Raw genomic sequence first — 460,393 nt, forward strand, 5'->3', positions numbered from 1 at the left:
GTTGGTGCTGACGCGCTGTGCCCGAGGTCTCTCCCACCGCTTCGGCGAGCGTGCGCTCGCCCGGCTCCGTGAGGAGGTGATCGACCGTGCCCTCGCGCTGCCGGGACGGATCGCGGACGAAGTGGGCACCGGCGACCTGGTCACCCGCTCCACCCTGGACGTCTCAACCGTCGCGGCCACACTGCGCAATGCGGCCCCGGACATCTTCATCGCCGGCGTCCAGATCGCGTTCATCTTCGCTGCAGTCTTCCTCCTCGATCCCCTGCTCGGACTCTGCTCGGTGGTGGGGTTGCCACTCGTCTGGCTGGTGATGCGCTGGTACCTGGCGCGCTCCCGCGACGCCTATCTCGCCGAGGGAGCAGCCGCCGGCGAGGTCTCCGAGATCCTCAACTCCACCGCGCACGGCGCCCGCACCGTCGAGGCCTACGGGCTGCGCGCACGGCAGAATCACGCCCTCGACAAGGCCATCGACACCACCTATCGCGCCAGCACCCGTACCCTCTCGCTGCGGACGGTGCTGTTCCCTGTCACCGAGTTCGCGCACACCCTGCCCATGGCCCTGATCCTGCTCGTGGGCGGGCTCGGCTACCTCGACGGGACGATACCCCTGGGCGCCGTGGTAGCGGGCGGCCTGTACATGTGGCAGCTGGTCGATCCGCTCAACCAGATGCTCATCTGGGTCGAACAGCTGCAGCGCAGCGGAGCCTCGTTCGCACGCATCAAGGGCGTCGGACTGGTGTCGCACACTCAGGACACGCCGGTACGGCCCCCTGCGGACGACCTCATCGAGATCAAGGGCGTGCGGTACTCCTACCTCCCCGGCCAAGAAGTCCTCAAGGACGTCGAACTGCAAGTCCGTCCCGGTGAACGGCTGGCAGTGGTGGGCCGGTCCGGAGCGGGCAAGTCCACCCTCGGCAAGCTGATGTCCGGTGTGGACACACCGGACACCGGCAGCATCCTGGTCGGGGGCGTGCCCGTCGCCGACCTGGCCGCCGCGGGCGAACTGGGCAACCGCATCGTGCTCATCACGCAGCAGCACCACGTGTTCATAGGCACCCTTCGCGACAACATAACCATGGCCGCACCCGAGGCCGACGACGAGGCCATCCTGGCGGCGCTGAGGTTGATGGAGGCGGACTGGGTGGCCGAACTGCCCGAGGGTCTGGACACCCTGCTGGGCTCGGGCGGAGTCGAACTGGAGGCCGCACAGGCACAGCAGCTCACCCTGGCCAGGGTGCATCTGGCGGACCCGCACACCCTGATCCTGGACGAGGCCACATCACTTCTGGACCCGACGACGGCCCGGCAGGCGGAGCGAGCGGTAGCCGCCGTCCGGTCGGACCGTACGGTCATCGCCATCGCCCACCGGCTTCAGACCGCACATGACGCCGATCGCGTCGCCGTCATGGAGTGCGGCCGCATCGTTGAACTAGGCACGCACGACGAGCTGGTCGGCGCGGACGGAGCGTACGCGGCACTGTGGCGGTCGTGGAACGGCGAGAGCTGAGTCTCCCGCGACCCGTACGCCCTCTGGGAACCCTCTCCCAGAGGGCGTACTCATGTCTGCTCCGCCGGGCTGCGGGACGCGCCGCGCCCTGGGCGTCCCCGCGTCCACGGGCCCGAGGTGCGAGTCGCCGTGGTGGCCCGCGACCAGCGCCCCGCCGCACCCGGAGTCGACCTGGTCGCACCGGGCGATCGCCGCGCACCTGGCCGCGCGGGCGATCTCCGCCTCCCAAGTCGGCAGGATTCTCGCTGATCTGGACCTCAAGCCCCACCGGGTGCGCGGCTGGCTCGCCCGCCGCGACACCCCCGACTTCCCGTCTCACACCGTCTCGAACACGTCCTCCAGCTCCTGGAGGAGCCTGCGCTTGGGGCGGGCTCCCACCATCGACTTCACCGGTTCGCCGGAGCGAAACACCATCAGGGTCGGCGTCGACAGCACCGCGTACCGGCTCGCGATCCCCGGGCTGGTGTCGACGTCGAGCTGGACGACCTTGATGCGGTCGGCCTCCTCGGCGGCGACGGCGCTGAGTACGGGGGCGAGCTGGCGGCACGGGCCGCACCAGTCGGCGGTGAACTCGACCAGTACGGGGAGGTCTGCGCCAAGCACCTCCCCGTCGAAGGTGGTGTCGGTGACCTCGGCCACGCCCTCTGCTGCATGAATCATCTGTCATCCTCCCAGTTCACAACGGGGTTCCGGACCGCCGGGACGCTCTGCCGCGGCCTCCAGCTCGGCCCTGGCGAGCTGTGCGCCCACCTGGGCGCGTACCGCCTGGAGCTGCTCGATGAGCGAGTCGAGCTCGCCGAGCTTGCGCCGGTAGACGGCGAGCGAGGCGGGGCAGGCGTCACCGGCCGGGTGGCCGGCGCGCAGGCACTCGACGAACGGCCGGGTCTCCTCCAGCTCGAACCCGAAGTCCTGGAGGGTCCTGATCTGCTGGACCAGACGCAGATCGTCCTCGTCGTACGCCCGGTACCCGTTTCCGGCCCGCCGCGCAGGCAGCAGTCCGCGTGACTCGTAGTACCGCAGAGTCCGCGTGGTCGTCCCGGCCCGCTCGGCCAGCTCCCCGATTCGCATGTCTTCGACGGTAAAGGTTGACGCGGACGTCAAGGCAAGCACGAAGGGCCGTCGCGGGAGCTCCCGCGACGGCCCTGCCGGTGTGCTGGGTGTTCGGCGCCTAGACCTTCGCCACGGCGGGCTCCTGGCCACCGTCCCGCGGCTCCGGAACGTTGTCCGCGCCGTCGCCGTGCTCCGCGTTCCGGGTGAGCGTCTTCTCGTCGAACGGGATGGCGCCGGCCAGCACCTGGTCGACCCGCTCCCTGTCGATCTCCTTGGTCCATGTGCCGATGAGCAGCGTGGCGACGGCGTTGCCCGCAAAGTTGGTGAGGGCGCGGGCCTCGCTCATGAAGCGGTCGATGCCGATGATCAGGCCGACGCCGTCGACCAGCGCGGGCTTGTGCGACTGGAGCCCGCTCGCCAGCACGGCGATGCCGGAACCGGAGACACCGGCCGCGCCCTTGGAGGCGATCATCATGAAGAGGAGGAGCGAGATCTGCTGGCCCAGCGCCAGCGGCTGACCCATCGAGTCGGCGATGAACAGCGACGCCATGGTCAGGTAGATCATCGTGCCGTCGAGGTTGAACGAGTACCCGGTGGGCACGGTGATGCCGACGACCGGGCGGCTGACACCCAGGTGTTCCATCTTCGCGATGAGGCGCGGCAGCGCCGACTCGGAGGAGGACGTGGAGAGGATCAGCAGGAACTCGCGGCCCAGGTACTTGAAGAGATGGAAGAGGTTCACCCCGGTCACCAGGCGCAGCAGTGTGCCGAGCACCAGGACCACGAACAGGATGCAGGTGATGTAGAAGCCCAGCATGATCGTGGCGAGGGCCTTGAGCGCGTCCACACCGGTCTCGCCGATGACGGCGGCCATCGCGCCGAACGCGCCCACCGGGGCCGCCCACATGATCATGGACAGGACGCGGAAGACCAGCTTCTGGATGTGCTCGACCCCGCGCAGCACCGGCTCACCGGCCGTGCCCATGGCCTGCAGCGCGAAACCGACGAGCAGCGCGACCAGCAGGGTCTGGAGCACCGAGCCACCGGTGAAGGCCGACACGAAGGTGGTCGGGATGATGCCGAGCAGGAAGTCGACCGGCCCTTCGGCGGCGTCGCTCGCCGCCGTGTGGCCGACATCCTTCACCGTCTGCGTGAGGTGCATGCCGTCGCCGGGGTGCAGCACATTGCCGACGACCAGGCCGATCGCCAGCGCGACCACCGACATGGCCAGGAAGTATCCGAGCGCGAGGCCGCCCACCTTGCCGATCTTGGCGGCCTTGCGGACCGAGCCGACGCCCAGCACGATGGTGCAGAAGATGATCGGCGAGATCATCATCTTGATGAGGTTCACGAAGCCGGTACCGATCGGCTTGAGCTCCACGGCGAACCCGGGGGCCACGAAGCCCACCAGGATGCCGAGGCCCACAGCCGCGATCACGGCGAGATACAGATAATGCGTACGGTCCCGCCTGGCGGCTGGCACTCCCACGGGGTTCTCCTCGGCTCGTCCCGGTCGGTCCCCCGTCCCTGGGGGTCTCGGCGAATATCCCGCCCCCTGTGATGGCGGTCACCCTTACGTACATTTCGTTCATATGTTTTCGGCCAGGCACACTGTGACCATGCGTCTCCCCCGGACCCGTCCGCGCAGCCTGGCCGGTCAGCTCTTCGCCATGCAGGTGGTGCTGGTGGCGGCCGTGGTGGCCGGATGCGCCTTCTTCGCGTACGTCTCCGGCCGCGCACAGGCGGAGGAGACCGCGGCCCGGCAGGTCCGGGCGGCGGCTCTGGCGGTGGCCGATTCCCCGTCGGTACGGGAGGCGATCCGCACCCCGGACCCGTCCGCCGTGCTGCAGCCGTACGCGGAGCGGGTCCGCAAGGACACCGGGATCGCCTTCGTCACGATCATGAGCCCGGACCGGATCCGCTGGACGCACCCCGACGCCGACCGGATCGGCGAGACGTTCCTCGGGCACACGGCGCGGGCACTGCGCGGCGAGACGTTCTCGGAGACGTACACCGGCACGCTCGGTCCGTCGATCCGGGTCGTCACCCCGATCCTGGACGGCGGCAGGATCACCGGTCTGGTCAGCGCGGGCATCACGGTCGAACGGGTCTCCTCGCAGGTGCGGGCTCAGCTCGGTGCGCTGGGGCTGGCGGCGGGCGGGGCGCTCGCGCTCGGCGGCGTCGGTACGTATGTGATCAACGCCCGGCTGAGGCGCCACACGCACGGCATGAACGCCGCCGAGCTGAGCCGGATGCACGACTACCACCAGGCCACGCTGCACGCGGTGCGCGAGGGGCTGCTGATGCTCGACGGGCGCCGCAGGATCGCGCTGATCAACGACGCGGGCCGGGAGCTGCTCGGGCTGCCCCCGGGTGCGGTCGGGCGCCGGGTCGCCGATCTGGAGCTCCCGCCGCCGCTGACCGGGGCTCTGCTCGCCTCCGAGGAGCGGGTCGACGAGCTGCATCTGACGGCGGACCGGGTGATCGTGGTCAACACCCGTCCGGTGGTGGGCGGCGAGCAGCGCGGCACGGTCGTGACCCTGCGCGACCACACGGAACTTCAGGCGCTGTCCGGCGAGTTGGACTCGGAGCGGGGCTTCACCCAGGCGCTGCGCTCGCAGGCGCACGAGGCGGCCAACCGGTTGCACACGGTCGTCTCGCTGATCGAGCTCGGCCGGGCGGAGGAGGCGGTCGGCTTCGCCACGGCGGAGCTGGAGCTGGCCCAGGCCCTCACCGACCGGGTCGTCGGCGCCGTCGCCGAACCGGTACTGGCGGCCCTGCTGCTGGGCAAGGCGGCGCAGGCGAACGAGCGGGGGGTAGAGCTGGTGCTCGCGGACGACAGCCTGATCGACGACGGGGCACTGCCCGAGACGCTGTCGTCGCGCGATCTGGTGACGATCCTCGGCAATCTGATCGACAACGCGGTGGATGCGGCGTCCGAGGCGGCGACGGGCCCCTCCCCCGCCGGAGGCGTTCCCGGCCAGCGGGGTGGTGTGGCGGGCCGCCCGGTCCGTGCCCGGGTCACCGTGACCGCGCTCGCCGATGACGGCGAGTTGCTGCTGCGGGTCGCCGACACCGGCGCCGGGGTCGATCCAGGTGACGCGGCACAGGTGTTCCACCGCGGCTGGTCCACGCACGGCGCCGGTCGCGGGCTCGGTCTGGCACTCGTGCAGCAGGCCGTGCACCGGGGTGGCGGGACGGTCACCCTGAGCGGGGGCCCGGACGGCGGTGCGGAGTTCACCGTACGACTGCCGCTGCCGCCCGCGCCCATGCCGTCCGAGTCCGCGCACGCCCCCAAGGAGCCCACCCCATGATCCAGGTGCTGGTCGTCGAGGACGATCCCGTGGCCGCCGACGCCCATCAGCTGTATGTGGGCCGGGTCCCCGGCTTCACCGTGGCCGCGGTCGCTCATTCGCGTGCGGAGGCGGTACGGGCACTGGACCGTACCCCCATCGATCTGCTGCTCCTGGATCTGTATCTGCCCGACGGGCACGGTCTGCAGCTGCTGCGCTCACTGCGCGCCGCCGGCCACGCGGCGGATGTCATCGCCGTGACGTCGGCGCGTGATCTGACCGTGGTCCGGGAGGGGGTGTCGCTCGGTGTCGTCCAGTACGTGCTGAAGCCGTTCACCTTCGCCACCCTGCGCGACCGCCTCGTCCGCTACGCCGAGTTCCGTGGGGCGGCCGGTGAGGCGAGCGGGCAGGACGAGGTGGACCGGGCGCTCGGCGCGCTGCGGGCGCCGCAGCCGGTCCGGCTGCCCAAGGGGCTGAGCGGCCCGACGCTGGAGGCGGTGACGCGTGCGCTGCGGGCCTCCCCGGACGGGGTGACGGCAGCGGCCACCGGCGTGGAGCTGGGCATCTCGCGGATCACCGCCCGCCGCTATCTGGAGCACCTGGTGTCGACGGGGCGCGCCGTTCGCAGCCCCCAGTACGGGCAGATCGGACGGCCGGAGCTGCACTACCGGTGGGTCGCCGAAACTCGCTGACGGTTCCTGCCGCCGTACGTTCCGCGCACGCCTCTCAGCGCCGGTGTATGGACTCTTCGCAGAGGTCGATCCGGTCGACCCGATGTACGGGACGGCGCTCTTCCTGCCCACAGCCCAACTGCCGTTCACAGGCTGATGGTGTTCGCCAGGATTCCCAGGAACAGCCCCCAACCCGCATCCAGGATGCTGCGATGCTGCGGTTGAGCCCGGCCTTCGCGACAGCCGGTGCTGCTGTACATCCTGATCTCGCACCGGCTGGGCGGGGGGTTCGCCCTGGGCGGCGCAGCCAAGGCATGAGCGGACACGGGCAGGGAACGCCGACGACCTAGGACGTTCCTACGAGCCGTGATCTCGGTCGAACACACCGTAGTCAGGCCGTGTCCTGACTCCTACGGTGGGGCCGTGCACCCCACACCGCCCTTCAACGCCCCTGCCGCGCGCCGACTGCGCGAGGCCCTGGGGATGGCGCCCGGCCATGTCGCGTACGGTCTCGCCGCCCAGTACGGACTCCGGATCAGCGCGGACACCGTCGCCGCCTGGGAGCGCGGTCTCGCGCTGCCCAGCGAGTACGAACTCACGGCGCTGGCCGGAGTCCTGTGGTGCGCGCCGGGCGACCTGCTGACCGCCGCCCGCTCCCTGCGGGAGCACCGGGTGGCCCAGGGCCTGGCCGCGGACGAGCTCGCGCGGCTGGTGGGGCTGGCGGTCTCCGCCTATCTGCGGATGGAGGAGTCGGGGCACTGGCGCGGCAACGAGCGGCAGTCCGCGGCGCTCAGCGAGGCGCTGGGGCTGTCGGCGGCCGGCTTCGTGACGGCGACGGGGCGCTACGAGGAGCTGGCGGAGCTGCTGCGCAGTGCGGTGACGACGCGCTGGCAGGCGTACACCCGGCCGGTCGCGAAGCTGGTGCCGCTGGAGCGGCGGCGGCTGCAGGACGTGCTGGAGCGGCTGCACGGGGACTACCAGGCGCTGATGGTGTCGACGCTGAGCTGGAGCACGGGGGGCGCGGAGCGGGTGGGGTCCGACGGGGAGGCCGGGCGGGCGTTCCTGGACGGGATCGTGGAGCGGTTCTGGGAGACGGCGGGGGTGTAGGGCCTGTCTTTCGGTTCGTGCCGGGCCCGCGGGGTCCGGCACGCGCCCCGATCCGGCCTGATCCGAAAGAAAGCGGCCCCACGGGGCAGCCTCCGCGCCCTCGAACACCGGACGGGCCGGACGTCGTCGGCCCGTCCGGTGCCCGGAACCGGTCAGAACACCGACTCCGCCTCGTACATCCGGTCCTTCGGTACCGTCTTCAGCTGCGTGATCGCGTCCGCGAGCGGGACCATCGTGATGTCGTTGCCGCGCAGCGCCGTCATCCGGCCGAAGTCGCCCCGGTGCGCCGCCTCGACCGCGTGCCAGCCGAAGCGGGTGGCGAGCACCCGGTCGTACGCGGTCGGCGTGCCGCCGCGCTGGACGTGGCCGAGAATGACCGGCCTGGCCTCCTTGCCGAGCCTGGTCTCCAACTCGACCGCGAGCCGGTTGCCGATGCCCTGGAAGCGCTCGTGGCCGTACTGGTCGATCTCGCCCTTGGCGTACGGCATCGAGCCCTCGGCCGGGTGCGCGCCCTCGGCCACGCAGATGACCGCGAACTTCTTGCCGCGTGCGAAGCGTTCCTCGACCATCTTGACCAGGTCCGCGACCTCGAACGGCCGCTCGGGCAGACAGATGCCGTGCGCACCGCCCGCCATGCCGGACTCCAGCGCGATCCAGCCCGCGTGCCGGCCCATCACCTCGACGACCATGACCCGCTGGTGCGATTCGGCCGTGGTCTTGAGACGGTCTATGGCTTCGGTGGCGACGCCCACCGCCGTGTCGAAGCCGAAGGTGCGGTCGGTGGACGAGATGTCGTTGTCGATGGTCTTCGGGACGCCGACGACGGGCATTCCGGCGTCCGACAGCATCCGGGCCGCGGTGAGGGTGCCCTCGCCGCCGATCGGGATCAGCGCGTCGATGCCGTAACGGCGGCTCAGCTCGTCACAGTTCTCGGCCGCTTCGCGGAGCCGGTCGCGCTCCAGCCGGGCCGAGCCGAGGATGGTGCCGCCGCGGGCGAGGATGCCGCTGACCGCGTTGAGGTCGAGGGGCCGGAAGTGACCGTCGAGGAGTCCCTTGAACCCGTCCTCGAAGCCGATGACTTCATCACCATGACCCACCACGGCGCGGTGCACGACCGACCGGATCACTGCGTTCAGGCCCGGGCAGTCGCCGCCTGCGGTGAGAACTCCGATGCGCATCGTGCTGTGTCTCCTGCTCGCTAGTGCCGTGCATTCCGGGGGCGACTACAGAATCCCCCGTACCGTGAGCCACAACGATTGTCCCACGTCAGGTCTGGACCTCGCGCTACCGACTCTTCCACCGGCACCGCACCGGACGGAGTGCCGGGCGCGACGGGGCTCTTCCCGCACCCGATCAGGGCCTTTCGTCCGGCGGGCGGCTTATCCGCCCCCGCAGGTATCGTCAACAGGGCGATATCGCTCCAACCGGACAGAACGACGGGAGAGCACGCGTGACGCGCAGCGTGTACGTGACAGGAATCGACCGGGGAGACGGCCGTCAGGTCGTCGATCTGGGAGTCATGGAGCTCCTGACGCGTCAGGTGGACCGGGTCGGGGTGTTCCGGCCGCTGGTCCATGACGGCCCCGACCGGCTGTTCGAGCTGCTGCGGGCCCGCTACCGGCTCTCCCAGGACCCGTCGACGGTCTACGGCCTGGACTACGCGGAGGCGTCCGCGCTACAGGCGGAGAAGGGTACCGACGAACTGGTCTCGCGGCTCGTCGACCGCTTCCATCAGGTGGCCCGCTCGTACGAGGTGGTGCTGGTCCTCGGCACGGACTTCGCGGCCACCCAACTCCCCGACGAGCTGGCGCTCAATGCCCGGCTGGCCAACGAGTTCGGCGCCTCGGTGATCGCCGTGGTCGGCGGGAAGGGGCAGGACGCGGAGTCCGTGCGGGCCGAGACGAGGAACGCCTACCGGGCGTACGCCGGGCTGGGCTGCGACGTCCTTGCGATGGTGGTGAACCGGGTGGCGGCGGAGGACCGCGAGGTCATCGCCGAGCGGCTGGCGGCGCGGCTGCCCGTCCCCTGTTCGGTGCTGCCGGACGACGCGGCGCTCTCCGCGCCGACGGTCGCCCAGATCACCACGGCGCTCGGCGGAACGGTTCTGCTCGGCGACGACGCGGGGCTGGCCAGGGACGCGCTGGACTTCGTCTTCGGCGGGGCGATGCTGCCGAATCTGCTGAACGCACTGACGCCGGGCTGTCTCGTGGTCACGCCCGGGGACCGGGCGGACCTGGTGGTCGGCTCGCTGGCGGCGCACAGCGCCGGAACCCCGCCCATCGCGGGTGTGCTGCTGACCCTGAACGAGCGCCCCGGCGAGGAGATACTCAAGCTGGCCGCACGTCTCGCACCGGGCACCCCGGTCGTGTCGGTGGCCGGCGGATCCTTCCCCACCGCGGGCGAACTCTTCGCGCTGGAGGGAAAGTTGAACGCGGCGACGCCCCGCAAGGCAGAGACCGCACTGGGCCTCTTCGAGCGCCACGTCGACACCGGCGCCCTGCTGGAGCGGATCTCGGTGGCCCGCAGCGGCCGCGTCACGCCGATGATGTTCGAGCACGAGCTGCTGGAACAGGCCCGCGCGGACCGGCGCCGCGTGGTGCTGCCGGAGGGCACCGAGGAGCGGGTGCTGCGCGCCGCCGATGTGCTGCTGCGCCGCGACGTCTGCGAGCTCACCCTGCTCGGCGACCTCGACATCATCCGCAAGAAGGCCGCCGACCTCGGCATCGACCTCGCCGATACGCAGCTGATCGACCCGCAGACCTCGGAGCTGCGTCAGGCGTTCGCGGAGCGGTACGCACAGCTGCGGGCGCACCGCGGGGTCACGGTGGAGCTGGCGTACGACGTCGTCTCGGACGTGAACTACTTCGGCACGCTGATGGTCCAGGAGGGCCTGGCCGACGGCATGGTCTCCGGGGCCGTGCACTCCACCGCCGCGACGATCCGCCCGGCCTTCGAGATCATCAAGACGAAGCCGGACGCGTCGATCGTCTCCTCGGTCTTCTTCATGTGCCTCTCGGACAAGGTCCTGGTGTACGGGGACTGTGCGGTCAACCCGGACCCGGACGCGGAGCAGCTCGCGGACATCGCCGTCCAGTCCGCCGTCACCGCCGCCCGCTTCGGTGTCGAGCCGCGGATCGCGATGCTCTCGTACTCGACGGGCACCTCGGGCACGGGCGCCGATGTCGACAAGGTGCGGCAGGCGACGGACCTGGTGCGCGCGAGCCGGCCGGATCTCAGGATCGAGGGTCCGATCCAGTACGACGCGGCGGTGGAGCCGAGCGTCGCCGCGACCAAGCTGCCCGGGTCGGAGGTGGCGGGGCAGGCGACCGTGCTGATCTTCCCGGACCTGAACACCGGCAACAACACCTACAAGGCCGTGCAGCGCTCGGCCGGCGCGGTGGCCGTCGGCCCGGTGCTCCAGGGCCTGCGCAAGCCCGTCAACGACCTCTCCCGCGGTGCGCTCGTCCAGGACATCGTCAATACCGTGGCGATCACGGCGATCCAGGCGCAGGGCGAGGAGTGATCCGCATGACCACCCCCACGAAGGAAGGTTCCGCCGCCGTGCAGGCCCGTCGCGTCCTCGTCCTCAACTCCGGCTCCTCATCGGTGAAGTACCAGCTCCTCGACATGGAGGACCGCTCCCGGCTCGCGATCGGCCTGGTCGAGCGGATCGGCGAGGAAACCTCCCGTCTGGTGCACACCCCGCTGACCGGCGGCGCCGCGACACGCGAGCGCACGGGCAGGATCGCCGACCACGAGGCGGCGCTGAAGGCGGCGGCCGAGGAGCTGGCCGCGGACGGGCTGGGGCTGGACTCTCCCGAGCTGGCCTCGATCGGCCACCGGGTGGTGCACGGCGGCCTGCGTTTCACCGAGCCGACCGTGATCACCGACGAGGTGCTGGCGGAGATCGAACGGCTCGTCCCGGTGGCGCCGCTGCACAACCCGGCGAACATCATCGGGATCCGTACCGCACAGGCGCTCCGCCCCGACCTGCCCCAGGTCGCCGTCTTCGACACCGCGTTCCACACCACGATGCCGGAGTCCGCCGCGCGCTACGCGATCGACGTGGAGACCGCGGACGCCCACCGCATCCGCCGCTACGGCTTCCACGGCACCTCGCACGCGTACGTCTCCCGCAAGGCCGCCGAGCTGCTGGGGCGCACCCCCGAGGAGGTCAATGTCATCGTGCTGCACCTGGGCAACGGCGCCTCGGCGTCGGCGGTGGCGGGCGGCCGGTGCGTGGAGACGTCGATGGGACTGACCCCGCTGGAGGGGCTGGTGATGGGGACCCGGTCCGGGGACATCGACCCGGCGGTCACCTTCCATCTGAAGCGGGTGGCGGGGATGTCGATCGACGAGATCGATGTCCTGCTCAACAAGAGGAGCGGTCTGGTCGGGCTCTGCGGGGACAACGACATGCGGGAGATCCGGCGCCGGATCGACGAGGGCGACGAGCGGGCGGCGCTGGCGTTCGACATCTATGTGCACCGGCTGAAGAAGTACATCGGCGCCTATTCGGCGGTCCTCGGGCGGGTGGATGCCGTGGTGTTCACGGCGGGGGTCGGGGAGAACTCGGCGCCCGTACGGGAGGCTGCGATCGCCGGTCTCGAAGAGTTCGGCCTCGCGGTGGACGCCGGTCTCAACGCCGTACGGTCCGGTGAACCGAGGCTGATCTCACCGGACTACGCGCGGGTCGCGGTCGCCGTGGTGCCGACGGACGAGGAGCTGGAGATCGCCGGCCAGACCTTTGCGCTGGTCGAGAGGCTCGGACGGACCGCGCAGCCCGGGCAGGCCGAACCGCTCGGACAGGTCGACAACTGAGCACCCCCGCGCCCCTTTGTATCTTCCACCAGCCGGAATATTCCGCAGTGAAACAAACCGATAGGATCCGCCTCATGCGCCGTTCCAAAATCGTCTGCACCCTCGGTCCCGCCGTCGACTCCCACGAGCAGCTCGTCGCTCTGATCGAGGCCGGCATGAGCGTGGCCCGATTCAACTTCAGCCACGGCTCCCACGAGGAACACCAGGGCCGTTACGACCGTGTCCGCCGGGCCGCCGCCGAGACCGGCCGGGCGGTCGGCGTACTCGCCGACCTCCAGGGCCCGAAGATCCGCCTGGCGAAGTTCGCCGAGGGCCCCGTCGAACTGGTCCGCGGGGACGAGTTCACCATCACCACCGAGGACGTCCCCGGTGACAAGTCGATCTGCGGTACGACCTACAAGGGGCTGCCGGGCGACGTCGACAAGGGCGACCCGATCCTGATCAACGACGGCAACGTCGAGCTGAAGGTCGTCGAGGTCGAGGGTTCCCGGGTCAAGACCATCGTCATCGAGGGCGGGGTGATCTCCGACCACAAGGGGATCAACCTGCCGGGTGCGGCGGTCAACGTCCCTGCCCTGTCCGAGAAGGACGTCGAGGACCTCCGCTTCGCCCTGCGGATGGGCTGCGACCTGGTCGCCCTCTCCTTCGTGCGCGACGCCGACGACGTCAAGGACGTCCACAAGATCATGGACGAGGAGGGCCGCCGGGTCCCCGTCATCGCCAAGGTCGAGAAGCCGCAGGCCGTCGAGCACATGGAGGGCGTCGTCATGGCGTTCGACGGTGTGATGGTCGCCCGTGGCGACCTGGCCGTCGAGTACCCCCTGGAGAAGGTCCCGATGGTGCAGAAGCGCCTCGTGGAGCTCTGCCGGCGGAACGCCAAGCCGGTGATCGTGGCGACCCAGATGATGGAGTCGATGATCACCAACTCGCGGCCGACCCGCGCCGAGGCGTCCGACGTCGCCAACGCGATCCTGGACGGGGCCGACGCGGTCATGCTGTCCGCCGAGTCCAGCGTGGGCGCGTACCCGATCGAGACGGTCAAGACGATGTCGAAGATCGTCGTCGCCGCCGAGGAGGAGCTGCTCTCCAAGGGCCTGCAGCCGCTGGTCCCGGGCAAGAAGCCCCGTACCCAGGGCGGTTCGGTGGCCCGCGCGGCCTGCGAGATCGCGGACTTCCTGAACGGCAAGGCTCTGGTCGCCTTCACCAAGTCCGGTGACACGGCCCGCCGGCTCTCCCGCTACCGCGCCGCGCAGCCGATCCTGGCCTTCACCACCGACGAGTCCACCCGGAACCAACTCGCCCTGAGCTGGGGCGTCGAGGCCCACGTCGTGCCGCACGTGGACAACACCGACGCCATGGTGGACCTGGTCGACGCGGAGCTGCTGAAGCTGAGCCGCTACAACGCCGGTGACACGATGGTCATCACGGCCGGTTCGCCCCCCGGCGTCCCCGGCACCACCAACATGGTCCGGGTGCACCACGTGGGCGGCAGCGACCGCGGCTGACGAGCCGACCGCACCGGCATACGGCTGTGGCCCGCACCCCCTTCGAAGGGGGTGCGGGCCACAGTCCTGTGCGGCTCCCTGACGGGTCCGGGTCCTGTCCTAGCTGTTGCCGCCGGTGAAGTAGTTGTGCAGCCCGGGCACCGTGAGCGAGCCGCCGAACTGGCCTGCCTGGGTCACCTTGACGTTGGTGAAGAAGGCGAAGGGCACGTTCACCGGCGGCGGCGTCTGGGGGCTGAATGTGACCGGGATCAGGCCGAAGAGGTTGCCCTTCAGCTCCTCCGTGTACATCGTCACCGTGCCGTTGCGGATGGTGGACGTGGAGCCCTTGCTCGCCTGGACATGGGCCGTGGTGCCGTTCGGGCCGACCGTCAGCTGGTGGAGGTCCTTGATGTCGACGGAGCTCGCGGTGAACTTCAGCACCTTCTTGATGGTGCCGTCCTGCGTCTTCACCTCGACGATGCCCTTGTAGTCGAGCCCGTTGAGGGTGAGCAGCGAGCTGTCCAGGATCCACGGGTCGGTCGGGAGCAGCGGGACGCCCGTTTCCAGGTCCGCCGCGGCCAGTGCCTCGGGGTCGGCGGTCGGACACGGGAAGCGCTCCTTGGCGCCGTCCGGGATGTCCTCGTCCTTCTTGGCGTCGAGCCCCTTGACGCTGTCGTCGAGCTCCTCGACCGACGTGCCTGCCTTGTCCGCCGCGTCACGGATGGCCTCGGCGGTCTTGTCGACCGTGCCCTTCACGACGTCCGTGACCTTGTCGGTGGACTTGGTCGCGGTGTCCGACGGCTCGGGGGACGCGGTGGTGGCGCTCGGGGACGGACTGGCCGTCTCCGCGTGCGATCCGTCGAGGAGGTCCTTGAGAGCGTCGCCGACGCCCAACGGGTCGAGCGGGTTGTTCGTCGCCGTGGGCGAGGGGGAGGCGCTCGGCGTCTTTGCGGGAGCCGCGTCGCTCTGCTTCTTCGCCGCGTCGCTCGCCGATTCGGTCGCCGAGGGCTTCGTGGTCGCCTCGTCCGAACCGCCGCCGGTGTCACCGCTGGTCTCACTGGCCGACGGGGACGGGGTCTTCGTCTCCGAGGCCGACGCCGATGGCTCCGGCGACTCGGTCGGCTCGTCGGATCGGGTCACGCAGGGGCCCGCCGCGAAGGGGATGTCCGTCGCGTCGTCGGCCAGGGCAAGCTTCGGGGTGAGTCCCATCCCGACAAAGACCGCCGTCGGCATCGCGGCGAGCGCGAAGGCCTTGCCCGCGGGTATGTGAAGCTTCGTCAGCAGCGATTTTCTGGGGGCCGCGTGGCGCGGCCCGCTTCTCACCCGGAAGTCCTCGCCTCCGGTCGAGTTCAGCTGCGTCTCGTCACCCCGCACTGTTCCTCCCGCCGTTGACTTCAACGTTGCCGTTCGTGCTGTCGTCGCCCCACGGAGCGGGACCGGGGCTGTACGCCGGTCCGGCGTCGTGCTGCTGTTCCGTGCCGTCGGGCACCAAACCCTCGGGAGCTTCCGGGCCCTGGGGCGAACGTCCGGCCGTGTGCTTGGCCGGCTGCTCGGCGGCGAGCGTACCCGGCGCCCAGGAGATGGAGAGCGCTCCACCGAGCAGGGAGAACAGGAAGCCGATCAGGAACCCGCCGATGTTGGCAACCGGTATGGAGATCAGCGCTAGCAGGATCGCGGCGACTCCGGCGAACACTCTCACGATGTGGTGGAACCACATCGTGAGGCCCAGCGTGATCAGCAGGATCCCGATGATCAGCGATCCCGCACCGGCGGTCGTGGACATCGCCAGCGTGATGTTGCCGAGGTGCATGTTGGCGTACGGGAAGTACGCGATGGGTAGACCACCCACCATAGTGAACAGGCCCGCCCAGAACGGCCGGTTACCCCGCCAGGTGCGGAATCCTCGCCAGAAGACGCGGAGGTAGTGCTCGTTCTGCCCTGTGGACTCGGGGCTCATGGAAAACAGCTCCCTGGAACCGGTACTGCTGTGAGAAGAGAAAAGGTGGGTGGCCGGAGACCCTCGGGGGCTCCGGCCACCCGAGCGGGTGCTAGTAGCACTCCTTGGTGCCGCTGTGCAGCCGCAGGCTCAGGTTGCTGAGCTTGAAGGTGCCGGCAGTGGTCGCCCACGCCTTCTGCTTCACGTCAGTCAGCACGGCCGTCCTGGCGCGCTGCGCGAAGCCATTCGGGTTGACGGCCTTCTCGGTGCCGGACTGAATGCCGGGCTTGCCGACGGAGCCGGCGGCCACACCGATGTCGATGTTCTCGAAGTACGCGTCGGCGTCGAGCTCGGCGACGTCCAGGTACAGGTTGGTCGCCTTGACCGGCTTCTTCGGGTCCGTACCCGCGTTCAGCTGCAGCGTGACAGTGCCGAGGCCGAACGGAAGGTTCGGAGTGACCACCGACTGGCACATGTTGGTGATCGTGGCGTCACTGAAGCCGGACACGGCCACGGCGTGCGCCCCGTCCTTGGCCCCGGGGTCGGTGCCGGTGGCCACGCTGCCGTACTGGACGAAGTCGTGGCCGACGAGCTTGTCCGCGTGCACCTTGAAGCTCTGGCCGGACACGCTGAACGACGCCGCGAGGGCGCCCTGGGCGAGGCCGACGCCCACCGCGGCGGTCGCGACGACGCTCGGCACCATGACCAGAGCGAAGCGCTTCCATCTGGTGCCGCCACGAACCTGGGAACTCATAAATTTTCCTCCTTCTCGGACGTACATCTCCGGTCCGGGCCGGGGGCCCGTCCTGGGATGGGAGAAGTGCTACGTCCTCGGAAAGGAGAGCGCCGGAACCGGAGGCGTGAACCGCGTCCGAATCACTGGCGATCACCCCCGAGCGACAACCACTGGCCACGCGTTCGCGCAACCTGTTCGGACAGGCCCTGCCGGACGGCAGGAACCCCCCTGTCCGCGGTCGGCGCCACTGCCGCCGACCCACTCGGTGGGGACCCAAATCGGGCGCCGCGCCGACTGGCGGTCGGGCTGGCGTCATTGGACCGAGCGTGGCCGATCGTGGTGCATTAGCGCCCGCGACACAAGGGGGTTCGTTACTCGCTAGTAACGGCCCGATAACCAAGGCACGACAGGGCGGCGCCACCCGGCCACACAGGGTGGCACCCCCCGCAAGGAGGAAAGGGAGAATTGGGGTTCTTAAGCGGACAGAACCGCACGCACGATTTACTGGCAGTAACAGCCCGTGCTTTTATCAAGATTTGGTAAAGCGAGGGCGACTGTTGTCGCCGGATCGCGAAAACGACCGTGACGCCCACGGGACGCCACGGCCTTGTTGTCACATCAGAACAAGACGCGCGCCAGCGCCGTGCGGGCCGCGACGACACGTGGATCGTCGGGGCCGATCACGTCGAACAGCTCCAGCAGCCGCAGCCGCGCCACGTCCCGGCCCTCACCGAAATTCCGGCGCACGGTCTCGACGAGGCGCCCGAAGGCATCCTCGACATGACCGCCGACCAGGTCCAGATCGGCGGCGGCGATCTGCGCCGCCACATCGGCCGGCTTCTCGGCGGCGTCGTTGCGGACCTGCTGCGGGTCCATGTCCTGCACCCGGCCGAGCAGTTCGGCCTGGGCGAGGCCGAGCTTGGCCTCGGTGTTGGTCGGGTCGTCGGCGAGCACGTTCTTGTACGCCTGGACGGCGCCGCCGAAGTCATTGGCGTCCAGCGCCCGTACGGCCGCTTCGAGCAGTGCGTCGTACGGTCCCGCGGGCACCTCGGCCGGAGCCTGCCCGGCGTCCTCCTGGTCGACCGCGATCCCGGTGAGCCCGAACCGCTCCTCGCCGACCTGGATCAGCTGGTCCAGCGTCTGCCGGATCTGGGTCTCGGGGGCCGCGCCCTGGAAGAGCGGGAGGGCCTGCCCGGCAACGACGGCGAAGACCGCCGGGATGCCCTGGATGCCGAACTGCTGCATCAGCATCTGGTTGGCGTCGACATCGACCTTGGCCAGCACGAAGCGGCCGTTGTACTCGTGGGCCAGGCGCTCCAGGAGCGGGCCCAGCTGCTTGCACGGCTCGCACCACTCGGCCCAGAAGTCGATGACGACGGGAACCTCGACGGAGCGCTGGAGGACATCGCGCTCGAAGCCCGCCTCATCGACATCGATCACCAGAGAGGACGGGTGGACGGCACCGCCGCCACCCTGCCGGGCGGCCTCGGCACGGGCCTGCTCCGCCTTCACCTTGGCCTCGCCGGCCGCCTTCACCGCGGCGAGGTCGACGACGCCGCTCATGGACATGTTCCTAGGCTGCATACGTACATCCTCCCCCCTCGGCACGCTGTTCCGGAAAGCGATCCGGGAACCGCATCCGTCCGTGGTACCCGCCGGCGTGCGGGACGCGCGGACCTCCACGGTCCAATGACCCTCGAAGGGCCTGTTTTCGGTGCCGGGTCCCCACCCGGCGCATGTGGCTGTCGTTCGCTCGTGGCGTGACAACGGCCTGGCCGTCGTCCTTACGCTACGACCCGTAGCGTAACTGTCCCGACCCCCTCGCACACAGGAGTGTCCGGTGATCTGTCTCACGGCGAACGCGACCGGCCGGTCCTCCTTACCGGCGGGTATGGTCACGGCATGCTGAGCCACGGCCACCCCAAACCCCCACGAACGGGACGACCGCGCAGCGCTGCGGCCGATGAGGCGATCCTGGAGGCCTGCCGCGCGTCCCTGGTCGACCTCGGCTGGTCGAAGCTGACGATGGGCGATGTGGCGACGCGCGCCGGGGTCGCCAAGACGACGCTCTACCGGCGCTGGGCGGGCAAGAACGAACTGGTCGTGGACGCCGTCGCGGTCCTCTTCGACGAACTGGAACTGCCGGACCTGGGCAGCCTGTCGGCCGATGTGCAGGGCGTGGTACTGCAGTTCGCGGCGCTGCTGGACCGCCCGGAGACCAGGACGGCGCTGATGGCCGTGGTCGCCGAGTCGACCCGCGACGACGCGCTGCGGGCCCGGATCCGCGATTCGATCGTGGACCGGCAGAAGCGGCTCGTTCTGCTGGGACGGCAACGGGCGCAGCAGCGCGGCGAGCTGCCCGTCGAACCGGACGAGGCGTCGGCGGCCTCGACCGCCGACCTGATCTTCGATGTGATCGCCGGTGCGGTCGTGCACCGGACGCTGGTGAGCGCCGAGCCCGTCGACGAGGACTGGGCCCGGCGCTTCACCGTTCTGCTGCTTGCGGGGCTGGGCGCGGCAGCCGCCACGTAGCGGGCGGCCCCGGAGGCCCTCAGAAGCCGGGCGGCTCGGTGTACGTGCCCCACTCGTCCCGCAGGACCCCGCAGATCTCACCGAGCGTCGCCTCGGCCCTGACGGCGTCCAGCATCGGTCCGATCATGTTCGATCCGTCGCGGGCGGCGGCCAGCATCGCGTCCAGCGAGGCGCGGACCCGGGCGTCGTCGCGGGCGGCCTTACGGACGGCGAGCTCGCGGACCTGCTCGCGCTCGACCTCGTGGCTGACCCGCAGGATCTCCAGATCGCCGGTGACCGAGCCGTGGTGGACGTTGACGCCGACGACGCGCTTGTCGCCCTTCTCCAGCGACTGCTGGTACCGGAACGCGGATTCGGCGATCTCGCCGGTGAACCAGCCGTCCTCGATGCCGCGCAGGATGCCGGAGGTCATGGGCCCGATGGGGTGCTGTCCGTCCGGGTGCGCCCTGGTGCCGCGCTCCTTGATCCGGTCGAAGATCTTCTCGGCGTCGGCCTCGATCCGGTCGGTCAGCTGCTCGACGTACCACGAACCGCCCAGCGGGTCGGCGACGTTGGCGATGCCGGTCTCCTCCATCAGCACCTGCTGGGTGCGCAGGGCGATCTCCGCCGCCTGCTCGGACGGGAGCGCGAGGGTCTCGTCGAGGGCGTTGGTGTGCAGCGAGTTGGTGCCGCCGAGGACGGCGGAGAGCGCCTCGACCGCGGTCCGCACGACGTTGTTGTACGGCTGCTGGGCGGTCAGGGAGACCCCGGCGGTCTGGGTGTGGAAGCGGAGCCACTGCGCCTTGTCGGTCTTCGCCCCGTACACCTCCTTCATCCAGCGGGCCCAGATCCGGCGGGCGGCGCGGAACTTGGCGATCTCCTCGAAGAAGTCGAGGTGCGCGTCGAAGAAGAAGGAGAGACCGGGGGCGAAGGTGTCGACGTCGAGCCCCCGGGAGAGGCCGAGTTCCACGTAGCCGAAGCCGTCGGCGAGGGTGTAGGCGAGCTCCTGCGCGGCCGTCGCCCCGGCCTCGCGGATGTGGTAGCCGGAGACCGAGAGCGGCTTGTACGCGGGGATGTCGCGCGCGCAGTGCTCCATGAGGTCGCCGATGAGGCGCAGATGGGGCTCGGGCTGGAAGAGCCACTCCTTCTGTGCGATGTACTCCTTGAAGATGTCGGTCTGGAGCGTGCCGTTGAGCACCCCCGGGTCGACGCCCTGGCGCTCGGCGGCGACCAGGTACATGCAGAAGACGGGGACGGCCGGTCCGCTGATCGTCATGGATGTCGTGACGTCGCCGAGCGGGATGTCCTTGAAGAGGACCTCCATGTCGGCGGCGGAGTCGATGGCGACACCGCAGTGCCCGACCTCGCCGAGCGAGCGCGGCTCGTCGGAGTCGCGGCCCATCAGCGTCGGCATGTCGAAGGCGACACTGAGCCCGCCGCCGCCCGCGGCGAGGATCATCTTGTACCGCTCATTGGTCTGCTCGGCGTTGCCGAAGCCGGCGAACTGGCGGATGGTCCAGGTGCGGCCGCGGTAGCCGGTCGGGTAGAGACCCCGGGTGAAGGGGTACTCACCGGGCCAGCCGATCCGCTCGAACCCCTCGTACGTGTCCCCGGGGCGGGGCCCGTACGCGGGCTCCACCGGGTCCCCGGAGAGGGTGGTGAAGTCCGCGTCACGCTTGCGGGCCTTGTCGTAACGGGCCTGCCAGCGTCGGCGGCCTTCCTCGATCGCGTCAGCGTCCATGCACCCCAATTTACTAGGACGTCCTAGTAAATGTCGATGACAAACCGCCCGGTGCTTTGCACGGGGCGGTTCGGGTCAGACTTTGGCTGTCACCGGGGAGCCGTCCGCGATCAGCGGCTCGACCTCCTGGACGACCTTGCGCTCGACGAAGAACGCGGCCGTCGGGATCGTGCCGGAGATCAGCACCCAGAGGAGCTTTCCGAGCGGCCACTTCGCCTTGGAGCCCAGGTCGAAGGCGAAGATCAGATAGATGATGTACAGCACACCGTGGATCTGGGAGACGACGAGCGTCAGCCCCGCACCGGTGTCGAAGCCGTACTTGAAGACCATGCAGGTGCAGAGCACCAGCAACATGACGGCGGTGACGTAGGCCATCACCCGGTACCGGGTCAGCACGCTGCGTTTCATGACGTCGAGCGTAACCGGGCACCGGGGGCGATCTTGCAGCGGGCCGGGTCGCGCGCGGCTCTACTTCTCCTCGAAGTCCTTGGCCGCGATCCGCAATGGGCGCAACAGTGCGAAGATCTCCGCGCACTCCTCGGCGTCGTACACCCCGAGCCCGAACTCCATGTCCACCAGGTCCCGGGTGGCCTCCTCGACGACCTCGCGGCCCTTGTCGGTGATCGAGGCGAGGGTGCCGCGGCCGTCGTTCGGATTGGGGCGCTTGTCGACCAGACCGGACCTGACCAGCCGGTCCACGGTGTTCGTGACGGAGGTGGGGTGGACCATCAGCCGCTCGCCGATCTTGGACATCGGCAGCTCACCCTCCTTGGAGAAGGTGAGCAGCACCAGCGCCTCGTACCGCGCGAAAGTCAGCCCGTACGGTTTGACGACCGCGTCGACCTCGGCGAGCAGGATCTGCTGCGCACGCATGATCGAGGTGATCGCCCCCATCGAGGGGACAGGACCCCAGCGCTGCTGCCAGAGTTCGTCGGCGCGGGCGATGGGGTCGAACGGGAGACTGAGCGGCTTCGGCACGGCATCGACCTTACCCACTGGTCATATGCCGGTCAGCCCCGTCTCGAACTTCGGTCCGAGGACCGCACACAGGTTCCGTGCTCCTGACCTCGCGGACGAGGACGAGCGTGCACACCGTACCGATCACAGCGGCCCCGGAGACCACCTGATGCACGGGGACGAATTCGGCGGCGAGCCCGGCGAGTGCCATGCCGATGCCCTGGACCGTCATCAGCCCGGCGGTGAGCAGGGTCATGGCCCGGCCCCGCAGTTCCTCCGGGACGGCGTCGACGAACCACTGGTCGAGGCCGATGACGTACGCCGCCCCCACCCCGGCCAGCACGAGCGCGACGACGCTCAGAACCATGCCGGGACGGAACCCGTACAGCACGAGGGGCAGCAGCCCGGCGGCGGCGACCGGCAGCACGATCCTGGAGCGCAGGCGCGGGGCGAGCACGGCGCCTGCGTACAGCTCGGCACCGATGTGACCGACCGGCATCGCGCACATGAGGAGTCCGAGCGCGGCCGGGCCGACACCGATCTCGTCCGCGTACGGTGCGGCGAGCGCCTCCGGTGCCACGACGAACATCGCCGGCAGCCAGAAGAGCAGCATCAGCGCGCGGATCCTGCGGTCGGCGAGGACGGTACGGGCTCCGGCGAGCGAGTCCTTGAGCAGGGCGCCGCCTCCGTCACGGCCGCTCCGGGCGGGCCGGTTGCGGGTGCCGAAGCGGAGCAGCGCCGCCGAGCAGAGGAAGGTCCCGACGGTGATCGTGATCGCCCCGCGCGCGGAGACCGCGGCGAGCAGCACACCGCCCACCCCGAAGCCGATCAGCAGTGCGCTCTGCGAGACGATCCGCAGCAGGGAGCGGCCCAGTACATAGAGGTCGCCCTCGCCGAGGATGTCGGTGAGCGCGGCCATACGCGTCCCCGTGAAGACGGGCGACACGGAGGCGACGAGACAGCGCAGCGCGAGGAGCCCGCCGACGGGGGTGCCGGGCAGCACCATGACGGCGACACAGCCCGCGCAGATCAGATCGCAGGCGACCAGGACCCGGCGGGCGGGGTAGCGGTCGGCGACCCCGGCGAAGAGCGTGCCGCCGACGAGGTACGGGAGGAAGCCGAGCGCGAAGGTGAGGGCGCTGAGCAGGGGCGAGCCGGTGAGGTCGTAGACGAGGACGGTGAGGGCGAGCTCGCTGACGACGACGCCGAGGAGGGAGAGCAGGTGTGCGGCGAAGACGGCACGGAACTCCCGTACGGCGAAGACGGCGCGGTAGCCGCGGGGTGTGCCGGGGTCCGGGACGGAAGCCGGGGCCCGGAGCGCGGGCGACGTGTTCGGGTCAATGGGGTCGGCGCGCTCCGGGGACGGGGCCGGGGACGGCGCCGCTCCCGTGGGGTCGACCTTCGCTGTGCGGCATGCGGCTGACGGTGCCTGGGGTGATGGGCCCGTCGGGCCGCTCGGGGGGTCCACCGCATCGCGGGGGCCGCCCGCCGGGGCGGGGCTGTTGCTCGGCATGTACGCAGCGTGGAGGAGCGTGCCCCGCATTCCATAAACTTTCGGCTGACACCGAATCTTCGCGAGGTGCGCCGATGCCGTTCCATCTGCATTTCGACGAGAGCGATCTGCTGCGCTGCAGGTTCGCCCTCTCCCCGCTCTGGGAGACGCAACAGGCGGTACGCACCCTTCTGCGCCCCGGGAACCACGGCTACCACGAGCCGTGGCTGCGGCGCATCCGGAGCGCCGCAGCCGGGCTCGATCTCGGGCCGCTCTGGTCGCTGATGCCGGAGAGCGGACACAATCCGGACTTTCTTTCCCCGCCGCCGCTCGGACCCCATGCCTCGTTCGAGGAGGAGATCGCCGGGGTACGCGCCATCGCCCCGGAGCTCGTCCGTGAGGATCTGGCGCTGACACTCGCGTGTGTGCCCGGGGCGCTGGACTCCCCCGCCGGGCGGGCCATGCTCGACGACCCCTCCCGCGCGCAGCGGGAGCTGTCCGCGCTTCTGGAACGGGCGTGGCGGGTCCTGGTCGAGCCGGACTGGCCGCGGCTGCGCGCACTGCTGGAGGCGGACATCGCGTACCACTCGCGTCGGCTCGCCGCGGTCGGCTTCGCACGGCTGCTCGGCGAGTTGAGTCCCCAGCTGAGCTGGGCGGACTCGACGCTCACGCTCGTCGGGATGCGGGGCCGGCACTCCCGGGTGCTCGGTGGGCAGGGTCTCGTCCTGATGCCGAGCGTCTTCGCCTGGCCGGATGTGGTCAGCGGGTACGAGCCGCCCTACCAGCCCGCGGTGATCTATCCGGCGCGCGGGATCGGTGGCCTGTGGACGGAACCCGCCGACCGTACGCCGCAGACGCTCGCACGGCTGCTCGGGCGGGCGCGGGCCGATCTCCTGTGCATGCTCGACGAACCGGCGGGAACGAGCGCCCTCGCCCACCGGCTCGGCCTCGCGCCGTCCTCCGTGTCGGAACATCTGTCGGTGCTGCGGGCGGCGGGGCTGCTGACCTCGCGGCGGTACGGGCACCAGGTGCTGTACGAGCGGACGCCGCTCGGGATCGCGCTGGCGGTGGAGCCCGGAACGGGAACGCACCCCGGGTGACGGAGACCCCCCTCGCCGTGCGGCGAGGGGGGTCTTCGGGTGGTGCGGAGGGATGTCAGCCGGCGAGGTACCGCTCGACCGTCTCGACCTTGGAGGTCAGACCGTCGGTCACACCGGGCCGGATATCGGCCTTCAGCACGAGGGAGACGCGTCCGGCACGGGCCTCGACGGCCGCGACGGCGCGCTTGACGACGTCCATGACCTCGTCCCACTCACCCTCGATGGAGGTGAACATGGCGTCCGTGCGGTTGGGCAGCCCCGACTCGCGGACGACCCGGACGGCGTCGGCGACGTACTCGCCGACGTCCTCGCCGACCCCCAGCGGGCTGACGGAGAAGGCGACGATCATGCGCTGACCACGCCTTCCCGGCGGGCGCGGGCGGCGATGACCCCGTCGGCCTCGTAGCGCTTGAGGATCTTGTCGCCGTACAGCCCGCCGAACGGCAGCAGCGCCAGGAGGAAGAAGAACGCGACACGCTTGAACGGCCACTTGGTCTTGGACCAGACGTCCAGCAGCAGAACGGCGTAGATCACGAAGAGCACGCCGTGCAGGATGCCGAGCGGCATCATCAGGAAGTCGATGTCCGAGACGCGGCTGAGGATCGAGCCGAAAATGATCAGAGCCGGGAAGGAGAGCGCCTCGGGAATCGAGATGAGGCGCAGCCGGTGCAGGGCGGTAGCGGTCTTGATGTCCACGAGGGCACCTTCGGTGGGAGGGTCGTCACAGCTTGTGAATACAGGCACAAGCGTGTCCCATTGTGGCATCGGCACCCACCGGGCCCGGGGGCGGGGGCCCGTTGACACTCCGGGGAACGTATCGGCGCATATCAGGGTGGACTCAGGGTCCGGATAGGCCCACAGACCCTGTCGGGCCCAGGCCCCCTGCCGTTACCGTCACTGGGTGGCAATGTTCCGACTCCAAGGCAGCAAGACGCTCGCCGTCGATCTGACCGGCGACGCCGTCAAGGCGAAGAACGGCTCGATGGTGGCGTACGACGGCCGGATGGCGTTCAAGAAGATGTCCGGCGGCGGTGAGGGCATCCGCGGCATGGTGACCCGTCGGCTGACCGGCGAGCAGATGACAGTGATGGAGGTGAGCGGGCAGGGCACCTGCTACTTCGCGGACCGCGCGAGCGAGATCAACCTCGTCTCGCTGCGCGGCGAGAAGCTCTACGTGGAGGCGAGCAACCTGCTCTGCACCGATGCCGGGCTGCGCACCGGCACCACCTTCACCGGGCTGCGCGGCGGGGCGACCGGCAACGGCCTGTTCACCACCACCGTCGAGGGCACCGGCCAGGCGGCGATCATGTCGGACGGTTCGGCCGTGGTGCTGCGGGTGACCGCCCAGTACCCGTTGTTCGTCGACCCCGGCGCGTACATCGCCCACCAGGGCAATCTGCAGCAACACTTCCAGTCCGGGGTCAACTTCCGGACGCTGATGGGCGAGGGCTCGGGAGAGTCGTTCCAGATCAGATTCGAGGGCGAGGGGCTCGTCTACGTGCAGCCGAGCGAGCGGAACACCATCGGGGGCGATGTCTGATGCCGTTCCGTGAGATCAACTCGAAGATGGTCGAGGCGACGGTGGTCCCCGGCCAGAAGATGTTCAGCCAGCGCGGCGCGATGCTCGCGTACCGCGGCGAGGTGTCGTTCACCCCGAACATCCAGGGCGGCCAGGGCGGCGTGATGTCGATGATCGGCCGCCGGATGGCCAATGAGGCGACGCCACTGATGACCGTCGAAGGCAGCGGCACGGTGATGTTCGGCCACGGCGGCCATCACATCCAGGTCATCAACCTGGCCGGCGACACGCTGTACGTGGAGGCCGACCGGCTGCTCGCCTTCGACGGGACGCTGCAGCAGGGCACGATGTTCATGGGGTCGCAGGGCGGGGTCATGGGCATGGTGCGCGGCCAGGTGACCGGGCAGGGCCTGTTCACCACGACGCTGAAGGGTCATGGCGCGGTCGCGGTGATGGCTCACGGCGGGGTGATCGAGCTGCCCATCACACCGGGCCGCGAGGTGCATGTGGACCCGCAGGCCTATGTCGCCCACCACGGCGACGTACGCAACAAGCTCTCCACCGCGCTCGGCTGGCGCGACATGGTGGGGCGCGGCTCCGGCGAGGCGTTCCAGCTGGAACTGAGCGGCAGCGGCGCGGTGTACGTCCAGGCGTCGGAGGAGAAGCTGTGAGCACGCCCGTGATCTTTGACCCGATGACGTTGCCGTCGGACGACAACGTCAATGCGTACACCTTCTGTGTGGAGCTCAAGGGGAGCCAGTGGTTCCTGCAGAAGGGCAAGATGATCGCCTACTACGGGCGGATCGAGTTCAACGGCATCGGCCACGGACGCTTCGAACGGCTGATCCGGACGAGCTTCCACTCGCCGCTGCACGCGAGCGACTGGGTGGTGGCCGAGGGCAGCGGCAAGATGCTGCTGGCCGACCGGGCCTTCGACGTCAACTCGTACGACCTGGACGACGGGAACCTGACGATCCGGTCCGGCAACCTTCTCGCGTACCAGCCGACGCTGGCACTCAAGCAGTCGATCGTGCCGGGCTTTCTCACGCTGATCGGTACGGGGAAGTTCGTGGCCGCGTCCAACGGGCCGGTGGTCTTCATGGAGCCGCCGCTGCGGGTCGATCCGCAGGCCCTGGTGGGCTGGGCGGACTGCCCCTCGCCCTGCCACCACTACGACCACGGCTACATGACGGGCGTGATGGGCGGTCTCCGGTCGCTGACCGGGATCGGCGGGACCTCGGGCGAGGAGCACCAGTTCGAGTTCGTCGGCGCGGGTACGGTGCTGCTCCAGTCGACCGAGGTCCTGATGGCGGAGCAGCCGACGGGGGCGACGCCGCAGCAGGCAGGGGTCCCGGGTGGCGGTTCGGGTCAACCTGGCGCCACCCCCCGTCTGCCCGGCCAGCTGGGGGACCTCCAGCGTCGCTTCGGTCTGTGAACGGTAGTCTACGGAGTGTGACGTCGAACGCCTGCACCCAGCCCTCGAGCCGGTTCCGGTGCCGTTTTCGGAGCCGGTACCCCGGGCGGGTGCCGGGCGTCACAGCACTCCACTTCGTCCGGCTTTCAACTTCTTAGGTAGAATCCACATATGGAGACCGAGACGGCCACCCAGTGGCTGAGCGACGCGGAGCAGTGCGCCTGGCGCACCCACCTGGACGTCAGCAGGCTGCTGATGCACCAGCTGGAGAAGGACCTCCAGCCGTTCGGCCTGACCAACAACGACTACGAGATCCTGGTGAACCTCTCGGAGTCGGAGGACCAGCGCATGCGGATGAGCGACCTGGCCGCGGCCACGCTGCAGTCCAAGAGCAGGCTCTCGCACCAGATCACCCGCATGGAGACGGCGGGGCTGGTCCGCCGGGAGAACTGCGAATCCGACCGGCGCGGTCTGTTCGCGGTGCTCACGGAGGCGGGCGCGGAGACGATGCAGAAGGTCGCGCCGCACCATGTCGCATCGGTGCGCAAGCACTTCATGGACCTTTTGACGCCGGAGGCACTGGCGAACCTGCATGCGGCGCTGACGCCGGTTGCGGAGCATTTGCGGGGGCGGCGGGGCAAGCCGTAGCACGCCCCGGGCGCGCGTGTGCGAGGCGCGCCGTTGCACGGGGATGCGGCGTTGCACGGGGGCGCGGGCTCTGTCCTCAGTCGCCCGACGCGCTTGATTCCGTTCCGGGCAGGCGCAGTGCGAAGCGGGCGCCGCCCTCTGCGGCTCGGGTCGCTGTCAGGGTGCCTCCGTGCCGGTGGGCCACGTCCCTCGCGATGGGGAGTCCCAGACCCGCGCCGCCCTCGTCCCGGGACCGGGCGTCGTCGAGGCGGACGAAGCGTTCGAAGACGCGCTCGCGTTCCGGTTCCGGGACGCCCGCCCCGTCGTCGGTGACCGCGACGACCACGCTGCCGTGATCCCTGAAGACGGACACGGCCACCGAGCTCTCCGCGTGACGCTCCGCGTTGTCCAGCAGGTTGCCGATCACGCGCGCCAGCTGCCCGCGCGATCCGGTGACTTCGAGGTGCCCCAACTCCGGTACGGACATCGCCACCGGGATCCGGTCGCCGGTGCGCTGCGAGACCTCCTCGTGAACCAGAGCGCCCAGGTCCACCAGGGTGTTCCCCGGCCGCTCCCCCGCGTCCAGCCGGGCCAGCAGCAGCAGATCGGCCGCCAGCGCCTGGAGTCGCACGGTGTCGGCGACCGCGCCGCGCAGGTCCAGCAGCTCCGGATGGGCCGCGCCCACTTCCAGCTGCGTGCGCAGCGAGGCGATCGGGCTGCGCAGCTCGTGCGAGGCGTCCGCGACGAAGCGGCGCTGCCGGCCGACGGAGGCTTCCAGCGCGGTCAGGGTTTCGTTGGTGGTACGGGCCAGCCGGGCGATCTCGTCACGCGAACCGGGTTCCGGCACCCGCCGGGACAGGTCCTCGGACGCCGTGATCGCGGCCATCTCCGCCCGGATGCCCTCGACGGGCCGCAGCGCGCGCCTCGTCACCAGCCAGGTCACCGCGGCGACGACGAGAAGCATGACGGGCAGCCCGATCAGCATCGCCGCGCGCACACTGCCCACCGCCTTCTGTTCGGTGGCGAGCGGGGCGCCCGCGTGGACGGTCAGGGTCACGCCGGTGCTCGTGGTCGCGGAGACGGCGGCGAAGCGGTAGTCGGCCGTGTCGCCGTCGACGGTGGCAGTGCCGTTGGTGAAGTCCGGGTCGTCGGTGGACACCTCGCCGCGGGCGGGGGTGTTCGCGTCGTCGTCGCGGTTGTCGTCGCCGCCGTGGCGGTCGCCGCTTCCGTCGTCGTCGCTGCCGCTGCCGGAACTTCCCGGCGCCGGCGACGCGTTGGGCGTGACCCGGTCGGTGCCGGTCCCGGAGACCGCCTCCAGGTCCTTGGACGCGGCGACCAGCCGCCCGTCCTCGTCGGTCACCTGGACGGGGTGCTCCTCCTCGTCGGGCAGGTCCAGCCGCCCGTACGGCACATCGAGGGCCAGCTGCCCGGCGACCTCCCGGGCCGCCACCTCCGCCTGCAGGCCCGCCTGATCGGTCAGGTTGGCACGCAGCACGAGGAGTACGGCGATCCCCGCACCGATCAGCGCGACGGCGACCACGACCGTGGCGCCGGCCGCGGCCCTGGCCCGTACCGACCTCACAGCGCCTCCAGCCGGTAGCCTGCGCCCCGCACCGTACGGATGGACGCCGCGCCGAGCTTGCGGCGCAGTGCGCTGACGTACACCTCGACGATGTTCGGGTCCCCGTCGTACGCGAAGTCCCAGACGTGTTCCAGGATGTCCGCCTTGCTCACCACCTGGCCCACCCGCAGAGCCAGCTGCTCCAGCACGGCGAACTCCTTGGCCGTGAGCGTGACTTCGTCCTCGCCGAGAAGAACGCGGCGGGCGGCGGTGTCCATCCGCAGCGCGCCGACGGTGATCACGGGCGAGGCGGAACCGCCGCGGCGTCGCAGCAGCGCCCGGATCCGGGCGACCAGCACCACGTACGAGAACGGCTTGGTCAGATAGTCGTCGGCGCCGGTATCGAGCCCCTCCGCCTCGTCGTACTCCCCGTCCTTCGCCGTCAGCATCAGGATCGGCACCTCGTGACCGGCGGCGCGCAGGGCGGCGCAGACCCGGTAGCCGTTCATCCCGGGCAGCATGATGTCGAGGATCACGAGGTCGTACACCCCCTCGCTCGCGCGGTGCAGTCCTTCGAGGCCGTCATGCACGACATCCACGGCGAAGCCCTCGGCGGTGAGTCCCCCGGCCAGGGACATCGCCAGCCGTCTCTCGTCCTCCACGATCAACAGGCGCATACGCACAGAGTCGCAAACCGAACCTGAAGACGGCTTCAGGTGGCTTCAGCCTGCGTTCAGCATCGCCCCCGCAGTGTGGAGGACATCGCACACCGGCCACCCGACAGGGGAGGAACCCACATGAAGCGCAAGATCGTCGTCGCCGCCGTCACCGCGGCCGTGCTCATCGGCGGCGGGACCGCCACGGCCGTCGCCTTCGCGGACGGCCACGGCCGGGACAGCCACGACGACAGCAGTCGCAACGCCACCACACGCGTCGACCATGACGACAGCAGTCGCAACGCCACCATCCGCGTCGGCCTGGACGACGCCGTCGCGGCGGCCGTCAAGGCGGTCCCCGGCACGGTCACCGAGGCCGAGCGGGACGACGAGGACGGCAAGCCCGTCTGGGAGCTCGACGTGTACGGCTCCGACCGGACCTGGCACGACGTGACGGTCGACGCACGCAGCGCGAAGGTGCTCGGCACGCACGCCTCCGACGACAACGACGACGGCCGCAACCGGCACGCCCCCCGCTCGGTGGCGGTCCCGCTCGGCGGGGCGGTGGACGCGGCACTGCGCGCGGTGCCGGGCACGGTCACCTCGATCGAGCTGGACGACACCGTCGGCCGGAGCGGCACGCTGCACTGGGAGGTCGACATCACGGGCAAGGACGGCAACCGTCACGAGCTGAACGTGGACGCGAGGACCGCCGCGGTCACCGCGGACCGCTCGGACGACGGCCGCCACGGGGACGACCACGGCGACGACTGATCGGCTCCCCTCCCGGTCGGCGCCCCCTGTCGCTCAGGGGGCGTATCCCGACAGGACCGTGCCGTCCTCAAAGGTGAGGAACAGGACGTCCCCGACGGCGATCGGGATCGGTACGCTCACGTCCCGGTCGACCGCGGGCCAGTCGGTCCATGATTTGACGTTCTGCGACCCACCGCTGGTCAGGTCGGAGGCGTACACGCCCCGGGGCTCGGCGACGAGCAGCTGCGTACCCGCCACGAACGCGTTGCCGCCCCTGTCGCTCAGGCCCTCGTCAGCCGTCCACAGCCGCTGTCCGTCGGCGAGGCGGTAGGCGTACACGTGATCGTCGTCGGAGACCAGCACGGTGTCGTCACCGGCCAGAGCCAGCGGGTAGGTGGGCGTGATCTCCTCGGCGAGTGTGCGGCGCTGGGCGGGACGGGTCACGTCGTCCATGACGACGACCCCGTCCGCCCCCTGGCAGGCCAGGCGGCGCCCCTTCAACACCGGACCCCGGCAGGGGAAGTCGGCGACTGTGAGCCGCTGTTGCAGCGTCCCCTTCGCCCCGTCGATGACCCGCGTGACGTCGCCCGCCACGACCAGCCGCCCGTCATCGGCGACCAGGGTGAACTGCCGATCGCGGAAGTCCTGGCTCCACAGCTCGTCCCGGCCGCCCGTCAACCGCCGGGCGATCAGCCTCCCCGCACCGCCACTCCTGGCCTGGACGGCGTAGTACAGGGTGTCGCCGTCCTGAACGGCGCCCGTGCCCACCGAGCCGTCCGGCAGCTCCGAGCGCCACAACTCCCGGCCGTCCGTGATCCGGTAGGCGACCAGCGCCCGGCCGACGAAGGCGTACACGGCCCTGGGGGCGAACCCGACGACCGTCGAACCGTCCCCGTCCGCCTGCCCCTTCGGCATCCGCCAGCGCCGACTGCCGTCAGCCGCGTCGAGCGCCGTGACGCCCTGGCTCCCCCCGCACAGCAGCATCGACTCGGCGAGGCTGCACCCGCCCTCGGCCCCGTCGACCGTGGACTTCCACGGCTTCCAGTGTGCGGGCCGGACGGACTGGTCGGCGGCTGCCTCGCCGAAGTCGTTGGTGCGGCCGCCGTCGGCCCCCGGTATCGCCCGCACCTTGCTCTGCGCCACGGCGGGGGGAGCCCCTGCCGTAGGTCCGCCGCCGGCCGAACCACCGCCCGTGCCGCCGTGCTGCGAGGAGGGGCCCGGCCACAGCATGTAACCCAGGGCCAGGCTTGCCACGACCGCGACGGCCGACAGCACCACCGGCACCGTCCTGCGGCGCCGGCCGCGCTCCGGGACCGTGGGGGGCAGCACCGGCACCGGCGGGCGGTCCGGGACCGGGGGCACGACGGTCGTGGACGGGGCCGCGGCGAGGCAGTCCCGGGCCGCCTGCTCGTACCCGGCCAGTTGCTCCCGCACCCCTCCTGTCCAAGGAAAGGACGGGGTCCAAGGAAAGGACGGGGTCCGCGGCTGCCCCTGGAGCAGCAGTCCGGCCAGCTCCCCCGGCGTCGGGCGGTCCTCGGGACGTGCACGCAGGCACTGTTCGATCACTTCGCGCAACTGCAGTGGCACGCCCGACAGTTCGGGCTCCGCCTGCGCGATCCGGAAAATCACCGCCGCCATGTCGGAGTCGTCGAAGGGCCCCCGTCCACTGGCCGCGTAGGCGAGCACCGCCCCCAGACAGAACACGTCCGAGGCGGGCACGAGTGCCCGGGAGCCGTTGACGTGCTCCGGCGAGATGTAGCCGGGACTGCCGACCACGACGCCGGTCCGGGTGAGCTGGGTGGCGTCGAAGGCCTGGGCGATCCCGAAGTCGATCACCTTCGGCCCGTCCGGGCCGAGCAGGACATTGCCGGGCTTGAGGTCGCGGTGGAGGACGCGCACGGCATGCATGTCGGCGAGGGCGCGGGCCAGATCGGCGCCCATGGCCCGGACCACCGGCTCGGGCAGCGGGCCGCCGCGGGTGACGGCCTCGGCAAGTGAGGGCCCGGGGACGTACTCGGTGGCCAGCCAGGGCGGCCGCCCCGACACGTCGCCGCCGACCAGCGTCGCGGTGTACGCGCTGCGTACCGCGCCCGCCGCGTCGATCTCCCGGCGGAACCTGATCCGGAAGCCGTCGTCCAGGTCGAGATCGGCGCGCACCGTCTTCAGCGCCACGAGCCCGCCTTCCGGCGCGCCGCTCTGCCGGGCCAGATACACCTCGCCCATACCGCCCGCGCCGAGCAGCCCGAGCAGCCGGTACGGGCCGATGTGCCGGAGCGGTCCGGCGGGGAGCGGTTCGATCACTGGTGACGCATCCTCATTCCGGGAGCGGCACGGAGAGTGCTGTGCCGTTGTCGAAGAACACATGCACGACCCCACCGGCCGGCACGACATACGGGGGAAGGAGGTCGAGATCGTACGAGTAGCCGGTCGGCGCCAGGTCGTAGGACGGTGGGACGGACGGGCCGGGAGCCCCCTTGAGCGCGGTGCGGCGCAGCTTCCCGGGTGTTCCGTCCTTGTCCAGCTTCACCGAGTAGAGCGTGGACGTGTCCGCCCACACCACCGTGCCCGCATCGATCAGCGGGGTGGAAACCGGGTTGCGGCGCCCGCCGGAGAACGTCTCGGTGACCGGATACCGGCCCAGAGTCCGGCCGTTGTCCAGACTCACCAGCACGATCTCCGGCCGGACGCCCGCCGGGTCCGGCCGGCCCATGTTCGTCCCACCACGACGGAAGGCGATCACCCGTCCGTCGATCGCACCTGCCTTCAGGGACATGACCATCTTCGGGTCCACCGCCTGCCGGCCGGCGTCGGCGAGCGACGGCGTCCTGAGGCGGTGGACGATGAGGCTGTAGGAGTAGTCGTTCCCACTCCGTTCGGAGGTGAAGGTGGAGCAGTAGAGGAAGGAGCCCTGCACGCGGGCGTCCTCGCATTCCCCCGGTCCTGTCCTGTCGGCATCCGCCTGACCGAGCACCTTGCCGTCCTTGGCCCGGAACGCCTTGATGCCGTCGTGGCCCAGCGCGTAGAGCACACCCTTCACCGTGGCGAGCGGCCAGTAGTTGCGTGCTTCGGCCTTCGAAATGTCCTTCGGGGCGAGGGGCGCGGTCCACTTGCGGTCGCCGGTCCTCATGTCGAAGGCAGCCAGTTGAGACCCGTACGAAGTAGTGGTCGTGGAGGCGAAGACGAGCCCGTCGGAGACAATCGGCCTGCTCTCGATGGTGTGTGCTCCGCCCGCGCGCTGCTGCCAGCGGGTTTCACCGGTGGCCGCGTCCACCGCGAGAAGCCGGTCACCGCTCGCCATGAACACCGTGTCCCCGTACACGGTCGGACGGCTGGAGTCGGACGGCATGAAGAACTGTCCGGTGGGACTGACTCCGGCCCCGACCGCCTCCTCCTGGGTGTCGAGGCTCCACAGCTTCCGGCCGTCCACCGCGGCCAGGGCCTGATAGGCACCGGCGGTGTCGCGGCAGACCACGACCGTGCTGTTGGCCGTACAGCCGAAGGGCCCGCTGCTGCCGGTCGAGGACTTCCAGGGCTTCCAGTCCTTCGGGCGGACCTCCCGGCCGTACGGAACAGTTCCGGAACCGTCCGGGCCGCCCTGGTCGTCCACCCCGGCGACCATCACTGCGTTCCGCGCCGGACTGCCGCCCGGGGATGCGGTGTTGTTGTCGCCGTTGCGGTCCCGAAGCGCCAGGAGTCCGCCGGTCGCCGCGCCCCCGATGACGAGCAGGGCCAGGGACACCATCAGGGCGCGGCGGCTGCGCCGGGGTCGTTCCGACCGGGCAAGGCCGGGGCCCTGGGTCTCCACCATGTGCAGACCCGGCGCGAAGTCGGTTTCTTGCGTGGGCAGTTGAGCAACGGGGGTGCGGCTGCCGGCGGCCACCTCGGTCGGCGTGTAGCCGGGCAGCAGCGGTCCGTCGAGGGCGCGGACCCGGGCCAGTTCCCTGCCGTACTCGGCGATGTGCTGCCGCACCGGCTCGGGCCACTGCATCGCTGCGCCCGGGGCGAGCCGCTCGGCGAGTCCGGCAGCGGTGGGGCGGTCGGCGGGGTCGGCGGCCAGGCAGTCGGCGAGTACGGCGCGCAGCGCGTCCGGCACGCCTTCGAGATCGGCCTCGACGTACTTGACCCGGTACAGCACGGCGGCGACCGGCCCGTCGCCGAAGGGATCGCGGCCGGTGGCGGCGAAGCAGAGCACGGAAGCGAGACAGAAGACATCGGAGGCGAAGGTGACGCGCCCGCTGCCCGCCACGTGTTCCGGAGACATGAAGGAGGGGCTGCCGACCATCCGGCCGGTGGTGGTCAGCGGGGTGGCGTTGCCGTTCCGCGCGATCCCGAAGTCGATGACCCGTGGACCGTCCTCGGCAAGCATCACATTGCTGGGCTTCACATCCCGGTGCACGACCCCGGCGGCATGGACGGCCGCGAGCGCGCGGGCGAGCCCGGCGCCGAGCATCCGAACCTCGCCCTCGTCCATCGCACCGGCCCGGCGGATCGCGCCGGACAGGGTCGGCCCGGCCACGTATCCGGTGGCCAGCCAGGGCACTTCGGAGTCTGCGTCCCCGTCGAGCAGCGGGGCGAGGAAGGGGCTGGTGACGGAGCGGGCAACCGCGATCTCGCGGCGGAAACGGTGACGGAAGCCGGGGTCCTGAGCCACATCGCGGCGCACCGTCTTGAGGGCGACGGGATCCCGGCCGTCGCCCGGGTCTCCGAGGAAGACCTCCCCCATGCCGCCCGCGCCGAGCCGGGCCCGTATCGCGTACGGTCCGATCCGTCCGGGCGAGTCCTCACGCAGCGGCCCCAGCATGTGTCGCTTCCCCCCGGTGTGCATGACACGTCCGGTACGTCATCCTGCCATGCGCCGATCACGGCCCGTACGGGGCAGCGATGCGGACGACTCACCCGAAAGGCTGACGAGGGCGAGCGGGCGAGGGGCGGCCCGCACGCCGCCCCTCGCCCGTCGGTACCTGCCTGTCAGGACTCGCCCGTGATCCCCGCCACCAGTTCGTCCGCCGCCGCGTACGGGTCCAGACGGCCCGCCACGATGCGTTCGGCCAGGGCGCCCAGGCGGCGGTCGCCGTGCAGGTCGCCGATGCGTTCGCGGAGTCGGGTGACCGCGATCGTCTCGACCTCGCCGGCCGCGCGCGCCGTGCGGCGCTCGGCCAGGACGCCGTGCTCCTCCATCCACGCCCGGTGCTTCTCCAGGGCCTCGACGACCTCGTCGATGCCCTCGCCCCGGGCTGCGACCGTCTTCACGATCGGCGGCCGCCAGTCGCCGGGGCCGCGGGACTCCCCGAGACCCAGCATGTGGTTGAGCTCGCGCGCGGTGGCGTCCGCGCCGTCCCGGTCGGCCTTGTTGACGACGTACACATCGCCGATCTCCAGGATTCCGGCCTTCGCCGCCTGGATGCCGTCGCCCATGCCGGGCGCGAGGAGCACCACCGAGGTGTCGGCCTGGGAGGCGATCTCCACCTCGGACTGGCCGACGCCGACCGTCTCCACCAGGATCACGTCGCAGCCCGCCGCGTCCAGCACCCGGATCGCCTGCGGCGCCGACCAGGCGAGGCCGCCCAGATGTCCGCGGGTGGCCATGGAGCGGATGTAGACGCCGGGGTCGGAGGCGTGCTCCGACATCCGGACCCGGTCGCCGAGGAGCGCGCCGCCGGAGAACGGCGACGACGGGTCGACGGCGAGGACGCCGACCCGCTTTCCGGCCCGCCGGTACGCCGAGACGAGCGCCGACGTCGAGGTCGACTTGCCGACACCCGGTGAACCGGTGAGGCCGACGACGTACGCGTTCCCGGCCAGTGGCGCGAGGGCCGCCATCACCTCGCGCAGCTGCGGTGACGCCCCCTCCACCAGGGAGATCAGCCGGGCCACGGCCCGCGGCCGGCCTTCACGGGCCTGCTCGACCAGGGTGGGGACGTCCACCATCACCGCTCCGTTCGGTTCGCTCTGTGCGTACGTTACGAGGACTACTTGCCCGGGACGCGGATGATCAGCGCGTCGCCCTGACCGCCGCCACCGCACAGCGCCGCCGCACCCGTGCCGCCGCCGCGCCGCTTCAGCTCCAGCGCCAGGTGCAGCACCACGCGGGCGCCGGACATCCCGATCGGGTGGCCGAGCGCGATGGCACCGCCGTTGACGTTCACCTTTTCCGGGGACACGCCGAGGTCCTTCATCGACTGGACGGCGACGGCCGCGAACGCCTCGTTGATCTCGATGAGGTCGAGGTCCTCGACGCTCAGGCCGTCCTTCTTCAGCGCGTGCTTGATCGCGTTGGACGGCTGCGACTGGAGCGAGTTGTCCGGGCCCGCCACGTTGCCGTGGGCGCCGATCTCGGCGATCCAGTCCAGGCCCAGCTCCTCGGCCTTGGCCTTGCTCATCACGACGACCGCGGCGGCGCCGTCGGAGATCTGCGAGGAGGTGCCCGCGGTGATCGTGCCGTCCTTGGCGAAGGCAGGCCGGAGCTTACCGAGGGACTCGACGGTCGTCTCGGCGCGGATGCCCTCGTCCTTGGAGAAGAGGATCGGGTCGCCCTTGCGCTGCGGGATCTCCACCGGGGTGATCTCGGCCTCGAAGAGACCGTTCTTCTGGGCGGCGGCGGCGCGCTGGTGGGACAGGGCGCCGATCTCGTCCTGGTCGGCGCGGCTCAGACCGAGGCGGGTGTTGTGCTTCTCGGTGGACTCGCCCATCGGGATGTTCTCGTAGGCGTCGGTCAGACCGTCGTACGCCATCGAGTCGAGCATCTCGATCGCGCCGTACTTGTAGCCCTCGCGGGACTTCGGGAGCAGGTGCGGGGCGTTGGTCATGGACTCCTGGCCGCCGGCGACGACGACGTCGAACTCACCCGCACGGATCAGCTGGTCGGCCAGGGCGATCGCGTCGAGACCGGAGAGGCAGACCTTGTTGACGGTGAGCGCGGGAACGTTCATCGGGATACCGGCCTTGACCGCGGCCTGGCGTGCCGGGATCTGCCCCGCCCCGGCCTGGAGCACCTGGCCCATGATCACGTAGTCGACCTGGTCGCCGCCGATACCGGCCCGGTCCAGCGCGGCCTTGATGGCGAAGCCGCCGAGATCGGCTCCGGAGAAGCTCTTCAGGGAGCCGAGAAGTCGGCCCATGGGCGTACGGGCGCCCGCGACGATCACTGAGGTGGTACCGGTCGTTCCAGACATGAGGCACGGCCCCTTGGATTAGATGTGAACGAGGGTTTACTCGAATGTACTGAGCGGTACCCCGCCCGTCATCCTGCAGCGGGTGTGATCGCGCGCACGTTGCGTAACCATCGGTGGAGCGCTCCACTGTTGTCCATGCTGACGCGAATCGACCACATCGGAATCGCCTGTTTCGACCTCGACAGAACTGTCGAGTTCTACCGCTCGACCTATGGATTCGAAGTCTTCCACTCCGAGGTCAACGAGGAGCAGGGCGTACGCGAGGCCATGCTCAAGATCAACGAGACCTCGGACGGCGGTGCCTCGTACCTCCAGCTCCTGGAACCCACCCGCGAGGACTCGGCCGTCGGTAAATGGCTGGCCAAGAACGGCGAAGGGGTCCACCACATCGCCTTCGGCACCGCAGACGTCGACGAGGACGCCGCGGACATCCGTTCCAAGGGAGTCAGGGTGCTGTACGACGAGCCAAGGACCGGGTCGATGGGTTCGCGGATCACCTTCCTGCACCCCAAGGACTGCCACGGCGTTCTCACCGAACTGGTCACGTCCCGGGCGGAGCACTGACCTCCGGATACCCGGCCCGGTAGAGTGGGCGGTTCCGGGCCGGGGCCGGGTCGGGGCCGCGCCGCGTCCCCAGCCGTTGATCTGTCACCATTCCCCGGGGGACCGTTCGCCGGCGAACGGTGCTCGTTTGGAGAGTTGCGACCAGGGGACGGATGGGACCGCGCAGTGCGGGGCTACGAACGCCAGGAGAGCCACCGAGCTGAAGACGACCATCTCTCGCGGTTCGAAGCCGAGATGGACCGGCTGAAGACCGACCGGGAGAAGGCCGTCCAGCACGCCGAGGACCTCGGTTACCAGGTCGAGGTCTTGCGCGCCAAGCTGCACGAGGCTCGGCGCAATCTCGCGACCCGTCCCGCGTACGACAGCGCGGACATCGGCTACCAGGCCGAACAGCTGCTCCGTAATGCCCAGATCCAGGCCGACCAGCTGCGCACCGACGCCGAGCGCGAGCTCCGTGACGCCCGGGCGCAGACGCAGCGGATCCTGCAGGAGCACGCCGAGCACCAGGCGCGGCTGCAGGCCGAGCTGCACAACGAGGCCGTGCAGCGACGGCAGCGCCTCGACCAGGAGCTGGCGGAGCGCCGCCAGACCGTCGAGTCGCATGTCAACGAGAACGTCGCCTGGGCCGAGCAGCTCCGGGCCAGGACCGAGTCCCAGGCCCGCCGGCTGCTCGACGAGTCCCGGGCCGAGGCCGAGCAGTCCCTGGCGGCCGCCCGCGCCGAGGCCACCCGGCTCGCCGACGAGACCCGGCAGCGGCTCGGCTCCGAGGCGGAGTCCGCCCGTTCCGAGGCCGAAGCGATCCTGCTGCGCGCCCGCAAGGACGCCGAGCGGCTGCTGGGCGCCGCCTCCAGCCAGGCGCAGGAGGCCACCAGCCACGCCGAACAGCTGCGTACGTCGACGACCGCGGAGACCGAACAGACCCGGCAGCAGACGGCCGAGCTGAACCGGGCCGCCGAGCAGCGCATGCAGGAGGCCGAGACGCAACTGCGCGAGGCCCGCCTGGAGGCGGAAAAGGTCCTCGCCGAGGCGAAGGAGGCCGCGGTCAAGCGGCTGGCCGGCGCCGAGTCGCAGAACGAGCAGCGCACCCGTACGGCCAAGTCGGAGATCGCCCGGCTGGTCGGCGAGGCCACGAAGGACGCCGAGACGCTGAAGGCGGAAGCCGAGCAGGCGCTCGCCGACGCCCGCGCCGAGGCGGACCGGATCAAGTCCGAGGCGACCGAGAAGGCCCGCACGGCGGCCGTCGAGGACACCGCGGCCCAGCTCGCCAAGGCGGCCAGGACCGCCGAGGAGGTGCTGACCAAGGCGTCCGAGGACGCACGGTCGACCACGAAGGCGGCGAGCGAGGAGGCCGACCGGATCCGCCGCGAGGCCGAGGCCGAGGCGGACCGGCTGCGCGGCGAGGCCGCCGAACAGGCCGACCAGCTCAAGGGCGCGGCCAAGGACGACACCGAGGAGTACCGGGCCAGGACCGTCGAGCTGCAGGAGGAGGCCCGCAGGCTGCGCGGCGAGGCCGAGCAGCTGCGCTCCGAGGCGGTCGCCGAGGGCGAGCGGATCAGGGGCGAGGCCCGCCGCGAGGCCGTCCAGCAGATCGAGGAAGGCGCGAAGACCGCCGAGGAGCTGCTGTCCAAGGCGAAGGCGGACGCCGAGGAACTGCGGACCGCCGCGGGCACCGAGAGCGACCGGGTCCGTACCGAGGCCGTCGAGCGCGCCACGGCCCTGCGCAGCCAGGCCGAGGAAGCGCTGGAGCGGGTCCGTGCCGAGGCCGACCGGCTGCGTACGGAGTCCGAGGAACAGGCGGAGTCCACCACGGCCGCGGCCGAGCGGGCGGCGGCCGCGCTCCGGGAGGAGACCGAGCGTGCGGTCGCCGCCCGCCAGGCCGAGGCCGCCGACGAACTGACCCGGCTGCGCACCGAGGCCGCGGACCGGGTCACCGCCGCCGAGCAGACACTGGCGGACGCGCGCGGCGAGGCGGAGCGCATCCGCCGCGAGACCAACGAGGAGTCCGAGCGACTGCGCGCGGAGGCCGCCGAGCGGCTGCGCGCCCTGCAGACACAGGCGGAGACCGAGGCCGAGCGGCTGCGCGACGAGGCCGCGGCGGACGCGTCGCAGTCGCGTGCCGAGGGCGAGTCCGTCGCCGTACGACTGCGCAGCGAGGCGGCCGCCGAGGCGGAGCGGCTCAAGTCCGAAGCCCAGGACAGTGCCGACCGGGTACGGGCCGAGGCCGCGGCCGCCGCCGAACGCGTGGGCACCGAGGCCGCCGAGGCGCTGGCCGCCGCGCAGGAGGAGGCGAACCGGCGCCACCGCGAGGCGGAGGAGACCCTCGACGCGGCGCGCACCGAGGCGAACCAGGAGCGCGAGCGCGCCCGCGAGCAGAGCGAGGAGCTGCTCGCCTCCGCCCGCAAGCGGGTCGAGGAGGCGCAGGCCGAGACGCACCGCCTGGTCGAGGAGGCGGACGCGCGGGCGACCGAGATGGTCTCCGCGGCCGAGCAGACCGCCCAGCAGGTACGGGACTCGGTCTCCGGGCTCCAGGAGCAGGCCGAGGCGGAGATCGCCGGGCTGCGTTCCACCGCCGAGCACGTGGCGGAGCGGACGAAGGCCGAGGCGCAGGAGGAGGCGGACCGGGTACGCGCCGATGCGTATGCGGAGCGGGAGCGGGCGAGCGAGGACGCGAGCCGGATCCGCCGGGAGGCGCAGGAGGAGTCCGAGGCCGCCAAGGCGATGGCCGAACGGACCGTCAGCGACGCGATCAGTGAGTCGGATCGGCTGCGCTCGGACACCGCGGAGTACAGCCAGCGAATGCGCACCGAAGCTTCGGACGCGCTGGCCTCGGCCGAGCAGGATGCCTCCCGCAGCCGCGCGGAGGCCCGCGAGGACGCCAACCGGATGCGTTCGGACGCCGCGACGCAGGCCGACCGGCTCGTCGGCGAGGCGACGGGCGAGAGCGAGCGGATCCGTACCGAGGCGACAGAGCAGGCGACGACCCTCGTCAGCGACGCCACGGCCCGGGCCGACCGGCTCCTCGGTGAGGCGACCGACGAGGCGGAGCAGCTGCGCGCGGAGGCGGCGGCCACTGTCGGCTCGGCGCAGGAGCACGCGGCACGCACCCGTGAGGAGTCGGAGCGGGTGCGCACCGACGCGGAGGCGGCGGCCGAGCAGATGCGCGGCGAGGCCCGCGCGGAGGCGGACCGGTTGCTCGACGAGGCGCGCGAGGCGGCGGCGAAGCGCCGTGCGGACGCCGCCGAGCAGGCCGACCAGCTCATGAACAAGGCCCAGGAGGAGGCGCTGCGCGCCGCCACCGAGGCCGAGGAGCAGGCCGACACGATGGTCGGCGCGGCCCGCAAGGAGGCCGTGCGGATCACCTCCGAGGCGACCGTCGAGGGCAACACCCTGGTGGAGCGGGCGCGTACGGACGCGGACGAGCTGTTGGTCGGTGCGCGCCGGGACGCCACGGCCGTTCGGGAGCGGGCGGAGGAGCTCCGGACGCGTCTGGAGAGCGAGATCGAGCAGCTGCACGACCGTGCCCGGCGGGAGACCTCCGAGCAGATGAAGACGGCGGGCGAGCGCGTCGACAAGCTGATGAAGGCGGCGACCGAACAGCGCGAGGAGGCCGCGGCGAAGGCGAAGGAGCTGCTGGCGGACGCGAATTCGGAGGCGAGCAAGGTACGGATCGCCGCGGTCAAGCGGGCCGAGTCGCTGCTGAAGGAGGCCGAGCAGAAGAAGGCCACCATGGTCCGCGAGGCCGAGAAGCTGCGGGCCGACGCCGAGCAGGAGGCGAAGCGGACGGTCGACGAGGGACGGCGCGAACTCGACGTCCTGGTGCGCCGGCGCGAGGACATCAACACGGAGATCTCCCGCGTCCAGGACGTACTGGAGGCGTTGGAGTCCTTCGAGGCACCGACGGGCGGCGGAAAGGGTGCGGGTGGCGGGTCCACCGGCGTCAAAGCCGGAGCCTCGGCAGGCACTCGATCGAGTGGCAAGTCGTCCGATGGGTAGTCGACCGACCGTGTCACGTGCTTCGACAAGAACGTTCAACCCTCCGAGTGGCAAGGGTTCCGGGGGTCAGCCACTCAAAAGGGGTGTCATTCTCCAGATCAAACGGGCATCCACTCGATGACACGCCGCCCAGGCCCCTAGGATTCCCTCTATCACCTCACCGGTCTTACTTCGACAGGAACCCCATGAGTGACCCTTCCTCCCCCTTCGGCTTCGAGCTCGTGCGGCGTGGTTACGACCGCGGTCAGGTGGATGACCGCATTACCAAGCTCGTCGCCGACCGTGATAGTGCTCTGACCCGCATCACGTCTCTGGAAAAGCGCATCGAGGAGCTTCACCTCGAAACGCAGAACGCCCAGGCCCAGGTGAACGACGCAGAGCCGTCGTACGCGGGTCTCGGTGCGCGTGTGGAGAAGATTCTCCGCCTCGCCGAGGAGGAGGCGAAGGACCTGCGCGACGAGGCCCGTCGCGCCGCCGAGCAGCACCGCGAGCTCGCCGAGTCGGCCGCCCAGCAGGTACGCAACGACGCCGAGTCGTTCGCCACCGAGCGCAAGGCGAAGGCCGAGGACGAGGGCGTCCGCATCGTCGAGAAGTCCAAGGGTGAGGCCAACGCGCTGCGTACCGAGGCCCAGAAGGACGCGGCGCAGAAGCGCGAGGAGGCCGAGGCCCTCTTCGAGGAGACCCGCGCCAAGGCCGCCCAGGCCGCCGCGGACTTCGAGACCAACCTGGCCAAGCGCCGCGACCAGTCGGAGCGCGACCTCGCATCCCGTCAGGCCAAGGCCGAGAAGCGCCTCGCCGAGATCGAGCACCGCGCCGAGCAGCTCCGCCTGGAGGCCGAGAAGCTCCGTACGGACGCCGAGCGCCGGGCGCGTCAGACCGTGGAGACCGCGCAGCGCCAGTCCGAGGACATCGTGGCCGACGCGAACGCCAAGGCCGACCGGATCCGCAGCGAATCGGAGCGCGAACTGGCGGCACTCACCAACCGCCGCGACTCCATCAACGCGCAGCTGACCAACGTCCGCGAGATGCTGGCGACGCTGACCGGTGCCGCAGTGGCCGCCGCGGGTTCGCCGGTGGACGACGAGCCCGTCACCCGTGGTGTCCCGGCTCAGCAGACCCGCTGACGCCCCGGTACCTCAGCTGTACCCTTTGCGCGCCCGGTTCCGCCCTTGTGGTGGCGCCGGGCGCGTGGCCGTTCTAGCGTGAGCGCATGATCGAGCTTGATGGCCTCACCAAGCGCTTCGGTAACAAGGTTGCCGTCGACCACCTTTCATTCCAGGTCAGGCCTGGAATGGTGACGGGTTTTCTGGGCCCGAACGGGGCGGGCAAGTCCACCACGATGCGGATGATGCTCGATCTCGACAACCCGACCAGCGGATCGGTGCGGATCGACGGCAAGCACTACCGTGAGCTGTCGGAGCCCCTGAAACACATCGGTGCGCTGCTCGACGCCAAGTCGATGCACGGAGGACGCAGCGCGTACGACAATCTGCTCTGTCTCGCGCAGAGCAATCGCATCCCGGAGAGCCGCGTCCCGGAAGTCCTCGACACCGTCGGCCTGACCGCGGTGGCGAAGAAGAAGTCCAAGTCGTTCTCCCTCGGAATGGGTCAGCGGCTCGGAATCGCGGCCGCGCTGCTCGGTGATCCCGAGATCCTGATGTTCGACGAACCCGTCAATGGTCTGGACCCCGAGGGAATTCACTGGATCCGCAATCTGATGAAGACGCTCGCGGCGGAAGGCCGGACGATCTTCGTCTCCTCGCATCTGATGAGCGAAATGGCGCTCACCGCAGAACACTTGATCGTCATCGGCCAGGGCCGCCTGCTCGCCGACACCTCGATGGCCGATTTCATCCACCAGAACTCGCGCAGTTATGTACGAATGCGCTCCCCGCAGCAGGAACGGCTGCGCGATGTGCTGCACGAGGCGGGCATCATCGCGGTCGAATCGGGGAGCGGCGTGCTGGAGATCGATGGCTCCACCAGCGAACAGCTCGGCGAGCTGGCCGCGCAGCACCAGATCGTGCTGCATGAGCTGAGCTCCCAACGGGCCTCGCTGGAGGAGGCATTCATGCAGATGACGGCGGACTCCGTGGAGTACCACGCCCATGCGGACCACGCCGGGTGGCCGCCACCGCCCGCGGGCCCCCAGTGGGGCGAGCAGTGGAACCAGCAGCACGACAGCTTCACGTCCGGCACCTCCGGCCCCGGAAAGGGGGCGTGACGACGATGGCATCGGTACCCGCGGTCCTGACCTCCGAGTGGACCAAGATCCGTACGGTCTCCTCCACCACCTGGACCCTGATCTCCGCGTTCGCCGTCACCGCGGCGATGAGCGCGGCGCTCTGCGCACTGATGAACTCCCAGTTCGACGAACTCCCCGCGGCGGAGCAGGCCACCTTCGACCCGGCCCTCCTGAGTTTCTCCGGGATGGTCCTGGGTCAGCTCGCGATGGTCGTCTTCGGTGTCCTGGTGGTCAGCACGGAGTACAGCTCCGGCATGATCCGTACCTCGCTGGCGGCCGTGCCGCAGCGCGGCTCGTTCCTCTTCAGCAAGATCCTCGTCGCAGGTGTGCTGTCGCTGGTGGTCGGGCTGGCCACCAGCTTCGCCACGTTCTTCCTCGGCCAGGCACTCCTCGGCGACCATCGCACGGACATCGGTGCGGAGAATGTCCTGCGCGCGGTCTTCGGCGGCGGCATCTACATGGGGCTGATCGCGATCTTCTCCATGGGTGTGGCGACGATGCTGCGCAGCTCGATGCTGTCGCTCGGCATTCTGATGCCGTTCTTCTTCCTCGTCTCGCAGATCCTGTCGGCGGTCCCGGGCGCCAAGAACGTGGCCCGCTACTTTCCCGACCAGGCAGGCTCCAAGATCATGCAGGTGGTTCCGGCCGCCATGAACAGCGAGCCGGCGCCGTACGGGCCGTGGGGCGGGCTCGGCATTCTGGCCGCGTGGGTGGTGGCCGCGCTGATCGGTGGGTACCTCGTGCTCAAGAAGCGGGACGCGTAGCCGGCAGGTCCGACTCGGACTCGGTCAGTATCGAGTCGAAGTCCTCCCAGCCCTCCCACTGCCAGACGTCCCGCTCAGGGTCCGCCTTGAGCGGGACGAACCGGCCGAGCTCGAAATCGCCCCGGGCCGCGTCCAGGTCGAACCACCGCTCGTCAGCCACCTCACTGCCGAGACCCACCGCCCGCGCCGTCAGCCTCACCATGAGTTTGGCGTCCTCCGACGCGGACAGATCCTTGCCCTGAATACTGGCAAGAGGCAGCTGCCCCACGGTGGCGTCCACCGGGATCCATACGGTGAAGGGCGCGCCTCGCTCCACGGCGAGCCACGAACGCTCGTCGGCCCGCTGCCCCTTCTCGTCCAGGACCTTGAGCCACTTCTTGTAGATGACACGGCTGCCGTCGAAGGGCGACGTCTCCAGGTAGCGCAGATGCACCCGGGCTCTGAGATCGACGACCGAGAGGTTGTCGAAGTAGTTGTAGAAGCGCACCGCGATGACGGCATGGTCCGCCGCTGCGCCCGCGGGCACGGGAAAGTCGGCGGTACGGGTCGGCGAGACGCTCGCGCGCCGCCGCCAGACGAACGGGCGCAGCGCGAACAACTTGATCAGGACGATGCCGAGCACCACGGCGGGTGCCAGCGCGCCCGTCAATGAGGCCAGGGTGGCCAGCAGTTGGTGGGCGAGGCTGTCCTGCTCGGGGCTGAGGCTGTCCGTGCCCACGCAGGCCCGCAGTGCCCCCAGGGTCAGGTTCAACAGCCCCTCTCCGTCGCGGAAGCGGTCGCCGACGCTGCGGGAGGAGTGCTCGGTCAGGGTCCAGACGGCCGCGATGATTACGGCGAGACAGACCAGCGCGCTCAGCGCCATCAGCATCAGCGCGTGCACGGAACGGCCCGCGACCCACCAGCGGACGGACGTCCGGTGACGCGGATGCGATCTTTCGCTCCGTCGTCGTGCGGGTATCCACATCGGTTCGCCCCCATTCAGAACCTCGTGCGAGGGGCTCCTTGCCCGCATTCGGCTCCGGCGAATCCCGCGCGCGGGGTGCCCCCGGTGCTCGCTGCGGGTAGACCGGGTGTGGAAGGCTCTGCCCGTGCCCGTGACCTACCGAAGGACGTCCCCATGAAGGACCGAAGCCTCGCTGCGCTGGGCCTGGACGACGTTCCGGCGAAGGAACCGCTGACCTATCCCGGCCGCCCGACCACCGAGCCCTCGTTGCTCGACGGCGACGAACTGCTTCAGCTGAGCGTCCGCCCGATGCGGCTCGGCGACTGGTACGTCGAGGAGAAGCGGCAGCTCGACGAGGAACTGCGGCAACGCGGCCAGGTCGTGACCGGCAGTCGGCATCCGGTCGTCGCGGTCGGCTCCAACGCGTCCCCCGGCCAGGTCAGTCACAAGCTCACCCGGCTCGGCATCCCGGTCACCGTGCCGATGGTGCCGGTACGGGTGGAGGGCATCGGCGTCGGCTGCTCCGGGCACATCAGTCCGGCCGGCTATGTCGCGGGCACGCCGTACGTGGACCGGGGCGCGAGCGCGGTCCTCGTCGTCGCCTGGCTGGACGCCGAGCAGCTGGAAGCCGTCGATGCCACCGAGTTCCCCGACTACCGGCGGGCGATATTGCCCGGCGACGAATTCCCGATGACCATGCCGTCCGGGGAACGGCTCGGCGGCGCGTACATCTACTTCAGCTCGCACGGTGTACTGGCCGGCCCGGACGGCACGCCGCGTCCCGGCGGCGGCGACCAGTCCGAGCTCCTCGCCGCCCTGCTCGCCGCTTCGCCCCGTCTCGGTGAACTGCTCGGCCCCGACCCGTCGTCCTGGGTCAAGAAGGCGGGCATCGATCCCGGCCTGCGCGAGGAGGGCACCCGGATCTTCGGCGAGGAGGGATGGGTACTCCCGCAGACCGACTTCCTGCCGTACCTCGACGCTTCCGCCGACCTGCGGCTTTACGACGACCTGCCGCCTCTCGGCGACTCGCTCCCCTGAACGGCTTGGCCGGAACCGTCAAGGCCTGGATATCCTCCTAACTCTTACGGGGGGCGTGCGGCCTGACGGCCTGGGCCCCGACGACAGATAAGTCGATGGGGCTGGAGCATGATCGAGGCAGTCGGCCTGACCAAGCGCTACGGCGCGAAGACGGCCGTGTACAACCTTTCCTTCCAGGTGCGGCCCGGCGCCGTCACCGGATTCCTCGGTCCCAACGGGTCGGGCAAGTCCACCACCATGCGCATGATGCTCGGCCTGGACCAGCCGACGTCCGGCCACGTGACGATCGGCGGGCATCCCTTCCGCAGCCTGCCGAACGCGCCGCGCCAGGTGGGTGCGCTGCTGGACGCCAAGGCGGTGCACGGAGGCCGCAGCGCCCGTAACCACCTGCTCTCGCTGGCGCAGCTCGCGGGTATCCCGGCCGCCCGGGTCGACGAGGTGCTCGGTGTCGTGGGCCTGCAGGACGTCGCCAGGAAGCGGTCCAAGGGATTCTCGCTCGGCATGGGGCAGAGGCTCGGGATCGCGGCGGCGCTGCTGGGCGACCCGCAGGTGCTGCTCTTCGACGAGCCGGTCAACGGCCTCGACCCGGAGGGCATCCTCTGGGTCCGCAATCTGATGCGTTTGCTGGCGTCCGAGGGCCGTACGGTCTTTGTTTCCAGCCATCTGATGAGCGAGATGGCGCTCACCGCCGATCATCTGATCGTGATCGGGCGCGGTCAGCTGCTCGCCGATATGAGCGTCAAGGACTTCATCTCCGCCAACTCGGCCGATTTCGCGCGGGTACGGGTCCCGGATGCGCAGCCCGAGCAGCGGGAGAAGCTGACCGCCGCGCTCACCGAGGCGGGCGGCCAGGTCATGTCCGAGCCGGGCGGGGCCCTGCGGGTCACCGGGCTGCAGCTGCCGCGGATCAGTGACCTGGCGCACGGGGCGGATGTGCGGCTGTGGGAGCTCTCACCGCACCAGGCCTCGCTGGAGGAGGCGTACATGCGGATGACGCAGGGCGCCGTGGACTACCGCTCCACGGTGGACCAGAAGGCCGGGCTGCAGCAGCCCGTGCCGGGCGGCGGATACGCACCGCCGCTGCCGACCGTCCCGGAGGTGCCGCAGCAGGGCTGGTACGCCCCGCCGCCGCCCGGACAGAACCCGTACGCGGCACCCCCCGTGGCCGCCCCGGCCGTGCCCGCGCCCGCCGCGCCCGCAGCCGGCCCCGCAGACCTGACCAAGCGCGACACCAGCGAGGACGCCCGATGACAACGCCGCCGACCCCGCAGGCGCCGTACCAGCAGCAGGCGCAGCAGTACCCGCAGCAGAACTGGGCGCCGGCGCCCACCGATCTGTACACGTCGCCCATCCCGCAGCGCCGCGCCACCCTCGCCGACGCGCTCGCCTCCGAGTGGACCAAGATCCGCTCCGTGCGCTCCACGATGTGGACGCTCGGCATCATGATCGTGCTGCTGCTCGGCATCGGACTGCTGTCGGCCGTCGCTGTCAACGCGTCCGACTCCGAGATCGGCTCCACCAAGGTGCTCAGCTTCGGCTTCTTCGGGGTGCTTCTCGGTTCGATCTGTGTGATCACACTCGGCGTGATGACCATCGCCACCGAGTACGGCACCGGCATGATCCGTACGACGCTGACGGCCTGCCCCAGCCGCGCCCGGGTGCTGAGCGCGAAGGCGATCGTCTTCTTCCTGCTCACCTTCACCATCACGACCGTGATGACCACGCTCGTCGCCGCGCTGCAGACGGCCATCCTGGACGGCGGTACCGCGAGCGGTGACGACTGGCTGCGCGCCACGGTCGGCGTCGGTCTCTACATCGCGACCCTGGGACTGCTGTCGCTTGCGGTCGGCGCTCTCATCCGGCACTCCGCCGGCGCGATCACGATCATGATCGCGGTGGTACTGCTGCCGCTGGTGCTGGCCATGTTCATGTTTTCGCAGTCGCTCGCCGATGTGCAGCAGGCCCTCTTCGAGTACTCGATCCCCAGCCAGCTCGGCGGGCTGTACGACGCCTCGGTCTCCGCGTCGGGACCGTCCGGCTGGGAGCCGCTGTGGATCATGATCGGCGTCACTGCCGTGGCCATGATCGGTGCCTTCGCGTCACTGGAGAGCCGCGACGTCTGACCGGTTCCCGTCCTGCGGAGCTCAATAGCGCGGCGCGTTCCTGGACCGCTGCACCCTCGTGGTGCGGCGGTCCTTCGCGTTCCAGCACGCCTTGTGCCAGTGCCTGCGGTCGTCGATCCCGCCGTACTCGGGCCAAGTGACGAGGTGCGGTACGCCGGACGGGATCTCCTGGTCGCAGCCGGGGCAGCGATACCGCTTTCCCGCCGCGCTCGCACCGCTGACCGGGCGCACCGACCACTGCTCGCCCTGCCATTCCTCGGCGCGCCCGCCCCCGCCGTAGCGCTCCCCCGACACGCTCGCGCTGTCGGAGGGATTCTCGCCGCCTCGGGGACGGTTACGGCGCGGGGACACGTGACACCTCACAGGGCAGGCTGGGCAGTTCCCGTCAAGCGTAGGGCCATTCGGCCGGGGCAGGCGTCCGGTACCGCCCGGGACAGGACGGGTTACCGGAAAATCGCAACAACTTCGCCGTGGACCGTGCCTTTGGCACGTGTCAGACGTTGTTGCCAGTAGGGGAGAGCCGCGTCGGCCACAAGGAGGTAATTGGCGATGCGCGTGGGAACGTTCGTACTGGCAGCCCAGTTTCCGGGGCAGGGGCCGGGGGAGGCGCTGCATCGCGCGATCCGGTCCACCGAGGTCGCGGAGAAGTCCGGGCTCGATTCGGTCTGGCTGGCAGAACATCATTTCGTGCCGTACGGGGTCTGCCCGTCCGCCGTCACGCTGGCCGCGCTGCTGCTCGGCCGCACCCGCAGGATCCGGGTCGGTACGGCGGTCAGCGTGCTGCCGAACCAGCATCCGGTGGCGCTCGGTGAACAGGCCGCGCTGCTCCATCTCACCAGCGGGGGCAGATTCTCCCTCGGCGTGGGACGGGGCGGCCCCTGGGTGGACCTGGAGGTGTTCGGAGGGGGCCTGGAGGCGTACGAGACGGGCTTCCCGGAGTCGTTGGACCTGCTGCTCGACTGGCTGCGCGAACCACGCGTGGCGGGCAACGGGGAGCGATTCGGCTTCCGTGAGGTCGCGGTGGTCCCCCGGGCCGACGAGCTGCTCGACGAGAACGACGGGAACGGCACGCAAGGGCCGGGCGGCCCCGAGGTGATCGTCGCGTGCACGTCGCCGAAGAGCGTGAAACTCGCCGCCGAGAACGGCCTGCCGATGCTTCTCGGAATGCACTGCGGCGACGAGGAGAAGGCCGAGATGGTCGCCCTGTGGCGCTCCACCGCGCTCGCCGCGGGCCGGTCGCCCGAGAGTGTCCGGGAGGCGGGCCATGTCTCCGCGGGCGTCGCCCAGATCGCGGACCGGTCCGAGGAGGCCGTGGAGACACTCGTGAAGGCGATGCCGGGGTGGCTGCGACAGGGACTGGACGCCCATGTGACGGTCGACGGCAGGCACCGCGTGATGCGCGACCCGGTCGCCTATACGGAGTTGCTCTGCGGCCTTCATCCGGTGGGCCCGCCCGGGCTCGCCGCAGACCGGCTCGCCGCAACCGCCGAGCGGACAGGCATCACCAGGTTCGCGCTCCTGGTGGAGGGTTCGGGAGATCTGGCGGCCACGGAGGAGAACGTAGCGCGGCTGGGCACCGAGGTACTGCCACTACTGACATGAACACCCGTAGGAGTACAGGGAGCTGCCGCCCCGGAGCCAGTTGCACCTCCCGCGGCCCGGAGCGGCAGCAGAAGCGTTCAGCAGTCCCGTAGTTCGGGCGACTGGTTGAGCAACTGGCCCCGCACCGAAGTGAATCGGGCCAGCCGCTCGTCGACCGAGGCGTCCAGCGGGAACACCGCGACGCGGTGGCAGTTCTGGAATGCCAGGCGCACCCCGAAGTGCCGCTGCAGCGCACCGCGTATCGCATCACTCGCGAGCGCACGCAGCAGCTGACCACGTGCCTGCTCATCCGGCGGGGGCGTCTGGTTGTCGGCGAACTCGCCGCCGTCGACCTTCAGCTGGGCCACCAGAGAGCTGATCATCTCCCATGCGTAGGGCAGGGAGGTCCGGACGCAGTCGACGAAGTCGGCTTCGTCGACCTCGCCTCGCTCGGCCTGTTCCAACAGCGCCGGTGAGACGTCGAGCGACATGGGTTCTCCTCTCGCGACCCCGGCGGACGGCCGGGGCCTTACGGGCAGGGAAGGAGGACGGCGACGCAGCGTACACGCGCGGCGACCTCCTGCTTCCACGGTAAGGGCGCAGTCCGGGCCGCACCAGGAGATTGGGAACACAACCGGCCAATAACGAAGGTGCGCAAAGAGGGGCAAGCCCGAGGTCCTGAAGCGCTGTGGTGGGCGATGGTGGTGGGGCGGCGGAGGGAGAATCGCGCCGGGCACCCGTCGTCGAGTAGCGTTGCGGACCATGCGTCTCGTCATCGCCCGCTGCTCCGTGGACTACGCGGGCCGGCTCACGGCCCACCTGCCCTCCGCTCCCCGTCTCATCCTGGTGAAGGCGGACGGGAGCGTCTCCATCCATGCCGACGACAGGGCGTACAAACCCCTCAACTGGATGTCACCGCCCTGCACACTGAAGGAGGGCGCCGACGACACCGAGGGCGTCTGGACCGTGGTGAACAAAGCGGGCGAAAAACTGATCATCACGATGGAGGAGATCCTCCACGACTCCTCGCACGAACTGGGCGTCGATCCGGGCCTCATCAAGGACGGCGTGGAAGCACACCTGCAGGAACTCCTCGCCGACCGGATCGAGATCCTCGGCGAGGGCTACACCCTGATCCGCCGCGAATACCCCACCGCCATCGGCCCGGTCGACATCCTGTGCCGGGACGCGGACGGGAAGACCGTGGCCGTGGAGCTGAAGCGCCGCGGTGACATCGACGGCGTGGAGCAGCTGACCCGCTACCTGGAACTGCTCAACCGCGATCCCCACCTCGCCCCGGTGAAGGGCATCTTTGCGGCGCAGGAGATCAAGCCGCAGGCCCGGGTGCTGGCGACGGACCGCGGAATCGGCTGCGTGGTGCTCGACTACGACGCCATGCGCGGCATCGAGGACGACAAGCTCCGCCTGTTCTGACCACGGTCACCGCACCACGGAAGGCCCCGGACCCGCGCTGTGCGGTCCGGGGCCTTCCACGTCTGTGCGGACGTGCGCTCAGAGCCTCTCAGGCCACGACCGGTTCCGCAGAGGTGCCGGAGGCGCTCGCCGTCGTGGACGGGCCGCTCGCCGAGTCGGAGGTGCCCGGGGGTGTCGGCTCCGTCGGGGTGTCGGTCGGGGTGGGGGTGTCGGTCGGCTGCGTCTCCGTCGGGGTCGGAGTGGCCGTCTTGGTCGGCGTCTTCGTGGGTGTCCTGGTCGGCGACTTGGTGGGCGTGCCCGGGGAACTGGGCCTCCCGCTCGTCGGCCGGCCCGAACTCGGGCTGTCGCTCGGCCCGCTCGACTCCGAGGACGGTGCACCGCTGCCGCTCGGGGTGACCTGACTGCCGGACGGTCCCGGCGTCGAGGGCGAGCCGCTCGACGAGGCTCCGCCCGGTGTCGAGTCGTCCGCCGGCTCGTCGGCCGGGAGCCCGTTCTCGCTGTCGTCCTCGCCCGCCGACTGCTCGGTCGAGACGCTTCCGCCGTCCCGGGCGTCGCTGCTGGACGTCATGCCGAGCGTCACCACGGTGCCGAGCACCGCGGCCAGCAGGACGCCCGCGCCTGCCGCGACCAGATTGCGCCGGGCGCCGCCCAGCACCGCCTTGCGGCCGTCGAATCCATCGGTGCCGGATGCCGGGACGGCCCGGGATATCAGCGCGGTGTCGTCCTCGGACATCCGCGGCAGCACCATCGGCCCGGCCGCGGGTATGCCGCCGGGCGGCGACACGAACTCGTCGTACCGTGCGGCCGGTGTCTCCTCGCCTGCCGGTGTGCGGCCGCCGGGCAATGTGCCGGCGCGGTCCGCGACCAGGGCGAGTGCCCGGCGTCCGGCCACTGCCCCGGACTTGTCGGCGAGCGCGCCGCGCATGCCGATCGAGGTCTCCAGTTCGGCCCTGGCCCGGTCCGGATTCCCGTTGCAGAGTGCGAGGACGCCCAACTCGTGGTGGAAGTAGGCCTCCTCCGCGACCTCACCGGCAATCCTGGCGGCCTCCTGCCCCAGCCGCAGGGTCTTCTCCCAGCCGCTCCAGTGCAGCCCGGCCGCGAAGGCGGGGGCGGCGCTGCGGGCCAGCAGCACGGCGGCGCTGACCTGTCCGGCCCCGTCACCGGGGACCAGCCGGGTCATGGCCGCGACGATCGCGTCGGCCTCGGCGACGGCACGGGCGGCGGTGACCGAGGGGTGCCCGGCCCACCAGGCGTAGTGCTGGGCGGCGGTGCGGGCCCGGTCGTCCGCGTCCTCGCCGTATCCGGCGGCCTCCAGCTGGGCGACGACTCCGGGGGCCAGCCGGTAGCGGGAACCGGCCGGGGAGAGCAGTCCGCAGGCGGCCAGCTCACCGAGCGCGGCATCGGCGTGGGTGTCCCCCACGAGCGCCGGCAGATGCGCCTGGTGCGGCACCTCGCCGCCGAGTGCGACCGAGAAGTGCAGGGTGTCGCGTGCCGGACCGCTCAGCCGGGAGGCGAGCAGCGCGGCGGGTGCCGCGCCCTCACCGAGGCTGGGCAGCGGTACGTCCTGGCCGTCGGCGCCCTTCGCGAAGACGTCGTCGACGGGCCGGCCCTCGGCGTAGCCCTGCTCGTCGTAGGCGGTCGGGTCGGTGCGCAGCATGTCGCGCTGGCGCAGCAGGGCGCCCGCCTGGACGAAGCGCAGCGGCAGCCCCTCGGACTCGAACCAGAGGTCACCCGCCCAGTTCGCCTCGTCGTCGGTGAGCGGCCGCTCGACGACCTGTTCCAGCAGCGCGACGGAGGCGCTGCGGCCCAGTCCTGCGAGGAAAACCTCTTCGAGGTGCGCGTCGGCGGTGGGCGCCGGGACGTCGGGGGTGGTGGCGATCAGGAAGGCGCACTCGGGCGTCGCGTCGAGCAGCTCGTCCAGCCCGGCCCCGCCGAACTCCAGGTCGTCGAGGACGACGACGGCGCCGATGGACCCGAGCTTTTCGAGAAGCACGGCACGGTCGGGGCGGAGCAGCGGTGCGTCGTAGACCGCCTCGAAGAGCCCGTACAGCAGGTCCGTGACGGTGCGCTTGAGGCCGGAGAGCCGGACGACTCCGTCCGGTGCGAGGTCCGCGCAGTCGGCGGCGACAGCGCCCAGCAGCGCCGTGCGGCCGGATCCGGCCGGCCCCGTGAGCCGTACCGAGCGGCCGCGCGCCAGCAGACGTACCAGCCGCTCGCGCTCCTCCTGGCGCTCCAGGAGCGGCAGTTGGGGGGCGGGCGGACCCGGTGGTACGGGCGGTGCGGCGGCACGCTCGCGGTCGGTGCGCTCGGCGGCGGTGCGGCGGACCGGCACGGAGGGCTGCTCCCCCGGCGGGCAGAGCTCGACCTCGCTGCCGTCGACCGGGTTGACGGTGAGCAGGAAGTCGCCGGAGACGACCTGCACAACACGCGCCTGCTGCGTCGGCTGCTGACCGAAATCGCTGGTCAGCGGCGCGCGGGGCTGCGTTCGCCGGCTGCTTTCCTCGCCGTAGCCGTCATTGTCCTGGCCGAAATCTTCCGGCCCCCGGTGTATCGGGTCCATCGCCAAAGTCCCCCAGACGCGTCGCGCGGTTGCCCCTCCCGGCCTCGCACGCACCGCTGTCGCTTCTGGTCCGGTGTCCGCCCCAAGGGTTCCGTCATTCGGGGGACGGCCGAACCCTAGACCTTCGCACAGTATCTACAAACCATCGGGGTGCCACGCCGCCCAGGACGTCATGGTCTCGTGAGGATTGTGCGTGTTCGCATGGACGCCCTTTACACCCGCGGCAGGGAGTCTGCGGCGATTCCGCCCTCGATGGCCAGAATGCGGTGCAGTCGGGTCGCCACCAGCAGGCGCTGCATCTGCGGCGGCACGCCGCGGAGCACCAGCCGCCGGCCGGCCCGCCCGGCCCTCCGGTGTGCGCCCATGATGACGCCCAGTCCGGTGGCGTCCCAGGAGTCCAGCTCGGTCAGGTCGAGCACCAGGTCGCCGACTCCGTCGTCGAGGGCGGAGTGCAGGACCGTACGGGCGTCCGCCGCGCTCCGGACGTCGAGGCGGCCCCCGACGACCAGCTCGGTGTGGTCGCCCCTGATGTGCATATGCGCTCCCCGGGAATACTCCATGGACGGTCCGTCTGTCTGTTCCTGCCCCTGCTCCGTCTCTGCCACAACTGACTGTGCCGGCCACAGGGAAGTTGCCGTCTGTAAGCGAACCGATACCGAATTCACTCCGTGGAGTGACATCGGCCCGCTGAAGGCCCACCGCAGCCGGGAGCCTCCCCCCGGCTCCCGGGCCTGATCGACGGCAGATCAGGCACCCGGGGGCGCAAAACCGATCAGTAGGTGTAGAAGCCCTGCCCGCTCTTGCGGCCGATGTCACCTGCATCGACCATCCGGCGCATCAACTCCGGCGCCGCGAACTTCTCGTCCTGCGACTCGGTGTAGATGTTGGACGTGGCGTGCAGCAGGATGTCGACGCCCGTCAGGTCCGCCGTCGCGAGGGGCCCCATGGCGTGGCCGAAGCCCAGCTTGCAGGCGATGTCGATGTCCTCGGCCGAGGCAACACCCGACTCGTACAGCTTGGCGGCCTCGACGACGAGCGCCGAGATCAGCCGGGTGGTGACGAAGCCGGCGACGTCACGGTTGACCACGATGCAGGTCTTGCCGACGGACTCGGCGAACTCGCGCGCGGTGGCGAGGGCTTCGTCGCTGGTCTTGTAGCCGCGTACGAGCTCGCAGAGCTGCATCATCGGGACCGGCGAGAAGAAGTGCACACCGACGACGCGCTCCGGGCGCTCCGTGACAGCCGCGATCTTGGTGATCGGGATGGCGGAGGTGTTGGAGGCGAGGACGGCGTCGTCCCGCACGATCTTGTCGAGGGCCCGGAAGATCTCGTGCTTGACCTCGAGCTTCTCGAAGACGGCTTCGACGACGACGTCAGCGTCGGCGACCGCGTCGAGATCGGTGGTCGTGGTGATGCGGGCCAGCGCGGCGTCGGCGTCGGCCGCCTCCAGCTTCCCCTTGGAGACGAACTTGTCGTACGAGGCCTTGATGCCGTCGCGACCACGGGTCAGGGCCGCGTCGGTGACATCACGCAGCACGACGTCCCAGCCCGCCTGGGCGGAGACCTGCGCGATACCGGACCCCATGAGTCCGGCCCCGATGACGGCGAGCTTCCTGGCCACGTTCGCACCCCTTTGCGTTCGGCCCCGACGGCCGTCGTCCGCGACGACGGTCCGGACGGATTCTTAACGGTTGTTCACATGCTCTCCGGCGGAGATTAGTACCCGTGAGGCGCGCTGGGGCGGTGAAGAGATGCGCGTCACGTCTCACATGACGGACATCACACCGGGACGCGTCATTCGGCAGCGCGTCGCGCGTAGTTGAGCACCTTGTCCCCGAGCACGTCCTCCATCTCGTCGAGGAGGACGAGGGCTTCGCGGGACACCTCGGCCGGCTTGCGGCCGGCGACCATCTCGCGCCCGATGTGGCCGAGCAGGGTGGAGTGGACCCAGGAGAGCTGACCGGCCACCAGCAGGGGCAGCGGGTCGCCGGGGCCTGCGCCGGCCTCCTCGCGCAGGGTCGTCTCCAGATGGACGAGCGCATCCTGCTGGATGTACCAGAGGCGGGCCTTGAGGCTGTCGGCCTCCTGGACGACCCGCATGAAGCGCTCGTACCCCTCGATCAGGCCGACCGTCGACGAGACGCTTTCGACCTGGATGCGCAGTTCGCGCAGGACGGCGTCGGCGGCGGACTCGCCCCGATGGCGGCCGCGCACGTAACGCGAGAGGAGGCCGACGACATCGCTGCTGCGGTCGAGGAACAGGTCCTCCTTGGTCGGGAAGTAGTTGTAGACCGTGTTCACGGAGACCTCAGCGACCTGCGCGATCTCCGCGATGGTGACCGCGTCGAAGCCGCGCTCCAGGAAGAGGGCGGTGGCCACATCCGAGAGGTGCTGCCTGGTCTGCCGCTTCTTCCGCTCCCTGAGCCCCTCTGCCATACCGCCATCCTAGCTTTGCTGATGTCACTTAATTTTTGGTGTCATCGCAAAGTTTCAGGGACCCTGTTTGGGTGACGCCGGTCAGCAGGCCGGCCGGACGTGCTGTCACGGTTCATCCCGATCCGCTGTCCGGCGGACGTGGTGCGAAGCGCGTACGTGGGCACGTACGGTTCCACGACGATGCTGTCCGGAGTCCTCGTCGCTCCTGCGTTCGCCCTGGTCGGCGTGATGGTCGGCACACGCGTGTTCCGGACCGCCGGAGCGTGAGCGAGCCCGGCTAGGCTCGGCCGCATGGTCAATCTGACGCGCATCTACACCCGTACCGGCGACCAGGGCACGACCGCCCTCGGCGACATGAGCCGCACCGCCAAGACCGATCTGCGGATCTCGGCGTACGCCGACACCAATGAGGCCAATGCCGTCATCGGTACGGCGATCGCGCTCGGGCAGCTGCCGGAGGAGGTCGTGAAGGTCCTCGTCCGTGTGCAGAACGACCTGTTCGACGTGGGTGCGGATCTGTCGACGCCGGTCGTCGAGGAACCGAAGTACCCCCCGCTGCGGGTCGAGCAGCACTACGTCGACCGGCTGGAGGCGGACTGCGACCACTTCCTGGAGCAGTTGGAGAAGCTGCGGTCCTTCATCCTGCCGGGCGGTACGCCGGGGGCGGCGCTGCTGCACCAGGCGTGCACGGTGGTCCGGCGGGCCGAGCGGTCCACCTGGGCGGCGCTGGAGGTGCACGGCGAGGTGATGAACGCGCTGACCGCGACGTACCTCAACCGCCTCTCCGACCTTCTGTTCATCCTCGCGAGGACGGCGAACAAGGAAGTCGGCGACGTGCTGTGGGTACCGGGCGGGGAACGGTAGACCGGGGTCCCTTCGTCCCGTCCGGCGTTCGAGGACAACGTCGGCCGGACGGGACCTGCCCCTACCGCTCCGCCTTCGCCCGCTTCGGGAACACCGTGTAGCTCACGGCGATGATCAGGTTGATCCCGATCACGAAGAGCATCGTCTGCTGCCACGACCGCAGCGACCCCACGTCCCCGTCCCCGCCCACGTACCGGATCGCCCCTTCCAGCAGCGCCAGCGCGGTCACCGCCGCGACCACCCACCGCGCCGCGACCCGCCACTCGTGGACCGCCCTCGGCATCCCGTACTTCGGCGGTTTCACCGGCGGCGGGCCACCTGCGAACCGGTGGGCGACGCGGGCGTCGACCCACGTGATGGTCGAGTGCCCGAGTCCGACGGTGAAGCCGATGTACACCGCGGCCAGTCCGTGCTTCCAGTCCGGCTCGGCGCCGTTCTTCAGGTCGATGGCCGTCACCACCAGCAGCACGAGCTCCAGCAGCGGCTCGCACAGCAGCAGTGCGGCCCCGAGCCTCGGCTTCTTCGCCAGGTACCGCAGCGCGAGTCCCGCGGCCAGCAGCACCCAGAAGGCGATCTCGCAGAGCACGATCAGCGTGACGATCACGGCACTCCTCCTCCCGGTCCCCTTCATCCTGCTTGCTTCACCTGCGCGCTTCGTCGTCGCCAGTGACGAACCGCGACTGCATCCTTCGATGTAGTCGCGTATCGCCCCGGGTACGGAGGACCGAGGCGCAGCGGCCGTGTTGGATGGGGAGGTGCTCCTTCCTGCCCGCCCGCACCGCCACGACGTACTCATCGCGGTCATCGGGCTGTTCAGCGGTGTATCCCTGACGGCCGTCGGTCTGGCCATGCAGACCGGCCGGCTCTTCGACTCCCTGTGGGCCACCCTGCCGCCGCTCGCGGTGATGTCGTCGCTGGAGCTGCTGCGCAGATCGGCGCCCCAAACGGCGCTGGTCATCGGCACGCTCACACTGGCGGCCGATCAGTTCACGCCGGGGAACCTGGCGACCGTGCTGATGTTCACGGACCTCGTGTACGCGGCGGTGGTGTACGGCTCCCCGGCCGCCGCCCGGCGCATCCCGGTGACCACGTTCCTCATCACGGTCGCGGTCACGATCGGGTTCCTGGCCTGGTTCCGCAGCCCCGAGGCACTTCTCATCGGCATCGTCTCCGGCCTGGTCTCGTTCGGGCCCGCGATCACCGGGGTCAGCGTGCGGAACCACCGGGACGCCGCGGAGACCGCACGGCTGCGCGCCGAACAGACGGCGCTGCTGGCCGAGATGGACCGGGCGCAGGCGGTGACCGCCGAACGTGCCCGGATGGCCCGTGAATTGCACGACATGGTCGCCAACCATCTCTCCGCGATCGCCATCCACTCCACCGCGGCGCTCTCCATCGACGAGCCCTCGACCTCCCGGGACGCGCTCGGCGTCATCCGGCAGAACAGCGTCGAGGGGTTGGCCGAGATGCAACGGCTGATCGGGCTGCTCCGTACCGGGAGCAAGGGGGCCGAACCGAGCGTCGCGCCGACCCTGGCCGCTCTGGACACACTGATCGAGCAGACCCGTACGGTCGCCGCGTCGAGCGGGCTGACCTGCACCCTTATGGACACGCGCAGCGAGCAGGAGGCGCTGCCGACGCCGGTCGAGCTGGCCGCGTACCGGATCGTCCAGGAGTCCCTGACGAACGCGCTCAAGCATGCCGCGCCGGGCCCGGTGGGGGTGCGGCTCGGGCGGGCCGGACGGCTGCTGACGGTGGAGGTCACGAGCGTGCTCGGGGACCGCCCTGGGCCGCGTGCACCGGGGTCGGGGGCAGGTCTCGTCGGGATGCAGGAGCGGGTCGCGCTGCTGGGCGGCGAGATCGCGGCGGGACCCGTCACCACCGGGGACGGGCCGAAGATCTGGCGGGTGCGGGCCGAACTGCCCGTCGAGGAAAGGACAGTGAAGGGATGACGATCCGGGTACTGGTGGCGGAGGACCAGTCGGCCGTGCGGGCGGGGCTGGTACTGATTCTGCGCAGTGCGCCCGATGTCGAAGTGGTCGGGGAGGCGCCGGACGGCGAGGCGGCGGTGCGGCTGGCCCGTGAACTGCGCCCGGATCTGGTGCTGATGGACGTGTCGATGCCCCGGCTGGACGGGGTGTCGGCGACGCGGCAGGTGGTGGCGGAGGGGCTGGCCGATGTGCTGGTGCTGGCGACGTTCGATCTGGACGAGTACGTCTTCGGCGCTCTGCGTGCGGGCGCTGCGGGCTTTCTGCTGAAGAACACCGAGGCGCATGAACTGCTCCAAGCGGTACGTACGGTGGCGCGCGGCGAGGGCATGATCGCCCCGGCCGTGACGCGTCGTCTGATCGCGGAGTTCGCCGGGACCGCCCCGGCGCGAGCGGCCGGCGCACCCGATCCTGCGGTCCTCGACGCGCTGACGCGACGCGAGCGCGAGGTGCTGGGGTGCCTGGGCCAGGGGCTGTCGAACGCCGAGATCGCGGTGCGCCTCTCGATGGCGGAGGCAACGGTGAAGACGCACGTCAGCCGCTTGCTGGGGAAGCTGAATCTGCGCAGCCGGGTCCAGGCCGCGGTGCTGGCACAGGAGTTGGGCATCTGAGGTTGAGCACCGATCTATGGTCCAGACCTCTTGACGGTTGGTCCAGACCTTCCTAATCTCACCGAGCACACTGCGGTGAGCACGCCATGACAAGGCGGGCTCAGGGCGGCGCAGGGTTTGCAGTCCACGGACCACCCCCGTTTGTCCGGACCTCACCCGAGGAGCACCGTTGAGCACCGAAACCCCCCTACGCCGAACCAGATTCAGATTCGGTCCGGCCACCACCACCCGCACGAGAGTGATGGCAGGCCTCACCGCGCTGCTTCTCCCCCTCGCCGCGATGGTCGGACTGGCCACCCCGGCCCAGGCGGCCACCTCCGCGACCGCCACGTACCTCAAGAAGTCCGACTGGGGCACCGGCTTCGAGGGCCAGTGGACGGTGAAGAACACCGGCACCACCGCCCTCAGTTCCTGGACGATCGAGTGGGACTTCCCCTCCGGCACGTCGGTCACGTCCGCCTGGGACGCCACCGTCACCAATTCCGGAACCCACTGGACCGCCAAGAACGCCGGCTACAACGGTACGGTCGCCCCCGGCGCCAGCGTCAGCTTCGGCTTCAACGGCGCCGGCCCCGGCGCCCCCAGCGGCTGCAAGCTGAACGGTGCCTCCTGTGACGGCGGCAGCGTCCCGGGCGACAACGCACCCTCCGCGCCCGGCACCCCCACGGCGAGCTCCATCACCGACACCTCGGCGAAGCTGAGCTGGACCGCGGCCACCGACGACAACGGCATCAAGAACTACGACGTGCTGCGCGACGGCGCCGTGGTCGCCACGGTCATCGGTACGACGTACACCAACACCGGTCTCACGGCGGGCACCGACTACTCGTACACCGTCCAGGCCCGTGACACGGCCGACCAGACCGGTCCCGCCAGCGGTGCGGTCAAGGTCCACACCACCGGCGGCGGCACCCCCGACCCGGGCACCGGCGGCAAGGTCAACCTCGGTTACTTCACCGACTGGGGCGTCTACGGCCGGAACTACCACGTCAAGAACCTGGACACGTCCGGTTCCGCCGCAAAGATCACGCACATCAACTACGCCTTCGGCAACGTGACGGGCGGCAAGTGCGCGATCGGCGACGCCTACGCCGACTACGACATGGCCTACACCGCCGACAAGTCCGTCGACGGAGTCGCCGACACCTGGGACCAGCCGCTGCGCGGCAGCTTCAACCAGCTGCGCAAGCTCAAGGCGAAGTACCCGAACATCAAGGTCCTGTGGTCCTTCGGCGGCTGGACCTGGTCCGGCGGCTTCGGCGAGGCGGCGAAGAACCCCGCCGCGTTCGCCCAGTCCTGCTACGACCTGGTGGAGGACCCCCGTTGGGCCGATGTCTTCGACGGCATCGACATCGACTGGGAGTACCCCAACGCCTGCGGTCTGACCTGCGACACCAGCGGCCCTGCCGCGCTGAAGAACATCACCACCGCACTGCGCTCGAAGTTCGGCAGCAACAACCTGGTGACGGCCGCCATCACCGCCGACGGCTCGAGCGGCGGCAAGATCGACGCCGCCGACTACGCAGGCGCCGCCACGTCCCTGAACTGGTACAACGTGATGACGTACGACTTCTTCGGCGCATGGGCGGACAAGGGCCCGACGGCCCCGCACTCCCCGCTCACCTCGTACAGCGGCATCCCGCAGGCCGGCTTCAACGCGTCCGACGCGATCGCCAAGCTGAAGGCCCAGGGCGTCCCCGCCTCGAAGCTGCTGCTCGGCATCGGCTTCTACGGCCGCGGCTGGACCGGCGTCACCCAGGACGCGCCCGGCGGCACCGCCACCGGTGCGGCCACCGGTACGTACGAGGCGGGCATCGAGGACTACAAGGTCCTCAAGACCAGCTGCCCCGCCACCGGCACGATCGCCGGCACGGCGTACGCGCACTGCGGCACCAACTGGTGGAGCTACGACACCCCGGCCACCATCGCGTCCAAGATGACCTGGGCGAAGAGCCAGGGCCTGGGAGGCGCGTTCTTCTGGGAGTTCAGCGGCGACACCAGCAACGGTGAGCTCGTGAGCGCGATCAACAACGGTCTGAAGTAACCCCTACGGTCCCCTTCGGGATCAGCGCACGACCCCGGAAAGCAGCCGGGGAGACAGGTCCGCCCCTTGTCTCCCCGGTTTTTCGCCGTGCTGTGGTGCTCCCCGTGTCGTGTGTGGTGTCCGTGCCGCGTGTGCCATTACGGGCCTCAGAGCCTGTCGGGTGACGCTCACCCTCCCCCGGACATCATCCGGGGGACCGGGACCCCCTTCGAACGAGGCCCTTCTCAGGCAACATTGACTCGCTGGCCGGGCGGAGCCGCCTCCAGCCAGGCGAGGAAACCGGTCAGGGCGTCCTCGCTCATCGCCAGCTCCAGGCGCGTCTCCCGGTGGAGACAGCCGAGCACGACGGCGTCGGAGAGCAGCGCGAGCTCCTCCTCGCCCTCGGGCAGCCGCCGGTCGATCACCTCGATCGCGGAACGCTCAAGGACCCGGCGGGGCCGGGGAGCGTACGAGAAGACACGGAACCAGTCGATACGGTCGCCGCTGTAGCGCGCAACGCCGTACACCCAGCCCTTGCCCGAGAGATCGGGCTCGGCCGACACGTTCCACCGCACGCTGCAGTCGAAGGTCCCACCGGAGCGCTGGATCAGCCGCCGGCGCAGACCGAAGACGAAAAGACCCACCGCAACCAGTACGACGACCAGGCCGCACACCCACAAAGCGAGGACCATCTCCACCGACCTCCTCGCATCGTCGAGTAACGGATACCACCCGGACTGCACCTGCACCTGCATCGCCTCAGCCGCGGCACGGTCTGGAGAGTTCCAGCTCGGGCCGCGGCTGAGGGTAAAGACATTCGGCGGGGTGCCTAACGCACCGCCACCGCGCGGATTCGCACATCGGCGCGACGCTCGGCGGCGCTGTCCGTGTCCGACTTCGCACGCTCCAGCGCACGCTCGGCGCGCTGGACATCGATCTCGTCCGCCAGCTCGGCGATCTCCGCCAGCAGCGAAAGCTTGTCGTCCGCGAACGAGAGGAAACCGCCGTGCACAGCCGCGACTACGGTTGTGCCCTCGCTCGTACGGATCGTCACCGGGCCCGACTCCAGCACACCGAGAAGCGGCTGGTGACCGGGCATGACGCCGATGTCGCCGGACGTGGTACGCGCGACGACCAGGGTGGCCTCGCCGGACCAGACACTGCGGTCCGCGGCGACCAGCTCGACGTGCAGCTCAGCAGCCAAGAGTGGCTCCTCGGGTCACCACCCGGCCGTTGGAGCCGGGTGTTGGGTCAATTCTACGGGGCGTGGTGAGGGGGACGGGACGCACCCGCCCCCCTCGGTGAGCCATGGGCTCAGGAGACGCCGAGCTCCTTGGCGTTGGCCTTGAGGTCCTCGATGCCACCGCACATGAAGAACGCCTGCTCCGGGAAGTGGTCGTACTCACCGTCGCAGATCGCGTTGAACGCGGCGATCGACTCGTCGAGCGGAACGTCCGAACCGTCCACGCCGGTGAACTGCTTGGCGACGTGGGTGTTCTGCGACAGGAAGCGCTCGACACGACGGGCACGGTGGACAACGAGCTTGTCCTCCTCGCCCAGCTCGTCGATACCGAGGATCGCGATGATGTCCTGGAGGTCCTTGTACTTCTGGAGGATCCCCTTGACACGCATGGCCGCCGCGTAGTGGTCCTGCGCGATGTAGCGCGGGTCCAGGATCCGGGACGTGGAGTCCAGCGGGTCCACGGCCGGGTAGATGCCCTTCTCGGAGATCGGACGGGAGAGAACCGTCGTCGCGTCGAGGTGGGCGAAGGTGGTGGCCGGGGCCGGGTCGGTCAGGTCGTCCGCGGGGACGTAGATCGCCTGCATCGAGGTGATCGAGTGACCACGGGTCGACGTGATGCGCTCCTGCAGCAGACCCATCTCGTCGGCCAGGTTCGGCTGGTAACCCACTGCGGACGGCATACGGCCGAGCAGCGTGGAGACCTCGGAGCCGGCCTGGGTGTACCGGAAGATGTTGTCGATGAAGAAGAGCACGTCCTGCTTCATCACATCGCGGAAGTACTCCGCCATGGTCAGACCGGCCAGCGCGACGCGAAGACGCGTGCCCGGGGGCTCGTCCATCTGACCGAAGACAAGCGCCGTCTTGTCGATGACGCCGGACTCGGCCATCTCCTCGATGAGGTCGTTGCCCTCACGGGTACGCTCACCGACGCCCGCAAACACCGACACACCGTCGTGGTTGTTGGCGACGCGGTAGATCATTTCCTGGATCAGAACGGTCTTGCCGACACCGGCACCACCGAACAGACCGATCTTTCCACCCTTGACGTACGGGGTGAGCAGGTCGATGACCTTGACGCCGGTCTCGAACATCTCGGTCTTGGACTCGAGCTGGTCGAAGTTGGGCGCCTTGCGGTGGATCGACCAGCGCTCGGTGACCTCGGCCTCGGCCTCGGGCTTGTTCAGGATCTCACCGAGGGTGTTGAACACCTTGCCCTTGGTCATCTCGCCGACCGGGACCGTGATGCCGGCGCCCGTGTCGGTCACCGGGGCCTGGCGGACCAGACCGTCGGTGGGCTGCATCGAGATCGCGCGGACCACGCCGTCACCGAGGTGCTGGGCGACCTCGAGCGTCAGCTTCTTGAGCTTCCCGTTCTCGGCCGGGTCGGCCACCTGGACGGTCAGCGCGTTGTAGATCTCCGGCATTGCGTCGACGGGGAACTCCACGTCGACGACCGGGCCGATGACCCGGGCGACGCGGCCCGTGGCAACGGCCGTCTCAACTGTGGTCGTCATTACTTGTCACTCCCCGCGGTCGCGTCGGCCAGCGCACTGGCACCGCCGACGATCTCGCTGATTTCCTGGGTGATTTCGGCCTGGCGGGCCGCGTTGGCAAGCCGGGAGAGGCTCTTGATGAGGTCTCCGGCGTTGTCGGTGGCCGACTTCATCGCGCGGCGGCGGGCAGCGTGCTCGGAAGCAGCGGCCTGCAGCAGTGCGTTGTAGATCCGGCTCTCGACATACCGCGGAAGCAGGGCGTCGAGGACGTCCTCCGCCGACGGCTCGAAGTCGAAGAGCGGCAGGATCTCGCCCTTGCCCTCTTCTTCCTTCGTCGTGTCGAGGCTGAGCGGCAGCATCCGGCTGTCCACCGGGTTCTGCGTCATCATCGACACGAACTCCGTGAAGACGATGTGCAGCTCGTCCACGCCGCCCTCGGCGGTCTCCTGGGTGACCGCTTCGATCAGCGGGGCCGCAGCCCGCTTCGCATCCGCGTACGTCGGGCTGTCGGTGAAGCCCGTCCACGAATCCTCGATCTTGCGCTCGCGGAATCCGTAGTAGGCGACACCCTTGCGGCCGATCACATACGTGACGACCTCCTTGCCCTCACCACGCAGACGCTCGGTCAGTCGCTCCGCCGCCTTGATGGCGTTGGAGGAGTAACCGCCGGCCAGACCGCGGTCGCTCGTGATGAGCAGGATCGCGGCCCGCGCCGGAGCGTCGGCCTCGGTGGTCAGCGGGTGCTTGGTGGTGGAGCCGGTCGCCACCGCGGTCACCGCACGGGTGAGCTCGGTCGCGTACGGCGTCGACGCCGCCACCTGGCGCTGCGCCTTGACGATGCGCGAAGCGGCGATCATCTCCATCGCCTTGGTGATCTTCTTCGTGGCGGTGACGGAGCGAATGCGGCGCTTGTAAACGCGAAGCTGAGCGCCCATCGATCAGCCCTCGCCCAGAAGCTTGCCGTCCGAGGTCTCGAACTGCTGCTTGAAGGCGGCGACCGCGTCGGCAACCGACTGCAGCGTGTCGTCGGACATCTTGGCGCCCTCGGCGATGCTGGTCAGGAGGTCCTTGCGCTCGCGGCGCAGGTACTCCAGCAGCTCGCTCTCGAAGCGACGGATGTCCTCGACCGGGACGTCGTCCATCTTGCCGGTGGTGCCGGCCCAGATGGAGACGACCTGCTCCTCGACCGGGTACGGGTTGTACTGCGGCTGCTTCAGCAGCTCGACCATGCGCTTACCGCGCTCCAGCGACGCCTTCGAGGCCGCGTCCAGGTCGGAACCGAAGGCGGCGAACGCCTCCAGCTCGCGGTACTGGGCGAGGTCGACACGGAGACGGCCGGAGACCTGGCGCATCGCCTTGTGCTGGGCGGAGCCACCGACACGGGAGACCGAGATGCCGACGTTCAGGGCCGGACGCTGGCCGGCGTTGAACAGGTCGGACTCCAGGAAGCACTGGCCGTCGGTGATGGAGATGACGTTGGTCGGGATGAACGCCGACACGTCGTTCGCCTTGGTCTCGACGATCGGGAGGCCCGTCATCGAACCGGCGCCCATCTCGTCGGAGAGCTTCGCGCAGCGCTCCAGCAGACGCGAGTGGAGGTAGAAGACGTCGCCCGGGTAGGCCTCACGGCCCGGCGGACGGCGCAGCAGCAGCGACACGGCGCGGTAGGCGTCGGCCTGCTTCGAGAGGTCGTCGAAGATGATCAGGACGTGCTTGCCCTGGTACATCCAGTGCTGACCGATGGCCGAACCGGTGTACGGCGCAAGGTACTTGAAGCCGGCCGGGTCGGACGCCGGGGCGGCGACGATGGTCGTGTACTCGAGCGCGCCGGCCTCTTCCAGGGCACCGCGCACGGAGGCGATGGTGGAGCCCTTCTGACCGATGGCGACGTAGATGCAGCGCACCTGCTTCTTCACGTCGCCCGAGCGCCAGTTGTCGCGCTGGTTGATGATCGTGTCGACGGCCAGAGCGGTCTTACCGGTCTGACGGTCACCAATGATCAGCTGACGCTGGCCGCGGCCGATCGGCACCATGGCGTCGACGGCCTTGTAGCCGGTCTGCATCGGCTCGTGCACCGACTTACGGACCATGACGCCAGGGGCCTGCAGCTCGAGGGCGCGGCGGCTGTCGGTCGCGATCTCGCCGAGACCGTCGATCGGGTTGCCGAGCGGGTCGACGACGCGACCGAGGTAACCCTCGCCGACGCCGACGGAGAGCACCTCACCGGTGCGCTGCACCGGCTGGCCCTCCTCGATTCCGCTGAACTCGCCGAGAACGATCGCACCGATCTCGCGCTCCTCGAGGTTGAGGGCGAGACCGAGGGTTCCGTCCTCGAACTTCAGCAGCTCGTTCGCCATGGCCGAGGGAAGACCCTCGACCTTCGCGATGCCGTCGCCGGCAACGCTGACCGTACCGACCTCCTCGCGCGAGGCCGCGTCCGGCTTGTACGACTGGACAAAGTTCTCCAGCGCGTCCCGGATCTCCTCCGGCCGGATCGTGAGCTCCGCCATCTGGGTTCCCTGCTCTCCTTGTTGGGCCCGAAGTTTCTTAAGGGGGTCTGGGGGCCGACCCCCAGGAATCTTCTGCAATTTCTGCACGGCCCAACCGGGCCGCTGGTCTTGCTTGTTCTGTTGCTGCGCTGTGTCAGCCGGCCATACGGCGGGACACCTCGTCGAGGCGCTCCGCGACGCTGCCGTTGATGATCTCGTCACCGACCCGCACCGCGATCCCGCCGAGGACCGTCGGGTCCACGTCGAGGTTCAGGTGCATCGGCCGACCGTAGATCGCCGCCAGTGCGGCGCCGAGGCGCTGCTTCTGCTGATCGCTCAGCGGCACTGCCGACGTGACCACGGCGACCATGCGGTCCCGGCGCTCCGCGGCAAGCTTGGAGAGGGACTCGAGTCCCGCTTCCAGGCTACGTCCCCGGGGCTGGGTCACAAGCCGCACGACGAGGCGCTCGGTGGTGGGCCGTGCCTTGCCGCCGAGCAGGCTGCGCAGCAGCTCAGACTTGGCAGCGGCGGACGCGGACCGGTTGGTGAGCGCGGCGCGCAGCTCCTTGTCGGAGGCGACGATCCGGCCGAACCGGAAGAGCTCGTCCTCGACGTCGTCGAGATCCCCGCTGCGCTGGGCTGCGGTGAGATCTGCGGTACTCGCCAGTTCCTCGACCGAGTCGACCAGGTCACGCGACTGCGACCAGCGGGAGCGGACCATGCCGGAGATCAGGTCGACGGTCTCGCCGCCCACCTGGCCGCGCAGCAGTCGTCCGGCCAGCTCCGCCTTGGCCTCGGCGCCCTGCGACGGGTCGGTGAGGACCCGCCGCAGTGAGACCTCGCGCTGGAGCAGCGCCGTGACAGCGGCCAGCTCCTCGGCGAGCTTCGCCGCGTCGACCGACGTGTTGTCGGTCAGCGCGTCGAGACGCTCACGTGCGGCAGCCAGTGCCTCGCGGCTCGCGCCGTTCATCGGACGGCCTCGGCCTTCGCCTCGAGCTCGTCGAGGAAACGGTCGATGGTGCGGCTCTGCCGGGCGTGGTCCTCGAGGGACTCGCCGACGAGCTTGCCGGCCAGGTCGGTGGCGAGCTTGCCCACGTCCTGACGCAGCGCGGAAGCCGCGGCCTTGCGGTCGGCCTCGATCTGGGCGTGGCCGGCAGCGATGATCTCCTCGCGCTGCCGCTGGCCTTCCGCCCGCATCTCCTGCAGGATCACGGCGCCCTGCTCCTGAGCCTCCTGGCGCAGGCGCGCGGCCTCGTGGCGGGCCTCGGCGAGCTGAGCCTTGTACTGCTCGAGCACGCTCTGGGCCTCGGTCTGGGCCGCATCGGCCTTCTCGATACCGCCTTCGATGGCCTCGCGGCGCTCGTCCAGAACCTTGTTGATGTTCGGGAGGAGCTTCTTGGCGAGGAAGCCGAAGACGATGACGAAGGCGATCAGACCGATGACGAGCTCAGGGATCGGCGGAACGAGCGGATTCTCAGGCTTTTCCGCCGCGAGCTGAACCAGGGGGTTCACATCAGTGCCTTTCGTCGGAACGGACTAGTCGCAGTTCGTCAGCTGTAGACGAACGGCATGACCAGACCGATCAGGGCGAGCGCCTCACAGAAGGCGAAGCCGAGAATCTGGTTGGCGCGGATCAGGCCGGCAGCCTCGGGCTGACGAGCGAGAGCCTGCGTGCCGTTACCGAAGATGATGCCGACGCCGACGCCGGGACCGATGGCGGCCAGGCCGTATCCGACGGAGCTGAGGGAACCGGTGACGGCGGCAAGGGTCTGGGACATGCCAGTTCTTCCTTCTCTTTCACGGACCGGTGGGGGTTGGCCACCGGACGACTGGGGGGAGGGGAGGCGCGATCAGTGGTGCTCGGCGACAGCGCCCTGAATGAAGCTGCACGCCAGGAGCACGAAGACGTACGCCTGAACAGCCTGGATGAACAGCTCGAAGGCGGTCATCACGATGACCATCACGAACGAGACACCCGCGTAGGCGATACCGATGCCGTTCAGCAGGTACCAGCTGGCGATGGTGAAGAGGAGCAGCAGCGTGTGACCGGCGAACATGTTCGCGAAGAGTCGGACCGCGTGCGTGAAGGGCCGGACCAGGACGTTCGAGAAGAACTCGATGACCATGACCAGCGGCAGCACCGGGCCGAGCGACTTGTCGTAGCCCGTCAGGTTCTTGAAGCCGCCGACGAAACCGTGGCGCTTGAAGGTGATGCTCATCCAGAGGACGTAGACGATCGCCGCCAGGCCCGCCGGGTACGCGATGATCGACGTCACCGGGAACTGGGCGAGCGGGATGATCGACCAGAGGTTCATCATCCAGACGAAGAAGAAGATCGACACCATCAGCGGGACGTACTTCTCGCCCTCGCGCTTGCCGAGCGTCTCGTAGACGATGCCGCGGCGGACGAAGTCGTAACCGGCCTCGGCGACCATCTGCAGCTTGCCCGGGACGACCTTCGGCTTACGGAAGGCGGCCCAGAAGAAGCCGACGATGATGACCGTACCGAGGAGCGCCAGCAGCATCGTCTTGTTGAAGTAGACGTTACTGTCCGCGTCACCGAAGATCGGCTCGAACAGGAAAGAGTGCAAGCCAGGACCCGGGAAACCACAACCGGAGAAGATGTGGCAATCGGTCTCGAAGGCGAGCACCTGTGTCGGGTCAGCACTCACCGCGGGCTCCTTCAGCGTGGCGCATAGGTACGGCAACCTCGTTGTGTCGGCGCGGCGCGCAGCCGCGGTTCGGCACTGGACTGGTGTTACGGATGTGTGAGCGGCAGTCAGGCATTGAGCCTCGCGATCGAGCAGGCGTCAGCTCACATGCCCGCGCCCGCAGTGCCGCAGTTGGAACCGGACGATAGCAGGGTCTCGAACCTGCACTTATTCCGCCCCTACCCTTCACGCCTTCGGGCCCGTGTTCGTGGGCTTGTCGCCCTGGTCGGACTCGGGCTCGACGTAAAGGATCTTGGCCTTCATATGCGCACGCGCCTGTGCGCCGATCCACACGAGAGTCAGCGCGACCAGAGTGATCGCGAAGGCTTTCGGGTTGAACATCGTCGTGTTCTTGAATGCGGCGACAAAGATGAACAGCAGGAGAAGCTGAGCCGTATACAGCATCAGCCCCATCGCCTGGAACAGGTGAGGCAAGGACCTGGCGGTCCGTTGCAGAACCACGAGGCCGATCCCCATGAAGAGGACCACCACGACGGTCGCAACGAGCGCCCCGAGGGCTCCCTTGCCACCGGCGACGCCACCGCTGACGGCGACGGCAACGGCGCCGGCGACAGCAGTGGGTACGGCGGCTTGAAGGAGAGTCCGGACGTCGTTGGACGGCATGGCGGCAGCTCCGCTTGCAGGGGGTGGGCAGTGTGTCGTCATGGACGAGCGTAGGCCCGGTCCGAGTCGATACCTCGGGCCAATGGACCGTCTCACTAGGGTCCTTCGGCCGTGTCACCGGGCTTAGTGAACGGTATCACAAACTATTTGATGAGGTCTTTACCAAGAAAGTGTGCTTGCTGTCACACGTGAGAGTTAATCCGCGCGTGTGAGCAAGACAACTCAATACCCTGTCCGGTATTGCCCCCGATGTCCGAATCGTCAGCGGGCGGAATCAGCCTTACGACTTTCCGAGGAACGCGAACGGGGTCCGATCGCGGTCGCCCCGTTGACGCCGGAGACGCCGACGACGACACGTGCCGGCTCCCGCGGCTCGTGCTCGTCCTGCCCCATCTGCGGTTCCTGGGGCTCCTGTTGTGCCTCGTACGCGGCTGAGGACCTCTTGCCCCGCCGGTCCCAGCGGCGGTAGCGGGGCGGCACGAAGCGCTCCGCCCAGCGCGGGGCGCGCGGTGTGAAGCGGGGCATCAGCAGCAGGACCAGACCCACCGCGCTCAGCCCCATGACCACCAGCACGATCCACAGAGACGCCGAGTGCACCGAGTAGCCGACCGCACCGAAGGCGATCAGGGCCGACCAGAAGTACATGATCAGCACGGCCCTGCTGTGCGAATGGCCGATCTCCAGCAGCCGGTGGTGCAGATGGCCGCGGTCCGCGGCGAACGGCGACTGGCCCTTCCAGGTGCGCCGGACGATCGCCAGCACCAGGTCCGCGGCCGGGATCGCGATGATCGTCAGCGGCAGCAGCAGCGGAATGAAGACCGGCAGCATCGCGTGCGTGGCCTCTCGCTCACTGCCCGCGAAGAGCTTCATCGCGTCCGGATCGACCTGCCCCGTGACAGAAATCGCACCGGCGGCCAGCACGAGACCGATCAGCATCGAGCCGGAGTCACCCATGAAGATCCGGGCGGGATGCATGTTGTGCGGCAGGAAGCCGAGGCACATGCCCATCAGGATCGCCGTGAAGAGAGTCGCGGGGGCGGCCGCCTCGATCATGTGCCCGTACCAGAGCCGGTACGTGTAGAGGAAGAACGCGGCGGAGGCGATGCACACCATGCCGGCCGCCAGACCGTCCAGGCCGTCGACGAAGTTCACCGCGTTGATCGTGATGACGACCAGCGCGACGGTGAGCAGCGTGCCCTGCCACTGGGTGAGCGCGACCGTGCCGATGCCGGGGATCGGCAGCCACAGGATCGTCAGACCCTGGATGACCATGACCGCGGCGGCGATCATCTGCCCGCCGAGCTTGATCAGCGCATCGATCTCGAACTTGTCGTCGAGGACGCCGATCAGCCAGATCAGCGCGGCGCCGGAGAGCAGCGCCCGCGGTTCGCTGGAGAGCTGGAACACACCGTCGAGGTTGTACAGATGGGCCGCGACGATCAGTCCGGCGCACAGCCCGCCGAACATGGCGATGCCACCGAGCCTCGGTGTCGGTTCTCGGTGGACGTCACGCGCACGGATCGCGGGCATCGCCCCGACCGCGATGGCGAACTTCCGCACCGGGCCGGTGAGCAGATAGGTCACCGCGGCCGTGACACAGAGTGTCAGCAAGTAATCACGCACGGGCTGCCCCACAGATATCGCCGGCCATCTCAGCCCACACCTTAACTACGTCGGCCTCATGGTTGAGGACACGGAGGTACGGGTGATGGTTGCATGGGCCGCGTCTACCCCGGATAGGGAGGATATTTCCCGGCCAGTTCCCTCACCTCGGCGCGGACGTCGCCTTCCGCACGTACCGCAGCCCCGAAGAGCACCGCGAGCCGCGCCATGTCGGTGTCGTTCATGCCCTGGGTGGTGACCGCGGCCGTGCCGAGCCTGATGCCCCGGGCGTCCCCGTAAGGCAGCGCGCAGGTGTCCAGGACCATGCCCGCCGCCGCGAGCCGTTCGCGGGCGGTGCGCCCGTCGACGCCCAGGGGCGCCGGGTCCGCGACGATCAGATGGGTGTCCGTGCCGCCGGTGGTCACCTCGAACCCCTCGGCCTCCAGACCGGCCGCCAGCACCCGGGCGTGTGTCACCACCTGATGGGCGTACGTGGCGAACGCCGGTGTCGCCGCCTCGCCGAACGCGACCGCCTTCGCCGCGACCGTGTGCATCTGCGCGCCACCCTGGGTGAACGGGAAGACCGCCCGGTCGATCCGCTCGGCCAGCTCCGCTCCGCACAGGATCATGCCGCCGCGCGGCCCGCGCAGCACCTTGTGCGTGGTGGCGCACACCACGTCGGCGTACGGCACGGGATTGGGCGCCGCTCCCCCGGCGATCAGGCCCATCGGGTGCGCGGCGTCGGCAATCAGATACGCGCCGACCTCGTCGGCGATCTCGCGGAACGCCTCGTAATCGGGATGGCGGGGGTACGAGATCGAGCCGCTGACGATCGCCTTGGGCCGGTGTGCCCGGGCCAGGGTGCGCACCTGCTCGTAGTCGATCAGGCCGCTCTCCGAGTCGACCCCGTACCCGACGAACTCGAACCATCGGCCGGAGAAGTTGGCGGGCGAGCCATGGGTGAGATGTCCGCCGTACGGGAGTCCCATCGCGAGCACCGTGTCACCGGGGCGCAGCAGGGCCGCGTACGCCGCCAGGACGGCCGAGGAGCCGGAGTGCGACTGAACGTTCGCGTGCTCGGCGCCGAAGAGCGTGGTGGCCCGCTGGACGGCGATGAGTTCGGCGGCGTCGGCCAGCTCGCAGCCGCCGTGATGGCGGGCGCCGGGGTAGCCCTCGGCGTACTTGTTGGCGAGCGGCGAGCCGAGGGCGGCGAGGACCGCGGGCGAGGTGAAGTTCTCGGCGGCGATCAGCTGCAGCGTGCTCGACTGCCGGTGCAGTTCCCCCAGCAGCACGTCGGCGATTTCCGGGTCTCCCCGGAGCAGGGCGCCGAAGTCCTGCGGCAGGGTGGTGACGGTGGCGGAGGACGGTGCGGCGGGAGTGGTGACCGACATCTGACGGCTCCGGGCCTGGGGAGGGTTGGCGTCGGATCCAATGTAGGCCGGTACGGGTGCGCGCGCCCGCTGCCCGGGCGCGTCAGTGCGGGGCCGGTACGCCCGTCAGGGCGGTGACCACCGGGTCGAGCGCCTGGTTGATCTCGTCGCCGATGGAACGGAAGAACGTGATCGGGGCGCCGTACGGGTCGTAGACCTCGTCCGCCTCGGCGGTGGGGGCCAGCAGCCAGCCGCGCAGCGCGGCGGCCGCACGGACCAGCGCACGGGCGCGTTCGACGACGCCCTCGTCGCGCGCGTCGGGCAGCGTCGCGGGGTCTATGGCCCGGACCAGCCGGGTGAATTCCTTGAGCGTGAACGTCCTCAGGCCGGCCGAGTGACCCATCGAGATCACCTGGGCGCGATGGTCCCGGGTGGCGGTCAGGACGAGGTCGGCGCGGATCACGTGCTCGTCGAGGAGCTCGCGGCCGACGAAGCCGGTGGCATCGGCGCCGAAGTCGGCGAGGACGATCTCGGCGTTGGCCTCCATCGGGGCGCCTTCGTGCCCCCAGGTGCCCGCGCTCTCCACGATCAGGCCGCCGCTGAGCGGGTCGCCGAGCCGGTCCACCAGGGCATGGCGGGTCAGCCGCTCGGTGATCGGCGAGCGGCAGACATTGCCGGTGCTGACGTGGAGGATGCGGAAGGTGTCGGTCCGCCCCGCTATGCCACGCCCCTCAGGGGCGGTCAATTGGCCACCTCGAGGTCTGGTACCACCTTGCGGAGTTCCTCGACGGAGAGGGCTCCGGCCCGCAGCAGGACCGGGACCTTGCCGGTGACGTCGACGATCGAGGACGGCACGATGCCGGGCGTCGGGCCGCCGTCGAGGTAGACGGAGACCGAGTCGCCGAGCATCTCCTGGGCGGCGTCGCAGTCCTCGGGAGCCGGGTGTCCGGTGAGGTTGGCGCTGGAGACGGCCATCGGGCCGACCTCGGTGAGCAGTTCGATGGCGACCGGGTGCAGCGGCATCCGGATGGCGACGGTGCCGCGGGTGTCGCCGAGGTCCCACTGGAGCGAGGGCTGGTGCTTGGCGACGAGCGTGAGGGCTCCCGGCCAGAAGGCGTCGACGAGCTCCCAGGCCTGCTCGGAGAAGTCCGTGACGAGGCCGTGCAGGGTGTTCGGGGAGCCGATCAGGACAGGGGTCGGCATGTTACGGCCGCGGCCCTTGGCGTCGAGCAGGTCGGCGACGCCCTCGGAACTGAAGGCGTCGGCACCGATCCCGTACACGGTGTCGGTGGGCAGCACGACCAGTTCTCCGCGGCGGACGGCGGACGCGGCTTCACGCAGACCCGTCGTACGGTCGGTCGCGTCGTTGCAGTCGTATCGCCGTGCCATCAGCCGGCCTCCTCAAGCATGTACGGGTATGACGGGTACGGGTCGTGCGGGTGCGGGGCGCCGGTCACGGCATGGCCTTGCGGGCCGTCGCGAACCGGGGCCGTCGGTTCAGATCGGGGTGGTCGGCCGCGTCGGCCCAGCCCCGCTCCTCGGTGAAGATCCACGGCACCTGGCCGCCCTGGGTGTCGGCGTGCTCGATGACGACGAGGCCACCGGGGCGCAGCAGGCGGTGCGCGGTGCGTTCGATGCCGCGGATGGTGTCGAGGCCGTCCTCGCCGGAGAAGAGCGCCATCTCCGGATCGTGGTCACGGGCCTCGGGTGCCACGTACTCCCACTCGGTGAGCGGGATGTACGGCGGGTTGGAGATCACCAGGTCGACCTGGCCGTCGAGCTCGGGAAGGGCCGTCAGAGCGTCTCCGCGGTGCACGGTGACCCGAGACCCCTCGGCGTTCTTCCGCGTCCATCTGAGGGCGTCCTCGGAGAGCTCCACGGCGTGCACGCGCGAGCGCGGCACCTCCTGGGCCATGGCGAGGGCGATGGCGCCCGATCCCGCGCACAGGTCGACGATCAGCGGCTCGACGACATCCATCGCGCGGACGGCGTCTATCGCCCAGCCGACGACCGACTCGGTCTCCGGGCGGGGCACGAAGACACCGGGGCCGACCTGGAGCTCCAGGTAGCGGAAGAAGGCGCGGCCGGTGATGTGCTGGAGCGGTTCGCGGGCCTCGCGGCGGGCGATGGCCTCCCAGTACCGGGCGTCGAAGTCCTCGTCCGGCACCTGGTGCAGCTCGCCCCGCTTGACGCCGTGCACGAACGCGGCGAGTTCCTCCGCGTCGAATCGCGGCGAGGGTACACCGGCGTCGGCCAGCCGCTGGGTGGCCTGGGCCACCTCGGCGAGCAGCAGGTTCATCGCGGTTCTCCGTACGGGTTTACGGGCGGGGCGGGCGTTCTTATGCGGCGGCGAGCTTGGCGGCGGAGTCGGCGTCGACACAGGCCTGGATCACTGCGTCCAGCTCCCCGTCGAGCACCTGGTCCAAGTTGTACGCCTTGAAGCCGACGCGGTGGTCCGAGATCCGGTTTTCCGGGAAGTTGTACGTACGGATCTTCTCGGAACGGTCGACGGTACGCACCTGGCTGCGTCGGACGTCCGAGGCTTCCTGCTCGGCCGCTTCCTGGGCCGCGGCAAGCAGTCGCGAACGCAGGATACGCATCGCCTGCTCCTTGTTCTGGAGCTGGCTCTTCTCGTTCTGGCAGGAGGCGACGACACCGGTCGGCAGGTGCGTGATGCGGACGGCGGAGTCCGTGGTGTTGACGGACTGGCCGCCGGGGCCCGAGGACCGGTAGACGTCGATACGGAGATCGTTGGCGTGGATCTCGACGTCGACCTCCTCCGCCTCGGGCGTGACGAGCACACCGGCGGCGGAGGTGTGGATGCGGCCCTGCGACTCGGTGGACGGCACGCGCTGCACGCGGTGCACCCCGCCCTCGTACTTCAGCCGGGCCCACACGCCCTGGCCGGGCTCGGTGGCACCGTTGCCGCCCTTGGTCTTCACGGCGACCTGGACGTCCTTGTAGCCGCCGAGCTCGGACTCGGTGGAGTCGATGATCTCGGTCTTCCAGCCGATGCGCTCGGCGTACCGCAGATACATGCGCAGCAGATCGCCGGCGAAGAGGGCGGACTCGTCGCCGCCCGCACCCGCCTTGATCTCCAGGAGCACGTCCTTGTCGTCACTGGGGTCGCGGGGGACCAGGAGGAGGCGGAGCTTCTCGGTGAGCTCTTCGCGCTGCTTCTCCAGGTCCTTGACCTCGGCGGCGAACTCGGGGTCGTCCGCGGCGAGCTCGCGGGCGGTTTCGATGTCGTCACCGGTCTGCTTCCAGGAGCGGTACGCACCGACGATCGGGGTCAGCTCGGCGTAGCGCTTGTTGAGCTTGCGCGCGTTGGCCTGGTCGGCGTGGACCGCGGGATCCGCGAGCTTCTTCTCAAGATCGGCCTGTTCGCCGATCAGTTCCTCGACCGCCTCGAACATCGGGGGCTCCTGGGGGTGGGGTATCCCCTGCTCATCAAGAGCTTGGGGAAGTTACTCGATATGCCTGCTGCACGGCGTCGTGCTGTCCGGGCGGGGTGCGGGGGACCCCGTACACCCGGCCGGAAAAAAACGCCGGCCTCGGCGCCCCCGGAAGAGGGCGCCAAGGACCGGCGCATGAGCTCGCTACTTGCTGGCGGAGCCTGCAGCCTTGCCGAAGCGGGCCTCGAAGCGGGCCACACGGCCACCGGTGTCGAGGATCTTCTGCTTGCCCGTGTAGAACGGGTGGCACTCGGAGCAGACGTCGGCGCGGATGTTGCCGCCGTCGATGGTGCTCCGGGTGGTGAACGACGCGCCACAGGTGCAGCTGACCTGCGTCTCGACGTACTCGGGGTGGATATCGCGCTTCAAGGGTGTCTCCTAGGTTCGGGAGGGCGCCGGGTCGCACGCGCGGATTGCGCATCCGTGAACCGGGGCCGACGTACCAGTCTGCCAGGACCGGCCGTATCTCCCAAAACCGGGGGCGGGTCGCAACTATTCCCGACCGTTCGGGAACACATCGTGACTGTCCTGTTACTGATGTGACGGAGGTCTACTGGACGACCTTGCCGGCCTCGCCCTTGTCACCCGCCGACTTCTCGGTGGCGGAGGCCGGGATCGGCTTGTCGTGCTTGAGGGCGGTCCACACCTGCTGCGCGGACTCCTCCAGCGGTATGACGCGGTTCGGGTCGGCCGGGTCGTACTGCACGGGCATCGTCACCATGGTGACGTTCTTCGAGCCGAGCCCCTTGAGACCGGTGGCGAAACCGGTGAGGTTCTTGACCGAACCCAGGTCGGAGTCGGTGGTGACGGCCTTCGTCGCCGTGTCCGCGAGATCGAACAGGGTCTTGGGGTTCGAGAACACCCCGACGCTCTTCGCCTGTTCCATCAGCGCCTTGATGAACGCCTGCTGGAGCTGGATGCGGCCGAGGTCGCTGCCGTCGCCGACGCTCTTGCGGGTGCGGACCAGTCCGAGCGACTGCTCCCCGTCGAGGGTGTGGGTGCCGGGCTGCAGACGCAGATGGCTCTTGGAGTCGTCGATCGCCTGCGTGGTGGTGATCTTGACGCCGCCGAGCTGGTCGATGAGCTTCTTGAAGCCGGTGAAGTCGACCTCGACGTAGTGGTCCATGCGGATGCCGGACATCGACTCGACGGTCTTGACCGCGCAGGCCGGTCCGCCGACCTCGTACGCCGTGTTGAACATCGCGCGCCGCTGGCCCGCGACCGTCTCACCGGTGGTGTCGCTCGTGCAGTCGGGGCGGGTGACGAGGGTGTCGCGCGGGATGGAGACGACGCTTGCCGTCTTGTGGCCCTTGTTGACGTGCACGACCATCGCGGTGTCCGAGCGGGCGGAGCCTTCGTCCACGCCGTACGCGGAGTTCGCGCCGGAGCGGGAGTCGGAGCCGAGGACGAGGATGTCCTGCGAGCCGTTGTCGACGTCGACGGGGCGGTTCTTGCCGAGCGCGGCGTTGATGTCGACGGCCTTGAGATTGTCGTTGAGCTTGACGTACGCGTATCCCAGCCCGGTACCGCCGATGACGACCACACCGGCCGCGGTCCAGGCGGCTATGCCCATGGCCCTGCGACGGCGGGACGGCTTCCTCCGGCGCTTGCCGGTGGCGCGTATTCGGGTGCTGCTGCCGCTCTGCCCGCTCATCCGTCTCCCTCGGTCCTCGCCTGCTCCCGGCTACCCCCTGCTGTGGTGTTCGGGCACTGGTTGTATCGCCTTGTCGCCATTTCGTACGACGCCGTGACTCGTTGAAGGGTTGCACAACGACCTGTGATGCCCGGGTGAGGACGGAACCCGCGCGCAGCGCCGGTGAACAGCCGGTGATCCCGCGCCCACCTGCGGTTTCTTGCCCGTTACAGCCAAATCGGGCGCGGAAGCGAAACGATCGCCGTGTGGCGAAGGTCTCGGATCGGGCGGTTCGAGGAAAAGACCGGGAAAAAAGGGCCGACCCCGTCACCGAAGTGGCGGGGTCGGCCCTTTTGACGACCGGCGGTCCAGGACTGCCGGGACGGTACGAGGTCAGTCGTTGCCGTTGCCCGGAGCGGGCGTCGTCTTCTGGATCTGGAGCAGGAACTCCGCGTTGGACTGGGTCTTCTTCATCCGGTCCAGGAGCAGCTCGATCGCCTGCTGCTGGTCGAGCGCGTGGAGCACCCGGCGCAGCTTCCAGACAATCGCCAACTCGTCGCTGCCGAGCAGGATTTCTTCCTTACGGGTGCTGGACGCGTCGACGTCCACCGCCGGGAAGATGCGCTTGTCCGAGAGCTTCCGGTCGAGCTTGAGCTCCATGTTGCCGGTGCCCTTGAACTCCTCGAAGATCACCTCGTCCATGCGCGAGCCGGTCTCGACGAGCGCGGTGGCCAGGATGGTCAGCGAGCCGCCGTCCTCGATGTTGCGCGCGGCACCGAAGAATCGCTTCGGCGGGTACAGCGCGGTCGAGTCGACACCGCCGGACAGGATGCGGCCGGATGCCGGGGCCGCGAGGTTGTACGCGCGACCGAGGCGGGTGATCGAGTCCAGCAGGACGACCACGTCGTGACCCAGCTCGACGAGACGCTTGGCGCGCTCGATGGCCAGCTCGGCGACGGTGGTGTGGTCCTCGGCGGGACGGTCGAAGGTCGAGGAGATGACCTCGCCCTTCACCGACCGCTGCATGTCGGTGACCTCTTCCGGACGCTCGTCGACCAGGACGACCATCAGGTGGCACTCGGGGCTGTTGACGGTGATCGCGTTCGCGATCGCCTGCAGGATCATGGTCTTGCCGGTCTTCGGCGGGGCCACGATCAGGCCTCGCTGGCCCTTGCCGATGGGAGCGACCAGGTCGATGATCCGCGTCGTCAGGACGTTGGAGTCGGTCTCCAGACGGAGCCGGTCCTGCGGGTAGAGCGGGGTCAGCTTCTGGAACTCCGGGCGGCCGCGGCCGGATTCCGGCGCCATTCCGTTGACGGAGTCGAGGCGGACGAGCGCGTTGAACTTCTCGCGGCGCTCGCCGTCCTTGGGCTGGCGCACCGCACCGGTGACGTGGTCACCCTTGCGCAGGCCGTTCTTGCGGACCTGGGCGAGCGAGACGTACACGTCGTTCGGGCCCGGCAGGTAGCCGGAGGTCCGGATGAACGCGTAGTTGTCGAGGATGTCCAGGATGCCCGCGACGGGGATCAGGACGTCGTCGTCGGTGACCGGCGGTGCGTCGCTCGCGAAGTCGTCGCGGCCACGACGGCCACGGCGGTCGCGGTAGCGGCCACGGCGGCCGCGACGGCCACCTGCCTCGTCGTCGTAACCGTCGTCCTGCGGGCCGCCGCCACCCTGCTGGCTCTGCCCCTGGCCCTGGCGCTGCTGGCGCTGGCCGCCCTGCTGCCCCTGGCCGCCGCCCTGCTCGTCGCCCTTGCCACGGCGGTCGCGCTGACGGTCACGGCGGTCGCCGCGCTCACCGCGGTCGCCACGCTCACCGCGGTCGCCACGCTCACCGCGGTCGCCACGCTCACCGCGCTGACCACGGCGGCCCTCGGCGGTGTCCACGGCGGCTTCGGCCTTCGCCTCGGAGCGGTCCTCGCCCTTCGGCTCGGCCTGCGTCTCCACCTTGGCCTCGACCTTGGGTTCCGCCTTGGTTTCCGGGCTGCCCGCCTGCGCGGTCGCACGGCGCCGACGGCGCTCGCCCGCGGGCTGGTCGTCACTGGCCGGCTGGCCGGGGATGTCGATCTGCTGCTGAGCCGTGGCCTTCTCGGCGGGCGCGGCGGCGGACTCGTCCCCGGTGCGCGACTTGGAGGTGGCGCGCCGCTTGGGCTTGGTCTCGGCGTCCACGGCAGCGGCCTTGGGCGCAGCAGTGCCGGCCTGCGCCTCCTTGATGACCTCGATCAGCTGGCTCTTGCGCATCCGCGCAGTGCCCTTGATGCCGAGGCCGGACGCGACCTGCTGCAGCTCGGCCAGGACCATGCCATCGAGGCCGGTGCCGGAGCGGCGGCGCCGTGCGGTGGTGCCAGTGGCAGCACCTTCGGCGGGCGCGGCGCTGTCGACGGTCTTGTCGGCAGTCACGCCCATCAGATCGGTGGTGTCGCTCACGAAGGGTCCTTCCCTGGAGCGGACGTCGGCCTTCTGGCTCGGCGACCGGTTGTGCTGTCCGACTGCGGTCTTTTGATCTTGCGGACCGTGCCGGGGCGGTGGTCCGCCGGGTACGGCGGAGAGATGAATGTGCAAAGGTCCGGCGCGAGCATCCCCCTGCTCGGCCCACTCCTGGACAAGCGAGGGGTGTCGTGCCGGTTCCGGAGCGTGCTCGAAACTGCTCAGGCAGGCTGCTCAGGCAGTTGGGGAGGCTCTCGGAAGAAATGGTGGCCCCGGAAAGGGACACGAAGCAACGCGCCACATAGACGTCGGTTGCAGACTTGAGGTTAACACTACCGGCTCCAACAAACATTCCCCCTCTCACTCACCGGCAATCACTTCTCGCTACGGGGCGAGCGGCAACACACTCGCACCCGAGGCGTCGAGAGTGAGCCGGTTGGCCGCCCATCCCTCGCCCGCCAGCCGTGCGACCTTGTCGGCCGCACCGTCCTCGGCCAGCGCGAGCACGGTCGGCCCGGCACCGGAGATGACTGCAGGGACGCCGTCGGCGCGCAGTCGGTTCACAAGTTCCACGCTCTCCGGCATCGCCGGAGAGCGATATTCCTGGTGCAGTCGGTCCTCGGTCGCGGCGAGCAGCAGCTCCGGGCGCCGTGTCATGGCCTCGACGAGGAGCGCCGCACGGCCTGCGTTGAACGCGGCGTCGACGTGCGGGACGGTGCGCGGCAGCAGTCCGCGGGCCGTCTCGGTGAGGACCGGCCTGCCGGGGACGAAAACCACCGGAACGATGGAATCGGAGGGATCCATCCTGATCGCCCGGGCGGATCCGCCGTCCATCCAGGCAAGCGTGAAGCCGCCGAGCAGGCATGCGGCGACGTTGTCGGGGTGGCCCTCGATCTCGGTGGCGAGCTCCAGCAGTGCCGCGTCGTCGAGCCGGGCGTCGCCGCCGGTGGTCACGGCGCGGGCCGCGACGATGCCGGCGCAGATGGCGGCGGAGGACGAGCCGAGGCCGCGCCCGTGCGGGATGCGGTTGGCGCAGACGATCTCCAGGCCGCGGGGCTGTCCGCCGAGCAGGTCGAAGGCGGTGCGCAGGGAGCGCACGAGGAGGTGACTCTCATCGCGGGGCAGGGTGTCGGCACCCTCGCCGGCGATGTCGATGTGCAGGCCGGAGTCGGCGACGCGGACGACGACGTCGTCGTAGAGCCCCAGCGACAGGCCGAGGGCGTCAAAACCCGGGCCCAGGTTGGCGCTGGTAGCAGGGACGCGCACCCGGACGGCGGCGGCTCGGAAGGCGGGACCGGCCATCGCTTCGACGACTCTCCTTGTGAGGCAGCGGGGATGTGTTGCGGTGGGGATTGTGGCGGTGGATCTTTCGTAAGCCTGTGGAGAACCCGATGGCCACGACGGCAGCACCGCGGCAGGTGCGGCGTGGCAGGTTGGGTACAGCTTATCGAAGGAAGGTTCTGTCGCGACATAGGGCGCACAGGAGGCGCACGATGCGTGTCGCACGCCTCCCATGCGCTCTCCGCCCCGAAAAGAGGCGGTTGAGCTGCTGTTGTTCCGGTTACGCGAGGCCCAGCTTCTCCGCGGCGGTGGCCGCGTCGACCGGTACCGTGACCGGCTGCGGGGCACCCGCGACGGCCCAGTCGGGATCCTTCAGGCCGTTGCCGGTGACCGTGCAGACGATCTTCTGGCCCGGGTCGACCTTGCCCTCTTCGGCGGCCTTGAGCAGACCGGCGACCGACGCGGCTGAGGCGGGCTCGACAAAGACGCCCTCCTGCGAGGCCAACAGCCGGTAGGCGGCCAGGATCTGACGGTCCGTGACCTCGTCGATGAAGCCGCCCGACTCGTCCCGCGCGGCCAGCGCGTACTGCCAGGAGGCCGGGTTGCCGATCCTGATCGCGGTGGCGATGGTCGACGGGTCCTTGACGACCTCGCCGCGGACGATGGGCGCGGAGCCGGAGGCCTGGAAGCCCCACATGCGCGGCTTGTGCGTGGACATCGCGTCCGCCGCGTACTCCGTGTAACCCTTCCAGTACGCGGTGATGTTGCCCGCGTTGCCGACCGGCAGGACGTGGATGTCCGGGGCGTCGCCGAGCGCGTCGACGATCTCGAACGCCGCGGTCTTCTGGCCCTCGATCCGCACCGGATTGACCGAATTGACCAGCGCCACCGGGTAGTTGTCCGAGAGCGAGCGGGCCAGCGTCAGGCAGTCGTCGAAGTTGCCGTCGACCTGCAGGATCTTGGCGCCGTGGACGAGCGCCTGGCCCATCTTGCCGAGCGCGATCTTACCCTGCGGCACGAGGACGGCGCAGACCATACCGGCCCGCACCGCGTACGCGGCGGCGGAGGCGGAGGTGTTGCCGGTGGAGGCACAGATGACTGCCTGCGCGCCCTCCTCCTTGGCCCGGGTGATCGCCATCGTCATCCCGCGGTCCTTGAAGGACCCGGTGGGGTTGGCGCCCTCCACCTTGAGGTGCACCTCGCAGCCCGTACGCTCGGAGAGGACCTGAGCGGGAACGAGCGGCGTACCACCCTCACGAAGCGTGACGACCTGCGTCGTGCTCGTGACCGGGAGACGGTCCCGGTACTCCTCGATGATGCCGCGCCACTGGTGGGTGCCCTTGGTGGTCATGGGTCCTTACTCCCCTTCAACACGCATGATGCTGGCGACACCGCGCACGGTGTCGAGCTTGCGCAGCGCCTCGACGGTCGCCGAGAGGGCGGCGTCGGGCGCGCGGTGGGTGACGACGACGAGGGAAGCCTCGCCGCCTTCGCCCGCCCGTCGCCCGCCGCCACCCTGCTCGATGGCGACTTCGTCGCCGCTGCCTGGATTTCGGCCTTGCTGGCGGACCGTATCGATGGATACGCCCTGTTCGGCGAAGACCGTCGCGACCTGGGCGAGTACGCCAGGCTTGTCGGCCACGTCGAGGCTGATGTGGTACCGCGTGACGACCTCGCCCATGGGGCTGACCGGCAGACGCGTGTACGCGGACTCACCGGGGCCGGTGGCCTCGCCGAGCTTGTTGCGGCAGACCGCGACCAGGTCGCCGAGGACCGCGGAGGCGGTCGGCGAGCCACCGGCGCCGGGGCCGTAGAACATCAGCTGCCCGGCGGCCTCGGCCTCCACGAAGACCGCGTTGTACGCCTCGCGGACGGAGGCCAGCGGGTGGCTGAGCGGGATCATCGCGGGGTGCACGCGCGCGGTGACGGACTGCCCGTCGGCGGCCCGCTCGCAGATGGCGAGGAGCTTGACGGTGCAGCCCATGCGGCGGGCCGAGGCGATGTCGGCGGCGGTGACCTCGGTGATGCCCTCGCGGTGCACCTCACCGATCTTCACCCGGGTGTGGAAGGCGATCCCGGCGAGGATCGCGGCCTTGGCGGCGGCGTCGAAGCCCTCGACGTCGGCGGTCGGGTCGGCCTCGGCGTATCCGAGGGCAGTGGCCTCGTCGAGCGCCTCGGAGTAGCCGGCGCCGCTGGTGTCCATCTTGTCGAGGATGAAGTTGGTCGTGCCGTTGACGATGCCGAGCACCCGGTTGACCTTGTCGCCGGCGAGGGACTCGCGCAACGGCCGTACGAGCGGAATGGCGCCGGCGACGGCCGCCTCGTAGTAGAGGTCCCGGCCGTACTGCTCGGCGGCGGCGTGCAGTGCGGCGCCGTCCTCGGCGAGCAGCGCCTTGTTGGCGGAGACGACGCTCGCGCCGTGCTCGAAGGCGGTGGTGATGAGCGTGCGGGCGGGCTCGATGCCGCCGATGACCTCGACGACGACGTCGATGTCGCCCCGTTTGACCAGGGCGGTCGCATCGGTGGTGATGAGTGCGGGGTCGATGCCCTCGCGCACCTTGGAAGGACGGCGGACGGCGACGCCGGCGAGCTCCACGGGCGCGCCGATGCGCGCGGCGAGGTCGTCGGCGTGCGTCGTCATGATGCGCGCCACCTCTGAGCCGACCACTCCACAGCCCAGCAGCGCCACCTTCAGCGGACGCGTACGCATCATCCGACCTCGTTTCTCATACATGCTCATGTGTGGACCAGTCTCACTCACCGGACGGGCGTTTCTGTCACCCGTCCGGATCCTGAGACATCTATTTCATCAACCGACATCAAGACGCAGGAGATCTTCCTCCGTCTCCCGCCGGACGATCACGCGCGCCTCTCCGTCGCGCACGGCGACGACGGGCGGGCGCAGCGCGTGGTTGTAGTTGCTCGCCATGGAGCGGCAGTAGGCGCCGGTGGCGGGCACCGCGATCAGGTCGCCGGGCGCGAGGTCCGACGGCAGGAACGCGTCCTTGACCACGATGTCGCCGCTCTCGCAGTGCTTGCCGACGACGCGGACGAGCATGGGCTCGGCGTCGGAGCGGCGGGAGACGAGCGCGACGGAGTACTCGGCGTCGTACAGCGCGGTGCGGATGTTGTCCGACATGCCGCCGTCGACACTGACGTACGTACGGAGCCCTTCGAGGTGCTTGAGGGTGCCGACCTCGTACAACGTGAACGCGGTGGGTCCGACGACGGCGCGCCCCGGCTCGACCGAGATCCGCGGGGTGGCGAGCCCGGCCGCCTCGCACTCGCGGGTCACGATGTCGCCGAGCGCCTTGGCGATCTCGTGCGGCTCGCGCGGGTCGTCGTCGGAGGTGTACGCGATGCCGAGGCCACCGCCGAGGTCGATCTCCGGCAGTTCGATGCCGTGCTCGTCGCGCACCTCGGCGAGGAGCTGGACCACACGTCGGGCGGAGACCTCGAAGCCGGCCATGTCGAAGATCTGCGAGCCGATGTGCGAGTGGATGCCGATGAGTTCGAGCCCGTCGAGGGCGAGCGCCCGGCGGACCGCCTCGGCGGCCTCTCCCCCGGCCAGCGCGATGCCGAACTTCTGGTCCTCGTGCGCGGTGGCGATGAACTCGTGGGTGTGCGCCTCGACGCCGACGGTCACCCGGATCTGTACGCGCTGCCGCTTGCCGAGCCGCTGCGCGACGTGCGAGACCCGGACGATCTCCTGGAACGAGTCGAGCACGATCCGCCCGACGCCGGCCTCGATGGCGCGCTCGATCTCGGCGACGGTCTTGTTGTTGCCGTGGAAGGCGATGCGTTCGGCGGGCATCCCGGCGTCGAGCGCGGTGGTCAGCTCACCACCGGAACAGACGTCGAGGTTGAGCCCCTCCTCCTGGAGCCAGCGCACGACGGCCCGCGAAAGGAACGCCTTTCCGGCGTAGAAGACATCGGCGTCCCGCCCGAAGGCGTCGGCCCAGGCGCGGCAGCGGGCGCGGAAGTCGCTCTCGTCGAGGAAGTAGGCGGGCGTCCCGAATTCCTCGGCCAGCCGGGTCACTTCGATCCCGCCGACGGCGACGACGCCGTCGTCGTTGCGGGAGACCGTACGGGCCCAGACCTTCTCGTCGAGGGCGTTGAGGTCGGCGGGCGGGGCTGCGTAGTGGCCCTCGGTCAGGACGTCGGCGTGACGGGGACCGGCGGGGTGTGCGGATCGGCTCATGGTGTTGCTCTGCTCTCTCAGGTCTCTCAGAGGACTTCGGGTGCGCTGATGCCGAGCAGGGACAGGCCGCCTGCGAGCACCGCCCCGGCAGCTTCGGCAACGGCCAGCCGGGAGCGATGGGCGGCCGAGGGTTTCTCGTCGCCCTTGGGCAGCGGCGGGCAGGCGTCGTGGAAGTCGAAGAAGGCGTGCGCAACCTCTTCGAGCTGCCGGGCGAGCCGGTCGGGCGCGCGGTGACGGGCGGCGGCGGCGAGAGCCTGGGGGTAGTCGGCCAGTGTACGCAGCAGTGCGGGGGCGTCGACGTCGTCGTCGTACGTCCCGGTGAATCCGAGCAGGGCTGCGCCGCGGGTGAGGGCGCAGGCCCGGGAGTGGGCGTAACGGACCAGGAAGAGCGGGTTGCCGACGCCCTGGACGAGCAGCTCCGCACCGAGCGGGGCGTGGTCGTGTCCGGCCGGCCGCAGCAGTCCCCACCGGGTGGCGTCGGGACCGAGCCGCCGCAGCAGCTCCCCCGCACCGGCACCGGCGGGAACGGGCCGGATGGCGGTGAGCGGAGCCGGCAGCCTCCCCTGTGCGTCGATGTGGACACCCAGCCGCGCCCAGTCCGGGTCGGGCGACCCGTCGCAGCTGGTACGCGCCAGCGCGCCCTGCGTGCGCGCAATCGCGCGCAGCGTGTGGGTGGTGACCGCCGCCCGGACCTCGCGGGCGTGGCTGAACTGCAGGATGTCTCCGGCGAGCGTGTCCCCGTGTCCGTACCGGGTCCCTCGCGCCAGCACCTCGCGTACGAGTGCCTCGCGCGCCCGGACATCGGCCGACGCGTCGAGGGTGAAGCTCAGGAACCCTGGCCCGGTGACGTCGACCCGCCCGATCCCGGGCGCACCGGCGACCCGGTCCCGCAGGATCCCGGCCACTTCCCTGGCCGGACGCGCGGCAGGCCCGGCCAACTGCAGCGCGACGGCACAGGCGTAGTCCCCGGTCCCGCCGGGCCTGGTCCTCTCCACCCGCACCCGCGCGGGCACGGGCGCGCGCAGGACGTCCTCGTCGACCGCGCGGCGCACAGCGTGCAGCACGGTCCTGGAGAGATCGGCGGGGGTCACGGGACAAGCGTAGGGGAGGGAGGGGGGCCTTTCGCGACCCGGTTTCGCCATGCGGTCAGCCCGCGGCGCTCTCCGCCCTCCCGGCAGGGTGTCTGCCGTCGATCGACGGCGGGGCCTCCCTGTTCGCCAACTGTCGTACGAGCCGCACCAGCTCGCTCGGCTCGAAGGGCTTCGCCAGGAAGGCGTCGACCCTGGCGGCGACGCCGTTGTCCACGTCGTACTGCGTACCGGCGCTGATGATCGCGACAGGCAGATGGCTGGTCCGGGGATCGGAACGGAGCCGGGTGGCGGTCTGCAGACCGTCGAGACGGGGCATGACGACATCGAGGGTGATCACATCCGGACAGACCTGATGCACCAGATCCAGACACTCGACACCATCGGCCGCGGTCACGACCTCGAAGCCCTCAAGCTCAAGATTGACCCTGATCAACTGCCGGATGACCTTGTTGTCGTCGACAACAAGCACGCGGCCACACGCCCCTGACACACTCCGAGGGTAGGTCCGGCGTAGGGGCTGCGTCCGCGTTTTGCCCATTTCCGGCCCCGGACGGGTGGTCGGCGGAGGGCACATGGCCGACACGGCGGCCCGGCGGACGGGCGCGCGAGCGCCCCGGCAACGCGGGGCACGGCGGCGCCGGGGCGCGGGGGGCGACGTGCGACGGTGACCGCACGGAAATACCTGTTCACGGACACCCGCCAGAAGCTGGTAGTGTTTCATTCGTCGCCAAGCAATACGGCGACACGCCCCCGTAGCTCAGGGGATAGAGCATCGGCCTCCGGAGCCGGGTGCGCAGGTTCGAATCCTGCCGGGGGCACTTCGCAGGAAGTGCCGAACAGACCTCGCCATCAGCGAACTCGCTGGGGCGGGGTCTTGGCGTTTCTCCCGACGATCTGCAGTCGGAAGGCCGCGGCCCCACTCGCGGAAGCGGTCCACCCGAGGTCGGACGCGCCGCCCCCGGATGGACCCTGCCCCGCGTCGCCGTCGATCCTCTCCCCCGACATGCGGCAACAGCCCCGTCGCCCCCTATCGTCGGTCGGCCGGGGCGGGCGTTCCGCATCCATGTCGCTCGGCCGACTCGGTGGCGAAGACACGGAGAGCTGTGCGTTCGCGTTCGGAGACGGTGGCGTGCGGCAGGAGCGGTTCCAGGGTGTACAGCGCGTTGCCGGCGGGGCAGGTCGCGGTGGTCCAGGACGTGCCGTCGTTACTGCCCGACGTACCGACGTAGTCGTAGGGGCTGCGGAGCGGGTCGTGGCGGGGAGCGTTCGGGTAGGGGCCGTAGTAGGCGGCGACTCGGAAGGTCTGCTTGCCGTCGGCCCCGGCCAGGATGCACTGTTCGATGGGCGCCGCGCCGTCCGCTTCCGTCTCGTACGCGGCGGATTCCGTTCCCCGGCACGTTCCGGTCGCTTCGCCGGGCTTCTTCAGCTTCTCGAACGCCCCGGGCGGCACGCTCTTTGTCCGTGTGACGCCGGGGAGGGCGCAGTGGTGTTGCTCGGCCGCCCGCTCCAGGGCCCGGGTCACCAGCGCCGCGATACCGTCGCGCCGCTCCTGCAGGCTGCCCACGGGCCGGTCCCGGACAGCGGTCAGGCTCAGGACGAGATCGTCGTCCGCTCCCTTTCCGCAGGCCAGGAAGGCAGTGGCGTACGGCTCGGAACCGCTGCCGGCCGACACCAATGCGGGGCGGCCTCCCCCTACCGGAACGAGCAGCCCGGCGCGATCGTGGGCGAGGATCCGGTCCGCGTTCACCACCACCGACTCGGCGTCCGGGCCGCGCTGAACCGAGACGGTCACAGACGCCTTCGTACCGCTGGGGTCGAAGGCGCGGCAGCCTCCGCCACCCGTGTCCTTGCCGCTCACGCGCTCGGCTCCCAGGGCGCTCATCATCTCGGCCGCGTCGACCAGCCCCCCGCACCCTTCCTCGAGTGCCTGTCCATCGCGCCACTGGTCGTAGGCACCTGTCGCGTACACGGCCCCGCCGCCCGCCACCAGGACGGCTGCCACGGTCACGGCGATCACGGACTTCCTCATCAGGACAGCCCCCGGTGCAGGTCCGCAAGGGCTTGATTGCGTGCGCTGCTGTAGTGCAGATTCATGTAGTCCTGCAGGTAGTTCACGACCGGATCCTTCTTGTAGTCCATGCCACGCCCGGCGGCCCACTGGTTGATCAGGTCGTGGGAGCCCTGCGCCTTGACGCCCATCTCCTTGGCCACGCCCACATTGGCCACCTGGTCCGCCTCCGCCTTCACGTCCTTCGACCACTCGTAGGTGGCGGCGTCGACCATTCGCTGGGCCGCGTCACCGACCCCGGGAATGATCGTCAGGGGTGCGCCGACCCCGTGGTACGAGTACCTGGCCACGTCGTCGATCCAGCCCTTGCGGGCATCGCGGTCGTCGAGGATGACGTCGACACCGATGGCGTTGAACACGCCGCTGCCCATGCCGACATCGGCGACCCGGTTCTCCCAGTCCTTGTTGTTGCTGTAGGTCGCGTCGGCTCCGCCGAGCGCGTGCGCGGCCTGCGCGCGTTCGGCGTCGTACAGGTGCGCGAAGTTCTGCGGGTTGTCGGAGACGCCGCGCAGCACCCGGGTCAGCGAGTCCTGGGAGACGTTGAGATGACCGCCGTCCCCGTCCCGGAACATCTCGCCGCCCTGCGTGTATGCGTAACGCGGGTCGTGGGTGAGCGTGTTGTGGGTGTCGGGCGCGTAGTCCACGAGGGCACGCGCGAGCGGGTCGCGCAGGTTCGCTTCGATGCTGTCGCCCTTGGTGCCCTGATCGAGGAGGGTCACCGTCTGCTGCATGATCCGCGCCTCGGCCGGACTGTGCTTCCCGTCACTCTGGTGGGAGGTGTCGCCGGCCGGGTGTCCGGTGGCCCCTGCCTCGATGGCAGCGCCGAGACCGACCCGGTTGTCGCCATCGACCGTGTCGCTGCCGACGGATTCGATGTTGCCCCGCCAGTTCGTGGTGTCGGTGACATCCCAGTCCCGCTCCTTGAGCAGGTAATCGAGGCGGTCGTTGCTGCCGTCACCGGAATGCGGGTCGAGATACCCGGTCGCCGCCTCGGGGTCGCGGCCCATGATTCCGAGCGCTGCGTCGACGGGGTCGTTGGCGAACCATCCGTCGCCGGAACCGGAGTCGAACCGGCCGTACAGGTCCCAGACGTTCTTGTCCTTCTTCTCGGCCGCGATCATGTCGTCGGTGATGTCGGCCGTGAACTGCGGTGAGTAGTCGTCGCCGCCCTGCTGAAGGAGCGTCATGAGACTCTGGTAACCGCGTACTTGCTGGCCGTGGCCCTTGGCGACGGTGTTGACCTTGTCGCCCGCCGCGTCGAGGTCGTACTTTTCCAGGCCGGCTGACTTCAGCCCTTCCCGCCAGTCGTTGTAGAAGGTGGCGTCGTCGCTCCTCGACCATCGCGAGAAGGCGTCCCGGTACGCCTTGGAGCCGTAGGCGGCCTTCTTGCCGTCGGGGCCCTTGAAGTCAGGGACCCGGGTGGCGCCCGCCACCGTGTTCGCCAGGCCTCGCTCCAGACCCAGGTACGCCGACTTGTGCTTGCTGTCGTCGCCGTACGCGAGGTCGTTGAACCGGTTGGTCAGCTTCAGCGTGTCCTCGGGACCCAGCGAGTTCAGCAGGGTCCGGCTGAACACCTTGTCGTGGGCGTTGTCCCTGAAGTCCCGGTCCATCGCCGCCCGTTCCTCCGCACTGAGCTTCTCCCCCGCGAGCAGCCGGTCCGCGTACTCCTTGGCCTCCCGGGCCTCGTACACCTCGATGTCACCGACCGCGGTCCCGTTGAAGTCGTGCGTCCCGAACGGGTTGAGCGCCCGTTCGAAGAACCCTTTCACCCCGGCGGCCTTGTGCAGGGCGAGCAGCACCCCCTGATCGGCGTCGTCCACAGCCCTCACGGCAGCGGCAATCTGCTTGTTCCAGTCATCGACGGCTGCCTGCTGCTTGCGGACGAAGTCCTGGTAGTCGGGGTCGTTGTGGTATCTGACGGTTGCGCTGTAGTCGTACGACACCTGCCCCTTGGAGTCCACCGACAGGTCATTCGCCCGGGCGTCCGCCACCAGGTTCTTCACCGCCCCGACCAACGTGACGAACTGCTCATGGGCGTCACGCAGGAGTGAGGCAATCGCTCTCGCCTCCACCCGAGCGGCTCTCATCTGACCGCGTGTGGCCTTGAACTGCCCCTGCGCGGCGGTCGCGCTGAGACCGATCCACTCACCGTCGGTCGAGACGCTCTGGACCGTGGCGCCGTACAGCTCCCCCAGGTCCTGAAAGCCGTCCGCCATGCCGTCCCAGTCGTCGGCGGCCTTGGTGAGCGGGGCAAGGTTGATCGTCATGACGTCCTGGTAGGTCAGCACCGGCGCCTACCTCCCGTCGGTCTCGGGGGACAGCGCGGCTATCTTCCCCATGTCGCCCTTGATCTCATGATCGACATACTGGAAGTCGCCCCTGGTCTGGCGCAGAGCCTCCTTGTCGCGGGCCAGCCGGCCCTGAAGGCTCTCGACCTGCTTCTCCCATTCCGCGTGCGCGTCCTTCAGTCCGGAACCTGTCTGCCAGCCGGTGAACGCGGTCACCGCGCCCGTGGTCGAGTCGTCCGCCACCACGCCCGCCTTCCGCACACCGGGCTGGATCTGCGTCTCCAGCGCATTGACTGCCGCTGTCTTGCCCGACGCGTTGATCTTCACGTCCGGCAGGCCGCCGTGACCGGGTCCGGCGCTGTTCAGCCGGGTCTGCGCGGCCTGCCTCAGCTCGGCCCACTCCTGATCAAAAGACACGGAACTCCCTCGACTGTGGCTGCCAGGATGCTAACCACAGACTCGTCCGTCATCGCATCAAGATCCTTGCGCTGGGCGAATCCTGACGGTTTGCATCGATCACCGCGGGCCATCGTCCGTCCCGTTGTCCGCGGCGCCGCCGGCCTGCATCGCATCCGCGCAGCCGTCGCGGGCATCAGATCGCGGGGTGCTCCAGGGCACCACGTCCTCGGTGTCGGCCCTCCGGCCGCCCGGCAGCCCAGGAGAGCAGACGGAACCGGTGGGGGGACAGAACGCGGCGCCCCGGCAAGGGGCGGATTCGGCCGTTCCGTCGCAGACGCCGGACCTCCGGCGAAACGGCCGGGCCCGGATCAGCCCACCGGCAGCCCCGGCGCCGGGTACGCATCCATCAGGGTCCTCACCTCTGCGCGCACCTTCTCCACCACGGCCTCGTCACCGGTGCGCGCCGCCTCGACCACCCGGTCGATCCACTCCGCGACCGTGCCCATCTCGGAGGCGGGGATCCCGCGGGAGGTCAGGGCGGGGGTTCCGATGCGGATGCCGGACGGGTCGAACGGCTTGCGGGGGTCGTACGGGACGGCGTTGTAGTTGACGACGATGCCGGCCCGGTCCAGGGCCTTCGCCGCGATCTTGCCGGGTACGTCCTTGCCGGTGAGGTCGATCAGCAGGAGGTGGTTGTCCGTGCCGCCGGAGACCAGGTCGAAGCCGCGGGAAGCCAACTCCTCCCCCAGGGTGTGGGCGTTGGCCACGACCTGGTGGGCGTAGGCGCTGAAGCCGGGGGTCGCGGCCTCCTTGAGGGCCACCGCGATCGCTGCGGTCGTCTGGTTGTGCGGGCCGCCCTGAAGGCCGGGGAAGACGGCGCGGTCGATGGCGCGGGCGTGCTCCGCCCGGCTCAGCAGCATCGCCCCGCGCGGACCGCGCAGGGTCTTGTGAGTGGTGGTGGAGACCACGTCTGCGTACGGGGCGGGCGAGGGGTGGGCGCCGCCCGCGATCAGGCCCGCGATGTGGGCGATGTCGGCGACCAGGACCGCGCCGGTCTCCTTGGCGATCTCGGCGAAGCCGGCGAAGTCGATCTCCCGGGGCACTGCCGTACCGCCGCAGAAGATCACCTTGGGGCGCTCGGCCAGGGCCAGGTCGCGGACCTCGTCCAGGTCGATACGGCCGGTGTCGCGGCGGACGCCGTACTGCACACCGCGGAACCAGGTGCCGGTCGCGGAGACGCCCCAGCCGTGTGTGAGGTGGCCGCCCATCGGCAGCGACATGCCGAGCACGGTGTCGCCGGGCTGCAGGAAAGCCAGATACACCGCGAGGTTGGCGGGCGAGCCGGAGTACGGCTGCACATTGGCATGATCCATGCCGAAGAGGGATGTGGCCCGTTCGACGGCCACCGTCTCCACCTGATCGATGATCTGCTGGCCCTCGTAGTACCGCTTGCCGGGGTAGCCCTCGGAGTACTTGTTCTGGAGCACCGTGCCGGAGGCCTCCAGCACGGCTGCGGAGACGTAGTTCTCACTGGGGATCAGGCGCAGGGTGTCGGCCTGGAGCCGCTCCTCCGCGGTGACGAGGGCGGCGAGCTCCGGGTCGGTGGCGGTGAGTGCGGGGCGGCGGTTTTCGGGTGTCGTCACGGGATCCTCCCGGGTCTGGCGCATTGCTGCGGCGTGGACCCGGATGCCCAGGCGGACGGCTCTCCGGCGGTGACGCCTCCGGGCAGGCCCGGAGTGTGCCGCTTCCTCGTGGTCGGTTCCACGGAGCACCCCTGCCGGGATGCGCGCCAGTCGCGGCGCCTCCCAGTCTACTGATGGGGGGCGGCCCGGGTGGCTTTTGGATGGGCCGTTCGTGGATGTTCCGCCCTGATTGACACCCTTCGTGGCGGCGAGGATGGTGGTGGGGCCGGGCGCGGTCAGGGGTGCCGTGCCCAACGGTTGGGGGGCCGGTATGAGTTGGGGCGATCCGCCTTTCGGACCGGAAGATTCTCCCCCGGTTCCGCCGCCGCCGTCCCGTCCGCCGACCGTCGGACCGCCGCCTCCCGGTGCCGCGCTGCGCGCCACGACGGTGGGGCTGCTCAATCTCTCGGGGCTCGGGATCGGTTATGCCCTGGTGGGGCGCTGGGGCGGGGCCGTTCTGTGCTGGCTGGCCACCGGTGTGCTGCTGCTGGTCGCGCTGCCCGCCGACCCCGACGGTGTGACCGGGGGTCTGGTCGTCGCGTATGTGGTCGTGATGGTGCCGGCCGTCGTGCACGGCGCGTGGATCGGGCGGCGTACCGCTGTCGGCGGATCGTGGCGGCCGGTGGTGGCGGCCGGGGTCGGAGTGGTGCTGCTGGCGGTGCCGGCGGGGGGCGTGGTGTTCTACGGCTCCGCGCAGGACGAGGCCGTCGAGCAGATGCTGCTCGACCGGCTGGGCGAAGGCGACCGGACGGTGAAGGCCGCCTCGGGCAGGACCTTCGATGCGGCCCGGGCCGATTACCGTTCCGCCCTCGCCGTGTACCGGGAGCTCGGTGAGGAGCACGCGGGGTCGAGGGCGGGAAAGCTCGTACCGAAGCGGCTGAGCGCGTACTACGAGGCGGTCGCCGCCCCGTACCGTCAGGGGAAGCACTGCGAGGCAGTCGCGCCGCTGACGTATCTGCGGACCGTGCCGAAGTCGATCGACCCGAAGCTCCTGGGCGACCTGGCCGGCTGGCCCGACGACCCGCTGGCCACCTCGCTGTACACGTGCGGGGTGTCCGAGCTGGGCGACTCGACGGTGGGGACGTCCGGCGGCGATCTGGCCGAGCTGTTGCGTACGTTCCCCGGATCGGCGCAGGCCAAGAAGGTCGGGCCCGCGGTCTCCGGAAAGATCAAGGAGCAGGTCGGCGCGGTGGGCGGCAGCAGTCCCTGCGCTGCCACCGAGACGTTGCGCGGGCTCCGGACGACCGTGAAGGCACTGCCCGACGCATCGGTCTCCGCGCGGGCCCGGGAGGCCGATACCGGGATCCGGAACGGCGTGTACGCGTGCGGGGTGGACCAGTTCAGGTCCAAGCAGTTCGCCGACGCCCGGAAAACGCTGACGGAGTTCGCCGCCACGTACAGGAACGACAAGCGGCGGGCGCACGCCCGGGACATCGCCATCGCCGCGGAGATCGCCGCCGACCGGCCCGCGGCGGGCAAGCGGCTGCCGCCTTCCGGGAGTCCGGGCGGTTCCCGGATGGAGCTCGTGATCAGCAACGACGCCCCGAGCGGCGTCGAGATCCTCTACACCGGTCCGGTCACCGGTCGCGTCTCACTGGGGCGGTGCGGCAGCTGCCGGCAGTACACCTCGGAGGTCAGCGGGTCGTCGCTCGCCTGCAAGTCCGGCGGCAGGAGCTACCCGAAGGTGCGGTTGCGGCTTCCTGCGGGCGAGTACCACTTCCTGTACAAGCACGGCACGGGTGCGAGCGCGGCCGTGGACAGCTACTCGTCCGGATCGCGGATCAAACCGGGCTATACATATACGAGTTGCACGTATGTCGTCGAGAGCTCGTACGGACTGGGGCTGCCCTCGCCGACCGATCCCGTCAGCCTTGCGCCCGCGGGTTCTTCTCGATGATCCGGCCGTCGATGTGCGCGGCGAGGAAGGCGCCGCCGTACTTGTCGGATACGTACACCCGGAGCACCGGCTGATCGTTCTGGAACGGCGACGAGGGGTTGCGAGGGTGGACTCGCGGATCGCCGCAATGCCGAAGTCGGTGAGGACGGGGCGGCCGTCGGTGCGCAGGAGGACGTTGGCGGGCTTGACGTCACGGTGCTGGATGCCCGCCGTGGCCTTCGCCTCGTTCCGGCGTTCTTCGCCGCGGGGCGCGCGGCCGTCGCGCAGACGGACCGGACCGAAGCGGCCGGAGCAGCGACCTCCCGATCACGCACATTCCCGACCTTTCACCTCGAACTTCCCTTCAGTTGCCCCCTCTTGACAGTTTCTTGGCGAATGCATGCCCCTTAGGTAAGGGGTTCCTCGCCAGAGTGGCGACTTACATGTGCACATCATCCGGCACATGCTCCACACGCGAAGAACCACATCGCAGGGGGTTACATGAGAACCAGTCGCGCCAGGCGTCGCGCCGGGCTGAGCATGGCAGCGACACTGCCGCTGCTCGCCGGTGCCCTCGCCCTCGGCATACCGTCCGCCAGCGCGGACTCCGCACCCGCGGGTCGCGACGCTCTGCAGGGCACCAAGCCGGTCTGGGCCACGGCCAAGGCCGACCAGGGCGCCACCGCCGACAGCGGAAAGGTGAGTGTCCGGGTCCATCTGGCCGGCCGGGACGCGAAGGGGCTGGCGGCCTACGCCGCCGCCGTGTCCGACCCGGCGTCCCCTTCGTACGGGAAGTACCTGAGCGCCAAGGAGGCGCAGGCCCGGTTCGGGGCGACCCAGCAGCAGATCGACCAGGTGGTCCAGTGGCTGAAGTCGAGCGGTCTGACCGTCACCGGCGCCCATCAGCACTACGTCTCCGCCACCGGTGACGTCGCCGCGGCCGAGAAGGCGTTCAGCACCCAGCTGCGCAACTACCGCAAGGGCAGCCGGACCTACCGCGCCCCGTCCTCCACGGCCTCTGTCCCGGCCGCGCTGAGCAACGCCGTCCTCGCCGTCTCCGGTCTGGACAACGCGCCGCACAAGTCGAGCCACGACGAGACGCTGCCGCCGCCGGACGCGGTGTTCCGCAACTCCGGTCCGTTCTCCTCGTACTTCGGCTCCAGGACGGCCTCGACGCTGCCGAGCGCCTACGGCTCCAAGGTGCCGTACGCGATCAAGGGCTACACCGGCAAGCAGCTGCGTGCCGCGTACGGTGCGGGCAGTTGGACCGGCAAGGGCGTGACCGTCGCGATCACCGACGCGTACGCCTCGCCGACCATCGCGAAGGACGCCGCCGAGTACGCCGCGCGCAACGGCGACGCCCCGTACAGGCGCGGTCAGCTCAGCCAGGTCCTGCCGGACGACTACACGAAGACCGAGGAGTGCGGGGCCTCCGGCTGGTACGGCGAGGAGACCCTCGACGTCGAGGCCGTGCACGCGGTCGCGCCCTCCGCCGACATCGTCTACGTGGGCGGCGCGTCCTGCTACGACGCCGACCTGCTGGACTCGCTCAACAAGATCGTCGACCACCGGCTCGCCGACATCGTCTCCAACTCCTGGGGCGACATCGAGGCCAACGAGACCCCGGACGTCGCGGCCGCGTACGACCAGGTCTTCAAGATGGGTGCGGTCGAGGGCATCGGCTTCTACTTCTCCTCCGGTGACGCAGGCGACAACGTCGCGTCCACCGGCACGAAGCAGATCGACGTCCCGTCCAACTCCGCCTGGGTGACGTCGGTCGGCGGCACCTCACTGGCCGTCGGCAAGAACGACACGTACCAGTGGGAGACCGGCTGGGGCACGCTGAAGGCGAACCTCGCCGCCGACGGCAAGAGCTGGACCGGCTTCCCGGGCGCGTACACCTCCGGCGCGGGCGGCGGCACCAGCTCGACCGTGAAGCAGCCGTTCTACCAGCGCGGCGTGGTCCCGGACTCGCTCGCGCAGGCGAACGGGAAGAAGCGGATGCGCACGGCCCCGGACATCGCGGCGGTCGCCGACCCGAACACCGGCTTCCTGGTCGGCCAGACGCAGACGCTGCCCGACGGCTCCCTCGGCTACGACGAGTACCGCATCGGCGGTACGTCGCTGGCGGCGCCGGTCATCGCGGGCGTCCAGGCGCTCGCGCAGCAGGCCCAGCACGGCGGCCCGCTCGGTTTCGCCAACCCGGCTATCTACGCCCGGTACGGCTCGACGGCGTACCACGACGTCACCGACCACCCGCTGGGTGCCGACCGTGACCTCGCGGTCGCCCGCGTCGACTTCGCCAACGGCTCCGACGCGGCGGACGGCTTGCTGACGTCGGTGCGCAGCCTCGGCAAGGACGCCTCGCTCAAGGCGGTCAGGGGATACGACGACGTGACGGGTGTCGGGACTCCGGCGGCCGGATACGTCAACTCGTACCGCCGGTACTGACGCACGGGCTCGATACAATGACTGCCCCGGGGCTGCGGCTCCGGGGCAGTCTTGTCGAAAGTCGGCCCCTGACGGGACCCACTTCGGGGGATCCGCCCTGGACCACCCTGTCGAATCGGCTTGTACATGCCCCCTCGTTCCCGAGCGATTCCCACGTTCGCCCTGAGAGGCTGCCCCGTGATCGCTACGGTGACGGGGGTAGGACACGAGGGAGGGGTCGGGATGAGGGCGGACACCGTTGACCTGCGACGGATCTTCGGGAAAGACGTCCGGTACACGGTGCCGCTGTTCCAGCGACCCTACGTATGGACGATGGGCGAGAACTGGGCCGCACTGTGGGAGGATATCCGCCGGACGGTCGAGCATTTCGAGCGTGCGCAGGAAAGCGACGAGACAGTGCCCCCGCACTTCCTCGGCGCGGTGGTCTTCGACCAGACACCGTATTTGTCATCGAACCTGGAGACGCGGCAGGTCATCGACGGGCAGCAGCGGCTGACGACACTGCAGCTGTTCCTGTACGCCGCACGGCTGTCGGCGACCGCGCTGAACGACAAGAAATCGGTGCGACTGCTCAGCAAGTTCCTGGAGAACGACAGGGACCTGTTCGATGCGGACAAGTATCCCGACCATCTCTACAAAGTGTGGCCGACCAACGCCGACCGTGAGGAGTTCCGGTCCGTGATGCTCGGCCAGGAGGGTAACGGCCGACTCGGCGAAGCTGTCGCGTACTTCCGGCAGGAGCTCGACGGCTGGCTGGCGGAGGTGCCCGTCCCGGAGGACCGTCTCGACGCGTTGGTGCAGACGCTCAGGGAGCAGTTGCGGCTGGTCATCATCGATCTGGAGGAGCACGACGATGCTCAGGTCGTGTTCGAAACGCTCAACAGCCGTGGTACTCCACTGGAGCACGCGGATCTGGTGAAGAACCTGCTTTTCCGTGAAGCCGAACATGCCGGCGCCGATGTCGAACGGCTCTATCTGACGTACTGGGCCCCCTTCGATCAGTCGCAGTGGCGCACCGAGCAGACGACCGGCCGCATCACCCGGAGTCGGCTGGATGTCTTCCTGACCTACTGGCTGACCATGCGCACGCGGCGCGAGTTCACCGCATCCGCCCTGTTCAAGGAGTTCGAGCGATGGCTGCGAGCGGAGGACGTACCCACTGAGGACGTTTTCGCCGAGCTGGCACGGTACGCAGAGATCTATGACCGCATCGACAAACACCCGCTCGACGGCAGCGAGGGCAGGTTCCTGTACCGGCTGAAGGTCATGCAGACCTCCACGCCCATGCCGTTGCTTCTGTTCCTCTACGGTCTGGGTGACAAGGTGCTGCCTCCACTGCGGCGCCGGCGTGCGATCCGCGCCATGGACAGCTACCTCGTCCGCCGGGCGATTCTCAACCTCAGCAACCGCGACTACAACCATGTCTTCCGGGACCTTGTCGCGGCTGCGTCCAAGCAGCCGGAAACGGCGGACGAAGCGGTCATCACAGCACTTTCGGGAATGCAGGGCCACCATCGTCAGTGGCCCACGGACGTCGACTTCACGACTGTGCTGGAGCAGGACCCGCTCTACACGCGCCTCTACCGCCATCGGGTGCGGATCCTGCTCGAGGCCCTGGAGGACGCGCTCCGCACCGACCACACCGAGCAGCTCACCGTGCCGGTCGGCGTGGATCTCGGATCCAAGTTGACGATCGAGCATGTCATGCCTCAGAGCTGGCGCGACAACTGGCCACCGTTGGAGGACGATCCCGACGAGGGTTCCGGCCGTGACGAGCTGGTCCACTCGCTCGGCAATCTGACCTTGGTGACCGCCCGTCTCAACCCCGCGCTGGGAAACATGGCGTGGGAGGACAAGCGGAAATGGCTCGGTGAACACAGCCTTCTCCGGCTCACTCACGGCACCTTGCTCAATGCGCCGGCGGGGGCCCACATCAGCGCTTTCGGCGACTGGAGCTCCTCGTGGGACGAGCACCGGATCCATGCCCGAGGGGCTTACCTCGCTTCCTTGGCCGTAAATATCTGGCCGTCGGAGGCGGAGCTGCGGGCCATGCCGGTCGTCGACTCCGTCGGGGGGGCATGAGCGGGGTCCAGCAGAGGGACATCTGTTGTAGGAAACGCTGCGGGAGCGGCATCACCTGTCGGGCTCGAGGTGGCGCACCAGCTCGTACCGCGGCGGCAATGACGAGTGCGTCGAAGTCGCCGACAGCCTCGCCCGCTTCCTCCCCATCCGCGACAGCAAAGAGGGTCCCGCGCTCAGCCGTCTCCTTGCCCATCGTTGCTCGCCTTGACTTCCACAGCGAGTTCCACATGTGCTCCGCTTCCGCACGGCAAGGGGCCCCGCTCCTCAAGCCACTGGTCGCCGCGGGAAGCCAACAGGGGTGAATGCTCGGTGGGATGGCGCCTCGGCCGAGGAGCGACCCGTCAGGCCGATGCGCGTTTCTTGGGTGTTGCCTTCTTGGCCGTCGTCTTCGCGGTCTTCTTCGTCGCCGTCTTCGCGGTCGACTTCGTGGTCGACCGCCCGGCGGTCTTCTTCGCCGGGGCTCTGCCCGGCGTCGACTTCTTCGCGGTGGTCTTCCGGGGCGTGGCGGTCGCGGAGGCCTTCTTCTTCGCGCCGGTTCCGCCGCTCCTCTTGCGGGCGGCGAGCGACGTCACCTCGGCCACCGGTGCGCTCTCGGACTCCTCCGCCTCTTCCGCCTCCTCGCCGCGGGCCTTCTTCGCCGCCCGGACGCTGTTCTCCAGCGCCGCGATCAGGTCGATGACCTTGCCGCCGCCGGTGTCGCCGGACGCTGCCGGTTCGAGTGCCTCGCCGGAGGCCTTCGAGGCGATCAGCGCCTCGACCGCCTCGCGGTAGTCGTCGTGGAGGGTGTCCATGTCGACCTCGCCGAGAGTGGCCATCAGTGCGTCGGCCAGATCGAGTTCGGCTTCGCGGACCGTGACGTCGGTCTCCGGGGCCACACCGTCGGTGGCGCGGATCTCGTCGGGCCAGAGCAGGCCGTGCATCGCGATCACGTCGTCGACGACGCGCAGCATGCCGAGCCGCTCCCGGCCGCGGAGCGCGAACTTGGCGACGGCCACCTTCTGGCTCCGCTTCAGGGCCTCGCGCAGCAGCGTGTACGGCTTGGCGGCGGGGACTCCGTTGGCGGAGAGGTAGTACGCCGTGTCCATCTGGAGCGGGTCGATCTCGGTGGCGGGCACGAAGGCGACGATCTCGATCGTTTTCGCGGTGGGGAGCGGGAGCGAGCCGAGGTCCTCATCGGTGATCGGGATGATCGAGCCGTCCGCGTCCTCGTACGCCTTGCCGATCTCGGCGGCCGTCACTTCCTGCTCGTCGATTTCACAGACCTTCCGGTAGCGGATCCGGCCGCCGTCGGCCAGGTGGATCTGACGGAAGGAGATCGAGTGGCTCTCGGTGGCGTTGACCAGCTTGATAGGGATGCTGACCAGCCCGAAGGAGATCGCGCCGTTCCAGATGGACCTCACCGTTCACCCCTTTGTTCACGGAGATACCGATAGATCACTGTTGTTCCTGACTTCATGTGATTCTTATCGTATGACGCCGATCACAGAGGTGGAGGGGCGGCGCCTGGCGCTCAGCAATCTCGACAAGGTTCTGTATCCGGCCACCGGAACCACCAAGGGCGAGGTGCTGCACTATTACGCGGCCACGGCGGCGGGGGTCCTGCTCGCGCATCTGTACAACCGGCCGGTGTCCTTCCTGCGCTATCCGGACGGGCCGGACGGGCAGCGGTTCTTCACCAAGAACCCCCCGCCGGGCACCCCGTCCTGGGTGCGGATCGCCGAGGTGCCGCGGTATACGGCGCAGCAGGCCGGACAGGTGCTCATCCAGGATCTGGCGTCGCTGATGTGGGCGGCGAACCTGGTGGTGGAGTTCCACACGCCGCAGTGGCAGGCAGACAGCCCGGGCATCGCCGACCGGATGGTGTTCGACCTCGATCCGGGGGCGCCGGCAACCGTCGTGGAGTGCTGCGCGGTGGCCCTGTGGCTGCGTGACCGGCTGGCGGCGGACGGGCTGCTCGCGCACGGGAAGACCTCCGGATCGAAGGGGCTGCATGTTCTCGTACCACTGGAGCCGGCCTCCTCCGACCGGGTGTCGGCGTACGCCAAACAGCTGGCGGTGGAGGCGGAGCGGGATCTTCCGGAGCTGGTGGTGCACCGGATGACGCGGGCGCTGCGGCCCGGGAAGGTGTTCGTCGACTTCAGTCAGAACGCGGCGGCGAAGACCACCGCCACCCCGTACACGCTGCGCGCCAGGGCCGAGCCGACCGTGTCCGCGCCCGTCACCTGGGCCGAGATCGAGGACTGCCGGAGCCCCGCCGAGCTGGTCTTTCTGGCCGATGACATGGCCGGGCGGCTGGAGCGGTACGGGGATCTGCTCGGCCCGCTCATCAATCCGAACCGGGCCCGGCCGCTGCCCTGATCCCCGGGTCGTGGCGCACGCATCCGGCCGTTGTCATGCCTGCGAGCAAAAGGCTGCATGTGGCGGGTGGATTGCCCGGGCCGTGGTGCACACTCTGCGCAGACACTGCAATACGTGAATCCGCGGGGAGGCGATGGCATGTTCGCGGAAATCAACGAGGTCGACTGGGCCTCGATGGAGCATGCCTACGGGCCTGCCGACGACGTGCCGGGCCTGCTGCGGGGGCTCGCGTCCGCCGATCCGGCGGAGCGCGAACAGGCGCTGGACGGTATGTACGGGGCCGTTCACCACCAGGGGGATGTGTACGCCTGCACACTCGCCTGCATTCCCTTCCTCTTCGAGCTGGTCGTGGATCCGGGGATCCACGACCGGGGCAGCATCGTCGAGTTGCTCACCAGCATCGGCGGCATCGATCTGGACGAGGACGACGACGAGGAGTTCGACATCGAGGAGTTCGACGAGGAGGAGATCGAGGGCGCGGCGAACTACGCGATGGCGGCCTCGGCCGTCACCGCGGGCGCCGGGGCGTTCTTCGAGCTCATCGCCGACGAGGACCCGGGGGTACGGCTCGCCGCGCCGCTGGCGCTCGCCACGCTGCACAGCCACCCGGCGCGGGTCCTCGCGCTGCTGCGGGAGCGGCTGCCGGTGGAGCCGGACGAGGAGGTGCGGCTCGCGCTCGTGGAGGCAGCGGGTCGGGTCGCGCTGCGGAACCGCCCGCTGGCCGGGCAGGCGGCGGACTGGCTGAGCCGCCTCGCCGCGGAGGCGTACGCCCCGGCGCTGCGGCTGGCTGCCCTCGCCCAACTGGCCCGCTGCGCGCCGGACGCGCTGCCGGGCGATGTCGTACGGATGGTGGCGGGGCTGCTGACGCAGCTGCGCTCGACACCCGGCACAGCGGTCGGCGTGCCGGACCCGGTGGACGCCGCCGCACAGGTCGACGAGCCGGGTCCGGGCGAACCCGCCGAGGAGCGGGGTGCGCCGGTGACCCTGGTGGGGCAGGTGCGGGCACTGTCCGCGGCGGAATCCGCCGGGCGCAGCGCCCCCTGGACGGCGGATCTGCTGCGGACGCTGCATGTCGGGCTCGACGACCGGGTCGCCGACCGGAGCGCGCTGCTGATCGACCAGCTGCGCAGCCCCGACCGCTGGCAGCGCATCGATGCAGTACGGATGAGCAGCGGGCTGATACGGGCCTGGCGGGGCTCGTACGAGGAGCTGGTCCGCCTCGTGGGTGCCCAGCTCGCGGACCCCGAGCCGCGGCTGGCCGAGGCCGCCTCGCACATGCTGGAGGAACTGTTCGGGCTGGCCGCGCCCGCCGCGGACGCGCTGGCTGCGCGGGTGGCGTCGGATCCCGGGAACTGGGTGAAGGAGTGGGAGAGCGAGCCGCCGGGGCTCGGCAGCGCGGTGAAGGCGCTGGCCCGGCTGGGTGACGCCCGTGCGGTGCCCGCGCTGGCCGCCGCGCTGGAGCGGCCCGAGGTACCGCACGACGTGGGGTTCGCCATCGGGTATCTGGGCGCGGCCGCGGCGCCGCTCGCCGGAGTGCTGCGGCACAGGCTGGGCGGGCTCGATCTCGACGAAGGGGTGTACGACCGGGCGAGTCCGCTGCTCGGCGGGCTGACCGCGCTGCGGGCGGGCGAGGCGGCGCCGGAGGTGCTGCGGGTTCTGCGGGGGGCGCCGGAGTACCGCGGGGAGTGGCTGCGGACCTCGGCGCTGCGGGCGCTAGGCTCGTTCGGCCCGGCCGCCCGGTGCGCCGTCCCGGAGTTGCGGGCGCTGATCCGCCGCCCGGGGACCCCGGCGGCGACGGAAGCGGCTCAGGCGCTGTGGGCGATCGAGGGGGACGCGGAGGCCGTGCTGCCGGTTCTGGTCGAGGGCCTGGGGGCGGAGCACGCGCACGAGCAGCGCTCGGCGGTGAGCGCGCTGGGCGGGCTGGGTGCGCACGCGGCCGCGGTGGCGCCCCGGCTGCGGGCGCTGCTGCTCCACGACGAGCTGTGGCTGCGGGTGGATGCGGCGATCGCGCTGTGGGAGGTGACGGGGCGGTCCGAGGAGTCCGTACCGGTCATGCTGGCCGCCTGGGAGAAGAACCGTCATGTCAGGGTCCGGGTGGCCGAATGCCTGGCGCTGATGGGTGTTGCTGGTGCAGGGTCGGATGCGGCACATGTGCTGCGTGCCGAACTCGCCTCCGTACGACGTCACAACGCCATGGACGGCGGGTACGGCAGCCACGACACATACGAGGACGAAAAGCTGCTGGTGCTCTGCCGGCGAGCGCTTCACGAAGTAACGGGGAAGGGGCCCACGACATGATCATTTTTGGTACGCGAGGCTATCTGTACCAACTGGCCGTTCTGACGCTGGTCTGCGGCTGGTGCGGCAATCCGTCCGCGCACACACTGCGGAAGCGGGTCACGAAGTTCACGCTGTTCTTCGTGCCCCTGTTCCCGTTCTCGACGAAGTACGCGACGCAGTGCACGTTCTGCGGCGGGGAGCAGAAGATCCCGAAGGAGCAGGCCGACCAACTGCTGGCCCAGCACGTGGCGTCGCAGGACGGCAACCCGTTCGGACAGGCCCCGCAGCAGCCGGGGTATGCCCAGGACGGACAGAACCCCTACCAGCGCTGATACACCTCCGGCAGCACCGGTAGCAAAAAGGCATAAGGGACTTCCTTCCGCATAAGGTCGATGGGTTACGGGTCGGCAGACCCATGACCGGACGTCCGGGAAGGGAGGAAGTCATGCGCCCGCATCGCCGGGTGACGCGCCGCGCGAAGGCGGCCCTCGTGGCCGGCTTCGGCACCGCGCTGCTGGCCGGCTGTGGCGTCGGCGGCGAGCTGAAGAGTGCCGGAAGGGCCCCGACCGCCATCGGGCCCGCCCGGCTCTGGCCGCAGCTGCCGCCCGCCTCCGCCGCCCCGTACGACTACGGCGAGGGCGCGACGGCGCGCATCCCCGGGATCACGGTCCCGCACGACGATGTGCACGAGGTGGACCCGGTCGCCGTGGTGCAGGCCGGCCTGGAGGCCACCACCAGCCGGTCCAGCGGTTCGGACGAGCTCCCCGCGGACACGATCCGGAAGATCACCGCGTGCCGCACCGCGCCGGCCGCCTGCCCGGTCCTGCAGCCGTACTATCGCGATCTGACGGGCGACGGCAGGGACGACATGGTGCTCGGCGTGCGGAGGAGCGACGGGCGGCTCTCCGTGCGCGCCTACATGGCGGAGGCGGGCAGGCTGACCCGGATCATGGCCGTCTCGGACTCCGTGATCAGCGTGGAGCTGGCCGGGCGGGACGTGATCATGCGAGTGCCGTCGGCGATCGCCGGATACGAATACCGGACGGCCTGGTCCTGGGACGACCACCAGCGCGCGATGCTGCCGACGCGGGACGAGATCCTGCGGAAGGCCCCGGAGACGGCGCCCAGCGGCCGGCCGAGCGCGGAGCCCAGCCCTGAACCGACCATGGCGCCGCCGCCGGTCACCGCCTCCGCGGGGCGGCGATGAGGCGACGGAGACTGCGCGCGCCCGCGTGGACCGCGACGCTCACCTGGAAGGCGGCGGTGTTCATCACCGTGATGTGCTGCGCACTCGCCGCGCTGCTGGGCGCACTGGTGCACACCGCGGTGACCCGGGAGACCGTCGCCGAGGCCCGCACCGAGGCGCTCTCCCGGCTGGACGACGTCACCGCGGCGTACGAAGCCGGCGAGGCGCTCCCGCCGGGTTCCGGTATCGATCCACCCGGGCTGCCCGCGTCCCTGCGTGCCCTCGCCGTGAGCGGGCGTCGGGGCACGCTCGTCGCCCGCCGCCACGGGCGTCCGACCATGTGGGCGGCAGGCCCGGCCGACGGCCGCGCGCTGGCCACCGTGGTCGACTACAGCCAGAGCGCCCACGTGATCAACAGCCTCGACCGGGCGATCGTCGGCTCCTCGCTGCTGGCGATCGGCGCCACGCTGCTGGTCGGCGCATTCGCCGTCACCCGGGTCACCCGTCGGCTGCACCAGACCGCCCGGGTGGCCCGCCGGATCGGTGCGGGCGATCTCGACGCCCGCGTCGACGATCCCCGCACCCGGGACCCGTCGCGCCCGCAGGACGAGGTGGCGATCGTCGCCGGTGCGCTGGACACCATGGCGTCCACGCTCCAGCGCAAACTGCTGGCCGAGCAGCGCTTCACCGCCGATGTGGCGCACGAGCTGCGCACCCCGCTGACCGGTCTCTCGGCCGCGGCCGAGCTGTTGCCGGCGGGCCGCCCGGCCGAGCTGGTGCGGGACCGGGTGCGGACGATGCGGGCGCTGACGGAGGATCTGCTGGAGATCTCCCGGCTCGACGCCCGGACGGAAGAGGTCGATCTCGCGGTTCACGAACTGGCTCCGCTCGCCGTTCGCGTGGCGGGCGCCTCGGGAACGGAGACCGAGGTCCGCGTCCTGGGGGCGGAAGCCGGAACCGTGGCCGAAGGCGGAACCCGGGCGAGGCCCGTGCGCGTGGAGACCGACAAGCGGCGGCTGGAGCGGGTCCTCGGCAATCTGATCGCCAATGCGCACAAGCACGGCCGGCCGCCGGTGGTCGTGACGGTCGACGGGCCGGTGGTGACCGTACGCGATCACGGTTCGGGGTTCCCGGACTATCTGCTGGCCGGTGGTCCGCAGCGGTTCCGTACCGAGGGGAGCGGCAAGGGCCACGGGCTCGGACTGACCATCGCCGTCGGGCAGTCGGCGGCCATCGGCGCCGAGCTCGTCTTCGCCAACGCGGAGGACGGCGGGGCGGTGGCGCGGCTGACGCTCCCGGAGTACGTACGGCTCGACGACGGCGAACCGCCCGGCCATGACGACCAGACAGAGGCGACGTAAGGGAAATGAACTGACATAAGGGGAATATGGTGCGCCTCTTGCTACGTTGCGGGGCATGACCGCAACGAGGACGGACGCACCCCCGCCGCAGCTACGCCTGCCCAAGCGGCGCGGGGTCGAGCTCGCGCTCCTCGTCGGAGCCGTCCTCATCTCCGTCTACGGCTACGCCGCCGTCGGCCTCGCTCACGACCACGCGATCCCGCCCGATGTCGCCGGTTACGGTGCCGGCCTCGGGCTGCTCGCACTCCTCGCCCATCTCGCCGTCCGCTTCCGTGCCCCGCACGCCGATCCGCTGCTGCTCCCCATCGCCGTCCTGCTCAACGGCCTCGGGCTGGTGCTGATCTACCGGCTCGACCTGGAGACCCCGAAGGACCAGGCGGCGCCCACCCAGCTGATCTGGTCGACGCTCGGGGTCGCGCTCTTCATCGTGGTCGTCGTCTTCCTCCGCGACCATCGGATGCTCCAGCGGTACGCGTACCTGTCGGTCGCCGCATCGCTCGTCCTGATGATCGTGCCGATCTTCTTCCCCGCGGTGAACGGTGCCAAGATCTGGATCCGGATCGGCGGATTCTCGTTCCAGCCGGGCGAGTTCGCCAAGATTCTGCTCGCCGTCTTCTTCGCCGCGTACCTCTCCGCGAACCGCAACGCGCTCGCCTACACGGGGCGCAGGATCTGGAAACTCCAACTGCCCACCGGCCGGGTGCTCGGCCCGATCGTGGCGATCTGGCTGCTCAGTGTCGGGGTGCTGGTCCTTGAGCGCGATCTGGGGACCTCGCTGCTCTTCTTCGGCCTCTTCGTGATCATGCTGTACGTGGCGACCGGCCGGACCGGGTGGATCGCGGTGGGGCTGCTGCTCGCCGCCGTCGGCGCGTTCGCCGTCGGCTCCTTCGAGCCGCATGTGCACAGCCGGGTGCAGGACTGGCTCGATCCGTTCGCCTCCATCGACGCGGGCGAGGGACCGAGCCAGCTCGCCCAGTCGCTGTTCGCGTTCGCCGCGGGCGGGATGCTGGGCACCGGGCTCGGTCTCGGCCACTCCATCCTCATCGGCTTCGCCGCCAAGTCCGACTTCATCCTGGCCACGGCGGGCGAGGAGCTCGGGCTCTCCGGACTGACCGCGGTCTTCCTGTTGTACGCGCTGCTGGTCGCCCGCGGCTACCGGGCCGGGCTCGCCCTGCGCGACCCCTTCGGGCGACTGCTGTCGATCGGGCTCGCATCGATCCTGGCCCTCCAGGTCTTCGTGATCGCGGGTGGCGTGATGGGACTGATCCCGCTGACGGGCATGGCGATGCCATTCCTCGCCCAGGGCGGTTCGTCCGTCGTGACCAACTGGATCATCGTGGCGCTGCTCATCCGGATCAGCGACCTCGCCCGCACCCCCCATCCCGACCAGGTGGAGACCGGGGACATCGCACCGATCGTGGAGGACCCGTCGTGATCCGCTACATCCGGCGGGCCGCCGCGTTCTGCCTGCTGCTGCTCATGGCGCTGCTGCTGAACGCCGCCCGCATCCAGGTCTTCCAGGCGGACGAGTTGGACGACAACCCCGCCAACCGCCGCCGGACGATCGACCGCTACGACCAGCCGCGGGGCAACATCCTGGTCGGCGGGAAATCGGTCACCGGCTCCAAGAACACGGACGAGCAGCTCACCTACGAGCGCACCTACACCGACGGGTCGCTGTACGCGCCCGTGACCGGGTACGCCTCGCAGACGTACGGCACGACGCTCATCGAGAACGCCGAGGACGACATCCTCTCCGGCACCGATCCGCTGCTCGCCCCGCTGCCGCTGTGGGACGAGATCACCCGCAGCCGGCAGCCCGGCGGCAACGTCGCAACGACCGTCAAGGACTCCATGCAGCGCGCCGCGTACGCCGGGCTGGGCGGGCGGCGGGGTGCGGTCGCCGCCCTCGAACCGTCGACCGGCAAGATCCTGGCGCTGGTCTCGACCCCTTCGTACGACCCCGAACGGCTCTCCGGCACCGGTTCGTCGGTCACCGACGCCTGGCTGCAGTTCAACAGGGCGAGGAGCCAGCCGATGCTCAACCGGGCGATCCGGCAGACCTATCCGCCGGGCTCCACCTTCAAGATCGTGACGGCGGCTGCGGCGCTCGACGCGGATGTGGTCGAGGACCCCGACGCGGAGACCGACACCCCGTCCCCGTACGTCCTGCCGGGGACCAGCACCACGCTCCCCAATGAGGCACGCGGCTGCGAGTACGCGTCGCTCGCCGAGGCGATCCGGGTGTCGTGCAACACCGTGATGGCCCATCTGGGGGTGGAGGTCGGGCTCGACGGGATGGTGAAGGCGGCGCGGAAGTTCGGCTTCAACGACAGCGGGCTGAGGATCCCGTCCGGCGTGGCCAGAAGCAACTTCGACACCGATATGAGCAACGACCAACTGGCCCTGTCGTCGATCGGACAGTTCAACACGACGGCGACACCGCTGCAGATGGCCATGGTGGCGTCGGCCGTCGCGAACGGCGGTGACCTCAAGTACCCGTATCTGGTGGACCGTACGACGACCAGGAGCGGCACCACCGTCCATCAGAACGGCCCGCGCCCCTACCACCAGGCAATGAGCCCGCGGACGGCGACGCAGCTGCGGCAGATGATGATCGACGTCGTCGAGCAGGGCACCGGATCCAATGCCGCGATCGGCGGGGCGACGGTCGGCGGCAAGACCGGCACTGCTCAGCACGGCATCGACAACTCCGGTACCCCGTACGCCTGGTTCATCTCCTGGGCACAGGCGTCGAACGCGAGCCGGCCGGCGGTCGCGGTCGCGGTGGTCGTCGAGGACGCCGCCGCGAAGCGGGCGGACATCAGCGGGGGCGGCAGCGCGGCGCCGATCGCCCGGGCCGTCATGGAGGCGGCGCTGCGGGGCTGACGGCGCGCAGAGGCGCACCACCATCCGGGCCGTCTCGCGGCTCGGAACGGCCCGTGCGGCGCGGCACGCGCTGATTACTGTGCAGCCATGACATCGGAGACTGGCCACGAACTCGCCCAGGTCAACATCGCCCGGCTCACATTCCCGCTGGACTCACCCGAGTTGAAAGACTTTGTCGATGCCCTCGATCCGGTCAACGCGGTCGCCGACCAGGCCTCGGGGTTCATCTGGAGGCTGCAGAGCGAGACCGGGAACGCCACCGACGTACCGGTTTTCGGAGACTCCTGGTTGATCGTGAACATGTCGGTGTGGCGCGACACGGACGCGCTGACAGCCTTCATGTACCAGGGGCAGCATCGCGAACTCCTCGCCCGGCGCCGCGAATGGTTCGAGCGGGTGGAGGAGGCGATGACCGCGCTGTGGTGGGTTCCGGCGGGCGAGCGCCCGACGGTACAGGATGCCGAGGAGCGCCTGCGGATCCTGCGCGAACACGGCCCGACGGACAGGGCGTTCACGCTGCGGACCAGCTTCCCGGCGCCCGCCCCGGCCGCGGGCTGATCGCCGATCGGCGCGCTCCTGATCGTCCGGGCCCTGCACCGCGTCCCGCCGGCGCCCGGACTGGAGTGGATGGACGAGCTGATGGACACGTACGGGCGGGGCCGGGCCCGGGATCTCGCCGAGTTGGTCACGCAGCGGCCGTGCATCACCGCCGAGGGCATCGCGGCGACGCACGCCATGCTGCTGGAGGCTCCGGTGCGGGTGGCGGAGCTGGTGCGCGGCTTCACGACCGGCCTCTGAGCGCCGGCCGTCGAAGACCCTCGCACCGGGCCGTCGGCATCCTCTAGGCAGCACCCTCCGCTATCGCCTCCTCGACCTCCGCGACCCGCGCCTGCTCCTCCGCCGCGAACCGGTCGCGGTCCAGCTGCTCGGCGATCTCCTCGTCCTGGGCCATCAGCAGGTCCAGGTTGGAGTCGCCGAGTTCGAAGACGCCCATGTCGACGTACGCCTTCTGCAGCCGCTCGCCCCACAGACCGATGTCCTTGACGCACGGCACGATCCGGCTGAACAGCAGCTTGCGGAAGAGCTGCAGGTACTCCGAGTGCTCGGAGAGGTCCTTGGCCTCCTGCTTGCCTATGCCGAAGTTCTCCAGCACCTCGACGCCGCTGAGACGGTCGCGCATCAGATAGCAGCCCTCGATGACGAACTCCTCGCGCTCGCGCAGTTCGGCGTCGCTCAGCTGCTTGTAGTAGTCGCGCAGCGCCATCCGGCCGAAGGCGACGTGCCGGGCCTCGTCCTGCATGACGTAGGCGAGGATCTGCTTGGGCAGCGGCTTGGTCGTGGTGTCGCGGATCATGCCGAACGCGGCCAGCGCCAGGCCCTCGATCAGGACCTGCATGCCCAGGTAGGGCATGTCCCAGCGGGAGTCGCGCAGGGTGTCACCGAGCAGGCCCTGGAGGTTGTCGTTGATCGGGTAGAGCATCTGCACCTTCTCGTGCAGGAACCGGCCGTATATCTCCGCGTGCCGGGCCTCGTCCATGGTCTGGGTGGCAGAGTAGAACTTCGCGTCCAGGTCGGGGACGGCCTCCACGATCCGGGCCGCACAGACCATCGCGCCCTGTTCACCGTGGAGGAACTGGCTGAACTGCCACGAGGTGTAGTGCTTGCGCAGTTCGCCCCGGTCCTTCTCGGTCATCTTGGCCCAGTGCGGGGTGCCGTACAGCGTGAGGGCCTCGTCGGGGGTGCCCAGCGGGTCGGCGGGGTCGACCTCCAGGGACCACTCGATGCGCTTGTTGCCGTCCCACTGCTTGTCCTTGCCCTTCTGGTAGAGGGCAAGAAGGCGTTCACGGCCGTCGTCGTAGTCCCAGCTGAAGCGGGCGGCGCCGGAGGCGGGCACCTGCCACAGGGGCGTGTCGGGGGCGGTGGTGTAGAGGTCGTGTGTCGACACGGACGGCTCCTTCGCCTCGCATGCTCGAATAAGTTCCGCTGCGGTTGCGTCAGTTGGCAGGTTCACACGTTGGTAGACGCCGGGTCAACAAGTCGCGCGCGAGGGATTGACTGCCTTACTGACAAGCAGTCTCATAAGGAGTGACCCCCGGTAACCCACGTGTGAGGTGCCCCCAGCCATGACGACAGTGACCGAACGCGACGTGCAGGTGCTCCGCGACGCACTCGGCCCGCTACGGGACCGCGAGCAGATCGCCGAGCGCCTCCTGGAGTCCTCGGCCAAGCACTCCTTCGATCCGGACACCGAACTCGACTGGGATGCGGCGGTCGAGGACGGCAAGTGGTTCTGGCCGCCCGAGCTCGTCTCCCTCTACGACACCCCGCTGTGGCGGAAGATGTCGGAGGAGCAGCGGATGGACCTGGCCCGGCACGAGGCGGCGTCGCTGGCCTCGCTCGGCATCTGGTTCGAGATCATCCTGATGCAGCTGCTGGTCCGGCACATCTACGACAAGCCGGTGACCAGCAATCATGTCCGTTACGCGCTGACCGAGATAGCCGACGAATGCCGGCACTCGATGATGTTCGGCCGCATGATCCAGTGGGGGCAGGCGCCCAGCTATCCCGTACCGCGCGTCTACCACAACCTGGCGCGGGTGCTGAAGACCGTGTCCACGACGCCCGGTTCGTTCGCCGCGACCCTGCTCGGCGAGGAGATCCTCGACTGGATGCAGCGGCTGACGTTCCCGGACGAGCGCGTCCAGACGCTGGTACGCGGCGTGACCCGGATCCATGTGGTCGAGGAGGCACGGCACGTGCGCTACGCCCGCGAGGAGCTGCGCCGCCAGATGGTCACGGCACCTCGCTGGGAGCGCGAGTTCACCCGGCTGAGCTGCGGGGAGGCGGCGCGCGTCTTCTCCGTCTGCTTCATCAACCCACAGGTGTACGAGAACGTCGGCCTGGACCGCCGCGAGGCCGTCGCCCAGGTGAAGGCGAGCGGCCACCGGGCGGAGGTCATGCAGTCGGGTGCGAAGCGGCTGACGGACTTCCTCGACGACATCGGCGTGTTGAACGGGGTGGGGCGCAAGCTGTGGAAGAGCTCGGGTCTGCTGGCTTGAAACCGCTCCCCCGGCGAAGGGAGCGCCGCAGGAGGTGTCCGGCGGATCATGGCCGGGAGCCGCGACCAGTCCGCCCCTGATCCGCCGGACACCCCCTAGGCTTCGAGGCATGACCCCTGCCGCCGCAGCCCCGCCGAACCGCGCGTACCGAAGGCTCAGCGTCGAGGAGCGCCGCACGCAACTCCTGGGCGCCGCCCTCACCCTGTTCGCGCACCGGGCGCCGGACGAGGTCTCGCTCGACGAGGTCGCGGCGGTCGCCGGCGTCTCCCGTCCGCTCGTCTACCGCTACTTCCCCGGTGGGCGGCAGCAGTTGTACGAGGCGGCGCTCCGGTCCGCGGCGGACGAACTGAAACTCTGCTTCGCCGAGCCGGCCGAGGGCCCGCCCACGGAACGGGTGAGGCGAGTGCTCGGCCGCTACCTCAGGTTCGTCGACGAGCACGACGCCGGGTTCAGCGCCCTGCTGCGCGGCGGAAGCGTCGCCGAGACGTCCCGGACGACGGCGATCGTCGACGAGGTGCGGCGGGCGGCGGCCGAACAGATCCTGCTGCATCTGGGCCGGGGCGACGGATGTGCGCCCGGGCCCCGGCTGCGGATGTTGGTGCGGACCTGGATCGCAGCCGTCGAGGCGGCCTCGCTGATCTGGCTGGACGAGGAGAAACAGCCCGTCGCCGACGAGCTGCGCAACTGGCTGGTCGACCAGTTGATCGCCCTGCTCGCGGCCACCGCGGCGACGGACGAGGAGACGGCGTCCGTGGTGGCGGCACTGCTGCCGCTGGAGACCGCATCCGGTCCTGCCGGGAAGCTGGCGGCACGGCTGGTCCCCGTGGTCGGCGGGGCGGCCCACCTGCTGCCGCCGGACTGAGCCCCGGAACACACCCTGGGTCAGACTGGGGACGTGAGAAGCGAGAACACCATCTTCAGGGGCGGCCCACTGGACGGGCGGGTCCTCCCCGTCCTCGTCGGCTCGACCGGCCACCCGCCCAAGTGGTACGAGGTCCCGGTGCCGGACGCCGACGGCGGACCGGCCACCGTGTACGCGTACCGGCGGGTCCCGGCCGGATACTCCAAGCGGCTGGGTGTTCAGCGCGGCTGGGTGTACGAGTACGCCCCCGAGGGCCGCGAGCGCCACACTCTCAAGTGGCCCTGGTCGAAACCGAGCTGACCCGCTGGTCCGGGCGGGGTGCGTCGCCCGCCTCTCGATTGCCGGACCCTCTAGGATCGACGGATCCATGGTCACGAGAACCACAAGGGGGTGCGCCATGGAGGCGCTGCGTCAGGACGATCCACGCCGCTTCGGTCCGTACACCGTGCTGGCGCGGGTCCGCGAGACGGCGAGCGCTGTCCAGTACCTCGCGCACCACGCGAGTGCGGCCGACACCGCTGACGGCACCGCGGACCACACCGTCGTGATCACCGCGGCCCGGCCGGAGCTTGCCGCACTGCCCGCCTTCCGCCGCCGCTTCGAGGCGGAGGCACGCACCGCGGACCGGCTGGCGGGTGGCTGGGTCCAGCCGCAGCTCGCCACCTGTACGGACGACGGGGAGCTGTGGACGGCCGTGGCGTACGTACCGGCGCTGACGCTCGCCGATGCGATCGACGCCGCGGGTCCCCTCCCCGAGCGTGCCGTGCGGATACTGGGTGCGGGCATCACCGAGACGCTCTCCCGGGTGCACGCCACCGGGGCCGTGCTGGAGGGGCTCGCCCCGAGGACCGTGCTGCTGGCCGGGGACGGACCGCGGCTCACCGCCTTCGGCCCGCTGGGCGCTGCGGCCGATGCCGAGGCCAGAACGGGCGGGCAGCTCTCCGTGCGGCTCGGATATCTCACCCCGGAGCAGGTCGAGGGCGAGACGGCGGGACCGGCCTCCGACCTCTTCGTGCTCGGTCTGCTGCTGGCGTACGCGGCGACCGGCACGACCCCGCTCGCGGACGGCCCGACGGCGGAGGCGGCCGAGCGGATCGCCCACGCTGAGCCGGAACTGGGCGCGGTCCCGGAGGACTTGCGCGGGCTGATCGCGCGCTGCCTGGCCAAGGACCCGGCCGAGCGGCCGAGCTCCGGGACGGTGGCGGCGGAACTGGCACTGGAGGGCGCGGCGGGCCTCGCCAGGGGCGGCTGGCTGCCGGATCAGCTGTCGAAGACGCTTGCGGAACAGGAGTCCCGCGTCAGGGAGCTGGTGTCCGAAGGGGCGGCCGACGAGCGGGCGGACAGCCCCGCCGGCACAGCCCCGCGCGCGTCTCTCACCGAACCTGCCGACGCCACGCCCGACAGCCCCGCCACCGGCGCGCCCGGCGACGGCGGCCTCGGAGAGGACACCCGGACCACCCGGATCGGAAGCGTCGGCAGCCCCCGCGCCCCGGAGCCGGACCGGCCGACCACCCAGCTGTCCATCCCGCGTGAACGGACCGGTCCCCCCGACCGGCTGCCCGTCGTCCTGCCGCCCGTCGCGCCGCTCGTGCCGCGCCCCCTCCCGGCCCCGGCAGCGGCAATTCCCACCCCGCCTCCGCCGCCCGTGACGCCCACGCCCGCACCCGCGCCTTCCTCTTCCTCTTCTTCTTCCTCGTCGCCCTCAGCCGCCCTGGACCGTCGCACCCTGCTCTTCGGTGCGGCCGCCGGCGCGGCCGGGCTGATCGTCGGCGGTGGGGGTGTGCTCGCCCTCGGGTCCGACGGCTCCGACGCCCCGGACGACGGCAAGCCCGCCCCGTCCCCCAGCGGCCCCACCGTGGCCGGGCTGCCGCCGCAGCCGCGTTGGGTGTACGGGCACCCAGAGGCCGAACCCGCGCCGCTCACCGCCGCACTCTGGCGCGACCGGCTGCTCGTGCTGACCGGCGAGACGCAGGCCTCCGCCGTCGATCTGCGGACCGGCCGCCGCCTCTGGGAGTGCCCGGACGCGGCGAAGGGGCAGGCCGCCCTGGCTGCCGGTGACGCGTTCTGCTTCGTCGCCGGGCCGTCCGAGTTCCTCTGGCTCTCGCCCAAGGACGGAACGGTCGCGCACCGGGTGGCGTACGAGAACGAGTTCGAGGGTGCACCGTTCCTGACGGTGTCCGACGTCATCGGCCAGTCCGGTCCGGCGATCTGGTTCACCGGCTCGCACAAGGTCACCGTGAAGGCCAAGAAGCCGAAGAAGGGCGAGAAGCGCGGGAAGGACACGCAGGTCGTCACGTCGTTCCTGTTCGCGTACGACATCGTGCGGCGCAAGGAGCTGTGGCGGACCCCCGTACCCACCGGCCGGGAATCGACGACCCCCGCCTACCAGCTGATCGCCGTCCGCCCCGACGACATCGTCGTACGCCAGAAGAGCGCGACTCTCACCCCAGGCGACGTCAAGGCCGCCAAGGGCAAGGCAGTCTTCCGTGGGTTCGACCGCACGAGCGGGAAGCTGCTGTGGACCAAGTCGTTCGGCACGGTCGGTCCGGACGGGGCAGCCGTCGGGGATGACCAGGGACTGCTGTACGCGGCGGCGGGCGACGCCCTCCAGTCGTTCGAGATGCCCACGGGCAAGCCGAAGTGGACGCTGAACGGCACGCCCGGGTCCGTGTTCGGGACACCGGTCCCGGCCGGGGCCCTGCTGCACACCACCAGCCGCAACCAGGAAGTGGGCGCGGTCGAGCGGGAGTCCGGAAAGCTGCGCTGGCGGCGGTCCACCGAGGCGGTGCCCGGCGGATGGGCGCCGGTCGTCACCGTGAGTTCCAGCGGCAGCACCGTGCTGGCGGCCGGAGACGCGCAGGTCACCGCGTTCGCCGCGGCGGACGGCCGGCGACTGTGGAAGTTCCAGGACATCGGGGTGCAGGACCCGAAGGGCGCCACGGTCACCGCCCCGTACCGGGTGCTGGCCTTCGGGAAGTCCGCCGTCGTCCAGCGGGAACGGATGTTCTACGCGTTCCCCGTGAAGTGACCTCGGGGGTGCCCGGCGGATCAGGGCCCCGGCCGTGATCCGCCGGGCCCCTTGCGGGTCGTCCCGCCGTCCGGGCGAATCCGGGTGCCGCCACGCCGCACGGTTCTTGCATCGCCCGCGCCCGAGTGACCGTATTGACGCGTTGCGCTCACTCATGGGGTAGTCCCACGATCGCCCCGTCAACGGAGGTGATCCCGTGTCGTCCAGGGTTCTGCGCACCGTCTGCGCGGCGGCACTCGCCACGGTGGTCGCGGCCTCACCCGCCGTCGCCGCCCCCGCGGACCCGAGCAGTCCCGGCCACTCCGGCCCCGCCCGTGAGCCACGCGCCACGAAGAGCGTCGCTGGGCTGCTGACCGAGCTCAAGAAGCTGTATCAGCAGGCCGAGGAGGCCAGCGAGGCGTACAACGGAACCACGGCGAAGCTGAAGAAGAGACAGGCGGAGGCGAAGAAGCTGGACACCGCTCTCGCCGTGGCGCGGACCGCTCTGGGCCGCAGCCGCAACGACGCGGGGCGGCTGGCGCGGGAGCAGTACCAGGGACAGTCCGACTTCTCCTCGTACGTCCAGCTGATGCTGTCCCGCGATCCCGAGCACGCCCTGGACCAGGAACACGTGATCCAGCGGATGGCGGCCGGCCGGGCCACCACCGTGAAGCGGCTCACCGGCGCCGAGAAGCGCGCCGACGGGCTGGCCTCCGCGTCCCGCAAGGTGCTCGAGAAGCAGCGAGTGCTGGCCGCGCGGCAGAAGAAGCAGCGCGACACCGTACAGTCGCGGCTGAGGAAGGTGGAGGCGCTGCTGGCCAAGCTCTCCGCCGAGCAGATCGCCAAGGTCTCCCGGCTGGAGCAGCAGGCCACGGACAAGGCCCAGGGCACGCTGGTCACATCGGGCGCCCTGTCCTCGGCCCGGCCGCCGTCTCAGGAGGGCGACGAGGCGGTGAAGTACGCGGTCAGGCAGCTCGGCAAGCCGTATGTGTGGGGCGCGGAGGGTCCGGGGTCGTTCGACTGTTCCGGGCTCACCTCGCAGGCCTGGGCGAACGCGGGGCGCGCGATTCCGCGGACCTCGCAGGAGCAGTGGCGGCAGCTGCGGAAGGTACCGCTGAACACGCTGCGCCCGGGTGACCTGGTGATCTACTTCCCGAAGGCCACGCACGTGGCCCTGTACGTCGGCAATGGCCTGGTGGTGCAGGCGCCCCGGCCCGGGTCGCAGGTGAAGGTCTCGCCGCTGGCGTCGAATCCGCTGCTGGGCGCTGTGCGTCCGGATCCGAAGAGTCCGTCGCTGAGCAGCTACAGCCTCCCGGAGCTCGCCCGGGACGCGTCCGGCGGCTCGGATGCGGGGTACGACTCCTCGTCCGCGCCCGGCGACGAGTAGCCGCATGCAGTGCCCCCGTACACACGTCAGCCGGGCCGCGCACCGTCGCTCTCCCGACGGGAACCGGCCCGGCTGTCGTGTCTGTCCTGGCGGTACGACGGTCAGGCCGCCGCTGCCTCCGAGACCTGCGCGAGGTACGCGTTCGTCTTCTCCGGGTCGAAGAAGAAGTTGTCGAAGTCCGCCGGGTTGTTGAACCCGTTGGCGAACCGGTCGGCGACCGGCTGCAGCTGACCGGCGGCGCCGATCAGGTTCAGCACGTGCTCCGGCGGTACACCGAGCATGGCGTTCGTCCACTTCACCACGTGCTGCGCGGTGTCCCAGTAGCGGTCGAACGTGGACTGCATCCAGTCCGCGTCGAACGGCTGGTCGCCGTGCTCGATGATCGACTTCAGGTACGCGTCGGCGCACTTGGAGGCGGAGTTGGAGCCCTGGCCGGTGATCGGGTCGTTGGCGACGACGACATCAGCCACGCCGAGCACCAGGCCGCCGCCGGGCAGCCGGCCGATCGGCTTGCGCACGGTCGGGGCGTAACGGCCCGCCAGCGTTCCGTTGGCGTCGGTCAGTTCGACCTTGGTGGCACGCGCGTACTCCCACGGCGTGAACTGCTCCATGAGCTCCAGCGTCTTCGCGAGGTGCTCGGAGGGGTCCTTGATGCCCTGGAAGACGTCCAGCGGGCCGCCCGGGACGCCCTCCCAGAAAAGAATGTCGGCGCGGCCGGACGTGGTCAGGGTCGGCATCACGAAGAGCTCGCCGACACCGGGGACCAGGTTGCAGCGGACCGCGTCGAACTCGGGGTGCTCGGGGCGCGGGCCCATGCCGTGGACGTACGCGACGGCCAGGGCGCGCTGCGGGGCGTCGAACGGCGAACGGGACGCGTCCCGGCCGAACATGGAGACCAGCTCGCCCTTGCCCGCGGAGACCATCACCAGGTCGTAGGTGCGGGAGAAGTAGTCGAGGTCGGAGACGGCCGCACCGTGGATGACGAGCTGTCCGCCGCGCTGGGCGAACGTCTCCATCCAGCCGGCCATCTTCACGCGCTGGTCGACGGACTGGGCGAAGCCGTCCAGCTTGCCGACCCAGTCGATGGCGCGCGAGGAGTCGGGGGCGGCGACCGAGACGCCGAGGCCCTCGATGCGCGGGGCCTGGGACTCCCAGAAGTTGAGCTGGAGGTCACGCTCGTGCTGCAGCGCGGTGTCGAACATGCACTGCGTGGACATGACCCGGCCGGACCGGATCTCGTCGGCGGTGCGGTTGGACATCAGGGTGACTTCGTACCCACTGGACTGCAGTCCGAGGGCGAGCTGGAGACCGGACTGGCCGGCTCCGACTATGAGTATCTTCCGCATCGCGGTTCTCCGTTACGTCTACGTGGTACGTGCGCGAGGTGTGCCTAGGCGGGGGTCGCGTCAAGAGCGTGACCCACGAGGGCCAGCAGCGACTCGACGACGGTGATCCTGTTACGCGCGTCCATGATCACAACAGGTACGTTGGGGGGTACGGTCAGGGCCTCCCTGACGTCCTCCGCCTCGTAACCGGGCGTCCCCTCGAAGTGGTTGACGGCCACGATGTACGGCAGTCCGCAGCTCTCGAAGTAGTCGAGCGCGGGGAAGCAGTCGGAGAGCCGCCGGGTGTCGGCGAGCACCACCGCACCGATCGCGCCGCGTACCAGGTCGTCCCACATGAACCAGAAGCGCTGCTGTCCGGGCGTGCCGAACACGTACAGCACGAGGTCGTCGTCGAGCGTGAGACGGCCGAAGTCCATCGCGACGGTCGTGGTGACCTTGTCGGGCGTCGCGGTGAGGTCGTCGGTCTCCTCGCTGGCCTGGGTCATCAGCGCTTCGGTCTGCAGCGGGGTGATCTCGGAGACCGATCCCACGAAGGTCGTCTTGCCGACCCCGAACCCGCCCGCGACCACTATCTTCGTGGCTATGGGGGCCCTGGTGTGATCCAACTGCCAGGCCTGGAGCGACTCCTCGGCCTGGTCCTCCGGTCCCGGCTGACGCGGGGCGGACAGGAGCGGATCAGAGACGACGGAGTCCATTCAGCACCCTTTCGAGCAGTGCGCGGTCGGGCTGGCCGGTGCCGTGACCGGTCCCGTACACACGGATCTTTCCCTGGTCGGCCAAGTCGCTGAGCAGCACTCGGACCACGCCGAGCGGCATCTTCAACAGGGCCGAGATCTCCGCGACCGTACGCATGCGGCGGCAGATTTCGACAATGGCCTGGAGCTCCGGCATCACCCGCGTGGCGAGGTTGCCGTTGGTGAGCTCGCGGCGCTCCTCGGGCGCTTCCAGCGCGGCCACGAACGTCTCGACGAGAAGAACGTGACCGAAGCGGGTGCGGCCGCCGGTGAGCGAGTACGGGCGGACCCGGGCGGGCCGTCGGTCTGACCCGCGGACCGGGAGCCTGCGGGCGGGTTCAGCAGCGGGCGTCACTGGGCGCTCTCCATCGATTTGCGCAGTTCACTGCGGAGTTCGGGGGTGAGTACGTGTCCGGCACGGCCGACGAAGAGCGCCATGTGGTACGCGATGACGCTCATGTCGCAGTCGGGGGTGGCGTGCACGCCGAGCAGCGAACCGTCGCTGATCGACATGACGAAGACGCTGCCCTCGTCCATGGCGACCATGGTCTGCTTGACGCCGCCGCCGTCCATCAGTTTCGCGGCGCCGATGGTGAGGGAGCCGATGCCGGAGACGATGGTCGCCAGGTCGGCGCTGGAACCCCGGGGGCCGTCCTGCCGACCGCCTGTCGCTGTCGCTGTCTGACGGCCGGGGTCGGAGGAGAGCAGCATCAGTCCGTCGGACGAGACAACGGTGACCGAATGGACCCCTGGCACCTCCTCCACGAGATTGCTCAGCAACCAGTGCAGGTTCCGGGCCTCGGTGCTCAGCCCGAATGTGCTGGGCGCAGTCAACTGCGTGCCTCCTCGACTGTGTCCCCCGTCTCATCGGTTCGACCACCGAAACGGTCTGTCCGCTCGGTCTGCTCAGTCTGTGCGGTGCCGGCACCGGTGACGGCACCGTCGGCGATCTCCGCCTCGACGTCGCGGCGGCCGTCCTTCGCCCCCTGGTGGAAACCGCCGAGGCGGCGGCGCAGCGCGTCCTTGTCCAGGCTGCCCTTGCGCTCGGCGGTGGGGGCGGCGGCGGGCTTGACAACCTTGGGGGTGCGCTTGGGAAGGCCCTTGTCGGTGATGCGCTCGGCCTGCGGCTCCGGCTGCCGGGGGCCGGGAAAGGCCTCGGCGGCGGGCACCGGGGAAGGAGCCGGGGCGGTGAAGGGCTCCGGGGTCTCGTCCGCGGTGCGCTCGTGGCGGTCGGGACCGATGGCGTACGGGTCGGGGGTCGCCGGGGTCTCATGGGCCGGTGCGGCCGACGGGACCGGCTGAGCCGCGGGGACGTCCCGGAGCTCCGGGAGCCGGACCTGCATCGTGGTCTCGGACTCGGACTCGGCGGCTACCGGCTCGGGTGCCGCCGGAGCGGGCACCTCCGCCGGAGCGGGCACCTCCGCCGGAGCGGGCATGTCCGCCGGAGCGGGCACGTCAGCCTGGGCCGGGTCCGGTGCCGACTCGCGGATCGTCTGCTCGGCGGCGGCGATCAGCGGGTCGTCGGGCAGGGCGAGCGTCCGGCCGGGCAGGGCATTGGAGTTCGCCTCGGCGACCGATCCGGGCAGGTTCACCGCGGGCGCGTCCCCCGGCGCGGTCACGGGCGGCGGCGTGGCGCCGGGGGGCGCCTTCGGCAGCAGCGCCTGCGGCAGCACGACGACCGCCGTCACCCCGCTGCCCTTCTGCTCACGCAGCTGGACCCGCACCCCGTGGCGCGCCGCGAGGAGCGACGTCACCTGGAGTCCGAGGCCCGCGCCGTCGGCGTTCTGCTCGCCCGCCTCGAACGAGGACGGGTCGGCCAGGCGGGCGTTGAGCTCACCCATCCGTACGGACGACATGCCGATGCCCTCGTCCTGCACGGAGAGCATCACCTCGCCGGTCTCCAGCAGCCAGCCGGAGAGCTCGACATGCGAATCGGGCGGCGAGAAGGAGGTCGCGTTCTCCAGGAGTTCGGCGACCAGGTGGCTGAGGTCGTCGGCGGCGAAACCGGCGATCTGGGCGTGCGGCGGCAGGGACTGGATGGTGACCCGCTCGTACCGCTCGATCTCGCTGACGGCCGCACGCAACACGTCGACCAGCGGGATCGGGCCGGAGTGTCCGTGCCCGTGCTCGGCGCCCGCGAGGACCAGCATGTTCTCGCTGTGGCGCCGCATGACCGTGGCCATGTGGTCGAGCTTGAAGAGGGTGGCGAGCCGCTCCGGGTCCTGCTCGCGCTCCTCCAGGCTCTCGATGACGCCGAGCTGGCGCTCGACGAGGCCGAGGGTGCGCAGCGAGAGGTTGACGAAGGTGTGGTGGACCGTGTTCTTGAGCCGCTCCAGCTGGGCGGTCAGATCGGCGGTGCGGACCTGGAGTTCGGCGCGCTGGAGCGTGAGGGCCTCGCGTCCGGCGATCAGTTCGCCGCGCTCGTTCTCCAGATCCTCGAACCGGCCGTTGAACTCGTGGAGCAGCCCGTGCAGCTTGCCGTGCAGGGCGTTGAGGGATCGAACGACCTGGGCGAACTCGTCGTTGCGGCCGGTGTAGCGGACCGGCTCGGCGGTGGCGGGCTCCTCGGCGAGGCGGGCGGCGCCGATCCGCAGGACGGCGAGCGGCTGGGTCAGCGTACGGGCCACGGCGGTGGAGACGCCGACGGCGATCAGCAGACAGCCGCCGAGGAGTGCGATGCGCAGTTCGAGGGCGGTGACGTCGTCGTCGCGCAGCTGCTCCAGGCGTCGCACCTGGGTGGTGCCGAGGGCGGACTCGACGCTGCGCATCCGGTCGATGCGGGCGGAGAGTGCCGCCTCGACCTTCTTCCGGTCGGCCTTCTGGTCGGAGTCCGACAGCTCGGGACGGTCGGTGAGTGCGGCGAGGTACTTCTCCGCGCGGTCGACGTCGGGCCCGGTGACGGTGGAGGAGAGCTTCTCCCGGGCGGTGCTGCCCGCGGCCTGGTCGAAGTCGGCGAGCGAGGAGAGCTCGCGGACCCTGGCCTGCTGGGCGGCGGCGCTCAGCTCGTCACGGTTGCGGTCGTCCTCGCTGCTGCCCTCGTCCTGGGTCTGGACGGGCAGCCCGGTGAACGGGTCGATCTGCGGGACCGTGGCCTCCTTGCGGGGCACGGAGAGCGCCGCGATCAGCAGCCCGCGGGTGGCGGAGGCCTGATCGGCTGCCTGGCCGAGAGCGAGGGGCGCACGGGTGGCCTCGGCGGCGCGCGGCGGGGTCTTCTCGGCGAGTTCGTCGGCGAGGTCGTGGAGCTTGGCGATGACCTCGGAGTACGCCTGGTGGGCGGCGATTGCCGAGCCCTTGCCGGTGAGGGCGGTGCGGCGCAGGGAGGGGATCGTGGAGAGGTCGCGGCGCAGCGCGGCGGGGGCCGTGTCGCGGATCTCGTCGATCTGCTGGTCGACGCGGGCGCTGGGGCCGTCTTTCTTCGCGTCGGACTTCCCGTCCCGGCCGCCCGCGATGTAGGCGGTGACTTCGTCACGCTCGTCCGCGAGGGAGTGGGCGAGGGCCACCGCCTGCTGGTTCAGCTGGGCAAGGGTGACCAGCCGCTGGGACTCGGTCAGTTCGGTGGAGGCGCCGAGGGCCGCGGGTGCGCCCGCGGCGATGACGGTGATACCGACGACCGCGACGCCGGCGACCAGCCGGCTGCGTACGCGGGCGGTGCGCCGGGTGGGCTCACTCCCGCTCGGCGCCGGAGGTGTCTCCCCGGTACCGCTTCGCTCGCTGCCTTTGCTCCGAGGCCGCTTCTTCTGCACCGGTGCTCGCAATCTTGACTCGTCCACCCTTGAAGCAAAGGTGACGCACGGTCATATGTGGAATGACACCCCGACCCCTGGTACGGCTTCCGACCATTCCAGTGCTTTTGAGAGGGGGGCGCGCATCAACCGCTCCGCCACCCGAACGAGTGAACATCACTCCGGAGTTGACGAACAAGTCTCCCCCCGGGCGCCGCAGCCCACACCTGGACCATCGGCTGGAACTTCCGCCCGGGCTTTGGCAGGATGCCCGCCCGCACCCGGCACGGAGCCACTCCTTCCGCTCAAGCCACCCCACTGACCTGCCGGTACGGTCCAACGCCGCGATCGTGCAGGCCTCGTGAAGGCGTCGTGCAGACTGGCCGTATGCGCATCGAACTCGCCACGGCCCCCGGCAGCCCCGAGCGTCCCAACGAGGACTGGGCAGCCACCGCGCTTCCCGCTTCCGGCGCGGGTGGGACGCTGGTTCTGCTCGACGGAGTCACTCCGCCGCAGGGGGACGACGGTTGTGTGCACTCCGTGCCCTGGTTCACCGCGCGACTGGGCGGATCACTGGTCGAACTGTCGGGTTCGCGGCGGGATCTGACGCTCACCGAGATCCTCGCCGAGTCCATCCGGCGCACCGCCGACACGCATCGTTCCCTGTGTGACCTTTCTCACGTGCGCACTCCTCAGGCGACCGTCGTCATGGCGCGCTGGGGCTCGGAGGAGATCGAACACCTGGTGCTCTCCGACTCCGTACTACTGTTCGAATCGCCGGACGGATCGGTGCGCGCGCTGCTCGACGACCGGCTCGACCGGCTGCCGCCGGGCTCCCTGGCCACCGACGAGATCGCCGATGCGCAGGTACGGAACAAGGAGGGCGGCTTCTTCACCGCCGCCGCCGACCCCGGGGTGGCGGTCCGCGCCGTGACCGGACGGACGCCGCTCGTCGAGGTGCGGGCGGTGGCCGCGCTGACGGACGGGGCGAGCCGCTGGACGGAGATGTTCCACGAGGGGGACTGGACGGCCTGCCTCGCGGTACTCCACAAGGAGGGCACGCAGGGGCTGATCGACCGGGTCAGGTCCCTGGAGGACGCGGACACGGAGCGCGCGTATCTGCGGCGCAGCAAGACGCACGACGACGCGACAGCGGTCTACGTGGTGCTGTAGGTCACCCGGGTACGGGGTCGGCCCGCACCGGCGGCGTGGGTGGTTTCCACGGGGCGGGGGTCCGAGAGCACCCGGGGACGCCTGGCCGGGCCGGGGTCGGGCCCGGCCGGGGTCGGGCGGCCGGCGTCAGTCCTCGGCCCGGGCGTTCAAGTGGTGCAGCAGCCGTGCCAATTCCGCCACCTCGGTCCGGTCCCAGTCGGCGAGTTTCCTCACGTACCGGTCGCGGCGCGCATCGCGGACGCTGCGGAAGCGCGCCAGCCCCTCGTCGGTGAGATGGACGAGGAAGGCCCGCCCGTCGGCCGGATCGGGCTCGCGCGCCACCAGTCCGAGCTCCTCCAGGGCGCGCAGCTGGCGGCTCATGGTCGCCTTCCCGACGCCGAAGTACGCGGCGAGATCGGTGGCCCGCTGCTGCCCCACCGACTCCAGCCGCACGAAGAGTCCGTACGCCGCGGCCTCCAGCTCGGGATGGACCTCCCGCGCCATCTCACCGGAACTGGCCCGCGCGCGGCGCAGAAATACGGCCAATTCCCGCTCCAGTGCCAGGAATTCGTGGTCCACACCACTTCCTCCGGCCGCGCCGGGTTCACTACCGCTTTCGCTCCCGTGCACGTCAAACACCCCTCATGAGCTTTCCTGCCGCTGAAAGTTTCCTTCGCCGCCGGTCATCGCCGCAGCTCCGCCAGTATTTCGCAGGCGTAGACCAACGGCACCGCCCAGGCCCTCTTCCGCCGCGCGGGTCTACGTGCGTAGCGTCATTGCTGGCATGTTCACACCATGACATGCCACAGGGGTGCGCCGAGCCGCCCCCCTGGGTCTGCAGATCCCCCCACCGAGGCCTCGGAGGCACGCACATGCCCGTGCACAGATCCGGATCCGGAACGACCCGCCGCTCACGCTTAGCGGCGCTGGGAACCCTCCTCGCAGCACTTTCGCTTCTGCTCACCCTGCCCGGCGCGGCCACCGCGGCCGACTCCCCCACGGCCGCCGCCAAGAAGCCCGCGCGCGGGTCGGCCACGATGGGCATGGGCGTCATCGCCCACGACGGCCAGGGCGGTCTGCCGCGCGACACGCGTGTCGTCCAGACCGAAGGCGTGGACGTCAGCAGTCACCAGGGCAACGTCGACTGGGCGACTCTCTGGAACAGCGGCGTCCGCTGGGCCTACACCAAGGCCACCGAGGGCACGTACTACACGAATCCCTACTTCGCGCAGCAGTACAACGGCTCCTACAACGTCGGCATGATCCGCGGTGCGTACCACTTCGCCACCCCGGACACCACGAGCGGCGCCACCCAGGCCAACTATTTCGTGGACCACGGGGGCGGCTGGTCGAAGGACGGCAAGACGCTGCCCGGCGTGCTCGACATCGAGTGGAACCCGTACGGCGCGCAGTGCTACGGCAAGACGCAGGCCGGCATGGTGGCCTGGATCCGCGACTTCGTGAACACGTACAAGGCACGCACCGGGCGTGACGCGGTCATCTACACCGCGACCAGCTGGTGGACGACCTGCACCGGGAACAACGCGGGCTTCGGCACCACCAACCCGCTCTGGGTGGCCCGTTACGACACCACGGTCGGCACACTCCCGGCCGGCTGGGGCTACTACACCATCTGGCAGTACACGTCGTCCGGCCCGTACGTCGGCGACCACAACCACTTCAACGGCGCCCTCGACCGCGTACAGGCACTCGCCAACGGCTGATCGCCCGCCCCCGGAGCCCCGGTGACGCACCCCGTCACCGGGGCTCCCGCATGCCTCGACCGCCGCCTCCGCCATCGCGCGCCCCACTATGCACTTGATGTATACATCGTATGTATAGTCTCTGAACAGCGCACACCGTGTGCGCTGTTCAGCCGTGAGGGAGTGACGTGTCTTGCCCACGAAGACGAAGTCGATCGGTACGGGGTTGGCCGTCGCTCTTGTGACGGCGGTCACCCTCACGCTGAGCGGCTGCTCGATGCAGACCACGGCCCCGGGCTCGGCGCGGGGGGACGCAGCCTCCGACGCCAAGGGCTCGTTCGGCCCGGTGGACTGCCGCAAGGCGAAGTGCATAGCGCTGACCTTCGACGCCGGGCCCGGCCCGGACACCCCGCACCTGCTGGACATCCTCAAGGAGAAGAAAGTGCACGCCACCTTCTTCCTGCTCGGCAGGAACCACGTGCTGAAGCACCCCGACACGGTGCGCCGCATCGAGGCGGAGGGCCACGAGGTGGCCAACCACACGTGGTCGCACAAGATCCTGACGGACCGGAAGCCCGCCGTCATACGTGCCGAGCTGGAGAAGACGCAGGACGCGATAGCGAAGATCACCGGCAAGAAGCCGCGGCTGATGCGCCCGCCGCAGGGCCGTACCGACGACACGGTCTCCGGCATCAGCAAGGACCTGGGGCTCTCGCAGATCCTCTGGAGCGCGACCGCCAAGGACTACTCGACGACCGACTCCGCGCTGATCAAGAAGCGGATACTCGACCAGGCGAGCAAGGACGGCATCATCCTGCTGCACGACATCTACAAGGGGACCGTGCCCGCGGTGCCGGGCATCATCGACGCGCTGAAGGAGCGCGGCTACACCCTGGTGACGGTCCCGCAGCTGATGGCCCCCGCGGAGCCGGTGCCGGGGACCGTCTACCGCCCCTGAGCGCGGCCGGTCACGACGCTCAGCGGGACCCCGTCACCGGCTCGGCGGTGTCCTTGAGCCCGGTGCCGTCCGGGTTCGCCCGGCGCCGCGCGAGCTGCCGCTCGTCCGCCACCTCGCCGACCGGCCGCGCCATGGAGTCCAAGGGGGCTGCGGTCCGGCCGACGGACCGCAGCATGCCGGTCTGCGGGACCGGCGTGTCCTTTCCGCTCCCCGCCCGGACGCGGAACAGCACGTCCGCACACCCGGATACGCGGAACGGCCCGCACCGCCCTTTCGGGTGGCGCGGGCCGTCCGACCGGCCGCGCACGTCATGCCACGCCCGTCACGCCATGGCGCTCACGCCGCGGCCGGGATCCTCTCCTCCGCCCTGACCGCGGCCGGGGCGAGGGCGATCTCCAGCACCTGTCGGACATCCGTCACCGGGTGGACCTCCAGCTTCTCCAGGACCTCGGCCGGGACGTCGTCCAGATCGGCCTCGTTCCGCTTGGGGATCACCACGGTGGTGATACCGGCCCGGTGGGCGGCCAGCAGCTTCTGCTTCAGCCCGCCGATCGGCAGCACCCGTCCCGTCAGCGACACCTCACCGGTCATCGCCACATCCGTACGGACCAGCCGTCCGGAGAGCAGCGAGGCCAGCGCCGTCGTCATCGTGATACCGGCACTCGGACCGTCCTTGGGCACCGCGCCCGCCGGGAAGTGGATGTGCGCTCCCCTGTCCTTCAGGTCGGCGACGGGCAGTTCCAGCTCGGCGCCGTGCGAGCGCAGGAAGCTCAGCGCGATCTGCGCGGACTCCTTCATGACGTCGCCGAGCTGACCGGTGAGGGTCAGTCCTGCCGCGCCGGTCTCCGGGTCGGCCAGCGACGCCTCGACGAACAGCACGTCACCACCGGCACCGGTCACCGCGAGTCCGGTCGCCACGCCCGGCACCGCGGTGCGGCGCTCAGCCGGGTCCTGGGCGGACTCGGGGACGTGGTGCGGCCGTCCGACGAGACCCCTCAGGTCCTCGTCGGTGACGGTGAACGGGAGCTCCCGGTCGCCCAGTTCGTGCTGGGCCGCGACCTTGCGGAGCAGACGGGCGACGGCCCGCTCCAGGTTGCGTACGCCCGCCTCGCGGGTGTACTCGCCGGCCAGCTTGCGCAGCGCCGACTCGTCGAGCGTCACCTCCCCCTTCTCCAGACCGGCCCGCTCCAGCTGGCGCGGGAGCAGGTGGTCGCGGGCGATGACGACCTTCTCGTCCTCGGTGTAGCCGTCGAGCCTGACCAGCTCCATGCGGTCGAGCAGCGCCTCCGGGATGGCTTCCAGGACGTTGGCTGTGGCCAGGAAGACGACGTCGCTGAGGTCGAGTTCGACCTCCAGGTAGTGGTCGCGGAAGGTGTGGTTCTGGGCCGGGTCGAGTACTTCGAGGAGCGCCGCGGCCGGGTCGCCGCGGAAGTCGGAGCCGACCTTGTCGATCTCGTCGAGCAGGACGACCGGGTTCATGGAACCGGCCTCCTTGATGGCGCGGACGATGCGTCCGGGGAGCGCACCGACGTACGTACGCCGGTGGCCCCGGATCTCCGCCTCGTCCCGCACACCGCCGAGCGCGACGCGGACGAACTTGCGGCCCATGGCGTGCGCGACGCTCTCACCGAGGGACGTCTTGCCGACGCCGGGCGGTCCGACGAGGGCCAGCACCGCACCGCCCCGACGCCCGCCCACGACCCCGAGGCCGCGTGCGGCACGGCGCTTGCGCACCGCCAGGTACTCGGTGATCCGCTCCTTCACGTCCTCCAGGCCCGCGTGCTCGGCGTCGAGGATCTCCTTGGCGGCGCGGATGTCGTACGCGTCCTCGGTCCGTTCGGTCCACGGCAGTTCGAGGACGGTGTCCAGCCAGGTTCGGATCCAGGAGCCCTCGGGGCTCTGGTCGGACGAGCGCTCCAGCTTGTCGACCTCCTTGAGCGCGGCCTCACGGACGTGCTCGGGAAGATCGGCGGACTCGACACGCGCCCGGTAGTCGTCGGACTCGTCCTCCGCGTCGCCGTTGAGCTCGGACAGCTCCTTGCGTACGGCTTCCAGCTGGCGCCGCAGCAGGAACTCGCGCTGCTGCTTGTCGACGCCCTCCTGGACGTCCTTGGCGATGGACTCGGCGACGTCCTGTTCGGCGAGGTGTTCGCCGAGCCACTGGATGGCGAGCTTCAGCCGGGCGACCGCGTCGGCGGTCTCCAGGAGCTGCACCTTCTGGGCGGTGGTGAGGAACGGTGAGTAGCCCGAGTTGTCGGCGAGTGCGGAGATGTCGTCGATCTGCTGGACCCGGTCCACGACCTGCCAGGCGCCGCGCTTCTTCAGCCAGCTGGTGGCGAGGGCCTTGTACTCCTTGACCAGCTCGGCGGCGGCGCCGGGGAGCGGCTCGGGAGCCGAGACGTCCACGCGGGTCCCTTCGACCCAGAGCGCGGCCCCGGGTCCGGTGGTTCCGGCACCGATCCTCACGCGGTCACGGCCGCGGATGAGGGCGCCCGGGTCCCCGTCGGAGAGCCGGCCGACCTGCTCGACGGTCCCGAGTACACCGGTCCCGGTGTAGGTCCCGTCGATCCGCGGCACCAGCAGCACCTCGGGCTTGCCACCACCCGGACGGGCGGCGGCCTGGGCAGCCTCGACGGCAGCCCGGACATCGGTGTCGGACAGGTCCAGAGGAACCACCATTCCGGGCAGCACGACCTCGTCGTCGAGCGGCAGCACAGGCAAGGTGAGCGGAGTGACCGCGTTGGACTCAGTAGCCATGATCTCCCCTTCGGCAGTCAAGTTGAGCTATGCAGACTCAATGCTCCTCAGCGGCTTAATGTTCCCGAGGCTGTGTTCGCTCTCAGCGATCTTCTTCCACCAGCCCGTCACCTGCGAATAACCACTCGGCAGCCGCGGACTGTCCGACGACGGGACGATCCGACGTGAAGGCTCGCTGAGCCGCTTGCCGGCGGAGTTCACCCCCGTGGTCGAAGCGGCCCGCACCCGGATCGCCGACGCATTCGACGCCACGCAACCGCACGGCGCCTACGCCTACGCCTACGTCTACGACTACGGCAGCATTCCGCGCGGCACGGCCATTCCCGGTGTCTCCGATCTGTGCCTGTCGCTCCCCCCGCCGGCGCCGACGGGCCGCCGGCGCCGACGGGCCGCCGCCACCACGCACGCCGAACGCAGAAACCTCGGCCGCGGCACCGCCCGCCGCATCGTCCGGTCGCGGTTCACCCTGGTCATGCCGCGCTGGGGCGGCTGGACCAGCGATCTCCAGGAGTGCGCCGAGATCTTCTGCCGGTACTACCCGGAGCGGGCCGAGCAGGTGCGTACCGCCGCGGCCACCGGTCGCACCCACTCGGCGGACCCGGCCGTTCTCGGCCTGCTCATCAACGATCCGGCGCCTCGGCCGTCTGCCGAGTACGTCGCGGTCCACGGCGAGAAGGCACCGTGCCCATGACCGCACCGACCAGACCCTCGCGCCGGTGCAGGAGCGGCCAGCAGGCCACCCCGAGCAGCAGGGCGAGCGGATGCCCCCAGCCGGTGAGCGGATCGGTGAACACGAGCAGATCGTGCGCCAGCATCACCCCGACGCCGCCCAGCACCAGGGCGCGGACCAGTGGGGTGAGCAGTCCGGCGAGCGCGCCGACGCTCGCCATCAGACCGAAGCTGATGCCGTAGTCGAGCCGGTGCAGCGAGGTCTCCGGCAGATGCCCGGCCACCACGGAGATCCCGACCGGGATCTCCGTGGCGAGCGTCGCCACCACATGCCCGAGCAGGAAGACCCCGGCGGTGCGCCACCCGCCGATGCGCCGCTCCAGGGCGGTCAGGACGACGGCGAAGCCGAGAGCGTACGGGGAGGTGAGCCCGCCCGCGATCCACAGGGCGCTGGCGACGAGAACGAGCAGCGGGGTCCGCGTGAGATGCGCGACGTCGGTGCTCGATTCGCGCAGCACGGCGGAGACGGTATCCGGATCGGCGTACGCCGTGAACAGGGACGTCGCGACGAGCACCAGCAGATAGCAGAAGGTGAACGGTGTCCCGGCGGGCGTCGGCAGCAGCCTCCACAGCCAGGACCGGGCGGGCGCGTCGACCGGCGGTACGGGGGCCGTCGGCTCCGTGCGCCGCGGCCCCGGGACGGCATCGAGCAGCGGGGCCGCTTCACGTCGTACCTGTGCTGCCCCGTGCGTACTCCGGTGCACTCCGCCGGACTCCCTTTTCTCACGCCCCGGTTTTCTCACGCCCCCCGGAGGACAACACCCAACCCTCCGCGATCATGTCCGCACCGTCTATGGCGCATGCCACACGGTGAACCGGCGAGGGGCCACGGCCCGATAGAGGGGATGTGAGGCTGATGCGCCCCTCGGGGGAGAACCGGACCGACGATGACGACGCGCTGCTGCGCGCCGTCGCACAGGGGGATGCGGCGGCCCTCGCCGCGCTCTACGACCGGCATGCCGGCTGGCTCTTCGCCCGGCTGAGCCGCCGGTGCGCGGACCCGGAGACGGTACGGGAAGTCCTGCAGGACACGTTCGTCACCGCGTGGCGGTCCGCCGGTGCGCACCGCGGCGGGCAGGCGGGCGGCTGGCTGTGGGTGATCGCCGCACGCCGTCTGGTCGACGCCCAGCGCGCCGAGGCCCGCACCGAACGCGCCACCCTGGCCGAGCAGGCCGAGGGCACCGGCTGGTCAGCCGTCGCCCCGTCCGCGGAGGAACGGGTGCTGGCCGGTCTGGAGTACGCGGACGTGGGCGCGGCACTGGACCGGATCTCCCCCGAACTGCGGGAGGTCCTGCGCGCGACGGTCATCGACGGCTTGACGACCCGCGAGACCGCACAGCTCCTCGGCATACCCGAGGGCACGGTCAAGACCCGGGCGATGCGCGCCAGACGCGAACTGCGCGCCGCCCTGGACCGGCTGACGCCGGGCGGCGAACCGCTGGGAGGCATGGCATGACGGACTGGCATGTGGGCGAGGAGCCGGCGCGGCGGTACGCGTCCGGCACGGCGGCGGAGACCGACGCCTGGTCCCTGGAGAAGCACATCGAGGTGTGCGGGGGGTGCGCGGCGCGGGTGTCGGCGGCGGTACGCGGACAGGGGGCCGCGGCGGCAGTGGTCGACGACGTGCGGGCGGCGGTGCTCGCCGCGGCGGCGGGCGGGACGGAGCCGGTCCGATCGGCCGCGGTGCGGGGGCCCACTCGGGTCCCCGCATCCGTGCCCCCGTCCGCACCCCGCCACCACCGTGTTCCCCTCCTCTCCCCCGTCCTGCGGGCCGCCGGACCCGCGCTGCGTGGCCCCTGGCTGGTGGCCGTGCTCCTGGTGGCGGCCGCGGCCGTCGCCCTCGCGTACGGCGCCCGGAACGGGACCGGGGCGGAGGCCGGTCTCCCGGCCCGTCCGCTGCTGCTCCTGATCGCGCCGGTGCTGCCGCTCGCCGGGGTCGGCGTCTCGTACGGGCGGCGCGCGGATCCCGTGTACGAACTCGCCGCCTCCACCCCGTCCGGCGGGCTGCGGCTCCTGCTGATCAGGACCGGCGCGGTCCTCGGCGTGAGCGTCCCGCTGCTGACCGCGGCGGGGGCGGTACTGCCCGCTTCGGCGGGTGCGCCCGGCGCGGTCGCCTGGTTGGTGCCGGCCGTCGCCATGACCCTGGCCGCGCTGGCGCTGGGTTCGTACACCGGATGCCGTACCGGCGCCTCGTCCGTCACCGCGGCCTGGGCCCTTGCCGTCGTCGTGCCGTCCGCCGGGGCGCCGGCCCTGGACCCGGACGCCCTGGCCGACGGGGCGGCCCGGTACTTCGCCGGGCCCTTCGCGCAGAGCGGCTGGGCGGCGGGGGCGCTGCTGTGCGCCGCGCTGCTGACCGTACGCCGTCGATCCTTCGACCACCTGGAGAAGCTGTGAGCGTGAACGCATGAGCACCGTGACAGTCCGAAACGCCCGTACCGTCCGCGTCAGCGGGCTGACGGTCCGCCACCGCAGGAGGACCGCGCTGGACGCCGTCGACCTCGACTTCGCTCCCGGGGTCCATGGCCTGCTGGGGCCGAACGGGGCGGGCAAGACCTCTCTGATCCGGGTCCTCGCGACCGTCGCCGCGCCTTCCGGGGGCAGGGTCGAGCTGCTGGGCAGCGAGGTCGGCGCGGTGACGGACCACCGCAGCCGCTCGGCCGTCCGGCGTCGTCTCGGCTATCTGCCCCAGGAGTTCGGCTACTACCCGGGCTTCACCGTCCGCGAGTTCGTCAGCTATGTCGCCTGGCTCAAGGAGATGCCCGCCGCGCAGGTCCCGGAGGCGGTCGAACGGGCCGTGGCACGGGTCGGGCTGGCGGACAGGATCGATGCGAAGGTGAAGACCCTGTCGGGCGGCATGGTGCGGCGCGTCGGCATCGCGCAGGCGATCGTCAACGATCCGGACCTCCTGCTGCTGGACGAGCCCACCGCCGGCCTCGACCCGGAGCAGCGTGTCGAGTTCCGGGCGCTGCTGCGTGAGCTGGGCGAGACGTCCACGGTGATCGTCTCCACGCACCTCGTCGAGGACGTCGCAGCGGCCTGCACCGAGGTGACGCTCGTCGAGGCGGGCCGGATCGCCTACCGCGGCACCACCGCCGAACTCACCGCGATCGGCAGCAACGGGGCGGACGACAGCCTCGGCGACAACTCGATCGAGCGGGGCTACACCGCCGCGCTGCGCGCTCACCGCACGGCGGTGGCGGGCCGATGACCGACACCCTGACCCGCATGCGGGACACGGGCACCGCAGCCCCCCGTACGCCGCTGCGCACCGAACTGCGGCGCGGCATTCCCCTGTGGACCGGTGCGGCCGTCGCGCTCACCCTCCTCGTCACCCTGGGCGCGAAGGCGGACCAGTGGCAGGGCGACTGGGGCGCGACCCTCACTCGGCTGACCAGCGCGAACACGCTGCTCTGCGGTCCGCTCACGGCGGCGGCCGCCTGCTGGCAGGGCGGGCGCGAACGCCGCGCCCGCACCGCCGAACTGCTGTCCGGCGTCCCCCGCAGTCGGCTGCGCCGGGCCGTGATGACCGCGGCGCCCGTCGCTCTGTGGGCAGCAGCGGGGTATCTCGTCGCGCTGGCCGTGTTGCTGGCGGCGAATCTGCCGTACGCCTCCGGCCGCGGCCCGTCCCTCTCGCTGGCCGTCTCGGACAGCTGCTTCCTGGTCTCGATCGCACTGGTCGGCTTCGTCGTCGGGCGGCTGTCCCCCTGGCGGCTGACCGCACCGGTCCTGGCGGTCTGCACGTACGTCGGGCTGGGCATCCCCAACTACCTGGAGTCGGAGGCCCGCTTCCTGAGCCCGGGCGGGCGGACCGAAGCGAGCGTATCCGTCCCCGTGTGGTGGTTTGCCCCGGTCATGGTGGCCTGGCTGGGCGGCCTTGCAGTCACTGTGCTGCTCGCGTACGCGGCCCGTCGGCGCTTTCTGGCCGTGGTGCCGCTGGCCCTGGCGATCACAGCCGGGACGGTCGTCGTACACACTGGCGAGAACCTGTTCCGGGACGACCCGGCCGCGGACCGCAGGGTCTGCACGGAGTCCGCCCCCGGCACCCCGCAGCTCTGCATGAGCGCCGTCGACGCCCCGTTGCTGCCCCAGGCGTCCGATGCCCTGAAGGGGATGTTCTCGCAACTGGACGGGGTCCCGGGCGCACCGGCCACATACGTGGACCAGCGCACAGATCCGAAGCACGGCGAAGCACGCCTCCCGTCCGTCACACGCGGCTGGGGCGTCGTGCGGAACGAGCTGACCGACCCCCGCGGCTACGCATATAACACCGTCAACGGCCTGCTGAGCCGCGAATGCCCGGACAGCGCGCGCAAGCAGGACCCGCAGGGGTTCGACCGTGTGTCGGCGACCGACCGGGCCGTCCAGCACTGGCTGGCCCCCCTCGATGGATTCGACCTGCCGGCACCCGAATACCTGACCCGCCTCGAAGCCATGCCGAAAGCCGATCGCAAGGTCTGGCTCGGCCGCTTCCTGGCCACCCGGAAGAGCTGTACGCCCGCGGAGGTCCCGGTCCTGTGAGTGAGCAGATGAGGCGCACCATGAACCTCCCGGACCTCCCCGCGCTGTATGTCCGTTCCCGGGCCCTCCCGCTCACCGCCGCCGCCCTGACCGGCATCGTCCTGGTTGCCGCCTGGGCGGCGGACTGGCTGCAGGACCAGCCGCATTTCGACCACACCGCGCGCGTCCCCGTTCTCGTGCTCGCCCCGCTGCTCGCCTCCGCCGCCATCGGCGCAAGCCTGCACTCGCACAGCGACGAGCTGGACCGGACCGCCGTACGCCCCTGGTGGCCGCGCCGGCTGCTGCATCTGCTCGCACTGACCGTGCTCGCGACCGGGGCACTCGCGCTGTCGGTCCCGGGGCACCCGGAGGAGTTCGGCGCACCGGGCATGGTGCGCAATGTGCTGGGCGCGACCGGCGTGACCGCGGCGTCCGTGGCACTGATCGGTGCTCGGCTGAGCTGGCTGCCGATGACGGTCTACAGCGGCGCGGTCTACCTGGCGGCGCCCCGCACCCCGGGTGGCGCGGCCGCCGTCTGGGCCTGGCCGATGCAGCCGGGGCCGCAGGGGGCGGCGTGGGCGGTGGCAGTGGCGGCGTACGTGGCAGGCGGGGCGCTCCTCGTCGTGCGCGGCGCACGGCCGGAGCCCGTGTGACCACGCCTTTCGCCTCTCCGCGCCCCGTACCGATCCGGCAATTCGCTGGTCCCGGCCGCGCGGCCGGGCGAGGATGACAGGGACTCACCCGCCCTCTACCGGAGACCGAGGACATGCCCACCGCCGACCGCCGCACCGCCCACAGCCCCGTCACGCTCGACCGCCGCGAAGGACCGTACGGGGAGGTCGTCCTGCGGGAGCGGGGTGACGACTTCGAGATCATCGCCAACGGCTGCTTCCTGATGGACACCGCGGACGGTCGCTCCGAGCGGCTGCTGATCGACGCGGCGCTTGCCGCGCTGCCCGCCGGGCGGCCGGACCCGGCGGTGCTGATCGGCGGCCTCGGGGTCGGCTTCTCCCTCTCCCACGCCGCAGCCGAACCTCGCTGGGGGCGGATCGCGGTCGTCGAGCGGGAGCAGGCGATCATCGACTGGCACCGGGGTGGCCCGCTGGCCCGGATCACCGGTGCCGCGCTCGCCGATCCGCGGACCGAGATCCTGGCGACGGATCTGGTTGCGTACCTCCGCACGACTACGGACCGTTACGACGCACTGTGCCTGGACATCGACAACGGACCGGACTGGACCGTCACCGACGACAACACGAGCCTGTACTCGCCCGCCGGTCTCGCCGACTGCCGGGAGCGGCTGAATCCGGGCGGGGTACTCGCGGTCTGGTCCGCGCAGCCGTCCGCCGACTTCGAACAGGCCTTGTCGAATGCCGGATTCAGCGGGGTAAGGACGGAAGAGGTGCATGTTGCCCGAGGTGTGCCCGACGTGGTTCATCTCGCACTTCGGAGCGCCTGAGGTTCCCCCACCGGGTATACGCGGCCCCCGGACGCCCGGGGCCAAGTGCCACAAGGCAGACACTCCGCCTCCTCCCCGCGTCCAACCCGTTCCCGTGCCGTTGCACCCTGCGTAGCCGGGAGCCGTCCGGTGGCTTTACGCTGCTGAGCGGCAAACGGGATCACCCACGAAATTCACAAGCGAAGACCGTGCGTCCGGGGGAATGGCCCCCGCGAGAACGGGCAGGGGCGGGGCGATGGAACAGACACACACCACCCACAACGGTGTCGCGGCCACCCCGGGCGCGCAACGCCGGGTTCTGGTGGTCGAGGACGACGCGACGATCGTCGATGCCATCTCCGCCCGCCTGCGGGCCGAGGGCTTCCTGGTGCAGACCGCGCTCGACGGCCCCGCGGCCGTCGACGCGGCCGAGTCATGGCAGCCCGATCTGATGGTGCTCGACATCATGCTGCCGGGCTTCGACGGTCTGGAGGTGTGCCGCCGGGTGCAGGCCACACGGCCGGTGCCCGTGCTGATGCTGACCGCCCGGGACGACGAGACCGACATGCTGGTCGGCCTCGGTGTCGGCGCGGACGACTACATGACCAAGCCGTTCTCGATGCGCGAGCTGGCGGCCCGGGTGCATGTCCTGCTGCGCCGGGTGGAGCGTGCCGCACTGGCCGCGGTGACGCCGCGCAGCGGCATCCTGCGCCTCGGCGAGCTGGAGATCGACCACGCGCAGCGCCGGGTGCGGGTGCGTGCCGAGGACGTCCACCTCACGCCGACCGAGTTCGATCTGCTGGTCTGCCTGGCCGGCACACCGCGTGCGGTGCTCTCCCGGGAGCAGTTGCTCGCGGAGGTCTGGGACTGGGCGGACGCCTCCGGCACCCGTACCGTCGACAGCCACATCAAGGCGCTGCGCCGGAAGATCGGTGCCGAGCGCATCCGTACCGTGCACGGCGTCGGTTACGCCCTGGAGACCCCGGCGCCATGACCCGGCCCGGCTCCCGACTGCGTCCTTTCTCGGTCAAGGCCAAGCTGGGCACGCTCGTCGTGGTCGCGGTGTTCATCACGACCGGACTTCTGATGGTGGCGCTGCGCACCAGGACCGAACTGCGGTTCATCACCGTGTTCTCGGTGATCGCGACGCTGCTGATCACGCAGTTCGTGGCGCACGGTCTGACGGCGCCACTGGACGAGATGACGAGGGTCGCCCGGTCGATCTCGCACGGCGACTACACCAGACGGGTGAGGGGCGCCGGCCGGCGTGACGAGCTCGGCGACCTGGCGCAGACGATCAATCTCATGGCGGACGATCTGGAGGCCGTGGACCGGCACCGCAAGGAGCTGGTGGCCAATGTCTCGCACGAGCTGCGGACGCCGATCGCGGCGCTGAGAGCAGTGCTGGAGAACGTCGTGGACGGGGTCTCCGCGGCCGATCCGGAGACGATGCGCACGGCGCTCAAACAGACGGAGCGGCTCGGCGGGCTGGTGGAGACGCTGCTGGACCTCTCCCGGCTGGACCACGGGGTGGTCACCCTGAAGGCCCGGCGATTCGAGGTGTGGCCGTATCTCTCGGGCGTGCTGAAGGAAGCGAACCTGGCCGCCTCGCACCGCCGGCTGTCCTCCGGCTCCGGGAACCACAGCCGCAAGGACGTACATCTGCATCTGGATGTGTCGCCGCCCGAGCTGACCGCGCATGCGGACGCGGAGCGGCTCCACCAGGTGGTGGCCAATCTGATCGACAACGCTGTCAAGCACAGCCCGCCGCACGGCCGGGTCACGGTGCGGGCGCGGCGCGGCGCGCAGCCGGAGTCGCTGGAACTGGAGGTCCTGGACGAGGGTCCGGGCATCCCCGAGTCCGAGCGGCACCGGGTCTTCGAGCGCTTCAACCGTGGCGAGGTGCCGTCCCCGCACGGCCCGGGCAGCGACGGCGGTACGGGTCTGGGGCTCGCGATCGCCCGCTGGGCGGTGGATCTGCACGGCGGCCGCATCGGAGTGGCTGAATCAGCTCGCGGCTGCCGGATCCAAGTCACTCTTCCCGGGATCCCTCAACCACGCAGTTGACATAGGGTTCGAACCGGAAGGGCACGTTCTACGTGTCGTCCCCCGAGGGGATACGGTCCACGTGGCCGTAGCCACGGCCTCGCGTACCCGGACTGAAGCGGAACCAGGCTTGTTTCCCGCCATTTCCTGCGCCGAAACCCGCTCTTTGATGTGACTTGCACGACGAAGACCGGCCCGGTCTGCATGGAACGGTCAAGGAGGCGTAGCCTTGATTTCCGCTGTCCATCACCTTGTGAAGCGGAAGAGGGCGGTTGCCGCCGTGTCGTCTCAGTCCCCCAGTAACTCAAGCATCTCGACCGACCAAGCCAGCCCGGGCACGAGCCCGGCTGCAGCTTTCGGCCCCAATGAGTGGCTCGTCGACGAGATCTACCAGCAGTACCTCCAGGATCCCAATTCGGTCGATCGCGCCTGGTGGGACTTCTTCGCCGACTACAAGCCGGGTACGTCCGGCACGGCGGACAAGCCCGTTCCCGGCGCCGCAGCCGCGGGGGCTGCGGTGGCCCCGGCCGCCGCCGCACCGGCCCAGACCGCGCCTGCCGCTCCGGCGCAGGTCCCGGCCGCCGCCCCGGCGAAGCCCGCGGCTGCCGCTGCCCCGGTGGCCCCGGTGGCCCCGGCCGCGCCCGCCGCTCCGGCCGCTCCGGCCGCGCCCGCCGCTCCGGCTGCGCCCGCCGTTCCGGCCGCGAAGGCCGCCGCGCCCGCCAAGGCGGCCCCGGCCACTGCCGCCGAGGGCCCCGAGTACGTGACGCTGCGCGGCCCGTCCGCCGCCGTGGCGAAGAACATGAACGCCTCCCTGGAACTGCCGACGGCCACGTCCGTCCGCGCCGTTCCGGTGAAGCTGCTCTTCGACAACCGCATCGTCATCAACAACCACCTCAAGCGCGCCCGCGGCGGGAAGATCTCCTTCACGCACCTCATCGGGTACGCGATGGTGCAGGCCCTCAAGGCCATGCCGTCGATGAACCACTCCTTCGCGGAGAGGGACGGCAAGCCGACCCTGGTCAAGCCGGAGCACGTCAACCTCGGTCTGGCCATCGACCTGGTGAAGCCGAGCGGCGACCGCCAGCTGGTCGTCGCGGCCATCAAGAAGGCCGAGACGCTCAACTTCTTCGAGTTCTGGCAGGCGTACGAGGACATCGTCCGCCGCGCCCGCATCGGCAAGCTCGGCATGGACGACTTCACCGGAGTCACCGCCTCGCTGACCAACCCCGGCGGCATCGGCACCGTCCACTCGGTGCCCCGCCTGATGCCCGGACAGGGCCTCATCATGGGTGTCGGCGCGATGGACTACCCGGCGGAGTTCCAGGGCACCTCCCAGGACACGCTGAACAAGCTGGGCATCTCGAAGGTCATGACCCTGACCTCGACGTACGACCACCGCGTCATCCAGGGCGCCGCCTCCGGCGAGTTCCTGCGGATCGTGTCCCAGCTCCTGCTCGGCGAGAACGAGTTCTACGACGAGATCTTCAAGGCGCTGCGCATCCCCTACGAGCCGGTCCGCTGGCTCAAGGACATCGACGCCTCGCACGACGACGACGTCACCAAGGCCGCCCGGGTCTTCGAGCTGATCCACTCCTACCGGGTCCGCGGCCACGTCATGGCCGACACCGACCCGCTGGAGTACCGCCAGCGCAAGCACCCCGACCTGGACATCACCGAGCACGGCCTCACCCTGTGGGACCTGGAGCGGGACTTCGCGGTCGGCGGTTTCGCCGGCAAGACGATGATGAAGCTCCGCGACATCCTCGGTGTGCTGCGTGAGTCGTACTGCCGCACCACCGGCATCGAGTTCATGCACATCCAGGACCCGAAGCAGCGCAAGTGGCTCCAGGACCGGGTGGAGCGTCCGCGCCCCAAGCCGGAGCGCGAGGAGCAGCTGCGGATCCTGCGCCGCCTCAACGCCGCCGAGGCGTTCGAGACGTTCCTGCAGACCAAGTACGTCGGCCAGAAGCGGTTCTCGCTGGAGGGCGGCGAGTCCGTCATCCCGCTGCTCGACGCGGTCATCGACTCCGCCGCCGAGGCCCGCCTCGACGAGGTCGTCATCGGCATGGCCCACCGCGGCCGCCTGAACGTCCTGGCGAACATCGTCGGCAAGTCGTACGCGCAGATCTTCCGGGAGTTCGAGGGCAACCTCGACCCGCGGTCGATGCACGGCTCCGGCGACGTCAAGTACCACCTGGGCGCCGAAGGCACCTTCACCGGTCTGGACGGCGAGCAGATCAAGGTCTCGCTGGCCGCCAACCCCTCGCACCTGGAGGCGGTCGACCCGGTCCTCGAGGGCATCGCCCGCGCCAAGCAGGACATCATCAACAAGGGCGGCACGGACTTCACGGTCCTGCCCGTCGCGCTCCACGGCGACGCGGCCTTCGCGGGCCAGGGCGTCGTCGCCGAGACGCTCAACATGTCGCAGCTGCGCGGCTACCGCACCGGTGGCACGGTGCACGTGGTGATCAACAACCAGGTCGGCTTCACCGCCGCCCCGGAGTCCTCCCGCTCCTCGATGTACGCCACCGACGTGGCGCGCATGATCGAGGCGCCGATCATCCACGTCAACGGTGACGACCCCGAGGCCGTCGTCCGTGTGGCCCGGCTGGCCTTCGAGTTCCGGCAGGCGTTCAACAAGGACGTCGTCATCGACCTCATCTGCTACCGCCGCCGCGGTCACAACGAGGGCGACAACCCGGAGTTCACCAACCCGCAGATGTACACCCTGATCGACAAGAAGCGCTCGGTGCGCAAGCTCTACACCGAGTCCCTCATCGGTCGCGGCGACATCACGCTGGAAGAGGCCGAGCAGGCGCTCCAGGACTTCCAGGGCCAGCTGGAGAAGGTCTTCGCAGAGGTTCGCGAAGCCACCTCGGCTCCGGCCCAGACCCATGTCCCGGAAGCGCAGCCCGAGTTCCCGGTCGCCGTCACCACCGCGGTCTCCGCGGAGGTCGTGAAGCGGATCGCCGAGTCCCAGGTCAACATCCCGGAGCGGATCACGGTCCACCCGCGCCTGATGCCGCAGATGCAGCGCCGTGCCGCCTCGGTGGAGAACGGCACGATCGACTGGGGCATGGGCGAGACCCTGGCCATCGGTTCGCTGCTGATGGAGGGCACCCCGGTCCGGCTCGCCGGCCAGGACACCCGCCGCGGCACCTTCGGCCAGCGCCACGCGGTCCTCGTCGACCAGGTGACCGGCGAGGACTACACCCCGCTGCTCTACCTCTCCGACGACCAGGCGCGCTACAACGTCTACGACTCGCTGCTCAGCGAGTACGCGGCGATGGGCTTCGAGTACGGCTACTCGCTGGCCCGCCCGGAGTCGCTGGTCATCTGGGAGGCCCAGTTCGGTGACTTCGTCAACGGCGCGCAGACCGTCGTCGACGAGTTCATCTCCTCGGCCGAGCAGAAGTGGGGCCAGACCTCGGGCGTCACGCTGCTTCTGCCGCACGGCTACGAGGGCCAGGGCCCGGACCACTCGTCCGCCCGCCCGGAGCGCTTCCTCCAGATGTGCGCGCAGAGCAACATGACGGTCGCCATGCCGACGCTCCCGTCGAACTACTTCCACCTCCTGCGGTGGCAGGTGCACAACCCGCACCACAAGCCGCTGGTCGTCTTCACCCCGAAGTCGATGCTCCGCCTCAAGGCGGCGGCGTCCAAGGCGGAGGAGTTCACCACCGGCGGCTTCCGCCCGGTGATCGGCGACGACTCGGTCGACCCGAACGCGGTCCGCAAGGTCGTCTTCTGCGCCGGCAAGGTCTACTACGACCTGGATGCCGAGCGCGAGAAGCGCGGCATCAAGGACACGGCCATCATCAGGCTGGAGCGTCTGTACCCGCTGCCGGGTGCCGAGCTGCAGGCCGAGATCGCCAAGTACCCGAACGCCGAGAAGTACCTCTGGGCCCAGGAGGAGCCGGCCAACCAGGGTGCCTGGCCGTTCATCGCCCTGAACCTGATCGACCACCTGGACCTGGCCGTCGGCGCCGACGTCCCGCACGGTGAGCGCCTGCGTCGCATCTCGCGGCCGCACAGCTCCTCCCCGGCGGTCGGCTCGGCCAAGCGCCACCAGGCCGAGCAGGCGCAGCTGGTCGCCGAGGTCTTCGAGGCCTGATCAGCGGCTGTACGTACGGAGGGCCCGGCCCCGCGATCAACTCGCGGGGCCGGGCCCTCCGGCGTGTCGCCGTTCCTTCGGTGACCGAATCAGATAATCGGCGGCTCGAAGTCCCAGTACGGCCGGTTGCGGGACCGTGCCGAGACCGTGTGGACGTGCTGTGCCCCCAAGGTCGTCACGAGGTCGCCCAGCGCCTCGCTCTCGATCTTCTCGGCCCGCTGCCGGTCCCGGACCCCGCGCAGGTCCGCCGCGTGGGCGATCCGGGCCGAGAGTGTCAGCGGGTGGGTCCGGCCGAGGACCTCGGTGGCCCGGGTGATGGTGGTCTCCGTGAGGGCGGCGGCGGACTCCGGGTCGCCGACCAGGTTGCGCAGAGCCGAGACGTTGATCGCGCAGCCGAGCGTCCAGGGGTGGTTCTCCCCCACGGCCTGGGTCATGTCGGCGAGCGCCCCCTCGATGAGGACGTGTGCGTGTTCCCGCTCTCCCACGTTGCGCAGGATGAGCGCGTGGTTGGCGCGGGTGCCCGCCACATAGGGATGGGCCTCGCCGAGCATGTCGACGTAGCCGCTCACGACCTTCTCGCTTATGTCCCTGGCCTGGTCGATGTCCGCGTGCTCGCGGGCGAAGCAGCTCTGGCTGGCCGCGAACATCATCGTCAGGGGGTCGCCCTCGCCGAGCACACGCTCGCAGCGCTCCAGCACGCGGGTGAACAGTGCTCGGGCCTTGGTCCGGTCCCCCGAACGGTAGTGGCACAGCGCGAGGTTGTGTTCGGCGCGCAGGGTCTGCGGGTTGTCCGGGCCCATCACGAGCCTGTGCACCCGGGCGCTCTGTGCCTGGAGCGACTCGGCCTCGGCGTAGCGGCCGAGCAGGCGCAGGTCGGTGGCGTAGTTGATCTCGGAGTAGAGGGTCCAGTTGTGGCGTGGCCGCAGCAGCTGGCGCCGGGACTCCAGGGTGCGCCGGTTGAGCTCCAGGGATTCCTCGTACCGGCCGAGCAGCCGGAGCGAAATGGCCAGGTTGTTCTGCGCGTTGAGCGTCCGCGAGTCCTGTTCGCCGAGCAGTTCGCGGTAGGCGGCCAGGATCCAGCCGGAGATCTCCAGTGCCTCGTCGTACCGGCCGAGCCCCCGCAGGTCGGCGGCGAGGCCGCCGGAGGCGCGCAGGTGTTCCAGGTCGTGTTCGCCGCGTTCGGCGCGCAGGTGGTTGACGGCGGCCCGTTCGATGGCCTCCGTGCCCGCGTAGTCGCCGACCGCCCGCAGCAGGTTGGCGTAGTTGTAGCTGAGGTCCCAGACCCTGGGGTGGTTCTCGCCGAGGAGTTCGCGCCAGGCCGTCATGGCACGTTCGCCGAGTTTGATGCCGGCCCGGTACTCGCCCGACAGGTACATGTAGCGCAGGCAGTTGAGGACCAGGGTGTGGACCGCCGGGTCGGTGCTGCGGAGGACGTCGGCCCACTTCAGGTGGGGGGTGATCTCGGCGTAGGCAGGCCACAGACGGGTGTCCGTGGGGCGGCCGGGGTCGGCGGCGGCAAGGGCTCTGCGGACCACGTCGATGAATTCCTGGCGGTCCCGCTCCGGCATGTCCTTGCTGACGATCTGGTGGACCATGCGGTGCAGGTAGAGCGATTCGCCGGAGGACGGTTCGTCGATGATGGACTCGTGGGACTCCAGCCTGACGACGGAGTACTGCCGGAGCTGGCCGATCGCCTTGTTCCACAGCAGCGGGTCGTTCATCAGGCCGGACAACTGCTCGGGAAGTTCCCCGGAAGGCATCTCCTTCAGGAGCCGTACGGGGATGGAGCCGGGTGCGAAGAAGGTGCACAGTCGCAGCAGGTCGACGGACTGGGGGACGGTGTCCTTGAGCTTGTTCAGCAGTATCGACCAGGCGGTCTGGAAGGCGAGCGGGAAGTCCGCGGAGATCTTGACGACGTCCTGGTCGATCCCGCCTTCGAGGAGCTCGATGTACTCGTCGACGGACATGTCGGAGTCGTTGAGCCATCCCGCCGTCTGGTCGAGGAGCAGCGGCAGGTCCTCCAGCGCGTCGGCGAGCAGGTCGGACTCGGACTGGGTCAGCCGTGGGGCGCGACGGCGGATGAAGGCGACCGATTCCTCCCGGCTGTAGACCGGGACTTCGACGAGGTTGCTGTTGTGCTCGCCCCACTCCGGGTTGCGGGACGTGATCAGCACGTGTCCGGGGCCGGTCGGCACCAGGTCCCAGATCTGTTCGGGTTCGTCGGCGCCGTCGAGGACGAGCAGCCAGTGGGAGTGGGGGTCGCCGCGGCGCAGCGAGTCACGGACCGCGCGGAGCCGTTCGCCGTACTCGGCGCCGGTGGACAGGCCCAGTTCCGGGGCGAGTTCGGCGAGTTTCTGACGGTAGAGGGCGCGGCGGTCGGCGGGGACCCACCACACGACGTCGTACTCGGAGCCGAACCGGTAGACGTACTCCGCGGCCAGCTGCGTCTTGCCCACGCCCGACATGCCGTGCAGGGTGACGACACCCGCGCCGGAGCCGGCGTCCTGGAGGGCTCGGTAGGCGCTGCTGAGCAGCTCCTCGCGGCCGGTGAACCGGGTGTTGCGGCGCGGTACGCCACCCCACACCTCGGGGGTGTCGGACGGGAACCGCGGTCCCGGCCTGGCCGCCGCGGTTTCGGGCAGCGAGTCGACGGGGAGACCGAGGCGGGCCAGCAGCCGCCGTTCGGCCTCGTCGGCGCCGACGTTGGTCAGATCGGCCGCCCCGAAGACGGACGTGGCGCCGGGCAGTGCCGACGTGGTGACGGAGACGGCGACGAAGCGGTCCGGCTCGGGGGCGACGACCTCGCGCAGCGCCCGGTTCCACTCCTCATGGCTGCGCGGGCCGAGCTGGAAGTACCAGTCGCTCAGGATCACCAGGACGCGGCCGCGGGCCAGAGTCAGATCCCGCAGGCTCTCCTCCAGCGGCACCTCCACCGGTGGGTCCCAGCGCTGCTGGACGACCGTCACTCCGCGCCGCTCCAGGCGGTCCCCGATCCAGGCCGCCCAGGCCCGGTTGAAACCGGCGAAACTGATGGTGACGGTCTGCGCCCCGGTTGCTCCAACTTGCTTACGCGTTCCGGGCATTCAACCGTCTCCCTGCCTCGATTTGAGCCTTATCAACATACACCGGGGACCCTTTGACGATCAGGTGGTCGACGGCGTCGGTCACGGGCGCGCTCACGCCCGTCGCGAGCCGTTCCTCTGCTGCCATATCACGCGCGCGGTGCTCACGTACGCCTGCGCACGGGCCAGATGACCCGTGGGGGGCGGACAATCGGCCAGACGGTCGTAGAGGGTGATCATTTCGTTGACGAGCACCCTTCCCTCGGCGGTCAGCGCGCCCGAACCGGCCAGTACGGGCAGTACGGCCCCTACTTGTTCGCGGCAGCGGGCGTGTTCGGCCCAGGCGAGGTCGCGGTGGGTGACGCGCTCCGCGCCGAGTGCGAACCGCTGCCAGTAGTCGGCGAGCGCGATGTGCGAGTACGCGCCCTGGAGCAGCCCGTCGAACGGCCGGGGGTCGGAGCGCCAGGGTGCGAAGTGCCGGGGGGCGGCGTCCTCGTGGTGCAGCCGTACGAGGGCAGCGACCGCGGACAGCTTGGTGTGCTGGAGTTCGTGCACGAGGGTCGAGGCGAAGTAGGCGGGGGTGGCCGGTTTGCTGCTGAGGACCGCGCCGAACGCCTCGCGCCTGGTGCCGCTGCAGTGCGCCGCGCCCTGGCCGGTGGGGCCCGATCCGGGCGGCGGGCCGAGTGGTACCAGGCAGCGCAGCAGCACGGCCGCCTCGGTCACGCGGTGTTCGCCACCGATGCGGAGCAGCGGTTCGACCCCGGACCAGGACTCCGTCCACGCCTTGCGTTCGCTGTCGTCGATGTTGACGGCGCCGCTCAGTCCGTGGCGCTCCAGGCCGCTGCCGGCGGTGCGGTACGGGTCGAGATCGTCCAGCGGGACGGGACCGGCGCCGGGCAGTACGGCGGGCAGGGACAGCGCGGGCAGCCAGCGCGGGTCGGGGGAGCTCGTGGTGCCGTCCTCGTGCGCGTGCACGACGAGGGGCCTCTCCTGATGATGGCGGAGCGTCAGTTCGCTTCCGGTGGACCTGATGTCGAGCCGGCCGTCGGGCATCCTCAGGGCTCCCAGGGTCGGCAGCGACAGCAGTCCGCCGCGCGCGGTGAGCCGGGCCGTGAACGCCAGCCGTGCGCGGATCGCCGCCGCTGCGGCGAGCGCACCCGCGTGGTCCAGGTCCGCCTGGAGTTGGGGGGTGGGGGCAGTGGCGGTCAGGCCCCGCAGGCAGCTCTGCGCCCATGGGCCCGCCAGGGGGTGGAGCAGGACCGCGCGGGCGGCGGTCCGGTCGGCGCGGTCGGCGGCTTCGAGCAGCGCCCAGTCCCGGCGCAGCCGGTCGAGCCGGTCCGGTGGGCAGACGGTCGCGGGGGCTGCCCCTGCGGCGTCGAGGAGGGCACGCAGCAGGACGAGACGGCGGGTGTCCTGATCGCGTACGAGCAGGGCGAGGTCGTCGGCGTCGCCTTCGGTACAGCCGAAGGCGCGGAGTGCGCGGTCCGGGAGTGGGGGGCTCATCGGTGGTCTCCTGCGGTTGCGGCGGCCAGCCGGTCCGCCACATGGCGGACGAGCCGGTCGAGGTCGGCGCAGTAGACGGAGGGGTTGGTGAAACCGTTCTCTGCGCGGTAGCGGTGGGCGTAGTGGCCGCCGCCGCAGACGGTCAGCAGCGGGCAGGCCCGGCAGGCGGCGGCGAGTGCGCCGGCACCTGCCTGGCGGGCGGCGACGCCGGGGTGGCGCAGGGCGTCGTCGAAGCTGTGCCGGAAGATGTCGAGCCCGGTGGCGGCGGCCGTGTCGTAGGCGGACTTGAGGGAGTCGACCTGTTCGATCGCGCCGTCGGTCTCGACGACGACGGCGTTGACCGGGTCGAGGCCGAGCGATTCGGTGGCGGCGGGCAGGCCGAGCAGCAGGGCGAGGCACTCCTCGAAGAGCCGGACCCGGGTCTCCCGCCGGCCGGCCGGCCACCAGCGGTCGAAGACGGTGCACAGCCAGTCGCCGTACGGGGTCGGGCGCGCCGGTCCCGGTCCGGCCCCCGGTGTTCCGGGGTCGGGTATGCCCGGCGGCGGGGTGGTCCAGTTGCCGTGCGGCAGCAGGAGGTCCAGGGCCGGTGGGCGCAGGGCGAGCAGCGACTCGTACATCTCGACGGGGTCGGTCCGCGGGTCGACGACGGTGAGGATGCCCGCGTACGCGCCGGGGTGCCGGTCGGCGAGGAGCCGGGCGCCGCGGGAGGCGGCGGGCCAGGAGGGGCGTCCGGCGTGGTCGGTGCGGAGGGTGTTGTGCCGGGCCAGACCGCCGTCGAGGCTGATCCCGATGCGGATGCCGTGCCGGGCCAGGGTGGCGATGCGGGCGTCGGTGAGCAGGGTGGCGTTGGTCTGCACGGTGGCGTGGAGGGTGCAGCCGCCGGGTATCCGCTCGCGCACCCGGTCGGCAAAGGTCCCCAGCCTCCCTGCGCCCGCGAGCAGGGGTTCACCGCCGTGGAGGACCAGGGCCACGCTGCGCAGGGCATGCGTCGCCGCGTGTTCGGCGATCCGGTCCGCGGTACGGTCCAGGACGGCCGGTGCGGCGGCGGCCGGACGGGCGCGCCACGTCCGGTCGGGGCCCTCGTACAGGTAGCAGTAGCGGCAGGCGAGATTGCAGCGGCCGTGGGCCTTGACGATGAACTGGGCGAAGGGGACGGGCGGCCGGGCGACGGTGTCCGGGCGCGCGGGCGCGCCTGGCGTCGTCTGTCGGGACACTCCGGCACCCCCGTGCTGTCCGTCCGCCGGGGCGTCCCCCGCTGTCGGGAACGCTCCTGTCACCGGTCCGGGGCGCGTCCGTGCGGCCTGCCGCCCGGACTGACCTGTCCCGGGCCGTGTCGCCCTGTTCACCCGGACCGCGGACCGCGTCCATGCGGTCCGCCGCGCCTCAGAAGGCGTTGGTGAAACCCCACAGCATCTCCCGCGGCTGCTCGGCCCTGTCCCGGAGATCCGCGACCACCGCGGAGAGGACCGGGTGGTCCAGCGTCCGCAGCGCCTCCAGATCGAGCCCGAGCAGGTCCGGCAGCGCGCCGGGCTCGTGGCCGGACCCTGCGCCGGGTGCCTCAGATGTGCCGGCCTCGGCCCTGCGTGCCGATTCACCCGGCTCGCTCAACTCGCTCATCATGCCTCCCCGTTGACTGTGCAGCGGGCCCCGCGGTCGTGCGCTCGCCGTCGAGCGCGCACCGCCCGGCCCGTGTCCCTGACCCTCGTACCACTGCACCCCGGCGCACTCCGTCGTGCGCTCAGCGCTCCAGCTCGGTCAGCCGCTCGGCGGTCGACTCGCCCGCCGCGCCGCCGCCGTTCGGCAGTTTGCGCCATTCGAGGCCGGCCGCCCGGTACGCCTCGCGCGCGGCCCGGGGACGCCCCGCCTTCTCATACGTCATACCCCGCCAGTGGTTGGCCATAGCACCCAACTCCACTGCCTCTTGCCGCTGTTGTGGACTCTCCAGCTCCGCTTCCGCTGTGCGGGCGGATTCGGCCGCGTCCCGGAACGCCTCGGCCGCGTCGTCGAGCCTGGCGGGCCGCTGCAGCACCCGCGAGGCATCGAGATGGGACCGGCCCAGTGCCAGCCAGCAGCGCGCCGCGGTCAGCGGATCGCGGGCCTCCTGCGCGGCGAGACCGAAGAGGTGCTCGGCCTCCCGCAGATCGACCCGGTCCTCGGTGGCCCGGTGCCGCAGCATCAGGGCCCGGCCGAGCATCAGCAGCCGCTCGGCCTGGCGCGCGCTGCCGGACGGCGTCTCCGTACGGCAGTCGCGCAGCACCCGCACCGCCGCGCCGATGTACTCGCGCCCGTCCGGCAGTTCGGCACGCCGCAACAGGGTCCCGCCCCATTCGGCGAGCAGATCCGCATGGGCCTGGGAGTCGCGCGGGACGCCACGGGAGGCGCGGGCGAACCATTCGGCGGCCGCCACGAGTTCGTCCGGTGCGTCCAGCTGCTCGTAGCGGGCGACCCTGACCCGGCCCGCCCTGGTCTGGAGCGCGGCGCGCTGACGCTGTTCCCTCACGGTCACCAGCGCCTGGTCGATCAGGGTCGCCGCCTCGTCCGGTTCGCCGCCGGAGGCCAGCAGGGCATCCACCAGGTCCAGCAGGATCCGTACCTCGGTGCCCAGGGTGTGCCGCCCGCTGCCCGCCCCGAACGCGGTGCGCAGCGAGCGGGCCGCCTGCCCCGCGTACACCCGTGCCTGTTCGGGGTCGACGGTCGCCCCGGCCAGTTTGAGCAGGGCCCGGCCGTGCGCCAGTGGCAGCGCGGCCGGACGGTTCTCCTGGTCGGGCCAGACGTCGGCGAACGCCTCCAGCATTCCTGCCGCGGCCTGCAGCAGGGCGCTGTCGCCGCCGAGGCGCCACTGCGCCTCCAGGGCGCGTACCCGCTCCAGGGTGAGCCGCAGCACCTCGCCCGGGTCGAGGCCGGGGGCCGCGCAGGCGACCGTGTACTCACGGTCGGCGCGTCGGAGCAGGGCCAGTGCGCCACGCCGGTCGCCGCGCCTGCGCCGGTCGTCGGCCGCAGCGTGCAGCACCTTGGCCAGCACCGCCCGTTCGCGTACCGCCCCGGGATGCGCGGCGGCCCGTTCCGCCGCGTTCTCGGCCTCGCGCAGAAGGCCGTCGCCGCCCTGGACCTCCCACAGCCGCAGCACGCAGCGGGCGTACTCGGCCCACAGCTCGGGGTCGGCGCCCGGGTACCGCTCGCGCTCGGTCGCGCCCCGGAGCAGCTGCACGGCGTCGATCAGGTACTGCACCATGCTGTCCGAGTCGAACTGGCGCAGGAGTGCGCGGGCGCTCTCCACCGCCGTGTGTGTCGTCCGGCCGGGGGCGTCGCGGCCGCCCCGGTCGCCGTAGAGCGCGAACTGCTCGGGCAGGGGCATGAAGCGCTCCAGTACGCGCGCCGCGACCTCGGCGAAGGGATGGGGAACGCGCGACCCGCCGCTTCCGTCGCTCTCCCCGTTCTCGTCGCCCTCGTCGTTCTCCGCGATGCCGCCGCTCTGCGTGCGGCGGCCCAGGTCGGTGGCGTACGAGGAGGCGCGCCGGCCGTCCCCGAGCTGGGCGAACGCCAGCGCCGGGAAGTTCGGACCGCCCTTGCCGAACCGCTGCTCGATGTACTCCGAGCAGTGCTTGAGCACGAGCAGCGCCTCGTCCCGTCCGAGCGGTCCGAGCAGCGCCTCCTGGACGCCGGGCGCGAACTCGTACCACTGCCCGTCGCCCGCTCCGTCGCCCTTGCTCCGCGAGATCAGTCCGCTGAGCAGCACCTCGGCGAGTTCGGAGGGGCCGGAGTCGGGCAGCATCGTCCGCTGCACCAGCTGCATCACCGGCAGATAGAGCGGCGCCGCGGCGAGATAGACCGCGAGCTGCCCGGCGACCGGGGAGGCCGCCGAGCGGAAGCGGCTGACCAGTTGGAGCGAGGACAGCCGGTCGCCGGGGCGTGGCGCCGGCGCGGCGGGCTGGTCGGCCCTGACCCAGCCGACCGCCCCGGAGATCCGGCCGGCGCCGGTGCCGGAGAGCAGTCGCGCCCAGGCGGCGAGCGCGCCCGCCACGGGCGGGAGTACGGGGACGGCGAGGGCGCCGGGACGTGCGGTGGGTGCCCCGCCCGCCTCCTCGGTGACCTTCAGGACCGCGGCACCGGAGAGCCCTTCGCCACGGGAGAGCTCACCGTAGGTCACCGGCAGCCGGGTGCGGTTCCACATCCGCTGCGGCAGCGGCTGCAGTACGGCGGTGGGGGCCTGCCGGGCCAGCTGGTGGAGCAGCCGGTGGGCGCGCCCGCTGTGCCAGAGCGGTCCGGCGCAGTCGCTGACCAGGACGGTGACGCGGCGGCCGGTCGGATCACTGAGCCGGTCCGCGGAGTTCAGCGGGGCGGCGGCCGGATCGGGGCTGCGGCTGACCGCACAGGAACCGTCGGGGCCACGGTGCAGATACCGCACCTGGACATCCCGAAAGGCACCCAACTGACCGAAGATCTGCTGGAGTTCGCCGAACATCCGGTCCCAGACACGCATCGACGAGGAGGCGTCCATGACGAACTGCAGCAGCGCGTCGGCGCGGGACACCCCGCGGAACACCGGGATGATCAACCCACCTGCGCGGGCGCTCAGTTCGGCGGTGGCCGTCTCGTCCAGGGTGCGGCGCAGGGGTGGCGCGGCGGGGCGGTAGCGCTGCAGGGGACGTAAGGCTCGCTGGATTTCAAGAGGTGCGGGCAGGGCGGGGGCGGCGGGCACGCCGAGGGTGAGGGTGGCGGCGCTGCGGCGCCCATGGCCGTACGGCCCGCCGCCCTCGCGCTGCCCGTCGCTGTCCGCGGCGAAGTCCCCGGGCGGTACCGGATACAGAGCTATCCGGCGGTCGGCGGCCGCGGGATCCCCCTGCTCCGCGGGCTCGTCGTCGTCCGGTGCGGCGTCCGTGCCACGGGCGCCCCCGGCCGTGGTGCGGGCGGACGGTGCGGCCGGTCCCGCGTCGGACAGCTCGGCGCGTGAGAACGGTACGGCGGGGCCGCCCTGTTCCTCAGCCCCTTCCGGCGTGTCGGCGCGACGGGTCCATTGGGCGAGCCAGAGGGCGTCGCAGAGCTGTTCCGCGTCGGGGTCGAGCCCGGCCTCGCGCAGCCGGGCGACGAGTGCGGGCAGCAGTCCTCCGTCGTACGGCTCGGGTTCCGCAGGACGCCCTCCTCCTGCTCCGTCCGGGCCGTGGCGTGCCGTGGCGTCGGGCATCAGCTCATCACCTCGGCCGGTCGAGTCGCTGGATGAGCAGGTCGGCGAGCCGGTCCCGGCCGGCGGGGGCGGCCGCGTCGGTGAGATAGATGGCATTCAACAGCTGGTCGGTGGCCAGGAGTTCGCTCCGCGACCGCTCCAGGAAATGGGCGATGAGATCGTCTCCGGAGCGCGCCGCCTCGTCGCCCAGGTGGGCGCGGACGAAGGTGGCGAGCCGCTGGTGGTCGGGGCGGCCCAGCTCCAGGTGGATGCAGCGCCGCATCAGCGGGGCCGGGAAGTCGCGCTCGCCGTTGCTGGTGAGCACGACGAACGGGAACGCCCCGCACTGCACACGGCCGCCCTTGACCGTCACCTTGGTGCCGTCGTCGGTCAGCACCTCGGCCTCCCCGTCGGGCAGCCGGTCGGCGATCCGCTCGAGTTCCGGAATGCCGAACTCGCCCTCCTCCAGCACGTTGAGGAGGTCGTTCGGCAAGTCGATGTCGCTCTTGTCGAGCTCGTCGATGAGCAGCACGCGGGGCCGGTCGGAGGGCAGCAGCGCGGTGCCGAGCGGGCCGAGCCGGATGTAGCTGCCGACGTTCTCCGCCGCGTCGGAGCCGGCCGCTGCGGCGTGCGCGGCGATCTGGACGTCCTGCAGCCTGGCGATCGCGTCGTAGTGGTAGAGGCCGTCGAGGAGCGTGGACCGGCTGACGATGGGCCAGCGCAGGACCCGGCCGAGCCTGAGTTCATGGGCGACGGAGTGGGCCAGGGTGCTCTTTCCGGCGCCGGGGCTGCCGGTGACCAGCAGCGGGCGCCGCAAGTACAGCGCCGCGTTGATCATTTCGAGTTCTTCGGCGCCGGGCCGGTGGAGTTCGGCGATGTGCCGGTGGCCACCGAGACGCCGGGTGGCGGACCCGTCCGCCCGGTCGCCCCCGGTACCGCCGTCGCCGGGGTCCGGGGCCTCGCGGGCCGCGAAGTCCCGCCAGGGCGGCGGGGACGGCAGCTGCTCGATGCCGTCGTGCGGTTCACCGGCCCCTCGGTAGATGAGCCACTCGCTGGGTTCACTCATAGCGCGTTCCTCGTCGTCACTCGTCCGCCAGGTCCGGTGTGAGGGGCAGCAGCCGTCGAACGTGCCTCACGGTATCGATCCGTGAACTCCCCCGTAAGAGGCCGGCCGGCGCTGTTCACGGCGCCTCCAGGAGCTGACCGGAACCGGGGAGCATATGGTGCGGATCGTCATAGAACAGAACGACGCCGTAGGACCAGAACGCATCGGCACGTTCCGCCTTCACGTCCCATCTCAGCTCGTGGATCCGCTGCGGCAGCCGGTCGGCGGTGCGGGTCTCCGCGACGGTGTTGAGGGCGCGCCGATGGAATTCGGAGCAGACCCCGTCCGGTTCCCCGGTCCGCCGCCACAGGGCCACCCCGAAGCCGCCGTCGAGGAGCCGCACCAGTCCGGCCGTGGTCTCGGGGTCCGGCCGGCCACCGTACCGGCAGAGGACCGGCACGGTCTCGTACGCCAGGGTGTGCAGCCTCGCCACCTCCGGTACGCGTACCCCCATTCCGTCCTCGCAGTCGACGACTTCGGCCTGCACCGAGGAGTTCCGGGTGCCGTTCCAGCGGGCCCTGCGCAGTCTTTCCACGTCGTCGTCCGGCGGCTGCTCCCGCGCCGAGCGGCGGACGACGACCGGGCGTACGGCTCCGAGCGGCAGCCCGTCGGGGGTCACCTTCCAGTTGTCGACGTCCAGGCCGAGCAGCGCCGGTGGGACCGCCACCTGGAGCATGGCGGGGCTGTCGGGTTCGTCGCACCGCCGGAACGCCTCGGCGAGCGGGGCGGCCAGCCGGGCCGGGAGAGCGCCGGGCCCCGTGCCCTGGCTGTCCTCGGCGACGGGCAGGACCTCCCCGGTGCGGCGGGCGACGCCGATCCGCCAGTCGTAACGGTCCCGTTCCCAGCCCCGCGGTTCCAGTTCCAGCAGGACGAAGGCGCGTTCGCCGTACCGGGCCGGTTCGCCCCTCGGCTCGGGGGCCCGCTGGTGTTCCTGGTCCCGGCTCTGCCGGACGGCGCGCCAGTGCAGCACGAGTTCCTGCCGGAAGTCGCGGGACAGGTCCTCGTCGGCGATCCGTTTCACCCATTCCCACAGGGACTTCGTGGCGGCCCGGGTGGACGGCACGTCGTACGGGCGGTCGGCGGCGAGGACGCCCATGCAGTAGCGCAGGATCAGTTCGAGTGCGGCGTCGCGGTCGCGGACGCGGGCGTCGTACAGCGCGCCGAGTCCGTCGCGCCAGCCGCGCGGCGCCGGACGGAGATCGCGCGCATGGACGTTCGGCAGGCCGTCGAGGAGCCGCAGCAGATTGCGGGTGCTGACCGGCGGCGGGAACTCGGCGAGCCTGCCCAGGAGGTCGATCCGCCGCTTGGGGCTGAGCACCCGGCCGGCCGGGCCGGGAAGCTCACTCTGCACATCGGCCCAGGTCCGCTCGGTGGACGCGGGGCTGTTGTGCCGGTCGGCGTGGTAGCGGTCGTGGGCGTGGAAGACAGCCTGGTACGTGTCGTCCGTCTCGGTCTCCACGGGTCCGGCGGGCACGGTGAGGGAGCGGAGCCGCTCGATTCCGATGGCGGTGCCGCCCTGGTGGCCGTCGAGCCGCGATTTGATCACGCCGACAACCTCGCCGCGGGTGACGTCCACGACGGGCCCGCCGGACATCCCGGGCGCCAGCCAGTCCTCGGCAAGCCGGATCTGCTGGTCGGCATCGGCCCAGCCGCCGAAGGTGCCCTTCACCTCGCAGTCGCCGCTGAGCGTCGTCAGCCCGCCGCCCGGGGCGGGCGCCCAGCCCACGACGCGGACCTTGCGGCCGCGGAGCATGGCCTCCGAGCGCTCGGTGACGTACACACAGGGGTGTTCGACGGGCCGCCGCAACTGGATGAGCGCGAGGTCGGGCGCGGGCCAGCCCCGGTCGCCGGCCGGCCGGGTCTCGGGCAGCGCGGCGAGCACCACGCCGGGGACCTCGGTCAGCTCGGTGTCGTAGGGGTCGGCCCTGAACAGCACGTTCACCTCGCGCCCCTCCCCCTGCATGGCGACATGTGCGCACGTGAGGACCCAGCTCGGGGCGATGAAAAAGCCACTCCCCAGGAAGCCCGGGCCGGGTCCGTCAGTGGCATACCCGTCCCCCCGGCGATGGATGCGTACGGTGGCGTCCCGCACGAGGTCCATGAGCGCAGCCTCCTCCGGCCCCGGACCCCCTTCTGCGCCCCCGGCGGTCTCCTGCGTCATGACCCGCCGCCGTCGGCGGTCGCGGCACCGTCGGGGTGCGCCGGTGCGCCGGGGGATGCTCCGGCGGACGCATCGTCCGCGGATGCGGGAGCGTGCGACGGCGGGGACGCGGGGTCGGGCCGTGCGGACCCCGGCTGCGCGGACCCCGCGGGGGCCGGTCCCGGCGGCGCCGGTGGTGCAGGCGGCGCGGAGGGCGCGGGCGGGACGGACGGGACGGGTGGCGTGGGCGGCGCGGCGGCCTGCGCGGGCACCTGCGGCGTGATCGACGGATCGACGGCCGGGCCGCCACCGCTCCAGGTGAGCGTGACCTTGATGGCGCCCTTGGCCTCCCCGTCCGCGAGGAGTCCGACCACCTTGCCGGCCTTGGCGGTGAGCTCGATGCCGAATTCGACGCTGACCTCGTCCGGCCGCACGGCCCGCAGCGGCTCGGCGAGCGACCGCGCGACGCTGGTCACCACCCCCTGCAGGCTCTCCACCCGGGCCTGCACCTGGTCGGCGAAGTCCGAGAAGCCGGTGTCCGTGTAGGACAGTCCGTTCCCGGCAGGCCGCCGCTCAAGTTCCTCGGCCCCGGAGATGCGTGCCCAGACCGGTGTACCGTCCGGCATCTCAATGCGTGTAATACGGGCCCCGCTGTCACTCATGACACCCCCCGTTCCCCGAACTCCCCGCAGGTTAACGGCAGTACGCGATCGATGCGATGCACATCCGTCAGGACGCCGGGGCCGGGTGCACCGGTTCTCGGACGTCTCCCGGCCGGATTCCGTCGTCCCCGCCGAGGGTCCCTGCGGCCTCGCTCCCGGCCCCCTGGGGGCTGTCACCAGGCATTAAACTTGCGGCCATGTACTTCACCGACCGTGGCATCGAGGAGCTGGAGAAGCGGCGCGGCGAGGAGGAGGTCACTTTCGAGTGGCTCGCCGAGCAGCTGCGTACGTTCGTCGACCTCAATCCCGATTTCGAGGTCCCCGTCGAGCGCCTCGCCACCTGGCTGGCCCGACTGGACGACGAGGACGAGGAATAGGGCGACGCCCCGGGGCGCGTCCGCCGGTTTCCGTCGGCCCGGAATTCCCCGTCGGCCCGGATCAGCACCCGTCGGCCCGGATCCGGTCGTACGCAAGACCGAGTGCACCGTGCACGATCAGCAGCGCTCCCGCGAACGCCCACCCTCCTCTGCGGCGCCCGATCCCCCAGGTGACGAGCGGTACCCCCGCGGCGAGCTGGGCGGTGGCGAGCGCACGCGCCTTGGGGCCTCGCAGCCACGGGCCGAGTCTGCTGTTCTCGACCGCGTCGAGTTCGATCTTCACGGCGTCGCGCCAGCCCGCCCAGGCGATCCGCTCCGTGCCCGGCCTGCTGTCGGCCGAGGCGTGCAGCCGATCGGCGGGTTCGCCGGGATCGAGGCCGGCCGGGAGGATCAGTCCGATCCGGGTGAGCGCGGCGAGGAGGCCGCGCAGCCGGGTACGGGCGTCCGCGTCGGGATCCGGGCGGGTCAGCGTTTCGAGCCGCTGGATGTCCAGGACGGGGTCGAGGCCGAGCCGCGCGGCGAACGTACGCATCGCCTCGTCCTCACCCGCCGGAGTCCCGTCCGCCAGCCAGACGTATCCGACGGGCCGCCGGAAGCCGGACGCGAGCGTGTAGCCGGCCCGGTCGCCGTCCCACCACAGTGCGAGAACCGGCCAGATGGAGCCGACCGCGAGTGCGGTGGCCCAGCCGCCCACCACACTGTCGACCGGCTGATCCCCTTCTCCCCCGTCCTGCCAGGGCATTCCCTCCGGCACGAGGACGCTCCACCCGTCACCGGCGGGCGCGAGCAGCATCCGCTCGCGCAGCAGATGGGCCACCGGCCGCACGGAGTCGGGTTCGGCTCGGCAGAGCAGCAGCGCACCCACGGGTGATGTCGCGTTCATGTCCCACACCGTAGGGCAATTTGCCCATATTTGGCGCCATTTGATCACCCCAGGTCGCCTCACCCTCCCTTGACTTCCCCAAGCCGCGATATATCGTGTTGCCCAAGAGACGCGATATGTTGCGTCAGGGCGCGCTCCTGGGAGGTCAGATCCATGCCTGTGTCGACGTGGGCCATCGCCGAGCCCCAGAAGCTCACCTTCGACGACCCGGTGACCGCGCTCAGCGTGCGCATCGTCAACGGCACCGTCAACGTCGTCGGCACCGAGGAGCCGACCGCGCGGCTGGAGGTCTCCGCGATCGAGGGCCCGCCGCTCAACGTGACGCAGAAGAACGGCATCCTCACGGTCGCCTACGAGGATCTGCCCTGGCACGGCTTCCTGAAGTGGTTCGACCGCAAGGGGCGGCACCGCAGCGCAGTGGTCTCGCTCGCCGTGCCGGCCGGGTCGACGGTCGAGCTCGGCACGGTCGGCGCCGGAGCGTTGGTCTCGGGCATCCGGGGACGCACGGACGTGCGCGGCATCACCGGCGACACCACGCTCGTCGGCCTCGCCGGCACGGTCCGCGCGGACACGGTCTCCGGCAATGTGGAGGCCCAGTCCGTCACCGGGGAGCTCCGCTTCAAGTCGGTCTCCGGCGATCTGACGGTCGTCGAGGGTGCCGGCGCAGCGGTACGGGCCGAATCGGTCAGCGGCAACATGGTGCTGGACCTTGACCCGACCGGGAAGCCCACGGACATCCGGCTGACCACGGTCTCCGGCGAGGTCGCCATCCGGCTGCCGCACCCGGCGGACGCGACGGTCGAGGCGAACACGGCCAGCGGCGCCGTCTCCAACGGCTTCGAGGATCTGCGGGTCGGCGGCCAGTGGGGTGCGAAGCGGATCACCGGGACGCTCGGCGCAGGCACCGGGACGCTGAGGGCCACGACCGTGTCGGGGTCGATAGCCCTGCTGCGCCGCCCACCGGCCGAGGACGATCCGTACGACGCCGAGCCGACCGGAAAGGAGCTCTGACATGCCCCCCGTATTCGCCCATGGGCGGCTCCGCCTCTACCTGCTGAAACTCCTGGACGAGGCGCCCCGTCACGGCTACGAGGTGATCCGGATCCTGGAGGAACGCTTCCAAGGTCTGTACGCACCGTCAGCGGGCACCGTCTATCCGCGCCTGGCCAAGCTGGAGGCCGAAGGTCTCGTCACGCATGCCACCGAGGGCGGCCGCAAGGTCTACTCGATCACCGACGCGGGCCGCGCCGAACTGGCGGACCGCGGCGGCGAACTGGCCGATCTGGAGCTGGAGATCCGCGAGTCGGTCTCCGAACTGGCCGCCGAGATGCGGGACGACGTGCGGGGCGCGGCGGGGAAGCTGCGCAGCGAGATGCGCGCGGCAGCCGGCGAGACCCGGCAGACCTCCGCCACCGGGACCGGCGCGAAGGGCGACCGGAGCTCCCCGTTCGGTGATTTCGGCGACTTCACGGACTTCGGCGACAGCGAGGCCTGGCGCACCGCCAAGGAGGAGCTGCGCAAGGCCAAACAGGAGTGGAAGGAGCAGGCCCGCCGGGCGAAGGACGAGTCCCGCCGCGCCCGCGAGGACGCCCAGCAGGCGCGCCGCCAGGCCAAGGAGGCCCAGGAGAAGGCGCGCGAGCAGATGCAGAACGCGGCCCGGCAGGTCCAGGAGCACTTCGCCCGGGGTGACTGGCCCACCGGCGTACGGGAGGGGCTGGCCGAGATCACCGGCCGCCTGGCCGGCTACACCGGGACGAGCGGCCGGCCCCCGTACACCAGGCCCGAACCGCCGGCCGGCGATCCCGACTGGGGCAAGGAGGCGGGCACGACGGGCGACCCGGCCCGCGACCTGGACCGCCTGCTCGACCGCTTCCGGGACGACATCCGCGACGCGGCCCGCGACCGGGGTGTGACGGAGGACCAGCTGGTGGAGGCCCGCCGCCATCTGTCGACGGCGGCCGCCCGCATCGGCGCGCTCCTGCGGAAGGACGCCGACGCCAAGGAGTGAGCAGGGCCGGGGGCATGCCCCCCGGCCCGTCCACCACATTCCTACCCCGCCGTCGCCTGTCCCTCGGCTCCCCCGGCGCCCTCCCCGTACAGCGCCCGCGTGACCGCCTCGTGCGTCGCCCCGTGTTCCGTCAGCACATCGGCGACCACACCGGGTGTGACGGTGAACGCCAGCAGGATGTGTTCCTCGCCGATGAACCGGTCACCGCGCCCCACCGCCACTCGCAGGGACTTCTCCAGAATGGTCTTTGCACCCCGGGCGAAGGCAGGCCGCCCGGACCGTCCGCGGCGGCCCTTCCGGTCCGCGGCCAGGGCGCCCTCGCCGTGGGCGTCCTCGATCCGGGTGACGATCTCCGTCACATCGATGCCGATGTCGGCGAGTGCGTCCGTGTCGGCCTTGGTCAGCCCGCCTCGCCGACGGGCCTCGGCAAGCGCCGCCTCCACCGAGGCGCGACGGTCGGTCAGTCCGAGGGCCGCGACGGCGAAGGCGGCCCGGTTGCCCTGCTGGTCGAGCAGGGCGAGCAGCATGTGCTCCTCGGTGACGGAATCGGAACCGGTCTTCCTGGCCTGGTCCACGGCGCCGGTCACGACGGCGCGGGCACCGCTGGTGAATCGCTCGAACATCAATGCCTCCCGTACTTCTTGTGGACGGCCTGTCGGCTGACGCCCAGTTCGGCCGCGATCTCCTGCCACGACCAGCCCTGGACGCGGGCGCTTCTGACTTGTACGGCTTCGAGCTGCTCCAGCAGCCGCCGGAGGGCGGCGACGGCGCGCAACCCGACGCGCGGGTCGCGGTCGCCGGCGCGTGCGGCGAGATCCGTTGCTTCGGTCATGATGTCAACTTACGTTGACATGGAGCTCGTGTCAACCACGGTTGACGCGAGCCTCATCGGACTGCGCCACCGTGACAGCCCGCACGCTCCCCCGCAGACCTCCCTCCGCACCTCACCTCGCGCCTGCGCACCGCGGCGCCCGTCGACCGGTCAACGGGGACGCGCCACCGGCGCGCCGACGGCAGGAGCGGGACAGCAGAAGTGCGGGGTGCACACAGGTGAGCGAAGCGGGCGTCGACGGCCGGTCGCCGAGCGGCATGCCTGGAGCCGGTGCGGGGGCGGTGCGGCGAGGCGCGTCCGCGCCGGGTCGGGGCGGGGCGGGCGGAGGACGGGCTCGCGTTCACCCCGCACCCCGGCGGATGGTTCTCCGTGTACGTCGAGCCCGCCGCCCCGCGCGCCTTCACCCGTCTGTACGAGGACCCCAGCCTGCAACGCGCACCGGCCGGCCTGTGGCGGGTCGTCACCGAGAAGATGCAGGACCGGGCCGCCACCAACAACCGCTCGATGCAGGTCGCCACGGTTCGCCGGGCCCTCGACGCTCCGCGCAGGGCGAGGGCCCGGCCGTGCTCGTCGGCCGGCCGCGGAATGCCATGCGGCTGCGGATCCCCGGCCGGGAGCGTGTCGGCGGCGGGGGAGAGGAACCCGCCGCCGACACGGACGAAGCGACAACTGCCGCCATGCGGCTCCGACCGTACGCATGGCGGCAGATCTCAGCAGCAGACCCGACGGGTCATCACCGCTACGTCGGAGAGAAGCACCTCAGGATGTGGTGAGTACGATCTTTCCGAACTGGTCGCCCGAGGCGAGCCGCTCGAACCCCTCGCGGGCACGGTCCAGCGGCAGTACCTCGTCGATGACAGGCCGCACTCCGGTCGTCGCACAGAACGCCAGCAGGTCCTCCAGCTCGTCCTTGGACCCCATCGTCGAACCGACGACCTTCAGCTCCAGGAAGAAGATCCGGGTCAGCTCGGCGTGCGAGGGCCGGTCGCCGCTGGTCGCGCCGGAGATGACCAGGGTGCCACCGGGGCGCAGCGACTTCACCGAGTGGGACCAGGTGGCCGCGCCGACCGTCTCGATGACGGCATCGACGCGCTGCGGCAGCCTTGCGCAGGGCTCGTACGCCTCGATCGCCCCGAGCTCGACAGCCCTCTTGCGCTTGGCCTCGTCGCGGCTGGTGGCGTAGATCCGCAGCCCGGCAGCCTTGCCGAGGACGATCGCGGCGGTCGCGACACCACCGCCCGCGCCCTGGACGAGGACGGAGTCACCGGGCCGTACTCCGGCATTGGTGAAGAGCATCCGGTACGCGGTGAGCCAGGCGGTCGGCAGACAGGCGGCCTGCTCGAACGTGAGCTCCTTCGGCTTGGGCAGCACATTCCAGCTGGGGACGGTGACCTGTTCGGCGAAGGTGCCCTGGTAGCGCTCGGTGAGGATGGACCGCGGCTCGTTCGGGCCGACGCCGTGCCCGGTCTGGCCGATGACGGAGTGCAGGACGACCTCGTTGCCGTCCTCGTCGATCCCGGCTGCGTCGCAGCCGAGGATCATCGGCAGCTTGTCCTCGGCGAGGCCGACGCCACGGAGCGACCAGAGGTCGTGATGGTTGAGGGAAGCTGCCCGGACATTGACGGTGGTCCAGCCGGGGCGCGCCTCGGGGGCGGGGCGCTCGCCCAGCTCGAGGCCGGTGAGGGGCTGGTCGCGGTCGATGCGGGCTGCGTAGGCGGCGAACATGGCCCTGACACTAGGCGCGGGGCGGGTGCGACGGAACCGGCGGAGGGTGTGACGTGGCCCGCGTGGCCGTACCCAGGGCGCGGGGCATGATTCCGCCTCGCCTGCGTTCGAGGCGTGGGGGCCGGGGCCGAGCCCCGGTTCGGGAAGGGGCGGGGCGGGGGCGGAGGTCCGCCGCAGGCGTCCCGCACCCCCACCCCGCCCCCGGCTCACCTCAGCGCCGCGCCACACCCTCCGCGCGTGCCGCCGCGGCAACCGCGGCCGTCACCGCGGGAGCAACCCGCTCGTCGAACGGTGAGGGAATCACGTAGTCCGCCGCCAGCTCGGCCCCCACCACATCCGCCAGCGCAGTCGCCGCGGCGATCTTCATGCCCTCGGTGATGCGGGAAGCCCGCACCTGCAGCGCGCCGGCGAAGATGCCGGGGAAGGCCAGCACGTTGTTGATCTGGTTCGGGTAGTCCGACCGGCCCGTCGCCACGACCGCCGCGTACTTGTGCGCGATGTCGGGGTGGACCTCCGGGTCCGGGTTGGCCATGGCGAAGACGAACGCACCGGGCGCCATCGACGCGACCGCTGCCTCCGGCACCGTACCGCCGGAGACGCCGATGAAGACGTCCGCGCCGACCAGCGCGGTCTCCAGCGGACCGGAGATGCCGGCCTTGTTGGTGATCTCCGCGAGCTCACGCTTGACGTCCGTCAGGTCCTCGCGGTCCCGGCTGACGATCCCCTTGCGGTCGGCCACGGCGACGTCACCGAGCCCCGCCTCCAGCAGGAACTTGGCGATGGCCACGCCTGCCGCCCCCGCGCCGGAGATGACGCCGCGCAGGTCACCGAGGGTCCGCCCGGACAGCTTCGCGGCGTTGCGCAGCGCGGCCAGGGTCACCACGGCCGTACCGTGCTGGTCGTCGTGGAAGACCGGAATGTCGAGCCGCTCCTGCAGCTTGCGCTCGATCTCGAAGCAGCGGGGTGCCGAGATGTCCTCCAGATTCACCCCTCCGAAGGACGGCGCGAGCCGGACGACCGTCTCCACGATCTCGTCCGCATCGGTCGTCGCGAGCGCGATCGGCACCGCGTCGACCCCGCCGAACTGCTTGAAGAGGATCGCCTTGCCCTCCATCACCGGCAAAGACGCCTCCGGACCGATGTCTCCCAGCCCGAGCACCGCGGTGCCGTCCGTCACGACGGCGACGACCTGCGACTTCCAGGTGTAGTCGTGAACCAGCTCAGGATTCTCCGCGATGGCGCTGCACACCTTGGCAACGCCCGGCGTGTATGCGAGGGACAAGTCGTCCTTGTCACGCAGCGGGACAGTGGCCTGCACGGCCATCTTCCCTCCGCGGTGGAGCGCGAAGGCCGCGTCGAACGGCTCATCGGTCGCGCTGCCGGTACTGCTGTCAGTCGTGCTGTCGCTGCGAGGATTGACGATCTCCGCTGCCATGGTGTTGACCCCTTAAGTCTTCATTGTCTGAGGGTGGCCACTCCTGGTTGAGGAGGGGTGGGCGGGCACCGCCTACGTTCCCTGCACTGGGCGGTTGGCCCGCTCCGACAGGGGGAGGTACGTACGCGCGGGCGCGCCGCACACGCGCCCTGAGCCCCGGATGAGGGGTGTAAAGGTCTTTCTTACCGGACAGACCGCATCCCGGACGAGTCCAAACCGACGCGGTGACGTGCCTCATAGTCGAATACCTGGACAAGTCGACTAATCGACCAAATATCCGTCCACCAGTCGAGACGCGCCGGAGATTCTCCGGCCGGAAGAAGGAAACCCCATAGAAGGTCCGGCCTTGTGTACCGGCCTGTTGAGGTTCGGGGATCGCCCGTTACCCGATTTTGACATGACTGGCCCCCTGATTGGGCTAGTCCGAATGGCAAGATGCCGTAATCACACGAGGCGGCGACATCCGACGATGTGTGCCATACCGCCTGGCAACTCCACCCTCACCTGCCGGAGGAACCCGATCATGACCGCACGCACCACCCGTCGTACGACCGCGAAGTCCCGGATTGCAGCGGTCTGCGCCATCGCGGTCGCCGGCACCATGCTGCTGACCGCTTGTGGCGACCAGACCAAGGGCGGAACGAAGGCCTCCGAGTCGACGAAGAGCTCTTCCGGGGCGTCCTCCCCCGCCGACCTCCTGCCGCAGGACATCAAGGCCAAGGGCGTCATCACGGTCGGCTCGGACATCGCGTACCCGCCGGTCGAGTTCAAGGACAAGTCCGGCAAGGTCGTCGGCATCGACCCCGACCTCGGTGCCGCGCTGGGCAAGGAGCTCGGTGTGCGCTTCGAGTTCGAGAACGGCACGTTCGACACGCTGATCTCGGGCCTGCGCGCCAAGCGCTACCAGCTGGCGATGTCGGCCATGACCGACACCAAGGACCGCCAGGAAGGCATCGACTCCGAGACGAAGAAGAAGGTCGGCGAGGGCGTCGACTTCGTCGACTACTTCGCCGCCGGTGTCTCGATCTACACCAAGAAGGGTGACGACAAGGGCATCAAGACCTGGTCCGACCTCTGCGGCAAGAAGATCGCCGTGCAGCGCGGCACCGTCTCGCACGACCTCGCCAAGGCCGAGTCCAAGAAGTGCACGGGCGGCAAGACGATCGCGATCGAGTCGTACGACACGGACCTGGAGGCCCAGACCCGGCTGCGCAGCGGTGGCGTCGACGCCGTCTCCTCCGACTTCCCGGTGGCCGCGTACGCGGTGAAGACCTCGGGTGGCGGCAAGGACTTCCAGATCGTCGGCGAGCAGGTCGAAGCCGCTCCGTACGGCATCGCCATCGCCAAGGGCAACGACCAGCTCACCAAGGCCGTCCAGGCGGCCCTGGACGCGCTCATCAAGAACGGCGAGTACGGAAAGATCATCGCGAAGTGGGGCGTGGAGGCCGGCGCGGTCACCGAGGCCAAGATCAACGGCGGATCCTGACCGGGCACCGTGCTGAAAGGCTTCACCTGTGACTGACATCGAGAAGACGGGCCCGGCCGATGAGCCGCCCGTCCCCCCCACCCCGTCGGCCGGACCGGAGGCGATCAAGGCCATCCCGGTCCGGCACTACGGCCGGTACGTCTCGGCGGTCATCGCCATCGCCGCACTGGTCGCGATCATCTACGCCTTCTCCCAGGGCAAGATCAACTGGGGCGCCATCCCCGACTACTTCTTCGACAACCGGATCATCAAGGGCGTCGGCCAGACCCTGCTGCTGACCGCACTGTCGATGGTCATCGGCATCGTGGGCGGCATCCTGCTCGCGGTGATGCGGCTCTCCAAGAACCCGGTGACCTCGTCCATCGCGTGGTTCTACATCTGGTTCTTCCGCGGCACCCCGGTCCTGGTACAGCTGTTCGTCTGGTTCAACCTGGGTCTGGTCTTCGAGTACATCAACCTCGGGCCGATCTACAAGGACTACTGGTCGAGCTTCATGACGCCGCTGCTGACGGCGCTGCTCGGCCTGGGCCTCAACGAGGCCGCCTACATGGCGGAGATCTGCCGCGCCGGTCTGCTCTCGGTCGACGAGGGCCAGACGGAGGCGTCGCACGCGCTGGGCATGAGCCACGGCAAGACGCTGCGGCGCATCGTGATCCCGCAGGCGATGCGGGTGATCGTGCCGCCGACGGGCAACGAAGTCATCAACATGCTGAAGACGACGTCGCTCGTGTCCGCGGTGCAGTTCACCGAACTGTTCCGGTACGCCCAGGACATCGGATCGTCGTCCGGAGCCCCGGTGGAGATGTACTTCCTCGCCGCGGCCTGGTACCTGATCATGACGTCGGTGCTGACCGTGGGCCAGTTCTACCTGGAGCGGTACTACGCGCGCGGTTCGAGCCGCAGCCTGCCGCCGACCCCCATGCAGAAGATCCGGGCCAACCTGCTGTCCCTGGGACGCCCGTCGGGAGGCATGGCATGACCGCCATGGTGAAGGCCGAGGGCGTCCACAAGTCCTTCGGCGCCGCGCACATTCTCAAGGGCATCGACCTGGAGGTCGCCCCGCGGGAGGTCTTCTGCCTGATCGGCCCGTCCGGTTCCGGCAAGTCGACGTTCCTGCGGTGCATCAACCACCTGGAGCAGATCAACGCCGGCCGGCTCTATGTCGACGGGCAGCTGGTGGGCTACCGCCAGAAGGGCGACAAGCTCTACGAGCTCAAGGACAGCGAGGTCGCCCTGAAGCGCCGGGACATCGGCATGGTCTTCCAGCGCTTCAACCTCTTCCCGCACATGACGGCCATCGAGAACGTCATGGAGGCACCCGTCCAGGTCAAGGGCGAGGCGAAGGCCGTCGCCCGGGCCCGCGCGGAGCGGTTGCTGGACCGGGTCGGCCTGGGCGACAAGGCGAAGAACTACCCGTCGCAGCTCTCCGGCGGCCAGCAGCAGCGGGTGGCGATCGCCCGAGCCCTGGCCATGGAGCCGAAGCTGATGCTCTTCGACGAGCCGACGTCGGCGCTCGACCCGGAGCTGGTGGGCGACGTCCTCGACGTCATGCGCGGGCTCGCGGAGGACGGCATGACGATGGTCGTCGTGACCCATGAGATGGGCTTCGCCCGGGAGGTCGGCGATGCGCTGGTCTTCATGGACGACGGGGTGGTGGTCGAGTCGGGCCACCCGCGCGACGTACTGACGAACCCGCAGCACGACCGGACGAAGTCGTTCCTGTCGAAGGTGCTGTAGCGGTACGGGAGTGACACGAGGGCGGTACGGACTCCGGTCCGTACCGCCCTCTCCCGTGTCCGGCCCCGGGCTACTTCTTCGGCAGCAGCTCCGGACTCAGCATCAGCGTGCGCAGCTGGGCGCGGGTGAGCGGCGTGCTCTTCAGCAGAGGCCCCTGCGAGGTGTCGGCCGTGAAGCCGGTGCTGTCCCGGACGGCCAGCAGCCCGCCGTCCTTCAGGGTGAGCCGGGCCACGAGCTCGGGCCCCCAGTCCGGCGTACCTCCGTCGAGGTTCTTCATCGGGTCGCTCCAGATGGTCAGCACCCGGCCGTCCGGCAGTTCCTCGCGTACGCAGTCGGCCGGGCGCCGCTCCCCGTTGGTCGGCTTGCAGAGGTTCGCAGCGGGATCGAGTCCGCCGAACTTCTGGCCGACCTGCTTGCCATTCATGGCGCGGATGACGAGGTAGCCGACGCCTCCGTCCCTCCGGACGGCGTACTGCCCGTCCAGCGGCCCCACCGGGTGCTCCTTGGCCTGCTGCGGGGTCGCGTGCTTGATGATCACAGCGAGCGAGACCTGCTCGACCGCGCCCACGCCCTTGGGCAGCAGCTCGACGAGCTGCTTCGCCCGGCCGCTGTTGCCGGCCAGTTCGGCGGGCGCCGCCACCGAAGCCTGCTCCTCCTTCGGCTGCGCGGTCAGTCCCGGGACCGCGAGCGCCCCGGCCGTGACCACGCCGAACGCGGCTGCCGCGACCGTGGCCCGGCGTCGCCACCGCACCCGGGCGGCCTTCGCGTACACGCCTTCGGCGCTGATCACCGGCTGCCCCGCGTGCTCGGCGGCCCGCCCCAGCAGTTCCTTGACGTCGCTCATGCGTATTCCTCCACCATTTCGGCGCGCAGCGCCGCCAACCCCCGAGCCGTGTGGCTCTTGACCGTGTTCTCGCGCATCCCGAGCATGTCGGCCGTGGCCTCGACGCTCAGGTCCTCCCAGTACCGCAGCACCAGGACGGCCCGCTGCTTGGCCGAGAGCCGGGCGAGGGCCGCCCGTACCGCAAGACCGGTGTCCGTGTCGGGCGACTGGCCCGCGTGGTCCGGCAGTTCGCCGTACGCCTGCTCGCGCCGCCAGAACCGGCGACGGGCGGCGATGAAGGTGTTGACCAGCGTCTTGCGCGCGTACGCCTCGATGTTGTCCAGCCGCCCGTGCCGCCGCCCGCCGAGCACGACCTTCACCAGGGTCGACTGGACCAGGTCCTCGGCCTCGTGCCGGTCGCCGCAGAGCAGATAGGCACTGCGGAACAGTGCCGTACGTCTGCCCTCGACGAAGGCGTGCAGCGCGGCTTCGTCATCGATCCGCATCGTCGGCGCCCCCTCCCGGGTCCGCGGGTGCGGACCGTCTCACCCTTCCAGTGCGCCGGGGTGCGCGGCGGGTTGCAGCAGAGACGGAAAAAGTTCGGGGCGGCACGGACCGGAGTCCGTACCGCCCCGTGCGGCGCATGGTGCCGCTACTTGACGGCGAGCACCAGGGCGTCCGACGGGGAGGCCCAGACGGCCCGTGCCTCGCCGAAGCCCGCGGCGCGCAGAGTGTCCGCGTGCCACCGCACGGACGGCATGTCGCCGTCGGCGTGCTCGCCGTAGATCTTGTACCGTTCGGCGGTCGGGGCGGCGAGGACCGGGTCCTTGGCCGCGAGGGCCCACCAGTCCGCCCAGTCGAGGGCCCCCGCGGCCTTGGCACGGTCCATCCCGGCATGGCGGTGGGCGCGTTCGGCCGCGTTGATGCGGGGGGTGTCGGTGTCGATCATGTGATCGGCGTTCATGAACACCCCGCCGTCCCTGACGAGTCGGCCGAGCTGCCCGTAGAGCGTGGCGAGCGGTTCGCTGTGCAGCCAGTGCAGGGCGGTGGCGGTGAGGACGGCGTCGTACGTGTCGTACGGCAGCCGCTCGGCCCAGGCGGGGTCCTTGAGGTCGGCCGTGACAAAGGTGACGCGCTCGTCGCCGGCGAAGGAGCCGCGGGCGATGGCGAGCAGCGCCGGGTCGAGGTCGACGCCGGTGCTGGTGGCCTCGGGGAACCGCTTGAGGAGCCGGTCCGTAATACTTCCCGTACCGCACGCGAGGTCGAGCACCCTCGGTCGTGGCCCGACGAAGGCCTCGACCATGTCCAGCATCACCCGGAACCGTTCCTCGCGGTCGGGCATGTACCACTCCTGCTGCCGGTCCCAGCTCTGCTGCCAGGCCTGCCAGTCAGTGCCCGTCGATGTCTCCGTCACCCGAACCCCTCCACTACGTAATACCCTCGAAGCAGAAACGACCGTTACATCGGTCACCGTACCCAGACCTTAGACCGACCCCGTAAGGACTACAAGTGGAACTGGCCTATTACTCGGACTATGCGGTGCGCCTGGTCAACACCGAGGAGCCGGCCCGCAACAAGGACGTCCTCACCTCCGTCGAGGCGGTCCGCGATCTGTTCGGCGCCAACGGGCAGGCGGCGAGGCGCGCCACCGACGCGGACGTGACCCGCTTCCGGTCGGTACGGGCGCGGCTGCGCGCCGTTTTCGAGGCGGCCGACATCGGCGACGAGACGCTCGCCGTCGACCTGTTGAACTCGCTGCTGCTGGAGTTCCCGGTCAGCCCGCAGATCTCCGGCCACGACACCCGTGACGCGGACGGAAAACCGGACTGGCACATGCATCTGGCCGACCACCCCTCGAACGTGACGGCCGGCTACGCCGCCATCGCAGCGATGGGTCTCGCCTTCCACCTCACGTCGTACGGGGTGGACCGGCTCGGGCTCTGCGAGGCCGCGCCCTGCCGCAACGCGTACCTCGACACCTCGACCAACCGGTCCCGCCGCTACTGCTCGGACCGCTGCGCGACCCGCGCCAATGTGGCCGCCTACCGGGCCCGCAAGCGCCTGGAGACGGAGCGCGCCGCCGACACCGGCCGCAGCGCGGAGACCGCCCAGGCCAGCACCGCGCGGACCGAACGCTGATCCTTCCTCAGCGGCCGGTAGCGGGCCCGGACCCGGGCCAGCACCAGTTCTTCGGGCACCGTCCCGTAGTCCGTGCTGTCCCCGCCCGCGAACGTGTTGTCGGCCAGCACCCACCAGCCGCCCGTGCGGCGCTCGGTGGCCCGCTTGACGACCAACAGGTCCTGTTGGAAGGGGTGGCGCAGGACGACCACGTCACCGGGGCGCACCGGCGCTCCGTACTGCACGAGCAGCCAGTCCCCGTGGTACAGCGTGGGCACCATCGACGGCCCCGTCACCTCCACCACCTGGAAGGGCAGCCGCCCCGCCCTGCCCCGCACGGGCTCCTGCGCCAACTCCGGTACCTCCGGCATCTCCGGCACCTCCCCGGTCCGTTCCGTGCATTCGACCACTGGTCCCATATTCGCCCTGGACTTTTGGCCTAAGCCCATGGGGGCACCCACGAAAACACGTCCCTCACGGAGTAATGTCCCACCTGAGAAGACGATCACGAGGAAGGACAGCTCAATGCTTTCCCGCCTGTTTGCCCCCAAGGTGAAGGTCAGCGCCCACTGCGACCTGCCCTGCGGCGTGTACGACCCGGCCCAGGCCCGCATCGAGGCGGAGTCCGTCAAGGCCGTCCAGGAGAAGTACCAGGCCAACGAGGACCCGCACTTCCGGGCCCGCGCGGTGGTCATCAAGGAGCAGCGCGCCGAGCTTGCGAAGCACCACATCTCGGTGCTGTGGAGCGACTACTTCAAGCCCCCGCACTTCGAGAAGTACCCGGAGCTGCACCAGCTGGTCAACGACGCCCTCAAGGCGCTGTCGGCCGCGAAGGCCTCCACGGACCCGGCGACGGGCCAGAAGGCGCTGGACTACATCGCCGAGATCGACAAGATCTTCTGGGAGACCAAGAAGGCCTGATCTCTGGTTAGGCCGTCTGACCTGCGGTTTCGCTGGTCATGTCGGCTACCTGTCCGCACCCGGTCCGCAGGCCGCCGAGAACGGCATCCATCACGGACCGGGTGCGGTCTTCTTCTCCCGGCCACAGATGCGCGTAGATCCGCAGGGTGATGACGGCGGACGCGTGGCCGAGGACCAGCTGCACCTGCTTGACGCTCGCCCCGCCGGCGATCAGCGCGGAGGCGTAGAAGTGCCGCAGGTCGTGGGTCACCATGTGCGGCAGCTCGACGGGCTTGCGGCCCTCGCGCTCGGCCGCCTCGCTCTCCGCCGCTTGGAGCGCCTTGCGGGCGCAGTTCCATTCAGTCTTCCAGCGACGGTAGTTGAGGGGTTCGCCCTCCTCCATCGTGAACAGCCACTCTTTCGAGGGCCGTGCGGCGAGATGCGCTAGGAGCGCGTCGGTGACTACTTCGCCGACCGGGACCGTGCGCCGTGATTTGCCGGTCTTCGGCGGCCCTATCAGGCCGGATTGCAGCCGCTGCCGCTCGACGCGGATAGTGCCGCGCTTGAAGTCGACGTCCGAGACCTTGAGACCGAGCAACTCGCCTATACGCAAGCCCGATCCGGCGAGGACGACGATCGCCGAGCGGATGTACGGCGTCATGGCACCGGACATCGCTTCGACCTGAGCCACGGTGGGCGGCGTGATCTCGTCGTCCGGGATGGGCGGGAGGGTGATCCGCTTGCACGGCGTCACGGAGATGACCTTGTCCTCGACGGCGGCCGTCATGACGCGGACCAGGACCTCGTAGACGTTGCGTACGCTGCCGGGGCCGAGCTGCTCACACAGCTTCTTGAAAAGGGCCTGGATATGGCTGCGGCGCAGTGATGCCATCGCGTACGAGCCGAGCGCGGGTATGAGGTGGAGCCGCAGGGCGTTGTCGGTGATGCGCGCGCCCGCCTCGCCGACGATCTGCTCGGCCTCCCACTTCGTCGCGTACTTCTCGAAGGAGATCTTGCCTGCGCGCGGGTCCACGTACAGGCCGGTGACCATGCTGGTCGTGACCTCGTCGAGCCAGCGCTGGGCGTCGACCTTGCGCTCGAAGTGGCGAGCGTGCTCCTTGCCGCCGAGGTCGCGGTAGCGGGCCCGCCATTTGCCGTTGGGGCGCTTCTGAATGTTGGCCAAGTCGGGTCTCCTTGGGTTGGTTATCGGTAGTAGCCGCCGCCCTCGATGTACTCGGTGAGGGCGCGGGCATCGCGCTCGTCGCCCATAAGGCGGAGGCACTGCTCATGGATGGCGCGTGAGCTGTCGGGGTGGGCCTGGATGTGCCCGACCGCCGCGACGACGGCTTGGTGCAGGCGGTCCTGGGCATCTCGGGACTCGTAGAACGCCTCGACGGCTTCCTGGACGAGGCGCCGCCCGTCCATGTCGATGCCTTCGAGCGGCGGAGACATGAGCTCTTCGAGGGGGAGCTCGAAGACTCTGGCGAAGGCGAGGGCCTCATCGAGGTTGATGCGGCGACGCGGCTCGCCGTTCTCGATACGCCAGACCGCGGTCTGGTTCATCTTCACGCCGGCCTTGGTCACCCGCTCTGCCAGCTCGGTCGTGCTCCATCCCCGCACTTCGCGCTCCAGCGCCACGCGTTCGGCGACATTCCCCTCGCTATAGAGCAGCGGCACCTCCGCCCCGCCTGCCTTGTTGTCTGCCATCGCGTCTCCCATCACCCTCAGTCGCTATCCTAATTGAAACACGAGCTTCCCGGTTTGGAAAATCCGCGATCGTCGGGTACACCTTATGCAGATCAAATCGCCACCTAGTCGAATGGGAAACCGCATGGCGCAATACCTGACCACCGCCGAGGTCGCCGAGCGCTACCGCACGGCCGAGAGCACAGTCCGCTACTGGCGACAGATCGGGAAAGGCCCGCGCGGCATCAAGATCGGCAAGCGGGTGCTGTACCCCGTGGCCGAGCTGCTGAGCTACGAGCAGGCGCTGGCTCAGGGCCAGGACGAGTGGGGCACCGCCGCATGAGATGCCGACCTCAGCCCCTGACATGGCAACGGCCCCCGGCGAGCCAACGCCGAGGGCCTGAGATTCCCCACTTCGCCGCCCTTGCCTGAACGAACGAACCGGTGAGGGCCGGGCCTTGCCCGCCCGCCCCTCACCAGAGAGGAACGACAATGGAGGACTCTACGTCCCCCACGCCTTCGAACTCACTCCACAAAGCTGTCTGGCCACCGGTCGCGATCCCCGGCCAAACGGTCATTCCGGTTGCCGGTGCCCGCGACACAGACCGTAACGGTCCCGATCCGCATGTCAGCCGCCGTCTTCCGGTCCCCGTAGAAAGCGGGGACCGTCCTCGTGAACAACCCGGTCCCCAGACTCCCGAAGCTGAGCACCGGATATCCGGGGAAACGGAGAACACGCAGGACAGCGCCTTGGGGACCGGTCCCCGAGACGCCGGGACCACACTCGGGGACCGTATCCGGGAGGACTTCGGTGGGGACCGCAGCCCCCACAGCTCACCGGGGACCAACGCCCTCGCAGTGGGGACCCAGCCGACGGACTACGGGTCGGGGACCGAAAGCCACGAGACGACCGGCGACGGCGCCGCACTGCTGGAAGAACTGCGGACGGCGATCGGCCGATACGCGGTGCTGCCGAGTGAGGAAGCGCTGACGGCGGTCACCTTGTGGGTAGCGGCCTCCCACATCCAGCCCTCGCTGCAGCACGCGCCGCGTCTCGCGGTGGTGGGCCCGACCAAGGGGTGCGGCAAGTCCCGTGTCCTGGACGTGCTCCACGAGACCGTCCACCAGCCGATGATGACCGTGAACACCTCCCCGGCGGTGGTCTTCCGCGTCATCGGCAAGAACCCACCAACGCTGCTGGTGGACGAGGCCGACACAATCTTCGGCCCCAAGGCCGGCGACAAGGAGGACCTGCGCGGCCTGCTGAACGCCGGTCACCAGCGCAACCGGCCCGCCTGGCGCATCTCCGGGCCGGAGCACAAGCCGACGGCGTTTCCCACCTTCGCCATGGCAGCGCTCGCAGGGATCGGCGACCTGCCCGACACGATCATGGACCGCGCGGTCGTGCTGCGTATGCAGAAGCGTAAGCCGGGCGAGCGGATCACCCCGTTCCGCTCGCGGTACTCCGTGCCGGAATTGCACGCGGTGCGCGACCGGCTGGCCGCCTGGCTGACGCCGCTGCGCGAGGCTGCTGGTCGGCTGGTGCCGGAGATGCCGGTCGAGGACCGGGCGGCGGATACCTGGGAGCCGCTGGTCATCGTCGCCGACCTGGCAGGCGGCCACTGGCCCGCAAAGGCTCGTGCGGCCTGCTTGGCCATGACTCGACACGAGGCCGTCCAGGATGAGCAGACGACCCTGAAGACGCGGCTGCTGCGAGATATCCGCCGCATCTTCGAACAGGAGGGCAACAAGGAGGCTCTGCGCTCGCAGGATCTACTTGCCTCTCTCCTGACAGACGCTGAATCGCCGTGGCCGGACTACGGCATCAAGGGGCTGACCGCCTTCCACCTGTCGGCGCTACTGAAGGACTTCGGCATCGGCCCGGCGAACTACCGCTTCGAGCAGGGACGTCAGGCCAAGGCGTACGCCCGCAACCAGTTCCTCGACGCCTGGGCCCGCTACTGCCCCGCCCCCCCCCAGCCGGCCCCTGCAACCGGGCACGAGTTCGCGCCCGTACGTCCAGCCCAGGGCAAGCCGCCCGCCCCTCCGACCGGGTCGCTGCCCGTCGGCCCACTCGGCGGTACCGCAGGCCCCAAGCCCGCCCGCTGACCCACCCTCTGGGGCCGTCTCAGTCCGTCCCATCCGTCCCCGTGCAGGTCAGCGCGGGGACGGACTTCCTCGCCGGGACGGAGATGTCCGTACCTGCAGCGGAGTCCGTACCTGCCCTGACCAGCCATGGGACGGATGCGACGGACGTGACGAAGCCCTGCCCACATGCCACCGGAGCACCACGATGCACGACAACAACACGAATGACGCCTCCTCCCGCCACTGGAGGGGACTGTTCAGGCTGACCCATCGAACAGCAGCAAGCTGGAGCGAACGAGCCTCTAACGAGGCTTTGTCCGCGCTTGCCCCCGCCCCAGGGGTGGCGGAGGAAGAGGCCGGGCGCCAGGGGGCGCCCGAGCCTGGGGAAGAGATGGCCGAGCCCAGCGCCCCGCCCATCGCCGAGTCCGCTGCCCCGCACGCCGGTGCCGGACCGCCCGCTGAGCAGCCCTCATGGCGCGAGTCCGACGCCCCGGTGCTGCCCGCGCTGATGAACCGCAAGCGCACCGCCGAGAAGCGCGACCAGGTCAAGAACATCCGCTTCACCCCGACCGCTGTACGCACCATCAATGCCGAAGCCGCTCGGCGCGGCCAGCGCTTCGCCAGCTTCGTCGGCGATGCCGCACTCGCCGCAGCGCTCGGCAAAACGAGCATGGTGGGCAGTCCGGAAGACGATCCGATCCGCCCGCTGGTAGAAGCCACCGAGGCGCACATCAAGGCGTTGAACCGGATCGGCAACAACCTCAACCAGATCACCGAAGCCATCCATCGGGGCGCTGTTCCCGAACACGCTCATGCCGTATTGGACCGCGTCGATCAGGCGGTCCAGCACAGCTACCGGCTGATCGACAAGTTCGTGGCAGAGGAGGTCGCGCGTGGTGCCTGACGTCTCCACCGGCTCCGACACCCGTGGCCTGATCAACTACCTCTTCGGCAAGGGGCGGCGAGACGAGCACACCGACCCCCACATCGTCGCCGCCTGGGACATGGCCGGCGCACCTGACCCCGGCCGCGACCCCACCGCCACCTACACCCAGCTCGCCATGCGCCTGGACCACTTCGTCGATCTGCGCACCCGCGAACTGGGCGGCAAGAAGCCGCCAAAGCACGTGTGGCACTGCCCGGTACGCACCGCACCCGGCGACCGCTACCTGACCGACGCCGAATGGGCCGAGGTCGCCCGGCGCATCGTGGCCGCGACGGGCGTCGCACCCGAGGGGGACGAGAAGGCATGCCGTTGGATCGCGGTGCGCCACGCCGACGATCACATTCACATCATGGCAACCACCGTCCGCGCCGACGGACGCCGCCCCCGCACCCACCGCGACGGACAGCGGGCCCAAGCCGAGTGCCGCAAGATCGAAGCCGAGTTCGGGCTGCGCCGCCTGAAGTCCGGCGACCTCACCGCTCCGCGCACGCCCACCGGCGCCGAACGTGCCAAGGCCGACCGCCAGGGCCAGACGGTCACAGCGCGGCAGTGGTTGCGCGAGCAGGCGTACACGGTCGCCGCCGCCGTACTCACCGAAGCCGACTACTTCACCGTGCTGCAGTCACTGGGCATCAAGGTCAAGACCCGCCTCGGCCCCGAGACCGGTGACGTGATCGGTTACAGCCTCGCTGCACCTGGCGACGCCAACTCAGCCGACGAGCCCGTCTGGTACGGCGGCTCGAAACTCGCCCCCGACCTGTCCATCAACCGCCTGCGCGAACGGCTAGCCACCCAGGAAGTGGCCGACCACTCAGAGCACGTGGCGGACCCCAATACGCCATGGTGGTGCGTCGAGAACTCCCTCAATACGGCGAGCGCCATCCTTGGCTCGGACGACGACGCCGCGGCCCAGGGCCACCTGGATGCCTTCGGCGACGTCCTGCACAACATGGCTCGTGCCACACCCGGCCGACACAAGCACGATCTGACGGCGGCAGCCGGGGCGTTCGACCGGGCGCGCCGCTCAACGATCCGGGCCGACCACCAGGCCGCCACCGTGTTGCGACAGGCAGCCAAGGAACTCGCCCATGCCTCCAGCGAGCCGGGCGGACTCGCGATAGCCGTGCTCTTCGCGGCCCTGCACTTGACCCGCGCCGCTGCCAAGTGGCACGAGCAACGCGGCCACGAGCAGCAGGCGGCAGCAGCCGAGGAAGCGTTCCGCCACCTCCAGGCGGGCTACCAGCAGGCCGCCGCACCGGTCTTGGCGGACCTCGCCCGCCGCGCTCCACGCGCCACAACCGCCAACCGTTTCGAGCAGGACCTTCGCGCGGTCCTTCCCGACCACGCCGACCGCGTCCTCGCCGACCCCTCGTGGGCCGCCCTGACAACGACCCTCGCCCGCGCCGAGACTGCCGGCCACAACCCCCGGCACCTCCTGGCCACGGTCGGCGCCCAGCGGGAACTCGGCAGTGCCGAGCGCCCAGCCGAGGTTCTCAACTGGCGCATCACCGCTCAACCGAACAGGCGGGCTCAAGCGGCTCGCAGGCGAAGCACCGTCAGCGGCACATCGTCCATGTCCGCCACGCCGTACCCATCGGCCACTCCAGTAGCCATGAGGCCCGGAGAGCCCGGTCGGCACCGCTGACCCCGGTCAGATGCCCTCGCCACGCGTCGTGGCGGGGGCATCGGCCCTTCTGCCCCGGATTCGCGTCAGGCTGCTTCGGTTTCGCTCGGAGCAGCAGGTGCAGCAGTCCGCACAGCGAGCAGCCGCCCTGCCCACGCCCGGGCCTCGGCCAAGTGTTCAGCCTGGAGTCCGGCACGGGGGTCAGGTTGGATCAGGAGGGTCGCCGCGCCACGGGCGGTGCGCTCTGCGGCCCAGGAGTGGTCGAGGCTGGTGAAGTCGTCGTCGATCCACACAGCGGGGGCGTCGCCCAGCCAGGCGTCGACGTGGTCGCGCTTCCACAGGTATCCGTTGGGGTGGCTGGTGGTGATCTGGGGACGCGGCAGGTCGACGTGCGGCAGAGGCGGGAGGTCGAGGAGCGGACCGATCAGGGTGGTGGCGTCCTGCCGCCAGCTGGTGCACCAGACCGGCGTGACCAGACCCGTACTGATCACGTCCATGAGCATGGGGCCGTGGGCGGGGTTGAGCCAGATGGTGACCGGGTCGTCGGCGCTGCGGCCGGTGGGGACGACGTCGTAGCGGGCGTGGGTGGCCGGGGTCGAGCCGTCCGCGTCGGGGAAGGGTATGAGGATGCCGTCGATGTCGAGGAGCAGGTAGGGCGGGCGCATCGGTTCCTCCAGGGGAAGCCGGGGCGAATGGCTGTCAGAGCTTGCGAGCGCGGATCAGCAGGGTGGTGGGCCAGTGGCCCATGCGGGCGTCGTAGAACTCCTGAGCCGACGTGAGCCAGAAACCCGCCTGGCTGAGGTGCTTCTCCCACCGGTCGGTGGAGAACTCCCAGCGGGCGATGGGGAGCCGGTTGCGGTCGGGAAGAGTGACGTAGTCGCGGCGGGGCCGGTCGTCGCCGGAGGGGCTTCGGCCTCCGCGCTGCGGGTGGGGGATGGAGAAGGCGAGCATCCGACCGGGCTTGAGGTGCGCCGCGATGGCCAGCAGCAGGAGCTCGGGCGCGACGAGCCCGACGGCGCCGAAGACGGAGTAAATCGCGTCGAACTGCTCGTCGGAGGCTTGGAGGTAGTGCAGGGCGTGGCCGGCGACGAAGGTGAGGCTGTTGAGCCTTCCGTAGTGGGAGCGGGCGCGGCGGACCTGGAGTCCGACGAGGTCGATGCCAGTGACGTGGGCGCCGTGGCGGGTGGCGAGGTGGGCGGCGTTGTGGCCGGGGCCGCAGCCGAGTTCCACCACCCGCTTGCCGCGCAGGTCCGCGCCGAGGATCTCGGCTCCGGGTCCTTGGCCGGGCCGGGTGGTCCACTCCATCCGCGCAGGCACGGACAGCGGTTCGGCGAGTCCGACGGCGGTGCGCTGGACGGCGTGGACGTGCCACGGGGATGCCTGGGCGAGCACGTCAGATCTCCAGGAGGTGGAGCACATCAGTGAGGTGACGGCGGACGGCCTTGATGTAGGCGGGGTCGGTGGCCGGGTCGTTGATCCAGCGGATGGACTGCTCCATGAACCACTCGACGGCCCACATGCGGTGCCAGCCCAGGGCCCAGTTCTCGGCGGTGAGCCCGCCGCGCTTGGCGAGGGCGTCGGGGGTGCCGCCGGCGGTCACGTACTGCTCCAGGAAGACGCGTAGGCGCAGGGGGTGCGGGGGTTCGATGGTGCCGTGCCAGCTGGCGAGGTCGAGCAGGCCGGGGCCGGTGAAGGCGCGGGCGAAGTCCAGCAGCCGCCAGCCCTGCTGCCCAATGTGGAGGCTGGTGGGATGGAACTCGGAGTGCACCCAGCCGAACGGTGCCATCGTCGCTCCGGCCGAGCGGGCCTCGGCGGCCTGGGCGATCCGGTCGAGCGCGTCCTCGACGTCGTCGGCGTCCTGCCACCGGTCGGCCTTGCGCAGCCGTTCGAGATGTTCCAGCGCCCGGGCCGGCAGCGTGCGCAGCCGCTCCTGGTCGAGGACGGGCAAGGACGGAGCCGTACGGGTGCCGTGCAGGACCAGGGCCGCGGCGACGCCGTCCAGGTCATCGGCCTCGCGGACACACGGCCCGAGGTCCTCCATGAGCATCCCGAGCCAACCGTCCAGAACAGCGGAGGCGTGGACCTGGGGGACAGGAACGCCAAGGGTGTGGGCCAGGCGGAGGGCCTGGTCCTCGCTGTCGAAGGGCTTCTTGGCGTACTTGAAGATGGCCATGGAACCGTCGGGGAACGTCACGCGCTCGACTCCGGACATGGACCACACGCGCACCTCCTCCCGTACGGCGGTGGCCTGGCCGGCCACGGTGAGCAGGTTGTCGAGGAGTTCGGCGCTGGGGTTCGAGGTCACGTGAGGGCTCCGGGGGATGGTGGCGTCCAGGGCGGGCGAGAGATGCCGGCCCGCCCCGGAGCCTGATCGGGTGGGGTTACGCGGCGGGGTTCACGCGGTGGGCGTAGACCTGCTCGATCCAGCCCGCCTTGAACGCGACAAGGTCATCGCGGAACTTGGCCATCGAGGCACCGTAGGGCGCGACCACGCCGCCGGACTGGTCCGGCACGGACTGGCAGCCGTGCACGAGCCGGCCGCCGAGCGCCGTGTGGGCCTTGATGGACTCGATCCGGCGGTGCTCGTTGAACCAGCCACCGTGGTAGACCTCGTCGAGCATCCCGCCCATCTCGTCGTCCAGGTCGAAGACGACGGAGGTGGCGGCAGGGAAGAACCAGCACGGGCCGACGTTGGAGATGTGCCCGTCCAGCTCCACCTTGTTGAGCGCCATCAGCGTGGCCGCCTCGCGCAGCATGCGCAGGTGGTCGGCGGTGATCTGCGGCAGGCCGAGACCGGCCAGGTGCTCGTCCCGGAAGAGGTACGCGTACACCTCGTACGCGGTGGTCAGCACGCAGGCCGCGTCCGACGTGGACTCGGCGAGGTCCTTGATGAAGTCCAGCGCGAGCTGCTCGACCGCGCTCTCGGTCGTCTCCTCCACGTCCAGGAGCTGGGCCTTGACCAGATCCCAGTCGGCAACGAGCCACGTGTTCGACTCGAAACGGAAGAAGTACTCGGCCGGGTCGATGGTGATGCGCCGGCCGTCGACCTGGATGCCGGGCAGGCGGTTCCAGCGCGGGTCGAACGCCTGGGGCAGTTCGACCGTGATGGCCGTGGTGTCGATGGTGGTCACCGTGTCTCCGACTCTGTTCGGCCGGGTCCGGACATAGAACTGCCCGAACCCGGTGTGGGTGTACGGAACTTCGGAGTGCCGCCCGGACCAAGGGGGAGCCTGGATCACGGTCGCGCCGTTCCGGGCGGCTGCTGACAAGTGAACAGGTGGTCACGCTCAGTGGGTACGGTGGAGGGCAGTTGAAGCGGTATACGCGGTTTACAGCTCCGGAGTGGAGGCGATCGTGGCGGCGCAGAGAGAACCCAATTCCTGCCTGCGCGATGCCGTCGACGCGGTCGGCTGCACCTACGAGGCTCTCGCCAGGGACGTGCGGCGCATCGCCGCCGAGAACGGCGAGATCCTCCAGACCAACAAGTCGGCCATCTCCCACTGGGTGAACGGCACCCGCGCGCCGTCCGGGCAAGTGGGCCAGTACCTCGCCGAGTCGCTGTCCCGCCGAGCGGGACGCACGATCACCCAGACCGAGATCGGCCTCCGCGCAGCCGACGCCGAAGAGCCGGCGGAATCTGATCCCGTTCTCGCCGTCACCGACCTCGGACGCGCCGACGTCGAGCGCCGCCGCTTCCTCGCCATCGCGGTCTTCACTACAGCCGGCGTCGCGATGCCGCTCGGCTACGACCACGAGGCCACCGCCCGAATGCTCCGTGCCCGTACCGGCGCATCCTTGATCGGCGTGGAGGACGTGGACGTCGTACGACAGATCACCACGGCCTTCAGCGCCGCAGACGAGCGCCTCGGCGGCGGTCACGGCCTAACCACCGTCACCGCCTACCTCGCCGACACCGCCGCACCCATGCTGCGCGGACGTTTTCCCAGCGAAGCCTTACGCCGGGCAGCCTTCGGCGCGGTCGCCGAACTCGCTTACCTCGCAGGATGGAAGCACCACGACCTCGGCCAGGAGGGTGCCGCCCAGCGCTACTACCAGGTCGGCTACCAGCTCGCCTGCGAAGCCGACCCCCATGGCCACGCAGCCTGGATGATGCGCGCCCTCGCCCACCAGGCCCTCAGCCTCAAGCAGCCCCACCACTGCATCGATCTCGCTGAAACCGCCCTCGCCCGAGGCGCCGACCAAATCGACGGCCAGACCGAAGCCCTCCTCCACATCACCCACGCCCGCGCCTACGCGGCCGTCAACGAGCACCCCTTGGCCGCACGTGCCCTACTCGCCGCCGAAGACGCGCTCCTACGTGACGACGCCCCCCAACCCAGCTACTCCCGCGTCAGCGGCCCCGCTGCTGGCACCGTGGCCAGTCACACCGCCCGCACCCTGACCGACCTCGCCGACCACGTCGGCACCGAGCAGCAGCACCGGGACGCCCTCACCCGCTGGGACCCCGAGAAGTACAAGCGCGTCCACGCCCTCACCCACGCCGACCTCGGCGACAGCCTCGCCGCCCAGGCCCGCGCCGACGAAGCCGTCGCCGCCTGGACCCAAGCCCTCGTCCTCATGGAAGGCATGACCTCCGACCGCACCCGCAAGGCGATCACCTCGATCCGCTCCACGCTCGCGGTCTACCAGCGGCGCAAAGTGCCCGGCGCCGCAGATCTCGCCCGCCGCGCCCGCGAAGCCCTCGCCTAACATGCCCGACAACCCCGTCCGACGAAGGGAACCCCGTGACCCAGCAGACCGACGACCAGCCGAAGGCCCTCAAGCCGGCGCTCGAATCGATGACCCTGCTGGTCGCCGCGGTCATCGTCCACGACAAGGCCACCAACCGCGTCGTCCTCCTCCAGCGCAGTGAGAACGCCAAGTTCGCCCAGGGCATGTGGGACCTGCCGGTCGGCAAGAGCGAACCCGGCGAGCCCATCACCGAGACCGCAGTCCGTGAGCTCTACGAAGAGACCGGCCTCACAGTGAAGCCCGGGTCCCTCAAGGTCGCCCACATCATCCACGGAGCCTGGGGCGTCGAAGCCCCCAACGGCTTCCTCACCGTCGTCTTCGCCACCCACGAATGGGCCGGTGAACCCGAGAACCGCGAACCCCGCAAGCACGCCCAGGTCCGCTGGGTCGACGCAGACGCAATTCCCGAGAACTTCGTAGACACCACCTCAAGCGCCCTAAACCGATACCTCGCGGGCGGCACACAGATCTCCCTTGCCGGCTGGCGATAAAGTCCCAGAGGCCGAGGAAGCGACGGGGTCGTCCAGGAGCCAGCTGATGTGGTCGGTGCTTCGACTCGCGGTAACTGCCGCCCTATTGATGGCCCAGCGCTCGCGCCGCCGGCGATGAGAGCGGAGACGTAGAAGTGCCGCAAGTCGTGGGTCACCATGTGCCGCAGTTCGACGGGCTTGCGGCCCTTGCGCTCGGCTGCCTCGTTCTCCGCCTGCTGGCGCGCATTGCGTGCGCCCTTTTCCGGCCTGTGTGAGGGCCTCCTCGCCTGCTCGCCGCATGCCCGGATCTCTGGCCGGAGCGCCCCCAGTCAGCGGAACAGCGCCGTGAGGAGGTCTTCGCCGATGCGGCGCACCGAGTCCAGATCCAGTTGGTAGTAGGCGCGGCGGCCGTCGCGGTCGACCGTCACGAGGTCGGCCTCGCGCAGCCGCGCGAGGTGCCTGGAGACCTGAGGCAGGGTCATGCCGCTACGGGCCGCCAGTTCGGACGGGGTGAGCGGTTCGCGTGCGATGGCCCGCGCGATGCGCTGCCGGGCGGGGTCGCGCAGGACGTCGAGGCGCCGGTTCACCGCCGCGTAGCCGGGCCGGGCGCCGCCCTCGGGCAGCAGCGGGTACTGGACGACGGCAGCCGCCCCGGGCTCGTGCTTGACCAACAGATGGGGACGGCCGAAGACGGACGGCAGGACCAGCAGCCCGGTGGTCGCGACGTTCACGATGCCGTGGTGGAACTTGTCGAAGACCACTCGCGGCGGTCCACTGCGGTACGACGCCGACGGGTCAAGTCCGGCCAGTGCCTCGCCGGGGCCGTCGTGCGCGAGATCGGTCCGCAGCGCGGGCAGGTGCGCGCCGATGGTGCGGGCCGCCCGTAGGAGGTCCGGCTCCAGGGCGTCGGCGGCATCGGCCAGCAGAGCCAGCAGGTCGTCGCGAAGTGCCTCGGGGTCGTCGAAGAGCCGCCGGGCGAGTTCGGCGCGGGTCGTGGAGCGCAGCTCGGCGGCGGCCAGCAGGCTCTCGCGCTGCGCGGAATCATGAAGTACCCGCTCCAGTGGCGCGCCGGAGTTGCCGCCGCGCACCGCGTAGCCTGTGAGCTCGGCAAAGCGTGGAAGGGGTAGGTCCGCGATGTCCGCCAGCTCGGCGTCGAACGGACGGTCCGCGTCGGCACTCATCGGCAGCAGGTAGCGGGCCCGGTACGAGGCCCACAGCGGGGCCCAGCCCATGATGCGCAGCCGTAGGCCGGGGTCGAGGGCAGTGCCCGGTTCGTCCGGGGAGTCCTCGGTGTCCAGGCCGCGCGCCCAGCGAACCGTGCCCAGATGGTGCTCGGCCTCCGTATAGGCATGCAGCGCGGCGGTCAGCTCAGCGAGCGGCGACGCACCTACGGAGATGTCGGTCGGGGCGGCTCCGGACAACTGCAGGACCACGCTCATGGCCACCTCCTGTTCACGGGAACGCCGACTGTCGCTTACCGCGACCGCGGTAACCATAGTCACAGCTCCTCGGGCAGCTCCTAGTGTTTCGCCAGCCCCAGTACGCCGTACCGGCGCCGTACCAGAACCTCCCGGAGCTTCCATGCACCACCTTGTCCCCGATGAGCTACGCGCCGCCGCGCGTGAGTTCCGGCCCGCGCTCGACGAGCTGAGCCTTGATCTGCACCGTATGCCGGAGACGCGGTTCGAGGAGCACTACGCCGTCGAGCAACTGGCCAGCCGGCTCGCCGCCGCGGGTTTCGAGGTGGAGAAGGGCATCGCCGACCTGCCGACCGCTTTCACCGCCACCCATCGGGGTGCGACGGACGGCCCGACGATCGCGGTGCTGCTGGAATACGATGCGCTGCCCGGCATCGGCCACGGCTGCGGCCACAACCTCATCGCGGCCGGCGGCCTGACCGCCGCCCTCGCCGCGGCCGCTGTACAGCCCGACCATCCGGGCGTCCTCAAGGTGATCGGCACCCCCGGCGAGGAGGGCGGCGGCGGCAAGATCCTCATGCTGGAGCGCGGCGCCTTCGCAGGGGTGGACGCGGCGGTGATGTTCCACCCGGCCGACCGGAGCCTGCGGGCCCGGCACGCGCTGGCCGCCAGCCACCTGCGGCTGACCTTCCGGGGCATCGCCGCGCATGCCGCCAAGGCGCCCTGGGACGGCCGCTCTGCGGCTGCGGGCGCGCAGCTGTTCCTCAACGCGATCGACTCGATGCGCCAGTTCATGCCACCGACCGCCCGCGTGCACGGCATCGTGACGCACGGCGGCGACGCCCCCAACGTCGTGCCCGAGCGTGCCGAGCTGGACATCTACGTACGCGAGGCCGCTTCCACCGCCCTGGATGAACTACTCAATCGGGTGCTCGCCGCCGCAGAGGGCGCCGCGCTGGCCACCGGCACCACCGTCGAGCACACCGAGACCGCGCCTCGCTACACCGAGCGCAACAACAACATGACGATGGCCGACCGGCTTGCCGCCTACACCGCCGGTCTCGGCCTGGAACTGGAGCCGCCGTCTCCGGCAAATCCGGCGGGTTCCTCGGACATCGGTAATGTGTCCGTCGAGCTGCCCGTGATCCATCCCTACGTGCAGATCTGCCCTCGTGACACCCCCGGGCACTCCGCGCAGATGCGCGAGGCTGCCCGTACGCCGGAGGCCCACGGCGCGGCCGAGACGGTCGCGACGGGCATCGCCGCCCTGGTCCTGGACCTCCTCGGCGACCCGGAATTCCTCACTTCGGTTCGCGAAGAGTTCCAGGCGTCCGTTCCCGCTGCCGCACCCAATCGCTGTCAGGAGTCGTGATGGCCCCTTCCACCCCGCAGGACCTGGCATCCAATGCCCTGGTCAACACGTTCTTCAACTGGGACCTGATCCTCCAGACCTTCCCCCGGCTGATCACCGAGGGCCTGCTCAACACCATCGTCATCGCGATCGGCGCCATCGTCGTGGGCATCGTCATCGCCCTGCTCGCGGCGATGCTGCTGCTGTCGAACCGCTGGTGGATACGGCTCCCCGCCCGGCTGTACGTCGACATCTTCCGCGGGCTGCCGGTGATCATCACGGTCATGCTGGTCGGCGTGGGCCTGCCCGCCGCCGGGTTCCGCCCCTTCGGCACGGATCCGTTCGGCTACGCGATCCTGGCGATCGGCATCATCTCCGGCGCTTACACCGCGGAGATCTTCCGATCCGGCATCCAGAGTGTCGACCCCGGCCAGCTACAGGCCGCCCGCAGCCTCGGCCTGAGCTACCTGAAGGCGATGCGGCTGGTCGTGGTGCCACAGGGCATCCGGCGCGTGCTGCCCGCCATGGCTGGCCAGTTCGTCAAGGACATCAAGGAGAGTTCGCTGGTCTACCTGCTCGGCCTGGCCGCCGGGCAGCGCGAGCTGTACTTCATCGCGCAGGAGGAGGTCGCCCGCACCTACAACTCCTCACCGCTGATCGCCGCCGGCCTGTGCTACCTCTGCCTGACTATTCCGCTGACGTACTTCATGAACCACCTCGACAAGCGGCTGCGCGAGGGCCCGAAACCCGGGAACCCCCTGGCCATCGCCGACCCGCACCCCCAGACCCCCGTTCCGGCCACCGCAGGAGAGAAGGCATGACCGCCGTAACCAGGGCCCCGGCCACTCCCGCCGCGTTGCGGGTCACCGGCCTCAGCAAGAGCTACGGCAGCCATACCGTGCTGAGGGACATCACCATCGACGTACGCGCCGGCGAGACCCTCTGCCTGATCGGCCCCTCCGGCTCCGGCAAGTCCACCCTCCTGAAGTGCCTCAACCTTCTGGAGACCCCCGACTCCGGCGAGATCTGGCTCGGCGGGACCTGCCTGACCGCCCCGCGTGCCGACGTCGACGCCGCCCGCGCCCGCATCGGCATGGTATTCCAGCACTTCAACCTCTTCCCGCACCTGAGCGTCGAGCGCAATGTCACGCTTGCCCTGACCTCGGTCAAGGGCATGGACCGAGAGCAAGCCCGGCAGATCGCGCTGCGCCGGCTGGCGGAGGTCGGCCTCTCCGCCTTCGCCGACCGGCGGCCGGCGCAGCTGTCAGGCGGCCAGCAGCAGCGCGTCGCCATCGCCCGCGCGCTCGCCATGGAGCCCGAGGTGATGCTCTTCGACGAGGCCACCTCCGCGCTTGACCCCGAACTGGTCAAGGACGTGCTCGCCGTGATGCGGGACCTCGCGTCGGGCGGCATGACCATGGCCGTCGTCACTCACGAAATGGGCTTCGCCCGGGAGGCCGCCGACCGCGTCGCCTTCATGTGCGACGGCCGCCTTGCCGAGATCGACACCCCCGACCAGATCTTCGAACGCGCCGAACACCCCCGGCTGCGCCAGTTCCTCTCCCAGGTCCTCTGAACGCCCGTCCCCCGTACAGGAGCCCACCCATGCACAGCACCACCCTGCGCAGATCACTTCTCGCCGGCGCCGCAGCCGTCCTGCTGCTCCCCCTCACCGCCTGCGGCGGCGACAGCGACAGCGGCTCGGCGAACGCCTCGACCGCCAAGTACAAGCTGGTCCAGAAGGGAGTGATCACCGCCGGTACGCAGGCCGAGCAGCCGCCCTTCGCCGTGACCGACGCCTCCGGCAACCCCACCGGCTTCGCCGTCGACCTGATGAACGAAGCTGCCAAGCGCCTCGACGTGAAGATCCAGTACAAGACCACGAACCTGCAGGGCATCCTCGCCGGGCTGTCCGCCGGGCAGTACGACATCGGCGTCGCCGGCGTGGGCGCCACTCCCGAGCGCGCCAAGCAGGTCTCCTTCACCACCCCGTACTACTGGGGCTTCACCTCCGTTGTGACCAAGAAGAGCGGCAAAGAGACCCGGCTCCCGGACTTCGATGGCAGGCGGGTCGGAGTCGTCAGTGGCGCAGTCCAGGAAGCCTTCATCGCCACGAAGATGCCCAAAGCGAAGCTCGTGAAGTTCAAGGACCAGACCGCCCTGATCTCGCAGCTGCTCTCCGGCGGTGTCGAGGCGATCGTGCTCGGCGGCGCCGACGCGGACGAATACGTAGAGAAGCAGCCCGTACGAATCGCCGTCGAGCAGGACAGCCTCCAAGGCAGCGCGTTCCCCCTGCGCAAGGACGGCGACCCGAAACTCCTCAAGGACATCGACGCCCAGATCGACGCGATGATCGACGACGGCACCTACGTCAAGCTGTACAAGAAGTACTTCAAGGACCCGATCGCCGCCGACCTGATCAAGGAGCGCCCCAACCTCGCCAAGCAGGTCGAAGGAACCGACCTGGCCCCCGCCGAAGGCTGATCACCACGCGGTGACGGCGACTTCCGCCAGGGTGATCAGACCTCGACTGACTGCGCCTGCGCGACCAAGGGATTCGTGGTGAGTCCTTCCACTCGTGGAGCCCAGGACTCCGACATGCGCACCAGGTCGCCCCTGGCCGGGCGCGCGCGTCCCTTGCTGCGGCTGTCGTCCTCGTGGTGTTGATCGGCAGGAAGGAGAGATCTACCCCGCTGCAGTGGCTGCACTTCGACCAGTCGCTCCGGAAGCGCAGTCCGCACACAGTCCGCAAGACACCCGATCAAGACCGTCGCACCCCGTCGCCAGCAATCGAAAAAAGGCCAGGTCAGCGACCTGCAGCAGCCATCGCCGCAGGTCACCAACCTGGCCCATTACTAGGAGACCAAGAAGGCCTGATCGCCGAGTTGGCGCATGCGGCCGGGTCCGGACGGACCCGACTGCCGCAGCGCGGACGGCGTACACGGACAGGAGGGCCCGGCAGCTTCGGCTGCCGGGCCCTCCTGGCGTTCGACGGTGCGCGAGTACGAGGTCTCGGCCCGGCCCGGATCTGCTCCGGCTCGGGCAGCTTGTTCGGCGGGGAGCCGCCCGCTCCGAGGAACCCGTCCGGGCCGTGCTCGCGGAAATACGCGGCATGGGCCGGCTGGGTGCCCGGCCGCACCCACAGGTTTTCCGGTGTCCTCTTCGAACTGATCGGGCATCAGCGCCCCTGCGGGCAGGGCACATGGGCAGCTCCCCGATTCGGCGGGACCGCCAGGGCGGTCACCGGCCGGTGGCTCCCGCGCGCAGCCGGGTTCCCAGGAACGCGCCGGCCAGCAGCGAACCCATCAGGACCAGTGCGGAGTTGACCAGGATCGCGACCGTGACTCCGGACAGGACGCCGGTGGGTCCGGTGTCACCGAGCGAGGTCATCCGGGCGGCGGCGACGGCGCTCATGACCGGGATACCCATGGTGATGCCGACCTGCTGGGTCATCGTGGCGAGGCCGGTGGCCAGGCCCTGTTCGGTGTCGCCGAGGCCGGAGGTGGCGGTGACCATGAAGCCGACGATCATCAGCATGTTGCCGATGCCGCCGATGAAGGTGGCGGCGAGGAGGAGCCAGATCCAGGCGCCGGAGGTGCCGAGGGCGACCAGGGTGAGCGTGGCGGCGGCCTGGACGATGCCGCCGGCGACGATGGTGGCCCGGGTCCCGCAGCGACCGACGGCACGGCCGCCGAGGGTGCCGCCGATGACTGTGCCCAGGCCCAGGACGCCGAAGGCGAATCCGGTGGCGAGGGGTGAGTAGCCGAGGACTTCCTGCAGGTAGAGGGTGAGGAGGAAGACGAGGGAGGTCTCGGTGACGAAGGCGATCAGCCCCGCCGCGTTGCCCCAGATGACGCTGCGTCGCCTCAGGATCCGTACGGGTACGAGGGGCGTCGCGGCCCGCTTCTCGACGAACCAGAAGGCGACGAGAAGGGCGACGCCCGCGAGGAGTGCGGCCAGGGTGGTGGGGGTGGTCCAGCCGGTCTCACCGGCCTGGGTGAGTCCGTAGACGAGGGCGAGGAGTCCGCCGGTGACGGTCACGGCGCCCGGGATGTCGAGCCTGGGCCGCTCGCTGGGGCGCGAGTCGGTGATGACGGACGGAGCGAGAACGAGGACGAGCAGGGCGACGGGGGCGTTGATGAAGAACGCCCAGCGCCAGGAGAGCAGGTCGGTGAGGAGCCCGCCGAGAATGGCTCCCGCGGTGAACCCGGCTGACATCAGGGCTCCGTTGAGACCGAGGGCGCGTTCACGCAGCGGGCCCTCCTTGAAGGCCGTCGTCAGCAGGGCGAGCCCGGCCGGAGTGACGGCCGCGGTGGCCAGACCCTGCAGCACGCGCGCGCAGAGCAGGACTTCGGGCGAGGTGGCGAGTCCGCCGAGGAGGGAGGAGGCGCCGAGGGCGGCCATCCCGCCGAGGAACAGCCGCTTGCGCCCGACGATGTCTGCCACGCGCCCGAAGAGGAGGGTGAAGCCGGCGGCGGCGAGCGCGAAGGCGGTCGCGATCCACTGGAGGTCGGCGAGGGAGAAGCCGAGCCCCTTACCGACGACCGGCAGTGCGACGTTCAGGATCGAGAAGTCCACGGCGATCATGAACTGGGCGCCGAGAAGAAGGGTGAGGACGAGCTTCTGCCGCCCGGTCATGCGGATCCCGGGCTGCGCGGGGGCGGCGGCGCCGGCTTCGACCGTCGGTGACGGGGTTGTGCGGGGTGCGGACATGAGTGTCTTCCTCAAGCAGGAGTTTTAACGGTTCCGTGGTTCCGTTAAGGTAGGGCCACCGTAGCAGGAGAAGCCTGCCTAATGGAACTGGAGACCCGTTATGACTTCTGAGGGTGTGGAGCCCGGCACCGTCCGGCCCGGTGGGCGTACCGCCCGGGTCCGGGAATCCGTCCTGCGGGCGGCGGGCGACGCCCTGGTCGAGCACGGCTTCGACGGCCTCGACCTCGCCGATGTCGCCCGCCGTGCGGGGGTCGGCAAGACCACCGTCTACCGGCGCTGGTCCACCACCACCGGTCTCATCGCCGATCTGCTCGACGACATGGCCGAGCAGTCCTCTCCCCGTACGGACACGGGTTCACTGATCGAGGACCTCAGGGCCAATGCGCAGCTCGTGGTGAAGACGCTGACCGACCCGCGCCAGGGCCCGCTCTTCACGTCGGTGATCGCCGCGGCGACGTGTGACCCCCGCACGGCCGAGTCCCTGCACCGCTTCTACGCGATCCGCGTCAAGGAGTGGGCGGGCTGCGTCACCGCGGCCCTGGAACGCGGCGAGCTGCCCGCGGGCACGGATCCCGACGAGGTGATCCGCGCGGTCTCGGCCCCGCTCTACTACCGGCTGCTGGCCAGCGGCGCTCCCCTCGACGCGGCGGCCGCCGACCTCGCCGCCGAGGCCGCGGCGGCTGCGGCGCGCGCGGGCGTGTACGTGAGGTGACGCGGCGCGCGCCGGGCGGGGGCTGCCCCGCGCTTCCTCACCACTGCCTGCGCAGCCTCACCGCCCACGGGTGGTCGGCGCCGTGCGCCAGGGCGATGGTCTCAGTCAGCCAGGCGCGTTGGTCGGTGCTCAGGATCGGCAGAGCGGTCGCGAAGTCCTGGTCGTCCTTGGGACGCCGGGACTTGGCCTTGTACAGCAGCTGCACCTGCGGGACCAGGTACGGGACGCCGTCCCCCGAGACCCGGCCCAACCGGTCGAGCGGGAGGCGGATGCGGGGGTCGCGGCGGAAGACCCAGTGGCCGTCGTCGTCCGCCTCGTCGAGCATGAGCTGGACCCTCCAGGGCTCGCCGGGGCCCGGACGGCACCAGATGTCGTGGACGTGGGGCGGCAGTGTCTCGCCGGGCAGCCACGGGCGAAGGTTGCCGGGCGGGTCGGCGGCCCACCACTCCCAGCCGGCGAGCACCTGCTGGGCGGTCAGCTGGTCGCGGCGGAGCAGCATGACGTCGATGTCGGCGTGGTCCCGGAAGGCGTGCCCGACGGCCAGTTCGACCGCGTATCCGCCTGCAATCCACCAGGGGGTGTGCAGTACGGAGAAGCGGCGGGCGACCTCGGGGAGCGGGGCGGGGTCCCATGGGCCCCAGGGGGTTTCTGTGCGCATGTGCCGTCGTTCCGTCCCATCGGACCGGTCCGGTCCGGCCGGCGTCCCGGCCGGTCCGCCGGGAGTTCAGTCGGTTCTGAGCAGGTGCCGGTAGCTGCCCGGATGCTCCCGGAGGTACGTGGCCAGGTTCTGCGCCGGACGGCCGGTCAGACGAGGTACGGCGTCCGAGACGGTGGCCATCTCGCCGGTCGCGATCGCCTCGTAGGACGTCACCCAGCCGGCGACCTCCCAGTCCGCCGCGCCGTACTGCGCGCGTGACGCGTATGCCTCCTCCCGGGTCTCCGGGTGGTAGGTGATGGTCCGTCCGGTGGCCCGGCTCAGTTCCTCGGCCGCTTCGGCGAGGGTGAATGCCTCCGGTCCGGTGAGGTCGTACGTCACCCCGTCGTGGCGGGTGTCCTCGCTCTCGGTGTCGGCCAGCAGGACGGCCGTCGCCGCGTCCGCGATGTCCTCGTGCGCCACCGCTGCGACCCGGCCGTCGCCGCCCGGGCCGCGCAGCACTCCGTCGGACCCGGTCATCGCCGGGATCCCGGCGAGGTACCAGCTGTCGCGGAGGAAGGTGTAGCGCACCTCGGAGACACGGATGTGCGCCTCGGTGTGCCAGTGGTCGCGGCCGAAGGTGAACGTGGCGTCGGGTGCGGCGCCGAGGAAGGACACGTACACGATGCGTTCGACGCCGGCGGCGACCGCCGCGTCCACGGCGGTGGTGTGTTCGCGTACCCGGTCGGGGCCCTCGTGCGCGGAGACGAGGAACAGGGTGTGCGCCCCGGCGAGTGCCCGGCGCATGGCCGCCCCGTCACCGTAGGAGGCGGGTGGAGCGGCGACCGCCCCGGGCAGGTCCGGCAGCCGGGACGGGTCACGGCCCAGCAGCCGGACGGGGACGCCGGCGCGCACGAGCCGCTGGGCGACGCTGCCGCCGACTGCGCCGCTCGCTCCGGTGACCGCGATGATCGGGGCGTCGGTGGGGGGTGTGGTGTTCATGCGGGACTGCCTTCCTCGCGCGGCCAGGGACGTACCTCCACGACCGCGTCCACCGGGACGGGGCCGTAGATGTGCGGAAACTCCTCGCCGCCGGGCGCGAACGACTCGTACCGCACGGGCACGGAGAGCCGCGCGGGGTCGATGACGAGCACCACCAGGTCGGCAGGGGTCTCGGCATCGGCCGGGGCCCCGGCGCCGTACAGCATCTCGGCCACGCCGGGGAGCTGGTGGGGCAGCGAGCAGTGGATGAAGCCCTCTTCGTGCAGGGTGCGGCCGCGGGTGGACATCTCGTACGTCCCGACCCCGCGGGCCGCCTCCCACAGAGGGCCTTCGGTGAGGTGCAGCAGGAGTTCGGCCATGGGGCCAAACTAGCCGCGTCGGCGCATCCTCCGGGCCATCGGCGTGGCCGGTGAACCGGCCGCGAGCAGCTTCGCCTCGGTCTCCGGGTCCAGTCCCACCGCGGGCCGGTCCGGCCGCTGCGGCGCCGCGCCACCCAGCCCGCGCAGCCAGTCCCAGGTGTCCGTGACCGTCTCCCCGACCGGCCGGCAGTGCAGCCCGGCCGCGTGTGCCCGGCTGACGTCGCCCTGGTGCATGGTGTCGTACAGCTCGCCCGGCGGCAGCCAGATCGGCAGCTCGCTCCATGGCTCGACGCCCACCGCGAGGATCTTCTCGGCGGCCGTCCAGCGCAGTTCGGCACCGGAGCCGGTGGCCCGGACACAGGCGTCCAGCAGCTCACCCATGGTGGTGTGCCCCGGGCGGCTGACCACGTTGTACGGTCCGTGCAGTCCGCGTTCCGCCGCGTCCAGCAGCCAGTTGGCGAGGTCGCGGGCGTCGATGTACTGGAGCGGGGTGTCCGGTGCCCCCGGGGCCAGTACCGTTCCGCCGCGGGCAATCCGCTGCAACCACCACGGCAGTCTGCCGACGTTCTCCCACGGCCCGAGGATCAGCCCCGCCCTGGCCAGCAGGGCGCGGTCGCCGAACACGTCGAGTGCGGCCAGTTCACCGCCGCGTTTGGCCTGCGGGTACGGGACGTCCGCCCCGGCGTCCGGCGAGGCCCCGTCCACCAGCGGGCCGTCCTCAGGGAGTCCGGCCGGGGCGGGGTGGTCGTACACCGACCGGCTGGAGACATAGGCGTACTGCCCGACGCGGCCAGCGAGCAGCCGGGCCGCGTCCCGTACGGCCGAGGGTGCGCCGCTCCAGGTGTCGACGACCAGGTCCCAGGTGTGCGCCCCTCCCTCGCTCTCCCCCGCGGCGGCGGCGAGCGCCACGAGTCCGTCGGCGCTGGTGCGGTCGCCGAACAGCTCTGTGACGCCCGCGGGGGGTGCGTGGCGGCCGCGATGGAACACGGTGACCTGCCGGCCCCGTGCGAGCGCCGCATCGGTGACGGCGCGCCCGACGAACTCCGTACCGCCCAGGATCAAGAGCTTCATGGGGCCGACTCTGCCCGCAGCCGGGTCTGTTGGGAACATCTCCTCGCTGTGGACGGAATCGGCCGGGTCCGGGCGGGACGTCAGGGCATCCGCGCGAGCGGGCTGCGGTGGCGCACCAGCCACCGGTGGAACCCGGCCACCCGCTGTGCCGCCTCGCGGTAGGCCACTTCCAGTTCCCCGTACACCGGACCCATGTCGGCGCCCTGCCGCGACACCAGCAGCAGCCGTACGGCCGACGGATCGTCGCGCAGGGGCGGATGGCCATGTCGTGGCGCGGGCCCGAGGCGGGCCGGCAGGGGCGCCCGCCTCGCCGAGGACGACCGGGGAGGCAGTCGCCGTACAGGGCGGTCGAGGTGGGACCGGCCGCGCCGAACATCCGCCGCAGTCCGTCCCGACGGAGTGAACGCGCGCCCCCGCTTGATGCGCCGGCAGCGAACGGTCCCGGTGTGGCCGGCCCCCTGCTGGATGCTGGGCCCAGCGGCCCGCGAGGGTCGGGCCCACCCATGGAGGTACGCGCGTGAGCGAGCGTCCGGAAACGCTGTACAAGGCCGTCGGCGGTATCGACGTACTGCACCGGCTGAGCAACACCTTCTACGACGAGGCGCTGGCCGACCCGCTGCTCGCCCCCGTCTTCGCGGACTTCACCCCGACGCACATCGAGCATGTCGCCGTATGGCTGGCCGAGATCTTCGACGGTCCCGCCGACTACACCGCGAGGCTCGGCGGCCACCAGGCCCTATTGCGCTCCCATCTCGGGCTGTCGATCACCGAGCCACAGCGACTGCGCTGGATGGAGCTGATGACGGCGGCGGTCGACAAGGAGCTGCCGGACGACGAGCTGCTCCGCCGCCGCGTCGTGGAGTACTTCGACTGGGGCACGAAGATCGCACGCGACGTGTCGGCGTCCCCGGCCGGCGAGGACCTCGGCGATCCCGGGCCGACACCGCGCTGGGGATGGGACGGCCTGCGCTGACCCCAACCCCTTCAACGGCCTTCATGTGTTGTCGAGTTCGGCACGGATCAGGGCCAGCAGTTCGGCCTCCGTCATGCCCAGCTCGCGCGCGTCCGCGACCACGTCGCGCACGTGTTCCAGCAGCCGGGCTCGGTGCGGCGAGGCGCCACCGGTGACGACCGCGCCCCGGCCCCGGCGCAGTTCGATCAGCCCTTCCTCACGGAGCTGCTGGTAACCGCGGAGCACCGTATGGACGTTGACGCCGAGGGACTCGGCAAGGACCCGGGCGGCGGGGAGCCGCTCGCCCGGGACCACTGCTCCGTCGGCGACGGCCCGGCGGACGCAGGCCGCGATCTGGTCGCCGAGCGGCACGGTGGAGGTGGGATCGACCCGGAAGAGCATGGTCAGTGCCCCGCCCGGCGCCGGTCGACCAGGGTGTTGAGGAGCGCGGCACCGGTCGCGGAGTCGTCGACGGTCACCGCGAAGTCCCGCCCGCCGGCCAGCCTCACCACGATCCCTTCGCCCGATCGGATCATGACCCCGGTCCGTCCGGGCCGGATGCGATAGCCCCAGCCGCCGTACTCCGCAAGGGCGTTGATGTCCCGGCTGGTCGCCGCCTCGATGCGGTCGAGCGGCACCCGGATGCGCGGCCAGGGCAGCATCCCGGAGACGGTGATGCCCCGCCGGTCCACGCTCACGTACGGCCGGGCGAAGCTTGCCGGCAGCACCCCGACGATCAGCAGCAACACAGCGGCGGACCAGTTGCCGACGAAGAAGAGGACGACTCCGAGGACGAGGAGTCCGAGCGCGACGAGCGGCAGCCACCAGCTGTCGGCGCTGCGCGCCCATCCGGCGACCTCCCCGTCGGCAAGCACAATGCGTTCGCCGCCCATGGCCTCCGCGGAGCGGTCCGGCTGCTGCGGTACGGGGCCCAGTGCGGCCAGCACGAATCCGAGACCGGCGGCGAGCGCGCCGACGCCGAGTGCGGCGGCCGGCTGCCACATCGGGAACGACACACCTGGCGCGCCTTCACCGGCATCCAGGTTCACGATCAGCACGGCGGCCATCAGGTAGCCGAAGAATCCGGCGAAGGCGTATCCCCCGGCGACCAGCAGGCGGTAGGCCCGGCCGGAGAAGTTCCCCTTCGCCACCATGGTGGCCCACAAGGCGCCGGTCACCACGAGCAGGACGACGGTGACGAGGACGTACGACGTCCGGCCCGCATGGCCGTTCGCCTGCCCGCCGGCCTCGAAGTGGCTGGCCAACTGTCCGGGCAGCCGGTCACGGAACGCGGCCAAGAGCGCCAGATCGACGATGAGCGCGAGCAGGAACGGCAGGGCGACGAGGGTCGCACGGCCGACATTCTTCCGGTTCATTAAAACCTCCTTGTTCGCATGCTAGTAGAACAATGAGGGTCTGGTAAAGCGCGGTGCCCCGCACCGGGGTTCATCCGGTACGGGGCACAGCGCGTCGCGCGACATGCTGTCGGGCGAGAGAGTGGTCAGGCGTGTTCGAGGGGGAACGCGCCTCGGTGTCCGGTGCCCGCGCCCTCCGCCGGGCGCGCCTCGAACTCACGGCAGCTCCAGATCTCCTGGACGAATCCGGTCCGCCGGTCCCACAGACCGATGACATCGTCCTCGCCCGCCGCCCCCCGGTACGCGTCCTTCGCACCCCGGAAGCAGGCGAGGCCACCGGACAGTCCACGGCCGGGCGCCGGGAAGTAGTCCGAGAACGCGCAGGCGATGCAGGTCTGCAGACGGACTCCGGGTGGCAGGATGCGCTGGATCGTGGCGAGCGCGGTGGCGAAGTCGCACTCGGCCCGGCGCGAACCGTAGACCGCGCCGCCGAAGTGCAGCTCCAGATGGAGATCGGCGTCGGGGCGGCGCAGCGACAGCAGGCAGCTGAGGGTGGCCTGATGAACCGTGCCGTCCGAGATCACCGGCAGCGGCAGGTCCCACTCCAGCACGCAGTCGGTGAGCGCGCCGTCCGCCAGGGCGAACATGCCGCTCTCCGGCGGCGTGCCGGAGACCGGTCCGAGGTCGTCGAAGCTCTCGCCCTCGAAATCGACGCCCCGGATCCGGATGCGGAGTTGCTGTCCGTCGGTGGTGAGGATGATGGCGTCGGAACCCTGGCGGTCCCGGTACCAGCCTGCCCATGACTCGTCTGTCATGGGCAGGGACTGTAGCCCGTGCCCGCCGGCGTCCCCCTGCCGCCCTCCGCTTGCGTGCGCGCGGGCTCAGCCCGCCTGCGGTTCGCGCCACATGGGCCACATCGCCGGGCCGTCCGGAAGATCCACGGTCGTGCCCATGAAGGTGAACCCGAGCCGCTCGTAGAGCCGGCGGCTGCGCGCGCTGCTCGCCTCCAGATAGGCGGGAACGCCGTCGCGGTCGCAGCGCTCCAGCACCTCGGCCATCAGGGCCGCCCCGATCCCCTCCCCCTGGCGTTCCGGGGACACCCCGATCAAAAGCAGGTACTCATGGGCCCGGTCGTGCGGATGGATCGCGCCCGTCAGCTTCCCGACCAACTCGGTCCGCTCGTTGTCGGGGTCCGCGGTCGCCCGCATCAGCGCAGGGGTGGGGTCCTCCTCCGTGGGTTCACCGGCGGGCACCGGCAGCCACAACGCCACGGCCGTTCCGTCCTCCAGCACATCGATACGGCCTTCGGCGAGCGTGACATCGACGAAGACGCCGAGGAACTTTCCGTGAACGGCCCGGCGGTGCGTCTCGTCCGGGAAGACCCAGCTGCTGACCGGGTCGTCGTGGAACGCCTCGTCGAGGAGCCGGACGACCTGCTCCCGGTCCGCCTCGTCCGCCTGCCGTATCCGTACGCCCATGCCCGGCTCCCACCCTCACTCGCCCATGAACTCGCGCGACCTCAACCTACGTACAGGATCTTAGAGTTGAAGCCGTACGAGTCCGGCGGGAGCCGGGCCGGTCCCCACTCCCCCTCTCTCCGGTCAGTGCGTCCGGCGGGTGACGAACTCCGCCAGGGCCAGCAGGTCGCCCGCCGCGGTCAGGTCGGGTACCGCCCGGGACAGATGGTGGACGGCGCGGGCCATCCGGTCCCCCGCGCAGGCCTGTGCCCAGTCCCGGCCGCCGGCCCGGTCGACGGCATCGGCGGCGCGGCTCACCTCGTCGGGCGTGTTCATGGAGCCCCGGTAGAGCCCGGCGAGTTCGGCCGCGGCCGGGGTGTGGGAGGTCAGTGCGGCGACCACCGGCAGGGACTTCTTGTGGGCGGCGAGATCCGCCCCGACCGGCTTCCCGGTCTGCATCGGGTCCCCCCAGATGCCGATCAGGTCGTCGATGAGCTGGAAGGCGAGGCCCGCCTCCCGGCCGAAGCCGTCCATCGCGCCGACCGCCCGCTCCTCCACCCCCGCATACAGCGCGCCGAGCGCGCAGGCGCAGCCGAGCAGGGCGCCGGTCTTGGCTGTGGCCATGGCAAGGCACTCGTCCAACGAGACCTCGTCGGGGCCGCGCTCCTCGAAGGAGCAGTCCGCCTGCTGACCCGCACACAGCTCGATGACGCAGCCGGCGAGCCGGGCCGAGGCGCGCGCCGACGCCGGACGGGTGTCCTCGGCGAGCAGCCGGTGGGCGAGGGAGAGCATGGCGTCGCCCGCGATGACGGCGGCCGGGACACCGAAGACCGTCCAGGCCGTGGGGCGGTGCCTGCGGGTCCGGTCCTCGTCGATGACATCGTCGTGCAGGAGGCTGAAGTTGTGGACCAGCTCCACGGCCACGGCTGCCCGCACCGCCCGCTCGGGGTCGCCGCCCACCGCCCTGGTCGCGGCAAGGACGAGCGCGGGCCTGATCGCCTTGCCGGCCTGCCCGCCGGCCGCGGAGCCGTCGGCGTGCTCCCAGCCGAAGTGGTACATCGCCACGCGCCGGATGGATCCGGGCAACGATTCGACTGCGGACCGCAGTTGTGGGTCCACGAGGTTCCGCGCGCATTCCAGGAGCGCCGCGGCCTCGTTGCCCTCGGTGGCGGCGTCCGTACTGATCATGGTCACAGGCTCCCCCTGGGGCACCCCCCTGACCGGGGTACGCCGGCTCGGGGCACCCCGGTCAGGCGCACCCCCGGACCGGGGGGCGTGGGTGGTTTCGGTGAGCACCCGGGTCCGGAGCAACCCGGACCCGGGGCAGGGATGGACTCGGTGAGTGGGTGGATTCCACGGGGGCATCGCGGCGGGGCACCCCGGTCGGGCGCACCCCGGGCCGGGGCCGTCACGGGCCGGGGCCGGATCCTGACGGTCCGGTCCGGGCCAGCTGACCGTCAGCGCCAGCGGCTGACCTCGACGTTCTCCAGGACGCCCAGGGCGTCGGGCACCAGGACGGCCGCCGAGTAGTACGCCGTCACGAGGTACGAGATGATCGCCTGCTCGTCGATGCCCATGAACCGGACCGAGAGGCTCGGCTCGATCTCGTCCGGGATGCCGGTCTGCTGCAGTCCGATGACCCCCTGCTCGGCCTCGCCCGTTCGCATGCAGATGATCGACGTGGTGCGGGCGTCGGTGACCGGGATCTTGTTGGACGGGAAGATGGGCACCCCGCGCCAGGCGGGCACATGGTGTCCGCCGATCTCCGCACTCTCCGGCACCAGTCCGCGCTTGCTGCACTCGCGGCCGAAGGCGGCGATGGCCCGCGGGTGCGCGAGGAAGAGCTTCGAGCCGCGGCGGCGCGAAAGCAGTTCGTCCATGTCGTCGGGGCCGGGCACCCCGTCGTGCGGCTGGAGGCGCTGCCCGTAGTCGCAGTTGTTGAGCAGCCCGAACTCTCGGTTGTTGATCAGCTCGTGCTCCTGGCGCTCGCGGAGCGCCTCGACCGTGAGCCGCAACTGCTGCTCGGTCTGGTTCATCGGCTGGTTGTAGAGGTCGGCGACCCGGCTGTGGACCTTCAGCACGGTCTGGGCGACGCTCAACTCGTACTCACGAGGGGCCGATTCGTAGTCCACGAACGTGTGCGGGACGACGGCCTCGCCGACATGGCCCGCGGAGAGGTCGATCTCCGCCTCGCCGTACTTGTTGGTGCGCTGGTGGGGGATGTTGAGCAGCCCGGCGAGATGCGTGCGGAGCGAGTCCGCCCGCTCGGCGAGGTTGAGCACGTCCGCCCGCCTCAGCGTGAGTACCGTGCACGCCGTGACGGCACGTGCGGTGTACTCCCAGACGGCGTCGCCCTCGATCAGCGCGTGGTCGCCGAAGTACGCCCCGTCGGCGTGCACCCCGAGCACGGTCTCGTCGCCGTACGGACCGGTGCCGACCTTCTCGACCTTGCCGTGCGCCAGCAGGAAGACCCGGTCCGCCGACTCCCCGGACGCGGCGATCACCTGTCCCGCGGCGATCTCGCGCTGTTCGCACCGGCGGGCCAGCTCCGCGAGCACCTCCTCGTCGGCGAAGTCCCGCAGCGCGGGCAGCTCGCCGAGTTCCGCGGGGATCACCGTGACCCGGTCGCCGGTCTGCACGAAGGTCACCCGGCCGTCTCCGGCCGAGTAGCTCAGCCGGCGGTTCACCCGGTACGTGCCGCCCTGCACCTGCACCCAGGGGAGCATGCGCAGCAGCCACCGCGAGGTGATCTCCTGCATCTGCGGAGCGGACTTGGTGGTCGTCGCGAGGTTCCGCGCCGCCGCCGTGCCCAGACTCTGCTGCGGCGGTACCTGCGCGCTCTGAACCTCTTCACCAACGGACATCTGACGTCCTCTCGATCATCGGCTGACCTGCGTGAAAAGCCTTTCAGCATGGGGACACGGCACGCCATTACACAAAAGAGTGTGACTAATCGGGCTTTGGGCTGGGCACGCCGCTCAGCGATACCCCTGGAGCCGGATAACTTGCATCCTCGATGCCAATTATCTAACGTGACGGTCATGCGGCTGACGAAATTCACCGACGTGGCGCTGCGCGTACTGATGCGCCTCGCCGTCGTGGAGAACGAGGATCCGCCGACCACCCGGGAGGTGGCGGCGACCATGCAGGTGCCGTACACCCACACCGCGAAGGTGGTCGCCCGGCTCCAGCACCTCGGCCTGATCGAGGCGCGCCGCGGCCGCGGCGGCGGGCTCGCCCTCACCGGAGCCGGCCGGTCCGCATCGATCGGCGGACTCGTCCGCGAGCTCGAAGGGCCCGGCGATGTCGTCGAGTGCGAGGGCAGCACCCCCTGCCCGCTGCGCTCGGCCTGCCGGCTGCGCGGCGCTCTGCGCCTCGCGGAGGAGGCCTTCTACGCCTCGCTCGACCCGATCACCGTCGCCGAACTCGTCACCTCCCCCACCGGCCCCCTGCTGATCGGCATCAGCAGCAGCCGTCCCGCCGACTGAATCCCCCGCCGGGTACAGCCCGGCCTCACCTCTGCCCAAAAATAAGAATCTCAGATACCAATTCACCCTGAGGAGTCCGCCCGATGCTCTCCGAGTCGTCGACCGCCACCGTCCGTGCCACCCTCCCCGCCGTCGGCGCAGCCATCGGGGACATCGCCGATCTCTTCTACCGGAAACTCTTCGACGCCCACCCCGAGCTGCTGCGCGACCTCTTCAACCGCGGCAACCAGGCCTCCGGCGCCCAGCGCCAGGCACTCGCCGGGTCCATCGCCGCGTTCGCGACCCAGCTGGTCGAGCACCCGGACACCCGTCCCGACGTGATGCTCAGCCGCATCGCCCACAAGCACGCCTCGCTCGGCGTGACCGCCGCACAGTACGAGGTGGTGCACACCCATCTCTTCGCCGCCATCGCCGAGGTGCTCGGTGACGCGGTCACACCGGAGGTCGCGGCCGCCTGGGACGAGGTCTACTGGCTGATGGCCAACGCCCTGATCGCCATCGAGGACCGGCTCTACGCCCAGCGGGGCCTCGTCGCCGGTGACGTCTGGCGCGAGTGGGAGGTGGTCGCGAGGATCGAGGAGAACGACGACGTCGCCACCTTCCAGCTTCGCCCGGCCGACGACGCGCCCGCCCCCGCCTTCCGGCCCGGCCAGTACGTCTCCGTGCAGGTGGAACTGCCCGATGGGGCCCGGCAGATACGGCAGTACAGCCTTTCCGGCGGTCCCGGCTCCCGGCTGCACTCGATCACCGTCAAGCGGGTGCACGGCGACGGATCGCCCGACGGCGAGGTCTCGACGCACCTGCACGCCGCCACCCGGGCCGGTGACCGGCTGCGTGTCTCCGCCCCGTACGGCGATCTGGTCATCGACGCCGTCGACGCCCCTCTGCTGCTCGCCTCCGCGGGCATCGGCTGCACCCCGATGCTGTCGATGCTGGAGCACCTTGCGGCGACCGGCCACCGGGCCCCGGTCACCGTCGTGCACGGCGACCGCTCCCCCGCCGACCACGCCCTGCGCACCGACCATGCGCAGCTCACCGCCAAGCTCCCGGACGGCGCAGCACACTTCTGGTACGAGAACCCGGAGCCCGGCCACCCGGCCGACCGCACCGGTCTGGTCGACCTGGGCAGCATCCCGGTCCGGCCCGGCACGCACGCGTACCTCTGCGGTCCGCTGCCCTTCATGCGGGCCGTGCGCACCCAGCTGCTGGCCAAGGGTGTCCCGGCGGCCGACATCCACTACGAGGTGTTCGGCCCCGACCTGTGGCTCGCCCAGGGCTGAACCGCCGCGGGTGCTCGCGGAACTGACCGGATCGGCTCGCACACCGCCCGAACGCAGGGCCCGGGAACGGCCCCGAGCCCTGCGCTCCGGTACAAGCGCTGTAAGGATCGCTCCCCCATGCGCCCACGGTCCGCATCTGCCGTGACGGCTACGCGGAGCTTCCCGGACCGCTCTGCCACGGCGTGATCGCCAAGGACGGCCGGATCCGTCTGGTCGGCTACGGCCGCACCAACCACGCCGGATTCGGTGACGACGACGTCCTGCGCGCCGTCGTCGCCGAGAAGCGCCTGCCGGCCGACAACGAGGCCAACACCGACGGGAACAGGCACTTCTACGGCTTCGAGTGCGAGAACCACCGCGACGGCAAGGACCCCTGGCCCGACGTCCAACTGGACGCCGTCGAGAAGGCCGCCGCCGCCATCTGCCGCCACCACGGCTGGACCTCCCGGTCCGTCATCGGGCACAGGGAGTGGCAGCCCGGCAAGGTCGATCCGCGCGGCTTCACGACGGACTCCATGCGCGCCGGGATCCGCGACCGGCTGAAGTAGCCCGCCCCCGCCCGAGGTCACCGGGCCGCCGGGCGACAATGGGCGCATGCCCTCCGACCCGCCCGCCCTCTCCCGGCTGCAGCCGGTGCTCCCGTCACCCCTGCAACCGGCCGAGGACGAGCACTTCGCCCGGCACGGCGTGCGGCTGCTGCTCAAACGCGACGATCTGATCCACCCCGATCTGCCGGGCAACAAGTGGCGCAAACTCTCCCCCAACCTGGCGGCCGCCGCCGGGCGCACCGTGCTGACCTTCGGCGGTGCGTACTCCAACCACCTGCGCGCCACCGCCGCCGCCGGCCGGCTGCTCGGCTTCCCGACCGTCGGCGTCGTGCGCGGCGACGAACTGGCCGGCCGCCCGCTCAACCCGTCGCTGGCGCAGTGCGCGGCGGACGGCATGCGTCTGCGCTTCGTGGACCGCGCCACGTACCGCGCGAAGGCCGATCCAGCGGTCCTGGCGGGGCTGCTGAGCGACTGCGGGGAGTGCGTCGTCGTCCCGGAGGGCGGCAGCAACGCCCTGGCCGCACAGGGCTGCACAGCGCTGGGGCGGGAGCTGCACGGCCGGGCCGATGTGATCGCGGTGGCGTGCGGCACCGGTGGCACCCTCGCCGGTCTTGCCGCGGGCCTCGCACCCGGTCAGCGGGCACTCGGCATCCCGGTGCTGCGCGGCGGCTTCCTGGGGGACGCGGTACGGGAGCTGCAGCGGGAGGCGTTCGGCGGCCCGGCCGGGGCGTGGTCGCTGGACGAGCGCTTCGCCTTCGGCGGCTACGCCCGGACGACACCGGAGCTGCACGCCTTCGCCGACGACTTCGAGGACCGGCACGGGCTGCCCGTCGAGCGGCTCTATGTCGCCAAATTGCTCTATGGACTGACGACACTCGCCGAGGAGGGCGCGTTCGCTCCGGGCACCACGGTCGCCGCTGTCGTCACGGGTCAGCCCTGGGGGGTGCCGGACTCCTCCCGGTAGGCCGCCGCCTCCTCCAGGTCCAGCCGCCGCAGCAGGTTCCGCAGCATCTCGTCGTCGATCCGGCGCTCGTCCCGCAGCCGGACGAAGACGGTGCGCTCGGCCTCGATCATTTCGCCGGCCAGCCTCCGGTAGGTGTCGTCCGCCGACTCCCCGGTCAGCGGATTGGAGGCGCCGAGCCTCTCCCACACGGCGTTGCGGCGGCGCTCCAGGACGGCGCGGAGCCGGTCGGTGAGCGGTCCGGGCAGGCAGTTGCGCGGATCCTGGAGGAGCTCTTCCAGGCGCGCCTCGGCGGCCGCGGACGCCTCGCTCTGGGCCTGTGCCTCGGCCAGGGTCTCGGCCTGCGCGTCGCGCCCGGGGAGCTTCAGGACGCGCACCAGGAGAGGCAGGGTGAGCCCCTGGATGACCAGCGTGCCGATGACCGTCGTGAAGGTCAGGAAGAGCACCAGGTTGCGGGCCGGGAAGGCTTCCCCGGAGGTCATCACCAGCGGGATGGAGAAGGCGATGGCGAGCGAGACGACGCCGCGCATCCCGGCCCAGCCGACGATCAGGGGCGCGGTCCAGTTGGTCTCGGGCTCGCGCTCCCTGATCCGTCTCGACAGCCACCGCGGCAGATACGTGGCCGGGTACACCCAGATGAAGCGGACCACGACGACGGCGAGGAAGACGGCAACCGCGTACCGAAGAGCCTCCGTGACGGCATAGGTGCCGAGCCCCTTCAGCACGAAGGGCAGCTGTAGTCCGATCAGCGCGAAGACCGCCGACTCCAGAATGAACGCGACCATCTTCCACACGGCCGCCTCCTGGAGCCGGGTCGCGAAGTCGACCTGCCAGGAGCGGTGCCCCAGATAGAGCGCCACGACGACCACGGCGAGCACTCCGGAGGCGTGCACGCGTTCCGCCGCCGCGTACGCCACGAAGGGGATCAGCAGCGACAGGGTGTTCTGCAGCAGGGCTTCCTTGAGGTGCGTGCGGAGCCAGTGCAGCGGCACCATCAGCACCAGGCCGACCCCGACACCGCCGACCGCCGCGACGAGGAACTCGCCGATCCCGGCGCCCCAGCTGACGCCCTCGCCGACGGCGGCGGCCAGCACCACCTTGTAGGCGGTGATCGCCGTCGCATCGTTCACCAGGGACTCGCCCTGCAGGATCGTCGTGACCCGGCTGGGCAGCCCGACCCGGCGGGCGATGGCGGCCGCCGTGACGGCGTCCGGCGGCGCGATGACGGCGCCCAGCACCAGCGCGGCGGTCAGCGGCAGGTCGGGCACGAGCCAGTACGCCAGCCAGCCGACCGCGAAGGTCGCGAAGAGGACGTAGCCGACGGAGAGCAGGGCGATCGGCCGGACATTGGCCCGCAGATCGAGGTACGAGCTGTCGACCGCAGCCGTGTAGAGCAGGGGCGGCAGCAGCAGCGGCAGCACGATGTGCGCGTCCAGGGTGTAGGCCGGCACCCCGGGCAGATAGGAGGCGAGCAGCCCCGCGGCGACCAGCAGCAGCGGGGCCGGTACCGGGGTGCGCCTTGCCGCGCCCGCGATCGCGGCACTGGCCGCGACCAGTGCCACCAGCGGCAATACATCCATCTCACGGTCCTCGCATCCGTCGTAACCTGACAATCATGAGTGAGTGCCTGCACGTTCCCGAACTGCCCCGCCCCGAGCCTGTCCCGCTCAGCGAGACATGTCCCGAATGTCTTGCCGCGGGCACCCACCCCGTGCAACTGCGGCTCTGCCTGGTCTGCGGCCATGTCGGCTGCTGCGACTCGTCGCCCCTGCAGCACGCGACGGGACACTTCAAGGAGACCGGCCACCCGATCATGCGAAGCTTCGAGGCGGGAGAGAGCTGGCGCTGGTGCTTCGAGGACGGTTCGATCGTGTGATGGCTGGGTACGTCAAACCGGCGCCGGTTCTTCGCAATTGACCGCCGCAGACCTCTAGCCACTGTGTGTGCTCATGGGTTTACCATGAGTCACAGTCATGGGATGGGGTTCCGGCGACACGGCATCATGGATCGCGATAGCGTCGCCGGACCAAGAACCGAAGACGTACCGCATGGCTCCGGGGCGCCCTCCCGGAACCTCGAATGAGTTTGTGCCACCTTGGAGGTGAGGGTGTCCCAGATCGCAGGCGAGCCCGGGAATCAGGACTTCGTGGAAGTCCGGCTGCCCGCTGCGGGTGCCTACCTGTCGGTGCTGCGTACGGCCACGGCCGGTCTCGCAGCGCGCTTGGACTTCACTCTCGACGAGATCGAGGATCTTCGTATCGCGGTCGACGAGGCCTGCGCGATCCTGCTTCAGCAGGCCGTGCCGGGCTCCGTCCTCAGCTGCGTGTTCCGGCTCGTCGACGATTCCCTTGAGGTGACGGTGGCCGCCCCGACGACGGACGGCCGGGCCCCGGAGCGCGACACCTTCGCCTGGACAGTGCTCTCCGCGCTGGCCGGCAAGGTCGACTCCACGGTCGCCGATGACCGTACGGTCAGCATCAGCCTGTACAAGCAGCGCGGCGCGGGACCCGGGCCGGCGTGAGCAACGGGAACGGGGACGGTCCTGTGCGAGACGAGACGATCCGACCAGGGGTGGTGCGAGCAGCAGACATCCCGGAGCAGCAGGCCATGCCCCATCCGGTGGACGGGGCGGACGGGCCGGTGGTCCGTACGGTCGCGGTGGAGCAGTCGCAGGCGGAGCGGGACGGCCAGATGAGCGAGCACGGGCACCACGATCCACACGACCGCAGCGGGGCGCGGGCACTCTTCTACGAGCTGCGGGAACTCCCCGACGGCTCGCCGGAGAAGGCCGAGCTGCGCAACCGGCTGGTGCGGATGCATCTCCCGCTCGTGGAGCATCTGGCCCGCCGATTCCGCAACCGCGGCGAGCCGCTGGACGATTTGACCCAGGTCGCCACCATCGGCCTGATCAAGTCGGTGGACCGGTTCGACCCGGACCGGGGCGTCGAGTTCTCGACGTACGCCACGCCGACCGTCGTCGGCGAGATCAAGCGCCACTTCCGCGACAAGGGCTGGGCGGTCCGGGTGCCGCGCCGGCTGCAGGAGCTGCGCCTCTCGCTCACCACGGCCACCGCCGAGCTCTCCCAGCAGCACGGCCGGTCGCCCACGGTGCACGAGCTGGCGGAGCGGCTGGGCATCTCCGAGGAAGAGGTCCTGGAGGGCCTGGAATCGGCCAATGCGTACAGCACGCTGTCGCTCGACGTGCCGGACACGGACGACGAGTCCCCGGCGGTGGCGGACACGCTGGGCTCGGAGGACGAGGCGCTGGAGGGCGTCGAGTACCGGGAGTCACTGAAGCCGCTGCTGGAGGACCTGCCGCCCCGGGAGAAGCGCATCCTGCTGCTCCGGTTCTTCGGCAACATGACCCAGTCGCAGATCGCGCAGGAGGTCGGCATCTCGCAGATGCACGTCTCGCGTCTGCTGGCGCGCACGCTGGCGCAGCTGCGCGAGCGGCTGCTCGTCGAGGAGTAGCCGGACGCTCTGCGGGCGCTGTGGTTCACCGGCTGTGGGGTGCGCTGCCGCGCCCGGCTGCGGACGTGCTGCGCCGCCAGGTCACGCCTCCGGCGACGCGCCCGGTCCCCGGATGCCGAGCGCTTCCCGGGTCGCCGGCCTGGCCAGCTGGAAAAGCGCCGTCAGTGAAACCGCGGCGAGGACGATCCCGGCCGGGATCAGCGCGCCGTGCGACCGCAGCAGCGTCCAGGCCACCGGCAGCGCGATGATCTGCGTGATGAGCGCCGGGCCGCGGCTCCAGCTGCGCCGCCGCACCAGTCCGCGGGACGCGATCAGCGGGATCAGGCCCAGGGCGATCAGAGTGAGCCCGCCCATCTCCGCCTGCTGCGGGCTCTCGGGCCGACCGAGCAGCCCCATGACCAGCATGTAGATCCCGCCGAGGGCGAGCGCCGCCCCTTCGAGGGCATTGAGCCCGGCCACGAGAGTGATCCTGGCCGGCTTCGTCGGCTCGGCCATGGGCGACGAGGACGGCGTGTTCTGCTGAGTACTCACCCTTGCAGGTTGACATCCCGGCCCGCTGAAAGCGAAGCCGGGGTCCGGGCCGGGGTGCCGCGTCCGAGCCCCTCGCAGCCGTGCCGTCACCGACCGTGAAGGGCAGGGGGCGGGACTTCAGACGGGTACCGCACGGTAGGTAGTCTGGCGGCCATGCGCGCACTCCTCGTGGTCAATCCAGCTGCTACCACCACCAGTGCGCGTACCCGTGACGTGCTCATCCACGCGCTCGCCAGCGAGATGAAGCTGGAGGCGGTGACCACGGAGTACCGGGGGCATGCCCGGGACCTGGGACGGCGGGCCGCGGACTCGGACACCATCGATCTCGTCGTCGCCCTCGGCGGCGACGGCACGGTCAACGAGGTCGTGAACGGTCTGCTGCACCGCGGTCCCGACATCGACAACCTGCCGAGCCTGGCCGTGGTCCCCGGCGGCTCCACCAATGTCTTCGCGCGCGCACTCGGCCTGCCGAACGACGCGGTGGAGGCGACCGGCGCCATCCTGGACGCGCTCGCCAACCGGACCGAACGCACGGTCGGCCTGGGGCTTGCGGCCGGCACGCCGGGCACCGAGGACGAATCGGTCCCCGAACGCTGGTTCACGTTCTGCGCCGGCCTCGGATTCGACGCGGGCGTGGTCGGTCGCGTCGAACAGAAGCGCGAACGCGGGAAGCGGTCCACACATGCGCTGTACGTGCGCCAGGTGGTCCGGCAGTTCCTGGAGGAGCCGCACCGGCGGCACGGGGTGATCACGCTGGACGTCCCCGGCCAGGACCCGGTCACCGATCTCGCGCTCTCCATAATTTCGAACACAGCCCCCTGGACCTACCTGGGGAACCGCCCGATGTACGCGTCCCCGAAGGCGTCGTTCGACACGGCCCTGGATGTCCTCGGCCTGAAGCGCCTCTCCACTCCGGCGGTCGCCCGGTACGGCACCCAGCTGCTCACCTCGAGCCCCGAGAAGGGCCCGCACGGCAAGCACGCGGTTTCACTCCATGACCTCACGGACTTCACCTTGCATTCAAAGGCCCCGCTGCCCTTCCAGATGGACGGTGACCACCTGGGCCTGCGCACGAGTGTGACGTTCACAGGCGTACGCCGTGCACTGCGTGTGATTGTGTGAGCGGAAGGGCTCAAAGTCCTTTAACTCGAACGTTTGGACTGGCCTCCACCCCATGGAAGTACGGCTGTGACCTAGCCGACACCGAGGAATCAAAAAAAAGTTTCCGGAAGGGGTTGTATCCGCCGCCGAGGTTTGCGAATCTCTACATGGCGATCGGGACGGCCCGCAACAACGGCCTCCACTGAGAGCCAGAACCCCTCCTCACTTGCACAGGACCACAACCAGTTCATCTGGGCGTCGGCCCGTCACCTGCGGGGGGATTCGTGAAAGCGTTCACATTCACAAGCACCGTATATGTAATACCAAGGAGAGGTAGCAGCCATGGACTGGCGTCACAACGCCGTTTGTCGTGAGGAAGACCCCGAGCTGTTCTTCCCCATCGGCAACACCGGTCCTGCGCTGCTGCAGATCGAGGAAGCCAAGGCCGTCTGCCGTCGCTGCCCCGTCATGGAGCAGTGCCTGCAGTGGGCGCTCGAGTCCGGCCAGGACTCCGGCGTCTGGGGTGGCCTCAGCGAGGACGAGCGCCGCGCAATGAAGCGCCGCGCCGCTCGCAACCGGGCGCGTAACGCCAGCGCCTGATTCGACGCCACCGCTACGAGCCTCAGTCAGGCGGCGCGTACAGAGCGTACGCACGAACCCGCCCCCCGAGTCGCAGCGCGCAGTACCCCAAAAGCGCATGCATGAAGCAGTGGGCCCGGACCGTGATCAACGGTCCGGGCCCACTGCTTTGCGCATTCCCGTTCGTGCCGTCCGTCGGGTGTGCCCCGGCGGCGGCCCGGTCACTTCTCCGCGCGGACCGGAATGTCGAGGACCACCTGGGTGCCGCGCTCGGGGGCCGGGACCATGCCGAACGATCCGCTCAACTCGCCCTCCACCAGCGTCCGTACGATCTGCAGCCCCAGGTTGCCGGCCCGCTGCGGGTCGAACCCCTCGGGCAGCCCGCACCCGTCGTCCTGGACGGTGATCAGCAATCGCGCCTCGGCTGATGAGCCGCCGCGCACCGCCGAGACCTCGACCGTGCCGGTCTGGCCGACGGTGAACGCGTGTTCCAGGGCGTTCTGCAGCACCTCGGTGAGCACCATGGCAAGCGGAGTGGCCACTTCCGCATCGAGGATGCCGAACCGTCCCGTACGTCGGCAGGTGACCCGGCCCGGGGAGATCTCGGCGACCATCGCGATGACCCGGTCGGCGATCTCGTCGAACTCGACCCGCTCGTCCAGATTCTGGGACAGCGTCTCATGAACGATGGCGATCGAACCGACGCGCCGTACCGCCTCGTTGAGGGCTTCGCGGCCCTGCGCGGACTCCATCCGGCGGGCCTGCAGACGCAACAGGGCGGCCACCGTCTGAAGGTTGTTCTTCACCCGGTGGTGGATCTCCCGGATGGTGGCGTCCTTCGTGATCAACTCGCGCTCGCGGCGACGCAGTTCGGTGACGTCACGGAGGAGGACCAGGGAGCCGATCCTGACCCCCTTGGGCTTGAGCGGGATCGCCCGGAGCTGAATCACGCCGCCCGCGCATTCGACCTCGAACTCGCGGGGCGCGTAACCGCTCGCCAGTTTGACCAGGGCCTCGTCCACCGGGCCGCGGGAGGGGGCGAGTTCGGCGGTGGTCCGGCCGAGGTGGTGTCCGACGAGGTCGGAGGCGAGACCGAGGCGGTGGTACGCGGAGAGGCCGTTGGGGCTGGCGTACTGGACGACACCGTCGGCATCGAGCCTGATCAGTCCGTCACCGACGCGCGGCGAGGCATCCATGTCGACCTGCTGGCCCGGGAACGGGAAGGACCCCGCGGCGATCATCTGGGCCAGGTCGGAGGCCGACTGCAGATAGGTGAGCTCCAGCCGGGACGGGGTACGGACGGTCAGGAGATTCGTGTTGCGGGCGATGACGCCCAGAACCCGGCCCTCACGGCGTACGGGGATCGACTCGACCCGTACCGGCACCTCCTCGCGCCACTCCGGGTCGCCCTCGCGGACGATCCGGCCCTCGTCGAGCGCCGCGTCCAGCAGCGGGCGGCGGCCGCGCGGCACCAGATGGCCGACCATGTCGTCCTGGTACGAGGTGGGTCCCGTGTTGGGCCGCATCTGGGCGACGGACACATAGCGGGTCCCGTCGCGGGTGGGCACCCACAGGACGAGGTCGGCGAAGGACAGGTCGGAGAGCAGCTGCCACTCCGAGACCAGCAGATGCAGCCACTCGAGGTCGGTGTCGCCGAGGGCTGTGTGCTGGCGGACGAGGTCGTTCATGGAGGGCACGTGTGCGAGCGTACCTGTGGATACGCGCCGGTTCCGAACCGAGCGGCCTGCCCGTACGTGTAAGGGGACAGGGGCCGGAAATTGGCGTGCTCCGATGGATGGACAGACAAGAATGGTCTAGTCCACAATGCTCAAGACAGAGCTTCCGCTCTCCCCGCACAGGAGAGTGGATCGAGGTACCCGCGCTCTCTGCCCTGACTGCGCCGGTACCTCCCCCGGCCGGGGGCACCGCACACCGCCGGCCGAGCAACTCCGGGCTGCGGTGCCGGACGGGCTGAGGGTCCCGTCCCGGCGCCGCGGCCCGCGGGTCTTTCTGCGGACCTCTCCCACCGGAGACCGGCGCGGTCAGCGGGTCTCGGTGACCTTGGCCAGGGCACGGGGCGCGTCCGGGTCCTGGCCGCGGGCGATCGTCACCTCGTACGCCAGCATCTGCAGCGGCAGGATCTCCAGGATCGGCTGGACCTCCTCGGCGACCCCGGCCGTCGGCAGTACGAATCCCGCGGACGCCGCCTCCACCTGGGCCTTGGGGCCGACCACGAAGAGGTCCGCGCCGCGGCCGCGCAGCCGGTCCAGGACCGGCTGGAGGGCCTCGCCGCCCCGGCCGTCCGTGACGACTGCGATCACCGGGGAGATGTTGTCGACCATGGCGAGCGGGCCGTGCAGCAGATCCGCGCCCGAGTAGGAGAGAGCGGGGATGCAGCTCGTCTCCATCAGCTTCAGAGCGGCTTCCTTGGCCGTCGGGTAGCCGTAGCCGCGCGAGGTGATGACCATGCGCTCGGCGAAACGGTAGCGCGCGGCCAGGGCCTTGACCTCGTCCTTGCGGGCCAGGATCGCCTCCGCCAGTTCCGGCAGGATCGCGGCGGCGCCGCCGTCACCGCCGCGCAGGCCCTCGACGAAGAGATAGAGGGACAGCAGGGAGGCGGTGTAGGTCTTCGTGGCCGGGAGGGCCTTCTCCGGGCCCGCCAGGATGTCGATGTGGTACTCGGAGACGGCGGCGAGCGGCGAGTCCGGGTTGTTGGTGACGGCCAGGGTGAGTGCACCGGCCTCGCGGGCCGCTCCGGTGGACGCCACCAGGTCGGGCGAGCCGCCGGACTGGCTGACCGTGATGACGAGGACGTCCCGCAGGTCCGGCTTCGCGCCGTACGCGGTGGTGGTCGACATCGAGGCCAGACCGCAGGGCAGCCCGAGCCGGATCTCCAGCAGGTACTTCGCGTAGAGCGCGGCGTTGTCCGACGTGCCCCGGGCGGTGAGGAGGACGAAGCGCGGCTTCTTCGCCGCGATCTCGGTGGCCACCGCGCGGATCAGGGGGCGCCCCGGTCGAGGATGCGGCGCAGCACCCCGGGCTGCTCGGCCATCTCGCCGGACATGATCCGGCCCGGCTGCTCGCCCTGACCGGCCGAAGACGTGGCGGACATGTCGGGTGCCTCCCAGGCGTGTTTCGGTGCGTCCGGAGCGCCGTTCGACCAAGTCGACCACGGGGTGCGGGAGCGCCGCCAGCGGGCTGCGGCCGGACAGCGCACGAAGGGAAGCCGGACGTCACCTGCGGGTTGCCAGGCTCTGCTAGATTAGCCTTAGATTGGTCTATACCACATATCGCGACTCTTCAGATCGGCAGGCCCCGCGTGGAAGTTGTCATCGTCCCGGACGCCAAGGCAGGCGGCGAACTCATCGCGGGAGCCATCGGCGCCCTGCTGAGCCGCAAGCCCGACGCCCTTCTCGGCGTTGCCACCGGCTCGACCCCGCTGCCCATCTACCAGGCGCTGGCGGCCAAGGTGCGCTCCGGCGAGGTGGACGCCTCGCGTGCGCGCATCTGCCAGCTCGACGAGTACGTCGGACTGCCGGCCGGCCACCCCGAGTCGTACCGTTCGGTGGTGCTGCGCGAGGTCGTCGAGCCGCTCGGACTGTCCGAGGAGTCCTTCATGGGTCCGGACGGCTCCGCCGAGGACGTCCAGGCCGCCTGCGAGGCGTACGACCAGGCGCTTGCCACGGCGGGCGGAGTGGACCTGCAGCTGCTCGGGATCGGCACGGACGGGCACATCGGCTTCAACGAGCCGTGCTCCTCGCTGGCGTCCCGTACCCGGATCAAGACGCTGACCGAGCAGACCCGGGTCGACAACGCGCGCTTCTTCGACAACGACATCAGCCAGGTGCCGCACCACGTCATCACGCAGGGCATCGGCACGATCCTGGAGTCCCGCCACCCGATCCTGCTGGCGACGGGCGAGGGCAAGGCCGAGGCGGTGGCGCTGACGGTCGAGGGGCCGGTGGCGTCGTTCGTACCGGCGTCGGCCCTGCAGCTGCATCCGCATGCGACGGTGGTCGTGGACGAGGCCGCGGCGTCGAAGCTGAAGCTGGCGGACTACTTCCGGGCCACGTATGCGGCGAAGCCGCGGTGGCAGGGGATCTAGTGCCGTGACCGGCCATGTTTGCCCCATGAGGAGCGGCGTCCGGTGCGTGCGATCGCACGGCGGATGATCGTCCTCGTACTGGGCGTACGTGGGCGACTGAAGACAACGCGGCGAGGCGCCGTGCCGGACGTCGCGGGCCCACGAAGATCGGCCGGACAGGCTCTGAGGGCTCGAAAGGGCCGGGACACCGCGTGGGGTGTCCCGGCACTTTCATGCGCCGGTTGCGCGACCGGCGGGCGCGTCGTCCTCGATCGCCGGACCGGGGTCGGAACCCCTGACGGCGTGCGGACCGTTCCCGTGTCAGGCTCCGGACGGGCCGGCTGAACCCGTGATGGCCTCTGCTGCTGCCTGGCCGCAGACTCGGGCTGCGCCGTGGGTGGCTACGTACAGCGCGCCTCTCGGGGACTCCTGCGGAACTCCCATTTCGACGACCACCGTGTCGGGGCGCTCGGCGATCAGGGCGTCCACGGCGTCCGTCATCCACGGGTGACGGTGGGCGTCGCGGACGACCGCGACGATGCGGCGGTCCCCCGCGGCGTCCAGGACCGCTGTCACGGGGGCCTCGGTCTCGCTGTTGTAGGTGTCGGTGCCGGTGCCCGGCAGGATCCGGGCCAGTTCGGCCGCGATGCCCCACGGGGTCTCGTCGCCGACCGCAATGTTCGCGACCGGAGTGAACGCGGCGACGTACGCCGGCTCGGTCAGTGGTTCGGCCGTGCCGGACACCTGCACCGCACGACGGGCGGCCACCAGGCCGACGTCGGAAGCGATACCGGTGCCGGGCGCGGTCCCCTCCTGCGTTGCCGCGCCCGGCTCCGGGACAACCCCCCTCGCCCGCCGCGTCCAGGACGCGAGGGCACGTACCCGTGCCGCCGCGTCGGCCAGCCGTTCCTCGGGCAGTTCGCCGGTCCGTACCGCCGCGACCAGCGCGTCGCGCAGCCGCAGCACGGTGTCCTCGTCGTCCAGCCCGCCGCCGACACAGATCGCGTCGGCGCCCGCGGCGATCGCGAGGACGGAACCGCGCTCGATCCCGTACGTCGAGGAAATGGCCTGCATCTCCATGCCGTCGGTGACGATCAGCCCGTCGTAACCCAGTTCCTCGCGCAGCAGACCGGTGAGGATCTGCGGGCTCAGCGTCGCCGGGCGGTCGGGGTCGAGCGCGGGAAGCAGAATATGCGCGCTCATCACCGATTTGGAACCCGCCGCGATCGCCGCCCGGAAGGGCACCAGCTCACGGGCGTGCAGGGTGTCGAGGTCCACATCGATGCGGGGCAGCGCGTGGTGCGAGTCGACCGCGGTGTCACCGTGCCCCGGGAAGTGCTTGGTGCAGGCGGCGACCCCGGCGGCCTGGAGTCCCTCGACGTACGCGGCGGTGTGCCGGGCAACGAGGTGCGGGTCGGCTCCGAAGGACCGTACGCCGATGACCGGGTTGCCCGGGTTCGAGTTGACGTCGGCGGACGGCGCCCAGTTGAGGTTGACGCCGCACTCGGCGAGCCGGCGGCCGAGCTCCTGGGCGACCGCACGGGTCAGCCCCAGGTCGTCGACGGCGCCGAGTGCGAGGTTGCCGGGGAAGGACGAGCCATGACGCACCTCGAGCCGGGTGACGTCACCGCCCTCCTCGTCGATCGCGACGAGTACGTCGTCCCGCTCGGCCCGGAGCTGGGCGGTGAGCGCGGAGAGCTGCTCCGGCGTCTCGATGTTGCGGCCGAACAGACCGACGGAGGAGAGTCCCTCGCCGACTCGGCGCAGCAGCCAGTCCGGCGCGGTGGTGCCGGCGAACCCCGGCTGCAGGACGGCCAGGGCGTCGCGCGTGACGGTGTCCGTGGTGGAGGTGAGCGTGGTCATGACGCGGCGTTATCCCTTCACGGCGCCGTCGGTAAGACCGCTGACGGCCTTGCGCTGCAAGTAGATGAAGAGGATCAGGATCGGGATCGCGAAGAGCGAGGAGGCAGCCATGGTCGCCCCCCAGTCGTCACCGAACGCGGTCTGGAACTGCGAGAGCCAGAGCGGCAGGGTCTGGGACTCGATGTCCTTGTTGAGGATGAGGACGAGCGGGAACTCGTTCCAGGCGGTGATGAATCCGAAGAGCGAGGTCGCCATCAGACCGGGGCCGAGCAGCGGCAGGATCACCCTTCTGAACGCCTGCGGGCGGGTGCAGCCGTCGACCATGGCGGACTCCTCCAGTTCCTTGGGCACAGCGGCGACGTAGCCGCGCAGCGTCAGGACGGTGAAGGGCAGGACCATCATCATGTAGAAGACCGTCAGCGGGACCAGGCTGTTCAGCATGTCCGCATCGCGGACCAGCATGTAGATCGCGATGACCATGACTTCCCACGGCGCCATCTGCGCGATCATGAACGTCAGCAGGATGCCGCGGCGGCCCTTGAAGCGCATACGCGCCATCGCGAAGGACGCCAGCAGCGCGATCACCAGCGAGGCGGCCACGGAGAGGATCGTCACCGTGAACGAGTTGCCGACCAGGGTCCAGAAGTGGTCGGCCGCGATGGCCTTCTTGAAGTGCCCGAGGGTGATGTCCGTGGGGAACCACACCGGGGTGTCGGTGATGATGTCGCCGGTCGGCTTGAACGCCGTGCTGAACATCCAGTAGACGGGGAAGGCGAAGCCTATGAAGAGGACGACAGCCGTCAGGTTGGGCCAGATCCGGCCGAACAGTGAGCGCCTCACAGCTCGTCCTCCTCTTGCTTGAGTACGGTGCGCAGGTAGTAACCGGTCATCGCCAGCAGGACAATGATCGTCAGGAACGAGATGGCCGCACCCATGCCGAAGTGCTGGTTGCCGACGCCTTCGACGAACGCGTAGACGGGCAGGGTCTCGGTGAGCCGGTCCGGGCCGCCGCCGTTGATCGCGAAGAGCTGGGCGAAGGACTTGAAGACCCAGATGACTTCGAGGAACGTCGTGGCCAGCAGGAACGGCTTGAGGAACGGGAGCGTCACCGAGGTGAAGCTCTTCCAGGAGCCGGCTCCGTCGAGCGAGGCGGCCTCGTACAGCTCCTTGGGGATCGTCGTCGACGCGGCGTACAGGTTGATCGCCACGAACGGGATGGACTGCCAGACGATCACCAGGGTGACCAGCGAGAAGGTGGAGAACTGACTGCTCGTCCAGTTGAAGTCGGCCATCGAGTGCCAGCCGAGGCTGTCGAGGACGTAGTTGACGACACCGAACCGCTGGGCGAACAGCCACTGGTAGACCGTGGTCGCCGCGATCATCGGCATGGCCCAGGCGAGCACCAGGCCCAGCATGAGCAGCAGTCGCATCTTCTTGCCCAGCCGCGCGAGCAGCAGGCCGACCAGCATCCCGAGCAGCATGATCAGGACGACGTTGGCGGCGGTGAAGAGGACCGACCGCTCGACGACCCTCCAGAAGTCCGAGCTGCCGAGGACTTCCTTGTAGTTGTCGACGCCGTTCCACTCGGTCAGGTGGAGGATCAGCTGGCGCGGGTTGAGGTTCTGGAACGACAGCATGCCGTTCTTGACCAGCGGGTAGCCCAGGAGCACCGCTGTGGCGAGCAGTGCGGGCAGGAGGAGGAGGTAGGGGGCGGATCCACCGGCCCGCTCCGTGCTCGATGCGGCGGGGCCGCCGGGAGGGGCGTCATTCTTGCGGACGCCGGCTGCCGGGACCGAGTCCACTTTTTCGGTCTGCACTGACATGCTCGCCATCTCTTCTTGGGCCGTACGGTCGAGTCACGCGGGAGCGCCGGGGGGCGGCAGATGCCCGCCCCCCGGCGCGTGCGGTCAGCTCTTCTGCGAGAGACGCTTGTTGATCTCCGCCTCGACCGCCTTGGCGGCGTCGGCCGGGGACTTACCGTTCAGAACCGCGGTCATGTAGCTCTTGATCGGGTTCGGCGCGTTCTCGACAGCGGCCCACTCGGGGATGAGCGGGGTGGTGCCACCACCGGCGGCGGCCGGGGCCGCGGCGGCGCCGTTGCCGGTCAGGTTGGAGTTGAGCGACTCCTTGTTCGGGATGACGCCGTTCTCCTTGGCCAGCTGGCCCTCGAACTGGTCGGACAGGGCGAGCTTCAGGAACTCCTTGGCGAGGTCCTGCTTCTTGCTGCCCGCGGCGACCGCGAAGTTGGAGCCACCGAGGAAGACTCCCTCGGGCTTGTCGGCGGTCTCACCCGGGATGGTGAAGTAGCCGATGTCGCCCTCGATCTTCTTGTTGGCCGCGATGGCCGTGCCGGCCTCCCAGCCCATGCCGATGAAGGCACCGACCTTGCCCTTGGCGAAGACCTCGGCCTGCTGCGGGGTGGCCTCGTCCTTGTCCTTGGGGGCCTTGGAGTAGGACTGGTACTTCTTGTAGAGCTCCATGGCCGCGGCGACCTTGGGGTCGGAGAGGTTGGAGACGTACTTGTCGCCTTCCTTCTTCACGAGGTCCGCGCCCTGGCCGATGGTCAGGCCGTCGAAGAAGTACCAGTTCTGGCCGGGCATGTAGATCGGCTCGGCCTTGCCCTTCTTCTTGATGGCGTCGAGGTCCTTGAAGAACTCGTCGCGCGTCTTCGGGGTGTCCGTGATGCCGGCGTCGGCCCAGACCTTCTTGTTGTAGATGACGACGCGGTTGGCGAAGTACCACGGGGCGGCGTACTGCTTGCCGTCGAAGACGGAGGACTTGTTGAGCGCGTCGACCCAGTCGCCGCCGATCTCCTGCTTGAGGTCGCTCAGGTCGGCGAGGCCCCCGGTGGCCGCGTAGGCCGGGGTCTGGGTGTTGCCGACCTCGATGACGTCCGGCGGGGTCGACTCGGAGAGAGCCGTGGTGATCTTCTGCTGAATGCCGTCCCACTTCTGGGTCTGGAACTTCAGCGTGGCGCCGGTCTTCTTCTTGAAGGCGGCGGTGAGGTCCTTGGTCCAGCCGGGAGGCGTGGAGCCGTCCATGGCCCAGACGGTCAGCGTCTGGCCCTTGTAGCTGTCGGGCCCGGTCTTCTTGCTGCTGCTGTCGGTCTTGTCGTCCGAGCCACAGGCAGTGGCACCGGCCAAGAGAGCCACCACACCAATGGCCGCGATGAGTCCGCGCTTCACGACACCCTCCTCAGGGATGCAAGAGAATTCCCCCCACCACCCGAGATCGCCGTCCGTCGCACAATTGAATACGACGGGTACTGCCCGTGGGGCTGGGACCTGGTCTTTAATGGTTTAGACCAGTAGCCGGAGCTTGGCCTAGACCTTTAGGGGTGTCAAGGGTGTATAAGAAGTGCACTCGCGTCCGTTATAGGACCGACACCTGAGGGAGGGCGACGAGCCGTGACCGGACCGTGCCACCATGTGAGCCGCGACAGACGGAGGAGCAGGTGACGGCAGCAACGCAGCAGTCGGGAAGGCGGGCCATGAGTGCCGAGGGCGGCAGTACGGAGAACGAGACGGGCGTGGGCACGCGCACCGCGCGGGTCCCGAAGTACTACCGGCTGAAGCGCCACCTCCTCGACATGACGGACACCATGCCGCCAGGCACCCCGGTGCCGCCGGAGCGGACCCTGGCCGCCGAGTTCGACACCTCACGCACGACCGTGCGCCAGGCGCTCCAGGAGCTGGTCGTCGAGGGCCGGCTGGAGCGCATCCAGGGCAAGGGCACGTTCGTGGCCAAGCCGAAGGTCTCCCAGGCCCTGCAGCTCACCTCGTACACCGAGGACATGCGCGCCCAGGGCCTGGAACCGACATCTCAACTACTGGACATCGGATATGTCACGGCCGACGACACCCTCGCCGGGCTGCTCGACATCACCACCGGCGGCCGGGTGCTGCGGATCGAGCGGCTCCGCCTGGCCAGCGGTGAACCGATGGCCATCGAGACCACGCACCTTTCGGCCAAACGCTTTCCCGCGCTGCGTCGTTCACTGGTGAAGTACACCTCGCTCTACACGGCGCTGGCCGAGGTGTACGACGTACGGCTCGCCGAGGCCGAGGAGACGATCGAGACCTCGCTCGCCACCCCGCGCGAAGCCGGTCTGCTCGGTACGGACGTGGGCCTGCCGATGCTCATGCTGTCCCGTCACTCCCTGGACGGACAGGGCGAACCGGTCGAGTGGGTGCGGTCGGTGTACCGCGGTGACCGTTACAAGTTCGTGGCGCGTCTGAAGCGGCCGACCGACTGAGGCCGTGGACCGGCTCCTGACCGAACAAACTGTTCAGACCCGGACAGAGCATCAGGAGTCGGTCCTCGGGCAGGACTCCCCTGGCGGCTTCGTGACACCGTTGCCGGACCGCAATGCGGACAGGGGGTGACTGTGGCCGGAACTCTCCCCTAGATTGCCTGCGCATTACAACAGGTGATCAGCGAGGGGACGGAGTCGCCGCATGACTGAAGAAACAGGCGCGAAACCACCGACAGTCACACCCGTGAGAGTGGTCATCGCCCTCTGCCTCGTCGCCCCGTTCGTGGCGATGCTCTGGGTGGGTTCGTACGCGAAGGTGGACCCCACCTTCATCGGCATCCCGTTCTTCTACTGGTACCAGATGGTCTGGGTGCTGATCTCCACGGCGCTCACGATGGTCGCGTACAAGCTCTGGCAGCATGACCAGCGCGCCCGCAAGGGGGGTGCGTCGGCATGAAGGACGGCGTGAACGGCGTCGCGCTCGGCGTCTTCATCTTCTTCTTCCTGGCCGTCACGGTCATCGGCTTCATGGCCGCGCGCTGGCGCAAGGCCGAGAACGAGGCCAGTCTCGACGAATGGGGCCTGGGCGGCAGGTCGTTCGGCACCTGGGTCACCTGGTTCCTGCTCGGCGGCGACCTGTACACCGCGTACACCTTCGTCGCCGTACCCGCCGCGATCTACGCAGCGGGAGCGGCCGGCTTCTTCGCGGTCCCGTACACCATCCTCGTGTACCCGCTGATCTTCACCTTCCTGCCGCGGCTGTGGTCGGTGTCGCACAAGCACGGGTACGTCACCACCTCGGACTTCGTCCGCGGTCGCTTCGGATCGAAGGGTCTGTCGCTGGCGGTCGCCGTCACCGGCATCCTCGCGACGATGCCGTACATCGCGCTTCAGCTCGTCGGCATCCAGGCGGTGCTGGACGTGATGGGCGTCGGCGGCGGCGAGAACACCAACTGGTTCGTCAAGGACCTGCCGTTGCTGATCGCGTTCGCGGTGCTCGCCGCGTACACGTACTCCTCCGGGCTGCGTGCCCCCGCGCTGATCGCGTTCGTCAAGGACGGGCTGATCTACCTGGTCATCGCGGTGGCAATCATCTACATCCCGATCAAGCTGGGCGGCTTCGACGACATCTTCGCCAAGGCGGGCGACGCGTTCTCGCAGACCAACCCCGCAACCGGCAAACCGCGCGGCGCCCTCGCACCGGCCGATCCCGGCCAATGGGGTTACGCGACCCTGGCCCTGGGGTCGGCGCTCGCCCTGTTCATGTACCCGCACTCGATCACGGCGACGCTCTCCAGCCGCAGCCGTGAGGTGATCCGGCGGAACACCACGATCCTGCCACTGTACTCGCTGATGCTGGGCCTGCTGGCGTTGCTCGGCTTCATGGCGATCGCCGCCGGAGTCAAGGTGGAGAACGGACAGTTGGCGATCCCGCAGCTGTTCGAGAACATGTTCCCCGACTGGTTCGCCGGTGTGGCGTTCGCCGCGATCGGCATCGGCGCGCTGGTGCCCGCCGCGATCATGTCGATCGCCGCGGCAAACCTCTTCACCCGGAACATCTACAAGGACTTCCTGAAGCCCGACGCGACCCCGGCCCAGGAGACGAAGGTCTCCAAGCTGGTGTCGCTGCTGGTGAAGGTCGGTGCGCTCGTCTTCGTCCTCACCATGGACAAGACGGTCGCGATCAACTTCCAGCTGCTCGGCGGGATCTGGATCCTGCAGACGTTCCCGGCGCTGGTCGGCGGCCTGTTCACCCGGTGGTTCCACCGCTGGGCGCTGCTCGCGGGCTGGGCGGTCGGCATGGTGTACGGCACGCTCGCCGCGTACGGAGTGGCGAGCCCGACCCAGGCGCACTTCGGCGGATCCTCGAAGGAGATCCCGGGGATCGGCGAGATCGGCTACATCGGTCTGACGGCGTTCGTGCTGAACGCCGTGGTGACCGTGGTGCTGACGTTCGTCCTGAACGCGGTGAAGGCCCCGGCGGGCGTCGACGAGACCTCCCCGGCGGACTACACGGCGGACGCGGGCGACCCGGGCGTCCGGGTGGAACTCCCGTCGGCCAGGCCCGAGTCGAGCCCGTCACCCGACGCGAGCCCGTCCGCCGGCTAGTGCCGTGACCGGCAATGTTTGCCCGCGGGCGTGCCGGGCGGCGCGACGGGGCAAAGCTTGCCGGAAGGGGCACCAGGTCCTCTCCCCCCGATCCGGCGCGATCCGAAAGACAGGCCCCGGTTGCCTTGCCGGACGGGCTGCACCCAGCCCGTCCGGCGCCATCCCACCCGTACGGCACACTCCCGGCATGGACCTTTCGATCCGCCCGATCGCCCCGGCGGAACACACCACCCTCGGGCAGATCACCGCCCACGCCTACCTCGACGACGGCCTGCTCGACTTCGGCGCCGACGACCCGTATCTCGAAACGCTCCGGGACGTGCCCCGTCGCGTCGCCGAGGCCGACGTGCTCGTCGCCGTCCGTGCCGACGGCACGCTCCTCGGCGGAGTCACGTACGCACCGCCCGGCAACCCGTGGGCCGACATCGCCGGCCCCGACGAGGCCGAGTTCCGGATGCTCGCGGTCGCACGGGAGGCACGCGGCCACGGGGCGGGCGAGGCGCTCGTGCGGGCCTGTATCGACCGGGCAAGGGCGACCGAGGGCGTCGCGCGGCTCGTCCTGTCCACCCAGCCGGCCATGCTCGGCGCCCACCGGATCTACCATCGACTCGGCTTCGTACGCACGCCGGAACGGGACTGGGATCCCATCGAGGGCCTCTCGCTGCTCACCTACAGCCTGAGCCTCTGAACTGATGTGACACAACATGTGGGGGCTGCCTCATCGGGCGGCCCCCACATGTATGCTCGTGCTCGCTGTCGCCGCAGGGAAATCCGGTGCGAATCCGGAACTGTCCCGCAACGGTGTATTCGGTGCCCTTTTGCGCACCCTGATAGTCCGAGGACCTGCCGACAGCGCGTCCGGCTCGACCGATCCGGACGCCCAGACGTCCGGGCCTCGCGGATGGGCCGGTGGACGCCGCACGCAGTGCTGCCCTCCCTCTTCGGGCATGCCTCCGCGCGGCTGCCCCGCTCCCCCGCCGGCCCCGAGCCGAGCGAGGGAGAGCACCACGTGACCATCGCGCCAGCCGATCCGGCTTCAGTCGCCGAGTCCGCGGGAACCACGAACGACGGACCCGGGACCGCACTGCTGCGGACCCTGACCGACCTCACTGCCGATCTGCCCGACACCGACCCCGGCCGCGTCGCCGCCGCCGCGCTGCGCGGCCGCAACGCCGCGTCGGACGAGGCGGAGTTGCGCGCACTGGCCACCGAGGCCGCCGCGGGTCTGATCGCCGAGGACCCCGCGTACTCCCGGCTCGCCGCCCGCCTCCTGACCCGCACCATCGCGGACGAGGCGGCCGGTCAGGGCGCGCTGTCGTTCTCCGCCTCGGTCGCCGTCGGCCACCGCGAGGGTCTGATCGCGGACCGCACGGCCGCGTTCGTGGCACTCCACGCGGCCCGGCTCGACGCGCTGGTCGAGCAGTCCCTCGCCGACGGCGCCGACGACCGGTTCGGCTACTTCGGGCTGCGGACGCTGCACAGCCGCTATCTGCTGCGCCACCCGCTCACCCGCCAGGTCATCGAGACGCCGCAGCACTTCATGCTGCGCGTCGCCGCCGGTCTCGCCGAGGACGAGTCGGTACGCGCACTGGACGAGGTCGCCTCCCTGTACGGCCTGATGAGCCGCCTCGACTACCTCCCCTCCTCCCCCACACTCTTCAACTCCGGCACCCGGCACCCGCAGATGTCCTCCTGCTATCTGCTGGACTCGCCGCTCGACGAGCTCGACTCGATCTACGACCGCTACCACCAGGTGGCGCGGCTCTCCAAGCACGCGGGCGGCATCGGCCTGTCGTACTCCCGGATCCGCGCCCGCGGCTCGCTGATCCGCGGCACCAACGGGCACTCCAGCGGCATCGTGCCGTTCCTGAAGACGCTCGACGCCTCGGTCGCCGCAGTGAACCAGGGCGGCCGCCGCAAGGGCGCCGCCGCCGTCTACCTGGAGACGTGGCACGCGGACATCGAGGAATTCCTGGAGCTGCGCGACAACACGGGCGAGGACCAGCGGCGTACGCACAACCTCAACCTGGCGCACTGGATCCCGGACGAGTTCATGCGCCGGGTCGACACGGACGGCGACTGGTCGCTGTTCTCCCCCGCCGACGTGCCGGAGCTGGTCGACCTGTGGGGCGACGAGTTCGACGCCGCGTACCGGGCCGCCGAGGCCAAGGGCCTGGCTCGCAAGTCGATGCCCGCGCGTGAGCTGTACGGCCGGATGATGCGGACGCTCGCGCAGACCGGTCAGGGCTGGATGACGTTCAAGGACGCCTCCAACCGGACGGCCAATCAGACGGCCGAGCCGGGTCGCGTCGTCCACTCGTCGAACCTGTGCACCGAGATCCTCGAAGTCACCGACGACGGCGAGACCGCGGTCTGCAACCTCGGTTCGGTCAACCTCGGTTCGTTCGTGGCCGACGGCGACATCGACTGGGAGCGGCTGGACGCCACCGTCCGTACCGCCGTGACGTTCCTCGACCGGGTCGTCGACATCAACTTCTACCCGACCGAGCAGGCCGGCCGCTCCAACGCCCGCTGGCGTCCGGTGGGGCTCGGCGCGATGGGGCTCCAGGACGTCTTCTTCCGGCTGCGGCTGCCGTTCGACTCCCCCGAGGCCCGCGCGCTCTCCACGAAGATCTCCGAGCGGATCATGCTCGCCGCGTACGAGGCGTCCTGCGACCTCGCCGAGCGTTCCGGTCCGCTGCCCGCCTGGTCCGAGACGCGCGCCGCCCGCGGCGTACTGCACCCCGACCACTACGACACCGAGCTGAGCTGGCCGGAGCGCTGGGAGGCGCTGCGCGCCCGTATCGCACAGACCGGCATGCGCAACTCGCTGCTGCTCGCCATCGCGCCGACCGCCACGATCGCCTCGATCGCCGGGGTGTACGAGTGCATCGAGCCGCAGGTCTCCAACCTCTTCAAGCGCGAAACCCTCAGCGGTGAGTTCCTCCAGGTCAACGCCTATCTGGTGAACGAGCTGAAGCAGCTGGGCGTGTGGGACGCGCGGACCCGCGAGGCGCTGCGCGAGGCGAGCGGCTCGGTGCAGGGCTTCGCCTGGATCCCGGAGGACGTACGAGCGCTGTACCGCACGGCGTGGGAGATCCCCCAGCGCGGTCTGATCGACATGGCGGCGGCGCGTACGCCGTTCCTGGACCAGAGCCAGTCGCTGAACCTGTTCCTGGAGACGCCGACGATCGGCAAGCTCTCCTCGATGTACGCCTACGCCTGGAAGCAGGGGCTGAAGACGACGTACTACCTGCGCTCACGCCCGGCCACCCGGATCGCCCGGGCGGCGTCCGGCCAGGCCACGGTCGCCGCTGCCCTTCCCGTACAGCAGGCTTCGGCTCCCGACGCGGACGCGATCGCCTGTTCCCTCGAAAACCCTGAGTCCTGCGAGGCCTGCCAGTAATGAGCTCAACCGACAAGAATCTGCTCGACCCGGGCTTCGAACTGACCCTGCGGCCCATGCGCTACCCGGACTTCTACGAGCGCTACCGCGACGCGATCAAGAACACCTGGACGGTCGAGGAGGTCGACCTCCACTCCGACGTCGCCGATCTCGCCAAGCTGACACCCGCCGAGCAGCACATGATCGGCCGGCTCGTCGCGTTCTTCGCGACCGGCGACTCGATCGTCTCCAACAACCTCGTACTGACCCTGTACAAGCACATCAACTCCCCGGAAGCGCGGCTGTATCTGTCGCGGCAGCTCTTCGAGGAGGCCGTGCACGTCCAGTTCTATCTGACGCTGCTCGACACGTACCTGCCCGACCCGGACGACCGCGCGGCCGCGTTCGACGCGGTGGAGGAGATCCCCTCCATCCGCGAGAAGGCACAGTTCTGCTTCAAGTGGATGGACTCGGTGGAGAAGATCGAGCGGCTGGAGACGAAGTCCGACCGCCGTCGCTTCCTGCTGAACCTGATCTGCTTCGCGGCGTGCATCGAGGGGCTGTTCTTCTACGGCGCGTTCGCGTACGTCTACTGGTTCCGCTCCCGCGGTCTGCTGCACGGTCTCGCCACGGGGACCAACTGGGTCTTCCGTGACGAAACGATGCACATGAACTTCGCGTTCGAGGTCGTCGACACCGTCCGCAAGGAGGAGCCCGACCTCTTCGACGACGCTCTCCAGCAGCAGGTCACCGACATGCTGAAGGAGGCCGTCGACGCGGAGCTGCAGTTCGGCCGGGACCTGTGCGGCGACGGGCTGCCGGGCATGAACACCGAGTCGATGCGCGAGTACCTGCAGTGCGTCGCCGACCAGCGGCTCACCCGGCTCGGCTTCCCGGCCGTGTACGGCTCCGAGAACCCGTTCTCGTTCATGGAGTTGCAGGGCGTTCAGGAGCTGACGAACTTCTTCGAGCGCCGCCCGTCGGCGTACCAGGTGGCGGTGGAGGGCTCGGTCGCCTTCGACGACGACTTCTAGACCCTGACCCCGACTCTGGGATACGGGCGCCGCGTGGCCGTGACCGGCTGCGCGGCGCCTGCCGTTTCCGGGGGCTCCGCCCGCCGTTCGTACTCTGCGGCGCGCAGCTCACGGTCGATCCGGCGCTCCCGTGCGAGCCCGATGAGTGCGGGCAGCAGGACGAGAGCGAAAAGTGCGGCTATGGCCAGGAAGTTCATGAATGTGTTCATGCCCCTACTGTCGTCCGTGCGGCCGCATTTTGGCAGTGGCAGGACTGCCATGCAGCATCGAATTGCTGCCACACTGACGTCATGCTGAAGAATGTCGCCGCTCTCCTGCTCGACGAGGTCCACCCCTTCGAACTCGGCGTGCTGTGCGAGGTGTTCGGCCTCGACCGCAGCGACGAGGGCCTGCCGGTCCACGACTTCGCGGTGGTCTCCGCGGAAGGCCCGGTGCTGCAGACCCATGCCGGATTCACCATCAGCACACCGCACGGGCTGGACCGGCTGGAGGAGGCCGACCTCGTCGCCGTACCGGCCGGCAGCCACTTCATGGACCGGGAGTACCCCAAGGAGGTCCTGGACGCCCTGCGCCGTACGGTGGACCGCGGGGCGCGCGTGCTGAGTGTCTGCTCCGGCGCGTACGTCCTCGGCGCGGCCGGGCTGCTGGACGGCCGCCGCTGCACCACCCACTGGCGCCACGCCGCCGAGCTGGCCCGCCGCTTCCCGCGGGCCGTCGTCGAGCCGGATGTGCTGTACGTGGACGAGGGGCCGGTCATCACCTCGGCCGGCACCGCCGCCGGGATCGACGCCTGTCTGCATCTGGTCCGTCAGGCGCACGGCCCCGATGTCGCCAACGCCATCGCCCGCCGCATGGTGGTGCCGCCGCACCGGGACGGCGGCCAGGCGCAGTACATCAAGCGCCCGCTTCCACGCACCGCGTGCGACACGGTCGGCGGGACGCTCGCCTGGATGGAGCGCCATCTCGACCAGGAGATGACCGTCGAGCAGCTCGCCGCACAGGCGCACATGTCGCCGCGCACCTTCGCACGCCGCTTCCAGCAGGAGACGGGCACCACCCCGTACCGCTGGCTGCTACGACAACGAGTCCTGCTGGCACAGCATTTGCTGGAGACCTCCGATGAAACGATGGATGTGATCGCCGGCCGGACCGGTTTCGGAAACGCCGCAGCGTTGCGTCATCAGTTCGTCAAGTCCATGGGGACCACTCCGAATTCCTACCGCCGCACGTTCCGTGGCCCGACACCCGTCTCCGAAGCCGCCTGATCCACATCGGACCTGACCTCCGATCATTCGTCCAACCATTCTCCACATCAGTCCATGGACCACGGGCCCCGCTTCCCGCAAAGGTCGGGCGCATGGACATGCGGATGGCAAGACGAAGGACGATCGCAGCCGTGGTGACTGCGCTCGCCGCCGCGCTGCTGCCCTGGCAGAGCGCGGCGGCCGAAGGCGGCTCGGCCGCCGCTGCCCCGCCCGAGGTGCTGCCCGCACTCCGCGAATGGCAGGGCGGTCAGGGCGAGTTCACGCTCACCGACCGGGCCAGAATCGTGCTGGACGGGGTGCGGGACAGTCGTACGGCCGCCGACGCAGGCCGATTCTCCGGCGAACTGAACGGCAAGGCATCGGTGTCACAGGGTCGCGCGGCCCGTTCCGGGGACATCGTGCTCCGCCAGGACCCGTCCCAGAAGGGCGAGTTGGGCGCGGAGGGCTACCGTCTCGACGTGGGCGACCGGCTCACTGTCACCGCGGCGACGTCCACCGGTGTGTTCTACGGGAGCCGGACCGTCCTCCAGTTGCTGAACGACGACGGCCGCGCCGCGCGCGGTTCGGCGATCGATGTGCCCGCGTACCGCGAGCGCGGAGTCGGAGTCTGCGCCTGCTACATCAACGTCTCGACGCAGTGGTTCGAGCGGCTGATGAAGGACATGGCATCGCAGAAGCTCAACCAGCTGTGGATCGAGGCCAAGGTCAAGAGCGACACCGATCCGGCGTCCGCGTTCTGGGGCTACTACACCAAGGCGCAGGTCCGCACGCTGGTCGCCATGGCCAGGAAGTATCACATCGAACTCGTGCCGGAGATCAACTCCCCCGGCCACATGGACACCTACCTGGAGAAGCACCCGGAGCTCCAGCTCAAGGACCGCAGCGGCGTCGCCTCCCCGCCCCGGCTCGACATCTCCCGGCCCGAGGCACTGGCGTACTACACCTCGATGGTCGACGAGGCGCTGAAGGTCTGGGACAGCCGCTACTGGCACATGGGCGCCGACGAGTACATGATCGGCTCCTCCTATCCGAACTACCCGCAACTGCAGGCCGCGGCGACCGCGAAGTTCGGTGCGTCGGCCACTCCCGACGATCTCTTCACCGATTTCATCAACCAGGTCAACGCGCATGTGAAGGCGGACGGCAGGTCGCTCCGGATCTGGAACGACGGGCTCGTCGGCAGGAACACCGTCGTCCCGCTGGACCGTGACATCACCGTCGAGCACTGGCTGGGCGGCGGTTCCATCCAGCAGCCGTCCTCGCTGCTGGCCGAGGGCCGGCCGGTCATGAACTCCGCCTACTCGCTCTACCTGGTGCGCGGCGGCTTCACGATGCAGACGCAGAAGCTGTACGAGAGCGACTGGACGCCGTTGCGTTTCGAGGGTCAGACGCTTTCCCAGGGGGCAGCCGACCTCACCGGCGCGAAGATCAGCCTGTGGCCGGACAGCGCGGCGGCCGAGACGGAGAACGAGGTCGAGGCGAAGACCTTCATGCCGCTGCGATTCGTGGCGCAGGCGACCTGGGGCGGCCCGAAGCCGAGCCCGACGTACGCCGGTTTCGAGGCGCTGGCCCGGAGGATCGGTCACGCACCGGGCTGGGAGAACACCGACCGCACGCCGCTCGCCGACGGTACGTACCGGCTGGCCACGGGCGCGAAGGCACTCACCCCCGGGGCGGACGCGGGTGTGTCCCTGGTCAAGGGCAGCGCGGCTTCCTGGGTGCTGACGGCGACCGCCGACGGCTACTACACGGTGCGGTCCACGGAGACCGGTCAGTGCCTGGACGCGGTGCGCGGCAAGAAGTATCTGGGCGCGCCGCTGGAGGTGGGGGCGGAGCTGTCGCTCGGGAACTGCTCGGCGACGGCGCGCACGCAACGCTGGCAGCTGGACACCGGGGCGGGTGCGCTGACGCTGCGCAACGCGATCTCGCAGCTGCACCTGACCGAGCGGGCTTCGGACGGCGCCGCGGTCCAGACGACGGGCGCGACCCGGCTGATGGCGGGCGCCGCCTGACCGGACCCGGCCGAGGGCGCAACCCGCCCGAGGCGCCCCGGCCGACGGTGCAATCCGCCTGACGCCGCGCAGAACGGGGCCCCGCCCGCCGGATCACCTGATCGCCGGCGCGCGGGGCCCTTCCATGTGCGGGGTCAGATACCGCAGTTGGGCGCCGACCAGTAGTGGCTGGGGCCCTGGTTCACGTGGACGTGGTCGCCGTGGTCCGGGTACCCCGGGCCGAGGATCCCGTTGAAGCCATGGTTACGGGCTTCCTTGGCCAGGGTGCACAGGGCGTGCGGCCCGGCTCCGAGATCGGCCGCATCCCCGTACAGATGGCGGCTGTTCGAGGCGCCGCCGACCGCGCTGTTGCAGGCCGTGGAGCGGAAGCCGCTGGTGACCCGGATGGACTGGTCACCGAGGGCGTGCCGCAGCGCCTCCAGCTTCCACATCGTGCTGAGGGCGTTGGCCTTGGCCGTGCCCGCCGCGACGGCACCACCTGCCCAGGTGCTGTTGCAGGTGTTGTGTTCGGCGTACGTGAAGTGGATGGGCGTGCAGTCGTCGTCCTGGAGTGCGTAGAGCTTGGCCTGGGTGGCCGGGCCGGCGACGCCGTCCGCGGCCAGGCCGTAGGCGGCCTGGAAGCGTGTGACGGCTGCGGTGGTGGCGGGGCCGTACGAGCCGTCGATGGCGAGTACGGAGTTGTAGCCGGGGTATCCGGCCACTCGGATCTGGAGCTGGACGACGTCGTTGCCGGTGGCGCCCGGGGACAGGGTGCGGGTCCAGGTGTAGCAGCCGTCGGCCTGTGCGGTGCCGGAGGTGATCACCGCCCCGCCCCAGGTGAAAGCCATGGTCATGACAAGGCCGAGCAGGAGTCTTGCGGTACGTCTGAGCATGGGGGGCTCCCTACCACGACGAAGGTATGGAGGCAGAGCCTGTCGGAACGGTCGACGCGCGTCAACCAGGCTTGAAGAAAGGGCAGTTGAGGATCAGCGGGAGTGCGGAGGAACGCAAACGGGCCCGGCCCCGCACGCGGGGCGGGACCGGGCCCGCCGAAGGTTCTGGTGCCGTGACCGGCCGTGTTTGCCCCATGAGGAGCGTCGTCCGGTGCGTGCGATCGCAAGGCGGCCGGACGTCCCGGGATGAGGTCTCCCCTGCTCGAACGGAGTCGAGAGCTTGGGGAAGGAGCCACCAGGGCTTATGGCCGACGCAGAAGGGGGTCCCCCCTGGCCCTCAAGGCCTTGGGGGAGGGCGTGCCGGGCGGCGCGACGGGGCAAAGCCTGCCGGGAGGGGCACTAGTCGTTCGGCACGATCTCGTAGCGCGGCGTGTTCTCCGCCATCTGCCGCAGCGCGTCCTTGCGGTCCCGCTTCGAGAGCCGGTCGATGTACAGGTAGCCGTACAGGTGGTCCGTCTCGTGCTGCAGGCAGCGCGCGAAGTAGCCGTTGCCGCGGATCCTGACCGGGTTGCCCTTGGCGTCCTGGCCGCGCACCACCGCATAGTCCGGGCGGGCCAGCGAGGCGTACGCGGTCGGGACGGAGAGGCAGCCCTCGTTGGAGTCGTCGAGGATGCGCTCCTGCGGCGGCAGCTCTTCGAGCACCGGGTTGCAGACGGCGCCCACGTGCCGGACACCGTCGTCGTCCTGGCAGTCGTAGACGAAGACCTTGAGGTCCACGCCGATCTGGTTGGCGGCCAGCCCCACGCCCTCCGCCGTCCGCTGGCTGGCGAACATGTCGTCGATCAGCCGGCCCAGCTCGTCACCGAACTCGGTGACGTCCTTGCACTCCTTGTGCAGCACCGGGTTGCCCACGACCGTGATCGGACGGGAGGTCCCGCGCTCGCGGTACGCCGCCTCACGCGCCTCACAGTCCTCGGTGTCCACGACAAAGCCTTCGTCGTCGACGCTGATCTGCTCGTCCGTCTCCTGCTGCGCCATGTCCGCCGTACGCCTTCCTCAAAACCCGAATCGATGCCCGTACAGCGTAACGGCCTCCCCCACGGCAGGGAGCGGGCTCCCGATCGCGGGGAGTCGCCTACGGCCGGGCCGCAGACGCACGGCTCAGCAGACTTCTTCGAGATCCCGCCACTCACGGCTGTCCGGGCTGTCCGCCACCCAGCCGTCCAGCAGCCCGCGCACCAGCCCGGCCGGGGCCGCTATCCCGCACTCGCGCTCCGGCACCCACAGGTCTCCGGCGGTGCGATGGCCGAGCGGACCCGGATGGCCGGGCTCGCTGTGGTCGTGCGGGTCGAGATGCTCGCCGTCACCCTCGTCGCTCTCCATCCGGCTCTCGGAACAGGCCCGGCAGAGCAGCCGTACGGATGACGACCAGTCCTCGGCGGCGAACCCGGCATCGGACGCCAGCTGCTCCAGAGCGTCCCGGTCCGCCTCCGTGGCGGCTTCGAGGAGCACCACCCAGGTGGGTACGGGGGACGGCGCCCAGAGCTCGATCTCGTCGAACACGGGGTACGAGGGCCCGGCCGCGGTGACCCGCTCGCCGTGCGGCACCCCGTCGTGGAGGACGACCTCGCCCCAGCGCCGCCCGGAGGAGGGCAGCGGGATCGACAGCACTTCCATCCGGGCCGGATCCAGCCTGCGGCCCCAGACGACCTCGGCCTCGCCCTCGGGCGACAGCCGCACGGCCGCGCTGCCCAGCTCCATACCGACCGGCTCACTGTTGGCCGCCGCGGTGTGCTGGCCGGCGCCGGGCACCTTCAGGCCGTACGCCTGCCAAGCGCGGCGGGCCAGGGGCCAGTCCTGCAGGGCGGTGGCGGCGATCCCGACGTTCCACCAGTCGGGGGCGCCGGACTCCTTGTCGAGGAGCGCGACGGCGCGCAGCCCGGCCGCTCTCGCCTGCTCCCAGTCATGCCGGAATTTGTGCAGCAGCGCCAGGTTGAACCATGACTCGGAGAGCCAGGGTTCCAGGTCCGCCGCCCGTGTCAGCAGTGCGCCCGCGTCCTCGTACCGGCCGTCGCCGATCAGCGTGAACGCGCGGTCCGTGGCCTGCCGCCAAGAGGCGGAGGGCCGATGCCGTACCTTCCCGAAGATCCTCACGATTCCCGCCTGTCCCGACTGGACACCCTCGTTCTTGCGCTCTCCTTCGCATCCAACCATGCCTGGCAGGACGCCCGCTCATTACCCATGGGTTACCCAGGCGGGACGGGGGTCAGACCGCCCCGGGCCAGGACCTTGGCAAGCGATTCGACCACCTCCGGCTGGTAGTCGTGGGCGGTGCCGAGCCGGAGCCGTTCCAGAGCACCGAGCGGGCCGCTGAGACCTTCCCCGCAGAGGTCGTCGTATGCGTTGACGGCGCGGACGATCCGGGCGGGCAGCGGCTGCTCGCGGTACGGGTCGGCCTGCCGCTCCACCACGACGGCGATCTCGGAGTCCACGCCGGTCTGCCGGACCACAGCCCCGCCCAGCAGCGCGATCCGGCGCTGCTCCGCGGCGGGCAGCGGGGCGGTCGCCCCGTCGGGCACCGGGTCGACGAGGGAGAGCTGACCGATGTCGTGCATCAGTGCGGCGTACTCCAGCACGGTGAGCTCGGTCCCGGAGAGCCCCAGCTCCCGGCCGACGGCCGTACAGAGGACCGCCACCCTGCGGGCATGCCCGTGGGGGGTGTAGCCGGCGATCTCGGTGGACCGGGCGAGCGAGGCGATGGTCTGCCGGTAGGTGGTGCGTACGGCGACGAACCTGCGGAACGACACCTGGGTCAGCAGCAGAGGTACGCAGAGCACGGGCAGCGCCCACAGCCCGGCGACCGCGACCCCGAGCGCCATCACCGCACCGGTCGCGCAGACCGCCGAACCGATGCCGAGGAGGGCGCGCAGCTCGTCGCGGAGCAGCGGTCCGTACGGGATGGAGGTGCCTCCCCTGCTCCGGAAGCCATGGGGGAAGGCGCCGGAGCGCAGCAGCAGGGCGCCGAGCACGGCATCGCACAGGGCGGTGAGCCCGAGCAGGACGAGAAGGAAAAGCGCGAAGAACGGTCCGTCGCCGAACCAGTCGGCGGTCCGGCCGGAGTTGTAGAGCGGCTGGAAGCACACGGCGGCGAACGTGACGGTGACGATCCGCCGGGCGAGCTGGTCGGCGGTGGGCCCGCTGCCGCGCGCCACATGGGGCACGGCGGCGACGAGCTGCGCGGCGACGAGAACGGCGATGACCTGAAAAACCCCGTGGGTGGTGGGTTGCCCGCCACTGCGGCCGAGCAGGGCGTACGCGAGCGCGCCGGCGGCCCCGAGCGGCGCGGGCTCCCGCTCCCCGGGCAGCGCACCCCAGCGGGCGAGTTCGCCGACGGTGATGAGCACCCCGAAGGCAAGGGCATGCCAGGGTTCATGAACTCCGTGCCAGAGAGTGTGGGCCAGCCCCCCGAGGGCGAGCGCAACGGCACCGCCACGAACGGCAGGGACGGCGCCGGTCACCGGGGACGTTCCGCGGCAGCGTCGAGCCCGTCCGCACCGTCGAGCCCGTCCGGCGGCCGAGGACGAGACGCCTGCCGGACAAACCCGGAGCGCGCACCCGCACCCGCACCCGCACCCGCACCCGGCAACGGAACTGCCTCGTCCGCCGTCACCGCCACCGACTCCGCAGCCCACCCGCACCGCTCCACCGCCCGCGCCAGCGCCCGCACCATCTGCGGATCGAACTGCGTCCCCGCACAGCGCTTCAGCTCCTCCACCGCCACCGGCACCGGCCGTCCCCTGCGGTACGACCGCGTCGACGTCATCGCGTCGAACGCGTCGGCCACTGCGACGACCCGTGCGAACTCGGGAATCTCCCGGCCGCTCAGCCCGTAGGGGTAGCCGCTGCCGTCGAGCCGCTCGTGATGGTGCAGGATCGCCGCCCGCGCCTCGCCCAGGAAGCCGATGCCCCGGACGATCTCGTGGCCGTACTCCGGGTGCAGCTCGATCACGCGCCGTTCCTCCGGGGTGAGCGGCCCGTCCTTGCGCAGCACCCGGGTCGGCACGCCGAGCTTGCCGACGTCGTGCAGGATCCCGGCGAACCGGAGCACTTCGAGCCGGTCCTCCGCCATGCCCAGCTCCCGGGCGATCAGCACGGAGGCCCGCCCGACGCGCTCGCTGTGCCCCCGGGTGTATGTGTCCTTGATGTCGACGGCCTGCACCAGGGCCCGGATGGTGGCGCGGTGTGCGGCCTGCTGGCGGTGGTACTGGGAGAAGACCCAGCAGGAGATGTACATCGGCAGCAGGACGAAGAGCGCCGACAACGGCCCGTACGAGCTGCGCCACAGCAGGGCCATCATCAGTCCGGCGAGCCCGTGCACCAGGTGTGGTCCGAGCGAGCTCGGCAGCAGCCCGCTCCAGGCCCGCCTGACGGGCAGCCGTTCGGCCGCGGCCAGGATCGAGCCGTCCAGGGCGGTCAGGACGAGACTGAAGGCCAGCGCGGCGACGCAGGCGGGCAGGACGGCGTACGGGAAGTCGGGCAGCAGGCCGGGGTCGGGCCCGCCGAGCGTGGCGCCGCCGCCGAGCAGGCCGTGGACGGTCGACGCCACCCAGACAGTGATCACCAGCTGGGCCGTGCGCCAGACGCGGCGGGCCGCGACGGGCGCATTCTCCACCCGGCCGGCGAGTGAGCCGGGGATCGCGACCAGCGCCGCGGCGGCGGGCGGCAGCAGGAACGCCGCCGCGAGCAGCAGCGGAAAGAACGATCCGGCACTGATCGGTACGGAGCTGCCGAAGAACGGGTGGCGTCCGGGCAGTTCACAGGCCAGATAGAGCCCGGTGAGCAGACCGACGGTGCCCCAGGGCACCTCCGCACTGCCGGGCGGCAGCGCGCGCCGCACACAGAGGACAGCGCAGACCGCGGCGGCCAGAATGACCATGCGCGCCGCACCCCCGGTGCCCCTCACCCGCCCTGCCCGCCCCCCAACTAGGTCAATGGAGGCGCCACGCTAGCGAGTTGGGCACTCGGTCGAGCACGGTTGAGCCCGATTAGCACGTTCGGGTGAAGGGCACGCGTCGGCAGGTAGTACGCGTGAGGGCGTGCCACGACAGTCGTGGCACGCCCTCGGCGTGCAGAAAAGGCCCCCGTCCTCGGGGGTGGCCGCCGGTCAGTCCGTGGCGGCGGTCGGCAGGTCGGCCACCACGTCCTGGTCCGGCACGGCCTGCCCGGAGCGGATCAGATCGATCCGGCCCATCACCTTGGAGCGCAGGTCGGCCGGCACGTCGTCGTGACCGCAGCAGCGCTTGACCAGCTTCTTCACCGCCTGCTCCAGCCCGTACTTCTCCAGGCACGGGGAGCACTCCTCGAAGTGCACCTCGAACTTGGTGCAGTCGCTGTCGGGCATCTCATGGTCGAGAAACTCGTAGAGATGATCGAGGACCTCTGAGCAGTCCGTCTCGTGCGGCTCTCCGCAGCTCATGAGCCCGAGCCTTTCCGATCGTCCGACTCTCCGGCGCCGGCCGGGACGAGCCCGCGTTCACGGGCGTAGTCCTCCAGCATGCCGCGCAGTTGGCGGCGGCCCCGGTGCAGTCGGGACATCACCGTACCGATAGGAGTCCCCATGATGTCCGCGATCTCCTTGTAGGCAAAGCCCTCTACATCGGCGAGATAGACCGCGATGCGGAACTCTTCGGGAATCGCCTGCAGCGCGGACTTCACGTCCGAGTCCGGCAGGTGATCGAGCGCCTGCGACTCGGCGGAGCGCAGACCTGTGGACATGTGCGACTCGGCGCGCGCCAGCTGCCAGTCCTCGATCTCCTCGGCGGCACTGCGCTGGGGTTCGCGCTGCTTCTTGCGGTACGAGTTGATGAACGTGTTGGTGAGGATGCGGTACATCCACGCCTTGAGGTTCGTCCCCTCGCGGAACTGGTGGAAGGAGCCGTACGCCTTCGCATACGTCTCCTGAACCAGGTCCTCGGCGTCTGCGGGATTGCGCGTCATGCGCAGCGCGGCCGAGTACATCTGGTCGAGGAAACCGAGGGCGTCCCGCTCGAAGCGCGCATTGCGCTCGGCGGTCGTCTCCTCCGCGCGGCCGTCGTCGGTCCCTGTGTCGGTACCGGTGACCGGACCCACCTCCTCCAACGCTGTGGCGGTTCCGAGACCGGACCCGCTCGAATCGGAGAATAGTCGACCTTGCTTCGACGCGGGCTGTCGTTCCGATCCGCTCCGTGCCCGCCCGGGGGTGGTCTTCGCCGCGTGCAGCACCGTCCACTCCAGGTCAGCGGCGTTCGAGCGGCGCGGGCAGATGGTCGAACCCATGCGACGGACTCCCTCTCCACGTAGGACGTTGATGTACCGATGTCCCCGTCAACAGTGGTCCCCGACGCAACATTCCCGGGGTGCGCCGGGTCGTCCGCGGGTGTGATCCGAACCACCCGGGGGATGTACGGGCCTGCGTCACGGGAGTCGGTCCAGCCATTCCGTCACGGCAGTGGTGAGGAGTTCCATCGCCCGGTCCTCGGTCAGTCCGGACTTCTTCGGTACGGCGAAGCCGTGGTCCCCGTACGGCACCTCGGCGATCTCGTACTCCCCCGGAGGGAATTCGGCCGGCCGACCGAAAGGGTCGTGGCCGCCCTGCACGACGAGCGTGGGGACGCCAGCGCCGAGCAGCTCGTCCTTGCGGGACTTCTCCGGTCTGCCCGGCGGGTGCAGCGGGAAGCTGAGCGCGAGGACGGCGTGCGCGCCGAGCTCGGCCGCCGTGCGACAGGCCACCCGCGCGCCTGCGCTGCGTCCGCCGGCGACGACGGGCAGTCCGGGTGCGGTGAGAGCGGGCCACAGGTCGCGCCAGCCGGTGTCCAGGGTCTTCGGGGCGGGCGCGAGCTTCTTCCCGGCGACCCGCCACGGTTGCTCCACCAGGGCGACGGTCACGCCGCGTGCGGGCAGTGCGGCGGCCAGTGCCTGGAGGTCGCGGGCCTCGATGCCGCCACCGGCCCCGTGGCTGACGGCGAGCACCAGGCGAGGTCTGCGCGCGGGCAGCCAGGTGATCCGGGCGGGCCCGGTGGCGGTGTCGACCGTCTCGGCCGTCGGGGCTGTCTCTCTACGACTCACAGCGCCCATCCTGCCCGGTCAGAAGAGCGTGCCGACCTCCGCCGCGGTCAGTTCCTCCAGGAGCTCGGGCCCGTTGTTGCGGACGTTGCTGACGGCCGTGGCCACCGGGTACGCCCGCATCAGTCCGCCGGGCGGCGGTGCCAGCAGCGCCCGCAGCTCCTCGACGTCGGTGCGCGAGGGGTCCAGCCAGGCGTCCCAGCGGTCCGGGGTCAGCATCAGCGGCATCCGGGGGTGGATGTCGGAGAGCGCGCCCGGGCCCTCGGCGGGGGCAACGGCGAGCGGGGTGGTCTCCGCCTCGGTGGTGATCACGGAGCAGGTCACCCACCAGGCCTGCGGGTGGTCGTCCGGCAGCGTCCGATCACGCCAGAACTCGTACAGTCCGGCCATCGCGAAGACCGATCCATCGGCGGGCGTCACGAAGTACGGCTGCTTCCGCGGCCGCTTCTTCTTCCCCTTCTCCTCCAGCTGCCGCTCGTCGGCGCCGGTGACCCACTCGTAGTAGCCGTCGGCGGGCAGGATGCAGCGGCGCGAGACGAAGGGGCGGCGGAAGGACGGCTTCTCGTGGACGGTCTCCGCGCGGGCGTTGATCATCCGGGCTCCGCCCTCGGGCGACTTGGCCCACGAGGGGACGAGTCCCCACTTCAGGGCCCGCAGCTGGCGAACCGGGCGCTGATCATCCGCGTCTTTCACGGGACGTTCCAGTACGGCGTAGACCCCTTTGGTCGGCGCCACGTTGTAGTCGGGCTCCAGTGCCTCCGCCGGTTCCCATTTCTCGACGCCGAAGAGTCCGGTCAGATCCTCGGGCCGCCGACTCGCTGCATACCGTCCGCACATAAGTGCCAGACTGCCACGACCCACCGCCACGACCGCAAGGAGCCGCCCCCACATGGACAGCACCGAACTGGGCGATCTGTGGGATCGCGTCTTCGGTACCCAGCCCGCACCCGAGCAGTGGCTGGTGGTCGTGACGGCCACGGTCGCGCTCATCGCCGTCGTACCGAACGTCCTGTGGCGGCTCTCGCGCAACGCGATCACCATCGCCCACGAGGGCGGGCACGGGCTGATCGCCCTGGTCAGCGGGCGCAGGCTGGAAGGCATCCGGCTGCACTCGGACACCAGCGGGCTGACCGTGAGCCGCGGCAGGCCCACCGGCGTCGGCATGATCCTCACCGCGGCGGCGGGGTACACCGCGCCGCCGCTGCTGGGACTCGGCGGCGCCTGGCTGCTCACCGACGGCCGGATCACGCTGCTGCTGTGGGTGTCGACCGCGCTGCTCGCGGTGATGCTGGTGATGATCCGCAATCTGTACGGGGCGCTCACGGTGATCTTCACCGGTACGGCGTTCCTGCTGGTCTCCTGGCTGGCTTCACCCGCGGTGCAGTCGCTGTTCGGGTACACCGTGGTCTGGTTCCTGCTGCTCGGGGGTGTACGTCCGGCGTTCGAGCTGCAGTCGAAGCGACGGCGCGGTGGGGCGCCGGACTCGGACGCGGACCAGTTGTCACGGCTCACGGATGTGCCGGCCGTGCTGTGGCTGGGCTTTTTCCATGCGGTGTCGATCTGCTCGCTGATCGGCGGCGGCCGCTGGATGCTCGGCCGGTGAGGGACGACAGCCCGCGGCGGCGCCTACCATGCTTCTATTACGCCCCGGTTTCGGCTGATTTGATCAAGATCTGGGATTGCGGCGAGCCACTAAAGTGAGGTCCATGACCGAAAGTTCCGTGCACCCCGCCCTCTGGCCCGCCCCCCATGCGAGCGGGGCCGTCGACGCGACCGTCATCGTGCCCGGATCGAAATCGGTCACCAACCGGGCGCTGGTCCTGGCCGCTCTCGCCGCCGAGCCGGGCTGGCTGCGCCGCCCCCTGCGCTCCCGCGACACCTTGCTGATGGCGCAGGCGCTGCGCGCGATGGGCGTCGGCATCGAGGAGGGCGTCGGCCCGGACGGCTCCGGCGAGGCCTGGCGGGTCATTCCGGCCGGGCTGCACGGACCCACCACGGTCGACGTCGGCAACGCCGGAACGGTGATGCGTTTCCTGCCGCCGGTCGCCGCCCTCGCCGACGGTCCGATCCGCTTCGACGGCGACCCGCGTGCGTACGAGCGGCCGCTGACCGGCGTGATCGACGCGCTGCGGGTGCTCGGCGCCCGGATCGACGACGACGGGCGCGGTTCACTGCCGATGACCGTGCACGGTGGCGGGGCGCTGGACGGCGGCCCGGTGGCGATCGACGCCTCCTCGTCGTCCCAGTTCGTCTCGGCGCTGCTGCTGTCGGCGCCGCGTTTCAACCAGGGCGTGGAGGTACGCCACACCGGTTCCCGGCTGCCTTCGATGCCGCACATCCGGATGACGGTCGACATGCTGCGGGCCGTCGGCGCCCAGGTCGACGAGCCGGAGACGGGCGGCGAGCCGAATGTCTGGCGGGTGTCCCCGTCGGCGCTGCTCGGCCGCGACCTGACGGTCGAGCCGGACCTTTCCAACGCCCAGCCCTTCCTCGCGGCGGCGCTGGTCACGGGTGGCCGGGTGACGATCCCGGACTGGCCGGAGTACACCACCCAGCCGGGTGACACGCTGCGTGAGATCTTCACCGCCATGGGCGGCAGCTGTGAACTGACCGAGCGCGGTCTGACGTTCACCGGATCGGGCCGCATCCACGGCATCGACGTGGACCTCGGCGAGGTCGGCGAACTGACCCCCGGCATCGCTGCGGTCGCGGCCCTCGCCGACTCCCCGTCCACACTGAGCGGTGTCGCACATCTGCGGCTGCACGAGACGGACCGGCTGGCCGCGCTCACCAAGGAGATCAACGAGCTCGGCGGCAACGTCACCGAGACCGCCGACGGGCTGCACATCGAGCCGCGCCCGCTGCACGGCGGTACCTTCCATACGTACGACGACCACCGGATGGCAACCGCCGGGTCGATCATCGGCCTTGCCGTCCCCGGAGTGGAGATCGAGAACGTGGCGACAACCGCCAAGACCCTGCCGGATTTCCCGCAGATGTGGACCCGAATGCTCGGGGCCTGAATCATGCGTCGCTACGGCAAGAACCCCGACGAAGACGACATCCGGTTCCGCCCCAACCCGAAGGGCAACCGGCCTCGTACACACACCCGCCCGAAACACGAGGACGCCGAGGAAGGCATGGTCCTCACTGTGGACCGCGGCCGCCTGACGTGTCTCGTCGACGGCCGTACGGTCATGGCGATGAAGGCCCGGGAGCTGGGCCGGAAGGCCGCGGTGGTCGGCGACACCGTCTCGATCGTCGGCGATCTGTCCGGCGACAAGGACACCCTCGCGCGCATCGTCCGGATCGGTGAGCGCCGCTCGGTGCTGCGGCGGACGGCGGACGACGACGATCCGTACGAGCGGGTGGTCGTCGCCAATGCCGACCAGCTGGCGATCGTCACCGCCCTGGCGGATCCGGAACCCCGCCCGCGGATGATCGACCGCTGTCTGGTGGCGGCGTACGACGGCGGACTCTCCCCGCTCCTGGTCCTGACCAAGTCCGACCTCGCATCGCCCGACAAGCTCCTGGAGGCGTACACCCCACTGGGGGTCCCGTACATCGTCACCAGCCGCGAGGAGCTGGAGAACGGCGATGCGGCGGACCGGGTGCGCGAGCAGCTGAACGACCGGGTGACCGCCTTTGTCGGGCATTCCGGTGTGGGGAAGACCACCCTGGTCAACGCCCTCGTGCCGAAGGACCGGCGGCGTACGACGGGTGTCGTCAACGCGGTCACGGGCCGCGGTCGGCACACCACCACCTCGGCGCTCGCGCTGCCGCTGCCGGACGGGCGCGGCTGGGTGGTCGACACCCCCGGAGTGCGCTCCTTCGGGCTGAACCACATCGACCCCTCGCGGGTCATCCACGCGTTCCCCGACCTGGAGCCGGGCACCGAGGACTGTCCCCGCGGTTGCACCCATGACGCCACCCAACCGGAATGCGCGCTGGGTGCCTGGGTCGCCGCCGGGCACGCCGATCCGGCACGGCTGGACTCCCTGCACCGGCTGCTGGCCACCCGGGAACGACGCGAAGGCGACTGACCCAGGTACGTTTGCGACCTGCTGCTGACGTGCATAATCGCGCTCAGCAGGACGGAGCAGTCACCGACGCGGGAGGGCACTGACGATGGCGTGGCTGCTGGTCGTGGTCGCTGGGCTTCTGGAGACCGGCTTCGCCGTCTGTCTGAAGCTGTCCCACGGCTTCACCCGGCTCTGGCCGACCATCGCGTTCTGCGTCTTCGCACTCGGCAGCTTCGGGCTGCTGACGCTCTCCTTGAAGAAGCTCGACGTGGGGCCCGCCTACGCCGTCTGGACGGGCATCGGCGCGGCGGGCACCGCGATCTACGGCATGGTCTTCCTGGACGATGTGGTCTCCACCCTCAAGCTGGTGTCGATCTCGCTGGTGATCCTGGGTGTGATCGGACTGCAGCTGTCGGGCTCGTCCCACTGACAGTGACAGGCGGCGCTGTGCCCGGCCACTCCACGTCCGGCGCCTCGCGCCCGCAGCGCTCGCGCTCCGGGCGCGCCGGTGGCCCGCCCGTCACGCCGCGGGCCACCGCTCCATCACCTCGCGGACCAGCAGCGCCGCGTCCGAGGGGAGGGCGGACGCGGCGACCGCGTACGAGAGCGCGAGCCGCATCGCGATCTCGCAGGTCGTGGCCAGTGCCGCCGGGTCGTGCGGCGGGCGCCCCTCGTCCAGCGCGGCCACCGCGCGATCGCACACCAGACCGAGCAGTTCGACGGGGGTGGGCGGTCCGGCATCGGCCCGCCGCTGCGCCGGTACGGACGAACCGGTCGGCGCCGCCAGGCGTACGGGACGGGGTAATCGCTCGCTCCAGCAACCCGTGAGCAACGCCCTGACCAGGGTGTTCGTACGGGCCGCCCGCACTGTCCAGGCAGCGGTCGCCGCGAGCCTGTCCCCCGTGCCGCCGGGCGATCCCAGCGCCCGTTCGACACCGGCAAGATAGCCGTCGGCAGCGCGCCGGACCAGAGCCCGGGCCAGGCCGTCCTTGCTGCCGAACTCGTTGTAGAGGGTCTGCCGGGAGACCCCGGCGGCGGACGCGACATCGACCATCCGCACGGTCGGCCAGGGCCGGATGGTGAGCGCCGAGAGGGCGGCGTCCAGCAATGCTTCGCGCGCTGTCGGCATCGTCGCCTCCCACGCCAGGGACTCTGCGGTTCAGAGTTGACGCGCCACTGGGCACTGTCAAGACTTCGAGCAGCCTCCGGGGCCGTGTAGCCCCGTTCACCTGCGGTCGATACTGTGACGACATGCCCGACTACCACGATGATCTGCGCCTCGCCCACGTGCTGGCGGACGCCGCCGACGCGGCGACGATGGACCGGTTCAAGGCTCTGGACCTCAAGGTCGAGACCAAGCCGGACATGACGCCGGTGAGCGAGGCCGACAAGGCCGCCGAGGAACTGATCCGCGGCCACCTCCATCGGGCACGTCCGCGCGATGCGATCCTCGGCGAGGAGTACGGGATCGAGGGCACCGGTCCGCGCCGCTGGGTCATCGACCCGATCGACGGCACCAAGAACTACGTCCGCGGCGTCCCGGTCTGGGCGACGCTGATCTCACTGATGGAGGCGGGCGAGAACGGGTTCCAGCCGGTGGTCGGTGTCGTGTCGGCGCCCGCGCTGGGCCGCCGCTGGTGGGCGGCGAAGGGCGCGGGGGCGTACTCCGGCCGCAGCCTCACCTCCGCGACCCGGCTGCAGGTCTCGAAGGTCGAGCGGATCGCGGACGCCTCGTTCGCGTACGCCTCGATGACCGGCTGGGAGGAGCAGGGCCGGCTCGACGGCTTCATGGACCTGACCCGGGCCTGCTGGCGTACGCGTGGGTACGGCGACTTCTGGCCGTACATGATGGTTGCCGAGGGCTCCGTCGACATCTGCGCGGAGCCGGAGCTCTCACTCTGGGACATGGCGGCGAACGCGATCATCGTCCAGGAGGCGGGGGGCCGGTTCACCAGCCTGGACGGAGTCTCCGGTCCGGGCGGCGGGAACGCGGCAGCCTCGAACGGCTTGCTCCACCACGAGCTGCTGGGGTATCTCAACCAGCGCTACTGATCCCGGACCGTCACGACGTATGCAGACCCCGAGGGGCGTGTGGTGCAGTTCCGCGCGCCCCTCGAATGATCTCCACACACCCCTTGTTGGACTCCCCCAGGGATGCAACGCTGAGAGTCCCCCCACTTGTGAACTTGTGAATCGACTCACGCAGTCGCTTCACGAAGGAGGTGGCTCCCTTCATGCTCGTCCGTGACGCCATGAGCACGATGGTCCTCACTATCGGCCCCACTCATACGCTCCGCCAGGCGGCCCAACTGATGTCGGCACGCCGCATCGGGGCAGCAGTCGTCCTCGACCGCGACACCAGCGGGATCGGCATTCTCACCGAGCGCGACATCCTGAACTCGGTCGGCTCCGGCCAAAACCCCGATACCGAGACCGCGTCCACCCACACCACCAACGATGTGGTCTTCGCCGCGCCGAGCTGGACCCTGGAAGAGGCCGCGGAGGCCATGACACACGGCGGATTCCGCCATCTGATCGTGCTGGACGACCACGGGCCCGTCGGCATCGTCTCGGTCCGCGACATCATCCGCTGCTGGGCACCTGCCCGGCGCCACCCGGTGGAGCTGGTCGGCTGAGTTCCCCCACGTGCGTACGGCCGATGGGCCTGTCCCCCTCGGTGAAGGGGGACAGGCCCATCGTCGACGGGAGAGCCGGTACTAGGCGCGCAGGGCCTGGACCGCCGATTCCAGTCGCTTGCCGAAGTCGCCGTCGGCCTGACGGAAGTTGTTGATCGCGCGCTCGGCGATGTCGTCGCGCGAGACCTTGGCGATGAACCCTGCGAGGTTGTCGATCAGACGCGCCTTCTCGTCCTCGGAGTAGAGCCGGTAGAGGTTTCCGGCCTGCACGAAGTCGTTGTCCTCGGCATGGCTCGGGGCCTCGTACGTACCGATCTCACCGGTGACCGTGGTGGGTTCCCACAGCGGACGATCCGTCTGGACCGGACCGCCGAAGCTGTTGGGCTCGTAGTTCTTCGCACCCTTGTGGCGACCGTCGTACAGGTAGCCGTCACGGCTGTTCGTCCGTGCCTCGGTGGCATGCGGACGGTTCACCGGCAGGTGGTCGGCGTTGATGCCGACGCGGTACCGGTGGGCGTCGCCGTACGCGAAGAGGCGGCCCTGGAGCATCTTGTCCGGGGACGGGCCGATGCCCGGCACGAAGTGCGCGGGGCTGAAGATCGACTGCTCGGTCTCCGCGAAGATGTTCTCCGGGTTGCGGTTGAGCTCCAGCTTCCCGATCTCGATCGGCGGGTAGTCCGCGTGCGGCCACACCTTGGTGAGGTCGAACGGGTTGAAGCGGTAGGTGGCCGCCTCGGACGCGGGCATGATCTGGACCTGCACGGTCCAGGACGGGAAGTCGCCGCGCTCGATCGCCTCACGGAGATCGCGCTGGTGGCTGTCCGGGTCCTCGCCGGCGAGCTTGTTCGCCTCGGCCTGGGTGAGGTTCTTGATGCCCTGGTCGGTCTTGAAGTGGTACTTGACCCAGAAGACCTCGCCGGCCTCGTTGTTCCACTGGTAGGTGTGCGAGCCGTACCCGTTCATGTGACGCAGCGTGGCCGGGATGCCGCGGTCACCGAAGAGCCAGGTCACCTGGTGGGTGGACTCGGGCGAGAGACCCCAGAAGTCCCAGACGTTGTCCGCCTCCTGCGAGCCGGTGTACGGGTCGCGCTTCTGGGTGTGGATGAAGTCCGGGAACTTGATGGCGTCCTTGATGAAGAACACCGGGGTGTTGTTGCCGACGAGGTCGTAGTTGCCCTCTTCGGTGTAGAACTTCAGCGCGAAGCCGCGGGGGTCGCGCACCGCGTCGGCGGAGCCGAGGTTGCCCGCGACGGTGGAGAAGCGCAGGAACGTCTCGGTCTGCTTGCCGACCTCGGAGAGGAACTTCGCCCGCGTCCACTGCGAGACGTCGCGGGTCAGCGTGAACGTGCCGTACGCACCGGCGCCGCGGGCGTGCACGATGCGCTCCGGAATGCGCTCACGGTTGAAGTGCGCGAGCTTCTCCAGGAGCGACTGGTCCTGCACCAGGACCGGACCGCCGACGCCCGCGGTCTGGCTGTTCTGGTTGTCGGCCACCGGCGCGCCGGCCTCCGTGGTGAGCGGTCCCTGCGTCACGTGCGCCTCCTGCGTCATTCCTGCACTTCCGTCATGTCCTGATGTCCGCACAGCCTGTCCCTTGGCGTATGCCGATCCCGATCCTACAATGGACTAAGTCCAAGTCAAGTGAACATCTAAAGTCACACCCATTCGGGACCAGGGTCCCCTCACTGTTAGGCTTGCTTCCATGAGTGACCTGTTGGAACGGCTCCGCGGACGCGGCTGGCGCATGACTGCGCAGCGGCGTGTCGTGGCCGAAGTCCTCGACGGGGACCATGTGCACCTGACGGCCGACGAGGTCCACGCCCGCGCCGTCGCCAAGCTGCCGGAGATCTCCCGCGCCACCGTCTACAACACGCTCGGCGAGATGGTGACCCTCGGTGAGGTCATCGAGGTCTCCACGGATCGCCGCGCGAAGCGGTACGACCCGAACGCACACCGCCCCCACCACCACTTGGTCTGCGCCCGGTGCGGCGCCATCCGTGACGTGCACCCGGCGGGCGATCCGCTGGCGGACCTGCCGGCCGACGAGCGCTTCGGCTTCACGGTCTCCGATGTCGAGGTGACATACCGCGGCATCTGCCCGAATTGCGCGGCCACGGCCTGAGACGCCGCGAAAGGCCCGGTGCGAGCGACACTCGCACCGGGCCTTTCGCATGCCGGCACCCCAGGACCCGAGTACCGGACCGCGCCTGGTGCCCACGACGCTCGCCGCCCGGCCCCGGCAGATGCCGGGCGAGGAGCTGCGCATCGACCGCAGCGTCACGATCGGGGTCGTCGACTCCCCGATGAGGGACGGTCCGGTCCTGCGCGGAGGAGCACCCGCCGACCGCCGCTCCTGCACCGGTGATCCTCCTGGGCGCCGACCGAACTGTGGGACAAGCTGCCGCAGGTGCGCAGAGAACCGCGCGTCCCGGGAACCAGGTGTGCGGCACACCCATCCTGCGCGCACCCCCTTCCCGAATCTGACGGGTCGTCATATCGTCGGCGGCGATCGCGTCCGCCCCGCGGCGGATCCACACCTCGACCGCACGAGGAGAGACCCGTGGGAGATCCGCACCCGAGCACACCCCCGCCCCCACCCACACCCGCCGCTCCCAAGCTCCGGGCACAGGCGCTCACCCGTTCGTTCGGGCGCGGCGCCAAGACCCTCACCGCCCTCGGCCCGGTCGATCTCGACATCGCGCCGGGTGAGTTCACCTGCATCGTCGGCCCGTCCGGCTGCGGGAAGTCCACGCTGCTGAGGATCGCCGCCGGACTGCTCCGCCCCAGCGTGGGCGAACTGTCCATCCGTACGGCATCACCCCGCCCGGCCGCGATGATCTTCCAGGACTACGGGATCCACGACTGGAAGACCGTCCTCGCCAACGTCCGGTTCGGCCTCGACATCCAGCGCGTGCCGCGCAAGGAGGGCGACGCCCGGGCGCGCGACTGGCTCGCCCGGATGGGGCTCGCGGAGTTCGCCGGCGCCTACCCCGCTGCGCTCTCCGGCGGGATGCGGCAGCGCGTCGCCATCGCCCGCGCCCTCGCGGTCGAACCCGAACTCCTGCTGATGGACGAGCCGTTCGCGGCGCTCGATGCCCAGCTGCGGACGATCCTGCAGGACGAACTGCTGGACCTCACCCAGACCACCCGTACCACCACGCTCTTCATCACCCACAGCCTGGAGGAGGCGATCGTGCTCGGCGACCGGGTGCTGGTGATGTCCGCCAGGCCGGGCCGGATCATCGCCGAGCGCCGACCGCCGTTCGCCCGGCCGCGCACCGGCGACGTCCGTTCGGCACCCGAATTCACCGCGCTGAAGAGCGAGTTGTGGGAGCTGCTGCGCGGCGAGGTCCGCAGAGAGGTGGCCCCGGCATGAGCACAGCCGTGAAACGCGCACGTCAGGAAGGCGGTGGGGCCGTCCTGCTGCGCAGGCCGGGCCCGCAGGAGCTGCATCCCGTACGCACCCATCGCAGGCGTCGCGCCCTGGAGGTGGCGCTCGCCGTCGCCGTACCCCTGCTCCTCGTCCTGCTCTGGCAGCTGGCCGCCACGCAGTCCTGGATCGACGACCGGGTCTATCCGGCCCCGTCCACCATCCTCGCGGACGGCTGGGACCGCGCGGCCGACGGCGAGCTGTGGCCCGATGTGTGGGCCACGCTCAAACGGGTCCTCGGCGGCTACGCGATCGGCACCGTCACCGGATATGCGCTCGGCCTGCTGATGGGGGCGCTCTCCCTCGTACGAGCCGCGCTGGAACCGTTGCTCGATGCCCTGTACGTCGTACCGAAGCTGGCTCTGCTGCCGGTCTTCCTCAATATGTTCGGCCTCGGCGAGGGGCCGCAGCTCGCACTGGTCGCTGCCACGGTCTTCTTCTTCGTCTGGATCTCCACCATGGCTGCCGTCCTCGCCGTCCCGGCGGGTCACCGCGACGCCGGCCAGGTCTTCGGCGCCTCCCCCTGGCAGATGTTCCGGCATGTGCTGCTGCCTGCCTCGTTGCCCGCGGTGCTGGTCGGTGCACGGATCGCGGCGGGGGTGGCGGTCCTGGTGATCGTGGCGTCCGAGCAGATCGCCGCGGCGGACGGGCTCGGGCATCTGATCTTCGACTCCCGGGCGCTGTTTCGGAACGACGTGATGTTCGTCGGCATCGTCTGTGTGGCGGTTCTCGGCGTCGTCTTCTCCGAAGCGGTGCGGATCGCCGGACGGTTGCTCACCCCGTGGGCGCCGCGCGACCGCGGCCGCGGCCAGTCGTGAACGGCACCTCCCCTGCTCCATCGAGTTCCCCGTACGGAGGCACTGTGCGTACACGTACCCCTCTCACCCGCACCGTCGGACTCGTCGCGGCAGCACTGCTCGCCGCGGCGGGCTGCGCCGGGAACGACTCCGGCGACGACACCGGCGCCACTGCCGCGCCACGCACCGTCAAGCCCGTCACGGGCTGCGGTACGGGCAGCTGGACCGACCCGGCCGATCTGGCACCGGACCGGAAACCTGCCCGCTGCGACAGGGGCGCGCCCGCCGCGCAGCCGCTGACGAGGAAGCGGAAGATCACCGTCGCGACCGGCACCCTGAGCGCGGAGTACGTTGCTCCGCTCCAGGTCGCCGTCGCGAAGGGCGAGTTCGCGAAGGAAGGCCTGACTGTCGAACTGAGGGTGCTCCCCACCCCGGACGCCCTGCCGCTGCTTGCCAAGGGCGATGTCGACGCCCAGTGGGCGGCCCCCGAGGCGGCCGTGATGAACGGCATCAACGGCGGCTTCGACATCAAGTGGGTGGCGGGGAACTTCTCCCCCGACCCCACCTCGAAGAGCGGATTGTGGGTCCGCCTCAAGGAGGGCGAGAGCGCCGGTCACGTCGACATGGCGGGCCGGAAGATGGGCACCATGATCGGCAAGGGGTCGGTCATCGCGTACCCCATGGACACATCGCTGAAGAAGCACGGCGGCGGGCTCGACAAGATCAGCTTCCAGCAGCTCGGCTCGGCGGATGTGCTGACCGCTCTGCAGAACGGGGGCGTGGACTCCGCCTGGCTGCTCGACCCGGTCTGGCGGAAGGTCGACGGCGACAAGAAGTACGCGTTCCTCGGCGGCCAGCCGGTCGGCGAACCGCTCGGCGGCCTGCTCTTCGGCCCGACGCTGCTGACCGAGGACCCGGACGCGGGCGTCGCCTTCCTCCGTGCCTACATCCGCACGGTGAACACCTACTTCTCCGGGAACTACAAGTCCGATCCCGCCTTCGTCGCGGAACTGGCGAAGCTGATGAAGATCGACGAGGCGACGCTGCGGTCGACTCCGTCGATGCGAATGGACTGGGAGATCCGGAAGGGCACGACGGACCGCCTGCAACAGGCGTACCGCGATGCGGGCGTCTCGGCCGGCAAGCCGGTGCCGGAGGAGAAGGCCGTCGACCGGGCGATGTACGGGGAGGCGGTGGGCCACACGCTCTGAGGCGAAGGCCCCGGACATGAACAGAGGGCCGGGTCCCTGTAAAAGGATCCGGCCCTCTGTCTTCAGTAGCGGGGACAGGATTTGAACCTGCGACCTCTGGGTTATGAGCCCAGCGAGCTACCGAGCTGCTCCACCCCGCGTCGATGAACACAACTTTACGTGACGCCCCCGACCAGCGCAAATCCGTTTCGGTGGAGGGGTGCGGGGCCTGCGGACGACTCGGCATGCCGGCCCGCACAGCGGGCCGGGGCTCGGGAAGAATCGCGGGTGACGCGGCTGACCGCGTGGTACGGCGCCGGACCGGCCGGCACATCCCGTGGCATGCAGCATGCCCGGCGACCCTGCACCGGCTCGGACGGGTGGGGCGCTACGGCCGGCGCCGCGCCCCGTACCGCACCCCTGGCGCTCCCTACGCGGTCAGCTCCTGGTGCAGTGCCTCGCGCAGCCGTGCTGCCCGCTCGGCGACCTCCGCCGGGCCCAGCTCGACCGCCCGGGCGCACCAACGCTGCCCCTCGGTGAGCTCGCCGCGGCGGGCGGCGAGCAGGGCGAGGCGCAGCGCGGCCCGCCCGTGCCCGTCGTTCGCGGCACGGCTCCACCACAACGCAGCCTCGCGTTCGCTGCCCTCGCGGGCGAGGAGCAGCCCGAGGTTGAAGGCCCCGTTGCGGCTGCCCGCCTCGGCCGCCTCGCGGTACCAGCGGGCGGCGCTGTCCACATCGCCGCGAGCGGCGGCGAGCATGCCGACGCGCACCTGGGCGCGGCGGTGCCCCTGCTCGGCGGCCCGCTCGTACCACTCCTCGCACTCGGTCTTCTCCGGCATCGGCTCGCCGAGCGCGGGCGGTCCCGGCGGCGGCTGCCGCGAGTCCAGCACCCCGGCCAGCCGGAAGGCGGCCTCGGCGCTGCCGCCGCCCGCGGCGCAGCGAAGATGACGCTCGGCCTCCTGCTCCTCGCCGTGGTGCAGCAGCGCCATGCCGACCTGGAGCGCCGCCTCGGTGTGCCCGGCGGCGGCGGCCCGCTCGTACCAGCGCAGCGCTGCCCGGTCCTCGTCGCGCCCTGCGTGCAGGATGCCGAGGTTGAAGGCGGCGTCGACGCTGCCCGCCTCGGCGGCCTTGGAGAACCAGGGCTCCGCACCGGTCGCGTCCCCCGCCTGGAGCAGGAGCACGGCCAGTGCGTTGGCGGCCTCGCGATGACCGGCGTATGCGGCACGGCGATACCACTGCTCGGCCTGCGGCGTACGGTCCTGGGCGGCGCAGAGCAGTCCGAGGTTGTACGCGCCGTTGACGTCGCCCGCGTCCATGGCGGCGCGGTACCAGCGCTCGGCGGTCTGCTGCTCGCCGCGGGCGGCGTGCAGGGCGCCCAGGGCGTTGGCAGCGTTGCCGTCACCGTCCTGGGCGGCGCGCAGCCACCACACGGCGGCGCTCTCCTCGTCGCCCGCATCGCGCAGCAGGAAGCCGAGCGCGCAGGCGGCCCGTGCCTCGCCGTCCTTGGCGGAGGTGAGGTACCAGCGGCCGGCCTCCTTCAGCTCGCCGCGCCGTTCGAGGATGGCGCCGAGATGCAGGGCGGCGCGACGGTGTCCGCGCGCGGCGGCCTGCCGGTACCACTGCTCGGCCTCACCGGCCCGCCCCGCGGCAGAACCGGCCACGGGTCCGTCGTCCTTGCGCGCGGCAGCCCCGCCCGCGTTACGTGTACCGGTCACGGGACCACCGGCCGCGCCCGGACCGGGCCCCATGCCCATCCCGAGCCCCGCGTCCGCTCCGGGACGGCCGAAAGCGTCGTGCGGATCGTCGGCGGCCCTGCGCTCCAGGGCGCGTGCCAGGCGGTAAGCGGCCTCCCGGTGGCCCTGCTCGGCGGCGGCGCGCAACCAGCGCTCGGCGCCGACGTCACTGCGGTGTTCCAGCAGGTCGGCAAGGGCGTACGCGCCCAGCGCATGGCCCTGCTCGGCGGACTGGCGCAGCCAGTACTCGGCGCCGGGCTCGTCGCCGCGCTCGCGGTAGTGGCGGCCCAGGGCGTGCGCGGCGGCGGCGGAACCGGCGACGGCGGCGATACGCCACCAGCCGGCCGCCTCGTCGGCATAGCCGCGCTGATGGAGGAGAACACCCAGGTTGTTGGCGGCGGCCCGGTCGCCGTCGGCCGTGGCTCCCCGCAGATAGGGCTCGGCGCCGTTCAGATCACCACGGCGCAGCAGCAGTGCGCCGAGGACGCTCATGGAAGCGGTGTCCCCGGCGTCGGCGGCGCGGCGGTGCCGCGCTTCGGTCTCGGCGCTCTCCGTGCTCTCGGCGTCGCCGGAAGCCGCCGCGGTCCCGGCGATTCCCGTGGTCCCGGCCGCCCCCGCGACCTCGACACCTTCCACGGTCTCGGCGTTCTCAACGGTCACGGCGCTGCCAGCAGCGTCAGCGACAAAAGCGGCGTCCGTCACGTTTTCCATCCTATGGACGTGCCGCTGCACAAACCGCCCTGTCTCCAACAGAGTTGCCCTGTCCCCCATAAATACCATCGTCCCACCACCTGCAACCCGCGTACACCTGGTATACCGCGGCCAGTGAGGTCACTTCAGCGTTTTGTCGACATGCCCACAGAGAGATAAGTCAAACACGTCCGGGCCCAACTCGTGCCCCGCGAACCGCACTTCACGCCCACCACATGGGAAGGTTTCACGGCACGACGAAGGCCCGGATCCTCGAAAGGATCCGGGCCTTCGTCTTTCAGTAGCGGGGACAGGATTTGAACCTGCGACCTCTGGGTTATGAGCCCAGCGAGCTACCGAGCTGCTCCACCCCGCGTCGTTGTGTTCAAACCGTACCACGACGCGGGGGTGGGGCTTTACCGGCAGCTGCTCAGCTGCCCTTGTCAGCCTTGGGCGCGGCCTCCGCCGCACGCTTCAGCGCATCCTGCAGATCGGCCTGGGCCTTGCCGTAAGCGGTCCAGTCCTGCTTCTTCAGGGCTGCCTCACCGTCCGCATAGGCCTTCTGCGCATCCGCGATCGCCTGCTTGAGCGCGGCGTCGCCGGTGGCCGCAGGCGGCTTCGTGGTCTCGCCCGGCGGCTGCGTGGTTTCGGTGCCGTCCACCCCGAAGACCGCGTTGAGCGCCTCCCCGAGGCTGTTCTCGAAGACGGTCTTCGAGCCGTACGAGGCAGCCACCTTGCGCAGCAGCGGATAGTTCTGCGTGCCACCGCGCGTGTAGACCGGCTCGATGTAGAGGAAGCCCCCGTCGAGCGGCACCGTCAGCAGGTTGCCGTACTCGATGTCGGAGTCGGTTCCCTTGAGGTTCCTCACGAACTCGGCGACATCGTCGTTGCCGTTGAGCTCGCTCTGCACCTGCCCGGGGCCCTTCACCGTCGTGGTGACTCTGAGCAGCCGTATGGTGCCGTAGTCCTTGCTGGCCGCATCCGCGTCCACCGCCATGAACGCCCCGAGGTCGGGCCGCCCCTTCGGGGTGAACGTCGTGGTCAGTGAGAACTTCTGAGCCGACTGGTCCGGCATTTTTATGCTCAGGTAGTACGGCGGGACGGCGCCGGACTCCTTGTTGGTCGGGTCGTCCGGGACCTGCCACGCGTCACTGCCGCTGTAGAACTGTGCGGGGTTGGTGACGTGGTAGCGGGTGAGCAGCTCGCGCTGCACCTTGAACAGGTCCTGCGGGTACCGCAGGTGGGCCATCAGGTCCTGGGGAATGTCGGCCCGCGGCTCCACCGTCCCCGGGAACGCCTTGCGCCAGGTCTTGAGGACCGGGTCCTTGGTGTCCCACTCGTACAGCTTGACCTTGCCGTCGTACGCGTCGACGGTGGCCTTCACCGAGTTGCGGATGTAGTTGACCTGGTTCTGCTGGGCGACGACCGCGCGCTGGTTGGTGGTCAGCGAGTCGGCCGTGGTGTCACCGAGCGTCGTACGCGAGGCGTACGGGTACCCGTTGGTGGTGGTGTACGCGTCGACGACCCACTGGATGCGGCCGTTCACCACGGCCGGATACGCGTCGCCGTCGATGGTCAGCCACGGGGCGACCGCCTCGACGCGCTCCTTGGGCGTGCGGTTGTACAGGATCCGCGAACCCTCGCCGATGGCCCCCGAGTAGAGGATCTGCGGCTCGCTGAACGACACCGCGTACGCGGCGCGGTTGAACGCGTTGGAGAGGCTGACCCCGCTGTTGCCCTTGTAGCTGGTGGTCTTCTCGCCGTCCTCCTCGTAGTCGAGCTCCTTCTGGGGCCCGCCGACGATGGAGTACTGCTCGGTCTTCTCGCCGTAGTAGATCTGCTGCTCGTACGTGCCGAGCTCGCCGGTGGTCGGCAGACCCGACTCGGTGAAGTCCGGGGACCCCTTCGGGTTCTTGCCCGTCGTGGTGCCCCGCGCGGCGATGGCGCCGTAACCGTGGGTGTAGGTGAAGTGGTCGTTGATCCAGTTGCGCTTGGGGATACCGTCCAGGTTGAGCTCGCGCAGACCGATGACCGTGTCCTGGTCCTTGCCGGAGGCGTCCTTGTAGCGGTCGACGTCCAGTGTCTTGGGGAACTGGTAGTAGTTGCGCTTCTGCTGGAGCTGCTGGAAGGCCGGGGAGACGACGTTGGGGTCCATCACCCGGTAGCTCGCCGCGTCGTCCGCGCTCGCGCGCAGCTTCGCGTCGTCCGTCGTGGTGCTCTTGCCCGAGTAGTCGTTCACCTGGGCGTCGTCGATGTCGTACGCGTCACGCGTCGCCTGGATGTTCTTCCGGATGAACGGGGCTTCCTTGGCCTGCTCGTTCGGCTGGACCTGGAACTTCTGCACGATCGCCGGGTACAGACCGCCGATCAGGATCGCCGAGAGCACCATCAGACCGAAGCCGATCATCGGGAGCTGCCAGGTGCGGCGCCACAGCGTCGCGAAGAACAGCACGGCGCAGATCGCGGCGATGCAGAACAGGATCGTCTTCGCCGGCAGATAGGCGTTGGCGTCGACATACCGCAGGCCGGTCCAGTTGTCCGTCGCCTTGAAGTCGCTGGACTTCACCGCCAGCCCGTACCGGTCGAGCCAGTACGCCACGGCCTTCAGCGAGACGAAGACGCCGAGCAGCACCGACAGATGGCCGGTGGCCGCGCCGGTCGCCCGCGCGCCGGGGCTGGTGACGCGGAGCCCGCCGTACAGGTAGTGGGTGAGCGCGGCGGCGATCAGCGAGAGCACCGTGGCCGCGAAGCCGAAGCCCAGCAGGAATCGGTACCACGGAAGGTCGAAGGCGTAGAAGGAGACGTCCAGATGGAACTGGGGGTCCTTCTGCCCGAACGTCACGCCATTCACGTACATCAGCCACGTGCGCCACTGGCCCGATGCGGACGCTCCGGCGATCAGCCCGACGAGCGCGGTGACCGCGAGCAGTACCCACTTCTTGAACGGGGCGACGCTCATCCGGTAGCGGTCCAGGCTCTGCTGCTCCAGCGACATCGCGCTCAGCGGCGGCCGGAGCCGGTGCGCGAGCCAGATGTTCAGGCCGACAGCGATCGCCATCAGCAGTCCGAAGACGAGGAACAGTCCGATCTTGGTCCACAGGGTGGTGGTGAAGACGGATGAATAGGCGACCGACCGGTACCAGAGCCAGTCCGTCCAGAACCCGGCGAACATGACGAACGCCATGGCGAGAATCGCCAGGACGCCGAGTGTCATGAGCAGGGTACGGGCGCGCCGGGACGGGCGGCCGACTCTGATCCGTGGCCCGGTCGGGCCTCCGCCGCGGTCCGGCATCTGGAAAGCCAACGTGCGCACCTCGAAGTTCGCGGTCGTGTGAAACGGGCCCAGCGATCGTAGAGCCCACCTATGCAACTTACTGAGGCTTTACCTAGTTCCCGTTCCCGGGGCGGAAGGAGGCAGGATGTTGGGCATGCCCAACGTTTCCCCCTCAGGCCCTCCGATGGCCGCAAGCCCCCTCACCGTCGCCGTGCTCGAAATCGACGAGTACGCCGCCGGCCTCGGCTGGGACCAGCCCGCCCGGCTCTTCGCTCTCGTCGACACCGCCAAGCTGCGCGCCCAGGAGCCGGGGCTCGCCGCCCAGCTCGGTCTCGACAGCCCGGAGTCGACAACCGCCGCACTCACTCCGATCGAGCAGGAGGAGATCCCCCGCGGAAAGGCGCTGGACGAGTTCCTCGCCACCATTGCCTGGCCCGACGCGGTGGCCGGATGCGCGATGACGGTGGAGCGTCTGATGCTGCCGCCGTCCGCCGAGGCCTCCGTACCGGACGGGCTCAGTGACGCCCAGCTGACGAAGTGGGTCGCCCGGCACCCCGACCGGCAGGAGGTGCGGATGACCGTGGCCGTCCTGCGCAACGGTGCGCGGGAGTCCGCCGTACGGCTCCGGGAGAAGGACTCCCCGAGTGAGGTACTGACCGGCGCGGGTCTGGTACCGGGGCTGGCCGAGGCGCTGGCCGCCACGTTCGAGTCCTGAGAGTCCGACCACGGCGGGCGGTATCGCGTCCGCCGTGGTCGTGGGGGCGCGGTCAGCCTGCCGAGCAGCTCGGCAGAGCGGCCGTGTCCCCCGTGCGGATCTTCTCCAGCGACTTCTTCGCGTCGTCGATCGTCTTGACCTTCACGAGCGTGAGCCCGCCAGGAGTGTCGGACGCGGCGGCCTTGCAGTTGTCGTCCGGCGTCAGGAAGTACCTGGCGCCCGCGTTGCGCGCGCCGACCAGCTTCATGTTGATACCGCCGATCGGGCCGACCTTGCCCCGGTCGTCGATGGTGCCGGTGCCCGCGATGAACTTGCCGCCGGTCAGCTGGCCGGGCGTCAGCTTGTCGATGATGCCCAGGGAGAACATCAGGCCGGCGCTCGGGCCGCCCACATCGGCGAGCTTGATGTCGATCCGGAACGGGAACGTGTGGTCCGTCCCGGCCTGGATGCCGACGATCGCCCGGTTCTCCTTGGCCGCCTTCGCCGTCGTGATGGTGATCTTCTCGGAACCCTGCGGCTCCTTGCCGGCCTTCTCGGCGGCGGCCGCCGTCTTGGCCGGGATCACCGTGAACGTGACGTTCTCGCCGGGCTTGTGCTTGGTGACGAGCTTCGCGACGTCCTCGGGCTGTTTGACCGCCGTACCGTCGACCGCCTTGATCACATCGCCCGCGTGCAGCTTGCCCTGCGCGGGGCTGTCCTTGATCACCGTGGAGACCACGACGCGCGAGGTCACCGGGATGCCCAGCTCGGTCAGGGCGGCGACCTTGGCGCTCTCCTGGGACTGGCTGAACTCCTCGGCGTTCTCCTGCGTCGACTGCTGCTCGGTCTTGCCGTTCGGATACAGCGTGTCGTGCGGGACGACGACGCCGTCGTGGGCGAGCCAGCCGTAGACGGCCTCGACGAGGTTCATGTTGTAGTCGGCGCCCGTGACCCGCACCGTCGTCATATTGAGGTTGCCGGACGTCTTGTACGTCTTGCGCCCGGAGATCTGCAGGACCGGTTCTCCGCCGACCTTGCCGAGCGTGTTCACCGTCGGACCGGGAGACATCTCCGAGTACGGCACCTTCATCAGCACACCTGCGCAGAGCAGCGCGATGAGGATCAGTGTGGAGGCGAGCATCGTCGCGGTGCGGCGTGGCATGGAACGACAGTACGGGAAGGGTCTGTCAGTGCACCGCCGGGGCCGGTCCGTCAGGGGCGGAGGGTCGGGGGCGGTGCTGTTGCCGATCGGCGGGGGCAGCCAGCGCCGCGATGCGGATTGGCGACTGCGTACGTGCGGTGCTGCCTCAGGCAGCGTCGGAACCGGAGTGAGATTTCTCCATCGCCTCACGGAACCGGGCATACCCGGCGAGTTCGGTGACATCGCCGGTCGTGCGATTTCTGGCGGCCCAGCTCCCCCATATCGCAGCGCCGAAAGCAGCGAAAAGCGGAATCAGCAACCAGGCGAGTGCTGCCATGACGACCTCCCTACCCCATGAGCGACCGCAACTGCCGATCAGCAGATTAGCCATCTGCAGAATCAACGCTCATGGCAGGGGTGCGGTTACGCAAATCGGGGCGGATGACCGCTGATTGGGTTTGAGCTCAGCAGGCGCCGACCCACTCCTCCGTACCGTCGGAAAACCGCTGGTGTTTCCAGATCGGAACCTCGTGCTTGAGGTCGTCGATGAGCTTGCGGCACGCCGCGAACGCCTCCGCGCGGTGCGGGCAGGAGACGGCGACGACGACGGCCAGATCTCCCACCTCCAGTTCACCCACACGGTGTACCGCCGCCAGCGCCCGGACCGGGAACTCGGCCACGACCTTCTCGGCCACCCGGCGCATCTCGTCCTGCGCCGACGGATGGCAGGAATAGCCGAGCGCGCCGACGTCCTGTCCGCCGTCGTGATTGCGCACCGTGCCGACGAAGAGCGCGGTGCCGCCCGCGGCGTCGTCCCCGACGGCGCGGAAGATCTCGTCGACCGACAGCGGTGTCTCGCGGATCTCCAGCAGCCGGATCGGGTCCTGTGCCGCCTGCTCACCGGGGTGGTCGTGGGTGGGTGCCATGCCGCCCATGGTGCCGTACCGCACTGACATCACGGAATAGCCCTTTCCACCGGCGGACCGTCGGCAGCCTTGGAGCCTTCTACAGACCCGCCCGGCAGACGGCGGTTCGACGACGGGGCAAAGCTTGCCGGGAGTGGCACTAGAGACGACGGCGCGCCTTGCGGGCGCGACGGACCAGGGCGGCGGTGCCGAGCAGCGCGACGGTCGCACCGGCGGCACCGGCAGCGGTGGCGTCCTTGCGGCCGAGCCGGCGTCCGGCGACGGTGTGCCGGCCCTCGACCTCTTCGAGGAGCGCGGCGAGCACCTCCTCGTTGGTCCACCGGGGACGCCAGCCGGCGTCGTGCAGTCGGCTCACGCTGACCACCCAGGGGTGCATCGTGTACGCGAGGTCGCCCGCGGGGGACGGGGTGAGACCGATCCGGTGCAGGCGGGCCGCGGCACCGAGGGCGACGGCGGAGGGCAGCTCCATCCGGCGTACACCACTGAGCTCCTCGACCTCCTCCTGCTCCAGCCAGCCGTCGCAGCCGACCGCGAACTCCCCGTCGATCTTCTCCAGCGCGGCGTACTCAAGAGCCGTGACCAGGTCGTCGACGTGGCAGAACTGCCAGGTGGGGCGCGATCCGGCGACGACGAGGAGGCGCGGCGACTCGAAGTAGCGGGTCAGCGCCGTGTCCGTACCGCCGACCAGAACGGTGGGGCGGACCACGGTGACGTTGAGCCCGGGGTGGGCACGAGGTGCGCGGCGGCCGAGCCGTTCGATCTCCAGGAGGTCACCGACACCGGTGGCCTCGGCCGTGGCACGGAGCTCTGCGTCCTCGGCGAGCGGGATGTCGTTGTCGGGCAGCGCCCCGTAGACCATCGCCGAGGTGCAGAGCACGGCCCGGTGGACCCCGGCGGCCGCGGCGGCCGTCAGCACGGTCTGGGTGCCGCGGACGTTGTACGCGGTACGGGCGGCGGGGTCGGTCTCCAGGTCGAGATCGAGTGCCAGATGGACGACGACGTCTGCGCCGCGCAGTTTCTCGGCGATGGCGGGGTCGCGCACGTCGAGAATGTGCCAGGTCGCATCGGAGACCTCGCCTCGGCGCTCGTCGATGGCGATGACCTGCTTGATCTCCTCGGATGCCACGAGGCGCGCGGTGAGCAGCTCACCGACGCCGGTCGCGGCACCGGTGACCGCGACGACGGGGCCGCGGCTCTTGGAGCGGCTTTTCGAGGGCGTGCTCTCGGGCGAAGGGTCGGCCAGGTTTCGCGCTGCGCGAACCTGAGGATCTGGGGAACTCACCGGGCGTCTCCAGCGGTTGTCTTCAGTACGTACCCGAATGACGCGTACGTACCAGGTGGCGTCCATCCTGCCGCAGGCCGGGACCCGGCGGAGCACTGAGGCCCTGAGCGGACATGGTGTCTACGCTGGATGGTGATGTCGGGCAGTCGCCGTCGGTTCGAGCCGGCGGCCCTACGAGCCGAGGAAACCCGTGAGTGACACCCCATTCGGATTCGGCCTTCCGCCGGAGGAGCCGGAGAACGGCGACGAGGGCAAGAAGAAGGACCCCACCGGAGGTGGGCAGGGTTCGGGCGGGCCGGCGAACCCGTTCGGCTTCGGGCCGGGCGCGGGCGGGGACAACCCGTTCGCGGCGATGTTCGGCACGATGAACCCCAACGATCTGGGAGCCGCCTTCCAGCAGCTCGGGCAGATGCTGAGCTACGAGGGCGGTCCCGTGAACTGGGACATGGCCAAGCAGATCGCCCGCCAGACGGTTGCGCAGGGCACGCCGGACGGCACGAAGGACGCGAGCGTCGGCCCGTCCGAGCGGTCGGCGGTCGACGAGGCGCTGCGCCTGGCGGACCACTGGCTGGACGGCGTGACGTCGCTGCCCTCCGGTGCGGTCTCGACCGTGGCGTGGAGCCGTGCGGAGTGGGTCGAGGCGTCCCTTCCCGCCTGGCAGAAGCTGGTCGACCCGGTGGCGGAGCGTGTCGGCATGGCCATGGGCGATGTGCTGCCCGAGGAGATGCAGGCCATGGCCGGCCCGCTGATCGGCATGATGAGGTCGATGGGCGGTGCGATGTTCGGTCAGCAGATCGGACAGGCCGTGGGTGTGCTGGCGGGTGAGGTGGTCGGTTCGACCGATATCGGGCTGCCGCTCGGCCCGGCGGGCAAGGCCGCGCTCCTTCCGTTGAACGTCGAGATGTTCGGCAAGGACCTGAGCGTGCCGCAGGACGAGGTGCGGCTGTATCTCGCCCTGCGCGAGGCTGCCCATCAGCGGCTCTTCGCCCATGTGCCGTGGCTGCGCTCGCACCTGTTCGGCGCTGTCGAGGGATACGCGCGCGGCATCAAGGTCGACACCAGCAAGCTGGAGGACGTGGTCGGCCAGTTCGACCCGTCGCAGCCCGAGCAGCTGCAGGACGCCCTTCAGCAGGGCATGTTCCAGCCGGAGGACACACCGGAGCAGAAGGCGGCACTGGCCCGGCTGGAGACGGCGCTCGCGCTGGTCGAGGGCTGGGTGGACGCGGTGGTCCACGAGGCCGCGAAGCCCCGGCTGACCTCGGCGGACGCACTGCGCGAGACGATGCGCAGGCGCCGTGCCTCCGGCGGCCCGGCCGAGCAGACGTTCGCCACGCTGATCGGGCTGCAGTTGCGGCCGCGGCGGCTGCGGGACGCCTCGCGGCTCTGGGCGTCGCTCACGGACGCGCGCGGTCTCGACGGGCGCGACGCACTCTGGGAGCACCCGGACATGCTGCCGACCGCGCATGACCTGGACGACCCGGACGGGTTCGTGCACCACGAGCAGCTGGACTTCTCCGAGCTGGACAAGATGCTCGGCGAGGCCGCGAAGGGTCCCCGGAAGCCCGCGGACGACAAGGGCGAGGAAACCGGCGCCCCCGGCGACGGCGACGGCAAGGACGACACCGACCAGTGAGCCTGCACGACGACGCCGTCCTCGTACTGAAGAGGTACGAGGACCGGGCCGACGCTGACCAGGAGCAGCTGCGGCAGACCTATCTGGACCATCTGGCACAGCATCCGGACGGCATGTGGAAGGCGTGCCGGGCCGGGCATCTGACGGCCAGCGCGCTGGTCGTCGATCCGGAGCGCGGACGGGTGCTGCTGACACTGCACCGGAAGCTGCAGATGTGGCTGCAGATGGGCGGCCACTGCGAGCCCGAGGACGCCACGCTGGCGGCTGCGGCGCTGCGTGAGGCCACCGAGGAGTCCGGCATCAGCGGTCTGACGCTGCTGGCGGGCGGCCCGGTGGTGCTGGACCGGCATGCGATCCCGGCGCCGTGCCACTGGCATCTGGATGTGCAGTACGCGGCGCTGGCGCCGTCGGGCGCGACGGAAGAGATCAGCGACGAGTCGCTGGATCTGCGCTGGTTCGCATACGACGAGGTGGCTGAGGTGGCTGACACCTCGGTCGTGCAGCTGGTGGCACGTACGCGCGCGGCACTGGAAGGCGGCCGGTAGCCGTACCGACGGCCCTCGGGAACGGCACATCAACGGGTAAGGGGCGTCCTCCCACGAGGTCGCCCCTTACCCGTGTCCGTGCGCCGCGGTTCAGTTCCAGGCGTTGTTCTGGTTCTGGCCGTGCGCTCCCTGCTGGCCCATGCCGTACTGCGCGCGCAGCCCCTGGCCGATCTGGGCGCTCTGCGGGGGCAGCACCTCGCTCGGCTGGACCAGGGCGAAGCCCTGTCCGAGGAAGCTGAGCTCCCAGCCCTCGCCGGTGTTGCCGCGCCGACGCCAGACGCCCGAGGAGTGCGTCTGTGCCTGCATCTGCACGCGCAGCGAGCTGGACCAGGCGACGATCGCGTCGGCGTCGACGTTGACGTACTTGTCCGGCGTGACCTGCATCATCAGTGGCTGGCCGGACGTCATCAGGGCGACCTTGCCGGTGCCGGAGATGTTGAGCTGGTACTTGCCCGTGCCCGAGATGCCGTACTGGCTGTCCACGGCGATGACCTCGGTGTGCAACGACGAGTCGAGCGCCAGCACATAGGCGCTGTCCACCGTCATGCCGTCGTGGTCGACGTCCACGACATGGACGTACTGCGCGAGGTTGGCGAGGTAGACGGTGCCCTGGCCCGAACAGCGCATCAGGTCGAGGCCCTCACCGGTGTTCGCGCGGGCGCGGCGCTGCCCGTGCGACTGGTACTCGCCGTCGAACTCCATCAGCCCCTGGTACGCGACCATGGCGCCCTTGCGGGCGAGGACGTCGTCGTGGCCGGTCAGCGAGACCCGCAGGAGCTGCGGGTTCTGCAGGGTGTACCGGTCCTGGGACTGCTGTTCCGTGTAGTTGAAAAGCGGACTCTGCATGGTGTGTTCTCGCTCCCCCTCAGTTCCGGACCCGCAGGCGGTCCGTACTGTCCTCGCTCGGCTGGACGACGACGATGCCCTGGCCGGAGAACGCCATCTGGAACGCCTCGCCGCTTCCCCGCCCGATCAGCGAGGAGGCCTTGAAGCTGCGCTTGCCCTTCACCTTGAGGTTCGGGGACCACGCCACAAGGGCGTCCGGGTCGACATAGGTCTCGTCCTCGCCGCGTCCGCAGTCGACGACGATCGGCGTGCCGCGCGAGGTGATCGCGACCCAGCCGGTGCCGGCGATGCAGACGTTCCACAGGCCCTGGCCGGCGAACTTCGCCAGCCCCTTGACCCGCTCCACGCCCCAGGTGAGGTGGCCGTCGAAGGCCAGGACGTTGGTGCCGTTGACCGAGAGGGAGTCGTTGTTGAGATTGATGACGACCACATCGGCGCCGTAGTCGGCGAGGTAGAGCAGCCCGTCACCGGAGCACTTCATCAGGGGTGCGCCCTCGCCGGTGATCCACTGGGAGGCGATCTGCCGGACGGCCGGCGGGTTGGGCTCGTACTGGATGAAGCCCTCGTAGGACACCATCGAGCCGGTACGTGCATAGAGGTCCTGGCCCGTGGCCATGGCGACCTTGAGCATCGTATGGCCGTGGTTCTCCATACGGGCCGTGACGGGGGTCGGGGCGAAGCCCGCGAGTTGCTGGTTCATGACGGGCTCCCTCAGACCTCGTAGGGCTGGACGACGATGAAGTTGCCGGGGGCTCCCCGGAACTGGAGGTTCACGGTCTCTCCGCTGTGCCCGGGGTATGCGTTGCGGCGCAGCCGGACCTGGCTGGAGATGATCACCTGGGACGCGGACGACCACGCCACGACGGCGTTGCAGTCGGCGAAGGTGGTCGGCGTGACCGGCAGGACGACGGGGACGCCGTGGGTCTTGACGACGACCGTGCCGCTGCCCTGGAACTGCATGGTGAACAGGGCGCCGCCGGGGATGCCGTGACCCTCGATCCTGCGGACCTCGTACTGCAGCGACTCGTCGAAGGCGAGGACGCTCTCCGCGGAGACGCAGATGCCGTCGCCCTGGAGCTCGATGGAGTGCAGATGGGCGCCGTCTTCGGCGAGGAAGACCTGGCCGCGACCGGTACAGCGCATCAGCTGCATTTCCTGGCCGGTCGCATTCCCGACCATGCGGCCCGCGAAACCGGCACCCTTGTAGCTGAAGTCGACCTTCCCCTGATACATCACCATGGAGCCCTGACGGGCGAGCACCGGTGTACCGCCCATGGTGAGGTCCACCCGCATGAGCTGCTGGTTCTGCGGCGTCCAACGCTGGCCGGTGGCTGTCTCCTTGTACGGCTGGAGCGCGGCCTGCAGACCGGCACCGGCCTGCGGCACACCCTGCGGCATGCCCGGCTGCATTCCGGGGGGCTGCTGCCCGTACGGTGCCGGGGCCTGCTGACCGTAGGGGGCGGCCGGCATGGCCTGGCCGGGAAACTGCCCGAACTGGGGCTGCTGGGGCGGCTGTCCCGGCTGGCCGTAGGGAGCGGGGGCGGGCGCGGGCGGCGGGACGGTACCGCCCTGCGGTGCCATCGGCGCCGCTATCGTCGGCGCGGCATGCATCTGCTGCTGCGGAGTGGGAGCCTGCGCGGCCGGGGCGCCGAAGGACGGAGCAGGCTGCGGGACTTGAGGGGGCTGGGGGGCGGCCGGGACACCGAAGGACGGAGCGGGCGCCGGCGCCTGCGCGGGCGGGGCGAACGAAGGGGCAGCCGCCTGCGGCTGCGGTGCGGCGGGCGCCTCCTCGGCGACCTCGCCGCCGAAGTTCTTCAGCAGCGCGTCGAGACCGCCGTCGAAGCCCTGTCCGACAGCGGCAAACCGCCAGACGTCCTTCAGGTAGAAGTCGCCCAGCATCACCGCGCGCTCGGTGGTGAACTCGGAGCCGGTGAAGGCGTACCTGACGACTTCCTCGCCACCCGCGACGATCCGGATGTACCCCGGACCGATCTGCGACATCTGTCCCGCGCCGTCGACGGTCGCAGTGAACGACAGCTTGTGGATGTTCGCCGGAATGCGGTCCAGAGTGACGCGGAACGACTCGGTGTCACCGGACTGGGCACCGAGGAGCTGAATGGACTCCTCAGGCGATTTCGGCTGGTTGAAGAAGATGAAATACCGGTCGTCGGAGAGCTGCTCATGGGCATCGAGGCCGAAGCAGCTGATGTCGAAGGTCAGTCCAGGACCGGCGATCTGCACACCTACGTACAGATCCGTCCCCGGCGTGAGATCACTGATCTTGGCCTTGTGGCCGCGTTGGAATTCCCTGGCCATGCGTAACGACCGTCCCCCATCCCGAATGTGAATGCGTCGCGCCAGGCTAACCGCAAACTCCGACATTGAGCTAAGTCGGTACACACCCGGTACAGAATCGCTGAACGTCACTCACCACGCGCGGCAGGCAGATGAGGCAGCCGGTCCGCCGCCACCACTCCTTCGAGGTAGCCGCGGGCCCGCTCGGTACGCGGATACGCCTCCAGCAGCCGCCAGAACCGCGGCCCGTGACCGGGGACCAGCAGATGCGCCAGCTCGTGGACGAGCACGTAGTCGACGACGTACTCCGGCATGCCCTGCAGACGGTGAGACAGACGGATGCTGCCCTCCGCCGGGGTGCAGGACCCCCATCGGGTGTTCTGGTTGGTCACCCACCGCACCGAGGCGGGCCTGGCCCGGCCCGCGAAATACTGGGCGGACAACCGCTCGGCCCGCTCGGCGAGTTCGCTGTCGCCGAGGATGCGCTTGCGCTCCTGGGCCGCGAGTTTGTCGAGCATCACGGTCACCCAGCGCCGCTCCTCCGCCTCCGACATCCTGGCGGGGATCAGCACGATGGTGCGGTCGCCCTCCCGGTACGCGGAGACCGTTCTGCTGCGGCGGGTGCTCCTGCGGACCTCGACCGCGCTCGTCACCGAGAGGCGGGGCGGATGGCTGGCCGCGCTGCGCTGATGGTCTTTGGCGCTGCGCGCGGGGGTCTCCCCGGCGAAGCCGGGTGACGGGTCGGCGGGCACGCCACGACGTTACCCGCTGTCAGTGCGGGAAGTCCCGCCTCCGGGACGGTTCGCGCGTGATCCGTTCCATGGCATGCACCATTTGAACGACTAATACCCCATGCCTGTGGATAACTTTCTGCACGCTCCGACGCCGGCCTGCATTCTGGCAACGGATCTCGCGAAGCTCCGGTTCGCGGTCGACGCACGCAGATCACTCCGGACCGCACAGAGACCACACAGAGATCGCCCAGAAGAGACAGCAGCAGGACGAACACGGGCCAGGGGGAAGCCATGCATCCGATGTTGAAACCCGCACTGCGCCGAGCGTGGCGTGGCAGGAACACCGTGCAATTCGGGGTGACGCCCGCTCACGCGGTGAAGGTGGGGCCGATGGATATCGCCACGGGCAGTTTCCTGGAACTGCTCGACGGAACACGCGGCCTGCCACTGCTGCGCGAGGAAGCCAGGGCACTGGACTTGTCCGACCATCAAGTGGACGTGCTGGTGGCGCGATTGGTGGAAGCGGGACTGGTCGACGATGTCCGGGCGGGCGGGCCGGAAGCCGACGCGTTGCGTAACCGGGCCGACGTACTGGAGCGACACCGCCCCGACCTCGCGTCGCTCTCGGTCGTGCACCCCGAACCGGGGGGCGGGCTGAGACGGTTGGCGGCCCGCCGCGCGATGCGCGTCCAGGTGCGGGGCTCCGGCCGGGTCGGCGCGGCAATCGCGTCGGTGCTGTCCGGGTCCGGTGTGGGCCTGGTCGAGGTCCTGGACGGAGGGGTCACCGAGCCGTCGGACGTCGCACCCGGCGGGCTTCCGGCCACTGCGGTCGGTGAGCGCAGGGACACCGCCGCCCGGCAGTTGGTGCGACGATCCGCTGTCGGTCCCGCCCCCCGGACGACGGGGACGGACCGCTCCCCGTCGCATGGTGGTCCCGGGCTGTCCCTGGTCGTGGTCGCTCCGCGGGACGGTCTCGCGGTGTATGCCCCCGACCCTCGTGCAGCCGAACCATGGATCGCTTCGGGCACTCCTCATCTCTATGCCGGGGTGATCGAGGCCACGGGCGTGGTCGGTCCGCTGGTACTGCCCGGCGGTACGGCCTGCGCGGGATGCCTGGACCTGCACCGCACGGATCGGGATCCGCAGTGGCCGCGGATGCTGGCCCAGTGGCGGTCCGGGCGGCGCGGCGCCGTGCAGGCATGCGACCTGGGACTGGCGACAGCGGTGGCCGGTCTCGCGGCGGCCCAGGCGCTGGCGTTTCTCGACGGCGAACTGCCCGCCGGCACGGGAGCCAGATGCGAGGCCGCCCTGCCGCTGTTGGACTGGCGGTCGGAGCGGATCGGGCCCCACCTCGACTGTTCCTGCGGGGCGGGTGGGCACACTGGGAGGGAGCGCACCTCCGGGCTCTGCGCGGCGCAGGACACAATGGCCGGGTAACCGCCGCACGCGGCACGGCAGTCTGGGATTTGGAGGGGCGTATGTCTGATCTTCCCCGGAAAGCGGTCACCCGAACAGCCAAGTTGGCCGCACTGCCACTCGGCTTCGCCGGCCGTGCCACGTGGGGGCTCGGCAAGCGGATCGGCGGCAAGTCCGCGGAGATAGTGGCCCGTGAGCTCCAGCAGCGCACGGCGGACCAGCTGTTCCGCACGCTGGGCGAGCTGAAGGGGGGTGCCATGAAGCTCGGTCAGGCCCTGTCCGTCTTCGAGTCGGCGCTGCCCGAGGAGGTCGCCGGGCCGTATCGGGCGGCGCTCACCAAACTGCAGGAAGCCGCTCCCCCCATGCCGACCCGCACCGTCCACGCGGTGCTCACGGAGCGGCTCGGTGAGGACTGGCGGGAGCTGTTCCTCGAATTCGACGACAAGCCGTCGGCCGCCGCCTCGATCGGGCAGGTGCACCGGGCGGTCTGGCACGACGGGCGGGCCGTCGCCGTGAAGGTGCAGTATCCGGGCGCCGGGGAGGCCCTGCTCTCGGATCTGACCCAACTCAGCCGCTTCGCCCGGTTGCTCGGCCCGCTGATCCCTGGCATGGATATCAAGCCGCTCATCGCGGAGCTGCGCGACCGGGTGTCGGAGGAGCTGGACTACGAACTGGAGGCGCAGTCGCAGCGGGAACACGCCGAGGAGTTCGCGGACGACCCCGATGTGGTGGTTCCCGGTGTGGTGCACCAGTCCGACCAGGTGCTGGTGACGGAGTGGATCGACGGCGTCCCGCTGTCCGAGGTGATCGCGGAGGGCACCCAGGAACAACGGGACCGGGCGGGTCAGCTGCTGGCGCGATTCCTCTTCTCGGGTCCGGTGCGCACGAATCTGCTGCACGCCGACCCGCATCCGGGCAACTTCCGGCTCCTGCCCGGGGGCGGGGAAGCGGACGGAAAGGCGGAAGGCTGTGGGAGCGGGCCGTGGCGGCTCGGGGTGCTGGACTTCGGCACGGTGGACCGGCTGCCGGGCGGCCTGCCTCAGCCCATCGGGGACTCGTTGCGGCTGACGCTGGAGGGTGACGCGGAGGCAGTGTACGAACTGCTGCGCGAGGAGGGCTTCGTCAAGGACTCCATCGACCTCGACCCGGATGAGGTACTCGACTACCTCCTGCCCATCATCGAGCCGGCGCAGGTGGAGGAGTTCACCTTCACCCGGAGCTGGATGCGCAATCAGGCAGCCCGGATAGCGGATCCCCGCTCCCCCGCCCATCAGCTGGGTAAGCAGCTGAATCTGCCGCCCGCCTATCTGCTGATACACCGGGTGACGCTGAGCACGATCGGGGTGCTGTGCCAGCTGGGTGCGACGGTGCGGCTGCGGGACGAACTGGAGTCCTGGGTCCCGGGGTTCCTGCCCGTCGAGGACCTGCCCGAGCAGCAGGGCCGGGATCTGGAGTTCCCGGATCAGGACTTGGCCGGTCAGGAGCTGACCGACGACGAGTTGCTCGACGACCGGCCGGCCTAGGGTCCGGCGCGGTGTCCAGGACCGCCCCCGCCGACCCCGACCCCGGGGCGCCGGCACGGGCCTCGGCACCGAGGGGGCGGGTCACCACCAGGCCGAGTCGAGGCGGCCCTCGATCGCCCTGATGTGAGTGCGGGCGCAGTCGTCGCAGAAGTACTGGCGCCTGCCGTTCTCCACGGAGCAGATCCAGGTCGGCGGAGCGTACGCGCTGTCGGCGGTGGTGCCGCACAGGGCGCACACCACGATCTCGGCACCCGGCTGCGCGGGGTGATGAGTCTCCTCGTCCACCCCGTGACGATAACTCCGTCCCCGCTGCGCGGCACGGCACCACACAGCACGACCGCGGGGCCGGTCCGTTCGGACCGGCCCCGCGGAAGGGGTACTGACTGCTGCCGGGCGGAGCGGCGCCCGGCAGCGGGTGCTGCGGTTTCCGGCCTGGCTAGTGCCGTGACCGGCCGGCCAACGCGGCGAGCGGGCGGTGCGACGGCGCAAAGCTTGCCGGGAGGGGCACTAGTGCATGACCGCCATGGCCAGCGCACGGCGGGCGCGCATCGAAGCGCGCTCTGCCCGGCGCTGCATCCGCCGAGCGGTGACCAGGCGCACAGCCCGGCGCTCCGCGTCGGCTTCCCTCAGGCGGTCGTGCATATGCGCACGCGCCAGGGCTTCTGGGATGAGTTGCATTTCGCGGGTCCTGTTCTGACGCGAGTCGTTCGCGCCGATGATCGTGACGTTCGGTGTCGCGGAGCCGATGGGCTCATTCGTGGGGACGGTCATTGGTGCCTGATTTCGAGGGTCGTGGGTCCGGGGACGGTCGATGGTTCCGATGCGCTTCATGGGTTTGGGGGCCGTGGCTCCCAGGCCGGCGGTCACGCCGCGACCGGGTTCTTGCGCGGACGGCCACGCGGCCGCTTGCGAGCGACGACGACGCCCTGGATGAAGAGCTCGCCACCCCAGACGCCCCACGGCTCGCGGCGCTCCTTGGCGCCGGCGAGGCAGGCTTCGACGAGCGGGCAGGTGCGGCAGAGCGACTTGGCGTACTCGACATCGGCCGGCGACTCGGCGAAGAAGACCTCCGGGTCGTAGGAACGGCAGGGGACGGGCACGCCGAGGTTCTCGATGGCGTCGTCGAGCGCGGTGAGCGCAGTGAGGGGGATCAAGGTGGAGTCCTCCGTGAGGCCGGGCGGGGGGATCGTTTCGGAAGGCGGTACGGACGGGGCGTGCGCTTCGAGTTGCACGGTGGTGGTGTCCTCGTCTGGTTGTTCCGGCCGGTCGGCCGGGTGGCTGCTGGTACCGGGTACTGCTTGTCCCGAGGCGCCTTCTCGCTGTGTCGTCCGTTGGGACAAAACAAAAGGGCCGCGGATCCCGAGTGGGGTTCCGCGGCCCTGAAGGCGCCGGCCTGATGGTGGATCAGGCTGGATCACTCCAGGGTTCAGGCCCACGGAAGGCCCACATCGTGTGGTGGTGCGTCATCTGCTGCTCGGCTCCGGCACCGACTGCCGCAAAGGCATAGGCCGCCTTGGCCTGTCCCTTCGCTACTGCTGCCGTCGATGCCTGGGTCGGTCGCTCATTGCGCTCCCGCACGGGGAGGCTCGCCAGGGACAGCGGGCTGGCGGCGGAAATGCCGGACAGACCGGTGCCACGAAGCGAAGATTCCGAAGAGCAGGCGAGGCCGAGCGAGCAGGCGGAGACGACCGACAGATCGGTCATTTTGTTGGTCTCGATGATGCTGATCACGACAATCGCCTCCTCTCGGCGTCTCGGTGGACCGGCGGGCCGGTCCTGCGTATTCGGATAAGTACAGCACAGGATCAGGGCTTCAGAGAAGTCGCTGTTCCCGTGGTTAAGAACCTATGGTGATGACTGGGGCGGGCGCAAACTATTTTTTCGACGAGTTTTTCTCACACCTCCCCGTCGTCTCCCCCGAGCCCCTCGACCGGGTCCTCACCTGCACAAATGGCCAGCACGGCTGCTCCGAACCGGTCCATCTTCCGGACACCGACCCCGGAGATTCCCGCCAGTTCGCCCGCGCTGCCCGGCACCGCCTCCGCGATCGCCATGAGCGTCTTGTCGGTGAACACGCAGTAGGCGGGCTGGCCGATCTCCTTCGCGCGGTCCGCCCGCCAGTCGCGCAGCCGCTCGTACAGCGCTTCGTCCATGTCGGAGGGGCATTCCTCACAGCGCATCAGCTTCATCTCGCCGGCGTCGGTGAGTGTCTTGCCGCAGACCCGGCACAGCGCGGGGCCACGACGCCTGCGCTTGGTCACCGCGGGACGCTCGACGCCTCCGCCGCCGCCGACCGTGCCACGCCCGCCGAGCCCCGTCGAGCCGGGACGCGGTCCGTTCAGGAAGCGGCTCGGGCGCCGCCCGCCGCGGCTGCCCGGCGACCGGGACAGCGACCACGACAGCGAGAGATGGAAGCGCGCCCGGGTGACACCGACGTAGAGCAGGCGGCGCTCCTCCTCGATCTGCTCGTCCGTCCTGGCGTACGTGATCGGCATCATGCCCTCGGTCAGCCCGACCAGGAACACGGCGTCCCACTCCAGGCCCTTCGCCGAGTGCAGCGAGGCCAGCGTGACTCCCTGGACCGCCGGGGCGTGCTGGGCGGCAGCCCGCTCGTCCAGCTCCGCCACCAGATCGGAGAGCGTCGCCCCCGGCTTGGCCTGTTCGAAGTCCTCGGCCAGCCGGACCAGCGCGGCGAGGGACTCCCAGCGGTCGCGCATCGCGCCGGAGCCCGCGGGCGGATCCGTGGTCCACCCCTTGGTGGAGAGCACGGCCCGCACCTGGGAGGGCAGCCCCTCCGCGTCGTCGAGCAAGGAGTCGTTCCCCCCGGCGCGCGCCGCGCCGCGCAGGGCGACGCCCGCTTCCCGTACCTCCGCGCGCTCGAAGAAGCGCTCCGCGCCGCGCAGCTGGTAGGGCACGCCCGCGTCGGAGAGGGCCTGCTCGTAGACCTCGGACTGGGAGTTGACCCGGTAGAGCACGGCGATCTCCCCGGCCGGGACGCCGGCGGCGATCAGATCGCGGATCCGGCGGGCGGTGCCCTCCGCCTCCGCGGGCTCGTCCCCGTACTCCGTGTAGGCCGGCTCGGGACCCTTCTCCCGCTGCGAGACGAGTTCGAGCCGGTGCTCGGCGGCGCGGCCACGGGCCTGGCCGAGCAGGCCGTTGGCCAGGTGGACCACCTGGGGCGTGGAGCGGTAGTCCCTGACCAGCTTGACCACGGTCGCGTTCGGGTGGCGAGTGCGGAAGTTCAGCAGGTGCTCGGGGGTGGCCCCGGTGAAGGAGTAGATCGTCTGGCTGGCGTCCCCGACGACGCACAGGTTGTCCCGGTCGCCCAGCCAGAGGTCGAGCAGACGCTGCTGGAGCGGGCTGACGTCCTGGTACTCGTCGACCACGAAGTGCTGGTACTGGCGGCGGACATGGTCGGCGATGTCGTGACGGTCCTGGAGGATGGCGACGGTGAGAAGCAGCACGTCCTCGAAGTCGATCACCGAGCGGTCGCGCTTCAGCTGCTCGTACATCGCGTAGATCTGGGAGATCTCGGCGGTGTCGCGCGGGGCGTCGCGCTGGGTCTTGGCGACCACGGCCGGATAGTCGGCGGGCACGGTCTGGGTGACCTTCGCCCACTCGATCTCGCTGGTGACGTCCCGCAGCTCGTTGCGGTCGAGCCGGATGCGGCAGCGGGCGGCGGCCTCGGCGACCAGTTGGACCTTGCGCTCCACCAGCCTCGGCAGCTCGCCACCGACTGCTTTCGGCCAGAAGTACTGGAGCTGGCGCAGGGCGGCGGAGTGGAAGGTCCGCGCCTGCACCCCGGCTGCGCCGAGCTGGCGGAGCCGGCCCCGCATCTCGCCCGCGGCCCGGTTGGTGAATGTGACGGCCAGCACACTGGTCGGCTGGAGTATTCCGGCGCGCACCCCGTACGCGATGCGGTGCGTGATCGCTCGCGTCTTGCCCGTACCGGCTCCGGCCAGCACGCACACCGGGCCGTGCAGGGCCAGGGCGACCTCGCGCTGCTCGGGGTCCAGCCCGTCGAGCACGGCGTCCGCCGACTCGGGGACCTGCGGGAAAAGAGAGGAATGCGTTGCTGCTGTCACCCCGCCATGCTGCCAGGTCGGGAGAGGCGGACGCGGAAGTTGTCCACAGGGGAGCGGCATCCGTCGTACTAATGCGGGGCCGACGGCGGGAATGGTGACCAGGTCACGTACGTTCCACTCCCTGCGGGGATGCACATGGGCGGCTTTTCCGCAGTCGTGAGTGAGACGAACAAGACAGAGGAGCGCGAAAACATGCCGGGCACTGTGACGATGTACAGCACCACGTGGTGCGGCTACTGCCGTCGGCTCAAGGGCCAGATGGACCGCGAGGGCATCACGTACAACGAGATCAACATCGAGCAGGACCCGGCGTCCGCAGCCTTCGTCGAGAAGGCCAACGGGGGCAACCAGACCGTCCCGACCGTGCTCTTCGCGGACGGTTCGACACTGACCAACCCCTCGCTGGCCCAGGTCAAGCAGAAGATCGGCGTCTGAGCGAGCGAGCCCCGCGCCTCGCGGCAGCGGAACGCCCGCACCGACGCGCCTGCAGACATGCCCGCCGCCTTCCGGTCCGCCGGAGGGCGGCGGGCGTTTCCGTGCCCGCAAGCCGGCGGGCGCTTCCGCCGGGCAACGGGGCGTCAGCTCACGCCGCTGCGCCGAGCTGCGAGGCGGCCGCGGCCACTGTCTGTTCGAGAAGGACCGCGACGGTCATCGGTCCGACGCCGCCCGGGACCGGGGTGATCAGCCGTGCCCGCTCGGCCGCGGTCTCGTAGTCGACATCGCCGACGTTGCCGTCGTTGTATCCGGCGTCGAGCACCACCGCACCCGGCTTGATGTCCGCACCGGCGATGAAGCGCGGCTTGCCGACCGCGGCCAGCAGCACGTCCGCCTGCTGCACGATCGACGGGAGGTCGGCCGTCCGTGAGTGGCAGTACGTCACGGTGGCGTCCCGGCCGAGCAGCAGCATCCCGGCGGGCTTGCCCAGAATGGCGCTGCGGCCCACGACGACCGCGTGCTTGCCCGCGAGGTCGACCTCGTACTCGTCGAGGAGGCGCATGATGCCGCCGGGTGTGCAGGAGACGAAGCCGGGAAGGCCGAAACTCATCGCCGCGAACGAGTGCATGGTGACCCCGTCGACGTCCTTGGCCGGGTCGATCGCCTCGAAGGCGGCGCGTTCGTCGATGTGGGGACCGACGGGATGCTGCAGCAGGATGCCGTGCACATCGGGGTCGTTCGACAGTGCGGTGACCGCGTCCACCACGTCCTGGGTGGTGGAGGTGGCAGGAAGGGCCACGTGCCGTGACGCGATGCCCGCGCTTTCGCAGCGGCGACGCTTCATCCGGACGTAGGTCACCGACGCCGGGTCGTCGCCGACCAGCACGGTCGCCAGGCAGGGTGCCTTCCCGGTGCGCAGCCGGAGTTCCGCCACTGTCGCGGCGCTGGTCTCGATGATGCGGCGGGCGAGAGCGGTGCCATCCATCGGACGGGCTGTCTGTGTCTGGGCCACGCTTCACTCCTGAGCGTCACTTGGATCACGAGGATCACGATGAATCGCCCAGGCGCACGGCATCGACGGTTGTCGAGTGTTTTCGTCGGACCGCTCCCCGGTGGTACTCCACCTCAGCGCCAGTCACGGCCCGGGTCCAGATTAACGGACCGGAGCATCCTGGGGGGAGTAACGCGGCGCAGTGGAGGGCGGACCCCGGCCGTGCGTGCTCCGTCGTCCGCCCCGCACCGTGTGTCAGCCGACGCTGCCCGGCTTCGGGAGCGGCTTGCCGTACCAGAGCTCGATCAGACGGGCCGCGATCGAGATGCCGAACGGGGGCAGGATCTCGCCCGATTCGAAGGCCGCCGTCAGGTCCTCGCGGGAGAACCAGCGCGCCTCCTCGATCTCCTCGCCGTCGACGTTGATCTCCGACGACGTGGCCCGCGCCATGAAGCCCAGCATCAGGCTGGACGGGAAGGGCCAGGGCTGGCTGGCGATGTACTCGACCTCACCGACCGTGACACCCGCCTCCTCGAACACCTCGCGGGCGACGGACTGCTCGATCGACTCCCCGGGCTCGACGAAGCCCGCGAGCGTCGAGAACCTGCCCTCCGGCCAGTGCACCTGACGGCCCAGCAGGGCGCGGTCCTGGTCGTCCGTCACCAGCATGATCACCGCCGGGTCGGTGCGCGGGTAGTGCTCGGCGCCGCAGGCCTGGCAGCGGCGGATGTGGCCGGCCGCTGCGATGACGGTGCGTTCGCCGCAGCGGGAGCAGAAGCGGTGCAGCCGCTGCCAGTTCTCCAGCGCCACCGCATGCGCCATCAGCCCCGCGTCGCGTGGGCCGAGGAGCAGTCCGGCCTCGCGCAGCCCGGCCGGGCGCGCCGGCTGGTCCATGCGGCCGGGCAACGAGTCCTTCTGGAGCGCGAAGTAGCTGACGCCGTCCTCGTCGGTACCGAGGAAGTAGCGGTGGGTCTCGGTGACCGGGGCCTCGAAGGCCGGGGTCATGACGATCTCCGTGCCGCCGTCGGCGGTGTCGTCGATCAGCACCTGCCCGCCGGAGACCACGAAGACCCGGGTGGTCGGGTGGCTCCAGGCGGCGGAGAGCCAGGCCTCGTCGAGGCGGTGGTGCGCGGCGCGGTCGATGCCGCTGGGCGCGGTGAGACCGATGGGCCGGTCTGTGGTGGCGTTGTCGAAGGTGCTCACAGGTGCTTCCTACTCCCCCGGGATGGATCGGGTGTTCAGAGGATTCAGCGGAGTGCGGTGGACAGTTCGCCCCAGAGGTGGGCGGTCGTCTGCACGCCCTTGAGCAGGAGGTCCAGCTCCACCTTCTCGTTGGGGGCGTGCCAGCCGTCGGACGGTACGGAGATGCCCAGGAAGAGGACGGGGGCGTCGAGCACGTCCTGCAGGTCGGCGGCGGGCCCCGAGCCTCCTTCGCGGGTGAAGAGGATCTTCTGGCCGAAGGCCCGTCCCATGGCGCGGGCCACGGCCTGCAGGGCGGGGTGGTCCAGCGGGGTCAGGCAGGGGCGGGTGGCGGGGGCGAAGGTGATCCGATGGCGGATGCCGACCGGGAACTGCGCCTCGGCCCAGGCCCGGACGGCCTGTTGGACGTGGTCGGGGTCCTGGCCCGCGACCAGCCGGAAGCTGATCTTCACGAGGGCGGAGGACGGAATGATGGTCTTGCTTCCGGCGCCCTGGTAGCCGCCACCGATGCCGTTGACCTCGGCCGTGGGGCGCGCCCAGATGCGCTCCAGCGTGGAGTAGCCGGCCTCGCCCGTCGCGGCCTGCGACTTGGCGGTACGCAGCCAGCCGGCCTCATCGAAGGGGAGCTCGGCGAAGAGGGCGCGCTCGGTGTCGGTGAGTTCCGTCACGCCGTCGTAGAAACCGGGGATCGCGACCCGTCCGTCCGCGTCGTGCAGCGCGGCGACGAGGCGGGCCACGGCGGTCGCCGGGTTGGGGACGGCGCCGCCGAACGATCCGGAGTGGATGTCCTGCTCGGGGCCGTGGAGCTCGATCTCGCACTCGGCGAGACCGCGCATGCCGGTGCAGACCGTCGGGGTCGTCTCGTCCCACATGCCGGTGTCGGAGACGATCACGGCGTCGGCGGCGAGGCGCGCGGCCTGCTGCTCGACCAGGGCGCGGAAGTGCGGGGAGCCGGACTCCTCCTCGCCCTCGACGAGGAGCTTGAGGTGGACGGCAGGGGTGGTGCGGCCGGTGGCGGCGAGGTGGGCCCGGACGCCGAGGGTGTGGAAGAACACCTGGCCCTTGTCGTCGGCGGCGCCGCGCCCGTACATCCGGCCGTCCCGGATCACCGGTTCGAACGGGTCGGTGTCCCAGCCGTCCTCCCGGGCGGCGGGCTGCACGTCGTGGTGGCCGTAGACGAGGACGGTCGGGGCGTCCAGGTCCTCGGACGGCCACTCGGCGAAGACGGCGGGGGCGCCCGGCGTCTCCCAGACCTCCGTGACCGGGAAGCCGGTCTCCTTGAGCTTGGCGGACAGCCACTCGGCGCTGCGCCGTACGTCTCCGTCGTGCTCCGGCTGGGCGGACACGGAGGGGATGCGCAGCCACTCGGCAAGGTCGTCGAGGAAGGCTGTGCGGTGCTGTTCGGTGTACGTACGGACGGCGCTGTCCGGGGTGTCGCTCATGGTCTTGAGCCTATCGGCCTGCGGGAGGTGGCTCGTCCCACAGGATTTGTTCGAGCTCGGCCCGGCCGGGGAGATCGGCGGGGTGGACGGCCTCTCCGGTGCGGACGAACAGGAACGTGGTGGTGACGGAGTCGAGTGGTACGTCGTGCAGTTCGGCCCAGGCGAGGCGATAGACGGCCAGCTGCAGTGGGTCGGCCGTGCGGACGGCCGAGGTGTCTTCGTGGCCGTGGGGGGCGTGACGGGTCGTCTTCCAGTCGACGATCTCGTAGGTGACCCCGTCCGCACCTTCCGTGCGGTACACGGCGTCGATCCGGCCCCGGACCACGCGGCCCGCGAGCGTGATCTGGAACGGTGTCTCGACGCGGTACGGGGTGCGGTGGGCGTACGGGGTCCGCTCGAAGGCCTCCTTGAGCGCGGCGAGGTCGCGCTCGTCCGCGATGTCGGTATCGCTCCCGTCGCCGCCGGGCAGCTCGTCGGGGCCGAGCATGGGCAGCGGCAGCTCCTCGAAGCGGGCCTCCACCCAGGCATGGAACCTGGTGCCCCGGCGGGCCGCGGGCGCAGGCGGCCGCGGCATGGGCCGGGCCAGCTCCTGGGCGAAGCCGTCGGGGTCGTCGGCGAGCCTCAGCAGCTGCGTGGCGGAGAGCGAGGCGGGCACGAGGACCTCGCGCACGGTGGCGCGGGCGCGGCGCAGCTCACCGGCGAGCGCGTCGAGGTCCCGGTCCCAGGAGGCGAGGGTGCGCGTCTCCTCCGGGGTGAGCCGTGAGGGGGTCCGGGCGGCGGGGACGTGGGGGGCGGGGATCCGAGGGGCCGATGGCGTGGGGGCGGGGTCCGCGGGAGGTTCGCTCGACAGGGAGTCCCAGTCCGCGGCCTCATCGGGGTACGGCTCGTCGTCCGGGTACGGCTCGTCGTCGGCATACCGCTGGTCGTCCGGTGCCGCGGGGTACGCCCCCGGCGCCGCACCCGCCGCCGACTCCCCCGCCAGCGTCTCCAGGTGGGCCAGCACCGTCTCCGCGGCCGCCCGGCGGCGGGCCAGCGCCGTGTCGTCCAGCGGGAGCGGCCAGGCGTGGTCGGCGGCCGCCTCCGCGAGGGCCGGGTTCTCCTCGTCCTCGGCCGGCTCGTCCGCCCATGCCTCGATCTCGCCGTGTCCGGCAACGCAGTGCTCGTACAGCGCCTGCAGGAAGTCCGACGGGCCGCGCGGCTTCTTCTGGGCCGGCCCCCACCAGTGGCCGGAGCCGAGCAGCAGGCTGCGCGGCCGGGTGAAGGTGACGTAGCCGAGGCGGAGTTCCTCGGTGTGCTGGTGCTCCTTCATCTCCTCCTTGAACCCCCCCAGCCCCTTGGCGTCCCAGGAGTGGATGACGGGCAGGGTGGGTGCGTCGCCGCGCAGGGCGTGCGGAAGGACCTTGGACTGGGAGGTCCAGGCGTCGCGGGACCGGGCGCTGGGGAACTGTCCGGTGACCAGGCCGGGCACGGCGACGACGTCCCACTCCAGGCCCTTGGACTTGTGGGCGGTGAGGACCTTGACGGTGTTCTCGCCGCCGGGCAGTGCGTTGTCCAGACCCTTCTCGTACTGGACGGCGGTGCGCAGGAAGCCGAGGAAGGCCAGCAGCGTGGCCTCGCCGTCTGCTGCGGCGAAGCGGGCCGCGACGTCCAGGAAGTTGGCGAGGGTCTCGCGGCGGCGGGCGGCCAGCGCGTACGGCGACGCGGAGAGCTCCACCTCGAGACCGGTGGTGGCGAGGACCCGGTGCAGCACGTCCATGAGCGGGTCGGCCAGCGAGCGGCGCAGCTCGCGCAGTTCGGTGGCGAGGCGGGCGAAGCGGACGCGTGCCTCGGCGGAGAACGGCAGCCCGTCGTCCTCCGTACCACTCGATTCGAGGAAGGTGTCGAGGGCGTCGGCGAGCGAGATCACCTCGGCCGGGTCGATGCCTTCGACCGCTTCGGCGAGCCGGCGGTCGGGGTCGAAGTCGTCGTCGTCCGCATGAGCCGCGCGGTGGACGAGGAGGCGGGCGCGGCGGCCGAGGAGCGCCAGGTCGCGGGGGCCGATCCGCCAGCGGGGCCCGATGAGCAGCCGGACCAGGGAGGCGTTGGCGCCGGGGTCCTGGAGGACTTCGCAGACTGCGACGAGGTCGGCGACCTCGGGCAGGTGCAGCAGCCCCGAGAGGCCGACGACCTCGACGGGGATGTCGCGGGCGACGAGCGCGGCCTGGATCTCCGGGAAGTCGCCCGCCGTGCGGCACAGCACGGCGATCTCGCCGGGTTCCTTCCCGGTCCGTACGAGATGGGCGATCGAGTCGGCGAGCCAGTCGATCTCTTCGGTGTGGGTGCGCAGCAGGGCGCAGCGGACGATGCCGTCGCGTTCGGCGCCCGGGGCGGGGCTCAGCGCTTCGACGCCCTCGTGCATGGCGCGCAGCGGCTCGGCGAGCCCATTGGCGAGGTGCAGCAGGCGGCCGCCGCTGCGGCGGTTCTCGCTGAGGGAGTACCGGGTGGCGGGGGCGCCGTCGGCGTGCGGGAAGTGGTGCGGGAAGTCGTCGAGGTTGGCGACGGAGGCGCCGCGCCAGCCGTAGATCGCCTGGCAGGGGTCGCCGACGGCGGTGACGGCGTGCCCGGACGCGGTGCCGTCGGGGCCGCTGCCGAAGAGGGCGGAGAGGAGCAGCCGCTGGGCGACGGAGGTGTCCTGGTACTCGTCGAGCAGGACGACCCGGTACTCGTCGCGCAGGATCGCGCCGACCTCGGGGCGGGTGAGGGCCAGTTCGGCGGAGAGCGCGATCTGGTCGCCGAAGTCGAGAAGGTCGCGGCTGCGCTTGGCATCCCGGTAGCGCCGGGTCAGCGAGAGCAGCTCGCGGCGGGCTTCGGCGGCTTCGGGGATCTTGCGCAGCTCGGCGTTGGTGAGCCGGGCCGTTTCCAGCGTTCGGAGGAGGTCGCTGTCGTACGCCGCGAGCTGCTCGGGGCGTACGAGATGCTCGGCCAGCTCGGCGTCGAGTGCCAGCAGATCGCTGACCAGGGTGGGGAACGACCTGGTCAGTGCCGGGTACGGGCCCGGGGCCTCGCGCAGCACGCGGGCGGCGAGCTGGTAGCGGGTGGCGTCGGCGAGGAGGCGGGTGGTGGGTTCGAGTCCTATGCGCAGCCCGTGTTCGGTGAGGAGCCGTCCGGCGAAGGCGTGGTACGTGGAGATGCTGGGCTCGCCCGGCGGGTTGTCCGGGTCGATGGCGTCCGGGTCGGTGACCCCGGCGGCGACGAGTGCCTTGCGGACGCGCTCGGCGAGCTCGCCCGCCGCCTTGTTCGTGAAGGTGAGTCCGAGTACCTGCTCCGGGGCGACCTGCCCGGTCCCGACCAGCCACACCACACGCGCCGCCATCACCGTGGTCTTCCCCGAACCGGCTCCGGCGACGATCACCTGCGGGGCCGGCGGCGCGGTGATGCAGGCCGTCTGCTCCGGGGTGAAGGGGATCCCGAGGAGCTCTTTGAGCTGCTCGGGATCGGTGATATGTGAGGACACCCCACAGAGGCTAACCGGGCGCACCGACAACGTGCGGGGTCCGCGAGAAGGCCGGGACGTGCCTTGCCGGGAGGCCACCTGTGGTCCGGGTCGGGCACTGACCGCCGGCGATCGCATCCGGTCGCCTCGGGCGGCCACGCCCTGGGGACAGATGTGGCCTCCGCCACGGGCCGCTCCGGGGCCATCCCCGACCGGCGGCGCGGCCGCGCATGGATCGCACGGTGAGTGGGTGATCACAGCGGATGATCCGGACCGGAGGATCCTGCGGGACTGCCGCCTCAGGGGTGTCGCCGGCTGCACGCCTACGACCGCTGTGGTTCGACTCGACCGGCCGGAGCCGCAACCCGGTCACTCCAGGATGTGGCGGCCCTCGGGCTGAGCGCTGCACGAGGCCCGGAACGTGCAGTGGGTGCAGTGCTGCCCGGTCGTGGGTGTGAAGCGTTCGTCCAGGACCCGGCCCGCGGCCGTGGCCAGCAGGTCGGAGACCCATTCGGTGGTGGGCGGTTCCTGGGCCTGCACCTTGGGAAGGGCGTCGCCGCCCTCCTTCTTCGGGGCCGGCTGCCGCAGTTGGACGAGCTCGGCGCCACCGGGGACGGGGCGGTGGCCGTCGAAGATCTCGTCGACGGCCCCCTCCCGGACGGCCAGCTGGTACACGGCGAGCTGGGGATGGCGGGCGACCTCGTCCTTCGTCGGGGACTGCTTGCCGGTCTTGAAGTCGACGACGTACGCACGGCCGTCGGCGTCCCGTTCGACGCGGTCCATGGAGCCGCGGATCCGTACCTCGTACTCCCCCGCTTCGAGCGTCACGTCGAAGTCGTGCTCGCTCGCGGCGGAGGTGCGGCCGGTGCGGTCCATGACATGCCAGCGCAGAAAGCGTTCGAGGGCGACCCTCGCCTGCTCCTTCTCCTGCTGCGACTTCCAGGGGGCGTCGAAGACCAGCCCGTCCCAGACCGAGTCGAGGCGCTCCATCAGGACCGCCAGGTCGGCGGGGGTACGGCCGGAGGCGACCTCGTCGGCGAGTACGTGCACGACGTTGCCGAAGCCCTGCGCGGCCGTCGCCGGGGCGTCCGCCTTCACCTCGCGGCCGAGGAACCACTGCAGGGCGCAGGTGTTGGCCAGCTGGTCCAGTGCGCTGCCGGAGAGCGCCACGGGGTGGTCCCGGTCGCGGAGCGGGACGGCCGAGCGGGTCGGCTCGTACAGCCCCCACCAGCGGTACGGATGGGCCGACGGCACGAGCGGCTGGTCCTCGTCGTCCGTGAGCGCGGCCAGCCGGGCCAGCCGGTGGGCGGCCTCGTCGCGCAGGGCGTCGGAGGCGTCCGGGTCGACGGTGGTGGCGCGCAGCTCGGCGACGAGCGCGGCGACGGCGAGCGGGCGGCGCGGGCGTCCGGTGACGTCGCGCGGTTCGATGCCCAGCTCGGTGAGGAAGCGGGACGGCTGGTCGCCGTCGTCGGCGGGGGCCTTCACCGCGGTGACGATCAGTCGTTCCCGTGCGCGGGTCGCCGCCACGTAGAAGAGGCGTCGTTCCTCGGCGAGGAGGGCGCCCGGGGTGAGCGGTTCGGCAAGACCGTCGCGGCCGATCCGGTCCGCTTCGAGCAGCGAACCGCGGCGGCGCAGGTCCGGCCAGAGCCCCTCCTGCACCCCGGCGACGACAACCAGCCGCCACTCCAGCCCCTTCGAGCGGTGCGCGGTCATCAGCCGTACGGCGTCGGGGCGTCCGACCCGCTTGGAGAGGGTGTCGGCGGCGATGTCCTGGGCGTCGATCTCTTCGAGGAAGTTGAGCGCGCCGCGGCCGCCGGTGCGTTCCTCGGCGCGGGCCGCGGTGTCGAAGAGTGCGCAGACGGCGTCGAGATCGCGGTCGGCGTTGCGGCCGCCCGCGCCGCCGCGCAGCGCGGCGCGTTCGAGCCGCCCCGGCCAGGGGGTGCCCGCCCACAGCTCCCACAGGGCCTCTTCGGCGGTGCCGCCGCCTTCGAGGAGTTCGCGTGCCTTGCGCAGCAGCGCACCGAAACGCTGGGCACCGCGGGCGTACGCGGGGTCGTGTGCGACGAGGCGTTCGGGTTCGGCGAGCGCGCGGGCCAGCAGCTCGCCGGAGGGCGGCGGTACCCGGTTCCCGGCGGCCCGCTCCTCGTCGCGCAGCGCCCGGCCGAGCCGGCGCAGATCGGCGGCGTCCATGGAGCCGAGGGGGGAGGTGAGGAGGGTGAGGGCGGTCTCGGTGTCGAGCCGGGGGGCGGCGGGCCCCTCGGACGCAGGGGCGGCGCCGTCGTCCGGGGCCGTCGGCTCCGCAGCCGTCGTGCGGTGCAGCGCGGCCGTGGCGACCGTGCGGAGGGCGGTGAGGAGCGGGGTCACAGCGGGTTCGTGGCGCAGCGGGAGGTCGTCGCCGTCGACCTCCAGAGGCACGCCCGCCGACGTCAGGGCGCGGCGCACCGCGGGGATCGTGCGGCCCCCGGCACGTACCAGCACTGCCATCTCGTTCCATGGCACGCCGTCCTCCAGGTGGGCGCGGCGCAGCAGGTCGGCGATGTTGTCCAGCTCGGTGGAAGCGGTCGGGTAGGTGTACGTCTCGACGCGCCCGCCCTCGCGTACCGCGGCGAGCTCCCGGTGGGCGCGGACCTTCGCCGACGGCAGCCGGGTCAGCGGCATCCGGCGGGTGAGCAGCCGGGTGGCGGCCAGCAGCTGTGCGCCGGAGCGGCGCGACGTGGTGAGGACGCCGACCGGGGCCGGGCGGCCGTCCGCCCGCCGGAACGTCTCCGGGAAGTCGAGGATGCCGTTCACGTCGGCGCCCCGGAACGTGTAGATCGACTGGTCCGGGTCGCCGAAGGCGATCAGGTCCCGGCCGCCACCGGCCCTCGGCGCGCTCCCGCGGTTGCCCGCCAGCGCGTGCAGCAGCCGCACCTGCGCCGGGTCCGTGTCCTGGTACTCGTCGACGAACACCGCGTCGTACGCCCCGGCCAGCACCGCCGACACCTCGGGGCGCTCGGCCAGGAGCACCGCCCGGTGGACCAGCTCCGCGTAGTCCAGCACCCCCTGCGCGTCGAGCACGTCCAGGTACTCGGCGAGGAACGCTGCGGCCGCACCCCAGTCCGGGCGGCCGGTGCGGCGCGCGAAGTCGGCGAGGGCATCCGGGCCGAGGCCCAGCTCGCGGCTGCGGGCGAGCACCGCGCGTACCTCGTCGGCGAAGCCACGCGTGGTCAGGCAGGCCCGCAGCTCGTCGGGCCAGCGAATGTGCGCGATGCCCTCCTGTTCCAGTTCGAGCTGGCCGGCCAGGAGATCGCGGACGGTGACGTCCTGCTCGGGTCCGGAGAGCAGCCGCAGCGGGTCGGCGAAGAGGTCGGCGTCCTGATGGGCGCGGACCAGTGCGTAGCAGAAGGAGTGAAACGTGGTGGCCTGCGGGCCGCGGGCGGCACCGAGCCGGGCGGCCATCCGGTCGCGCAGCTCCACCGCCGCCTTGCGGCTGAACGTGAGGACCAGGATGCGGGCCGGGTCACCGCCCCTGGCGACGCGGGCGGCGACCGCTTCGACGAGCGTGGTCGTCTTGCCGGTGCCCGGTCCGGCGAGGACCAGCAGCGGGCCGCCGGGGTGATCAACCACCGTCTGTTGCGCTGCGTCCAGAACAGGGGGGTCCACGGAACCCGGCGGGGTACGCACCAGTCGGTACGCACCCGTGGTCCTCCCCCTACGCCCCTGCGGGCGTGGGGGGACCCCCTGCCGTGCCTGACGGTGCGGACTGTGCCGGGTGAAGGAGGAGGAGCTCACGTGGATCGCCGGTCCTGGGGGGTGTGCTGATGGTGAGGGGGCGGGGGTGCCTGCCGCGAACTGTCGACGCTACGCCAGCGGGGGCGTGGGATGCGGCGGGTCCACTGCGTCGAACGTCACGTTCCGCGTCGCACGGCAGGTCACGCAGGTTTTCTCGTCCATCGAACGGGCCCGGCTCTGCCCGTCATGGGGCCGAATGGCGGAAGCTGTCAGGTGTGAGCTCCCCCGACCCCGTCCTGGTCCCCGTCCCGGTCGGTGCCCCCGTCCCCACCGGTCATGCCGTCCCACCGCGCACGCTTCATGTCGAGCCGCGGCAGATGGCCCTCCGCGCTGCGCGGGGCCTCGCGCAGCGGGGTGCTCTCCTCGTGGTAGTGGTCCAGCGCCCGCAGCTCGTGACCGGGCAGCAGCGCCCCGTCGGCCCGCACCACCCGCCACCACGGCGCCGCCGCGCCGTACAGCGCCATGACCCGGCCGACCTGGCGCGGGCCGCCCTCCCCCAGCCACTCCGCGACATCGCCGTACGTCATGACGCGGCCGGGCGGAATCAGGTCGGCGACATCGAGCACGCGTTCCGCGTACTCCGGCAGTGCGTCGTACTCCGGCGACGCGTCGGGCGCCCGGTCGCCCCTCGCCCCGTCGCCGCTCGTCCGGTGTTGGCTCATCCGGCCCATGGTGCCGTACGCCACCGACAGTCCGGCCCGGTCCCCGGCCGATGGACGCGTAGGCGTGCATTCACTGAGTGTGCACGCAAGGGCAAAGGGGCGTATCTTGCGCATCGCGCGACCGTGCAGTGCACCCTGACACCCCCCTCTGCCCCCGGGCCGTGCCACCATCATGCGGGCGGTGAGCGGTGATACGAGACCACGAAGACCAATCAGAGGCGACGAAGGAGCAGGGCGTGCAGCCACCGAAGGCGGCCGACGCCTCTGACGCCGAGCGGCGCCCGGAAGAGCCGCGGGAGCAGCAGGGGCCGACGCTGAAGCGCGAGGAGCGGGAATCCGCCCCGCACCGTCTGGTCGGCTCCACCCTCTCGACCGTCGCAGAGGCCGAACAGGCCGACCGGGTCTCCGGTGACGAGCCGCTGCTCCCCGCCCGGGTGCACCGCCCCTCCGACCTCATGCGGCTTCTCGTCGGTCTCCTGGCGATCGTCGTCCTGCTCTCCATCGCCGCCTTCGCCCACGGCACGACCACCGGTCTCGAACACGACATCAACAAGGGCACGGACCAGGCACCCGACGTTCTGATCAAGCTTGCCGGCCTGGTCTCCAGCATCGCGGTGCTGCTGGTCCCCGTCGCCTTCGCCATCGAGCGGCTGATCAAACGCGACGGGCTGCGGATCGCGGACGGTGTCCTCGCCGCCGTCCTCGCCCACGGGGTGACGCTCGCCACCGACCTCTGGGTCGCCAAGTCCGCCCCCGGCACCATTCAGGACGCCCTCACCCAGCCTCAGCCCGGTGCCGCGCTCACCGATCCCGTACATGGCTATCTCGCACCCGTGATCGCCTACATGACGGCGGTCGGGATGGCGAGACGGCCGCGCTGGCGGGTCGTGCTGTGGGTGGTGCTGCTGCTCGACGCCTTCGCCATGCTGGTGGGCGGCTACACGACCCCGTTCTCGATCGTCCTCACCGTGCTGATCGGCTGGACCGTCGCGTACGGCACGCTGTACACGGTCGGCTCGCCGAACGTCCGGCCGACCGGTCAGCATCTGATGGCCGGTCTGCGTCACGTGGGCTTCCGCCCGGTCACCGCGATGCGCGCCGAGGACACCCCCGACTCCGGCGACCCGAGCGACCGGGGCCGCCGCTATCTGGTCTCCCTGGAGGACGGTCCACCGCTGGATGTGACGGTCGTCGACCGGGAACAGCAGGCACAGGGCTTCTTCTACCGGGTGTGGCGCAGACTCACCCTGCGCGGCATCACCCAGCGCCGGTCCATCCAGTCGCTGCGCCAGGCCCTGGAGCAGGAGGCGCTCCTCGCGTACGCAGCGATCGCCGCCGGAGCCAACGCCCCCAAGCTGATCGCCACCTCGGAGCTCGGTCCCGACGCCGTGATGCTGGTGTACGAGCACATCGGCGGGCGCTCCCTCGATGCGCTGGAGGACGTGGAGATCACCGACAACCTGGTGCGCGGCGCCTGGCGGCAGGTGAAGGCGCTCCAGTCCCGGCGGATCGCGCACCGCAGGCTCACTGGCGACGCGATCCTGGTGGATCGTTCGGGCACGGTGTTCGTGACCGATCTGCGCGGCGGTGAGATCGCGGCCGGTGATCTGTTGCTGCGGATGGACATCGCACAGCTGCTCACCACCACCGGTCTGCGGGTGGGGGCCGAGCGGGCTGTCGCGACGGCGCTCGAAATCCTCGGCCCCGATGCCGTGGCGGACTGCCTGCCGCTGCTCCAGCCGATCGCCCTCAGCCGCTCCACCCGGGCGGCGCTGCGCAGGCTGGCCCGCGAGCGGTCGCAGCGCGAGCGCGAGGCGGTGATCGCGGCGTCGGACGCGGCAAAGCTCGCCAAGGCCCAGGAGGCACAGGCGTCGGTCCCTGCCGACCGCAAGGCGCTCCGCAACGAGAAGCAGGCGGAGAAGCGCGCGGAGAAGCGCGCGATAGACGATGCCCTGGACGAGGCCCGGGAGGAGGATCTGCTGACCCAGATCCGCCGCCAGGTGCTGCTGATCCGGCCGCAGGCACCCGTGGAGCCGGTCCGTCTGGAGCGGATCAAGCCGCGCACGCTGCTCAGCTTCATCGCAGGTGCGATCGCCGCGTACTTCCTGATCTCCCAGGTCACGGAGGCCGACTTCGGCGCGGTCGTCGAGCAGGCGGAGTGGGGCTGGGTGGCGGCGGCGCTCGGGTTCTCGGCGCTCAGCTACATCGCGGCGGCGATGAGTCTGCTGGGGTTCGTGCCGGAGCGGGTGCCGTTCGTCAAGACCGTGCTGGCCCAGGTGGCCGGTTCGTTCGTGAAGATCGTCGCGCCGCCCGCGGTCGGCGGCGTGGCGCTGAACACGCGGTTCCTGCAGCGTTCCGGGGTACGCCCGGGGCTCGCCGTCGCGAGTGTCGGCGCCTCGCAGCTGTTCGGGCTCGGCTGCCACATCCTGCTGCTGGCCGCGTTCGGATATCTGACCGGGACCGAGAAGACTCCGTCGTCGCTCACTCCGTCCCGGACGGTGATCGCCGGACTGCTGACGGTCGCGGTGCTGGTCCTGGTGGTGACCGCGATCCCGTTCCTGCGGAAGTTCGTGGTGACGCGCGTGCGGTCGCTGTTCGCCGGGGTCGTACCGCGCATGCTCGATGTCGTGCAGCGCCCGCAGAAGCTGTTCACCGGTATCGGCGGCATGCTGCTGCTGACCATCCTGTTCGTGATGTGCCTGGACGCGTCGATCCGGGCGTTCAGCGGTCCCGATGTGCCGCAGCTCAGCTACGCGAGCATCGCGGTGGTCTTCCTCGCCGGCAACGCACTGGGGTCGGCGGCGCCGACGCCGGGCGGTATGGGTGCGGTCGAGGGCGCGCTGACGCTTGGACTCATCGCGGTCGGTCTGCCGAAGGAGGTCGCGGCGCCCGCCGTGCTGCTGTACCGGCTGATGACCCTGTGGCTGCCGGTTCTGCCCGGCTGGCTCTGCTTCAACCACCTCACCCGCAAGGGCGCCCTCTGACACGCCGCCGCCCCTGTGGAAAACCGCCCATCGGGGAGACCCTCCACGGCCCCTGCCCCGGGTCATCCCCACCGGGGCCACCCACTTGGACCGGTGTCCCGCGCGCTGCCCCGCGCGCCGTCGCACGATGGGGCGATGAGGACCTCCCCTGCCCTGCGCGCCGCGGCCCTCGCGGCCACCGCCACCGTTCTGCTGCCCCTCACCGCCTGTTCGGACAACAGCGGCAACGAGGCCACCGGTACGGACCGTACGAAGAACTCTCCGCACGCGGCGAACGCCGCCGACCCATCCGGATCGGCCGACCTGGCCTCCCAGAAACTGACATGGAAACCCTGCCCCGCCCCGTCCGCGGCGCAGGGCGGCGGAACCGCCCCGTCCCCGCTCCCCGGCGGCGCCGCCTGGGAGTGCTCCTTCATGAAGGTCCCGCTCAATTACGCGAAGCCGGACGGCAACACGATCTCGCTGGCGCTGATCCGCGCCAAGGCCGTCAACCAGAACAAGCGAATCGGCTCGCTCATCTTCAACTTCGGCGGCCCCGGCGCCTCCGGCGTCGCCACGCTGCCCGCCTTCGGCCCCACCTACGCCAACCTCCGTACCCGTTACGACCTGGTGAGCTTCGATCCGCGCGGGGTCGGCCGCAGCTACGGGGTGAAGTGCGAGAACGACAAACAGCTCGACGCGCGCTTCCAGAGCGACGCCACCCCGGACGACGCCGCCGAGGAGAAGGCCCTCCTCAACCAGCAGAAGATGTTCGCCACGGCCTGCGAGAAGAACTCCGGCTCCGAACTCCCCTACGTCGGCACCACCAACGCCGCCCGCGACATGGATCTGATGCGCCAGGTGCTCGGCGACGACAAGATGCACTACTTCGGCATCTCGTACGGCACCGAACTGGGCGGCGTCTACGCACACTTGTTCCCGGAGAAGGTCGGCAGGGCGGTGCTCGACGGGGTCGTCGACCCGACCGAGGACTACGAGCAGTCCTCCCTCGGCCAGGCGAAGGGCTTCCAGCTGGCGCTGGACAACTTCACCCAGAACTGCGCGGATCGCGGCGCCGCCTGCAAGCTTCCCGGTACCACCGGGAAGGAGGTCGAGCAGGGGATCGCCGAACTTCTCGACCGGCTGGAGAAGCAGCCGATCCCGGGGCTCGGATCCCGGCAGCTGACGCAGTCCCAGGCCACCACCGGAATCGCGGCCTCGCTCTACTCCAGGGAGACCTGGTCACTGCTGGAACAGGGGATCGACGAGGCGGACGGCGGGAACGGCGCGCTGCTCCTGGCTCTCGCCGACTCGCTGAACGGCCGTTCCCAGAACGGTCGGTACGACAACACGACGGCCGCCAACGCGGCCATCAACTGCGCCGACTCGAAGCAGCGGTTCACCGTCGACGGGACAAGGGCGCTGATCCCGGAGTTCCAGAAGGCGTCGCCGGTCTTCGGCGACTATCTGGGCTGGGGTCTGATGCAGTGCACCGACTGGCCGGTCGCGGGTGCGTGGAAGACCCCGGACGTCAGCGCTCCCGGCGCGGCGCCCATCCTGGTCATCGGCAACACGGGCGACCCGGCGACCCCGTACAAGGGCGCAAAGGCGATGGCGGATGAGCTGGGCCAGGGCGTCGGGGTGCAGATGACCTATGAGGGCCAGGGGCACGGCGCGTACAACAGCGGCAACGCCTGTGTGAAGAAGACGGTGGTCAGCTACCTGTTGGACGGCACGGTCCCGGCGGCCGGTACCGTCTGCCGCTGAAGCTGTCGGCGGCGGCGCCCAGGGCCCCCTTCCCCGGATCACGCCGGGCTCACGGGCCCCGGCCTGCCGCCGCACGCCGTACGCACAGGCACCAAGGGGAGGGACGTACACGTGGTCCACCATGCACGCGCCGGAGCGCTGGCCGCTGCCGCACTGCTGTTCACGGGGGTACTCGCGGGCTGCGGCGGGGGTACGGGCCCGACGTCGGACGACAAGGCGAGCGCCGGCGCCGCGCCCTCGTCCACCGGATCGTCCAAGGCATCGGACGGGAAGCCGGCCCTGCCCGCCCTGCCCGCGTCCCTCACCTCCCAGCGCCCGGACTGGAACCGGTGCAAGGCCCCCGAGGGCGGCACCGCACCCGGCGTCGACTGGCGGTGCGCGACGGTCAAGGTGCCGTTGAACTACTCGGAGCCGGACGGCAGGACGATCGGGATCGCTCTGATCCGCAAGGAGGCCCGGGACAAGAGCCGCCGACTCGGCTCGATGCTGTTCAACTTCGGCGGCCCCGGCGGTTCCGGCGTCTCGATACTGCCGCGCGCCGCCGGATCGTACGGGAAGCTCAACGCCCGCTACGACCTGGTGAGTTTCGACCCGCGCGGGGTCGCGGCCAGCGCCGGCGTGAACTGCCGCACCGACCGGGAGCAGGAGGACGCCAACCGGAAGGTCGACATGACTCCGGACACGGCGGCGGAGGAGGCGGCCTTCATGAAGGACGGCGCGGACTTCGGCGCCGGCTGCGAGCGCCGTTCGGGCAAGGTCCTGCCGTACGTCGGTACGACGAACGCCGCCCGGGACCTGGACCTGATCCGCCAGGTTCTCGGCGACAGGAAGATGACGTACTTCGGCATCTCGTACGGTACGGAGCTCGGCGGGACGTACGCGCACCTCTTCCCGAAGAACGTGGGACGCACGGTCCTCGACGCGGTCGTCGACCCGACCGCCGACACGATCGGGCACGCCCGCAACCAGACGACCGGCTTCCAGCGGGCCCTGGAGAACTACTTCAAGGACCGCGGCCAGGACCCGAAGGCCGGCACGCAGCGCATCGCCCGGATGCTGGAGCGGATCGACAGGAAGCCGCTGCCGACCGGTTCGGGCCGCGAGCTCAACGAGGCGATGGCGGTCACCGGCATCGTGCTGCCGCTCTACTCCAAGAGCAGCTGGCCCGTCCTGACGAACGCGCTGGACGAGGCGGAGAAGCAGGGCACCGGCAATCTGCTGCTGCAGCTGGCCGACCAGTACAACGGTCGTGACGAGAAGGGACACTACGACACCCAGAACCACTCGCAGCGCGCCATTTCCTGCGCGGACAGCAGCCTCCGGCCGACGGTCGCGGAAGCCAGGGCCCTGCTGCCCGAGTTCCGGAAGCTGTCCCCGGTCTTCGGCCCGTTCCTGGCGTGGGACACGGCCGGCTGGTGCTCCCACTGGCCGGTGAAGGGTGAGCTGGACACCCCGGAGGCGAGCGCTCCGGGCGCCGGTCCGATCCTCGTCATCGGCACGACCGGCGACCCTGCGACACCCTACGAGGGGGCGCAGAGGATGGCGGACGAGTTGGGCAAGGGCGTCGGCATCATGCTCACCAACAAGGGCGAGGGCCACGGCTCGTACGGTGTGAGCAGCTGTGTGACGTCGACGGTGGACGCGTACTTCCTGGACGGGAAGGTCCCCGCGGACGGCAGGACCTGTTCGTGACGGAGTGAACGGAGAAGGGGCCGGCCCGCATGACGCGGACCGGCCCCTTCGAAGCTTTTCGCCTCTACTGCCGCGACCGGCGATGTTTGCCCCATGAGGAGTGTCGTCCGAGCGTGCGTGCCGGGCGGCGCGACGGGGCAAAGCGTGCCGGGAGGGGCACTAGTACACCGGCTTCTCGGGCTCGATCTGGTTGACCCAGCCGATCACGCCGCCACCGACGTGCACCGCGTCGGCGAAGCCCGCCGACTTGAGGACCGCGAGGACCTCGGCGCTGCGGACGCCGGTCTTGCAGTGCAGGACGATGCGCTTGTCCTGCGGGAGGTCCTGGAGGGCGTTGCCCATCAGGAACTCGTTCTTCGGGATCAGCTTCGCGCCGGGGATCGAGACGATCTCGAACTCGTTCGGTTCACGGACGTCGATGATCTCGATCTTCTCGTCCGCGTCGATCCACTCCTTGAGCTGCTTCGGAGTGATCGTGGAGCCGAGCGCCGCCTCCTGGGCCTCCTCGGACACGACGCCGCAGAAGGCCTCGTAGTCGATGAGTTCGGTGACGGTCGCGTTCTCGCCGCAGACCGCGCAGTCGGGGTCCTTGCGGACCTTGACCTGGCGGTACTGCATCTCCAGGGCGTCATAGATCATCAGTCGGCCGACCAGCGGGTCGCCGACACCGGCGAGCAGCTTGATGGCCTCGGTGACCTGGATGGAGCCGATGGACGCGCAGAGCACGCCCAGGACGCCGCCCTCGGCGCAGGACGGGACCATGCCGGGGGGCGGCGGCTCCGGGTAGAGGCAGCGGTAGCAGGGACCGTGCTCGGACCAGAAGACCGACGCCTGGCCGTCGAAGCGGTAGATCGAACCCCACACGTACGGCTTGTTCAGCAGTACCGCAGCGTCGTTGACGAGATAGCGGGTGGCGAAGTTGTCCGTGCCGTCCACGATCAGGTCGTACTGGGAGAAGATCTCCATCACGTTCTCGGCCTCGAGCCGCTCTTCGTGAAGGATCACGTTCACATACGGGTTGATGCCGAGGACCGAGTCCTTGGCGGACTCCGCCTTGGAACGGCCGATGTCGGACTGGCTGTGGATGATCTGGCGCTGCAGGTTCGACTCGTCGACCTCGTCGAACTCCACGATGCCGAGCGTGCCGACACCGGCCGCGGCCAGGTACATCAGGGCCGGCGAGCCGAGACCGCCGGCGCCCACACAGAGCACCTTCGCGTTCTTCAGCCGCTTCTGCCCGTCCATCCCGACATCCGGGATGATCAGGTGGCGGGAGTACCTGCGGACCTCGTCGACGGTGAGCTCAGCAGCTGGCTCGACCAGGGGTGGCAGCGACACAGGAACCTCAACAATGCAGGTGGTCGGTTTCTACGTACTTCATCTACGTACGGTTGTTCTTGCCGTAACACTGCCACGCCCCCTCTCATTCCGAGATACCAGGTCCGATCCGCGAGACGATTTCGTCCCAGTACCCGGGCAGCGCCGCGAATGGATCGGTTTGTCCCCTGCCGCCCCTCCGCACGGTGCGGTCGGTGAAGAAGATCGTGCCCGCGCCCTGCCAGCGGGCGATGCGCATGGCCTCGTCGAGGTGGGTGCGCGGAACACCGTGCACGAAGTGCGCGAAGCGTTCCGGCGGATAGGCGGCGGTCCACTCCGCCACCTGCGACCAACGGTAGTCGGTCCAGGCCCCGGAGAAGGTGACCAGCTGGTCGGCGGTCTCGGCGTAGCCGGGATACGGATGGGTCCCGTGCCCGAGCACCAGCAGCCCGTCCTCGAGGAGCGTGGCGAGCGTGCCGGTGAGGCGGCGGACCGCCGGGAGGTCGGTGCGGTCGGCGGGACACCGGCCCAGGTAGAAGCCGTCGACGAGGTACCAGTCGAGGAAGGACTGCGCCTCGGTGATCAGCTCGTCGAACGGACGGTCACCGTGGGCCAGATCGAGGTGGCCCAGCAGCCGGCCGCCGCCTGCCCGGCCGGTGTCCTGCGCGGTCTCGTCGTCCAGGGCCCGTTCGCGGGCGTTGCGGAGCCGGCCTGCGGCTTCCAGACAGTGCGGGTCGGGCCGGGCGCCGGGACCGGTGTCGATGTTGAGGACCGCCCAGTGCAGGTGGGTGCCGGGGCGGGTCAGTTCGGCCCATTCGGTGGGGGCGAGCAGCGGATGCGCGTAGCCGGGGACGCCGAAGCCGAGCTGCTCGGCGCCGCCGGTCCTCCGTGCCGTTCCGGCACTGGTCAGATGCGGCATGCCGCCTCCATCCAGATGTCGGCGAGGGACTCCTCCAGGTTGATCCGGGGCCGCCAGCCGAGCCGGTCGCGGGCGGTGCGGACGTCTGCCTGCTGCCAGGCGCCGCAGCCGTCGGGGTATGGGGACGGGGTCGCCGAGAGATGTTCGATGACGGACTCGGAGGAGGTGCGGGGAGCGCCGATGGGCATCCGTGCGGGGGGCGTGTCCAGCTCGTGGAGCGCACCCGGGTAGCCCGCGACCTTGGCAAGCACGGCGGCGGCGTCACGGAGCCGTACGGCACGGCCGGTGCCGATGTTGACGACTCCCTGCGCGGCGGAGAGAGAGGCGGCGTGCACGGCGCGGGCGACGTCCCGTACGTCGACGAAGTCGCGCTGCACCCCGAGGCCACTGAGCTTCAGCTCGCCGTCGCCGGACTGCATGGCGCGGCGCATCGCCTCGGCAAGTCGGCCCAGCGGGGAGCCCGCCGGGGTGCCGGGGCCGACCGGCGAGAAGACTCGCAGTACGACCGCGTCGAGGCCGGAGCCGAGGACGAGTTCGGTGGCGGCGAGCTTGGAGACGCCGTACGGCCCACCCGGGCGCGGGATGGCGTCCTCCGCCGTCGAGGAGCCTGGCTGCGAGGGCCCGTACTCCGAGGAGCAGCCCAGCTGGACGAGGCGGGCGCTGCAGCCGCTGCGCCGCATCGCCTCGCAGACGGTGGCGACGGCGACGGTGTTGTGCCGGGTCAGGTCACGGGCGCCGCCGCGGGTGGCGCCCGCACAGTTGACGACGACGCCGGGGTGCACGGCGTCCAGGAACCGAGTGAGTGCTCCGGGGGAACCGCCCGCGAGGTCGAACCGTACGTCGGCGTCGTCGCCACGGCCGAGCGCCGTGAGGTGTACGGCGGGGTCGGCGAGCAGCCGGTCGGCCACGAACCGGCCGAGGAACCCGTTGGCTCCGAGCAGCAGAACCCTCATCGGGTGCCCCCTTCGTGCCGACGGCGGGCTGCCGGTGCGGGGGATTGGGGGGTCATGTCCGGTGTCTCCTTGGGGAGGTGGTGGGCGGTAAGTGCCTGTCGGGTCCAACGGCAGGCGCCGAGGGACAAGGACCCGCGGCGTCGGCTCCGCGGGAGTCGCACACGGAGTGGCTCTTCATCGCGGCTTATGCGGTGGTGTGGGCGGACGCCCTGGAGAGGGCGACGGTGGCGTGGATCAGCAGCCCGAGCGCGGCTGCGCCGCAGGCGATGGCGGCTACGGCTCCGGTGCCGCCCGCCTCGATGACCACGTCGACGGGGCGGGCGAGGACATCGAGGCCGGGCAGCCGCCCGGCCAGGATCAGGGCGGGGGCGGCCGCTTCGACGGCGCAGGCGGCGGCGAGTCCGGTGGTGGCGGGCTCCGGGAAGCCGTGGACGGTCAGCAGCCGGGCAAGCAGGAGGAGTACGCCGAGTGCGGCGGCCGCGACGAGGCTGCCGCCGCCTCCGTACCCGAACTCTGCGAGGCGGAGCAGCCCCGAGAGCACGCAGAGGAAGAGGGCGACGGTCCCGAAGAGGAGGGGGCGCACCCCTGCGGCGAACTCCTCCAGTGCGCGGCTGCCGGTGAGTCTGCGGTGTGCGTGTACGGAGAAGAGGTGCGCGCACCAAGCGGCGGGAGCGACGGCGAGCGCGAGCCCCAGCAGGGGTGCGGGGGTGAGCGCCCAGGGTCCTTCCGGGCCGCCGCTGAGGACCTGATCGAGCAGCGCCTGGCCGAACAGGACGTAGCCGAGGAGCCAGCCCGCGTACAGAGTGGCTGCCGCCGAGGAGCGGCCCTCCGGGGCGCGCAGGGGGCCGCTCCGCAGGCAGAGGCCGAGCCCGAGGAACGCGACGAGTGCCCCGATGAGGGACACGGTGATCCGCGCCCCGCCGCCGAGTGCTCCCTCGGTGAGTTTCAGGACGACGGCAGTCGCGGTGCAGGCCGCACCGGGCAGCAGCGCGAGAAGTGACCACACGACGCGCGTCTCGATGTCGCGCACCGGCGCGGGAGGCACCGCGCGCGCCGGCTCCCCCGTCACGGCGGGCACCCGCGCGTAGAGCTCCTCGGCGAGCGAGAAGACATCGCGGTGCCGGTAACGGGCGGCGGTGCGGTCGGTGACCCCGTGGGCTTCGAGCCCGGCGGCGATCTCCAGCGGGTCGACGGCGCGTTCGCACAGGTCGCGGTGGCGGTGCATGAGGGTCTTCACGGGATCGACGGGCCCACGCCGGGATCCACTGAGCTTGCGTGCGGGGGTGGCACGGGTGCGCGCGATCTCGGGGGCCCGGGGGGTGGGGGCGGGTGCGTCGTCGCTGTCGGGGTGTGTCCGGGCCGGCGTCTGCGTCCGCATCTCGGCCGGCGTGTCGGTCCGCGTCTCGCTCTCGGCCGCATCCAGGACGCAGGCGGCGGGCCCGGCAGGGGTCACGGTCTGCTCGAGAGTTCCGGCCTCGGGCGCTGTACCGGCCTCGGCCTCGAGGACACCGTCCTCGGACGCGCCTCCGCTCTCCTCCACAGCACCGGCGCCCTGCGCGGCGCCAGCGCCAGGCTGTGCGGGCTGTGCGAGCCCTGCGGGGTCCGCACGCACATCGGCGGCTCCGACGCCGGTGATCGCCCAGCCCGTGGCGGCAGGGGACTCGTCGGCGGTCGCGGGGAAGTCGGGTGCCGGACTCCCGGTCACGTCCGGCACCCGCGCCGATTCCCGATCCGACGCCGGGTTTTGCAGCGAATCCGCGTCCGGGTCCCGTTCCTGCGGGGAGTCCGGCCCCCCGGTCGCCCCCCTCATCGGCGAATGCTCCATCACCGCCACCGTTCGCAGCGGTCCCACCCCCGCAAGGCCCGGCAACGCCCCCGCCCCCGTCCCGGGCCGCTCCCAGATCGGGGCGGAAATCTCCGTGACCCGGGGTTCGGAGGCCAGGGCCTCCGAGCCGGGGTCCCAGCTCCTGCCGGTCGTCGTGGTGCCGGGGACGTCGAGCGCCTCGGTCGGGCGGCCGCCCATGGGAAATCCTCCGTGATCCATGCCGAGTCCGCCGGACCGGCTCGTCCTTCTGTCCGTCTGCTGCTCACACATCGCGGTCCGCCGTCCCGAGCGCACCCGCGCACACGCCCTCGGTGACCCAGCTCGGGGTGTGCGCGGGAACCGTCCAGCTGCCCAGGACCTGGGCCTCGGGCGGAGACGCGAACGGGCGCGGGGCGCCGTCCGCCTCCCTGCGCACCGGGGAGTGGGAGATCAGCTCCAGGTAAATGCCGCGAAATGCCGCGAGGTTCTGTTCGACGGTGAAGAGTTCGAGAGCGCGGGCGCGCGCCGCCGCGCCGAGACGTGCACGGCGCTCGGGGTCGCGCAGCAGCGTGACGCACGCGTCGGCGAGCGCCCGGGGGTTGCGCGGGGGCACCACAAGGCCCGTACCGCCGATGACCTCGACGACCGCGCCGACATCCGTCGACACCGTGGCCCGTCCGCAGAACATCGCCTCGACCAGACTGATCGGGAAGCCCTCGACGACGCTGGAGAGGACGACGATCCCGCCCGCCGCGTACGCCTCGGCGAGGTCCGCGACCTCGGCGCCGCCGATGTCCTCGAAGGAGACCGGGTTGTCGCCTACGGCGTGTGCGTCGGCGGCCTCGTCGGGGAAGAGCTGGGCGGCGAGTGCCCGGCAGTGCGCGAGGTACGTGGCGCCTTCCGCGCCCGGTGCCGGTGCGCCGACGATCCGCAGCCGGACGTCCGGTTCGGCCTTCCGTACCTGTGCGAAGGCGTGCAGCAGTGCGATCAGGTCCTTGGACGGCTCTATCCGGCCGACCCAGACCAGGGTGTCGGGACCGCCCTCGTCATTGCTCTCCCCCAGGGCTGCGAAGCGGGCCGCGTCCATGCCGGGGTAGACCGTGCGCAGCTTGGCGCGGTCGGCGCCGCACCGTTCCTGCCAGCGGCGTGCGTGCGTGTTGCCGGGGGTGATGAGCGCGGCCTGCCGGTACACCTCGGTGGCGAGCCGTCCGTGGAACCCGGCAAGCAGGGCGCGTACCGGCGCGCCCAGGGCCGTGCCGGTCGCTGCGAGGTAGTGGGCCCGCAACTGCACGCCGTGCTCGGTGACCAGCAGTGGGACGCCGAAGAAGCGTTTGGCCAACAGCCCGGGCAGGGCCGCTGCCCCGCCGGACGCCGCATGGCAGAGGTCGACCGCACCGAGGCTCTCCTCGTCGTACCAGTCGAGGGAGAGCGGGCGCAGGACGCGGTCCAGTTCCGCGGCGAGAGCGAGGAGGTCGGGGACGGTCGCTGCCTGGACGGTCCGCCCGGTGCCCGGGGCGCGGCAGGCTGCTTCCAGTACGCGCACAGCGGTCTCGGAGCGGAGTGCCGCGGGAAGTCCGCCGTGTTCGCAGGCCAGTTCGGCGAGTCCGTACAGCCCGTCGGTGAACTGTGCGTCGGCGGCGTCGGCCGTCGATCCGCCGTCGCTGCCCTCCGCGGTCGCGTCCGACCTGCAGATCGACGTGCAGATCGACGTGGCGAGTGCCGTGAAGTGCGCCGTGAACCGGCGCCGCTCGCGCCGTCCGTACGACCGCCCGCCCCCTCCGGTCACCAGCCGGGCGAGCAGCCCTTTGGGGACGTGGCCGCCCAGGATGTTCTCGTCGGTCATCCACAGCGGCGCCGTCCGTACCCGGCTGACCTGGAGCGGAAGCTGTACCCAGCCCTGCGCCTCCTGCTCGGCGGAGCGGCTGAGCGCGTAGAGGTCGAACTCGTGCTGCGTCAGCCCGCGCACCAGACGGTCGCACCAGAGCCTGGACTCACCGGTCGCATACGGATAACCACCGTCGGTGAGGAGTCCGATCCGCACGAGCGCAACCCCGATCTTCCTTGTGGGCGGCCGCCGATGGTTTTGGCGACTCGCAGCGGGACGACCGTAAGCGGATATGCCGGTGGCGCGACGGACGGTTGTCCATCGCGCCACCGAAAGGGGTGAACCGTCGTAACTTTCCCGTCCCCGTAGCGTTCTGTCGCGCTACGAGGTGATCGGTCAAGCAGGGTCAGGCTGCGGCCAGCTCCTTGCGGGCCGCCCGGCGCACCGTCGCGAGCGCCGGATCGAGCGCGGGTACGGCGGCGAGGAGCTGCTTGGTGTACGGATCCTGCGGCGCCCCGTAGACCTCGTCGACGCTGCCCTGTTCGACGATCCGGCCCTGCCGCATCACCGCGACCCGGTCGCTGACCTGCCGGACGACGGCCAGGTCATGGGCGATGAAGACCAGCCCGAGCCCCAGTTCCCGCTGGAGTTCGGCGAGGAGTGCGGTGACCTGCGCCTGGGTGGTGACATCGAGCGCGGAGACCGGTTCGTCGCAGACGATCAGCTCGGGGCCGGCGGCGAGTGCGCGGGCGATGCCGACGCGCTGGCGCTGTCCGCCGCTGAATTCGTGCGGGTAGCGGTCGTAACGGTTGGGGTCGAGCCCGACGCGTTCCAGCAGTTCCTGGACACGACTCCGGATCCTGGTGTCGTCGAGCACACCCGCGGCGCGCAGCGGATCGGCGACGGATTCGCCGATCGAGCGGCGCGGGTTGAGCGAGGCGACGGGGTCCTGGAAGACCATCTGGAGCTCGCGCCGGTACGGCCGCAGTGCCTTGTCGGACAGGGAGCCGATCTCCGCACCGCCGTAGTGGAGGCTGCCCCCGGTCGGGTCGAGGAGGCGCACGAGCATCCGGCCCAGCGTCGTCTTGCCGCTGCCGCTCTCGCCGACGATGCCGAGTGTCTCGCCGCGGTGGACGGTGAGGGAGACGCCGTCCACGGCGATGACCCGGCCGCTGCCGCGCCCGAATTCGCGCCGCAGGCCGACGGCTTCGAGCAGCGGCTCGCCACCGCCCGCATCCCGCGGCGCCGGGACCGGCACCGGGCCCTTCACGCCCGGCGCCGCAGCCGGCGTCGCCCGCTTCGCGTCCACCCGCGGCACCGCGGAGAGGAGTTCGCGCGTGTACGGCCGACGGGGCGCACTGAGCACGTCGGCGACCGGCCCGCTCTCCACCTCCCGGCCCGACTGCATGACCAGCACGTCGTCGACGCTCTCCGCCGCGACACCCACGTCGTGGGTGACCAGCAGGAGTCCCATGCCCGTTTCGTGGCGCAGGTGGTGCAGCAGGTCGAGGATCTGGGCCTGGACGGTGACGTCCAGCGCGGTCGTCGGTTCGTCGGCGATCAGCAGCTGCGGCTCGCAGGCGAGCGCCATCGCGATGAGGGTGCGCTGCCGCATCCCGCCGGAGAACTCGTGCGGCCGGGACCGGGAACGCCGTGCCGCGTCGGGGATGCCGACCCGGTCGAGGACCTCCACGGCCCGCGCCCGCGCCGCCCGCCGTGAGGCACGCGTGTGGACCCGGTACACCTCGGCGATCTGGTCGCCGACCGCGTAGTACGGGTCCAGGGACGACAGCGGGTCCTGGAAGACCATCGCGGCCCTCGACCCGCGCAGCGCCCGCAGTTCCGCGTCCGTCGCGGCCTGTACATCCACGCCCGCGACGCGGATCGAGCCGCCGACGGTGGCGCCTGTCCCCCGGTGCAGTCCGAGCAGGGCGTACGCCGACGCGCTCTTGCCGGAGCCGGACTCACCGACGACACCGAGCGCGGCGCCCGCCTCCAGCGTGAAGGAGAGTCCGTCCACGGCCCGGGCGCCCGCCGCGCCGTCGAAGGAGATCGTCAGACCGGAGACCTCGACGAGGCTCATGACAGCACCACCCGACGGTCGGCCATCGCCTGCAGGATGTCCGCGACGGCATTGGCAAGGACGACGAAGAAGCCGGTGACGAGCACCAGGCCGACGACGACCGGAAGGTCGACGTTCTTCACGGCGTCGACGAGTTCACGTCCGACGCCGGGGATGTTGAACAGCGATTCGGTGAGGACGGCGCCGCCGAACATCGAGCCGATGTCCAGCGCGCCGAGCGCGATCACGGGGCCGAGTGCGCCGCGCAGCGCATGCCGCCCGACGAGGCCGCGCTCGCTCACCCCGTATGCGCGGAAGGTGCGCACATGGTCCTCGGCGAGGGTCTCCAGCATGGACGACCGGGTCATCCGGGCGTACGGAGCGGCGGAGACCAGCGCCAGCGAGACCCAGGGCAGCAGCAGGTTCCAGGCCCACTGCTCCGGGTTCTCGGTGAGCGGTACGTAGTCGGGGAACGGCAGCAGTTGCAACGCCGAGCAGAACACGATGATCAGCAGCAGACCGACGACGAAGACCGGTGTGGCCATGCCGGCCAGGGTCAGTCCGGTGAGGATCCGCTCGGTCGCTCGGCCGCGCCGCCACACCGAGAGCAGTCCGGTGCCGACGCCGAGCAGGATCCACAGCACGAAGGCGCCGATGGCGAGCGAGGCGGTGGCCGGGAGCTTGGTGAGGATCATCTGGGTGACCTGCTGGTCGTCCTGGTAGGAGCGGCCGAGGCAGGGGGCCTGGCAGTGCAGGATCCCGGTGCCGGTCGAGTAGTCGCGGCCGGCGAAGATCCCCTGGAGGAAGTGCGCGTACTGCACGTACAGCGGGTCGCCGAGCCGGAGCTGGTCGCTGACCTGCGCCACCTGGGCGGGTGAGCAGCGCGGCCCGCAGGCGATCTGTGCGACGTTGCCCGGGGCGACGTAGAACGCGGCGTAGACGACGACGCTGAGGGCGAGGAGCACGAACAGCGCCCCGCCGAGGCGCCGCAGCAGGAACCGGGTCATCCTCCGGCCTCCTTCTTGCGTCCGGTGCCGATCCGCAGCCGCGAGGCGACGCGCGGGTCGAGTGCGTTGCGTACGCCTTCGCCGAGGACGGTCAGCGCCAGCACGGTGATGAAGATGAGCAGGGCGGGGATCAGCAGATAGGTGGGCGCCGCCTGGTACCAGGTGTCGGCGTCGCTGAGCATCTGTCCCCAGGACGGCGTGGGCGGCTTGATGCCGACGCCGAGGAAGGACAGCGCCGCTTCGACGACGATGTTGCCGGGGAAGAGCAGCACGGCGTACGTGATGACGGGTGCGGCGAGCGCGGGCAGCAGTTCGCGCCGGGCGATCCGCAGGCCGCCCCAGCCGCTGAGCCGGGCGGCGGCCACATGGTCGAGCGACTTCAGCGCGAGGGTCCGGGCGCGCACGATCTTGGAGATGCCGGACCAGCCGACCAGCCCGACGATCACGGCGATCAGCACCGGGCGCGGGAAGTCGGCGGGGACGACGGCGAGCGCGCCGAGCGCGATCACCATGACGGGCAGGGCGACGACGATGTCGGTGACGCGGCTGAGCGCCTGGTCGACGAACCGGTTGCCGAGTCCGGCGGCGAGACCGACGACCACGCCGATGATCACCTGGAGCAGGGTCGCGGCCAGCGCGACGCCGAGCGAGACCCGCGCCCCGTACACGACGCGGGCGAACAGGTCGCGGCCGGTGAGCGGTTCGACGCCGAGCCAGTGCTCGGCGCTGATGCCGCCGAACGATCCCAGCGGTACGCCGCCGGTGGCGGAGTCGACGAGGTTCGCGTGGTACGTGGTGGGGTCCTGGCCCTCGATGCCCGCCAGCAGCGGCGCGGCGAGCGCGACCAGGACCAGCAGGGCGACGACGACGGCCGCCACGACGGCGGAGCGCCGTGCGCGCAGCCGCCGGCGGAACGAGGAGGCCCCGGAGGCGGGGGCCGCCGCAGCGACGCCCGCCTCCTTGACCAGCAGTGCTTCGGCCATGGTTACTTGACCGCGACCTGCGAGATGTCGAGCACGCCGGTCCAGTCGCTGATGACGACGTTCTTGACGGCCTCGCCGTACAGGCGCTTGTAGACCGGGTGGAACAGCGGCACGGTCACCGCCTGCTCACCGATCTTCTTGTCGAGTGCGCCCCAGCGCTTCGCGGCCGCACTCAGGTCGGTCAGCTTGTTGATCTCGTCGACCTCCTTGTTGACGGAGGCGTCGTCGAGCTGGGAGGCGTTGAAGTTGTAGCCGTTCTTGACGATCTGGCGTCCGTCGAAGATCGGTGCGAGGAACGGACCGCCGGACGGCCAGTCGGCGCCCCAGCCGGTGAGGAAGAAACCGGGCTCGCTCTTCACGTTGTAGATCTTGTCCGAGTAGGCGTTGCCCTCCAGGCCCTCCAGCTCGACCGTGATCCCGGCCTTCTTCAGCGCCTCCTGGATCGCGGTGGCGATCTCCGGGCTGGTGGCGAAGTTCTTCTCGTTGGAGTGCGTGAGCGTGATGGTCAGGCCCTTGGCGTAACCGGCCTCCTTCAGCAGTTCCTTGGCCTTGGCCGCGTTGCCGGTCCGGCCGGCCGGGAAGGCGTCGTACGCGCTGTAGCCGAAGGACGGCTGCTCCGGAAGGAAGGTGGTGGCGGGCTCGGCGAGCGAGGAGCCACCGGCCGCGTTGATGACCGAGGTGCGGTCGACGGCGTACGAGATCGCCTGGCGCACCTTCGGGTTGTCGAACGGCTTCACCTTCGGGTTGAAGGCGATGTAGTTCGTGTAGCCGAAGTGGCCGGTGCCGACACGGGAGGCGAGCTTCTTGTCGCCGGTGACCTTGGCGAGCTCGGCCGGCCCGAGGTTGGTGTCGGTGGTGACGGCGGCGGCGTCGGCGCCCCGGGAGGCGGAGAGCCGCTGGTTGATGACGGCGGAGTCGAGTCCGGAGCGTACGTCGATCCGGTCCGGGTACGCCTTGCGCTCCTCGTCGGTGGCGGCCGACCAGAACGTGTTGCGCTCCAGGACGAGGCGTTCGCCGTCGCCCTCGTTCTTGACGACCTTGTACGGACCCGAGGAGATCGGATGGTTCTCGTACTTCGTGCCGGTGTCCTTGGCCTTCGGTACCGGGGTCGTCTGGGTCTGCGTCGCCAGGTAGGGGAACTCGCCCTCCGGCTTGTTGAGGTGGAAGACGATCGTCTTCGCGTCGGGCGTCTCGATCGAGGCGAGGCCCTTCTTGTCCTTGTAGGGGCCCTGGTAGTCGGCGCCGCCGATCAGCCAGTCGCGCAGATAGGGCGCACCGCCGGAGAGTTCGGCAGCGAAGGAGCGCTCGATGCCGTACTTGATGTCGGCGCTCGTGATCGCTGTGCCGTCCTCGTACTTCAGGCCGTCCTTGAGCGTGTACGTCCAGACGGTGGCGTTCTTGCTGGGCGTGCCCAGGTCGGTCGCCAGGTCGGGCACGACCTTCGCGCCGGCCGCGCCGTCCTCCCGGTTGCGGGTGGTCAGCGTACGGAAGACCAGGGACGGGACGTTGCCGCCACCGGAGGTGTACAGCCGCGCGGGATCGAAGTCCTCCTGCGCGTTGCTGTTGAGGACGGTGAGCGTGCCGCCCTTGGCGGGTTTGCCCGCAGCGCCGGAGCCGGCGTCGCTGCCCTTGCTGTCCTGGGGCCCGCACGCGGCGGCGCCCGAACCCACGACGAGAACCACGACGGCCGCTGCCACGCGGCGCGATATGACGGACGGTTGACGCATCGGAAGATGACCTCTCGGAGTACTGCTGACGGAAGAAGGCTGAACGAGGATCCGTGCAGGCAGCAGCGAGGGTGCGAGGTGGGACAAACGGTCAGGGATCAGAATGAACCGGACCAGGGCACCGAAACTGCCGCGCCTGCGGACGGAGTACGCCCGGCGCGGCAGTCGGGAAGAGCCGTTCCCTGCGGGACAGGGCTCGGGAAAGGGAGTCGACGCGCGCTCAGGCAGGCGTCAGCAACAGTGAATGTCGGCGACGCTGTGCCCGGTCACACCGATGAGCGCCAGCTCTATGGCTGCGCGTTCGAAGGTGACGGGGCTGCGTGACATGCCGAGAAATATGCGCGACGGCACCCTTGATGTCAACGCAGAATGAGACGGCCGTCCCACATGTCGGACACCCTCTCCGAGGGCCGGACGCCCGGCCTCATCGCGGGCATCGGCCGGGAGGCAGCCGACGGGGGCCGACGGGCGGTCCGACCGGACTCAACTGCTCGGATACACCCAGGCGTTGGGGCGGCACTTGATGCCGTCGATATCGAGGGACTTGGTCTGCTGCTGCATCACGGGAGCCAGTGCGCCCGCAGTGCGGCAGCTCACATGATTGTGCCCCAGCCGGTGGCCGACCTCGTGGTTGATCAGCATCTGGCGGTAGGAGAAGAGCTTCTTCGGGCCGAACGTCGATGATCCCTGCGCCCAGCGATAGGCGTTGATCATCACGCGCTCGGTCGCCGCCGAATCGCACGAGACATTGTCTTCGGTCGTATCGAGACCCGACTTCTCGCACCAGTCACCGGTGGTTCCCGGGCTGGCCAGAGTGATCACGAAATCCGGATCGCCCGAGGAGATCCGCTCGAAAGTCATGGCGCCGTCGTGCGCCCAGCTGCGGTCGTCATTAAGGGTTCTCTGGACCGCCTCGGCAAAAAGTCCGGCGTCGAGGCCGAGACCTTTCTCGACGTCGATCCGATAGCGATACCTATGCCCCTTGCCCGGAGCCTTCGCCGTTCCCGGGACCGTCTCGAAGTGTCCGGAACCCTTGAGTTCCGGAGCGAGCGGATAGGCCACGGCCATCTTCTGCTCGTACGAAAGAGGCACGGCCGCCACCGCTTTCGGCGTCGGCCGGTCGTCCGAACGGGAGGAGGTGCCCTCGCCACCGTCCCGGTCGACGCCCGCGCCGGGTGCGGCCATGCCGACGCGCCCGCTGCGGTCATGTGCGACCTGACCGGCCACGACCACCGCGAGCACGGTGGTCACTGCGGCGGCCGCGATACCGGTGAAGGTGCGCCCCTTACTGCTCCTGGTGACCGGCGGGGTCCCGGCGTCGCCGGGGGGCGGCTGTTCCTCCCCGCCACCGACCGCGGTGAACGGGTCGGCCGGCGGGGCGGACGGGGCACGAGGGGCGGGTGGCGCGGGCGGTGCGTCGAAGACGTCGACGAACTCCCGTCGCGGACCCGGTATCAGCGACCGCGTACCGGCCGCGGGCTGCCGATCCGACATCCCCTGCGGCATCGGCCGGGCTGTGGGCCGAGGCATCTGCGGCTTCCCGGTCCGCAGCCCCGGGCCGCCCGGCCGCCCGGGAGCCTGCTCGCCGAACACCGGCCGCGGTCCGGTCCCCCAGCCACCCCCCAGCTCGCGCTGCTCGGGATGGCCCCCACGCACCTGCGGGACCCCCTGGAACGGGGTGTGCCCGTCCGCGCCGGGCGGTACTCCGGCCACCCTCCTGCGCCGTCCGCTGCCGGGCTCCGGCCGGGTCGCCTCACGAGCGCCACCCCGGTCCGCCGCTCCGGCATCGATATCTCGTTCGCCGGCTTGGGGCCCTTTTCGGCTATGTCGTCCCACGCCCCGGATCAGCTCCCGCCGCATTCGTCGAGCAGTTCCCGGAACGCCTGGGCGACCGCTTCCGGGTACTCCATCATCGCCACGTGCCCGGCGTCGGGCAGTGTCAGCAGCCGCGAATCACGGAAGGCCGCGGACGCTCTGCGTGCCATCCGGTACGAGACGAGCTGGTCCCGTCCGCCGTACACGAGCTGGGTCGGTGCGAGCACACGCTCGGCCTGGCGCCACAGTCCGTGCTGCCCGCCCAGCGTGTACGCATCGACGATGCCACGCGCCGAGCGCGCCATCGCATCCCAGAAGTACGGCAGTTCCAGCCGTCTCTCCATTTCGGCCACCGCTTCGCGGAAGCCGGCTTCGGAGACGCGTGCCGGATCGCCGTAACAGAGTGCCATGACTCCGCGCGTCCGTTGTTCCGCCGTCATGTCCTTGGTCATCCGGGAGAACAGGGATGCGACCCCCGGAACGGCGAGCAGTCCGGTCGGTACGGCGGGCCACTGCACCCGGATCTCGGGCAGCGCCGGCGAGATGAGGGTGAGCGTCCTCACCAGGTCGGGGCGGACGGCCGCGACCCGGGTGGCCACCGCGCCGCCGAGCGAATTACCGAAGAGATGGACGGGACCGCGCTCCCCCGCGTCCAGGAGCCGGATCACCGCGCGGGCGTGCCCGGTGACCGAATAGTTGCCGTCGTCCGGCGGCGGGGAGTCCCCGAAGCCGGGCAGGTCGACCGCCGCGCCGTCCACCACGTCCTGGACCAGCGGCATCAGCGCCGACCAGTTCTGCGAGGAGCCGCCGAGCCCGTGCACGTAGAGCGCGGGCGGCAGACCGGTCCGCTCCGGCGGCCGGGCGCGGACGTTCAGCGTCAGGCCGGGGAGCGCGACGGAGCGCAGCTCCTCCCCCTCGGCGACCCGGACGGCGCTCACCGTGGGGGCCGCCGCTGCAGCGGCGGCTCGGACTCCCGGCAGCTCGGTCGAAGACATGCGGCAATGTTACGAGACGATCACACCGCGGTTCATGTGTTCGCCGTCACAGATCGCATAGCGCCGTGCCGGGGTAGCTCCTACGCTCGAAGCTAAGGAAGGGAGTCACCATGACGGTCGACCCCAGCGACCCGGAGACCTTCGAGAGAATTCAGCCGGACGAGCCGGACCCGGAGGCACCCGAGGCTGACGCGGCCGAACAGCAGGCCGACCTCCGGCCCAGGAGCGACGATCCGCTCACGGACATCGACCGGGACACCGCAAATGAGGCGGACGCGGCGGAGCAGGCCCGCGTTGTCGCAGAGGACGAGGACGATTACCGCTGATACGTCCCGCTTTGCCGTGCAGGTCGACGAATCTGTGGCTACCGCAGCCGTCCGGTCCGTGAAATTCTGCGTCCGCGCCGCGCGCACCCGGGTTACTCAAAAGTACGATGGCTGTACGGCGCAGCGTGCAGAAAAAGGCTGTGTTCGATCACAATTTTGGGAGGCGGCGTGACAGCCATCGAGCAGACAGAGGCGGCGCGCCCGCGGGGCACTCGCCTGCCTCGCCGCGCCCGACGCAACCAGCTGCTGGGCGCCGCGCAGGAGGTCTTCGTCGCGCAGGGTTACCACTCCGCCGCGATGGACGACATCGCCGAGCGGGCCGGTGTCAGCAAGCCGGTGCTCTACCAGCACTTCCCGGGCAAGCTGGAGCTCTATCTGGCGCTGCTCGACCAGCACTGCGAATCGCTGCTGCAAGCGGTCCGTACCGCGCTGGCGTCGACGACGGACAACAAGCTCCGGGTCGCCGCGACGATGGACGCCTATTTCGCGTACGTCGAGGACGAGGGCGGTGCCTTCCGGCTGGTCTTCGAGTCGGACCTGACGAACGAACCGGCGGTACGGGAACGGGTCGACCGCGTCTCGCTGCAGTGCGCGGAGGCGATCTCCGACGTCATCGCGGGGGACACCGGGCTCTCCAAGGACGAGTCGATGCTGCTCGCCGTCGGTCTGGGGGGCGTGTCCCAGGTCGTCGCCCGGTACTGGCTGTCCAGCCGGTCGGGGATCCCGCGCGACACGGCGGTACAGCTCCTCACCTCGCTGGCCTGGCGTGGCATCGCCGGGTTCCCCCTGCACGGCATCGATCAGCACTGACGTCCGGTCGGTACTCCTCCGTGTCCGCGGTACGTGTTCGCTGCGGGCGTTGCCTGCCGACCTCTGACAGGTCCGCTCACCGGGCTAATGTGTGGTGCGTACGGCGCGGCTCACGCGCATGAGGACTGACCGTCGGAGGGACATAGCCGTGGAGGTCAAGATCGGCGTGCAGCACGCACCCCGGGAGATCGTTCTGGAGAGCGGGCTTTCCGCCGAGGAGGTCGAGAGCGCGGTCGCCGAGGCTCTCACCGGCAAGGCGCAGCTGCTCAGCCTCACGGACGACAAGGGCCGCAAGGTCCTGGTGCCGGCCGACCGGGTCGCCTATGTGGAGATCGGCGAGCCGAGCACGCGGCGGGTGGGGTTCGGCGCGCTGTAACGACAGAGGCGCAGCAGTGCGAAGCGGCCCGGAGGGGTGTATCCCCTCCGGGCCGCTTCTGCGTTCTGCCGCTGCTCAGCGCCGGTTTCCGCTGTGCGGCACCTGTGCGGAACCTGCCCCCGGGAGGGTTGCGTTCCGCAGCCCACGGGTAGTACGGCCTACGACCGTTTTGCCCTCCCCCATCGCTCTGCAAGCATGGGGGATACCCCTCCGCAACCCGCGAGGTGATCGTCTGTGATCTGGGAATCCCTCGGCTCCGTCGCGCTCGGACTCGTCCTCTCCTGGGCGGCGCTCCGCTTGCTGCCCGGCCGGCTCCCGTCCGGCCGTGCCGTCTTCGCCACCGGTGCTCTGGGTGCCCTGTTCGGCGCATATCTGATGCACTCGGTGCTGGGCCCCGGACATGTCCTGCCCACCCTGATCGGCGCGGTGCTGATCGGCGCGGTAACGCTGTCGCTGCTGATCCGCCCGCGCAGCCGCCGCCTGAGCCGATCAGCGGCGGCCTGAGGGGGCCCGTCGGCGGTCTGTCAGGCAGCCAGTCCGAGCGCGGCCATCCGCTTGGTGTGCGCCTCGGTGATCCGCGAGAACATCCGGCCGACCTCGGCCAGGTCGAACCCGTCCGCCACGCCGCCCACCAGCATCGTCGACAGCGCGTCGCGGTCGGCGACCACCCGCTGGGCCTGGGAGAGCGCCTCACCCATCAGCCGTCGGGCCCACAGCGCGAGACGGCCGCCGACCCGCGGGTCGGCCTCGATCGCGGCGCGCACCTTCTCGACGGCGAAGTTGCCGTGGCCCGTGTCGTCCAGCACGGCGAGGACGAGCGAGCGGGTGTCCGAGTCGAGACGGGCGGCGACCTCACGGTAGAAGTCACTGGCGATCGAGTCGCCGACGTACGCCTTGACCAGACCCTCCAGCCAGTCCGACGGGGCAGTTTGGCGGTGGAAGTCGTCGAGCGCCTTGGCAAACGGCTCCATGGCCCCGGTCGGCTCGGTCTCGATCGCGGTCAGCCGGTCAGTCAACCGCTCGAAGTGATGGAATTCGGCGGACGCCATCTTTGCCAGCTCCGCCTTGTCGGCCAGCGTCGGCGCGAGTTTTGCGTCCTCGGCGAGCCGCTCGAAGGCCGCCAGCTCCCCGTACGCGAGTGCTCCCAGCAGATCCACGACCGCGGCACGGTACTGCGGCTCAGCGGATGCGGTGGCCCAGTCCTGGGCGGCGATTCCGGTGGGTGCGGGTGCTTCAGTAGCGTTGTCAGGCGTCTCCATGAACCGCAGAATAGCCCGCCCGTCGAAGGATGGAAGGGCCTGGTCAGCCGGTGACATCACACCGTTCCGATGAATTCGCCCAACACACATGCGCGAATCCGGGGTACAGTGGTATTGCGGCTACTGAGTATTTTGGATGTACCGGTGGCGCGAAATTGAATGAGGATGCCCGGTCGGTGGCCCGATCGGCTCCGACCCGACAGCCCTCCACGCGGGGCGTACACCACGTACGACCGCAGATGAGGGGCCCCCTCAGCGGCACGAGCGCTCGAGCGACGGCAGTGGTCCCGCGCCACCCGGCCCATCCACGGCCGGATGACCAACCCCGGCACGGTACGACCCCCAGCGTTCGCCTCGGACCGCGTCTCACAGAAGAGGCAGCACCCTGACTACGTTCCGAGACCTCGGGATTCTTCCCGAGACGGCCGAGGCCCTTGAGGCCGTCGGCATTGTGTCCCCCTTTCCCATCCAGGAGATGACGCTCCCCGTCGCACTCTCCGGCTCCGACGTGATCGGACAGGCCAAGACCGGTACCGGCAAGACGCTCGGTTTCGGTCTTCCGCTGCTGGAGCGCGTCACCGTCCCCGCGGACGTCGAGGCGGGCCGGGCCAAGCCCGAACAGCTGACCGAGGCGCCGCAGGCACTGGTCGTCGTCCCCACGCGTGAGCTCTGCCAGCAGGTCACCAACGACCTGCTGACCGCCGGCAAGGTGCGTAACGTCCGCGTTCTCGCGATCTACGGCGGCCGTGCGTACGAGCCGCAGGTCGAGGCCCTGAAGAAGGGCGTCGACGTGATCGTCGGCACCCCGGGCCGCCTGCTCGACCTGGCCGGCCAGCGCAAGCTCGACCTGTCGCACGTGCGTGCCCTCGTCCTCGACGAGGCCGACGAGATGCTCGACCTGGGCTTCCTGCCCGACGTCGAGCGGATCATCACGATGCTGCCGCCGACCCGCCAGACGATGCTGTTCTCGGCGACCATGCCGGGTGCGGTCATCGGCCTCGCGCGGCGTTACATGTCGCAGCCGACGCACATCCGCGCCACCTCGCCCGACGACGAGGGCGCGACCGTCGCCAACATCTCGCAGCACGTCTTCCGTGCCCACTCCATGGACAAGCCGGAGATGGTCTCGCGGATACTGCAGGCCAACGGCCGTGGGCTGGCGATGATCTTCTGCCGCACCAAGCGGACGGCAGCCGACATCGCCGAGCAGCTGGAGAAGCGCGGTTTCGCGTCCGGCGCGGTCCATGGCGACCTCGGCCAGGGCGCCCGTGAGCAGGCGCTGCGCGCCTTCCGCAACGGCAAGGTGGACGTGCTCGTCTGCACCGATGTCGCGGCCCGCGGTATCGACGTCGAGGGCGTCACGCATGTCATCAACTACCAGTCGCCGGAGGACGAGAAGACCTACCTCCACCGCATCGGCCGGACCGGCCGTGCGGGCGCCAAGGGCATCGCGATCACGCTGGTCGACTGGGACGACATCCCGCGCTGGCAGCTGATCAACAAGGCCCTGGACCTGAAGTTCAACGACCCGGTCGAGACGTACTCCACGTCGCCGCACCTGTTCGAGGAGCTCGACATCCCGGCCGGCACCAAGGGTGTCCTGCCGCGCACCGAGCGGACCCGTGCGGGTCTGCGGGCCGAGGAGATCGAGGACCTGGGCGAGACGGGCGGCCGCGGCCGCAAGTCGTCCGCGCCGTCGGCTCCTGCCGTACGGGAGGAGCGGGCGCCGCGTACGCCGCGTCAGCGTCGTCGTACACGGGGCGGATCCACGCTCACGGAGGGCACTGCTGCCGCGGTGCCGGCGCCGGCCGTGGAGCCCGCGCCGGCTGCGGTGGCCGCGCCCGCCGCTGACGCCCCGGTGGAGCCGCGCACGCCGCGCCGTCGTCGCCGTACGCGGGTCGCGGTCCAGGATGTCGCGGGCGAGGCCGCGGTGGCCCTGGCGGAGGCTCCGGCCGTCGTCGGGACACCGGCCGTCGAGGCGGAGGCCGAGGCCAAGCCGCGTCGCCGTCGGGCCCGCACCGTCACCAAGCCTGCGGACGAGGTCGACTTCCAGATCGCGCCCATGGCCGAGCCGGTGGTGGAGGCGAAGACGGTGACGAAGCCGCGGCGCCGCGCCCGGATCGTCGCCAAGCCGGCCGAGGACGAGGTCGACTTCCAGATCGCGCCGATCGCCGAGCCCGAGCCGGAGAGGCCGCGTCGGCGGACGCGGGCCGCGGCGAAGCCGAAGGCGGAGACCGTGGTGGAGGTTCCGGTCGCGGAGGGCGAGGCCAAGCCGCGGAGGCGGCGGGCGCCGCGTACTGCGGCCAGGACCGAGGGCTGAGCACACGCCGATGGTCGTTCGGGGCTCCGCCCCGGACCCCGCTCCTCGATTGCCGGAGGGGCTTGATCGTGCCGGACGGGCTTGAGGACATCCTCAGGCCCGTCCGGTGTGTGAGGACATAGCCTCGTGTCATGAGTCGGCCGCCCACCTTCATCCCGCCCTTCTGCACCCGCGCCCACGCGCTGCCCACCGCGCGCGGGGCCTTCGCCGTGCTGGATGCCTCGCCGCCCACCGAACCGCGCGGCACCGCCCTTCTGCTGCCCGGATACATGGGCAGCAAGGAGGACTTCATCGCGCTCCTCGAACCGCTCTCCGCCGCTGGATACCGCATCGTCGCCGCCGACGGACGCGGGCAGTACGAGACAGATGGAACGGACCGCCAGGAAGCCTATGAGCAAAGCGAGTTGGCCCGTGATGTGCTCGCGCAGGCCGACGCACTCGGTGGCTCCGTGCATCTTCTCGGCCACTCGCTCGGCGGGCAGATCGCCCGCGCCGCCGTCCTGCTCGACGCCTCACCGTTCCGTTCGTTGACGCTGATGTCCTCCGGTCCCGCCCAGGTGGTCGAGGCTCAGCAGCTCAAGGTGAAGATGCTCGGCGACGCGCTCGCGACGCTGAGCATGGCCGAGGTGTGGGACGCGATGCGCGCCCTCGACCCGCCCGAGGACGCTGCGGCAGCGGACGGCGAGGGGCTGCGCCGGCGCTGGCTGCGCCACCGTCCCGCCCAGCTGATCGCCACCGGGCGGCAGCTGGCGACGGAGCCGGACCGGGTGGCCGAACTCGCCGCCGTACCGCTGCCCGTCCATGTGCTCTCCGGCGAGCGCGACGACACCTGGCCGGTGCCGTTGCTCGACGAGATGGCGCAGCGGCTCGGCGCGCACCGCAGCCGGATCGCGGGCGCCGAGCACTCCCCCAACACGGACCGCCCGGAGCAGACCGCTGTCGCGCTGGCCGCCTTCTGGGACGGCGTGTAACGACCCGACCCACTCGCTGTCGTGCACCAGGTCGTAAGAGCCTGTCGGGTGACCTCTGGCGGAACAGCGCGCGGCGCCGGATGCGGTACATCGCAGGGCGGCGAGGTGCCGTGGCTGTCGTCGTGCGCCCGTCAGGGATGACGGGACAGCCCTTGGCTCAGTACTGCGCCTGCAGGTGCTGCCAGAAGCCGTCGCGCAGCGCCCGGCGCAGATGGGCGTGGCCGCGCAGCGAGTGCTGGAGCAGCCGTTCGGCCTCGACCAGCAGATCCTGGTCCACGGAGCCCGGCAGGTAGGGGTGTCCGGGCAGCAGGTCGGCGAGGGCGTCGCGGCCGCGGGCGGAGAGCCAGGTGGCGGCGATCTGCGCGCCGACGAAGCGGACGTCCTCGCGAGAGGGGGCCGGGGTGTCGTCCTCGTACGTGGTGACGGGGCGTCTGGTGACATACGGGCGGCAGAAGTCCAGGTCGAAGGTGCGCTGGCTGTCGACCTCCCAGAGCAGCGGTTCGGCCTGGTTGCGCCCTTCGCCCGCCTCGATGCCCCAGAGGTGGACCCGGGCCCCGTACCCCTGCGCCGCCTCGACCGCGGACACCAGGTCCTCGTCGCCGCCGACGAGCGCCGCGTCGCTGATCGCGCGGTGCCGGGCGAGGGATTCGAGGTCGGTGCGGATGAGTGAGTCGACGCCCTTCTGCTGGTTGTTGGCGTTGAGGTTGCCGAGTCTGACCTTGACGTCGGGAAGTTCGGCGATGGACTGCTGCTCGACCGTGTGGATCCGGCGCCTGGCCCCGTCGTACCAGTACACGCGCAGAAGTCTGCTGTCCGCGAAGATGGTGCGGGCCTTGTCGATGAAGGCCTCGATCAACCCTTCCGCGTCGAGATCGAAGGAGCGCCGGTCCTCCGTGCCGGTGACGAGCAGCCCGGCCGCGGCGTACACATAGCCCGCGTCCACGAAGATCGCGTGGGTCGAGGGGGTTTTGGACACCTCGGCGAGCATGCGCTGGAGCAGCTCGTTGGTGCGGTCCAGGCGTTCGCCGATCTGCGCCTCGTTCATGCGGACCTCATTGTCCGCGCATGGCCGATTTCCCGCTGGTACTTAGACATCCAAAAAATTTCCTTAGCGTAGGGAATGTTTGCTGGTGGCAAGCCGTTGTACACCCTGTGGAGCGCGGGACGCCGATGTCCGACGCTCCACATCCTTGCGGACGGGTCACCCGTCCTCCCAGTAGTTCTCCAGCAGGAGGATCAGACGAAGGGAAGCCCTATGCGCTTCGAGATCATGCGACTCGACGATGTCGACGGTACCGCCGTGGACAGCACCGTCGTGGACGCCGCCTCCGTCAACCGGATCGTGCAGCAGGCCGCTTCGATAGGCCAGCGCATCTATATCCGCCCGGCCGAGAACTCGGCTTCGTAACGCCTCACCGACGTACAAAGACGAAGCGCCCCCGCACGGACGGTCCGTACGGGGGCGCTGTGGTGTCCGGGGCGGCGTCAGGAGTTCTGGATGACCTGGGTGACGCCGTTGATGATCTGCTGCACGGCGATGGCCGAGAGCATCATTCCCGCGAGCCTCGTCACCAGGACGACGCCGCCGTCCTTGATCACCCTGATGATCAGCAGCGAGTAGCGCATGGTCAGCCAGAGCACGAGGTGCATGGCGACGATCGCCGTCCAGACCGAGACCTGACTCCCGAAGCTGTCGGCGTGCTGCACCGCGAGGATCACCGAGACGATCGCGCCGGGGCCGGCGAGCAGCGGCATTCCCAGCGGCACGAGCGCGACGTTGACATCCTTCGTCTGCGTCGGTTCGTCGGTCTTGCCGGTCAGCAGATCGAGTGCGATCAGCAGCAGGAGCAGCCCGCCCGCGATCATCAGGGCGGGGACGGAGACATGCAGATAGTCGAGGATCTGCTGGCCGAGCACACCGAAGACGGCTATCACGCCGAAGGCGACGGCAACCGCCTGGAGCGCCATCCTGCGCTGCATCTTGGCGGGCCGGCCTGCGGTGAGGGCGAGGAAGATCGGGGTGATTCCGGGTGGATCCATAATCACAAAAAGCGTGAGAAATAGGGATCCGAAGACAGCAACGTCGAACACAGTGAGGCCTTGCGAGAAGAGAGCGGGTCGAGACGGGACGTGCGCAGCCCGCAGCCGTGAGCGGCCGGGCGCGCGAGAAGAGGTGACGAGGGGCGAGAGGCGCGGACAGGCGCTTACGCGTTGCGGGGCCCGCCGGCGCCCGGCACCGGGAAGGCTCCCGTGGCGCGCCGGGTGATCTCGCCGTAGATCTCCGGGTCGGTGGTGTACTCGCCGAGCTGTACGGTCTTCCGGCTGCCGTGGTAGTCGCTGGAGCCGGTGGCGAGGAGCCCCAGTTCCTTGGCGAGCCCGCGCAGCCGGGCCCTGGTCGGCTCGTCGTGGTCCATGTGGTCGACCTCGATGCCGTCGAGGCCCGCGGCGGCGAGCCGCGCGATGGCCGCCTCGGGCACCACTTCGCCGCGCTTGACGGCGAGCGGGTGGGCGAAGACGGTGACGCCACCGGCGGCCTTGACCAGCCGGATCGCGTCGAACGGGTCGAGCTCGTGCTTCTGTGCGTAGGCGCGTCCGCCGTCCGCGAGCCACTCGGGCGTGAAGGCGTCGGAGACCGTCTCGACGACGCCGAGCTCGACGAGCGCGGTGGCGATGTGCGGCCTGCCGACCGAGCCGCCCCCCGCGATCCGGGCGACCTGCTGCCACTCGACCGGGACGCCGAGCTCCTGGAGCTTGCGGACCATGGTCTGTGCGCGCGGCACCCGGTCGTCCCGTACCAGCTCGCGTTCGCGTGCCAGTTCCGGCTCGTCGGGGTCGAAGAGGTACGCGAGCATGTGCAGCCCCACACCATCGACCCGGCAGGAGAGCTCGGCGCCGGTGACGAGGGTGAGGCCCTCGGGGAGCGCGGCAATCGCCTCGGCATGGCCTCGGGCGGTGTCGTGGTCGGTGAGGGCGACGACATCGAGGCCCGCGGCGGCGGCGTTCCGCACCAGCTCCGCGGGGCTGTCCGTGCCGTCCGAGGCGGTGGAGTGGGTGTGCAGGTCGATGCGCACGACGCGTACTCCAGTGCTCGCAGCCGGACGGGGGGACGCCCAAGGATAACCGGCATTCGAACAGCGCCCGGCCGGTCACGACGACGCCCGGGCGCGCGTGGGGCGGTCAGGGCCGGTCGAGCAGCCGTGGTGTGAGCGCCCCGCACGGCACGAGTTCGGCCTCCGCCCCGGCCTCGCGCAGATCGGTCAGTATCAGTTCGTCGTACATCAGCAGCCCGGACTGCTCGGGCCAGACGACCGCCCAGAGCCAGAGCCCGCGCGCCTCACCGGCGAAGACCGCCCGGTCCTCGGGGGCGCCCTTGACGTGCCAGAGCGAGGTGGGGCGTCCGGCGGCCAGCACCTTGGCGTCGGGAGGTCCGTCGACATGGAGGTAGGGGCCGGGGTCGGGGCCGTCGATCCCGGCGTAGCGCGCACCGAGTCCGACCCCCAGCTCCTCGGCGACGAGCAGCAGCTCGCCCATACCGCCGAGTGGACCGGGGCCCGAGCAGGCGACGACGGTGGCGCGGCCGCCGCTGCGGTCGTCGCCCGCGTACGAGACACCGGTGAACAGCCAGCCGACCGGCAGCGGCCAGGGCATCCACACCGGCACCCTGGCGCGGGCCACCACCACCCCGAGCGCCTCGACGCTGGGCGGGATCACCGGCTGCAGCGGATACACGGCGCCATGCACCGCGCACTGCCAGGTATCGGCGAAAAGACCGGGCGCCCTGACCCGGCCTCCGCACTTCGGGCAACTGGGTTCGCCCCTCATAGCGACCAACGGTCCTCCCCGGCTGTCGTCGCGTCAAGGACGATCACCCGTCCGCAGCGTGGCTCCCATCAGGGAGATTAGATGTAACTTGCAGCCATTAGCTTCTCTAACTTATTCTGTGCATAACGCATCGATCTAATGGAGAGCGGGAAGACCCATGCAGGGAGAGGATCCGTTCGATCAAGGAGCGGGCAGCATCCTGCGCCAGCCGAAGGCCGTCTGGGCCACCGCGGGCGCATCTGTTGTCGCGTTCATGGGAATCGGGCTGGTGGACCCGATTCTGCCGTCCATCGCCAAGGGGCTCGAGGCGACGCCCAGCCAGGTGTCCCTGCTCTTCACCTCGTACTTCCTGATCACCGCGGTCGCGATGCTCGTCACCGGCTTCGTCTCCAGCCGGATCGGCGGCCGCAAGACCCTCCTGACCGGTCTCGCGCTCGTCGTCGTCTTCGCCGCGCTCTCCGGCACCTCGTCGTCCGTGGCGGAACTCGTCGGGTTCCGGGCCGGCTGGGGCCTCGGCAACGCGCTCTTCGTCTCGACCGCGCTCGCCGTGATCGTCGGCGCGGCGGCGGGCGGCAGCTCGGCGGCGATCCTGCTGTACGAATCGGCACTCGGCCTCGGCATGGCGTGCGGGCCGCTGCTCGGCGCGCTGCTCGGCGACGCCAGCTGGCGCTATCCGTTCTTCGGCACCGCGGCTCTGATGGCGATCGGCTTCATCTGCATCACGGCGTTCCTGAAGGAACAGCCGAAGCCCGCCCGCAAGACCTCACTGCTCGACCCGGTCAAGGCGCTCGGCCACGGCGGCCTCGCCTCCGTCGCGACCTCGGCGTTCTTCTACAACTACGCGTTCTTCACGATCCTGGCGTTCACGCCGTTCGTGCTGAACATGACGCCGTACAAGTCCGGAGCGGTCTTCTTCGCCTGGGGTCTGCTGCTCGCCGTCTTCTCGGTGCTCGTCGCGCCCCGGCTGCAGAAGCGCCTCGGCTCGCTCAAGGTGCTCGGCGCCTCACTGGTGCTGCTGGCCGCCGACCTGCTGATCCTCGGCTACGGCAACCACACAACGGCCATCGTCTGCACGATCGCCTCCGGCGCCTTCATCGGCATGAACAACACCGTCTACACGGAGCTGGCGCTCGGCGTCTCGGACGCGCCGCGCCCGGTGGCGAGCGCGGGTTACAACTTCGTCCGCTGGTTCGCCGCGGCAGCCGCCCCGTACCTCGCCCCGAAGATCGAGGAATGGAGCAACATCCACATCCCGTTCGTGGTCGCCGCGGTCGCGGCCGTCGTCGGCGCGGTCGTCGTCTGGGTCCGGCGCACGGCACTGACCCATGAGGCGCAGGAGCTGGAGCCGAAGCACGCCACCGAGGACGGCGTCACCGCCTTCGCCAACTGACGCTTGCGCGAACCCTGTTCCGCCCCGCCCGCGGCTCCCCCTCCTGGCCGCGCGGCGGGGCTTCCCCCTGTACGTATGGCGTTCGTCTCAGTCCAGGATCACGGAGGTACGCAGCGGATCCCGCAGATCAGTCCCGTGCGACAACCACCGTTCCTGGAGCTCCTGCGCCCCGCGGACCCGCTTCCACGCCGCCTCGTTGGGCGTCATCGGCAGCAGCGGCAGGAACCGTACCGGTTCCATCGGCCCGCGCGTCCCCCGGCCACCGCCCCCCACGGAATCGCTGCGCGGCGCAGGCTCATTCAGTTCCAGGTCCTCGACCAGCCCGCCCGGCTCGGCGACCAGCACGGAACTGAACGGTGCCCCGGGCCACAGCGGTTCACCCAGGTCCAGCGAGGCGCCGGGAGCCACGATCAACCCCTCGACCTGCGGGGAAGCCGCCAGCACGGCCAGTCCGCGGAGCGCCTTGTCGGTGTCGGCGAGCCCGGCCCGCACGGAGAGGACGAGCTCGGCGCGCGGCCCCTTCACCGGGTCCGCGAGGGCCGCGGTCGGATCGGACATCGGCTGGGCGGACATGCCGAGCGTGGCGTAGCGCACCACATCGCCGTCGATGAAACGGAGTACCTCGATCCGGTCCGTACCGAGAAACGTCACCGCGGCGCGCGCGTCCGGTTCACCGAGAGCCGTTCGGAGCCGGGCCTCGACCAGAGCAAGAATTTCTTCCATGCTGCGAGCATAGGACGCGTATGGAACGGGCAAAGTAAGGGATTGGCCCGGAGTCGGCTGATAGTCTTGGCCGCTGGTCGGGACAGCACGCAGAAGCGTCGCTCTCAGTCCCGACAACACGTCATCCCCCACGGGGGACCGGCTGGAGGAGGTGGGGCTGCAATGGATCGAAGTCGATCGTGCAGTACCAACCGCTCTTCCGCCCCACACCCTTCTTCGGTGATCTGACGCCTCCCCCGTCAGAGCCCAGGGCGTTGCGCACGACGGAAGAGCACTTCTTTTTTGCCTGTCTGTAGCGAACGCCGTCATCGCGCCGCCGCGGTGCCGCCCGCTTTGCGGATGTGAGCACACGTCCCCATTCCGGGCTGTTCCACGCGCCCGACGACGGCCCTCCGTGAAGGAGCCAGCCATGTCGATGATCCGTGACCTGCGCGCTGCCGTGCGCCCGTCCCTGCGCAAGACCAACGCCCTGCACAGCAGTTACGACACCACCCGTGACCCGTCCGCCTCCAGCGCGGTCGTCGACTGCGCGGTCTACCGCGACGGACGCCGCGTGGAGAGCGCCGGCTGCCTGACCCCGCACGAGGCGATGCTTCGGGTGCGCGAGGACGGCGGCTTCGCGTGGATCGGCCTGCACGAGCCGACCGAGGAGGAATTCGCCGGGATCGCCCGGGAGTTCGGCCTCCACCCGCTCGCCGTCGAGGACGCCGTCCACGCCCACCAGCGGCCCAAGCTGGAGCGGTACGACGACACGCTCTTCACCGTCTTCAAGACCATCCACTACGTCGAGCACGCCGAGCTCACCGCGACCAGTGAGGTCGTCGAGACCGGTGAGGTGATGTGCTTCACCGGCCGGGACTTCGTCATCACCGTCCGGCACGGCGGACACGGCTCGCTGCGGGCGCTGCGCCACCGGCTGCAGGACGACCCGGAGCTGCTCGCCAAGGGACCTTCGGCGGTCCTGCACTCCATCGCCGACCATGTCGTCGACGGCTACATCGCCGTGGCCGGCGCCGTCCAGGACGACATCGACGAGGTGGAGATCGAGGTCTTCTCCACCCCCGCGAAGGGCAGCCCGCGCGGCTCGGACGCAAGCCGGATCTACCAGCTGAAGCGTGAGGTCCTGGAGTTCAAGCGGGCCGTCTCCCCGCTGCTGCGGCCCATGCAGCTGCTCAGCGAGCGGCCGATGCGGCTGGTCGATCCGGACATCCAGAAGTACTTCCGGGACGTCGCCGACCACCTGGCACGGGTGCACGAAGAGGTCATCGGCTTCGACGAACTGCTGAACTCGATCCTGCAGGCCAACCTGGCGCAGGCGACCGTCGCGCAGAACGAGGACATGCGCAAGATCACGTCCTGGGCGGCCATCATCGCCGTACCGACGATGATCTGCGGCGTCTACGGCATGAACTTCAAGCACATGCCGGAGCTGCGGTGGACGTACGGCTATCCGATGGTGATGGGCGTCATCGGGGTCGTCTGCTTCTCCATCCACCGCTCGCTCAAGCGCAACGGCTGGCTCTAATAGAGTTGATGGCATGACTGCTGCTGCCGCTGACTCGCTGCTCGGACCGGCCCTCGTCGAGGAGGCCACCAAGAAGTCCGGCCTGATCTGGGTACGGGGCACCGGGCCCGCGCGGGCGCTGTGGCACGTATGGCACGAAGGCGCGGCCCATCTCGTCGGGGACGGCCCCGGCGAGCAGCCGCTCCCGGCCGGTCTCGCCGACGGGTCCGCCGCGGAGGTGACCGTGCGCAGCAAGGACAAGGGCGGCCGGCTGATCGCCTGGACCGCCGCCGTGACGGAGCTCGCGCCGCACTCCGACGAGTGGGAGGCGGCGGTCGCCGAACTCAAGGGCAAGCGGCTGAACGCGCCGGACGCCGAGCAAATGACCGAGCGCTGGGCGCGCGCGTGCCGGGTGCTGCGGCTGGCGCCCGGCGAATCCCGTACGGAGCTGCCGGACACCTCGCACGCGGCGGCGCCGCTGCCGACCCCGGCGACCACCCGCCGTCCCGTCCCGGACGCGCTCCCGCGGTTGCTGCTGAAGCGCCGCCGCCAAGGGCCGGCCCGTCATCCCTGACGGGCGCACGACGACAGCTACGGCACCTCGCCGCGTTGTCGGAACGTCCGAATACATCCCGTGTACGCGGACGCCCCTCCGCCGTGCGATGTACCGCATCCGACGCCGCGCGCGGTTCCGCCAGGGATGACGGAACGGCCCTCAGGGTCTTTCGTTTGGATCACGCAGGGTTCGTGGGGTCCGGCACGCACATCTGCCGCGGCGTCACGAGGTCGACCTGGGGAGCTGTTGCCCGTAGTCGACGGTGTCATCCTTGGCCGGGGCCTCCAGCGTGAAGTCCGTGCCCCAGTCGGCGAGCGTGATGGTGCCCCCACCGCCGCCACGGGCGAACCGCAGCGGATACGGCGTGCCCTTCAGTGAGACGTCGAGCGCCCCGCCCTCGCCCTTGCCACCCAGGATCTGGATGGTGCGGACGGAGCCGACCTTGCCGCGGTCGCCCTTGTTGACCTTGCCGTGCAGTGTGAGCATCCCGTCGAGCAGGGTCTTCATGTCCGTGAAGCCGCGCAGCTGCTTGTACGTCGGGTCGTCCTGCGGGACCTTCACATACTTGTCCTGGAGCTTGTCCCCCGCCGCCGCTCCGGAATCACTGCTCTGCTTGTCCTTCTCCTCATGGCTCCAGAAGCCGGAGTCGGCCTTCAGATAGACCTCGTCACCGATCCGCAGCAACTCGAACGTGCTGGTCCTCGAAGTGACGGAGCCCGTGCCGCCGTCCGCCTTGAGCCGCATGTTGAGCTTGTACGTGCCGCCCTTGCTGACCAGTGTCCCGGCCAGCCGCACCGCGTCCGCGGAGTCGGCCGCCGCCTGCGCCCTCTTCTCGATCTGGGCCGCCGAGAGTCTGCCGATGCCATTGGTCCCCTTGTCCGGGTCCTCGTCGCCGCACCCCGTCAGGGCTGCGGTCAGCCCCGCACAGAGCACGACGGCAAGAGCGGTCCGGCGGCGGGTCCGGACGGGCGGGACAAAAGAGGTCACTGGCGCACTGCCTCTCATCTGCATGTCGGGGGCTGGCAGACCGCAGCGTACCCGTGTCGCCCACGCCGTCCGGCGCAGAGCCGTACGGGCGGCTCACCGGGCCGACCCGGAGCGGTACGGGCTAGCCTGATCCCGTCATAACAGTGCAATTCACCCCTGAACGGACCACCCCCTCTCCACGGGACGGAAGGAGGCGCAGAGATGGCGGCAGGTGCCCCCCGGGTCTTCGTCTCGCACCTCTCCGGTGTGCCGGTCTTCGACCCCAACGGGGACCAGGTGGGCCGGGTCCGTGATCTGGTCGCGATGCTGCGGGTCGGCGGCCGCCCGCCCCGGCTGCTCGGTCTGGTCGTCGAGGTGCTCAGCCGACGCCGGATCTTCCTCCCGATGACCCGGGTGACGGGTATCGAGTCCGGTCAGGTCATCACCACCGGCGTGGTCAACATGCGGCGCTTCGAACAGCGGCCCACCGAACGCCTGGTGCTCGGCGAGTTCCTCGACCGGCGGGTCCGCCTCGTGGAGACCGGCGAGGAGGTCACCATCCTCGATGTCTCCGTGTCGCAGCTCCCGGCCCGCCGCGACTGGGAGATCGACAAGTACTTCGTACGCAAGGGCAAGGGCGGGGCACTGCGGCGCAAGGGCGAGACCCTGACGGTCGAATGGTCGGCGGTCAGCGGATTCTCACTGGAGGAGGACGGGCAGGGCGCCGAATCACTGGTCGCCACGTTCGAGCAGCTCCGGCCGACCGACGTGGCCAACGCGCTGCACCATCTGTCGCCGAAACGTCGGGCCGAGGTCGCGGCCGCGCTCGACGACGACCGGCTCGCCGACGTCCTGGAGGAGCTGCCCGAGGACGACCAGGTGGAGATCATCGGCAAGCTCCAGGAGGATCGCGCCGCCGATGTCCTGGAGGCCATGGACCCGGACGACGCGGCCGACCTGCTCTCCGAACTGCCCGAGGCGGACAAGGAGCGGCTGCTGACCCTGATGCGGCCGGACGACGCGGCGGATGTGCGGCGCCTCATGTCGTACGAGGAGCGGACCGCGGGCGGTCTGATGACCACCGAGCCGATCATTCTGCGGCCGGACGCGACGGTCGCCGACGCACTCGCGCGGGTCCGGCAGGCGGATCTGTCCCCGGCGCTCGCCGCCCAGGTGTACGTGTGCCGCTCCCCCGACGAGACACCGACCGGCAAGTACCTGGGCACCGTGCACTTTCAGCGGCTGCTGCGGGATCCGCCGTACGCCCTGGTCAGCTCGATCGTCGACAGCGATCTCGTCCCCCTCACACCGGACACTCCGCTGCCGGACGTGACGAGTTATCTGGCCGCGTACAACCTGGTCTCCGTGCCGGTCGTGGACGAGAGCGGATCACTGCTCGGCGCGGTGACCGTCGACGACGTCCTCGACCACCTGCTGCCCGAGGACTGGCGGGAGACCGACTTCCACGGTGGGGAGGAGATCGCGCGTGGCCGGTGAGGACCGCTCGAAGGGGGCGCCGGCGGGAGCCTCGGGCATCGCGCGCCCGCCCCGTTCCCGGCTGGACCAGCCGAAGTCCCCGCGTCGTCGGCTGCTGCCCGAATACGACCCCGAGTCGTTCGGCCGGTTCTCCGAACGGATCGCCCGCTTCCTGGGCACCTGGCGCTTCATCGCCTGGATGACACTGGTCATCATCGTCTGGGTGCTGTGGAACGCCTTCGCGCCCGTGGGGTGGCGGTTCGACGGGTACCCGTTCATCTTCCTGACTCTGGTCCTGTCGCTCCAGGCCTCGTACGCGGCCCCGCTGATCCTTCTCGCGCAGAACCGGCAGGCCGACCGCGACCGGGTCACCTACGAGCAGGACCGTAAGCAGAACGAGCGCTCCATCGCGGACACCGAGTACCTCACGCGGGAGATCGCGTCGCTGCGGATGGGTCTCGGCGAGGTCGCCACGCGCGACTGGATCCGCTCCGAACTGGAAGACCTCGCGCGGGACCTGCACGACCAGCAGGCCCTGTACCCGGCCGAGAGTGACGAAGACCGCTGACGGGGGCTACTCACGCGTAGCGGCAGGCGCCGTAACATCGTCGGTATGGCTACCGAAGACGCGGTGCGCGAAGCACTGGCGACAGTGAACGACCCGGAGATCCACCGACCGATCACCGAACTCGGCATGGTCAAGTCGGTCGAGATCGCGGCTGACGGTGCGGTCGCTGTCACCGTGTATCTCACTGTCTCCGGCTGCCCGATGCGCGAGACCATCACCAAGAACGTGACCGATGCGGTGGCGAAGGTCGAAGGCGTCACACGGGTCGACGTCACGCTCGACGTGATGAGCGACGAACAGCGCAAGGAACTCACGTCGTCGCTGCGCGGCGGTACGGCGGAACGCGAGGTGCCGTTCGCCAAGCCCGGCTCGCTGACCCGGGTGTACGCGGTGGCGTCCGGCAAGGGCGGCGTCGGCAAGTCGTCGGTGACGGTGAACCTGGCGGCGGCGATGGCGGCCGACGGCCTCAAGGTCGGCGTCGTGGACGCGGACATCTACGGGCACAGCGTGCCGCGGATGCTCGGCGCCGACGGCAGGCCCACCCAGGTCGAGAACATGATCATGCCGCCGTCGGCGCACGGCGTGAAGGTCATCTCGATCGGCATGTTCACCCCGGGCAACGCCCCGGTGGTGTGGCGCGGACCGATGCTGCACCGCGCACTGCAGCAGTTCCTCGCGGATGTGTACTGGGGCGACCTGGACGTCCTGCTGCTCGACCTGCCGCCGGGCACCGGTGACATCGCGATCTCCGTGGCCCAGCTCGTGCCGAACGCCGAGATCCTCGTCGTCACGACCCCGCAGATGGCCGCGGCCGAGGTGGCCGAGCGGGCCGGCTCGATCGCCGTGCAGACCCACCAGAAAATCGTCGGCGTGGTCGAGAACATGTCGGGCCTGCCGTGCCCGCACTGCGACGAGATGGTCGACGTGTTCGGCACCGGTGGCGGCCAGAAGGTGGCCGAGGGCCTGACCAGGACGGTCGGCGCGGAGGTCCCGGTGCTCGGCTCCATTCCGATCGACGTACGCCTGCGCGAGGGCGGCGACGAGGGCAAGCCGGTGGTCCTCTCGGACCCGGACTCCCCGGCCGGCAAGGCCCTGCGCACGATCGCCGACAGGCTGGGTGGCCGCCGGCGCGGTCTGTCGGGCATGTCGCTGGGCATCACCCCCCGCAACAAGTTCTGAACCGCGGCCCCCTGACGGGGCCACAGCACAACCGCCGGGCAGGGCATCAGGCCCCGCCCGGCGGCACTTTCAGTCCCGTTCGGCGAGCGATCCCACGGCGCGCGGCGGCACCATCGAGCCCGTCCGGCGATCGAGGACGGAGCGGCAACCGGGTGCCCCGGTCACCGCACCCGCTACGCGTACGTCGCGATGTCCTCCACCACGGAGAACCCCAGCCCGTACGCGCTCATCCCCCGCCCGTACGCGCCGATGTGCACCCCGCCCCGTGCCGACCCCGCAAGCACCCAGCCGAACTCGGACTCCCGGTAGTGGAACGGCACCGGAACACCGTCCACCGGCAGGGACAGCACCGACCATGCGGGCCCGTCCAGATCGTCGGCGAGTTCGAACGCCGTCTCCGTCTGCTGGTCCAGCCAGTTGTCGCGCAGCGCGTGGTCCAACTGCGGGGGCCACGTGTACGCCAGCAGACCCGAGCCCGCCAGCCACGCCGCCGACGACACCGTGGTCGCCTCCAGCACCCCCGTACCGTCGCCACTGTGCCGTACGGGACTGCTCGCCACCGTCACCACGGCCGCGAACCGGTGCTTCTCGCCGCCGGAGTCACCCCGTACCTGAGGCTCCTCACCGTGCCCGGTCGAACCGTGCTGCACCGTGCCGTCCGCCGCCGTGCCGACCTGCATCAGCCAGCGCGGCCCGGTGAAGGCCTCGTCCAGTCCGTACCAGGGGAACGACGCCTGCAGATAGCCGTCGACCGTACGCCGGGTCGTCGGCACCCCCTCTGCGGTGACTGTGCTGGGCGCACCTTCCGCGCCTACCCGACTCGTCGTCTCCATCTGCCCGGCCGCCTCCTCGATCCCTAGGGGTCCGCAGCGGCCCGCCCCCCTCGGGCGTCCTCGCAACCGGACAGATGGAGAATAGCGATACCGTCCGGACGAGTCGGGATTGACCGGTGTCAGGTGGCGTCTGCGTCGAAGGGCGGACGATCGTCCTTCGCAGGCTGCTCGCGCTTCTTGAGCAGGTCGGGGGCGCCCGGGGAGCCGTTCGCCGCAGTGATCGCCGCGCTGCCCGACACGCCGCCCGCGGAGTCCTTGGACGCGCTCTCGCGGCCGTTGACCGCGTCGGTGACCTCGGCCATCTCCTTACGGAGATCGAAGCTCTCGCGGATCTCCTTCAGCCCGAGATCGTCGTTTCCGTCCATGAGCTGCTTGCGGACGAATGTCTTCGGGTTGAGATCCTCGAACTCGAAGTCCTTGAACTCCGGGCCGAGCTCCGTACGGATGTCTTCCTTGGCGCTCTCGGAGAACTCGCGGATCTTGCGGATGAAGCGTGAGGCGTCCTGGATGACCTTGGGCAGCTTGTCCGGGCCGAAGATCAGCACGCCGAGGATCACGAGCGTCACCAGCTCTAGTGCGCCTATGTCATTGAACACCTTGTTGCTCCTCGTGTTCCCCGAGCCCAGGTCGGATGAGGTCCGGACCCGGCCCACGGTACCCGGCCGAACTGTCCGGGCGGTAGCGTCCCGGCGACGTCAGGTGCCGGTTGCCGACCCCAGGGTCAAAGTCATGGACAGGTCTTTACCAGCGCGGGTCAGACCGAGGTCCAGACGGTCACCCGGACGGTGCGCGCGGATCTTCACGATCAGCTCCTCGCCGCTGTGCACCCGCTGCCCGTCCACCTCGGTGATGATGTCGCCCGGCCTGATGCCGGCCTTCGCCCCGGGACCGCCGGGTGTCACCGCGGGCTTGCCCGCCGCGCCCTTCGCACCGACCTTGGCACCGTCACCGGTGTACTTCATGTCCAAGGTCACACCGATCACCGGATGCGTGGCTCTGCCGGTGTTGATCAGCTCCTCGGCGACCCGCTTGCCCTGGTTGATCGGGATGGCGAAGCCGAGGCCGATGGAACCGGCCTGGCCGCCCTCGGTCGACGAACTGTTGTCGGCGGCGCGGATGGCGCTGTTGATGCCTATGACATGGGCGTCGGTGTCGACGAGCGGGCCCCCGGAGTTGCCCGGATTGATCGGGGCGTCGGTCTGCAGCGCGTCGACGTAGCTGATGTCGCTGCCGTCGCCCTTCTCGCCACCCGCGGTGATCGGCCGGTCCTTGGCGCTGATGATGCCGGAGGTGACGGTGTTGGACAGGTCGAAGGGAGCGCCGATGGCCACCACCGGGTCGCCCACCTGCACATTGTCGGAATTGCCCAGCGGCAGCGGCTTGAGTCCGGAGACGCCGGTGACCTTGACCACGGCCAGGTCGTAACCGCTGTCCTTGCCGACGACCTCGGCGCGCGCGGTCTCGCCGCCGCTGAACGTCACCGTGATGGAACCGGAGGAGCCGGCCGGGGCGACGACATGGTTGTTGGTGAGGATGTGGCCCGACTTGTCGAGGATGAAGCCGGTGCCGGTGCCGGATTCGGTGGTGCCGCTGACATGGAGGGTGACCACGCTGGGCAGGGCGCTGGCGGCGATGCCCGCGACGCTGTCGGGCGCGCGGCCGCCGCTGTTCCTCGCGGCCTGCGGAAGCTCGACCGTGGTCAGACCGCCGTTGCGCTCGACGTAGGCACCGATGCCGCCGCCGATGCCGCCCGCCACCAGGGCGAGCAGCAGTGCGCCGACGAGCAGGGAGCCGCGTCGGCTCTTCCTGCGCCCACCGTCCGACCCGAGCGGGGGGCCGGGGTGGGTCAGCGGCTGCCGGGGCGCACCCCAGGGGTCGTACTGCAACCACTGCGAGGACTGCGGCGGCTGGGGCGGGGGCGTGAAGGCCGAGGCAGGGGCCGGGACGGGCGCGGGGGCGGTGGGCATGCCTGCGCCGTTCGTGCCGGTGCCTGCGTACGGCGGGGGTAGAGGAGTGCCGTGCGCCGGGGTCGGCACCGGGCGCTGTACGGGTGGTGCGGGCGCCCAGGGGCCGGGGCCGCCGTACGGCGGGGTGCTGTACTGATCGGGCTCGTGCAACGGCTTCACCGCGGGCACCGGCGCCTGGGCCGTCGCTGCGGGTGCATGCACCCCGGACTCGGACGTCACCGGCGCGGGTGCCACCAGCGGTGCGGGCACCACGGGCTCGGGCGGTGCGGGCTGGGCAGGGAGTACGGGCGCCGGGCTCACGTCTGCGACGACCGTGGTGTCCGGGTCACCGGCCGGTGTGTCCACGGCCCGCACGTCCTCCGCCGGGATGGGGGCGTCCTGCGGCGCTGATGCGGTGGTGCGCCCCGCCGTGGGGCGGCTCCACCACTTCGCCTTCGGCCCGGTGGGCTTCCCGTCGTCCATGTTCTCCCCGCAACCGCCACAACTGGCCTCTGCACGCGCCCGAAAGGACATCCCTCCCGGAATTCCTCCGGGGATTCAACCAGGTTTGCGAATCGCTGCGCAGACCCCCGTCAGCGCCGGGCGGAAAGCGGCAGACGGCGATCGTCGGAGGCGGGCAGGGCGGCCGCCGACGTGGGTGTCCGGGACGCGGTCGGCGAGGGCGTGGGGGAAACGGGGTTCAGGCCGCTTCCGAGCGCGTGCGTGAACAGCGGGCTGGTGGCGGTCGGAGGTATCAGCGGGGACGCGGACACATCCGTCAGTACCGCCGCGGCGAAAGGGTTGGCCGTGAGCCGGCCGGTGCCGAACCGCGCGGGAACGGGCGCCGCGGTATTCGACGGCTGAGCCGGGGTACCGGTCGTGGAACCACCGCCGGGCACGCCGGACGTGCCGAGGCTGCTGCCACCGCGACGGCTGGTCACGCTGCCGCTCTCGGCCCGCGCAGCGGCATCGAGCGGAGTCACATTGCTTCCGGCGCCCTCGGCGCGGGTCGCGGCGTCAGGACCTGCTCCTGTCGGCAGGGCGCCACCCAGCGCGATGGCCGCCAGCGAGACGGCGCTGGCCGCCGCGAAGGCGAACCTGCGGCCGCGCCACGGCGACCGGTCCCCTTCCCGGCCCACCTCATGGATCCGGAACGCCGAACGCGATCCGTCGACCGGAAGCACGGCCGCCCCGCCGTGCGGCGTCCCGAGGTAGCCGAAACGGTCCAGCGGCGACTTTCCCGAAGGCGGATCGGTGCGGCTGCCGGGGGGCTGCATCACCGGGAAAAGTCCGTCGGCGAACCGCCCGGAGCCGCCGAATGGTCTTCCTTGGCGGTCGTCGTCACCGCCCGGTCCCCCGGGAAGGCCCTGCAGCCGGGCGAGGAACCCCTCGGACGGCGACGGCGGGGCGGACTGTGCGAAGACACTCTTCAGCCGCCGCTGGGCGGCAGCCTCGGCCTTGCACTTCGCGCAGGTCGCGAGATGGGCGAGCACCCGCTCGCGGGCGTCATGTTTGAGCTCACCGTCGACGAGCGCGGCGAGGCGGTCCCCCAGGTGCTGTTCCGCAGGGGTCGGACCTGTGCCACTCACGCCGGCCCGCCCTCCCCTGCCACCACTGCTCCCGCCAGCGAGCGCTGCTCGGCGCGGGCCTCGGGAGAACGGTGCTGCAGAGCCTTGCGCAGGTGCGAGCGGCCGCGGTGAATACGGCTGCGCACGGTACCGAGCTTCACGCCGAGGGTCGCGGCGATCTCCTCGTACGAAAGTCCCTCGATGTCGCAGAGCACAACCGCGGCACGGAATTCGGGCGCAAGGGTGTCCAGCGCCTGCTGCACGTCCGCGTCGAAGTGGGTGTCGTTGAAGACCTGCTGCGGAGACGGCTCACGGCTCGGCAGCCGCTCGGCGGCGTCGTCACCGAGGGAGTCGAAACGGATCCGCTGCTTACGACGGACCATGTCCAGGAACAGGTTGGTCGTGATGCGGTGCAGCCAGCCCTCGAAGGTGCCGGGCGTGTAGGTCGACAGCGAACGGAACACCCGGACGAAGACCTCCTGAGTGAGGTCCTCGGCATCGTGCTGGTTTCCCGTCAGACGGTAGGCAAGGCGGTAGACACGACCGCTGTGCGTGCTGACGATCTCTTCCCATGAGGGCGGCGTCCACGCCTGGGAGTCCGCATCTGAGGCGAAGGTCGCGGTCGGTGCGGAGTCGTTGGAAGAACGGTCAGCAATGTTGGTCACGGATTTCGGCTCACCCGCTGATCTGAGAAAGCGCCGCAGCACTCGTCCCCGACCCACAGGCGCAGCCGCACCTCCCCTGTCGGCTCTGGTGGTGTCCAGTGGAGCCCCTACCATAGCCACCTCGCCCGTTAGCTCCGGATAAGCCTTTTTCCTGCTGGGGTCCGGGATCATTCCCGGAACCGCCGACCCATGGTCCGGACCCGATCTGCGGGCCGGATCCATGAGCTTTCCCCTGTCCCTTCCTAACGCCCGGTCCCATCTGCGGGTTCCCGGGTGCAGCGGATACAGTCACCGTTGCGCCAACTACGGGGACAGGAGAGGGTCATTACCGCCAACCGGCAGACGAGCTGGGCGTTCGCCGACGCCTTTGTCGCCGAGGACGAAGCACTGCGCTGGGCCAGAGACCGGGCCCGGGAGGCAGGGCTCCGCTCGGTGTCACCGGGCACCGGCGCCGCGCTGCGCTTGCTCGCTGCCACGACCGACGCCAAGGCGGTGGCCGAAATCGGCACCGGAACCGGCGTGTCCGGCATCTATCTGCTGCACGGGATGCGGCCGGACGGGGTGCTGACCACGGTCGATCCGGAGCCGGAGCGGCAGCAGTTCGCCCGCGAGGCCTTCCGGGCTTCTGGGTTCGCGGCCAATCGGGCCCGTTTCATCCCCGGCCGAGCCCTCGACGTACTTCCGCGGCTCGCGGACGGCGGATACGACCTCGTTTTCTGCGACGGCGACCGGCTGGAGAGCCTGGACTGCCTCGCTGAATCGTTGCGCCTGCTGAGACCTGGCGGTCTGGTCTGCTTCGAGGGCGTCTTCGCGGACGGCCGTACGGTCGACTCCGCGGCGCAGCCGGCGGAGGTACTGCGGCTGCGGGAGCTGTTGCGGGCGGTGCGGGAGAGCCAGGAACTGATGGCTACGTTGTTGCCGGTGGGCGACGGGTTGCTCTGCGCCGTCCGGCGCGGGTGACCGCTCGTCGCCCCTTGCCCCTCACCGGGCCGGCCGGGCGTCCTCGGTCCCCTCGACCTGCCCCACAGCCTCGAAGGCACTGGGACCGCCCTTCGACGCGCATTGTTCCGAATGCATCACTGCCCCGGCACGGTTCCGTGCCGGGGCAGTGATGAAGTGTGGGCGCCTCTGCGTCAGCCGACGACCTTCTTGAGGGCGTCGCCGAGTGCATCGGCCTCGTCCGGAGTCAGCTCCACAACAAGCCGACCGCCGCCTTCGAGCGGAACGCGCATGACGATGCCCCGCCCCTCCTTTGTCACCTCGAGCGGGCCGTCGCCCGTCCGCGGCTTCATGGCCGCCATGCTCGTTCCCCTTCCTGAAACCAGCTCATAACAACCGGCGGCCCCATGACAGGCGCTGTCTCACCGGCATCGAACACATTGCTTCCAGGCCATTATCCCGCATCACAGACCCCGATGACCAACATCGGTCTGCATCGCTTGCGCAACGCGCTCTCGCAAAACCACCCAATTCGGCGATCCGACTGCGATACTCCGTCACCCTCCCCCCTCCATCGGGGCGCAATTGTTAGACGCAGGTCACATGTTCCCCTCGGTGATGTCGGCCATGCTTGCCTGAACAGGCATTGCCCGAGGCGCAAAGGGGACAGCAAATGGCGGACCACGTGGCCGACACCGTGCTCTACGAAGTAACGGACGGACTCGCGACGATCACGATCAACCGTCCCGACGCGATGAACGCCATGAACACAGCGGCCAAGGCGGCCCTCCGTGACGCGCTGCAGTCGGCCGCGGCCGATACCGCTGTCCGGGCGGTTCTGCTCACGGCGGCCGGCTCGCGCGCCTTCTGCGTCGGCCAGGACCTCAAGGAACACGTCGCCACGCTGACCGCCACCCGCGAATCGGGTTCCGGCAATGCGCTGAGCACCGTGCAGGAGCACTACAACCCCGTCGTGCGGGCGATCACCGAGATGGAGAAGCCGGTCGTCGCCGGGGTGAACGGGGTCGCCGCCGGTGCGGGCTTCGGCTTCGCGCTCGCCTGCGACTACCGGGTGGTCGCCGACAGCGCGTCGTTCAACACCTCGTTCGCCGGGGTCGCCCTCACCGCGGACTCAGGTGTCTCGTGGACGCTGCCCCGGCTGATCGGCCAGAGCCGCGCAGCCGACCTGCTGCTCTTCCCGCGGTCGATCTCGGCTCAGGACGCGTACGAGCTGGGCATCGTGAACAAGCTGGTGCCCGCGGCCGACCTCGCCGCGGAGGCCCTGGCAGTGGCCCGCAAGCTGGCGGACGGCCCGACGGTGGCGTATGCCGCGCTCAAGGCGTCGCTGGCCTACGGCGCCGGACACACGCTGAGCGAGACGCTGGAGAAGGAGGACGAACTCCAGACGAAGGCGGGCGCCTCGGAGGACCACACCATCGCGGTACAGGCCTTCCTGGACAAGGCGAAACCGAAGTATCTGGGGCGATAGGGCCTGGCAGGGGTCGGTCCGGGCCCGGGGCCGTGGACGGTTGCTCACCGGTGGGTGGCTTCCTCCACGGCACCGCCGGCCCCGCAGCGTGGCTACGACCCGGTGCCGCGGGCCACGCAGTCGGCCAGGTGGTCGTCGACCAGGCCGCACGCCTGCATCAGGGCGTAGGCCGTGGTGGGGCCGACGAAGCGCAGGCCACGCTTCTTGAGGTCCTTGGCGAGCGCGGTGGACTCCGGCGTGACCGCCGGGACGTCGCCGAGGATGCGCGGGGCGGGGCGGGTGGCCGGGTCCGGGGCATACGACCAGATCAGTTCGTCCAGCTCGCCGTCCGGCCATGCGGCCAACACCTTGGCATTGGCGAGCGTCGCCTCGATCTTCGCGCGGTTGCGGATGATTCCGGCGTCGGCAAGGAGGCGATCCTTGTCGGCGTCGGTGAAGTCCGCCACCGCACGGATCGTGAACCCGGCGAAGGCACTGCGGAACCCTTCCCGGCGGCGCAGGATCGTCAGCCAGGACAGCCCGGACTGGAACGCCTCCAGGCAGAGCCGCTCGAACAGGGCGTCGTCGCCGTGGACGGGGCGGCCCCATTCCGTATCGTGGTAGGCGAGGTAGTCATCGGTGGACAGTCCCCACGGACAGCGCAGCCGGCCGTCCGCTCCCGCTTCGGCGCCGCCGCTCATCGCTGCGGCTCCTCGCCGGACCGGGGCCCGGACTCCGGACCGGGCGACGGCTCCTGCTGGGATCCGGACCGAGGCCCGTACTGCGGTCCGTACCGGGGTCCGGACGGGGGCCAGGCACGCGGCTCCGGCTGCCGGTCGGGCTGCTGCCCGGACTGCGGCGCCGCCCAGGGTGTCCGCTCGGGCCGCGGCCGGTCCTGCGACTCCTTGAGGAGCCCGACACCGCCCACCGCCGTCGCCTGCGCTCCGGCGAGCGCCGACTCCAGCTCGGCGATCCGCGCGTCCCGCTCGGCGAGCTCGGCGCCCAGCCGGCCGAGCGCGTCGTCGACGTCGGCCATCCGGTATCCGCGTGCCGTCACCGGCAGCCGCAGCGCCTCGACGTCCGCGCGGCCGACCGGACGGGTCGCGGGCAGCGGGTCGGTCAGCTGCTCGGGCGCCACGTCCTGCAGGACGGCACTCTTTCCTCCGCCGACCACCGCGAGGGTGACCGCGGCCACGACCACCACCATCGCCAGCAGCAAGAACCAGAACACGCGCATCTCCCCTGGGGCGGAAACCTGTCCGCCTCCGATCGTGCCATGCGGTACCGACAGTTAGGGTCGCAGGCGGCGGTGGGCGATCTATCCAGAGGAGAAACACAGGATGCGAAGCGGTGCGCTCAGGCTGGGGCAGCGCGAATTCGGGGCGCACGAGCCAGTGATCATGGCGATCGTGAACCGTACTCCGGATTCCTTCTACGACCAGGGCGCGACCTTCCGCGACGAGCCCGCGCTCGCCCGGGTCGAGCAGGCTGTCGCCGACGGCGCAGCGATCATCGACATCGGCGGGGTGAAGGCCGGTCCCGGCGAGGAGGTGACCGCCGCGGAGGAGGCCCGCCGCACCGTAGGGTTCGTCGCCGAGGTGCGGCGGCGTCACCCCGGTGTGGTGATCAGCGTCGACACCTGGCGCCACGAGGTCGGTGAGGCGGTCTGCGAGGCCGGTGCCGATGTGCTGAACGACGCGTGGGGCGGTGTCGATCCGAAGCTCGCGGAGGTGGCCGCGCGGTACGGAGCGGGGCTGGTGTGTACGCACGCGGGCGGAGCCGAACCGCGGACCCGGCCGCACCGGATCGCGTACGACGACGTGATGGCGGACATCCTGCGGGTGACGGTGGGGCTGGCCGAGCGGGCCGTGGAGCTCGGGGTCAGGCCGGACGGCATCATGATCGACCCCGGTCATGACTTCGGGAAGAACACCCGGCACTCCCTGGAGGCGACGCGTCGCCTCGGTGAGATGGCGGAGACCGGCTGGCCCGTCCTCGTATCGCTGTCCAACAAGGACTTCGTCGGGGAGACGCTCGACCGGCCCGTGAAGGAACGGGTGATCGGGACGCTGGCGACGACCGCGGTCTCGGCGTGGCTGGGCGCGCAGGTCTACCGGGTGCACGAGGTGGCGGAGACGCGGCAGGTGCTGGACATGGTGGCGTCGATCGCGGGGCACCGGGAGCCGGCGGTGGCCCGGCGCGGGCTGGCGTAGCGGCGGTGAGGCAGCGGGGCGGGCCGGGCGCGAGCCGGGGCCGGGGCGGCGGGGCCGCTGCGCGAGACGTGTCCCCTGCCCGCCCCTTCCCGATCCGGGGCACTGCCCCGGATCGGGCCCCTCAGTCACCGGAGGGACTCACCGTGGCCAGCGGCCGACTTCCTTCGTGACGAGGTCGACCGCCTCGTGCACGTCGTCCGTGACGTGGAACAGCAGCAGGTCCCTCTCGGACGCCTTCCCCTGCGCCACCACCGTGTTCCGCAGCCAGTCCACCAGACCGCCCCAGTACGCGGTACCGAAGAGCACGATCGGGAAGCGGGTCACCTTGCCCGTCTGGACGAGGGTGAGCGCCTCGAAGAGCTCGTCGAGTGTGCCGAGGCCGCCGGGCAGGACGACGAAGCCCTGCGCGTACTTCACGAACATCGTCTTGCGGACGAAGAAGTAGCGGAAGTTCACGCCGATGTCGACGTGCGGGTTGAGCCCGGACTCGAAGGGCAGCTCGATACCGAGGCCGACCGAGATGCCCCTCGCCTCCCGCGCCCCCTTGTTCGCCGCCTCCATCGCTCCGGGACCGCCCCCGGTGATCACCGCGAAACCGGCCTCGACCAGCGCCTTGCCGATCTGTACGCCCGCCTCGTAGTCCGGGCCGTCGGCCGGGCTGCGGGCCGAGCCGAAGACACTGATCGCGCTCGGCAGCTCGGCCAGCGCGCCGAAGCCCTCGACGAACTCCGACTGGATGCGCATCACCCGCCAGGGATCGGTGTGCACCCACTCGGAATCGCCCTCGGAGTCCAGCAACCGCTGATCGGTGGTACCGGGCTGTACCTGTTCCCTGCGGCGCAGTACCGGACCGAGCCGCTGCTCCTCGGGGACGTGAGCTTCTTCGGGGTTGCCCATGACCTGCTCCCTCCGACGACGTGACGCCATGACGACGTGCTGTGTCAGGTCAGGGTAGATCTACGGAGGTTACGGGCGGGGGTATGCGATGGGTCAGCTGGTGAGCCAGGAGCGGAGCCGGTCCTCGCAGTAGGTGATCCGGTCGACCGCGACGTGCTCGTTGCGCTTGTGCGCGAGGAGCGGGTCACCGGGCCCGTAGTTCACGGCGGGGACGCCCAGCTCGCCGAAGCGGGAGACGTCCGTCCAGCCGAACTTCGGCTGCGCGGTGCCGCCGACCGCCTCCATGAACGCCTTGGCCGCCGGGTGGGAGAGGCCGGGCATCGCCGCACCGGAGTGGTCGTCGACGGTGAACTCGACGACGCCGCAGTCCGCGAAGACCTCGTGGACGTGGGCGAGGGCGTCCTCGGGGCTGCGGTCGGGGGCGTACCGGTAGTTGACGACGACGGTGCAGGCGTCCGGGATGACGTTGTTGGCGACGCCGGCCTCGATGCGTACGGCGTTCAGGCCCTCGCGGTACTCCAGCCCGTCGATGACCGGCCGGCGCGGCTCGTAGGCGGCGAGGCGGGTGAGGATCGGGGCGGCGGCGTGGATGGCGTTGGACCCCATCCAGCTGCGCGCGGAGTGCGCCCGCTCCCCTTCCGTACGGAGAAAGACCCGCAGGGTGCCCTGGCAGCCGCCCTCGACCTGGGCGTCGGACGGTTCGAGGAGGACGGCGAAGTCGCCCGCCAGCCAGTCGGGGTGGGCGTCTGCGACATGGCCGAGCCCGTTGAGGTGCGCGGCGACTTCTTCGTTGTCGTAGAAGACGAAGGTGAGGTCGCGGTTGGGCTCGGGCACGGTCGCGGCGATCCGCAGCTGGACGGCGACGCCCGACTTCATGTCGGAGGTGCCGCAGCCCCAGAGCACGCCGTTCTCGTCGAGCCGGGACGGGACGTTGTCGGCGATCGGCACGGTGTCGATGTGTCCGGCGAGTACGACGCGCTCGTCTCGGGCGAGGTTCGTCCGGGCCACGACGTTGTTGCCGTGCCGGTCGACGGTCAGGTGCGGGAGCGTGCGCAGGGCCGTCTCGATCGCGTCGGCCAGCTCCTTCTCGTCCCCGCTGACCGACGGGAAGTCGACGAGGCGGGCGGTGAGGGCCGGGCCGTCCAGGGTGAGGTCAAGGGTGCTTTCGGGCATGGCCCCGACCCTAAGGCCTGTCCGGCCCCGATCCGCCGGACGGGCCCGGGGACTTCCTTGCGGACCGGGCCGGACCGGGGACCCCGCGAGCCCGGCAGGATCCGGAGGAAAAGTCCCTGAGGGACATCGCCGTCGGCCCCGGTCGGGCCCTCCAGTACCGTGGGCGCGTGCCCCGGACCGCCTCCTCCGCCCGCCGACACACCGGCCGCAGCCGCCTCTTCCGTATCGCGGCGGCTTTTGCCGTGCTCGTGGCCCTGGCCGGCTATCTGACCGTTCAGTACATCTCGGGCAACAAGGGCGTCGAGCGGTGCACCGTGCAGTCCGCCGACGGTTCGGCGGGCCGGGGACGTACGTACCGGTTGAGCCTGGAGCAGGCCGCGAACGCCGCGACGATCTCCGCGGTCGGCACCACGCGCGGGATGCCTGAGCGTGCGGTGACGATCGCGTTGGCGACGGCGTTGCAGGAGTCCGGGCTGCGCAATATCGAGCACGGCGACCGGGACTCGCTGGGGCTGTTCCAGCAGCGCCCCTCGCAGGGCTGGGGCACCGAGAAGCAGATCCTGGACCCGGTCTACTCGGCCGGGAAGTTCTACCAGCATCTGGCCGAGGTCCCCGGTTACTCGCGGCTGCCGCTGACGGTCGCCGCGCAGCGGGTGCAGCGCAGCGGTTTCCCGCAGGCGTACGCGAAGCACGAGCCGGATGCCGCGCTGCTGTCCGCCGCGCTGACCGGCCGTACGCCCGCCGCGCTGACCTGCACGCCGACGCAGACGGCGGCGGGGCCCGCCGATGCGGCAAAGGTGCGGTCGGCGCTGGTACGGGCCTTCGGCAAGGGTGTGCTGCCCTCCTCGGGCAAGGCGGGCGACGGCGCGGCGGGCGGGGCGGCGGCTGCGGGCACGGTCTCGGTGCCGGTGAAGGCGGCACGGACCGCCGGGGACGGCGGCAAGGCGCAGCGCGGCTGGGAGCTCGCGCACTGGGCGGTGGCGCAGGCCGAATCACTGGGCATCGACGAGGTCGCGTACGCGGGCCGGGTATGGAGCACCGGGTCGGGCTGGCGGACGGACCGTGCGGAATCAGGCACCACGCAGGTACGCATGCGACTCGTTCACTAGTACGAAGGATCCCTCGTAGGGGCCATCCAGCCCGTCGGGAAGCTGCCGCCGCCACACACCTCCGGCAGTCTCCACTTCATACACCAATTCCCTTGCGGGAAAAGGGAAGTGACGACTCACCCGGCCTTTGGGGAATGCAATGTTTGCCCGGGTTCCTCCGTTGCGGATTATGTGACGCATTACCGACTCTTTACTTCGGTCCACCGCAACCTCCCCCGCCCCCACGACGGTTGTCACTGCGTCCGATCAACGGACAGACAGATTCAACCCCGTCGAAGGAGCATCATGTCCCTCCCCCTGACCCGTCGGATCGCCCGTGCCGCGCTGCTGATCGCGGCGGGTGCAGCCCCCGTGGTCGGTGCGGCCGGCGCCGCAGGTGCCGCGGAGCTCCCGCAGGCCCCGGAGCTCGGCGGTCTGACGACCGTCGACGGCGCCGGTCTCGGCAAGACCGTCGACAGCGCATCCGAGCAGGGCGCCAAGGTCGCGGGCGCCACCGGCGGCAAGATCGTCGGGACGGCCGTCCCGGCCGCGGGCAGGACCGTCGGCAGCACGGGCAGCAAGGCCGCCCCCGCGGCACAGAAGGTCGCCGGCGAGGCGGCGGGCAACGCCGGTGAGCTGGTCGGCGGGGCCACCGGTGCGGCGACCAAGGGCAGTCTGCCGACCGGCGGTCTCGCCGGTGGCGGTCTGCCGGCGCCGCAGGGCCTCCCCACCCAGGGTCTGCCCACCCAGGGCCTGCCGATCGGCTGACTCGGTACCGGACATGCGCGAGGGCCTCGGGAATGCGCATTCCCGAGGCCCTCGCGCATGTCCGGTACCGAGTCAGGACAGCCGCTTGACCGCGGCTGCCACACGCTCGTCCGTCGCCGTGAACGCCACCCGCACGAAGTGGTCGCCCGCCGGTCCGTAGAAGTCGCCCGGCGCCACCAGGATCCCGAGCTCCGCAAGGTACGCCACGGTGTCCCAGCAGGGTTCGTCGCGGGTCGCCCACAGGTAGAGGCTCGCCTCGCTGTGCTCGATCCGGAAGCCGTGGGCCTCCAGCGCCGCCCGCAGCGCGGTGCGCCGGTCCGCGTACCGGGTCCGCTGCTCGGCCACGTGCGTGTCGTCGCCGAGCGCCGCGACGGTGGCGGCCTGGACCGGGGCGGGCGTCATCATCCCGCCGTGCTTGCGGATCAGCAGCAGTTCGCCGAGGACGGCCGCGTCGCCCGCGATGAACGCCGCACGGTATCCGGCGAGGTTGGAGCGCTTGGAGAGGGAGTGGACGGCGACGATGCCCTCGTACGTGCCGCCGCAGACGTCGGGGTGGAGCACGGAGACCGGTTCGGCCTCCCAGCCGAGCTCCAGGTAGCACTCGTCGCTGAAGACGAGCACGTCGTGCTCGCGCGCCCAGGCGACGATCCGGATCAACTCGTCCTTGGACAGGACCCGGCCGGTGGGGTTGGACGGCGAGTTCAGCCAGAGCAGCTTGAGTCCGGCCGGGTCGAGCTCGGTGGGGTCGTCGTAGACGACGGGCTCGGCGCCGCAGAGCCGGGCACCCACCTCGTACGTCGGGTAGGCGAGCCGCGGGTACGCCACCTTGTCGCCCGCACCGAGGCCGAGCTGGGTCGGCAGCCAGGCGACGAGCTCCTTGGAGCCGACGACCGGCAGCACGTTCTCGTGCGCCACGGAGACCGCGCCGAGCCTCCGCTCCACCCAGCCGGTGAGGGCGTCGCGGAGTTCGGTCGTCCCCCACACCGTCGGATAGCCGGGGCTGTCCGCGGCGGCGACGAGCGCCTTCCGGATCAGCTCCGGCACCGGGTCGACGGGCGTGCCGACGGAAAGATCGACGATGCCGTCCGGGTGGGCCGCAGCGGTCGACTTGTAGGGCGCGAGCTTGTCCCAGGGGAAGACCGGGAGGCGGGAGGAGACTGCTGCGGACACGGCTCTCTGCTTTCTCGTACGAGGGTGACGAGGTGGTTCGGGTGGTTCGTACGGCGCCGGGTCTGCCTGCGGCCCGGACCGGAAAACACCTCGGTCCCGCACGGTGACGAGCCGTACGGGACCGGGGCGGCGCACGTGCTGGCCGCTGATTACTGGTTCTGCGGCGGCAATGCTGCGATGAACGGGTGGTCACGCTCGATCAGACCCAGCTTGGAGGCACCACCGGGCGAACCGAGGTCGTCGAAGAACTCGACGTTCGCCTTGTAGTAGTCCTTCCACTCCTCCGGGGTGTCGTCCTCGTAGAAGATCGCCTCGACCGGGCAGACCGGCTCACAGGCTCCACAGTCGACGCATTCGTCCGGGTGGATGTACAAGGACCGCTGGCCCTCGTAGATGCAGTCGACGGGGCACTCTTCGATGCAGGCCTTGTCCTTGACGTCGACACAAGGCTGCGCGATGACGTAGGTCACGCTGTCGTTCCTCCTCGGTAGGGCGTTGGCTCTCGCGCGGGAGCGCGGCGTCGTCGATGCCCGCACCTAGTATCTCCGTTCCTGGGCACGAACCGAACAGGAGGGGCGGAGAGAGCTGTGGAATTCACCATCGGCGGACGGGCTGAGGTCCGGATTACCCCGGCTGACGTGGGCAAACGGGTATCAGTCCGACGTCGTTCGGAAGGCGGCGCGGCGGGCTGGAAATTCACCGACACCGTAGGGGTTCTCACATCCTGGAACAACCATGTGCTGTCGATCACACCGAAGAGCGGTGAATCCGTCCACATCGCGGAATCCTCGCTGGTGGCGGGCAAGGTCGTCCCCTCCGCGCCGGCCCGGCGCCGGGGCCCGTCGGCCACGTTCGCGGAACTCGCCCACGTCTGTGCCCGCGCCTGGCAGCCGGTGGAGAGCGAACCGCTCGGCGACTGGCAGCTGCGCGCGGCGGAGGGCTTCACCCGGCGCGCCAACTCCGTGCTGCCGCTCGGCGACCCCGGGGTGCCGCTCGACGAGGCGCTCGCGCGGGTGGAGCGCTGGTACGAGGACCGCGGGCTGCCCGCCTACATCCAGACCGCGACAGGCGCGGAGGGCACACAGGAGAATCTGTGCGCGGAGCTGGAGGAGCACGGGTGGCGGCGCGAAGTCACGGCGCAGGTGCGGATCGCGGCTCTGGCGCCGATCGGCGATCTGGACGCCGACGTCGCGCGGGTGCGGCTGAGCCGGGGGATCGACGAGGCGTGGCTCTCCCGGTACCAGCGCTTCGACACTCCGGGCCCGCATGTACTGAAGGTGCTGGGCAGCGGGCCCTCGGTGTGGTTCGCGACCGTGCCGGGTGACGCGGCGGGCGACGCGCCTGCCGCGATCGGACGGTGTGTCGTGGACGGGCGCTGGGCGGGCTTCATGGCCGTCGAGGTCGATGCCGCGTACCGGCGGCGGGGCCTGGCCTCCGCCGTCATGACCGCACTGGCCCGGCAGGCGCTGGACGAGGGTGCGTCGGCGGCGTGGCTGCAGGTGGAGGCGGAGAATGAGGGGGCACGTGCGCTGTACGACCGGATGGGGTTCGTGACCCATCACCTGTACCACCACTTCCGGTCCGCGTAGGGGCAGGAGCATGTCCCCCATGAACCCAGGGCTGAACCCACGGCAGCAGTTCGCCGAGGAGGCCCGCGCCGAACGCCCGGACCTCGCGCTGCTCTGCCTGCTGCTGGCCGCGGAGGCCGACCCGGCGCTGGACGCCGACGGGATCGACGCTGCGCAGATCGAACTGGACCGGCTGGCGGGACTGCTTCCGTACGGGGTGCGGGGCGGACGCGCCTGGGCCTCGGCACTGGCCGAACTGCTCGGCGAGCGGTGCGGGTTCGTGGGCTCGTCGACGGACTACCAGCGGCTGCAGTCGTCGCTTCTGCACGAGGTGTTGCGGCGCAGGCGCGGGCTCCCGATCCTGCTGTCGGTGGTGTGGATCGAGGTGGCGCGGCGGGCGGGCGCTCCGGTGTACGGGGTGGCGCTGCCGGGTCATTTCGTCGTCGGGTTCGGCGATCCGGCGGAACAGGTGCTGGCCGACCCGTTCGCCGGCGGCAGGCCGATGACCGACCAGGACGCGGAGTTGCTGGTGACGGGGGCGACCGGGGCACCGCTCGAGCCGTCGATGCTGGTGCCGGCCCGACCGCTGGAGATCGTGCTGCGGATCCTGAACAACATCAGGGCGTGGGCGGCGGCCCGCCCGGAGTGCACACGTGTGGCGCTGTGGGCGGTGGAACTGTCGCTGCTGCTGCCCTCGCATCCGGCGCGGCTGCGCTACGAGCGGGCGCAGCTGCTCGTACAGAGCGGGGAGTTCCTTCGCGGGGCGGAGGAGATGGAGGAGTACGCGGAGCTGGTGGAAGTGGTGGAGCCGGCGGCGGCGGAGATGGTTCGGGGGCGGGCACGGGCGGCGCGGGCCTTGCTGAATTAGGGGTGCGCAGGCGTGGGGACCGGGGTCGTCCGGTGGGCGTTCGGACCTCGGTCGCAGGCCGGGCCCGGTGCACAGGGGCTACGGCGGAACCCTCGTCTCCCGTACCGAACACGGCAGCCGAAGCCGGGCCGAGTGCGGCAAGCCTCCATCGGGTCGGAAACGGGAGCGGCGCATGTCCGGGGGTCGCCCGAGCGGGCGCCCGGTCTCTTCTGCGTGCCACGCGCGCCGCTCCTCGCACCGGCTCCGCAGCGCCTCTGGAGTGACGCGGACGCCCCCCAGGCGATCACGCGCGCACGGGGCACACCATCAACCAGCCATCGCCGCAAGCGAGTTCGAGCCGAATGCGAGAGTCTCGCCGCACCGATCGCGCGGCGCGTCACCATGAGGAAGCGTCAGCAAACAGGTGGCTCTACGGAGCCAAACCTGATTACGCCACGATATGCAGTCCGATGGGTGATTATCAGTAATTCGCCACCCGAAGGGCCCACGGCATAGCTCCAATGCACAGCTCCCCGATGGCGCCGAGTCGCATTCCGGTTAACGGTGGACCACGTCGCAGCTGCGTCACCTTGAGTCGACATCCCGTCACTCATCGCAGTCGCGTCGAAAGGAATGTGTTCAGATGCGCTCTGCCCGCACACTGTTCGCTTCGGCCGCGATCACCGCGGTCCTCGCCATCACTACTCCTGCTGCCCATGCCATCACGCTGGCCGATGACTGGGACGGCGGTTCCTCCTCCAGCAGCGACGATCACGGCGGCCGCGGCGATGACCGCGGCGACGACCAGGGCGGTCGCGGCGACGACCGCGAAGACGACCACGGCAAGGGCCACCACGGCGAGAAGGACGACCACGGCGAGAAGGGCCACCACGGCGAGAAGGACGACCACGGCGAGAAGGGCCACCACGGCGAGAAGGACGACCACGGCAAGAAGGGCGGCTGGGGCGACAAGGGCGAGAAGGGCGACCACGGCGAGAAGGACGGCTGGGGCGACAAGGGCCACCACGGCGGCAAGGGCGAAAAGGGCGACAAGCCCCGCGGTGGCGTCCACACCGGTGGCGGCGCCATGGCCATGACGGTGGCCAAGCAGTGGCAGCCCGGCAACGACTCCGGCGACTCCTACGGCGACGAGGGCGGCGGCGACGACGAGGGCGGCTACGGCGGCGACGACGAGGGCGGCTACGGCGACGACGAGGGCGGCTACGGCGGCGACGAGAACGCCCGGCCCGACCACGGCAAGGGCGGCTGGGGCGACAAGCACGGCGACAAGGGCGAAAAGGGCGAGAAGGGCGGCTGGGGCGACAAGGGCGAGAAGGGCGGCTGGGGCGACAAGGGCCACCACGGCGAGAAGGGCGAGAAGGGCGACCACGGCGACAAGGGCCACCACGGCGAGAAGGGCGAGAAGGGCGACCACGGCGACAAGGGCCACCACGGCGGCAAGGGCGAAAAGGGCGACAAGCCCCGCGGTGGCGTCCACACCGGTGGCGGCGCCATGGCCATGACGGTGGCCAAGGAGTGGCAGCCCGGCAACGACTCCGGCGACAACTCGAAGAAGGGCGGAGACGACCGCGGTGACAAGGGCGGCCGTGGCGGCGACGAGGGCGGCTACGGCGGCGGCGGCGGCGACGAGGGCGGCTACGGCGGCGGCGGCGACGAAGGCGGCTACGGCGGCGGCCGTGGCGGCGACGAAGGCAAGCCCCGCGGTGGCGTCCACGCCGGTGGCGGCGGGACCGCGATGACCGGTGGCGGTCTGGCTGCCGGTTCGGCGCTGCTCATCGGTGGGCTCGGCGTCGGTGCATACAAGGTGCGCCGCCGTCAGAGCACGGGCGGCGCGCTGGCCTGAACGAACTGAACCGCTGATCTCGCGCAGCTGTCGCGGTCGCCGTCCCCCGGGGCGGCGGTCGCGGCGGCTGCGTTTCCCCGGTTCCGCTGACTGGCCGAGCACCAACTGACCGATGCCACACAGAAGAAGGACAGAAGAAAGGCACGCTTCCATGGCCGCCCCGCAGTCGTCCGATTCCACCCCCTCCCGGCCCGGCTCCCCCGCCATCGGCCGCGCCCTTCTCTGGCCCGCAGCAGCGGCAGGGCTGGGCCTGCTCCTGATCTACAACTCCCTCGGCGTCTCGGACGACAACAAGCCGTTGACCACCCCCGCGGTGCTCGCACCCGCCGTCCCCGGGCCCGGCGTTCCCGCAGCCCCCGCACCCGCCCCCCCAGCCCCCACCACCCCCTCGGCCTCCGCTTCTCTCCAGGGCCTGTCCATGCCCGCTTCCCAGCCCAAGCGGCTCCGGATCCCGACGATCGCCGTCGACGCCCCCTTCACCCCCCTGTCCATCGGCCCGACCGGACAGCTCAACGCCCCGCCCCCCAACGACAAGAACCTGGTCGGCTGGTTCAAGGACGGCGCGACGCCCGGTGAGCGCGGCGCGTCCATCGTCGCAGGCCACGTCGATACGACGACCGGCCCGGCGGTGTTCCTGCAGCTCCAGTTCCTGAAACCGGGCGCCACGGTCGACATCACGAGGGCGGACGGCAGCGTCGCCTCGTTCAAGGTCGATTCGGTGGAGACCTTCAGCAAGGCGAACTTCCCCGACAAGCGGGTGTACGCCGACACCCCGTCCGCCCAGCTCCGCCTGATCACGTGCGGCGGCAACTACGACAGGAAGGCCAAGGACTACAAGGACAACGTGGTGGTGTTCGCCCATCTCGACAAGGCGACGCGCGCCTGAACCACCTGAACCACGGGGCAGCCCTTGGCTGCCCCTCAGCTGACGTTCTCCGTCCGTTCCAACTCCTTGAAGAAGTGATGACGGGTGTGGCCGCCCGGGAGCCCACCGCCGCTGCCGGTCTCCAGATAGCCCTGCCGACGGTAGAAACCGGGCGCCTGGAAGGACATCGACGAGACGATCACGGAGGTGCAGCCGCGCGCCAGAGCCTCGTCCTCGGCGGCACGCACCAGTCGGGCGCCCCACCCCTCGTGACGCCGGTCGGCCCGCACCCACACCTCGGAGATCCCGGCGCACCCGCCCCAGGTCCAGCCGACCAGCCCCGCCACCAGGTCACCCGCCTCGTCGGTGACCCGCACCGAGAGCCCCCGGTCGTCGTGGGCGCCCGTCGCATGGTTGTTGAAGGCCGTCAGCTCTTCGCTCAGCCGGGCGGAGAGCTCCGCGTCCTCCGCACCGACGCGCAGGTTCACGCCCGCGCTGCGTCCTGTCGTCATGAAGCAGAAGTGTGCCAGCTCCGCTGATCCCGCGAAACCGGAATTTCTCCAGGTCAGGGCGGCGCCGAGGCTGCCGCACCCCGGGGCCGGCCCTACAACCAGCCCTTCTCGCTCGCGATGCGCACCGCTTCCGCCCGGTTGCGTGCCGTCGTCTTCTGGATCGCCGTGGACAGGTAGTTGCGGACCGTGCCCTGCGAGAGATGGAGGGCTGTGGCGATCTCCGCGTTGGTGGAGCCGTCGGCCGCCGTGCGCAGCACGTCGCGTTCGCGCTCGGTCAGTGGGCTCGCGCCGTCGGCGAGCGCGGCGGCCGCCAGGGTCGGATCGATGACGCGTTCACCGGCGAGCACCTTCCGTACCGCTTCCGCGAGCTGGGACGCCGGGGCGTCCTTCACCAGGAACGCGTCCGCGCCCGACTCCATCGCCCGGCGCAGATAGCCGGGGCGGCCGAAGGTCGTGACGACGACGACCTTCACGGCCGGGAGTTCCCGGCGCAGCACGCCCGCCGCTTCGATGCCGGTCATGCCCGGCATCTCGATGTCGAGGAGGGCGACATCGACGGCATTCTCGCGGGCCGCCGCGAGGACCTCGTCACCACGGGCGACCTGGGCCACCACCTCGATGTCGGGTTCCAGACCGAGCAGCGCCGCGAGGGCCTCGCGCACCATGGACTGGTCCTCGGCAAGGAGGAGTCTGATCATGCTCATTCACCGGATCCTAGGCCGGATCCGAGCGGAACACTGAGGGTGAGGGTGAAGCCTTTACCGGAAACGGAGTCGGTGGCCCGGGTGGCCAGCGTGCCATCTATCGTGCCGAGTCGTTCGCTGATGCCGGTGAGGCCGTTGCCCGCCTTCGTTCCGGAGCCGCCCCGGCCGTCGTCCGCCACGGTGAGTTCGAGGACCCGGCCGTCGAGCGTCTGGCGGGGGGTGAGCGTGACCGCGCAGCGGCGGGCGCCGCTGTGGCGTACGACATTGGTGACGGCTTCCCGCAACGCCCAGGCGAGGACCTCCTCCGGCTTCTCGGGCAGCTCGGCGGGGGCGTCCGTCGGGATGTCGGCGACGATGCCCGCGGCGACGAGTGCGGTACGGGCCCCGGCCAGCTCGCCGGGGAGCGTGGGCCGCCGGTAGCCGGTGACCGCGCTGCGGACGTCCACCAGTGCCTGGCGGCTGACCTGTTCGATGTCGGCGACCTGGAGCGCGGCCTGCTCGGGGTGGTCGGGGAGCATCCGCCCCGCCAGCTCGCTCTTGAGCGTGATCAGGGAGAGGGAGTGGCCGAGCAGGTCATGCAGATCGCGGGCGAGCCGCAGCCGCTCCTCGTTGGCGGCGAGCTGGGCGACGGTGGCGCGGGCCTCGCGCAGCTCGATCGTCGTACGGATCATCTGCCGTACGCCGGTCATGGCGAATCCGCCGAGCAGGGCGGGGAAGACCAGGGCGGTGATGACCTCGCGCGGGTGGTCGCCGGTCAGGCCGAGGCCGACGAGTACGGCGGTGACGACGGGGATCAGCCAGCCGGCGGTCCTCAGGGGGAGGGTGGCCCCGACGGTGACGGAGACGTACACGAAGAGGACCAGCCACGGGGTGCCCAGCGTCAGGGAGAGGAGGGCTGCCAGGGCGCCGAGGAAGGTGATCGCCGCCCCGACCCGGCGGCGGTCCAGCGCCTTCGAGGTGTGACGGAAGACCAGGGCCAGGTATGTCCCGACGAAGACCAGCAGGCCGAGAGCTCCCAGCCCGGCGGCCCACGGGGTGTGGTTGCCGTCGATGAGGTCCTTGACCGGGGCGCTCATGAACGCGAGCCAGATGCCGATCCAGAGCAGCTTGACGCCCACCTGACGGCGGTCGGTCGGCGGGCGCCCGATCCCCACGAACGTCTCGTCGTCGTTCACGCCTTCAGGGTGTCCTTCCGGTAGAGCCAGGCCGCGCCGCCCGCGAAGAGCAGGAAGTAGACGCAGAGGATGGCGACGTCCTTGGCGTGCGGCGAGCCGCCCATCTCGACCGCCTGCCCGAGTGAAGCGTACGCGTGGGTCGGCAGCCACTCCGAGATGTTCTGGAGCCACTGCGGGAAGGTCGCACTCGGCATCCACAGGCCGCCGAGGATCGACAGCGCAAAGTAGATGATCATGGTGATCGGGCGGACCGCGTCCCCGCTGGCGATGTAGCCGATGGCGACGCCGAGCGCCGCGAAGACCAGCGATCCGGCCCAGATGACCCCGATCAGCGCGAACCACTGCCAGGTCTCCATCCGTACGTGCTTGACCACGGCGGCGACCAGGAACACGACCACGATGCACGGCAGGGTGACCATCGCGGCACTGGCGATCTTCGCCAGGACGTAGCCGCGGCTGGGCAGCGGGGTGAGGCGCAGCTGGCGGACCCAGCCTTTCTCGCGCTCCTTGGCGATGCGCTCGCTGTTACCCATGAGGACGGCGGTCAGAGCACCGAAGGAGGCCATCGAAACCATGAAGAAGGCCTGCAGGGTCAGGTCGGTGTGCGGGACCTTGTCGGTGGTGTTCCGGGTTCCGGAGATCAGCAGGTAGATCACCGACGGGTAGATGACCGAGAAGAACATGAACTTCTTGTTCCGCAGGGTGCGGGTCACTTCGAGCTTGACGAGTGCCCACGAGAAGAAGTTCAGCATGCGGTCCTGGCCTCCTCGGCCTCGGTGATGGCGACGAAGGCCTGCTCCAGGCCGAGTCCTGCGACTTCGAGTTCGCGCGGGTAGAGGCCGAGCGCGTAGACCGCGTGGACGGTCGCGTCGGCGTTGTGCGACTGGATACGGACCCGGTTGCCGCTGATGTCGAGCGTGGAGAGGAACGGCAGGCCGCGCAGGGACGATTCGTCGACCGCGCCCTCGAGTTCGAACGAGATCCGGCGGGCCCCGGCCTTCGCCTTGATCTCGGCAGCGGTGCCGTCGGCGAGGAGCCGCCCCTTGTGGAGGACGAGGACGCGGTCGGCGATCGCGTCGGCCTCTTCGAGGTAGTGGGTGGCGAACAGGACGGTACGTCCCTGCTCGGCCTGTTCCCGCATGGTGGCCCAGAACGCCTGGCGGGCGGTGACGTCCATGCCGGTGGTCGGCTCGTCGAGGACGATCAGGTCATTGGCCCCGGCGGTGGCGAGCGCGAACCGTACGCGCTGCTCCTGACCGCCGGAGAGTTTGTTGACCATCCGGTCGGCGATCGACGCGATGCCCGCACGGGCCAGTACGTCGCCGACCGGGTACGGCCGCGGGTGCAGATCGCAGACGAGCCGGACGATCTCCTCGACGGTGACGTCCTCCATCAGGCCGCCGGTCTGCAGCATCGCGCCGACCCGGCCCTTGGCGATCGCCTCCTGCGGGGAAGCGCCGAAGAGCCGGACCGTGCCGGAGTCCGCGGTGCGCAGGCCGAGGAGCAGGTCGAGAGTGGAGGACTTGCCGGCGCCGTTGGGGCCGAGAAGCGCCACGGTCTCGCCGGGGTGCAGGTCGAGGGTGAGCCCGTCGACGGCGCATACGTCTCCGTACGCCTTGCTGACCTGGTCGAAGCTGACCACTGCGGCGCGCGCGGTGGTGGCTTCGGTGGCTGCCGTTGTCATGCGTCCAGGCTGGCGGAGTGGAGTGGCCGCCCGGCAGGGTCACGGGTCGTGAATCGGGGATGACAGATGTCATGCCCCACGCATGACGCCGCCCCCGGAACAGGGGGCGGCGTCATCGGGATCCGTGCTTCGGTGGTGCTATCCGTTGCCGTCGAGGGCGATGGTGACGGTGCGCTCGGTAGGGGTTTTGCCGAGCAGCGCGGTCTGTATGGCGTGTGCCACATCGTCCGCACTGAGCTGGTGCTTCTTGCCGTCACCCTTGGTGATCATGATGCCGTCGAAGACGCCGTCACAGAGGGTGTCGATCGCGGTCTTGTTGTAGACCTCGACCAGCCGGCCGTCGACCGCCTTCATGGAGAGGATCTGCGGCAGCGACTTCGCCGGTCCGAACTGGATCTGCTTGGGCCCTGCCTTGATCGTGATCAGGCCGGACATCGCGGGCTTCGCGAAGTCCTTCATCGCCCGGTCCAGTTCGGCCTGGGCAATGGTGGGCTGGCGGGTGGTGACCGGCAGTTGGACCGTGGCCGCCTTGCCCGTCTGCACCTGGGCACGGTACGCGTCCCGTACCGAGATCATCGACCTGTTGACGTCCAGCGCCTTGCCCACCTTGCCGGGGACCGCGACGGCCTTGCCCGGCTCGAACTTGATCGTGCCGTCGTTGGCGGAGCCGGACACGCCCGCCAGGTCCGTCAGCGCGACCCCGAGCTTCTCCTCGTCGACCGGGATCACCGGGTCGGCCTTGCGCTCGGCGCCGAAGAGGGAGCCGATCACCGAGACCGGGTTGTAGTCGCTGCCCGCGGCGCCGCGCACGGTCTCCACGCTGTCCAGCGCGAGACCGGCCTTCTCCGGGGCGAGCTTCTCGTTCTTGCCGTCGACGGAGAGCTGGAGGGGGGTCTTGGCGCGCTCGCCGAGAGCCTCGTCCAGCTTGGCGACGGCCTGCTCCTTCGTGCCGCCGCCGATGTCGACGCCGAGGACGGTGGTCCCCTTGGGGACCTCGGAGTGGTTCATCAACAGCCCCGCGCCGTAGGCGACACCGGCCAGGACGACGACGCCCGCGCCGAGCAGGACCGGCTTCGAGCGGCCCTTCTTCTTCGCCGGGGCCGGGGCAGGGCGGGCGGGGGCGGGCGCCTGGGCGGCGGGGCCGCCCGGTCCTGCAGGTCCGCTGCCCATCGGGTCGTTCGGGCCTCGGGGCGGCAGGTCGGCGCGCGGACCCGGACCCGCGGGGCCGCCCACGTTCGGGAACAGGGACGGGGCGGACGGCGAGCGGTGCTCCGGCGGGACGACAGGGATACCGCTGTTGAGCGTCTCCCCCGAGACATGGCCGCCGGGGCCGGGCGGTGCGAACTGCGGTGTGAGGACGGCCGTGTCGTCGGACATCCGCGGGGGTACGCCACCGGGGGTGCCGGGAGCGGACGGTCCGCCGGGACGCGCCTGGCCCGCACCCGGACCTGCCGGGCCGGGGCCGAAGCCGTCCGGTCCGCCGAGGCGGGGAGTCAGGGACGAGGTGCCGGTGACCGGGCCGGTCGTCGGGCCGGACGGACCCGGCGTACGCACACCGAGATTCGGCGTGGCACGCGGCCCGCCCGGGACCGCGGAGTCGTCGCCGGGGCGGGGCGCGCCCTGGTCGCCGGTGCGCTGCGGACCGTCCGAGAAGAACGGCAGATCGGCGCGCGGCGGGGTGGGAGCACCGGATCCGGCACCCCCGCCCGCACCGGCGGATCCGGCAGCGGCGCTGCCGGCCGGCCCGGCCGCGGCGTCGACCACCGACGTGTTCGTCGGTGCCTTGCGCGGGGCGAACCAGTCGCTGCCGCTCTTCTCCCTGGCCGGCTTCTCGGCGCTCGGGTCCGCGGTCGCGGAGCCGTCTCTCGCGTTGGTGGCTTGTCCGCCCGATGCGCCCGGCTTGCCCGATCCGCCCGGCGTACCGCCGGACTCGGGTGCGCCCGGGCGCGGTGTGCTGCCCGTGCGCTCACGCGCGGCGTCCGCGTCGGCATCGCCCATCGGCGTACGCATCACGACCGGCGGGATGGGCCGCGAGCCGGGGATGTTGATCCGGATACGCGTCGTCAGCGTCGTCTCGGTCCTCGGCTCTTCGGACTGAGGTGGATCCGCAGGCTCCGGGGTCTCCTCCGGGGCGTCCTGCGAAGGGTGCAGCGACGGATACTGGCGTGATCCGTACGGCGGCGTACCCGAGGGATACGCGGCTCCCCCGCGCCCCTGGGGGCCGGTGGACGAACTGTCAGTTTCACGACTCAAAGCAGGTTCTCCCGATTGGCTCCGCCGCCCGTACTTCCCCCGTGCCGCAGGCCAGGGGACGGCTCGGCGCGCGAACCACCATACTGGCCGCCACCGACAGACACCCCGCGACCGGGGGAAACGACGGTGCGCCTCCCCGACGGACAGGGGGCATTACGGGATCGGACGTGGCACATTACTTGCCAGGTCGGCCGTTGTCGGCGCCTTGTTGGGGCGACCGCGACATGGTGGCACACATCACAGCGACGGCCATCCCCCCCAGCATGAAGAGGGTGAGCCCCAGTTCGTCGCCGAAGACGTAGTCGCCCTCCGGCCGTCCGCCGAGCAGAACGATGACCGAAATCAGCCAGCCCGCGGCGGGCGCGAGGGCGCCGATCTGGGTCCCGATGAGGATGCGGCCCCCGTAGAACAGTCCGGCGCAGGCCACCAGCGCGAGCAGCAAACCACCCGGGAACCATGCGGCTTGGACGAACGCTCCCGCGAGCCCGACGAGCGCACCGAGGACCGCGAGGCCCAGGTAGGCCCCGATGCGGCCCGGGTTCAGGGGTGCGGCGAGACCGGTGGGCACGGGCTCCCGGGGCGGAGTGTCGGTTCGGGTTCGGCGTTGCTTGCCGTTGCTCATGGCCGTGCTCCCGACTCAGCCCCCGGCACGTCCTCCGTACCCGATGCGCCCGGTACGCCCGGTACGCCCGGTACGCCCGGTACGCCCGGTACGCCCGGTACGCCCGGTACGCCCGTGAAGAGATCGTGTTCCCGTGCACCCGCGGGCGCTCCGGACGTTCCGCGTACCAACTCGTAGTACTCGGTGGTGAAGACGGGCTGACCCAGATCGTTCGAGAGGGCGAAGAACGGGCCGTCCACGGCGATCTGGGTGCGGTGTGCCCGCATCGCCGCCGTCTTGGCCGCCGCGTGGGCGGCACCGTCGATCTCCGCGGTGATCCGGGTGTCGTTCACCACACCCGGTACGTCGTCGATCGCGGCGATCCCCGGGAAGGCGTCGGGGGCCGTCGAGCGCAGTTGCGCGAATGCCTGCTCGGCGACGGAGCGCGGCACCCGGTTCCAGTAGATCTTGTCGATGGCGTGCGGGGCACCGAGTCCGCTGCGGTACGCGGGGTCGGCCGCCAGGTCCGCGGCGCGCATCGCGACGCGGTGCGCCTGGATGTGGTCGGGGTGCCCGTACCCGCCGTCGGGGTCGTAGGTGACGAGGACCTGGGGGCGTACCGAGCGGATCACCTCCACGAGGTACCCGGCGGCCTCGTCCACGTCCGTGTTCCAGAAGGCGCCGGGGCGGTGATTCTGCTCGGCACCCATCATTCCGGAATCGCGGAACCGTCCGGGTCCGCCGAGGAAACGGTGGTCGGTGACCCCGAGCTCCTTCATCGCGGCAGCGAGTTCACCGATGCGGTGGTCACCAAGGGTGTCGTCCCGATCGGCCGCGAGATGGGCGAGTTCGGGCGGGATGACCTCGCCCTCCTCGCCGCGCGTGCAGGTCACCAGAGTGACCCGGGCGCCATGGGCCGCGTACAGGGCCATGGTGGCGCCGTTGTTGATCGACTCGTCGTCGGGGTGCGCATGCACCAGGAGCAGACGACGGGCGGGAAGGTCCGTCATGGGACCCACCCTACGAGCCGACTGCCCTGCGGGCCGACCACGGAGGGGGCCGGGGCCCGTCGCAGCTGCGCGTGCCGGGCTCCCGCGAGCCCGGCATGATCCGAAGGACAGGCCCCGGATCAGAACTTGATGTCGCCGATCATGCCGGCCACATTCGTGGTCAGCTCCGAGATGGTGGGGGCAATGGACGAACTCGCGAGATAGAAACCGAGCAGCATGCAGACCACCGCATGTCCGCCCTTCAGTCCGGATTTCCGGATCAGCAGGAAGACGACGATCGCCAGCAGCACCACCGCCGAAATCGAGAGTGCCACGGCGGTTCACCTCCATCAGTACGGTCGGGCCGGGCAGCACACATGGAGCCAGCAGGTTCATACCCACCGAGCGCTACGGATCATAACTATCCGTGCCACAGCATTGATCGGGGGCACAGCAGCACGAGGGGCGCACGACCGGACGGTCGGGCGCTATGTCCGGTTCCGCGTTTCTCACTCCGCTCAGGCCCTAGGGTTCGGGGGTATGACCTCGCAGAAGCTCTCGTTTCCCCGTCAGCACGCCAGAACGCAGCGGTTCACCCTCGGCGCTCCGCGGGCGTTCACCGTCTCTCCGGACGGGGAGCGGGTGATCTTCCTGCGGTCGGCCTCCGGCACGGACCGGACCAACCGGCTGTGGGTGCTGGACCTGGCGGACGGTTCCACGCCGAAGGAGCGGGTCGTCGCCGACCCCGAGGCGCTGCTGGGCGGTTCGGCGGAGAAGCTGTCCCCACAGGAGCGGGCGCGGCGCGAGCGGAGCCGCGAGGGGTCTGCGGGGATCGTCGGCTATGCGGTCGACTCCGCGGCCGAGTTGGCGGCGTTCGCGCTCTCCGGGAAGGTGTACGTCGCCGAGTTGCGGGCCGGGACGGCCCGCGCGCTGCCGGTACCGGGCCCGGTGCTGGACCCGCGTCCGTCGCCCGACGGACGCCATGTCGCATACGTGTCGAAGGGCGCACTGCGCGTCGTGGGGGCGGAGGGTGACGGGGACCGGGCGCTCGCGGAACCCGAGGACCCGCACATCTCGTACGGTCTCGCGGAGTTCATCGCGGCCGAGGAGATGCACCGCTCGCGCGGCTTCTGGTGGTCGCCGGAGTCGGACCGACTGCTGGTCGCAAGGGTCGACGACAGTGCGGTGAAGCGGTGGTGGATCGCCGACCCGGCGCACCCGGACCGCAAGCCCGCCGAGGTCGCGTACCCGGCGGCGGGGACGCCCAACGCAGAGGTGCGGCTCCTGGTGACGGACCTGGACGGGGCCCGTACCGAAGTGGTGTGGGACCGGGGCCGGTATCCGTATCTGGCACAGGTGCACTGGTCGTCGGACGGCGCCCCGCTGATCCTGGTGCAGGCCCGTGACCAGCGCAGTCAGCTCTTCCTCGCGGTGGACACGGAGAGCGGTGCGACGCGGACGGTTCACGTCGACGAGGACCCGGTGTGGCTGGACCTGTTCCCCGGGGTGCCGGCGTGGGCGCCGGACGGGCGGCTCGTGCGGATCGTGGACGAGGGCGGGGCGCGGGTCCTCGCGGTCGGCGACCGGCCGCTGACCGGGGCGCAGTTGCAGATCCAGGCAGTCCTGGACATCGGCGAGTCGGACGTCCTGGTGTCGGCTTCGGCAGGCGAGGACGCGGCGGAGCCGGAGATCGGGCAGAGCCATGTCTACCGGGTCAACGAGCTGGGCGTGGAGCGGGTCTCCGAGGGGGCGGGGGTGCACTCCGCGGTCCGGGCGGGCGAGGTGACCGTGCTGATCTCGGCGTCGCCGGAGCGGCCCGGCACGGAGGTGCGGGTGCTCCGGAGCGGCAAGCAGGTCGCGACGGTCGCGAACCACGCGGAGGAGCCGGTTCTGACGGCCCGGGTGCGGTTCACCGAGGGGGGCGCACAGCGAATTCCGTGCGCCGTGCTGCTCCCCACCGACTATCAGGAATCAGATGGTCCGCTTCCGGTCCTGATGGATCCGTACGGTGGACCGCACGGGCGACGGGTCCTTGCCGCCCACAATCCGCACCTGACGTCGCAGTGGTTCGCCGATCAGGGCTTCGCGGTCGTCGTCGCGGACGGCCGGGGCGCACCGGGGCGCTCACCCGGCTGGGAGAAGGCGGTCAAGAACAATTTCGCCCTCAGCCTCGACGACCAGGTGGACGCGCTGCACGCACTCGCCGAAAGGTTCCCGCTGGATCTCTCCAAGGTGGCGATCCGCGGCTGGTCGTACGGCGGATACCTGGCGGCCATGGCCGCGCTCCGGCGGCCGGACGTCTTCCATGCGGCAGTGGTGGGTGCGCCGGTGACGGATCTGCGGCTGTACGACACGCACTACACCGAGCGCTATCTCGGCGATCCGGCCGAGCAGCCCGAGGTGTACGCGTACAACTCGCTTCTCACCGACGAGGGGCTGTCCGAGGCCGCGGACCAGGTCCGACCGATGATGATCATCCACGGGCTGGCGGACGACAACGTGGTGGTCGCGCACTCGCTGCGGCTGTCGTCGGCGCTGCTCTCGGCCGGGCGGCCGCATGAGGTACTGCCGCTGAGCGGGGTCACGCACATGACTCCGCAGGAGCAGGTTGCGGAGAATCTGCTCCTGTTGCAGGTGGACTTCCTGAAGCGGGCGCTGGGGCTGGACAGGGCCTAGTCGGGCGCTCCGTCCTCGGTCTCCCCCGGCCCCCAAGGGCCGGGGGGAGACCCTCGACGGCTTCTGCCGGCCGCGCGGGTCCGACCAGCCCGGTGGGTGCTGGGAGGGCGGCGGAGGCCCGAACACACCGGGCTGCGGGTAGCCGTGGCGCTGGTCCTGGGCAGTGGGGGCGGGGGCGCTGTCAGGGAAGCCTCTGCGGGCCACGGCCAGCAGCACCACCACTCCGGCGGTCGTTTCGAAGAACCACGTCGGTACCGTGAGCCGGCCCTCGGTCGGCAGCTTCCCGAAGTGGTCGAGCAGCTCGAAGTGCAGCACACGGGCGATTCCCGGGATCCCGCCGGGCAGCAGCAGCCCGGCGGCGATCATGCCGAACGGCCGGGCGTGCACCGCACCGGAGAGGGCGCTGATCCCCGCGAAGGGTGACGCGTGCCCCGCGCGTGAGTATCACGCCTGCGATACTCACCGGGCCCGGTCACCCGACAAGGGGGACGCCGGCACTCCGGTTGAACCGGGTAACCGGCCGGAGGGACATGACAGCCCCCCGACCGGTTCACGGCACCCGCACGGCCGTACGTTGTCCATCGTGATGCGTTCGTATATCGGACGTGCGACGGTCAAGTTGCCCGTGCGTTAACGAATCCGGGGTCGCGTTCCCGGCGGCGGTCAGTCGGCGTGCGCGCCTCCGGACGGGGGTGCCGGCCCGTCGCCCTTGCCCGTGGCGTCGTCGGGTGCAGCCGGTTCACCGGGCCCGCCCGGCTCCTTTGGCGCCCCGGGCTCCACCGGCTCCGTCTCCGGCACTTCCAGCAGCCCCTCCGGCGGCACCACCTGCTTCTCCTCCGCGAAGTGGCACGCCGAATCGTGTGCGGCCGCGGTGTCCGTCAGCCGGAAGACCGCCGGAACCGCGAGCAGCGGCACCTCCAGTTCGCACCGCTCCTGCGCCTTCCAGCAGCGGGTGCGGAAGCGGCAGCCCGACGGCGGGTGGGCCGGGGACGGCACGTCGCCGTGCAGGATGATCCGCTCGCGGTACTCGCGCGCCATCGGGTCCGGCACCGGCACCGCGGACAGCAAGGCCTGCGTGTACGGGTGCGTGGGGTGATCGTAGATCTGCTCGTCCGTACCGATCTCGGCGAGCCTGCCCAGATACATCACGCCGACCCGGTCGGAAATGTGCCGGACGATCGAGAGGTCGTGCGCGATGAAGACGTAACTCAGGTTGAACTCCGCCTGCAGCCGGTCGAGCAGGTTGATGACCTGGGCCTGTACGGAGACGTCGAGGGCCGAGACCGGTTCGTCGGCGACGATGATCTCGGGGTTGAGGGCCAGCCCGCGGGCGATGCCGATGCGCTGACGCTGACCGCCGGAGAACTGGTGCGGATAGCGGTTGATGTACTCCGGGTTGAGACCCACGACATCGAGCAGGTCCTGCACCTTGCGCCGCCGCTCGCCCTTGGGCGCGACCTCGGGGTGGATCTCGTACGGCTCCCCGATGATGTCGCCGACCGTCATCCGCGGATTGAGCGAGGTGTACGGGTCCTGGAACACCATCTGGATGTTGCGCCGCACGGCCTTCAGCGCACGCCCGGACAGCTTGGTGATGTCCTCGCCCTTGTACTTGATCGCGCCGGACGTCGGCTGTTCCAGGTGGACGAGCATCTTGGCGACGGTCGACTTGCCGCAGCCGGACTCCCCCACGATGCCGAGGGTCTCGCCCGCGGCCAGCTCGAAGGAGACACCGTCGACCGCCTTGACCGCACCGACCTGCTTCTTGATCAGGATGCCCTGGGTCAGTGGGTAGTGCTTGACGAGGTCGATGACCTCCAGGATGGGTTCGCCGCCCGCGCGAATACTCCCCTGTTCAGCGCGCATCGAGCGTCTCCTTCCAGAAGTAGCAGGCGCTCTCACGGTGTTGGGCCACCTCGAACAGCGGCGGCACCTCGCCTCGGCAGATCTCCTGGGCCATCGGGCAGCGCGGGTTGAAGGCGCAGCCGGGCGGGATGTGCAGCAGGTTGGGCGGCAGTCCCTTGATGGCGTACAGCTCCTGGCCCTTCTGGTCCAGCCGCGGAATCGACTGGAGCAGGCCCTTGGTGTACGGGTGGGCGGGCGCCTTGTAGATCTCGTGGACGGGGGCCGACTCGACGATCCGGCCCGCGTACATCACGGCGATGTAGTCGGCGACATCGGCGACCACGCCCAGATCGTGGGTGATCAGGATGAGACCCATGTGGAGCTCGCGCTGGAGCTCGGCGAGGAGGTCCATCACCTGGGCCTGGACGGTCACATCGAGGGCGGTGGTGGGCTCGTCCGCGATGATCAGCGACGGTTCCAGCGCCAGCGCCATGGCGATCATGATGCGCTGGCGCATGCCGCCGGAGAACTGGTGCGGGTAGTTCCCGACCCGTTCCTTCGCGGCGGGGATGCGGACCCGGTCCATCAGCTCGATGGCCTTCAGCTTGGCGTCCTTGCGCGACATCCCTCGGTGCACCACGAACATCTCGCCGAGCTGCTCCCCCACGCTGAGCACGGGGTTGAGGGAGGACAGGGCGTCCTGGAAGATCATGGCCATCTGCTGACCGCGGACCTTCCGGCGCTCCTCCGCCTTCAGTTTCAGCAGATCGCGGCCCTTGAAGAGGATCTCGCCGCCGCTGATCCTCCCCGGCGGCATGTCGAGGATCCCCATGATCGCCTGCGCGGTGACCGACTTGCCCGACCCGGACTCGCCGAGCACGGCGAGCGTCTCGCTCTCGGCCACCGAGTAGTTGACCCCGTTGACGGCCTTGGCCACACCGTCCCGGGTGTGGAACTCCACGTGCAGATCGCGCACTTCGAGCAACATGGCAGCGGGCTCCTCAGCGCAGCTTGGGGTCGAGGGCGTCGCGCACCGCGTCGCCGAGCATGATGAAGGCGAGCACGGTGACCGCCAGCGCCCCGGCGGGCCAGAGCAGCATGTGCGGGGCGTTGCGGATGTAGTTGGCCGCTGCGGAGATGTCGATGCCCCAGGAAACGGCCGGCGGTTTCAGGCCGACGCCCAGGAACGAGAGGGTCGCCTCCAGAGAGATGTACGTACCGAGGGCGATGGTCGCGACGACGATCACGGGGGCGACCGCGTTGGGGGCGATGTGGCGGAGCATGATCCGGGAGTTGGAGGCGCCGAGCGCTCGGGCCGCCTGGACGTAGTCGTTCTGTTTGGCGGTGATGACCGAGCCACGTGCGATACGGGCGATCTGCGGCCAGCCCAGCAGAACGATGAAGCCGATCACCGGCCAGACGGTGGAGCCGGGCACCACGGAGAGGAAGACCAGGCCGCCGAGGACGACCGGGATGCCGAAGAACACGTCGGTGAGACGGGAGAGGATCGAGTCCCACCAGCCGCCGAAGAAGCCGGCGAAACCGCCCAGGATGCCGCCGAGGAGCGAGACTCCGAGGGTGGCGCAGACACCTACGGTGACCGAGGCCCTGGCCCCGTAGACCGTACGGGTGTAGACGTCGCAGCCCTGCCCGTCGAAGCCGAACGGGTGGCCGGGCTGTGAGCTCTCCTGAGCCTTGCCCAGGTCGCAGTTGAGCGGGTCCTGGTTCGTGATCAGCGACGGCCAGATCGAGATGATCACCAGGAAGAGGATGATCAGGGCGGAGATGATGAAGACCGGGTTGCGGCGCAGGTCGCGCCAGGCGTCGGACCAGAGACTGCGGGGTTTCTCCGCCGGCCCGGTCCCTTCGGGGCCGCCCGGGGTCTTCTCCAGGGTCTCCCCTTCCTCAATGGCGAGGTCCATGCCCGCACCCGCTCCTCCCGCAGAGATCACTTCGTCCGGGGTCTGCTCAGGCATAGCGGATCCTCGGGTCGAGTACGGCGTACAGGAGGTCGACGATCAGGTTGGCCGCCAGGAAGACGAGGACCAGGATGGTGACGAACCCGACGACGGTCTGGGAGTTCTGACGCAGGATGCCCTGGTAGAGCTGGTAGCCGACGCCGTGGATGTTGAAGATGCGCTCGGTGACGATCGCCCCGCCCATCAGGGCGCCCACGTCCGTACCGATGAAGGTGACGACGGGGATCAGAGAGTTGCGCAGCAGATGCCGGATGACGACCCGGCGCCTGGGGAGGCCCTTGGCGACGGCGGTACGGACGTAGTCGGCGCGGGCGTTCTCGGCGATCGAGGTCCGGGTGAGCCGGGTGACGTACGCCAGGGAGACCGAGGCGAGGACGAGCCCAGGGACGAGGAGTTCGTTGAACGGCGCCTCCGAAGAGACGGACGGATCGATGATCCCCCATTTCACGCCGAGGAGGAGCTGGAGCAGCAGACCGGTGACGAAGGTCGGGACGGAGATGACGACCAGGGTCAGGATCAGCACGGTGGTGTCGACGGGGCGGCCGCGGCGCAGACCGGTGACGACGCCGAGGCTGATGCCGATGACGACTTCGAAGACGATCGCGATGACGGTGAGCCGAATGGTGATGGGGAAGGCGGTGGCCATCAGCTCGGTGACCTTCTGGCCGTTGAACGCGGTGCCGAAGTCGCCGGTGAAGACATTGCCCATGTAGGTGACGTACTGCTGCCAGACCGGCTTATCGAGGCCGAATTCCTTGCGGAGTTGGGCGGCGGTCGCAGGATCGCACTGGCGCTCGCCGCAGAGACCCGCAATGGGGTCACCCATCACGTTCACCATGAGGAAGATCAACAGCGTGGTGCCGAAGAAGACCGGGATCATCTGCAGCAGCCGCCGGATCACATACCGTCCCATGAGGGGCTCCGGGGGTCGCGGGGGGGCAGTTACTCGGGGATGGGGAAGCCGGGTGGCCGGTGCGGGGTGTGCACCGGCCACCCGGCTTCCGGGTCCTACTTGACCTTGATCTGCTCGTACACCGGGACGCTGAACTGGTTCAGCGCGACGTTGGTGATCCGGTCCGAGTAGCCGGCGCTGCCGTTCTGGTACCAGAGCGGGATGACGGGCATCTGTTCGGCGAGAACCCTCTCCGCGTCCTGGAACGTGGAGACGGCCTTGGCCTTGTCGGACTCGGCGTTGGCCTTGTCGATCAGGGAGTCGAACTGCTTGTTGCTCCACTTGCCGTCGTTGGACGAGGCGTTGGTGTAGTAGGTCGGCTGCAGGAAGTTCTGGATCAGCGGGTAGTCCATCTGCCAGCCCGCGCGCCAGGGTCCGGTCAGCTTCTGCTGGGAGACCTGGCTGCGGAAGTCGGCGAAGGTGCCGACCGGGGCGCCGACGCAGGCCTTGTTGTTGCCCAGCGCCTTGTTGATGCTGTTGCAGACGGCGTCGACCCACTCCTTGTGCGAGCCGGTGTCCGCGTTGTACGAGATCTTCAGCTGGCCGCCGGGGATCCCGCCGCCCTCCTGGACCAGCTTCTTGGCGTCCGCCGCGTTGTACTCGCACGGGGCACCGCAGAGCCCCTTCTTGAAGCCGCCCTCCTCGCCGAGGACCGGGGAGGTCCAGTCGGAGGCGGGAGTGCGGGTCTTCTGGAAGATCTGGCTGGTGATCTGGTCCCGGTTGATCGCCATCGACAGGCCCTGCCGGACCTTGATGCCTCCGGGGGTGTCCCACTTCTTGTCGTAGAAGGGGAAGGCGATCGTCTGGATGATGCCGGCCGGGGTGTTGATGTAGCGGTCGCCGAGGTCCGCCTTGACGTTCTTCAGCTGCGAGGCCGGTACGTCGTCGACGAGGTCGAGATTGCCCGCGACCAGGTCGGTGTAGGCGGTGTTGCTGTCCGTGTAGACCTTGAGGTCGATGCCGCCGTTCTGCGCCTTGTCGTCCCCGGGGTAACCGTCCCACTTGCGCAGGCTCATCGAGGAGCCCTTGGTGTAGTTCTCGATGGTGTACGGGCCGTTGCCGACGGGCTTGGACACCCAGGCGGCGTGGTCGGTGAAGAAGGCCTTCGGCAGGGGTGCGAAGGCCGGGTAGCCGAGGGTGTCCGGCCAGAGCGAGAACTTCTGCGACAGCTTGACCGTGAAGGTCTTCGGGTCGACGACCTTGAGGCCGGAGAGCGTGGCCGCGGAGGCATTGCCGGTGTTCGGGTGGACCTTGTCGTAGCCGTCGATGTAGCCGAAGAAATAGGCGTTCTTCTGATTGTTCTTCAGCAGGGCGCCGTAGTTCCATGCGTCCACGAACGAGTGCGCCGTGACCTTCTCGCCGTTGCTGAAAGTCCAGCCGTCCTTCAGAGTGATGGTGAAGTTCTGCGAGTCGGTGGACTCGATCTTTTCGGCCAGCATGTTCGTGGCCGCACCGGTCTTCGGGTCGTACTTCTTCAGCCCCCGGAAGACCATGTCGAGAACTTTGCCGCCCTGCACCTCGTTGGTGTTGGCGGGTTCAAGCGGGTTCTGCGGGTCACCCCAGGAGGAGCTCACAATCCCATTGGCGCCACCGCCACCACCGCCGCCCCCGCCCCCGCAGGCCGTCGCCATCAGGGCAACGGCAACTGCGCAAGCGGCCCACTTGGCTTGTGTGGCTCCGCGCATGGAAAGCCTCCTTATCGGTCCTCATCACACGTAGAGCCAAATATCACCTCATCAACAGATCAACGCATCAGCACGACGGCCGTCCGTGGTACCCCGTCACCGGAACGGCCGGATGTCCCCGCACAACGAAAGAGACACACCAGGGATCGGACACGGACGCCCGATCCGATCCGTTTGCGCCGTTCCGCGAAAGCGCCGTCCGTCCAGAGGACGCCGCGCATGTGTTTGATCGGGTCCACCCGACTCCTGGAGATCGTGGGGCTCGATCCGGAACATGACAACCGCTTCCCTCACGAGTTCTCCGGCGGTCAGCGCCGGCGCATCGGGGTGGCCCGCGCGCCTGCCCCGGAGCCGAAGCCGACCGGACCTGGCCATCGTGCGCCACCCCTCGCAGCGCGCCGCGGTGATGCACCTCGGCCGGATCGTGGAGATCGCGGACCGCGAGGACCTGTACGGCAAACCACGCCACCTGTACACGAGGGCGGTCCTGTCCGCCGTGCCCGCTGCTGGAAGGCCACGGACAGGTACGTGAGCGAGGCACCGCCCCCGGTACAGGTGACGGGCGGCCGTGACAGCCATCTGACGGCCTGCCACTGTCCGGAGGTCTCCGGTACCGCCCCGGACGTCCCGCAGGCGCGTACCGCCTCCGGCGGCCCCAGGATCGACAAGGCTCCCTGAGCCCCCAGGGGGTTCCCGGGTCGGCGAAGGCCCGCGCCCTCGCATCAACCCGGGTACGGACCTTCGTCCGAAACGGGCGGCAGTCCGACCGTCCGGAGGAAGCAACCACTCGGTCGGCGTCCGGCACCTGGACATACGCCTGCCGGGACCGCCCGGAGTGACTGCGCGGGCACACGACAGGGCGCCCGGAACCGTGTTCCGGGCGCCCTGTCGATGTATGCCTGTCGAGGCAGGATCACGCCGCGCCGACGACGTCCTTCTCCTCGGCGAAGTGGCAGGCCGACTCATGCGCGGCCGGGGTGTCCGAGGACTTGAAGCGCTCGGGGATCGCCAGCAGCGGCATCTCCGTCGCGCACTTGTCCTCGGCCTTCCAGCAGCGGGTGCGGAAGCGGCAGCCCGACGGCGGGTTCGCCGGCGACGGGACGTCACCGCTGAGGATGATCCGCTCGCGGCGCTCGCGGGCATCCGGGTCCGGAACCGGGACCGCCGACAGCAGCGCCTGGGTGTAGGGGTGCGTCGGGTGGTCGTAGATCTGCGTGTCCGTACCGATCTCGGCCATCTTGCCGAGGTACATGACGCCGACCCGGTCGGAGATGTGCCGGACGATCGACAGGTCGTGCGCGATGAAGATGTAGGAGAGGTTGAACTCGTCCTGGAGCTTCTCCATCAGGTTGATGACCTGCGCCTGCACCGACACGTCGAGCGCGGAGACCGGCTCGTCGCAGATGATGATCTCCGGGTTGAGCGCGAGGCCGCGGGCGATGCCGATGCGCTGGCGCTGGCCGCCGGAGAACTGGTGCGGGTACCGGTTGATGTACTCCGGGTTGAGACCCACGACGTCCAGCAGGTCCTGGACCTTCCGGCGCCGGTCCCCCTTCGGAGCCACCTCGGGGTGGATCTCGAAGGTCTCCCCGATGATGTCGCCGACCGTCATGCGGGGGTTCAGCGAGGTGTACGGGTCCTGGAACACCATCTGGATGTTGCGGCGCACGGCCTTCAGCGCACGGCCGGACAGCTTGGTGATGTCCTGGCCCTTGTAGAAGACCTCGCCCGCGGTGGCCCGCTCCAGCGTCATCAGGAGCTTGGCGACGGTGGACTTACCACAGCCGGACTCGCCCACGATGCCGAGCGTCTCGCCCTGGTACAGGTCGAACGAGATGCCGTCCACGGCCTTGACCGCACCGACCTGCTTCTTGAACAGGATGCCCTGGGTCAGCGGAAAGTGCTTGACCAGGTTGCGGACCTGGAGGATCGGTTCGCCCTGCGCCACCGGCGCCTCGATGGCGGCGACCGCCTCCGCCTCGGTGGCGGCGTCGACCGTCTCCACTTCGGTGACGTTCGGGGTGGCGTCCACGGGCTCCTTGTCGATGTCAGCCATGGATCGTCTCCTTCCAGAAGTGGCAGGCGCTGCCGCGGCCGACCAGCTCGGTGCCGTCCTGCTCGGTCACCGGGCTCAGGGCCGGGATGTCCGTACGGCAGATGTCCTGCGCCATCGTGCAGCGCGGGTTGAAGGCACAACCCGTGGGCACGCGGAGCAGGTTGGGCGGCAGACCCTTGATCGCGAAGAGCTCCTGGCCCTTCTGGTCCAGGCGCGGGATCGACTCCAGCAGACCCTTGGTGTAGGGGTGCGCCGGGCGCTTGTAGATCTCGTGGACCGGGGCGGTCTCGACGATCCGGCCCGCGTACATCACGGCGATCTTGTCCGCGACGTCCGCGACGACACCGAGGTCGTGCGTGATCAGGATCAGACCCATGTTGTACTCGCGCTGAAGCTCCGCGAGGAGGTCCATCACCTGGGCCTGGACGGTCACGTCGAGCGCGGTGGTCGGCTCGTCCGCGATGATCAGGTCCGGCTCCAGGGCCAGCGCCATAGCGATCATGATGCGCTGGCGCATACCGCCGGAGAACTGGTGCGGGTAGTCCGAGACCCGGGCCGCGGCGGCCGGGATCTTGACCTGGTCCATCAGGTCGATGGCCTTGGCCTTCGCGTCCTTCTTGGACAGGCCCTGGTGGACCCGGAACATCTCGCCGAGCTGGTAGCCGACGGTGAGCACCGGGTTCAGCGAGGAGAGCGCGTCCTGGAAGATCATCGCGATCTTCTGGCCACGGATCTGGCGGCGCTCCTCGTAGGACATCTTCAGCATGTCCTGGCCGCGGAAGAAGATCTCGCCCTGCGGGATCTTGCCCGGCGGCATGTCGAGGATGCCCATGATGGCCTGCGCCGTCACGGACTTGCCGGAGCCGGACTCGCCGAGCACGGCGAGGGTCTCTCCGGCGTTCACGCTGTAGTTGACGCCGTTGACGGCCTTGGCCACACCGTCGCGGGTGTGGAACTCCACGTGCAGGTCGCGGACTTCGAGCAGCGGGCCGACGTGGTCGTCACCCGAGCGTGCGGACGGGACTTCGGCGGTCTTGTCGATGGTGGTCACGTTCGCCCTCCTTATCGCGACTTCGGATCGAGGGCGTTGCGGACGGCTTCGCCGAGCATGATGAACGCCAGAACGGTGATGCTGAGCATGATCGACGGGTACAGCAGCACGTGCTGCGCGACGCGGATCTGGCTGAGGCCACCGGAGATGTCGATGCCCCACGAGATCGTCGGGTCGGCGAGCCCGAGACCCAGGTAGGACAGGGTCGCCTCGGCCGAGATGTAGACACCCAGCGAGATGGTCGCGACGACGATCACCGGGGCCATGGCGTTCGGCAGGATGTGCCTGAACAGGATCCGGGACGTGCCCGCTCCCAGAGCCCTGGCCGCCTGGACGTAGTCCGCCTGCTTGATGGTGATCACGGCACCGCGCATGACACGCGCGATCTGGGTCCAGCCGAGGAACGCGAGGGCAAGGATGACGACCCAGACGGTGCGGTCGGCGAACGCCTGCAGGACCACCATGGAGCCGAGCAGGAAGGGCAGTCCGAGGAAGATGTTGGTGAACCCGGACAGAAGCGCGTCGACCTTGCCGCCGAAGTATCCGCCCAGCATGCCGATCAGGCCGCCGAACACGGTCACCAGCGTGGTGACGGAGATACCGACGATCACCGAGGCCCGGGTGCCGTAGATGGTACGCGCGTAGACACTGCGGCCCTGAAGGTCGTAACCCAGCCACTCGGGCGAACCGACCTTGCTGAGCTCGGGCTTGCTCAGGAAGTGGTGCACCAGGTCGCCCTTGGTCGGCGAGGCACCGGTGAACAGGCCCGGGAACGCCGTCATCACGAGCAGGATCACGATGAGGACGGACGAGATGATGAAGTACCAGTTGGAGCGCAGATCGATCCATGCGTCGCCCCAGAGGCTGCGGGCCTTCTCGGCCTTCACGGCCACCGGCTCCGCGGCTGCGGTCTTCGGGTCTTCGGTCGCGGGTGCGGTCTTGATCGCGTCAGGCATAACGGATCCTCGGGTCCAGGACCGCGTACAGCAGGTCGACGATGAGGCTCATGAAGAGGTAGACGAGCACCAGGATGGTGACCAGACCGACCATGGTGGTGCCCTCGCGTCGGACGATCGACTCCATGATGGTGCCGCCGATGCCCTTCACGTTGAACAGACCCTCGGTCACGACCGCGCCGCCCATCAGGGCACCCAGGTCGGTGCCGAGGAAGGTGATGACGGGGATCAGCGAGTTGCGCATCAGGTGCACACCGATGATGCGGCGCTTGGGAAGTCCCTTGGCCACGGCGGTGCGCATGTAGTCCGAGCGCAGGTTCTCGGCCATCGTCGTACGCGTCAGTCGCGCCACGTAGGCGAGGGAGAGCGACCCGAGCACGATGGCCGGTGCCATCAGTTCGCTCCACGTCGCCTCGTTCGAGACGTTCGGCGCGATCCAGTTGAGCTGGAACGCGAACACCGACTTGATGATGAAGCCGAGAACGAAGACCGGGATCGAGATGATCAACAGGGTGAAGACCAGGACCACGTTGTCCGCGAGGCGGCCGGCGCGCAGCCCGGCGACCATGCCGAGGCCGATGCCGAGCACGATCTCGATGAGGAACGCCATGGCGGCCAGTCGCAGGGTGACGGGGAACGCGTCACCGAGTACGTCCGTGACCGGGCGACCGCTGGCTATCTGAGTGCCGAAATCGCCATGCAGGACAATGCCCGACATGTAATTCCAGTACTGCTGCAGGATCGGTTGGTCCAGCCCCAGTTGGTGCCGCATGGCGGCCAGGGTGGCGGGGTCTGCACCCTTGTCCCCGAAGAGTCCCCGCACGGGGTCGCCGGGCAGGGTGTAGACCATCAGGAAGATCAGCAGAGTTGTCCCGATGAACACCGGGATCATCTGGAGCAGTCGTCGTGCGACATAGCGCCCCATCGTGCCTCCATGTAAATAGGCAAGCGGCAGCCGACGGGCCCTCCCTCGTCATCGATCCCCCGTAGGGTCATCGATGTCGTGGGAGGGCCCCCCGGCCACGGCGTGCAGGATGGTGTGGGACCGATGTCAGTGTCGGTCCCGCACCGGCCCGCGGACTACGTCGTCGGTTACTTCTTGACCTGAACTTCAGTCAGGATCGGGTCGCCGTCCTGGGCGTACTGAACGTTCTGGACCTTCTCCGAGTAGCCGGCGTTGACCTTGTAGTACCAGAGCGGGATGGTCGGCATGTAGTTGACCAGTTGCTTCTCGATCTCCTGGTAACCCTTGACCGACTCATCGAGCGTGGCGGCGGAGTCCGCGGCCTTGATCTTGGCGTCGATGTCCTTGTTCGAGAAACGGCCGTTGTTGCCGGCCGCACCCGTACGGAACAGGTCGCTGATGAAGTTCGCGTTCACCGGGTAGTCGAGCACCCAGCCACTGCGGTAGAACGACTTGACCTGCTTGGCGTCGCGGGCGTTCAGGTCGGCCTGGAAGTCGGCCTTCGCGTCGCCGGCGCACGCGACGCCGGTCGCCTGGGTGATGCTGTTGCAGACAGCCTCGACCCATTCCTTGTGGCCGCCGTCGGAGTTGAACTGGATGTAGATCTTGTTACCGGGAACACCGCCGCCCTCCTTGATGAGAGCCTTGGCCTTCGTCGGGTTGTACGTGGTGACGTCACCCGCGGCGTTCGGCTGGTAGCCGAGAACGCCCTTGGCGACCCAGCCCGTGGCCGGCTCGCGGGTGCCCTGGAGCACCGTCTTGGTGATGGTGGCGCGGTCGATCGCCATCGACAGGCCCTGGAGGACCTTCGGGTCGGTGTTCTTCCACTGCTTGGTGTACATGGCGACACCGAGCGTCTGGATGGCGGAGTACGCCTTGTCCACCGCGCGGTCACCGAGGTCGGCCCGGTAGACCGGGAGGTCCTTCGGCGCGAGCTGGCGCAGCACGTCGACGTTGCCGGACTTCAGGTCCTCGTAGGCGGTCTCGAGGGTGGTGTAGTTCTTGAAGATCACACCACCGTTCTTCGCCTTGTCGGGGCCCTGGTAGTCGTCGTAGCGGACGACCTTGATCTGCTTCTTGTGGTCCCAGCTGACGAACTTGTACGCGCCGTTGCCGACCGGCTTCTCACCGGCGGCCTTCGGGTCCGCGTAGAAGGACTCGGGCAGCGGCGAAAAGACCGTGTAGCCGAGCTTGTACGAGAAGTACGGCAGCGGGCTGTTGAGCTCGATGGTGAAGGTGCTGTCGTCGACGACCTTCAGACCCGACATGGCGTCGGCCTTGGGCTTGGCCTTCTCGTCGTCGGGGTGGACGTCGGCGAAGCCCTTGATGTCTCCGAACCAGGACGCGTTGGTCTGGGCGTTCTTGATGTTCGCGGCCCAGTTCCACGCCTTGACGTAGGACTCGGCGGTGACCGGCGTTCCGTCGTGGAACTTCCAGCCCTTCTTGAGCTTGACCGTCCAGAGCTTGCTGTCCTTGGTGTCGACAGACTCCGCGTTGACCATCACGAGCTTGCCGGACGGGTCGTAGTCGACCAGCTGCGAGAAGATCGCGTCGGTGACGATGCTGCCGTTCGACTCCATCGTGTTCGCCGGCTGCAGCGGGTTCTGCGGCTCACCGGTCTCGACGGAGAAGATGCCGTTGGCATTGACAGCACCCTTGCCGCTGTCACCCCCCTTGCCCTTACCGCTGTCGCCGCCGCCACCACAGGCGGTCGCAGCCAGGGCGATGATGGCCGCTCCCGCGACCCACTTGGCGCTCTTGGCACCACGCATGGGTTTCCTCCTCATGAGTCCACTTTTGACTGCAAGAAAGGCACTGGCGTGATACACCGACACCCCTGACGGTGATCGTTTCAGTGCCTCGAGTGTGCTCGTGAGTCGGCACTCCCCACAGTGCGTGACCCATTGACCCGAGCTCAATGGAGCCAACTATTAAGTACGCCCGGGCTGTAAACCACACTTAAAGGGTCTCGGTTTGACAACATCGACTAGGCCGGGTTGACCGAAATCCGGACAAAGCGATCCCAGACAGACACCCGCGAAACGGACCGTTAACACATGTTCCGGAGAGCGACGCCCGATATCCGGACACCCCGGGCAGGAAATCGAGTTGACGAAAAGCCCGGGCCCCCACAGTGTCTGTGGGGGCCCGGGCCCGGTGTCAATGGGTCGTACGAGGTCAGCGCTTGGCGCGCGACGCGGCGCGGCCGCGCTCCTTCTGGTCAAGGACGACCTTGCGGATACGCACGGTCTCCGGGGTCACCTCGATGCACTCGTCCTCGCGGCAGAACTCCAGGGACTGCTCCAGCGACAGCTTCCGGGCCGGCACCACGTTCTCCGTGGTGTCCGCGGAGGCGGCACGCATGTTGGTGAGCTTCTTCTCCTTGGTGATGTTCACGTCCATGTCGTCGGCGCGGGAGTTCTCGCCGACGATCATGCCCTCGTAGACCTCGGTGCCGGCCTCGGTGAAGATGACACCGCGCTCCTGCAGATTGACCATGGCGAACGGGGTCACCGAGCCCGCGCGGTCCGCGACGAGGGAGCCGTTGTGGCGGGTGCGCAGCTCGCCGAACCACGGCTCGTGGCCCTCGAAGATGGAGTGCGCGATGCCCGTACCGCGGGTCTGCGTCAGGAACTCCGTACGGAAGCCGATGAGGCCGCGGGACGGGACGATCCACTCCATGCGGACCCAGCCCGAACCGTGGTTCGTCATCGTCTCCATGCGGCCCTTGCGGGTCGCCATCAGCTGCGTGATGGCGCCGAGGTGCTCCTCGGGGGAGTCGATCGTCATGCGCTCGATCGGCTCGTGCGTCTTGCCGTCGACCTGCTTGGTGACGACCTCCGGCTTGCCGACCGTGAGCTCGAAGCCCTCACGGCGCATCTGCTCGACGAGGATGGCCAGCGCGAGCTCGCCGCGGCCCTGGACCTCCCAGGCGTCGGGGCGCTCGGTGTCCAGGACGCGGAGCGAGACGTTACCGATCAGCTCGCGGTCGAGGCGGTCCTTCACCTGGCGGGCGGTGACCTTGTGGCCCTTGCCGCCCTTGCCGACGAGCGGCGAGGTGTTCGTACCGATGGTCATGGAGATGGCCGGCTCGTCGACCGTGATCAGCGGCAGCGCGATCGGGTTCTCGGGGTCGGCCAGCGTCTCGCCGATCATGATGTCCGGGATACCGGCGATGGCGCAGATGTCGCCCGGGCCCGCCTTCTCGGCCGGCTTGCGGGTGAGCGCCTCGGTCATCAGCAGCTCGGTGATGCGGACGCTGGACATCGTGCCGTCACGCTTGATCCAGGTGACGGTCTGGCCCTTGCGCAGCTCACCCTGCTCGACGCGGCAGAGCGCGATACGACCGAGGAAGTTGTCGGCGTCCAGGTTGGTGACGTGGGCCTGCAGCGGCGCCTCGTCGTCGTACTCCGGAGCCGGGACGTGCGCCAGGATCGTGTTGAAGAACGGCTCCAGGTTCTCGCTGTCGGCCGGGACGGTGCCGTCCTCCGGCTTGGTCAGCGAGGCGACGCCGTCACGGGCGCAGGCGTAGACGATCGGGAACTCGATCTGCTCCTCGTCCGCGTCCAGGTCCAGGAACAGGTCGTACGTCTCGTCGACGACCTCGGCGATCCGCGAGTCCGGACGGTCCGTCTTGTTGATGCAGAGGATGACCGGCATCTTCGCGGCGAGCGCCTTGCGCAGCACGAAGCGGGTCTGCGGGAGCGGGCCCTCGGAAGCATCGACGAGCAGCACGACCGCGTCCACCATCGACAGACCGCGCTCGACCTCGCCGCCGAAGTCGGCGTGGCCGGGGGTGTCGATGATGTTGATCGTGATCGGGTCCCCGCCGTCCTTGGGGTGATACTTCACCGCCGTGTTCTTGGCGAGGATCGTGATGCCCTTCTCACGCTCCAGGTCGTTCGAGTCCATCATGCGTTCGTCGAGGTTCTCGGCGGCGTGCGCGGCGAAGGCGCCGGCCTGCCTCAGCATGGCGTCGACCAGCGTGGTCTTGCCGTGGTCGACGTGGGCGACGATGGCTACGTTACGGATGTCGTGGCGCGTGGGCATTGGGTGGCTTGCGCTTCTCTCGGATCGTGGGATCAGGCGTCTCAGTCGGTCTCAAGTCCTCGTACGCCCGCCGGGCGGACACGCCACGGCTACCCCCCATGGTACGGGGCTGGCGCCGTAGCGGCTTGCCGGGCAAGGGTTACCGGCCGCTCACGGACGGCGACCGACGCCGCCGACTGCTCGGGCCGCGGCCGGGCCGTTCGCGCCGAACGCCTCGTCACAGCCGACCACTCCGGTACCCGAAACGCTTCAGTTCGCCACATGTCCGACGGTCTGCTCGCCCTCCGCTCCCCCGCCGCGGAGAAGCGGAAATCGGCCTCGACCAGCCGGAGGGTGCTGTACGCCACATACCGGCCGTCCGGCCGCGCGGCCGCGGCCCCTGTCCGCCGCCTTCCGGGCCGGAGCCGTCGCCCCGCACGTCGATGCGGCGGCAGCCCACCGCCCTCGCGCTCCATGTTTCTGCCCCCGTGGTCGTGTCTTCCGGTGAATTTCACCGGCGGTTACGGACACGCTCCCGGCCGGGGGCCGCTCGCCGCGGCGGTTGAGCGACTTCGGAGGGGGAGGGGATGCGCAGTGGTGGGGGGTGTCCGCGCATTGATTGCCCGGGTCAACAGGTAGGCACGACCTTGCCCGCCGAGTGCCTCGGCGGGCAAGGGAATTGAGCCGGTTCTGAGCTTCCGCTGCGGCCCTGACCTGCTATTTCTTACGATTCGCGGGGGGTCCTGCCGCTTGCGGCTTCTTGAAACCGATGTCCTGGTAGTGCGGGACTCCGAGGCCGAAGGCGCCGACGTTCGCGAGCTTCTTGTCGGTGGCCACGAGCTGTGGACGCTGATACAGCGGAATCGATCCTGCAGCCGCCCAGATCCGGGCGTCCGCCTGCTTCATCAGGTCCTGGGCAACCCCCTCGTCGAGTTCGGAGACCGCCTGGTCGAAGAGCTGGTCGATGTGGTCCGTACCGACGCGGGTGTAGTTCTGCTCGACGAGCAGCGAACCGTCGGTGGCGGGGACCGGCTTGGCGAAGATCGGCCGGTCGTCGGTGGCCGGGTAGGCGGTGGCGGGCCAGGAGTACAGCGCCAGGTCGTAGTCGCCGGAGGCGACATGGTCCTTGAAGTAACTGGCGTCCGAGACCTTGATGATCTCGGTGCGGATGCCGACCGCGTCGAGCATGGCCGAAATCTTGTCCCCCACGGTCCGCAGCGACTCCGAGCCGGATCCGGACGGCAGGACGAAACGCAAGGTCAGCGACTTGCCGTCCTTGCCGAGGGGGCCACGGACGGGGTCGGCGGCCTTGGCCGGGGCCGCCGGAGCCGCAGTCCCGGCGGGGGCGTAGGCGCCTGCGACGCCGCCCGGCCCGCGTTCCTCGGCGGTGACCTTCTCCCGGGTGCCCTCGGCAGGGCTGGTACCGGTGTCGGCGACGGCGCGGGCGTCGGCGTACGCGTCCGAGAAGGTTCCGGCCTGGCGCAGCAGCGCGGCGCTCTGGACGGCGGCGGCCGGAGCGGGGGCGAGGACGCGTCCGAATCCTTCGTCGTCACCCGGCTTGTTGTCACTGCCGGTCTTCGCGGTCTTCTCGTCCTTCGCCGCCTTCTCGTCCTTCGCGGCCTTGTCCGCCTTCTCCTCAGCTGTCTTGCCCTTCGTCTTCTCGCCCTCACTGCCCGCCTTGGAACCGTCGGGCTTCTTCGCCGCGCCGTCCCGGGTCCAGCCGGCGTCCGCCAGCAGCGCCTGCACCGCCTTCGTGTCCTGGTCGCCGAGCGCGCCACTGCTGTCGTGGTAGCCGCGCTGTCCGGCCACTGCCAGGTGACTGCCGAGCGGGGCGGCGGGCAGGCCGAGCGGACTCAGTACGGCGTCGGCGATCTCCTGGCGGTTCAGGGCCCGGGCGACCGCGCGGCGCACCCGGTTGTCGGCCAGTGGCCCGGACTCGCCGTTCAGCGCGAGCTGGGTGTAGGCGGGCTCCAGCGACTTGCGGAGAACATAGGCGCGCAGCCCGTCCTGCTCGGAGGCGTACACCTCGGCGGCTGCCCTGGTCTTCTCCCTGGCCGCCCGGGCGACCGCCGCCGCGTTCTCGTCCGAGCCGTGCGCCACGGCCCAGGAGCGCATCGCGGCAGCCGGGCCGGCCTCCCAGCCGGGGCCGTGGGTGAGCGGCTGCCCGTTTCCTCCCTTGTCCCGTCCCGCCGCCACGATCCGGTGCGCCGCCGCCGCGTCGACATCGGCGACATCGACCTTGCCCTCGACCAGCGCCGCGGTGCGGTCCTTCGGCTTGACCGCACGGAAGACGATCGAGTCGAGTTTCGCCTGGCCACCCCACCAGCGCGGGTTGCGAACCAGGGTGATGGTGCCCTTCCCCTGGTCCACGCTGCGCAGCTGAAAGGGACCCGCGGTGGCCTTGAGCGTGGTCCGCGCTCCGTCGTTGAAGGCATCCGGGGAGCTGGTCACCTCCTTGGGGTACAGCGGGGAGAACAGGGAGCGCCAGTCCCCGTACGGCTTGGCGAAGGTGACCCGGACCTCCAGGTCGTTGGCGCCGCGCTCGATCCGTTCGATCCGCTCGTAGCCGGCGTTGCGGGCGGTCCAGAACGCCGAGTCCTTGCCGCTGAGCGCCCGCCACTGGGCGACGAAGTCGGAGGGTTCGATATCCCGGCCGTCGCTCCAGACCGCCTGCTGGTTGAGCCGGTAGAGCACGACCTGCTTGGGCTCGCGCTCGACGACCTTTGCGGATTTCAGGTAGTCCGTGTTCATCCGCGGGGTGCCCTTGGCGTCGAGCGGGAACAGCGTCGGCAGCAGCGCCCCGGTGATGCGTGTGGTGGTGGCGTCGGCGTCCGCCTGGAAGGCGTTGAAGGTCGCGGGCATCGCGTCGATCGCCCAGTTGACCGTGCCACCCTCGGCGACCTGGCCCCGGCCCGCGGGTGCCACGTCCTGCGGAACGGCGATGGCGGCGGTGGCGTCCTCGTCCGAACTGCCGCACCCGGCGAGCGCGGGGATCGCGAGCACACCCGCGACAAGGAGCGCGAGCGGGCGGCGCTTTCGGACTGTCCCGCGCGGGACGCCGACGTGGGACATGGCTGATACCTCCGGGGCCGGCCCGGCCCACCCGTACTCGAATGGACCAGATTATGCGTGTTTGGTGGCATTGGCTGTTGATCACACTAGTTCCGCTCATCCAATGAAGGCGCCCACGCGCGCGAGACGGGGCAGACACGACGCACAGCCCGCGAACCTCACCCGGGCGGCGGAGCACCGGGCAAAGACGGGGCGGCCCGCTCCCTTCCCAAAGGGGATGTGACGCGCGACACTCGCATGCGCATGAGCATTGCCACCCGCGACCGCGGAGGTGAGAGCAAGTCATGTCACTGAAGGACGAGTTGACTGCTGTTCAGCACTGCCTCGACGACCTGGTCCGCACCGTCGGACGGCTGGAGCGGAGCCTTGCGCAGCTGCGCGCGGCCGACACCGGCCCGCAGCCACCCGGACCCGCCGCCGGCACCGATCCCGTCGACGGCGTCATCACGATCACCGAGGCGCCGTACGACGCCAGCCTGTGGACGGACTCGGACGACGAGGGTCTGGGCGTCCGCGGCAGGCACGCCCCCTAGGAGAGTTCCTTGGCCACCGGCACAGAACCAGGTACGGAACCATCTCGACGCAAGGACCCCGCGCGGCGCGGCGCATCCACCCCCCGGCCGTCCGGCGTGCACGACGCCTCGCGGGCTGCCATCGCCGCCCGCCATCTGCGGACCGACCGCTGGTGGCTGGCGCCCGCGGTCACCGCGGGCGGGCTCCTCGCCTTCATCGTCTACTCGACCTGGCGGGCCTTCTCGAACGCCGACTACTACGCCGCCCCCTATGTGTCGCCGTTCTACTCGCCCTGTCTGGCGGAGAACTGCGCCCCCATGCGGCACGGCCCGAACTGGGAAATCCTCGGCAGCTGGTGGGGCCTCTCACCTGCCCTGCTGATCCTGATCTTCCCGCTCGGCTTCCGGCTGACCTGCTACTACTACCGGAAGGCCTACTACCGGGGCTTCTGGGCCTCACCCCCGGCCTGCGCGGTCGCCGAGCCGCACACGACGTACACCGGCGAGACCCGCTTCCCGCTGATCATGCAGAACGTCCACCGGTACTTCTTCTACGCCGCGGTGCCGGTCGCGGGGATCCTCACGTACGACACCGTGCTCTCCTTCCGCGACGAGCACTACGCCTGGGGCCACATGGGCCTCGGCTCCCTGATCTTCCTCATCAACATCACGCTGATCTGGGCGTACACCCTGTCCTGCCACTCCTGCCGGCACATCATCGGCGGCCGGCTGCGGCACTTCTCCAAGCACCCCGTGCGCTACCGGCTGTGGGGCTGGGTGGGCCGGCTGAACGCCCGGCACATGCTCCTCGCCTGGGCCTCCCTGATCAGCGTGGCGGTCGCCGACTTCTACGTGTATCTCGTGGCCTCCGGCGCCTTCGACGATCCGAGGTTTTTCTGAATGACTGAGCTCGAACGGCAGCAGTGGGACGTCGTCGTGGTCGGTGCCGGAGGCGCCGGGCTGCGCGCCGCCATCGAGGCGCGGGAGCGCGGGGCCCGTACCGCGGTCATCTGCAAATCGCTCTTCGGCAAGGCACACACGGTCATGGCGGAGGGCGGAATTGCCGCCTCCATGGGCAATGTGAACTCCGGGGACAACTGGCAGGTGCACTTCCGCGACACCATGCGCGGCGGGAAGTTCCTCAACCAGTGGCGGATGGCGGAGCTGCACGCCAAGGAGGCGCCGGACCGGGTCTGGGAGCTGGAGACCTGGGGGGCGCTCTTCGACCGGACGCCGGACGGAAAGATCTCGCAGCGCAATTTCGGCGGCCATGAGTACCCGCGGCTCGCACACGTCGGGGACCGTACCGGCCTCGAACTGATCCGCACCCTCCAGCAGAAGATCGTCCAGCTGCAGCAGGAGGACTACCGCGAGCACGGCGACTACGAAGCCCGGTTGAAGGTCTTCCAGGAGTGCACCGTCACGCGGGTGCTCAAGGACGGCGAGCGAAGCGAGAGGGGGGTCCCCCCCGGCCGAAGGCTCGGGGGGAGGGTCAGCGGGACCTTCTGCTACGAGCGGGAGTCCGGCCGCTTCTTCGTCCTCGAAGCCCCCGCGGTCGTCCTCGCCACCGGCGGCATCGGCAAGTCCTTCAAGGTCACGTCGAACTCCTGGGAGTACACCGGCGACGGCCACGCCCTGGCGCTGCTGGCGGGCGCCCCCCTGCTGAACATGGAGTTCGTACAGTTCCATCCGACCGGCATGGTCTGGCCCCCGTCGGTGAAGGGGATCCTCGTCACCGAGTCGGTGCGCGGCGACGGCGGGGTGCTGCGCAACTCCGAGGGCAAGCGGTTCATGTTCGATTACGTCCCCGATGTGTTCAAGGAGAAGTACGCGCAGTCGGAGGAGGAGGGCGACCGCTGGTACGAGGACCCGGACCACAACCGCCGCCCGCCCGAGCTGCTGCCGCGCGACGAGGTCGCCCGCGCCATCAACTCCGAGGTGAAGGCGGGCCGCGGCTCACCGCACGGTGGCGTCTTCCTGGACGTGTCCACCCGGATGCCGGCCGAGACGATCCGGCGGCGGCTGCCCTCGATGTACCACCAGTTCAAGGAGCTGGCGGATGTCGACATCACGGCGGAGGCGATGGAGGTCGGCCCGACCTGCCACTACGTGATGGGCGGGATCGCCGTCGACTCGGACACCGCGGCAACCGTCGCCGTGCCCGGTCTGTTCGCGGCGGGCGAGGTCGCCGGCGGTATGCACGGCTCCAACCGGCTCGGCGGCAACTCCCTGTCCGACCTGCTGGTCTTCGGCCGACGCGCCGGACTGCACGCCGCCGAGTACGCGAGCGGGATCGGTGACCGGCCGGTGGTGGACGAGGAACAGATCGACGCGGCGGCGGCGGAGGCACTGCGTCCGTTCAGCGCCGAGGAGCCTGATGCCGCCGGGGGGCCGGCGGAGAATCCGTACACCCTCCACCAGGAACTCCAGCAGACGATGAACGACCTGGTCGGCATCATCCGGCGGGCGCCCGAGATGGAACAGGCGCTGGAGAAGCTCGCCGAGCTGCGGATACGGGCGCGCCGCGCCGGGGTCGAGGGCCACCGCCAGTTCAACCCGGGCTGGCACCTCGCCCTGGACCTGCGGAACATGCTGCTGGTCAGCGAGTGCATCGCCCGCGCCGCGCTGGAACGCACGGAGAGCCGCGGCGGTCACACCCGCGAGGACTGTCCGACGATGGAGCGCTCCTGGCGGCCGGTCAATCTGCTCTGCCGGCCGTGCGACGACGGCGCCCTGCCGCTGGGCGGCCGGATCGAACTCGTACGGAAGACGACCGAACCCATCCGACCGGACCTGCTCTCCCTCTTCGACAAGGAGGAGCTGGTCAAGTACCTCGCCGAAGAGGAGCTGTACGAGTGAGCAGCTACGAAGCCCGGTTCAGGGTCTGGCGCGGCGACACCGACGGCGGTGACCTGCAGGACTTCTCGGTCGAGGTGAATGACGGCGAGGTCGTCCTCGACATCATCCACCGGATCCAGTCCGGTCAGGCGGGCGATCTGGCGGTGCGCTGGAACTGCAAGGCGGGCAAGTGCGGTTCGTGCAGCGCGGAGATCAACGGACGGCCGCGACTGATGTGCATGACCCGTATGTCGGTGTTCGACCGGGACGAGACGATCACCGTCACTCCGCTGCGGGCGTTCCCGGTGATCCGCGATCTGGTGACGGACGTGACCTTCAACTACACCAAGGCACGGGAGGTACCCGCCTTCGTACCGCCGCAAGGCGTGAAGGCGGGCGACTACCGGATGCAGCAGGTCGATGTGGAGCGTTCGCAGGAGTTCCGCAAATGCATCGAGTGCTTTCTCTGCCAGGACACCTGCCATGTGGTCCGCGACCACGAGGAGAACAAGGCGGCGTTCGCCGGACCACGCTTCCTGATGCGGGTCGCCGAGCTGGACATGCACCCCTTGGACGCCGCCTCCGAGTCGGGACTCGACCGGAAGGCGACGGCGCAGGAGGAACACGGGCTGGGCTACTGCAACATCACGAAATGCTGTACGGAGGTGTGCCCCGAGCACATCAAGATCACGGACAACGCGCTGATCCCGCTGAAGGAGCGGGCGGTGGACCGCAAGTACGACCCGCTGGTGTGGCTGGGGAACAGGATCCGGCGGCGGGAGGCTCCCTGATGCCGGTCAGCCGAGCAGCTTGACGATCGCCTCGGTGGTGTCCGTCTCGCCGAGCCTCGGGAAGATCTTCTCGATGCTGTTGGTGTGGGAGCCGCCGTCCATGTCGGTGACCGCGTCCGTGACGACGGTGACGTGGTAGCCGTGCTCGTGTGCGGCCCGCGCGGTGGACTCGACGCCGATGCTCGTCGCGACTCCCGTCACCACGACCTGGGTGACGCCGCGGCGGCGCAGCTGAAGGTCGAGATCGGTGCCGTAGAAGGCGCCCCACTGCTGCTTGGTGACCACGACGTCGCCCTCGCGCGGGCCGAGTTCGGGGACGATCTCGGCCCAGTCGGCGGCGGGCTGCCCGGCGCGCCGGGGGCCCTCGGTACGGCCGGGGGCGCCGCCGGTGACACGGACCAGGACGACGGGGAGGCCCTTGGCGCGGAAGGCATCGGCGAGGGTCGCGGAGTTGGCGACGATGTCGGCCGCCGGGTGGGCGGTGGGCAGGCCGACAATGCCCTTCTGGAGATCGACGACGACCAGGGCGGTCTTCGCGTCCAGGGTGGTGGCGGTCATGGTGGAGCTCCTTGCTCGGTTCTTTTCGGTGGGGGTCAGTTACGGGTGCGCAGTGCGCGGTCGGTGACGGTCAGCACGATCAGCAGCAGGCCGAGTACGGCCGAGACCACTGCCACCAGGTGGAGTCCGCGGTCGCTCGCCGACTGCCCGTAGGCGAGGGCGATCAGGCTGGACGCGGTGATGGCCCCTATGTACTGGGCGGTGCGCTGGAGTCCGGCGGCGGAGCCGATGCTCTCCGGTGGTGCGTGCGTCTGGACGGCGGCCTGGTTGCTCGTACCGATCAGCCCCTGCGGTATGCCGAAGCAGGCTCCGGCGAGCAGCAGTACGGCGAGCGGGGTGGAGCCGGAGAGGAACACCAGCATCGCGGCGCCGACGGTCAGCAGGACGCAGGCCAGTGTGAGCGGGCCGCGGATGCCCTTCGTGCGGGCTCCGAGCAGCGAACAGACCAGTGCGGCGACCGACATCGGCAGCATCAGCAGTCCGGTGTGCCCGGAGGAGTAGCCGCGTACCTCCTCCAACCACTGCGTGTATCCGTACATCACGCAGTAGATCAGCAGATAACTCAGCCCGTGCCGCAGATACGTGCGGGCGAGCGCGGCGTTTCCCGCCAGCATCCTCAGATCGATGAAGGGCTGCGGGCGGCGCAGCTGCCACCACGCCAGGGCCGCGGTCAGCACGGTGAAGGGGCCGAGCAGCCACCACACCGGGTGGGCGAGATCGAGCAGGAAGAAGACCAGCACGGTCAGCGCGGTGGAGAAGAGGCCGATGCCCAGCGGATCCAGGTCGAGGCGGGGCGCACGGCCGTCCGCGGCGCGTGTGCCCGGCGGATCCGCCGGGATCCAGAGCAGCGCGGCGCCCAGCGCGATCAGGGCGACGGGCACATTGACGGCGAAGATGCCGCGCCAGCCGACCACCATGACGAGCAGCCCGCCGAGCGTCGGCCCGACGGCGGCGCTGCCGAGCGCGGCGAAGGAGAGCCGGGCCAGGACGGGGCGCGGGGTCGCGCGGCCGACCCGGGCGGACTCGTCGCGCAGGACTGCCATGGCGGCCGGGTAGGCGGCCGACGTACCGATGCCGAGCAGCAGCCGGGACGCGATCAGCCAGCCGAAACTCGGCGCCAACGCCCCGACCAGGCCGGATGCCATGACGACGACCAGACCGGCGAGGAAGACGCGGCGCGGGCCGAGGGCGTCGGCGAGCTTGCCGAGAACGGGCTGGGCCACGGCGCTGGCGAGGTACAGGACCGAGATGAGCCACGCGGTGTCGGCGGCACCGATGCCGAAGTGATGCCCGATCGCCACCAGGGCGGTGGAGATCATGGTGGTGTTGAGCGGGTTGAGCACGGAGCCGAGAAGCAGCGGGGCGGTGAGGCGGGCGCTGAAGCCAGGGATGGTGGCGTCCGGGCCGGGGGCTGCTGCGGCGGCCGGGCCGGACGTGGGTGCGGTGGCGGCGGCCGGGCCGGAGATCGCTTCCGGTGCCGGCCGGTCGCCGACCGCCCATAGTGGTATCGGTTCGCGGGCGGTCACTTCTCGACCAGGCGGTCGAGGAGGGCCGTGGCCTCGGCGACGGTGCGGCGCTCGTCGCCGTCGAGTCCGGCCGCAATCGCTTCGGCCAGCCAGTTGTGCTTGGCGGCCCGGACGGCGCCGAGCGTGGTGCGGCCGGTGTTGGTGATGGACACGACCGACTTGCGGCCGTCGGCGGGATCGGGGGCCCGCTCGACGAGCCCCTGGCTCTCCAGCGCACCGAGGGTCAGCCGCATGGACTGGGGCCGTACGTACTCCGCGCGGGCCAGCCCGGCCGTGGTGTCCGGACCTTCCCGGTCCAGCCGCGCCAGCACCGAGCGCTGGGTGGGGGTGAGCAGGCTGTCCGACGAACTGGTGCGCAGCCGCCGCAGCAGCCGGTTGACGACGGAGTCAAGCTGCGTCGCCACCTGCTCGGCGGTCGGCTCGAGGGGTGCGTCTTCGGACGATGTCGGTTCCCGCATATCTCCAAAGTAAAAGATGCACAGGCTATCTTGCAAGGTTACCTGTCTATTTTCGCAGCGTCGCTCGAGACCTTGCTCGTGCACGACCCCGCGATCTAGGGTGAATGCGCTTTCAGAAGAAATATCGGTACGGAAGAAGAAGCGGACGGTCGGTCGGGTGAGCGCCCCAACGGTGTACGACGTCGCCGAGCGGTCGGGGGTCTCGATCGCGACGGTCTCGCGGGTCTACCGCAACCCGGATTCCGTCCGTGCCCAGACCCGCGAACGGGTCCTCGAAGCGGCCCGCGAGCTCGGTTACGTACCCAGCGGGAACGCCCGCGGACTGGCCAGCCGGACGACCGGCGTGCTCGGACTCTGCTTCCCCGACTACGCCGACCCGGACGCCGAGGCCGACGCGGAGGCGGACAGTGACGCCGACGACGCGGTGATGCTCTACTCCGACCAGATCATCCGCGGCATGGAACGGGCGGCGCGGCGGCACGGATACGCCCTGCTGATCGCAGCATCGCTGGAGGGCGGGCCCGAGAGCCTCGTCGCGAAGGTCGCGGGCCGGGTCGACGGCTTCGCCGTGCTGGCGCAGACCGTGCCGACCGAGGACCTCGAAGTGATATCGCGCCGGCTGCCGGTGGTGATGCTCGCAGGGCCGCGCGAGATCGACCATCTCGACCACATCGTCGTCGCGAACGCGGACGGCGAACGCGAACTGGCCCGCCACCTGATCGAGGACCACGGGCTGCGCAGGCTCGCCTTCATCGGGGGCGAGGTGGAGTCCCCGGACGCGGAGGCACGGTTCCGCGGCTTCCAGCAGGCCTGCCGGGACGCCGGGCTCCCGGTGCCGGACGCACCGGACCTGCGGGCCGAGATGATGACGCAGGCCGAGGGCGCCCGGACGGCAGAGGCACTGCTGGACCGGAACGCGGGCCTCAGCGACTCCGAACGCCCGCAGGCGATGCTGTTCGCCAATGACCAGATGGCGGTGGGCGCATTGCGCGCACTGGAGCGGCGGGGGGTGCGGGTGCCCGAGGACATCGCCGTGACCGGGTTCGACGGGATCCCGCTGAGCCGGATCGTACGACCGCCACTGACGACCGTGCGGCAACCGATCCGCCAGCTGGGCGAGCAGGCGGTCGAACTGCTGGTGCAGCGCCTGAGCGACCGGGAACGCCCCCCGGTCTCCCTCATGCTCCCGGTCTCGCTGGCCCGCCGGGCCAGCTGCGGCTGCGGCTGACGGACGCCGGAAGTCACCCACGACAGGGCGCATCCCAGCGTCTCGGGCGCCTGCGGACAACCCGGCAGTCGGCTGATCCCAGTCCCCCGGGATCAGCCCGAAGGAACCGGTCCGTCCGGCACCCGAGGGCGGCGCGTGAGGACGACCCGCCGGCCGGACGGCGCCGGCCCCGATCCGCCTGACGGCGGGGCCTGGACCAGGTACGTACCGAAGAACCGCCGCCGGTTCTCCCGCAGTTCCGCCGCCTCCGCGGCGAGCCCCTCGTGCTCGAAGTGCCCCGCGCTCAGCACCTGCAGTTCCCGCGGCCCGGTGAGCGCATTGTGTACGGCGAACTGACCGGGCGGCGGCACCGCCGGATCGAACAGCGCGGCCGCCACCAGCGTCGGCAACTCCACCCGCGCGGCTGCCGTCGCCGCGTCGAAGTACCGCAGCACATCGGCGACTTCGGGGTGCTCCCGGCGGTACGCGCGCACCGATTCACCACTGCCGACACACGGCAGCGTGATGCGCAGCGGGTGGTTCCCGAACGTCGGCACCGTCAGCTGAGCGGCCCCGAACCGGTCGTCCCACGGCAGGGCCAGCGCGCCGAGTCCACCGCCGAAGCTCTCCCCGAGGTAGCCCAGGCGAGGAGCCCCCTCCCCGCCCTCGGGAGCCAGCTCCGGGACGAGCTCGTGCAGCGCCGAGGCCGCGCACCACAGGTCGGCCACGCAGTCGCCGATGACATACGTGTCGCGCGACTCGATGCCGTGCAGGACATGCGCGTCTGCCACGTCGGGAATGCCCGGCTGCAGGCCGCGGCTGCCCATGCCGCGCACACAGGGCAGGATCGCGGCGGACCGGGGCAGCGGCAGCGGCAGATCGGGCCCGGGTTCCTGCCGGCCGCCGTAGCCATGGCCGATCACGAATCCGTGCTCCGCCGACCCCTCGGCGGGCAGTGCGAGCCAGCCGCCGATCCGGGCCCCTCCCACGGAGGTGTACGTCACACCGTGGATCCGGAGCCCGTCGCGCTCCCCCTCCAACGGGCCGATCCGCGGCTCCGTGGCGACCTTGCGGGCCTCGTCGTGGCGCGCTCGCCAGAAGGCTGCGAAGTCGCCCGGGGCGGCGGGCGGCGGGACACGCAGGAGCTCATCGAGCGAGCGCCCGTAGGACGGATCGAACGGGAAGTCATGCGTGAACGAAGCCATGATCGCGACGGTATCGCCTCATCGCCTCCGGTCCAGACCACTTACCGAATCGGTCACATCGGTTTCATATTCGCAAACACCCCGTTTACGGTTCCAAAGTCGAACATTCAGATGTCCGACACGTTGCACGAGTGTGACCTAGCACCCTCTTGCGCATCCCCGAACAGGTGCCGCAGAGTGATGTATGCGCTTACAGGCAGCGCATACATTCGGATTGCTCAAGGAGGAGCCCTCCATGTCCCGCACCGTCAGAACCGCCTCGGTCGGCATAGCAGTCGCTCTCGCATTCGGCATCACCGCGTGCGGCAGTTCCGGTGGCGACGACGTCGCCGCGGACAAGAAGCAGACGATCACCGTCTGGGCCATGGGGGCCGAGGGCGAGAAGCTCGTGGATGTGGCGAAGGTCTACGAGAAGTCCCACCCGAACATCACCGTCAAGGTGACCCCGGTCGGCTGGGACGTCGCCCACCAGAAGCTGGTCTCCGCGGCCGCCGCCGGCACCATGCCGGACGTTGCGCAGATGGGCGGCAGCTACATGGGCGAGTTCTCCGAGCTGGGCGTCCTGGAGCCGGTGGACACCAAGACCTTCGACAAGAAGGACTTCTTCGCCTCCGGCTGGAACCAGGGCGAGGTGGACGGCACCGCGTACGGCGTGCCGTGGTACGTCGACACCCGCGTCCTCTACTACCGCACCGACCTGGCCGAGAAGGCCGGCATCGACAAGGCCCCGACCAACTGGAAGGAGATGCAGGACCTCGCGACCGCCTACCAGAAGAAGGCCGGTACCAAGTGGGGCCTGTCCATCCAGCCCAGTGGCCTGGACACGGTGCAGAACTTCTACTCCTTCCTGTACTCGGCCGGCGGCGAGATCGTCAACGACAAGGGCGAAGCCGTCATCGACAGCCCTGAGGCCGTCAAGGCGCTGAAGGAGTACGGCTCGTACTTCGACAAGGGTCTCTCCAACAAGTCCGTGCAGCCCGGCTACGACGTCGTGAAGGACTTCGGCAACGGCCGCGTCCCCATGTTCTTCGGCGGCCCCTGGCACGTGACCCTGCTGGACGAGGGCCAGACGCAGATCAAGGGCAAGTGGGCGGTGGCCAACGTCCCTGCCGACAAGTCCTCCGTCTCCATGGCGGGCGGCTCCTCCCTGGTGATCTCCAAGGACAGTGAGCACAAGGCCGCTGCCACGGAGTTCATCAAGTACCTGACCGACACCAAGGGTCAGGCCGACTGGTACAAGCGCACCAAGGACCTGCCGGCCAACACCGCGGCCTGGACCTCCGGAGCGCTCGCCGACGACGCCAACCTCCAGGTCTTCAAGAAGCAGATGGACACTGCCAAGGCCTCTCCCTCGCTCGCCAAGTGGACCGAGATCACCGACAAGGTCGACCAGGCCATCGCGAAGGTCACCCAGGGCAAGGCTTCCGCCGAGGACGCGCTGAAGACGGCGCAGTCCGAGATCGAAGGCCTCGTGAAGTAGGAGCCATGAGCACCACGACCGGAAAGGCCGCACAGCCGGCCAAGGTGCAGGCCGGGCCGGGGACCTCCGCGTCCCCGGCCGCCGGGCCACAGGGGCGCCGGGGTCGCAAGAGGGCTTCGATGGGTGTGCAGAACGCGGCCGGCTGGCTGTTCTCCACTCCCTTCCTCGTCCTCTTCACCGTCTTCATGGCGTTCCCGATCCTCGCCACCCTGCTGATGAGCTTCACCGACTTCGGGCTGCGCAATGTCACGCACCCGCTGGACGCGAAGTTCATCGGTTTCGAGAACTACGTCAATCTGTTCAGCGACGACAAGTTCCTCAAGTCGCTCTTCAACACGGCGTACTTCGTGGTCATCGGTGTCCCCCTGACGATCTTCCTCGGGCTGGTCGCCGCGGTACTGCTGAACAACGGCATCGACCGGGCGCGGACCTTCTTCCGGGTCGGTTTCTACGCTCCGGTGGTCACCACGATCGTCGCGGTCGCCGTGGTCTGGCGTTTCGTGCTCGACCCGAGCGACGGGCTGATCGGCGGCCTCTTCACAGAAGTGGGCCTCACCCCGCCGGACTTCCTCGGCTCCGAGACGCTGGCGATGCCGTCGATGATCGCCATGGCGGTCTGGCGCAACCTCGGCACGGTCATGGTGCTCTTCATCGCCGGCCTGCAGGCCATCCCCACCGAAGTGCGGGAAGCCGCGAAGCTCGACGGTGCCGGTGTCTGGCACGAGTTCCGCAGGATCACCGTGCCTCTGCTGCGGCCCACGCTCCTCTACGCCACGGTCATCACCACCATCGGCTACCTCAACGTCTTCGAGGAACCGTTCGTGATGACGCAGGGCGGGCCCTCGGACTCCACCCTCACCGTCTCGCTGAACATGTACCGCGAGGGCTTCAACTTCTTCCACATGGGCTATGCGAGCGCCATGGCGTATGTCCTCTTCGTAGTGATCATGGGCATCACTGTGCTCCAGCTCCGACTGCTGAAGGACAACACGAAATGAGCGCCACCCGTGCACCAGGCGCCGTCCCGACGGCGAAGTCGAAGGAGCCGATCAGGCCCCAGGGCATGAAGAAGACCCGGAACCCCAAGCGGCCGCTGGTCTACGTCCTGCTCTCGGTCGGTCTGCTGATCATGTCGGCACCGTTCCTCTGGATGGCTCTTTCGGCCTTCAAGACGTCGAGCGAACTGTCGGCCAGCCCACCGGTGTGGATCCCCACCGAGTGGACCCTGGACAACTTCCGGGACCTGCTCGACAAGCTCGATCTGCCGCTGTACTTCATGAACTCGGTGATCGTGGCGGTGCTGGTCACCCTCTCGAACCTGGTGTTCTGCTCGATGCTCGGCTATGCCCTGGCCAAGCTGAACTTCGTCGGGCGCAACAAGATCTTCGGGCTGGTCCTCGGCGCCCTGATGGTGCCCGGCAACCTGATGCTGCTGCCGCTCTTCGTCCTGATGAGCAAGCTCCAGCTGATCGACACCTACGCGGGGCTCGTGCTGCCCTTCGCCGCCGGAGCCTTCGGTGTCTTCCTGATGCGCCAGTTCATGCAGTCGATCCCGGACGAACTGCTGGAAGCGGCCCGGATGGACGGCGCCGGCGAGTGGTACATCTTCTGGCGGATCGTGATGCCGCTGGTGAAGCCTGCCCTCGCAACGCTCTCGATCTTCACCTTCCTCGGTTCCTGGAACAACTTCGTCTGGCCGCTGATCGCGACCAACGACCCGGACAAATACACCCTGCCGGTGGCACTCGCGACCTTCGCCACGGACCCCAACAAGGCTGGTGGCTCCAACGGCATGCTCATGGCCGGGGCGTTCCTGGTCGTGCTGCCCGTGCTGGTCCTGTTCATCGCGCTGCAGCGCCACTTCACCCAGGGCATTGCCACAGCCGGCATGAAGTAGCCCGCCCGGCCGAAACGCACAAGGCCGCACCCCGCTCCCCTGTCGGCCACACCCCTCCATGCACCAGAAAGACATTTTGCGATGACTCACACCCAGGTCCCGTTCCCCGAAGGCTTCCTGTGGGGTGCCTCCACGGCCGCCCACCAGATCGAGGGCAACAACACCAACAGCGACTGGTGGGTCAAGGAACACACCGAGGGCACCCACATCCAGGAGCCCAGCCTGGACGCCTGCGACAGCTACCACCGCTGGCACGAGGACATGGACGTGCTCGCCGGTCTCGGTTTCACCGACTACCGGTTCTCCATCGAGTGGGCGCGCATCGAGCCGGCCGAGGGCCAGTTCTCGCGGGCCGAACTCGCCCACTACCGCCGCATGGTCGAAGGCGCCGTCGAGCGCGGCCTGCGCCCGATGATCACCCTGCACCACTTCACCGTGCCGCAGTGGTTCGAGGCGCGCGGTGGCTGGACCGCCGAGGGTGCGACCGAGCTCTTCGCCCGCTACGTCGCCGCCTGCGCACCGGTGATCGGCCAGGACGTCAGTCACGTCTGCACCATCAACGAGCCCAACATGATCGCCGTGATGGCCGGCCAGGCCAAGCGGGGCGACAACAGCTTCCCGCCGGCCGGGCTGCCGACCCCGGACGACGAGACCACCCAGGCCGTCATCGCCGCCCACCACGCCGCCGTCAAGGAGGTCAAGGCGATCAACGCCGACATCCAGGTCGGCTGGACCATCGCCAACCAGGTCTACCAGGCGCTCCCGGGTGCCGAGGACGTCACGGCCGCGTACCGCTACCCGCGCGAGGACATCTTCATCGAGGCCGCCCGCGGCGACGACTGGATCGGCGTCCAGTCCTACACCCGCACCAGGATCGGCGCCGACGGACCGATCCCGACGGCCGAGGGCGTCGAGCGCACCCTCACGCAGTGGGAGTACTACCCGTCCGCGGTGGGCTACGCGCTGCGCCACACCGCCGAGGTGGTCGGCAGCGAGGTGCCACTGATCGTGACCGAGAACGGCATCGCGACCGATGTCGACAGTCGCCGGGTCGACTACTACACCGGGGCTCTGAACGAGGTCGCGTCCGCGCTGCAGGACGGTCTCAACGTTCAGGGCTATCTGGCGTGGAGCGCGCTCGACAACTACGAGTGGGGCTCCTACAAGCCCACCTTCGGTCTGATCGGCTGGAACCCGGAGACCTTCGAGCGGCTGCCGAAGCCGTCTGCCGTCTGGCTGGGCGAGATGGGCCGCACCCGCACCCTGCCGCGCATCGCCGACTGACGAAACCCCACAGACCGGGAGCCACCTGACGGCCCCCTCCAGTGCGGGAACCGGCGGAACCTGACGGCCGCCGGTTCCCGCACTGCACCCTTCGGCGCGCCCGACGCCCCACGGCCTCGGACGCGCTGACAGCCACACCCGGAAATCGCGCCATCGGCGCAGCCGCACCCGCGGCCGTCTTCCTGCCGCCGCATCGAGCACGCCACGAAATCCCCCCATCCCCCTTCTGCCACCGGGAGCTGGACCTTCATGGACCGTCGCACGTTCATCACCGCTGCAGGGACCGGGGCTGCCGCCCTGTCCTTCGGAGCCGTATCCGCATCCTCCGCGAGCGCCGCTCCGACCGCTCGATCCGGTCAACCCACGCATGCCGCACATCCTGTTCATGCCTTTGATACACCGCTGCTGCTGCGCTGGTTCCGCGACACGTACCACTCGATCGAGGCAATGACGACCGACCTCGGTCTGGCCACGGACAAGATCGATGTCAGCGGATCCGGCGGCCCCGTCCAGTCCCGCCAGACCTCGCCCACCAATATCGGCTGCGGACTCTGGTCGACCGTGGCCGCGGGCGGTCTCGGCGTGATCAGCGACGCCACGATGCACCGCAGGCTGGAGCGCACCGTGCAGGCCGTGGAGAAGTTGGAGCGCCACCACGGCTTCTGGCTCAACTGGTACGACGCGCACGACGGTTCGGTGCTGACCGAGTGGCCCGGCAGCGGTGACCCGGTCCGCCCGTTCCTCTCCTCCGTCGACAACGCCTGGCTGATCACCGGCCTGCGCATCGCCGCCGACGCCTCGCCCGCGCTGCGCCCGCGCGTCTCCCGGATCCTGGCTACCGCCGACTGGTCGTACTACTACACGCCGTACGACCCGGCCGACCCGGCCGCCGGCCCCGGCCAGCTGCGCGGCGGCTTCTGGCCCGACACCGAGGAGCCCACCGGCCACCATTACGGCGCGCTCAACACCGAGCCGCGCATGGCCAGTTACCTCGGCATCGCCGACGGATCACTGCCGGCCGACCACTACTGGCACCTGCTGCGCACGATGCTTCCGGAGCACGGTCAGGAGCAGCATCCGCAGGGTTCGTACGTCGCCATGGACGGCATTCGCGTCTGGCAGGGCCACTACACCCACCGCGGCCGGAAGATCGTCCCGAGCTGGGGTGGTTCGATGTTCGAGGCGTTGATGGTGCCGCTGTTCGTGCCGGAGCCGGAGTGGTCGCCGCAGTCCTGGGGCCTCACCCACCAGCGTTACGTCCGCAGCCAGATCGAACACGGCATGGACGAAGCGAAGTACGGGTACTGGGGTTTCTCCCCCGCCAACATTCCCGAGGGCGGTTACCAGGAGTACGGCGTCGACGCCATCGGCATGCAGGTTGACGGCTATGCCTCCAATACCGACCGCACGTACACCACGGACGGCGCGCCGCTGCCGCCCGCGTCGGTGTTCACCAACGGTGTGGTCACCCCGCACGCCTCGTTCCTCGCCCTGCCGTACGCACCGGTGGAGGCGATCGCCAACCTGCGGGCGCTCGACCGTGACTTCGGCGCCTACCACGACGGTTACGGCTTCCGGGACTCCGTCAATGTCCGCACCGGACGCGTCAGTGATTACATGCTCGCCCTCGACCAGGGCATGATCGCCGCGGCACTGGCCCAGGCGATCCGCCCCGGGCTGCTGCAACGGCCTTTCCGGACGGGCGGGTTCCGGTCGAAGGTGCGTCCGCTGCTCGCCAAGGAGCGCTTCTCCATCTGACCCCCGGCGGCGTGCAACGGGGTCAGTTCCAGCCCTCGCGGTACGCCGCCCAGTCACCTTCCCGCGCGGCGAAGTCCACATAGAGCGCGACTCCGAACCGTTCCCGGCCGCGGTCCGTGCGTCCCAGACCCAGTCTGGTGCCGCGGACCGCGGCCTCGACCGTCTCCGCCGACTCGTGGTGCCCGAGATCGTCCTCGTGGAAGAACGGCAGGCCCATCAGCAGATCGGTCTCCCGGGGGGTCACTTCGAGGGCGAGAGCGGTCTGCTCCGCGACGTAGCCGCCGTACATGCCCTCCAGCGGCATCCAGCTGTCGTACGACATGACGGCGATCTGATCCACACGCCGCGCCACCTGCCCGAAGAACTTCTGCGACCACCACTTGGGGCTGCCGCTGAGCGTGCCCACGACACTGTGCGCAGCGGGCAGCGGGTCGATCTGGTGGGCGGCGACGGAGAGCGGTGCGGATCGGGCCCGTGTGAGGGCGTGCAGGTCGTCGAGCAGCGAGAGATAGTGCCGGTCGCCGGAGTGCAGGGGTTCGAGGTCGAAGTGGACACCGTCGAAACCGGCATCGAGGATCTGCCGCGCGGAGGTGACCACAGCCGTGCGGGACGCGGACCGTTCCAGACGAAGCCCGTCGGGACCTTCGGTGGCCAGGACGTCACCGAGCCAGGCCTGCACCCGGATGCCCGGCAGAGCGCGGTGCATGGCATCGAGCAGCCATCGCGCCTTCGGGTAGCGGGTGGTGGGCAGTGTGCCGTCGTGTTCCAGGGGCCCGGCATGGACGTACAGGTCCTTGATCCCGGTCCCCCTGATCCGGGCGGCAAACGCCGCGAGGTCCTTGTCGGTCTTGCGCCCGTCGACCCAGGCGTGGCCCAGCCAGACGGCATCACGGCCGCGGGTACGGGTCCCGGCGCCGGGATCGCCGGAGTAGTTGATCCGCAGCGCGACACCCGCCGTGACCACCGGAATCACGATCACCAGGACGAGGCCGAGCGCGATCCGTCGCGGCCAGGTCTCCCAGAGCCGGCTCCAGCGGAACCGGCCCACCCGATTCCGCACAGCACCGGTCATCCTCCTCATACGCGTACGCACTCCGGTACCCCCTTGATTGTCGGCGTGCCGTGGCAGTATGACCGCCATGACTCCTCCCTGCCGAAAGGCCGATGACGCGTAAGAGGCCCGGCGCGCTGCGCGCTGCCCAGCAGAGAACGCCCGGATGGCTGTGCAAGCCGGGCAGGATCCACCGCCTCTCCCTCTCCGCCGGCGCCGCGATCCGTCGTGTGGAGCATGACAACAATGGGTACACGGCCTTCCCGGGTGCCACAGCCGTGGCTCTGCGCCACATCCACTCCTCGGAGGACCTCAGGGCGCACGCTGTACCCCAGCCTCGCCGACTGCCCCTGTCGGGGCTGCTCGCTCGACGACGTGACCCTTGCCAGGACGCGCTCGGCGACGTCCTGGCCCTGCTGCCGCCTCGGCCGCAGGCCGAGCTGGGCCGCCCCGTCGCCCGAATCGACAGGGAGCTGTTGCGCCGGACCCTCCCCGATCCGCGCGCGCCCGGTCATCCGTGGCGACGGGAGGCGTGGTGGCGGATGCGGGTGCATGACGAGGTCATCGATCCCCCGCAGTGCGGACCGTAGGACCCCACCGCGGAGGACCACGTGGCGGCAGCCCCGGGCGGACCGCCGGGTCGCGGGTTACTGAGGGTGGACATAACCTCACAAAGGTGATGCAGCTCGTGAGCCGTACCCGGATCCTCATACCGGGCCGTGCCCTCGTCGCCGTGCTGTTGGCGTTGGCCTGGCTGGCCCTTCCCGCTGCGCCGATCGCCCGCGCCGACGACCCCGTGACGCTGTCCCGGGACGGGCAGATCACCGACAAGGTGGGTGCTCTCGGTGATCGAAGGTCCGAAGTGGTCGCCGCGCTCGACCGTCTCTACGCCGACCGCCGCATCCAGCTGTTCGTCGTGTACGTACGTGACTTCTCCGGCCGTTCCGCGCAGAACTGGGCCGATGAGACCGCCCGTAAGAACGGGCTCGGCCTGGAGGACGTCCTGCTTGCTGTCGCCACACACGACCGGCAGTACGCGTACACCGTCGACCAGGGCTCCCGCCTGACCGACGCCCAGCTTCGGGACGTGGCGAGCACGGCCATCGAACCGGCCCTCAGGGAGAACGACTGGGCGGGCGCCGCCATCGGAGCGGCCGACGGCTATACCGCGGTGCTGGCCGGGAAGGCCGTGCCCACCCCCGCCGTCACACCCGGCGCCAACGATCCCGGTACGGGGAATCCCGGCGGGACGAGTGCCTGGGACCTGCTCCTGCCCGTGGTCCTCGTCGGCGGGGCGGGAGCGGTCGCCGCCTATGCGTACACCCGCCGGAAGCAACGCACCACGACCCGCACCACGCCCGGCGCGACCGGCTGGGGACAGGGCGCCCCTCCGCCGGAGCCGCCGACTCCGCTGCCGGAGCTCGATGCCCGGGCCAAACAGACGCTGGTGGACACGGACGACGCGGTCCGCACCAGCGAAGAAGAACTCGGTTTTGCCACCGCGCAGTTCGGGGAAGAGACCGCCGCCCCGTTCACCGGGGCCGTCACGTTCGCGAAAGACGAGCTGACCGCCGCGTTCCGGTTGCGCCAGCAGCTCGACGACGCCTTCCCCGAGGACGACGCGACGCGCCGTCGGATGCTGGACGAGATCATCTGCCGCTGCACCGAGGCCAACACACGACTCGACGCCGTCTCCGAGGACTTCGACCGGCTGCGCGCACTGGAACGCAACGCTCCGCAGGCCGTGGCCACCGCCGAGTCCGCTTTCCGTACGCTCGCGAGCCGGGTCTCGGCGGCCGACACGGTTCTCACCACGCTGCGCAGTCGGTATGCGGAATCGGCCTCTTCCTCCGTCACGGGCGATGTCGAACAGGCGAAGGACCGTCTCGTCTTCGCGACCTCGAGTCTCAACCAGGCGCGACAGGCGGTGGACGGGGGCAACAACGCGGCAGCCGCGGTGTACGTACGGGCCACCGAGGGCGCGGTCGGTCAGGCGACCACCCTCGTCGACGCCGTGGACCGGCGGGCCCGGGAGCTCGCGGAGGCGGCGGCGAAGCTGCCGGCCGCGCTCACCGGGACAGAAGCCGATCTGGCCGATGCGAACGGGCTGCTCGAAGGCACCGCGGAAAACGTGCCGACCGCGGACCTGCAGGGCCGGATCGCCCGGGCCCGGTCGGTGCTCGGTGAGGTGAAGAGGGAGCTGGCGGCCGGGCCTTACGACCCCATCGATGCGCTGCGCAGAGTGGAGGAGGCGGATGCGGCGCTCGACGAGGCGCTGGCCGGGGCGCACGAGCGGGAGCAGGGCCATCGCCGCGCCCCGTCCCTGCTCGACCAGGCGACGCTCACCGCACGCTCGGCAATTGCCGCAGCCGCGGACTACATCACGACGAACCGCGGGGCGGTGGGCAGCCAGGCCCGGACCCGCCTCGCGGAGGCGCAGCGGCGACTGGAGCGGGCCCGGGAGCTGGCCGGGAACGACGATCCGCAGGGCGCGCTGGCCGAGGCGCATCGGGCGGACTCGCTGGCCGGACAGGCGCAGATCCTGGCCGAACAGGATGTGCGGGCGTACGGGAACCGAAACGGTCCGGGCGGTGTACAAGGAGGCGGAGGCGGGATGAGCGGGGCAGTCCTCGGCGGGATCATCCTCGGCGGTCTCCTGGGCGGCGGGGGCGGCGGCTACGGAGGGGGGTTCGGGGGCGGATTCGGCGGGAGGGGTAGCGGGGGCGGGCCCGGCAGTTTCGGCGGCGGGGGCACCCGCGGCCGGCGGGGCGGCGGCGGCCGCTTCTGAAAAACCGGCGAAACATGCGCGCGAGCGTTCGGACTGCCCGTACGGCCTGTCCGATTCGCACAGCCCAGGAATTCATACGGTCCACACGGCCCATACCAAGGAGAGGTGCCATGACCAAACAAACCATCCTCGGCCGCGTCACTCAGCTGGCAAAGGCCAACATCAATGCGCTGCTGGATCAGGCGGAGGATCCGCAGAAGATGCTGGACCAGCTGATCCGCGACTACACGGCGAACATCTCGGAGGCCGAACAGGCGGTGGCGGCGACCATCGGCAATCTGCGGCTGATGGAGCAGGACCACCGGGAGGACGTCGACGCGGCCAGGGAATGGGGAGACAAGGCGCTCGCCGCCAGTCGCAAGGCCGATGAGCTGCGGGCGGCGGGCTCGGCAGCGGAGGCCGACACGTTCGACAACCTGGCCAAGGTCGCGCTCGGCCGCCAGTTGCAGTCGGAGAAGGAGGCGAAGACCGCAGAGCCGACGATCACCGCGCAGACGGAGGTGGTGGACAAGCTCAAGTCCGGCCTGGACCAGATGAAGAACAAGCTGACAGAGCTGAAGTCCAAGCGGGACGAGCTCGTCGCACGCGCCAAGTCCGCCCAGGCACAGAACCAGATGATGGACTCCGTCAAGAACATCAATGTGCTGGACCCGACCAGTGAGCTCAGCCGCTTCGAGGACAAGGTGCGGCGCGAGGAGGCGAAGGCGATGGGCAAGCAGGAACTCGCCGCATCGTCGCTGGACGCCCAGTTCGAGCGGCTGGACAGCCTGGGCGACAGCGCCGAGATCGAGGCCCGGCTCGCCGCCTTGAAAACGGCGTCATGACCGCCGCACCCGGAGCGGCAGCCGTTCCGACCCCAGGTCCCGGTCCCGCGTTCAGAACATGCTCAGCAGCTGCTCGACCGTGCGTTCTGCGGCCGGTTCCCCGTCGGGCAGCGGCAGCTCGAACCAGACGGTCTTGCCGCGTGGAGTCCGCCTCGAACCCCAGGCCGCACTCAGCAGTCCGACCAGCTGCAACCCGCGCCCGCCCTCGTCCGTGTCACGTGCTCGTCGTCGCCGCGGCTGAACGAGACCTGCGTCCCATACCTCGCACACGAGCGTACGGTCGCGCAGCAGCCTGAGCCGGATCTCGCCCTCGCCGTAGCGCAGAGCGTTGGTGACCAGCTCACTGACGAGCAGTTCGGTGGTGTCCACCAGGTCATCGAGTTCCCAGGCGAGCAGTTGGCGACGGGCCAGTTCGCGGGCACGGCCGACGGAGCGGGGTTCGCGCGGCAGCCGCCAGTCGCCGACCGCGTCGATCGGCAGCCCCTGGATACGGGCCATCAGCAGGGCGATGTCGTCCTCACCGTGCCGGGTGTCGAGGGTGGTCAGTACGTGGTCGCAGACGTCCTCGAGCGGGAGCTCGGGTTCGATGAGGGCGTTGCGCAGTGCCTGCAGTCCTTCGTCGAGCGGGTGGTCGCGGGACTCGACGAGACCATCGGTGTAGAGGGCGAGGAGGGCGCCCTCCTTCAGTTCGACCTCGACTTCCTCGAAGGGTTCGCCGCCGACGCCGAGCGGCATCCCGGGCGGGACGTCGAGCAGCAGGGCGGGTTCGCCCGGCTCGACCACAACAGGGGGGAGGTGTCCGGCGTTGGCAAAGGTGCACCGCCGGGTGACCGGGTCATAGACGGCGTAGACACAGGTCGCCAGATAGACCTCGGAGAGATCTGCGTCCCGGGCCTTGTGGGACGCCCGTGACGGCCACTGGGCGCCGCCGAGGCCTTCGGAGGGGGTGCTGACACCGGGGGTGCCCAGACCGCGGGCGACCTCGTCGAGGGCGGAGAGCACCTCGGCGGGTTCCAGGTCGAGGAGAGCCAGGGTCCTTACGGCGGTGCGCAGTTCGCCCATGGCGACGGCGGCCCGCAGTCCACGGCCCATGACGTCGCCGACCACCAGGGCGGTGCGGTGTCCGGGAAGTTCGATCACGTCGAACCAGTCGCCGCCGACCTCGGTCGCGGTGTTGCCGGGGAGATAACGGCAGGCGATGTCGAGACCGGCGGCCTCGGGATCGCCCGGTGGCAGCAGGCTGCGCTGGAGGATGAGCGCGCGCTCGTGCTCGCGCCGGTAGAGGCGGGCGTTGTCGATACAGACGGCGGCGCGGGCGGCGAGTTCGGTGGCGAGAGCCCGGTCGCGTTCGCCGAAGGGTTCGCTGCCCTTGGTGCGGGAGAACTGGACGAGGCCGACGACGGTGTCATGGGCGACCATCGGTACGGCAAGGGTGGACTGGACGAAGCCGCGGTCGTCGCCGGGGACGTCCTCGACGTGGCCGGTCCGCAGGGCTATGGAACAGGGGGAGTTGAAGGGGTAGCGGTGGACGGCGCCCAGGACGGGCGGATTGATGGCACCGTCGGTCGAGGCGCTGTCCGGGGCAGTGACCGGAAGGGCATCCGACACGGCACTGGCGAAGGCGACACGGCGCAGTTCCGCGGATCCGCCGACGGACTCGTGGTGGAGCGAGCCCCAACTGCCGGGCGGCGCCTCGTCACCGGTGAGCAGCCCCTGATAGAGGTCGACCGAGGCGAGGTCGCAGAAGCCGGGTACAGCGACGCCGAGGAGTTCGCGGGCGGTGGTCTCCAGATCGAGGGAGTTGCCGATGCGGGCGCCGGCCTCGTTGAGCAGGGCGAGGTTGCGGCGGGCGCTGGCGGCCTCGCGGGCGGCGATGTGTCGGCGGGTGACATCGGTGGCCAGCCCGGCTATGCCGATGGGGCGGCCTGCTCCGCTGTGCACGCGGTAGAGGTTCATCGACCAGTGGCGGCTCTCGGAGTCGCCCGGTGCGGTACCGACGAGTTGGAGATCGGTGACGGAGTCCCCCGTCTCCAGAACACGCCGGAGTGTGGCGGTGAGCCGCTCGGCCTCGGGGCGGGCCAGATAGTCGTCGACCGTGCGGCCGCGGTGGTCGTCGGCCTGGCCGCCGAAGACGGTGGCAAAGCGCTGGTTGGCGCGCACGACCGTGAAGTCTGTGCCGAACAGCACGAAACCGAAGGGAGATTGACCGAAAATGGCCTGCGATGCCGCAAGGTCCGTCTCGATACGCCGCAGGGCGCGGACGTCCACGACGATACAGAGGGCGGCCGGTTCCCCGCTCTCCGTCTCGCTGGGCATGACATAGACCTCGGCAAGACCGTGCACGGCGTTCTCGCCCGGCATCCGGAAGGGGACGAGGCCCGTCCACTCCTTGCCGTCGAGTATCTCGCCGACCCGGCGATGGCCACCGGTGCGCAGCTCTGCGGGCATGAAGGTCTCGACCGGGTCCCTGCCCACCGCCTCGTGCGCGGCAATGCCGAAGAGGCCGGCGGCCCGGCGGCTCCACTGCTCGATCAGCCCGTCGGGGCCGATCGAGAAGGAGGCGACCCTGATGTAGTCATAGATCGAGCCAGGCGGGCTGTTCTGCCACACGACGTCGCCCGCTGTCCCAGGTATTTCGCTCACGCGACCGTCCCCTCCAGCTCACACACCGGACCGGTCCTGCCCGCAGTATTCAGCACTACGGCGCTTACCGACACGGCGTTCACGATCACAGCACGGCCACAGTCCCTTTCAGCCAGGTTCTGCCCGACCTCTGGTGATCGCTGTGCGTCCCACCCCCACTCCTAACCAGGGAGGGCCAGCTCGAACCACACCGTCTTGCCACTCTTTCCGCGCCGGGTCCCCCAGCGGCGTGCGGAACAGGCCACCAGCTGCAGTCCTCGGCCGCCTTCGTCGTCGGGTGCGGCAGCACGTTCGGTGGGCGGATCCGGAAGCGGATCGGAGACTTCCACAAGCAGTCCGGGGTGGGCGTCCGGAACTTCGCCATCGAGGTGGGGACGCACCAGCCGTACCCCGATGGGGCCCGAGGCGTAGCGCAAGGAATTGGTCACCAGCTCGCTGACCAGCAGGACGGTCACATCACCGACGGCCGCGTCGAGTCCCCACCCCCGCAGCGCCTCGTGGACCGCATGCCGAGCAGTGCGGACGGCGCCGGGCACTGCTGGAAAGGTCCACTCGGCGCAGTCGCCTTCGGTATCGATCACGCCGATCACTTCCCAAGACCAGCAACGAGGAACGTCCTGTTTACGGGGGCTAATCAGCACATACCCGATATTTAGGGCGACCTATCGCCGGAATCGACGCGTAGGGCGTACGGGCGTACGGCGACGTGCGCGCAGCGCGGGCACAGAGGGGGCACCCGATCAGCGGCGTGCGCCGCCCGGCAGGCTCCGGGTCGACGCGGTCCCGGTCGACGCGGTCCCGGTCGGCGTGGATTCGGCCGTCGTGGATTCGGTCGGCGTGGATCCGGCCGTCGTGGATCCGGCCGGCGAGGATCCGGCCGGCGAGGATCCGGCCGGGAGGCGGCGCATGGCTTCGGCGACGGCGGGCCGGTCCTGATCCAGCCAGTCGATCTCGTCACCCTCGCCGGGCCCGAGCCAGCGCAGCTCGTCGTGGTCCTGCAGCGGCGCGGGCACGCCGGACACCAGTCGCGCGGTCCACACCCGGAGTACGTATCCGGGCTTGAGCGGCCACTCGCCGGGAATGCGCTCCAGCGGCTCGGTCTCGACGCCCAGTTCCTCGCGGAGTTCACGTACGAGCGCCTGTTCGCCGCTCTCCCCCGGCTCCAGCTTTCCACCGGGCAGCTCCCAGCGGCCGGCCAGCTCGGGCGGCGCACTGCGACGCGCGGCCAGCAGGCGCCCCTGGTCATAGACGGCTCCGGCCACCACCACGCGATCACTCATAGGCCGGAGCGTAGTCCCCGGTTCCGCCCCTCACAGGCCCCGCCCCGTACCACCCCGTTGCCGCCCGTCGGTCACGGCCGGGCGCTCTGCCCCATGCGCTCCACCCAATAGAGCTGCTTGTGTCCGCGATTATCGAGTTTGTCGGCGATCTTCTGCGCCTCGTCCCGCGTGGCGTACCTGCCGACGCGGTACCGATTGCCGTTGTCGTCCTGCCGTATCACCAGCCAAGGGAGCACGGCACCGCCGTCACTCATCGTGTCCCTCCCGAGCATTGAGCCCCTCCCCTGAACGGCGTGCACGCCTCTAAGGATCCCCAGGAAACCGCAGTACGCATATGCCCGAGCGTACGCCTGACCTTTACGCAACGGATACGTAATTACACAAAGAGGCACCGATCCGGCCAACGCGAAGGGGCGCACCCATTCGGATGCGCCCCCAATGCCTCGCAGAGCGGCCGTGCCGCTTACGCCTCCGCCACCTCGGCCGGCCCCGGTGCCGTGCGCAGTGTCGGCATCGGCATGAGGACCGGGCCGGCGGTCGGGTCCTTGCGGCAGATGTCCCCGCACTCCGCGTCCAGCGAGCAGCACAGCGAACAGATCGGTCCCGTCTGGACCGGGCAGTCGGCGATGTCCGGGAGCTCGTAGGCGGTGTCGCAGACCGAGCAGGTGTGGGTGGCGGTGAGGTCCTCGATCTCGACGCCCGGCCCGTTCACCGGGTTGGGGCGGGCCAGGTAGTACGCACCCTTCGTCGCCCACGCGATCAACGGGCAGAGCGTCAGGGAGAGTCCGGCGGCGATGAAGGTCGAGAAGGCCTCCGCGTAGGTGCCGAACAGCCCGAAGAAGGCGAGGATCGAAACGGTCGAGGCGATCACCATCGCGCCGAATCCGGCCGGGTTCACCGCGTACAGGTAGGCGCGCTTGAACTCGACGTACCGGGGACTCAGACCGATCCGCTTGTTGATGACCAGGTCGGCGGCGACGGCTGCGATCCAGGCGATGCCCACGTTCGAGTAGAAGCCCAGCAGTTTGTTGAGGGCCGCGAACATGTCCATCTCCATCAGCGTGAGCGCGATGGCGAGGTTGAGGAAGATGTACCAGACCCGGCCCGGGTGCTTGTGGGTGATGCGGGAGAAGAAGTTCGACCAGGACAGTGAACCGCTGTAGGCGTTGGTCACGTTGATCTTGATCTGGGAGACGATCACGAAGACCGCGGCGACGGGCAGGGCGAACGAGCCGAGCCACGGCCTCAGCGCCTCGATCTGCGGTGCGATCGGCTCCAGTGCGTGTGTCTTGCCGACCGCCTCCAGCGCCACGAAGGCGAGCAGCGCGCCGCCGAGCTGCTTCGCCGCCCCGATGATGACCCAACCGGGCCCGGCGGCGAGCACCGCCAGGTTCCAGCGGCGCTTGTTGGCCTCGGTCCTGGCGGGCATGAAGCGCAGATAGTCGGCCTGTTCGCCGATCTGGGCGATCAGCGAGAGGGCGACGCCCGTGCCGAGTCCGAACCCGATCCAGGAGAAGCCGGAGCCCGCGCCTTCCGTACCGCCGAAGGAGCCGAACGCGCTCCAGGCGTCCGGTGCTTCGAAGGCGAGTACCACGAACGGCAGGACCATGCCGACAATCCAGATCGGCTGGGTCCAGGCCTGCACCTTGGCGAGCGCGCGCATGCCCCGGAAGACGATCGGGATGACGATCAACGTGGTCAGCAGATAGCCGGCCTGGACCGGCAGTCCGACGGCCTGGTGCATGGCCTGCGCCATGATCGAGCCCTCGAGGGCGAAGAAGATGAAGGTGAAGGACGCGTAGATCAACGAGGTCAGCGTCGAGCCGAAGTAGCCGAAGCCGGCGCCGCGCGTGACCAGGTCCATGTCGAGGCCGTACTTCGCACAGGCCCGGGCGATCGGAATACCGGTGAGGAAGATGATCGTCGCCGCGGTGAGGATCGAGGCGAGACCGCTGGTGAAGCCGTAGGTGAAGACGATCGAGGCACCGATCGCGAAGTCGGCGAGATAGGCGATCCCGCCGAGCGCGGTGCCCGCGACCATCGAGGGCGACCAGCGCCGGAAGGAATGCGGTGCGTAGCGGAGGGAGTAGTCCTCCCGGCTCTCGTCGGCGGCGAGTCCGGCATAGCTGCGTCCGGGAGGCGGCGGGGCGGCGACCGGTGTCCCGGCAGCCCCGTCGGATCCCGAAGCCGCGGCGGGCTGCGCCTCCGGGACCCCGGCCGTCGTGGGGGTGGCTGTGTCCGTCATCGGTGACTTCCCGTTCGTCTGTCCGGTGTGCGGGTACGAACGGGAAGGTAGGAGCAGGACATGACAACTCGTTACGGCCAGTGATTGCCCTTCGGTTACGGGAACCGAGTGGGCGTTAACTCGTCGTCACGGGCCCCGGACAGGCCGTCCGGGTATCGGTCACTCGACAGAAATCCCGGCCGGATGCCCGCCGGGCGCCAGGAAAAGTCCCGCCGGAGCACTCGGCAAAGGGATCTGCGCCGAGCTCGACCGAGGGCTCGACGAAGGGCTCGACAGCGGGCCCCGATGAAGCCCACCAGCGCGCGAACCGCCGCTCACCTGACAGGAAGGTGATAGGCGATCCGGTAGCGGTCGGCGGGCACCACCACGTCCGCCGTCTCGACCGCCCGCCCCGATGCGTAGTACGTGCGCCCGATCACCATCACCACATGACCCGGCACACCGCCGAGCGCCAGGAGTTCCTCCGCCAGCCCCGGGCGCGCGCCGACCTGCTCGACCACGTTGTCCACGACGACGTCGATCGCGGCCATCCGCTCGACCACCCCGCAGCCGCCCAACGGGCCCTCCTCCGGCAGCATCACCGGCGTGCGCCCCGTGACGGCGAGGGGCTCCCAGGAAGTGGAGAGCATCATCGGCTCCCCCGCTTCCCGGAAGATGTATCTCGTACGCATCACCCGGTCACCCGTCTCGATGCCGAGCCGCTCGGCGATCTCCGGGCTCGCCCCTTCCTGCTCGCTGCGGGACTCCCACGTCCCCCGCACCCCCTCCGCCGTCTGCTCCTGGCGGAACGGGCTGGCACCGGCGCCCGGACGGTATCCGGAACGGGCGATGCGACGCGGGACCGGGCGCTCGCGCACATACGTACCGGAACCGGAGCGCCCCTCGACCAGCCCTTCGGCCATCAGCACCTTGCGTGCCTCCAGCGCGACCGTGTCGGAGACTCCGTACTCCTCGCGGATACGGGCCTGCGACGGCAGGCGCGTATGCGGCGGCAGCGAACCATTGGCGATCTTCTCTCTCAGATCGCTCGCAACGCGCAGATAGGCGGGCTGCTCACCGAAAGTCACAGGCCACTCCCAACAGGTTGACAGTCTGCAACAGCCTGGCAACCGTCGGTTGTGGACCGCAAGCACAGGCCAAAGTTTCACCCGAAGTGGTGACTTGGCGCAGGCGCATATCCGACCCCCCGGCCGCCCCCGATCATCCGCGATCGGCCCCCACCCCTTGACCCCATTTGGTCCAGACCAATAACTTCCTCTGCACACGGCACGACTCACAGCACGGCTCTCGTACTTCTCGGCACACGCACAGGAACGGGCCTCATGCGTCGAAGAACCCTGTCCGGACTCGCCCTTGCCGCCTCCGCCATCTCGCTGGCGGCCGGCATCGCCCCCGCCTCCGCCACCGCAGATCGCGCCACCAGCGGCGCCGGAAGCGACGGTCGCCGCGCCGCCGCGTCCGCCCCCGCCTACAAGCGCGTCGGCTACTTCACCCAATGGGGCGTCTACGGGCGCGACTTCCAGGTCAAGGACCTGGACACGAGCGGCGCCGCCGCCAAACTCACCCACATCAACTACGCCTTCGGCAACGCGAGCGCCGACGGCACGTGCCTGGCCGGCAATGTGCCCGGTGAGGCGGACGCCTGGGCGGACTACGTCCGTCCGCTCGACGCCGCCGGATCGGTGGACGGCGTCGCGGACACCGACACCCAGCCTCTCGCGGGCAACTTCAACCAGCTGCGCGAGCTCAAGGCCAAGCACCCCGGTCTGAAGGTGATGATCTCGCTGGGTGGCTGGAGCTGGTCCACCCACTTCTCGGACGCGGCCCGCACCGCCGCCTCCCGCAAGGCGTTCGTCTCCTCCTGCATCGACCTGTACATCAAGGGCAATCTGCCGGTGGACGGGGCGCGCGGCGGCGAGGGAGCCGCAGCCGGGCTCTTCGACGGCGTGGACATCGACTGGGAGTGGCCCGGCTCCGCCGGCGACACGGACACAGTCCACCGCCCCGAGGACAAGCAGAACTTCACCGCCCTGGTGCACGAGTTCCGTACCCAGCTCGACGCGTACGCGAAGAGCAGCGCGAAGGCGCGGAAGGGGAAGGGCCACGGCGCGAGGCCGAAGCACTACGACCTCTCCGCGTTCGTCCCCACCGCCCCCGACAAGATCGACGCGGGCTTCGACGTGCGCCGCATCATGCGGGACTTCGACTTCGTGAACCTCCAGGGTTACGACTTCCATGTCTCCGGCGAGAAGACCACCGCACAGCAGTCCGCGCTGTACGCGAAGGGCGACTTCAGCGTCGACCAGACCGTCGGCGACTGGATCGAGCGCGGCGCCCCTGCCCGCAAGCTGGTGATGGGCATGCCGTTCTACGGTCAGGGCTGGACCGGTGTGACGGGCGGCGGCGACGGTCTCGGCCGGCCGGCCGCGGCCCCCGCACCCGCCACCTGGGCGGCGGGCTACGAGGACTACAAGGCCCTCAAGAAGCTGGCCGACTCCGGTACGTACAAGATCCACCGGGACGTGAGGAACGGGCACGCCTGGCTGTTCGACGGCACGACCCTGTGGACGTACGACGACCCGCAGGTGCTGCGCACCAAGACCTCGTACATCCGCAGCCACGGCCTCGGCGGTGCGATGTTCTGGTCTCTGGACGGGGACACGGACGACGGCGAGCTGATGACCGCCGTCGACCAGGGCCTGGGCCGGCGTTAGCAGGCGAGAGGGTGTGGGGGCAGCCGCCCCCACACCCTCGGCCCGTTCACGGACCCGTCGTCGCAGAGGTCAGAACTGCAGGGCCCAGGAGTTGATCTTCCCGGTGTCGGCCGCGGCATTGTCGCTGACCCGCAGCTTCCAGGTCCCGTTGGCCACCTCCGACGAGGCGTTCACCGTGTAGGTGGTGATCACGTTGTCGGTACTGCCGCCCGTTCCGTACGCCTTCAGGTTGTAGACCGACCCGTCGGGCGCGACCAGGTCGATCTTCAGGTCGCCGATGTACGTGTGCGTGATGTTGACGGGCACGCTCAGCGCCGCGGGTGCGTTGCCGGTGACACCGGTGACGGTGATCGGCGACTCGACCGTGGAGTTGTCGCTGATGGTGTAACTCGTCGTGTTCTCGAACTTCGGGCCCGGCGGCGTCGTGGTGCCGCTGCCGACGTTCAGCAGCCGGTTCGGCGAACCCGTACCCGGGCTGGTCACCACTCCGGTGCTGGCCGCGGCGACCAGCCCGGCGGAGACCTGCGCTGGAGTGTCGCCCGGGTGGTCGGCCAGATAGAGGGCCGCGGCGCCGGCGACGTGCGGGGTCGCCATCGACGTACCGGAGATGGTGTTGGTGGCGCTGTCGCTGGTGTTCCAGGAGGAGGTGATCGACGAGCCCGGGGCGAAGATGTCCAGCACGCTGCCGTAGTTGGAGAAGCTGGAGCGGGCGTCGGTGCTGGTCGTGGAGCCGACAGTGATGGCCTCGGTGACGCGTGCCGGGGACTTGGTGGAGGCGTTGGTCGACTCGTTGCCCGCGGCCACGGCGTAGGTGATGCCGGACGCGATGGAGTTGCGCACGGCGGCGTCGAGCACGGAGTCCGCCCCTCCGCCCAGGCTCATATTGGCGACGGCGGGCTTGACGGCGTGCGCCGTCACCCAGTCGATGCCCGCGACGACCTGTGCGGTCGTGCCGGAGCCGCTGTTGTCGAGGACCCGCACGGCGACGATCTTCGCCTTCTTGGCGACGCCGTACGCGGAACCTGCGACGGTGCCCGCCACATGCGTGCCGTGGCCGTAGCCGTCCTGCGCGGTGTTGTCGTTGTCGATGGCGTCGTAGCCGTACGAGGCACGGCCGCCGAAGTCGCTGTGCGTGATCCGGACCCCGGTGTCGATGATGTACGCCGTGACACCCTCGCCCGCCTTGTCGGGATAGGTGTAACTCTGGTTCAGCGGGAGGGTCTTCTGGTCGATCCGGTCCAGTCCCCACGAGGGCGGTGAAGGCTGGGTGCCGGAGACCGTGAAGGTCCGGTTCTGCACGACGGACTCGACGGCCGGGTCCGCGGCGAACTTCTTCGCCTGCGCCTCGGAGAGCTCGACCGCGTAGCCGTTGAGGGCGGCGTGGTAGGTCTTCTTGATCGTGGCGCCGTACTCCTTGGCGAGCGCCTTGCCCTGCGTGGAGCCTGCGTCGGCCGCCGCCTCGTCGAGCGTGACGATGTAACTGCCGCTGATGACGCCCGGCGCGCCCGCGTTCTCGATCCGGCCTTCCGCCGCGGTCCCGGCCGCGGTGGCGGGGAACGCCGCCGCGGTGGAGAGCGCGAGGGCGGCGCCTGCTATGACGCTCGCCGCAGCGAGTCTTCGACGCGCGTGGGGGGTGTGACGCATCACTGACATGTGAGGGATCCTCCTCAATTGCGGTGCGTTGGTGTGGCGTTGTGGGCCGCTTGGGAACGGACCCAGTTGCCTGGCATGAGCATGACAACCACAACGCCGGTTTCTGCGCTGCCCGTTCCCTGCTGTCAGCGAAAGATTGACCGATCCATAGGAATCCCACAAGACGGCCTTGAGGAACGCCATACCTTTGCCATTCACCCGCCACATGGCTGACATGCTGGCGGACATGGCCACCTATCTCTGCCCGCAGGACGGCACCCGCGCCGACACCACATCCCTGACCTGGTGCTGTCCGGCCTGCCGCGGCCCCTGGGACCTCGACTTCCAGCCGGATGCGCCCCTCTCCGTCAACGCGCTTGCCGGACGCGTCAATTCACTGTGGCGTTACGAAGAGGTGCTGCCCCTCTCCTCGCCCACCACCAGCCTCGGCGAGGGCCGCACGCCGCTCGTGCCGCTCACCGGCACGGTCTCCGCCAAGCTCGACTTCCTGATGCCGACCCTCTCCTTCAAGGACCGCGGCGCCGTGATGCTCGCCGAGCTGGCCCGCCGTCTCTCCCCCGGTCGCGTCGTCGCGGACAGCAGTGGCAACGCGGGAACGGCCGTCGCCGCGTACTGCGCGCGGGCCGGACTGCCGTGCACGGTGTACGTCCCCGAGAGCACATCCCCGAAGAAGACCGAACAGATCCGGGCCCACGGCGCCCGCCTGGAGATCGTCTCCGGCGACCGCGAGGCCACCGCGCTGGCCGCGCGGGCCGCCGCCGACTCCCCCGGCACCTTCTACGCCTCGCACGTCTTCAACCCGTACTTCCTGCACGGCACGAAGACGTACGTGTACGAGATGTGGGAAGACCTCGGCGGCAGACTCCCCGACGCCATCGCCGTGCCGGTCGGCAACGGCACGCTGCTGCTCGGCGCGGCGCTGGCCACCGCGGAACTCCTCGCCCAGGGCCTGATCGACTCGCGTCCCGCCCTGATCGCCGTGCAGGCCGAGGCCGTGTCGCCGCTGGCCACCGCGTTCCACCACGGCGCGGACGGCCTGCCCGACCCTCCCGGCCGGGCCGCCCCCGCCCCCACGCTCGCCGAGGGCATCGCCATCCCCCGCCCGCCGCGCGCCCGACAGATCCTTGCGGCGGTACGGGAGTCGGGTGGCACCTTCCTCACAGTGACGGAAGATCAGATCCGTGCCGCGCAGAGGGACCTGGCGGCCCGCGGTTTCTACGTCGAGACGACCGGGGTCGCCTGCTGGGCGGCGGTCGGCGACTGGACGGACCGCAGTGTCGTCGTCCCCCTGTGCGGGGCTGGACTCAAGACGGGCCTGGCTCCCTGATCAGGGAGCTGCCGAAGGCAAGGGAGCGAGCCGGGGTCAGTCCGTCCAGTACGTGTCGTGCTTGATGAAGAACTCGGTCCGCTCCTCCTCCGACCACTGCGCGGCCTCCGCCACCTTCTCGAAGTACTCCTCGCGCGGCGCACCCGGTGTGAACAGCAGCAGCATCGACGCCGGTGCCTCGGAATCGTTCCGGAAGGCGTGCAGTCCGCCCTGTGGTACGTAGACGAAGTCGCCCTGCGTCGCGTCGACCCACTGCGCGCCGTCGTAGATCCGCACCGTCCCGTCGAGGATGAAGAACGACTCCGAGATGGACCGGTGGAAGTGTGTGGCAGGGCCGCCGGCTCTGGGCGCCATGTCCATCCGGTAGAGCCCGAATTCGCCGTGCGTCGTCTCCGTGGTCGCCAGGTAGTGGGTACTCCCGCCGCTGCGGGTCAGCAGATTCGCCGCCGTGCTCGCCGGCCGGTACGTGGCGCTGATCTCGCCCTTGCCGTCCGTGTACGTCGGTTCCGGGTACGACATGCCGTTCTCCTCCGTCGATCGAAGTGTCAGCCGATCACCCCGCGCGTCGCCCGCCCGCCCGCGGCGTCGACGTCCTTACGTTCGCACAGTGAGCGTCTCGCGCGTCTCTCTCGCCACGGTCCTCCCCACCTGATCGCGGGCGTGCTGATCGCTGACCCCGGACCGGTCCCTCAGCCCTGCTGCGGCTGGAAGTACAGGGCACCCTTCTCGATGAGGTGCCCGGCGTAGGCGCGCCCGATGGCCGGCTTCCCGCGGTACAGCCCCACGTACCCCTGCACCGTGTCGACAACGACCGGACGGGCGAAGCAGGCGAATCTGTTGCGCTGCTTCTCCTCCGCCCAGGCCATCGCGGCCGGGTCGATCCGGTCGCTGACCAGGAGAGGGAAGCAGGCGACGCCGGTCTGCATGCCGACGGGCAGCCCGCCCTTGTTCTTCTTGGCGTACGCGAGCACCTGCGTGGTGAACGTGTCGATGACCGGGACGGTGATCTCGGGCACGGCGGCGGCCACGGTGAACAGATGCAGGTTGGTGGCCGCCCACCGCATCCGGAAGTCGGCCCGCCGGCCGACGAGAACCGGCACGCCCGCCCAGTCCTCCCAGCGCGGCCCGCAGCCGTCGGCCGCCAGTCGGCCCTCGACCGCGGCCAGGTAGTTCCGTATCGACTCTTCGCTCATGGCGGCGATTGTCCACGGGCCGGGCACGCTCCGGAAGCCCGGGGCGCCCTGTGGGTTCACAGGGTGCGCCGAGGTCGGTTCCGCAGCCTGCACGGCCACGTGGTCGCCATGGCGTAGCGCCCCATCCCCTGCACCGGCCGCGGGGACGGCGCGGGGCCCGCTCCGTCAGGATGGGCACCATGACGGACTGCAGGAACAGCCGCGTGGAGCTACTGCAGCGAGCCGGGCTGGACATCGTGGGTGACGGGTGGGCCGAGGACGTGCTTCCGCCGTCGGCCGCCTGGCACCCCCTCGCGGCGTTCGATGCGGTGCCGACCATCGCTGTACCGCAGGGCCGCCCCGACCTCGTCACCGAACTGAACGCACAGTGGCACCGGCTCGCGGTCGAGCACGGGGTGATCGGCGGGGACGGCGTGTTCCTCATTCATGCCACCGCCGGAACCGACTGCGACTGCGGACCGAGCCGGTGGACCCGGGTGCGGCTGACGGAACAGTGGGACCTGGCCGGGGTGTTGGCGGACCGCCCGGGGCACCCGGAGTTCGTCACACTCTCCATGGACGGCAACGCCCTGCTGGGAGCGACCTCCGAGGAGTACGAGATCTGGCTCATGGCGGTCGCCGACGTGAAGGCACGGCTGGAGGAAAAGGCGGCGGCGGAGGCGCGGGAGACCCCGGAGGAGTACGAGGCCGCCTGGAAGGCGTTCCTCCGGCAGCCCGGACCGCCCGAGCGACTGCGCACGGCATGGATCGACGGACTGCAGCACAACCGGGCCTCACCCGAGGACGTACTCCTGCGGCTGCTCGAAGCCGCCCCGCACATCCTCTGGCGCAAGCTGCCGACAGCGGTCGTCGATGCGGCCGTGGCCCACCCCGAGTGGAAGGTACGGAGTCGCACAGCGGAGTGCCAACCGGACCTGACACCGGAGCAGTGGACCCGGCTCGTGCTGAACGAACCCAGCCGCGCACGCCGCCACCTCCTCGCCGAACTCGCCGCGGACAAACACGCCCAACTCACCGGCGCGGGGTACGAACAGCTCGCCACCGCCGCCGAACCGAGCGCCCGCGCAGAGGCCGCCCGCCTCCCCGGTCTGCCCGTACGGCTGCTCACCGCGCTCGTGGCCGACCCCGATCCCCGCGTGCGGGCCGAGGCCGTCCCGCGCGCCTGGCCTCACCTGGATGCTCGGGCACGGGACGGCCTGATGGCCGACCACGACAGCAGCGTGCGCACGGCAGCGCTGTTCCGGCACTACGAGGACCGGCCGATGCCCCGGTCGGTCTACGACGCACTGCCGTACGGCGATCACGCGGCCGAGACGTACTGCCTGGACGACGAACTGGCCGCACAACTCTCCGTGCACGAGGACCCGGCCCGCCGTCGCGCCCTCGCCCGCAACCCGCACCTGAAGCCGGAACTCGTCGCCGCCCTCGCCGACGACCCGGACGACGAGGTGCGTCTCGCCGTCTCCGTACGTCCTGAGCTCACCGAGAAACAGCGGGCGTCCGTCCGCATCGACATCGACCCGCAGGTCATGCGCCGTGAACTTCCCTGGATCGCCGCGCTCCACGACGACCCGGAGGCCATGCGCCGCTGCGCCGCCTCGTCCCATCTGCTGCTGCGCAGCGGAGCCGCCCGCGCCAGGCACCTGCCGCCGGACGTCGTCGACCTCCTCGCCCGGGACGAGGACCCCGTCGTACGTCTCTTCCTCGCCGAGTCCTGCGACGACGCACCCGCCGAGCTGCTCCTGGAGGTGTGGCAGTGGTGGTCCGGCAGCTTCTCGTACCCCGACCGCCCACGCGGCCACCCGAACTTTCCCCGCAGCGACCTCCTCCGGTACGCCGAGAACCCGCACCCGCGCATGCGCCAACTGGCACTGGACGACCCGGAGTCCACGGCCGACCTGGTGGAACGCTTCAGCCGGGACACCCATGAGGAGGTACGCCACCGGGCCGCGACCGACCCACGCCTGTCACCCGTCTCCGCGGTACGACTCCTCAACGACCCACGGAGATCGGTCCGGCACGCGGCCGCGACCCACCCGCGCCTGCCGGCCCGCACCCTGATCCGGCTGCTGCGGGACACGGCCACGGCGGATTCCGCGGCCCAGAACCCGGCGCTGCCCGTCGCCGTCATGCACTACATGCTCGACTCGGCCGCGACCGGACCCGCTTCCCCGCACGGACGGTGAGCCGGGCCGCCCCACCCGGTTCTGTGGGCCGTCGGTGGCAAAGCGACCCACGCCCGCTTGCGCCTGCCGTCGGGTTCCCGCGCCGCGCTGAACAATCGCCCTGGTCAAGACGGACGGACGGGTCTCAGCGGAGTGAGGGGAACGACCGATGGACAGAACGGGACATCCGGATCGCAGAGCTCTGCTCGCCGGCGGAATTGTGGTCGCCACGGTCGCGCTTGCGGGGTGCTCATCGACGAGCGCCGCCCCGTCGGCGACCAGCGCTTCGCCGGAAGCGCGGCCGACCACACCCGCCGGAGCATTCGCAAGACTGATGGACGGCAATAAGCGCTGGGTGAGCGGAGAACTTCGACATCCCGACCGGGATCCGGACCGGCGCCAGCTCGTGGCCCAGGCGCAGGAACCCTTCGGGGCGATCCTCTCGTGCATCGACTCCCGGGTGCCGCCTGAACTCCTCTTCGACACCGGGCTGGGTGACCTTTACGTGATGCGCACCGGCGGGGAGGCGGTCGGCCCCGTGGTCACGGGTTCCGTGGAGTACGGGCCCATGACGAGTGGCACTCCGCTCATCGTCGTCCTCGGGCATCAGCGTTGCGGCGCCGTCGGAGCGGCGTACAAGTCCATCCGTGACGGCAAACCGCTGCCAGGAAACCTGGAGGCGATCGCCAGGGCACTGCGGCCGGCGTACGAGCAGGCAGTCCGGGAGGGGGGTACCGACCCCGTCGAGACCATGGCCCGCGCCCAGGTCACGCTGACCGCGGCCGACCTGCGCTCCAACCGCGACCTCGCCCCACTCGTGGCAAAAGGCGCGCTTGCCGTGGTCGGCGCCTACTACTCGCTCGATACCGGCAAGGTGGACGTCCTGGCCGGCGCGCCTTCCTGACCGGCGGACATGAACGTCAGCACCACGTCAGCACGGAACACGGAAAGGGTCGGGCTCCACAGAGCCCGACCCTTTCCGACCTGCACATCGGACGTGCGGTGCCGAACCGGTCACACGTTGAACCGGAATACCGAGCACAGAGCTGCCCCCTGCACAGATGTCGTTCCGACGCGGGCCATCCCAGCACGGTACGTCCCTGCCTCAAGAAGGCAGCGAAGAAGGTGCACCGGAAGCCGCAGCGGCCCGCAGGCGGAGCAGGACAGTTCCGATGAGCTTGTCCTCGGGGCAGTAGCCCAACTGTTTGGAGTCCATCGAGCCCGGCTTCTCGCCCAGGAGGACGAGCATGCCCGGCGGCACATGGGTACCGGGGCATCGGCCGGCCCAGTGCGGTACGGGCTCCCCGGCGACGGCGACGATGCGTTTGACGTACCACGAGTCGGGCGTGGTGCCCGTGGGGTAGTGCCAGCCGTGCTCGGGGTGGGGTGCGACGACGACGGCCACCCGGCCCGTGGCGACACGGCGTCTTCCACGGAGCATGAGGATCCGGTCGCCGGGCATGAGGGTCGGCGACATGCTGTGTCCGCGGACGGTCACAGCCACCAGCCGCCCACGCGCCAGCAACAGGGCTGCGGCGAGGACGAGGAGTCCTGCGAGGGCGAGGAGCACCGGGGCTGCGGGGGTCACCGGACGGTCTCCTCGTAGCCTTCGGCTTGCGTGGTGAAGAGCTCGGCATAGGTGCCGTGGGCGGTCATGAGCTGTTCGTGGGTGCCTGTCTCCTGCACGGTTCCGTCGGCGATGACGACGATGGCGTCTGCGGCGCGGACGGTGTTGAGGCGGTGGGAGACGAGAATGCTCGTCGCGCCCTGGCGCAGTGAGGTGAGCCGGTCGTGGACGTGGCGTTCGGCGACCGCGTCGAGGCCGGTGCTGGGTTCGTCGAGGATCATGAGATCCCGTTCGGAACGCATCAGGGCCCGGGCGAGCGCGAGGCGCTGCCACTGGCCGCCCGACAGCTGGACACCAGGGCTGGTGTCTGCGGTGTCGTCGGGGAAGAACATCCGGCTGAGCATGGTGTCGTACCCCTGTGGGAGGCGGGCGAGGGCGGTGTGGATGTCCGCGTCGGCGGCGGCGGCGTGGATGCGCCCATGGTCGTGGAGCGAGCCGAGGTCACCGAGACCGATGTTCTCCCCGGCGGTGAGGTCGTACTCCATCGGGTCCTGGAAGACAACGCTGACTCGCCGGCGCAGCTGGTCCGCAGGGAAGTCCTTGAGGTCGATGCCGTCCCAGTGGATGCTGCCCCGCTGCGGGTCGTAGAGGCGGCACAGCAGTTTGACAAGGGTGCTCTTGCCGGCGCCGTTGAGACCGACGACGGCCAGGCTGGTGCCGTGCGGGATGGTCAGGCTGATTCCGCGGAGGATCCACGGTCCGTCGTCGGTGTAGCGGAACCAGACGTCCCGGAGTTCGACGCCGTGACTCAGGGGCGGTGGGGCGATCGGGGCGGCCGGGGCGGGGAGGTCGTCCCGGACCTCGGTGACATGCAGGTAGTGGCTGAACAGCAGGGCCGTCTGGTGGCTTTGGGCGATGCACCCCACCAGGCCGACGAGTGCCGTCTGCATGCCGGCGAGGGCGGCGACGAGGAGGGACACGTCACCGGCGGTGAGGGCGTGGGTGGCTGCCTGGTGCACGCCCCAGACGAGTGCGCCGGTGGAGACGCCGGCTCCGAGGACAGCGAGGGCCGTCTCGTGGGTGGCGAGGCGGCGGTCGAGGCGTTCCTCCTGCTGGTTGATGCTGTCGAGATCGGTACGCATGCGCTGCGCGAAGTAGCCGCCGAGGCCGTAGAGGCGGATCTCTTTCGCCGCTTGAGTGTCGGTGAGGAGCCCTCGGTAGAAGATCTGGCGGCGGGCGAGGTTGCTGGTGCGCCAGAACATGTCCGCGCGATGGCGGCTGTTGGCCAGGTGGGCGAAGAGGGCCGGAACGGCCGCGGCGACAAGGACGGCGGCCAGGGTGGGGCTGATGAGCAGAAGACTTCCCAGGAAGCCCGCCAGGGTGAGGACTCCCTGGGCGCCCTGGAGTGCCGCACCGACGAGTCGCTCGGCCCCCTGCGCGCTTTGGATGGCGAGTTGGACGCGGTCGTGGAAGGCGGGCTGTTCGAGCTTGGACAGCCCGCTGAGCCGGTTGACGGCCGTGAGCAGGTCGCTCTGGGCCCGGGTGGAGGTGGCGCGGCGGATGCGGCCGTCAGCGTAGGAGGAGATGGCTGAGGCGGCAGCGAGGAGAACGGTGAGCAGGCCGATGCCGGCCGCGGCCCAGTTGAGGTCCGAGGCGCGGAACTCATCCGCGGTGAGGCTGTCGACCACGTACTTGAGCAGCCAGGAGGCGGCCACGGGGGCTGTACCCGCGATGACGACGGTGGCGATGCGGACGGCGAGGGCCCCGGGGCAGGACCGCAGCGTGAGAGCGAGTACGGCGGTGAGACCCCGCAGGAATTCGGCCGTGCGGGAGGTGAACTGCCCGCTCATGCGGTGAGGAGGTTGAGCGCGGGCAGGGAACCTTGGCCGATGCCTGTCTCGGTGATGGTCCCGTCGGCGTCGAGGAGGACGAAGGTGGGGTGGTGGCGTACGCCGAAGGCGCCGGCGACGGGACCGTTCGAGGGTTCGGTGGCGGTGAGTTCGGTGAGCGGGCCGACTGCTTCGAGCAGGGGGCCGGCTTCGGTGGGCTGTCCGTTGATGACGACGACGAGATGCGCGCCCGACGGGGTGTTCGCCTCGGCCCACCGTTGGATCTCGGGGAGGCTTTCCCTGGTGGGCCCGCAGTCGGGGCGGAGGAAACAGATGAGGGCGGGGTGGCCGGCCAGCGTCGATTCGCCGACCTCGCCTCGGGGGGTGTGCAAGGTGAAAGCGGGGATGTGGTCACCTTCGTGTACGGCAAGGGCCGGAGGGCCCGAGGCCGCGGCGGCCGGGGCGGGGGCGGCCATCGCGGCGCGCCAGCGTTTGGTGACCGCGAAGGTGAGGAGGGCGTTGACGAGGGTGACCGCGGCGAGAAGGGCGAGGCCGGTGATGGCGTAGCTCACTCTGTGATCGTCCTTTCAGCGTCGGCCGGTGCGGGCGGAGAAGAAGAAGGCGAGGTCGTCGGTGAAGACGGCGAACGCGGTGAGATAGCCGGCGATGGCAACGGCGAGCGCGAGTGCAGGGGCGCTGACGGGAGTGGTGGTGCCGTGGGTGAGGGCGATGGTGCCACCGAGGAGGGCGAGCACAGTGAGTGCGGCGTTGCGGGCGACATGCCAGGGGCCCATGGGCACAGTGGTCCTGCTGCCGAAGCAGGGGCAGCCGGCGGAGCTGCGGCGCCGCATGGCGGTGACGGCGACGGCGCTGAATGCCGCGCACAGGGCGGCGGCGACGGCCAGGCCCGCGGTGAGCGTCCGAGGCAGGGCGAGGAGCACGGCGGCGAGGAGCTCGGCCGCGGGCACCAGGACGGCGAGAGCCGGCCGGGCGGCTGCCGGTAGGTAGGTGAGGTCGCCCAGTGCCGTGGCGAATCGGCGACGGTCGCGCAGCTTGGCGAGGCCGGCCACGGCCAGCACGCAGATCAGGGTCAGGCGGCAGACGAGCAGCAGGTCGGACAAGGGTGACTCCGAAAGAATGGGTCCTGGGCCGGCGGACACGGGGCGGGCCGCGCGCGGCCCGCCCCGTGGTTGTTCAGCAGTAGCTCCAGCTGCCGCAGCTGACCCCGCACGCGCCCGTGTAGCAACAGCGGCGGCACCGCTGGGCGCTGGTGCTCCACTCGGTCCAGCAGTCCGGCGCGCAGCCTGCCTCGGCCTCGGCCTTGGGCAGAATCCGCTCGATCAGGCGACTCGCACCGGCCTTGAGTGTGCGCATGATTCTCCTCTTCCTGTGTGGATGGGATGTGCGTACTCCGCGGTGCGACCGCGGTCCGCGGTCGCACCGGGGTTCAGGAGGCCGCCGGTACCGGTTCGCGGCCGGCGGCGGAGGGAGCGGCGACAACGCCGTCCTGGTAGCTGAGGATCGTGGGGAAGGCGGGGACGCGCAGAGCGCGGAACAGTGGTGATGCCTCGGGCCCCGGTACCACCTCGTCCGCCGGCCCGACGAGTTGGGCGGTCAGGCTGCTCTCGCCGGCTTCGGCGCCGATCACCAGGGCCAGGACCCGGCCGCCTGCCGACCGGGTCCGGCCGGCCCGTTCGGCGAAGTCGGGGAGGCTGTCGGTGCAGGACGGGCAGTCGTGGGAGAAGACGCCCAGCAGCAGCTCCCCGGAGCGGAAGTCGTCCTGGGTCAGGGTCCGGCCGCTGAGCGCGGTGGCGGTGAAGTCCGGGAGTCCGTCTCCGGGTTGTGGCCTCTGATCTGCGAAGTCGTCGCGTCTGCGTACGACTTCGAGCTCCTGCCAGCGACGCATGATGACCATGAGCAGGACGAGGTTGAGCAGGGCGACGGCTCCGACGAGCACCAGACCCGCAATGACGTAAGGCAAGTTGCGACCCCCTGGCCGGTTGCACGGGGGAGCAGTGTGATAGATGAGGCCTGTCGGAAGGATGCCAAGACCTTGCCAGGAACATGACGAGCTGAGCATGATGGCCGCCATGCTTGCCACGGGGTCGCATTTTCGAGTGCTCGGCAGAGTTGAGTGGTCCGTCGACGGACGCCCCAGAGCCATCGGTCGCCGCCGCGAGCGTCTGCTGCTGGGTTTACTCCTGCTGGAGATGGGCCGGTCGCTCCCGATGGACCGGCTGATCGATCTGCTGTCGGACGAGGACGAACGACCGCCGTCCCGGACCGATCTGTATGTGCATGTCTGCCGGCTGCGGGCGAGCCTTCGCCAGGGCGGGTGCGACGGGTCGGTGCGGCTGGTGCGGAGCGGTTCGACGTACGCCCTGACCGGCGATCCGCAGCTGGTGGATCTGCACCGCTTCACTCAGCTGGTCAACCGGGCTCAGCGGGGCACCGAGCCGCAGGAGGTTTCACGGCTCGCCTCGTCCGCCCTGGCCGAGTGGCGGGGGGCGGTGCTGGAGGACGTCGCATCCGAGCGGACACGCCGAGGTGTCGGCACCGCTTTCGACGAACTGCTGATCTCGGCACAACTGCTGCGTGTCGCGGCGGAGTTCAAGCTGCGTAACTACTGGTCGCTTGCCGCGGAGCTCGCGCGGCTCACCGAGGACCATCCGGAACACGAGATGTTCTTGGCCTTCCGTGCGGCCACGCTCTACGAGTGCGGCCGTCGCGCGGATGCGCTGCGAGTGCTGTCCTCGGCGCGAGCACGAATGACCGCGCGGCTGGGGTTGGATCTGAGCCGCGAGCTGCAGGATCTGCGCGAGGCGATCCTGCGGGGCAATCCCATGGACCGCCGCATCTTCCGCTGTGGCGCCCTGGGCGCCGTGTGATGCACCGCAGCATCCCCACCAACCCAGCACGGTAGTGGTGAGCAGGGGTGATGACGGGTGACGAGGAATCAGATTTCCCAGCACCATCCCAGTACGGGGAAAAACCAGGGCCCGACTCCGAAGAGTCGGCCCCCTCTTGACCTGCGCGTTTACCAGATCGGCGATGTGGTGCCATGTCACCCGCTACACATTGAAGCGGAATGTCTGCCCAGCGATCCTGACCTGCGGCGGAGCCCCATCCAGGGCTCTGACCAAGGGTTTCTCCGTTGGCATGCGTTGGCCTCCGACGGCCGAGAGCGGCATTACTGAGTCATGATCCAATGAGGGTGGGACGCGTCTTCGACGCAGACGAAAACGTACATCTTCCCCCAACGCGAAACTGAAATATCGGTCGGGATGTTCGCCCCCCTGATCCCGGCACTTCGCTGATCCTCAACCGGCACCCAGCTGCGATTCCCGCCGTCCCATTCATGGGTGGCGACAGTGAGCAACAGCCGCATCGACCGGCCGCAGTGCGCGGGCACCTCCCCCGGCCCGGTCACGTTCCACGCGACGAACCCGCCGATCTTCCAGCCTGGCGCCACGGAAAGATCCGACTGGTAATCCGGGGCATCCTCGTCATCCCAGTTCGTCCATCGATCGACCTTCGCCTGCAGATCCGCCGGCAGCAGCTCGACGTACTGATGCTCGCGCACGGTCTCCGGATGCACGACACACGGCGACGGCACATAGCCCTCACGGCCGACCACCGGAAACTCCGGCAGCACCGCCAAAGGCTTGCTCACATCAGCCGTAGACCGCCAGACCAGCCGCAGATGGACCTGATGACCGTCGTGCCGTTCGAAGGGACACCACAGCACCTGCAGCAGATCGCACCCGGAGGGCGCTTCCAGACCCGGAATGCCACGAGCGTAGAACTGCCCCACCGCGAGCAGCGGAATCGGATCCTCAGGCCGGACGTCGGGCGCGTACCGCCCCCGCTTCTCCAACGCCTCCCAGCGTTCGCGTTCTTCGTCATCGGGATCCGTTCCACGTCGACGGAAGTCATCACGCATGCGCCGCGCTTCGCGTACATGGGCCAGCAGCTCTCCGCGGTCCTTGCGATGCACCTCAGCACACACGGGCCAAGGCTCATCCTCCGGCCACAGCAACGGCCCGCCGACCGAGCTGTCATGGATGGAAGGGTTCCCCCGCCTCGGGTGAAGACGAGTGGTCGTCAAGGCGTGCCCACTCAACTCCGGAAAGACGGCCTCCACGTCCACCGGCCGGGCAGGCGTCGTACGAGTCATCTCACATTCTCCCCATCCTCTGGAGGGTGCGCCTCCAGGATCGACGCCGTCCCGCCGGCCACCGCAGTCTCGTACAGCGTGATCCGGTCGCCAGGGACGAGGTGCCTCCACCGCGCGGGTGTCAGGGGCAGGAGGCGCACTGGAGCCCGAGCGCCGGGCGCAAGGTCGGGAGCGAACTCGACCCACACGCGGGCGATGTCCAGGTCGGACGCCCCGTCCTCCCTCCGGTGGCCGATGTCCCACATCGGCCGCAGCACCCCAGCTCCGGGGATCGGAGTACGCCGGAACGTCTCACCGGCCGGGAGGAGCACGAGACCAGCCGGTCGGCGAGGCCGCCGACAGGCGCGAAGCCGTCGAACTCGCCCGCGCCCAACAGCCTGGCATCGTCCTCATGGACATCCGCAGCGCGGCACGGACGGCATGGCCGGCACCCAGGCCATCTGCGAGGACCCCGACCTGGCCGGCACCCGCGTCGGCCGCGCTGGATCCGGCCCGATCCGCCCGCGCCGCCCTCGACCGCGGGAAATCACACCGCCACGAGCCGGACGCGATCGCCGCAGAGCTTCGTCATGTCGTCGATATCGGAGGTCAACATGACCACGGGGCGGTGCTGTCGCAGCGCGGCCTCGGCGACCGCCGCATCGATCGCGTACTTGTGCCCGTGCAAGCCGGCATCCATCAGCAGCTTCGAGGCCGCCCTCGCCTCCTCGTCGCCCACCGGGACTACGCGCAGTCCGGAGAGCACCCAGTTCAGGCGAGACTTGTTCGTACGGGCGTGGACGGCCTCGATGATGGTGAGCGCACTGATCACGACCTCCATACCGCGCGAGCGCGCCTCAGCAACAAGAGCCACCACCTGCTCGTCGTCGGCGAGCAGCTTCGAGAGCCCCTCGCTGTCGAGGACCAGCGTCCCCTCGTGACTCAGCTTGCGGCGGGCCACTCGGCCTCCTCGGCGAACACCTCGTCGAAGACCTGCCGCGCCCGCTGACGGGCCTGCTCGGAGACCGGCCCCTTGCGGTTCTCGTAGTCCGCCAGATACTCGTCCAGCACCTGCCCGCGCAGCTCACGCTCGACCGCCGCGGCGATGAATGCGGAGAACTCCCGCTTGCCCACCCGCGCGCGGATCGCCTCCGCGGTCCCCTCCGGCAGCGACAGGCTCACCCGCGTCGCCGGCCCTTCCCCGATGCTGTACGTCGTCTCAGCCATACCCCCCAGTGTGTCAAACGAGTAGGAAAAGCGCGACGGCCCACGCTCCCGCCACCCGCGCGGGGAGCCACCCGGGGAAGAGTCGCCCGCCCCGCCCACCCCCTCTCGTCGCGCACCGCACGGTCCGCGACTCAGCACGGGAGCTGGCCGCCGTCCCAGCACGATCCCAGCACGGCAGGGATGAGCAGGGGTGATGACAGGTGACGAGGGGCCAGGTTTCCCAGCACCATCCCAGCACGGGATAAAACCAGGGGCCCGACTCCGAAGAGTCGGACCCCTTTTGACCTGTATGTTTGCCAGATCAGCGACGTGCCGGTAAGGCGTCCGCTACACGTTGAAGCGGAACTCCACCACGTCGCCGTCCTGCATCACGTACTCCTTGCCCTCCATGCGGGCCTTGCCCTTCGCGCGGGCCTCGGCGACCGAGCCCGTCTCGACCAGGTCCTCGAAGGAGATGATCTCCGCCTTGATGAAGCCCTTCTGGAAGTCGGTGTGGATGACACCGGCCGCCTCGGGGGCCGTGGCACCCTTCTTGATCGTCCAGGCGCGGGTTTCCTTCGGACCTGCCGTGAGGTAGGTCTGGAGGCCCAGGGTGTCGAAGCCGACGCGGCCGAGGGTGGCCAGGCCGGGCTCTTCCTGGCCCATGGACTGGAGGAGTTCGAGGGCCTCGTCGTCGTCGAGTTCGATGAGCTCGGACTCGATCTTCGCGTTGAGGAAGATCGCCTCGGCGGGGGCGACCAGGGCGCGCTGTTCGTTCTTGAAGTCCTCGTCGACCAGCTCGTCCTCGTCGACGTTGAAGACGTAGAGGAAGGGCTTGGTGGTGAGGAGGTGCAGCTCGTGGAGGAGCTTGCCCTTCTCGGTGCCTGCCGTGATGCCCGCGGCGAAGAGGGTCTGGCCGGACTCCAGGATCTTCTGGGCCTCCTCGACCGTGGCGAGGACCGCGACCTTCTCCTTCTGGAGGCGGGACTCCTTGGTGAGGCGCGGGACGGCCTTCTCGATGGACTGGAGGTCGGCGAGGATCAGCTCGGTGTTGATCGTCTCGATGTCGTCCTTGGGCGAGACCTTGCCGTCGACGTGGACGACGTTCTCGTCCTTGAAGGCACGGATGACCTGGCAGATGGCGTCGGACTCGCGGATGTTCGCGAGGAACTTGTTGCCGAGGCCCTCGCCCTCGCTCGCGCCGCGCACGATGCCGGCGATGTCCACGAAGTCGACGGTGGCCGGGAGCAGCTTCTGGGAGTTGAAGATCTCCGCGAGCTTGCTCAGGCGCGCGTCGGGGACACCGACCACGCCGACGTTCGGCTCGATCGTGGCGAACGGGTAGTTGGCCGCCAGCACGTCGTTCTTGGTCAGGGCGTTGAACAGGGTCGACTTGCCGACATTCGGCAGACCGACGATTCCGATCGTGAGCGACACGTTGGCGACTTCCTGCAGTAAGGATGGATGGGCCGATTCTCCAGTTTACGGGCGGGGGCAAGCGGGTAATCACAGATCCGGCCCGAGCCGATCCGGTTCCCGTTCGGCCAGGTGGCATCGAACTCATCGCCAAGGTCACCCAAAGGGCGTGTCCCACGCCTCTGTCCTCCCGCTTCGCGACCTACGTTGTCCCGGTGGAGCAGCCCAGAACACGTCCCCCTCGGCACCGGCAGTCGCCTCAGCAGCCCCCGCTGTCCCCGCAGGGCACCCTCGACGAGGCCGACGCCGTCTATCGGACTGTGGGCTCGCCCCGCCCCCGGGCACGCCCGGTGCCGCCCGCCGTGCTCGCGCTGCGCCGGCTGCCCAGTCCTCGGCTCACCGGCATCGGTGCCGGATTGTTCGCCGCCGCCGTCATGTTCTCGCTGGCCTGCCTCGACTGGCTGCTGTTCGACGGTTCGCCGGTGGTGTACGGGGTGCTGTTCCTGCCGGTCAGCGCGCTGACCGCACTGTGGGTGCGGCCGGCGGATCTGGTGACCGCACCGATCAGCGTGCCGATCGCGTTCGCCGTCGGTGTGATTCCGATCTCCGGCGGAACGGGCGGCTTCGGCGGGCAGACGATGGCGGTCGTCACCGCACTCGCCGTCCATGCCGGCTGGCTGTACGGCGGCACGCTCGTCGCGGGGCTCATCGCCACCGTGCGCAAGGTCCGGCTGATGCGGCAGCGCCGGCGGCGGATGCTGCTGGCCGCGCGGACGGCACGGTCCACCCGGCGTCCGAAGGGTTAGCTCCCCCGGTCAGCTGCCTGCCGCGGCCATGGCCGCGCCGACGATGCCCGCGTTGTTCTGCAGCTCCGCGGGGATCATCTCGGCCCGTACGTGGTCGATCAACGGCAGGAACTTGTCCGCCTTGCGGCTGACTCCGCCGCCGATGATGAAGAGCTCGGGCGAGAACAGCATCTCCACGTGGGTCAGGTACCTCTGCACCCGGTGCGCCCAGTGGTGCCAGCTCAGGTCCTCGTCCTCCTTGACCTTCGTGGAGGCGTGCTTCTCGGCGTCGTGTCCGTTCAGCTCCAGATGGCCGAGTTCGGTGTTGGGCACGAGCTGCCCGTCGATGAAGACAGCGCTGCCGATCCCCGTACCGAACGTCAGCATGATCACGGTCCCCTTGCGGCCGCGCCCGGCGCCGAACGTCATCTCGGCGATTCCCGCCGCGTCGGCGTCGTTGAGGACGGTCACCGGAAGGCTCAGCTTGTTACTGAGGAGGGTACGGGCGTCGGTGTCGATCCAGCCCTTGTCGACATTGGCCGCTGTGCGGGTGACACCGCTGGTGACTACGCCCGGGAAGGTGATGCCGACCGGTCCCGACCAGTCGAAGTGGCCGACCACCTCGGCCACGCTGTCGGCCACGACCTCGGGCGTGGCCGGGTGCGGTGTCAGTACTTTGTGGCGCTCCTGCGCCAGGTCTCCGCGGTCCAGGTCCACGGGAGCACCCTTGATCCCGGATCCGCCGATGTCCACGCCGAAGATCTGCATGCGACCCACGGTACGGGCCCGCGCCGCACCGCGCCCCACTTCCCGGGGCACGGGCCCGCACCCCGGGGGGTGACGCACGGGGTGAGAGGCCGCCCCACCCATGTGCGCGGCCTCCTGCACCAGGTCGTTACTTCGCGGAGAGCGCTTCAGCCTCGGCGCGCAGGTCCCGGCGGAGCTCCTTGGGCAGCGAGAAGGTGATCGACTCGTCGGCCGTCTTCACCGTCTCCACGTCTGCGTAGCCACGCTCGGCCAGCCACTCCAGTACGCCGTCGACCAGCACGTCGGGGACGGAGGCGCCGGAGGTGAGGCCGACCGTGGTGACGCCCTCCAGCCAGGCCTCGTCGATCTCGTGCGCGAAGTCCACCAGATGGGCGGCGGGGGCGCCCGCGTCGAGGGCGACCTCGACCATGCGGATCGAGTTCGAGGAGTTCTTGGAGCCGACGACGATGACCAGCTCGGCGTCCTCGGCCAGCTTCTTCACCGCGATCTGGCGGTTCTGCGTGGCGTAGCAGATGTCGTCGCTCGGCGGCGAGAGGAGCTGCGGGAACTTCTCCTTCAGCGCGTCCACCGTCTCCATCGTCTCGTCGACCGAGAGCGTGGTCTGGGAGAGCCAGACGACCTTCGACTCGTCGCGCACGGAGACATGGGCGACGTCCTCGGGGCCGTCGACCAGGGTGATGTGGTCGGGCGCCTCGCCGCTCGTGCCGATGACTTCCTCGTGGCCCTCGTGGCCGATCAGGAGGATGTCGTAGTCCTCCTTGGCGAACCGGACCGCTTCCTTGTGGACCTTGGTGACCAGCGGGCACGTCGCGTCGATCGTGGCGAGCTTGCGCTCGGCGGCCTCGGCGTGGACGGTCGGTGCGACGCCGTGCGCGGAGAACATCACGATGGAGCCCTCGGGGACCTCCGCGGTGACGTCGACGAAGATCGCGCCCTTCTTCTCCAGCGTCTGCACGACGTACTTGTTGTGCACGATCTCGTGGCGGACGTAGATCGGGGCCCCGTACTGCTCCAGGGCCTTCTCGACGGCGATCACGGCACGGTCCACGCCCGCGCAGTAGCCACGTGGCGCGGCGAGCAGGACGCGGCGTGTGGCGCCCGCACTCGGGTCGGTGGCGGGTGACGGGCTGGGCGTAGCAGTCATGCGTCCCATCGTAAGGCCGTGCCGAACAGGCGCGGGATCAGCCGGGTCGGGAGACTTGCCCATACGCGACGTACGCCACGTACGCCCCGTACGCGACTGTGTCCGCGCGATCTACGGAGGGCTCATGGCCGGCAGCGGTACGGACAGGGCGGGACTGCACCGGACGCTCGGGTTCCGGGATCTGGTGGTGTACGGGCTGCTGTTCATCGCGCCCATGGCGCCTGTCGGCATCTTCGGCACGCTCGACGCGAAATCGGACGGTGCGGTCGCGCTCGTGTACGTCGCGGCGACCGTCGTCATGGCGTTCACCGCTTTCAGTTACGCCCAGATGGTGCGGGTCGCGCCGCTGGCCGGTTCGGTCTTCGCGTATGCGCGCAAGGGGCTCGGGGAGGGGCCCGGGTTCATCGCCGGGTGGATGGCGATGCTGGACTATCTGCTGATCCCGGCGGTCGCCTATCTCTTCTCCGGGATCGCGATGAACTCGCTGGTGCCGTCGGTGTCGCGGTGGGTCTGGACGGCGCTCGCGGTGGTCGTCACCACGCTGCTCAACCTGTGGGGGGTGCGGGCTGCCGCCCGGGTCGGCTTCGCGGTGCTGGCGATGGAGATCGCGGTGCTGGGGGTGTTCCTGGTCTCGGCGGTGGTCGTGCTCGTGCGGGACGGGGCGCAACGCGGCTGGTGGACGCCGTTCACCGGGGACTCCGGCTTCTCGACGTCGGCGGTGCTGGGCGCGGTGTCGGTGGCCGTGCTCTCGTACCTGGGCTTCGACGCCATCGCCTCGTTCGCGGAGGAGGCCACCGGGGGCTCGGAGAAGGTGGCGCGGGCGGTGCTGTTCTGTCTGGTGATCGCGGGGGTGCTGTTCGTGGCGCAGGGCTATCTGGCGTCCCTGCTGGAGCCGATGACGTCGGCGGAGCTGGCCGCCCATCCGGCCAGGCAAGGGTCCGCCTTCTACGACACGGTGGACTTCGCCGTCGGCGCCTGGCTGCACGATCTGGTGGCGGTCAGCAAGGCGATCGGGGCGGCGTTCGCGGCGCTGGCCGGGCAGGCGGCGGCGGGGCGGCTGCTGTTCGCGATGGCCAGGGAGCAGCGGCTGCCCTCGATCCTGGCCCGGGTCGACCCGCGGTCCGGGGTACCGCGGACCGCGATCCTGATCGCCGCGGGCGTGACGCTGGTGGCGGCGGTCTGGGCGGCCCGGCGCGCCGACGGCCTCGACCGTCTGGTGTCGGTCGTCGACATCGGTGCGCTGACGGCGTTCGTACTGCTGCACGCGTCGGTGATCGGCTGGTTCGCCGTACGCCGGATGGACGGGCCGCCCAGCTGGTGGCGGCACGTGCTGGTGCCGGTGGTGGGTGCGGGGGTGCTGGTCGCGGTGATCGCGGAGGCGACGGCGAGCGCTCAGGTGGTGGGGGTCTTCTGGCTGGCGGTGGGGATCGTCGTCCTGGCGTTGCAGTGGGGGCGGCAACCGGCTGCATGACGGCCGCCCCCACGGCAGGGAGCCCACTCCCTGCAGTGGGGGCGGCCGGAAGGGCTCTCTCGCGTGTCGTCGGGCTGCCTCGTTGTCCGTGACGGCGGATACGCTCGCTCGCATGGCTCTCAATACGTCCGCGGAAGCTCCGCTGCCCGTCGGCGAGGTGTCACGGCTGATCGGGGGATGGATCGACCGGCTCGGCGCCGTCTGGGTCGAGGGGCAGATCACGCAGTTGTCGCGGCGGCCGGGTGCCGGGGTCGTGTTCCTGACGCTGCGCGACCCGTCGCACGACATCTCCGTGAGCGTGACCTGCTTCCGTCAGGTCTTCGACCGAATCGCGGATGTGGTGACGGAGGGTGCCCGGGTCGTCGTCCTCGCCAAGCCCGAGTGGTACGCGCCCCGCGGCCAGCTGTCCCTGCGGGCCACCGAGATACGGCCGGTCGGCATCGGCGAACTGCTGGTCCGGCTGGAGCAGCTGAAGAAGTCCCTGGCCGCGGAGGGGCTCTTCGCCCTGGACCGGAAGAAGCCGCTGCCGTTCCTGCCGCAGCTGATCGGTCTGGTGTGCGGTCGGGCGTCGGCGGCCGAGCGCGACGTGCTGGAGAACGCACGGCGGCGCTGGCCCGCGGTCCGTTTCGAGGTGCGCAACACCGCGGTGCAGGGTGTGCACGCGGTGAACCAGGTGGTCCAGGCGGTGAAGGAGCTGGACAACCTGCCCGATGTCGATGTGATCATCGTGGCGCGCGGCGGCGGCAGCGTGGAGGACCTGCTGCCTTTCTCGGACGAGCAGCTCATCCGTACGGTCGCCGAGTGCCGCAAGCCGGTGGTGTCCGCGATCGGACACGAACCGGACTCCCCGCTGCTCGACCTGGTCGCGGATCTGCGGGCGTCCACGCCGACGGACGCGGCGAAGAAGGTCGTGCCGGACGTGGGCGAGGAGCTGGACCGGGTGCAGCAGCTGCGGGACCGGGCCCTGCGGACCGTACGAGGGCTGCTCGACCGGGAGGAGCGGGGACTGGCCCACGCGCTCGGCCGGCCCTCCATGCAGCAGCCGCAGCGGATGGTGGACGAGCGTGCGGCGGAGGTCGACGCGCTGACCGGGCGGAGCCGCCGGGTGCTGGGCCATCTGCTGGACCGGGCGGACTCGGAGCTCGCCCACACCCGGGCGCGGGTCGTCGCGCTGTCGCCAGCGGCGACGCTGGAGCGCGGGTACGCGGTGCTGCAGCGGCCGGACGGTCATGTGGTCCGCTCTCCGGCCGACGCCGGGGCGCCGGGCGACGAGCTGCGGGCGCGGGTGTCGGAGGGCGAGTTCACCGTGCGGGTGGCCGAATGACGTACGCGCCGCCCCGCCGTTTCGGCTCGGACCTGGTTGTCGTACCTCACACATAGGGTGGATCACATGACGGACGACGCGACAACGGCACCTGCCGCCACGGACACGCTCGGGTACGAGCAGGCGCGGGACGAGCTGATCGAGGTCGTGCGGCGCCTGGAGGCGGGCGGCACGACGCTGGAGGAGTCGCTCGCGCTGTGGGAGCGCGGCGAGGAGCTGGCCAAGGTGTGCCGGCACTGGCTGCAGGGTGCCCGGGCCCGGCTGGACGAGGCGCTCGCCCAGCCCGGGAAGGAGCAGCCGGACGGGCAGGGCGACGCGGGCTGAGCCCGGTCCCGGAATAGTTCCGGCGCGCCCGGTGGTTGTGCGCCTCGTCAGAAGTCGGGGCGGCCGGGCGCACTTCGCACACGATTGTGGAGTGGGTCACTCAGGTCAGGTTTTAGTTGAACGTTAACCTACCTCTCCGTTACGGTCGCCGTATCGCTTGATCCGTATTCGTCCGGAAGGTAATTCGCAAGATGTCCCTCGTTCTTGACCCCGCTGCCCAGGACCTCCTCTTCCGTGAGGCCCGCACCGCCAACACCTTCACCGACGAGCCGGTCTCCGAGGAGCAGGTCCAGGCGATCTACGACCTGGTCAAGTACGGCCCGACCGCCTTCAACCAGTCGCCGCTGCGCGTCGTCCTGGTCCGCTCCGACGACGCCCGCGCGCGCCTCGTGAAGCACATGGCCGAGGGCAACCAGCCGAAGACCTCCACCGCTCCGCTGGTCGCGATCCTGGCCGCCGACAACGAGTTCCACGACGAGCTCCCGGCCCTGATGCCGCACTTCCCGCAGGCCAAGGACGCGTTCTTCTCCGAGCGCCCGGTCCGCGAGTCGTCCGCCGCGCTGAACGCCGCCCTGCAGGCCGCGTACTTCATCATCGGCGTCCGCGCCGCCGGCCTGGCCGCCGGCCCGATGACCGGCTTCGACGCCGCGGGCATCGAGAAGGAGTTCCTGGACGGCGACCACAGCCTGCTGATGGTCGTCAACATCGGCAAGCCGGGCGAGGACGCCTGGTTCCCGCGCCTGCCGCGTCTCGCCTACGACGAGGTCATCACGACCGTCTGAGGCATTCCAGCCGTACGGAGAAGGGCCCCGGAGCATGTGCTCCGGGGCCCTTCTCCGTACGCCCGTGTGCGGGGCCGTCCGGCTCGCGGCTCAGGACGTCCTGAGCGCGGCGGCCATCTCCGCCAGCCGCTCCGTCGACGCCGATCCGGTGACGACCGTGGTCGCGCCCTTGTCGTGGCGCACGAGGGCGTCGTACTTCGGGCCCTCCCAGTGCTGCCACGTCTCACCGGCGACCTGCTGCGTGCGCCCGGTGTTCCGCGCGTCCCGGCTCACCTCGGACACGTACTTCTCCGCCGGGGACGTCGACTGCTCCACCGCGACGTACTTGCCGTCCGGGTCGAGGAAGCCCAGGTGCCAGCCGTTGCCCGCCTGGCGCTCATAACTGACCGAGGTCGGCTTCCAGTCCTTGGACAGACCGGCCGGAGCAGCGACCGGATACGGGGCCGCACGCCTGGCTGTCACGAGCTCCACGCGGTAGTCGACCGCCTTGACCGGGTTGGCCTTGTCGTCGTGCGGGACGAAAATGTAAACGACCCCCGCGACGGCGGAGATCACCGCCATCGACAGGATCATGTCCCGCGCTGTCTGCTTGCCTCGCTTGCTTGCCACGGGTCCATGGTCGCATCACGTCCGACGGGGCCGACCGAGGGGCAGGAGGACGCGGCACCCGCCCCATCCTGCCGCTCATAAGTGACCCGGTCTGCTCATTTTATCGACCTGGCGATAGAGTCAGAGCACCCTCTTCCGGTCGTCGTCGTACAGAAAGGTGCGCTCCGATGTCCGAGCATCATCTGCCGTCCCAGCTAGAGGTCTCCCCGGAGGCCCCCGACCGCAACCTGGCCCTGGAGCTGGTCCGGGTCACCGAGGCCGCCGCCATGGCCGCCGGGCGCTGGGTCGGCCGCGGCGACAAGATCGGCGCCGACGGCGCCGCCGTGAAGGCCATGCGTACCCTCGTCTCGACCGTCTCGATGAACGGCGTCGTCGTCATCGGTGAGGGCGAGAAGGACGAAGCCCCCATGCTGTTCAACGGCGAGCGGGTCGGTGACGGCACCGGGCCCGAGGTCGACATCGCCGTGGACCCGATCGACGGCACGACCCTGAATGCCAAGGGCATGCCGAACGCCATCGCCGTACTGGCCGCCGCCGACCGCGGCTCCATGTTCGACCCGTCCGCGGTCTTCTACATGGACAAGCTGGTCACCGGCCCCGAGGCCGCCGACTTCGTCGACATCAACGCCCCGGTGGCGGTGAACATCCGCCGGGTCGCGAAGGCGAAGAACTCCGCCCCCGAGGACGTCACCGTCGTCGTCCTGGACCGCCCGCGCCACGAGGGCATCGTCAAGGAGATCCGGGAGACCGGCGCCCGCATCAAGTTCATCACCGACGGCGATGTCGCCGGCTCGATCATGGCCGCCCGCGAAGGCACCGGCGTCGATCTGCTGATGGGCATCGGCGGCACCCCCGAGGGCATCATCTCGGCGTGCGCCATAAAGTGCCTCGGCGGTGTCATCCAGGGCAAGCTCTGGCCGAAGGACGAGGCCGAGCGGCAGCGCGCGCTGGACGCCGGGCACGACCTGGACCGGGTGCTGTCCACGGACGACCTGGTCAGCGGCGACAACGTGTTCTTCGTCGCGACCGGCATCACGGACGGTGAGCTGATGCGCGGCGTGCGGTACCGCAGCGAGACGGCGACCACCGAGTCGATCGTGATGCGGTCCAAGTCCGGCACGATCCGGAAGATCGACTCGACCCACCGGCTGTCGAAGCTGCGTGCCTACAGCGCGATCGACTTCGACCGCGCGAAGTAGACCGCGCGAGGCACGCCTGAGCGGGCCTCGCCCGGCCGGGAGAACGTGAAGAGGCGCCCCCCATGTGCGGTGGGGGCGCCTCTCCGCGTCGACGGCGGGTGAGGGGCGGCTCGTCGCGTCCGGGGGAGCCGACGCCCCCGCCCCGATGGAGTCGCTCGTCGCGTCCCGCGCGGCCCCTTCGGTCCGCTGGGGTCAGCTCCGCCCCGGTCAGGTCCGCTCCGGTCAGCCGGCTGCGGCGATGTGGTCGGCCGAAGCCGCGGCCTTGAGCTCCATCTCGCGCCGTCTGCGGCGGGCGAGCACCACACGGCGTTCGGCGGCGGTGAGGCCGCCCCACACTCCGTACGGCTCGGGCTGCACCAAGGCGTGCTCCCGGCACTCGATCATCACCGGACAGCGCGCACAGACCCGCTTCGCGGACTCCTCTCGTGACAGTCGGGCAGCAGTCGGCTCCTTCGACGGGGCGAAGAACAGCCCGGCTTCGTCCCGGCGGCACACCGCCTCCGAGTGCCAGGGGCCGGCCTCGTCCTCCCGAGCAGGGGTGCGCTGGGTGGGGACGGCGGCGACCTGCAGGGGCTGATGCGGCAGTTGCAGCACGGTCTACTCCTGACGACGGCTTCGCGAGCGAGAGACGATGCAGCAGTCCCTACCCGCTGTGCGTGCGCCTATGCACCGAGTGGCACCGAGTTCCGGGCTGTGAAAGGGTGATCGATCGGAAAATTGGCCTGATTGGACACGGTGCGGACCGGTGCGGCTTGCCGTGGTTCAGTGGCCGAGGTGTTTGCGCAGCTTGTTGTGGAGATCCGTAATCAGTTTCCCGCGCTTCGGCTTCGCCTCGACGTTACCGAAGACCGAATAGCCGTTGACGATGACCACTGGTGCTTCCGGGTCTGCGGATTCCAGTGTGACCACTTCGAAATTACCGAAGACGCCCGTCCCGCTGCCTCGCAGCGAGATGTTCTCCGGCACCTTGATCTCGACACTTCCGAAGATGGATGTCGCGTTGATGACGGTGAGTCTCTGACCGAAAAGCGCCTCGGTCAGATCGATCTCCACGCTGCCGAAGAGCGAGAAGGCGTTCGTACGGCCTCCGACCCGCCAACGGCCCTTGCGGGTGGAGCTGCTGAAGATCGCCACCAGGTTGTCGGCCGGGCCGGTGGGGGCCTCGGGGCCGTACGCGTACGGTGCGGCGGACGACGGCAGGGCGCCCCCTCCGGGGGTCGGCAGATCCCGTACCAGCGGTTCGAGTTCACCGACGGTCTTGGCCCGGTAGACCGCGTCGACCCGCTCGGCATGCTCCTCGGCGGTCAGCCGGCCCTCGGCCATGGCATCGCGCAGGATGTCCGCGATCCGGTCGCGGTCCGCGTCGGAGGCACGGATACCCGCGGGCGCGGATTGCGCCGGGGCGGCGGGCTGCTGGGGGTGCTTTTCGAGGTCCACCGGCCAAGCGTACCCAAACGCGATAGATCGCGACTAGAGCCTCTCCGTCGGATCGGGCCGGATCAGGGAACGGCCCGCCGCGGAGTGACGACAACGCCGCAGATGTGCGCGCCCGGCCCCGGGCCCGGCATGATCCGAAAGAGCGGCCCGGGGCGCACGGCGGGCCGATCGGGGAGTCGCGCCCGCCGCACCCCGGGCGGCCGCGTGCGTTCAACTGAGCCTTACCTCACAGCTTCGGCACCCTTGCGACGTTCTACCCTGGTGGGTGCGCTGCCCAAGGGAGGCCAGCCGCTGTCGCCGAGTGAGGAATGGCCGTAATGCCAGAGTTTGCGTACTCCGATCTGCTCCCTCTGGGAGAGGACACCACGCCGTACCGGCTGGTGACCGCCGAGGGTGTCTCGACCTTCGAGGCCGACGGCCGTACGTTCCTCAAGGTCGAGCCGGAGGCGCTGCGCACCCTGGCCGCCGAGGCGATGCACGACATCTCGCACTACCTGCGCCCCACTCACCTGGCACAGCTGCGGCGGATCGTCGACGACCCCGAGGCGTCGTCCAACGACAAGTTCGTGGCGCTCGACCTGCTGAAGAACGCCAACATCGCCGCCGCGGGCGTCCTCCCCATGTGCCAGGACACCGGCACCGCGATCGTCATGGGCAAGCGTGGGCAGAACGTGCTGACTTCGGGTGGTGACGAAGAGGCGCTCTCGCACGGCATCTTCGACGCGTACACCAAGCTCAACCTGCGCTACTCGCAGATGGCTCCGCTCACCATGTGGGAGGAGAAGAACACCGGCTCGAACCTCCCGGCCCAGATCGAGCTGTACGCCACCGACGGCGGCGCCTACAAGTTCCTCTTCATGGCGAAGGGCGGCGGCTCGGCCAACAAGTCGTTCCTCTTCCAGGAGACGAAGGCCGTCCTGAACGAGGCCTCCATGATGAAGTTCCTGGAGGAGAAGATCCGTTCGCTGGGAACCGCGGCCTGCCCGCCGTACCACCTGGCGATCGTTGTCGGCGGCACGTCGGCCGAGTTCGCGCTGAAGACCGCGAAGTACGCCTCCGCGCACTACCTGGACGAGCTGCCCGCCGAGGGCTCTCCCACAGGTCACGGCTTCCGCGACAAGGAGCTGGAGGAGAAGGTCTTCGAGCTGACGCAGAAGATCGGGATCGGCGCGCAGTTCGGCGGCAAGTACTTCTGCCACGACGTGCGCGTGGTGCGGCTGCCCCGGCACGGTGCCTCGCTGCCCGTCGCGATCGCCGTGTCCTGTTCCGCGGACCGTCAGGCCACCGCGAAGATCACCGCCGAGGGTGTGTTCCTGGAACAGCTGGAGAAGGACCCGGCGCGCTTCCTGCCGGACACCACGGACGAGCACCTGGACGAGGCGGGTGACGTCGTCAGGATCGATCTGAACCGGCCGATGGACGACATCCTCGCCGAGCTGACCAAGTACCCGGTCAAGACCCGCCTTTCGCTGACCGGCCCGCTGGTCGTGGCGCGCGACATCGCGCACGCCAAGATCAAGGAGCGGCTGGACGCGGGCGAGGAGATGCCGCAGTACCTGAAGGACCACCCGGTGTACTACGCGGGTCCGGCGAAGACGCCCGAGGGGTACGCCTCGGGTTCCTTCGGCCCGACGACGGCCGGGCGCATGGACAGCTATGTCGCACAGTTCCAGGCGGCGGGCGGCTCCAAGGTGATGCTCGCCAAGGGCAACCGGTCCAAGCAGGTCACCGACGCGTGTGATGCGCACGGCGGCTTCTACCTCGGCTCGATCGGCGGCCCGGCGGCGCGTCTTGCGCAGGACTGCATCAAGAAGGTCGAGGTCGTCGAGTACGAGGAGCTCGGCATGGAGGCGGTCTGGAAGATCGAGGTCGAGGACTTCCCGGCGTTCGTCGTCGTCGACGACAAGGGCAACGACTTCTTCACCGAGCCCGCTCCGGCGCCGACGTTCACCAGCATTCCGGTGCGCGGTCCCGGTCTCGCCTGACCGGCAGGACTCGGCCCGCTTCGGGGGCGTCACGGTTTCGGCCGGGGCGCCCCCGCGGCGCGTCCGTGACGGAGTCGGCGCCTGACCTCCGTGCGTCCGCGCCCCTTCGTTCAGGTGTCGAGCAGTCCTGACGTGGCGAGCAGATAGCCCAGCTGGGCGCGGCTGTTGCTGCCCAGTCGTTCCGAGACCTTCCGCATGTGCTCGGCGACGCTGCGGCGGCTCATGCCGAGCCTGCGGGCGATCGACGCGTCCGTCTCGCCGCCGACCACCGCCAGCAGAATGGTGCGCTGGAGGTCGGACGTGATGGCCGGGGAGCGCGGTGGTGCGTCCTTCGGGCGGATCGGGACGGAGCGGGACCAGGCGTGGTCGAAGTGCCGGACCAGCAGGGCGATCAGGGCCGGGTGCCGGACCCGCAGGGCCGTGTTCGGCTCCTCGTGGACCGGGACGAATGCGACGTCGCGGTCGCAGACGATGACCCGGTCGACAACCTCGGCAAGCGTCCGTACCTCGGCGCCGGCCGACGTGACCTGCTCGATGTACGAGAGCGTCGCACGGTGCGTACGGACGGTGTGCTGGTAGATCGTCCGCTGTCGCACGCCTCGCCGCAGCATCGCCAGATCGCGCGGCAGCGCCTCGCTCAGGACGTGCGCGGGGCGTCCGCCGCCGGGCTGCGCGGTGAGCAGTTCCTCCCGGCAGCTCCCGACGGCGGCATCGAGCGCCTTGTTGATGACGGCTCTTCCGGCGAGCCGGGTGAGGGCGGGTTGCTCCGTCCGGTGCACATCCGCGTACAGCCCCTCGAAGGCGGCGAGGGCGGCGCGGGTGGCGCGCAGGGTGCGGCGCTGCCGGACGATCGCCTCCTCGATGGGCCCGAGCGCGGCGAAGGAGGCCGTCTCCGGCGGTACGGGGATCAGGGAGCCCGGCGCTTCGCGGTCCGCCACCACCAGCTGGAGGGCACGCAGACAGGCAGGCGCCTCGGTTTCCGGAAGGCTTCCTTCGATCAGGGCGCGCCGGTAGGCCGTCAGGGCGGTGGCGCAGGGGCGGTCCGACGACGATTCGCGGCAATCACATGCGCCTGGGGTGGAATGATCGTCCTTCACAAGGATGCAGGTTACATTCGTGCAAACGGGCCGACATCCGGGTTCGCGGTTACTCGACCACTATGTGCGGGTGACGCTCCGCACCGACCACTCCCCCGACCATTCGGCCGACCGGCCGGACAACTCGGCCCGCGGCGAGCGGCGTTATCGCTTCCTGGTCGCCGGATACGCCGTCTCCTCCTACGGCACGTTCCTGAATATGGTGGCGCTCAATCTGTTCGTCTACGAGACGACGGGGCGGGCGATCGCCATGGGGCTGTTCATGGCGGTGCGGCTGGGTGCCGGCTTCGTCGCCGGTATGACGGCCGGCTCGCTGCTCGCACGTTTCACGGCCAAGACCGTCATGCTCTGGACGAACGCGGCGCAGGCGGCCGTGATGCTGTTGTTGATCCTCGCGCCGGACGGGCTGCGGACAGCGGCGCTGGTGGCTGTGTCCGTGGTGATCGGTGCCTGCGGAACGTTGTTCATGGTGGCACTGCGCAGCTCCATTCCCGAGATGGTGGGCGAGGAGCGGCGCGGATGGGCGAACTCCCTCTCCATCACGGGGCGTTCGCTGGCGATGGTGGCCGGTTTCGCCTCGGCGGGTGTGGTGGTGTCGCTCGTCGGGTACACGGCCGCGTTCGTGGTGGACATGGTCACGTTCGTGCTGTGTGCCGTGACGGTGGCGCTGCTGCCGGTCGCGGGCGGGGGCAGGACGGGCGAGGCCGCGGAGCAAGCGGGGCGGCGGTCAGGGAAGCCCGGCGCGTTCGCCGCGCTGGCCGCCGCGCCCGGTCTCGGTCTGATGGTGGCGCTGCGCGGGGTGGACGCCTTCGGTTCCTCGTCCCACAACGCGGGGCTGCCGGTCCACTCCGCCGACCTCGACCCCTCGCACCCCGCGGTGTTCGTCAGCTCCTTCTGGTGTCTGTGGGCGGTGGGGAATGTCCTCGCGCAGCAGGTGATCCAGCGGTACGCGAAGCGCACCGGCCGGTCGGTGGGCGCGCTGGGCTTCGGTTACGGCACGATCGTGATGTCCGGGGCCTTCATCCTCGCGTTCGCGGGGTTCCCGCTCGTCGCGACGGCCGTCATCGCGCTGATCGCGGGCGCGGCGGACGGGTTCACGGAGGTCTCGTACACCTCGCATCTGCAGACACTCCCGGCAGGCCCGCGCGGTCACGCCTTCGGGCTCTCCGCGACGTTCGAGAATCTCGGCTTCGGTGTCGGAATGATCCTTGTCGCGGCGGCACTTGACCGCTACACCCCGCTGACCGTGGTCGGGTGGTCCCACGGGGCAGCGATCCTCGTCGCGCTGGTGTTCGTGCTCCGGGTGGCGGGGCTGCGCAGAGGGACAGGATTCAGCCAATCTTGAGACCACCTGTGGGAGCCGCGGACCGTACCGGAGCGGGCGAGGACTGCGCCCTGGACCCGGCGCGGCTGTGCCCTCCTCCCAGCGACCCCTGCGACGGGGCCTCGAACGCGACAATCCCGCACCGCCGCTTTCACGCAGGGAGCAGCGGATCGGGCTTGCGCCGCTCCGGGACCGTGCCAAGGGTTGGCGGACGTTCCCGGAACACTCCGCCGATTCCCTGCGCCGCCGGCCGCGCCTCCACCCGCGTGCCACCCGCTCCACCGCCCTCACTCTCGCTACCGAACACCGGAAAGGTGGACGCCGTATGACGCCGGCCCCCCATCTCGGCCACGCCAGCCGCCGCAGCCACTCCGACGACCTGCTCGCCTTCATCAGCGCCGCGCCGTCCCCGTACCACGCGGTGGCCGAGGCCGCCCAGCGCCTGGAGAAGGCCGGCTTCCGTGAGCTGCACGGCACGGCCGACTGGACGGGCACGACCGGCGGCAGCTTCGTCACCAGCGGCGGCGCGCTGATCGCCTGGTACGCCCCCGAGGGCGTCCCCGCCCACACGCCGTTCCGGATCATCGGTTCGCACACCGACTCACCGAATCTGCGGGTCAAGCCCACCCCCGACACCGGCTCGGCGGGCTGGCGCCAGATCGCCGTGGAGATCTACGGCGGAGTCCCGCTCAACACCTGGCTCGACCGGGACCTCGGGATATCCGGGCGGCTCGCGCTGCGCGGCCCCGGTGGCGCGACCACGTCGCGGCTCGTCCGGATCGACGAACCGATTCTGCGCGTACCTCAGCTGGCGATCCATCTGGACCGTACGGTCAATGACGGTCTGGCGCTCGACCGGCAGCGTCATGTCGCCCCGCTGTGGTCGCTCGGCGCACCCGAGGACGGCGTGCTGGTGCGCCGGGTGGCTGCGGCGGCCGAGGTGGACCCGGCCGAGGTGCTGGGCTGGGACCTGATGCTGCACGACGTCCAGCCGCCCGGATACCTGGGCATGGACCAGGAGTTCGTGGTCTCGTCGCGGCTGGACAACCTGGTGTCGGTGCACGCGGGCGTCACCGCCCTGGCCGACGCGGCAACGGGCGCCGAGCCGCCCTCGTACATCCCCGTCCTGGCGGCCTTCGACCACGAGGAGGTCGGCAGCGGCTCCGAGACGGGTGCGCAGAGCCCGCTGCTGGAGCGGCTCCTCAGCCGCTCGGTCACCGCGCGCGGCGGCAGCTCCGAGGACTGGTCGCGCGCCTTGTCGGGTACCTTCTGCGTCTCCGCCGACATGTCGCATGCGGTCCACCCCAACTACGCGGAACGGCACGACCCGGATCACCACCCGCTGCCCAACGGCGGGCCGGCGATCAAGGTCAACGTCAATCAGCGGTACGCCACCGACAGCACCGGCATGGCGGTGTTCGCGTCGGCGTGCGAACGGGCCGGCGCACCGTGGCAGCATTTCGTCTCCCACAACACGATGCCGTGCGGCACGTCGATCGGCCCGCTCACCGCGGCCCGGCTGGGCGTCCCGACGGTCGACGTGGGGGTACCGGGGCTCTCCATGCATTCGGCGCGCGAGCTGTGCGGGGCGGACGATCCGGGGTATCTGGCCGCCGTACTGGGAGCGTTCGTGAGCGAGACCGCGAGCCGGTGAGGGGAACGGGGCAGGGCGACCGCACCCGGCGGCCGCTCTGCCCCGTCGGCCGTTACGCGAAGCGCTGCTTCGCCGTCCCGTCGCACGCCTGCAGCTTCAGCGGGTCCTTGGCCGCCGCCAGCGTCAGACACAGGCCGGTCGACGCCGCCGGGCGCACGGTGCCCGACTGCCTGACGAACTGCTGGTTTGTCGCGCCCGAGCAGTTCCACAGGATGACCGTGGCGCCCGCCCTGTAGTCGGCGCCCGGCACATCGAGGCACCGGTCGTGGCTCAGCTCGGTGTGGATGCTCTTGTCGGCGGTGTCGTACCACCAGCCCTGGTTGCGGCCGCCGTGGCAGTCCCAGCCGCCGATCGGAGTGTTGTTACGGGTCACTGAGGCGGGGACGTCCGCACAGGTGCCGGTGGCCTCGTTCTTGAGAGGCTTGAAGAGCGAGTCCCAGGCGGCCGGCTCCAGGACCGGCTTTCCGGTGCCGGCCGGGTCGGCGCAGCTCGCCTCGCGCAGACCGGAGTTGTAGATCTGGGTCAGGCACGACGCGAAGGCCGCGTGCCCGTTCGCGTTGGGGTGGAAGGACTGCCGGACGGAGTTGGAGTCCGGCGGGAAGTGCGAGAGGTCGATGTAGAGACCGCGGGCCCAGGTGGACTCGCTGCAGACCTCGTGGCCGTGGAAGAGACGGGAGTTGTCGAGGTAGACGGCGCCGGTGTCGGCGGCGGCCTGCCGCATCCCGCGCTCGAAGGCGGGGACGGCGACGTTACGGCCCCAGGCGGCGTCGGAGTCGTATCCGGCGCAGCCGCCGGGAAGCTTGCCGGGGAAGTTCGGGTTGTCGTAGAAGTCCGGGCCGATCGGGCTCGGATAGCCCATGACCACGAGCTTGTAGTCGCTGCTCGTGTAGCCGGCGTCGGACATGACGGTCTTCAGATCGCGGACGGTCTTCTCGACCTTGGGGACGAGCCCGTCGACACGGGCCTGCCAGCCGCCCTCGTACTTCGGCCGGCAGGTGCCCTGGAGGAGGACCCAGCGTTCGACGCAGTCCGTCATGACCGGGCCGAACTGGAGGTCGTCGTTGGCGCCGGCCACGAGCACGATCATCTTGATGCGGGTGTTGCGCGCCTTGATGGCGAGGTTGTCGCTCTGCACGAGCTCGTCGGCGTACTGCTTCGAGCCGCCGATGACGATGTTGCCGGTGTACGCGCCGGAACAGGAGACGTTGTACGTGACGTCGGCAGGGATCCCGGTGCGGTGGATCGCGGAGTCGGGCGATCGGTGGCACCAGTTGTCGGGACCGTTCGTCCCCGCCTCGTACGTCCCGACGCCCTCGCCCGAGATCTCGCTGTCGCCGAGCGATATCAGCCCGGTCCTGCGGTCGGCGAGCGGGCGCTCGGCCGGGCTCCCGTACAGCTGGGTGGCTTCGGCGGCGCGGATGGCCTCCAGCTCGGGCGGGAGGGGGGTCGATGCGGTAGTGGTGGTACCGGACCGGTCTGCCGCGCCTGCCGGTCCGGCGGCAGCGGCCATGCCGCCGAACGCCGCCGCCATGGCCGCCGCAGCCGCGACCGTACAGCGAAGTCTGTGCCTGGTGCGCCTCATTGCGCCTCCCCGGGTTGTGGTTACCCCCGGTATTTACTGGTCGGTAGGCGACTTGGGAATACACAGAACAAGACAAGTGCTCAACTTTTTCAGGAGGTTGAACCACATGAACAACGCACAGGTCCCGGCGGACAGCGGCACAGCCGGAGAGAACTACCGCATCGAGCACGACTCGATGGGCGAGGTGAAGGTGCCCGCGGATGCCCGGTGGCGGGCCCAGACGCAGCGAGCCGTGGAGAACTTCCCGATCTCCGGCCAACGCCTGGAGCGGGCGCATATCGAGGCCCTGGCCCGGATCAAGGCGGCCGCGGCGAAGGTCAACGCCGAGCTGACGGTGCTCGACCCGGACATCGCCGGCGCGATCCAGGACGCGGCCGCCGAGGTCGCCGAGGGCCGCTGGGACGCGCACTTCCCCATCGATGTCTTCCAGACCGGGTCCGGCACGTCCTCCAACATGAACACCAATGAGGTCGTGGCCACCCTCGCCACCGAACGCCTCGGCCGCGACGTCCACCCCAACGACCACGTCAACGCCTCGCAGTCGTCCAACGACGTCTTCCCGTCCTCCATCCACATCGCCGCGACCGCCGCCGTCACCGGCGAGCTGATCCCGGCGCTGGATCATCTGGCGGCCGCCCTGGAGCGCAAGTCCGTCGAGTTCGCGGCGGTCGTGAAGTCGGGACGCACCCATCTGATGGACGCCACGCCGGTGACGCTGGGTCAGGAGTTCGGCGGTTACGCGGCGCAGATCCGGTACGGCATCGAGCGGCTGTACGCGTCGCTGCCGCGCCTCGCCGAGCTGCCGCTGGGCGGCACGGCCGTCGGCACCGGCATCAACACCCCGCCCGGCTTCTCCGCCGCCGTGATCGCCGAGGTCGCCCGTGTCACCGGGCTGCCGTTCACCGAGGCCCGTGACCACTTCGAGGCGCAGGGCGCGCGGGACGGGCTCGTCGAGACGTCCGGCCAGCTCCGTACGATCGCCGTCTCGCTCACCAAGATCTGCAACGACCTGCGCTGGATGGCCTCCGGGCCGCGCACCGGATTGGCCGAGATCAGTCTTCCCGACCTCCAGCCGGGTTCGTCGATCATGCCGGGGAAGGTGAATCCGGTCATTCCTGAAGCCGTGCTGATGGTGGCGGCCCAGGTGATGGGGAACGACGCGACGGTCGCCGTCGCGGGCGCGGCGGGTAATTTCGAACTGAATGTCATGCTGCCGGTCATCGCGAAGAATCTGCTCGAGTCCGTCCGGCTGCTGTCCAACGTCTCCCGGCTGCTGGCGGACCGCACCGTCGACGGCATCACCGCCGACGTGGAGCGGGCCAGGGAGTACGCGGAGTCCTCGCCGTCCGTCGTCACGCCGCTGAACAAGTACATCGGCTACGAGGAGGCGGCGAAGGTCGCCAAGAAGGCGCTCGCCGAGCGGCGGACCATCCGCGAAGTGGTGCTGGACTCGGGGTATGTGGAGCGCGGCGACCTCACGGTGGAACAGCTCGACGAGGCACTCGACGTGTTGCGTATGACCCGCCCGTGACGTGGATCGCAGCAGCCGGGCGGGCGCATCCCTAAGATCTCTCCATGGCAGGTACCGGAGACACCGAACCCGGAGAAGTCGAGCCCGGAGAGACGACGTTCTGGGCGCCGGGTGATCAGATTCTGTGGCGCTACCGCGGCAACGGTCCGCGGTCGCCCGGTCGCGCCCACAGCCCGGTCCACATCTGCCGTCCCGTCACCGTGGTCCAGGACACCCCCGAGCTGCTCGCCGTGTGGATGGCACCCGGCACCGAATGCGTGAAGCCGGTCCTCGCCGACGGCACCAATGTGCACGCCGAGCCGCTCGCCACCCGGTACACCGCGCCCCGTACCACCGCCCGTTCGACCTGGTTCGGCACCGGCGTGCTCAAGCTCGCCCGGCCCGGCGAACCCTGGTCGGTCTGGCTGTTCTGGGACCGCGGCTGGAGCTTTCGCAACTGGTACGTGAACCTGGAGGAACCGCGCACCCGCTGGGCGGGCGGCATCGACTCCGAGGATCACTTCCTGGACATCGCCGTCAGCCCCGACCGCAGCTGGCGCTGGCTGGACGAGGACGAGTTCGCACAGGCGCAGCGGGTCGGGCTGATGGACCGGGAGACCGCGTGGCGGGTACGGGAGGCGGGCCGCGCGGCCGTCCGCGTGATCGACGCGTGGGGGGCGCCGTTCCGGGACGGCTGGGAGAACTGGCGGCCCGATCCGCGGTGGCGGGTACCCGCGCTGCCGGATGACTGGGACCGTACGCCCTCGCATATGCCGTCGTGAGACCCTTGATGCACCCCAGGGGGGCAAACGTAGGATCGTCCTCCGGAGGGCTGCTCCGCTTCAACCGGCGGGCGCGGCACAAGACCTGACCGCAAGTCATCGCACGAGTTGCACGATCTTCATGAGCCGCATCAGTTGCATGAGTCGCAAGAACCGCATGGACCACGACGAGGGGGTGGAGACGTGCACGCTGTCCACCGCCCACGCGCCGGAAACGTTGTCACCTGCACACCTCGCAGGCATACGGTTTCGGCCCCGCCGAGCGGGGCATGCGGTGACAGCCGTTGTCATCGCCGCTCTTGTCGGGGCACAGTGGCGCCCCACAAGGTGATTGCCTCATACAACCGGCCCGGACGGACGGAACCCCACGCGTGACGGAGCACCCCACCTCCCACGAAGGCCGGCAGCCTCTCGCCGCCCGGTCGCAGGAACGCACCCGGCCGCGGCAGCAGGATGCCGCGCCGCAGGCCGCGCCTGCCGCCGCAGCGATCCCGGGACCGGCCCCGGCGCCCGGCTCCGGCTCGAATCCCACGGCGATTCCCGGCCCCGCCGGCGCACCGAACCCGGCGACCGCGCCGAGCGCCGCCGCGGCCGGACCGGACCCGCAGGCGGTGGCCCGCCGCGAGGGGGACCGGCTGCGCTTCGTGGGCGCCGCGACCCGCAGGATCGCCCGCGGCATCGACCTGGACGAGATCGTCCTCGGGCTGTGCCGGGCCAGCGTGCCGACGTTCTCCGACGCCATACTCGTCTACCTCCGCGACCCGCTCCCGGTCGGCGACGAGCGCCCCGTCACCCCGTTCGTGCTGCGGCTGCGCCGGTCCGACCGGCTGCGTTTAAGCGATGACGATTCCGATGTCTCCCCCTCCGCGGAGAGCGAGCGGCTACGGCTGCCCGCCCTCGACCCGCACGCCGATCTGATGCCCGCGGCCGAGCTCTGCGAGGTCCGGGCGGGCGGCGCGCTCGCCGAGGTGCTGCGCGGCGTACGGCCCGTCTTCGGTGACTCCGCGACGGCCCGCGTCGCCCTGCCCGAGCTGCTCGGCGCCGGGCGCACCGTACCCTCCGGCCACCGGGCGATCCTCGCCCCGCTGCGCGGCCGCCGGAGGGTGATCGGTGCTGCCGTCTTCCTGCGCGGGACCGAGCGGCCCCCCTTCGAGGCCAACGATCTGCTGGTGGCCGCACAGCTGGCGACGCACACCGCCCTCGGCATCGACAAGGCCGTGCTGTACGGGCGCGAGGCGTACATCGCCGACGAGCTGCAGCGCACCATGCTGCCCGACTCGCTGCCGCAGCCCACCGGTGTCCGGCTCGCCTCCCGCTACCTTCCGGCCGCCGAGACCGCCCGGGTCGGCGGCGACTGGTACGACGCGATCCCGCTGCCCGGCAGCCGGGTCGCCCTGGTCGTCGGCGACGTCATGGGCCACTCCATGACCTCCGCGGCGATCATGGGGCAGCTGCGTACCACCGCGCAGACCCTCGCCGGGCTCGACCTGCCGCCGCAGGAGGTCCTGCACCACCTCGACGAGCAGGCACAGCGACTCGGCAGCGACCGCATGGCGACCTGCCTGTACGCGGTCTACGACCCGGTCGCTCACCGGATCACCATCGCCAACGCAGGGCACCCGCCGCCCGTCCTGCTTCACCTGGGCGGCCGCGCCGAGGTGCTTCGGGTACCGCCCGGTGCCCCGATCGGCGTCGGCGGGGTCGACTTCGAGGCGGTCGAGCTGGACGCGCCCTCGGGCGCCACGCTGCTGCTGTACACCGACGGTCTGGTGGAGTCCCGGCTGCGGGACGTCTGGACCGGGATCGAGCAGCTGCGCGAACGGCTCGCCGCCACCGCCCGGCTCACCGGACCGGACCATTCGCCGCCGCTGGAGGCGCTCTGCGACGACGTGCTCGACATGCTCGGCCCCGGCGACCGGGACGACGACATCGCGCTGCTCGCCGCCCGCTTCGACGGGATCGCGCCGAGCGATGTCGCGTACTGGTTCCTGGAACCGGAGGACTCCGCCCCCGGACGGGCCCGCCGGCTGGCCCGCAGGGCGCTCAGCCGGTGGGGGCTCGACGAACTCTCGGACTCGGTGGAGCTGCTGGTCAGCGAGGTGGTCACCAATGCGGTGCGGTATGCGGAGCGGCCGGTCACGCTGCGGCTGCTGCGGACCGACATCCTGCGCTGCGAGGTCGGTGACGACGCCCCGCAGCTGCCCCGGCAGCGCCGGGCACGCGACATGGACGAGGGCGGCCGCGGACTGTTCCTGGTGAACCGGCTGGCCAGGCGGTGGGGGGCGACCCGGCTGTCGACCGGCAAGGTCGTCTGGTTCGAGATGCCGACCCGCAGCCAGTAGGAGGAGCTCACAGCACCGCGCCACATTTGGACAAATAGGGATGATCTCCACATGTTGCCATCCTCCCGTCGTCGGAGTTGACTTCAGTCGTGACCGGGCGCCGCCTGGACGATTTGACCGACACCCCGCACCGACGGGAGGACGCTCGTGTCCGAGAAAACCAAGAACACTCCCTACACCACGAACAACGCCGGGATCCCGGTGGAGAGCGACGAACATTCGCTCACCGTCGGATCCGACGGGCCGATCCTGCTCCAGGACCACTACCTCATCGAGAAGATGGCCCAGTTCAACCGTGAACGGGTCCCCGAACGGGTCGTCCACGCCAAGGGCTCCGGGGCCTACGGCACCTTCGTCGTCACCAACGACGTCAGCCAGTTCACCAAGGCGGACCTCTTCCAACCGGGCAAGCAGACCGCCATGCTCGCCCGATTCTCCACGGTCGCCGGCGAGCAGGGCTCCCCCGACACCTGGCGCGACCCCCGCGGCTTCGCGCTGAAGTTCTACACGGAGCACGGTAACTACGACATGGTCGGCAACAACACGCCGATCTTCTTCGTACGGGACCCGATGAAGTTCCAGGACTTCATCCGCTCGCAGAAGCGCCGCCCGGAGAGCGGGATCCGCGACCACGACATGCAGTGGGACTTCTGGACCCTCTCCCCCGAGTCCGCGCACATGGTGACGTGGCTGATGGGCGACCGGGGCATCCCGAAGACCTACCGCAACATGAACGGTTACAGCTCTCACGCCTATATGTGGGTGAACGCGGGTGGCGAGCGGTTCTGGATCAAGTACCACTTCAAGACCGACCAGGGCATCGACTTCTACACCCAGGCCGATGCCGACGAGATGGCCGGTATCGACGGCGATGTCCACCGCCGCGACCTGTTCGAGTCGATCAAGCGCGGCGATCACCCGAGCTGGACGCTGTACGTCCAGGTGATGCCGTTCGACGATGCACCGGACTACCGGTTCAACCCGTTCGACCTGACCAAGGTGTGGCCGCACGGCGACTACCCGCTGATCGAGGTCGGCCGGATGACGCTGAACGAGAACCCAGAGGACTTCTTCGTCCACATCGAGCAGGCATCCTTCGAGCCGTCGAACCTGGTGCCCGGCATCGGTCCGTCGCCCGACAAGATGCTGCTCGGCCGGCTCTTCTCGTACCCCGACACCCACCGGTACCGGATCGGCCCGAACTACGCGCAGCTGCCTCCGAACCGGCCGCGCTTCGGCCGGAACTCGTACGCGAAGGACGGCCCGATGCGGTACGAGCCGACGCGCACGGGAGCGGTCTACGCACCGAACTCGTACGGCGGACCGGCCGCGGACACCGAGCGCTTCGGCGACCCGGCGGGCTGGGCCACGGCGGGCGAGATGGTCCACGAGGCGTACAAGCTGCACCGGGAGGACGACGACTGGGGCCAGGCGGGCACCATGGTCCGCAAGGTGCTCGACGACGCGGCGCGCGAGCGGCTCGTGTCGAACATTTCCGGCCATCTCCTGGACGGTGTGAGCCGCCCGGTCCTGGAACGGTCTCTGCAGTACTGGCGCAACGTGGACAAGGACCTCGGCGACCGGGTCGCCAAGGAGGTCAACGGCGGCTGACCGCGCACGCCGGACACACGGCGAAGGGTGCCACGGAGCGTATCCGTGGCACCCTTCGCCGTATCAGCCGGGCGAGCTGTGCGTGAGAGCCTGTCGGGTGACCTTCGATCGGATAGCGGGCGCGGTCTGGTGCGTGCGATTCCAAGGCGGCGGGGTGTCCTCGTAGCGGAGCTACTAGGATATTTCGGCAACGCGGGAAGCGTGCGTGCCAGGGCGTGGCCGCCCGATCAGAGGTCACCCGACAGGCTCTGAGCCGCGTCAGCCCTGCACGCGGCTGTTCTGCCTGCCGTCCGCCGGTTTCAGCGGGACTTCGGCGCTGTCCGTCGGGGCCGGGACGGTCGGCGGCCCGCTCGACGTGCCGCCCGAGGGAGTCGGGTCGGACGGCGTCGACGGGGGCGCAGTGTCCGTCGGCGGCTCGGAGGACGGTGCCTCGCTGGACGGCTGGTCCGACGGGCTGGCCGATTCCGACGGCTGTCCGCTCGGGCTCGGCGAGGTCGAGGACGGCGGCGGCGTCACGGCCGCCCCCATGTCCGTGTCCAGGTCGAAGGTGCTCCTCCCGCCCATCACCTGGAACGTGTAGTCCGCCCAGATCTCGGCCGGGAAGCCACCGCCGTTGACGCGGCCGCCGCCCGCGGCGCCCTTCAGGGTGACCTGCGAACCCTTCCGGATCTGCTTGCCGTCGGCCCCCTTGTGGGACTCTGCGGCCTCACCGAAGAGACCGACCGAGGTGACGAGCTTCGGGGTGTAGCCGGTGAACCAGGCCGACTTGTTGTTGTCCGAGGTACCCGTCTTGCCGGCCACCTGCTGGCCGCCGCGGCCCGGGGCGTCGCGCACCGAGACCCGGGCCGTGCCGTCGTCGACCACGCCGGTCAGCACCGAGGTCACCGAGTCCGCGGCCTGGCGGCTGATCACCTGCTCGCCGATCGGGTCGGGCAGCGCGATCGGGGCGCCGCCCTGCCGGGAGGCCGACTTCACGATCGACGGGGTGACCTTCTTGCCGTGGTTGTCGAGCGTCGCGTAGATCCCGGCCATCTCCATGGGGCTCGCGCCCATCGAGCCGAGGGTCTGCGCGGGCACGACCGGCAGGCCCTCGACGTCCATGCCGAGCTTGCCCGCGGTCTGCATCACCTTGTCCATGTGGACGTCCACGCCCATCTGCGCGAAGACGGAGTTGATGGACTTGTTCATCGCCGTCTGGACGGTGACCTGGCCATAGTTCGCGTTGTCCTCGTTGGGCGGCGCGAAGGCGATGTCACTGCCCTCGACCGGGCGCCGGCTGTTGCCGTCGTACCGGGTGTTGGCGGTGATCGGCTGCCCGTCCTGCGTCTGGGCCTCCTGGTCGAGCGCCGCGGCGAGGATGATCGGCTTGAAGGTGGAGGCGGGCTGGTAGTCGCGCCGGGTGGCGTTCGACGTCCAGTGCTCGGTCAGCCCGGTGCCGCCGTACAGGGCGACGACCGCGCCGGTCTTCGGGTTCACCGAGACCGCGCCGGCCTGCACGTCCTTGTCGACGCTGCGGCCCTTCGTGTCGAGCCTGCTGGTCAGCCTGGCCTTGACCGACTGCTCCAGCTGCTGCTGCTTCTTCTTGTCGATGGTGACCGTGATGGTCCAGCCGCCCGCGTCGAACTGCTCGTCGCTGAGGTGCTCCTGCTTCTGCACCACGGCCCGCGCCGCGTTGACGATGTAGCCCTTCTGGCCGGTGAGACCGTCCGCGGGCTTGGGGTCCTGCGGCACCGGGAACTCGAGCCCCTGGCGCTTGCCGGCGTCCAGCCAGTTCTCCTCGACCATGTTGTTCAGGACGTAGTTCCAGCGCTCCTTGACCAGCCGCTTGCCCTCGGGCGAGGCGACGGCCCAGTCGTACTGGCTCGGTGCCTGGAGCAGCGCCGCGAGGTAGGCGCCCTCGGCGACGTCCAGGTCCCGGGCGTCCTTGCCGTAGTACGCCTGCGCGGCGGCCTGGATGCCGTAGGCGCCGCGGCCGTAGTAGCTGGTGTTGATGTACCCGGCGAGGATGTCGTTCTTGCTCTTCTTCTGGTCGACCTTGAGGGAGATCACCAGCTCCTTGAGCTTGCGGGTGACCGTCTGGTCCTGGTCCAGGTAGTAGTTCTTGACGTACTGCTGGGTGATGGTCGAGCCACCCTGCTTGCCCTTGCCGGACATCGTGTTGATCAGACCGCGCGCGGTGCCCTTGAAGTCGACGCCCTTGTCCGTGTAGAAGGACTTGTTCTCGGCGGCGACGAAAGTCCGCTGCACGTCCTTGGGGACCTCGGACAGCCCCACTATCTCCCGGTTGACCTTGCCGGTGCGGGCCAGGACGGTGCCGTCGGGGTACTTGTAGACGTTGCTCTGGAGCTTGGCCTGGGCGTTGCCCTCGGGTACGTCCACGATCATGTAGAGCACGAAGAACGCGCCCATGCCGAGCAGGCAGAACCCGAAGAACGTGCCCAGCAGTTTCTTCCACGTGAAGAGTCTGCGTATGCCGCCGCTCTTCGTGGCCCGTCGCGCACCGCGCTGTTGGGCTCGTCGCGCATCCGCTCGACCCATCGCTGTGTTGCTCCCTGTTTCTCTGCTCGCCCGGATCCCCCTCGGCCCAGCCAGCTAACACTGTCGGCCGGGACAAAAAGCAAGAGATCCGGTCCTTTGTGGACGTGACAATCAGCACCCGTTCCTTAGGGAACCGACGAACGAGAGGTGCGCAAGGTTGCGAGAACAGTTAATCTGATATCAGATTGCTAGTACTCTTCAAGCAGACAAACAGGGGGATTTCATGACCGACCACCCCGTTTCACACACCGACCCGCTCCCCGAGATGCCGGAACCCCAGGTCCGGGAGACCACGGCCCACTCCATTCCCGGCGGGCTCGGCCTTCTCCTGACCGTCCTCGGCGTCTTCCTCGGCGTCGGCCTGGCGATCATCGGCGGCATCCTGGGCGCGAACGGGCACAACGGGGCGGGGATCCCGATCTTCATCCTCGGCCTGCTGCTCGTCATCGCCTCGTTCTTCTGCATGAGCGGCGTCAAGATGGTCGCGCCCGGCGAGGCCCGCGTCATCCAGCTCTTCGGCCGGTACGTCGGTACGATCCGCGCCGACGGACTGCGCTGGATCAACCCGCTCACCAGCAGCCGCAAGATCTCCACCCGGGTCCGCAACCACGAGACCGCGGTCCTGAAGGTCAACGACGCGTACGGCAACCCGATCGAGCTCGCCGCGATCGTCGTCTGGAAGGTCGAGGACACGGCTCAGGCGCTCTTCGAGGTCGACGACTTCCTGGAGTTCGTCGCCACACAGACGGAGGCGGCGGTCCGGCACATCGCGATCGAGTACCCGTACGACGCCCACGACGAAGGCGGCCTGTCACTGCGCGGCAACGCGGAGGAGATCACCGAGAAGCTGGCCGTCGAACTCACGGCCCGGGTGCAGGCCGCCGGCGTACGGATCATCGAGTCCCGCTTCAGCCACCTCGCGTACGCCCCCGAGATCGCCTCCGCCATGCTTCAGCGACAGCAGGCAGGGGCCGTCGTCGCGGCCCGTCAGCAGATCGTCGAGGGCGCGGTCGGCATGGTCGAGATGGCGCTCACCCGGATCGCCGAGCAGGACATCGTGGAGCTGGACTCCGAACGCAAGGCGGCGATGGTCAGCAATCTGATGGTCGTGCTGTGCGGAGACCGGGCGGCGCAGCCGGTTCTCAACACGGGCACCTTGTACCAGTGACAGGAGACAGGCCACCCGCCCGCAAGCAGGTGCTGCTGCGGCTGGATCCGGCGGTGCATGACGCGGTGGCGCGGTGGGCGTCGGACGAGTTGCGCAGCGCGAATGCGCAGATCGAGTTCCTGCTGCGGAGGGCGCTGGCGGAGGCGGGCCGGCTGCCGCGCGCCGCCGGCCCCCTGCCGCGCCGCGGCCGCCCTCCACGATCACCGGCCCCCGACGGGGACGAGTAGCCCTCGACCGCCGGCAGGCCCGCATGCCCCCCTCGGCGCGGGAAGGGCTTGTCCTTCCCGCGCCGGAGGACTTGCCCCCGATCACCGGAGTGGCCGGGACACCCGGCCCGTCCGGTGATCGAGTCCTTGAGCGGGGGAAGCGCCCGCGGTTTCGGAAAGGGGTGGGGGAAAGGGTCCACGGGCCGGCCCGACCAGGTATACACCCCAGGTATACACACCGTGTACAGTGCTGGACATGTCTATCGGCCACACCCTGCTGGGACTCCTGGAGTCCGGCCCCCGCCACGGCTACGACCTCAAGCGCACGTTCGACGAGAAGTTCGGCCACGACCGCCCCCTGCACTACGGCCAGGTCTACTCGACCATGTCCCGGCTCCTCAAGAACGGCCTCGTCGAGGTCGACGGCATCGAGAGCGACGGCGGCCCCGAGCGCAAGCGGTACGCCATCACCGAGGCCGGGATCACCGATGTCTCGGCCTGGCTCGCCCAGCCCGAGAAGCCGGAGCCGTATCTCCAGTCGACGCTCTACACCAAGGTCGTCCTGGCCCTGCTCACCGGCCGCAGCGCCGCCGATCTGCTGGACGCCCAGCGCTCCGAGCACCTGCGCCTGATGCGCATCCTCACCGACCGCAAGCGCAAGGGCGACCTCGCCGACCAGCTGATCTGCGACCATGCGCTCTTCCATCTCGAAGCCGACCTCCGCTGGCTGGAACTGACCGCCGCGCGACTCGGCCGGCTCGCGAAGGTGGTGAACCCGTGACCCCCGCCGGTTCCCTGCTGACCGCCCACGACCTGCACAAGTCGTACGGTTCGACGCCGGCGCTCGACGGCGCCTCGTTCTCCATCCACCCCGGCGAGGTCGTCGCCGTGATGGGCCCGTCCGGCTCCGGCAAGTCGACCCTGCTGCACTGCCTCGCCGGGATCGTCACCCCCGACCGCGGCACGATCACCTACGCGGGCCGCGAGCTCTCCACGATGTCCGACGCCGAACGCAGCGCCCTGCGCCGCACCGAGTTCGGCTTCGTCTTCCAGTTCGGCCAGCTCGTCCCGGAGCTGACCTGTGTGGAGAACGTCGCCCTGCCGCTCCGGCTCAGCGGCGCCCGGCGCAAGGACGCCGAACGCACGGCACTGACATGGATGGAGCGCCTGGAGGTCGACGACCTCGGCGCCAAGCGCCCCGCCGAGGTCTCCGGTGGCCAGGGTCAGCGCGTGGCCGTGGCCCGCGCCCTCGCCTCCTCCCCCAAGGTGATCTTCGCGGACGAGCCGACCGGCGCCCTGGACTCCCTCAACGGCGAGCGGGTCCTGGAGCTGCTCACCGAGGCCGCCCGGTCCGCCAACGTCGCCGTGGTCCTGGTGACGCACGAGGCCCGCGTCGCCGCCTACTCCGACCGTGACGTCACCGTGCGCGACGGCCGGGCCCGCGACCTGGAGCACGCGGTATGAGCCTGCTCCACCAGAAGCACGCCCCGGCCGGGGAGGACCACCGGCCCGCCGCATCGCCCTCCTGGACGCCGGCCCGGCTGCGCGATCTGGGACTCGGCATCCGCTTCGCCGCTGCCGGCGGACGCGAGGGATGGATACGCACGCTGCTCACCGCGGCGGGGGTGGGCCTGGGTGTGGCGCTGCTCCTCGTCGCCTCCTCCGTACCGCACATGCTCGACCAGCGCGACGGCCGCGAACGGGCCCGCACCGAAACACGGCAGTCGGACTCGCCCGATGCATCGGCCGCCAGGTCGGACAGCACAGTGCTCCGGATCGACGCCGGGACCGAGTACCGGGGCCGTTCCATCGCCGGCTTCCTGATGCGCCCGGACGGTGCGCACCCGGTCACCCCGCCCGGCGTGGCGGGCTTCCCCGGCCCCGACGAGATGGTCGTCTCGCCCGCGCTCAAGGAGCTGCTGGACTCGTCGGAGGGGAACCTGCTCCGGGAGCGGCTGCCCTACCGGATCACCGGCACGATCACCGATGCGGGCCTCGTCTCCCCCAACGAACTGCGCTTCTACGCGGGCAGCGGCACCCTGACCCCCGCCACCGGCGGCCATCGACTGGCGGCCTACGGCGACAACGGCCCGCCCGAGCCCCTGTCGCCCCTCCTCATCGTGCTGATCGTCATCATCTCCGTGGTGCTGCTGGTGCCCGTCGCGATCTTCATCGCGACGGCCGTGCGTTTCGGCGGAGACCGCCGTGACCACCGGCTCGCCGCACTGCGCCTGGTCGGTGCCGACATCCGGACGACGCGCTGGATCGCGGCCGGCGAGGCACTCTTCGGCGCGGTCGTCGGAATGCTGATCGGCCTGGCGCTCTTCCTGCTGGGGCGCCGGTTCGCAGGCGCCTTCGTGGTGTGGGACGTCAGCGCGTTCCCGTCCGACCTGGTCCCCGCCGCCTGGCCGGCGGGCCTCGTCGCCGTCGCGGTGCCTGTCTCCGCGGTGCTCGTCACTCTGGCCGCCATGCGTTCCGTGGTGGTCGAGCCGCTCGGCGTCGTACGCAACAACCGCAGCCGCAGGCGCCGGCTCTGGTGGCGGCTGCCGCTGCCGGTCGCGGGACTGGCGGTGTTCGCGCTGACCGGGAAGGTCGACGAGACCACACCGGTCGACCCGTATCCGATCGCGGCCGGAGCCGTGCTGGTCCTGGTCGGGCTGGCACTGCTGCTGCCCTGGCTGGTGGAGGCCTGCGTGAACCGGTTGCGCGGCGGCCCGGTGCCATGGCAGCTGGCCACCCGCAGGCTCCAGCTGAACAGCGGGGCGGCCTCCCGCGCGGTCAGCGGCGTCACGGTCGCCGTGGCCGGCGCGGTGGCCCTGCAGATGCTGTTCGCCGCGATGAACGACGATTTCAACCGGATCACGGGACAGGACCCGACGCGGGCCCAGTTCTATACGTCCTCGGAGCACGTCACCGGCGACGCGGCCGCCCGGACGATCAAGGAGTTCCGTGCCACCAAGGGGGTGGACAAGGTCATCGGCACGGTCGAGGCGTACGTGACCAGGCCGGGGAAGTACGCCAAGGACGAGATGCAGCCCACCACCTCGCTGACCGTCGGCGACTGCGCGACGCTGCGCGAGATCGCCCGGATCGACTCCTGCCGGGACGGGGACACCTTCGTCGTCCACCCCCGCGACAAGAAGATGGCCGACTGGGTCGACAAGACCGCCCGCAAGGGCAAGGAGGTAGAGCTCAGCTCGTACACGGACCAGCAGAACGGCGTGAAACCGACACGGTGGACGCTGCCCGCCGACACCCGCACGGTGCTCACCCGCCGCGACCCGCTCGGCAAGGAGAACTGGGGCATCATGGCCACCACCGGTGCGGTCGACGCGAGCACACTGCCGGGCGCGACGACCGTCGCACAGATACGGATCGACAAGCACGTCGAGGACGCCGCCGAGTACGTATGGAACACCGCGGCCAGGCTCGATCCCGGCATGAGGGTCGTCACCCTGACCTCGGTGGCCCGCGACCGCCAGTACGCGAGCATCCAGACCGGTCTCCAGGCGGGGGCGACCGCCACCCTGATACTGATCGCCGCCTCCATGCTGGTCTCGCAGCTGGAGCAGTTGCGGGAGCGCAAGCGGCTGCTCTCCGTCCTGGTGGCCTTCGGCACCCGCCGGGTCACGCTCGGCTGGTCGGTGCTGTGGCAGACCGCCGTACCGGTGGCCGTCGGCCTGACGGCGGCGGTAGCCGGAGGTCTCGGTCTCGGTGCCACCCTGACCTGGATGATCGCCAAGAGGGTCTCCGACTGGTGGCTGTTCCTGCCGATGGTGGGGGCGGGTGCGGCGCTGATCCTGCTGGTCACCCTGGTCTCGCTGCCGCCGCTGTGGCGGATGATGCGGCCGGACGGCTTGCGGACCGAGTGACGGCGCACCGGGCTCACGGGGTGTGGCCCCTCCGCGGGGAGGGACCACACCCCTTTCACCTACGCGGCCGCCACCCGCACGGGCAACGCCCGCATCGCCTCGCGCAACGCGGCGGCGAACTCCTCGAACTCGCCCTGCCGGGCCGCCCCTGTCCGCATTCCCAGCGCCACCCGCCGCGAGGGAGCGGGGTCCGCGAAGTACCCCGTGGTCAGCGCGTCGTTGCGGGCGGTCTCCACGGTCACGGCGGTACGCGGCAGCAGTGTCACCCCGAGTCCGCCCGCGACCAGCTGTACCAGCGTGGAGAGCCCGGCCGCGGTCGTGGTGACCGGCGCCCCCTCCGTACGGCCCGCCTCCCGGCAGATGTCGAGGGCCTGATCGCGCAGGCAGTGCCCCTCGTCGAGCAGCAGCAACGGCAGTTCGCGCAGCGCCTCGCGCGGGATGTCGGCACGCCCGCCCAGCCAGTGGCTGCGCTCCATGACCAGCACGAAGTCCTCGTCGAAGAGCGGGAGTTCGGTCACCTGCGGCACCCCGAGCGGTACGGCGAGCAGCAGCAGGTCCAGCCGTCCGGCGGCCAGCCCCTCCAGCAGCGACGAGGTCTGTTCCTCGTGCACCTGGAGGTCGAGCTCCGGGTAGCGGTCGTGGACCAGCCGCAGCACGGCCGGCAGGAGATACGGGGCGACGGTCGGGATCACACCGAGTCTGAGCACTCCGGTGAACGGCGCCCGGACCGCCTCGGCCTCCTCCATCAGCTCGCCCACGGCCTCCAGCACCACCCGGGCCCGCACCGCGAGCCGCTCCCCGGCGGGCGAGAGCAGCACCTTGCGCGTCGTACGCTCGATGAGCTGGACACCGAGTGCCTCCTCCAGTGCGGACACGGCTCCGGAGAGCGCGGGCTGACTCATCCCGATCGCTGCCGCCGCGTCCCTGAAGTGCAGATGTTCGGCCACGGCCGTGAAGGCGCGCAGCTGCGACAGGCTGGGCTGTTTGGGGCGATTACCCTGGTTACTCTGCGCCACTGATAGGCACCTCCGATCATCACGACCAAGTGTAGCTATTTCCGCGATCAATGGACTCTGTGCCATGGTGGACACCGTCCAACCCTCAGGAAGTCCCGCAAAAGGGAATTCCTACGCTGCAAGGAGAGCGCGTGCTCACTGTCGGTGACAAGTTCCCCGAGTTCGACCTGACTGCTTGTGTTTCGCTGGAGAGCGGCAAGGAGTTCGAGCAGATCAACCACAAGACCTACGAAGGTCAGTGGAAGATCGTCTTCGCGTGGCCGAAGGACTTCACCTTCGTGTGCCCCACCGAGATCGCCGCCTTCGGCAAGCTGAACGACGAGTTCGCCGACCGTGACGCCCAGGTCCTCGGCTTCTCCGGTGACTCCGAGTTCGTGCACCACGCCTGGCGCAAGGACCACCCGGACCTGACCGACCTGCCTTTCCCGATGATGGCCGACTCGAAGCACGAGCTCATGCGTGACCTCGGCATCGAGGGCGAGGACGGCTTCGCGCAGCGCGCCGTCTTCATCGTCGACCAGAACAACGAGATCCAGTTCACGATGGTGACCGCCGGTTCCGTGGGCCGTAACCCCAAGGAGGTCCTCCGGGTCCTCGACGCCCTGCAGACCGACGAGCTGTGCCCGTGCAACTGGACCAAGGGCGAGAACACCCTGGACCCGGTCGCGCTCCTCTCGGGCGAGTGAGCTGACACCGACATGGCACTCGACGAACTGAAGGCCGCTGTTCCGGACTTCGCCAAGGACCTGAAGCTGAACCTCGGTTCGGTCATCGGGAACAGCGAGCTCCCGCAGCAGCAGCTGTGGGGCACCGTCCTCGCCTGCGCGATCGCCTCGCGCTCGCCGAAGGTGCTGCGCGAGCTGGAGCCGGAGGCCAAGGCCAACCTCTCCGCCGAGGCGTACACCGCGGCGAAGTCGGCAGCCGCCATCATGGCGATGAACAACGTCTTCTACCGGACCCGGCACCTGCTGTCGGACCCCGAGTACGGGACGCTCCGTGCGGGTCTGCGGATGAACGTCATCGGCAAGCCGGGCGTGGAGAAGGTCGACTTCGAACTGTGGTCGCTCGCCGTCTCCGCGATCAACGGCTGCGGCCAGTGCCTGGACTCCCACGAGCAGGTGCTGCGCAAGGCCGGCGTGGACCGTGAGACCATTCAGGAAGCCGTCAAGATCGCCTCGGTGATCCAGGCGGTCGGCGTCACCCTCGAAGCCGAGGCCGTGCTCGCCGAGCAGTAACAGCAGGACCCCTGATACGAGAAGGGCCCCGAGGACGACCGACCGTCCACGGGGCCCTTCTTTCTGCCCTACTCCGTCTCCGGCTGCGCCGCTTCCCCATAGGCGTCGCCGTCGCCGTGTTCCTCGGGTGACGGTCCCGGCGCCCGGGTCGGCGCGACGCCGACCGCCGTGGCGTCGCGCGGCTGCGGTGCGTGCCGCAGCGCCTCCTCCTGCCCGTACTTCCGCAGATAGCCGACCACCGTGTTGGTGACGGCGACCAGCGGCACCGCGACGACCGCACCGCCGATGCCCGCGACCATGCCACCCGCGGCGACCGAGAGGACGACGGCGAGCGGATGGACGCGCACCGCACGGCCGAGGATGAACGGCTGCAGCACATGGCCCTCGATCTGCTGCACGGCCAGCACCACGAGCAGCACCATCAGCGCGGTGAACACGCCCTCGGTGACCAGCGCGACGACCACCGCGAGCGCTCCGGAGATCACGGCGCCGACGAGTGGGATGAAGGCGAAGAGAAAGATGAAGACGGCGAGCGGCACCGCCATCGGCACATCGAGGAACCAGATGCCGAGCCCGATGAATATCGCGTCAATCAGGGCGACCAGCACCGTGCCCCGCACATAGGCGGTCAACGTCCGCCAAGCACGTGGCCCGGCGCCCGCGACGCCCGGCCGCGCCTGCGCGGGCACCAGCTTCAGGACCCAGCGCCAGATGCGCTTTCCGTCGTACAGCAGGAAGAGCGTCGAGAACATCGCCAGCAGCATCCCGGTGAGGACCTCCACCATCACGGTGACGCCCTGGAGGCCGGCGGAAGTTATCTCCTCGGTGTTGGTGCCGATGGTGTCGCTGAGATTCTTCGCGACATCGTTGATCTGCTGCTCGGTGACATGGAAGGGGCTGTCGAGCAGCCAGCGCTTCAACTCGTCGATACCGTCCCGCACCTTGTCGGAGAGGGTGTCGAGGTTGTCCATGACCTGCCAGACCACGAACCAGCCGACCAGGCCCATGATGACGAAGCCCAGGATCGCGGTGACGGCGGTGGCGAGACCCCGCGGAAGTCCGTACCGCCGCAGCCGGGAGACGGTCGGCTGCAGCATCGCGGTGACGAGCAGCGCGGCGACGAACGCCAGCACCACCAACTGTACGGCGCTGATGACCTTCATCAGCACCCAGAGCGTGCCCGCGAGAACGAGCAGCCGCCAGCCGGCCTCGGCCGCGACGCGCATCCCCCAGGGGATCGCCGCGACCGGATCGGGGCGGGCGGCGACTGCGGGTGCGTAGGCGGGCGGCGCCGGGACCCGGCCGGGGTCGGTGGACCGGTCTTCGGCGGTGGACACCGCGGCGACGACCGCGACCGGGACCACGGCCTGCGCGTCCCTGTCCCCCTCGAGGTCCCCCTCGACGTCCCCCTCGGCCTCCGCTGCGGCGCGACGTTCCTCCAGGCGGTCGCCCAGCTCGGTCAGTTCGACGCCCAGCCGCCCGAGCCACCCTGGCAGTTTCGACATAAGTGTTCCTCTACCCCCGAGTTCTCTCCCCACCACTCCCCCCGGAGTCGTCCGGACGACGGTACACGCGCGAAGCCCCCCACCGTAGGACGGTGAGGGGCTTCGCAAGGTTGAGACCGGAACCTCGGAAGGTTCTAGTACCAGCTGTTCGCCTGCCAGAAGGACCAGGCACCGCACGGGGAGCCGTAACGGCTGTCCATGTAGTTGAGGCCCCACTTGATCTGGGTGGCCGGGTTGGTCTGCCAGTCGGCACCGGCGGACGCCATCTTGGAACCGGGGAGCGCCTGGACGAGCCCGTACGCACCGGAGGACGCGTTGGTCGCCCGGTAGTTCCAGCTCGACTCGTGGTTCACGATGTTGCTGAAGCACTGGTACTGGTCGCCGGGGATCATCTGGCGAGCCATCGCCTGGACTTCGGCCACGGTGTACGAGCTCTGCGTGGCGAAGGCGGAGGCGGAACGCACCGCGGACCGGCTGGCGCGCTCGGCGTCTTCCTTGGCCTGACGCTCCTTCTCCAGCTTGTCCTCGGCCGCCTGCTTCTTCGACTCGGCGTCCTTGGCGGCCTGGATGCGGGCCGATTCTTCCGCGGACTTCTTCGCTGCCGCGTCGGCTGCGGACGCCTGGGCGTCCGCCTGCTGCGTCAGCGAGGCGGTCTGCACCTGGGCCTGCTGGCCCGCAGGGATGTCGGCGAGAAGCGTCGTGTCGGCTGCGGTCGCCTCGAAGTTGTTGTCGTCGGCAGCAGGGGTGCTGCCCGATGCAACGCCTACGACGGCGCCGACGGTGGTGACCGCAGTGGCAGATGCCACGGCGAACCCCCGGACCGAGATCCGGCTCACACGGTGTCCTTCCAGCATCGCCCGCTTAGGTGACCTCGCGGACGCAATCGTGCCCCTGACGCTGGCCTCCCTACTGCTTGGGTCACGGGAGGCACGGGCCCGGTGGGCAACTCCCCTGGAGGAGTGCCGCGTGGTGCTCGCGGGCGGCATACGGACGGCAATTGTTGAGTTGTCTGATGCGTGGCACCTCTGGAGGTGCGGGTGTGCCGTATGCGGGGCCTGACGGAAGCAAGACTCTGCCGGAACGGGCCACCGCGAAGCAATTCTCCGTTGCGTGTGAAAGCTCACACCCCGTTTGGTCCACGTGTTTCACGGAAAAGGTGCCGCAGCACGATGCCGCCCGGCTAAGCTCTTGGGCTCGCCGGGCGGCATCAATGGTCGTATCCCGTATCAGATCTGGCCTTCCTCCAGCATTTCGGTCACCAGCGCGGCGATCTGCGAGCGCTCGGAACGGGTGAGGGTGACGTGCGCGAAGAGCGGATGACCCTTCAGCTTCTCGACCACGGCGACGACTCCGTCGTACCGGCCGACCCGGAGGTTGTCCCGCTGCGCCACGTCATGCGTGAGCACGACCCGGGAATTCGCCCCAATTCGGGACAATACGGTCAGCAGGACGTTCCGTTCGAGCGACTGCGCCTCGTCGACGATCACGAACGCGTCGTGGAGCGAGCGGCCCCGGATGTGGGTGAGCGGCAGAACCTCCAGCATCCCGCGCCCCAGCACCTCCTCGATCACCTCGCGCCCGGCGACCGCCGAGAGCGTGTCGAAGACGGCCTGCGCCCACGGGCTCATCTTCTCGGCCTCGGTGCCGGGGAGATAGCCGAGCTCCTGGCCCCCGACCGCGTACAGCGGCCGGAAGACCATTACTTTCTGGTGCTGCCTCCGCTCCAGGACGGCCTCCAGACCGGCGCAGAGCGCCAGCGCCGACTTGCCCGTGCCGGCCCGGCCGCCCAGCGACACGATCCCGACGTCCTGGTCGAGCAGCAGATCGAGAGCGATGCGCTGCTCGGCGCTGCGGCCATGGATCCCGAAGGCCTCCCGGTCGCCGCGGACGAGGCGCACATTGCCCTCGGCGGTGATCCGGCCGAGCGCCTTGCCGCGCTCGGACTGCAGGACCAGTCCGGTGTGCACGGGCAGGTCGGCGGCCTCGGGGACGTAGAGCGTCTCCTCTCCGAAGAGCAGATCCACCTGTTCGGCGGAGAGGGGCAGTTCCGACATGCCCGTCCAGCCGGAGTCGGTGATGGCGAGTTCCGCGCGGTACTCCTCCGCGAGGAGGCCGACCGAGGATGCCTTGATGCGTAGCGGCAGGTCCTTGGAGACGACCGTGACGTCGTACCCCTCGGCCTGGAGATTGCGCGCGACCGCGAGAATCCGTGAGTCGTTGTCCCCCAACCGGTAACCGGCGGGCAGTACGCCGGGGTCGGAATGGTTGAGTTCGACGCGCAGCGTCCCGCCGAGATCCCCGAGCGGAATCGGGGCATCCAGCCGGCCGTACCGGACCCGGAAGTCGTCCAGCAGACGCAGGGCCTGCCGGGCGAAGTAGCCGAGCTCCGGATGGTGCCGTTTGGCCTCCAGTTCCGTGACCACGACGATCGGGAGCACGACTTCGTGCTCGTCGAACCGGGCCATGGCGTTCGGATCGGCCAGCAGGACGCTGGTGTCGAGAACATAGGTGCGCCTGTCGGGCATGCGGCGCTTTGTGCTGGTCACCACGGAAGGACGTACCCCCTCGGACGAGGTTGGGGTGCGACGGCGTCGCGGAGCATCCCAAAGGGAGAGGACGGACCGGGCTGCGACCCTCTTGCGCGGGCCGAGCGCCGGCCCTCCGCGTCAGCCGCACAGTATGTACGGTCCTTCGTGTGCAAAGGGCCTCCCGGGCGAGCGGACTCCATGCCGCTCACTTGGACACGACGTCCGCCTGGTTTTTGACCGGACGTCGACCTGACAGGGGTATTCCCTCGAACACGCGAAGCCATGCCGCCCGGGGCTGGCGGGCTGAGCTGGGAGTGTGCCCCCGGGCACGTGGGTCTGCTGCGCCGGCCTCCGGCGCCGCCGTGGGCGGCCGTGGTGCCCCTGGGCCGCATGGGCCCGGGGCCTCAGGTCCGAGGCCCGCGTCCTCGATCGCCGGACGGGTGCTTTTCGGGCCCGCCCCGGAACACGGGTCCGGGCCCGCTCTCTTGAGCCGTTCGGGCGGGCAACTCCGGCCCGTCCGGCGTTCCAGGACGGAACCGGCCGCCCTGGGGGCCGGGGCCGGGCGAGACCCTGGCCCGGTCCGTGGAGGAGACGGGCGGCGTCAGCCGCCGAAGCGGCGGCCTCGGGCGGCGTAGTCGCGCAGCGCCCGGAGGAAGTCGACCTTGCGGAACGCCGGCCAGAAGACTTCGCAGAAGTAGTACTCGGAGTGCGCGCTCTGCCAGAGCATGAAGCCGGACAGCCGCTGTTCACCGCTCGTGCGGATCACCAGGTCCGGATCCGGCTGCCCCCGCGTGTACAGGTGCTCCGAGATCAGGTCGGTGGAGACGATCTCCGCCAGGTCCTCGAAGGACGTCCCCTTGGACGAGTGGTCGAGCAGCAGCGACCGGACCGCGTCCGCGATCTCCTGCCGCCCGCCGTAGCCGACGGCGACATTGACCAGTATTCCGTCGACCCCGACCGTGGCCTGCTCGGCCTCCTTGAGGACGGTCTGCGTGTGCGCGGGCAGCAGGTCGAGGGTGCCGACGTGGTGGACGCGCCACCGCCCGTCCGCCGCCAGGCCGCGCACCGTGTTCTCGATGATGCCGAGGAGCGGCGTCAGCTCGGACTCGGGCCGGTCGAAGTTGTCCGTGGACAACAGCCACAGGGTGACGACCTCGACATCGGTCTCACTGCACCAGCCGAGAAGCTCCTGGATCTTGTCCGCACCCGCCTGGTGCC

The 460,393-nt window shown here is 70.1% G+C and carries 408 protein-coding genes, 3 tRNA genes, 8 pseudogenes and 2 riboswitches (2 of these 421 running past the window's edge); of the genes and pseudogenes, 181 read left to right on the forward strand and 238 right to left on the reverse strand.

Annotation, left to right across the window (positions count from 1 at the left end):
* Positions 1–1,507: the 3' portion of an ABC transporter ATP-binding protein gene (locus OG972_RS13545; protein ID WP_266981347.1), read on the forward strand. Its footprint begins 254 nt before the window's first position; the window shows 1,507 of its 1,761 coding nt (coding positions 255–1,761); its start codon lies beyond the left edge, outside the window; the stop codon is at positions 1,505–1,507.
* A 315-nt stretch (positions 1,508–1,822) separates the two neighbouring features.
* On the opposite strand, the gene trxA is transcribed toward OG972_RS13545, so the two are convergent.
* From trxA to OG972_RS13560, 3 genes are all read right to left on the reverse strand, one after another.
* On the reverse strand, positions 1,823–2,167 hold the full coding sequence (gene trxA / locus OG972_RS13550) for a thioredoxin (RefSeq protein WP_323135867.1): 345 nt from the start codon (positions 2,165–2,167) through the stop codon (positions 1,823–1,825).
* A 3-nt stretch (positions 2,168–2,170) separates the two neighbouring features.
* Positions 2,171–2,575: a MerR family transcriptional regulator gene (locus OG972_RS13555; RefSeq protein WP_266981349.1), complete on the reverse strand. Its 405-nt coding sequence runs from the start codon at positions 2,573–2,575 to the stop codon at positions 2,171–2,173.
* A gap of 100 nt (positions 2,576–2,675) precedes the next feature.
* Positions 2,676–4,046, reverse strand: a complete 1,371-nt coding sequence (locus OG972_RS13560; RefSeq protein WP_266981351.1) for a cation:dicarboxylase symporter family transporter — start codon at positions 4,044–4,046, stop codon at positions 2,676–2,678.
* Positions 4,047–4,176: 130 nt separating this feature from the next.
* Between OG972_RS13560 and OG972_RS13565 the strand changes: the two genes are divergently transcribed.
* The 3 genes from OG972_RS13565 (at position 4,177) to OG972_RS13575 (ending at position 7,628) form a co-directional block, all read left to right on the forward strand.
* The gene (locus OG972_RS13565; protein WP_266981353.1) at positions 4,177–5,871 is read left to right on the forward strand and encodes a sensor histidine kinase; all 1,695 of its coding nucleotides are present in this window, start codon (positions 4,177–4,179) and stop codon (positions 5,869–5,871) included.
* Positions 5,868–6,542 (forward strand): response regulator, encoded by a 675-nt coding sequence (locus tag OG972_RS13570; RefSeq protein ID WP_266981355.1) that lies wholly within the window; start codon positions 5,868–5,870, stop codon positions 6,540–6,542. The genes OG972_RS13565 and OG972_RS13570 overlap by 4 nt, the downstream gene beginning before the upstream one ends.
* A gap of 462 nt (positions 6,543–7,004) precedes the next feature.
* Entirely contained in the window at positions 7,005–7,628 is a 624-nt protein-coding gene (locus tag OG972_RS13575; protein WP_266990469.1) for a helix-turn-helix transcriptional regulator, read from the forward strand.
* A gap of 152 nt (positions 7,629–7,780) precedes the next feature.
* On the opposite strand, the gene OG972_RS13580 is transcribed toward OG972_RS13575, so the two are convergent.
* Positions 7,781–8,806, reverse strand: coding sequence for an ATP-dependent 6-phosphofructokinase (locus OG972_RS13580; RefSeq protein WP_266981357.1), 1,026 nt, complete (start codon positions 8,804–8,806; stop codon positions 7,781–7,783).
* A gap of 272 nt (positions 8,807–9,078) precedes the next feature.
* Here OG972_RS13580 and pta point away from each other — a divergent pair, with 272 nt between their 5' ends.
* The 3 genes from pta (at position 9,079) to pyk (ending at position 13,954) form a co-directional block, all read left to right on the forward strand.
* A complete protein-coding gene (gene pta / locus OG972_RS13585) occupies positions 9,079–11,151 on the forward strand; it encodes a phosphate acetyltransferase (protein WP_266981359.1) in 2,073 nt (690 codons plus the stop codon).
* Positions 11,152–11,156: 5 nt separating this feature from the next.
* A complete protein-coding gene (locus tag OG972_RS13590) occupies positions 11,157–12,449 on the forward strand; it encodes an acetate kinase (protein WP_266981361.1) in 1,293 nt (430 codons plus the stop codon).
* 74 nt (positions 12,450–12,523) lie between these two features.
* Positions 12,524–13,954, forward strand: coding sequence for a pyruvate kinase (gene pyk / locus OG972_RS13595; protein ID WP_266981363.1), 1,431 nt, complete (start codon positions 12,524–12,526; stop codon positions 13,952–13,954).
* Positions 13,955–14,053: 99 nt separating this feature from the next.
* On the opposite strand, the gene OG972_RS13600 is transcribed toward pyk, so the two are convergent.
* The 4 genes from OG972_RS13600 to OG972_RS13615 all read right to left on the reverse strand — a co-directional run bounded on the left by OG972_RS13600 (position 14,054) and on the right by OG972_RS13615 (position 18,189).
* Positions 14,054–15,307, reverse strand: coding sequence for a hypothetical protein (locus tag OG972_RS13600; protein ID WP_266981365.1), 1,254 nt, complete (start codon positions 15,305–15,307; stop codon positions 14,054–14,056).
* Positions 15,297–15,890, reverse strand: a complete 594-nt coding sequence (locus tag OG972_RS13605; protein ID WP_266981367.1) for a DUF6114 domain-containing protein — start codon at positions 15,888–15,890, stop codon at positions 15,297–15,299. Before OG972_RS13605 ends, OG972_RS13600 begins: the two co-directional genes overlap by 11 nt.
* Before the next feature lie 91 nt (positions 15,891–15,981).
* The gene (locus OG972_RS13610) at positions 15,982–16,623 is read right to left on the reverse strand and encodes a DUF6230 family protein (RefSeq protein WP_266981369.1); all 642 of its coding nucleotides are present in this window, start codon (positions 16,621–16,623) and stop codon (positions 15,982–15,984) included.
* A 600-nt stretch (positions 16,624–17,223) separates the two neighbouring features.
* Positions 17,224–18,189, reverse strand: coding sequence for a tetratricopeptide repeat protein (locus OG972_RS13615; protein ID WP_266981370.1), 966 nt, complete (start codon positions 18,187–18,189; stop codon positions 17,224–17,226).
* A 318-nt stretch (positions 18,190–18,507) separates the two neighbouring features.
* On the opposite strand from OG972_RS13615, the gene OG972_RS13620 reads away from it, so the two are divergent.
* Positions 18,508–19,137 (forward strand): TetR/AcrR family transcriptional regulator, encoded by a 630-nt coding sequence (locus tag OG972_RS13620; protein WP_266981371.1) that lies wholly within the window; start codon positions 18,508–18,510, stop codon positions 19,135–19,137.
* Between the two features lie 19 nt (positions 19,138–19,156).
* Here the strand turns inward: OG972_RS13620 and OG972_RS13625 are convergent, their stop codons facing one another.
* The 4 genes from OG972_RS13625 to OG972_RS13640 form a co-directional block, all read right to left on the reverse strand.
* Positions 19,157–20,857 carry a methylmalonyl-CoA mutase gene (locus OG972_RS13625; RefSeq protein ID WP_266981372.1) on the reverse strand — a complete coding sequence of 567 codons (1,701 nt, stop codon included), beginning with the start codon at positions 20,855–20,857 and terminating at the stop codon, positions 19,157–19,159.
* Positions 20,858–20,932: 75 nt separating this feature from the next.
* A complete protein-coding gene (locus OG972_RS13630) occupies positions 20,933–21,265 on the reverse strand; it encodes a DUF3817 domain-containing protein (protein ID WP_037689368.1) in 333 nt (110 codons plus the stop codon).
* Between the two features lie 60 nt (positions 21,266–21,325).
* Positions 21,326–21,835 (reverse strand): MarR family winged helix-turn-helix transcriptional regulator, encoded by a 510-nt coding sequence (locus OG972_RS13635; protein WP_266981374.1) that lies wholly within the window; start codon positions 21,833–21,835, stop codon positions 21,326–21,328.
* Positions 21,836–21,845: 10 nt separating this feature from the next.
* Complete coding sequence (locus tag OG972_RS13640; protein ID WP_266981376.1) at positions 21,846–23,327, reverse strand: MFS transporter; 1,482 nt, start codon at positions 23,325–23,327, stop codon at positions 21,846–21,848.
* 74 nt (positions 23,328–23,401) lie between these two features.
* Here OG972_RS13640 and OG972_RS13645 point away from each other — a divergent pair, with 74 nt between their 5' ends.
* Positions 23,402–24,406, forward strand: coding sequence for a DUF5937 family protein (locus tag OG972_RS13645; protein ID WP_266981378.1), 1,005 nt, complete (start codon positions 23,402–23,404; stop codon positions 24,404–24,406).
* Positions 24,407–24,461: 55 nt separating this feature from the next.
* Here OG972_RS13645 and OG972_RS13650 read toward each other — a convergent pair whose 3' ends face one another.
* Both OG972_RS13650 and OG972_RS13655 read right to left on the reverse strand, forming a co-directional pair.
* Positions 24,462–24,755, reverse strand: coding sequence for an MTH1187 family thiamine-binding protein (locus tag OG972_RS13650; RefSeq protein WP_030916057.1), 294 nt, complete (start codon positions 24,753–24,755; stop codon positions 24,462–24,464).
* Entirely contained in the window at positions 24,752–25,102 is a 351-nt protein-coding gene (locus tag OG972_RS13655) for a DUF3817 domain-containing protein (protein WP_266981381.1), read from the reverse strand. The genes OG972_RS13650 and OG972_RS13655 overlap by 4 nt, the downstream gene beginning before the upstream one ends.
* A gap of 211 nt (positions 25,103–25,313) precedes the next feature.
* Here OG972_RS13655 and OG972_RS13660 point away from each other — a divergent pair, with 211 nt between their 5' ends.
* The 4 genes from OG972_RS13660 to OG972_RS13675 all read left to right on the forward strand — a co-directional run bounded on the left by OG972_RS13660 (position 25,314) and on the right by OG972_RS13675 (position 27,987).
* Entirely contained in the window at positions 25,314–25,946 is a 633-nt protein-coding gene (locus OG972_RS13660; protein WP_266990470.1) for an AIM24 family protein, read from the forward strand.
* Positions 25,946–26,596, forward strand: a complete 651-nt coding sequence (locus OG972_RS13665) for an AIM24 family protein (protein ID WP_037689354.1) — start codon at positions 25,946–25,948, stop codon at positions 26,594–26,596. Before OG972_RS13660 ends, OG972_RS13665 begins: the two co-directional genes overlap by 1 nt.
* On the forward strand, positions 26,593–27,360 hold the full coding sequence (locus OG972_RS13670; protein ID WP_266981384.1) for an AIM24 family protein: 768 nt from the start codon (positions 26,593–26,595) through the stop codon (positions 27,358–27,360). Before OG972_RS13665 ends, OG972_RS13670 begins: the two co-directional genes overlap by 4 nt.
* 150 nt (positions 27,361–27,510) lie before the next feature.
* A complete protein-coding gene (locus OG972_RS13675) occupies positions 27,511–27,987 on the forward strand; it encodes a MarR family winged helix-turn-helix transcriptional regulator (RefSeq protein WP_266981386.1) in 477 nt (158 codons plus the stop codon).
* A 76-nt stretch (positions 27,988–28,063) separates the two neighbouring features.
* Here the strand turns inward: OG972_RS13675 and OG972_RS13680 are convergent, their stop codons facing one another.
* Positions 28,064–29,548, reverse strand: coding sequence for a cell wall metabolism sensor histidine kinase WalK (locus OG972_RS13680; protein WP_266981388.1), 1,485 nt, complete (start codon positions 29,546–29,548; stop codon positions 28,064–28,066).
* Positions 29,545–30,204: a response regulator transcription factor gene (locus OG972_RS13685; RefSeq protein ID WP_266981390.1), complete on the reverse strand. Its 660-nt coding sequence runs from the start codon at positions 30,202–30,204 to the stop codon at positions 29,545–29,547. Before OG972_RS13685 ends, OG972_RS13680 begins: the two co-directional genes overlap by 4 nt.
* Before the next feature lie 120 nt (positions 30,205–30,324).
* Here OG972_RS13685 and OG972_RS13690 point away from each other — a divergent pair, with 120 nt between their 5' ends.
* Complete coding sequence (locus OG972_RS13690) at positions 30,325–30,957, forward strand: PepSY domain-containing protein (protein ID WP_266981392.1); 633 nt, start codon at positions 30,325–30,327, stop codon at positions 30,955–30,957.
* A 33-nt stretch (positions 30,958–30,990) separates the two neighbouring features.
* Here OG972_RS13690 and OG972_RS13695 read toward each other — a convergent pair whose 3' ends face one another.
* From OG972_RS13695 to OG972_RS13710, 4 genes are all read right to left on the reverse strand, one after another.
* Positions 30,991–33,237 carry a protein kinase gene (locus OG972_RS13695; RefSeq protein ID WP_266981394.1) on the reverse strand — a complete coding sequence of 749 codons (2,247 nt, stop codon included), beginning with the start codon at positions 33,235–33,237 and terminating at the stop codon, positions 30,991–30,993.
* 13 nt (positions 33,238–33,250) lie between these two features.
* Entirely contained in the window at positions 33,251–35,737 is a 2,487-nt protein-coding gene (locus tag OG972_RS13700; RefSeq protein ID WP_266981396.1) for a serine/threonine-protein kinase, read from the reverse strand.
* A 167-nt stretch (positions 35,738–35,904) separates the two neighbouring features.
* Complete coding sequence (gene meaB / locus OG972_RS13705; RefSeq protein ID WP_266981398.1) at positions 35,905–36,864, reverse strand: methylmalonyl Co-A mutase-associated GTPase MeaB; 960 nt, start codon at positions 36,862–36,864, stop codon at positions 35,905–35,907.
* 41 nt (positions 36,865–36,905) lie between these two features.
* Positions 36,906–38,108 (reverse strand): acetyl-CoA C-acetyltransferase, encoded by a 1,203-nt coding sequence (locus OG972_RS13710; protein ID WP_266981400.1) that lies wholly within the window; start codon positions 38,106–38,108, stop codon positions 36,906–36,908.
* A 135-nt stretch (positions 38,109–38,243) separates the two neighbouring features.
* On the opposite strand from OG972_RS13710, the gene mce reads away from it, so the two are divergent.
* The 5 genes from mce (at position 38,244) to OG972_RS13735 (ending at position 45,674) form a co-directional block, all read left to right on the forward strand.
* A complete protein-coding gene (gene mce, locus OG972_RS13715; protein ID WP_266981402.1) occupies positions 38,244–38,672 on the forward strand; it encodes a methylmalonyl-CoA epimerase in 429 nt (142 codons plus the stop codon).
* A 165-nt stretch (positions 38,673–38,837) separates the two neighbouring features.
* Positions 38,838–42,665: a polarized growth protein Scy gene (gene scy, locus OG972_RS13720; RefSeq protein WP_266981404.1), complete on the forward strand. Its 3,828-nt coding sequence runs from the start codon at positions 38,838–38,840 to the stop codon at positions 42,663–42,665.
* A gap of 185 nt (positions 42,666–42,850) precedes the next feature.
* Positions 42,851–43,789 (forward strand): cellulose-binding protein, encoded by a 939-nt coding sequence (locus OG972_RS13725; protein WP_266981406.1) that lies wholly within the window; start codon positions 42,851–42,853, stop codon positions 43,787–43,789.
* An 86-nt stretch (positions 43,790–43,875) separates the two neighbouring features.
* On the forward strand, positions 43,876–44,889 hold the full coding sequence (locus OG972_RS13730; protein ID WP_266981407.1) for an ABC transporter ATP-binding protein: 1,014 nt from the start codon (positions 43,876–43,878) through the stop codon (positions 44,887–44,889).
* Positions 44,890–44,894: 5 nt separating this feature from the next.
* Complete coding sequence (locus OG972_RS13735) at positions 44,895–45,674, forward strand: ABC transporter permease subunit (RefSeq protein WP_266981409.1); 780 nt, start codon at positions 44,895–44,897, stop codon at positions 45,672–45,674.
* Here OG972_RS13735 and OG972_RS13740 read toward each other — a convergent pair.
* Entirely contained in the window at positions 45,655–46,554 is a 900-nt protein-coding gene (locus OG972_RS13740) for a hypothetical protein (RefSeq protein ID WP_266981411.1), read from the reverse strand. The genes OG972_RS13735 and OG972_RS13740 overlap by 20 nt on opposite strands.
* A 237-nt stretch (positions 46,555–46,791) precedes the next feature.
* Here OG972_RS13740 and OG972_RS13745 point away from each other — a divergent pair, with 237 nt between their 5' ends.
* The 3 genes from OG972_RS13745 to OG972_RS13755 all read left to right on the forward strand — a co-directional run bounded on the left by OG972_RS13745 (position 46,792) and on the right by OG972_RS13755 (position 49,778).
* Complete coding sequence (locus tag OG972_RS13745; RefSeq protein WP_266981413.1) at positions 46,792–47,655, forward strand: hypothetical protein; 864 nt, start codon at positions 46,792–46,794, stop codon at positions 47,653–47,655.
* 108 nt (positions 47,656–47,763) lie between these two features.
* On the forward strand, positions 47,764–48,906 hold the full coding sequence (locus tag OG972_RS13750; protein ID WP_266981414.1) for an ABC transporter ATP-binding protein: 1,143 nt from the start codon (positions 47,764–47,766) through the stop codon (positions 48,904–48,906).
* Positions 48,903–49,778: an ABC transporter permease subunit gene (locus tag OG972_RS13755; RefSeq protein WP_266981415.1), complete on the forward strand. Its 876-nt coding sequence runs from the start codon at positions 48,903–48,905 to the stop codon at positions 49,776–49,778. The genes OG972_RS13750 and OG972_RS13755 overlap by 4 nt, the downstream gene beginning before the upstream one ends.
* A gap of 21 nt (positions 49,779–49,799) precedes the next feature.
* Here the strand turns inward: OG972_RS13755 and OG972_RS13760 are convergent, their stop codons facing one another.
* Positions 49,800–50,129, reverse strand: a complete 330-nt coding sequence (locus OG972_RS13760) for an ATP/GTP-binding protein (RefSeq protein WP_266981417.1) — start codon at positions 50,127–50,129, stop codon at positions 49,800–49,802.
* 198 nt (positions 50,130–50,327) lie between these two features.
* On the opposite strand from OG972_RS13760, the gene OG972_RS13765 reads away from it, so the two are divergent.
* Positions 50,328–51,380: an LLM class flavin-dependent oxidoreductase gene (locus OG972_RS13765; RefSeq protein ID WP_266981419.1), complete on the forward strand. Its 1,053-nt coding sequence runs from the start codon at positions 50,328–50,330 to the stop codon at positions 51,378–51,380.
* Positions 51,381–51,457: 77 nt separating this feature from the next.
* On the opposite strand, the gene OG972_RS13770 is transcribed toward OG972_RS13765, so the two are convergent.
* Positions 51,458–51,850: an SCO5389 family protein gene (locus OG972_RS13770; protein WP_030971516.1), complete on the reverse strand. Its 393-nt coding sequence runs from the start codon at positions 51,848–51,850 to the stop codon at positions 51,458–51,460.
* Positions 51,851–52,121: 271 nt separating this feature from the next.
* Between OG972_RS13770 and nucS the strand changes: the two genes are divergently transcribed.
* Complete coding sequence (gene nucS / locus OG972_RS13775; protein ID WP_030971518.1) at positions 52,122–52,793, forward strand: endonuclease NucS; 672 nt, start codon at positions 52,122–52,124, stop codon at positions 52,791–52,793.
* 88 nt (positions 52,794–52,881) lie between these two features.
* On the opposite strand, the gene OG972_RS13780 is transcribed toward nucS, so the two are convergent.
* The 4 genes from OG972_RS13780 to OG972_RS13795 all read right to left on the reverse strand — a co-directional run bounded on the left by OG972_RS13780 (position 52,882) and on the right by OG972_RS13795 (position 57,789).
* Positions 52,882–55,353, reverse strand: a complete 2,472-nt coding sequence (locus OG972_RS13780; protein ID WP_266981421.1) for a lipopolysaccharide assembly protein LapB — start codon at positions 55,351–55,353, stop codon at positions 52,882–52,884.
* 212 nt (positions 55,354–55,565) lie between these two features.
* Positions 55,566–55,889, reverse strand: coding sequence for an STAS domain-containing protein (locus tag OG972_RS13785; protein WP_266981423.1), 324 nt, complete (start codon positions 55,887–55,889; stop codon positions 55,566–55,568).
* Positions 55,890–56,125: 236 nt separating this feature from the next.
* Positions 56,126–56,974, reverse strand: coding sequence for a 3-hydroxyacyl-CoA dehydrogenase family protein (locus OG972_RS13790; protein WP_266981425.1), 849 nt, complete (start codon positions 56,972–56,974; stop codon positions 56,126–56,128).
* Positions 56,975–57,147: 173 nt separating this feature from the next.
* Positions 57,148–57,789 (reverse strand): TetR/AcrR family transcriptional regulator, encoded by a 642-nt coding sequence (locus OG972_RS13795; RefSeq protein ID WP_266981427.1) that lies wholly within the window; start codon positions 57,787–57,789, stop codon positions 57,148–57,150.
* Between the two features lie 99 nt (positions 57,790–57,888).
* Here OG972_RS13795 and OG972_RS13800 point away from each other — a divergent pair, with 99 nt between their 5' ends.
* Positions 57,889–58,056 (forward strand): hypothetical protein, encoded by a 168-nt coding sequence (locus tag OG972_RS13800; protein WP_266981429.1) that lies wholly within the window; start codon positions 57,889–57,891, stop codon positions 58,054–58,056.
* Between the two features lie 24 nt (positions 58,057–58,080).
* A complete protein-coding gene (locus tag OG972_RS13805; RefSeq protein WP_266981430.1) occupies positions 58,081–58,653 on the forward strand; it encodes a cob(I)yrinic acid a,c-diamide adenosyltransferase in 573 nt (190 codons plus the stop codon).
* A 61-nt stretch (positions 58,654–58,714) separates the two neighbouring features.
* On the opposite strand, the gene OG972_RS13810 is transcribed toward OG972_RS13805, so the two are convergent.
* A complete protein-coding gene (locus OG972_RS13810; RefSeq protein ID WP_266981432.1) occupies positions 58,715–59,257 on the reverse strand; it encodes a hypothetical protein in 543 nt (180 codons plus the stop codon).
* Positions 59,258–59,408: 151 nt separating this feature from the next.
* Between OG972_RS13810 and OG972_RS13815 the strand changes: the two genes are divergently transcribed.
* From OG972_RS13815 to OG972_RS13825, 3 genes are all read left to right on the forward strand, one after another.
* Positions 59,409–60,605 (forward strand): sensor histidine kinase, encoded by a 1,197-nt coding sequence (locus tag OG972_RS13815; RefSeq protein ID WP_266990471.1) that lies wholly within the window; start codon positions 59,409–59,411, stop codon positions 60,603–60,605.
* The gene (locus tag OG972_RS13820; protein ID WP_266981434.1) at positions 60,602–61,252 is read left to right on the forward strand and encodes a response regulator transcription factor; all 651 of its coding nucleotides are present in this window, start codon (positions 60,602–60,604) and stop codon (positions 61,250–61,252) included. The genes OG972_RS13815 and OG972_RS13820 overlap by 4 nt, the downstream gene beginning before the upstream one ends.
* A gap of 169 nt (positions 61,253–61,421) precedes the next feature.
* Positions 61,422–63,296: a glycoside hydrolase family 18 chitinase gene (locus OG972_RS13825; protein WP_266981435.1), complete on the forward strand. Its 1,875-nt coding sequence runs from the start codon at positions 61,422–61,424 to the stop codon at positions 63,294–63,296.
* 224 nt (positions 63,297–63,520) lie between these two features.
* Here OG972_RS13825 and OG972_RS13830 read toward each other — a convergent pair whose 3' ends face one another.
* The 25 genes from OG972_RS13830 to OG972_RS13950 all read right to left on the reverse strand — a co-directional run bounded on the left by OG972_RS13830 (position 63,521) and on the right by OG972_RS13950 (position 89,433).
* Positions 63,521–63,967, reverse strand: coding sequence for a DUF2550 domain-containing protein (locus OG972_RS13830; protein WP_266981437.1), 447 nt, complete (start codon positions 63,965–63,967; stop codon positions 63,521–63,523).
* A 137-nt stretch (positions 63,968–64,104) separates the two neighbouring features.
* A complete protein-coding gene (locus OG972_RS13835) occupies positions 64,105–64,479 on the reverse strand; it encodes a F0F1 ATP synthase subunit epsilon (RefSeq protein ID WP_266981439.1) in 375 nt (124 codons plus the stop codon).
* Between the two features lie 110 nt (positions 64,480–64,589).
* The gene (atpD, locus tag OG972_RS13840; protein WP_266981441.1) at positions 64,590–66,032 is read right to left on the reverse strand and encodes a F0F1 ATP synthase subunit beta; all 1,443 of its coding nucleotides are present in this window, start codon (positions 66,030–66,032) and stop codon (positions 64,590–64,592) included.
* On the reverse strand, positions 66,032–66,946 hold the full coding sequence (locus OG972_RS13845) for a F0F1 ATP synthase subunit gamma (protein ID WP_266981443.1): 915 nt from the start codon (positions 66,944–66,946) through the stop codon (positions 66,032–66,034). The genes atpD and OG972_RS13845 overlap by 1 nt, the downstream gene beginning before the upstream one ends.
* Before the next feature lie 3 nt (positions 66,947–66,949).
* Positions 66,950–68,521, reverse strand: coding sequence for a F0F1 ATP synthase subunit alpha (atpA, locus tag OG972_RS13850; RefSeq protein WP_266981445.1), 1,572 nt, complete (start codon positions 68,519–68,521; stop codon positions 66,950–66,952).
* A gap of 133 nt (positions 68,522–68,654) precedes the next feature.
* Positions 68,655–69,470: a F0F1 ATP synthase subunit delta gene (locus OG972_RS13855; RefSeq protein WP_266981447.1), complete on the reverse strand. Its 816-nt coding sequence runs from the start codon at positions 69,468–69,470 to the stop codon at positions 68,655–68,657.
* On the reverse strand, positions 69,467–70,012 hold the full coding sequence (locus OG972_RS13860) for a F0F1 ATP synthase subunit B (RefSeq protein WP_266981449.1): 546 nt from the start codon (positions 70,010–70,012) through the stop codon (positions 69,467–69,469). The genes OG972_RS13855 and OG972_RS13860 overlap by 4 nt, the downstream gene beginning before the upstream one ends.
* Before the next feature lie 38 nt (positions 70,013–70,050).
* The gene (gene atpE / locus OG972_RS13865; RefSeq protein WP_030386954.1) at positions 70,051–70,278 is read right to left on the reverse strand and encodes an ATP synthase F0 subunit C; all 228 of its coding nucleotides are present in this window, start codon (positions 70,276–70,278) and stop codon (positions 70,051–70,053) included.
* Positions 70,279–70,350: 72 nt separating this feature from the next.
* Positions 70,351–71,187 carry a F0F1 ATP synthase subunit A gene (gene atpB, locus OG972_RS13870; RefSeq protein ID WP_266990472.1) on the reverse strand — a complete coding sequence of 279 codons (837 nt, stop codon included), beginning with the start codon at positions 71,185–71,187 and terminating at the stop codon, positions 70,351–70,353.
* Positions 71,188–71,397: 210 nt separating this feature from the next.
* A complete protein-coding gene (locus tag OG972_RS13875; RefSeq protein ID WP_266981451.1) occupies positions 71,398–71,835 on the reverse strand; it encodes a hypothetical protein in 438 nt (145 codons plus the stop codon).
* A 261-nt stretch (positions 71,836–72,096) separates the two neighbouring features.
* Entirely contained in the window at positions 72,097–73,470 is a 1,374-nt protein-coding gene (locus tag OG972_RS13880) for an MraY family glycosyltransferase (RefSeq protein WP_266981453.1), read from the reverse strand.
* Between the two features lie 92 nt (positions 73,471–73,562).
* Positions 73,563–74,828 carry a serine hydroxymethyltransferase gene (gene glyA / locus OG972_RS13885; RefSeq protein ID WP_266981454.1) on the reverse strand — a complete coding sequence of 422 codons (1,266 nt, stop codon included), beginning with the start codon at positions 74,826–74,828 and terminating at the stop codon, positions 73,563–73,565.
* 82 nt (positions 74,829–74,910) lie between these two features.
* Positions 74,911–75,552 carry a protein-tyrosine-phosphatase gene (locus tag OG972_RS13890; protein ID WP_266981456.1) on the reverse strand — a complete coding sequence of 214 codons (642 nt, stop codon included), beginning with the start codon at positions 75,550–75,552 and terminating at the stop codon, positions 74,911–74,913.
* Entirely contained in the window at positions 75,549–76,196 is a 648-nt protein-coding gene (locus OG972_RS13895; RefSeq protein ID WP_114246670.1) for an L-threonylcarbamoyladenylate synthase, read from the reverse strand. Before OG972_RS13895 ends, OG972_RS13890 begins: the two co-directional genes overlap by 4 nt.
* A gap of 64 nt (positions 76,197–76,260) precedes the next feature.
* Entirely contained in the window at positions 76,261–77,106 is an 846-nt protein-coding gene (gene prmC, locus OG972_RS13900; RefSeq protein ID WP_266981458.1) for a peptide chain release factor N(5)-glutamine methyltransferase, read from the reverse strand.
* A 40-nt stretch (positions 77,107–77,146) separates the two neighbouring features.
* The gene (gene prfA / locus OG972_RS13905; protein ID WP_266981460.1) at positions 77,147–78,223 is read right to left on the reverse strand and encodes a peptide chain release factor 1; all 1,077 of its coding nucleotides are present in this window, start codon (positions 78,221–78,223) and stop codon (positions 77,147–77,149) included.
* A gap of 183 nt (positions 78,224–78,406) precedes the next feature.
* Positions 78,407–78,631 (reverse strand): 50S ribosomal protein L31, encoded by a 225-nt coding sequence (gene rpmE, locus OG972_RS13910; protein WP_093693080.1) that lies wholly within the window; start codon positions 78,629–78,631, stop codon positions 78,407–78,409.
* Between the two features lie 181 nt (positions 78,632–78,812).
* Positions 78,813–79,916 carry an LCP family protein gene (locus OG972_RS13915; protein ID WP_266981462.1) on the reverse strand — a complete coding sequence of 368 codons (1,104 nt, stop codon included), beginning with the start codon at positions 79,914–79,916 and terminating at the stop codon, positions 78,813–78,815.
* Between the two features lie 372 nt (positions 79,917–80,288).
* Complete coding sequence (gene rho / locus OG972_RS13920; protein WP_266981464.1) at positions 80,289–82,322, reverse strand: transcription termination factor Rho; 2,034 nt, start codon at positions 82,320–82,322, stop codon at positions 80,289–80,291.
* 384 nt (positions 82,323–82,706) lie between these two features.
* Entirely contained in the window at positions 82,707–83,624 is a 918-nt protein-coding gene (gene thrB, locus OG972_RS13925) for a homoserine kinase (RefSeq protein WP_266981465.1), read from the reverse strand.
* Positions 83,625–83,883: 259 nt separating this feature from the next.
* Entirely contained in the window at positions 83,884–84,954 is a 1,071-nt protein-coding gene (thrC, locus tag OG972_RS13930) for a threonine synthase (RefSeq protein WP_266981466.1), read from the reverse strand.
* A 6-nt stretch (positions 84,955–84,960) separates the two neighbouring features.
* Positions 84,961–86,316 carry a homoserine dehydrogenase gene (locus OG972_RS13935; RefSeq protein ID WP_266981467.1) on the reverse strand — a complete coding sequence of 452 codons (1,356 nt, stop codon included), beginning with the start codon at positions 86,314–86,316 and terminating at the stop codon, positions 84,961–84,963.
* A 96-nt stretch (positions 86,317–86,412) separates the two neighbouring features.
* Entirely contained in the window at positions 86,413–87,804 is a 1,392-nt protein-coding gene (lysA, locus tag OG972_RS13940) for a diaminopimelate decarboxylase (RefSeq protein ID WP_266981469.1), read from the reverse strand.
* Positions 87,805–87,830: 26 nt separating this feature from the next.
* Complete coding sequence (nrtL, locus tag OG972_RS13945; protein WP_266981471.1) at positions 87,831–88,895, reverse strand: ArgS-related anticodon-binding protein NrtL; 1,065 nt, start codon at positions 88,893–88,895, stop codon at positions 87,831–87,833.
* Between the two features lie 55 nt (positions 88,896–88,950).
* Entirely contained in the window at positions 88,951–89,433 is a 483-nt protein-coding gene (locus OG972_RS13950; protein WP_266981472.1) for a response regulator, read from the reverse strand.
* A 208-nt stretch (positions 89,434–89,641) separates the two neighbouring features.
* Between OG972_RS13950 and OG972_RS13955 the strand changes: the two genes are divergently transcribed.
* Positions 89,642–89,713: transfer RNA gene (locus OG972_RS13955), tRNA-Arg, on the forward strand.
* Between the two features lie 209 nt (positions 89,714–89,922).
* Here the strand turns inward: OG972_RS13955 and OG972_RS13960 are convergent.
* The 4 genes from OG972_RS13960 to glyA (OG972_RS13975) all read right to left on the reverse strand — a co-directional run bounded on the left by OG972_RS13960 (position 89,923) and on the right by glyA (OG972_RS13975) (position 95,293).
* Positions 89,923–90,912 (reverse strand): hypothetical protein, encoded by a 990-nt coding sequence (locus tag OG972_RS13960; protein WP_266981474.1) that lies wholly within the window; start codon positions 90,910–90,912, stop codon positions 89,923–89,925.
* 11 nt (positions 90,913–90,923) lie between these two features.
* Positions 90,924–93,251 (reverse strand): hypothetical protein, encoded by a 2,328-nt coding sequence (locus OG972_RS13965; protein ID WP_266981476.1) that lies wholly within the window; start codon positions 93,249–93,251, stop codon positions 90,924–90,926.
* Positions 93,252–93,257: 6 nt separating this feature from the next.
* Entirely contained in the window at positions 93,258–93,668 is a 411-nt protein-coding gene (locus OG972_RS13970; RefSeq protein WP_266981478.1) for a hypothetical protein, read from the reverse strand.
* Between the two features lie 350 nt (positions 93,669–94,018).
* A complete protein-coding gene (gene glyA / locus OG972_RS13975; RefSeq protein WP_266981480.1) occupies positions 94,019–95,293 on the reverse strand; it encodes a serine hydroxymethyltransferase in 1,275 nt (424 codons plus the stop codon).
* A 310-nt stretch (positions 95,294–95,603) separates the two neighbouring features.
* On the opposite strand from glyA (OG972_RS13975), the gene OG972_RS13980 reads away from it, so the two are divergent.
* Positions 95,604–97,229, forward strand: a complete 1,626-nt coding sequence (locus OG972_RS13980; protein WP_266981482.1) for a hypothetical protein — start codon at positions 95,604–95,606, stop codon at positions 97,227–97,229.
* Between the two features lie 105 nt (positions 97,230–97,334).
* Here the strand turns inward: OG972_RS13980 and OG972_RS13985 are convergent.
* A pseudogene (locus OG972_RS13985) lies at positions 97,335–97,439 on the reverse strand (serine/threonine protein kinase); the annotation flags it as partial.
* A 270-nt stretch (positions 97,440–97,709) separates the two neighbouring features.
* On the opposite strand from OG972_RS13985, the gene OG972_RS13990 reads away from it, so the two are divergent.
* From OG972_RS13990 to OG972_RS14000, 3 genes are all read left to right on the forward strand, one after another.
* On the forward strand, positions 97,710–99,659 hold the full coding sequence (locus OG972_RS13990) for a protease pro-enzyme activation domain-containing protein (RefSeq protein ID WP_266981484.1): 1,950 nt from the start codon (positions 97,710–97,712) through the stop codon (positions 99,657–99,659).
* Between the two features lie 222 nt (positions 99,660–99,881).
* Positions 99,882–101,741 carry a DUF262 domain-containing protein gene (locus OG972_RS13995; RefSeq protein WP_266981486.1) on the forward strand — a complete coding sequence of 620 codons (1,860 nt, stop codon included), beginning with the start codon at positions 99,882–99,884 and terminating at the stop codon, positions 101,739–101,741.
* 37 nt (positions 101,742–101,778) lie between these two features.
* The gene (locus tag OG972_RS14000) at positions 101,779–101,949 is read left to right on the forward strand and encodes a DUF397 domain-containing protein (RefSeq protein ID WP_266990473.1); all 171 of its coding nucleotides are present in this window, start codon (positions 101,779–101,781) and stop codon (positions 101,947–101,949) included.
* Positions 101,950–102,082: 133 nt separating this feature from the next.
* Here OG972_RS14000 and OG972_RS14005 read toward each other — a convergent pair whose 3' ends face one another.
* A complete protein-coding gene (locus OG972_RS14005; RefSeq protein ID WP_266981488.1) occupies positions 102,083–103,141 on the reverse strand; it encodes a Ku protein in 1,059 nt (352 codons plus the stop codon).
* Between the two features lie 70 nt (positions 103,142–103,211).
* On the opposite strand from OG972_RS14005, the gene ligD reads away from it, so the two are divergent.
* From ligD to OG972_RS14050, 9 genes are all read left to right on the forward strand, one after another.
* Positions 103,212–104,099 (forward strand): non-homologous end-joining DNA ligase, encoded by an 888-nt coding sequence (ligD, locus tag OG972_RS14010; protein ID WP_266981490.1) that lies wholly within the window; start codon positions 103,212–103,214, stop codon positions 104,097–104,099.
* A 138-nt stretch (positions 104,100–104,237) separates the two neighbouring features.
* Complete coding sequence (locus OG972_RS14015) at positions 104,238–106,397, forward strand: HEAT repeat domain-containing protein (RefSeq protein ID WP_266981492.1); 2,160 nt, start codon at positions 104,238–104,240, stop codon at positions 106,395–106,397.
* Positions 106,394–106,711, forward strand: coding sequence for a zinc-ribbon domain-containing protein (locus OG972_RS14020; RefSeq protein WP_266981494.1), 318 nt, complete (start codon positions 106,394–106,396; stop codon positions 106,709–106,711). Before OG972_RS14015 ends, OG972_RS14020 begins: the two co-directional genes overlap by 4 nt.
* A 113-nt stretch (positions 106,712–106,824) precedes the next feature.
* A complete protein-coding gene (locus tag OG972_RS14025; protein WP_266981496.1) occupies positions 106,825–107,586 on the forward strand; it encodes a hypothetical protein in 762 nt (253 codons plus the stop codon).
* Positions 107,583–108,926 carry a HAMP domain-containing sensor histidine kinase gene (locus OG972_RS14030; protein WP_266981498.1) on the forward strand — a complete coding sequence of 448 codons (1,344 nt, stop codon included), beginning with the start codon at positions 107,583–107,585 and terminating at the stop codon, positions 108,924–108,926. Before OG972_RS14025 ends, OG972_RS14030 begins: the two co-directional genes overlap by 4 nt.
* A 55-nt stretch (positions 108,927–108,981) precedes the next feature.
* Positions 108,982–110,361 carry an FtsW/RodA/SpoVE family cell cycle protein gene (locus OG972_RS14035; protein WP_266981500.1) on the forward strand — a complete coding sequence of 460 codons (1,380 nt, stop codon included), beginning with the start codon at positions 108,982–108,984 and terminating at the stop codon, positions 110,359–110,361.
* Positions 110,358–111,815, forward strand: coding sequence for a penicillin-binding transpeptidase domain-containing protein (locus tag OG972_RS14040; protein WP_266981502.1), 1,458 nt, complete (start codon positions 110,358–110,360; stop codon positions 111,813–111,815). The genes OG972_RS14035 and OG972_RS14040 overlap by 4 nt, the downstream gene beginning before the upstream one ends.
* 87 nt (positions 111,816–111,902) lie before the next feature.
* A complete protein-coding gene (locus OG972_RS14045) occupies positions 111,903–112,373 on the forward strand; it encodes a DUF3291 domain-containing protein (protein ID WP_266981504.1) in 471 nt (156 codons plus the stop codon).
* Positions 112,374–112,442: 69 nt separating this feature from the next.
* Positions 112,443–112,613 (forward strand): hypothetical protein, encoded by a 171-nt coding sequence (locus OG972_RS14050; RefSeq protein ID WP_266981505.1) that lies wholly within the window; start codon positions 112,443–112,445, stop codon positions 112,611–112,613.
* 43 nt (positions 112,614–112,656) lie between these two features.
* Here the strand turns inward: OG972_RS14050 and OG972_RS14055 are convergent, their stop codons facing one another.
* Positions 112,657–113,760 carry a ferritin-like domain-containing protein gene (locus tag OG972_RS14055; RefSeq protein ID WP_266981507.1) on the reverse strand — a complete coding sequence of 368 codons (1,104 nt, stop codon included), beginning with the start codon at positions 113,758–113,760 and terminating at the stop codon, positions 112,657–112,659.
* Positions 113,761–113,938: 178 nt separating this feature from the next.
* Between OG972_RS14055 and OG972_RS14060 the strand changes: the two genes are divergently transcribed.
* The 5 genes from OG972_RS14060 (at position 113,939) to OG972_RS14080 (ending at position 120,130) form a co-directional block, all read left to right on the forward strand.
* Positions 113,939–114,874 (forward strand): diiron oxygenase, encoded by a 936-nt coding sequence (locus OG972_RS14060; protein WP_266981509.1) that lies wholly within the window; start codon positions 113,939–113,941, stop codon positions 114,872–114,874.
* A 109-nt stretch (positions 114,875–114,983) separates the two neighbouring features.
* Positions 114,984–115,736: a TetR/AcrR family transcriptional regulator gene (locus OG972_RS14065; protein WP_266981511.1), complete on the forward strand. Its 753-nt coding sequence runs from the start codon at positions 114,984–114,986 to the stop codon at positions 115,734–115,736.
* Between the two features lie 33 nt (positions 115,737–115,769).
* A complete protein-coding gene (locus OG972_RS14070) occupies positions 115,770–116,036 on the forward strand; it encodes a hypothetical protein (protein WP_266981513.1) in 267 nt (88 codons plus the stop codon).
* A gap of 97 nt (positions 116,037–116,133) precedes the next feature.
* Positions 116,134–118,764, forward strand: coding sequence for a PQQ-binding-like beta-propeller repeat protein (locus OG972_RS14075; protein ID WP_266981515.1), 2,631 nt, complete (start codon positions 116,134–116,136; stop codon positions 118,762–118,764).
* Between the two features lie 196 nt (positions 118,765–118,960).
* Positions 118,961–120,130, forward strand: coding sequence for a C40 family peptidase (locus tag OG972_RS14080; RefSeq protein ID WP_266981517.1), 1,170 nt, complete (start codon positions 118,961–118,963; stop codon positions 120,128–120,130).
* 101 nt (positions 120,131–120,231) lie between these two features.
* Here the strand turns inward: OG972_RS14080 and OG972_RS14085 are convergent, their stop codons facing one another.
* The 5 genes from OG972_RS14085 to OG972_RS14105 are packed head-to-tail and all read right to left on the reverse strand — an operon-like array spanning position 120,232 to position 125,953.
* The gene (locus OG972_RS14085; protein ID WP_266981519.1) at positions 120,232–121,476 is read right to left on the reverse strand and encodes a styrene monooxygenase/indole monooxygenase family protein; all 1,245 of its coding nucleotides are present in this window, start codon (positions 121,474–121,476) and stop codon (positions 120,232–120,234) included.
* A gap of 44 nt (positions 121,477–121,520) precedes the next feature.
* Positions 121,521–122,171: an ATP/GTP-binding protein gene (locus tag OG972_RS14090; protein ID WP_266981521.1), complete on the reverse strand. Its 651-nt coding sequence runs from the start codon at positions 122,169–122,171 to the stop codon at positions 121,521–121,523.
* Positions 122,152–122,565, reverse strand: a complete 414-nt coding sequence (locus OG972_RS14095; protein WP_037689183.1) for a DUF742 domain-containing protein — start codon at positions 122,563–122,565, stop codon at positions 122,152–122,154. Before OG972_RS14095 ends, OG972_RS14090 begins: the two co-directional genes overlap by 20 nt.
* Positions 122,562–123,044: a roadblock/LC7 domain-containing protein gene (locus tag OG972_RS14100; protein WP_266981523.1), complete on the reverse strand. Its 483-nt coding sequence runs from the start codon at positions 123,042–123,044 to the stop codon at positions 122,562–122,564. Before OG972_RS14100 ends, OG972_RS14095 begins: the two co-directional genes overlap by 4 nt.
* Positions 123,041–125,953, reverse strand: coding sequence for a nitrate- and nitrite sensing domain-containing protein (locus tag OG972_RS14105; RefSeq protein WP_266981525.1), 2,913 nt, complete (start codon positions 125,951–125,953; stop codon positions 123,041–123,043). Before OG972_RS14105 ends, OG972_RS14100 begins: the two co-directional genes overlap by 4 nt.
* 366 nt (positions 125,954–126,319) lie before the next feature.
* Here OG972_RS14105 and OG972_RS14110 point away from each other — a divergent pair, with 366 nt between their 5' ends.
* Positions 126,320–127,105: a protein phosphatase 2C domain-containing protein gene (locus OG972_RS14110; RefSeq protein ID WP_266981527.1), complete on the forward strand. Its 786-nt coding sequence runs from the start codon at positions 126,320–126,322 to the stop codon at positions 127,103–127,105.
* 126 nt (positions 127,106–127,231) lie between these two features.
* On the opposite strand, the gene OG972_RS14115 is transcribed toward OG972_RS14110, so the two are convergent.
* A complete protein-coding gene (locus OG972_RS14115; RefSeq protein ID WP_266981529.1) occupies positions 127,232–127,714 on the reverse strand; it encodes a MarR family winged helix-turn-helix transcriptional regulator in 483 nt (160 codons plus the stop codon).
* A 242-nt stretch (positions 127,715–127,956) separates the two neighbouring features.
* Here OG972_RS14115 and OG972_RS14120 point away from each other — a divergent pair, with 242 nt between their 5' ends.
* Both OG972_RS14120 and OG972_RS14125 read left to right on the forward strand, forming a co-directional pair.
* Positions 127,957–128,808: a lysozyme gene (locus tag OG972_RS14120; protein ID WP_266981531.1), complete on the forward strand. Its 852-nt coding sequence runs from the start codon at positions 127,957–127,959 to the stop codon at positions 128,806–128,808.
* Between the two features lie 256 nt (positions 128,809–129,064).
* The gene (locus OG972_RS14125) at positions 129,065–129,745 is read left to right on the forward strand and encodes a polysaccharide deacetylase family protein (RefSeq protein WP_266990474.1); all 681 of its coding nucleotides are present in this window, start codon (positions 129,065–129,067) and stop codon (positions 129,743–129,745) included.
* A 19-nt stretch (positions 129,746–129,764) separates the two neighbouring features.
* Here OG972_RS14125 and OG972_RS14130 read toward each other — a convergent pair whose 3' ends face one another.
* The gene (locus tag OG972_RS14130) at positions 129,765–129,977 is read right to left on the reverse strand and encodes a hypothetical protein (protein ID WP_266981533.1); all 213 of its coding nucleotides are present in this window, start codon (positions 129,975–129,977) and stop codon (positions 129,765–129,767) included.
* 104 nt (positions 129,978–130,081) lie between these two features.
* Positions 130,082–132,502 carry an endopeptidase La gene (gene lon / locus OG972_RS14135; protein WP_266981535.1) on the reverse strand — a complete coding sequence of 807 codons (2,421 nt, stop codon included), beginning with the start codon at positions 132,500–132,502 and terminating at the stop codon, positions 130,082–130,084.
* Between the two features lie 184 nt (positions 132,503–132,686).
* On the opposite strand from lon, the gene OG972_RS14140 reads away from it, so the two are divergent.
* The gene (locus OG972_RS14140; RefSeq protein ID WP_266981537.1) at positions 132,687–133,193 is read left to right on the forward strand and encodes a hypothetical protein; all 507 of its coding nucleotides are present in this window, start codon (positions 132,687–132,689) and stop codon (positions 133,191–133,193) included.
* Here OG972_RS14140 and OG972_RS14145 read toward each other — a convergent pair.
* On the reverse strand, positions 133,123–133,935 hold the full coding sequence (locus OG972_RS14145; protein WP_266981539.1) for a rhomboid-like protein: 813 nt from the start codon (positions 133,933–133,935) through the stop codon (positions 133,123–133,125). The genes OG972_RS14140 and OG972_RS14145 overlap by 71 nt on opposite strands.
* A 143-nt stretch (positions 133,936–134,078) precedes the next feature.
* Between OG972_RS14145 and OG972_RS14150 the strand changes: the two genes are divergently transcribed.
* From OG972_RS14150 to OG972_RS14190, 9 genes are all read left to right on the forward strand, one after another.
* Positions 134,079–134,687 carry an RNA polymerase sigma factor gene (locus OG972_RS14150; RefSeq protein ID WP_266981541.1) on the forward strand — a complete coding sequence of 203 codons (609 nt, stop codon included), beginning with the start codon at positions 134,079–134,081 and terminating at the stop codon, positions 134,685–134,687.
* Positions 134,684–135,625 carry a hypothetical protein gene (locus OG972_RS14155; RefSeq protein WP_266981543.1) on the forward strand — a complete coding sequence of 314 codons (942 nt, stop codon included), beginning with the start codon at positions 134,684–134,686 and terminating at the stop codon, positions 135,623–135,625. The genes OG972_RS14150 and OG972_RS14155 overlap by 4 nt, the downstream gene beginning before the upstream one ends.
* Before the next feature lie 10 nt (positions 135,626–135,635).
* Complete coding sequence (locus tag OG972_RS14160; RefSeq protein WP_266981545.1) at positions 135,636–136,439, forward strand: ABC transporter ATP-binding protein; 804 nt, start codon at positions 135,636–135,638, stop codon at positions 136,437–136,439.
* Positions 136,436–137,749 (forward strand): hypothetical protein, encoded by a 1,314-nt coding sequence (locus OG972_RS14165; RefSeq protein WP_266981547.1) that lies wholly within the window; start codon positions 136,436–136,438, stop codon positions 137,747–137,749. Before OG972_RS14160 ends, OG972_RS14165 begins: the two co-directional genes overlap by 4 nt.
* Positions 137,750–137,769: 20 nt before the next feature.
* On the forward strand, positions 137,770–138,381 hold the full coding sequence (locus tag OG972_RS14170; RefSeq protein ID WP_266981549.1) for a hypothetical protein: 612 nt from the start codon (positions 137,770–137,772) through the stop codon (positions 138,379–138,381).
* Positions 138,382–138,494: 113 nt separating this feature from the next.
* On the forward strand, positions 138,495–139,187 hold the full coding sequence (locus OG972_RS14175) for a spermidine synthase (protein WP_266981551.1): 693 nt from the start codon (positions 138,495–138,497) through the stop codon (positions 139,185–139,187).
* 235 nt (positions 139,188–139,422) lie between these two features.
* Positions 139,423–140,160, forward strand: coding sequence for a response regulator transcription factor (locus OG972_RS14180; RefSeq protein ID WP_266981553.1), 738 nt, complete (start codon positions 139,423–139,425; stop codon positions 140,158–140,160).
* Positions 140,157–141,233, forward strand: coding sequence for a HAMP domain-containing sensor histidine kinase (locus OG972_RS14185; RefSeq protein WP_266981555.1), 1,077 nt, complete (start codon positions 140,157–140,159; stop codon positions 141,231–141,233). Before OG972_RS14180 ends, OG972_RS14185 begins: the two co-directional genes overlap by 4 nt.
* Before the next feature lie 259 nt (positions 141,234–141,492).
* Positions 141,493–145,326 (forward strand): multifunctional oxoglutarate decarboxylase/oxoglutarate dehydrogenase thiamine pyrophosphate-binding subunit/dihydrolipoyllysine-residue succinyltransferase subunit, encoded by a 3,834-nt coding sequence (locus OG972_RS14190; RefSeq protein ID WP_266981557.1) that lies wholly within the window; start codon positions 141,493–141,495, stop codon positions 145,324–145,326.
* 89 nt (positions 145,327–145,415) lie between these two features.
* Here OG972_RS14190 and fxsT read toward each other — a convergent pair whose 3' ends face one another.
* From fxsT to OG972_RS14230, 8 genes are all read right to left on the reverse strand, one after another.
* Positions 145,416–148,409, reverse strand: a complete 2,994-nt coding sequence (gene fxsT / locus OG972_RS14195; protein ID WP_266981559.1) for an FxSxx-COOH system tetratricopeptide repeat protein — start codon at positions 148,407–148,409, stop codon at positions 145,416–145,418.
* A 93-nt stretch (positions 148,410–148,502) separates the two neighbouring features.
* The gene (locus OG972_RS14200) at positions 148,503–149,891 is read right to left on the reverse strand and encodes an HEXXH motif-containing putative peptide modification protein (protein WP_266981561.1); all 1,389 of its coding nucleotides are present in this window, start codon (positions 149,889–149,891) and stop codon (positions 148,503–148,505) included.
* On the reverse strand, positions 149,888–151,105 hold the full coding sequence (locus OG972_RS14205) for an FxsB family cyclophane-forming radical SAM/SPASM peptide maturase (protein ID WP_266981563.1): 1,218 nt from the start codon (positions 151,103–151,105) through the stop codon (positions 149,888–149,890). The genes OG972_RS14200 and OG972_RS14205 overlap by 4 nt, the downstream gene beginning before the upstream one ends.
* A 169-nt stretch (positions 151,106–151,274) precedes the next feature.
* The gene (fxsA, locus tag OG972_RS14210; RefSeq protein ID WP_266981565.1) at positions 151,275–151,499 is read right to left on the reverse strand and encodes an FxSxx-COOH cyclophane-containing RiPP peptide; all 225 of its coding nucleotides are present in this window, start codon (positions 151,497–151,499) and stop codon (positions 151,275–151,277) included.
* A 130-nt stretch (positions 151,500–151,629) separates the two neighbouring features.
* Positions 151,630–155,073, reverse strand: a complete 3,444-nt coding sequence (locus tag OG972_RS14215) for an SAV_2336 N-terminal domain-related protein (protein WP_266981567.1) — start codon at positions 155,071–155,073, stop codon at positions 151,630–151,632.
* 7 nt (positions 155,074–155,080) lie between these two features.
* Positions 155,081–156,118, reverse strand: coding sequence for a MoxR family ATPase (locus OG972_RS14220; RefSeq protein ID WP_266981569.1), 1,038 nt, complete (start codon positions 156,116–156,118; stop codon positions 155,081–155,083).
* Between the two features lie 115 nt (positions 156,119–156,233).
* Entirely contained in the window at positions 156,234–158,258 is a 2,025-nt protein-coding gene (locus tag OG972_RS14225) for a trypsin-like peptidase domain-containing protein (protein ID WP_266981571.1), read from the reverse strand.
* A gap of 56 nt (positions 158,259–158,314) precedes the next feature.
* Complete coding sequence (locus tag OG972_RS14230; RefSeq protein WP_266981573.1) at positions 158,315–158,923, reverse strand: CU044_2847 family protein; 609 nt, start codon at positions 158,921–158,923, stop codon at positions 158,315–158,317.
* Between the two features lie 233 nt (positions 158,924–159,156).
* Between OG972_RS14230 and OG972_RS14235 the strand changes: the two genes are divergently transcribed.
* Positions 159,157–159,336 carry a DUF6104 family protein gene (locus OG972_RS14235; protein WP_023586593.1) on the forward strand — a complete coding sequence of 60 codons (180 nt, stop codon included), beginning with the start codon at positions 159,157–159,159 and terminating at the stop codon, positions 159,334–159,336.
* A gap of 61 nt (positions 159,337–159,397) precedes the next feature.
* On the opposite strand, the gene OG972_RS14240 is transcribed toward OG972_RS14235, so the two are convergent.
* Positions 159,398–160,219, reverse strand: coding sequence for a hypothetical protein (locus tag OG972_RS14240; RefSeq protein ID WP_266981579.1), 822 nt, complete (start codon positions 160,217–160,219; stop codon positions 159,398–159,400).
* 153 nt (positions 160,220–160,372) lie between these two features.
* On the opposite strand from OG972_RS14240, the gene OG972_RS14245 reads away from it, so the two are divergent.
* The gene (locus OG972_RS14245) at positions 160,373–161,230 is read left to right on the forward strand and encodes a DUF4097 family beta strand repeat-containing protein (protein ID WP_266981581.1); all 858 of its coding nucleotides are present in this window, start codon (positions 160,373–160,375) and stop codon (positions 161,228–161,230) included.
* A 1-nt stretch (position 161,231) separates the two neighbouring features.
* A complete protein-coding gene (locus OG972_RS14250; RefSeq protein WP_266981583.1) occupies positions 161,232–162,227 on the forward strand; it encodes a PadR family transcriptional regulator in 996 nt (331 codons plus the stop codon).
* A gap of 41 nt (positions 162,228–162,268) precedes the next feature.
* Here the strand turns inward: OG972_RS14250 and OG972_RS14255 are convergent, their stop codons facing one another.
* From OG972_RS14255 to OG972_RS14270, 4 genes are all read right to left on the reverse strand, one after another.
* Positions 162,269–162,850: a Clp protease N-terminal domain-containing protein gene (locus OG972_RS14255; protein ID WP_266981585.1), complete on the reverse strand. Its 582-nt coding sequence runs from the start codon at positions 162,848–162,850 to the stop codon at positions 162,269–162,271.
* Positions 162,850–163,059, reverse strand: coding sequence for a sigma factor-like helix-turn-helix DNA-binding protein (locus tag OG972_RS14260; RefSeq protein WP_014154112.1), 210 nt, complete (start codon positions 163,057–163,059; stop codon positions 162,850–162,852). Before OG972_RS14260 ends, OG972_RS14255 begins: the two co-directional genes overlap by 1 nt.
* A gap of 759 nt (positions 163,060–163,818) precedes the next feature.
* Positions 163,819–164,784, reverse strand: coding sequence for a zinc-binding dehydrogenase (locus OG972_RS14265; RefSeq protein WP_266981586.1), 966 nt, complete (start codon positions 164,782–164,784; stop codon positions 163,819–163,821).
* Positions 164,785–164,995: 211 nt separating this feature from the next.
* Positions 164,996–166,219 carry an NADP-dependent malic enzyme gene (locus OG972_RS14270; protein WP_266981588.1) on the reverse strand — a complete coding sequence of 408 codons (1,224 nt, stop codon included), beginning with the start codon at positions 166,217–166,219 and terminating at the stop codon, positions 164,996–164,998.
* A 523-nt stretch (positions 166,220–166,742) separates the two neighbouring features.
* On the opposite strand from OG972_RS14270, the gene OG972_RS14275 reads away from it, so the two are divergent.
* From OG972_RS14275 to OG972_RS14285, 3 genes are read left to right on the forward strand one after another with little or no spacing between them, the layout of a single operon-like run.
* On the forward strand, positions 166,743–167,705 hold the full coding sequence (locus tag OG972_RS14275) for an ABC transporter substrate-binding protein (protein ID WP_266981590.1): 963 nt from the start codon (positions 166,743–166,745) through the stop codon (positions 167,703–167,705).
* Between the two features lie 28 nt (positions 167,706–167,733).
* On the forward strand, positions 167,734–168,684 hold the full coding sequence (locus tag OG972_RS14280) for an amino acid ABC transporter permease (protein ID WP_266981592.1): 951 nt from the start codon (positions 167,734–167,736) through the stop codon (positions 168,682–168,684).
* Positions 168,681–169,442, forward strand: a complete 762-nt coding sequence (locus tag OG972_RS14285; protein ID WP_323135868.1) for an amino acid ABC transporter ATP-binding protein — start codon at positions 168,681–168,683, stop codon at positions 169,440–169,442. The genes OG972_RS14280 and OG972_RS14285 overlap by 4 nt, the downstream gene beginning before the upstream one ends.
* A gap of 70 nt (positions 169,443–169,512) precedes the next feature.
* On the opposite strand, the gene OG972_RS14290 is transcribed toward OG972_RS14285, so the two are convergent.
* The 3 genes from OG972_RS14290 to OG972_RS14300 form a co-directional block, all read right to left on the reverse strand.
* Positions 169,513–170,286 carry a hypothetical protein gene (locus OG972_RS14290; RefSeq protein WP_266981594.1) on the reverse strand — a complete coding sequence of 258 codons (774 nt, stop codon included), beginning with the start codon at positions 170,284–170,286 and terminating at the stop codon, positions 169,513–169,515.
* Entirely contained in the window at positions 170,283–170,771 is a 489-nt protein-coding gene (locus OG972_RS14295; protein WP_266981596.1) for a SigE family RNA polymerase sigma factor, read from the reverse strand. Before OG972_RS14295 ends, OG972_RS14290 begins: the two co-directional genes overlap by 4 nt.
* 146 nt (positions 170,772–170,917) lie before the next feature.
* On the reverse strand, positions 170,918–171,679 hold the full coding sequence (locus OG972_RS14300) for a trans-aconitate 2-methyltransferase (protein ID WP_266981598.1): 762 nt from the start codon (positions 171,677–171,679) through the stop codon (positions 170,918–170,920).
* A gap of 95 nt (positions 171,680–171,774) precedes the next feature.
* On the opposite strand from OG972_RS14300, the gene OG972_RS14305 reads away from it, so the two are divergent.
* On the forward strand, positions 171,775–172,404 hold the full coding sequence (locus OG972_RS14305) for a CGNR zinc finger domain-containing protein (RefSeq protein WP_266981600.1): 630 nt from the start codon (positions 171,775–171,777) through the stop codon (positions 172,402–172,404).
* Here OG972_RS14305 and sodX read toward each other — a convergent pair.
* On the reverse strand, positions 172,308–172,754 hold the full coding sequence (sodX, locus tag OG972_RS14310) for a nickel-type superoxide dismutase maturation protease (RefSeq protein ID WP_266981602.1): 447 nt from the start codon (positions 172,752–172,754) through the stop codon (positions 172,308–172,310). The genes OG972_RS14305 and sodX overlap by 97 nt on opposite strands.
* 154 nt (positions 172,755–172,908) lie before the next feature.
* Between sodX and sodN the strand changes: the two genes are divergently transcribed.
* On the forward strand, positions 172,909–173,304 hold the full coding sequence (sodN, locus tag OG972_RS14315) for a superoxide dismutase, Ni (RefSeq protein WP_266981604.1): 396 nt from the start codon (positions 172,909–172,911) through the stop codon (positions 173,302–173,304).
* Between the two features lie 7 nt (positions 173,305–173,311).
* Here sodN and OG972_RS14320 read toward each other — a convergent pair whose 3' ends face one another.
* Both OG972_RS14320 and OG972_RS14325 read right to left on the reverse strand, forming a co-directional pair.
* On the reverse strand, positions 173,312–174,466 hold the full coding sequence (locus OG972_RS14320) for a site-specific integrase (RefSeq protein WP_266981606.1): 1,155 nt from the start codon (positions 174,464–174,466) through the stop codon (positions 173,312–173,314).
* 20 nt (positions 174,467–174,486) lie between these two features.
* Positions 174,487–174,990 carry a helix-turn-helix transcriptional regulator gene (locus OG972_RS14325; protein WP_266981608.1) on the reverse strand — a complete coding sequence of 168 codons (504 nt, stop codon included), beginning with the start codon at positions 174,988–174,990 and terminating at the stop codon, positions 174,487–174,489.
* Positions 174,991–175,114: 124 nt separating this feature from the next.
* Here OG972_RS14325 and OG972_RS14330 point away from each other — a divergent pair, with 124 nt between their 5' ends.
* The 4 genes from OG972_RS14330 (at position 175,115) to OG972_RS14345 (ending at position 179,648) form a co-directional block, all read left to right on the forward strand.
* On the forward strand, positions 175,115–175,312 hold the full coding sequence (locus tag OG972_RS14330; RefSeq protein ID WP_266981610.1) for an AlpA family transcriptional regulator: 198 nt from the start codon (positions 175,115–175,117) through the stop codon (positions 175,310–175,312).
* Between the two features lie 515 nt (positions 175,313–175,827).
* Complete coding sequence (locus OG972_RS14335) at positions 175,828–177,078, forward strand: DUF3631 domain-containing protein (protein ID WP_266990476.1); 1,251 nt, start codon at positions 175,828–175,830, stop codon at positions 177,076–177,078.
* Between the two features lie 319 nt (positions 177,079–177,397).
* Positions 177,398–177,961, forward strand: coding sequence for a plasmid mobilization relaxosome protein MobC (mobC, locus tag OG972_RS14340; RefSeq protein WP_266990477.1), 564 nt, complete (start codon positions 177,398–177,400; stop codon positions 177,959–177,961).
* On the forward strand, positions 177,951–179,648 hold the full coding sequence (locus OG972_RS14345) for a mobilization protein (protein WP_266981612.1): 1,698 nt from the start codon (positions 177,951–177,953) through the stop codon (positions 179,646–179,648). The genes mobC and OG972_RS14345 overlap by 11 nt, the downstream gene beginning before the upstream one ends.
* Before the next feature lie 65 nt (positions 179,649–179,713).
* On the opposite strand, the gene OG972_RS14350 is transcribed toward OG972_RS14345, so the two are convergent.
* The 4 genes from OG972_RS14350 to OG972_RS14365 form a co-directional block, all read right to left on the reverse strand.
* Entirely contained in the window at positions 179,714–180,292 is a 579-nt protein-coding gene (locus OG972_RS14350) for an HAD domain-containing protein (RefSeq protein ID WP_266981614.1), read from the reverse strand.
* Between the two features lie 34 nt (positions 180,293–180,326).
* Positions 180,327–181,019 carry a class I SAM-dependent methyltransferase gene (locus tag OG972_RS14355; RefSeq protein WP_266981616.1) on the reverse strand — a complete coding sequence of 231 codons (693 nt, stop codon included), beginning with the start codon at positions 181,017–181,019 and terminating at the stop codon, positions 180,327–180,329.
* A 1-nt stretch (position 181,020) separates the two neighbouring features.
* Complete coding sequence (locus OG972_RS14360; RefSeq protein ID WP_266981618.1) at positions 181,021–181,932, reverse strand: phosphotransferase family protein; 912 nt, start codon at positions 181,930–181,932, stop codon at positions 181,021–181,023.
* 76 nt (positions 181,933–182,008) lie between these two features.
* Positions 182,009–182,758: a hypothetical protein gene (locus OG972_RS14365; RefSeq protein WP_266981620.1), complete on the reverse strand. Its 750-nt coding sequence runs from the start codon at positions 182,756–182,758 to the stop codon at positions 182,009–182,011.
* Positions 182,759–182,981: 223 nt separating this feature from the next.
* On the opposite strand from OG972_RS14365, the gene OG972_RS14370 reads away from it, so the two are divergent.
* Together OG972_RS14370 and OG972_RS14375 are read left to right on the forward strand one after the other, a co-directional pair.
* A complete protein-coding gene (locus OG972_RS14370; protein WP_266981622.1) occupies positions 182,982–184,337 on the forward strand; it encodes a tetratricopeptide repeat protein in 1,356 nt (451 codons plus the stop codon).
* Between the two features lie 35 nt (positions 184,338–184,372).
* Positions 184,373–184,870 carry an NUDIX domain-containing protein gene (locus OG972_RS14375; RefSeq protein ID WP_266981624.1) on the forward strand — a complete coding sequence of 166 codons (498 nt, stop codon included), beginning with the start codon at positions 184,373–184,375 and terminating at the stop codon, positions 184,868–184,870.
* A gap of 98 nt (positions 184,871–184,968) precedes the next feature.
* Here OG972_RS14375 and OG972_RS49245 read toward each other — a convergent pair.
* Positions 184,969–185,088: pseudogene (locus OG972_RS49245) on the reverse strand (site-specific integrase); the annotation flags it as partial.
* A 90-nt stretch (positions 185,089–185,178) separates the two neighbouring features.
* Entirely contained in the window at positions 185,179–186,288 is a 1,110-nt protein-coding gene (locus OG972_RS14380) for a DUF5937 family protein (RefSeq protein ID WP_266981626.1), read from the reverse strand.
* Between the two features lie 142 nt (positions 186,289–186,430).
* On the opposite strand from OG972_RS14380, the gene OG972_RS14385 reads away from it, so the two are divergent.
* The 4 genes from OG972_RS14385 to OG972_RS14400 are packed head-to-tail and all read left to right on the forward strand — an operon-like array spanning position 186,431 to position 190,102.
* The gene (locus tag OG972_RS14385; RefSeq protein ID WP_266981628.1) at positions 186,431–187,639 is read left to right on the forward strand and encodes an amidohydrolase; all 1,209 of its coding nucleotides are present in this window, start codon (positions 186,431–186,433) and stop codon (positions 187,637–187,639) included.
* On the forward strand, positions 187,639–188,439 hold the full coding sequence (locus OG972_RS14390; RefSeq protein ID WP_266981629.1) for an amino acid ABC transporter permease: 801 nt from the start codon (positions 187,639–187,641) through the stop codon (positions 188,437–188,439). Before OG972_RS14385 ends, OG972_RS14390 begins: the two co-directional genes overlap by 1 nt.
* Positions 188,436–189,194, forward strand: coding sequence for an amino acid ABC transporter ATP-binding protein (locus OG972_RS14395; RefSeq protein WP_266981631.1), 759 nt, complete (start codon positions 188,436–188,438; stop codon positions 189,192–189,194). Before OG972_RS14390 ends, OG972_RS14395 begins: the two co-directional genes overlap by 4 nt.
* A gap of 29 nt (positions 189,195–189,223) precedes the next feature.
* Positions 189,224–190,102, forward strand: coding sequence for an ABC transporter substrate-binding protein (locus tag OG972_RS14400; protein WP_266981633.1), 879 nt, complete (start codon positions 189,224–189,226; stop codon positions 190,100–190,102).
* A 756-nt stretch (positions 190,103–190,858) separates the two neighbouring features.
* On the opposite strand, the gene OG972_RS14405 is transcribed toward OG972_RS14400, so the two are convergent.
* Entirely contained in the window at positions 190,859–192,331 is a 1,473-nt protein-coding gene (locus OG972_RS14405; RefSeq protein ID WP_266981634.1) for an MFS transporter, read from the reverse strand.
* Positions 192,332–192,431: 100 nt separating this feature from the next.
* Between OG972_RS14405 and OG972_RS14410 the strand changes: the two genes are divergently transcribed.
* Complete coding sequence (locus tag OG972_RS14410) at positions 192,432–193,043, forward strand: TetR/AcrR family transcriptional regulator (RefSeq protein ID WP_266981636.1); 612 nt, start codon at positions 192,432–192,434, stop codon at positions 193,041–193,043.
* Between the two features lie 37 nt (positions 193,044–193,080).
* Here OG972_RS14410 and OG972_RS14415 read toward each other — a convergent pair whose 3' ends face one another.
* The 5 genes and pseudogenes from OG972_RS14415 to OG972_RS14435 form a co-directional block, all read right to left on the reverse strand.
* The gene (locus OG972_RS14415; RefSeq protein WP_266981637.1) at positions 193,081–193,701 is read right to left on the reverse strand and encodes an amino acid transporter; all 621 of its coding nucleotides are present in this window, start codon (positions 193,699–193,701) and stop codon (positions 193,081–193,083) included.
* 66 nt (positions 193,702–193,767) lie between these two features.
* On the reverse strand, positions 193,768–194,679 hold the full coding sequence (locus OG972_RS14420) for an NAD(P)H-binding protein (RefSeq protein WP_266981638.1): 912 nt from the start codon (positions 194,677–194,679) through the stop codon (positions 193,768–193,770).
* On the reverse strand, positions 194,676–195,038 hold the full coding sequence (locus tag OG972_RS14425) for a DUF952 domain-containing protein (RefSeq protein ID WP_266981640.1): 363 nt from the start codon (positions 195,036–195,038) through the stop codon (positions 194,676–194,678). Before OG972_RS14425 ends, OG972_RS14420 begins: the two co-directional genes overlap by 4 nt.
* Positions 195,039–195,047: 9 nt before the next feature.
* Positions 195,048–196,097: an NAD-dependent epimerase/dehydratase family protein gene (locus OG972_RS14430; protein WP_266990478.1), complete on the reverse strand. Its 1,050-nt coding sequence runs from the start codon at positions 196,095–196,097 to the stop codon at positions 195,048–195,050.
* 92 nt (positions 196,098–196,189) lie between these two features.
* A pseudogene (locus tag OG972_RS14435) lies at positions 196,190–196,407 on the reverse strand (LysR family transcriptional regulator); the annotation flags it as partial.
* 219 nt (positions 196,408–196,626) lie between these two features.
* Here OG972_RS14435 and OG972_RS14440 point away from each other — a divergent pair.
* Positions 196,627–197,082 carry a group II truncated hemoglobin gene (locus OG972_RS14440; protein ID WP_266981642.1) on the forward strand — a complete coding sequence of 152 codons (456 nt, stop codon included), beginning with the start codon at positions 196,627–196,629 and terminating at the stop codon, positions 197,080–197,082.
* 21 nt (positions 197,083–197,103) lie between these two features.
* Here OG972_RS14440 and OG972_RS14445 read toward each other — a convergent pair whose 3' ends face one another.
* The 6 genes from OG972_RS14445 to OG972_RS14470 all read right to left on the reverse strand — a co-directional run bounded on the left by OG972_RS14445 (position 197,104) and on the right by OG972_RS14470 (position 202,737).
* Positions 197,104–197,463: a GntR family transcriptional regulator gene (locus OG972_RS14445; RefSeq protein ID WP_266981643.1), complete on the reverse strand. Its 360-nt coding sequence runs from the start codon at positions 197,461–197,463 to the stop codon at positions 197,104–197,106.
* 2 nt (positions 197,464–197,465) lie between these two features.
* Positions 197,466–198,437, reverse strand: a complete 972-nt coding sequence (locus OG972_RS14450; protein WP_266981645.1) for a DUF1648 domain-containing protein — start codon at positions 198,435–198,437, stop codon at positions 197,466–197,468.
* 125 nt (positions 198,438–198,562) lie between these two features.
* A complete protein-coding gene (locus OG972_RS14455; RefSeq protein ID WP_266981647.1) occupies positions 198,563–199,231 on the reverse strand; it encodes a DUF6304 family protein in 669 nt (222 codons plus the stop codon).
* 66 nt (positions 199,232–199,297) lie between these two features.
* Positions 199,298–199,894, reverse strand: a complete 597-nt coding sequence (locus OG972_RS14460; protein ID WP_266981649.1) for a GNAT family N-acetyltransferase — start codon at positions 199,892–199,894, stop codon at positions 199,298–199,300.
* Between the two features lie 123 nt (positions 199,895–200,017).
* Complete coding sequence (locus OG972_RS14465; RefSeq protein WP_266981651.1) at positions 200,018–201,061, reverse strand: family 2 encapsulin nanocompartment cargo protein polyprenyl transferase; 1,044 nt, start codon at positions 201,059–201,061, stop codon at positions 200,018–200,020.
* Positions 201,062–201,330: 269 nt separating this feature from the next.
* Positions 201,331–202,737: a family 2B encapsulin nanocompartment shell protein gene (locus tag OG972_RS14470; RefSeq protein ID WP_266981653.1), complete on the reverse strand. Its 1,407-nt coding sequence runs from the start codon at positions 202,735–202,737 to the stop codon at positions 201,331–201,333.
* 177 nt (positions 202,738–202,914) lie between these two features.
* Here OG972_RS14470 and OG972_RS14475 point away from each other — a divergent pair, with 177 nt between their 5' ends.
* The 4 genes and pseudogenes from OG972_RS14475 (at position 202,915) to OG972_RS14490 (ending at position 206,153) form a co-directional block, all read left to right on the forward strand.
* The gene (locus OG972_RS14475) at positions 202,915–203,361 is read left to right on the forward strand and encodes an Rrf2 family transcriptional regulator (protein WP_266981654.1); all 447 of its coding nucleotides are present in this window, start codon (positions 202,915–202,917) and stop codon (positions 203,359–203,361) included.
* Between the two features lie 83 nt (positions 203,362–203,444).
* The gene (locus OG972_RS14480) at positions 203,445–204,641 is read left to right on the forward strand and encodes a globin domain-containing protein (protein ID WP_266981655.1); all 1,197 of its coding nucleotides are present in this window, start codon (positions 203,445–203,447) and stop codon (positions 204,639–204,641) included.
* Positions 204,642–204,766: 125 nt separating this feature from the next.
* Positions 204,767–205,189, forward strand: a pseudogene (locus OG972_RS14485) (N-acetylmuramoyl-L-alanine amidase); the annotation flags it as partial.
* 46 nt (positions 205,190–205,235) lie between these two features.
* Entirely contained in the window at positions 205,236–206,153 is a 918-nt protein-coding gene (locus OG972_RS14490) for a 1-aminocyclopropane-1-carboxylate deaminase/D-cysteine desulfhydrase (protein WP_266981656.1), read from the forward strand.
* Here the strand turns inward: OG972_RS14490 and OG972_RS14495 are convergent.
* Positions 206,120–207,730: a Na+/H+ antiporter gene (locus OG972_RS14495; RefSeq protein WP_266981658.1), complete on the reverse strand. Its 1,611-nt coding sequence runs from the start codon at positions 207,728–207,730 to the stop codon at positions 206,120–206,122. The genes OG972_RS14490 and OG972_RS14495 overlap by 34 nt on opposite strands.
* A 35-nt stretch (positions 207,731–207,765) precedes the next feature.
* Between OG972_RS14495 and OG972_RS14500 the strand changes: the two genes are divergently transcribed.
* From OG972_RS14500 to OG972_RS14510, 3 genes are all read left to right on the forward strand, one after another.
* Positions 207,766–208,026 carry a UBP-type zinc finger domain-containing protein gene (locus OG972_RS14500; RefSeq protein WP_266981659.1) on the forward strand — a complete coding sequence of 87 codons (261 nt, stop codon included), beginning with the start codon at positions 207,766–207,768 and terminating at the stop codon, positions 208,024–208,026.
* Positions 208,027–208,257: 231 nt separating this feature from the next.
* A complete protein-coding gene (locus OG972_RS14505; RefSeq protein WP_030915678.1) occupies positions 208,258–208,671 on the forward strand; it encodes an anti-sigma regulatory factor in 414 nt (137 codons plus the stop codon).
* Between the two features lie 23 nt (positions 208,672–208,694).
* Positions 208,695–209,621 (forward strand): RNA polymerase sigma factor SigF, encoded by a 927-nt coding sequence (locus OG972_RS14510; protein WP_266981661.1) that lies wholly within the window; start codon positions 208,695–208,697, stop codon positions 209,619–209,621.
* Positions 209,622–209,702: 81 nt separating this feature from the next.
* Here OG972_RS14510 and OG972_RS14515 read toward each other — a convergent pair whose 3' ends face one another.
* Positions 209,703–210,152 (reverse strand): hypothetical protein, encoded by a 450-nt coding sequence (locus OG972_RS14515; RefSeq protein WP_266981663.1) that lies wholly within the window; start codon positions 210,150–210,152, stop codon positions 209,703–209,705.
* Positions 210,153–210,305: 153 nt separating this feature from the next.
* On the opposite strand from OG972_RS14515, the gene OG972_RS14520 reads away from it, so the two are divergent.
* Positions 210,306–211,274, forward strand: coding sequence for a diacylglycerol kinase family protein (locus OG972_RS14520; protein ID WP_266981665.1), 969 nt, complete (start codon positions 210,306–210,308; stop codon positions 211,272–211,274).
* A gap of 321 nt (positions 211,275–211,595) precedes the next feature.
* Complete coding sequence (locus tag OG972_RS14525) at positions 211,596–211,853, forward strand: WhiB family transcriptional regulator (RefSeq protein WP_003953983.1); 258 nt, start codon at positions 211,596–211,598, stop codon at positions 211,851–211,853.
* Between the two features lie 200 nt (positions 211,854–212,053).
* Here the strand turns inward: OG972_RS14525 and OG972_RS14530 are convergent, their stop codons facing one another.
* Entirely contained in the window at positions 212,054–213,520 is a 1,467-nt protein-coding gene (locus tag OG972_RS14530; RefSeq protein ID WP_266990479.1) for a PAS domain-containing sensor histidine kinase, read from the reverse strand.
* A gap of 354 nt (positions 213,521–213,874) precedes the next feature.
* Positions 213,875–214,944 (reverse strand): annotated as a pseudogene (locus tag OG972_RS14535) (SIS domain-containing protein).
* Between the two features lie 207 nt (positions 214,945–215,151).
* On the opposite strand from OG972_RS14535, the gene nagB reads away from it, so the two are divergent.
* Positions 215,152–215,937, forward strand: a complete 786-nt coding sequence (gene nagB / locus OG972_RS14540; RefSeq protein WP_266981667.1) for a glucosamine-6-phosphate deaminase — start codon at positions 215,152–215,154, stop codon at positions 215,935–215,937.
* Between the two features lie 300 nt (positions 215,938–216,237).
* Here the strand turns inward: nagB and OG972_RS14545 are convergent, their stop codons facing one another.
* The 4 genes from OG972_RS14545 to OG972_RS14560 all read right to left on the reverse strand — a co-directional run bounded on the left by OG972_RS14545 (position 216,238) and on the right by OG972_RS14560 (position 220,964).
* A complete protein-coding gene (locus tag OG972_RS14545) occupies positions 216,238–217,779 on the reverse strand; it encodes a glycoside hydrolase family 3 protein (protein WP_266981669.1) in 1,542 nt (513 codons plus the stop codon).
* Between the two features lie 9 nt (positions 217,780–217,788).
* A complete protein-coding gene (locus OG972_RS14550) occupies positions 217,789–218,619 on the reverse strand; it encodes a carbohydrate ABC transporter permease (protein WP_266981671.1) in 831 nt (276 codons plus the stop codon).
* Entirely contained in the window at positions 218,616–219,602 is a 987-nt protein-coding gene (locus OG972_RS14555) for a carbohydrate ABC transporter permease (RefSeq protein WP_266981673.1), read from the reverse strand. Before OG972_RS14555 ends, OG972_RS14550 begins: the two co-directional genes overlap by 4 nt.
* Positions 219,603–219,686: 84 nt before the next feature.
* Entirely contained in the window at positions 219,687–220,964 is a 1,278-nt protein-coding gene (locus OG972_RS14560) for an extracellular solute-binding protein (protein WP_266981675.1), read from the reverse strand.
* A gap of 305 nt (positions 220,965–221,269) precedes the next feature.
* Between OG972_RS14560 and OG972_RS14565 the strand changes: the two genes are divergently transcribed.
* From OG972_RS14565 to OG972_RS14590, 6 genes are all read left to right on the forward strand, one after another.
* Positions 221,270–222,034: a GntR family transcriptional regulator gene (locus tag OG972_RS14565; protein WP_266981676.1), complete on the forward strand. Its 765-nt coding sequence runs from the start codon at positions 221,270–221,272 to the stop codon at positions 222,032–222,034.
* Between the two features lie 202 nt (positions 222,035–222,236).
* Complete coding sequence (locus OG972_RS14570; protein WP_266981677.1) at positions 222,237–222,491, forward strand: DUF3311 domain-containing protein; 255 nt, start codon at positions 222,237–222,239, stop codon at positions 222,489–222,491.
* Positions 222,488–224,143, forward strand: a complete 1,656-nt coding sequence (gene mctP / locus OG972_RS14575) for a monocarboxylate uptake permease MctP (protein WP_266981678.1) — start codon at positions 222,488–222,490, stop codon at positions 224,141–224,143. Before OG972_RS14570 ends, mctP begins: the two co-directional genes overlap by 4 nt.
* 187 nt (positions 224,144–224,330) lie before the next feature.
* Complete coding sequence (locus OG972_RS14580) at positions 224,331–224,831, forward strand: GNAT family N-acetyltransferase (RefSeq protein WP_266981679.1); 501 nt, start codon at positions 224,331–224,333, stop codon at positions 224,829–224,831.
* Positions 224,832–224,870: 39 nt separating this feature from the next.
* Positions 224,871–225,009: riboswitch (cobalamin riboswitch) on the forward strand.
* A 143-nt stretch (positions 225,010–225,152) separates the two neighbouring features.
* The gene (locus OG972_RS14585; protein ID WP_266981681.1) at positions 225,153–227,549 is read left to right on the forward strand and encodes a ribonucleoside-diphosphate reductase subunit alpha; all 2,397 of its coding nucleotides are present in this window, start codon (positions 225,153–225,155) and stop codon (positions 227,547–227,549) included.
* A complete protein-coding gene (locus OG972_RS14590) occupies positions 227,549–228,562 on the forward strand; it encodes a ribonucleotide-diphosphate reductase subunit beta (protein ID WP_266981683.1) in 1,014 nt (337 codons plus the stop codon). Before OG972_RS14585 ends, OG972_RS14590 begins: the two co-directional genes overlap by 1 nt.
* Here the strand turns inward: OG972_RS14590 and OG972_RS14595 are convergent.
* Positions 228,559–228,771, reverse strand: a complete 213-nt coding sequence (locus tag OG972_RS14595) for a hypothetical protein (RefSeq protein ID WP_266981684.1) — start codon at positions 228,769–228,771, stop codon at positions 228,559–228,561. The two genes, OG972_RS14590 and OG972_RS14595, sit on opposite strands and share 4 nt — an antisense overlap.
* A gap of 81 nt (positions 228,772–228,852) precedes the next feature.
* Between OG972_RS14595 and OG972_RS14600 the strand changes: the two genes are divergently transcribed.
* Positions 228,853–229,827, forward strand: coding sequence for a GlxA family transcriptional regulator (locus tag OG972_RS14600; RefSeq protein ID WP_266981686.1), 975 nt, complete (start codon positions 228,853–228,855; stop codon positions 229,825–229,827).
* Between the two features lie 104 nt (positions 229,828–229,931).
* Entirely contained in the window at positions 229,932–231,839 is a 1,908-nt protein-coding gene (locus OG972_RS14605) for a family 20 glycosylhydrolase (RefSeq protein WP_266981687.1), read from the forward strand.
* Positions 231,840–231,973: 134 nt separating this feature from the next.
* On the opposite strand, the gene OG972_RS14610 is transcribed toward OG972_RS14605, so the two are convergent.
* The 9 genes from OG972_RS14610 to OG972_RS14650 all read right to left on the reverse strand — a co-directional run bounded on the left by OG972_RS14610 (position 231,974) and on the right by OG972_RS14650 (position 240,649).
* Positions 231,974–232,711, reverse strand: a complete 738-nt coding sequence (locus tag OG972_RS14610; protein WP_266981688.1) for a D-Ala-D-Ala carboxypeptidase family metallohydrolase — start codon at positions 232,709–232,711, stop codon at positions 231,974–231,976.
* A 399-nt stretch (positions 232,712–233,110) separates the two neighbouring features.
* On the reverse strand, positions 233,111–233,749 hold the full coding sequence (def, locus tag OG972_RS14615; protein WP_266981689.1) for a peptide deformylase: 639 nt from the start codon (positions 233,747–233,749) through the stop codon (positions 233,111–233,113).
* A 123-nt stretch (positions 233,750–233,872) separates the two neighbouring features.
* A complete protein-coding gene (locus OG972_RS14620) occupies positions 233,873–234,865 on the reverse strand; it encodes a tetratricopeptide repeat domain-containing protein (RefSeq protein ID WP_037689618.1) in 993 nt (330 codons plus the stop codon).
* Between the two features lie 92 nt (positions 234,866–234,957).
* Positions 234,958–236,229: an HD-GYP domain-containing protein gene (locus tag OG972_RS14625; RefSeq protein WP_266981691.1), complete on the reverse strand. Its 1,272-nt coding sequence runs from the start codon at positions 236,227–236,229 to the stop codon at positions 234,958–234,960.
* Positions 236,226–237,674, reverse strand: coding sequence for an HD-GYP domain-containing protein (locus OG972_RS14630; RefSeq protein ID WP_266981693.1), 1,449 nt, complete (start codon positions 237,672–237,674; stop codon positions 236,226–236,228). The genes OG972_RS14625 and OG972_RS14630 overlap by 4 nt, the downstream gene beginning before the upstream one ends.
* Before the next feature lie 201 nt (positions 237,675–237,875).
* Positions 237,876–238,187, reverse strand: a complete 312-nt coding sequence (gene rsrA, locus OG972_RS14635; protein ID WP_266981695.1) for a mycothiol system anti-sigma-R factor — start codon at positions 238,185–238,187, stop codon at positions 237,876–237,878.
* Positions 238,184–238,840 (reverse strand): sigma-70 family RNA polymerase sigma factor, encoded by a 657-nt coding sequence (locus OG972_RS14640; RefSeq protein WP_266990480.1) that lies wholly within the window; start codon positions 238,838–238,840, stop codon positions 238,184–238,186. Before OG972_RS14640 ends, rsrA begins: the two co-directional genes overlap by 4 nt.
* Positions 238,841–239,164: 324 nt before the next feature.
* Entirely contained in the window at positions 239,165–239,824 is a 660-nt protein-coding gene (locus tag OG972_RS14645) for an alpha/beta family hydrolase (protein WP_266981697.1), read from the reverse strand.
* A gap of 9 nt (positions 239,825–239,833) precedes the next feature.
* Positions 239,834–240,649: an SOS response-associated peptidase gene (locus OG972_RS14650; RefSeq protein ID WP_266981699.1), complete on the reverse strand. Its 816-nt coding sequence runs from the start codon at positions 240,647–240,649 to the stop codon at positions 239,834–239,836.
* A 52-nt stretch (positions 240,650–240,701) separates the two neighbouring features.
* Here OG972_RS14650 and OG972_RS14655 point away from each other — a divergent pair, with 52 nt between their 5' ends.
* The 4 genes from OG972_RS14655 to OG972_RS14670 all read left to right on the forward strand — a co-directional run bounded on the left by OG972_RS14655 (position 240,702) and on the right by OG972_RS14670 (position 244,264).
* Positions 240,702–241,415 (forward strand): M50 family metallopeptidase, encoded by a 714-nt coding sequence (locus OG972_RS14655; RefSeq protein ID WP_266981701.1) that lies wholly within the window; start codon positions 240,702–240,704, stop codon positions 241,413–241,415.
* A gap of 103 nt (positions 241,416–241,518) precedes the next feature.
* A complete protein-coding gene (gene aroA / locus OG972_RS14660) occupies positions 241,519–242,835 on the forward strand; it encodes a 3-phosphoshikimate 1-carboxyvinyltransferase (protein ID WP_266981703.1) in 1,317 nt (438 codons plus the stop codon).
* A gap of 3 nt (positions 242,836–242,838) precedes the next feature.
* Entirely contained in the window at positions 242,839–243,855 is a 1,017-nt protein-coding gene (gene rsgA / locus OG972_RS14665; RefSeq protein WP_266981705.1) for a ribosome small subunit-dependent GTPase A, read from the forward strand.
* Between the two features lie 85 nt (positions 243,856–243,940).
* Positions 243,941–244,264, forward strand: coding sequence for a multidrug efflux SMR transporter (locus OG972_RS14670; RefSeq protein ID WP_259928749.1), 324 nt, complete (start codon positions 243,941–243,943; stop codon positions 244,262–244,264).
* A gap of 90 nt (positions 244,265–244,354) precedes the next feature.
* On the opposite strand, the gene OG972_RS14675 is transcribed toward OG972_RS14670, so the two are convergent.
* Complete coding sequence (locus tag OG972_RS14675; protein ID WP_266981707.1) at positions 244,355–244,963, reverse strand: TetR/AcrR family transcriptional regulator; 609 nt, start codon at positions 244,961–244,963, stop codon at positions 244,355–244,357.
* 122 nt (positions 244,964–245,085) lie between these two features.
* Here OG972_RS14675 and hisN point away from each other — a divergent pair, with 122 nt between their 5' ends.
* Together hisN and OG972_RS14685 are read left to right on the forward strand one after the other, a co-directional pair.
* Complete coding sequence (gene hisN, locus OG972_RS14680; protein ID WP_266981708.1) at positions 245,086–245,886, forward strand: histidinol-phosphatase; 801 nt, start codon at positions 245,086–245,088, stop codon at positions 245,884–245,886.
* A 182-nt stretch (positions 245,887–246,068) separates the two neighbouring features.
* A complete protein-coding gene (locus tag OG972_RS14685) occupies positions 246,069–246,470 on the forward strand; it encodes a cyclic nucleotide-binding/CBS domain-containing protein (protein ID WP_266981710.1) in 402 nt (133 codons plus the stop codon).
* Between the two features lie 81 nt (positions 246,471–246,551).
* Here the strand turns inward: OG972_RS14685 and OG972_RS14690 are convergent, their stop codons facing one another.
* Positions 246,552–248,021 (reverse strand): catalase, encoded by a 1,470-nt coding sequence (locus tag OG972_RS14690; protein ID WP_266981712.1) that lies wholly within the window; start codon positions 248,019–248,021, stop codon positions 246,552–246,554.
* A gap of 151 nt (positions 248,022–248,172) precedes the next feature.
* Here OG972_RS14690 and OG972_RS14695 point away from each other — a divergent pair, with 151 nt between their 5' ends.
* The 4 genes from OG972_RS14695 (at position 248,173) to OG972_RS14710 (ending at position 251,908) form a co-directional block, all read left to right on the forward strand.
* Positions 248,173–248,592, forward strand: a complete 420-nt coding sequence (locus tag OG972_RS14695; protein ID WP_266981714.1) for a Fur family transcriptional regulator — start codon at positions 248,173–248,175, stop codon at positions 248,590–248,592.
* 438 nt (positions 248,593–249,030) lie between these two features.
* The gene (locus OG972_RS14700) at positions 249,031–249,846 is read left to right on the forward strand and encodes an ABC transporter ATP-binding protein (protein WP_266981716.1); all 816 of its coding nucleotides are present in this window, start codon (positions 249,031–249,033) and stop codon (positions 249,844–249,846) included.
* Positions 249,843–250,718 (forward strand): ABC transporter permease, encoded by an 876-nt coding sequence (locus OG972_RS14705; protein WP_266981718.1) that lies wholly within the window; start codon positions 249,843–249,845, stop codon positions 250,716–250,718. Before OG972_RS14700 ends, OG972_RS14705 begins: the two co-directional genes overlap by 4 nt.
* Before the next feature lie 44 nt (positions 250,719–250,762).
* The gene (locus OG972_RS14710; protein WP_266981720.1) at positions 250,763–251,908 is read left to right on the forward strand and encodes an ABC transporter substrate-binding protein; all 1,146 of its coding nucleotides are present in this window, start codon (positions 250,763–250,765) and stop codon (positions 251,906–251,908) included.
* 66 nt (positions 251,909–251,974) lie between these two features.
* On the opposite strand, the gene OG972_RS14715 is transcribed toward OG972_RS14710, so the two are convergent.
* The 4 genes from OG972_RS14715 to OG972_RS14730 all read right to left on the reverse strand — a co-directional run bounded on the left by OG972_RS14715 (position 251,975) and on the right by OG972_RS14730 (position 257,601).
* Positions 251,975–252,048: transfer RNA gene (locus OG972_RS14715), tRNA-Met, on the reverse strand.
* Between the two features lie 269 nt (positions 252,049–252,317).
* The gene (locus tag OG972_RS14720; RefSeq protein ID WP_266981722.1) at positions 252,318–254,399 is read right to left on the reverse strand and encodes a sel1 repeat family protein; all 2,082 of its coding nucleotides are present in this window, start codon (positions 254,397–254,399) and stop codon (positions 252,318–252,320) included.
* Between the two features lie 212 nt (positions 254,400–254,611).
* A tRNA-Met gene (locus tag OG972_RS14725) sits at positions 254,612–254,685 on the reverse strand.
* 54 nt (positions 254,686–254,739) lie between these two features.
* Positions 254,740–257,601: a UPF0182 family protein gene (locus OG972_RS14730; RefSeq protein ID WP_266990481.1), complete on the reverse strand. Its 2,862-nt coding sequence runs from the start codon at positions 257,599–257,601 to the stop codon at positions 254,740–254,742.
* Between the two features lie 127 nt (positions 257,602–257,728).
* Here OG972_RS14730 and OG972_RS14735 point away from each other — a divergent pair, with 127 nt between their 5' ends.
* A complete protein-coding gene (locus OG972_RS14735; RefSeq protein ID WP_266981724.1) occupies positions 257,729–258,298 on the forward strand; it encodes a PPA1309 family protein in 570 nt (189 codons plus the stop codon).
* A 52-nt stretch (positions 258,299–258,350) separates the two neighbouring features.
* Here OG972_RS14735 and OG972_RS14740 read toward each other — a convergent pair whose 3' ends face one another.
* The 4 genes from OG972_RS14740 to OG972_RS14755 form a co-directional block, all read right to left on the reverse strand.
* A complete protein-coding gene (locus OG972_RS14740; protein WP_266981726.1) occupies positions 258,351–259,439 on the reverse strand; it encodes a PDZ domain-containing protein in 1,089 nt (362 codons plus the stop codon).
* Between the two features lie 145 nt (positions 259,440–259,584).
* Positions 259,585–259,755, reverse strand: a complete 171-nt coding sequence (locus OG972_RS14745) for a hypothetical protein (RefSeq protein ID WP_266981728.1) — start codon at positions 259,753–259,755, stop codon at positions 259,585–259,587.
* A 127-nt stretch (positions 259,756–259,882) separates the two neighbouring features.
* A complete protein-coding gene (locus tag OG972_RS14750; RefSeq protein ID WP_266981730.1) occupies positions 259,883–260,344 on the reverse strand; it encodes a molybdenum cofactor biosynthesis protein MoaE in 462 nt (153 codons plus the stop codon).
* Positions 260,345–260,483: 139 nt separating this feature from the next.
* Positions 260,484–261,626 carry an SDR family oxidoreductase gene (locus tag OG972_RS14755; protein WP_266981732.1) on the reverse strand — a complete coding sequence of 381 codons (1,143 nt, stop codon included), beginning with the start codon at positions 261,624–261,626 and terminating at the stop codon, positions 260,484–260,486.
* Between the two features lie 190 nt (positions 261,627–261,816).
* Here OG972_RS14755 and OG972_RS14760 point away from each other — a divergent pair, with 190 nt between their 5' ends.
* Together OG972_RS14760 and OG972_RS14765 are read left to right on the forward strand one after the other, a co-directional pair.
* Positions 261,817–263,259 (forward strand): zinc-dependent metalloprotease, encoded by a 1,443-nt coding sequence (locus OG972_RS14760; RefSeq protein WP_266981734.1) that lies wholly within the window; start codon positions 261,817–261,819, stop codon positions 263,257–263,259.
* Positions 263,256–263,804 (forward strand): NUDIX hydrolase, encoded by a 549-nt coding sequence (locus tag OG972_RS14765; RefSeq protein ID WP_266981736.1) that lies wholly within the window; start codon positions 263,256–263,258, stop codon positions 263,802–263,804. The genes OG972_RS14760 and OG972_RS14765 overlap by 4 nt, the downstream gene beginning before the upstream one ends.
* 90 nt (positions 263,805–263,894) lie before the next feature.
* On the opposite strand, the gene OG972_RS14770 is transcribed toward OG972_RS14765, so the two are convergent.
* The 4 genes from OG972_RS14770 to OG972_RS14785 form a co-directional block, all read right to left on the reverse strand.
* Positions 263,895–264,650: an AIM24 family protein gene (locus OG972_RS14770; RefSeq protein WP_266981738.1), complete on the reverse strand. Its 756-nt coding sequence runs from the start codon at positions 264,648–264,650 to the stop codon at positions 263,895–263,897.
* A gap of 19 nt (positions 264,651–264,669) precedes the next feature.
* The gene (locus OG972_RS14775) at positions 264,670–265,350 is read right to left on the reverse strand and encodes an AIM24 family protein (RefSeq protein WP_266981740.1); all 681 of its coding nucleotides are present in this window, start codon (positions 265,348–265,350) and stop codon (positions 264,670–264,672) included.
* Between the two features lie 11 nt (positions 265,351–265,361).
* Positions 265,362–266,966 carry a TerD family protein gene (locus tag OG972_RS14780; protein ID WP_266981742.1) on the reverse strand — a complete coding sequence of 535 codons (1,605 nt, stop codon included), beginning with the start codon at positions 266,964–266,966 and terminating at the stop codon, positions 265,362–265,364.
* Positions 266,967–267,073: 107 nt separating this feature from the next.
* Complete coding sequence (locus OG972_RS14785) at positions 267,074–267,697, reverse strand: M48 family metallopeptidase (protein ID WP_266981744.1); 624 nt, start codon at positions 267,695–267,697, stop codon at positions 267,074–267,076.
* A gap of 273 nt (positions 267,698–267,970) precedes the next feature.
* Here OG972_RS14785 and OG972_RS14790 point away from each other — a divergent pair, with 273 nt between their 5' ends.
* Together OG972_RS14790 and OG972_RS14795 are read left to right on the forward strand one after the other, a co-directional pair.
* Positions 267,971–269,116, forward strand: a complete 1,146-nt coding sequence (locus OG972_RS14790) for a ThiF family adenylyltransferase (RefSeq protein ID WP_266981746.1) — start codon at positions 267,971–267,973, stop codon at positions 269,114–269,116.
* 41 nt (positions 269,117–269,157) lie between these two features.
* Positions 269,158–270,618, forward strand: a complete 1,461-nt coding sequence (locus OG972_RS14795) for an AarF/ABC1/UbiB kinase family protein (RefSeq protein ID WP_266981748.1) — start codon at positions 269,158–269,160, stop codon at positions 270,616–270,618.
* An 81-nt stretch (positions 270,619–270,699) separates the two neighbouring features.
* Here OG972_RS14795 and OG972_RS14800 read toward each other — a convergent pair whose 3' ends face one another.
* From OG972_RS14800 to OG972_RS14820, 5 genes are all read right to left on the reverse strand, one after another.
* A complete protein-coding gene (locus OG972_RS14800) occupies positions 270,700–270,903 on the reverse strand; it encodes a hypothetical protein (RefSeq protein ID WP_266981750.1) in 204 nt (67 codons plus the stop codon).
* 222 nt (positions 270,904–271,125) lie between these two features.
* Positions 271,126–271,449, reverse strand: coding sequence for a hypothetical protein (locus tag OG972_RS14805; RefSeq protein WP_266990483.1), 324 nt, complete (start codon positions 271,447–271,449; stop codon positions 271,126–271,128).
* 32 nt (positions 271,450–271,481) lie between these two features.
* A complete protein-coding gene (locus tag OG972_RS14810; RefSeq protein ID WP_030915514.1) occupies positions 271,482–271,850 on the reverse strand; it encodes a WhiB family transcriptional regulator in 369 nt (122 codons plus the stop codon).
* Between the two features lie 172 nt (positions 271,851–272,022).
* Complete coding sequence (locus tag OG972_RS14815; protein WP_266981753.1) at positions 272,023–272,349, reverse strand: hypothetical protein; 327 nt, start codon at positions 272,347–272,349, stop codon at positions 272,023–272,025.
* A 164-nt stretch (positions 272,350–272,513) separates the two neighbouring features.
* On the reverse strand, positions 272,514–274,763 hold the full coding sequence (locus OG972_RS14820) for an ATP-dependent DNA helicase UvrD2 (RefSeq protein WP_323135869.1): 2,250 nt from the start codon (positions 274,761–274,763) through the stop codon (positions 272,514–272,516).
* A gap of 132 nt (positions 274,764–274,895) precedes the next feature.
* Between OG972_RS14820 and OG972_RS14825 the strand changes: the two genes are divergently transcribed.
* Positions 274,896–275,138 (forward strand): mycoredoxin, encoded by a 243-nt coding sequence (locus OG972_RS14825; protein WP_266981757.1) that lies wholly within the window; start codon positions 274,896–274,898, stop codon positions 275,136–275,138.
* A 148-nt stretch (positions 275,139–275,286) separates the two neighbouring features.
* Here OG972_RS14825 and OG972_RS14830 read toward each other — a convergent pair whose 3' ends face one another.
* From OG972_RS14830 to OG972_RS14855, 6 genes are all read right to left on the reverse strand, one after another.
* Entirely contained in the window at positions 275,287–276,150 is an 864-nt protein-coding gene (locus OG972_RS14830) for a bifunctional 5,10-methylenetetrahydrofolate dehydrogenase/5,10-methenyltetrahydrofolate cyclohydrolase (RefSeq protein ID WP_323135870.1), read from the reverse strand.
* A 39-nt stretch (positions 276,151–276,189) separates the two neighbouring features.
* A riboswitch (ZMP/ZTP riboswitch) is annotated at positions 276,190–276,287 on the reverse strand.
* 97 nt (positions 276,288–276,384) lie between these two features.
* On the reverse strand, positions 276,385–277,332 hold the full coding sequence (nudC, locus tag OG972_RS14835) for an NAD(+) diphosphatase (protein ID WP_266981759.1): 948 nt from the start codon (positions 277,330–277,332) through the stop codon (positions 276,385–276,387).
* Between the two features lie 44 nt (positions 277,333–277,376).
* Positions 277,377–278,771, reverse strand: a complete 1,395-nt coding sequence (locus OG972_RS14840; RefSeq protein WP_266981761.1) for a dipeptidase — start codon at positions 278,769–278,771, stop codon at positions 277,377–277,379.
* Positions 278,772–278,781: 10 nt separating this feature from the next.
* The gene (locus tag OG972_RS14845; RefSeq protein ID WP_266981763.1) at positions 278,782–282,264 is read right to left on the reverse strand and encodes an ATP-dependent DNA helicase; all 3,483 of its coding nucleotides are present in this window, start codon (positions 282,262–282,264) and stop codon (positions 278,782–278,784) included.
* Between the two features lie 348 nt (positions 282,265–282,612).
* Positions 282,613–286,014, reverse strand: coding sequence for an ATP-dependent DNA helicase (locus tag OG972_RS14850; RefSeq protein ID WP_266981765.1), 3,402 nt, complete (start codon positions 286,012–286,014; stop codon positions 282,613–282,615).
* Positions 286,015–286,223: 209 nt separating this feature from the next.
* Positions 286,224–286,676, reverse strand: a complete 453-nt coding sequence (locus OG972_RS14855; protein WP_323135871.1) for an MGMT family protein — start codon at positions 286,674–286,676, stop codon at positions 286,224–286,226.
* Positions 286,677–286,912: 236 nt separating this feature from the next.
* Between OG972_RS14855 and OG972_RS14860 the strand changes: the two genes are divergently transcribed.
* The 3 genes from OG972_RS14860 (at position 286,913) to OG972_RS14870 (ending at position 293,098) form a co-directional block, all read left to right on the forward strand.
* Complete coding sequence (locus OG972_RS14860) at positions 286,913–289,660, forward strand: lysylphosphatidylglycerol synthase domain-containing protein (protein WP_266981767.1); 2,748 nt, start codon at positions 286,913–286,915, stop codon at positions 289,658–289,660.
* Positions 289,661–289,795: 135 nt separating this feature from the next.
* Positions 289,796–291,406 carry an alpha/beta hydrolase gene (locus tag OG972_RS14865; protein WP_266981769.1) on the forward strand — a complete coding sequence of 537 codons (1,611 nt, stop codon included), beginning with the start codon at positions 289,796–289,798 and terminating at the stop codon, positions 291,404–291,406.
* 111 nt (positions 291,407–291,517) lie between these two features.
* Positions 291,518–293,098 carry an alpha/beta hydrolase gene (locus OG972_RS14870; protein WP_266981771.1) on the forward strand — a complete coding sequence of 527 codons (1,581 nt, stop codon included), beginning with the start codon at positions 291,518–291,520 and terminating at the stop codon, positions 293,096–293,098.
* A gap of 159 nt (positions 293,099–293,257) precedes the next feature.
* Here the strand turns inward: OG972_RS14870 and moeZ are convergent, their stop codons facing one another.
* From moeZ to OG972_RS14925, 12 genes are all read right to left on the reverse strand, one after another.
* A complete protein-coding gene (gene moeZ, locus OG972_RS14875; RefSeq protein ID WP_266981773.1) occupies positions 293,258–294,436 on the reverse strand; it encodes an adenylyltransferase/sulfurtransferase MoeZ in 1,179 nt (392 codons plus the stop codon).
* A gap of 85 nt (positions 294,437–294,521) precedes the next feature.
* Positions 294,522–295,334, reverse strand: coding sequence for a spherulation-specific family 4 protein (locus tag OG972_RS14880; protein WP_266981775.1), 813 nt, complete (start codon positions 295,332–295,334; stop codon positions 294,522–294,524).
* On the reverse strand, positions 295,322–296,287 hold the full coding sequence (locus OG972_RS14885; protein ID WP_266981777.1) for an NAD(P)-dependent oxidoreductase: 966 nt from the start codon (positions 296,285–296,287) through the stop codon (positions 295,322–295,324). Before OG972_RS14885 ends, OG972_RS14880 begins: the two co-directional genes overlap by 13 nt.
* A gap of 184 nt (positions 296,288–296,471) precedes the next feature.
* Positions 296,472–297,512, reverse strand: a complete 1,041-nt coding sequence (locus tag OG972_RS14890) for a hypothetical protein (protein ID WP_266990489.1) — start codon at positions 297,510–297,512, stop codon at positions 296,472–296,474.
* Positions 297,513–298,374: 862 nt separating this feature from the next.
* Entirely contained in the window at positions 298,375–300,132 is a 1,758-nt protein-coding gene (locus tag OG972_RS14895) for a glycosyltransferase (protein ID WP_266981779.1), read from the reverse strand.
* A gap of 190 nt (positions 300,133–300,322) precedes the next feature.
* Positions 300,323–301,999: an ABC transporter ATP-binding protein gene (locus tag OG972_RS14900; RefSeq protein WP_266981781.1), complete on the reverse strand. Its 1,677-nt coding sequence runs from the start codon at positions 301,997–301,999 to the stop codon at positions 300,323–300,325.
* On the reverse strand, positions 301,996–302,985 hold the full coding sequence (locus tag OG972_RS14905) for an ABC transporter permease (protein WP_266981783.1): 990 nt from the start codon (positions 302,983–302,985) through the stop codon (positions 301,996–301,998). Before OG972_RS14905 ends, OG972_RS14900 begins: the two co-directional genes overlap by 4 nt.
* Complete coding sequence (locus OG972_RS14910; protein WP_266981785.1) at positions 302,982–303,968, reverse strand: ABC transporter permease; 987 nt, start codon at positions 303,966–303,968, stop codon at positions 302,982–302,984. The genes OG972_RS14905 and OG972_RS14910 overlap by 4 nt, the downstream gene beginning before the upstream one ends.
* A gap of 2 nt (positions 303,969–303,970) precedes the next feature.
* On the reverse strand, positions 303,971–305,695 hold the full coding sequence (locus OG972_RS14915) for an ABC transporter substrate-binding protein (RefSeq protein WP_266981787.1): 1,725 nt from the start codon (positions 305,693–305,695) through the stop codon (positions 303,971–303,973).
* Between the two features lie 231 nt (positions 305,696–305,926).
* A complete protein-coding gene (locus tag OG972_RS49250) occupies positions 305,927–306,022 on the reverse strand; it encodes an Ms4533A family Cys-rich leader peptide (RefSeq protein ID WP_323135872.1) in 96 nt (31 codons plus the stop codon).
* A 156-nt stretch (positions 306,023–306,178) separates the two neighbouring features.
* Positions 306,179–307,555 carry a DUF3152 domain-containing protein gene (locus tag OG972_RS14920; protein WP_266981789.1) on the reverse strand — a complete coding sequence of 459 codons (1,377 nt, stop codon included), beginning with the start codon at positions 307,553–307,555 and terminating at the stop codon, positions 306,179–306,181.
* Entirely contained in the window at positions 307,540–308,505 is a 966-nt protein-coding gene (locus tag OG972_RS14925; RefSeq protein ID WP_266981791.1) for an alpha/beta fold hydrolase, read from the reverse strand. The genes OG972_RS14920 and OG972_RS14925 overlap by 16 nt, the downstream gene beginning before the upstream one ends.
* Before the next feature lie 110 nt (positions 308,506–308,615).
* Here OG972_RS14925 and OG972_RS14930 point away from each other — a divergent pair, with 110 nt between their 5' ends.
* The 4 genes from OG972_RS14930 to OG972_RS14945 all read left to right on the forward strand — a co-directional run bounded on the left by OG972_RS14930 (position 308,616) and on the right by OG972_RS14945 (position 310,521).
* Entirely contained in the window at positions 308,616–308,831 is a 216-nt protein-coding gene (locus tag OG972_RS14930) for a hypothetical protein (RefSeq protein WP_266981793.1), read from the forward strand.
* A gap of 168 nt (positions 308,832–308,999) precedes the next feature.
* Positions 309,000–309,641 (forward strand): TetR/AcrR family transcriptional regulator, encoded by a 642-nt coding sequence (locus OG972_RS14935; RefSeq protein WP_266981795.1) that lies wholly within the window; start codon positions 309,000–309,002, stop codon positions 309,639–309,641.
* A gap of 148 nt (positions 309,642–309,789) precedes the next feature.
* The gene (locus tag OG972_RS14940) at positions 309,790–310,017 is read left to right on the forward strand and encodes a DUF3107 domain-containing protein (protein WP_030915442.1); all 228 of its coding nucleotides are present in this window, start codon (positions 309,790–309,792) and stop codon (positions 310,015–310,017) included.
* A gap of 234 nt (positions 310,018–310,251) precedes the next feature.
* Positions 310,252–310,521, forward strand: a complete 270-nt coding sequence (locus OG972_RS14945) for a hypothetical protein (protein ID WP_266981797.1) — start codon at positions 310,252–310,254, stop codon at positions 310,519–310,521.
* Between the two features lie 20 nt (positions 310,522–310,541).
* Here OG972_RS14945 and OG972_RS14950 read toward each other — a convergent pair whose 3' ends face one another.
* Positions 310,542–311,276 carry a ferritin-like fold-containing protein gene (locus OG972_RS14950; RefSeq protein WP_266981799.1) on the reverse strand — a complete coding sequence of 245 codons (735 nt, stop codon included), beginning with the start codon at positions 311,274–311,276 and terminating at the stop codon, positions 310,542–310,544.
* Positions 311,277–311,751: 475 nt separating this feature from the next.
* On the opposite strand from OG972_RS14950, the gene OG972_RS14955 reads away from it, so the two are divergent.
* Together OG972_RS14955 and OG972_RS14960 are read left to right on the forward strand one after the other, a co-directional pair.
* Positions 311,752–313,596: a DEAD/DEAH box helicase gene (locus OG972_RS14955; RefSeq protein WP_266981800.1), complete on the forward strand. Its 1,845-nt coding sequence runs from the start codon at positions 311,752–311,754 to the stop codon at positions 313,594–313,596.
* 131 nt (positions 313,597–313,727) lie between these two features.
* Positions 313,728–314,567, forward strand: a complete 840-nt coding sequence (locus tag OG972_RS14960) for an alpha/beta fold hydrolase (protein WP_266981802.1) — start codon at positions 313,728–313,730, stop codon at positions 314,565–314,567.
* A 157-nt stretch (positions 314,568–314,724) separates the two neighbouring features.
* Here the strand turns inward: OG972_RS14960 and OG972_RS14965 are convergent, their stop codons facing one another.
* A complete protein-coding gene (locus OG972_RS14965) occupies positions 314,725–315,612 on the reverse strand; it encodes an NYN domain-containing protein (RefSeq protein WP_266981804.1) in 888 nt (295 codons plus the stop codon).
* Between the two features lie 210 nt (positions 315,613–315,822).
* Here OG972_RS14965 and OG972_RS14970 point away from each other — a divergent pair, with 210 nt between their 5' ends.
* Positions 315,823–315,975, forward strand: a complete 153-nt coding sequence (locus OG972_RS14970) for a hypothetical protein (RefSeq protein WP_167747282.1) — start codon at positions 315,823–315,825, stop codon at positions 315,973–315,975.
* Between the two features lie 77 nt (positions 315,976–316,052).
* Here the strand turns inward: OG972_RS14970 and OG972_RS14975 are convergent, their stop codons facing one another.
* The 3 genes from OG972_RS14975 to OG972_RS14985 all read right to left on the reverse strand — a co-directional run bounded on the left by OG972_RS14975 (position 316,053) and on the right by OG972_RS14985 (position 318,389).
* Positions 316,053–316,658 carry a MarC family protein gene (locus OG972_RS14975; RefSeq protein ID WP_266981808.1) on the reverse strand — a complete coding sequence of 202 codons (606 nt, stop codon included), beginning with the start codon at positions 316,656–316,658 and terminating at the stop codon, positions 316,053–316,055.
* Between the two features lie 113 nt (positions 316,659–316,771).
* A complete protein-coding gene (locus OG972_RS14980) occupies positions 316,772–317,638 on the reverse strand; it encodes a PHP domain-containing protein (RefSeq protein WP_266981809.1) in 867 nt (288 codons plus the stop codon).
* 106 nt (positions 317,639–317,744) lie between these two features.
* Positions 317,745–318,389, reverse strand: coding sequence for a DUF6758 family protein (locus OG972_RS14985; protein WP_266981811.1), 645 nt, complete (start codon positions 318,387–318,389; stop codon positions 317,745–317,747).
* Between the two features lie 157 nt (positions 318,390–318,546).
* Between OG972_RS14985 and OG972_RS14990 the strand changes: the two genes are divergently transcribed.
* Positions 318,547–319,779, forward strand: coding sequence for an MFS transporter (locus tag OG972_RS14990; protein ID WP_266981813.1), 1,233 nt, complete (start codon positions 318,547–318,549; stop codon positions 319,777–319,779).
* Positions 319,780–319,866: 87 nt separating this feature from the next.
* Here the strand turns inward: OG972_RS14990 and OG972_RS14995 are convergent, their stop codons facing one another.
* Positions 319,867–320,502: a suppressor of fused domain protein gene (locus tag OG972_RS14995; RefSeq protein ID WP_266981815.1), complete on the reverse strand. Its 636-nt coding sequence runs from the start codon at positions 320,500–320,502 to the stop codon at positions 319,867–319,869.
* Positions 320,503–320,911: 409 nt separating this feature from the next.
* On the opposite strand from OG972_RS14995, the gene OG972_RS15000 reads away from it, so the two are divergent.
* Complete coding sequence (locus OG972_RS15000; protein WP_266981817.1) at positions 320,912–322,027, forward strand: magnesium and cobalt transport protein CorA; 1,116 nt, start codon at positions 320,912–320,914, stop codon at positions 322,025–322,027.
* 13 nt (positions 322,028–322,040) lie between these two features.
* Positions 322,041–322,580 (forward strand): hypothetical protein, encoded by a 540-nt coding sequence (locus OG972_RS15005; RefSeq protein WP_266981819.1) that lies wholly within the window; start codon positions 322,041–322,043, stop codon positions 322,578–322,580.
* A gap of 204 nt (positions 322,581–322,784) precedes the next feature.
* Here OG972_RS15005 and OG972_RS15010 read toward each other — a convergent pair whose 3' ends face one another.
* Entirely contained in the window at positions 322,785–323,549 is a 765-nt protein-coding gene (locus OG972_RS15010; protein ID WP_266981821.1) for a hypothetical protein, read from the reverse strand.
* A gap of 201 nt (positions 323,550–323,750) precedes the next feature.
* On the opposite strand from OG972_RS15010, the gene OG972_RS15015 reads away from it, so the two are divergent.
* The 3 genes from OG972_RS15015 to OG972_RS15025 are packed head-to-tail and all read left to right on the forward strand — an operon-like array spanning position 323,751 to position 326,751.
* Positions 323,751–325,025, forward strand: a complete 1,275-nt coding sequence (locus tag OG972_RS15015; RefSeq protein WP_266981823.1) for a CBS domain-containing protein — start codon at positions 323,751–323,753, stop codon at positions 325,023–325,025.
* Positions 325,015–325,572, forward strand: coding sequence for a DUF1003 domain-containing protein (locus tag OG972_RS15020; RefSeq protein WP_266981825.1), 558 nt, complete (start codon positions 325,015–325,017; stop codon positions 325,570–325,572). Before OG972_RS15015 ends, OG972_RS15020 begins: the two co-directional genes overlap by 11 nt.
* Positions 325,573–325,617: 45 nt before the next feature.
* Positions 325,618–326,751 carry an Mrp/NBP35 family ATP-binding protein gene (locus OG972_RS15025; RefSeq protein WP_266981827.1) on the forward strand — a complete coding sequence of 378 codons (1,134 nt, stop codon included), beginning with the start codon at positions 325,618–325,620 and terminating at the stop codon, positions 326,749–326,751.
* Positions 326,752–326,924: 173 nt separating this feature from the next.
* Here the strand turns inward: OG972_RS15025 and OG972_RS15030 are convergent, their stop codons facing one another.
* The 5 genes from OG972_RS15030 to sigE all read right to left on the reverse strand — a co-directional run bounded on the left by OG972_RS15030 (position 326,925) and on the right by sigE (position 331,877).
* Positions 326,925–327,584, reverse strand: a complete 660-nt coding sequence (locus OG972_RS15030; RefSeq protein ID WP_266981829.1) for a hypothetical protein — start codon at positions 327,582–327,584, stop codon at positions 326,925–326,927.
* 119 nt (positions 327,585–327,703) lie between these two features.
* A complete protein-coding gene (locus OG972_RS15035) occupies positions 327,704–328,180 on the reverse strand; it encodes a sec-independent translocase (protein WP_266981831.1) in 477 nt (158 codons plus the stop codon).
* Positions 328,181–328,279: 99 nt separating this feature from the next.
* Complete coding sequence (locus tag OG972_RS15040) at positions 328,280–330,013, reverse strand: trypsin-like peptidase domain-containing protein (protein WP_266981833.1); 1,734 nt, start codon at positions 330,011–330,013, stop codon at positions 328,280–328,282.
* Between the two features lie 110 nt (positions 330,014–330,123).
* A complete protein-coding gene (locus OG972_RS15045; RefSeq protein ID WP_266981835.1) occupies positions 330,124–331,119 on the reverse strand; it encodes a zf-HC2 domain-containing protein in 996 nt (331 codons plus the stop codon).
* Positions 331,116–331,877: an RNA polymerase sigma factor SigE gene (gene sigE, locus OG972_RS15050; protein ID WP_266981837.1), complete on the reverse strand. Its 762-nt coding sequence runs from the start codon at positions 331,875–331,877 to the stop codon at positions 331,116–331,118. The genes OG972_RS15045 and sigE overlap by 4 nt, the downstream gene beginning before the upstream one ends.
* Positions 331,878–332,057: 180 nt before the next feature.
* Here sigE and OG972_RS15055 point away from each other — a divergent pair, with 180 nt between their 5' ends.
* Positions 332,058–332,723 (forward strand): O-methyltransferase, encoded by a 666-nt coding sequence (locus OG972_RS15055; protein ID WP_037688857.1) that lies wholly within the window; start codon positions 332,058–332,060, stop codon positions 332,721–332,723.
* Positions 332,724–332,896: 173 nt separating this feature from the next.
* Here OG972_RS15055 and OG972_RS15060 read toward each other — a convergent pair whose 3' ends face one another.
* Positions 332,897–333,064, reverse strand: a complete 168-nt coding sequence (locus OG972_RS15060) for a DUF3117 domain-containing protein (RefSeq protein WP_003966491.1) — start codon at positions 333,062–333,064, stop codon at positions 332,897–332,899.
* A gap of 311 nt (positions 333,065–333,375) precedes the next feature.
* Between OG972_RS15060 and OG972_RS15065 the strand changes: the two genes are divergently transcribed.
* Complete coding sequence (locus tag OG972_RS15065; protein WP_266981839.1) at positions 333,376–334,191, forward strand: enoyl-CoA hydratase/isomerase family protein; 816 nt, start codon at positions 333,376–333,378, stop codon at positions 334,189–334,191.
* A 92-nt stretch (positions 334,192–334,283) separates the two neighbouring features.
* Here the strand turns inward: OG972_RS15065 and OG972_RS15070 are convergent, their stop codons facing one another.
* Both OG972_RS15070 and OG972_RS15075 read right to left on the reverse strand, forming a co-directional pair.
* Positions 334,284–334,871, reverse strand: a complete 588-nt coding sequence (locus OG972_RS15070) for a DNA-3-methyladenine glycosylase I (protein WP_266981841.1) — start codon at positions 334,869–334,871, stop codon at positions 334,284–334,286.
* Positions 334,872–335,101: 230 nt separating this feature from the next.
* Positions 335,102–335,401 (reverse strand): annotated as a pseudogene (locus tag OG972_RS15075) (DivIVA domain-containing protein); the annotation flags it as partial.
* A 109-nt stretch (positions 335,402–335,510) separates the two neighbouring features.
* Between OG972_RS15075 and folP the strand changes: the two are divergent.
* On the forward strand, positions 335,511–336,383 hold the full coding sequence (gene folP / locus OG972_RS15080; protein ID WP_266981843.1) for a dihydropteroate synthase: 873 nt from the start codon (positions 335,511–335,513) through the stop codon (positions 336,381–336,383).
* 138 nt (positions 336,384–336,521) lie between these two features.
* Here the strand turns inward: folP and OG972_RS15085 are convergent, their stop codons facing one another.
* Together OG972_RS15085 and dapE are read right to left on the reverse strand one after the other, a co-directional pair.
* The gene (locus OG972_RS15085; protein WP_266981845.1) at positions 336,522–337,280 is read right to left on the reverse strand and encodes a TIGR00730 family Rossman fold protein; all 759 of its coding nucleotides are present in this window, start codon (positions 337,278–337,280) and stop codon (positions 336,522–336,524) included.
* Between the two features lie 93 nt (positions 337,281–337,373).
* A complete protein-coding gene (gene dapE / locus OG972_RS15090) occupies positions 337,374–338,453 on the reverse strand; it encodes a succinyl-diaminopimelate desuccinylase (protein ID WP_266981847.1) in 1,080 nt (359 codons plus the stop codon).
* A gap of 167 nt (positions 338,454–338,620) precedes the next feature.
* On the opposite strand from dapE, the gene OG972_RS15095 reads away from it, so the two are divergent.
* Both OG972_RS15095 and OG972_RS15100 read left to right on the forward strand, forming a co-directional pair.
* Positions 338,621–339,562 carry a hypothetical protein gene (locus OG972_RS15095; protein WP_266981849.1) on the forward strand — a complete coding sequence of 314 codons (942 nt, stop codon included), beginning with the start codon at positions 338,621–338,623 and terminating at the stop codon, positions 339,560–339,562.
* Between the two features lie 285 nt (positions 339,563–339,847).
* Positions 339,848–340,309: an ATP-binding protein gene (locus tag OG972_RS15100; RefSeq protein ID WP_266981851.1), complete on the forward strand. Its 462-nt coding sequence runs from the start codon at positions 339,848–339,850 to the stop codon at positions 340,307–340,309.
* Between the two features lie 72 nt (positions 340,310–340,381).
* Here the strand turns inward: OG972_RS15100 and OG972_RS15105 are convergent, their stop codons facing one another.
* Both OG972_RS15105 and fdxA read right to left on the reverse strand, forming a co-directional pair.
* Positions 340,382–341,479: a bifunctional succinyldiaminopimelate transaminase/glutamate-prephenate aminotransferase gene (locus OG972_RS15105; protein ID WP_266981853.1), complete on the reverse strand. Its 1,098-nt coding sequence runs from the start codon at positions 341,477–341,479 to the stop codon at positions 340,382–340,384.
* Between the two features lie 149 nt (positions 341,480–341,628).
* Positions 341,629–341,949, reverse strand: a complete 321-nt coding sequence (fdxA, locus tag OG972_RS15110; RefSeq protein WP_037688837.1) for a ferredoxin — start codon at positions 341,947–341,949, stop codon at positions 341,629–341,631.
* A gap of 117 nt (positions 341,950–342,066) precedes the next feature.
* Here fdxA and OG972_RS15115 point away from each other — a divergent pair, with 117 nt between their 5' ends.
* From OG972_RS15115 to OG972_RS15130, 4 genes are all read left to right on the forward strand, one after another.
* Positions 342,067–343,068 (forward strand): GNAT family N-acetyltransferase, encoded by a 1,002-nt coding sequence (locus tag OG972_RS15115; RefSeq protein WP_266981854.1) that lies wholly within the window; start codon positions 342,067–342,069, stop codon positions 343,066–343,068.
* Positions 343,069–343,078: 10 nt separating this feature from the next.
* The gene (locus OG972_RS15120) at positions 343,079–343,915 is read left to right on the forward strand and encodes a transglutaminase-like domain-containing protein (RefSeq protein WP_266981855.1); all 837 of its coding nucleotides are present in this window, start codon (positions 343,079–343,081) and stop codon (positions 343,913–343,915) included.
* A 622-nt stretch (positions 343,916–344,537) separates the two neighbouring features.
* Positions 344,538–345,758 (forward strand): hypothetical protein, encoded by a 1,221-nt coding sequence (locus OG972_RS15125; RefSeq protein ID WP_266981857.1) that lies wholly within the window; start codon positions 344,538–344,540, stop codon positions 345,756–345,758.
* Positions 345,759–345,909: 151 nt separating this feature from the next.
* The gene (locus OG972_RS15130; RefSeq protein WP_266981858.1) at positions 345,910–346,644 is read left to right on the forward strand and encodes a class F sortase; all 735 of its coding nucleotides are present in this window, start codon (positions 345,910–345,912) and stop codon (positions 346,642–346,644) included.
* A 35-nt stretch (positions 346,645–346,679) separates the two neighbouring features.
* Here the strand turns inward: OG972_RS15130 and OG972_RS15135 are convergent, their stop codons facing one another.
* The 9 genes from OG972_RS15135 to OG972_RS15175 form a co-directional block, all read right to left on the reverse strand.
* Entirely contained in the window at positions 346,680–347,135 is a 456-nt protein-coding gene (locus OG972_RS15135; RefSeq protein WP_266981859.1) for a GNAT family N-acetyltransferase, read from the reverse strand.
* Between the two features lie 92 nt (positions 347,136–347,227).
* Positions 347,228–347,839, reverse strand: a complete 612-nt coding sequence (locus OG972_RS15140) for a response regulator transcription factor (protein WP_266981860.1) — start codon at positions 347,837–347,839, stop codon at positions 347,228–347,230.
* Complete coding sequence (locus OG972_RS15145) at positions 347,836–349,014, reverse strand: sensor histidine kinase (RefSeq protein ID WP_266981861.1); 1,179 nt, start codon at positions 349,012–349,014, stop codon at positions 347,836–347,838. Before OG972_RS15145 ends, OG972_RS15140 begins: the two co-directional genes overlap by 4 nt.
* Positions 349,011–349,766, reverse strand: coding sequence for an ABC transporter permease (locus tag OG972_RS15150; RefSeq protein ID WP_266981863.1), 756 nt, complete (start codon positions 349,764–349,766; stop codon positions 349,011–349,013). Before OG972_RS15150 ends, OG972_RS15145 begins: the two co-directional genes overlap by 4 nt.
* Positions 349,760–350,698, reverse strand: a complete 939-nt coding sequence (locus OG972_RS15155) for an ABC transporter ATP-binding protein (RefSeq protein ID WP_266981865.1) — start codon at positions 350,696–350,698, stop codon at positions 349,760–349,762. Before OG972_RS15155 ends, OG972_RS15150 begins: the two co-directional genes overlap by 7 nt.
* Positions 350,699–350,836: 138 nt before the next feature.
* Positions 350,837–352,951 (reverse strand): hypothetical protein, encoded by a 2,115-nt coding sequence (locus OG972_RS15160; protein WP_266981867.1) that lies wholly within the window; start codon positions 352,949–352,951, stop codon positions 350,837–350,839.
* A 175-nt stretch (positions 352,952–353,126) separates the two neighbouring features.
* Complete coding sequence (locus OG972_RS15165) at positions 353,127–353,573, reverse strand: DUF6113 family protein (RefSeq protein ID WP_266981869.1); 447 nt, start codon at positions 353,571–353,573, stop codon at positions 353,127–353,129.
* Positions 353,570–354,562 (reverse strand): N-acetyl-1-D-myo-inositol-2-amino-2-deoxy-alpha-D-glucopyranoside deacetylase, encoded by a 993-nt coding sequence (gene mshB / locus OG972_RS15170; RefSeq protein ID WP_266981871.1) that lies wholly within the window; start codon positions 354,560–354,562, stop codon positions 353,570–353,572. Before mshB ends, OG972_RS15165 begins: the two co-directional genes overlap by 4 nt.
* Positions 354,563–354,681: 119 nt before the next feature.
* Entirely contained in the window at positions 354,682–354,876 is a 195-nt protein-coding gene (locus OG972_RS15175; RefSeq protein WP_266981873.1) for a hypothetical protein, read from the reverse strand.
* A 205-nt stretch (positions 354,877–355,081) separates the two neighbouring features.
* Here OG972_RS15175 and OG972_RS15180 point away from each other — a divergent pair, with 205 nt between their 5' ends.
* On the forward strand, positions 355,082–357,217 hold the full coding sequence (locus OG972_RS15180; RefSeq protein WP_266981875.1) for an alpha/beta fold hydrolase: 2,136 nt from the start codon (positions 355,082–355,084) through the stop codon (positions 357,215–357,217).
* A 288-nt stretch (positions 357,218–357,505) separates the two neighbouring features.
* Positions 357,506–357,640, forward strand: a complete 135-nt coding sequence (locus OG972_RS15185) for a hypothetical protein (RefSeq protein ID WP_266981877.1) — start codon at positions 357,506–357,508, stop codon at positions 357,638–357,640.
* Between the two features lie 240 nt (positions 357,641–357,880).
* On the opposite strand, the gene OG972_RS15190 is transcribed toward OG972_RS15185, so the two are convergent.
* The 5 genes from OG972_RS15190 to OG972_RS15210 form a co-directional block, all read right to left on the reverse strand.
* Entirely contained in the window at positions 357,881–359,083 is a 1,203-nt protein-coding gene (locus tag OG972_RS15190) for an ABC transporter ATP-binding protein (protein ID WP_266981879.1), read from the reverse strand.
* Positions 359,073–360,050, reverse strand: coding sequence for an ABC transporter ATP-binding protein (locus OG972_RS15195; RefSeq protein WP_266981881.1), 978 nt, complete (start codon positions 360,048–360,050; stop codon positions 359,073–359,075). Before OG972_RS15195 ends, OG972_RS15190 begins: the two co-directional genes overlap by 11 nt.
* A gap of 13 nt (positions 360,051–360,063) precedes the next feature.
* Positions 360,064–361,038 carry an ABC transporter permease gene (locus OG972_RS15200; RefSeq protein ID WP_266981883.1) on the reverse strand — a complete coding sequence of 325 codons (975 nt, stop codon included), beginning with the start codon at positions 361,036–361,038 and terminating at the stop codon, positions 360,064–360,066.
* Positions 361,031–361,954: an ABC transporter permease gene (locus OG972_RS15205; protein ID WP_266981885.1), complete on the reverse strand. Its 924-nt coding sequence runs from the start codon at positions 361,952–361,954 to the stop codon at positions 361,031–361,033. The genes OG972_RS15200 and OG972_RS15205 overlap by 8 nt, the downstream gene beginning before the upstream one ends.
* 95 nt (positions 361,955–362,049) lie before the next feature.
* Positions 362,050–363,678 (reverse strand): ABC transporter substrate-binding protein, encoded by a 1,629-nt coding sequence (locus tag OG972_RS15210; protein WP_266981887.1) that lies wholly within the window; start codon positions 363,676–363,678, stop codon positions 362,050–362,052.
* A 243-nt stretch (positions 363,679–363,921) separates the two neighbouring features.
* Here OG972_RS15210 and OG972_RS15215 point away from each other — a divergent pair.
* Positions 363,922–364,356, forward strand: a pseudogene (locus OG972_RS15215) (dipeptide/oligopeptide/nickel ABC transporter ATP-binding protein); the annotation flags it as partial.
* 235 nt (positions 364,357–364,591) lie between these two features.
* Here OG972_RS15215 and OG972_RS15220 read toward each other — a convergent pair.
* From OG972_RS15220 to OG972_RS15250, 7 genes are all read right to left on the reverse strand, one after another.
* Positions 364,592–365,734, reverse strand: a complete 1,143-nt coding sequence (locus tag OG972_RS15220) for an ABC transporter ATP-binding protein (protein WP_266981889.1) — start codon at positions 365,732–365,734, stop codon at positions 364,592–364,594.
* A complete protein-coding gene (locus OG972_RS15225; RefSeq protein ID WP_266981891.1) occupies positions 365,727–366,785 on the reverse strand; it encodes an ABC transporter ATP-binding protein in 1,059 nt (352 codons plus the stop codon). Before OG972_RS15225 ends, OG972_RS15220 begins: the two co-directional genes overlap by 8 nt.
* Before the next feature lie 11 nt (positions 366,786–366,796).
* A complete protein-coding gene (locus OG972_RS15230) occupies positions 366,797–367,741 on the reverse strand; it encodes an ABC transporter permease (protein ID WP_266981893.1) in 945 nt (314 codons plus the stop codon).
* Positions 367,734–368,666 carry an ABC transporter permease gene (locus tag OG972_RS15235; RefSeq protein WP_266981895.1) on the reverse strand — a complete coding sequence of 311 codons (933 nt, stop codon included), beginning with the start codon at positions 368,664–368,666 and terminating at the stop codon, positions 367,734–367,736. Before OG972_RS15235 ends, OG972_RS15230 begins: the two co-directional genes overlap by 8 nt.
* A gap of 167 nt (positions 368,667–368,833) precedes the next feature.
* Positions 368,834–370,477: an ABC transporter substrate-binding protein gene (locus OG972_RS15240; RefSeq protein WP_266981897.1), complete on the reverse strand. Its 1,644-nt coding sequence runs from the start codon at positions 370,475–370,477 to the stop codon at positions 368,834–368,836.
* Positions 370,478–370,883: 406 nt separating this feature from the next.
* Positions 370,884–372,755: a translational GTPase TypA gene (gene typA / locus OG972_RS15245; RefSeq protein ID WP_266981899.1), complete on the reverse strand. Its 1,872-nt coding sequence runs from the start codon at positions 372,753–372,755 to the stop codon at positions 370,884–370,886.
* 696 nt (positions 372,756–373,451) lie between these two features.
* The gene (locus OG972_RS15250) at positions 373,452–375,806 is read right to left on the reverse strand and encodes an ABC transporter family substrate-binding protein (RefSeq protein WP_266981901.1); all 2,355 of its coding nucleotides are present in this window, start codon (positions 375,804–375,806) and stop codon (positions 373,452–373,454) included.
* Between the two features lie 284 nt (positions 375,807–376,090).
* Between OG972_RS15250 and OG972_RS15255 the strand changes: the two genes are divergently transcribed.
* The 4 genes from OG972_RS15255 to OG972_RS15270 all read left to right on the forward strand — a co-directional run bounded on the left by OG972_RS15255 (position 376,091) and on the right by OG972_RS15270 (position 379,947).
* The gene (locus OG972_RS15255) at positions 376,091–376,339 is read left to right on the forward strand and encodes a hypothetical protein (protein WP_266981903.1); all 249 of its coding nucleotides are present in this window, start codon (positions 376,091–376,093) and stop codon (positions 376,337–376,339) included.
* Between the two features lie 96 nt (positions 376,340–376,435).
* Entirely contained in the window at positions 376,436–377,218 is a 783-nt protein-coding gene (locus tag OG972_RS15260) for a hypothetical protein (RefSeq protein ID WP_266990493.1), read from the forward strand.
* On the forward strand, positions 377,219–379,177 hold the full coding sequence (locus OG972_RS15265; RefSeq protein WP_266981905.1) for a fumarate reductase/succinate dehydrogenase flavoprotein subunit: 1,959 nt from the start codon (positions 377,219–377,221) through the stop codon (positions 379,175–379,177).
* A complete protein-coding gene (locus OG972_RS15270) occupies positions 379,174–379,947 on the forward strand; it encodes a succinate dehydrogenase/fumarate reductase iron-sulfur subunit (protein WP_266981906.1) in 774 nt (257 codons plus the stop codon). The genes OG972_RS15265 and OG972_RS15270 overlap by 4 nt, the downstream gene beginning before the upstream one ends.
* A 6-nt stretch (positions 379,948–379,953) precedes the next feature.
* On the opposite strand, the gene OG972_RS15275 is transcribed toward OG972_RS15270, so the two are convergent.
* The 3 genes from OG972_RS15275 to OG972_RS15285 form a co-directional block, all read right to left on the reverse strand.
* Complete coding sequence (locus tag OG972_RS15275; protein ID WP_266981908.1) at positions 379,954–380,505, reverse strand: isochorismatase family protein; 552 nt, start codon at positions 380,503–380,505, stop codon at positions 379,954–379,956.
* Positions 380,506–380,540: 35 nt separating this feature from the next.
* Positions 380,541–381,896: an MFS transporter gene (locus OG972_RS15280; protein ID WP_266990495.1), complete on the reverse strand. Its 1,356-nt coding sequence runs from the start codon at positions 381,894–381,896 to the stop codon at positions 380,541–380,543.
* A 131-nt stretch (positions 381,897–382,027) separates the two neighbouring features.
* Complete coding sequence (locus OG972_RS15285; RefSeq protein WP_266981910.1) at positions 382,028–382,489, reverse strand: MarR family winged helix-turn-helix transcriptional regulator; 462 nt, start codon at positions 382,487–382,489, stop codon at positions 382,028–382,030.
* A gap of 157 nt (positions 382,490–382,646) precedes the next feature.
* Here OG972_RS15285 and OG972_RS15290 point away from each other — a divergent pair, with 157 nt between their 5' ends.
* A complete protein-coding gene (locus OG972_RS15290) occupies positions 382,647–383,717 on the forward strand; it encodes a LacI family DNA-binding transcriptional regulator (RefSeq protein ID WP_266981912.1) in 1,071 nt (356 codons plus the stop codon).
* A 92-nt stretch (positions 383,718–383,809) separates the two neighbouring features.
* On the opposite strand, the gene OG972_RS15295 is transcribed toward OG972_RS15290, so the two are convergent.
* Entirely contained in the window at positions 383,810–384,901 is a 1,092-nt protein-coding gene (locus OG972_RS15295) for an acetylxylan esterase (protein WP_266981914.1), read from the reverse strand.
* A gap of 235 nt (positions 384,902–385,136) precedes the next feature.
* Here OG972_RS15295 and OG972_RS15300 point away from each other — a divergent pair, with 235 nt between their 5' ends.
* The 5 genes from OG972_RS15300 to OG972_RS15320 all read left to right on the forward strand — a co-directional run bounded on the left by OG972_RS15300 (position 385,137) and on the right by OG972_RS15320 (position 391,320).
* Entirely contained in the window at positions 385,137–386,381 is a 1,245-nt protein-coding gene (locus OG972_RS15300) for a sugar ABC transporter substrate-binding protein (protein WP_266981916.1), read from the forward strand.
* Positions 386,382–386,386: 5 nt separating this feature from the next.
* Positions 386,387–387,379, forward strand: a complete 993-nt coding sequence (locus OG972_RS15305; protein WP_266981918.1) for a carbohydrate ABC transporter permease — start codon at positions 386,387–386,389, stop codon at positions 387,377–387,379.
* The gene (locus OG972_RS15310; RefSeq protein ID WP_266981920.1) at positions 387,376–388,278 is read left to right on the forward strand and encodes a carbohydrate ABC transporter permease; all 903 of its coding nucleotides are present in this window, start codon (positions 387,376–387,378) and stop codon (positions 388,276–388,278) included. The genes OG972_RS15305 and OG972_RS15310 overlap by 4 nt, the downstream gene beginning before the upstream one ends.
* Positions 388,279–388,359: 81 nt before the next feature.
* Positions 388,360–389,562 (forward strand): glycoside hydrolase family 1 protein, encoded by a 1,203-nt coding sequence (locus tag OG972_RS15315; RefSeq protein ID WP_266981922.1) that lies wholly within the window; start codon positions 388,360–388,362, stop codon positions 389,560–389,562.
* A 249-nt stretch (positions 389,563–389,811) separates the two neighbouring features.
* The gene (locus OG972_RS15320) at positions 389,812–391,320 is read left to right on the forward strand and encodes a glucoamylase family protein (RefSeq protein ID WP_266981924.1); all 1,509 of its coding nucleotides are present in this window, start codon (positions 389,812–389,814) and stop codon (positions 391,318–391,320) included.
* 22 nt (positions 391,321–391,342) lie between these two features.
* Here the strand turns inward: OG972_RS15320 and OG972_RS15325 are convergent, their stop codons facing one another.
* A complete protein-coding gene (locus tag OG972_RS15325; RefSeq protein ID WP_266981926.1) occupies positions 391,343–392,392 on the reverse strand; it encodes a hypothetical protein in 1,050 nt (349 codons plus the stop codon).
* Positions 392,393–392,484: 92 nt separating this feature from the next.
* Here OG972_RS15325 and OG972_RS15330 point away from each other — a divergent pair, with 92 nt between their 5' ends.
* The 3 genes from OG972_RS15330 to OG972_RS15340 all read left to right on the forward strand — a co-directional run bounded on the left by OG972_RS15330 (position 392,485) and on the right by OG972_RS15340 (position 395,983).
* Positions 392,485–392,961: a hypothetical protein gene (locus OG972_RS15330; protein ID WP_266981928.1), complete on the forward strand. Its 477-nt coding sequence runs from the start codon at positions 392,485–392,487 to the stop codon at positions 392,959–392,961.
* Between the two features lie 89 nt (positions 392,962–393,050).
* The gene (locus tag OG972_RS15335) at positions 393,051–395,159 is read left to right on the forward strand and encodes a YgcG family protein (RefSeq protein WP_266990497.1); all 2,109 of its coding nucleotides are present in this window, start codon (positions 393,051–393,053) and stop codon (positions 395,157–395,159) included.
* Between the two features lie 110 nt (positions 395,160–395,269).
* Positions 395,270–395,983: a PspA/IM30 family protein gene (locus tag OG972_RS15340; RefSeq protein ID WP_266981930.1), complete on the forward strand. Its 714-nt coding sequence runs from the start codon at positions 395,270–395,272 to the stop codon at positions 395,981–395,983.
* Between the two features lie 51 nt (positions 395,984–396,034).
* Here OG972_RS15340 and OG972_RS15345 read toward each other — a convergent pair whose 3' ends face one another.
* The 6 genes and pseudogenes from OG972_RS15345 to OG972_RS15370 form a co-directional block, all read right to left on the reverse strand.
* The gene (locus OG972_RS15345; protein ID WP_266990499.1) at positions 396,035–398,593 is read right to left on the reverse strand and encodes a SpoIIE family protein phosphatase; all 2,559 of its coding nucleotides are present in this window, start codon (positions 398,591–398,593) and stop codon (positions 396,035–396,037) included.
* 194 nt (positions 398,594–398,787) lie between these two features.
* Entirely contained in the window at positions 398,788–399,216 is a 429-nt protein-coding gene (locus OG972_RS15350) for an ATP-binding protein (RefSeq protein WP_266981932.1), read from the reverse strand.
* A gap of 306 nt (positions 399,217–399,522) precedes the next feature.
* Positions 399,523–399,906 (reverse strand): annotated as a pseudogene (locus tag OG972_RS15355) ((deoxy)nucleoside triphosphate pyrophosphohydrolase); the annotation flags it as partial.
* Between the two features lie 71 nt (positions 399,907–399,977).
* Entirely contained in the window at positions 399,978–400,160 is a 183-nt protein-coding gene (locus OG972_RS15360) for an SPOR domain-containing protein (protein WP_266981936.1), read from the reverse strand.
* 209 nt (positions 400,161–400,369) lie between these two features.
* Entirely contained in the window at positions 400,370–402,151 is a 1,782-nt protein-coding gene (locus tag OG972_RS15365) for a cytosine permease (RefSeq protein WP_266981938.1), read from the reverse strand.
* Positions 402,152–402,465: 314 nt separating this feature from the next.
* Positions 402,466–403,218: a GntR family transcriptional regulator gene (locus OG972_RS15370; RefSeq protein WP_266981940.1), complete on the reverse strand. Its 753-nt coding sequence runs from the start codon at positions 403,216–403,218 to the stop codon at positions 402,466–402,468.
* 255 nt (positions 403,219–403,473) lie between these two features.
* On the opposite strand from OG972_RS15370, the gene OG972_RS15375 reads away from it, so the two are divergent.
* Positions 403,474–404,865 carry a glycoside hydrolase family 18 protein gene (locus tag OG972_RS15375; protein ID WP_266981942.1) on the forward strand — a complete coding sequence of 464 codons (1,392 nt, stop codon included), beginning with the start codon at positions 403,474–403,476 and terminating at the stop codon, positions 404,863–404,865.
* Between the two features lie 69 nt (positions 404,866–404,934).
* Here the strand turns inward: OG972_RS15375 and OG972_RS15380 are convergent, their stop codons facing one another.
* Positions 404,935–406,518: a S8 family peptidase gene (locus tag OG972_RS15380; protein ID WP_266981944.1), complete on the reverse strand. Its 1,584-nt coding sequence runs from the start codon at positions 406,516–406,518 to the stop codon at positions 404,935–404,937.
* A 205-nt stretch (positions 406,519–406,723) separates the two neighbouring features.
* On the opposite strand from OG972_RS15380, the gene OG972_RS15385 reads away from it, so the two are divergent.
* Entirely contained in the window at positions 406,724–407,845 is a 1,122-nt protein-coding gene (locus OG972_RS15385; protein ID WP_266981946.1) for a threonine synthase, read from the forward strand.
* Positions 407,846–407,881: 36 nt separating this feature from the next.
* Here OG972_RS15385 and OG972_RS15390 read toward each other — a convergent pair whose 3' ends face one another.
* Together OG972_RS15390 and OG972_RS15395 are read right to left on the reverse strand one after the other, a co-directional pair.
* The gene (locus tag OG972_RS15390) at positions 407,882–408,364 is read right to left on the reverse strand and encodes a cupin domain-containing protein (RefSeq protein WP_266981948.1); all 483 of its coding nucleotides are present in this window, start codon (positions 408,362–408,364) and stop codon (positions 407,882–407,884) included.
* 170 nt (positions 408,365–408,534) lie between these two features.
* A complete protein-coding gene (locus OG972_RS15395) occupies positions 408,535–409,038 on the reverse strand; it encodes a levansucrase (protein ID WP_266981960.1) in 504 nt (167 codons plus the stop codon).
* 179 nt (positions 409,039–409,217) lie between these two features.
* Between OG972_RS15395 and OG972_RS15400 the strand changes: the two genes are divergently transcribed.
* Together OG972_RS15400 and OG972_RS15405 are read left to right on the forward strand one after the other, a co-directional pair.
* On the forward strand, positions 409,218–411,224 hold the full coding sequence (locus OG972_RS15400) for a PE-PGRS family protein (RefSeq protein ID WP_266981961.1): 2,007 nt from the start codon (positions 409,218–409,220) through the stop codon (positions 411,222–411,224).
* 334 nt (positions 411,225–411,558) lie between these two features.
* Positions 411,559–412,107 carry a carbonic anhydrase gene (locus OG972_RS15405; RefSeq protein WP_266981963.1) on the forward strand — a complete coding sequence of 183 codons (549 nt, stop codon included), beginning with the start codon at positions 411,559–411,561 and terminating at the stop codon, positions 412,105–412,107.
* Between the two features lie 201 nt (positions 412,108–412,308).
* Here the strand turns inward: OG972_RS15405 and OG972_RS15410 are convergent, their stop codons facing one another.
* The 6 genes from OG972_RS15410 to OG972_RS15435 form a co-directional block, all read right to left on the reverse strand.
* Positions 412,309–412,791: a S26 family signal peptidase gene (locus tag OG972_RS15410; RefSeq protein WP_266981965.1), complete on the reverse strand. Its 483-nt coding sequence runs from the start codon at positions 412,789–412,791 to the stop codon at positions 412,309–412,311.
* Positions 412,788–414,620, reverse strand: coding sequence for an ABC transporter ATP-binding protein (locus OG972_RS15415; protein ID WP_266981967.1), 1,833 nt, complete (start codon positions 414,618–414,620; stop codon positions 412,788–412,790). Before OG972_RS15415 ends, OG972_RS15410 begins: the two co-directional genes overlap by 4 nt.
* Positions 414,617–415,171: a redoxin domain-containing protein gene (locus OG972_RS15420; protein WP_266981969.1), complete on the reverse strand. Its 555-nt coding sequence runs from the start codon at positions 415,169–415,171 to the stop codon at positions 414,617–414,619. The genes OG972_RS15415 and OG972_RS15420 overlap by 4 nt, the downstream gene beginning before the upstream one ends.
* A 15-nt stretch (positions 415,172–415,186) precedes the next feature.
* Positions 415,187–415,720, reverse strand: coding sequence for a MauE/DoxX family redox-associated membrane protein (locus OG972_RS15425; protein ID WP_266981971.1), 534 nt, complete (start codon positions 415,718–415,720; stop codon positions 415,187–415,189).
* Positions 415,721–415,793: 73 nt separating this feature from the next.
* Positions 415,794–415,973, reverse strand: a complete 180-nt coding sequence (locus tag OG972_RS15430) for a hypothetical protein (RefSeq protein ID WP_266981973.1) — start codon at positions 415,971–415,973, stop codon at positions 415,794–415,796.
* A gap of 73 nt (positions 415,974–416,046) precedes the next feature.
* Positions 416,047–416,580: a peroxiredoxin gene (locus OG972_RS15435; RefSeq protein ID WP_266981975.1), complete on the reverse strand. Its 534-nt coding sequence runs from the start codon at positions 416,578–416,580 to the stop codon at positions 416,047–416,049.
* Between the two features lie 109 nt (positions 416,581–416,689).
* Here OG972_RS15435 and OG972_RS15440 point away from each other — a divergent pair, with 109 nt between their 5' ends.
* Positions 416,690–417,487, forward strand: coding sequence for an AfsR/SARP family transcriptional regulator (locus OG972_RS15440; protein WP_266981977.1), 798 nt, complete (start codon positions 416,690–416,692; stop codon positions 417,485–417,487).
* Positions 417,488–417,789: 302 nt separating this feature from the next.
* Here the strand turns inward: OG972_RS15440 and OG972_RS15445 are convergent, their stop codons facing one another.
* The 4 genes from OG972_RS15445 to ychF form a co-directional block, all read right to left on the reverse strand.
* Positions 417,790–418,608, reverse strand: coding sequence for a hypothetical protein (locus OG972_RS15445; RefSeq protein ID WP_266981979.1), 819 nt, complete (start codon positions 418,606–418,608; stop codon positions 417,790–417,792).
* Between the two features lie 694 nt (positions 418,609–419,302).
* Positions 419,303–419,716 (reverse strand): DNA-binding protein, encoded by a 414-nt coding sequence (locus tag OG972_RS15450; protein ID WP_266981981.1) that lies wholly within the window; start codon positions 419,714–419,716, stop codon positions 419,303–419,305.
* On the reverse strand, positions 419,698–419,982 hold the full coding sequence (locus OG972_RS15455) for a hypothetical protein (RefSeq protein ID WP_055570483.1): 285 nt from the start codon (positions 419,980–419,982) through the stop codon (positions 419,698–419,700). The genes OG972_RS15450 and OG972_RS15455 overlap by 19 nt, the downstream gene beginning before the upstream one ends.
* Positions 419,983–420,309: 327 nt before the next feature.
* Entirely contained in the window at positions 420,310–421,398 is a 1,089-nt protein-coding gene (ychF, locus tag OG972_RS15460; RefSeq protein ID WP_266981985.1) for a redox-regulated ATPase YchF, read from the reverse strand.
* Positions 421,399–421,697: 299 nt separating this feature from the next.
* Here ychF and OG972_RS15465 point away from each other — a divergent pair, with 299 nt between their 5' ends.
* Complete coding sequence (locus tag OG972_RS15465; protein ID WP_266990501.1) at positions 421,698–422,183, forward strand: DUF6542 domain-containing protein; 486 nt, start codon at positions 421,698–421,700, stop codon at positions 422,181–422,183.
* Between the two features lie 9 nt (positions 422,184–422,192).
* On the opposite strand, the gene ppgK is transcribed toward OG972_RS15465, so the two are convergent.
* Both ppgK and OG972_RS15475 read right to left on the reverse strand, forming a co-directional pair.
* Positions 422,193–422,930 carry a polyphosphate--glucose phosphotransferase gene (ppgK, locus tag OG972_RS15470; RefSeq protein ID WP_266981987.1) on the reverse strand — a complete coding sequence of 246 codons (738 nt, stop codon included), beginning with the start codon at positions 422,928–422,930 and terminating at the stop codon, positions 422,193–422,195.
* 127 nt (positions 422,931–423,057) lie between these two features.
* Positions 423,058–424,074, reverse strand: a complete 1,017-nt coding sequence (locus OG972_RS15475) for a 4-hydroxy-3-methylbut-2-enyl diphosphate reductase (protein WP_266981989.1) — start codon at positions 424,072–424,074, stop codon at positions 423,058–423,060.
* Positions 424,075–424,198: 124 nt separating this feature from the next.
* Between OG972_RS15475 and OG972_RS15480 the strand changes: the two genes are divergently transcribed.
* The 4 genes from OG972_RS15480 to OG972_RS15495 all read left to right on the forward strand — a co-directional run bounded on the left by OG972_RS15480 (position 424,199) and on the right by OG972_RS15495 (position 427,975).
* Positions 424,199–425,545 carry an APC family permease gene (locus OG972_RS15480; protein ID WP_266990503.1) on the forward strand — a complete coding sequence of 449 codons (1,347 nt, stop codon included), beginning with the start codon at positions 424,199–424,201 and terminating at the stop codon, positions 425,543–425,545.
* A 112-nt stretch (positions 425,546–425,657) separates the two neighbouring features.
* Positions 425,658–426,869 carry an exodeoxyribonuclease VII large subunit gene (gene xseA / locus OG972_RS15485; protein ID WP_266981991.1) on the forward strand — a complete coding sequence of 404 codons (1,212 nt, stop codon included), beginning with the start codon at positions 425,658–425,660 and terminating at the stop codon, positions 426,867–426,869.
* A 66-nt stretch (positions 426,870–426,935) separates the two neighbouring features.
* Entirely contained in the window at positions 426,936–427,193 is a 258-nt protein-coding gene (locus OG972_RS15490; RefSeq protein ID WP_266981993.1) for an exodeoxyribonuclease VII small subunit, read from the forward strand.
* A 191-nt stretch (positions 427,194–427,384) separates the two neighbouring features.
* Positions 427,385–427,975, forward strand: coding sequence for a malonic semialdehyde reductase (locus OG972_RS15495; RefSeq protein WP_266981995.1), 591 nt, complete (start codon positions 427,385–427,387; stop codon positions 427,973–427,975).
* A gap of 90 nt (positions 427,976–428,065) precedes the next feature.
* On the opposite strand, the gene OG972_RS15500 is transcribed toward OG972_RS15495, so the two are convergent.
* Positions 428,066–428,584, reverse strand: a complete 519-nt coding sequence (locus OG972_RS15500) for a DUF4245 domain-containing protein (protein ID WP_266981997.1) — start codon at positions 428,582–428,584, stop codon at positions 428,066–428,068.
* A gap of 167 nt (positions 428,585–428,751) precedes the next feature.
* Here OG972_RS15500 and glpX point away from each other — a divergent pair, with 167 nt between their 5' ends.
* Positions 428,752–429,783 carry a class II fructose-bisphosphatase gene (glpX, locus tag OG972_RS15505; RefSeq protein ID WP_037688696.1) on the forward strand — a complete coding sequence of 344 codons (1,032 nt, stop codon included), beginning with the start codon at positions 428,752–428,754 and terminating at the stop codon, positions 429,781–429,783.
* A 222-nt stretch (positions 429,784–430,005) separates the two neighbouring features.
* Here the strand turns inward: glpX and OG972_RS15510 are convergent, their stop codons facing one another.
* Together OG972_RS15510 and OG972_RS15515 are read right to left on the reverse strand one after the other, a co-directional pair.
* A complete protein-coding gene (locus OG972_RS15510) occupies positions 430,006–430,377 on the reverse strand; it encodes a WhiB family transcriptional regulator (protein ID WP_266981998.1) in 372 nt (123 codons plus the stop codon).
* A gap of 168 nt (positions 430,378–430,545) precedes the next feature.
* Positions 430,546–431,220, reverse strand: a complete 675-nt coding sequence (locus OG972_RS15515; RefSeq protein ID WP_266981999.1) for a DUF1707 domain-containing protein — start codon at positions 431,218–431,220, stop codon at positions 430,546–430,548.
* Positions 431,221–431,537: 317 nt separating this feature from the next.
* Here OG972_RS15515 and OG972_RS15520 point away from each other — a divergent pair, with 317 nt between their 5' ends.
* The gene (locus OG972_RS15520; RefSeq protein WP_266982000.1) at positions 431,538–433,205 is read left to right on the forward strand and encodes a fumarate hydratase; all 1,668 of its coding nucleotides are present in this window, start codon (positions 431,538–431,540) and stop codon (positions 433,203–433,205) included.
* A gap of 110 nt (positions 433,206–433,315) precedes the next feature.
* Here the strand turns inward: OG972_RS15520 and OG972_RS15525 are convergent, their stop codons facing one another.
* Complete coding sequence (locus OG972_RS15525; RefSeq protein ID WP_266982001.1) at positions 433,316–434,302, reverse strand: LuxR C-terminal-related transcriptional regulator; 987 nt, start codon at positions 434,300–434,302, stop codon at positions 433,316–433,318.
* Between the two features lie 154 nt (positions 434,303–434,456).
* On the opposite strand from OG972_RS15525, the gene OG972_RS15530 reads away from it, so the two are divergent.
* Positions 434,457–435,647, forward strand: a complete 1,191-nt coding sequence (locus tag OG972_RS15530) for an MFS transporter (RefSeq protein ID WP_266990505.1) — start codon at positions 434,457–434,459, stop codon at positions 435,645–435,647.
* A 304-nt stretch (positions 435,648–435,951) separates the two neighbouring features.
* Positions 435,952–437,280, forward strand: coding sequence for a M18 family aminopeptidase (locus tag OG972_RS15535; protein ID WP_266982003.1), 1,329 nt, complete (start codon positions 435,952–435,954; stop codon positions 437,278–437,280).
* Positions 437,281–437,332: 52 nt separating this feature from the next.
* Here the strand turns inward: OG972_RS15535 and OG972_RS15540 are convergent, their stop codons facing one another.
* Positions 437,333–438,862 (reverse strand): ricin-type beta-trefoil lectin domain protein, encoded by a 1,530-nt coding sequence (locus OG972_RS15540; RefSeq protein WP_266982005.1) that lies wholly within the window; start codon positions 438,860–438,862, stop codon positions 437,333–437,335.
* Positions 438,863–438,968: 106 nt separating this feature from the next.
* Between OG972_RS15540 and OG972_RS15545 the strand changes: the two genes are divergently transcribed.
* From OG972_RS15545 to OG972_RS15560, 4 genes are all read left to right on the forward strand, one after another.
* Positions 438,969–440,393 (forward strand): aspartate ammonia-lyase, encoded by a 1,425-nt coding sequence (locus OG972_RS15545; protein ID WP_266982007.1) that lies wholly within the window; start codon positions 438,969–438,971, stop codon positions 440,391–440,393.
* A 44-nt stretch (positions 440,394–440,437) separates the two neighbouring features.
* Positions 440,438–441,154, forward strand: a complete 717-nt coding sequence (locus OG972_RS15550) for a DUF402 domain-containing protein (RefSeq protein WP_266982009.1) — start codon at positions 440,438–440,440, stop codon at positions 441,152–441,154.
* A 371-nt stretch (positions 441,155–441,525) separates the two neighbouring features.
* Positions 441,526–443,496 carry a SpoIIE family protein phosphatase gene (locus OG972_RS15555; protein WP_266982011.1) on the forward strand — a complete coding sequence of 657 codons (1,971 nt, stop codon included), beginning with the start codon at positions 441,526–441,528 and terminating at the stop codon, positions 443,494–443,496.
* 147 nt (positions 443,497–443,643) lie between these two features.
* Positions 443,644–445,107 (forward strand): catalase, encoded by a 1,464-nt coding sequence (locus tag OG972_RS15560; RefSeq protein ID WP_266982013.1) that lies wholly within the window; start codon positions 443,644–443,646, stop codon positions 445,105–445,107.
* Between the two features lie 258 nt (positions 445,108–445,365).
* Here the strand turns inward: OG972_RS15560 and OG972_RS15565 are convergent, their stop codons facing one another.
* Positions 445,366–447,645: a transglycosylase domain-containing protein gene (locus OG972_RS15565; protein WP_266982015.1), complete on the reverse strand. Its 2,280-nt coding sequence runs from the start codon at positions 447,643–447,645 to the stop codon at positions 445,366–445,368.
* A gap of 223 nt (positions 447,646–447,868) precedes the next feature.
* Between OG972_RS15565 and OG972_RS15570 the strand changes: the two genes are divergently transcribed.
* The 5 genes from OG972_RS15570 (at position 447,869) to OG972_RS15590 (ending at position 452,891) form a co-directional block, all read left to right on the forward strand.
* Entirely contained in the window at positions 447,869–448,813 is a 945-nt protein-coding gene (locus tag OG972_RS15570; RefSeq protein WP_266982017.1) for an SPFH domain-containing protein, read from the forward strand.
* Positions 448,810–449,040, forward strand: a complete 231-nt coding sequence (locus tag OG972_RS15575) for a hypothetical protein (protein ID WP_266982019.1) — start codon at positions 448,810–448,812, stop codon at positions 449,038–449,040. The genes OG972_RS15570 and OG972_RS15575 overlap by 4 nt, the downstream gene beginning before the upstream one ends.
* A 235-nt stretch (positions 449,041–449,275) precedes the next feature.
* Positions 449,276–449,800 (forward strand): PadR family transcriptional regulator, encoded by a 525-nt coding sequence (locus tag OG972_RS15580; RefSeq protein WP_266982021.1) that lies wholly within the window; start codon positions 449,276–449,278, stop codon positions 449,798–449,800.
* Positions 449,797–450,483, forward strand: coding sequence for an ABC transporter ATP-binding protein (locus OG972_RS15585; protein ID WP_266982023.1), 687 nt, complete (start codon positions 449,797–449,799; stop codon positions 450,481–450,483). The genes OG972_RS15580 and OG972_RS15585 overlap by 4 nt, the downstream gene beginning before the upstream one ends.
* A complete protein-coding gene (locus tag OG972_RS15590) occupies positions 450,480–452,891 on the forward strand; it encodes an ABC transporter permease (RefSeq protein ID WP_266982024.1) in 2,412 nt (803 codons plus the stop codon). Before OG972_RS15585 ends, OG972_RS15590 begins: the two co-directional genes overlap by 4 nt.
* Positions 452,892–452,950: 59 nt before the next feature.
* On the opposite strand, the gene OG972_RS15595 is transcribed toward OG972_RS15590, so the two are convergent.
* Positions 452,951–453,907 carry a hydrogen peroxide-inducible genes activator gene (locus tag OG972_RS15595; RefSeq protein ID WP_266982026.1) on the reverse strand — a complete coding sequence of 319 codons (957 nt, stop codon included), beginning with the start codon at positions 453,905–453,907 and terminating at the stop codon, positions 452,951–452,953.
* A 131-nt stretch (positions 453,908–454,038) separates the two neighbouring features.
* Here OG972_RS15595 and OG972_RS15600 point away from each other — a divergent pair, with 131 nt between their 5' ends.
* The gene (locus OG972_RS15600; protein WP_266982028.1) at positions 454,039–454,593 is read left to right on the forward strand and encodes a peroxiredoxin; all 555 of its coding nucleotides are present in this window, start codon (positions 454,039–454,041) and stop codon (positions 454,591–454,593) included.
* A 12-nt stretch (positions 454,594–454,605) separates the two neighbouring features.
* The gene (locus OG972_RS15605; RefSeq protein WP_266982030.1) at positions 454,606–455,142 is read left to right on the forward strand and encodes an alkyl hydroperoxide reductase; all 537 of its coding nucleotides are present in this window, start codon (positions 454,606–454,608) and stop codon (positions 455,140–455,142) included.
* Positions 455,143–455,210: 68 nt separating this feature from the next.
* Here the strand turns inward: OG972_RS15605 and OG972_RS15610 are convergent, their stop codons facing one another.
* The 4 genes from OG972_RS15610 to OG972_RS15625 all read right to left on the reverse strand — a co-directional run.
* The gene (locus tag OG972_RS15610; protein ID WP_266982031.1) at positions 455,211–456,647 is read right to left on the reverse strand and encodes an AI-2E family transporter; all 1,437 of its coding nucleotides are present in this window, start codon (positions 456,645–456,647) and stop codon (positions 455,211–455,213) included.
* Between the two features lie 134 nt (positions 456,648–456,781).
* Entirely contained in the window at positions 456,782–457,483 is a 702-nt protein-coding gene (locus OG972_RS15615) for a transglycosylase SLT domain-containing protein (RefSeq protein ID WP_266982033.1), read from the reverse strand.
* Positions 457,484–457,873: 390 nt separating this feature from the next.
* Positions 457,874–459,196, reverse strand: a complete 1,323-nt coding sequence (locus tag OG972_RS15620) for a PhoH family protein (protein ID WP_037688637.1) — start codon at positions 459,194–459,196, stop codon at positions 457,874–457,876.
* 580 nt (positions 459,197–459,776) lie between these two features.
* Positions 459,777–460,393, reverse strand: partial view of an isoprenyl transferase gene (locus tag OG972_RS15625; protein ID WP_266982038.1) — the 3' portion only. 145 nt of this gene lie beyond the right edge of the window; the window shows 617 of its 762 coding nt (coding positions 146–762); the start codon falls outside the window, past its right edge; its stop codon occupies positions 459,777–459,779.

The organism is Streptomyces sp. NBC_01669, from assembly GCF_026339735.1.
Taxonomy (GTDB): domain Bacteria; phylum Actinomycetota; class Actinomycetes; order Streptomycetales; family Streptomycetaceae; genus Streptomyces; species Streptomyces yanii.

Excerpts from the sequence above, each read along its gene's own strand:
- OG972_RS13895 (WP_114246670.1), bottom strand. The coding sequence starts at position 76,196 with ATGGCACGGCGATACGACTGCAACGACGCGACCGACCGTACGACGGGT.
- OG972_RS13575 (WP_266990469.1), top strand. The coding sequence starts at position 7,005 with ATGGCGCCCGGCCATGTCGCGTACGGTCTCGCCGCCCAGTACGGACTC.
- OG972_RS13700 (WP_266981396.1), bottom strand. The coding sequence starts at position 35,737 with ATGCTGGGGCCGCTGCGTGAGGACTCGCCCGGACGGATCGGACCGTAC.
- OG972_RS14530 (WP_266990479.1), bottom strand. The coding sequence starts at position 213,520 with ATGAACGACCTCGTCCGCCAGCACACAGCCCTCGGCGACACCGACCTC.
- OG972_RS14060 (WP_266981509.1), top strand. The coding sequence starts at position 113,939 with ATGACGACAGTGACCGAACGCGACGTGCAGGTGCTCCGCGACGCACTC.
- OG972_RS13855 (WP_266981447.1), bottom strand. The coding sequence starts at position 69,470 with ATGAACGGCGCGAGCCGCGAGGCACTGGCTGCCGCACGTGAGCGTCTC.
- dapE (WP_266981847.1), bottom strand. The coding sequence starts at position 338,453 with ATGCCCGAAAGCACCCTTGACCTCACCCTGGACGGCCCGGCCCTCACC.
- OG972_RS14275 (WP_266981590.1), top strand. The coding sequence starts at position 166,743 with ATGACCGCACGCACCACCCGTCGTACGACCGCGAAGTCCCGGATTGCA.
- OG972_RS14930 (WP_266981793.1), top strand. The coding sequence starts at position 308,616 with ATGACGGTCGACCCCAGCGACCCGGAGACCTTCGAGAGAATTCAGCCG.
- OG972_RS15570 (WP_266982017.1), top strand. The coding sequence starts at position 447,869 with ATGACCGACCACCCCGTTTCACACACCGACCCGCTCCCCGAGATGCCG.
- OG972_RS14200 (WP_266981561.1), bottom strand. The coding sequence starts at position 149,891 with ATGAGCCCCCCACTCCCGGACCGCGCACTCCGCGCCTTCGGCTGTACC.
- OG972_RS14880 (WP_266981775.1), bottom strand. The coding sequence starts at position 295,334 with ATGCCGCATCTGACCAGTGCCGGAACGGCACGGAGGACCGGCGGCGCC.
- OG972_RS13845 (WP_266981443.1), bottom strand. The coding sequence starts at position 66,946 with ATGGGCGCTCAGCTTCGCGTTTACAAGCGCCGCATTCGCTCCGTCACC.
- OG972_RS15320 (WP_266981924.1), top strand. The coding sequence starts at position 389,812 with ATGGACCGTCGCACGTTCATCACCGCTGCAGGGACCGGGGCTGCCGCC.
- OG972_RS14155 (WP_266981543.1), top strand. The coding sequence starts at position 134,684 with ATGACGGACTGGCATGTGGGCGAGGAGCCGGCGCGGCGGTACGCGTCC.
- OG972_RS14325 (WP_266981608.1), bottom strand. The coding sequence starts at position 174,990 with ATGGCAGACAACAAGGCAGGCGGGGCGGAGGTGCCGCTGCTCTATAGC.
- OG972_RS14580 (WP_266981679.1), top strand. The coding sequence starts at position 224,331 with ATGGACCTTTCGATCCGCCCGATCGCCCCGGCGGAACACACCACCCTC.
- OG972_RS13780 (WP_266981421.1), bottom strand. The coding sequence starts at position 55,353 with ATGGACCCGATACACCGGGGGCCGGAAGATTTCGGCCAGGACAATGAC.
- OG972_RS14265 (WP_266981586.1), bottom strand. The coding sequence starts at position 164,784 with ATGTTCGCCGCCTACGCAGCCCGCATCGACCGCGACCAGCCCCTCACC.
- OG972_RS15120 (WP_266981855.1), top strand. The coding sequence starts at position 343,079 with ATGTCCCCCATGAACCCAGGGCTGAACCCACGGCAGCAGTTCGCCGAG.
- OG972_RS14865 (WP_266981769.1), top strand. The coding sequence starts at position 289,796 with ATGAGGACCTCCCCTGCCCTGCGCGCCGCGGCCCTCGCGGCCACCGCC.
- OG972_RS14920 (WP_266981789.1), bottom strand. The coding sequence starts at position 307,555 with ATGCGGCGGGAGCTGATCCGGGGCGTGGGACGACATAGCCGAAAAGGG.
- OG972_RS15065 (WP_266981839.1), top strand. The coding sequence starts at position 333,376 with ATGGCGGACCACGTGGCCGACACCGTGCTCTACGAAGTAACGGACGGA.
- OG972_RS15235 (WP_266981895.1), bottom strand. The coding sequence starts at position 368,666 with ATGGGGCGCTATGTCGCACGACGACTGCTCCAGATGATCCCGGTGTTC.
- fxsT (WP_266981559.1), bottom strand. The coding sequence starts at position 148,409 with ATGCCCGGAACGCGTAAGCAAGTTGGAGCAACCGGGGCGCAGACCGTC.
- OG972_RS14120 (WP_266981531.1), top strand. The coding sequence starts at position 127,957 with ATGCCCGTGCACAGATCCGGATCCGGAACGACCCGCCGCTCACGCTTA.
- OG972_RS15490 (WP_266981993.1), top strand. The coding sequence starts at position 426,936 with ATGACGGACGACGCGACAACGGCACCTGCCGCCACGGACACGCTCGGG.
- OG972_RS15365 (WP_266981938.1), bottom strand. The coding sequence starts at position 402,151 with ATGACGGACACAGCCACCCCCACGACGGCCGGGGTCCCGGAGGCGCAG.
- OG972_RS14645 (WP_266981697.1), bottom strand. The coding sequence starts at position 239,824 with ATGGGCGCTGTGAGTCGTAGAGAGACAGCCCCGACGGCCGAGACGGTC.
- OG972_RS14235 (WP_023586593.1), top strand. The coding sequence starts at position 159,157 with ATGTACTTCACCGACCGTGGCATCGAGGAGCTGGAGAAGCGGCGCGGC.
- OG972_RS15140 (WP_266981860.1), bottom strand. The coding sequence starts at position 347,839 with ATGAGCATGATCAGACTCCTCCTTGCCGAGGACCAGTCCATGGTGCGC.
- OG972_RS13565 (WP_266981353.1), top strand. The coding sequence starts at position 4,177 with ATGCGTCTCCCCCGGACCCGTCCGCGCAGCCTGGCCGGTCAGCTCTTC.
- sodN (WP_266981604.1), top strand. The coding sequence starts at position 172,909 with ATGCTTTCCCGCCTGTTTGCCCCCAAGGTGAAGGTCAGCGCCCACTGC.
- OG972_RS15220 (WP_266981889.1), bottom strand. The coding sequence starts at position 365,734 with ATGGCTGACATCGACAAGGAGCCCGTGGACGCCACCCCGAACGTCACC.
- OG972_RS14020 (WP_266981494.1), top strand. The coding sequence starts at position 106,394 with ATGATCATTTTTGGTACGCGAGGCTATCTGTACCAACTGGCCGTTCTG.
- OG972_RS15300 (WP_266981916.1), top strand. The coding sequence starts at position 385,137 with ATGTCCCGCACCGTCAGAACCGCCTCGGTCGGCATAGCAGTCGCTCTC.
- OG972_RS14455 (WP_266981647.1), bottom strand. The coding sequence starts at position 199,231 with ATGACAGACGAGTCATGGGCAGGCTGGTACCGGGACCGCCAGGGTTCC.
- thrB (WP_266981465.1), bottom strand. The coding sequence starts at position 83,624 with ATGGCCGGTCCCGCCTTCCGAGCCGCCGCCGTCCGGGTGCGCGTCCCT.
- OG972_RS13625 (WP_266981372.1), bottom strand. The coding sequence starts at position 20,857 with ATGGACGCTGACGCGATCGAGGAAGGCCGCCGACGCTGGCAGGCCCGT.
- OG972_RS14030 (WP_266981498.1), top strand. The coding sequence starts at position 107,583 with ATGAGGCGACGGAGACTGCGCGCGCCCGCGTGGACCGCGACGCTCACC.
- OG972_RS13745 (WP_266981413.1), top strand. The coding sequence starts at position 46,792 with ATGAAGGACCGAAGCCTCGCTGCGCTGGGCCTGGACGACGTTCCGGCG.
- OG972_RS13830 (WP_266981437.1), bottom strand. The coding sequence starts at position 63,967 with ATGGTCCTCGCTTTGTGGGTGTGCGGCCTGGTCGTCGTACTGGTTGCG.
- OG972_RS15295 (WP_266981914.1), bottom strand. The coding sequence starts at position 384,901 with ATGGCTTCGTTCACGCATGACTTCCCGTTCGATCCGTCCTACGGGCGC.
- OG972_RS15275 (WP_266981908.1), bottom strand. The coding sequence starts at position 380,505 with ATGACCGCCACCACCCTGGACGCGAAGACCGCCCTGGTCGTCGTCGAT.
- OG972_RS14470 (WP_266981653.1), bottom strand. The coding sequence starts at position 202,737 with ATGTCCGTTGGTGAAGAGGTTCAGAGCGCGCAGGTACCGCCGCAGCAG.
- mctP (WP_266981678.1), top strand. The coding sequence starts at position 222,488 with ATGAAGGACGGCGTGAACGGCGTCGCGCTCGGCGTCTTCATCTTCTTC.
- OG972_RS14425 (WP_266981640.1), bottom strand. The coding sequence starts at position 195,038 with ATGGCCGAACTCCTGCTGCACCTCACCGAAGGCCCTCTGTGGGAGGCG.
- OG972_RS14690 (WP_266981712.1), bottom strand. The coding sequence starts at position 248,021 with ATGACGCAGGAGGCGCACGTGACGCAGGGACCGCTCACCACGGAGGCC.
- ligD (WP_266981490.1), top strand. The coding sequence starts at position 103,212 with ATGACGCCGATCACAGAGGTGGAGGGGCGGCGCCTGGCGCTCAGCAAT.
- OG972_RS14840 (WP_266981761.1), bottom strand. The coding sequence starts at position 278,771 with ATGAGCGACACCCCGGACAGCGCCGTCCGTACGTACACCGAACAGCAC.
- rsrA (WP_266981695.1), bottom strand. The coding sequence starts at position 238,187 with ATGAGCTGCGGAGAGCCGCACGAGACGGACTGCTCAGAGGTCCTCGAT.
- sigE (WP_266981837.1), bottom strand. The coding sequence starts at position 331,877 with ATGGTAGGGGCTCCACTGGACACCACCAGAGCCGACAGGGGAGGTGCG.
- OG972_RS13935 (WP_266981467.1), bottom strand. The coding sequence starts at position 86,316 with ATGATGCGTACGCGTCCGCTGAAGGTGGCGCTGCTGGGCTGTGGAGTG.
- OG972_RS14460 (WP_266981649.1), bottom strand. The coding sequence starts at position 199,894 with ATGGGCGTACGGATACGGCAGGCGGACGAGGCGGACCGGGAGCAGGTC.
- OG972_RS14045 (WP_266981504.1), top strand. The coding sequence starts at position 111,903 with ATGACATCGGAGACTGGCCACGAACTCGCCCAGGTCAACATCGCCCGG.
- OG972_RS14410 (WP_266981636.1), top strand. The coding sequence starts at position 192,432 with ATGACTTCTGAGGGTGTGGAGCCCGGCACCGTCCGGCCCGGTGGGCGT.
- OG972_RS14915 (WP_266981787.1), bottom strand. The coding sequence starts at position 305,695 with ATGCGTCAACCGTCCGTCATATCGCGCCGCGTGGCAGCGGCCGTCGTG.
- OG972_RS14475 (WP_266981654.1), top strand. The coding sequence starts at position 202,915 with ATGCGGCTGACGAAATTCACCGACGTGGCGCTGCGCGTACTGATGCGC.
- OG972_RS13555 (WP_266981349.1), bottom strand. The coding sequence starts at position 2,575 with ATGCGAATCGGGGAGCTGGCCGAGCGGGCCGGGACGACCACGCGGACT.
- OG972_RS14770 (WP_266981738.1), bottom strand. The coding sequence starts at position 264,650 with ATGCAGAGTCCGCTTTTCAACTACACGGAACAGCAGTCCCAGGACCGG.
- OG972_RS49250 (WP_323135872.1), bottom strand. The coding sequence starts at position 306,022 with ATGTCACGCAGCCCCGTCACCTTCGAACGCGCAGCCATAGAGCTGGCG.
- OG972_RS15210 (WP_266981887.1), bottom strand. The coding sequence starts at position 363,678 with ATGCGCGGAGCCACACAAGCCAAGTGGGCCGCTTGCGCAGTTGCCGTT.
- OG972_RS14090 (WP_266981521.1), bottom strand. The coding sequence starts at position 122,171 with ATGGACTCCGTCGTCTCTGATCCGCTCCTGTCCGCCCCGCGTCAGCCG.
- OG972_RS14035 (WP_266981500.1), top strand. The coding sequence starts at position 108,982 with ATGACCGCAACGAGGACGGACGCACCCCCGCCGCAGCTACGCCTGCCC.
- OG972_RS15590 (WP_266982024.1), top strand. The coding sequence starts at position 450,480 with ATGAGCCTGCTCCACCAGAAGCACGCCCCGGCCGGGGAGGACCACCGG.
- OG972_RS13990 (WP_266981484.1), top strand. The coding sequence starts at position 97,710 with ATGAGAACCAGTCGCGCCAGGCGTCGCGCCGGGCTGAGCATGGCAGCG.
- OG972_RS14525 (WP_003953983.1), top strand. The coding sequence starts at position 211,596 with ATGGACTGGCGTCACAACGCCGTTTGTCGTGAGGAAGACCCCGAGCTG.
- OG972_RS15480 (WP_266990503.1), top strand. The coding sequence starts at position 424,199 with ATGGCCGGCAGCGGTACGGACAGGGCGGGACTGCACCGGACGCTCGGG.
- OG972_RS15360 (WP_266981936.1), bottom strand. The coding sequence starts at position 400,160 with ATGAGTGACGGCGGTGCCGTGCTCCCTTGGCTGGTGATACGGCAGGAC.
- lon (WP_266981535.1), bottom strand. The coding sequence starts at position 132,502 with ATGGCTACTGAGTCCAACGCGGTCACTCCGCTCACCTTGCCTGTGCTG.
- OG972_RS15305 (WP_266981918.1), top strand. The coding sequence starts at position 386,387 with ATGAGCACCACGACCGGAAAGGCCGCACAGCCGGCCAAGGTGCAGGCC.
- OG972_RS13710 (WP_266981400.1), bottom strand. The coding sequence starts at position 38,108 with ATGTCTGGAACGACCGGTACCACCTCAGTGATCGTCGCGGGCGCCCGT.
- OG972_RS14250 (WP_266981583.1), top strand. The coding sequence starts at position 161,232 with ATGCCCCCCGTATTCGCCCATGGGCGGCTCCGCCTCTACCTGCTGAAA.
- OG972_RS15255 (WP_266981903.1), top strand. The coding sequence starts at position 376,091 with ATGTCACTGAAGGACGAGTTGACTGCTGTTCAGCACTGCCTCGACGAC.
- OG972_RS15395 (WP_266981960.1), bottom strand. The coding sequence starts at position 409,038 with ATGAGCGAAGAGTCGATACGGAACTACCTGGCCGCGGTCGAGGGCCGA.
- glyA (WP_266981454.1), bottom strand. The coding sequence starts at position 74,828 with ATGTCGGTCACCACTCCCGCCGCACCGTCCTCCGCCACCGTCACCACC.
- OG972_RS15455 (WP_055570483.1), bottom strand. The coding sequence starts at position 419,982 with ATGGCTGAGACGACGTACAGCATCGGGGAAGGGCCGGCGACGCGGGTG.
- OG972_RS14400 (WP_266981633.1), top strand. The coding sequence starts at position 189,224 with ATGCACAGCACCACCCTGCGCAGATCACTTCTCGCCGGCGCCGCAGCC.
- OG972_RS14775 (WP_266981740.1), bottom strand. The coding sequence starts at position 265,350 with ATGAACCAGCAACTCGCGGGCTTCGCCCCGACCCCCGTCACGGCCCGT.
- prmC (WP_266981458.1), bottom strand. The coding sequence starts at position 77,106 with ATGAACCTGCTGCTCGCCGAGGTGGCCCAGGCCACCCAGCGGCTGGCC.
- OG972_RS15195 (WP_266981881.1), bottom strand. The coding sequence starts at position 360,050 with ATGTTGCTCGAAGTGCGCGATCTGCACGTGGAGTTCCACACCCGGGAC.
- atpD (WP_266981441.1), bottom strand. The coding sequence starts at position 66,032 with ATGACGACCACAGTTGAGACGGCCGTTGCCACGGGCCGCGTCGCCCGG.
- OG972_RS14500 (WP_266981659.1), top strand. The coding sequence starts at position 207,766 with ATGAGTGAGTGCCTGCACGTTCCCGAACTGCCCCGCCCCGAGCCTGTC.
- OG972_RS13875 (WP_266981451.1), bottom strand. The coding sequence starts at position 71,835 with ATGCCGTCCAACGACGTCCGGACTCTCCTTCAAGCCGCCGTACCCACT.
- OG972_RS14825 (WP_266981757.1), top strand. The coding sequence starts at position 274,896 with ATGCCGGGCACTGTGACGATGTACAGCACCACGTGGTGCGGCTACTGC.
- OG972_RS14910 (WP_266981785.1), bottom strand. The coding sequence starts at position 303,968 with ATGGCCGAAGCACTGCTGGTCAAGGAGGCGGGCGTCGCTGCGGCGGCC.
- OG972_RS14110 (WP_266981527.1), top strand. The coding sequence starts at position 126,320 with ATGCGCATCGAACTCGCCACGGCCCCCGGCAGCCCCGAGCGTCCCAAC.
- OG972_RS13665 (WP_037689354.1), top strand. The coding sequence starts at position 25,946 with ATGCCGTTCCGTGAGATCAACTCGAAGATGGTCGAGGCGACGGTGGTC.
- OG972_RS14015 (WP_266981492.1), top strand. The coding sequence starts at position 104,238 with ATGTTCGCGGAAATCAACGAGGTCGACTGGGCCTCGATGGAGCATGCC.
- OG972_RS14160 (WP_266981545.1), top strand. The coding sequence starts at position 135,636 with ATGAGCACCGTGACAGTCCGAAACGCCCGTACCGTCCGCGTCAGCGGG.
- OG972_RS14795 (WP_266981748.1), top strand. The coding sequence starts at position 269,158 with ATGTCTGATCTTCCCCGGAAAGCGGTCACCCGAACAGCCAAGTTGGCC.
- OG972_RS15440 (WP_266981977.1), top strand. The coding sequence starts at position 416,690 with ATGCTTGCCACGGGGTCGCATTTTCGAGTGCTCGGCAGAGTTGAGTGG.
- OG972_RS13630 (WP_037689368.1), bottom strand. The coding sequence starts at position 21,265 with ATGAAACGCAGCGTGCTGACCCGGTACCGGGTGATGGCCTACGTCACC.
- OG972_RS13685 (WP_266981390.1), bottom strand. The coding sequence starts at position 30,204 with ATGCGCCTGTTGATCGTGGAGGACGAGAGACGGCTGGCGATGTCCCTG.
- OG972_RS13660 (WP_266990470.1), top strand. The coding sequence starts at position 25,314 with ATGTTCCGACTCCAAGGCAGCAAGACGCTCGCCGTCGATCTGACCGGC.
- OG972_RS13770 (WP_030971516.1), bottom strand. The coding sequence starts at position 51,850 with ATGTCGCTCGACGTCTCACCGGCGCTGTTGGAACAGGCCGAGCGAGGC.
- OG972_RS14990 (WP_266981813.1), top strand. The coding sequence starts at position 318,547 with ATGCAGGGAGAGGATCCGTTCGATCAAGGAGCGGGCAGCATCCTGCGC.
- OG972_RS14565 (WP_266981676.1), top strand. The coding sequence starts at position 221,270 with ATGAGTGCCGAGGGCGGCAGTACGGAGAACGAGACGGGCGTGGGCACG.
- OG972_RS14405 (WP_266981634.1), bottom strand. The coding sequence starts at position 192,331 with ATGTCCGCACCCCGCACAACCCCGTCACCGACGGTCGAAGCCGGCGCC.
- OG972_RS14445 (WP_266981643.1), bottom strand. The coding sequence starts at position 197,463 with ATGCTCTTCCGGGTCGATCCCACCTCCACCGTGCCGCTCGGCGACCAG.
- OG972_RS15100 (WP_266981851.1), top strand. The coding sequence starts at position 339,848 with ATGTCCCTCCCCCTGACCCGTCGGATCGCCCGTGCCGCGCTGCTGATC.
- OG972_RS15265 (WP_266981905.1), top strand. The coding sequence starts at position 377,219 with ATGACTGAGCTCGAACGGCAGCAGTGGGACGTCGTCGTGGTCGGTGCC.
- OG972_RS14050 (WP_266981505.1), top strand. The coding sequence starts at position 112,443 with ATGGACGAGCTGATGGACACGTACGGGCGGGGCCGGGCCCGGGATCTC.
- OG972_RS14420 (WP_266981638.1), bottom strand. The coding sequence starts at position 194,679 with ATGAACACCACACCCCCCACCGACGCCCCGATCATCGCGGTCACCGGA.
- OG972_RS15430 (WP_266981973.1), bottom strand. The coding sequence starts at position 415,973 with ATGCGCACACTCAAGGCCGGTGCGAGTCGCCTGATCGAGCGGATTCTG.
- atpA (WP_266981445.1), bottom strand. The coding sequence starts at position 68,521 with ATGGCGGAGCTCACGATCCGGCCGGAGGAGATCCGGGACGCGCTGGAG.
- OG972_RS15030 (WP_266981829.1), bottom strand. The coding sequence starts at position 327,584 with ATGGAGACGACGAGTCGGGTAGGCGCGGAAGGTGCGCCCAGCACAGTC.
- OG972_RS15520 (WP_266982000.1), top strand. The coding sequence starts at position 431,538 with ATGCCAGAGTTTGCGTACTCCGATCTGCTCCCTCTGGGAGAGGACACC.
- aroA (WP_266981703.1), top strand. The coding sequence starts at position 241,519 with ATGACCGAAAGTTCCGTGCACCCCGCCCTCTGGCCCGCCCCCCATGCG.
- OG972_RS14740 (WP_266981726.1), bottom strand. The coding sequence starts at position 259,439 with ATGCCACGCCGCACCGCGACGATGCTCGCCTCCACACTGATCCTCATC.
- OG972_RS14855 (WP_323135871.1), bottom strand. The coding sequence starts at position 286,676 with ATGAGCCAACACCGGACGAGCGGCGACGGGGCGAGGGGCGACCGGGCG.
- OG972_RS14970 (WP_167747282.1), top strand. The coding sequence starts at position 315,823 with ATGCGCTTCGAGATCATGCGACTCGACGATGTCGACGGTACCGCCGTG.
- OG972_RS15375 (WP_266981942.1), top strand. The coding sequence starts at position 403,474 with ATGCGTCGAAGAACCCTGTCCGGACTCGCCCTTGCCGCCTCCGCCATC.
- OG972_RS15190 (WP_266981879.1), bottom strand. The coding sequence starts at position 359,083 with ATGCGCGCTGAACAGGGGAGTATTCGCGCGGGCGGCGAACCCATCCTG.
- meaB (WP_266981398.1), bottom strand. The coding sequence starts at position 36,864 with ATGGTGGACGTCCCCACCCTGGTCGAGCAGGCCCGTGAAGGCCGGCCG.
- OG972_RS14085 (WP_266981519.1), bottom strand. The coding sequence starts at position 121,476 with ATGCGGAAGATACTCATAGTCGGAGCCGGCCAGTCCGGTCTCCAGCTC.
- OG972_RS13795 (WP_266981427.1), bottom strand. The coding sequence starts at position 57,789 with ATGGCAGAGGGGCTCAGGGAGCGGAAGAAGCGGCAGACCAGGCAGCAC.
- OG972_RS15165 (WP_266981869.1), bottom strand. The coding sequence starts at position 353,573 with ATGAGCAACGGCAAGCAACGCCGAACCCGAACCGACACTCCGCCCCGG.
- OG972_RS15150 (WP_266981863.1), bottom strand. The coding sequence starts at position 349,766 with ATGCTGAACTTCTTCTCGTGGGCACTCGTCAAGCTCGAAGTGACCCGC.
- OG972_RS15250 (WP_266981901.1), bottom strand. The coding sequence starts at position 375,806 with ATGTCCCACGTCGGCGTCCCGCGCGGGACAGTCCGAAAGCGCCGCCCG.
- OG972_RS14600 (WP_266981686.1), top strand. The coding sequence starts at position 228,853 with ATGCTGAAGAATGTCGCCGCTCTCCTGCTCGACGAGGTCCACCCCTTC.
- OG972_RS14675 (WP_266981707.1), bottom strand. The coding sequence starts at position 244,963 with ATGCCGACAGCGCGCGAAGCATTGCTGGACGCCGCCCTCTCGGCGCTC.
- OG972_RS15125 (WP_266981857.1), top strand. The coding sequence starts at position 344,538 with ATGCGCTCTGCCCGCACACTGTTCGCTTCGGCCGCGATCACCGCGGTC.
- OG972_RS14465 (WP_266981651.1), bottom strand. The coding sequence starts at position 201,061 with ATGATCAGTACGGACGCCGCCACCGAGGGCAACGAGGCCGCGGCGCTC.
- OG972_RS15240 (WP_266981897.1), bottom strand. The coding sequence starts at position 370,477 with ATGCGTGGTGCCAAGAGCGCCAAGTGGGTCGCGGGAGCGGCCATCATC.
- sodX (WP_266981602.1), bottom strand. The coding sequence starts at position 172,754 with ATGCCGGAGGTACCGGAGTTGGCGCAGGAGCCCGTGCGGGGCAGGGCG.
- OG972_RS14925 (WP_266981791.1), bottom strand. The coding sequence starts at position 308,505 with ATGTCTTCGACCGAGCTGCCGGGAGTCCGAGCCGCCGCTGCAGCGGCG.
- OG972_RS14685 (WP_266981710.1), top strand. The coding sequence starts at position 246,069 with ATGCTCGTCCGTGACGCCATGAGCACGATGGTCCTCACTATCGGCCCC.
- OG972_RS14220 (WP_266981569.1), bottom strand. The coding sequence starts at position 156,118 with ATGAGTGAACCCAGCGAGTGGCTCATCTACCGAGGGGCCGGTGAACCG.
- OG972_RS15390 (WP_266981948.1), bottom strand. The coding sequence starts at position 408,364 with ATGTCGTACCCGGAACCGACGTACACGGACGGCAAGGGCGAGATCAGC.
- OG972_RS15085 (WP_266981845.1), bottom strand. The coding sequence starts at position 337,280 with ATGGGCAACCCCGAAGAAGCTCACGTCCCCGAGGAGCAGCGGCTCGGT.
- OG972_RS14065 (WP_266981511.1), top strand. The coding sequence starts at position 114,984 with ATGACCCCTGCCGCCGCAGCCCCGCCGAACCGCGCGTACCGAAGGCTC.
- OG972_RS14885 (WP_266981777.1), bottom strand. The coding sequence starts at position 296,287 with ATGAGGGTTCTGCTGCTCGGAGCCAACGGGTTCCTCGGCCGGTTCGTG.
- OG972_RS14215 (WP_266981567.1), bottom strand. The coding sequence starts at position 155,073 with ATGCCCGACGCCACGGCACGCCACGGCCCGGACGGAGCAGGAGGAGGG.
- OG972_RS14245 (WP_266981581.1), top strand. The coding sequence starts at position 160,373 with ATGCCTGTGTCGACGTGGGCCATCGCCGAGCCCCAGAAGCTCACCTTC.
- OG972_RS13995 (WP_266981486.1), top strand. The coding sequence starts at position 99,882 with ATGAGGGCGGACACCGTTGACCTGCGACGGATCTTCGGGAAAGACGTC.
- OG972_RS13785 (WP_266981423.1), bottom strand. The coding sequence starts at position 55,889 with ATGCACATCAGGGGCGACCACACCGAGCTGGTCGTCGGGGGCCGCCTC.
- OG972_RS15335 (WP_266990497.1), top strand. The coding sequence starts at position 393,051 with ATGCAGCTCGTGAGCCGTACCCGGATCCTCATACCGGGCCGTGCCCTC.
- OG972_RS14570 (WP_266981677.1), top strand. The coding sequence starts at position 222,237 with ATGACTGAAGAAACAGGCGCGAAACCACCGACAGTCACACCCGTGAGA.
- OG972_RS13820 (WP_266981434.1), top strand. The coding sequence starts at position 60,602 with ATGACGATCCGGGTACTGGTGGCGGAGGACCAGTCGGCCGTGCGGGCG.
- OG972_RS14960 (WP_266981802.1), top strand. The coding sequence starts at position 313,728 with ATGAGTCGGCCGCCCACCTTCATCCCGCCCTTCTGCACCCGCGCCCAC.
- xseA (WP_266981991.1), top strand. The coding sequence starts at position 425,658 with ATGGCTCTCAATACGTCCGCGGAAGCTCCGCTGCCCGTCGGCGAGGTG.
- OG972_RS13690 (WP_266981392.1), top strand. The coding sequence starts at position 30,325 with ATGAAGCGCAAGATCGTCGTCGCCGCCGTCACCGCGGCCGTGCTCATC.
- OG972_RS15540 (WP_266982005.1), bottom strand. The coding sequence starts at position 438,862 with ATGAGGCGCACCAGGCACAGACTTCGCTGTACGGTCGCGGCTGCGGCG.
- def (WP_266981689.1), bottom strand. The coding sequence starts at position 233,749 with ATGGCGCAGCAGGAGACGGACGAGCAGATCAGCGTCGACGACGAAGGC.
- OG972_RS13605 (WP_266981367.1), bottom strand. The coding sequence starts at position 15,890 with ATGAGCCCCGAGTCCACAGGGCAGAACGAGCACTACCTCCGCGTCTTC.
- typA (WP_266981899.1), bottom strand. The coding sequence starts at position 372,755 with ATGCCCACGCGCCACGACATCCGTAACGTAGCCATCGTCGCCCACGTC.
- OG972_RS14450 (WP_266981645.1), bottom strand. The coding sequence starts at position 198,437 with ATGAACCGGAAGAATGTCGGCCGTGCGACCCTCGTCGCCCTGCCGTTC.
- OG972_RS13590 (WP_266981361.1), top strand. The coding sequence starts at position 11,157 with ATGACCACCCCCACGAAGGAAGGTTCCGCCGCCGTGCAGGCCCGTCGC.
- OG972_RS14995 (WP_266981815.1), bottom strand. The coding sequence starts at position 320,502 with ATGGAAGAAATTCTTGCTCTGGTCGAGGCCCGGCTCCGAACGGCTCTC.
- OG972_RS14555 (WP_266981673.1), bottom strand. The coding sequence starts at position 219,602 with ATGTCAGTGCAGACCGAAAAAGTGGACTCGGTCCCGGCAGCCGGCGTC.
- OG972_RS14415 (WP_266981637.1), bottom strand. The coding sequence starts at position 193,701 with ATGCGCACAGAAACCCCCTGGGGCCCATGGGACCCCGCCCCGCTCCCC.
- OG972_RS14595 (WP_266981684.1), bottom strand. The coding sequence starts at position 228,771 with ATGAACACATTCATGAACTTCCTGGCCATAGCCGCACTTTTCGCTCTC.
- OG972_RS14180 (WP_266981553.1), top strand. The coding sequence starts at position 139,423 with ATGGAACAGACACACACCACCCACAACGGTGTCGCGGCCACCCCGGGC.
- OG972_RS14950 (WP_266981799.1), bottom strand. The coding sequence starts at position 311,276 with ATGGAGACGCCTGACAACGCTACTGAAGCACCCGCACCCACCGGAATC.
- OG972_RS13675 (WP_266981386.1), top strand. The coding sequence starts at position 27,511 with ATGGAGACCGAGACGGCCACCCAGTGGCTGAGCGACGCGGAGCAGTGC.
- folP (WP_266981843.1), top strand. The coding sequence starts at position 335,511 with ATGCGAAGCGGTGCGCTCAGGCTGGGGCAGCGCGAATTCGGGGCGCAC.
- OG972_RS14175 (WP_266981551.1), top strand. The coding sequence starts at position 138,495 with ATGCCCACCGCCGACCGCCGCACCGCCCACAGCCCCGTCACGCTCGAC.
- OG972_RS15205 (WP_266981885.1), bottom strand. The coding sequence starts at position 361,954 with ATGGGACGGTATGTGATCCGGCGGCTGCTGCAGATGATCCCGGTCTTC.
- OG972_RS15330 (WP_266981928.1), top strand. The coding sequence starts at position 392,485 with ATGACGCGTAAGAGGCCCGGCGCGCTGCGCGCTGCCCAGCAGAGAACG.
- OG972_RS14965 (WP_266981804.1), bottom strand. The coding sequence starts at position 315,612 with ATGAACGAGGCGCAGATCGGCGAACGCCTGGACCGCACCAACGAGCTG.
- glpX (WP_037688696.1), top strand. The coding sequence starts at position 428,752 with ATGTCCGAGCATCATCTGCCGTCCCAGCTAGAGGTCTCCCCGGAGGCC.
- OG972_RS14720 (WP_266981722.1), bottom strand. The coding sequence starts at position 254,399 with ATGGTATTTATGGGGGACAGGGCAACTCTGTTGGAGACAGGGCGGTTT.
- OG972_RS15070 (WP_266981841.1), bottom strand. The coding sequence starts at position 334,871 with ATGAGCGGCGGCGCCGAAGCGGGAGCGGACGGCCGGCTGCGCTGTCCG.
- mshB (WP_266981871.1), bottom strand. The coding sequence starts at position 354,562 with ATGACGGACCTTCCCGCCCGTCGTCTGCTCCTGGTGCATGCGCACCCC.
- OG972_RS15610 (WP_266982031.1), bottom strand. The coding sequence starts at position 456,647 with ATGTCGAAACTGCCAGGGTGGCTCGGGCGGCTGGGCGTCGAACTGACC.
- OG972_RS14890 (WP_266990489.1), bottom strand. The coding sequence starts at position 297,512 with ATGCACCGCCACCGCGACCTGTGCGAACGCGCCGTCGACCCGCTGGAG.
- OG972_RS14695 (WP_266981714.1), top strand. The coding sequence starts at position 248,173 with ATGAGTGACCTGTTGGAACGGCTCCGCGGACGCGGCTGGCGCATGACT.
- OG972_RS15040 (WP_266981833.1), bottom strand. The coding sequence starts at position 330,013 with ATGGACGACGGGAAGCCCACCGGGCCGAAGGCGAAGTGGTGGAGCCGC.
- OG972_RS13980 (WP_266981482.1), top strand. The coding sequence starts at position 95,604 with ATGAGTTGGGGCGATCCGCCTTTCGGACCGGAAGATTCTCCCCCGGTT.
- OG972_RS15005 (WP_266981819.1), top strand. The coding sequence starts at position 322,041 with ATGACTGCTGCTGCCGCTGACTCGCTGCTCGGACCGGCCCTCGTCGAG.
- OG972_RS15385 (WP_266981946.1), top strand. The coding sequence starts at position 406,724 with ATGGCTGACATGCTGGCGGACATGGCCACCTATCTCTGCCCGCAGGAC.
- pyk (WP_266981363.1), top strand. The coding sequence starts at position 12,524 with ATGCGCCGTTCCAAAATCGTCTGCACCCTCGGTCCCGCCGTCGACTCC.
- OG972_RS14185 (WP_266981555.1), top strand. The coding sequence starts at position 140,157 with ATGACCCGGCCCGGCTCCCGACTGCGTCCTTTCTCGGTCAAGGCCAAG.
- OG972_RS15340 (WP_266981930.1), top strand. The coding sequence starts at position 395,270 with ATGACCAAACAAACCATCCTCGGCCGCGTCACTCAGCTGGCAAAGGCC.
- OG972_RS13620 (WP_266981371.1), top strand. The coding sequence starts at position 18,508 with ATGCTGAGCCACGGCCACCCCAAACCCCCACGAACGGGACGACCGCGC.
- ppgK (WP_266981987.1), bottom strand. The coding sequence starts at position 422,930 with ATGCAGATCTTCGGCGTGGACATCGGCGGATCCGGGATCAAGGGTGCT.
- OG972_RS14590 (WP_266981683.1), top strand. The coding sequence starts at position 227,549 with ATGAGCTCAACCGACAAGAATCTGCTCGACCCGGGCTTCGAACTGACC.
- mce (WP_266981402.1), top strand. The coding sequence starts at position 38,244 with ATGCTGACGCGAATCGACCACATCGGAATCGCCTGTTTCGACCTCGAC.
- OG972_RS14730 (WP_266990481.1), bottom strand. The coding sequence starts at position 257,601 with ATGCCGGACCGCGGCGGAGGCCCGACCGGGCCACGGATCAGAGTCGGC.
- OG972_RS13750 (WP_266981414.1), top strand. The coding sequence starts at position 47,764 with ATGATCGAGGCAGTCGGCCTGACCAAGCGCTACGGCGCGAAGACGGCC.
- OG972_RS14520 (WP_266981665.1), top strand. The coding sequence starts at position 210,306 with ATGCGCGCACTCCTCGTGGTCAATCCAGCTGCTACCACCACCAGTGCG.
- OG972_RS14230 (WP_266981573.1), bottom strand. The coding sequence starts at position 158,923 with ATGCCGGACGGTACACCGGTCTGGGCACGCATCTCCGGGGCCGAGGAA.
- OG972_RS14900 (WP_266981781.1), bottom strand. The coding sequence starts at position 301,999 with ATGAGCCTCGTCGAGGTCTCCGGTCTGACGATCTCCTTCGACGGCGCG.
- thrC (WP_266981466.1), bottom strand. The coding sequence starts at position 84,954 with ATGACCACCAAGGGCACCCACCAGTGGCGCGGCATCATCGAGGAGTAC.
- OG972_RS15200 (WP_266981883.1), bottom strand. The coding sequence starts at position 361,038 with ATGCCTGAGCAGACCCCGGACGAAGTGATCTCTGCGGGAGGAGCGGGT.
- OG972_RS15565 (WP_266982015.1), bottom strand. The coding sequence starts at position 447,645 with ATGGGTCGAGCGGATGCGCGACGAGCCCAACAGCGCGGTGCGCGACGG.
- OG972_RS14790 (WP_266981746.1), top strand. The coding sequence starts at position 267,971 with ATGCATCCGATGTTGAAACCCGCACTGCGCCGAGCGTGGCGTGGCAGG.
- OG972_RS15545 (WP_266982007.1), top strand. The coding sequence starts at position 438,969 with ATGAACAACGCACAGGTCCCGGCGGACAGCGGCACAGCCGGAGAGAAC.
- OG972_RS15230 (WP_266981893.1), bottom strand. The coding sequence starts at position 367,741 with ATGCCTGACGCGATCAAGACCGCACCCGCGACCGAAGACCCGAAGACC.
- OG972_RS13640 (WP_266981376.1), bottom strand. The coding sequence starts at position 23,327 with ATGCCGAGCAACAGCCCCGCCCCGGCGGGCGGCCCCCGCGATGCGGTG.
- OG972_RS13725 (WP_266981406.1), top strand. The coding sequence starts at position 42,851 with ATGAGTGACCCTTCCTCCCCCTTCGGCTTCGAGCTCGTGCGGCGTGGT.
- OG972_RS14385 (WP_266981628.1), top strand. The coding sequence starts at position 186,431 with ATGCACCACCTTGTCCCCGATGAGCTACGCGCCGCCGCGCGTGAGTTC.
- OG972_RS15380 (WP_266981944.1), bottom strand. The coding sequence starts at position 406,518 with ATGTCAGTGATGCGTCACACCCCCCACGCGCGTCGAAGACTCGCTGCG.
- OG972_RS15605 (WP_266982030.1), top strand. The coding sequence starts at position 454,606 with ATGGCACTCGACGAACTGAAGGCCGCTGTTCCGGACTTCGCCAAGGAC.
- lysA (WP_266981469.1), bottom strand. The coding sequence starts at position 87,804 with ATGAGCCGATCCGCACACCCCGCCGGTCCCCGTCACGCCGACGTCCTG.
- OG972_RS13765 (WP_266981419.1), top strand. The coding sequence starts at position 50,328 with ATGCGCGTGGGAACGTTCGTACTGGCAGCCCAGTTTCCGGGGCAGGGG.
- OG972_RS14390 (WP_266981629.1), top strand. The coding sequence starts at position 187,639 with ATGGCCCCTTCCACCCCGCAGGACCTGGCATCCAATGCCCTGGTCAAC.
- OG972_RS14075 (WP_266981515.1), top strand. The coding sequence starts at position 116,134 with ATGGAGGCGCTGCGTCAGGACGATCCACGCCGCTTCGGTCCGTACACC.
- OG972_RS15580 (WP_266982021.1), top strand. The coding sequence starts at position 449,276 with ATGTCTATCGGCCACACCCTGCTGGGACTCCTGGAGTCCGGCCCCCGC.
- OG972_RS14350 (WP_266981614.1), bottom strand. The coding sequence starts at position 180,292 with ATGCGCCCGCCCTACCTGCTCCTCGACATCGACGGCATCCTCATACCC.
- OG972_RS14170 (WP_266981549.1), top strand. The coding sequence starts at position 137,770 with ATGAACCTCCCGGACCTCCCCGCGCTGTATGTCCGTTCCCGGGCCCTC.
- OG972_RS15310 (WP_266981920.1), top strand. The coding sequence starts at position 387,376 with ATGAGCGCCACCCGTGCACCAGGCGCCGTCCCGACGGCGAAGTCGAAG.
- OG972_RS13950 (WP_266981472.1), bottom strand. The coding sequence starts at position 89,433 with ATGGGCAAAACGCGGACGCAGCCCCTACGCCGGACCTACCCTCGGAGT.
- OG972_RS15060 (WP_003966491.1), bottom strand. The coding sequence starts at position 333,064 with ATGGCGGCCATGAAGCCGCGGACGGGCGACGGCCCGCTCGAGGTGACA.
- OG972_RS14125 (WP_266990474.1), top strand. The coding sequence starts at position 129,065 with ATGCAGACCACGGCCCCGGGCTCGGCGCGGGGGGACGCAGCCTCCGAC.
- OG972_RS15155 (WP_266981865.1), bottom strand. The coding sequence starts at position 350,698 with ATGACAACGGCAGCCACCGAAGCCACCACCGCGCGCGCCGCAGTGGTC.
- OG972_RS14650 (WP_266981699.1), bottom strand. The coding sequence starts at position 240,649 with ATGTGCGGACGGTATGCAGCGAGTCGGCGGCCCGAGGATCTGACCGGA.
- OG972_RS14705 (WP_266981718.1), top strand. The coding sequence starts at position 249,843 with ATGAGCACAGCCGTGAAACGCGCACGTCAGGAAGGCGGTGGGGCCGTC.
- OG972_RS14025 (WP_266981496.1), top strand. The coding sequence starts at position 106,825 with ATGCGCCCGCATCGCCGGGTGACGCGCCGCGCGAAGGCGGCCCTCGTG.
- nucS (WP_030971518.1), top strand. The coding sequence starts at position 52,122 with ATGCGTCTCGTCATCGCCCGCTGCTCCGTGGACTACGCGGGCCGGCTC.
- OG972_RS14780 (WP_266981742.1), bottom strand. The coding sequence starts at position 266,966 with ATGGCCAGGGAATTCCAACGCGGCCACAAGGCCAAGATCAGTGATCTC.
- OG972_RS15135 (WP_266981859.1), bottom strand. The coding sequence starts at position 347,135 with ATGACGACAGGACGCAGCGCGGGCGTGAACCTGCGCGTCGGTGCGGAG.
- OG972_RS15000 (WP_266981817.1), top strand. The coding sequence starts at position 320,912 with ATGTCGATGATCCGTGACCTGCGCGCTGCCGTGCGCCCGTCCCTGCGC.
- OG972_RS15475 (WP_266981989.1), bottom strand. The coding sequence starts at position 424,074 with ATGACTGCTACGCCCAGCCCGTCACCCGCCACCGACCCGAGTGCGGGC.
- OG972_RS14605 (WP_266981687.1), top strand. The coding sequence starts at position 229,932 with ATGGCAAGACGAAGGACGATCGCAGCCGTGGTGACTGCGCTCGCCGCC.
- OG972_RS14670 (WP_259928749.1), top strand. The coding sequence starts at position 243,941 with ATGGCGTGGCTGCTGGTCGTGGTCGCTGGGCTTCTGGAGACCGGCTTC.
- OG972_RS14735 (WP_266981724.1), top strand. The coding sequence starts at position 257,729 with ATGTTGGGCATGCCCAACGTTTCCCCCTCAGGCCCTCCGATGGCCGCA.
- OG972_RS14905 (WP_266981783.1), bottom strand. The coding sequence starts at position 302,985 with ATGACCCGGTTCCTGCTGCGGCGCCTCGGCGGGGCGCTGTTCGTGCTC.
- OG972_RS15285 (WP_266981910.1), bottom strand. The coding sequence starts at position 382,489 with ATGCGGGAACCGACATCGTCCGAAGACGCACCCCTCGAGCCGACCGCC.
- OG972_RS15015 (WP_266981823.1), top strand. The coding sequence starts at position 323,751 with ATGGCGGCAGGTGCCCCCCGGGTCTTCGTCTCGCACCTCTCCGGTGTG.
- OG972_RS13615 (WP_266981370.1), bottom strand. The coding sequence starts at position 18,189 with ATGCAGCCTAGGAACATGTCCATGAGCGGCGTCGTCGACCTCGCCGCG.
- OG972_RS14380 (WP_266981626.1), bottom strand. The coding sequence starts at position 186,288 with ATGAGCGTGGTCCTGCAGTTGTCCGGAGCCGCCCCGACCGACATCTCC.
- OG972_RS15550 (WP_266982009.1), top strand. The coding sequence starts at position 440,438 with ATGGCAGGTACCGGAGACACCGAACCCGGAGAAGTCGAGCCCGGAGAG.
- OG972_RS13730 (WP_266981407.1), top strand. The coding sequence starts at position 43,876 with ATGATCGAGCTTGATGGCCTCACCAAGCGCTTCGGTAACAAGGTTGCC.
- OG972_RS14285 (WP_323135868.1), top strand. The coding sequence starts at position 168,681 with ATGACCGCCATGGTGAAGGCCGAGGGCGTCCACAAGTCCTTCGGCGCC.
- OG972_RS14545 (WP_266981669.1), bottom strand. The coding sequence starts at position 217,779 with ATGACCACGCTCACCTCCACCACGGACACCGTCACGCGCGACGCCCTG.
- OG972_RS14955 (WP_266981800.1), top strand. The coding sequence starts at position 311,752 with ATGACGCTCCCCGTCGCACTCTCCGGCTCCGACGTGATCGGACAGGCC.
- OG972_RS15535 (WP_266982003.1), top strand. The coding sequence starts at position 435,952 with ATGACGCCGGCCCCCCATCTCGGCCACGCCAGCCGCCGCAGCCACTCC.
- OG972_RS13735 (WP_266981409.1), top strand. The coding sequence starts at position 44,895 with ATGGCATCGGTACCCGCGGTCCTGACCTCCGAGTGGACCAAGATCCGT.
- atpE (WP_030386954.1), bottom strand. The coding sequence starts at position 70,278 with ATGTCCCAGACCCTTGCCGCCGTCACCGGTTCCCTCAGCTCCGTCGGA.
- OG972_RS15315 (WP_266981922.1), top strand. The coding sequence starts at position 388,360 with ATGACTCACACCCAGGTCCCGTTCCCCGAAGGCTTCCTGTGGGGTGCC.
- OG972_RS14270 (WP_266981588.1), bottom strand. The coding sequence starts at position 166,219 with ATGGCAGCGGAGATCGTCAATCCTCGCAGCGACAGCACGACTGACAGC.
- OG972_RS14745 (WP_266981728.1), bottom strand. The coding sequence starts at position 259,755 with ATGGCAGCACTCGCCTGGTTGCTGATTCCGCTTTTCGCTGCTTTCGGC.
- OG972_RS14290 (WP_266981594.1), bottom strand. The coding sequence starts at position 170,286 with ATGAGCGACGTCAAGGAACTGCTGGGGCGGGCCGCCGAGCACGCGGGG.
- OG972_RS13915 (WP_266981462.1), bottom strand. The coding sequence starts at position 79,916 with ATGAGCGGGCAGAGCGGCAGCAGCACCCGAATACGCGCCACCGGCAAG.
- trxA (WP_323135867.1), bottom strand. The coding sequence starts at position 2,167 with ATGATTCATGCAGCAGAGGGCGTGGCCGAGGTCACCGACACCACCTTC.
- hisN (WP_266981708.1), top strand. The coding sequence starts at position 245,086 with ATGCCCGACTACCACGATGATCTGCGCCTCGCCCACGTGCTGGCGGAC.
- OG972_RS14240 (WP_266981579.1), bottom strand. The coding sequence starts at position 160,219 with ATGAACGCGACATCACCCGTGGGTGCGCTGCTGCTCTGCCGAGCCGAA.
- OG972_RS14165 (WP_266981547.1), top strand. The coding sequence starts at position 136,436 with ATGACCGACACCCTGACCCGCATGCGGGACACGGGCACCGCAGCCCCC.
- prfA (WP_266981460.1), bottom strand. The coding sequence starts at position 78,223 with ATGTTCGAGGCGGTCGAGGAACTGATCGGCGAACAGGCCGATCTTGAG.
- OG972_RS15400 (WP_266981961.1), top strand. The coding sequence starts at position 409,218 with ATGACGGACTGCAGGAACAGCCGCGTGGAGCTACTGCAGCGAGCCGGG.
- OG972_RS14295 (WP_266981596.1), bottom strand. The coding sequence starts at position 170,771 with ATGCGGATCGATGACGAAGCCGCGCTGCACGCCTTCGTCGAGGGCAGA.
- OG972_RS14225 (WP_266981571.1), bottom strand. The coding sequence starts at position 158,258 with ATGGACCTCGTGCGGGACGCCACCGTACGCATCCATCGCCGGGGGGAC.
- OG972_RS15130 (WP_266981858.1), top strand. The coding sequence starts at position 345,910 with ATGGCCGCCCCGCAGTCGTCCGATTCCACCCCCTCCCGGCCCGGCTCC.
- OG972_RS15325 (WP_266981926.1), bottom strand. The coding sequence starts at position 392,392 with ATGACCGGTGCTGTGCGGAATCGGGTGGGCCGGTTCCGCTGGAGCCGG.
- OG972_RS14255 (WP_266981585.1), bottom strand. The coding sequence starts at position 162,850 with ATGTTCGAGCGATTCACCAGCGGTGCCCGCGCCGTCGTGACCGGCGCC.
- OG972_RS14610 (WP_266981688.1), bottom strand. The coding sequence starts at position 232,711 with ATGCTCAGACGTACCGCAAGACTCCTGCTCGGCCTTGTCATGACCATG.
- OG972_RS15180 (WP_266981875.1), top strand. The coding sequence starts at position 355,082 with ATGACCTCGCAGAAGCTCTCGTTTCCCCGTCAGCACGCCAGAACGCAG.
- OG972_RS14490 (WP_266981656.1), top strand. The coding sequence starts at position 205,236 with ATGCCCTCCGACCCGCCCGCCCTCTCCCGGCTGCAGCCGGTGCTCCCG.
- OG972_RS13580 (WP_266981357.1), bottom strand. The coding sequence starts at position 8,806 with ATGCGCATCGGAGTTCTCACCGCAGGCGGCGACTGCCCGGGCCTGAAC.
- OG972_RS15025 (WP_266981827.1), top strand. The coding sequence starts at position 325,618 with ATGGCTACCGAAGACGCGGTGCGCGAAGCACTGGCGACAGTGAACGAC.
- OG972_RS13570 (WP_266981355.1), top strand. The coding sequence starts at position 5,868 with ATGATCCAGGTGCTGGTCGTCGAGGACGATCCCGTGGCCGCCGACGCC.
- OG972_RS14260 (WP_014154112.1), bottom strand. The coding sequence starts at position 163,059 with ATGACCGAAGCAACGGATCTCGCCGCACGCGCCGGCGACCGCGACCCG.
- OG972_RS14655 (WP_266981701.1), top strand. The coding sequence starts at position 240,702 with ATGGACAGCACCGAACTGGGCGATCTGTGGGATCGCGTCTTCGGTACC.
- OG972_RS14750 (WP_266981730.1), bottom strand. The coding sequence starts at position 260,344 with ATGGCACCCACCCACGACCACCCCGGTGAGCAGGCGGCACAGGACCCG.
- OG972_RS15495 (WP_266981995.1), top strand. The coding sequence starts at position 427,385 with ATGTCCCTCGTTCTTGACCCCGCTGCCCAGGACCTCCTCTTCCGTGAG.
- rsgA (WP_266981705.1), top strand. The coding sequence starts at position 242,839 with ATGCGTCGCTACGGCAAGAACCCCGACGAAGACGACATCCGGTTCCGC.
- OG972_RS14805 (WP_266990483.1), bottom strand. The coding sequence starts at position 271,449 with ATGAAGCGCATCGGAACCATCGACCGTCCCCGGACCCACGACCCTCGA.
- OG972_RS13755 (WP_266981415.1), top strand. The coding sequence starts at position 48,903 with ATGACAACGCCGCCGACCCCGCAGGCGCCGTACCAGCAGCAGGCGCAG.
- OG972_RS14330 (WP_266981610.1), top strand. The coding sequence starts at position 175,115 with ATGGCGCAATACCTGACCACCGCCGAGGTCGCCGAGCGCTACCGCACG.
- OG972_RS13805 (WP_266981430.1), top strand. The coding sequence starts at position 58,081 with ATGGTCAATCTGACGCGCATCTACACCCGTACCGGCGACCAGGGCACG.
- OG972_RS13645 (WP_266981378.1), top strand. The coding sequence starts at position 23,402 with ATGCCGTTCCATCTGCATTTCGACGAGAGCGATCTGCTGCGCTGCAGG.
- OG972_RS13610 (WP_266981369.1), bottom strand. The coding sequence starts at position 16,623 with ATGAGTTCCCAGGTTCGTGGCGGCACCAGATGGAAGCGCTTCGCTCTG.
- OG972_RS13650 (WP_030916057.1), bottom strand. The coding sequence starts at position 24,755 with ATGATCGTCGCCTTCTCCGTCAGCCCGCTGGGGGTCGGCGAGGACGTC.
- OG972_RS14820 (WP_323135869.1), bottom strand. The coding sequence starts at position 274,763 with ATGCCGCTCCCCTGTGGACAACTTCCGCGTCCGCCTCTCCCGACCTGG.
- OG972_RS14985 (WP_266981811.1), bottom strand. The coding sequence starts at position 318,389 with ATGAGGGGCGAACCCAGTTGCCCGAAGTGCGGAGGCCGGGTCAGGGCG.
- OG972_RS14495 (WP_266981658.1), bottom strand. The coding sequence starts at position 207,730 with ATGGATGTATTGCCGCTGGTGGCACTGGTCGCGGCCAGTGCCGCGATC.
- OG972_RS14395 (WP_266981631.1), top strand. The coding sequence starts at position 188,436 with ATGACCGCCGTAACCAGGGCCCCGGCCACTCCCGCCGCGTTGCGGGTC.
- OG972_RS15415 (WP_266981967.1), bottom strand. The coding sequence starts at position 414,620 with ATGAGCGGGCAGTTCACCTCCCGCACGGCCGAATTCCTGCGGGGTCTC.
- OG972_RS14480 (WP_266981655.1), top strand. The coding sequence starts at position 203,445 with ATGCTCTCCGAGTCGTCGACCGCCACCGTCCGTGCCACCCTCCCCGCC.